This window comes from Escherichia sp. E4742, from assembly GCF_005843885.1.
Taxonomy (GTDB): Bacteria; Pseudomonadota; Gammaproteobacteria; order Enterobacterales; family Enterobacteriaceae; genus Escherichia.
On sequence record NZ_CP040443.1, the window covers coordinates 1 to 461,373 of the forward strand.

428 protein-coding genes, 10 tRNA genes, 2 other RNA genes, 14 pseudogenes and 1 riboswitch (1 of these 455 only partly in view) are annotated in these 461,373 nt (G+C 50.7%); of the genes and pseudogenes, 158 read left to right on the plus strand and 296 right to left on the minus strand.

Going from position 1 to position 461,373, the window contains the following annotated elements; genetic code table 11:
- Positions 1 to 111: 111 nt before the first annotated feature.
- From FEM44_RS00005 to wza, 35 genes and pseudogenes are all read right to left on the minus strand, one after another.
- Positions 112 to 1,186, minus strand: a pseudogene (locus tag FEM44_RS00005) (DUF1972 domain-containing protein).
- Positions 1,187 to 1,216: 30 nt separating this feature from the next.
- A complete protein-coding gene (locus FEM44_RS00010) occupies positions 1,217 to 2,104 on the minus strand; it encodes a glycosyltransferase family 2 protein (protein WP_135522032.1) in 888 nt (295 codons plus the stop codon).
- Positions 2,091 to 3,057: pseudogene (locus FEM44_RS00015) on the minus strand (EpsG family protein). Before FEM44_RS00015 ends, FEM44_RS00010 begins: the two are co-directional and overlap by 14 nt.
- A 66-nt stretch (positions 3,058 to 3,123) precedes the next feature.
- The gene (gene rfbC / locus FEM44_RS00020; protein WP_138158822.1) at positions 3,124 to 3,681 is read right to left on the minus strand and encodes a dTDP-4-dehydrorhamnose 3,5-epimerase; all 558 of its coding nucleotides are present in this window, start codon (positions 3,679 to 3,681) and stop codon (positions 3,124 to 3,126) included.
- A 24-nt stretch (positions 3,682 to 3,705) separates the two neighbouring features.
- On the minus strand, positions 3,706 to 4,305 hold the full coding sequence (locus tag FEM44_RS25365) for a hypothetical protein (RefSeq protein WP_240731759.1): 600 nt from the start codon (positions 4,303 to 4,305) through the stop codon (positions 3,706 to 3,708).
- Entirely contained in the window at positions 4,238 to 4,753 is a 516-nt protein-coding gene (locus tag FEM44_RS25370) for a glycosyltransferase (RefSeq protein ID WP_240731761.1), read from the minus strand. The genes FEM44_RS25365 and FEM44_RS25370 overlap by 68 nt, the downstream gene beginning before the upstream one ends.
- Positions 4,754 to 4,769: 16 nt before the next feature.
- Positions 4,770 to 6,033: pseudogene (locus FEM44_RS00030) on the minus strand (O-antigen translocase).
- On the minus strand, positions 6,033 to 7,139 hold the full coding sequence (locus FEM44_RS00035; protein ID WP_135522030.1) for a DegT/DnrJ/EryC1/StrS family aminotransferase: 1,107 nt from the start codon (positions 7,137 to 7,139) through the stop codon (positions 6,033 to 6,035). The pseudogene FEM44_RS00030 and the gene FEM44_RS00035 overlap by 1 nt, the downstream one beginning before the upstream one ends.
- Positions 7,140 to 7,155: 16 nt before the next feature.
- Positions 7,156 to 7,314: pseudogene (locus tag FEM44_RS25900) on the minus strand (DapH/DapD/GlmU-related protein); the annotation flags it as partial.
- Between the two features lie 60 nt (positions 7,315 to 7,374).
- Positions 7,375 to 7,599: pseudogene (locus FEM44_RS25905) on the minus strand (acyltransferase); the annotation flags it as partial.
- Positions 7,586 to 7,996: a sugar 3,4-ketoisomerase gene (locus FEM44_RS00045; protein WP_135522026.1), complete on the minus strand. Its 411-nt coding sequence runs from the start codon at positions 7,994 to 7,996 to the stop codon at positions 7,586 to 7,588. The gene FEM44_RS00045 and the pseudogene FEM44_RS25905, both read right to left, overlap by 14 nt.
- A 17-nt stretch (positions 7,997 to 8,013) precedes the next feature.
- Positions 8,014 to 8,889, minus strand: coding sequence for a glucose-1-phosphate thymidylyltransferase RfbA (gene rfbA / locus FEM44_RS00050; RefSeq protein WP_135522024.1), 876 nt, complete (start codon positions 8,887 to 8,889; stop codon positions 8,014 to 8,016).
- A 58-nt stretch (positions 8,890 to 8,947) separates the two neighbouring features.
- Complete coding sequence (rfbD, locus tag FEM44_RS00055; protein ID WP_135522022.1) at positions 8,948 to 9,847, minus strand: dTDP-4-dehydrorhamnose reductase; 900 nt, start codon at positions 9,845 to 9,847, stop codon at positions 8,948 to 8,950.
- Complete coding sequence (gene rfbB, locus FEM44_RS00060) at positions 9,847 to 10,932, minus strand: dTDP-glucose 4,6-dehydratase (protein WP_138158824.1); 1,086 nt, start codon at positions 10,930 to 10,932, stop codon at positions 9,847 to 9,849. The genes rfbD and rfbB overlap by 1 nt, the downstream gene beginning before the upstream one ends.
- Positions 10,933 to 11,303: 371 nt before the next feature.
- Entirely contained in the window at positions 11,304 to 12,197 is an 894-nt protein-coding gene (galF, locus tag FEM44_RS00065; RefSeq protein ID WP_135522020.1) for a UTP--glucose-1-phosphate uridylyltransferase GalF, read from the minus strand.
- A 174-nt stretch (positions 12,198 to 12,371) separates the two neighbouring features.
- Positions 12,372 to 13,766, minus strand: coding sequence for a colanic acid biosynthesis protein WcaM (gene wcaM / locus FEM44_RS00070; protein ID WP_135522018.1), 1,395 nt, complete (start codon positions 13,764 to 13,766; stop codon positions 12,372 to 12,374).
- A 10-nt stretch (positions 13,767 to 13,776) separates the two neighbouring features.
- Complete coding sequence (wcaL, locus tag FEM44_RS00075) at positions 13,777 to 14,997, minus strand: colanic acid biosynthesis glycosyltransferase WcaL (RefSeq protein ID WP_135522016.1); 1,221 nt, start codon at positions 14,995 to 14,997, stop codon at positions 13,777 to 13,779.
- The gene (wcaK, locus tag FEM44_RS00080) at positions 14,994 to 16,274 is read right to left on the minus strand and encodes a colanic acid biosynthesis pyruvyl transferase WcaK (protein ID WP_135522014.1); all 1,281 of its coding nucleotides are present in this window, start codon (positions 16,272 to 16,274) and stop codon (positions 14,994 to 14,996) included. Before wcaK ends, wcaL begins: the two co-directional genes overlap by 4 nt.
- Positions 16,275 to 16,646: 372 nt before the next feature.
- Positions 16,647 to 18,125, minus strand: a complete 1,479-nt coding sequence (gene wzxC / locus FEM44_RS00085; protein WP_135522012.1) for a colanic acid undecaprenyl disphosphate flippase WzxC — start codon at positions 18,123 to 18,125, stop codon at positions 16,647 to 16,649.
- Position 18,126: 1 nt separating this feature from the next.
- Positions 18,127 to 19,521, minus strand: coding sequence for an undecaprenyl-phosphate glucose phosphotransferase (gene wcaJ, locus FEM44_RS00090; RefSeq protein WP_135522010.1), 1,395 nt, complete (start codon positions 19,519 to 19,521; stop codon positions 18,127 to 18,129).
- A gap of 54 nt (positions 19,522 to 19,575) precedes the next feature.
- Positions 19,576 to 20,946, minus strand: a complete 1,371-nt coding sequence (cpsG, locus tag FEM44_RS00095; protein ID WP_135522008.1) for a colanic acid biosynthesis phosphomannomutase CpsG — start codon at positions 20,944 to 20,946, stop codon at positions 19,576 to 19,578.
- Positions 20,947 to 21,315: 369 nt separating this feature from the next.
- Complete coding sequence (gene cpsB, locus FEM44_RS00100; RefSeq protein ID WP_135522202.1) at positions 21,316 to 22,752, minus strand: mannose-1-phosphate guanyltransferase; 1,437 nt, start codon at positions 22,750 to 22,752, stop codon at positions 21,316 to 21,318.
- 2 nt (positions 22,753 to 22,754) lie between these two features.
- Positions 22,755 to 23,978: a colanic acid biosynthesis fucosyltransferase WcaI gene (gene wcaI / locus FEM44_RS00105; protein ID WP_135522203.1), complete on the minus strand. Its 1,224-nt coding sequence runs from the start codon at positions 23,976 to 23,978 to the stop codon at positions 22,755 to 22,757.
- Positions 23,975 to 24,454 (minus strand): GDP-mannose mannosyl hydrolase, encoded by a 480-nt coding sequence (gene gmm / locus FEM44_RS00110; protein ID WP_135522279.1) that lies wholly within the window; start codon positions 24,452 to 24,454, stop codon positions 23,975 to 23,977. The genes wcaI and gmm overlap by 4 nt, the downstream gene beginning before the upstream one ends.
- A gap of 2 nt (positions 24,455 to 24,456) precedes the next feature.
- A complete protein-coding gene (gene fcl / locus FEM44_RS00115) occupies positions 24,457 to 25,422 on the minus strand; it encodes a GDP-L-fucose synthase (protein WP_135522204.1) in 966 nt (321 codons plus the stop codon).
- 2 nt (positions 25,423 to 25,424) lie between these two features.
- On the minus strand, positions 25,425 to 26,546 hold the full coding sequence (gmd, locus tag FEM44_RS00120) for a GDP-mannose 4,6-dehydratase (protein ID WP_135522205.1): 1,122 nt from the start codon (positions 26,544 to 26,546) through the stop codon (positions 25,425 to 25,427).
- Positions 26,547 to 26,572: 26 nt separating this feature from the next.
- A complete protein-coding gene (wcaF, locus tag FEM44_RS00125; protein WP_135522206.1) occupies positions 26,573 to 27,121 on the minus strand; it encodes a colanic acid biosynthesis acetyltransferase WcaF in 549 nt (182 codons plus the stop codon).
- Between the two features lie 79 nt (positions 27,122 to 27,200).
- Positions 27,201 to 27,947 (minus strand): colanic acid biosynthesis glycosyltransferase WcaE, encoded by a 747-nt coding sequence (gene wcaE, locus FEM44_RS00130; protein ID WP_135522207.1) that lies wholly within the window; start codon positions 27,945 to 27,947, stop codon positions 27,201 to 27,203.
- Between the two features lie 10 nt (positions 27,948 to 27,957).
- Positions 27,958 to 29,175 carry a colanic acid polymerase WcaD gene (gene wcaD / locus FEM44_RS00135; protein ID WP_000107816.1) on the minus strand — a complete coding sequence of 406 codons (1,218 nt, stop codon included), beginning with the start codon at positions 29,173 to 29,175 and terminating at the stop codon, positions 27,958 to 27,960.
- Positions 29,150 to 30,367 carry a colanic acid biosynthesis glycosyltransferase WcaC gene (wcaC, locus tag FEM44_RS00140; protein ID WP_135522208.1) on the minus strand — a complete coding sequence of 406 codons (1,218 nt, stop codon included), beginning with the start codon at positions 30,365 to 30,367 and terminating at the stop codon, positions 29,150 to 29,152. The genes wcaD and wcaC overlap by 26 nt, the downstream gene beginning before the upstream one ends.
- Positions 30,364 to 30,852: a colanic acid biosynthesis acetyltransferase WcaB gene (gene wcaB / locus FEM44_RS00145; RefSeq protein ID WP_135522209.1), complete on the minus strand. Its 489-nt coding sequence runs from the start codon at positions 30,850 to 30,852 to the stop codon at positions 30,364 to 30,366. The genes wcaC and wcaB overlap by 4 nt, the downstream gene beginning before the upstream one ends.
- 2 nt (positions 30,853 to 30,854) lie before the next feature.
- Positions 30,855 to 31,694 (minus strand): colanic acid biosynthesis glycosyltransferase WcaA, encoded by an 840-nt coding sequence (gene wcaA / locus FEM44_RS00150; protein ID WP_135522210.1) that lies wholly within the window; start codon positions 31,692 to 31,694, stop codon positions 30,855 to 30,857.
- A gap of 92 nt (positions 31,695 to 31,786) precedes the next feature.
- Positions 31,787 to 33,949, minus strand: coding sequence for a tyrosine-protein kinase Wzc (wzc, locus tag FEM44_RS00155; RefSeq protein WP_135522211.1), 2,163 nt, complete (start codon positions 33,947 to 33,949; stop codon positions 31,787 to 31,789).
- Between the two features lie 2 nt (positions 33,950 to 33,951).
- Positions 33,952 to 34,395, minus strand: a complete 444-nt coding sequence (wzb, locus tag FEM44_RS00160) for a low molecular weight protein-tyrosine-phosphatase Wzb (protein ID WP_000482891.1) — start codon at positions 34,393 to 34,395, stop codon at positions 33,952 to 33,954.
- 5 nt (positions 34,396 to 34,400) lie between these two features.
- The gene (gene wza / locus FEM44_RS00165) at positions 34,401 to 35,540 is read right to left on the minus strand and encodes a polysaccharide export protein Wza (protein WP_000978094.1); all 1,140 of its coding nucleotides are present in this window, start codon (positions 35,538 to 35,540) and stop codon (positions 34,401 to 34,403) included.
- A 659-nt stretch (positions 35,541 to 36,199) separates the two neighbouring features.
- On the opposite strand from wza, the gene FEM44_RS00170 reads away from it, so the two are divergent.
- Positions 36,200 to 37,783, plus strand: a complete 1,584-nt coding sequence (locus FEM44_RS00170) for a TerC family protein (RefSeq protein WP_135522280.1) — start codon at positions 36,200 to 36,202, stop codon at positions 37,781 to 37,783.
- A 459-nt stretch (positions 37,784 to 38,242) separates the two neighbouring features.
- On the opposite strand, the gene asmA is transcribed toward FEM44_RS00170, so the two are convergent.
- From asmA to udk, 3 genes are all read right to left on the minus strand, one after another.
- Complete coding sequence (gene asmA / locus FEM44_RS00175) at positions 38,243 to 40,096, minus strand: outer membrane assembly protein AsmA (protein ID WP_135522212.1); 1,854 nt, start codon at positions 40,094 to 40,096, stop codon at positions 38,243 to 38,245.
- Positions 40,097 to 40,117: 21 nt separating this feature from the next.
- Complete coding sequence (dcd, locus tag FEM44_RS00180) at positions 40,118 to 40,699, minus strand: dCTP deaminase (protein WP_001234767.1); 582 nt, start codon at positions 40,697 to 40,699, stop codon at positions 40,118 to 40,120.
- A gap of 91 nt (positions 40,700 to 40,790) precedes the next feature.
- Complete coding sequence (gene udk / locus FEM44_RS00185; protein ID WP_064529458.1) at positions 40,791 to 41,432, minus strand: uridine kinase; 642 nt, start codon at positions 41,430 to 41,432, stop codon at positions 40,791 to 40,793.
- 318 nt (positions 41,433 to 41,750) lie between these two features.
- On the opposite strand from udk, the gene FEM44_RS00190 reads away from it, so the two are divergent.
- Complete coding sequence (locus tag FEM44_RS00190) at positions 41,751 to 45,068, plus strand: diguanylate cyclase (RefSeq protein ID WP_135522213.1); 3,318 nt, start codon at positions 41,751 to 41,753, stop codon at positions 45,066 to 45,068.
- Positions 45,069 to 45,163: 95 nt separating this feature from the next.
- Here FEM44_RS00190 and alkA read toward each other — a convergent pair whose 3' ends face one another.
- On the minus strand, positions 45,164 to 46,012 hold the full coding sequence (alkA, locus tag FEM44_RS00195; protein WP_135522214.1) for a DNA-3-methyladenine glycosylase 2: 849 nt from the start codon (positions 46,010 to 46,012) through the stop codon (positions 45,164 to 45,166).
- 133 nt (positions 46,013 to 46,145) lie between these two features.
- Between alkA and yegD the strand changes: the two genes are divergently transcribed.
- Complete coding sequence (gene yegD / locus FEM44_RS00200) at positions 46,146 to 47,498, plus strand: molecular chaperone (RefSeq protein WP_135522215.1); 1,353 nt, start codon at positions 46,146 to 46,148, stop codon at positions 47,496 to 47,498.
- Between the two features lie 12 nt (positions 47,499 to 47,510).
- Here yegD and FEM44_RS00205 read toward each other — a convergent pair whose 3' ends face one another.
- The 5 genes from FEM44_RS00205 to FEM44_RS00225 all read right to left on the minus strand — a co-directional run bounded on the left by FEM44_RS00205 (position 47,511) and on the right by FEM44_RS00225 (position 51,473).
- Positions 47,511 to 49,451, minus strand: a complete 1,941-nt coding sequence (locus FEM44_RS00205; RefSeq protein WP_135522216.1) for a helix-hairpin-helix domain-containing protein — start codon at positions 49,449 to 49,451, stop codon at positions 47,511 to 47,513.
- A complete protein-coding gene (locus FEM44_RS00210; RefSeq protein ID WP_135522217.1) occupies positions 49,448 to 50,209 on the minus strand; it encodes a PP2C family serine/threonine-protein phosphatase in 762 nt (253 codons plus the stop codon). The genes FEM44_RS00205 and FEM44_RS00210 overlap by 4 nt, the downstream gene beginning before the upstream one ends.
- Positions 50,206 to 50,865 (minus strand): vWA domain-containing protein, encoded by a 660-nt coding sequence (locus FEM44_RS00215; RefSeq protein ID WP_000003177.1) that lies wholly within the window; start codon positions 50,863 to 50,865, stop codon positions 50,206 to 50,208. The genes FEM44_RS00210 and FEM44_RS00215 overlap by 4 nt, the downstream gene beginning before the upstream one ends.
- 220 nt (positions 50,866 to 51,085) lie before the next feature.
- Complete coding sequence (gene ibsA, locus FEM44_RS00220; RefSeq protein WP_010723109.1) at positions 51,086 to 51,145, minus strand: type I toxin-antitoxin system toxin IbsA; 60 nt, start codon at positions 51,143 to 51,145, stop codon at positions 51,086 to 51,088.
- Positions 51,146 to 51,416: 271 nt separating this feature from the next.
- Complete coding sequence (locus FEM44_RS00225; protein ID WP_135522281.1) at positions 51,417 to 51,473, minus strand: type I toxin-antitoxin system Ibs family toxin; 57 nt, start codon at positions 51,471 to 51,473, stop codon at positions 51,417 to 51,419.
- 229 nt (positions 51,474 to 51,702) lie between these two features.
- On the opposite strand from FEM44_RS00225, the pseudogene FEM44_RS25910 reads away from it, so the two are divergent.
- Positions 51,703 to 51,786, plus strand: a pseudogene (locus FEM44_RS25910) (integrase); the annotation flags it as partial.
- Positions 51,787 to 51,795: 9 nt separating this feature from the next.
- Here FEM44_RS25910 and FEM44_RS00235 read toward each other — a convergent pair.
- The 52 genes and pseudogenes from FEM44_RS00235 to FEM44_RS00480 form a co-directional block, all read right to left on the minus strand.
- The gene (locus tag FEM44_RS00235; RefSeq protein ID WP_135522218.1) at positions 51,796 to 52,215 is read right to left on the minus strand and encodes a tail fiber assembly protein; all 420 of its coding nucleotides are present in this window, start codon (positions 52,213 to 52,215) and stop codon (positions 51,796 to 51,798) included.
- Positions 52,215 to 52,895, minus strand: coding sequence for a glycine-rich domain-containing protein (locus FEM44_RS25915; protein ID WP_441316625.1), 681 nt, complete (start codon positions 52,893 to 52,895; stop codon positions 52,215 to 52,217). Before FEM44_RS25915 ends, FEM44_RS00235 begins: the two co-directional genes overlap by 1 nt.
- A gap of 18 nt (positions 52,896 to 52,913) precedes the next feature.
- A pseudogene (locus FEM44_RS25375) lies at positions 52,914 to 53,267 on the minus strand (phage tail protein); the annotation flags it as partial.
- Positions 53,267 to 53,947, minus strand: coding sequence for a DUF2612 domain-containing protein (locus FEM44_RS00245; RefSeq protein WP_138158826.1), 681 nt, complete (start codon positions 53,945 to 53,947; stop codon positions 53,267 to 53,269). The pseudogene FEM44_RS25375 and the gene FEM44_RS00245, both read right to left, overlap by 1 nt.
- Entirely contained in the window at positions 53,944 to 55,143 is a 1,200-nt protein-coding gene (locus FEM44_RS00250; protein ID WP_033553711.1) for a baseplate J/gp47 family protein, read from the minus strand. Before FEM44_RS00250 ends, FEM44_RS00245 begins: the two co-directional genes overlap by 4 nt.
- Positions 55,143 to 55,496, minus strand: coding sequence for a hypothetical protein (locus tag FEM44_RS00255; RefSeq protein ID WP_001270634.1), 354 nt, complete (start codon positions 55,494 to 55,496; stop codon positions 55,143 to 55,145). Before FEM44_RS00255 ends, FEM44_RS00250 begins: the two co-directional genes overlap by 1 nt.
- Positions 55,496 to 56,248, minus strand: coding sequence for a Gp138 family membrane-puncturing spike protein (locus FEM44_RS00260; protein WP_135522220.1), 753 nt, complete (start codon positions 56,246 to 56,248; stop codon positions 55,496 to 55,498). Before FEM44_RS00260 ends, FEM44_RS00255 begins: the two co-directional genes overlap by 1 nt.
- Positions 56,249 to 56,307: 59 nt before the next feature.
- Positions 56,308 to 56,547 carry a DUF4282 domain-containing protein gene (locus tag FEM44_RS00265; protein ID WP_000466689.1) on the minus strand — a complete coding sequence of 80 codons (240 nt, stop codon included), beginning with the start codon at positions 56,545 to 56,547 and terminating at the stop codon, positions 56,308 to 56,310.
- A 53-nt stretch (positions 56,548 to 56,600) separates the two neighbouring features.
- Positions 56,601 to 56,942: a hypothetical protein gene (locus FEM44_RS00270; protein WP_001214054.1), complete on the minus strand. Its 342-nt coding sequence runs from the start codon at positions 56,940 to 56,942 to the stop codon at positions 56,601 to 56,603.
- Positions 56,943 to 56,945: 3 nt separating this feature from the next.
- Complete coding sequence (locus FEM44_RS00275; protein WP_135522221.1) at positions 56,946 to 58,007, minus strand: hypothetical protein; 1,062 nt, start codon at positions 58,005 to 58,007, stop codon at positions 56,946 to 56,948.
- A 2-nt stretch (positions 58,008 to 58,009) separates the two neighbouring features.
- Positions 58,010 to 58,312 (minus strand): phage baseplate plug family protein, encoded by a 303-nt coding sequence (locus tag FEM44_RS00280; protein ID WP_034169225.1) that lies wholly within the window; start codon positions 58,310 to 58,312, stop codon positions 58,010 to 58,012.
- Positions 58,312 to 58,899, minus strand: a complete 588-nt coding sequence (locus tag FEM44_RS00285; protein WP_001349561.1) for a phage baseplate protein — start codon at positions 58,897 to 58,899, stop codon at positions 58,312 to 58,314. Before FEM44_RS00285 ends, FEM44_RS00280 begins: the two co-directional genes overlap by 1 nt.
- Positions 58,899 to 60,887, minus strand: coding sequence for a lytic transglycosylase (locus FEM44_RS00290; RefSeq protein ID WP_135522222.1), 1,989 nt, complete (start codon positions 60,885 to 60,887; stop codon positions 58,899 to 58,901). The genes FEM44_RS00285 and FEM44_RS00290 overlap by 1 nt, the downstream gene beginning before the upstream one ends.
- Positions 60,868 to 61,068 (minus strand): DUF6889 family protein, encoded by a 201-nt coding sequence (locus FEM44_RS25380; RefSeq protein WP_374756843.1) that lies wholly within the window; start codon positions 61,066 to 61,068, stop codon positions 60,868 to 60,870. The genes FEM44_RS00290 and FEM44_RS25380 overlap by 20 nt, the downstream gene beginning before the upstream one ends.
- Positions 61,065 to 61,517: a phage tail assembly chaperone gene (locus tag FEM44_RS00295; RefSeq protein ID WP_042047522.1), complete on the minus strand. Its 453-nt coding sequence runs from the start codon at positions 61,515 to 61,517 to the stop codon at positions 61,065 to 61,067. The genes FEM44_RS25380 and FEM44_RS00295 overlap by 4 nt, the downstream gene beginning before the upstream one ends.
- A gap of 3 nt (positions 61,518 to 61,520) precedes the next feature.
- A complete protein-coding gene (locus FEM44_RS00300) occupies positions 61,521 to 61,961 on the minus strand; it encodes a DUF3277 family protein (RefSeq protein ID WP_000109249.1) in 441 nt (146 codons plus the stop codon).
- A 10-nt stretch (positions 61,962 to 61,971) separates the two neighbouring features.
- A complete protein-coding gene (locus tag FEM44_RS00305) occupies positions 61,972 to 63,117 on the minus strand; it encodes a DUF3383 family protein (RefSeq protein WP_032284066.1) in 1,146 nt (381 codons plus the stop codon).
- 3 nt (positions 63,118 to 63,120) lie between these two features.
- On the minus strand, positions 63,121 to 63,669 hold the full coding sequence (locus FEM44_RS00310; protein ID WP_000069886.1) for a phage neck terminator protein: 549 nt from the start codon (positions 63,667 to 63,669) through the stop codon (positions 63,121 to 63,123).
- Positions 63,659 to 64,048, minus strand: a complete 390-nt coding sequence (locus FEM44_RS00315) for a hypothetical protein (RefSeq protein ID WP_001142480.1) — start codon at positions 64,046 to 64,048, stop codon at positions 63,659 to 63,661. The genes FEM44_RS00310 and FEM44_RS00315 overlap by 11 nt, the downstream gene beginning before the upstream one ends.
- Positions 64,035 to 64,589, minus strand: coding sequence for a hypothetical protein (locus tag FEM44_RS00320; protein WP_135522223.1), 555 nt, complete (start codon positions 64,587 to 64,589; stop codon positions 64,035 to 64,037). The genes FEM44_RS00315 and FEM44_RS00320 overlap by 14 nt, the downstream gene beginning before the upstream one ends.
- Positions 64,586 to 64,993 (minus strand): DUF4054 domain-containing protein, encoded by a 408-nt coding sequence (locus FEM44_RS00325; RefSeq protein WP_001125665.1) that lies wholly within the window; start codon positions 64,991 to 64,993, stop codon positions 64,586 to 64,588. Before FEM44_RS00325 ends, FEM44_RS00320 begins: the two co-directional genes overlap by 4 nt.
- The gene (locus FEM44_RS25920) at positions 64,959 to 65,180 is read right to left on the minus strand and encodes an STY1053 family phage-associated protein (protein WP_001107515.1); all 222 of its coding nucleotides are present in this window, start codon (positions 65,178 to 65,180) and stop codon (positions 64,959 to 64,961) included. Before FEM44_RS25920 ends, FEM44_RS00325 begins: the two co-directional genes overlap by 35 nt.
- 41 nt (positions 65,181 to 65,221) lie before the next feature.
- Complete coding sequence (locus FEM44_RS00335; RefSeq protein WP_000627482.1) at positions 65,222 to 66,163, minus strand: DUF2184 domain-containing protein; 942 nt, start codon at positions 66,161 to 66,163, stop codon at positions 65,222 to 65,224.
- 11 nt (positions 66,164 to 66,174) lie between these two features.
- Positions 66,175 to 66,681 (minus strand): structural cement protein Gp24, encoded by a 507-nt coding sequence (locus tag FEM44_RS00340; RefSeq protein ID WP_001066733.1) that lies wholly within the window; start codon positions 66,679 to 66,681, stop codon positions 66,175 to 66,177.
- A 3-nt stretch (positions 66,682 to 66,684) separates the two neighbouring features.
- Entirely contained in the window at positions 66,685 to 67,905 is a 1,221-nt protein-coding gene (locus FEM44_RS00345; RefSeq protein WP_135522224.1) for a DUF2213 domain-containing protein, read from the minus strand.
- A 14-nt stretch (positions 67,906 to 67,919) separates the two neighbouring features.
- Complete coding sequence (locus tag FEM44_RS00350) at positions 67,920 to 68,654, minus strand: phage head morphogenesis protein (RefSeq protein WP_138159237.1); 735 nt, start codon at positions 68,652 to 68,654, stop codon at positions 67,920 to 67,922.
- Positions 68,545 to 70,011 (minus strand): DUF1073 domain-containing protein, encoded by a 1,467-nt coding sequence (locus FEM44_RS00355; RefSeq protein WP_044190124.1) that lies wholly within the window; start codon positions 70,009 to 70,011, stop codon positions 68,545 to 68,547. The genes FEM44_RS00350 and FEM44_RS00355 overlap by 110 nt, the downstream gene beginning before the upstream one ends.
- Entirely contained in the window at positions 70,011 to 71,414 is a 1,404-nt protein-coding gene (locus FEM44_RS00360) for a PBSX family phage terminase large subunit (RefSeq protein ID WP_000204763.1), read from the minus strand. Before FEM44_RS00360 ends, FEM44_RS00355 begins: the two co-directional genes overlap by 1 nt.
- The gene (locus FEM44_RS00365) at positions 71,380 to 72,129 is read right to left on the minus strand and encodes a hypothetical protein (RefSeq protein ID WP_001118115.1); all 750 of its coding nucleotides are present in this window, start codon (positions 72,127 to 72,129) and stop codon (positions 71,380 to 71,382) included. The genes FEM44_RS00360 and FEM44_RS00365 overlap by 35 nt, the downstream gene beginning before the upstream one ends.
- Positions 72,130 to 72,186: 57 nt before the next feature.
- Complete coding sequence (locus FEM44_RS00370; protein WP_000113283.1) at positions 72,187 to 72,372, minus strand: hypothetical protein; 186 nt, start codon at positions 72,370 to 72,372, stop codon at positions 72,187 to 72,189.
- A complete protein-coding gene (lysC, locus tag FEM44_RS25385) occupies positions 72,353 to 72,697 on the minus strand; it encodes an Rz1-like lysis system protein LysC (RefSeq protein WP_441006618.1) in 345 nt (114 codons plus the stop codon). Before lysC ends, FEM44_RS00370 begins: the two co-directional genes overlap by 20 nt.
- A 1-nt stretch (position 72,698) precedes the next feature.
- Positions 72,699 to 73,163: pseudogene (locus FEM44_RS00375) on the minus strand (KilA-N domain-containing protein); the annotation flags it as partial.
- Between the two features lie 218 nt (positions 73,164 to 73,381).
- Positions 73,382 to 73,819 (minus strand): lysis protein, encoded by a 438-nt coding sequence (locus FEM44_RS00380; protein ID WP_135522226.1) that lies wholly within the window; start codon positions 73,817 to 73,819, stop codon positions 73,382 to 73,384.
- Positions 73,816 to 74,313 carry a lysozyme RrrD gene (gene rrrD, locus FEM44_RS00385; RefSeq protein WP_135522227.1) on the minus strand — a complete coding sequence of 166 codons (498 nt, stop codon included), beginning with the start codon at positions 74,311 to 74,313 and terminating at the stop codon, positions 73,816 to 73,818. Before rrrD ends, FEM44_RS00380 begins: the two co-directional genes overlap by 4 nt.
- Entirely contained in the window at positions 74,313 to 74,528 is a 216-nt protein-coding gene (locus tag FEM44_RS00390; RefSeq protein WP_000839574.1) for a class II holin family protein, read from the minus strand. Before FEM44_RS00390 ends, rrrD begins: the two co-directional genes overlap by 1 nt.
- Positions 74,529 to 74,646: 118 nt before the next feature.
- A tRNA-Thr gene (locus tag FEM44_RS00395) sits at positions 74,647 to 74,722 on the minus strand.
- Positions 74,723 to 74,727: 5 nt separating this feature from the next.
- Positions 74,728 to 74,802 (minus strand) — tRNA-Asn (locus FEM44_RS00400).
- 274 nt (positions 74,803 to 75,076) lie between these two features.
- The gene (locus tag FEM44_RS00410) at positions 75,077 to 75,700 is read right to left on the minus strand and encodes an antitermination protein (RefSeq protein ID WP_001235461.1); all 624 of its coding nucleotides are present in this window, start codon (positions 75,698 to 75,700) and stop codon (positions 75,077 to 75,079) included.
- Complete coding sequence (locus FEM44_RS00415; protein WP_001271134.1) at positions 75,697 to 76,362, minus strand: serine/threonine protein phosphatase; 666 nt, start codon at positions 76,360 to 76,362, stop codon at positions 75,697 to 75,699. The genes FEM44_RS00410 and FEM44_RS00415 overlap by 4 nt, the downstream gene beginning before the upstream one ends.
- Positions 76,340 to 76,546: a phage NinH family protein gene (locus FEM44_RS00420; protein ID WP_000144614.1), complete on the minus strand. Its 207-nt coding sequence runs from the start codon at positions 76,544 to 76,546 to the stop codon at positions 76,340 to 76,342. The genes FEM44_RS00415 and FEM44_RS00420 overlap by 23 nt, the downstream gene beginning before the upstream one ends.
- Entirely contained in the window at positions 76,543 to 77,154 is a 612-nt protein-coding gene (locus FEM44_RS00425; RefSeq protein WP_089079317.1) for a recombination protein NinG, read from the minus strand. Before FEM44_RS00425 ends, FEM44_RS00420 begins: the two co-directional genes overlap by 4 nt.
- Positions 77,147 to 77,323 carry a protein NinF gene (locus FEM44_RS00430; RefSeq protein ID WP_000950975.1) on the minus strand — a complete coding sequence of 59 codons (177 nt, stop codon included), beginning with the start codon at positions 77,321 to 77,323 and terminating at the stop codon, positions 77,147 to 77,149. Before FEM44_RS00430 ends, FEM44_RS00425 begins: the two co-directional genes overlap by 8 nt.
- Positions 77,316 to 77,741, minus strand: coding sequence for a phage protein NinX family protein (locus tag FEM44_RS00435; RefSeq protein ID WP_094304619.1), 426 nt, complete (start codon positions 77,739 to 77,741; stop codon positions 77,316 to 77,318). Before FEM44_RS00435 ends, FEM44_RS00430 begins: the two co-directional genes overlap by 8 nt.
- Positions 77,738 to 77,914 carry a NinE family protein gene (locus tag FEM44_RS00440; protein WP_063278236.1) on the minus strand — a complete coding sequence of 59 codons (177 nt, stop codon included), beginning with the start codon at positions 77,912 to 77,914 and terminating at the stop codon, positions 77,738 to 77,740. Before FEM44_RS00440 ends, FEM44_RS00435 begins: the two co-directional genes overlap by 4 nt.
- A complete protein-coding gene (locus FEM44_RS00445; RefSeq protein WP_000814611.1) occupies positions 77,911 to 78,321 on the minus strand; it encodes a recombination protein NinB in 411 nt (136 codons plus the stop codon). The genes FEM44_RS00440 and FEM44_RS00445 overlap by 4 nt, the downstream gene beginning before the upstream one ends.
- On the minus strand, positions 78,293 to 78,655 hold the full coding sequence (locus FEM44_RS00450; RefSeq protein ID WP_000344554.1) for a hypothetical protein: 363 nt from the start codon (positions 78,653 to 78,655) through the stop codon (positions 78,293 to 78,295). Before FEM44_RS00450 ends, FEM44_RS00445 begins: the two co-directional genes overlap by 29 nt.
- A gap of 17 nt (positions 78,656 to 78,672) precedes the next feature.
- On the minus strand, positions 78,673 to 78,879 hold the full coding sequence (locus FEM44_RS00455) for a hypothetical protein (RefSeq protein WP_016042226.1): 207 nt from the start codon (positions 78,877 to 78,879) through the stop codon (positions 78,673 to 78,675).
- 74 nt (positions 78,880 to 78,953) lie between these two features.
- Positions 78,954 to 80,330 (minus strand): replicative DNA helicase, encoded by a 1,377-nt coding sequence (locus FEM44_RS00460; RefSeq protein ID WP_135522228.1) that lies wholly within the window; start codon positions 80,328 to 80,330, stop codon positions 78,954 to 78,956.
- Positions 80,327 to 81,214, minus strand: a complete 888-nt coding sequence (locus FEM44_RS00465) for a replication protein (RefSeq protein WP_171022594.1) — start codon at positions 81,212 to 81,214, stop codon at positions 80,327 to 80,329. The genes FEM44_RS00460 and FEM44_RS00465 overlap by 4 nt, the downstream gene beginning before the upstream one ends.
- Before the next feature lie 62 nt (positions 81,215 to 81,276).
- Positions 81,277 to 81,549 carry a hypothetical protein gene (locus FEM44_RS00470; protein WP_001244621.1) on the minus strand — a complete coding sequence of 91 codons (273 nt, stop codon included), beginning with the start codon at positions 81,547 to 81,549 and terminating at the stop codon, positions 81,277 to 81,279.
- A 22-nt stretch (positions 81,550 to 81,571) separates the two neighbouring features.
- The gene (locus FEM44_RS00475; protein ID WP_138158828.1) at positions 81,572 to 81,868 is read right to left on the minus strand and encodes a CII family transcriptional regulator; all 297 of its coding nucleotides are present in this window, start codon (positions 81,866 to 81,868) and stop codon (positions 81,572 to 81,574) included.
- A gap of 106 nt (positions 81,869 to 81,974) precedes the next feature.
- Complete coding sequence (locus FEM44_RS00480) at positions 81,975 to 82,202, minus strand: helix-turn-helix transcriptional regulator (protein WP_001180318.1); 228 nt, start codon at positions 82,200 to 82,202, stop codon at positions 81,975 to 81,977.
- Between the two features lie 78 nt (positions 82,203 to 82,280).
- Between FEM44_RS00480 and FEM44_RS00485 the strand changes: the two genes are divergently transcribed.
- From FEM44_RS00485 to yegS, 34 genes are all read left to right on the plus strand, one after another.
- Positions 82,281 to 82,988 (plus strand): S24 family peptidase, encoded by a 708-nt coding sequence (locus FEM44_RS00485; protein ID WP_097310436.1) that lies wholly within the window; start codon positions 82,281 to 82,283, stop codon positions 82,986 to 82,988.
- 106 nt (positions 82,989 to 83,094) lie between these two features.
- Positions 83,095 to 83,472 (plus strand): hypothetical protein, encoded by a 378-nt coding sequence (locus tag FEM44_RS00490; RefSeq protein WP_138158830.1) that lies wholly within the window; start codon positions 83,095 to 83,097, stop codon positions 83,470 to 83,472.
- On the plus strand, positions 83,453 to 83,932 hold the full coding sequence (locus FEM44_RS00495; RefSeq protein ID WP_135522232.1) for a hypothetical protein: 480 nt from the start codon (positions 83,453 to 83,455) through the stop codon (positions 83,930 to 83,932). Before FEM44_RS00490 ends, FEM44_RS00495 begins: the two co-directional genes overlap by 20 nt.
- A gap of 460 nt (positions 83,933 to 84,392) precedes the next feature.
- Positions 84,393 to 84,728, plus strand: a complete 336-nt coding sequence (locus FEM44_RS00505; protein WP_045903726.1) for a transcriptional antitermination N peptide — start codon at positions 84,393 to 84,395, stop codon at positions 84,726 to 84,728.
- 10 nt (positions 84,729 to 84,738) lie between these two features.
- Positions 84,739 to 84,981 carry a DUF7446 family protein gene (locus tag FEM44_RS00510; protein ID WP_135522233.1) on the plus strand — a complete coding sequence of 81 codons (243 nt, stop codon included), beginning with the start codon at positions 84,739 to 84,741 and terminating at the stop codon, positions 84,979 to 84,981.
- Positions 84,982 to 85,012: 31 nt separating this feature from the next.
- Positions 85,013 to 85,210 (plus strand): hypothetical protein, encoded by a 198-nt coding sequence (locus tag FEM44_RS00515; protein WP_135522234.1) that lies wholly within the window; start codon positions 85,013 to 85,015, stop codon positions 85,208 to 85,210.
- A 143-nt stretch (positions 85,211 to 85,353) separates the two neighbouring features.
- Complete coding sequence (locus FEM44_RS00520; RefSeq protein WP_135522283.1) at positions 85,354 to 85,770, plus strand: hypothetical protein; 417 nt, start codon at positions 85,354 to 85,356, stop codon at positions 85,768 to 85,770.
- Between the two features lie 83 nt (positions 85,771 to 85,853).
- On the plus strand, positions 85,854 to 85,994 hold the full coding sequence (locus FEM44_RS00525; RefSeq protein WP_135522235.1) for a protease FtsH-inhibitory lysogeny factor CIII: 141 nt from the start codon (positions 85,854 to 85,856) through the stop codon (positions 85,992 to 85,994).
- Positions 85,987 to 86,100 carry a host cell division inhibitory peptide Kil gene (kil, locus tag FEM44_RS00530; RefSeq protein ID WP_000361831.1) on the plus strand — a complete coding sequence of 38 codons (114 nt, stop codon included), beginning with the start codon at positions 85,987 to 85,989 and terminating at the stop codon, positions 86,098 to 86,100. The genes FEM44_RS00525 and kil overlap by 8 nt, the downstream gene beginning before the upstream one ends.
- Positions 86,097 to 86,285, plus strand: coding sequence for a hypothetical protein (locus FEM44_RS00535; protein ID WP_000613346.1), 189 nt, complete (start codon positions 86,097 to 86,099; stop codon positions 86,283 to 86,285). The genes kil and FEM44_RS00535 overlap by 4 nt, the downstream gene beginning before the upstream one ends.
- An 8-nt stretch (positions 86,286 to 86,293) precedes the next feature.
- Complete coding sequence (locus FEM44_RS00540) at positions 86,294 to 86,974, plus strand: ATP-binding protein (protein ID WP_000536247.1); 681 nt, start codon at positions 86,294 to 86,296, stop codon at positions 86,972 to 86,974.
- On the plus strand, positions 86,971 to 87,558 hold the full coding sequence (locus FEM44_RS00545; protein ID WP_001535902.1) for a hypothetical protein: 588 nt from the start codon (positions 86,971 to 86,973) through the stop codon (positions 87,556 to 87,558). The genes FEM44_RS00540 and FEM44_RS00545 overlap by 4 nt, the downstream gene beginning before the upstream one ends.
- Positions 87,559 to 87,581: 23 nt before the next feature.
- Positions 87,582 to 87,878, plus strand: coding sequence for a phage anti-RecBCD protein (locus tag FEM44_RS00550; protein ID WP_135522236.1), 297 nt, complete (start codon positions 87,582 to 87,584; stop codon positions 87,876 to 87,878).
- Between the two features lie 10 nt (positions 87,879 to 87,888).
- Positions 87,889 to 88,065 carry a DUF2737 family protein gene (locus tag FEM44_RS00555; protein WP_001614322.1) on the plus strand — a complete coding sequence of 59 codons (177 nt, stop codon included), beginning with the start codon at positions 87,889 to 87,891 and terminating at the stop codon, positions 88,063 to 88,065.
- Positions 88,052 to 88,630, plus strand: a complete 579-nt coding sequence (locus FEM44_RS00560) for an HNH endonuclease signature motif containing protein (protein ID WP_077150696.1) — start codon at positions 88,052 to 88,054, stop codon at positions 88,628 to 88,630. Before FEM44_RS00555 ends, FEM44_RS00560 begins: the two co-directional genes overlap by 14 nt.
- Before the next feature lie 43 nt (positions 88,631 to 88,673).
- Entirely contained in the window at positions 88,674 to 89,153 is a 480-nt protein-coding gene (locus FEM44_RS00565; protein WP_135522284.1) for a hypothetical protein, read from the plus strand.
- A complete protein-coding gene (locus FEM44_RS00570) occupies positions 89,150 to 89,635 on the plus strand; it encodes a class I SAM-dependent methyltransferase (protein WP_135522237.1) in 486 nt (161 codons plus the stop codon). The genes FEM44_RS00565 and FEM44_RS00570 overlap by 4 nt, the downstream gene beginning before the upstream one ends.
- Positions 89,632 to 89,832, plus strand: coding sequence for a hypothetical protein (locus tag FEM44_RS00575; RefSeq protein WP_135522238.1), 201 nt, complete (start codon positions 89,632 to 89,634; stop codon positions 89,830 to 89,832). The genes FEM44_RS00570 and FEM44_RS00575 overlap by 4 nt, the downstream gene beginning before the upstream one ends.
- Before the next feature lie 170 nt (positions 89,833 to 90,002).
- Complete coding sequence (locus FEM44_RS25090; protein WP_167850655.1) at positions 90,003 to 90,167, plus strand: hypothetical protein; 165 nt, start codon at positions 90,003 to 90,005, stop codon at positions 90,165 to 90,167.
- A 195-nt stretch (positions 90,168 to 90,362) separates the two neighbouring features.
- Entirely contained in the window at positions 90,363 to 90,581 is a 219-nt protein-coding gene (locus FEM44_RS00585; RefSeq protein ID WP_135522240.1) for a DUF4014 family protein, read from the plus strand.
- Between the two features lies 1 nt (position 90,582).
- Positions 90,583 to 91,089, plus strand: coding sequence for a DUF551 domain-containing protein (locus tag FEM44_RS00590; RefSeq protein ID WP_138158832.1), 507 nt, complete (start codon positions 90,583 to 90,585; stop codon positions 91,087 to 91,089).
- Between the two features lie 97 nt (positions 91,090 to 91,186).
- Complete coding sequence (locus FEM44_RS00600; RefSeq protein ID WP_135522006.1) at positions 91,187 to 91,987, plus strand: hypothetical protein; 801 nt, start codon at positions 91,187 to 91,189, stop codon at positions 91,985 to 91,987.
- Positions 91,988 to 92,044: 57 nt separating this feature from the next.
- Positions 92,045 to 92,212 (plus strand): hypothetical protein, encoded by a 168-nt coding sequence (locus FEM44_RS00605; protein WP_000545725.1) that lies wholly within the window; start codon positions 92,045 to 92,047, stop codon positions 92,210 to 92,212.
- A gap of 39 nt (positions 92,213 to 92,251) precedes the next feature.
- The gene (locus FEM44_RS00610; protein WP_001303849.1) at positions 92,252 to 92,470 is read left to right on the plus strand and encodes an excisionase; all 219 of its coding nucleotides are present in this window, start codon (positions 92,252 to 92,254) and stop codon (positions 92,468 to 92,470) included.
- Positions 92,448 to 93,521 carry a tyrosine-type recombinase/integrase gene (locus tag FEM44_RS00615; RefSeq protein ID WP_135522004.1) on the plus strand — a complete coding sequence of 358 codons (1,074 nt, stop codon included), beginning with the start codon at positions 92,448 to 92,450 and terminating at the stop codon, positions 93,519 to 93,521. The genes FEM44_RS00610 and FEM44_RS00615 overlap by 23 nt, the downstream gene beginning before the upstream one ends.
- Positions 93,522 to 93,865: 344 nt before the next feature.
- Positions 93,866 to 95,113: a multidrug efflux RND transporter subunit MdtA gene (gene mdtA, locus FEM44_RS00620; protein ID WP_135522002.1), complete on the plus strand. Its 1,248-nt coding sequence runs from the start codon at positions 93,866 to 93,868 to the stop codon at positions 95,111 to 95,113.
- Positions 95,113 to 98,235: a multidrug efflux RND transporter permease subunit MdtB gene (mdtB, locus tag FEM44_RS00625; protein WP_135522000.1), complete on the plus strand. Its 3,123-nt coding sequence runs from the start codon at positions 95,113 to 95,115 to the stop codon at positions 98,233 to 98,235. The genes mdtA and mdtB overlap by 1 nt, the downstream gene beginning before the upstream one ends.
- The gene (gene mdtC / locus FEM44_RS00630; protein ID WP_135521998.1) at positions 98,236 to 101,313 is read left to right on the plus strand and encodes a multidrug efflux RND transporter permease subunit MdtC; all 3,078 of its coding nucleotides are present in this window, start codon (positions 98,236 to 98,238) and stop codon (positions 101,311 to 101,313) included.
- Positions 101,314 to 102,729 carry an MFS transporter gene (locus FEM44_RS00635; RefSeq protein ID WP_135521996.1) on the plus strand — a complete coding sequence of 472 codons (1,416 nt, stop codon included), beginning with the start codon at positions 101,314 to 101,316 and terminating at the stop codon, positions 102,727 to 102,729.
- Positions 102,726 to 104,129, plus strand: coding sequence for a two-component system sensor histidine kinase BaeS (gene baeS, locus FEM44_RS00640; protein WP_135521994.1), 1,404 nt, complete (start codon positions 102,726 to 102,728; stop codon positions 104,127 to 104,129). Before FEM44_RS00635 ends, baeS begins: the two co-directional genes overlap by 4 nt.
- A complete protein-coding gene (gene baeR, locus FEM44_RS00645) occupies positions 104,126 to 104,848 on the plus strand; it encodes a two-component system response regulator BaeR (protein ID WP_115723966.1) in 723 nt (240 codons plus the stop codon). Before baeS ends, baeR begins: the two co-directional genes overlap by 4 nt.
- A gap of 243 nt (positions 104,849 to 105,091) precedes the next feature.
- Complete coding sequence (locus tag FEM44_RS00650; protein ID WP_064526966.1) at positions 105,092 to 105,424, plus strand: YegP family protein; 333 nt, start codon at positions 105,092 to 105,094, stop codon at positions 105,422 to 105,424.
- A 343-nt stretch (positions 105,425 to 105,767) separates the two neighbouring features.
- Positions 105,768 to 107,129 carry a prephenate-dependent tRNA uridine(34) hydroxylase TrhP gene (trhP, locus tag FEM44_RS00655; RefSeq protein WP_135521992.1) on the plus strand — a complete coding sequence of 454 codons (1,362 nt, stop codon included), beginning with the start codon at positions 105,768 to 105,770 and terminating at the stop codon, positions 107,127 to 107,129.
- A gap of 257 nt (positions 107,130 to 107,386) precedes the next feature.
- Entirely contained in the window at positions 107,387 to 108,286 is a 900-nt protein-coding gene (yegS, locus tag FEM44_RS00660; protein WP_135521991.1) for a lipid kinase YegS, read from the plus strand.
- An 81-nt stretch (positions 108,287 to 108,367) separates the two neighbouring features.
- Here the strand turns inward: yegS and FEM44_RS00665 are convergent, their stop codons facing one another.
- The 8 genes from FEM44_RS00665 to fbaB all read right to left on the minus strand — a co-directional run bounded on the left by FEM44_RS00665 (position 108,368) and on the right by fbaB (position 116,361).
- A complete protein-coding gene (locus FEM44_RS00665; protein WP_205712905.1) occupies positions 108,368 to 109,141 on the minus strand; it encodes a DeoR/GlpR family DNA-binding transcription regulator in 774 nt (257 codons plus the stop codon).
- 105 nt (positions 109,142 to 109,246) lie between these two features.
- Complete coding sequence (gene gatD, locus FEM44_RS00670) at positions 109,247 to 110,287, minus strand: galactitol-1-phosphate 5-dehydrogenase (protein ID WP_135521989.1); 1,041 nt, start codon at positions 110,285 to 110,287, stop codon at positions 109,247 to 109,249.
- A gap of 47 nt (positions 110,288 to 110,334) precedes the next feature.
- Entirely contained in the window at positions 110,335 to 111,690 is a 1,356-nt protein-coding gene (locus FEM44_RS00675; RefSeq protein WP_135521987.1) for a PTS galactitol transporter subunit IIC, read from the minus strand.
- 3 nt (positions 111,691 to 111,693) lie between these two features.
- Positions 111,694 to 111,978 (minus strand): PTS galactitol transporter subunit IIB, encoded by a 285-nt coding sequence (gene gatB, locus FEM44_RS00680; RefSeq protein ID WP_033805236.1) that lies wholly within the window; start codon positions 111,976 to 111,978, stop codon positions 111,694 to 111,696.
- Positions 111,979 to 112,008: 30 nt separating this feature from the next.
- Positions 112,009 to 112,461 (minus strand): PTS galactitol transporter subunit IIA, encoded by a 453-nt coding sequence (gene gatA / locus FEM44_RS00685; RefSeq protein ID WP_135521985.1) that lies wholly within the window; start codon positions 112,459 to 112,461, stop codon positions 112,009 to 112,011.
- Between the two features lie 9 nt (positions 112,462 to 112,470).
- On the minus strand, positions 112,471 to 113,733 hold the full coding sequence (gene gatZ, locus FEM44_RS00690; RefSeq protein WP_135521983.1) for a tagatose-bisphosphate aldolase subunit GatZ: 1,263 nt from the start codon (positions 113,731 to 113,733) through the stop codon (positions 112,471 to 112,473).
- A 28-nt stretch (positions 113,734 to 113,761) separates the two neighbouring features.
- The gene (gatY, locus tag FEM44_RS00695; protein ID WP_135521980.1) at positions 113,762 to 114,616 is read right to left on the minus strand and encodes a tagatose-bisphosphate aldolase subunit GatY; all 855 of its coding nucleotides are present in this window, start codon (positions 114,614 to 114,616) and stop codon (positions 113,762 to 113,764) included.
- 692 nt (positions 114,617 to 115,308) lie between these two features.
- Entirely contained in the window at positions 115,309 to 116,361 is a 1,053-nt protein-coding gene (fbaB, locus tag FEM44_RS00700; protein ID WP_000129551.1) for a class I fructose-bisphosphate aldolase, read from the minus strand.
- 256 nt (positions 116,362 to 116,617) lie between these two features.
- Here fbaB and FEM44_RS00705 point away from each other — a divergent pair, with 256 nt between their 5' ends.
- The 3 genes from FEM44_RS00705 to FEM44_RS00715 are packed head-to-tail and all read left to right on the plus strand — an operon-like array spanning position 116,618 to position 119,858.
- Positions 116,618 to 117,895: a nucleoside permease gene (locus tag FEM44_RS00705; protein ID WP_135521976.1), complete on the plus strand. Its 1,278-nt coding sequence runs from the start codon at positions 116,618 to 116,620 to the stop codon at positions 117,893 to 117,895.
- Entirely contained in the window at positions 117,892 to 118,896 is a 1,005-nt protein-coding gene (locus FEM44_RS00710; RefSeq protein ID WP_138158834.1) for an ADP-ribosylglycohydrolase family protein, read from the plus strand. Before FEM44_RS00705 ends, FEM44_RS00710 begins: the two co-directional genes overlap by 4 nt.
- Complete coding sequence (locus FEM44_RS00715) at positions 118,893 to 119,858, plus strand: carbohydrate kinase family protein (protein ID WP_135521974.1); 966 nt, start codon at positions 118,893 to 118,895, stop codon at positions 119,856 to 119,858. The genes FEM44_RS00710 and FEM44_RS00715 overlap by 4 nt, the downstream gene beginning before the upstream one ends.
- Here FEM44_RS00715 and FEM44_RS00720 read toward each other — a convergent pair.
- The 5 genes from FEM44_RS00720 to rcnR form a co-directional block, all read right to left on the minus strand.
- On the minus strand, positions 119,832 to 120,578 hold the full coding sequence (locus FEM44_RS00720; RefSeq protein ID WP_115424782.1) for a GntR family transcriptional regulator: 747 nt from the start codon (positions 120,576 to 120,578) through the stop codon (positions 119,832 to 119,834). The genes FEM44_RS00715 and FEM44_RS00720 overlap by 27 nt on opposite strands.
- Positions 120,579 to 120,629: 51 nt before the next feature.
- Positions 120,630 to 121,448, minus strand: coding sequence for a glycoside hydrolase family 25 protein (locus tag FEM44_RS00725; RefSeq protein WP_135521972.1), 819 nt, complete (start codon positions 121,446 to 121,448; stop codon positions 120,630 to 120,632).
- Positions 121,449 to 121,513: 65 nt separating this feature from the next.
- Positions 121,514 to 122,314: a bifunctional hydroxymethylpyrimidine kinase/phosphomethylpyrimidine kinase gene (thiD, locus tag FEM44_RS00730; RefSeq protein ID WP_130257549.1), complete on the minus strand. Its 801-nt coding sequence runs from the start codon at positions 122,312 to 122,314 to the stop codon at positions 121,514 to 121,516.
- On the minus strand, positions 122,311 to 123,099 hold the full coding sequence (thiM, locus tag FEM44_RS00735; protein ID WP_135521970.1) for a hydroxyethylthiazole kinase: 789 nt from the start codon (positions 123,097 to 123,099) through the stop codon (positions 122,311 to 122,313). Before thiM ends, thiD begins: the two co-directional genes overlap by 4 nt.
- A 34-nt stretch (positions 123,100 to 123,133) precedes the next feature.
- Positions 123,134 to 123,230, minus strand: a riboswitch (TPP riboswitch).
- A gap of 91 nt (positions 123,231 to 123,321) precedes the next feature.
- A complete protein-coding gene (rcnR, locus tag FEM44_RS00740) occupies positions 123,322 to 123,594 on the minus strand; it encodes a Ni(II)/Co(II)-binding transcriptional repressor RcnR (RefSeq protein WP_000019944.1) in 273 nt (90 codons plus the stop codon).
- A 120-nt stretch (positions 123,595 to 123,714) separates the two neighbouring features.
- Here rcnR and FEM44_RS00745 point away from each other — a divergent pair, with 120 nt between their 5' ends.
- Both FEM44_RS00745 and rcnB read left to right on the plus strand, forming a co-directional pair.
- Positions 123,715 to 124,536, plus strand: coding sequence for a nickel/cobalt efflux protein RcnA (locus tag FEM44_RS00745; protein WP_135521968.1), 822 nt, complete (start codon positions 123,715 to 123,717; stop codon positions 124,534 to 124,536).
- Positions 124,537 to 124,753: 217 nt separating this feature from the next.
- On the plus strand, positions 124,754 to 125,092 hold the full coding sequence (gene rcnB, locus FEM44_RS00750; protein WP_000155512.1) for a Ni(II)/Co(II) efflux transporter accessory subunit RcnB: 339 nt from the start codon (positions 124,754 to 124,756) through the stop codon (positions 125,090 to 125,092).
- Between the two features lie 81 nt (positions 125,093 to 125,173).
- Here the strand turns inward: rcnB and FEM44_RS00755 are convergent, their stop codons facing one another.
- The 6 genes from FEM44_RS00755 to apbC form a co-directional block, all read right to left on the minus strand.
- On the minus strand, positions 125,174 to 126,208 hold the full coding sequence (locus FEM44_RS00755) for a putative fimbrial-like adhesin protein (protein WP_135521966.1): 1,035 nt from the start codon (positions 126,206 to 126,208) through the stop codon (positions 125,174 to 125,176).
- Between the two features lie 15 nt (positions 126,209 to 126,223).
- Entirely contained in the window at positions 126,224 to 128,704 is a 2,481-nt protein-coding gene (locus tag FEM44_RS00760; protein WP_135521964.1) for a fimbrial biogenesis outer membrane usher protein, read from the minus strand.
- Between the two features lie 15 nt (positions 128,705 to 128,719).
- The gene (locus FEM44_RS00765; RefSeq protein WP_135521962.1) at positions 128,720 to 129,394 is read right to left on the minus strand and encodes a fimbria/pilus periplasmic chaperone; all 675 of its coding nucleotides are present in this window, start codon (positions 129,392 to 129,394) and stop codon (positions 128,720 to 128,722) included.
- A gap of 87 nt (positions 129,395 to 129,481) precedes the next feature.
- Entirely contained in the window at positions 129,482 to 130,024 is a 543-nt protein-coding gene (locus tag FEM44_RS00770) for a fimbrial protein (RefSeq protein WP_135521960.1), read from the minus strand.
- Between the two features lie 291 nt (positions 130,025 to 130,315).
- Positions 130,316 to 130,597 (minus strand): DUF2574 family protein, encoded by a 282-nt coding sequence (locus FEM44_RS00775; protein WP_135521958.1) that lies wholly within the window; start codon positions 130,595 to 130,597, stop codon positions 130,316 to 130,318.
- 259 nt (positions 130,598 to 130,856) lie between these two features.
- A complete protein-coding gene (gene apbC / locus FEM44_RS00780) occupies positions 130,857 to 131,966 on the minus strand; it encodes an iron-sulfur cluster carrier protein ApbC (RefSeq protein ID WP_130207002.1) in 1,110 nt (369 codons plus the stop codon).
- Between the two features lie 167 nt (positions 131,967 to 132,133).
- On the opposite strand from apbC, the gene metG reads away from it, so the two are divergent.
- The 12 genes and pseudogenes from metG to FEM44_RS00835 all read left to right on the plus strand — a co-directional run bounded on the left by metG (position 132,134) and on the right by FEM44_RS00835 (position 157,939).
- Positions 132,134 to 134,167 carry a methionine--tRNA ligase gene (metG, locus tag FEM44_RS00785; RefSeq protein WP_135521956.1) on the plus strand — a complete coding sequence of 678 codons (2,034 nt, stop codon included), beginning with the start codon at positions 132,134 to 132,136 and terminating at the stop codon, positions 134,165 to 134,167.
- A 140-nt stretch (positions 134,168 to 134,307) separates the two neighbouring features.
- On the plus strand, positions 134,308 to 138,108 hold the full coding sequence (locus FEM44_RS00790) for a DUF4132 domain-containing protein (protein ID WP_135521954.1): 3,801 nt from the start codon (positions 134,308 to 134,310) through the stop codon (positions 138,106 to 138,108).
- Positions 138,109 to 138,120: 12 nt separating this feature from the next.
- Positions 138,121 to 138,325: pseudogene (locus tag FEM44_RS25925) on the plus strand (WGR domain-containing protein); the annotation flags it as partial.
- 1,892 nt (positions 138,326 to 140,217) lie between these two features.
- A pseudogene (locus tag FEM44_RS25930) lies at positions 140,218 to 142,113 on the plus strand (DUF4132 domain-containing protein); the annotation flags it as partial.
- Between the two features lie 12 nt (positions 142,114 to 142,125).
- Entirely contained in the window at positions 142,126 to 145,914 is a 3,789-nt protein-coding gene (locus FEM44_RS00800) for a WGR and DUF4132 domain-containing protein (protein ID WP_138158836.1), read from the plus strand.
- Positions 145,915 to 145,923: 9 nt separating this feature from the next.
- Positions 145,924 to 149,556: a DUF4132 domain-containing protein YehI gene (gene yehI / locus FEM44_RS00805; RefSeq protein WP_135521950.1), complete on the plus strand. Its 3,633-nt coding sequence runs from the start codon at positions 145,924 to 145,926 to the stop codon at positions 149,554 to 149,556.
- A 60-nt stretch (positions 149,557 to 149,616) separates the two neighbouring features.
- Entirely contained in the window at positions 149,617 to 149,934 is a 318-nt protein-coding gene (gene yehK / locus FEM44_RS00810) for a protein YehK (RefSeq protein ID WP_135521948.1), read from the plus strand.
- Positions 149,935 to 150,848: 914 nt separating this feature from the next.
- Positions 150,849 to 151,937, plus strand: coding sequence for an ATP-binding protein (locus tag FEM44_RS00815; protein WP_135521946.1), 1,089 nt, complete (start codon positions 150,849 to 150,851; stop codon positions 151,935 to 151,937).
- Positions 151,938 to 151,947: 10 nt separating this feature from the next.
- The gene (locus FEM44_RS00820) at positions 151,948 to 154,227 is read left to right on the plus strand and encodes a DUF5682 family protein (protein ID WP_135521944.1); all 2,280 of its coding nucleotides are present in this window, start codon (positions 151,948 to 151,950) and stop codon (positions 154,225 to 154,227) included.
- Entirely contained in the window at positions 154,220 to 155,356 is a 1,137-nt protein-coding gene (locus FEM44_RS00825) for a vWA domain-containing protein (protein ID WP_135521942.1), read from the plus strand. Before FEM44_RS00820 ends, FEM44_RS00825 begins: the two co-directional genes overlap by 8 nt.
- Positions 155,353 to 157,371 carry an SWIM zinc finger family protein gene (locus FEM44_RS00830; protein ID WP_135521940.1) on the plus strand — a complete coding sequence of 673 codons (2,019 nt, stop codon included), beginning with the start codon at positions 155,353 to 155,355 and terminating at the stop codon, positions 157,369 to 157,371. The genes FEM44_RS00825 and FEM44_RS00830 overlap by 4 nt, the downstream gene beginning before the upstream one ends.
- 106 nt (positions 157,372 to 157,477) lie before the next feature.
- Positions 157,478 to 157,939, plus strand: a complete 462-nt coding sequence (locus FEM44_RS00835) for a YehR family lipoprotein (protein WP_130207020.1) — start codon at positions 157,478 to 157,480, stop codon at positions 157,937 to 157,939.
- A 42-nt stretch (positions 157,940 to 157,981) separates the two neighbouring features.
- Here the strand turns inward: FEM44_RS00835 and FEM44_RS00840 are convergent, their stop codons facing one another.
- The 3 genes from FEM44_RS00840 to btsS are packed head-to-tail and all read right to left on the minus strand — an operon-like array spanning position 157,982 to position 160,900.
- Entirely contained in the window at positions 157,982 to 158,452 is a 471-nt protein-coding gene (locus FEM44_RS00840) for a DUF1456 family protein (RefSeq protein ID WP_130207022.1), read from the minus strand.
- Positions 158,453 to 158,498: 46 nt separating this feature from the next.
- Positions 158,499 to 159,218 carry a two-component system response regulator BtsR gene (gene btsR / locus FEM44_RS00845; protein ID WP_130207024.1) on the minus strand — a complete coding sequence of 240 codons (720 nt, stop codon included), beginning with the start codon at positions 159,216 to 159,218 and terminating at the stop codon, positions 158,499 to 158,501.
- Positions 159,215 to 160,900, minus strand: a complete 1,686-nt coding sequence (btsS, locus tag FEM44_RS00850; RefSeq protein WP_135521939.1) for a two-component regulatory system sensor histidine kinase BtsS — start codon at positions 160,898 to 160,900, stop codon at positions 159,215 to 159,217. Before btsS ends, btsR begins: the two co-directional genes overlap by 4 nt.
- 221 nt (positions 160,901 to 161,121) lie before the next feature.
- On the opposite strand from btsS, the gene mlrA reads away from it, so the two are divergent.
- Together mlrA and FEM44_RS00860 are read left to right on the plus strand one after the other, a co-directional pair.
- Positions 161,122 to 161,856: an HTH-type transcriptional regulator MlrA gene (mlrA, locus tag FEM44_RS00855; protein WP_135521937.1), complete on the plus strand. Its 735-nt coding sequence runs from the start codon at positions 161,122 to 161,124 to the stop codon at positions 161,854 to 161,856.
- Positions 161,857 to 161,931: 75 nt separating this feature from the next.
- A complete protein-coding gene (locus FEM44_RS00860) occupies positions 161,932 to 162,024 on the plus strand; it encodes a protein YohO (RefSeq protein WP_135521978.1) in 93 nt (30 codons plus the stop codon).
- Here the strand turns inward: FEM44_RS00860 and yehW are convergent.
- The 5 genes from yehW to bglX all read right to left on the minus strand — a co-directional run bounded on the left by yehW (position 162,005) and on the right by bglX (position 168,295).
- The gene (yehW, locus tag FEM44_RS00865) at positions 162,005 to 162,736 is read right to left on the minus strand and encodes a glycine betaine ABC transporter permease YehW (RefSeq protein WP_135521935.1); all 732 of its coding nucleotides are present in this window, start codon (positions 162,734 to 162,736) and stop codon (positions 162,005 to 162,007) included. The two genes, FEM44_RS00860 and yehW, sit on opposite strands and share 20 nt — an antisense overlap.
- Before the next feature lie 4 nt (positions 162,737 to 162,740).
- Positions 162,741 to 163,667, minus strand: a complete 927-nt coding sequence (gene yehX / locus FEM44_RS00870) for a glycine betaine ABC transporter ATP binding protein YehX (RefSeq protein WP_135521934.1) — start codon at positions 163,665 to 163,667, stop codon at positions 162,741 to 162,743.
- A complete protein-coding gene (gene yehY / locus FEM44_RS00875; RefSeq protein ID WP_135521932.1) occupies positions 163,660 to 164,817 on the minus strand; it encodes a glycine betaine ABC transporter permease YehY in 1,158 nt (385 codons plus the stop codon). Before yehY ends, yehX begins: the two co-directional genes overlap by 8 nt.
- 6 nt (positions 164,818 to 164,823) lie before the next feature.
- The gene (osmF, locus tag FEM44_RS00880) at positions 164,824 to 165,741 is read right to left on the minus strand and encodes a glycine betaine ABC transporter substrate-binding protein OsmF (protein ID WP_135489085.1); all 918 of its coding nucleotides are present in this window, start codon (positions 165,739 to 165,741) and stop codon (positions 164,824 to 164,826) included.
- Positions 165,742 to 165,997: 256 nt separating this feature from the next.
- A complete protein-coding gene (gene bglX, locus FEM44_RS00885) occupies positions 165,998 to 168,295 on the minus strand; it encodes a beta-glucosidase BglX (protein ID WP_135521930.1) in 2,298 nt (765 codons plus the stop codon).
- A 195-nt stretch (positions 168,296 to 168,490) separates the two neighbouring features.
- Here bglX and dld point away from each other — a divergent pair, with 195 nt between their 5' ends.
- A complete protein-coding gene (dld, locus tag FEM44_RS00890) occupies positions 168,491 to 170,197 on the plus strand; it encodes a D-lactate dehydrogenase (RefSeq protein WP_135521928.1) in 1,707 nt (568 codons plus the stop codon).
- A 403-nt stretch (positions 170,198 to 170,600) separates the two neighbouring features.
- Here dld and pbpG read toward each other — a convergent pair whose 3' ends face one another.
- A complete protein-coding gene (pbpG, locus tag FEM44_RS00895; RefSeq protein WP_135521926.1) occupies positions 170,601 to 171,533 on the minus strand; it encodes a D-alanyl-D-alanine endopeptidase in 933 nt (310 codons plus the stop codon).
- 173 nt (positions 171,534 to 171,706) lie between these two features.
- Positions 171,707 to 172,294, minus strand: coding sequence for a Yip1 family protein (locus tag FEM44_RS00900; protein ID WP_001295454.1), 588 nt, complete (start codon positions 172,292 to 172,294; stop codon positions 171,707 to 171,709).
- A gap of 169 nt (positions 172,295 to 172,463) precedes the next feature.
- On the opposite strand from FEM44_RS00900, the gene FEM44_RS00905 reads away from it, so the two are divergent.
- Positions 172,464 to 173,042, plus strand: coding sequence for a DedA family protein (locus FEM44_RS00905; RefSeq protein WP_135521924.1), 579 nt, complete (start codon positions 172,464 to 172,466; stop codon positions 173,040 to 173,042).
- 147 nt (positions 173,043 to 173,189) lie between these two features.
- Here the strand turns inward: FEM44_RS00905 and FEM44_RS00910 are convergent, their stop codons facing one another.
- The gene (locus tag FEM44_RS00910) at positions 173,190 to 173,951 is read right to left on the minus strand and encodes an SDR family oxidoreductase (protein ID WP_135521922.1); all 762 of its coding nucleotides are present in this window, start codon (positions 173,949 to 173,951) and stop codon (positions 173,190 to 173,192) included.
- 52 nt (positions 173,952 to 174,003) lie between these two features.
- Positions 174,004 to 175,440, minus strand: coding sequence for a multidrug resistance outer membrane protein MdtQ (mdtQ, locus tag FEM44_RS00915; RefSeq protein ID WP_135521919.1), 1,437 nt, complete (start codon positions 175,438 to 175,440; stop codon positions 174,004 to 174,006).
- Positions 175,441 to 175,662: 222 nt separating this feature from the next.
- On the opposite strand from mdtQ, the gene yohP reads away from it, so the two are divergent.
- The gene (yohP, locus tag FEM44_RS25390) at positions 175,663 to 175,746 is read left to right on the plus strand and encodes a small membrane protein YohP (RefSeq protein ID WP_000691708.1); all 84 of its coding nucleotides are present in this window, start codon (positions 175,663 to 175,665) and stop codon (positions 175,744 to 175,746) included.
- Positions 175,747 to 176,119: 373 nt separating this feature from the next.
- On the opposite strand, the gene dusC is transcribed toward yohP, so the two are convergent.
- Positions 176,120 to 177,067 carry a tRNA dihydrouridine(16) synthase DusC gene (gene dusC / locus FEM44_RS00925; RefSeq protein ID WP_135521917.1) on the minus strand — a complete coding sequence of 316 codons (948 nt, stop codon included), beginning with the start codon at positions 177,065 to 177,067 and terminating at the stop codon, positions 176,120 to 176,122.
- 272 nt (positions 177,068 to 177,339) lie between these two features.
- On the opposite strand from dusC, the gene FEM44_RS00930 reads away from it, so the two are divergent.
- The 7 genes from FEM44_RS00930 to preA all read left to right on the plus strand — a co-directional run bounded on the left by FEM44_RS00930 (position 177,340) and on the right by preA (position 183,252).
- Complete coding sequence (locus FEM44_RS00930) at positions 177,340 to 177,738, plus strand: CidA/LrgA family protein (RefSeq protein WP_001295452.1); 399 nt, start codon at positions 177,340 to 177,342, stop codon at positions 177,736 to 177,738.
- Complete coding sequence (locus FEM44_RS00935) at positions 177,735 to 178,430, plus strand: CidB/LrgB family autolysis modulator (protein ID WP_130207051.1); 696 nt, start codon at positions 177,735 to 177,737, stop codon at positions 178,428 to 178,430. The genes FEM44_RS00930 and FEM44_RS00935 overlap by 4 nt, the downstream gene beginning before the upstream one ends.
- 129 nt (positions 178,431 to 178,559) lie before the next feature.
- Positions 178,560 to 179,444 carry a cytidine deaminase gene (cdd, locus tag FEM44_RS00940; RefSeq protein ID WP_135521915.1) on the plus strand — a complete coding sequence of 295 codons (885 nt, stop codon included), beginning with the start codon at positions 178,560 to 178,562 and terminating at the stop codon, positions 179,442 to 179,444.
- A 185-nt stretch (positions 179,445 to 179,629) separates the two neighbouring features.
- Positions 179,630 to 180,349: an outer membrane permeability protein SanA gene (gene sanA, locus FEM44_RS00945; protein WP_130207054.1), complete on the plus strand. Its 720-nt coding sequence runs from the start codon at positions 179,630 to 179,632 to the stop codon at positions 180,347 to 180,349.
- A gap of 2 nt (positions 180,350 to 180,351) precedes the next feature.
- Entirely contained in the window at positions 180,352 to 180,591 is a 240-nt protein-coding gene (locus FEM44_RS00950; protein WP_135521913.1) for a DUF2542 family protein, read from the plus strand.
- Positions 180,592 to 180,784: 193 nt separating this feature from the next.
- The gene (gene preT / locus FEM44_RS00955; protein ID WP_135521911.1) at positions 180,785 to 182,023 is read left to right on the plus strand and encodes an NAD-dependent dihydropyrimidine dehydrogenase subunit PreT; all 1,239 of its coding nucleotides are present in this window, start codon (positions 180,785 to 180,787) and stop codon (positions 182,021 to 182,023) included.
- Positions 182,017 to 183,252, plus strand: a complete 1,236-nt coding sequence (preA, locus tag FEM44_RS00960; protein ID WP_135521909.1) for an NAD-dependent dihydropyrimidine dehydrogenase subunit PreA — start codon at positions 182,017 to 182,019, stop codon at positions 183,250 to 183,252. The genes preT and preA overlap by 7 nt, the downstream gene beginning before the upstream one ends.
- A gap of 302 nt (positions 183,253 to 183,554) precedes the next feature.
- Here preA and mglC read toward each other — a convergent pair whose 3' ends face one another.
- From mglC to folE, 6 genes are all read right to left on the minus strand, one after another.
- A complete protein-coding gene (gene mglC / locus FEM44_RS00965) occupies positions 183,555 to 184,565 on the minus strand; it encodes a galactose/methyl galactoside ABC transporter permease MglC (protein ID WP_001275110.1) in 1,011 nt (336 codons plus the stop codon).
- A gap of 15 nt (positions 184,566 to 184,580) precedes the next feature.
- Entirely contained in the window at positions 184,581 to 186,101 is a 1,521-nt protein-coding gene (mglA, locus tag FEM44_RS00970) for a galactose/methyl galactoside ABC transporter ATP-binding protein MglA (RefSeq protein WP_135521901.1), read from the minus strand.
- 60 nt (positions 186,102 to 186,161) lie between these two features.
- Positions 186,162 to 187,160, minus strand: a complete 999-nt coding sequence (mglB, locus tag FEM44_RS00975) for a galactose/glucose ABC transporter substrate-binding protein MglB (RefSeq protein ID WP_001036961.1) — start codon at positions 187,158 to 187,160, stop codon at positions 186,162 to 186,164.
- A gap of 297 nt (positions 187,161 to 187,457) precedes the next feature.
- Positions 187,458 to 188,480 carry an HTH-type transcriptional regulator GalS gene (gene galS / locus FEM44_RS00980; protein ID WP_130207064.1) on the minus strand — a complete coding sequence of 341 codons (1,023 nt, stop codon included), beginning with the start codon at positions 188,478 to 188,480 and terminating at the stop codon, positions 187,458 to 187,460.
- 141 nt (positions 188,481 to 188,621) lie between these two features.
- Positions 188,622 to 189,779 carry a DUF418 domain-containing protein YeiB gene (gene yeiB / locus FEM44_RS00985; protein WP_135521899.1) on the minus strand — a complete coding sequence of 386 codons (1,158 nt, stop codon included), beginning with the start codon at positions 189,777 to 189,779 and terminating at the stop codon, positions 188,622 to 188,624.
- A gap of 16 nt (positions 189,780 to 189,795) precedes the next feature.
- Positions 189,796 to 190,464, minus strand: coding sequence for a GTP cyclohydrolase I FolE (gene folE, locus FEM44_RS00990; protein WP_001139613.1), 669 nt, complete (start codon positions 190,462 to 190,464; stop codon positions 189,796 to 189,798).
- Positions 190,465 to 190,721: 257 nt separating this feature from the next.
- Between folE and yeiG the strand changes: the two genes are divergently transcribed.
- Positions 190,722 to 191,558 carry an S-formylglutathione hydrolase gene (gene yeiG, locus FEM44_RS00995; RefSeq protein ID WP_135521897.1) on the plus strand — a complete coding sequence of 279 codons (837 nt, stop codon included), beginning with the start codon at positions 190,722 to 190,724 and terminating at the stop codon, positions 191,556 to 191,558.
- On the opposite strand, the gene FEM44_RS01000 is transcribed toward yeiG, so the two are convergent.
- Both FEM44_RS01000 and FEM44_RS01005 read right to left on the minus strand, forming a co-directional pair.
- The gene (locus tag FEM44_RS01000) at positions 191,559 to 191,948 is read right to left on the minus strand and encodes a helix-turn-helix domain-containing protein (protein WP_135521895.1); all 390 of its coding nucleotides are present in this window, start codon (positions 191,946 to 191,948) and stop codon (positions 191,559 to 191,561) included.
- A 1-nt stretch (position 191,949) separates the two neighbouring features.
- Positions 191,950 to 193,302 (minus strand): L-serine ammonia-lyase, encoded by a 1,353-nt coding sequence (locus FEM44_RS01005; RefSeq protein WP_135521893.1) that lies wholly within the window; start codon positions 193,300 to 193,302, stop codon positions 191,950 to 191,952.
- Between the two features lie 210 nt (positions 193,303 to 193,512).
- On the opposite strand from FEM44_RS01005, the gene serB reads away from it, so the two are divergent.
- Both serB and FEM44_RS01015 read left to right on the plus strand, forming a co-directional pair.
- Positions 193,513 to 194,400 carry a phosphoserine phosphatase SerB gene (gene serB, locus FEM44_RS01010; protein ID WP_138158838.1) on the plus strand — a complete coding sequence of 296 codons (888 nt, stop codon included), beginning with the start codon at positions 193,513 to 193,515 and terminating at the stop codon, positions 194,398 to 194,400.
- Between the two features lie 32 nt (positions 194,401 to 194,432).
- Positions 194,433 to 195,755: an MFS transporter gene (locus FEM44_RS01015; protein WP_135521891.1), complete on the plus strand. Its 1,323-nt coding sequence runs from the start codon at positions 194,433 to 194,435 to the stop codon at positions 195,753 to 195,755.
- Between the two features lie 60 nt (positions 195,756 to 195,815).
- Here the strand turns inward: FEM44_RS01015 and cirA are convergent, their stop codons facing one another.
- From cirA to yieE, 3 genes are all read right to left on the minus strand, one after another.
- Positions 195,816 to 197,807 (minus strand): catecholate siderophore receptor CirA, encoded by a 1,992-nt coding sequence (gene cirA, locus FEM44_RS01020; RefSeq protein WP_138158840.1) that lies wholly within the window; start codon positions 197,805 to 197,807, stop codon positions 195,816 to 195,818.
- 285 nt (positions 197,808 to 198,092) lie between these two features.
- The gene (lysP, locus tag FEM44_RS01025; RefSeq protein ID WP_130207072.1) at positions 198,093 to 199,562 is read right to left on the minus strand and encodes a lysine-specific permease; all 1,470 of its coding nucleotides are present in this window, start codon (positions 199,560 to 199,562) and stop codon (positions 198,093 to 198,095) included.
- 203 nt (positions 199,563 to 199,765) lie between these two features.
- Entirely contained in the window at positions 199,766 to 200,647 is an 882-nt protein-coding gene (gene yieE / locus FEM44_RS01030; protein WP_130207074.1) for a DNA-binding transcriptional regulator YeiE, read from the minus strand.
- Positions 200,648 to 200,745: 98 nt separating this feature from the next.
- Here yieE and FEM44_RS01035 point away from each other — a divergent pair, with 98 nt between their 5' ends.
- From FEM44_RS01035 to FEM44_RS01045, 3 genes are all read left to right on the plus strand, one after another.
- A complete protein-coding gene (locus FEM44_RS01035; RefSeq protein ID WP_000182044.1) occupies positions 200,746 to 201,795 on the plus strand; it encodes a YeiH family protein in 1,050 nt (349 codons plus the stop codon).
- A gap of 73 nt (positions 201,796 to 201,868) precedes the next feature.
- Positions 201,869 to 202,726 (plus strand): deoxyribonuclease IV, encoded by an 858-nt coding sequence (gene nfo / locus FEM44_RS01040; protein WP_059271203.1) that lies wholly within the window; start codon positions 201,869 to 201,871, stop codon positions 202,724 to 202,726.
- A gap of 2 nt (positions 202,727 to 202,728) precedes the next feature.
- Positions 202,729 to 203,817 carry a sugar kinase gene (locus FEM44_RS01045; RefSeq protein WP_135521889.1) on the plus strand — a complete coding sequence of 363 codons (1,089 nt, stop codon included), beginning with the start codon at positions 202,729 to 202,731 and terminating at the stop codon, positions 203,815 to 203,817.
- Positions 203,818 to 203,923: 106 nt separating this feature from the next.
- On the opposite strand, the gene FEM44_RS01050 is transcribed toward FEM44_RS01045, so the two are convergent.
- The 6 genes from FEM44_RS01050 to fruB all read right to left on the minus strand — a co-directional run bounded on the left by FEM44_RS01050 (position 203,924) and on the right by fruB (position 211,352).
- Positions 203,924 to 205,174, minus strand: coding sequence for a NupC/NupG family nucleoside CNT transporter (locus tag FEM44_RS01050; protein ID WP_000353893.1), 1,251 nt, complete (start codon positions 205,172 to 205,174; stop codon positions 203,924 to 203,926).
- Positions 205,175 to 205,267: 93 nt separating this feature from the next.
- Positions 205,268 to 206,206, minus strand: coding sequence for a pseudouridine-5'-phosphate glycosidase (gene psuG / locus FEM44_RS01055; RefSeq protein ID WP_135521887.1), 939 nt, complete (start codon positions 206,204 to 206,206; stop codon positions 205,268 to 205,270).
- A complete protein-coding gene (locus FEM44_RS01060) occupies positions 206,194 to 207,135 on the minus strand; it encodes a pseudouridine kinase (RefSeq protein WP_135521885.1) in 942 nt (313 codons plus the stop codon). The genes psuG and FEM44_RS01060 overlap by 13 nt, the downstream gene beginning before the upstream one ends.
- Before the next feature lie 440 nt (positions 207,136 to 207,575).
- Complete coding sequence (gene fruA, locus FEM44_RS01065; RefSeq protein WP_138158842.1) at positions 207,576 to 209,267, minus strand: PTS fructose transporter subunit IIBC; 1,692 nt, start codon at positions 209,265 to 209,267, stop codon at positions 207,576 to 207,578.
- Between the two features lie 16 nt (positions 209,268 to 209,283).
- Positions 209,284 to 210,222: a 1-phosphofructokinase gene (fruK, locus tag FEM44_RS01070; RefSeq protein ID WP_000091270.1), complete on the minus strand. Its 939-nt coding sequence runs from the start codon at positions 210,220 to 210,222 to the stop codon at positions 209,284 to 209,286.
- A complete protein-coding gene (fruB, locus tag FEM44_RS01075) occupies positions 210,222 to 211,352 on the minus strand; it encodes a fused PTS fructose transporter subunit IIA/HPr protein (RefSeq protein ID WP_135521883.1) in 1,131 nt (376 codons plus the stop codon). The genes fruK and fruB overlap by 1 nt, the downstream gene beginning before the upstream one ends.
- 367 nt (positions 211,353 to 211,719) lie before the next feature.
- On the opposite strand from fruB, the gene setB reads away from it, so the two are divergent.
- Positions 211,720 to 212,901, plus strand: coding sequence for a sugar efflux transporter SetB (setB, locus tag FEM44_RS01080; protein WP_138158844.1), 1,182 nt, complete (start codon positions 211,720 to 211,722; stop codon positions 212,899 to 212,901).
- Here the strand turns inward: setB and FEM44_RS01085 are convergent.
- Positions 212,898 to 213,152 carry a YkgJ family cysteine cluster protein gene (locus FEM44_RS01085; protein ID WP_135521881.1) on the minus strand — a complete coding sequence of 85 codons (255 nt, stop codon included), beginning with the start codon at positions 213,150 to 213,152 and terminating at the stop codon, positions 212,898 to 212,900. The genes setB and FEM44_RS01085 overlap by 4 nt on opposite strands.
- Positions 213,153 to 213,306: 154 nt before the next feature.
- On the opposite strand from FEM44_RS01085, the gene yeiP reads away from it, so the two are divergent.
- The 10 genes from yeiP (at position 213,307) to yejF (ending at position 225,750) form a co-directional block, all read left to right on the plus strand.
- Positions 213,307 to 213,879 (plus strand): elongation factor P-like protein YeiP, encoded by a 573-nt coding sequence (gene yeiP / locus FEM44_RS01090; protein ID WP_001136827.1) that lies wholly within the window; start codon positions 213,307 to 213,309, stop codon positions 213,877 to 213,879.
- A gap of 222 nt (positions 213,880 to 214,101) precedes the next feature.
- Positions 214,102 to 215,568, plus strand: a complete 1,467-nt coding sequence (locus FEM44_RS01095; protein WP_135521879.1) for a mannitol dehydrogenase family protein — start codon at positions 214,102 to 214,104, stop codon at positions 215,566 to 215,568.
- Positions 215,569 to 215,686: 118 nt separating this feature from the next.
- The gene (gene yeiR / locus FEM44_RS01100; RefSeq protein WP_135521877.1) at positions 215,687 to 216,673 is read left to right on the plus strand and encodes a zinc-binding GTPase YeiR; all 987 of its coding nucleotides are present in this window, start codon (positions 215,687 to 215,689) and stop codon (positions 216,671 to 216,673) included.
- A gap of 38 nt (positions 216,674 to 216,711) precedes the next feature.
- Complete coding sequence (lpxT, locus tag FEM44_RS01105) at positions 216,712 to 217,416, plus strand: Kdo(2)-lipid A phosphotransferase (protein ID WP_138159239.1); 705 nt, start codon at positions 216,712 to 216,714, stop codon at positions 217,414 to 217,416.
- A gap of 421 nt (positions 217,417 to 217,837) precedes the next feature.
- A complete protein-coding gene (gene mepS, locus FEM44_RS01110; RefSeq protein WP_000241011.1) occupies positions 217,838 to 218,404 on the plus strand; it encodes a bifunctional murein DD-endopeptidase/murein LD-carboxypeptidase in 567 nt (188 codons plus the stop codon).
- A gap of 182 nt (positions 218,405 to 218,586) precedes the next feature.
- Complete coding sequence (locus tag FEM44_RS01115) at positions 218,587 to 220,143, plus strand: cyclic di-GMP phosphodiesterase (protein WP_135521875.1); 1,557 nt, start codon at positions 218,587 to 218,589, stop codon at positions 220,141 to 220,143.
- 81 nt (positions 220,144 to 220,224) lie between these two features.
- On the plus strand, positions 220,225 to 222,039 hold the full coding sequence (locus FEM44_RS01120) for an extracellular solute-binding protein (RefSeq protein ID WP_135521873.1): 1,815 nt from the start codon (positions 220,225 to 220,227) through the stop codon (positions 222,037 to 222,039).
- Positions 222,040 to 223,134, plus strand: coding sequence for a microcin C ABC transporter permease YejB (locus FEM44_RS01125; RefSeq protein WP_000501604.1), 1,095 nt, complete (start codon positions 222,040 to 222,042; stop codon positions 223,132 to 223,134). It begins immediately after the preceding gene.
- Positions 223,134 to 224,159, plus strand: a complete 1,026-nt coding sequence (locus FEM44_RS01130; RefSeq protein ID WP_130217098.1) for an ABC transporter permease — start codon at positions 223,134 to 223,136, stop codon at positions 224,157 to 224,159. Before FEM44_RS01125 ends, FEM44_RS01130 begins: the two co-directional genes overlap by 1 nt.
- 1 nt (position 224,160) lies before the next feature.
- Positions 224,161 to 225,750: a microcin C ABC transporter ATP-binding protein YejF gene (gene yejF / locus FEM44_RS01135; protein ID WP_135521871.1), complete on the plus strand. Its 1,590-nt coding sequence runs from the start codon at positions 224,161 to 224,163 to the stop codon at positions 225,748 to 225,750.
- 3 nt (positions 225,751 to 225,753) lie between these two features.
- On the opposite strand, the gene FEM44_RS01140 is transcribed toward yejF, so the two are convergent.
- The 3 genes from FEM44_RS01140 to rsuA all read right to left on the minus strand — a co-directional run bounded on the left by FEM44_RS01140 (position 225,754) and on the right by rsuA (position 228,344).
- Positions 225,754 to 226,098, minus strand: a complete 345-nt coding sequence (locus FEM44_RS01140) for a YejG family protein (RefSeq protein ID WP_064526789.1) — start codon at positions 226,096 to 226,098, stop codon at positions 225,754 to 225,756.
- A gap of 332 nt (positions 226,099 to 226,430) precedes the next feature.
- Positions 226,431 to 227,621: a multidrug efflux MFS transporter Bcr gene (bcr, locus tag FEM44_RS01150; protein WP_000213385.1), complete on the minus strand. Its 1,191-nt coding sequence runs from the start codon at positions 227,619 to 227,621 to the stop codon at positions 226,431 to 226,433.
- 27 nt (positions 227,622 to 227,648) lie between these two features.
- Positions 227,649 to 228,344 (minus strand): 16S rRNA pseudouridine(516) synthase RsuA, encoded by a 696-nt coding sequence (rsuA, locus tag FEM44_RS01155; protein ID WP_064526785.1) that lies wholly within the window; start codon positions 228,342 to 228,344, stop codon positions 227,649 to 227,651.
- Between the two features lie 148 nt (positions 228,345 to 228,492).
- Between rsuA and FEM44_RS01160 the strand changes: the two genes are divergently transcribed.
- Both FEM44_RS01160 and rplY read left to right on the plus strand, forming a co-directional pair.
- Positions 228,493 to 230,253 carry a DEAD/DEAH box helicase gene (locus FEM44_RS01160; protein WP_135521869.1) on the plus strand — a complete coding sequence of 587 codons (1,761 nt, stop codon included), beginning with the start codon at positions 228,493 to 228,495 and terminating at the stop codon, positions 230,251 to 230,253.
- Between the two features lie 124 nt (positions 230,254 to 230,377).
- The gene (gene rplY / locus FEM44_RS01165) at positions 230,378 to 230,662 is read left to right on the plus strand and encodes a 50S ribosomal protein L25 (protein ID WP_000494183.1); all 285 of its coding nucleotides are present in this window, start codon (positions 230,378 to 230,380) and stop codon (positions 230,660 to 230,662) included.
- 151 nt (positions 230,663 to 230,813) lie between these two features.
- On the opposite strand, the gene yejK is transcribed toward rplY, so the two are convergent.
- Positions 230,814 to 231,821: a nucleoid-associated protein YejK gene (yejK, locus tag FEM44_RS01170; protein WP_130207118.1), complete on the minus strand. Its 1,008-nt coding sequence runs from the start codon at positions 231,819 to 231,821 to the stop codon at positions 230,814 to 230,816.
- A 181-nt stretch (positions 231,822 to 232,002) separates the two neighbouring features.
- Here yejK and FEM44_RS01175 point away from each other — a divergent pair, with 181 nt between their 5' ends.
- The 4 genes from FEM44_RS01175 to narP all read left to right on the plus strand — a co-directional run bounded on the left by FEM44_RS01175 (position 232,003) and on the right by narP (position 234,992).
- Positions 232,003 to 232,230, plus strand: a complete 228-nt coding sequence (locus FEM44_RS01175; RefSeq protein ID WP_001135667.1) for a YejL family protein — start codon at positions 232,003 to 232,005, stop codon at positions 232,228 to 232,230.
- Positions 232,231 to 232,249: 19 nt separating this feature from the next.
- Complete coding sequence (yejM, locus tag FEM44_RS01180; RefSeq protein ID WP_135521867.1) at positions 232,250 to 234,010, plus strand: LPS biosynthesis-modulating metalloenzyme YejM; 1,761 nt, start codon at positions 232,250 to 232,252, stop codon at positions 234,008 to 234,010.
- Between the two features lie 74 nt (positions 234,011 to 234,084).
- A tRNA-Pro gene (locus FEM44_RS01185) sits at positions 234,085 to 234,161 on the plus strand.
- A gap of 183 nt (positions 234,162 to 234,344) precedes the next feature.
- Complete coding sequence (gene narP / locus FEM44_RS01190) at positions 234,345 to 234,992, plus strand: nitrate/nitrite response regulator protein NarP (protein WP_064526779.1); 648 nt, start codon at positions 234,345 to 234,347, stop codon at positions 234,990 to 234,992.
- A 212-nt stretch (positions 234,993 to 235,204) separates the two neighbouring features.
- Here narP and ccmH read toward each other — a convergent pair whose 3' ends face one another.
- The 15 genes from ccmH to napF are packed head-to-tail and all read right to left on the minus strand — an operon-like array spanning position 235,205 to position 247,346.
- Positions 235,205 to 236,257, minus strand: coding sequence for a cytochrome c-type biogenesis thiol:disulfide oxidoreductase CcmH (gene ccmH / locus FEM44_RS01200; RefSeq protein ID WP_135521865.1), 1,053 nt, complete (start codon positions 236,255 to 236,257; stop codon positions 235,205 to 235,207).
- Positions 236,254 to 236,811 (minus strand): thiol:disulfide interchange protein DsbE, encoded by a 558-nt coding sequence (gene dsbE, locus FEM44_RS01205; RefSeq protein WP_033545454.1) that lies wholly within the window; start codon positions 236,809 to 236,811, stop codon positions 236,254 to 236,256. The genes ccmH and dsbE overlap by 4 nt, the downstream gene beginning before the upstream one ends.
- Complete coding sequence (ccmF, locus tag FEM44_RS01210) at positions 236,808 to 238,751, minus strand: cytochrome c-type biogenesis heme lyase CcmF (RefSeq protein ID WP_138158846.1); 1,944 nt, start codon at positions 238,749 to 238,751, stop codon at positions 236,808 to 236,810. Before ccmF ends, dsbE begins: the two co-directional genes overlap by 4 nt.
- Positions 238,748 to 239,227 (minus strand): cytochrome c maturation protein CcmE, encoded by a 480-nt coding sequence (gene ccmE, locus FEM44_RS01215; protein WP_135521863.1) that lies wholly within the window; start codon positions 239,225 to 239,227, stop codon positions 238,748 to 238,750. Before ccmE ends, ccmF begins: the two co-directional genes overlap by 4 nt.
- Positions 239,224 to 239,433 (minus strand): heme exporter protein CcmD, encoded by a 210-nt coding sequence (gene ccmD, locus FEM44_RS01220; RefSeq protein ID WP_000186540.1) that lies wholly within the window; start codon positions 239,431 to 239,433, stop codon positions 239,224 to 239,226. Before ccmD ends, ccmE begins: the two co-directional genes overlap by 4 nt.
- Complete coding sequence (ccmC, locus tag FEM44_RS01225) at positions 239,430 to 240,167, minus strand: heme exporter protein CcmC (protein WP_001295447.1); 738 nt, start codon at positions 240,165 to 240,167, stop codon at positions 239,430 to 239,432. The genes ccmD and ccmC overlap by 4 nt, the downstream gene beginning before the upstream one ends.
- Positions 240,168 to 240,208: 41 nt before the next feature.
- Positions 240,209 to 240,871, minus strand: coding sequence for a heme exporter protein CcmB (gene ccmB, locus FEM44_RS01230; RefSeq protein WP_000971724.1), 663 nt, complete (start codon positions 240,869 to 240,871; stop codon positions 240,209 to 240,211).
- Positions 240,868 to 241,491 (minus strand): cytochrome c biogenesis heme-transporting ATPase CcmA, encoded by a 624-nt coding sequence (gene ccmA / locus FEM44_RS01235; protein ID WP_217496765.1) that lies wholly within the window; start codon positions 241,489 to 241,491, stop codon positions 240,868 to 240,870. Before ccmA ends, ccmB begins: the two co-directional genes overlap by 4 nt.
- Positions 241,492 to 241,505: 14 nt before the next feature.
- Positions 241,506 to 242,108 (minus strand): cytochrome c-type protein NapC, encoded by a 603-nt coding sequence (gene napC, locus FEM44_RS01240; RefSeq protein ID WP_130207128.1) that lies wholly within the window; start codon positions 242,106 to 242,108, stop codon positions 241,506 to 241,508.
- Positions 242,109 to 242,117: 9 nt separating this feature from the next.
- Positions 242,118 to 242,567, minus strand: coding sequence for a nitrate reductase cytochrome c-type subunit (napB, locus tag FEM44_RS01245; RefSeq protein ID WP_000835174.1), 450 nt, complete (start codon positions 242,565 to 242,567; stop codon positions 242,118 to 242,120).
- Complete coding sequence (gene napH / locus FEM44_RS01250; protein ID WP_135521861.1) at positions 242,564 to 243,427, minus strand: quinol dehydrogenase ferredoxin subunit NapH; 864 nt, start codon at positions 243,425 to 243,427, stop codon at positions 242,564 to 242,566. The genes napB and napH overlap by 4 nt, the downstream gene beginning before the upstream one ends.
- Before the next feature lie 13 nt (positions 243,428 to 243,440).
- Positions 243,441 to 244,109 (minus strand): ferredoxin-type protein NapG, encoded by a 669-nt coding sequence (gene napG, locus FEM44_RS01255; protein ID WP_135521859.1) that lies wholly within the window; start codon positions 244,107 to 244,109, stop codon positions 243,441 to 243,443.
- Between the two features lie 6 nt (positions 244,110 to 244,115).
- The gene (gene napA / locus FEM44_RS01260; RefSeq protein ID WP_000778067.1) at positions 244,116 to 246,602 is read right to left on the minus strand and encodes a periplasmic nitrate reductase subunit alpha; all 2,487 of its coding nucleotides are present in this window, start codon (positions 246,600 to 246,602) and stop codon (positions 244,116 to 244,118) included.
- Complete coding sequence (gene napD, locus FEM44_RS01265; RefSeq protein ID WP_000557378.1) at positions 246,599 to 246,862, minus strand: chaperone NapD; 264 nt, start codon at positions 246,860 to 246,862, stop codon at positions 246,599 to 246,601. The genes napA and napD overlap by 4 nt, the downstream gene beginning before the upstream one ends.
- A complete protein-coding gene (gene napF / locus FEM44_RS01270) occupies positions 246,852 to 247,346 on the minus strand; it encodes a ferredoxin-type protein NapF (protein WP_000686723.1) in 495 nt (164 codons plus the stop codon). Before napF ends, napD begins: the two co-directional genes overlap by 11 nt.
- Before the next feature lie 403 nt (positions 247,347 to 247,749).
- Here napF and eco point away from each other — a divergent pair, with 403 nt between their 5' ends.
- Positions 247,750 to 248,238: a serine protease inhibitor ecotin gene (gene eco, locus FEM44_RS01275; RefSeq protein WP_135521858.1), complete on the plus strand. Its 489-nt coding sequence runs from the start codon at positions 247,750 to 247,752 to the stop codon at positions 248,236 to 248,238.
- A gap of 414 nt (positions 248,239 to 248,652) precedes the next feature.
- On the opposite strand, the gene mqo is transcribed toward eco, so the two are convergent.
- From mqo to ompC, 6 genes are all read right to left on the minus strand, one after another.
- Complete coding sequence (gene mqo, locus FEM44_RS01280) at positions 248,653 to 250,299, minus strand: malate dehydrogenase (quinone) (RefSeq protein WP_135521856.1); 1,647 nt, start codon at positions 250,297 to 250,299, stop codon at positions 248,653 to 248,655.
- Positions 250,300 to 250,516: 217 nt separating this feature from the next.
- Positions 250,517 to 252,160 (minus strand): microcin J25 efflux ABC transporter YojI, encoded by a 1,644-nt coding sequence (yojI, locus tag FEM44_RS01285; RefSeq protein ID WP_135521854.1) that lies wholly within the window; start codon positions 252,158 to 252,160, stop codon positions 250,517 to 250,519.
- A 75-nt stretch (positions 252,161 to 252,235) separates the two neighbouring features.
- Positions 252,236 to 252,886, minus strand: coding sequence for a DNA oxidative demethylase AlkB (alkB, locus tag FEM44_RS01290; RefSeq protein ID WP_135521852.1), 651 nt, complete (start codon positions 252,884 to 252,886; stop codon positions 252,236 to 252,238).
- Positions 252,886 to 253,950 carry a bifunctional DNA-binding transcriptional regulator/O6-methylguanine-DNA methyltransferase Ada gene (gene ada, locus FEM44_RS01295; protein WP_135521850.1) on the minus strand — a complete coding sequence of 355 codons (1,065 nt, stop codon included), beginning with the start codon at positions 253,948 to 253,950 and terminating at the stop codon, positions 252,886 to 252,888. Before ada ends, alkB begins: the two co-directional genes overlap by 1 nt.
- Positions 253,951 to 254,023: 73 nt before the next feature.
- Complete coding sequence (gene apbE, locus FEM44_RS01300; protein ID WP_135521848.1) at positions 254,024 to 255,079, minus strand: FAD:protein FMN transferase ApbE; 1,056 nt, start codon at positions 255,077 to 255,079, stop codon at positions 254,024 to 254,026.
- A gap of 111 nt (positions 255,080 to 255,190) precedes the next feature.
- On the minus strand, positions 255,191 to 256,294 hold the full coding sequence (gene ompC, locus FEM44_RS01305; RefSeq protein ID WP_130207146.1) for a porin OmpC: 1,104 nt from the start codon (positions 256,292 to 256,294) through the stop codon (positions 255,191 to 255,193).
- Positions 256,295 to 257,030: 736 nt separating this feature from the next.
- On the opposite strand from ompC, the gene rcsD reads away from it, so the two are divergent.
- Both rcsD and rcsB read left to right on the plus strand, forming a co-directional pair.
- Positions 257,031 to 259,703, plus strand: coding sequence for a phosphotransferase RcsD (gene rcsD / locus FEM44_RS01310; RefSeq protein ID WP_135521846.1), 2,673 nt, complete (start codon positions 257,031 to 257,033; stop codon positions 259,701 to 259,703).
- Between the two features lie 16 nt (positions 259,704 to 259,719).
- Positions 259,720 to 260,370 carry a response regulator transcription factor RcsB gene (gene rcsB, locus FEM44_RS01315; RefSeq protein WP_042290573.1) on the plus strand — a complete coding sequence of 217 codons (651 nt, stop codon included), beginning with the start codon at positions 259,720 to 259,722 and terminating at the stop codon, positions 260,368 to 260,370.
- Positions 260,371 to 260,542: 172 nt separating this feature from the next.
- Here rcsB and rcsC read toward each other — a convergent pair whose 3' ends face one another.
- The 7 genes from rcsC to gyrA all read right to left on the minus strand — a co-directional run bounded on the left by rcsC (position 260,543) and on the right by gyrA (position 275,709).
- On the minus strand, positions 260,543 to 263,392 hold the full coding sequence (gene rcsC, locus FEM44_RS01320) for a two-component system sensor histidine kinase RcsC (protein ID WP_135521844.1): 2,850 nt from the start codon (positions 263,390 to 263,392) through the stop codon (positions 260,543 to 260,545).
- 268 nt (positions 263,393 to 263,660) lie between these two features.
- Entirely contained in the window at positions 263,661 to 264,437 is a 777-nt protein-coding gene (locus tag FEM44_RS01325; protein ID WP_135521842.1) for a YfaP family protein, read from the minus strand.
- Between the two features lie 4 nt (positions 264,438 to 264,441).
- Complete coding sequence (locus tag FEM44_RS01330) at positions 264,442 to 266,091, minus strand: YfaQ family protein (protein WP_135521840.1); 1,650 nt, start codon at positions 266,089 to 266,091, stop codon at positions 264,442 to 264,444.
- Positions 266,092 to 270,600 carry an alpha-2-macroglobulin family protein gene (locus FEM44_RS01335; RefSeq protein ID WP_205713473.1) on the minus strand — a complete coding sequence of 1,503 codons (4,509 nt, stop codon included), beginning with the start codon at positions 270,598 to 270,600 and terminating at the stop codon, positions 266,092 to 266,094.
- 23 nt (positions 270,601 to 270,623) lie between these two features.
- Positions 270,624 to 271,247 carry a DUF1175 domain-containing protein gene (locus FEM44_RS01340; RefSeq protein ID WP_135521838.1) on the minus strand — a complete coding sequence of 208 codons (624 nt, stop codon included), beginning with the start codon at positions 271,245 to 271,247 and terminating at the stop codon, positions 270,624 to 270,626.
- A complete protein-coding gene (locus FEM44_RS01345; RefSeq protein WP_135521836.1) occupies positions 271,244 to 272,932 on the minus strand; it encodes a DUF2138 domain-containing protein in 1,689 nt (562 codons plus the stop codon). The genes FEM44_RS01340 and FEM44_RS01345 overlap by 4 nt, the downstream gene beginning before the upstream one ends.
- Before the next feature lie 149 nt (positions 272,933 to 273,081).
- The gene (gene gyrA / locus FEM44_RS01350) at positions 273,082 to 275,709 is read right to left on the minus strand and encodes a DNA topoisomerase (ATP-hydrolyzing) subunit A (protein ID WP_001281237.1); all 2,628 of its coding nucleotides are present in this window, start codon (positions 275,707 to 275,709) and stop codon (positions 273,082 to 273,084) included.
- A gap of 146 nt (positions 275,710 to 275,855) precedes the next feature.
- Between gyrA and ubiG the strand changes: the two genes are divergently transcribed.
- Complete coding sequence (ubiG, locus tag FEM44_RS01355; RefSeq protein ID WP_130207157.1) at positions 275,856 to 276,578, plus strand: bifunctional 2-polyprenyl-6-hydroxyphenol methylase/3-demethylubiquinol 3-O-methyltransferase UbiG; 723 nt, start codon at positions 275,856 to 275,858, stop codon at positions 276,576 to 276,578.
- 140 nt (positions 276,579 to 276,718) lie between these two features.
- On the opposite strand, the gene yfaL is transcribed toward ubiG, so the two are convergent.
- A complete protein-coding gene (gene yfaL, locus FEM44_RS01360) occupies positions 276,719 to 280,462 on the minus strand; it encodes an AIDA-I family autotransporter adhesin YfaL/EhaC (RefSeq protein WP_135521834.1) in 3,744 nt (1,247 codons plus the stop codon).
- Positions 280,463 to 281,138: 676 nt separating this feature from the next.
- Here yfaL and nrdA point away from each other — a divergent pair.
- The 3 genes from nrdA (at position 281,139) to yfaE (ending at position 284,961) form a co-directional block, all read left to right on the plus strand.
- Positions 281,139 to 283,424 (plus strand): class 1a ribonucleoside-diphosphate reductase subunit alpha, encoded by a 2,286-nt coding sequence (gene nrdA / locus FEM44_RS01365; RefSeq protein ID WP_135521832.1) that lies wholly within the window; start codon positions 281,139 to 281,141, stop codon positions 283,422 to 283,424.
- A gap of 152 nt (positions 283,425 to 283,576) precedes the next feature.
- Positions 283,577 to 284,707, plus strand: a complete 1,131-nt coding sequence (gene nrdB, locus FEM44_RS01370; protein ID WP_000332038.1) for a class Ia ribonucleoside-diphosphate reductase subunit beta — start codon at positions 283,577 to 283,579, stop codon at positions 284,705 to 284,707.
- Complete coding sequence (yfaE, locus tag FEM44_RS01375; RefSeq protein WP_135521830.1) at positions 284,707 to 284,961, plus strand: ferredoxin-like diferric-tyrosyl radical cofactor maintenance protein YfaE; 255 nt, start codon at positions 284,707 to 284,709, stop codon at positions 284,959 to 284,961. The genes nrdB and yfaE overlap by 1 nt, the downstream gene beginning before the upstream one ends.
- Before the next feature lie 53 nt (positions 284,962 to 285,014).
- Here yfaE and inaA read toward each other — a convergent pair whose 3' ends face one another.
- From inaA to glpT, 3 genes are all read right to left on the minus strand, one after another.
- Positions 285,015 to 285,665 (minus strand): lipopolysaccharide kinase InaA, encoded by a 651-nt coding sequence (gene inaA, locus FEM44_RS01380; RefSeq protein ID WP_135521828.1) that lies wholly within the window; start codon positions 285,663 to 285,665, stop codon positions 285,015 to 285,017.
- 239 nt (positions 285,666 to 285,904) lie between these two features.
- Complete coding sequence (gene glpQ, locus FEM44_RS01385) at positions 285,905 to 286,981, minus strand: glycerophosphodiester phosphodiesterase (protein ID WP_135521826.1); 1,077 nt, start codon at positions 286,979 to 286,981, stop codon at positions 285,905 to 285,907.
- Positions 286,982 to 286,985: 4 nt separating this feature from the next.
- Positions 286,986 to 288,344, minus strand: coding sequence for a glycerol-3-phosphate transporter (gene glpT / locus FEM44_RS01390; protein WP_135521824.1), 1,359 nt, complete (start codon positions 288,342 to 288,344; stop codon positions 286,986 to 286,988).
- 271 nt (positions 288,345 to 288,615) lie between these two features.
- Between glpT and glpA the strand changes: the two genes are divergently transcribed.
- The 4 genes from glpA (at position 288,616) to FEM44_RS01410 (ending at position 293,800) form a co-directional block, all read left to right on the plus strand.
- Positions 288,616 to 290,244: an anaerobic glycerol-3-phosphate dehydrogenase subunit A gene (gene glpA / locus FEM44_RS01395; protein WP_135521822.1), complete on the plus strand. Its 1,629-nt coding sequence runs from the start codon at positions 288,616 to 288,618 to the stop codon at positions 290,242 to 290,244.
- Positions 290,234 to 291,493 (plus strand): glycerol-3-phosphate dehydrogenase subunit GlpB, encoded by a 1,260-nt coding sequence (gene glpB / locus FEM44_RS01400; RefSeq protein ID WP_135521820.1) that lies wholly within the window; start codon positions 290,234 to 290,236, stop codon positions 291,491 to 291,493. Before glpA ends, glpB begins: the two co-directional genes overlap by 11 nt.
- Positions 291,490 to 292,680: an anaerobic glycerol-3-phosphate dehydrogenase subunit GlpC gene (gene glpC / locus FEM44_RS01405; RefSeq protein WP_135521819.1), complete on the plus strand. Its 1,191-nt coding sequence runs from the start codon at positions 291,490 to 291,492 to the stop codon at positions 292,678 to 292,680. The genes glpB and glpC overlap by 4 nt, the downstream gene beginning before the upstream one ends.
- 193 nt (positions 292,681 to 292,873) lie before the next feature.
- Complete coding sequence (locus FEM44_RS01410; protein WP_135521817.1) at positions 292,874 to 293,800, plus strand: ISNCY family transposase; 927 nt, start codon at positions 292,874 to 292,876, stop codon at positions 293,798 to 293,800.
- 40 nt (positions 293,801 to 293,840) lie between these two features.
- Here the strand turns inward: FEM44_RS01410 and yfaU are convergent, their stop codons facing one another.
- The 7 genes from yfaU to FEM44_RS01445 form a co-directional block, all read right to left on the minus strand.
- Complete coding sequence (yfaU, locus tag FEM44_RS01415; RefSeq protein WP_135521815.1) at positions 293,841 to 294,644, minus strand: 2-keto-3-deoxy-L-rhamnonate aldolase; 804 nt, start codon at positions 294,642 to 294,644, stop codon at positions 293,841 to 293,843.
- 16 nt (positions 294,645 to 294,660) lie between these two features.
- Positions 294,661 to 295,950 carry an MFS transporter gene (locus FEM44_RS01420; RefSeq protein ID WP_135521813.1) on the minus strand — a complete coding sequence of 430 codons (1,290 nt, stop codon included), beginning with the start codon at positions 295,948 to 295,950 and terminating at the stop codon, positions 294,661 to 294,663.
- Between the two features lie 55 nt (positions 295,951 to 296,005).
- A complete protein-coding gene (rhmD, locus tag FEM44_RS01425) occupies positions 296,006 to 297,211 on the minus strand; it encodes an L-rhamnonate dehydratase (protein WP_135521811.1) in 1,206 nt (401 codons plus the stop codon).
- A 14-nt stretch (positions 297,212 to 297,225) separates the two neighbouring features.
- The gene (locus FEM44_RS01430; protein WP_135521809.1) at positions 297,226 to 298,008 is read right to left on the minus strand and encodes an IclR family transcriptional regulator; all 783 of its coding nucleotides are present in this window, start codon (positions 298,006 to 298,008) and stop codon (positions 297,226 to 297,228) included.
- Between the two features lie 217 nt (positions 298,009 to 298,225).
- Positions 298,226 to 299,428, minus strand: coding sequence for a nicotinamide mononucleotide deamidase-related protein YfaY (locus FEM44_RS01435; RefSeq protein WP_135521807.1), 1,203 nt, complete (start codon positions 299,426 to 299,428; stop codon positions 298,226 to 298,228).
- Positions 299,429 to 299,527: 99 nt separating this feature from the next.
- Positions 299,528 to 300,070 carry a YfaZ family outer membrane protein gene (locus tag FEM44_RS01440; RefSeq protein WP_135521805.1) on the minus strand — a complete coding sequence of 181 codons (543 nt, stop codon included), beginning with the start codon at positions 300,068 to 300,070 and terminating at the stop codon, positions 299,528 to 299,530.
- Between the two features lie 26 nt (positions 300,071 to 300,096).
- Positions 300,097 to 300,303 (minus strand): hypothetical protein, encoded by a 207-nt coding sequence (locus tag FEM44_RS01445; RefSeq protein WP_135521803.1) that lies wholly within the window; start codon positions 300,301 to 300,303, stop codon positions 300,097 to 300,099.
- Positions 300,304 to 300,348: 45 nt separating this feature from the next.
- On the opposite strand from FEM44_RS01445, the gene nudI reads away from it, so the two are divergent.
- Entirely contained in the window at positions 300,349 to 300,774 is a 426-nt protein-coding gene (gene nudI / locus FEM44_RS01450) for a nucleoside triphosphatase NudI (protein WP_135521801.1), read from the plus strand.
- Between the two features lie 38 nt (positions 300,775 to 300,812).
- Here the strand turns inward: nudI and ais are convergent, their stop codons facing one another.
- Positions 300,813 to 301,415, minus strand: coding sequence for a lipopolysaccharide core heptose(II)-phosphate phosphatase Ais (gene ais / locus FEM44_RS01455; protein ID WP_135521799.1), 603 nt, complete (start codon positions 301,413 to 301,415; stop codon positions 300,813 to 300,815).
- Positions 301,416 to 301,732: 317 nt separating this feature from the next.
- Here ais and arnB point away from each other — a divergent pair, with 317 nt between their 5' ends.
- The 7 genes from arnB to arnF are packed head-to-tail and all read left to right on the plus strand — an operon-like array spanning position 301,733 to position 309,083.
- Positions 301,733 to 302,872 (plus strand): UDP-4-amino-4-deoxy-L-arabinose aminotransferase, encoded by a 1,140-nt coding sequence (arnB, locus tag FEM44_RS01460; RefSeq protein ID WP_135521798.1) that lies wholly within the window; start codon positions 301,733 to 301,735, stop codon positions 302,870 to 302,872.
- Positions 302,873 to 302,875: 3 nt separating this feature from the next.
- Positions 302,876 to 303,844, plus strand: coding sequence for an undecaprenyl-phosphate 4-deoxy-4-formamido-L-arabinose transferase (gene arnC, locus FEM44_RS01465; RefSeq protein WP_135521796.1), 969 nt, complete (start codon positions 302,876 to 302,878; stop codon positions 303,842 to 303,844).
- Positions 303,844 to 305,826, plus strand: coding sequence for a bifunctional UDP-4-amino-4-deoxy-L-arabinose formyltransferase/UDP-glucuronic acid oxidase ArnA (arnA, locus tag FEM44_RS01470; RefSeq protein WP_135521794.1), 1,983 nt, complete (start codon positions 303,844 to 303,846; stop codon positions 305,824 to 305,826). The genes arnC and arnA overlap by 1 nt, the downstream gene beginning before the upstream one ends.
- Positions 305,823 to 306,716, plus strand: a complete 894-nt coding sequence (gene arnD / locus FEM44_RS01475) for a 4-deoxy-4-formamido-L-arabinose-phosphoundecaprenol deformylase (protein WP_130217006.1) — start codon at positions 305,823 to 305,825, stop codon at positions 306,714 to 306,716. The genes arnA and arnD overlap by 4 nt, the downstream gene beginning before the upstream one ends.
- Positions 306,713 to 308,365, plus strand: a complete 1,653-nt coding sequence (gene arnT, locus FEM44_RS01480) for a lipid IV(A) 4-amino-4-deoxy-L-arabinosyltransferase (RefSeq protein WP_135521792.1) — start codon at positions 306,713 to 306,715, stop codon at positions 308,363 to 308,365. The genes arnD and arnT overlap by 4 nt, the downstream gene beginning before the upstream one ends.
- Positions 308,362 to 308,697 (plus strand): 4-amino-4-deoxy-L-arabinose-phosphoundecaprenol flippase subunit ArnE, encoded by a 336-nt coding sequence (gene arnE, locus FEM44_RS01485; RefSeq protein WP_135521790.1) that lies wholly within the window; start codon positions 308,362 to 308,364, stop codon positions 308,695 to 308,697. The genes arnT and arnE overlap by 4 nt, the downstream gene beginning before the upstream one ends.
- The gene (gene arnF, locus FEM44_RS01490) at positions 308,697 to 309,083 is read left to right on the plus strand and encodes a 4-amino-4-deoxy-L-arabinose-phosphoundecaprenol flippase subunit ArnF (protein ID WP_135521788.1); all 387 of its coding nucleotides are present in this window, start codon (positions 308,697 to 308,699) and stop codon (positions 309,081 to 309,083) included. Before arnE ends, arnF begins: the two co-directional genes overlap by 1 nt.
- Here the strand turns inward: arnF and pmrD are convergent.
- From pmrD to FEM44_RS01535, 9 genes are all read right to left on the minus strand, one after another.
- Complete coding sequence (pmrD, locus tag FEM44_RS01495; RefSeq protein WP_135521786.1) at positions 309,077 to 309,343, minus strand: signal transduction protein PmrD; 267 nt, start codon at positions 309,341 to 309,343, stop codon at positions 309,077 to 309,079. The two genes, arnF and pmrD, sit on opposite strands and share 7 nt — an antisense overlap.
- Positions 309,344 to 309,452: 109 nt before the next feature.
- Entirely contained in the window at positions 309,453 to 310,808 is a 1,356-nt protein-coding gene (gene menE / locus FEM44_RS01500) for an o-succinylbenzoate--CoA ligase (protein WP_135521784.1), read from the minus strand.
- Positions 310,805 to 311,767: an o-succinylbenzoate synthase gene (menC, locus tag FEM44_RS01505; protein ID WP_135521782.1), complete on the minus strand. Its 963-nt coding sequence runs from the start codon at positions 311,765 to 311,767 to the stop codon at positions 310,805 to 310,807. Before menC ends, menE begins: the two co-directional genes overlap by 4 nt.
- The gene (gene menB / locus FEM44_RS01510; RefSeq protein WP_000639996.1) at positions 311,767 to 312,624 is read right to left on the minus strand and encodes a 1,4-dihydroxy-2-naphthoyl-CoA synthase; all 858 of its coding nucleotides are present in this window, start codon (positions 312,622 to 312,624) and stop codon (positions 311,767 to 311,769) included. Before menB ends, menC begins: the two co-directional genes overlap by 1 nt.
- 14 nt (positions 312,625 to 312,638) lie before the next feature.
- Positions 312,639 to 313,397, minus strand: coding sequence for a 2-succinyl-6-hydroxy-2,4-cyclohexadiene-1-carboxylate synthase (menH, locus tag FEM44_RS01515; RefSeq protein WP_135521780.1), 759 nt, complete (start codon positions 313,395 to 313,397; stop codon positions 312,639 to 312,641).
- Positions 313,394 to 315,064, minus strand: coding sequence for a 2-succinyl-5-enolpyruvyl-6-hydroxy-3-cyclohexene-1-carboxylic-acid synthase (gene menD, locus FEM44_RS01520; RefSeq protein ID WP_138158848.1), 1,671 nt, complete (start codon positions 315,062 to 315,064; stop codon positions 313,394 to 313,396). The genes menH and menD overlap by 4 nt, the downstream gene beginning before the upstream one ends.
- An 88-nt stretch (positions 315,065 to 315,152) precedes the next feature.
- Positions 315,153 to 316,448: an isochorismate synthase MenF gene (gene menF, locus FEM44_RS01525; protein ID WP_135521778.1), complete on the minus strand. Its 1,296-nt coding sequence runs from the start codon at positions 316,446 to 316,448 to the stop codon at positions 315,153 to 315,155.
- A gap of 78 nt (positions 316,449 to 316,526) precedes the next feature.
- Complete coding sequence (elaB, locus tag FEM44_RS01530) at positions 316,527 to 316,832, minus strand: stress response protein ElaB (protein WP_000070621.1); 306 nt, start codon at positions 316,830 to 316,832, stop codon at positions 316,527 to 316,529.
- Between the two features lie 54 nt (positions 316,833 to 316,886).
- On the minus strand, positions 316,887 to 317,348 hold the full coding sequence (locus FEM44_RS01535; protein ID WP_135521776.1) for a GNAT family N-acetyltransferase: 462 nt from the start codon (positions 317,346 to 317,348) through the stop codon (positions 316,887 to 316,889).
- A gap of 64 nt (positions 317,349 to 317,412) precedes the next feature.
- On the opposite strand from FEM44_RS01535, the gene rbn reads away from it, so the two are divergent.
- Positions 317,413 to 318,330 (plus strand): ribonuclease BN, encoded by a 918-nt coding sequence (rbn, locus tag FEM44_RS01540; protein ID WP_135521774.1) that lies wholly within the window; start codon positions 317,413 to 317,415, stop codon positions 318,328 to 318,330.
- Positions 318,331 to 318,451: 121 nt separating this feature from the next.
- Here rbn and FEM44_RS01545 read toward each other — a convergent pair whose 3' ends face one another.
- A complete protein-coding gene (locus tag FEM44_RS01545; RefSeq protein WP_135521772.1) occupies positions 318,452 to 320,203 on the minus strand; it encodes a vWA domain-containing protein in 1,752 nt (583 codons plus the stop codon).
- Between the two features lie 137 nt (positions 320,204 to 320,340).
- On the opposite strand from FEM44_RS01545, the gene FEM44_RS01550 reads away from it, so the two are divergent.
- Positions 320,341 to 321,312, plus strand: a complete 972-nt coding sequence (locus tag FEM44_RS01550) for a M28 family metallopeptidase (protein ID WP_135521770.1) — start codon at positions 320,341 to 320,343, stop codon at positions 321,310 to 321,312.
- 102 nt (positions 321,313 to 321,414) lie between these two features.
- Positions 321,415 to 321,918 carry a YfbM family protein gene (locus FEM44_RS01555; RefSeq protein ID WP_131162037.1) on the plus strand — a complete coding sequence of 168 codons (504 nt, stop codon included), beginning with the start codon at positions 321,415 to 321,417 and terminating at the stop codon, positions 321,916 to 321,918.
- Positions 321,919 to 321,986: 68 nt separating this feature from the next.
- Here FEM44_RS01555 and nuoN read toward each other — a convergent pair whose 3' ends face one another.
- The 14 genes from nuoN to lrhA form a co-directional block, all read right to left on the minus strand.
- The gene (gene nuoN / locus FEM44_RS01560) at positions 321,987 to 323,444 is read right to left on the minus strand and encodes an NADH-quinone oxidoreductase subunit NuoN (protein ID WP_135521768.1); all 1,458 of its coding nucleotides are present in this window, start codon (positions 323,442 to 323,444) and stop codon (positions 321,987 to 321,989) included.
- Between the two features lie 6 nt (positions 323,445 to 323,450).
- A complete protein-coding gene (gene nuoM, locus FEM44_RS01565; RefSeq protein WP_135521766.1) occupies positions 323,451 to 324,980 on the minus strand; it encodes an NADH-quinone oxidoreductase subunit M in 1,530 nt (509 codons plus the stop codon).
- A 165-nt stretch (positions 324,981 to 325,145) separates the two neighbouring features.
- On the minus strand, positions 325,146 to 326,987 hold the full coding sequence (gene nuoL, locus FEM44_RS01570; protein ID WP_135521764.1) for an NADH-quinone oxidoreductase subunit L: 1,842 nt from the start codon (positions 326,985 to 326,987) through the stop codon (positions 325,146 to 325,148).
- The gene (gene nuoK, locus FEM44_RS01575) at positions 326,984 to 327,286 is read right to left on the minus strand and encodes an NADH-quinone oxidoreductase subunit NuoK (protein WP_000612644.1); all 303 of its coding nucleotides are present in this window, start codon (positions 327,284 to 327,286) and stop codon (positions 326,984 to 326,986) included. Before nuoK ends, nuoL begins: the two co-directional genes overlap by 4 nt.
- On the minus strand, positions 327,283 to 327,837 hold the full coding sequence (nuoJ, locus tag FEM44_RS01580) for an NADH-quinone oxidoreductase subunit J (protein WP_089582614.1): 555 nt from the start codon (positions 327,835 to 327,837) through the stop codon (positions 327,283 to 327,285). The genes nuoK and nuoJ overlap by 4 nt, the downstream gene beginning before the upstream one ends.
- A gap of 11 nt (positions 327,838 to 327,848) precedes the next feature.
- Positions 327,849 to 328,391 (minus strand): NADH-quinone oxidoreductase subunit NuoI, encoded by a 543-nt coding sequence (gene nuoI / locus FEM44_RS01585; RefSeq protein ID WP_000172749.1) that lies wholly within the window; start codon positions 328,389 to 328,391, stop codon positions 327,849 to 327,851.
- 14 nt (positions 328,392 to 328,405) lie between these two features.
- On the minus strand, positions 328,406 to 329,383 hold the full coding sequence (gene nuoH / locus FEM44_RS01590; protein ID WP_000118685.1) for an NADH-quinone oxidoreductase subunit NuoH: 978 nt from the start codon (positions 329,381 to 329,383) through the stop codon (positions 328,406 to 328,408).
- Positions 329,380 to 332,106: an NADH-quinone oxidoreductase subunit NuoG gene (nuoG, locus tag FEM44_RS01595; protein ID WP_135521762.1), complete on the minus strand. Its 2,727-nt coding sequence runs from the start codon at positions 332,104 to 332,106 to the stop codon at positions 329,380 to 329,382. Before nuoG ends, nuoH begins: the two co-directional genes overlap by 4 nt.
- Before the next feature lie 52 nt (positions 332,107 to 332,158).
- The gene (gene nuoF, locus FEM44_RS01600; protein ID WP_000789507.1) at positions 332,159 to 333,496 is read right to left on the minus strand and encodes an NADH-quinone oxidoreductase subunit NuoF; all 1,338 of its coding nucleotides are present in this window, start codon (positions 333,494 to 333,496) and stop codon (positions 332,159 to 332,161) included.
- The gene (gene nuoE / locus FEM44_RS01605; RefSeq protein ID WP_000545042.1) at positions 333,493 to 333,993 is read right to left on the minus strand and encodes an NADH-quinone oxidoreductase subunit NuoE; all 501 of its coding nucleotides are present in this window, start codon (positions 333,991 to 333,993) and stop codon (positions 333,493 to 333,495) included. Before nuoE ends, nuoF begins: the two co-directional genes overlap by 4 nt.
- Before the next feature lie 2 nt (positions 333,994 to 333,995).
- Complete coding sequence (gene nuoC, locus FEM44_RS01610; RefSeq protein WP_135521760.1) at positions 333,996 to 335,798, minus strand: NADH-quinone oxidoreductase subunit C/D; 1,803 nt, start codon at positions 335,796 to 335,798, stop codon at positions 333,996 to 333,998.
- A gap of 93 nt (positions 335,799 to 335,891) precedes the next feature.
- Positions 335,892 to 336,554, minus strand: coding sequence for an NADH-quinone oxidoreductase subunit NuoB (nuoB, locus tag FEM44_RS01615; RefSeq protein ID WP_000386733.1), 663 nt, complete (start codon positions 336,552 to 336,554; stop codon positions 335,892 to 335,894).
- 15 nt (positions 336,555 to 336,569) lie between these two features.
- On the minus strand, positions 336,570 to 337,013 hold the full coding sequence (gene nuoA, locus FEM44_RS01620) for an NADH-quinone oxidoreductase subunit NuoA (protein WP_000062997.1): 444 nt from the start codon (positions 337,011 to 337,013) through the stop codon (positions 336,570 to 336,572).
- Between the two features lie 620 nt (positions 337,014 to 337,633).
- Positions 337,634 to 338,572, minus strand: a complete 939-nt coding sequence (gene lrhA / locus FEM44_RS01625; RefSeq protein WP_135521758.1) for a transcriptional regulator LrhA — start codon at positions 338,570 to 338,572, stop codon at positions 337,634 to 337,636.
- A gap of 924 nt (positions 338,573 to 339,496) precedes the next feature.
- Here lrhA and alaA point away from each other — a divergent pair.
- Both alaA and yfbR read left to right on the plus strand, forming a co-directional pair.
- Positions 339,497 to 340,714 carry an alanine transaminase AlaA gene (alaA, locus tag FEM44_RS01630; RefSeq protein WP_064526608.1) on the plus strand — a complete coding sequence of 406 codons (1,218 nt, stop codon included), beginning with the start codon at positions 339,497 to 339,499 and terminating at the stop codon, positions 340,712 to 340,714.
- Between the two features lie 83 nt (positions 340,715 to 340,797).
- Complete coding sequence (gene yfbR / locus FEM44_RS01635) at positions 340,798 to 341,397, plus strand: 5'-deoxynucleotidase (RefSeq protein WP_130207221.1); 600 nt, start codon at positions 340,798 to 340,800, stop codon at positions 341,395 to 341,397.
- A 58-nt stretch (positions 341,398 to 341,455) separates the two neighbouring features.
- Here the strand turns inward: yfbR and FEM44_RS01640 are convergent, their stop codons facing one another.
- The 4 genes from FEM44_RS01640 to yfbV form a co-directional block, all read right to left on the minus strand.
- Positions 341,456 to 343,288 (minus strand): SLC13 family permease, encoded by a 1,833-nt coding sequence (locus tag FEM44_RS01640; protein WP_135521756.1) that lies wholly within the window; start codon positions 343,286 to 343,288, stop codon positions 341,456 to 341,458.
- Positions 343,289 to 343,374: 86 nt separating this feature from the next.
- A complete protein-coding gene (hxpA, locus tag FEM44_RS01645) occupies positions 343,375 to 344,025 on the minus strand; it encodes a hexitol phosphatase HxpA (protein ID WP_135521754.1) in 651 nt (216 codons plus the stop codon).
- Between the two features lie 10 nt (positions 344,026 to 344,035).
- Complete coding sequence (locus tag FEM44_RS01650) at positions 344,036 to 344,530, minus strand: YfbU family protein (RefSeq protein WP_064526599.1); 495 nt, start codon at positions 344,528 to 344,530, stop codon at positions 344,036 to 344,038.
- Positions 344,531 to 344,613: 83 nt separating this feature from the next.
- Positions 344,614 to 345,069 carry a terminus macrodomain insulation protein YfbV gene (gene yfbV, locus FEM44_RS01655; RefSeq protein ID WP_000106627.1) on the minus strand — a complete coding sequence of 152 codons (456 nt, stop codon included), beginning with the start codon at positions 345,067 to 345,069 and terminating at the stop codon, positions 344,614 to 344,616.
- 338 nt (positions 345,070 to 345,407) lie between these two features.
- On the opposite strand from yfbV, the gene ackA reads away from it, so the two are divergent.
- From ackA to yfcC, 3 genes are all read left to right on the plus strand, one after another.
- A complete protein-coding gene (gene ackA / locus FEM44_RS01660; RefSeq protein WP_130207228.1) occupies positions 345,408 to 346,610 on the plus strand; it encodes an acetate kinase in 1,203 nt (400 codons plus the stop codon).
- A 73-nt stretch (positions 346,611 to 346,683) separates the two neighbouring features.
- Positions 346,684 to 348,828: a phosphate acetyltransferase gene (pta, locus tag FEM44_RS01665; RefSeq protein ID WP_130207230.1), complete on the plus strand. Its 2,145-nt coding sequence runs from the start codon at positions 346,684 to 346,686 to the stop codon at positions 348,826 to 348,828.
- 190 nt (positions 348,829 to 349,018) lie between these two features.
- The gene (yfcC, locus tag FEM44_RS01670; RefSeq protein ID WP_130207232.1) at positions 349,019 to 350,539 is read left to right on the plus strand and encodes a putative basic amino acid antiporter YfcC; all 1,521 of its coding nucleotides are present in this window, start codon (positions 349,019 to 349,021) and stop codon (positions 350,537 to 350,539) included.
- 204 nt (positions 350,540 to 350,743) lie between these two features.
- On the opposite strand, the gene yfcD is transcribed toward yfcC, so the two are convergent.
- From yfcD to yfcF, 3 genes are read right to left on the minus strand one after another with little or no spacing between them, the layout of a single operon-like run.
- Positions 350,744 to 351,286 (minus strand): NUDIX hydrolase YfcD, encoded by a 543-nt coding sequence (yfcD, locus tag FEM44_RS01675; RefSeq protein ID WP_130207234.1) that lies wholly within the window; start codon positions 351,284 to 351,286, stop codon positions 350,744 to 350,746.
- A 58-nt stretch (positions 351,287 to 351,344) separates the two neighbouring features.
- The gene (yfcE, locus tag FEM44_RS01680; protein WP_064526570.1) at positions 351,345 to 351,896 is read right to left on the minus strand and encodes a phosphodiesterase; all 552 of its coding nucleotides are present in this window, start codon (positions 351,894 to 351,896) and stop codon (positions 351,345 to 351,347) included.
- Positions 351,897 to 351,951: 55 nt separating this feature from the next.
- Positions 351,952 to 352,596, minus strand: a complete 645-nt coding sequence (yfcF, locus tag FEM44_RS01685; RefSeq protein ID WP_135521752.1) for a glutathione transferase — start codon at positions 352,594 to 352,596, stop codon at positions 351,952 to 351,954.
- A 134-nt stretch (positions 352,597 to 352,730) separates the two neighbouring features.
- Here yfcF and yfcG point away from each other — a divergent pair, with 134 nt between their 5' ends.
- The 3 genes from yfcG to FEM44_RS01700 are packed head-to-tail and all read left to right on the plus strand — an operon-like array spanning position 352,731 to position 354,711.
- Positions 352,731 to 353,378, plus strand: coding sequence for a GSH-dependent disulfide bond oxidoreductase (yfcG, locus tag FEM44_RS01690; protein WP_135521750.1), 648 nt, complete (start codon positions 352,731 to 352,733; stop codon positions 353,376 to 353,378).
- 56 nt (positions 353,379 to 353,434) lie between these two features.
- Entirely contained in the window at positions 353,435 to 353,797 is a 363-nt protein-coding gene (gene folX, locus FEM44_RS01695) for a dihydroneopterin triphosphate 2'-epimerase (RefSeq protein WP_130207240.1), read from the plus strand.
- A gap of 20 nt (positions 353,798 to 353,817) precedes the next feature.
- On the plus strand, positions 353,818 to 354,711 hold the full coding sequence (locus FEM44_RS01700) for a TIGR01777 family oxidoreductase (RefSeq protein ID WP_135521748.1): 894 nt from the start codon (positions 353,818 to 353,820) through the stop codon (positions 354,709 to 354,711).
- A 47-nt stretch (positions 354,712 to 354,758) separates the two neighbouring features.
- On the opposite strand, the gene rpnB is transcribed toward FEM44_RS01700, so the two are convergent.
- From rpnB to pdxB, 16 genes are all read right to left on the minus strand, one after another.
- On the minus strand, positions 354,759 to 355,649 hold the full coding sequence (gene rpnB / locus FEM44_RS01705) for a recombination-promoting nuclease RpnB (protein WP_135521746.1): 891 nt from the start codon (positions 355,647 to 355,649) through the stop codon (positions 354,759 to 354,761).
- A gap of 196 nt (positions 355,650 to 355,845) precedes the next feature.
- On the minus strand, positions 355,846 to 356,619 hold the full coding sequence (gene hisP / locus FEM44_RS01710) for a histidine ABC transporter ATP-binding protein HisP (RefSeq protein ID WP_130260569.1): 774 nt from the start codon (positions 356,617 to 356,619) through the stop codon (positions 355,846 to 355,848).
- Positions 356,620 to 356,626: 7 nt separating this feature from the next.
- The gene (locus tag FEM44_RS01715; protein ID WP_000569948.1) at positions 356,627 to 357,343 is read right to left on the minus strand and encodes an ABC transporter permease; all 717 of its coding nucleotides are present in this window, start codon (positions 357,341 to 357,343) and stop codon (positions 356,627 to 356,629) included.
- A complete protein-coding gene (gene hisQ / locus FEM44_RS01720) occupies positions 357,340 to 358,026 on the minus strand; it encodes a histidine ABC transporter permease HisQ (RefSeq protein WP_130207250.1) in 687 nt (228 codons plus the stop codon). The genes FEM44_RS01715 and hisQ overlap by 4 nt, the downstream gene beginning before the upstream one ends.
- Before the next feature lie 89 nt (positions 358,027 to 358,115).
- Positions 358,116 to 358,898 carry a histidine ABC transporter substrate-binding protein HisJ gene (gene hisJ, locus FEM44_RS01725; RefSeq protein WP_000737621.1) on the minus strand — a complete coding sequence of 261 codons (783 nt, stop codon included), beginning with the start codon at positions 358,896 to 358,898 and terminating at the stop codon, positions 358,116 to 358,118.
- A 220-nt stretch (positions 358,899 to 359,118) separates the two neighbouring features.
- Positions 359,119 to 359,901, minus strand: coding sequence for a lysine/arginine/ornithine ABC transporter substrate-binding protein ArgT (gene argT, locus FEM44_RS01730; RefSeq protein ID WP_135521744.1), 783 nt, complete (start codon positions 359,899 to 359,901; stop codon positions 359,119 to 359,121).
- A gap of 264 nt (positions 359,902 to 360,165) precedes the next feature.
- Entirely contained in the window at positions 360,166 to 360,735 is a 570-nt protein-coding gene (ubiX, locus tag FEM44_RS01735; protein ID WP_000825688.1) for a flavin prenyltransferase UbiX, read from the minus strand.
- A gap of 94 nt (positions 360,736 to 360,829) precedes the next feature.
- Positions 360,830 to 362,347, minus strand: coding sequence for an amidophosphoribosyltransferase (gene purF, locus FEM44_RS01740; protein WP_135521742.1), 1,518 nt, complete (start codon positions 362,345 to 362,347; stop codon positions 360,830 to 360,832).
- Between the two features lie 36 nt (positions 362,348 to 362,383).
- Positions 362,384 to 362,872 carry a colicin V production protein gene (gene cvpA, locus FEM44_RS01745; protein WP_000262113.1) on the minus strand — a complete coding sequence of 163 codons (489 nt, stop codon included), beginning with the start codon at positions 362,870 to 362,872 and terminating at the stop codon, positions 362,384 to 362,386.
- Positions 362,873 to 363,221: 349 nt separating this feature from the next.
- Positions 363,222 to 363,884, minus strand: coding sequence for a cell division protein DedD (dedD, locus tag FEM44_RS01750; RefSeq protein WP_130207256.1), 663 nt, complete (start codon positions 363,882 to 363,884; stop codon positions 363,222 to 363,224).
- A complete protein-coding gene (folC, locus tag FEM44_RS01755; RefSeq protein ID WP_135521740.1) occupies positions 363,874 to 365,142 on the minus strand; it encodes a bifunctional tetrahydrofolate synthase/dihydrofolate synthase in 1,269 nt (422 codons plus the stop codon). Before folC ends, dedD begins: the two co-directional genes overlap by 11 nt.
- Positions 365,143 to 365,215: 73 nt before the next feature.
- Entirely contained in the window at positions 365,216 to 366,130 is a 915-nt protein-coding gene (accD, locus tag FEM44_RS01760) for an acetyl-CoA carboxylase, carboxyltransferase subunit beta (protein WP_064526523.1), read from the minus strand.
- A gap of 155 nt (positions 366,131 to 366,285) precedes the next feature.
- Positions 366,286 to 366,945, minus strand: coding sequence for a DedA family protein (locus FEM44_RS01765; protein ID WP_000364335.1), 660 nt, complete (start codon positions 366,943 to 366,945; stop codon positions 366,286 to 366,288).
- Positions 366,946 to 367,027: 82 nt separating this feature from the next.
- A complete protein-coding gene (truA, locus tag FEM44_RS01770) occupies positions 367,028 to 367,840 on the minus strand; it encodes a tRNA pseudouridine(38-40) synthase TruA (protein ID WP_001283597.1) in 813 nt (270 codons plus the stop codon).
- Complete coding sequence (locus FEM44_RS01775; protein ID WP_135521738.1) at positions 367,840 to 368,853, minus strand: aspartate-semialdehyde dehydrogenase; 1,014 nt, start codon at positions 368,851 to 368,853, stop codon at positions 367,840 to 367,842. The genes truA and FEM44_RS01775 overlap by 1 nt, the downstream gene beginning before the upstream one ends.
- A gap of 65 nt (positions 368,854 to 368,918) precedes the next feature.
- Positions 368,919 to 370,055 carry a 4-phosphoerythronate dehydrogenase PdxB gene (gene pdxB, locus FEM44_RS01780; protein WP_135521736.1) on the minus strand — a complete coding sequence of 379 codons (1,137 nt, stop codon included), beginning with the start codon at positions 370,053 to 370,055 and terminating at the stop codon, positions 368,919 to 368,921.
- 99 nt (positions 370,056 to 370,154) lie between these two features.
- Between pdxB and flk the strand changes: the two genes are divergently transcribed.
- Entirely contained in the window at positions 370,155 to 371,147 is a 993-nt protein-coding gene (flk, locus tag FEM44_RS01785; RefSeq protein WP_135521734.1) for a flagella biosynthesis regulator Flk, read from the plus strand.
- Here the strand turns inward: flk and FEM44_RS01790 are convergent.
- Together FEM44_RS01790 and fabB are read right to left on the minus strand one after the other, a co-directional pair.
- Positions 371,144 to 372,322, minus strand: a complete 1,179-nt coding sequence (locus tag FEM44_RS01790; RefSeq protein WP_135521732.1) for an MFS transporter — start codon at positions 372,320 to 372,322, stop codon at positions 371,144 to 371,146. The two genes, flk and FEM44_RS01790, sit on opposite strands and share 4 nt — an antisense overlap.
- Before the next feature lie 265 nt (positions 372,323 to 372,587).
- Positions 372,588 to 373,808: a beta-ketoacyl-ACP synthase I gene (gene fabB / locus FEM44_RS01795; protein ID WP_130236950.1), complete on the minus strand. Its 1,221-nt coding sequence runs from the start codon at positions 373,806 to 373,808 to the stop codon at positions 372,588 to 372,590.
- Between the two features lie 158 nt (positions 373,809 to 373,966).
- Between fabB and mnmC the strand changes: the two genes are divergently transcribed.
- Positions 373,967 to 375,973: a bifunctional tRNA (5-methylaminomethyl-2-thiouridine)(34)-methyltransferase MnmD/FAD-dependent 5-carboxymethylaminomethyl-2-thiouridine(34) oxidoreductase MnmC gene (mnmC, locus tag FEM44_RS01800; RefSeq protein WP_135521730.1), complete on the plus strand. Its 2,007-nt coding sequence runs from the start codon at positions 373,967 to 373,969 to the stop codon at positions 375,971 to 375,973.
- A 306-nt stretch (positions 375,974 to 376,279) separates the two neighbouring features.
- Here mnmC and FEM44_RS01805 read toward each other — a convergent pair whose 3' ends face one another.
- The 6 genes from FEM44_RS01805 to prmB are packed head-to-tail and all read right to left on the minus strand — an operon-like array spanning position 376,280 to position 380,829.
- Positions 376,280 to 376,558, minus strand: coding sequence for a YfcL family protein (locus FEM44_RS01805; protein WP_000559761.1), 279 nt, complete (start codon positions 376,556 to 376,558; stop codon positions 376,280 to 376,282).
- Positions 376,559 to 376,591: 33 nt separating this feature from the next.
- Complete coding sequence (epmC, locus tag FEM44_RS01810; RefSeq protein WP_135521728.1) at positions 376,592 to 377,140, minus strand: elongation factor P hydroxylase; 549 nt, start codon at positions 377,138 to 377,140, stop codon at positions 376,592 to 376,594.
- On the minus strand, positions 377,140 to 377,949 hold the full coding sequence (locus tag FEM44_RS01815) for a sulfite exporter TauE/SafE family protein (protein WP_000447361.1): 810 nt from the start codon (positions 377,947 to 377,949) through the stop codon (positions 377,140 to 377,142). Before FEM44_RS01815 ends, epmC begins: the two co-directional genes overlap by 1 nt.
- Positions 377,949 to 378,773, minus strand: coding sequence for a penicillin-insensitive murein endopeptidase (mepA, locus tag FEM44_RS01820; protein WP_135521726.1), 825 nt, complete (start codon positions 378,771 to 378,773; stop codon positions 377,949 to 377,951). Before mepA ends, FEM44_RS01815 begins: the two co-directional genes overlap by 1 nt.
- Before the next feature lie 3 nt (positions 378,774 to 378,776).
- Positions 378,777 to 379,862, minus strand: coding sequence for a chorismate synthase (aroC, locus tag FEM44_RS01825; RefSeq protein WP_135521724.1), 1,086 nt, complete (start codon positions 379,860 to 379,862; stop codon positions 378,777 to 378,779).
- Between the two features lie 34 nt (positions 379,863 to 379,896).
- On the minus strand, positions 379,897 to 380,829 hold the full coding sequence (prmB, locus tag FEM44_RS01830) for a 50S ribosomal protein L3 N(5)-glutamine methyltransferase (protein WP_135521722.1): 933 nt from the start codon (positions 380,827 to 380,829) through the stop codon (positions 379,897 to 379,899).
- Between the two features lie 165 nt (positions 380,830 to 380,994).
- On the opposite strand from prmB, the gene smrB reads away from it, so the two are divergent.
- The gene (smrB, locus tag FEM44_RS01835) at positions 380,995 to 381,546 is read left to right on the plus strand and encodes an endonuclease SmrB (protein ID WP_000730806.1); all 552 of its coding nucleotides are present in this window, start codon (positions 380,995 to 380,997) and stop codon (positions 381,544 to 381,546) included.
- Positions 381,547 to 381,643: 97 nt separating this feature from the next.
- Here smrB and FEM44_RS01840 read toward each other — a convergent pair whose 3' ends face one another.
- The 11 genes from FEM44_RS01840 to FEM44_RS01890 all read right to left on the minus strand — a co-directional run bounded on the left by FEM44_RS01840 (position 381,644) and on the right by FEM44_RS01890 (position 393,343).
- Positions 381,644 to 382,480, minus strand: a complete 837-nt coding sequence (locus FEM44_RS01840; RefSeq protein WP_135521720.1) for a StfH/YfcO family fimbrial adhesin — start codon at positions 382,478 to 382,480, stop codon at positions 381,644 to 381,646.
- A gap of 1 nt (position 382,481) precedes the next feature.
- Positions 382,482 to 383,021: a fimbrial protein gene (locus FEM44_RS01845; protein WP_135521718.1), complete on the minus strand. Its 540-nt coding sequence runs from the start codon at positions 383,019 to 383,021 to the stop codon at positions 382,482 to 382,484.
- Positions 383,018 to 383,506: a fimbrial protein gene (locus FEM44_RS01850; protein ID WP_135521716.1), complete on the minus strand. Its 489-nt coding sequence runs from the start codon at positions 383,504 to 383,506 to the stop codon at positions 383,018 to 383,020. Before FEM44_RS01850 ends, FEM44_RS01845 begins: the two co-directional genes overlap by 4 nt.
- Positions 383,503 to 384,015, minus strand: a complete 513-nt coding sequence (locus FEM44_RS01855) for a fimbrial protein (protein WP_135521715.1) — start codon at positions 384,013 to 384,015, stop codon at positions 383,503 to 383,505. Before FEM44_RS01855 ends, FEM44_RS01850 begins: the two co-directional genes overlap by 4 nt.
- Before the next feature lie 15 nt (positions 384,016 to 384,030).
- On the minus strand, positions 384,031 to 384,774 hold the full coding sequence (locus FEM44_RS01860) for a fimbria/pilus periplasmic chaperone (protein WP_135521713.1): 744 nt from the start codon (positions 384,772 to 384,774) through the stop codon (positions 384,031 to 384,033).
- Between the two features lie 19 nt (positions 384,775 to 384,793).
- A complete protein-coding gene (locus FEM44_RS01865; protein ID WP_135521711.1) occupies positions 384,794 to 387,430 on the minus strand; it encodes a fimbrial biogenesis outer membrane usher protein in 2,637 nt (878 codons plus the stop codon).
- 72 nt (positions 387,431 to 387,502) lie between these two features.
- A complete protein-coding gene (locus FEM44_RS01870; protein WP_135521709.1) occupies positions 387,503 to 388,066 on the minus strand; it encodes a fimbrial protein in 564 nt (187 codons plus the stop codon).
- A 670-nt stretch (positions 388,067 to 388,736) separates the two neighbouring features.
- Positions 388,737 to 389,222: a phosphohistidine phosphatase SixA gene (gene sixA, locus FEM44_RS01875; protein WP_135521707.1), complete on the minus strand. Its 486-nt coding sequence runs from the start codon at positions 389,220 to 389,222 to the stop codon at positions 388,737 to 388,739.
- Positions 389,223 to 389,424: 202 nt separating this feature from the next.
- Positions 389,425 to 391,569, minus strand: coding sequence for a fatty acid oxidation complex subunit alpha FadJ (gene fadJ, locus FEM44_RS01880; RefSeq protein WP_135521705.1), 2,145 nt, complete (start codon positions 391,567 to 391,569; stop codon positions 389,425 to 389,427).
- Complete coding sequence (gene fadI, locus FEM44_RS01885; RefSeq protein WP_135521703.1) at positions 391,569 to 392,879, minus strand: acetyl-CoA C-acyltransferase FadI; 1,311 nt, start codon at positions 392,877 to 392,879, stop codon at positions 391,569 to 391,571. The genes fadJ and fadI overlap by 1 nt, the downstream gene beginning before the upstream one ends.
- A 179-nt stretch (positions 392,880 to 393,058) precedes the next feature.
- A complete protein-coding gene (locus FEM44_RS01890) occupies positions 393,059 to 393,343 on the minus strand; it encodes a YfcZ/YiiS family protein (RefSeq protein WP_130257444.1) in 285 nt (94 codons plus the stop codon).
- Positions 393,344 to 393,714: 371 nt separating this feature from the next.
- Between FEM44_RS01890 and fadL the strand changes: the two genes are divergently transcribed.
- Positions 393,715 to 395,055 (plus strand): long-chain fatty acid transporter FadL, encoded by a 1,341-nt coding sequence (gene fadL, locus FEM44_RS01895; protein WP_135521702.1) that lies wholly within the window; start codon positions 393,715 to 393,717, stop codon positions 395,053 to 395,055.
- Positions 395,056 to 395,116: 61 nt separating this feature from the next.
- Here the strand turns inward: fadL and mlaA are convergent, their stop codons facing one another.
- Entirely contained in the window at positions 395,117 to 395,872 is a 756-nt protein-coding gene (gene mlaA / locus FEM44_RS01900; RefSeq protein ID WP_135521700.1) for a phospholipid-binding lipoprotein MlaA, read from the minus strand.
- A 303-nt stretch (positions 395,873 to 396,175) separates the two neighbouring features.
- Between mlaA and FEM44_RS01905 the strand changes: the two genes are divergently transcribed.
- The 4 genes and pseudogenes from FEM44_RS01905 (at position 396,176) to FEM44_RS01920 (ending at position 399,521) form a co-directional block, all read left to right on the plus strand.
- Positions 396,176 to 397,108, plus strand: a complete 933-nt coding sequence (locus tag FEM44_RS01905) for a formate/nitrite transporter family protein (RefSeq protein WP_135521698.1) — start codon at positions 396,176 to 396,178, stop codon at positions 397,106 to 397,108.
- Positions 397,109 to 397,183: 75 nt separating this feature from the next.
- Positions 397,184 to 397,258, plus strand: a tRNA-Arg gene (locus FEM44_RS01910).
- Positions 397,259 to 397,423: 165 nt separating this feature from the next.
- Positions 397,424 to 398,549 (plus strand): annotated as a pseudogene (locus tag FEM44_RS01915) (tyrosine-type recombinase/integrase).
- A 210-nt stretch (positions 398,550 to 398,759) separates the two neighbouring features.
- The gene (locus FEM44_RS01920; protein WP_135521696.1) at positions 398,760 to 399,521 is read left to right on the plus strand and encodes a GNAT family N-acetyltransferase; all 762 of its coding nucleotides are present in this window, start codon (positions 398,760 to 398,762) and stop codon (positions 399,519 to 399,521) included.
- 31 nt (positions 399,522 to 399,552) lie between these two features.
- Here the strand turns inward: FEM44_RS01920 and FEM44_RS01925 are convergent.
- Positions 399,553 to 399,735, minus strand: a pseudogene (locus FEM44_RS01925) (tail fiber assembly protein); the annotation flags it as partial.
- Positions 399,736 to 399,856: 121 nt separating this feature from the next.
- Here FEM44_RS01925 and FEM44_RS01930 point away from each other — a divergent pair.
- The 3 genes and pseudogenes from FEM44_RS01930 to ypdK form a co-directional block, all read left to right on the plus strand.
- Positions 399,857 to 401,172, plus strand: a pseudogene (locus FEM44_RS01930) (ISL3 family transposase); the annotation flags it as partial.
- A 352-nt stretch (positions 401,173 to 401,524) separates the two neighbouring features.
- Complete coding sequence (gene lpxP, locus FEM44_RS01935; RefSeq protein WP_135521692.1) at positions 401,525 to 402,445, plus strand: kdo(2)-lipid IV(A) palmitoleoyltransferase; 921 nt, start codon at positions 401,525 to 401,527, stop codon at positions 402,443 to 402,445.
- 322 nt (positions 402,446 to 402,767) lie between these two features.
- Positions 402,768 to 402,839, plus strand: coding sequence for a membrane protein YpdK (ypdK, locus tag FEM44_RS01940; RefSeq protein WP_010723117.1), 72 nt, complete (start codon positions 402,768 to 402,770; stop codon positions 402,837 to 402,839).
- 64 nt (positions 402,840 to 402,903) lie between these two features.
- On the opposite strand, the gene alaC is transcribed toward ypdK, so the two are convergent.
- Positions 402,904 to 404,142 (minus strand): alanine transaminase, encoded by a 1,239-nt coding sequence (gene alaC / locus FEM44_RS01945; RefSeq protein ID WP_135521690.1) that lies wholly within the window; start codon positions 404,140 to 404,142, stop codon positions 402,904 to 402,906.
- Between the two features lie 376 nt (positions 404,143 to 404,518).
- Between alaC and ypdA the strand changes: the two genes are divergently transcribed.
- Genes ypdA through FEM44_RS01960 form a run of 3 tightly spaced genes read left to right on the plus strand, consistent with a single transcriptional unit; the run spans position 404,519 to position 407,835 of the window.
- The gene (gene ypdA, locus FEM44_RS01950) at positions 404,519 to 406,216 is read left to right on the plus strand and encodes a two-component system sensor histidine kinase YpdA (protein WP_130207334.1); all 1,698 of its coding nucleotides are present in this window, start codon (positions 404,519 to 404,521) and stop codon (positions 406,214 to 406,216) included.
- A 14-nt stretch (positions 406,217 to 406,230) separates the two neighbouring features.
- Positions 406,231 to 406,965: a two-component system response regulator YpdB gene (gene ypdB, locus FEM44_RS01955; RefSeq protein WP_135521688.1), complete on the plus strand. Its 735-nt coding sequence runs from the start codon at positions 406,231 to 406,233 to the stop codon at positions 406,963 to 406,965.
- Between the two features lie 12 nt (positions 406,966 to 406,977).
- On the plus strand, positions 406,978 to 407,835 hold the full coding sequence (locus FEM44_RS01960) for an AraC family transcriptional regulator (protein ID WP_135521686.1): 858 nt from the start codon (positions 406,978 to 406,980) through the stop codon (positions 407,833 to 407,835).
- A gap of 2 nt (positions 407,836 to 407,837) precedes the next feature.
- On the opposite strand, the gene ptsP is transcribed toward FEM44_RS01960, so the two are convergent.
- From ptsP to glk, 6 genes are all read right to left on the minus strand, one after another.
- On the minus strand, positions 407,838 to 410,333 hold the full coding sequence (ptsP, locus tag FEM44_RS01965; protein WP_135521684.1) for a phosphoenolpyruvate--protein phosphotransferase: 2,496 nt from the start codon (positions 410,331 to 410,333) through the stop codon (positions 407,838 to 407,840).
- Between the two features lie 24 nt (positions 410,334 to 410,357).
- Positions 410,358 to 411,395: an aminopeptidase gene (ypdE, locus tag FEM44_RS01970; RefSeq protein ID WP_135521682.1), complete on the minus strand. Its 1,038-nt coding sequence runs from the start codon at positions 411,393 to 411,395 to the stop codon at positions 410,358 to 410,360.
- Positions 411,395 to 412,480 (minus strand): aminopeptidase, encoded by a 1,086-nt coding sequence (ypdF, locus tag FEM44_RS01975; protein WP_135521680.1) that lies wholly within the window; start codon positions 412,478 to 412,480, stop codon positions 411,395 to 411,397. The genes ypdE and ypdF overlap by 1 nt, the downstream gene beginning before the upstream one ends.
- Positions 412,481 to 412,495: 15 nt before the next feature.
- Complete coding sequence (locus FEM44_RS01980) at positions 412,496 to 413,743, minus strand: PTS fructose transporter subunit IIC (RefSeq protein ID WP_000985352.1); 1,248 nt, start codon at positions 413,741 to 413,743, stop codon at positions 412,496 to 412,498.
- Between the two features lie 21 nt (positions 413,744 to 413,764).
- Positions 413,765 to 414,091, minus strand: coding sequence for a PTS fructose transporter subunit IIB (locus tag FEM44_RS01985; protein WP_000038455.1), 327 nt, complete (start codon positions 414,089 to 414,091; stop codon positions 413,765 to 413,767).
- A 218-nt stretch (positions 414,092 to 414,309) separates the two neighbouring features.
- Positions 414,310 to 415,275 carry a glucokinase gene (glk, locus tag FEM44_RS01990; RefSeq protein WP_130216883.1) on the minus strand — a complete coding sequence of 322 codons (966 nt, stop codon included), beginning with the start codon at positions 415,273 to 415,275 and terminating at the stop codon, positions 414,310 to 414,312.
- 204 nt (positions 415,276 to 415,479) lie between these two features.
- Between glk and FEM44_RS01995 the strand changes: the two genes are divergently transcribed.
- Positions 415,480 to 416,736: an ion channel protein gene (locus FEM44_RS01995; RefSeq protein ID WP_135521678.1), complete on the plus strand. Its 1,257-nt coding sequence runs from the start codon at positions 415,480 to 415,482 to the stop codon at positions 416,734 to 416,736.
- Positions 416,737 to 416,850: 114 nt separating this feature from the next.
- A complete protein-coding gene (gene ypeC / locus FEM44_RS02000) occupies positions 416,851 to 417,177 on the plus strand; it encodes a DUF2502 domain-containing protein YpeC (RefSeq protein WP_135521676.1) in 327 nt (108 codons plus the stop codon).
- A gap of 336 nt (positions 417,178 to 417,513) precedes the next feature.
- On the opposite strand, the gene FEM44_RS02005 is transcribed toward ypeC, so the two are convergent.
- Positions 417,514 to 418,752: an Nramp family divalent metal transporter gene (locus FEM44_RS02005; RefSeq protein ID WP_135521670.1), complete on the minus strand. Its 1,239-nt coding sequence runs from the start codon at positions 418,750 to 418,752 to the stop codon at positions 417,514 to 417,516.
- Positions 418,733 to 418,792, minus strand: coding sequence for a hypothetical protein (locus FEM44_RS25935; RefSeq protein ID WP_423779531.1), 60 nt, complete (start codon positions 418,790 to 418,792; stop codon positions 418,733 to 418,735). Before FEM44_RS25935 ends, FEM44_RS02005 begins: the two co-directional genes overlap by 20 nt.
- A 298-nt stretch (positions 418,793 to 419,090) precedes the next feature.
- On the opposite strand from FEM44_RS25935, the gene nupC reads away from it, so the two are divergent.
- On the plus strand, positions 419,091 to 420,293 hold the full coding sequence (nupC, locus tag FEM44_RS02010) for a nucleoside permease NupC (RefSeq protein ID WP_010351048.1): 1,203 nt from the start codon (positions 419,091 to 419,093) through the stop codon (positions 420,291 to 420,293).
- Between the two features lie 50 nt (positions 420,294 to 420,343).
- On the opposite strand, the gene FEM44_RS02015 is transcribed toward nupC, so the two are convergent.
- The 3 genes from FEM44_RS02015 to FEM44_RS02030 all read right to left on the minus strand — a co-directional run bounded on the left by FEM44_RS02015 (position 420,344) and on the right by FEM44_RS02030 (position 422,932).
- Complete coding sequence (locus FEM44_RS02015; protein ID WP_135521668.1) at positions 420,344 to 422,533, minus strand: bifunctional diguanylate cyclase/phosphodiesterase; 2,190 nt, start codon at positions 422,531 to 422,533, stop codon at positions 420,344 to 420,346.
- A 208-nt stretch (positions 422,534 to 422,741) separates the two neighbouring features.
- Positions 422,742 to 422,817 (minus strand) — tRNA-Ala (locus FEM44_RS02025).
- Between the two features lie 39 nt (positions 422,818 to 422,856).
- A tRNA-Ala gene (locus FEM44_RS02030) sits at positions 422,857 to 422,932 on the minus strand.
- A 220-nt stretch (positions 422,933 to 423,152) separates the two neighbouring features.
- Here FEM44_RS02030 and FEM44_RS02035 point away from each other — a divergent pair.
- Positions 423,153 to 423,512, plus strand: a complete 360-nt coding sequence (locus tag FEM44_RS02035; protein WP_135521664.1) for a YfeC-like transcriptional regulator — start codon at positions 423,153 to 423,155, stop codon at positions 423,510 to 423,512.
- Position 423,513: 1 nt separating this feature from the next.
- Positions 423,514 to 423,906: a MerR family transcriptional regulator gene (locus FEM44_RS02040; protein WP_130216872.1), complete on the plus strand. Its 393-nt coding sequence runs from the start codon at positions 423,514 to 423,516 to the stop codon at positions 423,904 to 423,906.
- A gap of 49 nt (positions 423,907 to 423,955) precedes the next feature.
- Here FEM44_RS02040 and gltX read toward each other — a convergent pair whose 3' ends face one another.
- Positions 423,956 to 425,371 (minus strand): glutamate--tRNA ligase, encoded by a 1,416-nt coding sequence (gltX, locus tag FEM44_RS02045; protein ID WP_135521662.1) that lies wholly within the window; start codon positions 425,369 to 425,371, stop codon positions 423,956 to 423,958.
- A 258-nt stretch (positions 425,372 to 425,629) separates the two neighbouring features.
- Between gltX and FEM44_RS02050 the strand changes: the two genes are divergently transcribed.
- The 6 genes from FEM44_RS02050 to FEM44_RS02075 all read left to right on the plus strand — a co-directional run bounded on the left by FEM44_RS02050 (position 425,630) and on the right by FEM44_RS02075 (position 426,339).
- Positions 425,630 to 425,705 (plus strand) — tRNA-Val (locus tag FEM44_RS02050).
- Positions 425,706 to 425,749: 44 nt separating this feature from the next.
- Positions 425,750 to 425,825: transfer RNA gene (locus tag FEM44_RS02055), tRNA-Val, on the plus strand.
- A gap of 46 nt (positions 425,826 to 425,871) precedes the next feature.
- Positions 425,872 to 425,947 (plus strand) — tRNA-Val (locus FEM44_RS02060).
- 4 nt (positions 425,948 to 425,951) lie between these two features.
- Positions 425,952 to 426,027: transfer RNA gene (locus FEM44_RS02065), tRNA-Lys, on the plus strand.
- 24 nt (positions 426,028 to 426,051) lie between these two features.
- Positions 426,052 to 426,183: non-coding RNA, RtT sRNA (locus FEM44_RS02070), on the plus strand.
- A gap of 22 nt (positions 426,184 to 426,205) precedes the next feature.
- Positions 426,206 to 426,339, plus strand: a non-coding RNA gene (locus FEM44_RS02075) — RtT sRNA.
- A 103-nt stretch (positions 426,340 to 426,442) separates the two neighbouring features.
- On the opposite strand, the gene xapR is transcribed toward FEM44_RS02075, so the two are convergent.
- The 4 genes from xapR to xapA are packed head-to-tail and all read right to left on the minus strand — an operon-like array spanning position 426,443 to position 429,730.
- Positions 426,443 to 427,327 carry a DNA-binding transcriptional regulator XapR gene (gene xapR, locus FEM44_RS02080; protein ID WP_000439927.1) on the minus strand — a complete coding sequence of 295 codons (885 nt, stop codon included), beginning with the start codon at positions 427,325 to 427,327 and terminating at the stop codon, positions 426,443 to 426,445.
- A gap of 42 nt (positions 427,328 to 427,369) precedes the next feature.
- On the minus strand, positions 427,370 to 427,528 hold the full coding sequence (locus tag FEM44_RS02085) for a DUF1427 family protein (protein WP_000651752.1): 159 nt from the start codon (positions 427,526 to 427,528) through the stop codon (positions 427,370 to 427,372).
- Between the two features lie 52 nt (positions 427,529 to 427,580).
- Positions 427,581 to 428,837, minus strand: coding sequence for a xanthosine/proton symporter XapB (gene xapB / locus FEM44_RS02090; protein ID WP_135521660.1), 1,257 nt, complete (start codon positions 428,835 to 428,837; stop codon positions 427,581 to 427,583).
- A 59-nt stretch (positions 428,838 to 428,896) separates the two neighbouring features.
- Entirely contained in the window at positions 428,897 to 429,730 is an 834-nt protein-coding gene (xapA, locus tag FEM44_RS02095) for a xanthosine phosphorylase (RefSeq protein WP_135521658.1), read from the minus strand.
- Positions 429,731 to 429,978: 248 nt separating this feature from the next.
- Between xapA and FEM44_RS02100 the strand changes: the two genes are divergently transcribed.
- Positions 429,979 to 430,743: a nucleoside-specific channel-forming Tsx family protein gene (locus tag FEM44_RS02100; RefSeq protein WP_135521656.1), complete on the plus strand. Its 765-nt coding sequence runs from the start codon at positions 429,979 to 429,981 to the stop codon at positions 430,741 to 430,743.
- A gap of 41 nt (positions 430,744 to 430,784) precedes the next feature.
- Here FEM44_RS02100 and FEM44_RS25940 read toward each other — a convergent pair.
- A pseudogene (locus tag FEM44_RS25940) lies at positions 430,785 to 430,894 on the minus strand (LysR family transcriptional regulator); the annotation flags it as partial.
- A 132-nt stretch (positions 430,895 to 431,026) separates the two neighbouring features.
- On the opposite strand from FEM44_RS25940, the gene FEM44_RS02105 reads away from it, so the two are divergent.
- A complete protein-coding gene (locus FEM44_RS02105; protein ID WP_135521654.1) occupies positions 431,027 to 432,025 on the plus strand; it encodes a bile acid:sodium symporter family protein in 999 nt (332 codons plus the stop codon).
- Here FEM44_RS02105 and FEM44_RS02110 read toward each other — a convergent pair.
- From FEM44_RS02110 to zipA, 3 genes are all read right to left on the minus strand, one after another.
- Entirely contained in the window at positions 432,022 to 432,240 is a 219-nt protein-coding gene (locus tag FEM44_RS02110; protein WP_073507288.1) for a DUF3820 family protein, read from the minus strand. The two genes, FEM44_RS02105 and FEM44_RS02110, sit on opposite strands and share 4 nt — an antisense overlap.
- A gap of 1 nt (position 432,241) precedes the next feature.
- Positions 432,242 to 434,257 carry an NAD-dependent DNA ligase LigA gene (gene ligA / locus FEM44_RS02115; RefSeq protein ID WP_135521652.1) on the minus strand — a complete coding sequence of 672 codons (2,016 nt, stop codon included), beginning with the start codon at positions 434,255 to 434,257 and terminating at the stop codon, positions 432,242 to 432,244.
- Between the two features lie 70 nt (positions 434,258 to 434,327).
- Positions 434,328 to 435,308: a cell division protein ZipA gene (zipA, locus tag FEM44_RS02120; RefSeq protein WP_130221982.1), complete on the minus strand. Its 981-nt coding sequence runs from the start codon at positions 435,306 to 435,308 to the stop codon at positions 434,328 to 434,330.
- Positions 435,309 to 435,537: 229 nt separating this feature from the next.
- Here zipA and cysZ point away from each other — a divergent pair, with 229 nt between their 5' ends.
- The 5 genes from cysZ to crr all read left to right on the plus strand — a co-directional run bounded on the left by cysZ (position 435,538) and on the right by crr (position 440,417).
- Positions 435,538 to 436,299: a sulfate transporter CysZ gene (cysZ, locus tag FEM44_RS02125; RefSeq protein ID WP_135521650.1), complete on the plus strand. Its 762-nt coding sequence runs from the start codon at positions 435,538 to 435,540 to the stop codon at positions 436,297 to 436,299.
- Positions 436,300 to 436,483: 184 nt separating this feature from the next.
- Entirely contained in the window at positions 436,484 to 437,455 is a 972-nt protein-coding gene (gene cysK, locus FEM44_RS02130; protein ID WP_000034402.1) for a cysteine synthase A, read from the plus strand.
- A gap of 382 nt (positions 437,456 to 437,837) precedes the next feature.
- Entirely contained in the window at positions 437,838 to 438,095 is a 258-nt protein-coding gene (gene ptsH / locus FEM44_RS02135) for a phosphocarrier protein Hpr (RefSeq protein ID WP_000487600.1), read from the plus strand.
- A 44-nt stretch (positions 438,096 to 438,139) separates the two neighbouring features.
- Positions 438,140 to 439,867 (plus strand): phosphoenolpyruvate-protein phosphotransferase PtsI, encoded by a 1,728-nt coding sequence (gene ptsI / locus FEM44_RS02140; RefSeq protein ID WP_000623129.1) that lies wholly within the window; start codon positions 438,140 to 438,142, stop codon positions 439,865 to 439,867.
- Between the two features lie 40 nt (positions 439,868 to 439,907).
- The gene (gene crr / locus FEM44_RS02145) at positions 439,908 to 440,417 is read left to right on the plus strand and encodes a PTS glucose transporter subunit IIA (protein ID WP_000522247.1); all 510 of its coding nucleotides are present in this window, start codon (positions 439,908 to 439,910) and stop codon (positions 440,415 to 440,417) included.
- A 41-nt stretch (positions 440,418 to 440,458) separates the two neighbouring features.
- Here the strand turns inward: crr and pdxK are convergent, their stop codons facing one another.
- Complete coding sequence (gene pdxK, locus FEM44_RS02150; RefSeq protein ID WP_130207376.1) at positions 440,459 to 441,310, minus strand: pyridoxine/pyridoxal/pyridoxamine kinase; 852 nt, start codon at positions 441,308 to 441,310, stop codon at positions 440,459 to 440,461.
- A gap of 104 nt (positions 441,311 to 441,414) precedes the next feature.
- Here pdxK and FEM44_RS02155 point away from each other — a divergent pair, with 104 nt between their 5' ends.
- On the plus strand, positions 441,415 to 441,783 hold the full coding sequence (locus FEM44_RS02155; RefSeq protein WP_135521648.1) for a YfeK family protein: 369 nt from the start codon (positions 441,415 to 441,417) through the stop codon (positions 441,781 to 441,783).
- A gap of 2 nt (positions 441,784 to 441,785) precedes the next feature.
- On the opposite strand, the gene cysM is transcribed toward FEM44_RS02155, so the two are convergent.
- From cysM to murR, 7 genes are all read right to left on the minus strand, one after another.
- Positions 441,786 to 442,697 (minus strand): cysteine synthase B, encoded by a 912-nt coding sequence (gene cysM, locus FEM44_RS02160; RefSeq protein WP_135521646.1) that lies wholly within the window; start codon positions 442,695 to 442,697, stop codon positions 441,786 to 441,788.
- Between the two features lie 133 nt (positions 442,698 to 442,830).
- Positions 442,831 to 443,928 carry a sulfate/thiosulfate ABC transporter ATP-binding protein CysA gene (gene cysA, locus FEM44_RS02165; protein WP_135521644.1) on the minus strand — a complete coding sequence of 366 codons (1,098 nt, stop codon included), beginning with the start codon at positions 443,926 to 443,928 and terminating at the stop codon, positions 442,831 to 442,833.
- On the minus strand, positions 443,918 to 444,793 hold the full coding sequence (gene cysW / locus FEM44_RS02170) for a sulfate/thiosulfate ABC transporter permease CysW (RefSeq protein WP_000852695.1): 876 nt from the start codon (positions 444,791 to 444,793) through the stop codon (positions 443,918 to 443,920). Before cysW ends, cysA begins: the two co-directional genes overlap by 11 nt.
- Entirely contained in the window at positions 444,793 to 445,626 is an 834-nt protein-coding gene (gene cysT / locus FEM44_RS02175; protein ID WP_032225900.1) for a sulfate/thiosulfate ABC transporter permease CysT, read from the minus strand. Before cysT ends, cysW begins: the two co-directional genes overlap by 1 nt.
- Positions 445,626 to 446,642 (minus strand): thiosulfate/sulfate ABC transporter substrate-binding protein CysP, encoded by a 1,017-nt coding sequence (gene cysP / locus FEM44_RS02180; protein WP_135521642.1) that lies wholly within the window; start codon positions 446,640 to 446,642, stop codon positions 445,626 to 445,628. The genes cysT and cysP overlap by 1 nt, the downstream gene beginning before the upstream one ends.
- Positions 446,643 to 446,812: 170 nt before the next feature.
- Positions 446,813 to 447,604 carry an SDR family oxidoreductase UcpA gene (ucpA, locus tag FEM44_RS02185; protein WP_000517431.1) on the minus strand — a complete coding sequence of 264 codons (792 nt, stop codon included), beginning with the start codon at positions 447,602 to 447,604 and terminating at the stop codon, positions 446,813 to 446,815.
- 128 nt (positions 447,605 to 447,732) lie between these two features.
- Positions 447,733 to 448,590, minus strand: a complete 858-nt coding sequence (murR, locus tag FEM44_RS02190; protein WP_135521640.1) for an HTH-type transcriptional regulator MurR — start codon at positions 448,588 to 448,590, stop codon at positions 447,733 to 447,735.
- Between the two features lie 171 nt (positions 448,591 to 448,761).
- Here murR and murQ point away from each other — a divergent pair, with 171 nt between their 5' ends.
- From murQ to pbp4b, 3 genes are read left to right on the plus strand one after another with little or no spacing between them, the layout of a single operon-like run.
- Entirely contained in the window at positions 448,762 to 449,658 is an 897-nt protein-coding gene (murQ, locus tag FEM44_RS02195) for an N-acetylmuramic acid 6-phosphate etherase (protein WP_135521638.1), read from the plus strand.
- Between the two features lie 3 nt (positions 449,659 to 449,661).
- Positions 449,662 to 451,086 (plus strand): PTS N-acetylmuramic acid transporter subunit IIBC, encoded by a 1,425-nt coding sequence (murP, locus tag FEM44_RS02200; protein WP_135521636.1) that lies wholly within the window; start codon positions 449,662 to 449,664, stop codon positions 451,084 to 451,086.
- A gap of 2 nt (positions 451,087 to 451,088) precedes the next feature.
- Entirely contained in the window at positions 451,089 to 452,393 is a 1,305-nt protein-coding gene (pbp4b, locus tag FEM44_RS02205) for a penicillin binding protein PBP4B (RefSeq protein ID WP_135521634.1), read from the plus strand.
- 239 nt (positions 452,394 to 452,632) lie between these two features.
- Here pbp4b and yfeX read toward each other — a convergent pair whose 3' ends face one another.
- From yfeX to FEM44_RS02225, 4 genes are all read right to left on the minus strand, one after another.
- Positions 452,633 to 453,532 (minus strand): porphyrinogen peroxidase, encoded by a 900-nt coding sequence (gene yfeX / locus FEM44_RS02210; RefSeq protein ID WP_135521632.1) that lies wholly within the window; start codon positions 453,530 to 453,532, stop codon positions 452,633 to 452,635.
- 95 nt (positions 453,533 to 453,627) lie between these two features.
- On the minus strand, positions 453,628 to 454,200 hold the full coding sequence (locus FEM44_RS02215; protein ID WP_135521630.1) for an RpoE-regulated lipoprotein: 573 nt from the start codon (positions 454,198 to 454,200) through the stop codon (positions 453,628 to 453,630).
- A 60-nt stretch (positions 454,201 to 454,260) separates the two neighbouring features.
- Positions 454,261 to 454,710 (minus strand): DUF2919 domain-containing protein, encoded by a 450-nt coding sequence (locus tag FEM44_RS02220; RefSeq protein WP_135521628.1) that lies wholly within the window; start codon positions 454,708 to 454,710, stop codon positions 454,261 to 454,263.
- On the minus strand, positions 454,697 to 455,122 hold the full coding sequence (locus FEM44_RS02225; RefSeq protein ID WP_000406000.1) for a GNAT family acetyltransferase: 426 nt from the start codon (positions 455,120 to 455,122) through the stop codon (positions 454,697 to 454,699). The genes FEM44_RS02220 and FEM44_RS02225 overlap by 14 nt, the downstream gene beginning before the upstream one ends.
- Positions 455,123 to 455,335: 213 nt before the next feature.
- On the opposite strand from FEM44_RS02225, the gene amiA reads away from it, so the two are divergent.
- Both amiA and hemF read left to right on the plus strand, forming a co-directional pair.
- Entirely contained in the window at positions 455,336 to 456,205 is an 870-nt protein-coding gene (gene amiA, locus FEM44_RS02230; protein WP_130207396.1) for an N-acetylmuramoyl-L-alanine amidase AmiA, read from the plus strand.
- 3 nt (positions 456,206 to 456,208) lie between these two features.
- A complete protein-coding gene (gene hemF, locus FEM44_RS02235) occupies positions 456,209 to 457,108 on the plus strand; it encodes an oxygen-dependent coproporphyrinogen oxidase (protein ID WP_135521626.1) in 900 nt (299 codons plus the stop codon).
- Positions 457,109 to 457,113: 5 nt separating this feature from the next.
- Here the strand turns inward: hemF and eutR are convergent, their stop codons facing one another.
- The 5 genes in view from eutR to eutB are tightly spaced (at most 45 nt apart) and all read right to left on the minus strand, a layout consistent with a single transcriptional unit that may run on beyond the window.
- A complete protein-coding gene (gene eutR / locus FEM44_RS02240) occupies positions 457,114 to 458,166 on the minus strand; it encodes an HTH-type transcriptional regulator EutR (RefSeq protein ID WP_130216830.1) in 1,053 nt (350 codons plus the stop codon).
- Between the two features lie 45 nt (positions 458,167 to 458,211).
- Positions 458,212 to 458,700 (minus strand): ethanolamine utilization microcompartment protein EutK, encoded by a 489-nt coding sequence (eutK, locus tag FEM44_RS02245; RefSeq protein WP_135521624.1) that lies wholly within the window; start codon positions 458,698 to 458,700, stop codon positions 458,212 to 458,214.
- A 12-nt stretch (positions 458,701 to 458,712) separates the two neighbouring features.
- On the minus strand, positions 458,713 to 459,372 hold the full coding sequence (eutL, locus tag FEM44_RS02250; RefSeq protein ID WP_135521622.1) for an ethanolamine utilization microcompartment protein EutL: 660 nt from the start codon (positions 459,370 to 459,372) through the stop codon (positions 458,713 to 458,715).
- A gap of 9 nt (positions 459,373 to 459,381) precedes the next feature.
- A complete protein-coding gene (gene eutC, locus FEM44_RS02255; protein WP_135521620.1) occupies positions 459,382 to 460,269 on the minus strand; it encodes an ethanolamine ammonia-lyase subunit beta in 888 nt (295 codons plus the stop codon).
- Between the two features lie 20 nt (positions 460,270 to 460,289).
- A protein-coding gene (gene eutB, locus FEM44_RS02260) for an ethanolamine ammonia-lyase subunit alpha (protein ID WP_000769975.1) crosses the window boundary here: on the minus strand, positions 460,290 to 461,373 show its 3' portion. 278 nt of this gene lie beyond the right edge of the window; the window shows 1,084 of its 1,362 coding nt (coding positions 279-1,362); the start codon falls outside the window, past its right edge; the stop codon is at positions 460,290 to 460,292.

Genomic DNA, 461,373 nt, shown 5'->3' on the forward strand with positions numbered 1-461,373 from the left:
TCATGGTATAGCCTTAAAGGCTAATCATTAGTTCTAAAGGAAGTATATTCGAGATAACACTCAAGAGATTGCAGCTTAGAAAATCACAATGTAAACCTAATTACATTATTTTTAATAAGTAGATTCATACATGGCTGCTATATTTCTCCAGTTATACATATCTTCAGCATATTTTTTAATATCAAATACTCGACATTTAAGATTTCCAAAAGACAAACCTTCTACTAATGAACTAAGCTGTTCAGAATTACTAAAATAATGTGCTAAATTATTAGTTGTGTAACGATTAAAATTGCAATCAAAGGCAAAATAGGAATATTAAAATGCATCGCTTCAACTAAAGAGGGATTTGTTCCACCAGCAGAATGTCCATGAATGTATGCAAGACAATTTTTTCTTAGTTTATAAAGCTCTTTAATATTATAGTTAGGCTCAAGTAATGTGATGTTTTGATAATTGGAATAATAAGTTTTTAGCTGACGTCCATACTCACTGTTTCCCCAATTACCCATAAATTTAATTTTTTTATCTGTATTAACGAAGGCATTCAGAATCATTTCTATATTATTTTCAGGTTCTATCCTGCAAAGCCCCAAATAATAATCATCTTTTTTTGAAGATCATCTTTTGATATACTAAGTTTAGTTGCATGATCTCCTCCATAAGCTATAACTGTACTTTTTTTCTTGTACCTGCTTTCTACATAATCAGCTATTGCTTGATTATCCGAAATTATAACATCAGCTAATTTAATAGAAATCGCTTCAGATTTTTTAAGGAATTTCTTAGCAAACACTCCCCATTTATTTCTACGCCATTCAAGCCCATCAATATTAACAATAATCTTAGATTTTGAAAATAGTTTATAAATTGGTAGAAATAAACAACCAGACACTCCTAATATTAAAGTAACGTCTGGCTTTTTTAATAAACAAATAATTAAGCACATAATATCATAAATTATGCTAGCGGCACCATTGGCATTTATAGGCAGGTAAATTAATTTTGCCTTTTTATAATTTTTCAATTTTTTTTCATATTTTTTTGAAGAGCAAAATATCTGATATTGTATATCATCAGATTGATAATCGATTAGGTTCTGAACCAGTGATTCAAATCCACCATAACAAGCAGGAACACCCACTGTGCCAACTACAGCGACCGTCTTCATTTTATTTGCTTCCATTTAAACACCTTGAGCCTAACTATTTTATTATTAAAAATTATTGAACATACCATCACGCACAGCTTTAACACAAATCTTCAATGAATTTAACTTCTCTTTTGAATATAAAATTTCGAATACAACATTCTTTGCTGCGTGAAAAAAGGCATGATAACGATACTTAAAACTATAATTTGAATGCAGCATTAAGTATATTGCATTGCGTATTTTATAAAAATTTCTGAAAGAATTATGTATCGTTACAGATCGACCAGCAAAAGTTTTCTGCCCATATCCAAGTTCATGAGAAATAATAACTGATGGAGTTTGGACAATAATCATATTTTTAGCTAATGCACGCCAACACCATTCTGTGTCAACCCAGTCTATAAAGAGTTTTTCACAAAATGGCCCTACTACACTCCATGCTTCACGTGATATTAACATCCCAGAAGCAATAACATGTGAGGGGTAAAGATCATCGTCAACTTCACTACATACAACTTTTGTACTTGTAAAAACATTTAGACTGACTGATGGGTGCATATATTTTGAACGATGATCTTTAAAAAAAGGGGAAGCACAAGCAACATTTTTACCTTGTTTTTTATTATTCGTAAACGTACTCTTAAGATTTTCAATAACATCGGTAGGAAAGCAAGTATCCTGATCTGAGAAAAATAAATAGTCAAACTCTTTTGCTTCCAAGCCCTTCGTGACACCGTGGTTTTGAGCAAATGCAATGCCTTTATTTTCAGAAAGTAAAATAATTTCAAGGTTATTAACAACAATGTTTTTTATCAACTCACTATTATTTGAGCCATTATCTACAAGAATTATTCTCTCAACTTGTGGAGCTAAAGAATTAATACATTCCGTCAAACGAATAATTTCCGGGTTATAAGTAACAATTATAGCTAACACCTTAGTCTGACACATTAAGCACTCCAAAAACCATATGATAATAGTATGTTAGATACAATAAAATTAACAGTTTGAAAAAAATAAAATAATAGTTCGTTTTTTGTTTAATAAATACCCCAATAGTTAGCATAAGGAAAAAATACATTTCCAAAATACGAAAAGCCATAACAGGAAGAGAGAAAAGGCTAAAAGTCACGTATTGCATAATACCATAACAAAAGAAAAACCTTAAAAATGGCCTTTCATTTATGATAATTGATATGTAACTAATAATAAACCAAGTAATAGCGGTAAGGGATAATGAATTTATTAAATTGACCCCAGCTTCATTGCCTATTTTTTGTCCCACACCAAAATTTCTTATTAAATATATAAACTCTTTTCCTTGTCCTGACATTGCAAGTAACACAAGAATACTGAAACAAAAATAACCAAAGCGTCTCATTTTTGGTGAATAGACAAAAGGGTAAAAACAAAAAAGGTAGAGCAGACCAATGAGTTGCAATGGCACAGAATACCGAAAAATAAAAATAAATCGGTTTATTTATAAACAAATAATATACAGAAAACATTAAAATAGAAATGCATAGACCATTTCTGAACTGAGTATAATCTAAAACCCAAAGTGCAACACAAACATAATAAATAAAGAATAAAGTCACCCCAGAAAAATTTCGCGAATAGTTAGCAAGAAACCTTTCCTTAATAAAAAAAGAACATGTTAAAATTATAAAAATGATAGCTTCATAGCTGTTAGTTATTAACATCAATCCACGATAAAATAACTCAAGAACCCCCCCCCCTTCTTCACCAGAAAAGATCTGTATATAATTATTATAGTCTCTACTTTTCCCCAGAAACTGCGTATTTGCGAGAATAAATCCTATAATAAGTGAAAGTACAAAAAATAAGTAGATAAAACTTATTAAGTTTTTATCGTGTTTATACTTCGGACTATTTTCTATCATTATACAAACATACTCAAGAATATAAGCGGCCACCTTTCCTTCAGAAGGATAAGGTGGCACACTTTATTAGAACAGTTCACTGTCCAATAATTCTGAAAATAATTTTGCTTCTTGATCTTTCTGCGATAATGCCAAGGTACTACTGCAGAAAGGCCAATCGATGTTTAAAACAGGATCGTTATAAATAATTGCTTGCTGATGACCAGGAGCATAATAGTTAGTCGTTTTATAAATGAACTCTGCTTCATCACTGGTCACCAAGAAACCATGAGCAAATCCTTCAGGAATCCATAATTGTCGTTTATTTTCTGCAGAAAGGGTTATCCCAAACCATTTTTTGAACGTTGGTGAATTTTTTCTAAGGTCAACAGCAACATCAAATACCTGACCTACAACACATCGAACTAATTTAGCCTGTGCATACGGCGCTAATTGGTAATGCAACCCCCGTAGGACGCCTTTGCTAGATTTTGAATGATTATCCTGAACAAAATTTACGTGCCTGCCTATTGCCTTCTCAAATTCAATCTGATTATAACTCTCCATAAAAAATCCGCGTTCATCACTAAACACTTTTGGTTCTAGAACGATCAGATCTGGAATATCAGTTTTAAGAATATTCATATTTTTCCCATCAATGTATAGTATTTATTTATTTGCATTTGACAATAAATTATTGAATTTTTCACCAACAATTTCCCAGCCATATTTTTTCAATACGGAAATATTAGATTGGATTTCTTTGCTTTTTTCTTCTAGGTCGAGAGTGATACAAAGATTAATTACCTCACCAAGTTTGCAAGCATCAAACTTGTCTAATTTAAGTACACTGTTAGTTTCAGTAAGTGGTGCATAATTTGAAATAACAAGACAGCCACAAGCCATTGCTTCAGCGCAAGGATAATGGAAAGCGCCATCTTCAATTAACCCAACAGCAATCATGATGTCATTGCTTCGATAAAAGGATGCCAATTCTGAATCAGATGTAATCGGAATAAAATTAACTTGGAACCCTGCAGAAATTAAACGCTCCTTATCAATTTCCTCTAAATATATCGCAATATTAATTATAATTCCAATTTTATTTTCCAGTGCACACAATACTGAAATAATTTCGCTAGTTCCTTTGTGCTTTTCTTTTCTACCAATAATCCCAATTGATGTGTAACCATTTAATAACTTATTTTTTGATCTTGGATAGAAAACATTTAAATCTACTCCTGCAGGAACTACCCCTAAAATCATCATATTTACGAGGAAGCAAGTTAGGGCTATTTAATATTTTATTAAGCGGTAGACAATATGTTAACCTCGCTATTAACTTCCATATTTTATTATCAAAAAAATTAGCCTCATACGCCTGAATATAATAAAATTTTTTATGACGTTTGATTGGTAATAATGCAACAAGATAGGCTGTCAAATGAAAACTAGCAACTACCGCATCAGGTTTTAACTCTATGCATTTACGCCAAAGATTATAGTACACTTTAATAATTCTAAATATTTTTACGCGGCTTTGATTACTCTTACTTGTGACGATTTTTGCTGTGGTAGTATAATATGGTTTAGTTTTATTATCTGGAGCAACAAAACTTACATCATGTCCATAACTCATCAATTCAGTTGCCAGCTTAGAAAGAACTCTTTCACCACCAGCCCTGCCAAATCCTAGGACAGGTATAATTATTTTCAAAATTCAACCTCTGTTTTTAATTATTTCTTCTGACATTAATAAAATTAGTAAACACAAATGCAAACAAAAAATATAAACTATATGTAATGACATAACTTATGTTAGCACCATGTACTCCATAATCTACAACAAAAATATAGGTAGTAATAATAAAGAGAATAGAAAAAAGCACTTCTGTGCTGATGAATAGTTTAGTATGACCCTGGCTTTGAAGAGGGTATGCGTAAAGAAACCCAGCAATTTTTATTACGTCCCCTACAAGTTGTAATAAAAATAATTCACGCGCAGAGCGAAACTCATCAGTAAACAAAATTTTTATTACTAAATCGCGGAATAAATAGATACTCAGTGCCATGAATGAAGTAATAAATATTACATATAATATAGTACTATTTACTTCTTTTTTTTATAAGGAAACTTGTTTTTATAATTGTCAATCTTGGTAAAAAATATGTTGACAAAGCAATTGTCACAACACCGAGATAGACCTCAGATATCTTCCATACGGCCTGCCATTGCCCCGCATCCTCCCAACCAGTTTTAGCAATCAATATTTTTCTGATACACATCAATGCTACTGGCATGGAGATAACAGAAACCAGAGCCATAAGAGTGTAATTAATAATTTTTATAATTTTGTCTTTATCCGTTTTACCCCACCAATATTTAAACCTAAACCAAGATTTATTGAGACAAAATAAAATCAATACAAGACCAGCAATAGCACTATTTATAGCTGTGGCAATCAATGCACCTTTAAGATTATAAGCTACAATCAACAAAATCATAAATATAGTAGAAATGAATATAGAAAACATCCCAACCAATATATATTGCTTGTAGAATTGTTGACCATTTAAAACTGAAGCGATTAATGTATTTAAAATTGAAAATGGCAATATACAACATGCAAAAATGATTAACCATGAATATTGCCCATCGCTAAAAAGTAGCTCGCTAATATTTTTAGATGAAAAAACAACAACAGGAATAATAAGCAAGAATAATAACACAGTAACCTTTAAGCATGCGCGCCACCATGGCGCGCATGCTTCTTTTCCTTCTTGCCAATTTTCCGCAGTATATCGAACAAGGCCTGTGCTTACAGGAGCTGAGGTAGTACCTGCAACTATTGTGATTAAGCTTTGCACCTGGCCAAGCATTGCGACCCCCGAAGGCCCTGTATAAATTGCTACTACCTTACCGATGATAAAACCCGCAATCATTTTAATGAATGTATAGATAGCGGATAATATAGTTACCTGAAGAAATTTTTTCATTACTTGTAATCATTGACCATTTTGATTACATAATCGACATCATCTTCACTCATTACCGGGCTTATTGGCAAAGAAATTACTTCATCATGAATTTGCTCAGTAATTGGAAGGTTAAGACGGGACATATCCTGATATGCTTGCTGCTTATGGGGTGGCAATGGATAGTGAATTAAGGTTTGAATCCCCTTCTCTGATAAGTATGACTGGAATTTTTCGCGATTAGCGGTTCTTACTACAAATAAATGCCAAACGTGCGCCCCCTGACTTTCGAACACTGGCAACATAATCGCAGGATTTTTTATTTCACGAATATATTTTTCAGCGATTCTTTGCCGAATCGCAGTATCTTCAGCTAATGTATGGATTTTTACTCGCAATAAGGCTGCCTGCAATTCATCCAATCGACTATTCAATCCTTGATAAATATTTTCATATTTTTTATGTGACCCATAATTTCGCAAAGCTTTTATAGTAGAAGCTAATTCTGCATTATTTGTAGTAACAGCACCCGCATCCCCCAAAGCTCCCAAGTTTTTTCCTGGATAAAAACTAAATCCGGCTGCATCCCCCCAAGCACCGGCTTTGCGACCATTACGTATTGCACCATGTGCTTGTGCACAATCTTCAAGAATCAACAGATTATATTTTCTTGCGATTTCACTAATTTCTGGCATATTGCACAATAGACCATATAAGTGAACCGGTAAAATTGCTTTAGTTTTTTCCGTAATGTAATTTTCAATTAAAGCAGGATTAATATTATAGGTTTCTATATCTGGTTCAACTAGAATAGGAACAAGTTTGTTCTCTGTTATAGCAAGAATAGAAGCAATATAAGTATTTGCTGGTACTAATACCTCATCACCATCTTCTAGATAGCCGAGTTCTTTCCATGCCCGCAATACTAATATCAAAGCATCAAGGCCATTTGCTACACCGATGCAATACTTAACTCCACAGTATTCTGCAAACTCTTTCTCGAACTGCTTAAGCTCTTCCCCCATAATATACCAACCAGAATTTAGCACTCGACTAAAAGCAGAGACTAATTCTTTGTGCTGTCGCTGGTTAATTGCATAAAGATCTAAAAAATCAATTTTATTCATTATCCTCTACCCATTTAATAAATCGAGCTGGATTACCTACTACGATTGCGCAAGGTGGTACATTTTGGGTTACGACACTGCCCGCACCAATGATTGCTTTTTCACCAATTTCAACTCCAGGTAGGATAGTTGCATTAGCGCCTATAGATGCTCCTTTGCGTATTATTGTTTGCAAAAATTCATCAGGATAGACTTTAGAACGTGGATACTTATCATTTGTAAATGCTACACAAGGACCAATAAATACATCATCCTCTATTTTTACACCATCCCAAATATACACACCGCTTTTAATTGTGACATTATTACCAATCACAACATTATTTTCAATCAAGGTATTTGCACAAATGTTGCAATTATTACCAATTACAGCACCTTTGAGTATCACGACAAACTGCCAGATAGTCGTTCCATCACCAATTGATGTCGTCTGGACGTCACTTAACTTATGAATTCTCAACTGAATTTACTCTTCTAATAAAATCATCGTAATTGCGGATATAATCAGACTCTTTATAGTAATCATCAGCAATTACAAGCAGCACACAATCATCACTAAAATCATACATTTCATGCCATATATAAGGTTCTATCAGCAAGGCTATTGTTGGATCATTAAGTTCCACCTGCTTTGTTTCCTTACCATTATCCAGATGAAATTTACAAGCTCCCTTAACCACAATAGCCAACTGACGGGTAACCTTATGTGCATGAAATCCGCGTCTTACATCATTAAGTGTCTCGAGTATGTAATATATTCTTTTGACTTCAAAAGGTATATTCCTTTGCTCCTCAAGCGCAATTAATGCACCGCGCTTATCCCCATGTTTTTCTAAAGAGATTAATTTAATATCCATTATTGAGTTCCCACATGCTATTCGCTGATCATTTTCAGCAAATATTGACCATATTGATTTTTGACAAGCGGCTCGGCCAATATCTTCACCTGCTCTGCATCAATAAATCCTTTACGATAAGCAATTTCTTCCGGGCAAGAAACTTTCAACCCTTGACGCTCTTCAATTGTTGCAATGAAGTTACTTGCTTCAATAAGGCTTTGATGAGTTCCTGTATCCAGCCATGCATAACCACGCCCCATCATAGCGACAGACAAACGTCCTTGTTCCATATAAATACGGTTAATATCGGTAATTTCCAGTTCGCCACGGGCAGAAGGCTTAAGGTTTTTCGCCATTTCCACAACATCATTGTCATAGAAATAAAGCCCAGTAACCGCATAGTTACTTTTTGGTTCCAGAGGTTTTTCTTCCAGACTAATTGCCGTACCGTTATTATCAAACTCCACGACACCATAACGTTCAGGATCATTAACGTGATAAGCAAATACCGTTGCACCGCTTTCTTTGTTAACAGCATCTTCCATTAATTTCGGCAAGTCGTGTCCATAGAAGATATTATCGCCAAGCACGAGTGCACAATCATCGCCACCAATAAAGTCTTCACCAATGATAAACGCTTGCGCAAGGCCATCCGGACTAGGTTGTACTTTATACTGAAGATTAAGCCCCCACTGGCTCCCGTCCCCCAATAATTGTTGGAAACGCGGCGTATCCTGTGGCGTACTGATAATAAGAATATCGCGAATACCCGCTAACATAAGCGTTGAAAGCGGATAATAAATCATCGGTTTATCATAAATCGGCAGCAGTTGTTTACTTACTGCCATCGTCACAGGATAAAGACGAGTGCCGGAACCACCAGCCAGAATAATACCTTTACGCGTTTTCATTTCACCATTCCTTTTAATTCATCCCGCTCTGGCATCATGAGCGAGATGCAAAAATTTGTTAAATTGCCGTAGTCGTAAATAATTCGTTGAGCATACGTTTCACGCCCACCTGCCAGTCAGGCAAGACAAGCGCAAAGTTCTGCTGAAACTTTTCTGTATTGAGGCGAGAGTTATGGGGACGACGGGCTGGTGTGGGATAGGCCGTTGTTGGCACGGCGTTGAGTTTGTTAAGAGCAAGGTTGATCCCTGCTTTGCGCGCTTCTTCAAATACCAGAGCGGCATAATCGTGCCAGGTTGTTGTACCACCAGCAACCAGATGGTACAAACCAGCAACTTCTGGTTTGTTTACTGCCACGCGAATGGCATGAGCGGTGCAATCAGCCAGTAATTCAGCACCCGTTGGTGCGCCAAATTGATCGTTTATCACAGCCAGTTCTTCGCGTTCTTTTGCCAGACGCAACATCGTTTTGGCAAAGTTATTTCCTTTACCAGCGTATACCCAGCTGGTACGGAAAATAAGATGCTTTGCGCAATGTTCTTGTAACGCTTTTTCCCCAGCTAGCTTGGTTTCACCGTAAACATTTAGCGGCGCTGTTGCATCCGTTTCCAGCCATGGCGTGTCACCGTTGCCTGGGAAAACATAATCAGTGGAGTAGTGTATAACCCAGGCTCCGACTTCATTAGCTGCTTTTGCAATCGCTTCGACGCTTGTCGCGTTAAGTAATTGTGCGAAATCCGGTTCTGATTCCGCTTTGTCTACTGCAGTGTGAGCAGCCGCATTAACAATAACATCAGGGCGAATTTTTTTGACAGTTTCAGCCACACCTTCGGGGTTGCTGAAATCGCCACAATAATCAGTGGAGTGAACATCAAGCGCAATCAGATTACCCAGCGGTGCCAGAGCACGCTGTAATTCCCAACCTACCTGCCCTGTTTTGCCAAAAAGCAGGATATTCATTACTGACGACCCTCATAGTTTTGTTCAATCCACGACTGATAAGCACCGCTTTTCACATTCTCAACCCAATTTGTATTAGCCAGATACCATTCCACCGTTTTACGAATACCGCTCTCAAACGTTTCTTGCGGTTTCCAGCCCAATTCACGGCTAATTTTATCGGCATCGATTGCATAACGGCGATCATGCCCTGGGCGATCAGCAACATAAGTAATTTGCTCACGATAAGATTTCTCTTTCGGGACTATCTCATCCAACAAATCACAAATAGTCAGCACAACATCGATGTTTTTCTTTTCGTTGTGTCCGCCAATGTTATAGGTTTCACCCGCTTGACCTTCAGTAACTACGGTATACAACGCTCGAGCATGATCCTCTACATACAACCAGTCGCGGATCTGATCTCCTTTACCATAAATAGGTAATGCCTTACCTTCCAATGCATTAAGAATAACCAATGGAATAAGCTTTTCCGGGAAATGGTATGGACCATAGTTGTTCGAGCAATTAGTCACAATTGTCGGTAAACCATAAGTACGTTTCCATGCGCGAACCAGATGATCGCTGGAAGCTTTAGAAGCAGAATACGGACTACTTGGCGCGTAAGCTGTCGTTTCCGTAAATAGCGGTAACGCTTCGTTATTATTTACTTCATCCGGATGGGGTAAGTCACCATACACTTCATCAGTAGAAATATGATGGAAGCGGAAGCCTTTTTTCTTTTCATCATCCAGACCAGACCAATAATTGCGCGCAGCTTCTAAAAGTACGTAAGTACCTACAATATTAGTTTCAATAAATGCCGCCGGGCCAGTTATTGAGCGATCAACGTGGCTCTCAGCCGCAAGGTGCATCACCGCATCGGGCTGGTGTTGTGAAAAAATACGCGCCATCGCTGCGGCATCGCAGATATCTGCATGCTCAAATGAATAACGTTCAGAACCAGAAATTTCAGCGAGTGATTCCAGGTTTCCGGCGTATGTTAATTTATCGACATTAACAACACTATCTTGCGTATTATTTATTATGTGACGAACAACAGCAGAACCAATAAATCCTGCGCCACCAGTAACAAGTATCTTCACTTTTTTATTCCATATAGCCAGAGAGCATGCTGTGAAATAGACTGCTCCAGATTTGATTAATAGATGCATTAATGCACGCTACCGCCCCTGGCTTAACAGCTACCAGAGCACTGCGTACATTTCCACGATGTGACGAGCGTAACCCACTCGTGCCAAATCCGAAAAATTCAAACGCTAATTGTCTTACCAAACAGCTGTAGAAACAAGGAAAATCCTGGAAAAATTTGAACTATGATTGCAAGCTAACATGCTGTTTTTATTGTACTTATAAAAACGACAACGGCAGTGAGATTCAATGCGCAAAACTTATGCTATGAATCTTCACTGCCGTTTTAATTTCTTACTGACCGACACTTCCTGTCAGATTTTCGTTATTCGCTTAACAACTTCTCAATGCCTTTTCGGAACTTAGCCCCTTCTTTCAGGTTGCGTAGTCCATACTTTACAAACGCCTGCATATAACCCATTTTTTTACCGCAGTCGTAGCTGTCCCCAGTCATCAGCATTGCATCAACCGCTTGTTTTTTTGCCAACTCAGCAATGGCGTCAGTCAACTGAATACGCCCCCATGCACCTGGCTGAGTGCGCTCCAGTTCAGGCCAAATATCGGCAGAAAGCACATAACGCCCTACTGCCATGATGTCTGAGTCCAGCGTCTGCGGCTGATCGGGTTTTTCGATAAATTCAACAATGCGGCTGACTTTACCTTCACGATCCAGCGGCTCTTTAGTCTGGATCACAGAGTATTCAGAGAGATCGCCCGGCAAGCGTTTTGCCAGAACCTGGCTGCGGCCAGTTTCATTGAAGCGCGCAATCATTGCGGCCAGGTTGTAACGCAGCGGATCGGCACTGGCGTCGTCGATAACAACATCCGGCAGCACCACGACAAACGGGTTATCGCCAATGGCTGGTCTGGCACACAAAATAGAGTGGCCCAGACCTAAAGGTTCTCCCTGCCGCACGTTCATAATGGTCACACCTGGCGGGCAGATAGATTGTACTTCCGCCAGAAGCTGGCGCTTCACGCGCAGTTCAAGGAGAGATTCTAATTCATAAGATGTGTCGAAGTGATTTTCGACTGCGTTCTTGGACGCATGAGTTACCAGGAGGATTTCTTTGATCCCTGCAGCCACAATCTCGTCAACAATGTACTGAATCATTGGCTTGTCGACGATGGGTAGCATCTCTTTAGGAATCGCCTTAGTGGCAGGCAACATATGCATCCCAAGACCCGCTACAGGAATAACTGCTTTTAAATTCGTCATTATTTCATCCACCTGTAAAATGGTTGCTGAATTATAGCTTGTTCGATTTTTTTCGCCAGCATCAATTCCCCTGAATTGATTACTGATTTACTTCCGATGTTACGCCGCTTCGCTCAAGATTGCAGTAGCGTTATTCCTAAGTATGGTTCTATTTTTCCAGGAATGGTCGCAAATCTACCTGCCCCGCTCCGGCAGCTTAAAGTTAATATTTTCCACATTAACGACATGGTGATTAATCCTGTCGATATCGACTGAACTTTGTCCTTTTTCATTCACTGCATGAACATTTACCAGCGACAGTAGCGTCTCGTTCTTTGCCATAAAGACACCACGAACGTCCTTTCGCAGGTCGAAATTCATGGTCAATGCTGGACCCGCAGTGGATTCTTGCATTACGTTGATATTACGCATAAAAATGTGTTGCGGCTTGTTGTGAAGCTCCAGCGAAGCACGCTTCATTTCAATGTTGGTCAACGCCACGAATGAGACGGCATTCCCTGCGGAAATTTGGATTCCGCGCAATTTCCAGGCAAGGTTAGTGTTATCAAGATGAATATTATTCAATCTGAAGTTTTGCGGTATTGAGAGATACTTACCTTTAATGACCCCGTAACCGATTAACATTCCGGCACTATTGGTCATTTTTATATTGTCAATAACAAAGTTATCACATCCATATATCGCTACCGTGGCGTTATCAATACCCGCTTTCTTGCTGAAAGCTGGCGTAATATTATGAGCCTTGATATTACGAATGATGAAGTGTTTGCCGTTCTCAACATGAATCAGTTGCCGACAATCCGATCCCGTGATATTCGCCACGACAAAGTTTTTAACCGACTGGTCTTCCGGGTAGTTATTATCGTAAGTACTTCCTGCCAGTCCTATGCCAATACCCCAGTTGATTTTGCCGTTAGTACAGTTGATGCGCTCGATGACATGGTCGGATATCAAAATGTCGCGATCATTGATTGCTACATTCCATTCAATGGCGTCGCCCTGTAAGTCGCTGAACTTACAATTGGTGATGTTGGCACCGATAATCTGGTTATGAAATCCCTGGCGTAAGATGGCGTAATTAGCGTGGCTAACGGTCAGGTTATCGATAGTTAGGTTGCGCATGACACGTTTATTTTTGCCGCCGATATAAATCTGCGTTACCGGGCCAAAGCCGCTCATCGCCAGCCCTTTGATGATGCAGTCAGAGCCGCGCACATCAAGGGTGATGTTATGCATACTGCCACCCTTCGCCCCTGTCACCTGACTGCCGTCCTGTAAGACAAATCGCCCTCTGCCATTGCCGCGCAGGCTTCCAAGGATGTGTAACGTTTTGCCAGGAGGGATGAAGATGCCGGTGTTGATATTGTCGCAAACCAATCCGGCGGGCACGACGACCGTTTGCCCTTCGCTGAAGGCTTGTTTAAATGAGGCGTTCCAGTCGTGTGGATTGTAGTCGTTGATGTTAACGCTTTGTCGGGCGGGAAGTGCACGGGCAAAAGGGGTATGGAGGAAGGCAAGCGCGGAGCTCGCCGTCAGGAAGGTGCGTCGGGAGATTTTTTTAAATGACATGCGTTCTCCTCTATAAAGCTTGCAACAAGCTGGCGAGTTCTCGGTTAATCACCTGCTGGTTAAAATCGTGTTCGACTTTTTCGCGCGCACGTTTGACAACCGGAGCCAGTTCATCGGTGTCCAGTTGGCTAAACGCCGCAAGCCGTTGCGCCAGTGCATGGGCGTCGTTTTCCGGCACCAGCCAGCCAGATTTATCGGCCTCCACCAGTTCCGGAATACCGCTATGCAGAGTAGAAACCACCGGAATGCCGACCGCCATCGCCTCCATCAGCGCCACCGGAATGCCTTCCATATCACCATCCGCACCTGTAACCGATGGCAACAGGAAGACATCCGCGTCGTCGAGCATCGCCTTCACTTCATGGCTCGGTTTAAAGCCCGGCATCTCTACCACATCTTCCAGTTGATATTGTTCGATGAGGGTGCGCAGGCGTCGTTCCCACGGGCCAATACCGAGGATGCGATAGCGAAATGCCACGCCCTGCTCTTTCAACTGACGGCAGGCTTCAATCGCCACATGCAGGCCTTTTTTCTCGGTTAAGCGTGCGACGGAAATGATTTCCAGCGGTGTTGCGGGCGCTTTCACGGGACGCGGGCTAAAGCGCGTCATGTCCACGCCCATGCGCGATACGGCGATTTTTTCCCTCGGGCAGCCCATTTTTTGCAGCCTTCCGGCCCACAGATCGCTTATCGGTAGCATCAGGTCGCCACGGCGGAACAGTTGCTGATATTCCGAAGTGTAATGACTGAGCACTTCCCGACTGGAGATATCAATGCCGTGGAAGATTGTGGCGATTTTGCCGCGAATGACATCCAGTTCGCGTAGTTTTGCTGCGGTTACCCCCGCAGGGCCAAAATGAGCAATAAAGACATCGGCATGAAACGGTGTTGCGACCTGGCCGCAAATGGCAGACAAAATCAGGTTCCGCGACTCGGCACCATAGCGTTTTATGTTAAGCGCCTGCCAGGTATTTTTGCGATGAATGCCGCGTAAGGTCTGGCTGGCGCGGTGGCGCAGTTTCGCTACTTTGCCTTGAGGTTCGTCCTGCAACCAGCGGGTTCTGGCGGCAAGGTTATATTTCGTCCATGCCGCGTGGGTATTCTGGGTGTCACCTTTTTGCAGCGCGACAATCTCTACCTCAAATCCCATATCAATAAACGCGGTAATTTGGTTGAGGACGAAGGTTTCCGACGACAGCGGAAATTTCAGTAAAAAGAAGCCGACCTTCATTTCGCCTCCCCGATGCGCTCAAGCACAGACTGCACCATCTGCATTCCCGTCTGACGTTCGCGACTGACGGCTTCGTTAAGTCGTGCGTTCAGCGCCGGAAGCTGGCCTAAGGTATCCACAACCATCGCTTGCAGGCTGCCGTCTAATAAATGACGGATATCAATCGCCATCTGTGGCAACCCCAGTTGTTGCATTATCCCGGCGGATTTATGTTCGTAGTTGATGGCAATTGCCGGAGTGGCAAAGTTCATGGAGATAATGGCGGAGTGCAGACGCGTACCAACGGTGAGTTCACAGGCACCGAGGATTTTGCCCATTTCCAGATCGTTAAGTTCATCCATCACCACGTGGTAACGGGCAGGATCGCTGATGTGCTGGCGCAGATTGAGCGCCACCATGCGGTCGTCTTTGTTATAGCTGTCGATGCCCGTACAGGTGGAGAGCGCAATAACCTGATAGCCTTCGTCGAGAATGCGATTGACCACCCCGGCAAAGGCTTTTTCATACGCTTGTTGAGTGGTGCCGAGACGTTTGTCGAACGGTGCCAGTTCGCGCAGGGTAATTGCCACCGTTTTCTGTTGTGCGGCAACGTCCAGCCAGTGTTGAACGGCATAGCTGGCGGTAAAGTCTTCTGTGTGGTGATCGACCAGCCACGCGGTATCGACGCCATGTTCCACTTTTGCGGTAGTGATATTGCTGCGTTTCATTAAATCGAGGCTGACCGATTCGCGCAGGATCAGCGCGTCGCAGTGACCGAAAACGTAGTTCGCCAGTTGGTTAAACTGCTCATCCTGGAAGGGGCCGACGCTGTGACCAATCATAAACAGCGGCTTTTTCGCCATAAATGTGCAAAGCGCATGTTCAAACTGCGGCACGCCATAGAGATCGACAAAAAACGATCCGCCGACCTGAATAATGGCGTCGTAGCCTGACAGCAAGCGCACGAAGTCGGTGAATCCCTGGGCAATGGCGATATTACGCAGCTTGCCGGTGTCGGTCACACGGGAAAGCAGTACCTGGTGTTGATAGCGGCGACGGAGGACTTTTTTAACGCGCCCGACAACGCCCGCTGCGCTGTTGTGTTGTTTCATTTGCAGGAACAGCGGATCGCCCATCACCGGGCGATTAAGCAGCCAGGAAGAACTGACCGGATAGCGACTCATGACGTCCACTTCGGCGTGTGGATTGAGGATGTTGATGGCATCAAGTAAGCCGCGCAAGATAGCGCTGTCGCCACGATTGCCGCAAGTGTGGTTGCCCAGAATAAGTAATTTCATTTTTTCCTCATAAATTTGATGCCAGGTGAGGCTGTGTTTGTTGTTTTCATTGCCGCTTTTTGCCTGATGCGACGCTGACGCGTCTTATCAGACCTACAAGATCCGAGCACAGAACCGTAGGACGGATAAGGCGTTCACGCCGCATCCGGCATTCAGTGCCTGATGCGACGCTGACGGGTCTTATCAGGCCTACAAGATCCAAGCCCAGAACCGTAGGACGGATAAGGCGTTTTACGCCGCATCCGGCATTCAGTGCCTGATGCGACGCTGGCGCGTCTTATCAGGCCTACAAGATCCAAGCCCAGCCCCCCAGGACGGATAAGGCGTTTTACGCCGCATCCGGCAACCGTCGTCGGAACCGAAAACAACCATTCACCCCGCCCGTAAAAGCATTTTCATTTTTTCGCTGCGACAAAACTGACGCTTCACTTCCACCACCAGCGGATGGCGCGACAGCACAATCATCACTACAAACGCCAGCACGCCCGCGGCTATTTGCACCGCCAACAGCATCCCCAGCGCCAGTTGCCCTTTCAGCACAATGCCCAGCGCATAACTGACCACCAACGTCGGTAGCGAGAGATAAAACGGCAGCCATAAACTCAGAATGTACTGGCGATAACTGGAACCAAGCACCGGCTTAATCATCACGAAATAGCTCAGAATGGTGTTGATAATCTGCACCAGCAGGAAGCCAAGCGTGACGCCTATCGCGCCCGCCATCTGCCCACCAATAACAATCGCCGGGATAAACAGAAAGGTTTTGAATACGTTGAATTTAAAGCTGATATCGACCCGCGCTTTCGCCATCAGCAGCGAGCCAATCGGGTTACCCACCGAACGCAGCAGCCCCACCACACACAGCAATTGCAGCACCGGAATAATGCTGTTCCACTTCTCGCCAAACACCAGCGGCACAAAATTATTCGACACCACCATCAACCCCAGCAGCGCCGGGAAGTTGATAATCCCCACCACCGACAGCAGCTTGTAGAAGTTAACGCGCAGCTTTTCGGTGTCGTCCTGAATTTTGGCAAACGCCGGAAACAGCACGCGGGTGATGATTGGGTTCAGCTTCATCGGCGGCACAACGGCCACGTTATAGGCCAGGTTGTAACCCCCAGCTACGCCCGCGCCAAGAATACGCGCCAGCACCAGCGTTGAAAGGTTGGTATTGAGATAGTTGATGATGCTGTCCGCCGTCAGCCAGGCACCAAAACGTAAGTTCGGCGCCACCGACGCCAGCGAGAAATGCAGACCAGGGCGATAAATTTTGCGGCCGAAGTAACCAAACAGCAGCGTTCTCACCGCACTATTGACCAGATAACCCAGGATCGCGGTCATCGCCAGCGGCCAGAAATGAGCACTAACCACCGTAAAAGTAAATCCCGCCAGCACCGCGCTGGTTTCGATCATGCCGATTTTGTTGAACTCCAGTTCCTTTTGCATCAATGCGCGGAACTGCTGCCCGTGGGGGATCACCACAAACGCCAGCGACAATGTTTTAATCAACGGCACCAGATCCGGGTTATTCAGCACGTCACCAATGGCATCACTCAACAAAAACACCGCCACGCACACCACGATCCCCAGCCCAACGTTCAGCCAGTACAGCGTAGTGAGTTCAAGGTGGCTGATTTCTTTTCGCTGAATAATGGAATTAGCGATACCGAAGTCAGAAAGCGTATCTGCCAGCGCGATAATCACCAGCGACACGGTAAGCAGGCCGAACTGGTGGTTATCGATAATCCGCGCCAGCACGGTCATCTGCACCAGCCCGAGACCGATAATGATCACCGTGGCAATCGCCGACCACTTCGCGCCGCTGATGGTTTTTTCACGTAAGCTCATATCAATATGCCGCTTTGTTAACGAAGCCTTTGAATACCGTCAGGAAAACGATTTTGATATCGAGCCAGACGCTCCATTCGCGGATGTACTCAAGGTCGAACTCGACGCGTTTTTCCATTTTCTCCAGCGTGTCGGTTTCGCCGCGCCAGCCGTTGATCTGCGCCCAGCCGGTAATGCCCGGTTTCACTTTATGGCGCAGCATGTAGCCTTCAATGAGCTGGCGATACTGTTCGTTATGCGCCACTGCGTGCGGACGTGGACCCACAATCGACATCCCACCGGTCAGCACATTGATAAACTGCGGCAATTCATCCAGCGAGGTGCGGCGCAGAAAGTTCCCCACTTTAGTGACGCGCGGATCGTTCTGCGTCGCCTGGGTCACCACGCTGTCGTTCTCCATCACTTTCATCGAACGGAACTTCCACACTTTGATCGGTTTGCCATCCATGCCGTAGCGAGTCTGGCGGAAGATAACTGGCCCCGGTGAACTGAGTTTCACCGCCAACGCAATACAGCACAGCACCGGGGAGATCAGCAGCAGGATAAGCGTTGCCAGCACAATATCTTCCGCACGTTTGAGCAGGCGGTTAACCCCGGAAAGCGGCGTGTCATACAGCGGCACCACCGGTACGCCGTTCATCTCTTCGATACGGGAATGGAGAATGTTGAAGGTAAAAACATCGGGGATCAGCAGCACCGAACAGGTGGTGTCCGCCAATTGATGGACCAGTTTTTTCACGCGCGCGCCGTCGCACATTTGCATCGCGATATAGACGTTATGAATCTTGCCCGCTTTCGCATCCTCGACCAGTTGTTGCAGGTTACCCGCCCAGTCGTTAGAAACGCCGCCCGGTTTCGGGTCGTGGTAAACACCCACCACTTCAAACCCTAACCACGGCTGGTTACGGAAGCTCTCCATCAGCATTTGCCCGGCGGCTAAATCCCCCGCCACCGCGACCATGCGCTTGTTATAGCCATGATTACGCAGCCAGCCCGCCCCAATGCGAATACACGAACGGCAAACCACCAGTCCGATACTTGTCAGCGCATACCACGCCAGCCAGATTTTCAGTTGCGTGTCGAAATCATTGTTAAACGCCACCAGTCCGGCGCTGAAAATCACGCTTAAGGTCCAGTTTTGTAGCAACAAGGCAAATTCTGTCGCTGCCCGAACACCGCGCCATGAGCGATAAAAATCGGTGATGCCGCCCAGCATCTGGAACACCACCAGCGTAATCAGCGCCACCAACAGGTGCATGTAGAGGAATGACAGTCCGCTCACTTCGCAAACCAGCCATAGCCCGGCAAACATGATGGTGATATCTGAAAAGCGTTGCACCATAGAGATTAACGATGCATTGGTTTTCGCTCGCTCGCGCTTTTTTAGATTTGTCATCGTTGTTCCTGTTATTAGCCCCTTACCCGCAATGGGGTAAGGGAAGATCCGACATTACTCGTTCAGCAACGTCAGCAAAGTTCGCGTTCGCGCTTCCATCAGCGGCACATCACCGCGCGATTCCACATTCAGGCGCACCACCGGTTCGGTGTTGGAGGAGCGCAGGTTAAAGCGCCAGTCGGCAAAGGTCATGCTGATGCCATCGGTGCGATCCACCGCCAGCGCCTCGCGGCTAAAATGCTGTTCGACGCGGTTAATCGCCTCAACGGGTTGCGCCAGTTTGCTGTTGATCTCACCGCTTGCCGGGAACGTCGCCATGCGGTCGCGCACCAGTTCGCCCAGCGTTTTCCCTTTCAGGCATACCAATTCGGCTACCAGCAGCCACGGGATCATGCCGCTGTCACAGTAGGCGAAATCACGGAAGTAATGATGCGCGCTCATTTCGCCACCGTAGATGGCGTCTTCCTTGCGCATACGTTCTTTAATAAAGGCGTGTCCGGTTTTCGACATTACCGGCGTGCCGCCTGCGGCAGTCACCACATCGATGGTGTTCCAGGAAAGACGCGGATCGTGGATGATCTTCGCGCCGGGATTTTTTTCGAGGAACGCTTCTGCCAGCAGGCCGACGATGTAGTAGCCCTCGATAAACTGCCCTTTTTCGTCAAACAGAAAACAGCGGTCAAAATCGCCATCAAAGGCAATGCCCATATCCGCGCCGTGTTTGATGACCGCATTCCGGGTGTCGTCGCGACATTCCGGCAGCAAAGGATTAGGAATACCGTTGGGGAAATTGCCATCCGGCGTGTTTTGCACTTTGATTAATTCCAGTGGTGCACCGAGGACTTTAAAGCGGGCTTCAATGGCGTCCACCACCGGACCCGCCGCGCCGTTCCCGGAGTTGATCACCAGTTTGAGCGGCGTGAGGTTTTTGACGTTGATATAACCGAACAGGTGATCAACGTAAGCGTCGCGCAGGGTAATTTTCTGATAGCGACCACGTTTGGTTTCATCGACGGGAGGAAAGTCGTTGGCTTCTGCCAGACGCTGGACGTCGCGCAGCCCGGTATCGCCGCTGATCGGGCGAGCCCCTTCGCGCACCAGCTTCATGCCGTTGTAATCCATCGGATTATGGCTGGCAGTGACTTCGATGCCGCCATCCACGCCGAGATGGAACGTGGCGAAATAGATCTCTTCGGTGCCGGACATGCCAATATCCAGCACATCGACGCCCGCATCCTGTAAACCTTTCGCCAGCGCCAGTTTTAAGGTTTCGCTGGTAAGACGGACATCACCGCCTAATACAATGCTTTTCGGTTTAAGAAATTCGCCATAGGCGCGACCAATGCGCCAGGCAATATCTTCATTCAGTTCTTCGCCTAATTTTCCGCGAATATCATAGGCTTTAAAGCAGGTTAATTTTTTCATGTCGTTACCCTTTTTCAGGCAATAGTTGACCCTGACCGAAGCGGCCAATTTTGTTTTTGTCGTTATTTACATCGCAGTTTCGCATTCATTGCCTGATGCGACGCTGTCGCGTCTTATCAGACCTACAAACACCGAACCGTAGGTCGGATAAGGCGTTCACGCCGCATCCGACAAACAGCGCCTGATGCGACGCTGTCGCGTCTTATCAGGCCTACAAATCCGAACCGTAGGTCGGATAAGGCGTTCACGCCGCATCCGACAAACTGCGCCTGATGCGACGCTACCGCGTCTTATCAGGCCTACAAATCCGAACCGTAGGTCGGATAAGGCGTTCACGCCGCATCCGACAAACTGCGCCTGATGCGACATTTACACCCGCCCGTAGCGGTCCGCGAAGCGCACCACATCATCCTCTTCGAGATAAGAGCCGGAGCGCACTTCAATTAAATCGAGCGGAATTTTCCCCGGATTTTCCAGACAGTGCGTCGCCCCGAGCGGAATATAAATGGACTCGTTTTCACCAAGCAGTTTGATATCACCATCAATGGTGACTTTTGCCGTTCCCGCGACCACTACCCAGTGTTCCGCGCGGTGATGGTGCATCTGTACCGACAATCCCTCGCCCGGCTTCACGGTGATGCGTTTCACCTGGTAGCGGTCGCCTGCGTCGATAGAGTCATATTTGCCCCACGGGCGATACACTTCGCGATGCACCCGATGCTCATGGCGGCCATCGGCTTTGATCTGCTCGACCACTTTTTTGACATCCTGCACCGAGTTGCGATCGGCAATCAGCACCGCGTCTTTGGTCTGCACCACAACCAGATCTTTCACCCCGACGGTGGTCACCAGGCCAGATTCGGCATACACATAGCTGTTTTCGGTTTTGTGATTAATCACATCGCCATGGCAAACGTTGCCTTCGGCGGTGTGGGCGCTGATCTCCCATAATGAAGACCAGGAACCGACATCGCTCCAGCCCGCATCCATCGGCACCACAACGGCATCTGCCGTACGTTCCATGACCGCGTAATCCACCGACTCTTCCGGGCAGGCGAGAAACGCTTCTTCATCCACACGAATAAAATCGAGATCCGGATCGACGGCGCTCATCGCTTTTTCACAAGCGTCGAGGATGTCCGGGCGATATTTTTTCAGTTCTTCGAGATAACGTCCGGCGCGGAACAGGAACATGCCGCTGTTCCAGTAATATTCGCCGCTTGCCACATAGGCCTGGGCGGTTTCCAGATTCGGTTTTTCGACAAACTGCGCCACTTCAAAGGCCACCGCATCCTCCTCACCAGCAGACACTTCACCGCGACGAATATAGCCATAACCGGTTTCTGGTAGATCCGGCACAATGCCGAAGGTCACCAGTTTGCCCGCTTCGGCATACGGCATGGCGTTACGCACGGCGGCGCGAAAAGCGTCTTCATCGGCAATCACATGATCCGCCGCCAGCACCAGCATTAGCGGGTCGCTCTCCGGGCTATGACGTGTTGCCGCCAGTGCCGCCAGCGCAATGGCGGGGGCGGTGTTGCGCCCTGCCGGTTCGAGAATAATGTTCTCGGTGAGTTTGTTCAGTTGGCGCAGCTGTTCCGCGACAATAAAGCGGTGCTGCTCATTGCAAATCACCACCGGGCTTTCGCACTCCACGCCGTTCAGGCGGCAGATGGTGGTTTGCAGCATGGTAAGATCACCTTTCAGGCATAAAAACTGCTTGGGATAAAGTACGCGGGAAAGCGGCCATAAGCGGCTCCCGGAGCCACCTGCCATCACGACTGGATAGAGTTTCGACTGCGCCATAATTATCCCCGAATATCATTTATAAATTGACGTAACACGTTCTCTTTATCGAGCGTGCGTTCGGCATATTCACGTGCCACCGTGTTGTGTTTGGGCAGCAGGAGCGCCTGGCGAATCCCCGCCACCAGCGCCTCCACCGATTCCGGTTCTACGCAAATCGCTATTCCCGGAAAGGTTTCGCAAAGCTGCCCCAGTTCTGTGTGGGCTTCTGCGGTAATCACCGCGTTACCACCTACTGCCAGAATATTGGTTAGCTTTGACGGCAGTACGGCATCTGCCGCGCCGCGTTTTTGCACCACCAGATGGCAATCGCCCATCTTCAGCAGTGCGGGTAAAGCGTCATACGATTGCAGCGGGAAAAATTGCATGTTGCGCAGTCCGCGCTGCTGCGCCATTTTTTCCAGCCGCGCTTTGCCGCCGCCCTGCCCGACAATGGCAAAAATCAGCGGTTCATCGCGCAGGCGATCGGCAGCTTCAATAACGTTTTCCAGCCCCTGCTTTTCACCAATATTGCCGGAGTAAAGAATGATTTTTTTGTTATCCGGCAGGCCAAGCTGGTTACGAAGGGCATCAACATCGGCGTCTGCAACATATTGAAAACGGGCAATTTCCGACCAGTTGGGGAAGAAGATGACGTTTTCCGACGCCACGCCTTTTTCGATGGCTTTATTCATCATCGAACGCGAAATCGTGGAGACGTTATCAACGTTATGCAGTCCGCTACGTTCGAACGCCGTCGCCAGCTGTGCCACTTTGCCGCCTTTGCTTTTTCCGGCAAGGCCCAGCCCCAGCATGGCATCCACTTCGTAATCCTGAATATGCAGCACGGTACGCGCACCAGAGAGTTTCGCCAGCAGGCGCATTCCCGGCGTGCAAAACAGCGTTGGCACCACGCCGATAATGCGATCCGGCTTCCAGCGACGTTGCGCCATCAGCGGGAAAAAACTGCTGGCGGCAAAACTGCCGAGATGTAACAGGCGTTTCAGCGTGCTCGGCTGTTTTGGCACGTACAGCGGGCAGCGCCACACTGTGGCTGCTCCCTCTTCTCGTTTATAACGCCAGGCAGAATAGTTCTCCGCCACCTGCCACTGCGGGTAGTAAGGCGGCGCGGTAATGACCCGCACCTCGTGGCCTTGTGCCGCCAGCCATTCCACCATCTCGCCGGTGTATTTGCCGATGCCGGTTAACTCCGGCGAGTAGTTAATGCCGTAGACCAGTATTTTCATAATCCGGGTACTCCGGCACGCTTCTCAGCGAGAAAATAGGCGCGGCTGTTAGCGTGAACATTGTCACTGGCGAGCAGTGCGTCCGGCGTCAGCCAGCGGTAATCGTCATGCTGCTCATCCGGCAGTAACAGCTCTTCTTCCGCTACTCTGAAGCGAAAACCGAGCACCACATAGTGAGTGGTGAAATCCGTGCCGGAGAAGTTATCGTCATAAAAGTGCTGCCAGACACCGTAAAACTGGCCTGCTGTTATCGGCAGACGCAGCCCCAGTTCCGCCATCGTCAGCCGCTCAAATGCGGATTCCAGCGTTTCGTCTTTCTGCACGCGCCCTCCCGGCACAAACCAGTAACCCTGCGCCGGGCGGTTGGTTCTTTTGCCAAGCAGAAACTCGCCGCGACTGTTCTCGACAATAAAGTCGAGAGAGACAAGCGGAGTGGAGCGCACTACCGTGGCAAAGTCTTCCTGACGTAAAAACATCATTACCCCCGAAAGCGGTCTTGATTCTCAAGGAACCACTGGTAAGTGCTGGCAAGCCCCGCTTCCAGTGAGATTTCGTGATACCAGCCAAGCTGATGCAGGCGCGTCACATCCAGCAGTTTGCGCGGCGTGCCATCCGGTTTGCTGGCATCAAAAACCACCCGACCTTTGTACCCCACCACTTTGGCGATGGTTTGCGCCAGCTCGCGGATAGTGCAGTCAACGCCGGTGCCGACGTTAATGTGCGACAGCATCGGCTGGGTATTTTCCAGCCAGACTTCGTGCGCCAGCTCCATCACATGAATGCTTGCCGCCGCCATATCATCGACGTGCAGAAATTCGCGCATCGGTGTACCGCTACCCCACACCACCACGTCCGGCGCATTCTGTGCCGTCGCCTCGTGGAAGCGACGCAGCAATGCAGGGATCACATGGGAGTTACTCGGATGGAAGTTGTCGTGCGGTCCGTACAGGTTGGTCGGCATGACTGAGCGGTAATCGCGTCCATACTGGCGGTTGTAAGATTCGCACAGTTTGATCCCGGCGATTTTGGCAATGGCATAAGGCTCGTTGGTCGGCTCCAGCGTACCCTGCAACAGCTCGCTTTCTGCCATCGGCTGTTTTGCCAGTTTCGGGTAGATACAGGACGATCCGAGAAACAGCAGTTTGTTCACGTCGTTCTGATGCGCGGCGTGAATGATGTTGCTCTCAATCATCATGTTCTGGTAGATGAAATCCGCCGGATACGTGTTGTTGGCGACAATGCCGCCCACTTTCGCCGCCGCCAGATAGACCTGGTTAATGCGTTCGCTGGCAAAGAAATCATGCACCGCGCGGCTGTCCAGCAGGTTCAGTTCGTCGCGGGTGCGTAATACCAGTTCCACATCACCGCGCTGTTCGAGCTGCCGCCTGATGGCGGAACCGACCATCCCGCGATGGCCAGCGATAAAAATTCGTTGTTTACTCATGCTTATGACTCCAGCGCGATCGCCACGTCGTAGCCGTGAGATTTCAGCAGAGAGTGTTTTTTCGCCGCTTCAAGGTCGTTAGCCACCATTTCAGACACCATCTCTCTGAGGGTGATTTCTGGTTTCCAGCCCAGTTTTTCGTGCGCTTTGGTCGGGTCGCCGAGCAGCGTCTCTACTTCAGCCGGACGGAAGTAACGCGGGTCAACGGCGATAATCACATCGCCCGGTTTAACGCCCGGCGCGTCATGCCCGGTGACGGAAACCACAATGCCCTTCTCTTCAACGCCCGTACCTTCAAAGCGCAGTTTGATGCCCAGTTGTGCCGCAGCCATTTCCACGAACTGGCGCACGGAGTACTGAACGCCGGTAGCGATAACGAAATCTTCCGGCTGTTCCTGTTGCATCATCATCCACTGCATTTTCACGTAGTCTTTGGCATGACCCCAGTCACGCAGGGAATCCATGTTGCCGAGATACAGGCACGACTCCAGCCCCTGAGCGATGTTGGCGATTGCGCGGGTGATTTTGCGGGTAACGAAGGTTTCGCCGCGGCGCGGGGATTCATGGTTAAACAGAATGCCGTTGCAGGCGTACATGCCGTAGGATTCGCGGTAGTTAACGGTGATCCAGTAGGCGTACAGTTTGGCGACCGCATACGGAGATCGCGGGTAGAACGGCGTGGTCTCTTTCTGCGGAATTTCCTGCACCAGACCGTACAGTTCAGAGGTGGAAGCCTGATAAAAACGGGTTTTCTTTTCCAGACCGAGGAAGCGGATCGCCTCCAGCAGGCGCAGCGTACCCATCGCATCAACGTCTGCGGTATATTCCGGTGACTCAAAAGAAACCGCAACGTGGCTCATTGCGCCCAGGTTGTACACTTCATCCGGCTGCACTTCACGCAAAATGCGCGTCAGGTTGGAGGTATCACTCAGGTCGCCATAATGCAGATGGAATTTCGGGTTGCAGGTGTGCGGATCCTGATAAATGTGATCCACGCGCTCGGTGTTGAATGACGATGCGCGACGCTTAATACCATGCACCTCGTAACCTTTTTCCAGCAGCAGTTCTGCCAGGTAAGAACCGTCTTGTCCGGTTACACCGGTGATGAGAGCGACTTTTGACATGTCTTATTCCTCTGTATTTTTTGAATTTATTCAGTTTCAACGCGTTCGCGTATCACCACTGCGGGATTCCCCCGGCAAATGGCATTTGCCGGAAGCGATTTAAAAACACTGCTTCGCGCACCCACGACGGTGCCGTCGCCGATCGTGACGCCAGGGGCAACAAAAACATCTGTCGCCAGCCAGCATTTCTCGCCAATCACAATGGGCGTGGCGTTAATGGTGAAATGTCGACTTGCATGGTCGTGGCTACCGGTGCATAAATAACTTTTTTGCGATATCACCGAATGTGCGCCAATGGTTATTTCACCGAGGGTATATAAATTGACGTCATCGCCGACCCACGCGTAATCACCTAAGGTTAATTTCCACGGATAGGTAATTTTTACTGACGGGCGAATAACTACGTTTTTTCCTATTTTTGCGCCGAATAAACGTAATAAAAATGCCCGCCAGCGATACAATATTTGTGGAGACCAGGAAAATAATGTTGCCTGTACTGCCCACCACAATTGCACTTTAATAGGGTTGCCGCCCCGGAACCCTTTCGGCACCGAGAAACCGCTTAAATCTTGCATTGGTATTCCTTATATACTCTAAATAATTCGAGTTGCAGGAAGGCTAACGCATATGCAACTTGAAGTATGACGAGTATATTCAGACTTTGTTATATAAGGCTTTAGTCTTACCTGTCGTGCGCTGGCGTAAATGCCAGGATAATTCTGCCCAGAAACCAGGCACATGTAATATTTGCCGTTGGACTTTTTTGGCGTCAGCACACAATTCCATATTATTGGTGGTAGATACCCCACCCATAGAAAATTCAGACACCAGGCCATTGAGTTTTTTAAATGCATAACCGGCTTTATACATTTTGGCTGCCAGCGCGTAATCGGAAGAAACTTTATATTCCAGGTCATAACGCCATTTTTTCAAACCGGATACAGGGAAAAATATCGCCTGATGACTGGCGGGCAGGCTGTGATAAATATACCAGCCAGGTTTGGCGCTACGTTTAATTTTATGCCCGTCGCCAAAATCCAGCAGCGCATCGCCGGTGATCATCACGTTATCGGATTGCGTTTTCAGTTTGCGTACAAAACGCGCCGCATCGTGATGGAAAATATCGCCCGAGTTAAGAAACAGCGCGAACTTGCCTTGCGCCATTTCAATACCTTTGTTCATGGCATCGTAGATACCATTATCTGGCTCACTAACAAAGCGCAGGTTATAGATACCACGGAGATTTTCCAGATACTCACGAGTGCCGTCGTTGGAACCACCATCGACAACAATCCATTCGAAGCTGATATCGTCTGCCTGCGCCAGATGCGCCAGCGAGGCATGTGTTTTAGCAATCCCTTCAAGATTACGAAACGCGACAGTGATTATGCTAAGCAACATGTTCTTATTCTTACCTCGTAATATTTAACGCTTTTCGCAAAATAAACGGACAGACGATTAAAAATGCATATTCCGGGCTAAATATCGAACCGGTAAAAAACAGCGATACCGGAGTAAAAAGATAGAGCTGCACGCGAAAATTGCGATTATCGCCAAAAGCGTTGATCATCATTTTTATCACTTTCCCCATATACCACAGCGATAAAAACACCGCGAACCAGGAAAAATAAATAATCAGCAGATACAAACCATTGTCTATGGTTTTTCCGACATCCGCACCGTTAAATATTCCGAATGATGCGACATATTCATAAAGTGAGCCAAATCTGACCACACCGTCAATATGGGTCAAAGAATAACCGACCATCACCAGCGGACCGACAATACGATAATATGATGACGATCCTTCTGTACCTAAATCGCCCAGACGGGTGGAAATATAAGGAAACGCGATTACCACACCAACCAGGAATACAGCCAGAGAAATCAATGCTAACGGTAACTTTTTCTTAATCGCCTCTTTATTCAGATACTGAAATGCCCACTCCAGCAAATAAAACAGGATAAAGGTCATAACCCCTGAAAACGATCCGGATAATATTATCCCTGCGAGAATCATAGCATCAGTTTTAGGCGTTTTGATACCAAACTGTTTGATACTGAGCCAAATTGAGATTAATGCCAGAGCGAAAAATGCCGGTTCGAAATAAAGTGCCGTAGTTCTCTTGCCGCCGAATTTAATGAAATTCAGTACATAGCTGTTGCTGTAAATCAGATATTTCGAAATCGACTCCATAATACTGCTGCCGCCGGTGAGGATAATTTGCGCCATCTCCACCGCCGCCAGCGCCACCACCAGCCCGACAACCAGATAAAAGAAACGTAATATCTTGCGATGGTTGTGTGGCGAAATGGTTTTAAAGCGAATGCTCCACACCATGCCAATAATGATCACAATATAGACAAACAGCATAGTTGAAGTGACATATTTGCTGGCATCCAAAGACTGACCAAACAAATAGTTAAACGCAGTGAGTCCCGCACCAATCCCTAAGGCAATCATCAATTTTTTAACGCTGATGCGCTCTAAAAACAGCAGCAGCAAAACAGGTAAAAAAGTGACGATGGTGATGGGGAAACTTTCGCCAAGTTGGGCGATTTTGACGTTAACCAGCAGGTAAATCAGCGGCAGCAACAGGTAGCTACAGATTCTGATAGACGTTGACATACTCCTCCAGCATCTGTTGTCCACTGTAGGCGGCGCGGCTGCGTTGGCTGAACCCGGCCAGCGTGGTACCAAATATCGCCTGCGCGATTTCCGGTTTGCTTAACTGCACCAGTTGCATCACGTCTTCTTCGCTGACGGTTTTACCGCCGGATTTTTGCAGCACTTCCCGCGCCGCATCGCTATGGGTGGCAATCACCGGCACGCCAATCGATAGCGCCTCACACAAAATCAGCGGGTAGTTATCGACGCGAGAACTGAACACCAGCGCATCCATCTGATTGAGTGCGCTCATTAACTTACGTTTGTCGGTTTCAAAGCCGTGATTAACCACGTTACCAGCGGTGAACGGCGAGAACTTACCAAAAGTATGCAGTTCGATTTTGTCGCCCAGCGCCATCATCTCGCGCACCAGTTGCTGGTTAGTTTTGCCGTCGTAACGCAGGTCATGCGCCACCACCGCGATTTTCGGCTTGCCCTGAGTTTCGCGCACCGGAGGCAGGTCCGCCAGAATCGCCTCAGTTGCCATATCAATGCCATTATTGATGATCCGGCAACGCCCTGGACCGTACAGGCTATTGAAAGCATCAGCCACATGCTGGCTGGGGGAAATAAACTGGCAGCCCAGCGCCAGCATCTCGCGGAATAACTGGCGTTTGCCCGCCACCAGCTGGTGTGCGCGATCAATCTTCACCGGCGGATAATTATTTAAGGTCGGGCATTTCTGGCAGCCCGTTTTCCAGCCTTCGCAACCGTCGGTAAAGGCGCAGCGTCCGGTAACACTCCAGTGGTCGTGTAACGTCCAGACCAGAGTGACGTCCGGTTTATGGTTTTTCACTTTTTCGCAAAAGCGCACCACGCTGTTAAGATTCAACCAGTAGCTGTGCAGCACATGAAAATGCAGGACTACCGGCCCCGATGTGCGGGTAATGGAACGGTACAACTCATTGAAATTGCCGAACAGATCGCGATTAAACAGACGAAACAGCGCAATGTTCGCCATCGCCGTCATCCGCGGCGTATGTTTGATTACCTGCGGATAGTTTTGATGGCTGACGCTCTCTTTGCCGCCTTTGCCGTAGCCGTAGACAAAATGTGACGCCAGCCCCTGTTGCAGCGCGCGCTGGTGGAGATCTAACGCCACACCTGCCGCTCCACCTTCCGCCAGTCGCACATTAAATTGCAAAATATTCATTTAATTACCTTCACTCGCGCTTTTTCTCCCACCACCAGCGCGTTGTCCGGGACAGAATCGAGCACCACGCTGCCCGCACCTACGGTGACGTTGTTACCAATCGTGATATCACCCAGAATAATGACGTTGGCACCGAGTTCGACACCGTCGCCAATGTATGGACATGCCATGTTATCGGCGCCACGATTGCCGATAGTGACACCGTGGCGAATGGTGAAATCATCCCCCGCTACCACGTTTTTATTGATCACTACGGTGTAACCGTGATGAATAGTGAAGCGGCGACCAATAGTTGCGGCGGCCTGGATTTCATAACCGAAAATGCATTCGGTGATAATGCGATACAGCACCAGCAGCGGGGCCGCCCACAGATTGTTGAGGACGTTCTTTTTGCGCCACACTGAACAAAAATGAGCGACGCGATAGGCAAGCACCATGCAGCACGGGCGTAAACTCCAGCTGTTGGCGCGCAGATCTTCCAGCATCTTTAGCGCCCCCGGATTCCATCAGCCAGACGTTTGCCGTTACGCACCGACAGCAGCGTCAGCAAAGTGCGCCAGGTCATGCGTTTATTGCGGATCTGGTAGAGGGTAAACAGCTGATATTTTTTGCTGGCGCGGTCAAATTTGTCTTTGTGCTTGCGGTAAAAGTGGAAGTATCCGGAGAATTTTTTCGGTGACGAGGTGATCTGCATTTCGCCGTGATTGATATGCAGGATCTGCGTCGCCTCTTCCACTTTCCACGGTTCGCCGTACTCCACCACCATCCGCAGGAAGATGTCGTAATCCTGTGCCGCTTTCAGTTCGGTATCGAACAAACACTCTTTGAAACGCCATGCCCAGGTAAAGACCTGATTGCCAATGATATTGCGTTTGTAGAACAGATGGCGTGAATACGGCGATTTGGGATACAGCGGCAAACTTGCCGGCTGGGAGTAGACCTCGCCCTGGCATACGTAGTCGTTAGCGTACAAAAAGGCGTGAGTGACCAGTTGCTGTTTATGGGCGAGGAAGACGCTCAGGCGGTTGGGTGTCCATTCATCATCATCATCGATCCCGGTGATGTATTCCCCTTGCGCCAGCATAATCGCCTGGTTACGTACCGCGCACGCCCCGCTATTAATGTCGTTGTGAATGTAAGTGATACGCGGATCGTTGAGGGCGGTGACGTACTGTTGCAGTTGTTCCCAGGAGGAGGAGCAATCATCCACGATGATCATCTCCCAGTTGCTGTACTCCTGGCGCAGGACCGATTTTATCGCCCGAATCGCCAATTGTTGGCGGTTCCAGGTCGGCATATAAATTGAGATCAGAGGATTGTCTTTCATAGGTTGTTCTCCCGGCTTATGAGCTGGTTTGCTTGCCGGATGCGGCGTGAACGCCTTATCCGGCCTACGGGGTGGTGCGAATGCAGGCGTCGTTATTTCGCATCCGACTTATATTCGTATTCGTAATAGCCATAATCCTGATACGCGCTGGCGCGGCGGAAGATGGAGTTCAGAATCACCCCTTTCACCGGAATACCGTTTTGCTCAAAGCGGCTCAGACTGGTTTCCACTTCTTTCAATGTGTTGACCGCATAACGCGCCACCATTAATGTGGTTCCGACATGACGCCCGACAATTGCTGCATCGGTCACTGCCAGAATCGGCGGCGTATCAATCAACACCAGGTCGTAGTTTTTACTCGCCCAGCTCACCAGTTCGGCAAAGCGTTCGCTCATCAACAGTTCAGAAGGATTTGGCGGCACCTGACCGCGCGGGATCAGGTCAAATTTGGCAATAGAGGTCGGTTTAGCAGCGGTAGTAATATCGCCCTGACCAATCAGAATTTCCGACAGCCCATTGACGTTATTGGTGCCCAGCAGCTCGTGGGTGTAGCCTTTGCGCATATCGCAGTCGATCAACAACACCCGTTTATTGGTCTGGCTGATCACCGCCGCAAGGTTGGCACAGACAAAGGTTTTACCGATTGACGGGCTAACCCCGGTCATCATCAACACATTGTTCTGCGCCTGCATCATCGCGAAGTGCAGACTGGTACGCAGACTGCGGATGGCTTCAATTGCCAGATCGGTTGGATTCCCCACCGCCAGTAGCTGGCTCTGTTTATAGCGTTTAATCCCTTTGATGGTTTTGACGCTATCGCGCGCTTTCTGCCATTCCGACAGCGGGATGCTGGCATAGACGCTAATACCGTGTTCTTCCAGCACCTGCGGGCTTTCGATGCCGCGATTAAACAACGAGCGCAGCAATACACCCACGATAGAGAGCATCAGGCCAAGGATAATCGCGCCGAGGATAATCAGCCCTTTCTTCGGTTTCAGCACACCAGGCTGGGTGATTGCCGGGTCAACAATGCGCACATCGCCGACGGTGCTGGCTTCGGTGATTTTCAGCTCCTGCTCTTTATTCAGCAGTTGCATATAGACCTGCTGACCAGACTCGACATCGCGGGTCAGACGCACAATTTCCTGCTGGGTTTTCGGCATCGCCGTTACGCGACCGTTAAGTTTGGCTTTTTCGTCTTCCAGCGCCTGACGTTTCTCCAGCAGCGTACGGTACGCCGGGTGAACTTTGGTGAACAGCTTAGAAATTTCCGCCTCTTTAAAGGTCAGTTCGTTCAGCTGCGCGTCGATGTTCACCATCGAATCCAGCACCGCTTTTGCTTCCAGCGGCAGATCAACAGAATCTTTATCCTGACGGAAGGCATTCAGTTTGTTTTCGGCGACATCGAGACGGCTACGTACTTCCGGCAATTGTTGCGCGAGGAAGGCGAGGCTTTTTGACGCTTCCGCCGATTTGCGCTCAATGTTTTGTTCCTGATAGTTGCGGGCGATGCTGTTAAGAATGTCGCGGATCTGCTCGCGATCTTCACCGGTATAAGTGAGGCTCAGTACGCCAGCGTCTTTGCCGTTCTCCGTTACCGTCAGGCTGTTTTGCAGTTGGTTGATCATCCCCAGCGTGGAGTATTTGGTGACGGTAAACTCACTGCCCGGGCTGGCGTGAATGGCTTCAACCATCAGCGTGACGCCTTCTTTTTTCAGCATCTGACCCGCTTGCCCACGAGCGCTAAAGCCGCCGTCGCTGCTCAAAGTGTAGTTTTTGTTGTCCAGCACATTAAGCGTAAATACCTGGTCCGCCATCTCTTTCGGGCGGTTAAAGGTGGTCACTTTCACCGTCTCGTTCTGACGTCCCATCAGGCGATCCCAACCCGCACCGAAAATCGGGAACGTGTTTTTGCTCACCGCAATATCGAGGTCGAGATCGTCCACCGTTTTACCAAGCACCAGACGCGAACGAATCAACTGGATCTCGGCGTCCGAGGCTGGCGGTTTGTTGGCTAACGCCGAACCAATGTCCTGCACCAGCGAATTGCCGCCGCTTTGTTCGATTTGTACCAGTGCGTCGGCGCTATATATCGGCGTAGCGAAGAAGGTGTAAACCACAGCACAGAGGGCGAATACGGCGGTGATGCCAATCACCCACCAGCGCGCTTCAATGACGGTGCCGACCAGGCGACCAATATCGATTTCATCACTGCCCGTTACCGGAGCGGCATGTTGTTTTACTTTTTCTGTCATTCTTATACCTGCTCTGCGTTCAATGCCTGCGCCCACTGGCGGGCAGACCGTTCAAGTAATGTGTACACCGCTGCAAACGTTTCCCGGCTTTTGCGATACGGGTCGGGGATTTCACATTCGTTATCCCAGTGACCAAACAGCATCACTTTGCCGCGCATCTCGGGTGCCATCTCGCATAAGCGTTCGATATGGCGCTTTTCCATGGTCAAAATCAGGTCATAGTTGCGACACAGGCGGCGGCTGATTTGTCGTGCACAGTGGCCTTCCAGAGACAGTTGATGTTCTGCGGCGATGCTGATAGCGGTAGGATCAGCGCCCTTACCGACCAGCGCGCCGAGTCCAGCGGACTCCACTTTCAGCTCCGGGTGATAACGTTGCAGTAAGCGTTCCGCCGTCGGGGAACGGCAAATATTGCCGACACAGACAACTAAGATGTTGTTAAACATGACGATTACCAGTTATGAATGTCGCTGGCTGTATCCGTCATGTAACGGACACCGCTAATAGTTGGCAGCAACTGATTGATCAGACGGTTCCAGCGGGAAACCGGGGCTGTGGTGACATAAACCACGTCATAAGGTTGCAGGCGGAATTCTGTCGCCATCACCAGCGACGTGGCATCAGACATATCCAGCTGGTAAATATTGGCAATTTTGCCGTTACGCCCGCCCTCGCCTTTCAGCGGACGAATGACAAAGATGCCGCTGGCATTGGAGGTGGTCATGTCGATGCCTTCAGCATTGCCCAGGGCTTCAGTCAGGGTCATGCCGCTAAAGTCCATTTTCAGGGTGCTCTGTTTCTTCACTTCACCCATCACAAACACTTTCAGATCATCATTACGCGGCACGTAGAGAATATCGCCCGGGTAAAGCAGTCGGTTCTGATTGAGGTCGCCGTTTTGCATCAGCGCCTGCAAAGAAATGCGTTCTTCACGACCGTTGTGTGTCAGCACCACGTTACGCCAGTCAGCGGTGTCGGTCAGGCCACCTGCGGCGTTGATGGCATCGAGAATGGTCAGCGGTACGTTGGTGATCGCTTGTTGACCGGATTTATTCACCTGACCGGAGATATAAGCTTTTTGCGAGCGGAAGGCGGCGATATTAACGTCCACCTGCGGGTCAGCGATGTATGTCGCTAAGCGCCCGGTAATATCACTGCGAATTTCAGCGAGCGTTTTCCCCACTACGTGAACCTTGCCTATATACGGGTAGAACATGGTGCCGTCAGGCTGTACCCAGTTGCCGGTGTCGCTGGAGCTGCGGTACTGACCGGCTGGCGTGGTGAGTTCCGGGTGATCCCAGACGGTGACATTAAGAACGTCCCCCGGCCCGACGCGATACTGGTAATTCGCGATCTCACTTTCCAGCGTCATATTGGGGCGCGCTACGTTGGGTCGTGGACGTAATTGATCAATCAGACGCGGGGTCAGCGGATAAACATTCACCATTTTGTCGAGATCGAAATCAGCGTCCTGCTGTTTGATGACGTCTTTACCCATCGTCGACATATTGCTGCCCGGAAGTACTGTGCAACCGCTTATCAAGGTTACTGACACCAATAATGGCATCAATTTCATTTTGGATTTCATCATTGTTTATTTATCACTTTGGCAGAGTAATTATCCTGTGCACTATTAATAGCAATGTCGCCATGCACATTTACCTTGCAGTTAATTGAATAAAAATTTAACTGGCATCAGTCCTAAAAAAATTGATTTCATCCGCAGGCTATTGACAGAATAATTCAGACTGGTCTTTCAGGCATCCAGACACGCTACCGCCCCTGGCTTTTTAGCTACCAATACACTGATTTAGTTTAGATTTTCTAACTTTTTCATCATGCAGTCGTTTATGAAAAAGTGTTATTCCGTGAATTAATTTTCCAGATATAAGGTGGCATTATGGTATTTGAATATTGGCGCTCCAATAATGCAGGAGGAAGTGTTACAGCTAACGGAATAGCAGGCAAGGTAACAATTCGGCAATTGGCTATTTTTAAGAATTATATTAAGTGTCATTCAATATGGTTTTTAGGAGTTTCTTTAGGTTGACAATATTTAATATAGTGTCTCCACATGCGATATTTCTTAAATAATATTTTATTATTACCACTTTTAATTCAGGGATAATGCAATGTTATAATCCTCAAATAATGTGAGATAAATAGTGCTGCAACATTGCATTTTTGCCCTGATTTATCCATGATCGAATTGTGACATTTGTCATACAACGAATAGGTTTTGTACTTACTATGGAATGGATTGCCGATCCGTCTATCTGGGCCGGGTTAATCACGCTGATTGTGATCGAACTGGTCCTCGGCATTGATAACCTGGTCTTTATTGCCATCCTCGCCGAAAAACTACCGCCGAAGCAGCGTGACCGCGCACGGGTTACCGGGCTGCTGCTGGCAATGTTAATGCGCCTGTTACTGCTGGCGTCAATCTCCTGGCTGGTCACCCTGACTCAACCGCTGTTCAGCTTCCGCTCGTTTACCTTTAGCGCCCGCGACTTAATCATGCTGTTTGGTGGTTTCTTCCTGTTGTTCAAAGCCACGATGGAGCTGAACGAACGGCTGGAAGGGAAAGACAGCAATAACCCCACACAACGCAAAGGCGCGAAGTTCTGGGGCGTGGTGACGCAAATTGTGGTGCTGGACGCTATCTTCTCACTCGACTCGGTGATTACCGCCGTCGGGATGGTTGATCATTTACTGGTCATGATGGCCGCCGTTGTTATTGCTATCAGCCTGATGCTGATGGCAAGTAAACCGTTAACCCAGTTCGTTAATAGCCATCCGACCATCGTCATACTCTGCTTAAGTTTCCTGTTGATGATTGGCTTTAGCCTGGTGGCGGAAGGTTTCGGATTCGCCATTCCGAAGGGCTATTTGTACGCCGCGATTGGTTTCTCGGTGATGATCGAGGCGCTCAATCAGTTGGCTATCTTTAACCGGCGACGTTTTCTTTCCGCTAACCAGACACTGCGCCAGCGGACTACCGAAGCGGTAATGCGCCTGTTAAGCGGACAAAAAGAAGATGCGGAACTGGACGCCGAAACCGCATCAATGCTGGTGGATCATGATAATCAGCAAATCTTTAATCCGCAGGAGCGGCGGATGATTGAGAGAGTACTTAATCTTAACCAGCGTACCGTCAGCAGCATTATGACGTCGCGCCACGATATTGAGCATATCGATCTCAACGCGCCGGAAGACGAGATTCGCCAGTTGCTGGAGCGAAATCAGCACACGCGGCTGGTCGTTACTGACGGCGATGACGCGGAAGATTTGCTCGGTGTTGTTCACGTTATCGACTTGCTACAACAGTCGCTGCGCGGCGAACCGCTCAACCTGCGAGTGTTGATACGCCAGCCGCTGGTGTTCCCGGAAACCTTGCCGTTGCTACCTGCCCTGGAGCAGTTCCGTAATGCCCGCACGCACTTTGCTTTTGTGGTGGATGAGTTTGGCTCGGTAGAAGGGATTGTGACATTAAGTGACGTCACCGAAACCATTGCCGGTAACTTACCGAACGAAGTGGAAGAGATCGACGCCCGCCATGATATTCAGAAGAATGCGGACGGTTCCTGGACGGCGAATGGTCATATGCCGCTGGAAGATCTGGTGCAATATGTGCCGCTGCCGCTGGATGAAAAACGTGAATATCACACCATTGCCGGGCTATTGATGGAATATTTGCAGCGTATTCCAAAACCTGGCGAAGAAGTTCAGGTAGGGGATTATTTGCTCAAAACGTTGCAGGTGGAAAGCCATCGTGTGCAGAAGGTGCAGATTATTCCGCTGCGTAAAGATGGCGAGTTGGAGTACGAGGTGTGATGGCATGTAGGCCTGATAAGACGCGTAAAGCGTCGCATCAGGCGTTTCGTTCAACCGGGAGAGTATGTGACATTGAAGGCTGTTCCGTTCGCTTTATGTTCCTCGCTACTATGGAACGCTCAAGTCGGTGAACGTGCCAGGGTGGCTCAATCGCCACCACCCTGGCAACCCGGGCTCCCGGCGGTAAATCGCCGCTGGCGCGGTCCCCTCATCTTATTCCTTTCGGCTATCGGGTACGGGCGCGAGGTAACATCCCTGTAAAACGCGCCCTCAGCCCACATCCATGTGGGCTGCCCCGGCCTACAGGAAACGATTCGGCGATTTACAGCCGGACCAACACCCTCGCTGAAATACCTTACTTTTACTGATGATTCATCTTTGCTGAAAGTAATCTACGTGATTGCCTGATGCGACGCTTTACGCGTCTTATCAGGCCTACAAATTATGTCATCTGGAAACTTACATCTTCTCCAGCAACTTCTTCACATCTTTGCCATTGCGGGAATCTTTATTCCGCTCGGCCCAGTCGTTAAGACGGCGTTTGGCTTCGTCCTGTAAGTGTTTACGCAGTAACTGATCCACTTGCAGGCTGTAATTAAGTTGTTGCCAGTTGCCATAAACCCGCAGAGGAACCGGCGTTTCTTTGAGGAAATCAATCAGTTTGCTTTCCCCGTTCCAACCGCCAATCACACGAATGTCAAACTGGGTGTCGCAGGTTTGCTCTGCCAGATTCAACGTGCCAGCCCCTGAAAGCGCCAGCACTGGCGATTGACCTTGCATGTCGTTTAACGTCACGACACCATCCTTCAACGTCAGATCGGTGGTAAAGCTATCAAGCCGCGTCACGTTATCGAAGTTTTCAGCGGCCTTCACATCACCGCCATTACGTTCTACCGCTTGTTGGATCATCTGCTGGAAGTTCATGCCTTCCATGCGCGTATCAGCCATTTCGACATGCGCCTGTCCTTGCCAGGTGTGGCGGAATGCGTTGGCATCAATGTCAGCACCAGAGAAATCCCCTGCCAGCGACATTTTCCCCGTTAATGAGATGGGGTAGTTGAAGGCATTCAGAATGGTGCCAATCTCGACATTTTCCAGCCGAGGATGGAAGACTATCCGTGGCTGTGAGGCTGTTGCATCCAGCGTACCCGGTAACGACACGACACCGTCGTTAAGTTTGCCCTGCAACTGGATAATCTCCAGCAGCCCCGCCTTGTTGGTCATTTGCGCAGTGACATCGGCAAAATCCATTCCACGCCAGCGCACGTTATTGGCCTGCAACAAAATATCTGCCGCAAAGCCTTTCAGCCCCTGATACGCAGGTTCATCAACGCGTGAGGAAATTACCGGACGTGGCAGCGTCGGTTGGCTTTGCCCCTGTTGAGCAACGCCATTTTGCTTAGTCATCACCTCATTCATCGGCAGCAAATTATCCAGATTTAACTGGGCAAATTGCAGTCTGAGCAGCCATTCTGGCTTCTCAAGCAGCGCTACCTGCGCCTGACCGGTCAGATTACTGTCGTTAGCGGTTAAATTGATTTGTTCAAAGGAGAGACGTTTTTGCGCTTCCTGCCACTGAGTCCTGAACTGACCATGGCCCTGAATCCCCTGCTTCGGGAGATCAGCGCCCTGCAGTTGCCAGTCAATCTGTTGAATATCTGCCGTTAAATCATGCGGGTAATCAGAAGCATCAACAGTCCCCTTGAGCGCTAACGTGAGATCGCGTTGGTCGCGATTTACCCGACCAGAGAATTCAAACGAACCGCGATGTTGTGGGTCCTGCTCCATTTGCAGGCGGATATCACGTACCGTAACCTGTTCGTCATTTTCATGCTGGAACACCAACACGCTATCACTGACCCGCAGACTGGCGATATCGAACGACCAGCCACGATCTTCCGCATCATCAGGTAACGTATTGTCTTTCGGGGCTATTGGGGCGTCTTCACTGCGCACTGCTTCTGTTTCCGGTGTCAGTTGAATGACTGCCCCTTTGAGCATGACTTGCTTAACGCTGAGTTGATGACTCAATAAAGGCCACAAGGCCACATCAAGGCGCATATTATCGGCACGTACCAGCGGTTGGCTGGCCCCGTTGGCCGTTAATATCATGCGACCAGAGAGGATACTAAGCTGCGGCCAGACGTGCCAACGCAGTGGCCCGTCGAGCTGCAATTGATAACCGCTACGTGCAGCAACCTGCTTGACCATATAGTCACGGAAATCATTCGGATTCACCAGCAACACTAACGCAGATAACCCAGCCACCAGCACGACCAGGAGTATCATCAGCGTCGTCAGAAATCGTCTCATGGTATCCTCAATGGGCCTGAATTAGTCTTTATCGATTCGGCTGGCAACTGCGCCCTGCTGGTTGCGATATTTCGCATCTTCACGGCGGTTGTATGGTCGCGCCGCCGGGCCGGAAAGCGGTTCAAAACTTAATGCGCCAATTAACATGCCCGGACGCAGCGCCAACGGCAATTTACCGGAGTTGTAAAACTCAAGCACAATGCAGCCAGACCAGCCCGGATCGATACGGTGCGCAGTGACGTGCACCATAAGTCCCAGACGCGCCAGTGAGGAACGCCCATCCAGCCAGCCCACCAGATCGGCTGGCAGCGTAACCGACTCCAGCGTCACCGCCAGCGCCAGTTCTCCCGGATGGAGATAAAATGCCTCGCCCTCGTCGAGCACGATTTCATCGCTCATCACCCGATCGAGCGCGGCGCTCACTTCATCTTTGGGACCGCTCAGATCGATAAACGCTGCCGTGTGACCACGGAAGGTACGAAACTTATTGCCCAGGCGCACATCTACCGTCGCGCCATTAATACGCTCCACCGGTGGACGTGGGTTGATCGACAAACGGCCTTCATCAAGCCAGGCTTCAATATCTCGGTCACACAGACGCATGGCATTTTCTCCTTTCGCGCATCACTCCCTTAACGCCAGTTACGTCAAGGGCATACCAGGTTATCACTGAACGGTACACAATTTACCAAGCTTATTCAAAGAACTGACTTATTTTCGCTTTCAATATATCGATCGCGATGCGGTTTTTACCGCCGCGCGGCACGATGATATCTGCATACTGTTTAGACGGTTCAATGAATTGCAGGAACATCGGGCGCACGGTTTTTTGATATTGCGCCATTACAGAATCCATCGAGCGACCACGCTCATTAACATCGCGCTTAATGCGACGCATCAGGCAGATATCCAGTGGTGTATCCACAAAAATCGAGAAGTTCAGCTCGTCGCGCAGACGCGCATCCGTCAGCAGCAAAATGCCTTCGAGAATAATGACTTTCTTCGGTTCAACCTTCACCGTTTCTTTCATACGCGTATGTTCAACGTAGCTGTAAACCGGCAGGTCGATAGCCGAACCGCGTTTCAGCGCCTGCAAATGTTGCAACAGCAGGCTGTGATCCATCGCGCTGGGATGGTCATAATTAGTTTTAACCCGTTCTTCCATCGACAGATGGCTTTGATCTTTGTAGTAACAGTCTTCCGGAATAACGCCGATGTGTTCATCACCGACTTGTTCACGTAATTCACGATAAAGGGTACTGGCAATGAGACTCTTGCCGGAAGCCGATGCGCCTGCGATACCGATAATGACGCACTGATGAGACTGATCAGTCATAAATTTAGCGACCTGAATAACCTGGATGTTAGGAAGGGGGCGCCGAAGCGCCAAACGCGGCAATTATAGGGATTTCATCCGCGTGATACCAGTCGAATAGCGTTGCCTTGCTCTCAGAGTTAATTGTTGACGATCAATTCCCTGATGCAAATTTAATTGCTCAGTTATGACGCAAAGTGAAAAATGTTATGCATAGTTGCGCAAATTATCCGCCATTACGTCACTTTATGAGCAATTTGCATATAAAATGTAAAACTTTTGTACTAGCATAAACACAGATACCAATACTGACGGCCTGGCCATGCGGATAGAGCGGTAATGAGTAAACCATCACAGCGTGTTTTAATTACCTTGCCTCATCCTCTGCTTCACCTCGTCAGTTTAGGTTTAGTCTCGTTTATCTTTACCCTTTTCTCGCTTGAGCTTTCGCAATTTGGCACTCAGCTTGCGCCGCTATGGTTCCCCACTTCCATTATGATGGTGGCGTTTTACCGCCATGCCGGACGCATGTGGCCTGGTATCGCGTTAGCCTGCTCACTGGGAAACATAGCCGCATCCGTGCTGCTCTTTTCCACCAGTTCGCTCAATATGACCTGGACGGCTATCAACATTATTGAAGCCGTCGTGGGCGCAATGCTGCTGCGAAAATTATTACCGTGGTATAACCCGCTACAAAATCTGGCTGACTGGCTTCGTCTTGCATTTGGCAGCGCCATCGTTCCACCTCTGTTGGGGGGCGTTCTGGTTGTCCTGCTGACGCCCGGAGACGATCCTCTCAGGGCTTTTTTGATATGGGTACTTTCAGAATCCATCGGCGCCCTGGCGCTGGTACCGCTGGGCCTGTTGTTTAAACCGCATTATCTATTACGCCATCGTAACCCACGACTGTTGTTTGAAACGCTGCTGACGTTAGCGATCACATTGACATTAAGCTGGCTTTCGATGCTGTATCTGCCGTGGCCTTTTACTTTCATTATTGTGCTGCTGATGTGGAGCGCCGTGCGCCTGCCACGAATGGAAGCCTTTTTGATCTTCCTCACGACAGTGATGATGGTTTCGTTAATGATGGCTGCCGACCCCACTCTGCTTGCCACGCCGCGAGCGTACCTGATGAGCCATATGCCGTGGCTGCCATTTTTGCTGATTCTGCTTCCCGCCAACATCATGACCATGGTGATGTACGCCTTCCGCACGGAACGTAAGCATATTTCCGAAAGCGAAACACGCTTTCGGAACGCCATGGAATATTCTGCTATCGGCATGGCGTTGGTGGGTACTGAGGGGCAATGGCTGCAAAGCAACAAAGCCCTGTGCCAGTTTCTCGGCTACAGCCAGGAAGAACTGCGTGCTCTCACCTTTCAGCAGCTGACCTGGCCGGAAGACCTCAATAAAGATCTGCAACACGTTGAGAAGTTGATTAGCGGTGAAATCAATACCTACTCAATGGAGAAACGCTACTACAACCGCCACGGCGACGTAGTTTGGGCGCTGCTTGCCGTCTCACTGGTGCGCCACACCGATGGCACGCCACTCTACTTCATTGCGCAGATAGAAGACATTAACGAGCTAAAACGCACCGAGCAGGTGAATAAGCAACTGATGGAACGCATCACGCTGGCTAACGAAGCAGGCGGGATTGGTATCTGGGAATGGGAGTTGAAGCCGGATATTTTCAGTTGGGATAAGCGGATGTTTGAACTTTACGAAATTTCCCCGCATATCAAACCAAACTGGCAGGTTTGGTATGACTGCGTGCTGCCGGAAGATCGAGAACACACCGAGAAAGTCATCCGCGATTCGCTGCAGGCTCGTTTGCCTTTTAAACTGGAATTTCGCATTACGGTAAAAGACGGTATTCGTCATATCCGCGCACTCGCCAATCGGGTTCTGAATAAAGAAGGCGAAGTCGAACGCCTGCTTGGCATCAATATGGATATGACAGAAGTAAAACAACTCAACGAGGCGCTGTTCCAGGAAAAAGAACGTCTGCATATCACCCTGGACTCTATCGGTGAAGCCGTGGTCTGTATTGATATGGCGATGAAAATCACCTTTATGAATCCAGTCGCGGAGAAAATGAGCGGCTGGAAGCAAGAAGAGGCGTTGGGCGTTCCGCTGCTGACGGTATTGCATCTTACAACTGGTGACACCGGGCCGTTAATTGAGAACATTTACAGTGCCGACACCTCACGTTCTGCTATTGAACAGGACGTGGTTCTCCACTGTCGTAGCGGTGGCAGCTATGACGTTCATTACAGTATTACGCCGTTAAGCACCCTGGATGGTAGTAGCATTGGTTCGGTGCTGGTGATTCAGGACGTCACCGAAGCACGCAAAATGCTACGTCAGCTTAGCTATAGCGCCTCTCACGATACCCTGACGCATCTGGCGAACCGTGCCAGTTTTGAGAAACAACTGCGAATACTGCTGCAAACCGTTCACAGTACGCATCAGCAACATGCACTGGTATTTATCGATCTTGATCGCTTTAAAGCGGTAAATGACAGCGCCGGGCATGCGGCCGGCGATGCTTTGCTGCGCGAACTGTCTTCGTTGATGCTGAGTATGCTGCGCTCCAGCGATCTACTGGCACGACTCGGTGGTGATGAATTTGGTCTGTTACTGCCAGATTGTAATGTCGAAAGTGCCCGTTTTATCGCGACACGCATTATCAATGCGATTAATGATTATCACTTTATGTGGGAAGGTCGGTTACATCGGGTAGGAGCAAGCGCCGGGATGACGTTAATAAACGACAGTAATCACCAGGCAACAGAAGTTATGTCCCAGGCCGATATCGCCTGTTATGCTTCGAAAAATGGTGGTCGTGGTCAGGTCACAGTTTATGAACCACAGCAGGCAACTGCACATAATGAACGGACAGTGATGTCGCTCGATGAACAGTGGCGGATGACTAAAGAGAATCCGCTTATGATGATTGCCCACGGCATCGCTTCGCCGCGAATAACGGAAACGCGGAATTTGTGGTTGATTTCGCTTAAGCTCTGGAGCAGCAAAGGCGAGTTGATTGATGAACAGGCATTCCGCCGTAGCTTCAGCGATCCGGCACTCAGCCACGCGCTTGACCGCCGGGTATTACGTGAATTTTTCCAACAAACAGCAAAAGCGGTTGCCAATAAAGGTTTAAGCATCGCCCTCCCCCTTTCCGTTGCGGGGCCAGGCAGCGTCACTCTGGTAGACGAATTGCTTGAGCAACTGGAACAAAGTTCATTACCACCACGGTTGTTCCATTTGGTCATTCCGGCAGAAGCAATTTTCGACCACGGACTGGCTATACAAAAACTGCGGCTGGCCGGATGCCGGATCGTACTCAGCCAGGTAGGGCGCGACCTGCAAATATTCAATACGCTCAAAGCAAATATGACGGATTATCTACTGCTTGACGCCGAGTTATGCGCCAGCGTACAGGGCAATTTAATGGATGAGATGCTGATTTCGATTATTCAGGGGCATGCCCAGCGGTTGGGTGTGAAAACCATCGCTGGGCCAGTAGCGTTGCCATTGGTATTGGATACGCTTTCTGACATTGGTGTTGATCTGATTTATGGCGATGTCATTGCCGAGGGTCAACCGTTGGAATCATTGGTTAATAGCAGTTATTTTGCAATTAACTGAGGAGCACTTTCCCATCGACTGATGCGACGCTAATGCGTTTTATCAGGCCTACAATTCGTCCGTTCCGTAGGCCGCGCCGCATCCGGCAACCAGCGTCATGCTTCTTCTGGTAGCCAGCCTTCCGTATACCAGATATGCAGCAACGCATAAGAACGCCAGGGCTTCCAGCGCTCGGCATAACGGCGGATTTGTGCTGGCGTCATTCCTGGAAATCGCTGTTTAATCAAATAATCATCCGGCAGAAAAACATCTTTCGCTTGCCAGCCACGCAAGGCGAAATAATTCGCCGTCCAGCGCCCGATACCCGGAAAAGTTTGCAGCGTTTTCATCGCTTGTTCCACGTCGTCCGGAATTGTCATCGGTAAGGTGCCATCCAGTGCCGCATTTGCCAGATGAATCAGTGCCTCTGCCCGTTTCAACGGCATGCCTAACGCTTTTAATGCCTGCGGGTCGGCGGCTGCCAGCCGCTGAGGCGTGGGGAAGCAGACATAATCCGGAAAATCATCCAGCCGTTCGCCATAAAGCTGCGCCACTTTTGCCGTCAATTTCGCCGCCATCGCCACGCTCACCAGTTGGCCTAATATAGCGCGCACGCCCTGTTCAAAAGCATCTACGCTGCCAGGTAAACGCAATCCAGGCCGCGCCGCCCCTAACTCGCCCAACGCCTCGTTCACAATCTGCGGGTTACATTGCAGATCAAATAAGCGGCTCATTTTCGCCAGGCACTCCGCGGCAACGGGTTCTAAACCTGCACTTAAATTTATGTGCAGAGTATGGCGGGCGATATCCGGAATAGCAGTCACCACGCCGCGATATTCGCCCACCGCCAGACTACGGGCATAATAATCGTCAGCGACCGTTTCCACACCACTCACCGCACGGGCGGCGAGAAATCCCAACATCCACGACCAGTCATACGGCGGCTGCCAGTTCAGGGTATACATCGCATCTCCTTATTCATCCGCTTTCAGCATAAACGTTATTCAGACGCTGCGCTTTGCTTTCATATTCCGGTTGTCGCGACGGCAACATTTCGCTAAAGTCACGCCCCTTCTTCACCGGCATGGGGATTATTTCGTGTTTATTGGTTTTGATTACGGTACAGCAAACTGTTCAGTGGCGGTCATGCGTGACGGTAAACCGCACTTGCTAAAAATGGAAAACGACAGCACGTTGCTGCCTTCAATGCTTTGCGCGCCAACGCGTGAAGCGGTAAGCGAATGGCTGTACCGCCATCATGATGTTCCGGCAGACGACGATGAAACGCAGGCGCTGTTACGTCGGGCGATTCGTTATAACCGCGAAGAAGATATCGATGTTACGGCGAAAAGCGTGCAGTTTGGTCTTTCCTCACTGGCACAGTACATTGATGATCCAGAAGAAGTGTGGTTTGTGAAATCACCAAAATCGTTCCTCGGTGCCAGCGGCTTAAAACCGCAGCAGGTTGCGCTGTTTGAGGATCTGGTCTGCGCAATGATGTTGCACATTCGCCAACAGGCACAGGCGCAACTGCCGGAGGCAATTACTCAGGCGGTGATTGGTCGCCCGATCAACTTCCAGGGTCTGGGCGGCGATGAAGCAAACACCCAGGCGCAGGGGATTCTGGAACGCGCGGCGAAGCGTGCCGGGTTTAAGGATGTGGTATTCCAGTACGAGCCGGTAGCGGCTGGGCTGGATTACGAAGCCACCTTACAGGAAGAAAAACGGGTGCTGGTGGTGGATATCGGCGGTGGTACGACTGACTGTTCATTGCTGCTGATGGGGCCGCAATGGCGTTCGCGTCTCGATCGTGAAGCCAGCCTGCTGGGCCACAGTGGTTGCCGTATTGGTGGTAACGATCTGGATATCGCACTGGCGTTTAAAAACCTGATGCCTTTACTGGGCATGGGAGGCGAAACCGAAAAAGGCATCGCCCTGCCGATTTTGCCGTGGTGGAATGCGGTTGCCATCAACGACGTACCTGCGCAAAGTGATTTCTACAGTAGTGCCAACGGTCGCCTGCTTAACGATCTGGTACGCGATGCCCGCGAACCGGAAAAAGTGGCCCTGTTACAGAAAGTCTGGCGTCAGCGTTTAAGCTATCGACTGGTGCGCAGCGCGGAAGAGAGCAAAATTGCGCTTTCCAGCGCAGCGGAAACCCTCGCATCGCTGCCGTTTATCAGCGATGAACTGGCTACGCTGATTAGCCAGCAGGGTCTGGAAAGCGCCCTCAGCCAACCGCTGGCGCGGATTCTGGAACAGGTGCAACTGGCGCTGGATAACGCTCAGGAAAAACCGGATGTCATCTATCTGACCGGCGGTAGCGCCCGTTCACCACTGATTAAAAAGGCTCTGGCAGAACAGTTGCCGGGCATTCCAATTGCAGGCGGCGATGACTTTGGCTCCGTCACTGCCGGGCTGGCACGCTGGGCGGAAGTGGTGTTTCGTTAATTGAAAAATGGCTCAGCAACGGCTTAAATCAGCCTGCGCCTGAGCCAGTTTTTCTGCCGCCTGACGTAACGGTTCCATCAACGGCATGGTCCGTGCAGAGGCATGGAGATGGAATCGCTGCAACTCTACCGCGCCCTCTGTCAATGCGGCTTCCAGCCGATGTCGTTTGGCGGCCATTTTCGCCATTACTGCTTGTCTGTCTACTGGCGCTACCGCTTCGTTCGGCCTGAACACAAAACGGCGTTCGCAACTCGCTTTCCAGTCGATAACTGCCTGGGTCAGATGGTCGCCAAATCCTTTCACTTGTTTAACGCCGCGCCGGGTAACATCTGCCGCTGTTTCAATACCAAAGGACCGTAACGCCGCTTTACGCGCAGGGCCAACGCCGGGAATAGAGGCAACATCAATAAAAAACCCTTCCAGAAATTTGTGTTTCTGACGATCCCGCGCGGTGTCATGAAGTGCTGTCAGAGCGCGTTTCTCTTCTTCCGGTAACCCGAGAATTTCGTCCTTCATTTTTTCGAGCATCGTCCGTTTGGCGATAAAACCTTCCAGTCCGCCCAACTGTTGGATCTGGCTGACTAAATGGTCATAATCCATTTTCGCACGATTAAATGCCTCACGGCGTTGCTGGATTTCTGCTTTGTACGCTTTGCTTGTCAGACTGCCAATAATCCAGATAGCCGCCAGCACAGGAACCAAAATAATATAACGCGGTTCTGCCTGAAGGCCGCAAAGCAGTAGAGATAACGCTGACAGTGCGATCTCAATCAGAATGATGTATTCGCGCCGTAACAGGCCTAAAGGAAGCGGCCTGCCCCCAGGTTGGAAATGAGCGGGTAATGGTAACTTTAGCGGTGGCGGTGCTACTGACGACGTTACCATCGCCCAGACTTTCGCCAGCACAAAATCCCCGCCGGTGGTAATGGCCTCTTCGCCGAGATCAATAAAATAGATAACGCCTTGATTATCCAGCGTACACCACGGGCAGTCGGTCAAATGAGCGGGGTAAACATGCATTGCCGAAACGGGACATTTCTTTAACTGTTGGCGTAGGGAATCAAGTGCCGCTACCCACGCTTTTGCCGTCGGACGCGCGGTTGCCACGCCACTTTCGGTGAATGCCTGCTGAAACATGCCTTCAACATCATCCGGTAACATCGATAGCGGAATAGATCGTGGCGGCGGTTTTAAACCACGTTGCTGATTGTCTGATGCATAGGCATAACGGAAATGGGCAATATCCTTCTCCAGCGCATTACCCGCTTCGGCAATAAGCGGCACACCGGAATAAGGATGACGCCCACCAAACAAGACGTGAAAAATCAGCAACGCAAGGCCAAAATTATCGTGATTCGCGGTGCGTTCAAAGCCGACAAATGATGGCAAGGTTTGTAGCTCTGGCGGCGTAAAATGCGACACACCGACTTCGCATAAATGCAGTGTGCCATTGGCGTTAATCTGAAAGGAGTCGCTATCGATCAACACCACTTTGCTGTCACGGCCTACCATAAAGCTGTTCTGGTTTACGTCACCCACGACGTGCCCGTGCTCATGAACCGTAGCAAAAGATGAAGCAATATTGCGCGCAACATAGAGTAGAAAATCCCACGCACAATGAGGGTAACTCTGGCGACGATGTGCCGGGCTATAGATCATATGAATCGGTTCTTTACCTGAAACTTTTGGCATCATAAAACCGATAACTTTTCCGCCTCGTCCACCGTGAAGGGTTGCCTGTGGCCAGGCGACATAATTCAACAACTGCGCGTCAGCTGTCGCAGCCATAAAGGCAAGTTTGTCCTGTTTTAAGGCGGGTGGCGGCGAGTGATAAATCTTGGCGACGCTGTCGACAAACTCCTCGATATCATAAACCGCACCTTCGCCACCTTTGCCCAGTTCACGGCCTGGCATAACGCACTCACCAGTAGCAGTATATAAAGTGGGTTTCATGGTAACCACATAGCCAGTGCTAATGTTTTATCATCATCGGTACGCTCGTTTACCGCTGGGCTGGACAAAAACTGCTTTAACAATTCAGGTAATAAATCGAGTTGTTCCTGCGTTGCTGTCGCCAGTCCATTGAAAAACGGGGTAAAGAAAGGCACATGCGGAGAATTATCCAGCATATTTAACGCCAGCCGCTGGATACCATCCGTAAATGCTGCAACTTTATGCGCACGCTCAGTGCTGGTGAAAGTTTCCAGTCTGGAAACGGCATCTTCATCGGTAATGAAGTGCGTCATGTTGGCATATTCACCCACCATCGGCGTGAGCGGCAATTGCAGACCGTGACCAAAATCCACCACCACGCCGCCATCGCCAATCTGCATAATCAAGGTGCCATTAGCTGATGAAATTAGTCCCAGAAATGTGCAGGCAAAATCGCGAACCGCTAATTCTTTATCTTCCGCCTCGGCAAAAAGTCGCTGACGAATGGTCAGTACAATATCCGTGGCGAGGACATCATTGAGTCCAAATTCACCGTTCTGCACTTTTTGCGACATATAAGCCATCGCTTCATTGACGGCAAGCATCGCACCTTCGCCACCCTGCGAGACGCTGCCTGCACCATCAGCAAGAAACATCACCAGTAATGGATGCTGATCGTTTAACCAGGCAACCTGCATCTGGCAGGCATCCTGACAAGGTAAATCAGCGCTAATGTGCGACGTTCCAACGGCTGATGCATAAACCAGACGCCAGGTCACACTGACGTCCAGCCTTTTGGCGCTTCCAGCACAACTTCCGTTCCCGGCGTGGAGCGGGAAACCGAACGCAGCGAACTGGATAACCAGCTAAACAGTTCACGGAATTGTAATCCCTGCAGAGGCAAAGGCTGACGAACGCTGATTTGTGCCAGAGTCTTCATATCCGCCCCCTGAACGCCGATGGTAAAGAAGGCAAACTTCTTATCTTCTTCCCCCTGAAACACTTTGTTGGCGGCAGCCTGCCACTCATCGGTTGGTGCGCCATCGGTGATCAGGAAAATCCACGGACGATAATACGAAATGCCATTTGCGCGGTACTCACGTTTCCGCTCTTCAACCATATCCAGGGCTTTGGTAATGGCGGCGCCCATTGGCGTATCCCCCTGAGCAAACAGGATAGGGGGGAAAAAATTAGCGGCGCTGGTAAAGGGTTGTTCCACATGCACCGGGCCGAACGTCACAATGCCGAGTTCCACTCTTTTTAAAGCCAGCGGATCAGCAAGCAGTTCATCACGAAAGGTAACCAGTCCGGCGTTAAGTTCATTAATAGGTCTGCCGCTCATCGAGCCAGAAACATCCAGCAGCAAAATGCAGGGGCAACGTGGTTCCGGGTTACTGGCAAAATCGCTGGTAGCAAACGTGATTTGTTCGCTCATAAGAAATCCTTTCTTAGAGAATTATTGAGGTCCGGTATCATACCGATTGCAATAATGAAATAAGAACAAACGAAGAAACTTTCAGAATTAGGCCCGGCGGCGCAGATAATTTTGCTATTCGCCTCGCAAGAACGGAGAGCCCTCGATTGACACTAAGGGCGGAGTGACATAATTTCAGGAGTGAGGGTTAGGGAGAGGTTTCCCCCTCCCCCTGGTGTTCTTAGTAAGCTTGGAAGCTAATCACTAAGAGTATCACCAGTATGATGACGTGCTTCATCATAACCCTTTCCTTTTTTAACCCTTCTTCTCCGGGAGAGGGTATCCCGTTTCAGCGTCCCGCTGAAATCGTCGGCTTACATCCTTTTGCCCTGCAAGCAGTCTATAGCTAACGCGTGAACAAAATAGTTTCTCCTGTGATTATTGCGTAATGACTCGCAAAGAATATTTGCTGGCAAGATCGCAGACTGCAAAGCCTGCGGATTGACAATCTAACCGTGAAGGCATACTTTCAGGAATGAGGGTAGAGCGGGGTTTCCCCCGCCCTGGTAGTCTTAGTAAGCTGGCCAGCTAATGACTAAGAGCACCACGATGATGAGTACCTTCATCATGACCCTTTCCTTATTAAAGGATGACAAAATAATATTAATCACTTAAAAATCATCGCATTACACGATTCCGCGGTTAAATAACAGACTACAAAATGCGACAAAACACAACATATCCAGTCACTATGAACCAACTACTTAGATAGTATTAGTGACCTGTAACAGAGCATTAGCGCAAGGTGATTTTTTGTCCTCTTGCGCTAATTTTTTGTCAACTCGCTGGGTTAGTTGAATTTACAACCATGCTCAGTATCTCGATAAGCGCAGAGAAATGATGCAGTGGTGGGCGGACTGGATCGATGGTGATGTCACATAACCATCTTGTTTACAAGGTGACAGCATAGCTAACAATGGTTGATTGCTGAGGCCAGTCTATTTCTGGTGCAGTTGAAGTATCTACAGCATCCAGTGCGTCCAGATAATCCAGCCACAAATTATATTGCTCCAGTTCGTCACCTTTCAGACGACCAATAGCCGCTTTACCGGGCCACTGCCTGCTGTTAATAAAATCATTTGCAGCACGTATGCGTCCTTCTTTTTCGAGTTCTGCTTCCTGGATTAACTGTTCTTTAGTTTTCTCTGGTTCGGGAGGGGCTGTGAAATTATTTCCGTCATAGATCCATCCAATATCAACTGCAACACCAGAGATATTAACTGCCTTAAAATCGGCAAACATATCTCCTGCACCATCCCAGACAACGATGTTAACAACAATATTGTTTTTAATTAGTGCATATCTGTTCATTATCCGTATACCCACAAAATCGCCAGACCGTCAGCACCTGCACCACCAGACATAGACACCCCGGTAGAGCCTGAGCCGTAAATAGAGACCGCGCCGCTTCCGCCAGAGCCATTACCTCGGGCATGATTCCCCGCCGATGCATTGACTCCTGAGCTAATTCCGACTGCCACACCGCCCACTCCGAATTCAGAGTCAGCCCCTTTCCCGCCAAGCGCATTTTTATCCGAGAACAGAAATCCAGAGCTTCCACCATACCCGATATGCTGTGCTATCAATTCTGCTCCACCAGGAATGGTGTTATTAGCATTCGGAGACGCTGTAGGCCCGCCGGTTGGCAGAACATTAAATGCTGCCCCCTTAGCTCCACCTCGCCCACCAGTAGCTGTAATACCGTCGATAATCGTAGCCCCACCGTCACTTCCATTAGCTCCGGTTGCGGGAGTTGGCACGCCCCCCGCACCACCTGCGCCAATAGTAATATTAATTTTCTGACTGGCATCAACTGTGAATTTTGCTACCACACGGCTACCTGAATTCCCGCCCTGTCCTGCTGACGCATATCCGGGTTGTACGGTCGTGGAGTTACTGCCACCGCCGCCTCCGCCACCAATCATATCTGCCACAACAAACCTGGCATCTTTCGGCAGTGTAATTTGCCGGGATGTGTCAATCCGGTACACTGCAATGAGTCTTCCTGTTCCATCTCCCAAACCAAGGTTTTCGAGAGCCGTTTTCACCGTGCCATCCGATTTGATATCGCCAAACGGATTCTTGCGGCTCAGGTATTCAACAGCAAATCCCGATCCCAGCAATTCAACAAAACCGGGCAGATCACCATTATCAAGCACATCCCGTTGCGTTTTATCACTTACAAACTGGGCCAGAGCTGCAGCAATAAAGCTGGCCTGCCGAATAACCTTATTGACTTGCGCACTGGAGGCTTTCCCTGCTGTAAATCCGGATAAAAGCGCGGGCAACGCTTCCCATTCCTCCTGCGATATAACATTGGCATTTCGATCCGTTGCAAACGCTTTAAAGTCATTTTTCGCCATCAGAGTAATACTCCCCATGCTCCTACATCAAAACCACTGATGAATTCGTTATCCATATCAAAACCAAAAAATTTTGAGCCTTCCGATGGGGTTTCCACCGAAGGTGTTTCAATGCCACCCGCCCATACCCCGGCGGCTTTTACTGTGAGATACCCCTGTTTAATTGCCGCAATTAACTCACGCGATACATCTGAAATATCAGTATCAGGAAAGACCCAGACCGATATCGTCATGTCCTGGTTATCGACTATCTGCATTCGCAGCCCGGATCCTGCTGTTGCAGCGTCAAGAATTGCCGGAAGCGAATCATTCCGTCCATCCCAGTTATTAATCGCAATCTTCGCTTTAAGAATGACACGATAAGTTTCATCGCTGAGATACATGTATCCGGAATCAGGATCATATGGCCCCTGCCATACCCCCTGATCATATCCAAGCCCGTCGGTATCCCAGCTGAAATAGACACCTGAGATAGGCTGGCTGACAACACGGCTACGTCCGATCCACAATCCCAGCATGTCAAGTTGCACACCAACCGCAGAGTCAATATCAAATGCAGTAATCAGCCCTCTGGTGGCCGCCGCAACATCAATAAGCGGCCGGGTCATCAGATCAACATGTGCAAGAAATTTAGGTTTGGTGGCGTGGTAGTTCGTGATTAGTTCGGTGTATTTGCTCATGACTCCACCGTTATAACGATATTTTCCGGGGTACAGGACGCAGATTCGTTGTATCTGATATCAATGTTTGATGACGACAAAGCCCCCGGGGATTTCCCAATCGTCAGTTCCTGAATATCGTAATAGCGTGCATTCCCGCCACTCACCACGCCAAGATTCGCCGGTGAGTAAATGCGACTTAAAAGGACCGAATCACCAATCATCAGACTATTGATATAGTCGGAAATAGCCTGCTGGATCTGCTGCCCTATCTGTGAGGTATAACCCGTAAAAACTTTTAATTTAATCCGGGCATAAACAGGCACATCACTGGAACGCGAGAATTTGATTACATGGGGATTGCCGTATTTATCCGGAACCGTAACGGATGTTGTACCGTGAGTGGCTGTCCCCTGGCCTTTATTCCCTCTGATAGCCTGAGCAATATCCGTCACATCACCGCCATCCACAATTACAGCAACAGAGTGTGGCGGTAACCCGTTACCGTCCTCCGAACCAGTATCGTTTTCATAGAGTTTGTGGCGGGTTACACCGGTAACATTAGAAACAGCACCATCCAGTGCTTCAAATGGGGTTATTGATGGCAACGCAACACTTTGCGACTGGCGGATACGTAACTCAGCATCAGTTTCTGCCGGAGAGCCAACAGTAGCCGCAGCAGGATTAGTTACCGAAACCCAGCCACGGGTTGGCGTATTAATTTCAGTGATAGTTCCAGCCAGCGCCGCCACTGCACCACTGACGGAACATGTTGCGGTCGCCATCACTGTACCATCCACGCCGACCACCACTGAAGCAGGCAAACGCCATATCACATTATTACTGTCTTTCACGCTGCCATTAATGATGGTTGTTCCGGCAGTTCCTGTAAGAAGCAAATCAACCGTAGAGTTCGTCGCGCCTTTACGTGAAATACCATTTATTTTCACGTTACTGGTCAGTGCAGCCCCATAGCCGGTTGCCGGTGAAAAACAGTTGTAGACAGTTATCGCCATATTATTGGCATCATGAATCGCCAGCGCCGTCAGAGCCACCATCTGGCCGTCTTTGCTGTCCGGTTCGAGGTAGGCATCACTGCCATAAATCTGCTGAAAATAGCTAATCAGGGTGCTGAGTATCGTCTGATAATCAGGCGCACTGATCCCCTCCGCGGTTACCTTTGCAGATAAACCGAGAGAATCAAGGTTCAGAGCCATTACGCCTCCGATGTAACAGTCGTTATTCCATAAAGAGTGTCGATTTCAGCGGAAAACATGACACGTCGGGTCGTGGTATCCACTGTCGTATTGAAAGAGAGGATTGATTTAACGCCCCGCGTTTCGAGGATGCGCTTACGGATCGCCAGGTTGTAGGTTTCCGGCTTCTGCTTACCGAGCACGGACTGGATCCACGGAGTCCCTTCGGTGGTGTCGAGAAACCATTGCCCATACCACAATTCGAATCGCGTTTTCACAGCCTGTGCTACGGCCTCAGGCGAGTTAATCAGCCAGGTGTCATCACCGCTGCCAAAGGTGTAATCGCCATCGGCGTCTTCACGTCTGTATCGCATCAGTTTACCCCATCGGTATTGCTTCCACCGCGCTGAACACCGCCATGAGTGTGCGTATCATCGATTGGCTTGCCGTTAGCCTTCACGCTACCCAAAAACTCAACAGCACCAGTGATTTTTGAAGCCACACCAGAAACAACAGACCCCACCATGCCCCCCAACCAGGTTAACAGGCCATGAATGGTTACTTTCTCAGAAAAATCAGCCAGAGGGGCAACCACATCAAGACCACCCGGAGCGACAATTTTAATTTTCCTGGTATCAGGATTAAGCTCAAAATAGGTGCTACCGTCGTCACTACGCAACTGTGTGGCACTGGTATTAATACCGCTAATCGTTCTCGCCTGCGACTGGGGACCGACAATACAAAACGCATCCGATAAATCATGCATTCTGTCATCGACCGGCTCCTGTATCCCACCGCTCTGCCACCAGAAATCAATACAACGATCGGCAAAAACGACAAGACACTCATCCCCGGCTTTAACCGGAAAAGTCAACGTACAGCCTCCGCCGCGCGGAAATACCACTGGCACATCCACCAGCAACGGGTAATTTTTGGTAATGCGGTTACCGTCGTTATCCTTTTCAACCGAACGGATAGCTGGCTGCACAACCGCCGTCACCGCGTCGGGCTCGAATGACTGAACAATGCCAGGCAAGGCGACACGGATCTGGTTCTTTGTTGTTTCCCGTTCAGATTTGAATGTTTCGGCAAGGTCGCCGCTGCGGGTCTGGTCAGATACTGCCATTTAGTAGGCTCCAGAAAGCAAAAAACCCGCCGGGTGGCGGGTTCATTATTGAAGTTTCATTACTGCTTGTTTGCTTCTAACGCTTCAGCTATTCGGCGAAGATACTCATTGTTTTTAAATGAAACCATGATGCACTCAAAGAATATTCGGCAAAATACAGCACATAACAAAAGCACTAAAGCGCCAGCAGCCTTCCCATTAACAAACGTTATAATGGCGGCAACAACCAGAAGTAACATTGTGATGCCATACAGAACGTTGATGATTTTTGGAGTTATTAATTTATCAAATCCGAACATGCGACAAATTCCTTATCGTGAAAGTAGAAGTATCACATTATAATTACGAGTGATTAATCAACAATCTTTTTGCATGGAAAGGAGCCGATGATTTTCGGCGCATCCATGCTGTTCTGCAGCAGTTGCACATTCAGGAATCGCGTTTCGGTACCAGGGCGACGAATGTATTCAAAGCCGTAGTTGTTACCGTCTTTGGCTGGCATAAGCCCCATGTCTACTTTCAAACCATTGGTACCCAGTTCGGTGATTTTTTGAGAGGTAACTCTTTCACCGTTGATTGTCGATAACTCGCCCTGGTTTGCAACCATAGTGTAGCCACCGCATTTAACCGTGAAGCCATCCGCCCACGCGCTGCACGCAGAAAAGACAGCTAACAGAAAAATAATCCCCCTCATTGCTCATCCCCTTTGCAAAGCCGATTGCGTATACAGATCCGCCGCGCCACGCGCTTCGCACATCATATCCATGTACCACGCCTGGCCCCTTGTGTCGCCAGTGTACATAATCCCGCGCACAATATAAACGCCATCCATTGCGATGCTGGCAGGCTGTGATGTGGTGCCGCTGAGCGTAATATTTCCGTCCGTGTTCTGGTCGGTGATCTGACCACCAGCCATAGCGATATCGTTGTTCGACAACGCGGTGCGATATACAGAAGCCTGATCCAGCTGAATGAGCCCATTAACCCGGATGTTCGGATTAATAAGCGCGCGGACGTTTACGCCGTTGCCGATGGTCTGCTGCGGCATGCCAATAAGCCCGGTAGCGCTGTTGAGCACAATCGCTTCGTGAACATATTCATTATTCGCCACCATCTGGCGCTGACCGTCCACGAATTGCCATGTTGCGCCACATTGCCCGGCTACGTTATCCATTAGATGCCGCGTCATGCCAAAGAGCACCCGCCCCCGGGGGAATACAGTAGCAGGCATTTCAGGCGTCAGGCCTTCGGTCGCACCTTTGGCTTCGAAGTCTTTCATCAGCGCACGGTTCACATCAGCGACCGTGTAACCGGCAGCCAGCGTCTGTGAGGTTATACTGGTGGCAAAAGCCAGATCAGTATCTGCTGCCTGAATCAGGACGTAGGAATCAACCGGACTGTCTTTTCCTGTGACCGAGTAGCGAATTTCACCGCTGAAAATCAGTCCGTAGTTGCGGCCATCACTCTGGCCCACGTCCGCCGCATCAACCTCCCGCACGGTCCCGACGTCGCTTGCCGACACCTCCGGCGCGATACCGTCGTAACCCGCAATCAGACGCACTTTCGAAAACTCCTGCCCGGTAATTCGGTTCACAGTATCTGCCGAGAGGTTATAAATTTTGATAGTCCCTACCCGGGACGCGCTGCTGATGTTGAACCAGTCGATCGTAAAGGTGACTTTGAAATCACTTAGCTCAATTCCCTGACCGTTCCCGTCCACAAGCTGCAGCTCGAAATGTCTCATCCAGTTCTGTGACATGCTTACTCCGTTGATACCAGTAAATGACTGCGGCCGCCCAGGTCAGTTTTCGTGGGATAATCCTGTGTGTTGTCATCGCAGACCACCACCAGCTTAAAACCAAGCCCCATACAGGCGTACTGCGCCAGCAGGTCAGCACCAGTGACGAGAGGAATACCGGAGATTACCGGCTCCCCTCTGTCGTTCTGCAGGTCCATAATCCAGTAAAGATCGCGCCATATGATGTTAATCCGCCAGGTGACACCGCCCAGGACGATACTGAACTGCTGGTTATCCGCTGTCAGCGGAATTTCCTGAATTGTCATTAGCCGCCTCCCAGTAATGACGCCACGTTACCCGTGATGCTTTTCAGCAGTGAAGTATCTGGAGGCTTTGTGGTTTTGTTGCCACTGTTCTGTACCGCCGACGTGCTGGCCCCTTCCTTCATGTTGGTTTTATCCGCGACGGTGATCTGCTGTGTCCGGGAGATAAGGACCTCCCTCAGGGTGAGGACGGCGGACAGGACGTTTTCGGTTGTCTTGTCCGTCGTCACTTCCAGCGCCCGAATTAACATGTTGCTGTACAGCCGTTTACCGGTTACCACATCGAAGGGGATACGGCTTTCCTGCAGATCCAGTAGCTCCTGATACGTCTGCTGAGGACTCAGGCCGAGCAGGCTGGTAGCCGTCAGATTACTGGCAAAATCCAGCAATGCGCCGCCACCGGCGAAACCAACCTCCATCACCACTTCTGACGGTTTTTTATAGGCATGATCAGCGACAGCGGCCCCGACCTCTACCGGATGCTCTGTTATTTCAAGCATATCTGTATGCTTCTCTGAAATAACAACACTGGGAACAATCATTCCTATTTTTCTGCTCTGCTGATGAAAAAGTGTAGAGAGAATATCCACTAACCCACCCTCACCTGATTACTTCGCATGACCTGAGCATTTGCAGACTGTTGCCGACGTGCAACCTCATTACCGACAGCGTGCGGATCTCCGCCACCGTAAATGTGGTAGGTATTTTGCTGGTTAACCTCTGTCACTTTGCCACTAATTCCCGCCACGGCAGCCTTATTAATCAGCTCTCGAGAATAGATATTTCTTCCATTCTCATGCTGGATAATGCTGCTCATCAATGCTGACATGGTTTGCGGATCGCTCATATTCAGGGCAGCCCGGGGATCCACTCCCAGTCGTTGCGATACAGCCCTGATATACGCGGTTGTGTTGTTATTATCAGACGCAGGCGCCCAGGTAGAGATAATTTTCTCCACACTGTTTATTCCCCGTCCGGCGTACAGCATTAACTGACGAGCAAGAGCCCGTAATCCATCAAAGGCAGTTTCAAATCTGGCAAATCGCCCGCCCGGTCGTTCAAGAGAAGCCCCCGCCTGACCAGCAAAATTAAGGTTTCCCGGATTGTTATTCCGTTCTCCTCGCTTCGTAGCCTGTGCATATTGTTCCGGCTCATCATCACCAAACCAGCCGCGTACCGTCCGGCCCACGCTGCGGGGATCGAATCCCCAGTGCTCTTTAATCCAGTCGGCAGTACTGTTAGCGCTGTCTGTAACCATCGGCATCGCTGACGGATTTTCGCTGCCCTGATTAAGTATCTGTTTGCCAATGCTGACGGCATCAGCCCAGCGGCCATCTTTGATAGCGTTGAGCAGGTCGGCGATCATGTTCAGCATTTTGCTGAATTCGCCCATCTGGTCGATGAAGTTGCTGAAATCCCACTTCAGGGACCATGATTTAGGGTCAATATTGAGCAGTTTCGCCAGCGCTTTCACCAGGTCGTTAACGGTCGTTTTAAGGTCACGAACCATCTTCACCGCGGCGTCGACTTCCGGCTTCCACTTGCCCCAGTCAATCAGGCTATCGCCGCCTTCCTTCCAGGTCTGATAGTCCTCCCACAGGAGGGCAATCCCCGCCGCCAGCGCGGTAATGAGGCCAATCGGCGACATCCAGAACGTACTGTTCAGAATGCGCAGCGCAATCGTCAGTGCGCCAAACAGCGAGATCAACTCCCGCGTTTGCTTATCCAGCGATTGCCACCAGGTGATGAGGCTTGATGTTCCTTCAATCAGTCTGAAGAACAGCCGCCCTATAATGTCCCCGAGCGCCAGAATGCCTTTTATGGCTTTCGTCAGGGTCTGCTCAATGCGCGGAAAGTTATCCAGGATGTGGCGGCGCAGCGTGTCCAGCGAACCCGCCAGACCACCAGCAAGATTAGAGCCGATTTTGTCACGGGCCATGCCTGCCATCGCGCCGAACTCGCGCAGTGAGGTCATGAATTTGTTGGAACTTCTGGCCGCCTCGTCAGCATTGAAGCCGATAGCCTTCGCCATTGCGCTGTACTGCCCGGAGAAACCGCCGACACCCCAGCGCATCGCCATGAGGGTATTTTCGTCAATGCCCAGCATCTGCGCATACTGGTTAGCCCGGTAGTACGGCATGCTGCTGAGCTTCTGGCCTACACCTGTAAAAATAGCGGCCATGTCACGCATGTTGCCGCTGGCATCCCGTGTCTGAACGCCCAGGCGATTCAGAAATCCCTCCGCCCCGGGATTGTTACGAATAAACCGGGAGAGACTTTCCAGAGAAGATCGCGCAGCGTCCACACTGCCGCCAACCTGCGAAACCGCATAGCCAATAGACTGAATTCCCTGGACCGTCGCGCCGGTGCGCTGTGACGCCCAGTAAAGATTATCCAGGCCGGAGGCGATCTTAGCCGTGAAGGCCACCACGGACAGCGCAGCTCCTTCAACAGCCAGCCCCATTTTGATGACATTTGCAGTTGTACCGGCGAGGACAGAACCGAACTTTTTCGCTCCTGCATCATCCACACTGAAGCCAAGCGAGACGAGGAAATCTTTAATAGTCTCGGCGTTCATTATCCTCTCTCCATTTTTCTACCCGGACATCGTTGTCCTCGCACATATCAAGGTAGTCATTAAGAAGCGCGATGCGACAGAGATCTACCGCACCACTGTTAAGATCTTTCTGGTCAATATGGAAGGCAAGCGCCGGACGAAGAATAAAATCTTCACCACCCGGCAGGCTATTGAAGGTTATTCCGCTGGCGGGATGGGCGTCTCTTTGGTAGGGAGTCCTTGCAAAAAATTTCCCAGCGAATCGGCGACCACCCGCGCCACCAGCTGAAGCATGACCAGCAAATCAATATCATCAAACATCAGTTCGCCCTGGGTAAATACCGGCACCCATCCATCCATATGACGCCGCGACACCACCGCAAGACAGGGATGAATAATCGCATCGGTGTCATCTTCGGTCAGGGAAGACAGTTCCTCAGCGATACGCGGGAGCATGGTTTCAAACACCGGTTTTAACTGCTCGAATTTCACGGTGTCGATTTTGCCGTCAGCAGGCAAACGGGAGCGAATGCTCCCGAAATCTGACATCATTCCTGCCAGTACCGGCAGAAGTTTGCGGGTCACTTTCAGCTGGTCAAAAACGCTGAGTTTTGCCACGCGATATTTCACGCCTTTGATTTCGAATTCCATGTATTAAAACTCCCCGAGAACCTGGTCAATCTTGCCGCAGTCAAACACCCACGGCATCGTATTACCGGTTTTAGCGTTGGCGTTATCCGGTTGTTTCTGGAACGCAACACTGCGTGCCGTGATGATGTCGCCGCTGACCTTGTTGCGGATCACGATAACGTTATTCCCCCATGTGGCAGAAGACTGGCTCTGTGCGTTATACGCCAGCGACAATTTTTTATTTGTCGGTGATGTCTTCAGAAGGTTAACGGTAATCGTCCCGCTTTTATCTGCATGGAGACTGTGCATCACTTCGCCATCAGCACCGATGGTCATGGTGTTTTTAGGACCGCCCATCGCAACCACAATCCCCTCTTCAGAACTTGCCGAACCGTACCCGAGGTCAATCGAACCGGTCGGCCCGGTCAGCGTCGCAGTGACATCCATAAAAGAATAGGTAGACATTCACTTCCCCTTAGCGAACAACGTTAATCTGTACGTCAGCGTAATGAACCGCGCCTGCAAGTTTTATTGCAGCCTGAATCACCGGAGCCTTACGGGCTTCACGCTCTGATTGTGCCTGTTCATCCAGCGGCTGGGCGTATACGTAATAACCTTTGGGCAGCGTGTCACCTGATGACAACTGACCAAGGTCGCCCCCGTTCCATACGCCCGGAGCAATCAGTCCATTCTGAACGGCCTGATCCAGTGATTTTTCAACATTTGATAACAGTCGGGTAATACCGGCTTCAGTCTGGGGAACTTTCGTGGTGCTGGTATAAAGCAGGTTATAGAGGTTGGTCTGCACATAATTCTGTAACCAGTCCAGGCCGTGGCGTTCATCAAAGAAATCGCCGTTAGCCATCACTCCCTGCTGGAGGATAGCTGTATCATTCTGGTAGTACACGAACACATTGCAGTTTTTTGCATCAAGTGCCGATGCCTGGCTGACTGTCAGTGTTTCATACCCGACACCCGGCTCCTGCTTAAACTTGAGCGTAATCGCGGTATTACTGCCATTGAAATTAACCGTGAATGCCCGGCCAAATGCAGATAACGCAGCGTATTTATTACCCGATGAATACTGAATAAAACTGCGTGAATATCCGGCGGTTTTCAGTTTTGATGCCAAATCATCGCTGGATGCAGTCTGCAGGCATTTCTCATCGCTTGTCGTAATCGCCAGAATACGGCTTACAGAAGAGGATTCGATCGCCGCAGCCACTTTCAGCCAGTCTGCATCCGGAATATCTTCATCGCCTGCAATCCCCAGCCCATACCATGAAGTATAATCGAGCATGGCATTCACAGCCTGCTCCAGCGTCTCAGGCGTGGCCTGTTCGCTGTCTCCCTTCGTTTTCACCCAACGACCAACAAAAACCTCCTGAGGTTTCGGTGATTGTGAGAAAAACACCTGCGCAGCTTTATATTCTGGTGATTCCACGCCAAAATCTTTTCCAATATCTTCCGCCGCAGAATAACGACGAATGCGCTCACTTACCGGAATGATTGTGGACGGGCCGAGAATGAGTAATGCACCAAAATTTCGCCCTGATGCTGCACGCGGCGACATGATCACATCAACATTAACAACGTTTGATACAGGCAAGCCCTGTGCCATAGCTTAATCTCCGAAAAAGATGACTGGTGCTTCCACCAGCGATTTAATACCGTACTCGCGCACAACCTTCCGGCGCAGACGCACCGTCATATCGTAGCGGCGGACCCATTGCTGATTAATAAGTTCAGGGAAGGGAGTCAGACCTGTGTAATCGCCAAGAGACAGCCCCAGCGCATTCAGTGCTGCGTTGTTCTGCGGTACAGATATACCGTCACGAAACCGGGACGCATACACCATCCCCGCCGGACCATAAAACGAAGCCATACACTCAATCGTTTCATGCCGCCAGAGCTGAGAGCCATCATCGGTCTGTCTGGTGAATGCCGGACTGTCATCACCTGACCATCCGATAACCCCAAACGCACACCAGTTCGTTTCAGCCGGTAGCAGTGGCGGTTGCTCTTTCTGCCAGCGCGGACGAACCATCCCGGCAGACAGACCGGAAACGTTACGCATCCACTGGCTTAACAGCCTGTCGAGCGCTTCGTCATAATCCGGATCGCCACTGGTTGGTATCAGCCATCCGCGCTCTGTGCTGGTGTTATTGCTCAACCGGAATTCCCCCATCAAACGGCAGCAACTCACAATGCGCCTGAACGAATCCGGCACCATACGCTGTATACGGGTCGACGAAAGTCACACGATAATCACGGCCCTGATACGTCACGATATCGGCATCACGGCCAGTCTGTCCCTGCGTCAGTCGCTCAGTCGTCACAATCAGAATTGCACCGCTGATTACCTGCCCTGCCTGCATACGGCGGTTTTCCAGAGAGCGATCAACAGTTACGACTCCGGCAAACTGTTTTTTAACTTCACTGTCGCTGCCGATCCCGTCCTCATCCACCGTTTGCACTCGGCGTGTTACCCACAAATTGAAGTCGCAAAAATCGGGGTCAAAAAGCACATCTGTTACATCAAGAGTCGGCATCTTTATCCCTCACTACATGGGTAATCGCTCTGCGATATTGCCCGGTGTCAATTAATGGTTTCGCCAGTTCGGTTCCCGGAGATTCGCCAGCAGCACGCCGGGCAAGTTCCATTGTTGCCCCCTTGCGCCCCCGACGAGCCCGGGCTTCAACAGTACTGTCAGCAAGCGGCGTAAAGCCGGTAATGGTCATGTAACGCCTGACACCATTAACGGCCAGCGTTCCGGCACGGTTGAGTGCACTTTCTGCTCCCGCAGCATTACCATCAAGTGCAGCCTGCGCCGCGGCTTTAAGCTGCGGCACCGTCTGCTCCTCTGCCGATTTAACGCCGGGGACCAGGTGAGGTCGTGGCGGGATGTTCTGCGCTGGTGAGCCGTATTCGTTGAGGTAACCGATGCCCGCATTACCAAACGGAACATCATCCCGCTCGCTGTCTTCCGAAGGGATGCCGACCAGCACATCTTTTTTGGTTAACGACCTGAGCGCATCCAGAATGGCCTTAGCGTTATCCACCCTCGTTGTTACACCGCTTTTGAAACTCATAGCTGGCGACCGCCTGCACCGAACATCGTGATCAACTGATAAAATTCAGCACCATATCGGGTGTTATTCCAGAAACCTGCATCAGGATTCAGCGTCGCGCTGGTGTCATAACTGACGCTTACCTTATCCACGGACTTTGAGGACTGAACACCATTGGTTGAACCGCCCGGCCCGCCAGCCAGCATCGCCCGGCTGTCTGCCGCCCAGAGCGTCATGTAGTGCGCAACGAACAACCCGGCAAAGTACGGAAACAACTTTTTGCCGGTGACGTTTTCGCTCAGCAGTTCATCGGCCAGATTCAGACGAAACTGGATTTGCGCTTCGGGATATTTGGCAGGGTCAGCAAACTGCGGGAAGTCGCGGCGAAAATCACTTACCGCTGGCAGACTTTGATTCTTTGGCATTTTTTACCTCGTTACGCGCGTCTGTGGCTTTGCCAACGGATACTTCCGCGTGCGCACGAGTGAACCAGTGCGTGGCAACGTCTTCCTCCACAGCATGACGGCCTTTAACAAACTCGCGCCGTGAACCGTCGGGAAGCGTGAGCACAAACGGGGTATGTACGTGTATTACTGCATTATTTTTTGCCATCGGGTCATCCTTAATGGCCCCGCCAGGGGGCCATATGGCTGTTAAATGCCATCAACGTACGAAATGGTTTCTTTGTACACTGGCTCGACTGCACCCAGCTTGCCGTAGTAAGTGACGATCTGATACAGACCGCGATACTGCACCGGCACGCTCTGAAGCGGAACCAGCGGGTAGCGGACGTATTTTTTATCGTTGGTGTACGCAACCATGCGATCCTTATTCCCCACACCACGGCCTTTCAGCCATTTAACCGCGCGGATATTCAGCGGAACACCGTTCTGGTGATAGCTGATGGTGTTGGTCTGAAGGTACGTCAACAGGGACTGGTTACCCGCAGATGAAACGATGATGCTGGACAACAGAGCAAACTGCTCAGGCGGGATCAGCAAATCACGCGGAACCACAGAGTAACCAGAAGCGGCCCACGCATCAGACAGTACCTGGTTAATGCTTGCGCGGATTTCGTCCGGTGTTGAGGTTGCCCACGTTTTGGCAGCGTTGTTGACAGGCACGCCGTCCAGGGTAACAAGGCCTTTCAGGTTTAATGCGGAATCGCCAACATATACCTGTTCATCGTTATCCATCTGCCATTTCAGTTGCATACCGTCATACTTCTGCGTATCAATCGGGCGGCCGACCTGCTGAGCAGCCTGCAATTCTATGACCGTCCAGCCAAGTTCCATCCCCCACAGGTTCAGCGGGTTACCAGATTTGCCGATATCCACGTTCACGCCAGCAATAGCGGTTGAGTCTTTGCCTACCCAGTTTTTGCCATTCGGATTTGCACCAGTACCCGCAGCGGCGAAGCTGGTATTCGTCCAGCTGGAAATGTCATCTGCGATAGAGACATCTTCACGCAACTGAATATCGCGGGTCCAGGTGTACCCCACCAGTGGCAGGTTCAGCGTCTGGTCGAGTCGCTCCAGCTCCCCGATGAGAAAGGCACCAGAGCTGTCAACGGTTGCCTGATCAAAAGTAATCATTCGTCTGTTCCTTAAATCTTCCAGGAAATTTCTGCATTGCCGTTAGCATCACCGGCACCTGTGAATTCAGCGTTGGTCAGCACCACATTTTTGCCACTGACTGACGTGGACATGAATCCACCCAGCGGCACTTTGATGGATTCATCAGTGGAGACGACAACGTATACCGGGTCGCCTTTTTTGATGGTGCTGGCATCAAAATCAGAACCGAGATTAACAGTCACGTAGCCACGCTTCATGGCGTCGCCCGGGAAGTTCTTGCCTGTTCCCACCTGGCGAACCATGTCCGGCTGCGACGTGGTCGGATAAGGGCGCACGTAGATCCCCTTTACCTTGTCTGCAGTATCACCATCTGCCAGCGGCACGAAAAAACCGTCATCATCGTATTTACCAGCCAGGCCATAGGCAGCGAAGGCGTTATCGGATTTAAGGACCACCGGTTCGACGGTTAAGTCCTGCGGGCGAGAGACAGCCCCGGCAATGCCAACAGGCATCCGGTACAGAAATACATTATTCATTTTTTACCCTTTACGGTTTGCCCAGAATTCAGCGTTTTGTTTGTTCAGGGAAGCGATACTGGTCATGCCCATGTTTGGGCGCTGTGCATCGCCGGTGGTGGCGCGGGTGTTTCGCCCTTTGGCAATCTCAGACACGGCATTAAACGCCATGTCGACCGATTGTTTCGGTAATTTGCGGATATCCGCGTCACCGACTATCTGGCGAACCAGCGTTTTGTCAGCAGAAGCCAGAACCTCGCGTTTGAACGCGGTCGGTTTCATCTTACGGCTCAGATCGATACCCGGAACGATAACTTCGGCACGCCAGGCTGAGTCACCAGTAATCGTGGTTTCCTCTTCATCGTCCTCGCCGTCACCGGTCGGATTATCGTCAGGCTTATTGTCGTTATCGCCCGTCGCATTTCCTTCCAGCTTAGCCAGCAGGGCTTTCAGTAATGTTTTGAGGTCATCATCACTGTCGCCGGTTGGACCTCCGCCCATCTCTGGTGCTTTGTCCGGTAGCGGTTGCTGCGGGGACAGGTTGATGTTGAGATTAACGCCCTGCGGCAAATCCCCCTCATCTCCTGTAACCGATGCGGGAGCCGACTCCACCAGTTCGTTCATGGTGTCAGCGTCACCCGTTTTGATGGCCGTGCGCATGCGGGTCCACCAGCTTTTCTTTTGATTTGCCATTGTGTCTCTGTCTCCAATTGCACAACGATTTCCGGCTCTGCCTTTAGGGACAAGAGCCACATGGTTTCCGGTAATATCGACCTGCTCGGCTTTACCTTGCTCGGTCTGCTCATACTCCGCGTCATAGCCGCACGACACTTCGCGCAGGCCATCTTCGATAAGCTGAATGGCGCTTTCGTCTTTGACGATAAGGTCAGCCAGCATCAAATCAGACTGCTCACCCGTCCCGCGCCGGACATTCTGGAGGTGCCCGACAGCAAGCTCTTTCCAGTTCTCTGGATTCACCAGCCGCACATCCCCGTTTTCATCCTCGGGATGCAACACCGTGATACTCATTCCTTCGAATGAGGCAAGCGTGGCGGGATGGAATACCTGCTCAGGAGAACGCGTGACGACTATTTCACCGAACTTATCGGGTTTCAGTTTTGGCAGGTCATCAGCACCATAGAGCTGCTTACCTGTTCGTCCTATCGGCACGTCTTTGCACAGCAACGAGCCGTCAGCCAGCTGGTAGCGGGTTTCTCCCAGCCGGGTATTGAAAAAATATTTCATGGGTTACCTGCGATTCAGGCGGGATAAGATTGGGAGGTGGGAAAAACGATTTCTTTATAACAGCGACAATTCGGGAGCTCGCCAGCATGACCTGTCATGCCATCAAGCGTTGGAGGTTTGCCCCATTCGACAAATTTACCTTCCATTTCCTGATGAGAATGCCTGACGTCACCATCTTCGGCTGTACGCCAGATATAACCATTCGAACCAATTGACAGCGCACGCGCCTGATCCAGCGCGCCGGTTGCACGTCCAAGTTCAGTACGGGCAATCAGGTCAGCTCTGGACTTTGCTATATCACCCGATGCGGCTATTTCTTTAGCAAAATGTTCCGCTCTCCCACCGGTAACAACAGCTTCTATCGCCCGATTCTGGATGTCGTACACCCTGTCAGCCGCCTCGAGGGGTAGCGATTTGATGTACTTGACCTGTTCGGCGATGATGGATTGCATCACCTGCCCTGGAGGGGCACTGTTTACCAGATTGCGTAGCTCACGGCTGATGGTTTTGCTGTGTTTACGCCACTGCTCATCATTCTTGCGCACAATGTCGGCGGTAAAGTTTTCCGCGACCTTTGTCGCCCAGGGGGTGATGATTTCACTGTAGCGTTCCAGCGCCTCAATAATTTCCGTGATACTGTCATTTGAACCATCGTAGCGACCATTTACGATGTCCCCGACCGCCCGCGCTATCCTGCGTAGGCTGGTTCGATAGCGGATTTCCGCCTGACGGTTCCTGCGGTTCGTCATCAGGTTCGCCGATGCCGGGCGGCGCTTCGTCTTCGGCATTCTCGATGTCCTCGTCGGTAATGGATGCCCCGATGCCGGTTACGTCAGAATTTTCGCGCAAATCAGTCATAGCAGCTTTCAGTGTCATCAGACCATCACCCAGCGCTGTACTGATTGCGTTGGTGGTATTTAATGCCACCGTTGAACGATCGACATCAGACATTTGCCAGAGCGGGTTAAACTCAAATGTAAAATCATCCGGGAGCGGCTTGCCAAGTTCCGAACGATGCATGATGTCCAGTATCCGCCGCACCGGAAGACGTAAACGCCTCTCCTGCAACGAACTTACCCGGTCGTAATAGTTGGCAAGGTCTGCATCGCCGGTAGAAAATCCCTTCGGGGACTGTCCGAACAACCGCACCAGTGGGATACCAACAGCGCCACTAATCTGTTCTGCAAACTGTGAAAGGATGTCATCCAGACCACTGAAGCTGTACTGATGGGTTTCAAACTTATCCCGCGAGTCCATGAGAGTCATGCCTTCATTGCTCTGGAACTGTCGAATCAGGTCAATATTCTTCAGCAACGCTTCATACGCAGGACCACCAAGTGCGATAAGCTCGCGTAGCTTCTCCACGCTGTAGGTACGCAAATGCGCCTTGTAGACCAGCTGCGCCGCACCGACAGTAGCGCTGTCGAACGCGGTAAGACGATCCCAGATACGCTCTACAACCGACATTCCCCATTCGTTCTCGGTCATCTTCTGCTGAAATGGCAGCGTGACGCCATCAAAGCGAATCAGGCGACTGTGATGAATGCGCCAGGCAGGAATTCCCGTTGCTGTGGTCACCACATCATAAAACTCAGGTTTACCCAGGTCCGGCCCCATATCTTTAATGCGGCGGGTCAGTACCGGGTCAATCATCCAGCGGTCGAGCGGAAGAATCCCCTTAAACTTGCCCTTACCGATGGTTTCGGGTCGCAGCGGGGTCATTGGTGCCTGCCCCTCAATCATGATGAAACCCACCGCGCCGCCGTAGAGGCGCGACCATTTCAGCACGTCATTCAGCGCATCCCAGATTTGCAACTCATCCAGTTGTGATTCGAGAATGCCACGATCTTTTGCATCAATTTCCGAAGTGATGCGAATGCCTTTGCGGGTCATATCATCCGGGATAGCATCGACTGCTTCGCCGATGATCCAGGACGAACGATAGGACCATTCCACCAGCATGCGGTTACGACTGGTGAAATTAGCCCGGTAGGTGGATGCTGAGTGCTGGTTAGGTGTCTGCATCCCTACGCGGGCAATAAAATTCTCATAACCATCAGCTGTGGCCTGCGCAGTTCGCCGCAGGGCTTGTTTGTTTCGTGCCATCAGGCCTGTCTCCCCAGTTGTTCCCAGATATCCAGCGATGTATCAATTGGCGCGAAGGCCATAATGAATGCGTCAGCAACGTTTGGTGATGGTATCTCGCGTTTTGCGAGGTCTTTTTTACTTTCGACCATCACACGTCCGTTACGGTCAAAATCGCGATGAGGTGTTGTCAGTTCCAGTTTCAGCTTTTCAAGCAACGGACAACGAGAATCTATGCTGATCAGCTCATCCACAGGATACTGTTCTCCGTTGTTAATGGCGTTAAACGTATTTCTGAAACGGTCAGCCACCAGCCACCATGCCTGAGCCTTAAGATTTGCGAAAAAGTCTTTGTTGGGGATGCCGTTGTATTCGTCATCTGGCTCATGCACACCAGCACCGGCGTTAAACCTCTGGTAATTCACACGTCTCGCGTATGCATTCTCGCTCTTCCGGTCAGCGTTAATTTCAGAGAATTTAGCACCGGCAGACGCACCAACACCGATAGAGTCGTAAACAATATCTGCTTCACGCTCCAGCGCCGCCTGATAAGTACGCTGGCAGCTCTTCAGTAATTCATCTTCTTTGGCCTTCCATTCGTCGGCCCAGAAAACAACGGATCCGTGACGGTAAACGTTAGCGCACTTATCTGTACCACTGTCAGCCACGTCAAAGCCAATACGCTTTCTTCCACTGGGTTCGAAATTTAACGTTTTGTGCGCATCCACTGCGGCTTCTATCCAGGACAGTTTGATGATTGCCGCATCATCATCAGACTCCGGAACGCCCTCATACACATGTTTAAAACCATCCGGATCACGGCGTCGCGCCGCGTCGATAACCTTAAGCATGGTGTCAGACAGAAACGGATTTTCGTCATAGTTAATTTTGCGGATGAGAGTGCCTTCGGGCGGATCAACAACAAAGTTGCGCCAGACAAAATCAGTAACAAGTCCGGGGTTGAATATGAACCAGCATTCTGAACCCTCTTTACGGATCGTTGGCTCCAGAATTTTCCACTGGTATTCCGTCAGTGCGTGGGCTTCTTCCAGCCACAACACATCGATCCCCTCCAGTGACTTAATTTCTTCGATGTTGCGCCATAATCCATAAAAAACAAATTCCGAGCCAGTAACCCGGTTAATGATTTTGTTGTTCAGAATACGGAAACGGTGCCGCAGGCCAAACCTGTCTATCTGAATTTTGAGCAGGGTATACACCGACTCTTCGATTTTATTCTGGATCTGACGGGCACAACAAAAACGCAGGGTGTATTTATTCGACAGAAATATGGCAATGCCAGCGGCATCCCATGATTTTGACGATGACCGGCCACCATAAAGCACTTTGTTACGTGCCCGCGTAGTCCAGAAACTACGTAAAGCCGGATTAAGCGTCGGTTTGGATGTCAGAGTAGAAGTCATTGAGGTCACGCTCTCCATTGCCATCATCAATACCTGCATCACGGCGAAGACGATCAGCCTCCAGAGACACCTTATCAGTGGCGGCCTTGCGGTAGGCTGTATCAGCAAATATTTTTCCTACCGTCGCAAGCGTGCCAACGATGGACTCAATACGAACTGTATTGCGCATCATTGCTTTCTCGGCGGCGCTGATATTTTCCATCAGCATCTTCCTTTCCTGGTCCCCATTAGCATCTTCCAGCGACACCAGCCACCGACCAATATTCTCTGCAGCGACAAGGTTGTTAGCACGAAGGCGAAATAATTCGTCCTCGAGCGTCAACGCTTTAGCGTCCTCTATCACCTCATCTTTGAGCAGAAGGCGACGGGCATAACCACCGTGTTTTAATGCCTGCTGGTTACCGGGTTGGAATGGGTTAGTCGGGGGATCGGTACGCATTCCGCGTATCGGTTTCGTATCCGGTGTAGCTTCTGTTTTTGGTTGCGTACCTTTTTGTGTAAGGCCAGTAATGGCAGGCTTTCTGCTGGTACGCACTTTTCTTTTTTGCGTACCATTTTTGCAAACCTGCGTACCGCCACTGCGTACCCAACCAAGCTTTTTAGCCCTCTTCCTGATAGCCCCTTCTGTTACGCCGTATTTCTCGCCTATATCACGGAGGCTAAGGACTCCGGCCCGGTATGCCGATTCGATGGCCTCCCAGTCCGGTTTTGCCATGAATTTTTCCTCTTAGTGACATTATCGAAGCCCCTTATCAAAGGAGCTTCTGTAATGTCAGTCCCGAACGAACGTAACCTTCGTGTTTGTCGCTCGCCGTACAAGGCGCGCCGCTTCGCGTTGCATTTCATCGATAACTTTTGGCGTCATCGGCTGATGCGCATATTTACGTTCAATCTCTGCAAAAATCCCGTTCATCGTTTCGCTGTCTGGTGGGATAACTTCAACGTTTAATCGTGCCATTAGTTTGTGCTGCCCTGTTTTTCTCAAAAGTCCTGATATCAGCCTTATCCCTGTTGCACTGTGCTAACGCTGACAACAACGCAACATTCAGGTTAATGCTGGCTCCCCACGTAAACGGGTCGGGTAAATCTGGCTGGGGTGTTTCATCCGTCAGACTGGCTGGTAACGGAACGACCGGCACCGATACGTATACCGTTCGCGTATTCGTGCAACCGCTTAACTGCGCCAGAAGGAACGATACGAACAGCGCAATCATCATCCGCAACAGCCACTTTGATATCTTCCTGGGCTCTCTGTGACTCCAGTGCGATCTGCTGTTTTGCATGCTGGTTAGCCAGGGAGTTAATCTCAGCGACCAACACTGGCTTCGTATAGCGCCATGCCGCCAGCCCTTGTCCGCAGAAGCTCGCCATGTCTTTCTTCTGGTCAAACTCATGACATTTCATGTTGAGCTGCGCACTTAAGCTGTTGCGATGCTGAAGTTCTCCGGTGAAGTAGTCATCCAGGACTTTATAGGCTGCATATTTAAATCCGGGGTTTAGCCATGCTGCATAATCATAAGCAACAAACTTCCCGCCATATGTTCCACCGTGTACACCGCGCTCAGTAAAAACCACAGATTCGTGGTTTTTCTCCAGCTCGGCTAAGAACTCTTTGGTCTGCTTGTTTCGCAGGTAGTGGTACGGAGATTCAGATTCACTTTTACCACTGGCTTTCCACATATCAGTGAGGCAGATCATGCCATCTTCACCGATACGAATTGGTTGATTGAAGAGGGTTAATGATTTCATAGCGTGTACCTACTCTTTGAAATGAACCTTTGCCGCACAGGAAACCAGCCCACCGAGGCTCGCCAGCACTAACTGGTATCCTCAAAGGCCCATTCCAAAGGGTCAGGTTCGGTGTTTATTGTGCGCTGCGGTGCGCGGTGAAATACCGGTACAAAAATGCCCCGCATCTGCGAGGCATTTTCCTGAAAGTCACTTGTTAAATTTCAGTGAAATTAAAATTATTTTAAGCACTGCGTCCTGATGTACTCCTGCAGGTAGTTAACCTGCGCGGTTATCCTGTCGATTCCACTTCGGAGACGGTAATAATTGAGTTCAGCATCTGCTGTAAGTCTTGGGCTTTCTCCATCGCCCATGCCGCTGGCTCCGGTCGTTGACTTTGCACAGGTGGCGGCGACTTGCAGGCGCTTACGCCCAGCAGAAACATCAGCACGGAGACTTTCGATAGTCGCGTTAGCATCAGCAAGCTCCTTTGTGTATCTGGCGTCGAGTTCTGCTACGTCACGTTGACGCTTCTGCATGTCAGCGATTATGGATGCGGCTTTGTCGCGCTGCTCTTTATAGGCGATGGCGTTATCACGGTAATGATTAACAGCCCATGACAGGCAGACGATGATGCAGATAATCAGAGCGGAGATAATCGCGGTTAACCTGCTCATTGCTGCCCCCACAAACAGACTTCACGCTCAATCTCACGACGGGTCATCAGCCCTTTCCATTGCTTACCGCCAGCGTATGTCCAGCGACGTAGCTGGTCACATGCGCCCTTGATATCGCCCTGGTTGATTTTGCGAAGAAGCGTCGATGTTCTGAAATTGCCTGCGCCCACGTTATAGACGAACGAATAAAGAGCGCCGCGCGTTGTTTCCGGTATATCGACTTTGATGTACGGGTTAATTTGTCTGGCGACCGTGGCAAGGTCTTTATTCAGGAGGGCTTTGCATTCTGCTTCGGTATACGTTTTACCGGGAATGATGTCTTTTCCTGTATGCCCGTAACATACAGTCCATACACCAACAATATCTTTGTATGGTATGTAGCTGACACCTTCCAGACCATCGTTACCACTTGGTCCAGTGATTAACACAGATGCTATAGCAATAGCCCCGCCACCAATAGCAGCAGCAACGGCTTTTCGTAATGATGGAGGCATTATTCACCTCTCGCAGCCTTTCGTCTGTCTTCTCTGATTTTGAAATACAGATTTGTCAGATAAGTGAGAAAACCCAACACAAGGCTTCCAAGCACTCCAATCGCAGCCCACTGTGACGGACTGACCTGATCCAACCACTGCAAAAACCAGTATCCTGCACTACCAGCAGATGTTCCGTAGGCAATGCCAGTTGAGATTTTGTCCATTGATTTCATAGCAACGCCTCCGCCAGTAACGGATTGCGTAGTTCTTATATTGGGAAGGGGAAAAAAGAAGGCCGCAGCGTAACTATCACTGATGAATTCAGGATAGCCAGTGGCTACGGCTCAGTTATGGTGCTGGTTAACGGACTTGAACCGCTACCCATTCGCTTACAAGGCGACTGCTCCACCACTGGAGCTAAACCAGCATATTTGGCGGGACAGCGTGGACTCGAACCACGATAAGAAGGTTAACAGCCTTCCGTAATGACCTTTATACGACTGACCCAAATAAAAAATCCCGAAACCGTTATGCAGGCTCTAACTATTACCTGCGAACTGTTTCGGGATTGCATTTTGCAGACCTCTCAGCCTGCGATGGTTGGAGTTCCAGACGATACGTCGAAGTGACCAACTAGGCGGAATCGGTAGTAAGCGCCACCTCTTTTTATCTCACTACCACAACGAGCGAATTAACCCATCGTTGGGTCAAATTTACCCAACCTTATTCAAAAAGTCAATATCATGCCGTTAATATGTTGCCATCCGTGGCAATCATGCTGCTAACGTGTGACCGCATTCAAAATGTTGTCTGCGATTGACTCTTCCTTGTGGCATTGCACCACCAGAGCGTCATACAGTGGCTTAACAGTGCGTGACCAGGTGGGTTGAGTAAGATTTGGGATTAGCATCGTTACAGCGCGATATGCGGCGCTTGCTGGCATCCTTGAATAGCCGACGCCTTTGCATCTTCCGCATTCTTTCTCAACAACTCTCCCCCACTGCTCTGTTTTTGCTATATCAACCGCACGGCCTGTACCGTGACAATCTCTGCATCTTGCGCCCGGCGTCGCGGCACTACGGCAATAATCCGCATAAGCGAATGTTGCAAGCACTTGCAGTACCTTTGCCTTAGTATTTCCTTCAAGCTTTGCCACACCACGGTATTTCCCCGATACCTTGTGTGCAAATTGCATCAGATAGTTGATAGCCTTTTGTTTGTCGTTCTGGCTGAGTTCGTGCTTACCGCAGAATGCAGCCATTCCGAATCCGGCTTGTGATTGCGCCATCCCCATAGCAGCCATCACATCAGTACCAGAAAGAGAGTCAGAAGCCGTGGCCCGTGGTGAGTCACTCATCATCGGGCTTTTTGGCGAATGAAATTTAGCCACGCTTTCGAGTCTCATGCGCCTTCTCCCTGTACTTGAATCAATGTGAGGTTTCCGCAGAACACTGCGCCGGTATCGATATACATCTGGTTGGCAAACTTGAGTGGTTTCACTGCTGGCGTATGACCAAAGATGAACGTGTCCGCGCCTTTGATTTCTTTCACGATCCCGTCTTGTGAGTTGCTGATTCGTTCGCGGTTCCAGATTACCTGCTGATGATCAACTGGCTTTCCAAACTCGTATTCGTCACAAGGATAATCGGCGTGGCAGATGACATATTTTTTATCTTTGCTCACCAGTTCGATGATTAACGGAAGTTCATCTGCTTTATGGGCAAGAGCTTTAGCCAGAATTTCTTTGTCGTAATCGAGATTAAAGAACCAGCCACCGCCATTAAGCATCCAGTGATTGACGTTTCCGCGCTCTGATAAGCCATCAATCATCATTTGCTCATGGTTTCCACGTACAGCTCTGAACCAGGGGAATGTGATTAATTCCAGGCATTCGACGTTCTCTGTACCGCGATCGACCAAATCGCCAACCGAGATAAGCAGGTCTTTTTTGGTGTCGAATCCTATCGTCTCCAGTTTTTTCATCAGGTTCGTGTAGCATCCGTGCAGATCGCCAACTACCCAAATATTTCGGTATTTGCTGCCATCAATTTTTTCGTAATAGCGCATCTCTTTCACTCCATCCGCGATGAACCATGAGAACGTCGTTGACGATGGCGTGCATTTTCCCGTCTTTATCATCAACGTATTTTCTGACCGTACCGCGACTACATTTCAGTCTGCGTGCTACTTCTGTCTGGTTTCCGTATGCTTCAACGAGCATGTCTGGAATGGTTTTTACTGAGAACGTCATGCGGCCTCACTTCTGCTATTTCGCAGGTCTTTGAGTTTCTGTTGGTACTCTGCCTTGATCGCCTTGCACTCTTCGATAGTCCAGCGATGGCGGTTATGGTTTGATTCGATTTCGTCTACTGCTTCCTGCCCGATGCGGCTAATCAGTTCGACGCGATACGGAACGAGATTTCCGCTTTTGTGCTGGTTGCACACCACGCATTGCTTGTGAATATTGCGTTCATCAAATCGGAGTTGAGGTGCCGCAGCAGTTGTCCGGTAATGTCCGGCATCCCACTGAGCAGACGTGAGCGTTCCGCACGAGATACATGGTAAGTCGCGGTCTCTTTCTCTGATGAAGGCGTTTACGGCTTGTTGGGCTTGTTTAATCCAGTAACTGCGGGGCTTTAAGGCGAGTTTTCGAATCTTAAGTTTATCTTTCTGTTTCTGCTCCTCTCGTCGTCGTTTCTTCTCTGCTGCTTTTTCCGCTTTTTTGCGTTCTTTACTTCGTCGTTCGAGTGCTATCTTGGTTCCACACTCTGGAGAGCACCACCACTGATTAGCGAATGCAGGGTGAAACCATTCCCGACATTCATCGTTTTTACATCGTCTTCGCGCTGGTTTAGCCATCGTCTTCTTCCTCGTACATTGAGCTATTCGGATCGCTCATCAGTTCTGCGCAGCAATCGGAGCACACGTGAACTTCCAGCACATGCAGCTTCTGACCGCAGTTAGCGCACGTTAAAGCTCGCTCGACGCTTTCTTTCTGGTATTGAAGAGATTGGGATGGACTAAGCATTATTAGCGTCCTGCATCATGAGAAAGACAATCATGGCGGCGCGGAGAGGCGATTCGCCACAGAAGCAGTAGCCAGGAATATTTTCCCATTCCCAACAACCTTCCTCTAAATCACCTCCTGACCATGCGCACCATTCTTTTTCCGCTGTCATCCACATAGTGCTGATTTTGCTTTCAGTGATAATTGGCCACGCGTATTCAGGATTATTGCAAGGATTGAAGCAATTCCCGTTTGAAGAACGGAAGCCATTAATATCCCTTTTTTGCGTCTGCCAAATAGGACCTCTTTCGTCAGTGGGGATCTCAGAATCGAAGTCTGCTTCGTCATCAGGTATGAAGAAATGCTCCTCCATATCTAAAGCCTCACATACTCGTCTGTTAATTTCAAAATCACTTAACTGTGAATAATCCATTGTCATTTCCTCGCACGATGTCTTAGCCACCGGATATCCAACAGGTGAGCCGTGTAGTTGAAGGTTTTTACGTCAGATTCTTTTGGGATTGGCTTGCGTTTATTTCTGGAGCGTTTCGTTGGAAGGTATTTGCAGTTTTCACAGATTATGTCGGTGATACTTCGTCGCTGTCGTCTCATTCGTACCTCCTGTCGGTAAATCTGACGCCCTGACCAATAGCCCATGCTGTCGTGTACTCAATCAGACTTGCCATACGCTTCACACTCATCTGCGCGCTACTTTCGCGAATGTTGACGTATTCGCCTTCAAGGCCGGGCAAAACATCAGCTTCCTGCTTTGTTGCCACTGCATGACCGCTAATCAACAAAACCTTCCATTGTTCTGGTTTTAACCACTTATCGCACCATTGAACCTGACGTGCGATATCCGCCAGCATCGCGTGAAATTTTGCGTTCTGGTCAAGGTTGCGCTTGTAGTCAGTAATGCGGATGGTGACTGGCTTGTCTTTATCGAGTGGTGTTGCGAGGATGGCATTTATTGCAGCTTGCTGTTGTTGTTTAGTTCGGAGGAAGATTGTTTGCTTCATCGAAATTCTTCTCTTTAATTCCAGCGGCTCTGATAGCTTTCATTACTGCAATTACCGTTTTGTCTCTCCCATCCTCATAACCCATCGCATAAGCACCTTCTTCACCATCTTTCCAAAAGTCGTCATTCGATTCGGGCCAGTCAATATCCAGTTCAATAGCTGCTCGCGATGCCTGCCACGTTTGCCAGTGGCCTTGAACATCGTCCATCACGTATTGACCACCAATATCACCACTGCCAATTTCATGGTGATTTTCAGGGTAACGGATAAGGTCTGAGGATTCGCCTCCACGTCGCAACCAACTTTCTTCAAACTGCTTTCTTGATTCGTCCATCGATACTTACCCTCAGTTCAACTCACAAAACGCCACGCCATTTTTGCTACAGCGACAGGCATAACACCGATAATCACCCACAGGAAAATGCTACCGAAAAGCACACCCACCAGGTCTTTACCTTCGCCTACCAACCGGACAAAACTGCTGGCAACAACAATGAACGTCGCCACCATCCACATAGCACCGAGAATCCTCAATGCAGAGAAAATTAACTCAGCCACGATTTACCCTCCCCCCCAAATAAAAAGGCCTGCGATTACCAGCAGGCCTGTTATTAGCTCAGTGATGTAGATGGTCATACGTCAGCCCCTTGTGCATATCGTCTGCCACGCGCAGCAGGTGCATTTGATGCTGTGCAAATCTGTCTGGCTTCATCCTGGTCACATGCAACAAAGTGTCCGTTGCAGAACCGCTGGTAAACCGTACCAAGTGAGCCAAAACGGTTTTTCGTCACGATGATTTCAGCAAATGGCGCGGCGCTACTGTTCTCGTCATATACCGCTTCCCGATAGAGCATGATGATTGAGTCTGCGTCCTGCTCAATGCTTCCTGAATCACGCAAATCTGCGTTTGTCGGACGTTTGTTTGGTCGCTTCTCAACATCGCGCGAAAGCTGACTCAGGGAGATAACCGGTGTTTTCAGGTCTTTCGCCATCGCCTTCAGGCTTCCGGAGATGTGAGCAATTGCGAGGTCGTTGCGGTCTGCTTTCGGCTTCTCAATCAGGCCAAGATAATCCGCCATGATGAGTGACAGGTTTGGATTTTCCTGTTTGTGCCGCTCTGCGATTGAGCGAATTTCTTCGACCGATAACCGCGAGGCATCGACTACCCATACATCCAAATCTGCAAGCTGACTCATGCCGTTAGCAACACGCGCCCAGCCTTCGTCATCCATCGATGCAGGATTTCGCAGCACGCTAACCGACATCCTCCCGGCGTTGGCAATACTTCGCTCTGCAATCTGCAATGCGCTCATTTCCATTGAGAAAATCAATACTCCGCGCCGGACGTCAGAACCAGGAATAACACGACTTGCAACGCCTTCGGCAATCTTCAGCGCCAGTTCGGTTTTCCCCATACCAGGACGAGCGGCGATAATCACCAGGTCTTCTGCGTTCATCCCTCCGGTGATGGCGTCAAGTTCTTCGATTCCGGTCTTCAGGGTATCTGACTCTTCTCCGTTCCTCAGACGCCTGTCAAGCGTGTCAGTGTAGTCAGTGATGATTTCCCCTAACCGTACAGGTTTAACCTCGTCACGGGGCTTTCTGATGGCTGAAAGACGCTTTACAAACTCATCCATCGCCTGACTCGATGCGTCGATGGTTCCGCTCTGAATTGGTTCACGCATTTCATCCATGATTTCCAGCACCAGACGGCGGTGATAGTTATCCGCGACCATTCCGGCATATCCCTTCAGGTTTGCGGCACTCGGGCAGTTTTTGCTGGTCATCAGGATTGACGTGAAATGCTCCTCTCCGCACGCCTCGGCAACCATCAGCGCGTCGATTAGGTTTCTGTTTCGCGCCTGCTTCCGGATAACCTCGAAGGCTTTCCGGTAGAGCGGAATTGAAAACGCTTCCGGCTCAAGCGTTGCCAGAACGTCACTGGCAGTTGGTGTTAATCCACCAATCAGCAGGCCACCGATAACGCTCGCTTCGATATCCTGTTTCATGCAATCCCCCTGTCTGCAAACTTTCCTTCCCGTACTCCCGTTAACGAATCTTCCCTCAGCAGGTAATCAAAATCTGCCGTCCAGCCCGTGTCGTTGTCTCCGAAGTAAAACGGCTTTGCCTGATGCACAAACGCCCTGACATACGCTCTGAAACCGTCCACATTTGGCGTTTTCAGTTGCGGGATGATTTTCTTCAGGCGGCGTTTGCGTTTCTCGTTGACCGCAACAGCGTGTGGCAGTCTGTCACCGACTTCGGTGTTGTAGGCGTTCAGGAAGGATTCGTAGTCGATTCGTTCTGCCTTGCGACGTTCAGGTTTAACCTGCCCATCGCCTCCCCCATTGGGGGGTAGGGGGGTATTATTTATATTCTTGTTAATACCTTCTTGTTCATGATGTGCGGTTGTTTGTGCGGCTCCATGTGCGCTTTCATGTGCGGCATGTGCCCTGAAAGCCGCGCCATTACTGGCTTCGTCATGTGCGGCTTCATGTGCGGTTGTTTGTGCGGCTTCATGTGCGGGTGAATCGTCCATTTTTTGAGCATATTCATGGTAATTTGTGATGGTGATCACACGACCTTTTTGCTTCTCTCCATCAATGGAGATCATCCCCTCTTTCACAAAAACCTGAAGCATCCGCTCAACCTGATCACGGCTTGCTGGCTTGCCATGCCTGTCGCATAACTGAAGACCTAAATCAGCTGCTGTCACAACCAGTTGACCGGGTTGCAGATGCCATTCATGACCTTTGAAATTCGCTTTGTATGGCTTTCTGGCGGCATTCAGGAGAAGGTTTTCCCACAGGGTGCGAAGATAAACATCTTTCGCCCATGACTGTTTCAGAATGCTCCGGTACAACGGAATGTAACCAGTTTTCTGGTTCTCCATCCTGTTGCTCCTGCGCTCGTGTGCGGCGCTGAAATCGTAGATTTTTGCTGTATTGCTCATAACTACCTGCCTTGACGAAAGACCTTAAGAACATCGTTAAACTGACTTACGGATATGTCTTCTTTGAGAAGCTTTTCCAGAAATGCGTTTGGAATGAACGTATATCCCTCCTCTTTTGGTAGAGACGGGAGCAACGCCCTCGCCTCAGCCTTCAGAAGCTCAGTTCTGGCAACTTTCACAAAAGAGATTTGAGTTCTTTCATCAATGGAACGAAGGAAGCGCAAACGCTTAGCTTCTTTGTGTGTATCAGGTGGATTAAAGCCTTTGTTTCGCATATAATTACCTCGTTGGATGTTGTTAAAATTCCATTTGTATTTGATCAGAACGCTCGGTTGCCGCCGGGCGTTTTTTATTGGTGAGTCCATCCAATGCATACTTAAAAGCCCTGCTAATCGGACTGATGTCTGATGCCATTCCAAAAGCACACAAGACCGAAGCAATAAATCTCCAGTCCGTTCTGCTTATCTTCGATTCATGACAGCCAATCATCTTTGCCAGACCGCGCTGGGTAAGCGTTGACAGGTTGATGAGTAAATCTGTTTCTGCGCGATCAACGTCGCGCTGTGATAGTTTGCTGCAGCTTGTTTGTTCCATTTCTTACTATTTCCATAGGTAAATAATCACTAATACCCATCTTTCGATGAGCGCTTAATTAGTTACCGCGTTGTCGGCGGTGCAGATTGATAAAGAGCGGTGTTACTTATGCAGCCAGAAGGTTCTTTTTGCTTATTTCAAGCATTTCGCTTGCTTGATATTTGCCACCAGAAATCTCTTCGATTTTTGATGCGTATTTAGTTTTCCCAAAAAACTCAGTCTTAGGGAGGAAGCCGTTTTTGAGCCACTTATAGACAGCCCTTTCGCTAACTCCACAAGCCTTCGCAACTTCAGGGATGCCGACACCTTTAATCGGCTCATCAAGATTTTGCATAGGAATATCCTTTTTCGTACTTTCAGTACGCATTATGATTGAACTGAAAGTTTTTGCAAGTGCTTTAGTATCGTACTCATGGTTCAGAATGAAAAAGTGCGCAAAGAATTCGCCCAGCGGCTAGCGCAAGCCTGTAAAGAAGCTGGTCTTGATGAACATGGTAGGGGGATGGCCATAGCCCGTGCCCTTTCTCTTTCGTCCAAAGGCGTTAGCAAATGGTTTAATGCTGAGTCTTTACCGCGTCAGGAAAAAATGAATGCGCTTGCGAAATTTCTAAACGTTGATGTTGTTTGGCTTCAGCACGGCACTTCGTTAAATGGAGCGAATGATGAAGATACTCTTTCATTTGTTGGCAAATTAAAAAAAGGGTTAGTGCGCGTGGTTGGTGAGGCAATTCTTGGTGTTGATGGTGCCATCGAGATGACCGAAGAGCGCGATGGGTGGCTCAAAATTTATAGCGATGATCCTGATGCCTTTGGTCTTCGTGTGAAAGGAGACAGCATGTGGCCCAGAATAAAATCAGGAGAATATGTACTCATTGAGCCTAACACCAAAGTATTCCCGGGTGATGAGGTGTTTGTCAGAACCATCGAAGGACACAACATGATCAAGGTTCTTGGCTATGACAGAGATGGAGAATACCAATTTACAAGCATCAACCAGGACCACAGACCAATAACGTTGCCTTATCATCAAGTAGCCAAAGTGGAGTATGTGGCTGGTATTCTGAAGCAATCTCGCCATCTGGATGACATCGAGGCAAGGGAGTGGCTGAGAGATTCCTGACATCAAAGTCATAGAGTGAGTTTTCTAGTTAGAAATAGTGGTCAATGGGTACGCGTAGGTAAACCGTTTAAACATAATAAACAAGCCATATAAGATGAAATAAATCATGAGCGATAAAGAGTTTAAAGTACTTAATTTTGATGACTTTGCTCATTATTTGAGCACATTGAACGGCGAACAAATTTGTCCAATGTGTATGGAAGAGTCATGGACGCTTTTCACCCCAAACAAGCTTCCTCCAGAAGACGAGGATAGGTATGTAATAAGTTCTATCCCAGGATCACTTATTTCAAGTAAAAGACCTGAAAAATCAAATCTCTTCTTCAGAAGTTACAACAACGATGTCCTCCTGATGCAATGCAGAAATTGTGGATACATGGCATTTTTTAATTATAAAAAAGTCCAAGAAAACCTTGAGTCAGGGGATTATATAAAAAAAGAAGATATAGATATGGTGGATGAAAATGACAAATCAGAAGACTGATTTCTTCCGTCCAATGGAGTATGATAACAAATATGAGCAATTTGGTGTTATAGAAGCACACAGGAATGGTCGCTCTACTCCGTCATATCAGCCAGGCACCATTGGTAAGGATATCCCGGTTATTATTGCGCATAAGTTAAGCGATCAACCAGCAGAGGGTGAGTCACAGATGAGCGTAAAATCACTGTCACGTTGGGAGTTTTGGCTAGGGATTTTCACTGCCATTATTGGGATATTTTCCATTGTTGTAGGAGCAACGTGGACAATTTCTAATAATATCAATGATAAGATTAATGCATCAAGACAAGAGCTAACTGGGAACATCCAATCCAGTCGAGCAGAAATCACGGCAAGAATTGACAGGCTCGAAGATAAGATGGAGTCTAATTTCAAAGAAACATCATCGAGCCTGTTCAAAATACAGGCAATTCTAGAAGCAAAATCCGACAAAGAAAAATAAGAAAGTCCGGCCTCAGCGCCGGGTTTTCTTTGCCTCACGTTCCCCACACCTAATAACACATTAACCAATTGTATTTATTGAAAAATTGATAGATACAACTTGCTAAACCACGAAATTCTGATCCCTGCCGCATAACCTTCATCCGCAACATTTACAAAAATAAATTTCCTTATATATCAAAATCATATTTCGTAGAGTTAATAAACCACAAAAATTTCGTACCAATAGTTCTTGATAATGTCGAACTATTGGTTCATTATTATCGCCATCAGCAGGAAGCTGGAAGCCAAACGGAACAGATTGGCATGCTCTTTAACTTCGATGGGGCGCTGACAAAGCGCAAACAGATACCAAACGAGATGGGTTTGGCGGTGATGTGAATTGCAGCTGCAACGACAGCAACCAGAAGATCAGCATCTGGCGCATCACCACCAAAGCCATTTCACATGAGGAAAACATCATGACGGTAATCGTGTACGGAAAATCAACATTTGCAGGAAATGCCAAAACTCGCCGTCATGAGCGGCGCAGAAAGCTTGCTATTGAGCGTGATGCTATCTGTAACATCATTGATTCTATCTTCGGCACAGATAGTGAGGAACCTGTTCAGGAGGCCCCAAGAAAGCGTTTAAGCCTTTCTGAAAAAGCAATATCACTCGGAAGCCTTCGCTGCAAGAAGGCAGAAGAAGTCGAGCGTAAACAGAACCGTATTTACTACAGCAAGCCACGCAGTGAAATGGGTGTGACCTGTGTCGGTCGCCAGAAAATGAAATTAGGCAGCAAACCACTTATTTGAGGACTGATACATGAGAGTAAAAACTATGGGCGCAAGCCCATTAAGCGGTCGTATTTTTCAAGGAACATTAAACACTGAAAAAGGAATGTGGGTAGGAAAAAAAGAAGATGTAACCGAACAGGCAGTTAAGGCAGTAACTGAACACCTGATGATAAAAGACCGGAAATATGCATACGAAACGAATGATGGCAAATGGGTGATAATAATGCATCAACTGGTTGATGAATTACCAGAAGAGTTTATTGCTGATTAAAATTATTTTGGCATAAACAACAGAAGCGAAGATGTTGACAGTTGGTAAGTCATATTCAACTAAAAATGGAAAGACATTTAGTTGTGAAAAAGATATTGGAGAAATAGACACCATCTTTCCATTTGGTGGATGGGTATACAATTCTGATGGAAGCAAAGACAGATTTGCATATTACACCAGAGGAGGTGCTTATAAACCAACCAAATCAGAATATGACTTAATTATTTAGCACAGAGAAGCACTGTGTATTCATTCCAACGAGTGAATACACGGAGCAATGTCGCTCGTAACTAAACAGGAGCCGACTTGTTCTGATTATTGGAAATCTTCTTTGCCCTCCAGTGTGAGGGCAATTTTTTTGACGGAGAAATTATGAAAATTACAGATATTCTGGTTAATCCAGATAATTACGACCAATTCAATATCTCTACTAAATCGGTTGATTTGGGATGTGCAACTGTCAGCGCATGGCTACTTAATGGTAAACAGTTGGATAAATGCCTTGATGCACATATGACGGTTAACAGCTTCCTTGCAGAAAAGACACACTGGCAAGATGCTGGAGGGAAATATGCTGGATGGCTTGAAAGCATGGGATTTGAATATCAATCTGATGAAGGTTGGTGGAGCCTCATAGCTGTAACGCCTGAGACAATAGAATGCTTCGTTAAATACTCAAACGACGATGACTATAAACACCAGGTAGATTCTGCGATAGAAAGATATAGAAGAAAATCATTCAACCACGAAATATCATCAGTTCTTGATTTCATAGAAGTATTCAAATAAGCCGCCAAGAGCGGCTTTACCGCATACCAATAATGCTTCACCCGAGGCATTTCCGTTATGTGTAAATAAATAAGGAGCACACCATGCAATATGTCATTGCAGGGTGGCCTGTTGCTGGCTGCCCTTCCGAATCTTTACTTGAACGAATCACCCGTAAATTACGTGACGGATGGAAACGCCTTATCGACATACTTAATCAGCCGGGAGTTCCAAAAAATGGATAAAACACTTATGGCTATCCAGACTAAATTCACTATCGCCACTTTTATTGGCGATGAAAAGATGTTTCGTGAGGCCGTCGAAGCCTACAGGAAATGGAGGTCAAAATGATTCCGGTAGAACTGGCGAAAACTCCAGAGTTAAGTCGATTAAAAAGAGAATATCACATTGCTGAGGCTCGTTACTGGCGTAAAGCGGGAGATAAATCAAAGAAACAACTTTGTTTATGGCAGGCACAAAGAGAGCGCATGAATGAGCGCGAGTTTCTTTCCTCCCCATCCGAATTACCATTCTGAGGCAAATTATGGGAACTGCGACATTAATACTCGGTGAGTCTGGCACCGGAAAATCAACCAGCATGAGAAATATCAATCCCGAGGAAGCAATACTTATAAAACCAATAGGCAAGCCGCTACCATTTAAATCAAAAGACTGGCTTGCATGGGATGCCAGAGCAAAAAAAGGAACCGTAGTTACCACTGACAAATGGGACGTAATAGTTGCCGTAATTAAGCGTGCTCACGAATACGGGAAAAGAATCGTTATTGTTGATGACTTCCAGTATGTGATGAGCAATGAGTTTATGCGCCGCTCAGAAGAAAAATCGTTTGATAAATTTACTGAGATAGGCCGCCACGCATGGGAGGTGATTAAGGCTGCACAGGATGCGCCTGATGACCTGAGAGTCTATTTTCTTGCCCATACCGAAGAAACCCCTATGGGGCGTGTGAAAATGAAGACTATCGGCAAAATGCTGGACGAGAAAATCACTGTCGAAGGCATGTTTACTATAGTTCTTCGCACTCTTACCCGCGATGACCAGTTCTTTTTCACCACGAAAAACAACGGTGCAGACACTGTTAAATCCCCAATGGGAATGTTTGATTCCAATGAGATTGATAACGATCTCTCTTTCGTCGATGCCACTGTTTGTGATTACTACGGCATCAATAATGTTCATCAAATTAAGGAAAACGCCGCATGAGCAACGTGATTTTTACTTATAACGAAGAAGCAGCACTGACCGCAGGACAAGGTGGTTTTATTAATGAAACTGGCGCTCATATTATTACCATTACTGAAGCAGAACTAAAGCAATCAGAAAAAGGAGCCAAATTTATTGAGTTTTCTGGAGAATCCGACGACGGACGTAAAATCCAATATCTTAGCGTTTGTGTTCAGAAAAATGACGGCACGGAAAACAAATTTGGCGCAAATGTCGTTCACGCCATGATGGGGTGTGCCGGGATTGGGCAATTAACGCAACATATGGTTTCCGCCAGTAAATTTGTTGCACCTGAATTTCATGGAAAGAAAATCGGGTTAGTGCTCCAGAAAGTATTAACCACAAACAAAAAGACTGGCGCAGACAGCTACCAGATGGAAATACGCATCCCGTTTATTGCACAAACAGGTCAAACCCTTAAAGAAAAGGCGGAAGGCAAGCAACCAGAAACTATCGCCAACATGGTTGCCAGCCTCAAAGATAAAGACAATCGCTCTAAAAACGTAAGCCAGAATCATGCAGATGATTATGGTTACAGCCAGAACGATTACCCTCCTTTCTGATTATTGAAAATAAGGCTCCCATTATGCCAGCGCCTCTGTATGGTGCGGATGACCCGCGCCGCTGTTCCGGCAATTCCGTATTGGAGGTGCTGGATAAATTCAGAAAAAACTACGACCTGATAATGTCGCTACCGCAGGAAACGAAAGAGGAAAAGGAATTTCGCCATTGTATATGGCTTGCAGAGAAAGAAGAACGCGAGCGAATTTACCAGACATTAATCCGACCATTCCGCAAAGCCACATATACCCACTTCCCTGAATATATCGACTCGCGCCTACGTAATTACCGCTCACGCTATGGCGCTATCAGTAATGACTGAGGAATTTACCATGAGAGGACTTGCATACAATCCCGGCATTCTTCCGGCAGAAATGATTATTCGCCAACGCGTAAAGCCAATGCCATCAAGAGAGGAATTACTTAAGAGAAATAGTTTCGGTTCTGTTAACGACAACAGATATCTTGAAATGATTTTGAGGAGTAAGAAGGATTATGTCAAAAAATGACATTTCATATGAATACCTCATTAGCAACATTCACTACGATAAAGAAACTGGGGTTTTCAAGAAGATAATTAAATCAAATAATGGGGATATAATTGGTTTCAAACCAACTGGCTGTACGCACTCGATGGGATACATAAGGATATATATTAATAAAAAATGGTATTTAGCGCACAGACTAGCTTGGTTATATGTTACCGGGAAATGGCCAGTAAATGTAATTGATCACATCAACAGAAATAAAGCTGACAACAGGTTTATTAACCTACGAGATGTCTCCAGTAGGGAAAACAATAGCAATACAAGTAGAAATAAAGGAACTGAAATAGGCACAGAAAGGTGTGCTTATGGATGGAGAGCATACATAGGTGTTAATGGAAAACTACATCACCTTGGCTCATATGCAACATGTGATGGTGCAAAATATGCGTATGCTCTAGCAAAATATCAAGTAGAAATATATGGTTACCTGCGCCCCACACCAATCGATTGCAGAAAATTAAATTACGGAAACAGGGGGAATCGTAATGGAAATCCTAAATCAAACCGTCGCAAGTTCCATCAGTGAATCAAAACAAATATCTGAATGCGATGTGGCGGAGTGGGAAGAAATGAAACAAATGTCACTAATTGAGATGGATGGATTTCTGAAAGGTAAATGCATCCCAAGTGATTTAAAGGTTAACGAAACAAACGCTGAATATCTGGTGCGTAAATTTGCTGAAGCAGAGGCCAAGTGCGCGGCGCTGGCAGCGGAGAATGCGAGACTGAAGGTGATGTGTGAGGACCGCCGCAGGTTCATCATGAAAGGGGTGCAACTGGGGTATATCAAGGTGCCAAAAGCGGAAACAGATCCGGACCTTGAGACAATTCGCATTGCTATATCACCACAAAAGCCCATTCCAGCCACCGATGCTTTCCTGGCTGAAGTACGGGCGCAGGGCGTGGAGATGCTGGCAAAAAATCATCAGAGTATCGTCAATGCACTTAAGGGAGATTCTTTATTTTCTGATGGTGAATACCGACATGCAGCTATTGTTTCCGCAGCTGTATATTTCGCCGCCCAGCTTCGCAAAGGAGGCAACCAGTGACTGGACATGCAACAATCCTCGACATGTGCTGTGGCAGTCGCATGTTCTGGTTCGATAAGAATGACGACCGGGCGATATTTAGCGATATCAGAAAAGAAGAGCACACATTGTGTGATGGACGACGCCTGATTATCAGTCCTGACCTGATAGCAGATTTTCGAGCATTACCATTTGCAGACGCATCGTTTCCGGTTGTTGTATTCGACCCTCCGCATCTTGAGCGTGTTGGTGATAAAGCCTGGATGGGAAAGAAATATGGACGGCTGAATAAAGATACCTGGCGTGATGATTTGCGGCAGGGATTTAAAGAAGCCTTTCGTGTGTTGTGGCCACATGGCGTTATGATTTTTAAATGGAATGAAACACAAATACCTGTTCGCCAGATATTGGCACTGACCGACAGAAAGCCTGTTATCGGTCAACGAACAGGAAAGGGTGACAAGACCCACTGGATTATTTTTATGAAGGAGGGCAACCAGTGAGCAAGATTGACTACCAGGAATTGGCTGCTGCTAACGCTTTCTTGGCGGATGTGCGGGCTGGGGCGTTTAACGACCTTTGCGCGGCGTTTGTCAGGAACGCAAAAATTGCAGGACTGGACGATGGCGATCTCGTTACGGTGAAAGAAGCGACCGATGCTCTGCTGCATTGTGTGGAACAGCTTCGCGCTCCAGAATAATTAAATTTAGTACTGTAAATAAAATTTAATCCTTAACCGGAGGGATTTCTGCACCCTCAGAACATCAGGAGGCCGCCCGAAAGGGCGGTAATAAAAATGGCAGAATTAACTAAAGAATGGTTGCAACAAACAATTACTGATATTCAGGTCAATTGAGGTGAGAAACGCGGATGGAAAATTGTTTAGTGCCGTATCTGGTGCGGTTCGGGGCGTCGTCGTTAACAGTTGTGCCGCATGTCCTGGTGGCTGACAACGTCATCCCGGCACCGAAACGTCGTACCGGTATTGCAGCGGCACGCCGTGCAGCAAAGAAACGCAGGAGAGCAAAGCGATGAAAAACCGTAAAGCAAAACTGCTTACAGCAAAGCCCGGGCAGCTTATCCGCATCTCAAATCGACTTGTTGTTCGTTATGCGCCTTCTGGCCTTGCCAGGTGGTTACCAACGCATTTTTACGGTGTCAGGCGACGTAGAAGTGCGGCACAAAACCGCTGGAGAAATCACGGTTCTAGGCAAATTAAATGGGAGTGATATGACTACACTATTCAGGAAAAATTATCCGCGAAAGAGCAGAGCAACAGAATTCCTGTTTCTCATTCTGTTTATCGTGTTGATGATACCGATATCCCCGTTAATTCTGGTATGGGGAATCGGGAAAATAATTGAGCCAGTTATTGAATTGTATAACGACGTGGTATGGGCGTCGTTCAACGCACTACACAATAAAATTAATCCGTATAAGGAAAACTGATATGACCACTATTACGAGAGAAAGCGCGGAGATTAAATCATTCATCACTGGCTTCCTGAGCGACGCGGCGCACGATAACCAATCGTCAAACAGTCTGCTTGCTAATGTGTTTCGTATCGCACTGGCATCGCTGGAAGCAGAGCCGGTGGCGTGGAAGGCAACCTTCACGCAAATTGACAATGAATATAATACGTTCACTGCTCTGTATTCTGACAAAGCAGAAGTCGAACGGTGGGTGCGACTGCATGAAATAGGTGACTTTCGGGCAGAAATAACACCGCTTTATACAGCCCAACCAGCGCCGGTAGCTCCAGATGGTTGGATAAGCTGTAGTGATGCAGTTCCTGCTGAATATTGCGATGTGATTCTGTGCGATGATCTCGGGAATGTATTCCCCGGTTCCTGGGATAAGGTTTTTTGCCCCATTCGAGGCGGGAATAAGATGGCTTTTGTGGACAAAGACGGCATCGAAGTAGAGAGCTCAACTCACTGGATGCCGCTACCGTAACCACCGCAGGAGGTTAACCGTGGCTATCCTGCAACTTGCAGTCAAAGGTGAATAACAATCCTCGCATTCGCGGGGATTTCTTTTATATGGGGATAATATGACCATCCACTTTCACGGCAGCCCAATATGGGGTGATGAGCATGCCCCTACAGATATGCTGATTAAAGCCCTTTACCGTGATGGTGGGGCTTTTGTTTCATTTGCCAGACCAGAGCAGATGAAAAAGATTGCCATGTTCCCTTGTGATATACGCCTTGATAACGGCGCTTTTAGCGACTGGATGAAAGCATTAAAGAAAGGCACTCCGGTAGACTGGAGTAAGAGACGAGCAAAATTCTACGACTTTGTTGGGAAGTGGTTCAGCAGAATTGAATGGTTTCTTATACCCGACGTTATCGAAGGGACAGAGGAAGAAAACGACGAGCAGATTGAGTTTGTTCCTGATTGGCTAAAATCAAAAGCGGTTCCGGTCTGGCATACCGACGAATCAATTGAACGTCTTTTACGCCTTTCTGGCAAATTTGAATGGGTGGCGATTGGATGCTGCGGCCCACACAGGCACATACGCTCTAAATGGTGGGAACAGAGAATGGATGAAGTTTTCACTGAGCTTTATATCAATCGTAATTTGAAAGTGAAAATTCATGGTCTTCGAATGCTCGACGTGAGAGTTCTTGGTATGTATCCGTTCGCCAGTGCGGATTCTACTAATGTTGCTGTTAACGTACCGAAGACAGAGAAGCGATTTCCTGAGATTACCGACAAACTGGCACGTACAGCTGTACTTCGCGCTGCTATTGAAAAGGTGCACCCGCCATCGATATCAGCATGGGTAGACAGAAAGATGAGAGAGCCGGCGCAAGCCGGTTTTTTATTTGAATTCACCGACGCCGCTTAATGCGGATTTCTTTTATCTGAACTCGCTACGGCGAGTTTTGTTTTATGGAGATGATAAATGCACTTCCGAGTCACAGGTGAATGGAATGGAGAGCCATTCAACAGAGTTATCGAAGCAGAGAACATCAACGACTGCTATGACCACTGGATAATATGGGCGCAGATAGCACATGCAGACATAACCAATATTCGAATTGAAGAACTGAAAGAACACCAAGCCGCCTGATGGCGGTTTTTTCTTGCGTGTAATTGCGGAGACTTTGCGATGTACTTGACACTTCAGGAGTGGAACGCACGCCAGCGGCGCCCAAGAAGCCTTGAAACAGTTCGTCGATGGGTACGCGAGTGCAGGATATTCCCTCCTCCGGTTAAGGATGGAAGAGAGTATCTGTTCCACGAATCAGCGGTAAAGGTTGACTTAAATCGACCAGTAACAGGTAGCCTTTTGAAGAGGATCAGAAATGGGAAGAAGGCGAAGTCATGAGCGCCGGGATTTACCCCCTAACCTTTATATAAGAAACAATGGATATTACTGCTACAGGGACCCAAGGACGGGTAAAGAGTTCGGATTAGGAAGAGACAGAAGGATAGCAATCACTGAAGCAATACAGGCCAACATTGAGTTGCTATCAGACAGCGGGCGCGAGTCACTGATAGACAGAATTAAAGGCGCTGACGTAATCACTCTTCATGCGTGGCTTGACCGATATGAAACAATCCTCAGCGAGAGGGGTATCAGGCCGAAAACTCTACTCGACTACGCCAGCAAAATCAGGGCAATCCGAAGAAAATTGCCGGACAAACCGCTCGCTGACATATCAACGAAAGAGGTGGCAGCAATGCTAAACACCTACGTAGCAGAAGGTAAAGCGGCTTCCGCAAAATTAATCAGGTCAACCCTTGTTGACGTTTTTCGTGAGGCAATAGCCGAGGGGCATGTAGCAACGAATCCGGTAACAGCAACCCGCACAGCAAAGTCAGAAGTAAGGCGCTCAAGGCTGACAGCTAATGAGTATGTCGAGATTTACCATGCAGCCGAACCTCTCCCAATCTGGCTAAGACTGGCGATGGATTTGGCTGTCGTTACAGGGCAGAGAGTCGGCGATTTGTGCAGAATGAAATGGTCAGACATAAACGACAACCATCTTCACATTGAACAGGGTAAAACAGGGGCTAAGCTCGCCATTCCGCTGACGCTAAGGATTGACGCGCTCAATATCTCATTGGCTGATACACTACAGAAATGCAGGAAGGCCAGCGGCAGTGAAACAATAATTGCATCAACGCATCACGAACCACTTTCCCCGAAAACAGTATCGAAGTATTTTACAAAGGCGAGAAATGCATCTGGACTCTCATTTGATGGAGACCCGCCAACATTCCATGAACTGCGTAGCCTGTCTGCGAGGCTATACCGGAACCAGATTGGCGATAAGTTTGCTCAACGTCTTCTCGGGCATAAATCAGATTCAATGGCGGCGCGGTATAGGGACAGCCGTGGACGGGAATGGGACAAAATTGAAATCGACAAATGATTTTATTTTGACTAATAATGACCTGTTCATGTTAATTTATTGATAGTTAAAGAAATTTTAAATATGCAACTTACCTTATTTAAGGCCCCTTCCTCGGGAGGGGCTTTCCCGTTTCAGCATCCCGCTGAAATCTTCGGGTTACCTCCTTATTGCCATGTACGCAGTCTATCGCTAACCTGCGTATAAAATAGTTTCTTGTGTCATTACTGGATGCATGCTCGCAAAGCGCACCGTCATTCAGACGATTCCCGAAACTGTTTCATAATTCCTCCATTTTTCTCCCTTATTGGCTGGCTACACTAGTATCATTCCGCGAAACGTTTCAGGAAGAGAAACTCTTAACGATGAAAGGCAGTTATAAATCCCGTTGGGTAATCGTAATCGTGGTGGTTATCGCCGCCATCGCCGCATTCTGGTTCTGGCAAGGCAGCAATGAATCCCAGAGCGCAGCCCCAGGTGCGACGAAACAAGCGCAGCAATCGCCAGCGGGTGGTCGCCGTGGAATGCGTTCCGGCCCATTAGCCCCGGTTCAGGCGGCGACCGCCGTAGAACAGGCAGTTCCGCGTTACCTCACCGGGCTTGGCACTATTACCGCTGCTAACACCGTTACGGTGCGCAGTCGCGTAGATGGTCAACTGATGGCGTTACATTTCCAGGAAGGCCAGCAGGTCAAAGCAGGCGATTTGCTGGCAGAAATTGACCCCAGCCAGTTCAAAGTTGCATTAGCACAAGCCCAGGGCCAACTGGCAAAAGATAAAGCCACACTTGCCAACGCCCGCCGTGACCTGGCGCGTTATCAACAACTGGCAAAAACCAATCTCGTATCTCGTCAGGAACTGGATGCCCAACAGGCGCTGGTCAGTGAAACCGAAGGCACCATTAAAGCCGATGAAGCGAGCGTCGCCAGCGCACAGCTGCAACTCGACTGGAGCCGGATTACTGCGCCAGTCGATGGTCGCGTTGGCCTGAAGCAGGTTGATGTTGGTAACCAAATCTCCAGTGGCGACACCACCGGGATTGTGGTGATCACCCAGACGCATCCTATCGATTTAGTCTTTACCCTGCCGGAAAGCGATATCGCTACCGTTGTACAAGCACAAAAAGCCGGAAAACCGCTGGTGGTTGAAGCCTGGGATCGCACCAACTCGAAGAAATTAAGTGAAGGCACGCTGTTAAGTCTCGATAACCAAATCGATGCCACTACCGGTACGATTAAAGTGAAAGCACGCTTTAATAATCAGGATGATGCGCTGTTTCCCAATCAGTTTGTTAACGCCCGCATGTTAGTCGACACCGAACAAAACGCCGTGGTGATCCCCACCGCCGCCCTGCAAATGGGCAACGAAGGCCATTTTGTCTGGGTACTGAATAGCGAAAACAAAGTCAGCAAACATCTGGTGACGCCGGGCATTCAGGACAGTCAGAAAGTGGTGATCCGCGCAGGTATTTCTGCGGGCGATCGCGTGGTGACGGACGGCATTGATCGCCTGACCGAAGGGGCGAAAGTGGAAGTGGTGGAAGCCCAGAGCGCCACCACTCCGGAAGAGAAAGCCACCAGCCGCGAATACGCGAAAAAAGGAGCGCGCTCCTGATGCAGGTGTTACCTCCGAGCAGCACAGGCGGCCCGTCGCGCCTGTTTATTATGCGTCCTGTCGCCACCACGCTGCTGATGGTGGCGATCTTACTCGCCGGGATTATCGGTTATCGCGCCCTTCCCATTTCGGCACTGCCGGAAGTGGATTATCCGACCATTCAGGTGGTTACACTCTACCCCGGTGCGAGCCCGGATGTCATGACCTCTGCCGTTACCGCGCCGCTCGAACGCCAGTTTGGGCAGATGTCCGGCCTGAAACAAATGTCGTCGCAAAGTTCCGGCGGCGCGTCAGTTATCACCTTGCAGTTCCAGCTAACCTTACCGCTGGATGTCGCCGAGCAGGAAGTGCAGGCCGCGATTAACGCCGCCACTAACCTGTTGCCGAGCGATCTGCCTAACCCGCCGGTTTACAGCAAAGTGAACCCGGCAGATCCGCCGATCATGACGCTCGCCGTCACCTCAACAGCCATGCCGATGACGCAGGTAGAAGATATGGTGGAAACCCGCGTCGCGCAGAAAATCTCGCAGATTTCCGGCGTCGGGCTGGTGACACTTTCCGGCGGTCAGCGTCCGGCTGTTCGCGTCAAACTTAACGCCCAGGCAATTGCCGCACTCGGTCTGACCAGCGAAACCGTGCGCACCGCCATTACCGGCGCTAACGTTAACTCGGCGAAAGGTAGCCTTGATGGCCCTTCCCGTGCGGTCACGCTTTCCGCGAACGACCAGATGCAATCCGCCGAAGAGTATCGCCAGCTAATCATTGCCTACCAGAACGGCGCGCCGATTCGTCTTGGCGATGTCGCAACCGTAGAACAAGGCGCAGAAAACAGCTGGCTCGGCGCATGGGCGAATAAAGAACAGGCCATTGTGATGAATGTTCAGCGCCAGCCAGGTGCTAACATTATCTCCACCGCTGACAGTATTCGTCAGATGTTACCTCAGCTCACCGAGAGTTTGCCGAAATCGGTGAAGGTGACGGTGCTTTCCGATCGCACTACCAACATCCGCGCTTCAGTTAACGATACCCAGTTTGAATTGATGATGGCTATCGCGCTGGTAGTAATGATTATCTACCTGTTTTTGCGCAATATTCCGGCGACCATCATTCCCGGCGTTGCTGTACCGCTGTCGTTAATCGGCACTTTCGCGGTTATGGTGTTTCTCGATTTTTCAATCAATAACCTGACGCTGATGGCGTTAACTATCGCCACCGGATTCGTGGTCGATGACGCCATCGTGGTGATCGAAAACATTTCCCGCTATATCGAAAAAGGCGAAAAACCGCTGGCGGCGGCGCTCAAGGGCGCAGGTGAAATCGGCTTTACCATTATCTCGCTGACCTTCTCACTGATTGCGGTGTTGATCCCCCTGCTGTTTATGGGCGATATCGTCGGGCGACTGTTCCGCGAGTTTGCTATTACTCTGGCAGTCGCGATTTTGATCTCAGCCGTGGTGTCGCTGACCCTGACACCGATGATGTGCGCACGGATGCTCAGCCAGGAGTCGTTGCGTAAACAGAACCGCTTCTCCCGTGCCTCGGAGAAAATGTTCGACAGGATAATCGCCGCCTATGGTCGTGGACTTGCGAAAGTGCTGAATCACCCGTGGCTGACCTTAAGCGTCGCGCTCAGCACGCTGCTGCTAAGCGTTCTATTGTGGGTGTTCATTCCGAAAGGTTTCTTCCCGGTACAGGACAACGGCATTATTCAGGGCACTTTGCAGGCACCGCAATCCAGCTCCTTTGCCAATATGGCCCAGCGGCAACGCCAGGTCGCGGACGTGATTTTGCAGGATCCGGCAGTGCAAAGTTTGACCTCATTTGTTGGCGTTGATGGCACTAACCCGTCGCTGAACAGTGCGCGTTTGCAGATCAACCTCAAACCGTTGGATGAACGTGATGATCGGGTGCAAAAAGTCATCGCCCGTCTGCAAACGGCGGTGGATAAAGTGCCGGGCGTCGATCTCTTCCTGCAACCAACGCAGGACCTGACTATTGATACACAGGTCAGCCGCACCCAGTACCAGTTTACCTTGCAGGCCACCTCACTGGATGCGCTCAGTACCTGGGTGCCGCAGTTGATAGAAAAACTCCAGCAGCTGCCACAGCTTTCTGATGTCTCCAGCGACTGGCAGGACAAAGGGCTGGTGGCGTATGTCAATGTTGATCGCGACAGCGCCAGCCGTCTGGGGATCAGCATGGCGGATGTCGATAACGCCCTGTACAACGCGTTTGGTCAGCGACTGATTTCCACTATTTATACTCAGGCTAACCAGTATCGCGTGGTGCTGGAACACAACACCGAAAATACCCCAGGGCTTGCGGCGCTGGATACCATTCGCCTGACCAGCAGCGACGGCGGCGTGGTGCCGCTAAGTTCAATTGCCAAAATTGAGCAGCGTTTTGCGCCGCTCTCCATCAACCATCTGGATCAGTTCCCGGTCACCACCATCTCCTTTAACGTGCCGGATAACTATTCGCTCGGCGATGCGGTGCAGGCGATTATGGACACCGAGAAGACGCTGAATCTGCCAGTGGATATCACCACGCAGTTTCAGGGCAGCACCCTCGCCTTCCAGTCGGCGCTGGGCAGCACTGTCTGGCTGATTGTCGCGGCGGTAGTGGCGATGTATATCGTGCTCGGCATTCTGTACGAGAGTTTTATTCACCCGATCACCATTCTCTCGACGCTACCCACGGCAGGTGTCGGCGCACTACTGGCGTTATTGATTGCCGGTAGTGAGCTGGATGTGATTGCGATTATCGGCATTATTTTGCTGATCGGTATCGTGAAGAAGAACGCCATCATGATGATCGACTTCGCGCTGGCTGCTGAGCGCGAGCAAGGCATGTCGCCGCGCGATGCCATCTACCAGGCTTGTCTGTTGCGTTTTCGTCCGATCCTGATGACCACTCTGGCGGCTCTGCTTGGCGCGCTGCCGCTGATGTTGAGTACCGGGGTCGGCGCGGAACTGCGTCGTCCGTTAGGCATCGGTATGGTCGGCGGTCTGGTTGTCAGCCAGGTGCTGACGCTGTTTACCACGCCGGTGATTTATTTGCTGTTCGACCGCCTGGCATTGTGGACCAAAAGCCGCTTTGCTCGTCATGAAGAGGAGGCGTAAGTGAAGTTTTTTGCCCTCTTCATTTACCGCCCGGTGGCGGCGATTTTACTGTCGGTCGCCATTACCCTGTGCGGCATACTGGGCTTCCGTATGCTGCCGGTCGCCCCGCTGCCGCAGGTTGATTTTCCGGTGATTATGGTCAGCGCCTCGCTGCCCGGTGCATCGCCGGAGACAATGGCGTCTTCCGTTGCCACGCCGCTGGAACGTTCGCTTGGGCGCATTGCCGGAGTCAGTGAAATGACCTCCAGCAGTTCGCTCGGCAGCACGCGCATTATTTTACAGTTTGATTTTGACCGGGATATCAACGGCGCGGCGCGCGATGTACAGGCTGCGATCAACGCCGCACAAAGTCTGCTGCCCAGCGGGATGCCCAGCCGTCCGACCTATCGCAAAGCGAACCCGTCGGATGCGCCAATTATGATCCTGACGCTAACCTCCGATACTTATTCGCAAGGTGAACTGTACGATTTCGCCTCAACACAGCTTGCCCCGACGATTGCGCAAATCGACGGCGTCGGTGATGTCGATGTCGGTGGCAGTTCGCTGCCCGCCATACGCGTCGGGCTGAATCCACAGGCGCTGTTTAATCAGGGCGTCTCGCTGGACGATGTACGCACCGCCATCAGCAATGCCAACGTGCGTAAACCACAGGGGGCGCTGGAAGATGGCACTCACCGCTGGCAGATCCAGACCAATGATGAACTGAAAACCGCCGCCGAATATCAGCCGCTGATTATTCATTACAACAATGGCGGCGCGGTTCGTCTGGGCGATGTGGCGACGGTAACCGACTCGGTGCAGGATGTACGCAACGCCGGGATGACCAACGCCAAACCGGCTATTTTGCTGATGATCCGCAAACTGCCAGAAGCCAATATTATCCAGACGGTTGACAGCATCCGGGCAAAATTACCGGAGTTGCAGGAAACCATTCCGGCGGCAATTGATCTGCAAATTGCCCAGGATCGCTCCCCCACCATTCGCGCCTCGCTGGAAGAAGTCGAGCAAACGCTGATTATCTCGGTGGCGCTGGTGATTCTGGTGGTCTTTTTATTCCTGCGCTCGGGTCGCGCCACTATTATTCCCGCCGTTGCGGTGCCGGTTTCGCTGATTGGTACATTTGCGGCAATGTACCTGTGCGGTTTCAGTCTCAATAACCTGTCGCTGATGGCGCTCACCATCGCCACAGGCTTTGTGGTGGATGACGCCATCGTGGTGCTGGAAAACATTGCCCGTCATCTGGAAGCGGGGATGAAACCGCTACAGGCCGCGCTGCAAGGCACCCGTGAAGTCGGCTTTACGGTGCTGTCGATGAGTCTGTCACTGGTGGCGGTGTTCCTGCCGCTGCTGTTGATGGGCGGATTGCCGGGCCGCCTGTTACGCGAGTTTGCCGTGACGCTTTCCGTGGCCATTGGTATTTCGTTGCTGGTTTCCCTGACGCTAACGCCAATGATGTGTGGCTGGATGCTGAAAGCCAGCAAGCCGCGCGAGCAAAAGCGACTGCGTGGTTTTGGTCGCATGTTGGTTGCCCTGCAACAAGGCTACGGTAAGTCGCTGAAATGGGTGCTCAATCACACCCGTCTGGTGGGCGTGGTGCTGCTTGGTACTATTGCGCTCAATATCTGGCTGTATATCTCAATCCCCAAAACTTTCTTCCCGGAGCAGGACACCGGCGTGCTGATGGGCGGGATACAGGCGGATCAGAGCATTTCGTTTCAGGCCATGCGCGGTAAGTTGCAGGACTTCATGAAAATTATCCGTGACGATCCGGCGGTGGATAATGTCACTGGCTTTACCGGTGGTTCGCGGGTTAACAGCGGAATGATGTTTATCACCCTCAAGCCACGCGATGAACGCAGCGAAACGGCGCAGCAAATTATCGACCGTCTGCGGGTGAAGCTGGCGAAAGAGCCGGGGGCGAATCTGTTCCTGATGGCGGTACAGGATATTCGCGTTGGCGGACGTCAGTCGAACGCCAGCTATCAGTACACGTTGCTGTCCGATGACCTGGCGGCGCTGCGCGAATGGGAGCCGAAAATCCGCAAAAAACTGGCAACGTTGCCGGAACTGGCGGACGTGAATTCCGACCAGCAGGACAACGGCGCAGAGATGAACCTGGTTTACGACCGTGACACCATGGCACGGCTGGGAATCGACGTGCAGGCCGCTAACAGTCTGCTGAATAACGCCTTCGGTCAGCGGCAAATCTCGACCATTTACCAGCCGATGAACCAGTACAAAGTGGTGATGGAAGTGGATCCGCGCTATACCCAGGACATCAGTGCGCTGGAAAAAATGTTCGTTATCAATAACGAAGGCAAAGCGATCCCGCTGTCGTATTTCGCTAAATGGCAACCGGCGAACGCTCCGCTGTCGGTGAATCATCAGGGATTATCGGCAGCCTCGACCATCTCGTTCAACCTGCCGACCGGAAAATCGCTCTCGGACGCCAGTGCGGCGATCGATCGCGCAATGACCCAGCTTGGTGTGCCTTCGACGGTGCGCGGCAGTTTTGCCGGAACGGCGCAGGTGTTCCAGGAGACGATGAACTCGCAGGTGATCCTGATTATCGCAGCCATCGCCACGGTGTATATCGTGCTGGGAATGTTGTACGAGAGCTACGTGCACCCGCTGACGATTCTCTCCACTCTGCCCTCGGCGGGCGTTGGAGCGCTGCTGGCGCTGGAGCTGTTCAATGCCCCGTTCAGCCTAATCGCCCTGATAGGGATCATGCTATTAATCGGCATCGTGAAGAAAAACGCCATTATGATGGTCGATTTTGCGCTTGAAGCTCAAAGGAATGGAAATCTGACGCCGCAGGAAGCCATTTTCCAGGCCTGTCTGCTGCGTTTTCGCCCGATTATGATGACTACCCTGGCGGCATTGTTTGGCGCGCTGCCGCTGGTGTTATCTGGCGGCGACGGCTCGGAACTGCGTCAACCATTGGGGATCACTATTGTCGGCGGTCTGGTAATGAGTCAGCTCCTGACGCTGTATACCACGCCGGTGGTGTATCTCTTTTTCGACCGTCTGCGGCTGCGTTTTTCGCGAAAATCTAAAGAAACGGTAACCGAGTAAATGACAGATCTTCCTGACAGCACCCGCTGGCAATTGTGGATTGTGGCTTTCGGCTTCTTTATGCAGTCGCTGGACACCACCATCGTAAACACCGCCCTTCCCTCAATGGCGCAAAGCCTCGGGGAAAGCCCGCTGCATATGCACATGGTCATTGTCTCTTATGTGCTGACCGTAGCGGTGATGTTGCCTGCCAGCGGCTGGCTGGCGGACAAAGTCGGCGTGCGCAATATTTTCTTTACCGCCATCGTGCTGTTTACCCTCGGTTCACTGTTTTGCGCGCTTTCCGGCACGCTGAACGAACTGTTGCTGGCACGCGCGTTACAGGGCGTTGGCGGTGCGATGATGGTGCCGGTCGGCAGGTTGACGGTGATGAAAATCGTACCGCGCGAGCAATATATGGCGGCGATGACCTTCGTTACTCTGCCCGGTCAGGTCGGTCCGCTGCTCGGTCCGGCGCTCGGCGGTCTGCTGGTGGAGTACGCGTCGTGGCACTGGATCTTTTTGATCAACATTCCTGTGGGGATTATCGGTGCGATCGCCACACTGATGTTAATGCCAAACTACACCATGCAGACGCGGCGCTTCGATCTCTCCGGCTTTCTGTTGCTGGCGGTTGGCATGGCAGTGTTAACGCTGGCGCTGGATGGCAGTAAAGGCACAGGACTTTCGCCGCTGACGATTGCTGGCCTGGTGGCGGTTGGCGTAGTGGCACTGATGCTTTATCTGCTGCACGCCAGAAATAACCACCGCGCCCTTTTCAGTCTGAAACTGTTCCGCACCCGCACCTTTTCGCTGGGTCTGGCGGGGAGTTTTGCCGGACGTATTGGCAGCGGTATGTTGCCCTTTATGACGCCGGTTTTCTTGCAAATTGGCCTTGGTTTCTCACCGTTCCATGCCGGACTGATGATGATCCCGATGGTGCTCGGCAGCATGGGAATGAAGCGTATTGTGGTGCAGGTGGTTAACCGCTTTGGTTATCGTCGGGTGCTGGTGGCAACCACGTTGGGTCTGTCGCTGGTCACATTACTGTTTATGACCACCGCGATGCTTGGCTGGTACTACGTTTTGCCATTTGTTCTGTTTTTACAAGGAATGGTCAACTCAACGCGTTTCTCCTCCATGAACACCCTGACGCTGAAAGATCTCCCAGACAATCTGGCGAGCAGCGGCAACAGTCTGCTGTCGATGATTATGCAATTGTCGATGAGTATCGGCGTCACCATCGCCGGGCTGTTGCTGGGACTTTTTGGTTCGCAGCATGTCAGCGTTGACAGCGGCACGACACAAACTGTCTTTATGTACACCTGGCTTAGTATGGCGTTTCTTATCGCCCTTCCGGCGTTCATCTTTGCCAGAGTGCCGAACGATACGCATCAAAACGTGGCTATTTCGCGGAGAAAAAGGAGCGCGCAATGAAGTTCTGGCGACCCGGCATTACCGGCAAACTGTTTCTGGCGATCTTCGCCACCTGCATCGTCTTGCTGATCACAATGCACTGGGCGGTACGTATTAGTTTTGAGCGTGGTTTTATTGATTACATCAAGCATGGTAATGAGCAACGGCTGCAAATGCTTGGCGACGCGCTTGGCGAGCAATACGCCCAGCACGGTAACTGGCGGTTTCTGCGTAATAACGATCGCTTCGTATTTCAGATCCTGCGTTCGCTTGAACACGATAGCAACGACGATAAGCCCGGCCCCGGTATGCCGCCGCACGGCTGGCGAACCCAGTTCTGGGTAGTTGATCAAAACAACAAAGTGCTGGTTGGCCCACGCGCACCCATTCCACTGGACGGTACACGGCGGCCGATTCTGGTCAATGGTGTTGAAGTTGGCGCGGTAATAGCCTCTCCAGTCGAGCGACTGACCCGCAATACCGATATCAATTTTGATAAGCAACAGCGGCAAACCAGCTGGCTGATTGTGGCGTTATCTACTCTATTAGCGGCGCTGGCGACATTTCCACTGGCACGCGGTTTGCTGGCTCCGGTGAAACGACTGGTGGATGGCACGCACAAACTGGCGGCGGGCGATTTCACCACTCGCGTGACGCCCACCAGCGAAGATGAACTGGGGAAACTGGCACAAGACTTCAACCAGCTCGCCAGCACGCTGGAGAAAAACCAGCAAATGCGCCGCGATTTTATGGCCGATATTTCTCACGAACTGCGCACGCCTTTAGCGGTGCTGCGCGGTGAACTGGAAGCCATTCAGGATGGCGTGCGTAAATTCACGCCGGAGACGGTGGCGTCTTTACAGGCGGAGGTCGGTACACTGACCAAACTGGTTGACGATCTCCATCAGTTGTCGATGTCTGATGAAGGCGCTCTCGCCTATCAAAAAGCATCGGTAGATTTGATCCCACTGCTGGAAGTGGCGGGCGGCGCATTTCGTGAACGATTCGCCAGCCGTGGCCTGAAACTGCAATTTTCCCTGCCGGATAGCATCACCGTATTTGGCGATCGCGACCGTTTAATGCAGTTGTTCAATAATTTACTGGAAAACAGCCTGCGCTACACCGACAGCGGCGGCAGCCTGCAAATCTCCGCCGAACAGCACGATAAAACGGTGCGCCTGACCTTTGCCGACAGCGCGCCGGGCGTCAGTGATGATCAGCTGCAAAAACTGTTTGAGCGTTTTTACCGCACAGAAGGTTCCCGCAACCGTGCCAGCGGCGGTTCCGGGCTGGGGCTGGCGATTTGCCTGAACATTGTTGAAGCACATAATGGCCGCATTATTGCTGCCCATTCGCCTTTTGGCGGGGTAAGCATTACAGTAGAGTTACCGCTGGAACGGGATTTACAGAGAGAAGTATGACCGAATTACCTATCGACGAAAACACGCCACGAATTTTGATCGTGGAAGATGAACCCAAGTTAGGGCAGTTGCTCATCGATTATCTGCGTGCCGCGAGCTATGCGCCGACGCTTATCAGCCACGGCGATCAGGTACTGCCCTACGTGCGCCAGACCCCGCCGGACCTTATCCTGCTGGATCTGATGTTGCCAGGCACCGATGGTCTGACACTTTGCCGGGAAATTCGTCGTTTTTCCGATGTCCCAATTGTGATGGTGACGGCGAAAATTGAAGAGATCGATCGCCTGCTGGGGCTGGAGATTGGTGCCGATGACTACATCTGTAAACCGTACAGCCCGCGTGAAGTGGTGGCACGCGTTAAGACCATTTTGCGCCGCTGCAAACCGCAGCGCGAGTTGCAGCAACAGGATGCCGAAAGTCCGTTGATTATCGACGAAGGCCGTTTTCAGGCTTCATGGCGTGGCAAAATGCTTGACCTGACGCCTGCGGAATTTCGTCTGCTGAAAACGCTCTCCCATGAACCGGGTAAAGTATTCTCCCGCGAGCAATTGCTCAATCATCTTTACGACGACTACCGCGTGGTAACCGACCGAACTATCGACAGCCACATTAAAAACCTGCGTCGCAAGCTGGAATCTCTCGACGCCGAGCAGTCATTTATCCGTGCCGTTTACGGTGTCGGTTACCGTTGGGAAGCTGACGCCTGCCGTATTGTTTAACCTGTTCCTTTTAATGGCAGTCTCAAACTACAACGCGGACCGTTCCGTCGCCCACTGAGTATTATAACCCTCTCTGAAAAAGAGAGGGATAAAGCCGTGCTCGTATTCAGATTTCAGCATATTTATCAGTAATCTCCCCCATGTATTAGAGGGTATTCCCCTGATTGGCAACCACCTGAATATCACCCATACTTAAATCGTTACATACTGTTTTCGATACGCAATTTCAAGCAAGGAGTCAATATGGCTGGTTGGTTTGAACTTAATAAGAGCAGTGATAATCAGTTCCGTTTTGTGTTAAAAGCGGGGAACGGAGAAACCATTCTCACAAGCGAATTGTATGCCTCAAAAGCCTCTGCGGAAAAGGGCATCGCCTCGGTACAAAGCAACAGTCCGCAGGATGAACGCTATGAGAAAAAGACGGCGAGCAACGGCAAGTTTTATTTCAATCTGAAAGCGGCCAATCATCAGATAATTGGCTCCAGCCAGATGTATGCTACCGCTCAATCACGCGAAGTCGGAATTGCCTCTGTAAAAACCAATGGCGTAAGCCAGACGGTGAAAGATAAGACTTAATCATTGTGCCGGGCGCGGATGACGCGCCTGGCTTTATTTCTAAAAAACACTGACTTATTGATGCTAAGGATCAATCCGCGCCATTAAAATAATGGGCGGATAAGTTTCATATTAGGTGAAAGAATTTTTGTTCTTCTTTTTGAACGCCACGTTATTTATTTCCTGCAAGTGCCGAAGAAATTATCGTTATTCGCATCCTTACCAAAACCAGAAAACGACCAGACATTTGCACTGGAGCCAACCCCACCGATTGCGCTACAATGCCCGCCCTTAAAGTGGGGACACTCCCCTAACCGCTTCATCAGGTGAAGCGGATCTGACCTGTCATCAGAACGAGAGAATTATGTTTAAACCGGAACTCCTTTCCCCGGCGGGAACGCTGAAAAATATGCGTTACGCTTTCGCTTATGGCGCAGATGCTGTTTATGCGGGCCAGCCGCGTTACTCCCTGCGTGTGCGCAACAACGAATTCAACCACGAAAATCTTCAGCTCGGCATCAACGAAGCCCATGCGCTGGGGAAAAAGTTTTATGTCGTGGTCAACATTGCGCCGCACAACGCTAAGCTGAAAACCTTTATCCGTGACCTGAAACCGGTAGTGGAAATGGGGCCGGATGCGCTGATTATGTCCGATCCTGGGCTGATTATGCTGGTGCGTGAGCACTTCCCTGAAATGCCGATCCACCTTTCCGTGCAGGCTAACGCCGTAAACTGGGCGACGGTAAAATTCTGGCAGCAAATGGGCCTGACCCGCGTGATCCTCTCCCGTGAACTATCACTGGAAGAGATTGAAGAGATCCGCAATCAGGTGCCGGATATGGAGCTCGAAATCTTCGTTCACGGCGCACTGTGCATGGCCTACTCCGGTCGCTGCCTGCTCTCTGGCTATATCAACAAACGCGACCCGAACCAGGGCACCTGCACCAACGCCTGCCGCTGGGAGTACAACGTCCAGGAAGGTAAAGAAGATGACGTCGGCAACATCGTACACAAATACGAGCCGATTCCGGTGCAAAACGTTGAACCGACGCTGGGTATCGGCGCGCCAACCGACAAAGTGTTTATGATCGAAGAGGCCCAGCGTCCGGGTGAGTATATGACCGCGTTTGAAGACGAACACGGCACTTACATCATGAACTCGAAAGATCTGCGCGCTATCGCCCACGTTGAACGCCTGACTAAAATGGGCGTGCATTCGCTGAAAATCGAAGGCCGCACCAAATCTTTCTACTATTGTGCACGCACCGCGCAGGTTTATCGTAAAGCTATCGATGATGCCGCTGCGGGCAAACCGTTCGACACCAGCCTGCTGGAGACGCTGGAAGGTCTGGCGCATCGCGGCTATACCGAAGGTTTCCTGCGTCGCCATACGCATGATGATTATCAGAACTACGAATACGGTTATTCCGTTTCTGACCGCCAGCAGTTTGTTGGTGAGTTTACCGGTGAGCGTAAAGGCGACCTCGCGGCGGTAGCGGTTAAAAACAAATTCTCCGTTGGCGACAGCCTTGAGCTGATGACTCCACAGGGCAATATCAACTTTACCCTTGAGCATATGGAAAACGCCAAAGGCGAAGCGATGCAGGTTGCGCCGGGCGATGGTTATACTGTGTGGATCCCGGTCCCGCAGGATCTCGAACTGAACTACGCGCTGCTGATGCGTAATTTCTCTGGGGAAACCACGCGTAACCCGCACGGCAAGTGATTAATTTCAAGTATTTTTCCCAGATAGAAAATTCTTAGAAACCGATCACATACAGCTGCATTTATTAAGGTTATCATCCGTTTCGCTGAAAAACATAACCCATAAAATGCTAGCTGTACCAGGAACCACCTCCTTAGCCTGTGTAATCTCCCTTACGCAGGCTTATTTTTTTGCACCACGACTTTCATCCTGTTCTGACTCCACCTTCTCTTTTCTGCTCTACACTTTCTAAAGATCAATAATAAAGGCATACGACGATGGTCGATTTTCCCGCCAGTTTGCTGATTCTTAACGGCAAAAGTGCTGACAATGAAACATTGCGCGAGGCGATTATGCTGTTGCGTGAGGAAGGAATAACGATCCATGTACGGGTCACCTGGGAGAAAGGTGATGCCGCGCGTTTTGTGACTGAAGCGTGCCAACTTGGCGTCGCGACGGTGATAGCAGGCGGTGGCGATGGCACCATTAATGAAGTCTCAACGGCGTTGATTCAGTGTGAAGGCGATGACATTCCTGCTTTGGGGATTTTGCCGCTAGGTACAGCGAATGATTTCGCCACAAGCGTGGGGATCCCTGAGGCGCTGGATAAGGCGTTGAAACTGGCGATTGCCGGTAACGCTATTGCGATTGATATGGCGCAGGTCAACAAACAAACCTGTTTTATCAACATGGCGACGGGCGGGTTTGGTACGCGCATCACCACCGAAACACCGGAAAAATTAAAATCCGCACTAGGGGGCGTCTCTTACATCATTCACGGCTTAATGCGCATGGACACGTTACAACCAGATCGTTGTGAAATCCGCGGTGAAAACTTTCACTGGCAAGGTGACGCCCTGGTCATTGGTATTGGTAACGGGCGTCAGGCCGGTGGCGGTCAGCAACTGTGCCCAAATGCGCTGATCAATGATGGTTTGTTACAACTGCGTATTTTCACTGGCGATGAAATTCTTCCAGCTCTCTTCTCAACCTTAAAACCTGACGAAGAAAACCCGAATATTATTGATGGCGCTTCAGCATGGTTCGAGATACAAGCACCGCATGAAATCACCTTTAATCTGGATGGCGAACCGTTGAGTGGACAAAACTTTCATATTGAAATACTTCCGGCGGCGCTGCGTTGTCGATTACCACCGGATTGTCCGTTATTGCGTTAATCAAATTATTCTCTCTTGAATTAGGGAAAATCAGTTATGCCGGATGCGGTGTAAACACCTTATCCGGCCTACAGAACAATACTACACCGTAATTAATTTCACCCGTGTCTTCTGCAATGCCAATTTATCGACCTCTGATACGGCATCATCGGTAATAATAATATCGATTTTTTCGATTGGCAGTACCTGATTAAATCCACGACGGTTAAATTTTGTTGAGTCGAGAACTGCGATAACTTTATTCGCCGCTGTCACCATAGCACCACTAACGGAATAACCTTCATTAAAGGTCGTAATACCATTAACCGCATCAATCCCATCAGCACCCACAAACATTAAATCGGCATTAATATCCTGCAGGGAACGTTCAGCAATAGATCCATGCATAGATCGCGTTTTATGGCGCACCGTACCACCACAAACCACCAAAGTGATGTCTTTATTTTCAGAAAGGGCAAATGCAGCAGGAAGGCTATTGGTGATCACCGTGATATTTTTAGCAGTCATTAACCCTTCAGCGATAAGCATTGTCGTACTTCCGCTATCGAGGATAACCGTCATGCCTTCGTGGATCATTTTTACTGCCGCCTGCGCAATTCTGTTTTTCGGTGCGCTGGCTAACTGAAACCGCTCTTTAAACCCGACTTCCTGCGCCTCGGTTTCACTATTACCGGACATTATTTTCGCCGCACCGCCATGAAAGCGCGTGACCACGCCTTTTTGTTCGAGAAAGCGCAAATCGGCTCGAATTGTCGCTTCCGATGCAGCAAATATTCCCGCCAGATCCTGAACAAGCACGGTTCCCTGTTCATTCACTAATTGGATGATCTTATTCCTTCGCTCGAATGAATTCATCGTCATTTACCCATATTCAATTGTGACTAGTGTAAACGAAGGGGGACCATTGGTGAATGATCTGTTTTGCACAATACCGGGCCAGCATCACGCTGGCCCACGGTTTCAGGGAATGAGCAACACTTTACCCGGCATGGTATTGCGAGCGATGTCACGCACCGACTGGGCGAAGCTTTCAAAGCTTCCACGGTGAGCGATTAATGGCTCCAGGCTTAACTTACGTTCTGTCAGCAACCGGCTCGCCGTTTCCCACTCCTGCCCAGGCCACGGGCTGGAGTAGTTCATCCAACTGCCGATAACCGTCAGCTCTTTACGCAATATTTTGCCAAATGTCGCGGATGTTAAATGCAGATCCTGATGTAACGTTCCCACCAGTGCCAGTTGTGCGTGAGGCCCGGCGATTTCCACCCCCAGTTCGACGGTTTGCGGTACGCCTGCTGTCTCGAGGATAAGCTGGTTGAAGCGCAGTTCGCGTAAAACGCTCTGCATTTGCGCCGCGCTCGTTTCGCTACTGTTAAATGTTTGCATCGCGCCGAAGGATTTTGCCAGTGCCAGTTTTTCTGGGCTAATGTCGATAGCCGTCACACTCTTTGCCCCCAGCGCGACAGCGCACTGAATTGCCAGCAGGCCAATGGTTCCGGCACCAATAATAATAACGTTTTTATTCTCACAACCTTGCGCTAAATGGAAAGCATGCAGGCCAACGGTAATCGGTTCAATAAAAGCCCCATCCTCAATAGGCATATCCGCGGGTAGTGGAAAAACATTTTTTCGCTTAACGACAATATATTCGGCAAATCCACCATCACGTCGCGAACCAATAAAATCATATTTCGCACACTGGGAATAAAACCCTTTCAGACACTCCGGGCAATTAAAACAGGGTAATAACGGCACACAGGCAACTGCATCGCCAGGTTGTAAATCATCAACACCGGGTCCCACCGCATCAATATAGCCACTAAATTCATGGCCTAACGTTATTGGATAATAATGTGCACCATTTTTAAAAATTCTGGGTAAATCGGAACCACATACCCCCGAGCTGGCAATTTTTACCCGCACCTCATCCTGATGATTAATTTCAGGAATAACTTTTTCTACAACGCGCACGACACCATCAGTATCATTCACCACTGATTTCATAAAAACTCCTGATTGTTAAGGGGGATAACCTCCCCCTCAGGTAAAAATCATTCTGCGATAGCGGCTTTCTCTTGTTTGGTAAAGCCGCGCGCTCTACGCCAGGTCATGAAAATACCGGTGAGATAAATGGCGCCGATAATAATGAAACCGGGAATATTTTGCGGGGAGAAAACCTGAATCAATAACCAGGTAATGGGAGAACCGCCCTGATCCATCGAAGCCACCATACCTCCGGCTTTTAATGCGCCCGCATTGGCAGCCAGTTGAGTGTGCAGACCAATAGTTTGCGTCGCAATCCAAAGGGTGATGCTCATGATGATGACGCCCGAGATTAGGGTGCGGAACAAGTTTCCGCGATGCACGGCGACTGCCATCGCCACAAAGAAGCCGATAGTTGCAAGATCGCCAAACGGCAGCACCTGATTACCCGGAACACAAACAGCAATCAAAATGGTGAGCGGGATAAAAATCAGGCTTGCCGATACTACCGCCGTATGCCCCAGCAGCAATGCCGGATCAAGGCCAATCAGGAACTCCTGACCGCCGAACTTCGCCTGCAAACGGCTGCGAGCCTGCTTCGCAATAGGTGTTAAGCCATCCATGATGGGTTTAATCACCCGTGGCATCAGCAGCATGACTGCCGCCGTTTTTACCGCCAGTTGCAATACACCTTTGACATCGTAACCCGCGAGGATGCCGATAATCAGCCCCATCACAAAACCCACGGTGACAGGTTCGCCAAAAGGACCAAATTTGCGCTGAATATCGTCAGCGCTAAATTTAATTCGGTTAACGCCAGGGATTTTCTCGATAATGGCATCCACCAGTACCGCTATTGGTCCCAGATACGCCGACGTACCGTGTGGAATAGCAATGCCTTCCAGCTCAAAGAAATCACGGGTATCGCGGGCAAACCAGTCGCCGAGCTTATAAACAAACGCCGCGTGAATTACCACACCCGCCATCCCAATCATCCATGAACCGGTTGCCAGATGCAGCAACGCGCCGGTGAAGGTCATATGCCAGATATTCCAGATATCAACATTCACCACCCGCGTCATACGGGTCAGTAGCATTGCCACGTTAACCAGAATCGCAATCGGAATCGCCACCAGCGCGATTTGCGACGCCCAGGTCATTGGTGAAGAGCCCGGCCAGCCGACATCGACCACATGCAGATTTAAGTCAAAATTTTCCGCCATCGCTTTCGCCGCTGGGCCAATGGAATCCAGCATTAAGCCAATCACCAGGCCAATGCCAACAAAGCCAATCCCGATATGCAGACCCGCTTTAAAGCAATCGCCTGCCTTCATGCCTAATATTTTAGAAAAAAGAATGATGACAATCGGCAACATGACCGTAGGGCCGAGGTCGAGAATATAACGCATGACTTCTGAAAACATAGGTCACCCCTGTAAGATAGTCAGAATTTTATTTTGTAATGCTTCGATACCGACACCAGAAATAAAAGGCATGCCGTGAACTAACGGAATATCGCCAAAACTACGATCCACTTTGGCAGTGGTGCATATCAAATGCACGCCATCCATATAGGTTTCTATTTCATTAACCCGACACTGGATTAATTCAACAGGAATATTATGACTCTGACACAACTCTTTAATTTCTTCCGCCGCCATCGTAGAGGTCGCAACCGCGCCTCCGCAAGCGACAATAATCTTGCGTTTCATAAATAGTCCTTTTTATTGTTACAGAGGGATTTATTCGTCTGAATCTAAAACATACTTTGTGAAGTATTCCTTTAACTGGGTTTCAGGAAGAGTGATTAGTGTCTCGACGATATCGGGCTGTTGTAACTTGCCAAATAAACAGCGTAAAAGTTTCAATTGCTGCTGCGGATTTTCCACAATCAACGCAATAACCAATGATACCGCCACATCGTTATCATCATCCGCTTGCTGAAAATGAACTTTATTTGTTGGCCTTAACAGATAAATGGCTGACGACCTGGCATGAATCGCCTCACAATGTGGTATTGCAATGGCGTGCTGCTCAAGCATTATCCCGGTGGGAAATTCCGCCTCTCTGGCAATTAATGCCTGCGGCCAGGAGTCATGAACTACACCTTGCGCGACCATTTCATTGCCGATATGGGTCAGTGCTTCACTGCGATCGGCAAAAGAAATCCCGCTACGAACAAAGAGCTTTGTCATATGCCGTCCTTATTCCACACAGCCGTAGCAATAGGCACGCAAAACATCATAAATTTTATCCATAATCAGCTGATGCGGTATTGCTGATAATTCCCCGGACTGAATGCGTTCAAATTGTTTGGGAAGATACTGACTAATCATGCCCAGTGGGATGTCCACGCCTTCCAGATTCGCCATCATCGTTTCGACGCTATTTTTAATTCGGTTATGCGGCCAGTAATAACGAATACGATCCGAAAGACTATAACGAATATCCAATAATGAATCGTTAAAACCCGTACGATAATATTTTTTCCAGTATTGTGGTTCGTCAAGCATCACTTCTTCAATTACCGCCAGGCAACCGCTGCGATTTTCCGGGGCAATAAGTTCCTTTTCAATTTGTGCCAGCGCAAATACCGCCTCACGTAAAGCAAAGGTTAATGCCGGGCCGACTTTCAATATTGCAAAGTGATCGCGCACTAATTCCCGATAAGCCGTCCGGGTTTGGTAATCGGTAGAATGTGCTTCATAAACCATTCGAGTGTTTTCTATCCATTGCGCCAGCGCCTGCGCTTCTTGCGGCTGATAATGGATGATATTGCTGTGATCAAATTCCACACCCGGCTGCACCACAATGGCAATCACGCGTGTTAACGCCTCTGCCAGACCTCGGGCAATAAAGGCCTTTTGATGTGTGCGTAAAGTATTGGCGGCATCTTCAACCTGGGTGATGTGTACTGACTGAATGGCGCTGGCCTCACCGCCCGGAACCGGAACTTCGGTGCCAATGACATAGCTCAGTTGCTCACGCTGGCAATCTGTCGCCACACTTTCCGCAGCAAAGCAAAGCACTGCAGCTCGTTCCGCAACCGTTTCTGGCGCTAACGGTATGGGATCCCCCGCGCAGGACATTGACGCATCAAGGTGAATTTTACTGAACCCCGCACGAACATATGCCTTTACCAGCTCGACGGATTTTTCCATCGCCGCATCCGCATTTTCTTGCTGCCAGCAGTTCGGCCCCAGATGGTCGCCGCCGAGAATAATACGCTCACGTGCAAATCCGACTTTATCGGCAATCGCAAAAACAAATTCGCGAAAGTCCGCCGGTGTCATTCCGGTATAACCGCCAAATTGATTGACCTGGTTTGACGTTGCTTCAATCAGCACTTTGCGCGTGCTGTTGCGATCAAATGCCAGCGCCGCTTCGATAACCAGGGGATGTGCAGAACAGACTGAACATATGCCGATATGTTCACCAGCTTTATGCCGGGCAATTAACGTTTCCATGTTTTTTCCTTGTTAAATGGCAGGTGCGTTATGCCCTGCCCTCGCAGCCACAATCGGCAATCACTTTGCTCACCACATCGCGCATTGCGGATTTAGCCGACTGCAAATAATCCCGGGGATCGGTCGCTTCAGGGTGCTCGGTCAGGTAATTTTTTAACGCCTGCGAGAAGGCATTTTTCAGCTCTGTTGCAACGTTGATTTTGCATATCCCCAGTTTGATGGTTTGCTGAATATCCTTAGTCGATAATCCTGACGCGCCATGCAGCACCAGCGGTAAGTTCACCCACTGGCGAATGTTCTCCAGTCGAGAAAAATCAAGCGCCGGTGCGCTGGCGTACATACCGTGAGCCGTGCCGATGGCAACCGCCAGGGAATCAATCCCGGTTGCCTCGGCAAATTCACGCGCCTGAACGGGGTTGGTGTACAACGCATCAGCTTCATTGACTTGCACATCATCTTCCTGGCCGCCCAGCTGCCCCAGCTCCGCTTCGACGCTGACATCAAAGCGATGGCAAAAATCCACCACTTCTTTGACTCGAACAATGTTTTGCGCATAAGGCAGATGCGAAGCGTCAATCATCACCGAGCGCACGCCGGAGCGGACTTTCTGAGCTATATCTTCAAAATTAGTGTGATGGTCGAGGTGAATCGCCAATGGATGGTGATATTGCTTCGCCATCGCGCTGACCAGCGCCAACAGATTATCTGTACCAGCATGAGTAAATGTACCGGGCGTTCCAGCGATAATGACCGGTGCCTGCAGGTTGGCAGCGGTTTCCACCACTACTTGCATCGTTTCGAGATTGTGAATATTGAATGCAGGAACCGCGTAACCGCCGCGCTGCGCGTTGTTTAGCATCTGCTTTGTCGATACCACGTACATTTTCATATCCTGTCGTTTATTTTCGATTTCAAAACATAATGAAATTATTTGTTTTTAAATGTCGAGATAACGATCACAAAAACGACAACATGAAAACCAATACAGGAATGAAGGCAAAAAAAACGGCCTCCCGGGGGGAAGCCGTAACAAAGTGCGCGTGTTTTTATGCCGGATACGGCGCGAACGCCTTTTCCGGCCTACGGGGCAGTGCTGTGTAGGCATGATAAGACGCTTCAGCGTCGCATCAGGCATAGGTTGTCGGATGCGGTGTGAACGCCTTATCCGACCTACGGGGTAGTGCTGTATGTAGGCATGATAAGACGCTTCAGCGTCGCATCAGGCATAGGTTGCCGGATGCGACGTAAACGCCTTATCCGGCATACGGGGTAGTGCTGTGTAGGCATGATAAGACGCTTCAGCGTCGCATCAGGCATAGGTTGCCGGATGCGGCGTAAACGCCTTATCCGGCCTACGGGGCAGTGCTGTGTGTAGGCATGATAAGACGCTTCAGCGTCGCATCAGGCATAGGTTGCCGGATGCGGCGTAAACGCCTTATCGGGCATACGGGGTAGTGCTGTGTAGGCATGATAAGACGCTTCAGCGTCGCATCAGGTATAGGTTGCCGGATGCGGCGCGAACGCCTTATCCGACCTACGGGGCAGTGCTGCCCCAGGCCAGCTAAACGAAACGCATCAGGCGATAGTAATTTTGCTATCGAGATAAACGTCCTGCACGGCGTTAATCAGTTTCACGCCGTCAGCCATTGATTTCTTAAACGCTTTACGGCCGAGAATCAGCCCCATTCCGCCAGCGCGTTTGTTGATGACCGCAGTACGCACCGCATCACTAAGGTCAGTTTCACCGCCCGCAGCGCCGCCGGAGTTAATCAACCCTGCGCGCCCCATATAGCAGTTAGCTAACTGATAACGCACCAGATCAATCGGGTTTTCGCTGGTCAGTTTGCTGTACACGCGATCGTCGGTGTAACCGTAATTAATCGCTTTATAGCCGCCGTTATTTTCCGCCATTTTTTGTTTGACGATATCTGCACCGATGGTCGCCGCCAGATGGTTCGCCTGGCCGGTCAGGTCGGCGGAGACATGGTAATCAACGCCATCTTTCTTAAAGGCGGAGTTACGCAAATAGGCCCACAGCACTGTCACCATGCCCAGCTCGTGCGCACGTTCAAAGGCCGCAGAAATTTCTTCAATCTGGCGACGTGACTCTTCCGAGCCAAAATAGATGGTCGCGCCAACCGCCACCGCGCCCATGTTGAACGCCTGCTCCACGCTGGCATACAGCGTTTGATCGTAGGTGTTCGGGTAACTTAGCGTCTCGTTATGATTAAGTTTGACGAGGAATGGAATGCGGTGCGCGTAACGCCGCGATACCGATGCCAGCACGCCGTAAGTTGACGCCACACAGTTGCAGCCCGCTTCGATCGCCAGTTCCACAATGTTCTTCGGGTCAAAGTAGAGCGGGTTAGCGGCAAATGAAGCTCCGGCAGAGTGCTCTACGCCCTGGTCAACCGGCAGAATAGAAAGATATCCTGTGCCAGCCAGACGCCCGGTGTTGTAGAGCGTCTGCATGTTACGTAATACCGCTGGCGGACGATTATTGTCAATCATCACGCGGTCTACGTAATCATGTCCGGGGAGATAAAGCTGGTCAGAAGGAATAGTCATACAACGGTGCTGTAAAAGGTTGTCGGCGTCTTTGCCAAGCAACTGCGCAATATCTGTCATTACTATGCTCCCGTAAATTCCGATTGGATATCGGCTATGGATTGTCCTGGCCCACCTTTTGCGGGCAATCATAATCCTGGTCGTTACGGGCTGGTTTTGCCATCTTTTGGATGTTTTTTCAGCGTTTTCTGTTGGCACGATTCATCAGAAAAAGTGTTACAGCGGTCAAGCTTTCACCGCAAAGGTATTTAAAAGGTATTGTTAAGTGGTATTGTCAGCGCGTACCTTACATTACCTGTCATGAAGGAATTAAAAGATGAAAACAACAGCAAAGCTGTCGTTCATGATGTTTGTTGAATGGTTTACCTGGGGCGCGTGGTTTGTGCCATTGTGGCTGTGGCTAAGTAAAAGCGGTTTCAGTGCCGGAGAAATTGGCTGGTCGTATGCCTGTACTGCCATTGCAGCGATCCTGTCACCTATTCTGGTTGGCTCCATCACTGACCGCTTTTTCTCTGCGCAGAAAGTACTGGCTGTGTTGATGTTCGCCGGTGCGGTACTGATGTATTTCGCCGCGCAACAGACCACCTTTACCGGGTTCTTCCCGTTACTGCTGGCCTACTCACTGACCTATATGCCTACCATTGCGTTGACTAACAGCATCGCGTTTGCCAACGTCCCGGATGTGGAGCGTGATTTTCCGCGCATTCGCGTACTGGGGACTATAGGCTGGATTGCCTCTGGCCTGGTCTGCGGATTCCTGCCTCAGATGCTGGGATATGACGATATCTCACCGACCAATATTCCGCTGTTAATTACCGCAGGAAGCTCCGCATTGCTCGGTGTGTTTGCATTTTTCCTGCCCGATACGCCGCCAAAAAGCACCGGCAAAATGGATATTAAAGTCATGCTCGGCCTGGATGCGCTTATCCTGCTGCGCGATAAAAACTTCCTCGTCTTTTTCTTCTGTTCATTCCTGTTTGCGATGCCGCTGGCGTTCTATTACATCTTTGCCAACGGTTATCTGACTGAAGTCGGCATGAAAAACGCCACCGGCTGGATGACGCTCGGACAGTTCTCTGAAATCTTCTTTATGCTGGCATTGCCGTTTTTCACCAAACGCTTTGGTATCAAAAAGGTATTATTGCTTGGTCTGGTCACCGCTGCGATCCGTTATGGCTTCTTTATTTACGGTAGTGCGGATGAATATTTTACCTACGCGTTACTGTTCCTCGGCATTTTGCTGCACGGCGTAAGTTACGATTTTTACTATGTTACCGCTTACATCTATGTCGATAAAAAAGCCCCCGTGCATATGCGTACCGCCGCGCAGGGGCTGATCACGCTCTGCTGCCAGGGCTTCGGCAGTTTGCTCGGTTATCGTCTTGGCGGAGTGATGATGGAGAAGATGTTTGCTTATCAGGAACCGGTAAACGGGCTGACCTTCAACTGGGCCGGGATGTGGACTTTTGGCGCGGTGATGATTGCCATTATCGCCGTGCTGTTCATGATTTTTTTCCGCGAATCCGACAGCGAAATTACGGCTATCAAGGTCGATGATCGCGATATTGCGTTGACACAAGGGGAAGTTAAATGAAAACAGAACGTATTCTCGGTGCTCTTTACGGGCAGGCGTTAGGGGATGCGATGGGGATGCCCTCTGAGCTTTGGCCACGCAGCCGCGTTAAAGCACACTTTGGCTGGATTGACCGTTTTCTGCCTGGACCAAAGGAGAATAACGCGGCCTGTTATTTTAACCGCGCCGAATTCACCGACGATACCTCGATGGCGCTGTGTCTGGCGGATGCGTTGCTGGAACGTGAAGGCAAGATCGATCCTGATCTGATTGGGCGTAATATTCTCGACTGGGCGCTGCGTTTCGACGCCTTTAACAAAAACGTGCTAGGCCCGACCTCGAAGATTGCGCTTAACGCCATTCGCGACGGTAAACCCGTTGCTGAACTGGAAAACAACGGCGTGACTAACGGTGCGGCGATGCGCGTCTCACCATTGGGGTGTTTACTTCCGGCGCGTGATGTTGATTCCTTTATTGATGATGTGGCGCTGGCGTCCAGCCCGACCCATAAATCCGATCTGGCGATTGCGGGGGCGGTGGTTATTGCATGGGCAATTTCTCGTGCCATTGACGGCGAAAGCTGGTCAGCGATTGTTGATTCTCTACCCTCGATTGCGCGACATGCTCAACAAAAACGCATCACTACCTTCAGCGCCTCACTGGCGGCGCGCCTGGAGATTGCGCTGAAAATTGTGCGCAATGCCGATGGCACCGAATCCGCCAGCGAACAGCTTTATCAGGTCGTTGGCGCAGGCACCAGCACCATTGAGTCCGTGCCGTGCGCCATTGCGCTGGTTGAGCTGGCACAAAGCGATCCGAACCGTTGCGCCGTCCTGTGTGCCAATCTTGGCGGCGACACAGACACCATCGGCGCCATGGCAACGGCAATTTGTGGCGCATTGCATGGCGTTAACGCTATCGATCCTGCGTTAAAGACGGAACTGGATGCGGTAAATCAGCTTGATTTCAATCGCTATGCCACGGCGCTGGCGAAATATCGTCAACAACGGGAGGCGGTATGAGCGGCGCTCGATTACACACGCTGCTGCCTGAATTAACCACGCGTCAGCCGGTAATGGTCGTCGGCGCGGCGGTCATTGATGTGATCGCCGACGCTTACGCTCTGCCCTGGCGCGGGTGCGATATTGAACTGAAACAGCAGAGCGTTAACGTTGGCGGCTGCGCACTGAATATTGCCGTGGCGTTAAAGCGCCTCGGCATCGAAGCGGGTAATGCCCTGCCGCTCGGTCAGGGGGTGTGGGCGGAGATTATTCGCAACCGGATGGCGAAAGAGGGGTTAATCAGCCTGATCGATAACGCTGAAGGCGATAACGGCTGGTGTCTGGCGCTGGTTGAGCCGGATGGCGAACGCACTTTTATGTCGTTCAGCGGCGTGGAAAATCAGTGGAATCGCGAATGGCTGGCGCGACTAAGCGTTGCGCCTGGCAGCCTGCTCTATTTTTCCGGTTATCAACTGGCCTCGCCCTGCGGCGAATTGTTAGTGGAATGGCTGGAAGAGCTGCAAGAGGTGACGCCGTTTATCGATTTTGGCCCTCGTATTGGCGATATCCCGGATGCATTACTGGCGCGGCTCATGGCCTGTCGACCTTTAGTGTCACTCAATCGTCAGGAGGCTGAAATTGCTGCCGAACGTTTTCGTTTATCCGCAGAGATAACAACGCTTGGCAAGCAGTGGCAGGAGAAATTTGCCGCGCCGTTGATCGTTCGTCTCGATAAAGAAGGCGCATGGTATTTCAGCGACAACACGTCAGGCTGCGCTCCCGCATTTCCAACGCAAGTTGTAGACACCATTGGGGCGGGTGACAGTCATGCAGGTGGCGTACTGGCCGGGCTGGCATCCGGTCTGCCACTGGCGGATGCCGTATTACTGGGCAATGCAGTGGCATCGTGGGTTGTCGGGAATCGCGGCGGTGATTGCGCGCCAACGCGCGAGGAACTACTCCTCACACACAAAAACGTATAGATCGCTGCGACAGTGGCTGATGCTGTACTCAATAGGCCGTTGCTGTTGGTCAAGTGCCACTTGCTTGATCACCAGCACCGGTATTTTGCTATCTAACTGAATATGTGACTGAAACTCAGCATCTGGCATTCGGGCGCTAACACGGGAACGGGTACGCTTTGGAAAAATATGCTGACTGCGAAAGTAGTCATAGAGAGAAATACCGATGGCATCAACATCATGAATTAAATGCGCCGGAACCCACGATTCCTCAATGGATACCGCGTCTTCATCGACATAGCGAATACGCTTAAGCAAAAAGACATCACTGCCCGCTTCGACCGCCAGTTGCTGCGCCACCTCTTCAGGGCATTTAACCACTCGCTTGTTAACCCACAGCGTATCGGGCTTTTTCCCGCGCAACACCACCTGTTGAGAAAATCCTCGCGCTTCTTTCAGTGAGTATTCGAAGATGTTGTTGATCTGCGTGCCGTAACCACGCGAACGCGTCACCACACCCTCTTCTTCCAGCGCCTGCATCGCTTTGCGCACCGTAATGCGCGAAACGCCGGTTAACTGACTTAAATCGCGCTCGCCGGGCAAAATATTGCCATGTTCCAGCACCCCGCTGCGCACGGCATTTTTTACCGTTTCGGCAAACTTAATATAAAGCGGCGTGTTGTCCGCCGCTAAAATACGCTCATTCAGTTGAGCGATAAGCTGGGTATGCGCTTGTTCCATTTGTCTTTTTCCTGCCGGGGAGTCTGGAGGAAGTATATCACTGCTGGTTATTTAAGGCGTTTCTTTAATGCCATCAACGAAAGCCTGCAACTCCTCCGCCTTGCCATTAAACACATTAAAATCCACTGGACCATTAATGCCATCCACCTGTCCACGGTCGGAATGCTGCCAAAAACGCCAGGCCTGGCCGTCATTGTCCGGGCGACGTTGATAATAGTGGGCCACCCACCACGGATACTCATTGAAATAGCCCGCCAGGTTCGTGTGATAAAACACGGCTCCTGAGTAAATAATTGGCTTTTTTCCCGTGCGTTTTTCGACCATTTTTAGCCACTGACTTACTAGCTTGCGTAATTCTTTTGCCGATAATTTTCCTCGCTCTTCTACGTCCAGCACGGCAGGGAAATCGCCGTGGGCAAAATCCACCGTTTGCAGAAATAATCTGGCCTGAACTGAAGCGGATACCGACGGAGAAAAATAGTGATACGCCCCACGCAGCAGGCCATTTTCACGGCTCCTTTGCCAGTTGCGCGAAAAATACGGGTCAACCAGCTTTTCGCCTTCCGTAGCCTTAATAAAAGCAAACTGTAAGCGGATACCGTTGTCGCGCATTTTTGCGACACGCTGCCAGTCGATCCGTTCCTGCCAGCGTGAAACATCAATACCATGAATGGTGTAATTGGCAGGAATGCGAATAGCGAAAGATTTGACCGGGCGATAACCATAAAAGTGGATGTAGTCTTTAATCTGAATTGCTGTCGAATAGAAATAATTCATCGTCTGGCGGGGATGAATCGCAACGATGGAAATTAGCCCCAGAGCGCATATCAAAGCGGTGAATTTTTTTCGACTGGCGATTCTTAGCTGCATTGGTTTCATCCCTGAATTTCAGCGCGAAAAAGCTGAAAAATGCCAAAGCAGCTATAGTACGGTGCTCACCACCAGGCGTGAAAGTGGTGAACCGGACCAATCCCGTGGCCAACTTCCAGTGTGTCTGCCTGCGCTAACGCCGCAGAAAGCCAGCTTTTTGCCTCCTGTACGGTGTCAGCCCAGTTTGTATGGCGCGGGCGTAGTGCAGCCAGCGCCGCAGAGAGGGTACAACCGGTGCCGTGGGTGTTTTTGGTCATAATACGCGGTGCGGTAAACCGTTGTTCACCTTCGCGGGTAAACAGCCAGTCCGGGCTTTGCTCATCATCCAGATGACCGCCTTTCATCAGCACTGCGCCACAGCCCATCGCCAATAATTCACGTCCCTGTTCCAGCATTTCCTGTTCGTTACGCGCGTGTGGCGCGTCGAGCAAGGCGGCAGCTTCGGGCAAGTTTGGTGTTATTAATGAAACCTGTGGCAATAATCGACCGCGCAGCGTGGCAACCGCCGAAGGTGAAAGCAGCGGATCGCCGCTTTTTGCCAGCATAACGGTATCCAGCACCACGTTTTGGATCTGATAACGTTGCAGCCGTTCTGCCACCGCTTCAACGATATCGGTTTCCGCCAACATACCGATTTTGGTGGTGTCTATTCGCACATCGCTGAACACCGAATCAAGCTGGGCGGCGACAAAATCAGGCTCAATGCGATACACCGACTGTACGCCACGGGTATTTTGCGCCACCAGTGCAGTAATAACGGAGCAACCATAAGCGCCAAGTGCCGAGAAGGTTTTAAGGTCGGCCTGAATTCCTGCACCGCCGCTCGGGTCAGTACCTGCTATCGTCAGAGCGTTAATCCGTTTCATGCCTGTACCTCCTGCGTCAGCTGCCAGAGCGCGTCAAGGAAATGTGGAACAAAACTACCCGGCCCCTCGCTTCTGGCGACTGCGCGTTCTCCGGCTTGTTTCATCCAGTGACAGGCAGATGCGATATTTTCCAGCGTATCACCCGATAATGCACAACTGGCGGCGACGACTGCCGATAATGCACAGCCAGTTCCTACCACTTTGGTCATTAACGGATCGCCGCCGTGAATGCCAACGGTGCGACGACCATCGGTAACATAATCTACCTCGCCAGTGACCACGACGACTGCGCCAGTTTCCCGTGCCAGAGTTTGTGCAGCGGGCAACGCGTTAGCTACGTCGTCAGTGGTATCCACACCACGTCCACTATTAGCAATGCCAGCTAATGCAATGATTTCCGAAGCATTACCGCGTATCGCTGTCGGTTTAAAAGATAAAAGTTCATGACAAAAACAGCGGCGATAATCGAGCGCACCAACCGCAACCGGATCAAGTGTCCAGGGCGTTTGTGATCGTGTTGCCTGCTCAACGGCGGCACGCATCGCCTGCGCACGTGGCTGCGTCAGTGTGCCAACGTTAATCAACAAGGCACTGGCGATGGCCGCAAACTGACTGGCCTCTTCGGTTTCAATAACCATCGCTGGCGATGCACCGAGCGCCAGTAAAGTATTGGCAGTAAAGGTTTGCACCACATCATTGGTCATGCAGTGCACAAGGGGAGAGTGTTGGTGAAAGAGGTGTAACGCGTGCGCAGATTGCGCGGAACTCAGCAGGTCGACTTGCATAGTTTGCTCCTGCCATAACGTGAAGAAGCAATGACCTGATGGTCTGTGACTTCCCTACGCTGGCATTATCCAGATCAGGTGATACGGGTATTTCTCAGCCTTCACGCAGAAGGGCACCCCGAGTCGTTTGGTTGCGATAATGAATCGCAGAGGAGGATGTTAATGTCCGGCGCGCGCGTTGTAAACGAGGAAAAACAGCAGTATTGCAATAACGGTACGAAACTATTTGATATACGAATCCAGCACCTTAAGAACAACATCCAGGTCTTCTTCACGCTTTAGCTCATCGCCCTGGTGAACGATGTGTTCCGTTAGATGACCTTTAATCACTTCCCGCATCAGGCCGTTTACCGCACCACGAATGGCGGCAATCTGTTGTAGAACGGCAGCGCATTCATGCGGCTCGTCGAGCATTTTCTTGAGCGCGACGACCTGTCCCTGAATCTTGCTGGCGCGCGCTTTCAGTTTCTGTTTATCACGGATGGTATGAGACATGGCAAAACCTGGTTAACAAGATCATGGAAAATCATAGCACTATTAATCTACTGGGGGGTAGTATCATGTACTGGGGGGGAGTAGAATCAGGACGCCGAATTAATACTAAGAATTATTATCATGACCGAATTTACCACTCTTCTTCAGCAAGGAAACGCCTGGTTTTTCATTCCCAGCGCCATCTTACTTGGTGCGCTTCATGGCCTGGAGCCGGGGCACTCAAAAACGATGATGGCGGCGTTTATCATCGCCATTAAAGGTACGATTAAACAGGCAGTGATGCTTGGACTGGCCGCAACCATTTCGCATACGGCAGTAGTCTGGTTGATTGCTTTTGGTGGGATGGTGATCAGCAAACGCTTTACTGCACAGTCAGCGGAGCCGTGGCTTCAGTTGATTTCCGCGGTGATCATTATTGGCACCGCGTTCTGGATGTTCTGGCGCACCTGGCGAGGTGAACAAAACTGGCTGGAGAATATGCATGAGCACCACCATCATGACCATCATCACGACCACAACCACGAGCATGATCATCATCACGAACATGGTCAGAGCGACGAGTATCAGGATGCTCATGCGCTGGCCCATGCCAGTGACATTAAACGACGCTTTGATGGTAGAGAGGTCACCAACTGGCAAATTTTGCTGTTTGGCTTAACCGGCGGGCTTATCCCCTGCCCTGCGGCAATAACAGTGTTGTTGATTTGCATTCAGTTGAAAGCCCTCACATTGGGTGCAACTCTGGTCGTCAGTTTCAGCATCGGCCTGGCAATAACGCTGGTCACCGTAGGCGTTGGCGCAGCAATCAGTGTTCAGCAGGTTGCAAAACGCTGGAGCGGATTTAACACTCTCGCTAAACGCGCCCCCTATTTTTCCAGTCTGTTAATTGGTTTAGTCGGGTTGTATATGGGAGTGCATGGCTTTATGGGTATTATGAGATAAAACAATCACCTGGGCTTCGTTATCCCTTTAGCCCAGGATGATTCTTAAATCAGCTTATTCCGCTCACTTCTCGCTCAATGAGGATGCTTTTGCTGCATCCTTTCATTTACACTTTTTACGAAATCATGGGATCACTAACAAAATATCGCTTGTCGGTTATATTGTATGACAGGAAAGATATGCGACTGATTTTACTGATCCCCAACGTGGAGAGTATATGACCATAAGAAATAAGTTATTGTTGGGTGCGCTGTTGCTGGCAACCAGCGTAGCGTGGGCCGCGCCGGCCACTGCGGGTTCGACCAATGCCTCTGGAATTTCAAAGTATGAGTTGAGTAGTTTCATTGCTGACTTCAAGCATTTCAAGCCAGGCGATACCGTTCCAGAGATGTACCGCACCGATGAGTACAACATTAAGCAGTGGCAGTTGCGTAACCTGCCCGCACCTGACGCCGGAACCCACTGGACCTATATGGGTGGCGCATATGTGTTGATCAACGACACTGACGGTAAAATCATTAAAGCCTACGATGGCGAAATATTTTACCATCGCTAAAAAAAGCCCCCTCATCATGAGGGGGAAATGCAGACACCTTATTATTTTTTATTATTAGCCACTTGCTCGTCTTACTTGTTATTAGTCGTATTTCACGTTGATTAAGGCGGTAGCCTTCAGTGCGCCAGATTTAACTTTATTTTTATCATAAACATAGTAACTGGCTGTTACCGGAATTGAGACCGTTGTATCTGTAATTTTTGACTTCGCAGCAATTTCCTTTAAATTTGCGTATCCTTTACTGCTGTCAGTGATATTTAAAAGTGTGACTGGCGAACCATTACTTTCAAGAACAAATCCTACGCCATTATCTTCCGCACCTTTCAGTATCGTGTTGCTGCTGGTTAACAAGTCAGAACTTGATAAATACACCTGCATTTTCCGTGATGTTTGATTTTGTTGACCTAATAAGTTTTTACAACGCAGAATAATATCCCCTTTTTTACTATTTATTGTTGCTTTGTTACCTGTGACTGGTAATTGTGAAACGGGAATACTCTCTAAAGTAATTAATAAATCATCAGGTTTGCAGGTCGTCGTTATCTGATTATATGATAATGCCAGATTAAAGGAATAGACACCTGCATTTTGTGCCAATGCATTTCTGTAGCTATTCACACATGCATCCCACGACTTTCCTCCTAGCAAACACAGTAAAAATTGTACTGCAGCACTTCCACGCGTTGTTGATGAAGCACTGGATAATGTCGCGACACCATTAATCATCACTGCTCCGCCGCCCCCCGCAGAAACATTCACTTTCGCGTTACTGGCCGCTGACGTCACCGTTACTGAATAACCACTGGTGAAACTGGTCTGGTTATTGGATAATGTGATGCTGTTTTTATTAGTCCATTCAAAATGTAAATTTAATTTAATAGTATCGTTATAAAGCCCAACAATAATATCTGAAGGACTCATGGGGGTAATGGTATTCGTACTCACACATGACGAATCATTAAAATTATGTTCATATGTCGCTGTTTGCATTTGAGTAAGTGCAAAATCCCCCTGAACAACCAGATTATGCTGCGCTGACAACTCTCCATAACATGCCGCATAGCTCGCAGGTATAACCATCATCATGAATATAAATAACACTATGTTAATTTTCATAAAGCTACCCGATGCTTATTGGCAAATATAAGTTCTACTTTCATCAATCTCTTTACCGAAGGTGATTGTGCATGAAAGCCCTTGTTGTTTATCAATAGCCACATTTACTGATGGCGGAATTTCATTGGTGCGAATAAATATCTGACTTCCCTGGCCAACAACACCAATATTGTGATCGTGGATATCATTGACTTCATAACCAAACGTTAATGGTTGCCCATCCGCTCTTGACGCTTTTATAAACCAGGGCTTGCGCTGATCGGTATCGAAATTGACCAGAACGACCGCGCCGCGATAAGGGGAGGCAATTTTCCTGTTACCTCGCAATTCTGTTTCGCTATCGCTTTGCGACACATCCAGCATCAGGTGATTTTCCCGATAAGGTGTCATTCCGTCGTATACCACCACGCCATTATTGTTTGTTGTGCGATATTTTTGCCCATTGACATATGCATCTTTAATTCCTGGCGCATTCATCACAGCAAACGTTTCGGAAAGACGGTTCGCCAGATTGACGCCACCCGACCAGGCGACAATGCCCCCTGAAACACTGGCTCCAGCCTGTCGATAAGTACTCGACTGACTATAGCTGCCATTCACTGTTGCCACCGGCGCGTTCCAGGTTAAATTCGCTCCAGCTGTCGTTTCATTTCCCTGATGTTGATGACTCAGGTTGACACCATAATTGAACTGATCCCGACTCCCTACTGTTCCTGATAATCCCGTATTATTTGAGGCAAAACCCTGATCATCAAACGTCGTTGAGTTAGACATATATATTTGCCGACGAGGCGTCGTAACGTCATCACCCCAATCAAAGGGAATTGATATAAAAATATTAAAACGTTTCTCTTCATGATGATTCTCGTCATACGCCTGGCTTGCCGCGAGGGTATAGCTTATCCGCCGCCAGTTATTGGAATAACTCAGTTGATAATCTTTACTACTGCCACTGCGCCCCCAGTAATCACGCCATAAAGTACTTAATGACACAGATCCCCAGCCTTCTGGCAATGACTGACTCATATTGGCGGAAAAGCTATTTTTGCGACCAAAATCATTCTGGTAATAATCGGCAATGTCATAGACATCGTTTTTATCACGACGATAATTATCTTTATTATTTGCCCACACATAATCGTTAAACGTGCGGTAATCACGCGACGAATAACGCCAGGCCGCCAGACCAAAACGTGTCGATGTTTGGCTCAAAAATTTGTTATAAGCAATTTGATAACTTTGCCCGTCAAACACATCACCATTGTTTTGCTTACTGTGCGATTTAGTTGCATCGACTGAAATTGCGCCAATACGCGTATTCCAACCTGTTCCCAGGGTAAACGCGTAGTAATTATTAGCAACCATCGTGCCGCCATACAGTGTCAATAAGTTATTAAAACCATACTGATAACCTGCCTGGACAAAATCACTTTGCTTGCTCGCACCTTCAATATGACTACGGCCCGCTGCAAAATCATATTTTGATACGCCAGGTTGCAGCATATTAGGTACTGCCGCATAAGGCACCAGATATGTAGTAACTGATCCATCGGCTTCCTTAACACTCACATCAAGATCCGCACCTCCGCCCGCTAACTGCAAATCAGTAATCGAAAATGGGCCTGGTGGAACCTCTTTCTGATAAACGACAAAACCGTTCTGTTCAATAGTTACCAACGCGTTACTCTGGGCAATCCCCTGTACCCGTGGAGTAAAATTTTGCTTCGAGTTTGGCAACATCTGCATATCACGAAATAACCGAACCCCGCTGAAGCGAACGGAATCAAATATATCGGCTGACGTGTACATATCACCAATACGCAGCGTACCGAGAATTTGAGAAAATCCACGCTCCAGATACAGTGTGTTGCTTTTCCACTCCCCTGGATTATTATCCGTTTTGCTAAAACTGGCATCTGAATGCAGCTGCCATCCCAGCAAATTTAGCCCACTGTTAAAACGCACATAGGTACTCTTGCTATTACCCGAGGCTTTATAGTCACTGTAATACTGACTTACGTAATAAGACGTATAAAACGCATTAATTCCCCGTTCCCAGTTTTCTGGCGGAACATAACCATTTTCCAGTTCTTCGACCCAGGCTTGCGGGACAGCAAGATCCAAACGAAAAATTCCAATATCCCAGGCGTAGCTTCCACCCTGTACAAGTTGCTCAAATGTTAAGCATTGTTTGTCGCGTGCAAAATTATCGCTATTTATACCTAACCGCTTTACAATTTCACGCGTCAGGCAAGTTTCATCTGGGTTATCTTTTACGATAATCTCATATTTTCCACGCCATTGCTTATTGACATAAATATCAATGTCGTACTGGCCGGGTAAAGGCTGATTATCATCAAGACGCAAATTTGTTACCTGCTCACCTTTCATTCCTCCCATCATAAAATGGGTGTCAAAGGTTTCTTCTGTTGCATGTGCTTCAATGCCGAGCAATAACGCGACTATTGCTGATGCAAACGGGGTCATTCTCAACATAGGAAGCTCCTGCAATTAAATTTTGTCACTAATATAGTTGCCGTGATCATCGATAATGGTCAGTTGCCAGCCATCCGTATTATTATTTTTGACACTGACATTCTGACTTTCTAGTGGTGCAATCATGATAGTTTCATAATTCACTTTGACGTTATTAGCCTTAACGTCAGAAATCGTTACCCAATTTGGCGAGTCATTTTTTATGACTACGTTATTACCGCTACGACTCACCCGCAATTTTTTAAAGGTCGTTTTATTTACTGGGGCAACACCTGCAGGTCGGTAAAACAACTTGATTCTGTTTTGCATGGCAAATTTTAACGCATTCTTTCCTTCATCTTCTGGACTATTCGGTGGAATATCCAGAACGTTTAGATAGAAAACACTCTCCTTATCAACAGGTAATTTATTAGGCATGATTTTAATTTTTATTTGCTGCCCAGAATTGGCCGCTACTTTCACTACTGGTGGCGTTAACATGAAAGGAACCTGAATCTTTTCTGGCGGTAGAGACGTGTCACCATCATCAATCCACGTCTGCACCAGCGAAGAGCGGTTTCCCTGATTCATCAGTTGTACCATGACTTCTTTCTGCTCTGCCGGGTAAATGATACGTGTCCCGAAAATAACCATTCCGGCATGCGCAGGAAATATCATAGAAGAGATGAGTAAAGATAATAATCCTTTCATCTTAATGCCTCTTATATTTATGCTGACCGCCATGAACATGGCGGCCATTTTAATTTGCTGAAAAAATAAGATAATTATTTTAAATGTTTAATCCTGGGCAACACGCATAACCAATGAAGAGTTAACAGTACCAGATGCAACACTACTGTCAGTCAACTTCAGATATTTTGCCTTAAATGGTATGGCATATTGTCCATCAGCAGTTTTATAACTTTCAATATTAAACGGTGTGGAAATATCCAGTACGTCACTGCTATCACCCAAATAGAGATAGTATCCAACTGTGTCATTACTACTGGATATCGCCTTATCATTACCAAGAATTTTCTCGTTGGTGATCAATGAAAGTTTTACGCCATCAATAGTCTTCGGACAAGTAATTTTTAGCATACTGCTGGTTACACCAACCGCATCATCATAAGTTGAATATTTCGCTTTACCATCAAATACAGTGGTTGGTACAGTCGGCATATTAATACTGACTGAATCACCACCAGCGACAAATGTACAAGGAGACTCAGCAATATTACCTTTAATGGTTAAAGTTGCGGTATCTACTTCAGCAGCGAAAATACCAGCACTCATCAATACAGAAGATAAGACAGCGGCAGCAATGATTGAATTTTTCATGATGCATTCCTTAATAAGTTTATTTTGTTATGTTAAGAGTCTGTATCTCTTGGAAACAAATTTCTCACACCAAAAAGGTTGCCGCAATGTAAACATTTTGTTTTGTTGATTTAAAACAAATTAACCAATGCAATATAATTACAACAAATAATTCGCTATAACAAATATTTTTGAAACTGATTGATTACCGTAAATCACCGTAAATAACATTTATTAAATAAATAAAAAAGCCAAAATCATTCACGAGAATGATTTTGGCTTTCTAAATATGCTTAAAACGGTGTTGCCAAATTAATCGTAACGATTTAACACGATTTTGCGTTTGTCATTATTACCCACAGCAACCACTTCTGTCGTAACGCCTTTTGCAGCAGAAGAAGCGCGATAGTTGGTTTCAACTCGTTGTAACAACCGCCCACAACGTTGCTGAAGATGATTATTAACAACATCCATACTGCATGTAGGAGAACTAATCCTGCCATTGATGGTTAATGTTGCAGTATCAGAAGAGAACGCGGGTGATGCTAGTCCATAAGCAAGAAAAAAAACTCCTGACAACCAATACTTATTCATTGAACGTTATCCCTGTAGTAAAGGTTATGCCGGGTAGATTGAGTGCATAACAAACTATAGCTGTACATCCGCTACACAGCCACGAGGGATGATAAAGAGACAGTGCTTGCACAATCAATCGCCTTTGTACAGTTTCGGACTAAGATCCACTGAATATTCGCAGCATTAAAAAAGGGGTTATTAAGGCTGCAAAAAAATTCACCGCATCAATTTAACATTGATGCGGTGAATAAAGAATAACCAGAAAGGTTATTACGCGTTATACGGCGCGAAAGGCAATCTCGCCAGGGATGACTTCGCCCTGCCAGTAGAGTTGGGCTGCAACACGGTCTGCCAGTTGGCGGTAGATAGCGGTAAATTCGCTCTCCGGTCGGCTAATAACCGTTGGCGTGCCTTTATCAAGATCTTCGCGTAAGGAGATGTGTAAAGGCATCTGCCCCAGCAGTTGCGTGTGGTATTTCTCTGCCAGTTTCTCTGCGCCGCCAGTGCCGAAAATCGGCTCATGGTGACCACAGTTACTGCAAATATGCACACTCATGTTCTCGACAATACCGAGCACCGGAACTTCGACCTTTTCAAACATCACGATGCCTTTTTTCGCATCAATCAGCGCGATATCCTGCGGCGTTGTTACCACTACTGCACCGGTCACCGGAATGTTCTGCGCCAGCGTCAGCTGAATGTCACCAGTTCCTGGCGGCATGTCGAGCACCAGATAGTCGAGGTCTGGCCATAAGGTTTCTTGCAACATCTGCATTAGCGCCTTGCTGGCCATTGGACCACGCCATACCATCGCATTGTCGTCAGTGACCAGATAACCAATTGAATTGGTTGCCAGGCCATGAGACATAATCGGTGCCATATGGGTACCGTCCGGCGAAGTTGGACGCTGATTTTCTGCCCCCAGCATGGTGGGGATTGACGGGCCGTAGATATCGGCATCCAGAATACCAACTTTCGCCCCTTCCGCCGCCAGCGCCAGCGCCAGGTTTACCGCCGTGGAGGATTTACCCACGCCGCCTTTGCCGGAACTGACCGCAATGATGTTCTTCACGCCGTTAATACCCGGCTGATTCTTCACGCGTTTCAGAGTGGCAATGTTATGCGACAGTTTCCAGTCGATAGCTTTCGCCCCGGTGATACGCAGCAATTCGGCGCTACATTGCTCTTTTAACTCTTCAAACGCACTATGCCAGACAAACGGCATAACCAGTTCCACATGCAACGTGTCGTCCATCCAGGCAACATGGTGCAACGCTTTTAGCGTAGTGAGGTTATGCTTGAGGGTTGGGTGCTGAAAATTGGCCAGTGTCCCGGCGACCATTGCGCGCAGGGCTTCTGGTGATTTGGCCTGGGATTGTTCGTTCATCCCGACTCCTTATTTATAAAGATAACTTATCGCTATTAGTTTACCTGAAGTTAACAGCTAAGTACTTACCTAATAATGCATCATAAGATGCTTGCACAGGACTTACGTAACCATGCCCCATTTGGTACTATCTAAGCCCTTTTCACTACAAAGAAGTAATGCCTACTATGACTCAAGTCGCGAAGAAAATTCTGGTAACGTGCGCACTGCCGTACGCCAACGGCTCAATCCACCTCGGCCATATGCTGGAGCACATCCAGGCTGATGTCTGGGTCCGTTACCAGCGAATGCGCGGCCACGAGGTCAACTTCATCTGCGCCGACGATGCCCACGGTACGCCAATCATGCTGAAAGCCCAGCAGCTTGGTATCACACCGGAGCAGATGATTGGCGAAATGAGTCAGGAGCATCAGACTGATTTCGCAGGCTTTAACATTAGCTACGACAATTACCACTCTACGCACAGCGAAGAGAACCGTCAGCTGTCAGAGCTTATATACAGCCGCCTGAAAGAGAACGGTTTTATTAAAAACCGCACCATCTCTCAGTTGTACGATCCGGAAAAAGGCATGTTCCTGCCGGACCGTTTTGTAAAAGGCACCTGCCCGAAATGTAAATCACCGGATCAATACGGCGATAACTGCGAAGTCTGCGGCGCAACATATAGCCCGACTGAATTGATCGAACCGAAATCGGTGGTTTCTGGCGCTACGCCGGTAATGCGTGATTCTGAACACTTCTTCTTTGATCTGCCCTCTTTCAGCGAAATGTTGCAGGCATGGACCCGCAGCGGTGCGTTGCAGGAGCAAGTGGCAAATAAAATGCAGGAGTGGTTTGAATCCGGCCTGCAACAGTGGGATATCTCCCGCGACGCGCCGTACTTCGGTTTTGAAATTCCGAACGCGCCGGGCAAATATTTCTACGTCTGGCTGGACGCGCCGATTGGCTATATGGGTTCATTCAAGAATCTGTGCGACAAGCGCGGCGACAGCGTAAGCTTCGATGAATACTGGAAGAAAGATTCCACCGCCGAGCTGTACCACTTCATCGGTAAAGATATTGTTTACTTCCACAGCCTGTTCTGGCCTGCCATGCTGGAAGGTAGCAACTTCCGCAAGCCGACCAACCTGTTTGTTCACGGCTATGTGACGGTGAACGGCGCGAAAATGTCCAAGTCTCGCGGCACCTTTATTAAAGCCAGCACCTGGCTGAATCATTTTGACGCCGATAGCCTGCGTTACTACTACACTGCGAAACTCTCTTCGCGCATTGATGATATCGATCTCAACCTGGAAGATTTCGTTCAGCGTGTGAATGCCGATATCGTTAACAAAGTGGTTAACCTGGCCTCCCGTAATGCGGGCTTTATCAACAAACGTTTTGACGGTGTGCTGGCAAGCGAGCTGGCTGATCCTGAGCTGTACAAAACCTTTACCGATGCCGCTGAAGTGATTGGCGAAGCGTGGGAAAGCCGTGAATTTGGTAAAGCAGTGCGCGAAATCATGGCACTGGCTGACCTGGCTAACCGCTATGTTGACGAGCAGGCTCCGTGGGTGGTGGCGAAACAGGAAGGCCGCGATGCCGACCTACAGGCGATTTGCTCTATGGGCATTAACCTGTTCCGCGTGTTGATGACTTACCTGAAGCCGGTACTGCCGAAACTGACCGAGCGTGCAGAAGCATTCCTGAATACGGAACTGACCTGGGATGGTATCCAGCAACCGCTGCTGGGCCACAAAGTGAATCCGTTCAAGGCGCTGTATAACCGCATCGATATGAAACAGGTTGAAGCTCTGGTGGAAGCCTCTAAAGAAGAAGTGAAAGCCACTGCCGCACCAGTTACTGGCCCGCTGGCAGACGATCCGATTCAGGAAACCATCACCTTTGACGACTTCGCCAAAGTTGACCTGCGCGTGGCGCTGATTGAAAACGCAGAGTTTGTTGAAGGTTCTGACAAACTGCTGCGCCTGACGCTGGATCTCGGCGGCGAAAAACGTAATGTCTTCTCTGGCATTCGTTCTGCCTACCCGGACCCGCAGGCGCTGATTGGTCGTCACACCATTATGCTGGCTAACCTGGCTCCGCGTAAGATGCGCTTCGGTATCTCCGAAGGCATGGTGATGGCAGCCGGTCCTGGCGGGAAAGATATCTTCCTGTTAAGCCCAGATGCTGGTGCTAAACCAGGCCATCAGGTGAAATAATCCCCCTTCAAGGCGCTGCATCGACAGCGCCTTTTCTTTATAAATTCCTAAAGTTGCTTTCTTGCGATTTTGTCTCTCTCTAACCCGCATAAATACTGGTAGCATCTGCATTCAACTGGATAAAATTACAGGGATGCAGAATGAGACACTTTATTTATCAGGAAGAAAAATCACATAAATTCTGGACGGTTGAGCAGCAAGGCAACGAGTTGCATATCAGTTGGGGCAAAGTCGGCACCAACGGGCAAAGCCAGGTAAAAAGTTTTGCTGATGCTGCGGCGGCGGAAAAAGCGGAGCTGAAGCTGATCGCAGAGAAAACGAAAAAAGGCTATGCGGAAGACGCTTCGGCAAATGTGAATCTCCCGCCAGCCACCAAAGCCAGAGTCACTCCTGAAGTTGAAACTCCTCCTGTAAATAAGAATAAATGCCCCTGGCTTGCTGATGATGCGACGATTCCGGTAACTGACGATATTAATCGATTTGCTTTTCCTCATCGCTCTCGCCCCAGAGAGATCAATTATCTGCACAAAGATGGTCAAATATGGCAGCGCATTGCAAAAACGCCCAGGGCATATGCTCCCTCCATTAATTACATTTCTTATCCTGAAAACTGGCAGCAGGCGTTTAGCGAGCTGGAATGGCGAATTGAACACAATGAGAAAAACGGCAGCCTGCAGTCCGACGCCGCTTTATTGTGGCACATCTACCACGCAGATGAATTGGTTGACGATTTAGTTGTTCGCCGTGGTTTGGAAACGACGGTAGAGATAGCCTTACTCTCTCTGCAACTGGCTTCAAAGAGTGACAATGCATCTGTAATTACTACTCATTTTCCTCCTGATTTTGAAGCGGAATCACTACCATATTGGCATCGACATTTATGTCATCATCTTTCTCTTGTTTCGGAAGATGAGTGGCAACGCTGTGTAGATAAAGTACTTGCTGCTATTCCCTCGCTATCCCCAGCACGGCAACCTTTTGCGGCATTACTGATCCCTGAACGCCCGGATATCGCCAATGCTATGGCGCTACGTTATGCAGATCAAAACGTTCCGGCGATGACCTGGTTAAGACTGGTGGTAACCGATGATGCCGCTCTGACTACAGCGGAAAAATACGACTTCCCGCCATTACATCGTGATTTTCGCGCTTATCTGGCAATGTTGCTGGCAAATAATGGAATTCGCGGTGCAGGCCGTATACTTACTGAGTTTACGGAAGAGCATTCTGACAATCCCACTTATCTCTTTGAGCATATCAGCGAGACTGAAGATCTTGTCAGATGGCTATGGAAAACGAATCACCCGGATGCGATTCAAATTTTGATCCTCGGTGTAATTGGCAAGAAAAAGCACCTGGAATACTTAAGCAAAGCCTGTCAGAAACATCCCGCTGCGGCTATTGCGGCTTATGCTACTTTGCTGGCAATACATGAAGATAAAGAGTGGCGTAAAGCGCTTGTCAAACTGGTTACCGTCACACCAGAGTTAGTATGCGACGTCATTCCCTGGGTTAATGCTAAAGCGGCAGACATCTTATCTGAATGTCGTCCGCAACCTGTGACTAATGAATGTGAATATGCCACTGCGGATATGTTGCCGGAGTTATTTGTTTCGCCGCCCTGGATGACCAAAGAGAAAAAGAAAAATACGCCGGTATTTGATCTTCCTGTGCTTCCCGTTCCTTCCGTTTCTGACGTCACTCCAGAGATTGCCAAAAAACTAACCCGTACATACCTTGTCACCCGCTTCCAGCAAATAGCCCAACAGCAGGCAACAAAACAAACATTGTTTACCGACCTGCCGCCGATGGAAAAAGCAAGCTGGGAGAGACACTTAGTCCCCCTCACACCAGAACAGCAAATTCTGTGGTGTCTGGGTTTTGACAAATGGCGGGAGAGCGGAGAAAAAATATACGAAAAAATTCCGGCGCCACAAAGTGCCGTTGATGCCCTGCTACGCTTCGATTTTCCAGCACTCAATGCTGAATTTGCGCAATACCATAACAATGCTTACAAAAGCTGGAATCTCATTGCCCTCTGTTATCTACCTGGTCAACAGGCCATTTCTTTTCTTAACCAGATAGTCAAAGAAGATAACTACTCTGGTGAGGGATATATTCTGGCCATTTTTGGTAGCGCCGCCATTCCTGCATTTATGACCTGCCTGCAACGTGAGCCACAACGGTTGTGGTTTTTCACCTTCTTCCTTGGTGTCAATGAACTGGCATTGCCAATGGCGCAACGACTTCAGAAAAAAATGTCGTATGAAGATGCGCGAAACTGGCTAACGGATTACCCGCGCCATGCCGCCGCCGGGCTACTTCCTGTGGCACTGGGCAAACAGGGAAAAGATCGTGATTGTGCCCGCCAGGCGCTCCGCCTGCTAGTGAAATTAAACCAGCGAGAAACGATTGAGGAAATCGCCCAGGGGTATAACCAACCTGATGTTTTAGCTGCGCTGGCAACATTATTTGATAGCGACCCACTGGAAGAATATCCCGCAAAAATCGCCCCACTGCCCGGCTTTTATCAGTTCACCTTATGGCGCAGACCACGGCTTAAAAATAACAACCAGCCTCTATCCGATGACGCTATGCGCCACCTCGGCATAATGCTGAGCTTTCCACGCGACATCACCCCCTACGCTGGGCTGGAGATCATCAAAGAAACCTTCACCCGCGAATCACTGGCTGAATTTGGCTGGGATCTGTATACCGCCTGGACAGAAGCTGGCGCACCCGCAAAAGAAAACTGGGCATTTACCTCGCTGGGAATTTTAGGCAATGACGACACCGCGCGTAAATTAACACCGCTTATCCGCGCCTGGCCGGGTGAATCCCAGCATAAACGCGCAGTTTACGGGCTGGATGTGTTAGCCAGTATCGGTAGTGATATTGCGCTGATGCTGCTTAATGGCATTGCGCAAAAAATTAAATTCGCCGCATTGCAGGAACATGCGAGCAACAAAATCAACATGGTCGCTGAAAATCGCGGACTGACTATGGCTGAACTGGAAGACCGCCTGGCTCCAGATTTAGGGCTTGATATCAATGGCTCGCTGACACTTGATTTCGGCCCACGTCAATTCACCGTTGGTTTTGACGAAACCTTAAAACCCATGGTTCGCGACGCAAACGGCAAAGTCCTGAAAGATTTACCCAAACCAAACCAGAGCGATGATAAAACACTGGCAACTGACGCCGTTAACCTCTTCAAACAGTTGAAAAAAGATGTACGCGCCATAGCCAGCCAGCAGATTGATCGTCTGGAACAAGCTATGTGCCAGCGCAGACGCTGGACGGCAGAGCAGTTCCGCCTGTTTCTGGTGGAGCATCCGCTGGTACGTCACTTAACCCGACGACTGTTATGGGGGGTATATACTGAGGAAAACTCGCTGATTGCTTGCTTCCGGGTCGCAGAAGACAACACTTACAGCGATGCACAGGATGAGCTATTCACGCTGCCAGCAGGAAACATCGGTATTCCGCATGTGCTGGAAATCCCCCCTGAATCCGCCGCTGCATTCAGGCAAATTTACGTTGATTACGAACTGCTTCCCCCTTTCCAACAGCTCGATCGTGGTAGTTACCACCTTGCTGATAACGAGCGTAATGTCCATGAATTGTCACGCTGGGACGGACGTCTCTGCCAGGCCGGACGCATTGTCGGTCTGGAACGCAGAGGCTGGCAACGTCTGGAAGAAAGCGGCAGCGTCTATACGATGCGCAAATCTACCCCTTATGGCGCTCTCGAACTTGAAACAGAACATTTTTCATTAATTTATGGCGAAACGGGGTATAGCGACCTGCTACCTGTTGAAAGCGTAAAAATCACTTCACCTTATGATCGCTACGGTAAACAATCCTCACCCACTTTCTCCGTGCTCGACGACATCACCGCCAGCGAGCTGATTAACGACATTGAATCACTGTTTGATTAAAAGGACTTTGCAATGAAAACCTATATTTATCAGGACGGAAAATCACATAAATTCTGGGCGGTTGAGCAGCAAGGCAATGAGTTGCATATCAGTTGGGGTAAGGTCGGCACCAACGGGCAAAGCCAGGTCAAAAACTTTGCGGACGCTGCTGCGGCGGAAAAAGCGGAACTGAAACTGATTGCGGAGAAAGTGAAGAAGGGGTATGTGGAACATGTTCCTTCCGCAGAGTTACAAATGACCAATGAGATTCTACAGAATGATAGCGTTTCTTGTGAATTATATTCGGAAACGGTTTTTTCACCGATCATAACATCAGCGGATTCATTACCATGGTTACAAGAAAATTCCCCTATTATTTTAGATGAACCATATCGTTCAAAGGCTTTTAGTTCAAGAAACTTTCCTGGCGAGAAAATCAGTTTTGTTTACGGCCCTGATTCATTCCTGGAATTCATCTGGCAACAAAATACATGCCCTGGCGCATTTAGAACCATCCTCGGTTATTTTGATGTTAATACCTGTAATGCTGAATGGAAAAATGCTTTAAACGAGGCAATTATACGTGCAGAACAAAGCATTGAAGAAGGTTCATTGCTTTCAGATGTTTTCCTGATTATTGCATGTCCAGTTTTTCGTGTCAGCCTAAAACAGGAAACATTGTTAGATTATATTGTTCAACACAAAGGGCTGGAATACGCAGTAGAGATTATTCTTGCTTTAATGAAAATTCAAATTGATATCGAAGATCCTGGTATTGATGCAGATCTTATATTTCATTTTTCGCATTCAATTACTCAGCAACGTTTTGAATATGGCATAAGCCCATTGGAATTCCAATTACGAAAACATCTTTCTCATGCTGAGGAAAAAACATGGCTATGCTGCATAAACAAACTCATTGAAGCACTACCAGACATCGCCCCTCGCCGCCAGCCTGTCATTGCATTGTTATTGCTTGAAAGGCCTGAAATTACAAATCAAATAGCACTCAGTTTATCTCATCTGGATTTTCCGGAGCTCGAATGGCTTAATATATTCGTCACCGATCAACAAGCGTTTTCATTACTGGAAAAATTTAATCATTGGAAACTTTTCGAAAGCTATAGTTTTGGTGAAAGTTGTATAGCCACATTATTACAGGAGCAAGGTATAAGTGGATTATCCCGTCTGTCTGCCTGGGCTGATCATTATCGTGTCCTTGATGCTTTGCTGCAGATTAATCATCCATATAGTCTTGAACTGGTAATCCGCAAGACTGACCGGGTACATCAATTAGAATCCTTAATCCAGAAATTTCCGGAGGCTATGCTGGCTGCATTTTGTGCTATCGTATGCCAGGATTCGCATCCCCTTTATGAGACACTTATTCAAGGTATTGCTTTAAGCGATATGTCAGTTGTTCGCCGGACATTTCCACATCTGACGCCCACAGCACAAGAAGTGCTGACTGGATGTTTACATAAATGGGGGTTAAATCTGGAAATTGATCCTGCTGTACCTGACTGGCAACCGCACACTAACCATATACTCGCGTTGCTCTCTCAGGAAAAACGCTCATATTATGATGATGATCCTCTGTTATATTCAGAGCATCATCCTGAAGCCGCACTTTCGGCATTAACACAGTTATGTATGAAAGGTAAAAACACTTCCTTTTTAAAACAGTTAACCCAACTCATTTTAACCCATGGGCAAGCTGTACATAACTTTCTTGAATGGTGTAGTGAAACACAGAAGCAATTCATTTACAGCCATTTCCCACAGCTGATCACAAAATCAGAAATAGCAGAACCAAATGAGATACCAAACATACTCGTTTCACCACCATGGTTTATTAAAGAAAATGTTTCTCTACCTGTGTTGAAATTAGATATTTTGCGATTGAGTCCGGTTGTTAATACATCTTCAGCATTAAAAATCACCTGTACACTTTCGACAGCAGAGATTCTTGAGCACTTAGGTCTTAGATATGCACACAGAAATAATGTTGAAAAATATTTCCCAGAAGAAATTGTAAACACCTGGAACAAAGGTAATTATAGTGAGGTCATTAAAAAGTGCAGATATAACCTGATCAATTTATCTGCACTTATCCATCTACCAGAAGATAAAGCTATTAAAATCTGGAATATCATTATAGGGGACTATTTCCTTTATCATACGGGTGCAGAAGATGTAATTAATCACTTTGGTATTTCTACTATTCCCGCATTGCTGCGTTGCTCAGGTTATGTTGGAGCAAAAGAAATCTTGCCATTGATAGCAAATACTGGTGCTGTAGAGCTAGCGGTTATAATAAGTCACGCATTCAGCCAATTAAAAACATTCAAATCGTTAGCCAGTAACTGGCTATTATCATTCCCGCAGCATGCTATTGCTGGATTACTTCCATCAGCATTGGGCAAAGTGGGTAAAACAAAGGATAATGCCCAATTATCGTTACGTTTTTTAATAGATAATGGTTACAATGACGCCATTTTTGATATAGCGCAGAAGTATCAACAAGCAGAAGTCATAGCTGCCGTTAGACAACTTCTGAGCATAGATCCGTTGAATAATATCCCAAATAAAATTAATCCATTGCCAGCGTGGTGTCAGCCAGACCAGTGGCGCAAACCAGTATTAAAAAGCAATGATAAAATCCTACCAGTTCAGGCAATTCAACATCTTTGCACCATGCTCTCTTTCCCCCGCGAGGCCACCCTTTACCCAGGGATTACACAAGTAGTGGAGGCGTGTACTCCGCAGTCTCTCGCTGATTTTGCCTGGGATCTCTTCCTCAGTTGGGAATCTGCCAGTGGCTCAGCTAAAGATAACTGGGCATTTACCGCGCTGGGGATTCTGGGCAACGATGACACCGCCCGCAAACTCACCCCGCTCATCCGCGCCTGGCCTGGAGAATCCCAGCATAAACGCGCCACTGTCGGGCTGGATATCCTTGCTGCAATCGGAAGCGACATCGCCCTGATGCAACTCAACGACATTGCGCAAAAGCTAAAATTTAAAGCCTTGCAGGATGAGGCAAGAGTTAAAATCGCCCAGATTGCCGAAAGCCGCCAACTCACCGTCGCAGAGATGGAAGACCGGTTAGCGCCCGATCTCGGTCTGGATGATAACGGTTCGCTGCTGCTGGATTTCGGCCCACGTCAATTCACCGTCAGCTTTGATGAATCCTTAAAACCGTTTGTAAGCGATGCTTCCGGCAGCCACCTGAAAGACCTGCCCAAGCCGAACAACAGCGATGATGAAGCTCTGGCTACTGAAGCCGTCAATCGCTACAAACTACTGAAAAAAGATGCCCGCACGGTAGCTGCACAACAGATTTCACGTCTGGAAGAAGCCATGTGTCTGCGTCGCCGCTGGACAGCAGAACAGTTCCGCCTGTTTCTGGTTGAGCATCCCCTGGTTCGTCATATCACCCGACGTCTGATGTGGGGCGTATACGATGCAGATAATCAACTTATCACCTGTTTCCGCGTGGCGGAGGATGGCAGTTTTAGCGACGGTCAGGATAACCCGTTAACCCTTGCGCAGGGCAGTATCGGTATCCCGCATGTGCTGGAAATCCCGGCCATGCAGACTGCTGAATTTGCCCAACTGTTCTCTGACTACGAACTCCTGCCACCGTTCAGTCAACTTGATCGCCCCTGGTCTCAGCTCTCTAATACAGAAAAAAGCAGCAGCGATTTGCAGCGCTGGGCTGGTCGCCAGGCAGCGAGTGGGCGCGTCGCCGGACTGATGAATAAGGGCTGGCAACGGGGCGATGTTCTGGATGCCGGAGGTTATTACTCATTTTATAAGTCCGTGGACGATGGCTACATCGAACTGAGTGTGACACCCGGCTTCAGTGTTGGATTGCTCGTCACCGTAATCAGCGATACCCAGGCAATTGACCACATTCAGTTGTACAAACAGACACCACACAAATCTGTTTATCCCTTCTCCGCGCTCGACGACATCACCGCCAGCGAGTTGATTAACGATATTGAATCACTTTTTGATTAAAAGGAATTAGCAATGAAAACCTATATTTATCAGGACGAAAAATCACATAAATTCTGGGCGGTTGAACAGCAGGATAACGAGTTGCACATTAGTTGGGGAAAAGTTGGCACCAACGGGCAAAGCCAGGTAAAAAACTTTGCGGACGCTGCGGCGGCGGAGAAAGCGGAACTGAAGCTAATTGCGGAGAAAACGAAAAAGGGGTATGTGGAACAAGCGGAGAATGCTCCCTCGAAACATACTCAAACGGTAACGAAATCTCTCGAATTATCTGACTTTTCTACCATCATTCAGGAGCAGCCCTCAGTTACACCAGAAATCTACGTGGCTGACAAAAATACAGACGTTATTTTACCGTGGCTGGCAAAAGATATTGCTGTCGTTTTTCCGCTTGAAGTCGTACCCACCACCTTAAGCCATCGCCGCTTTCCCGGAGATCCTGTTACACCTGTAGATAAATTAACCCACTTACGTCGCTTAGCCTGTGGCGTGTCGCAACGGGATAACAAAACAGCCACATTTGACTTCAGCGCCTGTACTTTAGAGTGGCAAAACTTCATCGCTCAGGCGATCGATCTGATTAACAGCCCGAAAACGACAAAATTACCATCACCGGTAATGGCTGTACTCACGGCACTTGAACTGCACTGTACGAGATATAAAGAGCGTGAGGAAGTTATGGATCAGATCGTTCAGGAAGGCGGTCTTGAATATGCTACTGAAGTAACGATACATCTTCAACAGATTGATATTGAATGGGATTACGTCAACAATAATATAGTTATCCTGCCGTCCGGAATTGCACCTGATTACTTGCAGCAATATTCCAGTTTCGAACTACGTCTGCGTAAACATTTATCACTGGCTGAAGAGTCTCTTTGGGAGAAATGTGCGGAGAAACTTATCAACGCAATCCCAAATATTCCAGAATGGCGACAGCCATTAATTGCCCTGTTATTACCAGAAAAACCCGAAATTGCACATGAAATTGCCCAGCGTCTACTTGGGCAAAAAAAATTGGCCGCTCTTGCGTGGCTAAAAATAGTGGCAACTGATGAATACATTCTTGCCTCATTAGAAAATTATTACGAACCATATAAAATTTTTGATAATTACTATCATGGTGCCATATGGACAGCCACCGTATTACAAGAGCAAGGTGTTGCTGCCCTGCCCCGATTTGCTCCGTATGCCGCAAGTGACTACTGCGGCGATGTGTTGCGTCATATCAATCATCCGTTCGCATTGACACTGCTTATACGTGTAGCCGGGCAAACTAAACGCTGTCATGACCGGATGATGAAAGCCTGCACTGCGTTCCCACACGCAGCACTGGCGGCTCTGGCGGAACTTCTGGCACAAAAAGATGAAAAGCGTTGGCGCATGATGCTAATGACAATGCTTATCTCTCAACCAGCATTAGCAGAACGGGTAATTCCCTGGCTAACGTCACCAGCAGCTACAGTGCTGAAATCATGCCAGCAACAACTGACACAACCATCAAACCATGCTAGCGCCGATACACTACCTGCCGTATTAGTATCGCCCCCCTGGCTGGTGAAAAAGAAAAAATCGGCGACTCCAGTGCTGGATTTAACACCGCTCAACCTAGAATCCATATGTACAATAACCGACACAGAAGCTAAAGAGTTTCAAACTCGTTGGGACTGGGAGCCGCATAAGCCTGGTGAAGGTGCTAAAGATTTCCTTTACTCACTGGGGTATCGCCGCTGGGATTTTGACACATCTAAATATATTGGCGCTTCTGACTCAGCAATTGATGCCTGGGAACGAGAGGACTTCGCCACACTCATTCAAATGTTTAAAGCGCATCACGCGCCGTATCAGGGGGAATGGCATCTCAACTCACTTCCTTTTTTACCCTTGCAAAAAGCAATCAAGCTATGGGAGTTTCTCAGCAAAGAACCACATACAGCGGTGAAACCTGTCATGCTTTATTTGCAGCTTGCAGGTATGAGTGGTTTTCTGCACTCGTTTTCACGCTACCCACAAGAAGGTTTTGCTGTTGCTGATTATTTTGCCTCTACGGAACTGGCACCCGCCGTCGCCCGCGCCTTCAACAAACTCAAAACATTACGACAAGACGCCCGTAGCTGGCTGCTGAAATACCCGGAACACGCCATTACCGGCCTGCTGCCTTCGGCGCTCGGCAAAGCCGGTGAAGCACAGGATAACGCCCGCGCTGCCTTGCGTATGCTTACCGAAAACGGTCATCAGCCATTACTGCAAGAAATCGCCCGGCGTTATAACCAGCCGGAAGTAACAGATGCGGTGAATGCTCTGCTTGCGCTCGATCCCTTAGATAATCACCCGACAAAAATCCCTACGCTTCCGGCCTTTTATCAGCCATCGCTCTGGACGCGCCCGCTATTAAAAGCAAACGCCCAATCGCTACCAGATAACGCCCTCCTCCACCTCGGTGAAATGCTCCGCTTCCCTCAGGAAGAGGCACTGTATCCGGGATTATTACAGGTGAAAGACGCCTGTACCGCTGACTCTCTGGCTGAATTTGTCTGGGATCTGTTTATCGCCTGGCAGACTGCTGGCGCGCCGTCGAAAGAGAGTTGGGCGTTCAGTGCGTTAGGTGTTCTCGGCAACGATGACACCGCTCGCAAACTCACGCCATTAATCCGCGCCTGGCCTGGCGAATCCCAGCATAAACGCGCCACCGTCGGGCTGGATATCCTCGCCGCTATCGGCAGCGATATCGCCCTGATGCAGCTTAATGGCATCGCCCAGAAGCTGAAATTCAAAGCATTGCAGGAGCGGGCAAAAGAAAAAATTGCCGACATTGCCGAAAGCCGCGAGCTCACGGTAGCGGAACTTGAAGATCGCCTGGCTCCGGATCTCGGCCTGGATGATAACGGCTCACTATTGCTGGACTTCGGCTCGCGTCAGTTCACCGTCAGCTTTGATGAAGGCTTAAAACCATTTGTACGCGATGCCTCCGGTAGTCGTCTGAAAGACCTTCTTAAACCGAACAAAAGCGATGATGAAACGCTCGCTGCCGATGCCGTTAACCGCTACAAACTGCTGAAAAAAGATGCGCGTACCGTTGCTGCCCAGCAGGTGGCAAGGCTGGAATCCGCCATGTGCCAGCGCCGCCGCTGGTCAGAGGAAAACTTCCGGCTCTTTCTGGTTGAGCACCCACTGGTACGCCACTTAACCCGCCGCCTGATTTGGGGCGTTTATAGCACCGAAAACCAGCTACTGGCGTGCTTCCGCGTGGCGGAAGATAACAGCTACAGCACCGCTGACGATGATCTCTTCACTCTGCCAGAAGGCGCCATTTCTATAGGTATCCCTCACGTTCTGGAGATATCACCGACGGATGCCGCCGCTTTTGGTCAGCTTTTTGCCGACTACGAACTGTTACCGCCGTTCCGCCAGCTTGATCGTAACAGTTACCCTCTGACAGAAGCCGAACGCAATGCCAGCGAACTGACCCGCTGGACAGGCAGAAAATGCCCGAGCGGTCGGGTCATGGGACTGGCGAATAAAGGTTGGGTGCGTGGTGAACCGCAGGATGGTGGCTGGATCGGCTGGATGATCAAACCTCTGGGCCGCTGGTCGTTAATCATGGAAATCGATGAAGGCTTTGCAGTTGGTATGTCGCCAGCCGAACTTAGCGCCGAGCAACTCTTAAGCAAGCTGTGGCTATGGGAAGGCAAAGCAGAAAGCTATGGCTGGGGGAGTCATTCAACTCAGGAAGCGCAGTTCTCCGTACTCGATGCCATCACCGCCAGCGAGTTGATTAACGATATTGAAGCTCTGTTTGAATAAGGAAAGAGCATGGACAAGGAATTACCGTGGCTGGCGGATAACGCCCAAGTGGAACTGAAATATAAAAAAGGCAAAACACCACTCAGCCATCGCAATTGGCCGGGCGAACCGGTGCCTGTTATCACTGAAAACCTCATCCAGACACTGGGTGATGAATTGCTACAAAAAGCTGGGAAGAAAAAAAACATTGTCTGGCGTTATGAAAATTTTTCACTGGAGTGGCAGTCCGCCATTACGCAGGCGATCAATTTGATTGGTGAGCATAAACCGTCAATCCCGGCCCGCACAATGGCGGCGCTAGCCTGTATCGCGCAAAATGACAGCCAACAGTTGCTCGACGAAATCGTCCAACAAGAGGGACTGGAATATGCGACTGAGGTGGTGATTGCACGCCAGTTTATTGCACGGTGTTATGAGAGTGATCCTCTGGTCGTCACATTACAGTATCAGAACGAGGATTATGGCTATGGTTACCGCTCAGAAACCTATAACGAATTCGATCTCCGACTGCGTAAGCATCTCTCTCTGGCAGAGGAAAGCTGCTGGCAGCGTTGCGCCGACAAACTCATTGCCGCACTGCCAGGAATAACCAAAGTTCGCCGCCCTTTTATTGCGCTGATCCTCCCGGAAAAACCAGAAATCGCCAATGAGTTGGTAGACCTTGAATGCCCGCGGACTCATTTTCATTCTAAGGAGTGGTTAAAAGTTGTTGCTACTGACCCTCGGGCGGTGAGCAAACTCGAACGCTACTGGAGCCAGGATATATTTAGCGATCGCGAAGCCAGCTACATGTCGCATGAAAACCGTTTCGGCTATGCGGCCTGCGCCGCCCTTTTGCGCGAACAAGGACTGGCAGCCGTTCCGCGCCTGGCAATGTATGCCCATAAAGAAGATTGCGGCAGTCTGCTGGTACAAATTAACCATCCGCAAGTCATCCGCACCTTGCTGTTAGTTGCTGATAAAAACAAACCCAGCCTGCAACGTGTGGCTAAATACAGTAAAAACTTCCCCCATGCGACGCTCGCCGCACTGGCAGAACTGCTGGCGTTAAAAGAACCACCTGCGCGCCCCGGTTATCCAATCATTGAAGACAAAAAGCTGCCTGCACAGCAAAAAGCTCGTGATGAATTCTGGCATACGCTGTTACAAACGCTGATGGCATCGCAGCCACAACTGGCAGAAGAGGTCATGCCGTGGTTAAGTATTCAAGCCCGGGCATTGCTGAATAGTTATTTATCGGCACCGCCAAAACAGGTTATTGATGGCACCGATAACAGCAATCTGCCTGAAATCCTCGTTTCACCACCGTGGCGTAGTAAGAAAAAAATGACAGCTCCACGTCTTGATTTGGCACCGCTCGAATTAACTCCGCAAGTTTACTGGCAACCAGGCGAACGAGAGAGGCTTGCCGCCACTGAGTCTGCCCGTTATTTCAGCACGGAATCTCTTGCGGAACGCATGGAACAAAAAAGTGGGCGAGTTGTATTACAGGAACTGGGGTTTGGGGATGATGTATGGCTGTTTCTGAATTATGTACTCCCCGGAAAACTGGATGCTGCACGCAATTCACTCATTGTTCAGTGGCATTACTACCAGGGGCGGGTTGAAGAGATCCTGAATGGCTGGAACTCCCCGGAAGCACAATTAGCAGAACAGGCGCTTCGCAGCGGTCACGTAGAAGCGTTAATTAACACCTGGGATATTGACAGCTACTCGCGTTATCGTCCTGAAAAGAGTGTCTGGAATCTGTATTTATTGGCACAGCTTCCGCGCGAGATAGCAGTGACTTTCTGGTTGCGTATCAATGAGAAAAAACATCTGTTCGCGGGTGAAGACTATTTTCTCAGCATCCTTGGTTTGGATGCGCTACCCGGTCTGTTATTGGCTTTTTCACATCGTCCAAAAGAAACATTTCCGTTAATTTTAAATTTCGGCGCCACCGAACTGGCGCTGCCCGTTGCTCGCATCTGGCGACGTTTCGCGGCGCAGCGTGATCTGGCTCGCCAGTGGATTTTACAATGGCCGGAACATACGGCAAGCGCCCTTATTCCACTAGTCTTTGATAAACCCAGCGACAACAGCGAAGCGGCATTACTTGCCCTGCGTTTACTGTATGAACAGGGATATGGTGAATTACTGCAAACCGTGGCAAACCGCTGGCAGCTTACAGATGTATGGCCTGCCCTGGAACAATTACTTAAACAGAGTCCAATAGAGATTTACCCGCCGCGCATTCCAAAAGCTCCTGATTTCTGGCGTCCGACAATGTGGTCCAGGCCGCGACTTATCACGGATAATCAGCCTGTTACTAATGACGCTCTGGAAATTATCGGCGAAATGCTGCGCTTTACCCAGGGTGGACGTTTTTATAGCGGGCAGGAACAACTGAAAACGTTCTGCCAGCCACAAACACTGGCAGCTTTTGCCTGGGATCTCTTCACCGCTTGGCAACAAGCTGGCGCCCCCGCAAAAGATAACTGGGCATTTCTGGCGTTAAGTCTCTTTGGCGACGAAAGCACGGCACGGGATCTGACGATACAGATCCTCGCCTGGCCACAAGAAGGTAAATCTGCCCGTGCTGTCAGTGGTCTGAATATACTTACCCTGATGAATAATGATATGGCGCTGATACAGCTGCATCATATATCGCAACGGGCGAAATCCCGCCCCTTACGTGATAACGCGGCGGAATTCCTTCAGGTGGTCGCAGAAAATCGCGGGCTAAGCCAGGAAGAGTTAGCGGACAGATTAGTCCCATCACTAGGCCTTGATGATCCGCAGGCGTTGATTTTTGATTTTGGTCCACGGCAGTTTACCGTTCGCTTCGATGAAAACCTCACCCCGGTTATCTACGATCAGCAAAACGTTCGCCAGAAAAGTATTCCCCGGTTGCGAGCCGATGACGATCAACTTAAAGCGCCTGAAGCACTGGCTCGCCTGAAAGGATTGAGAAAAGACGCTACTCAGATCAGCAAAGATCTGTTGCCGCGTCTGGAATCGGCACTGCGCAACACCCGACGCTGGTCGCTGGAAGATTTTCATTCTCTGTTTGTTAATCATCCCTTTACACGTCTGGTTACCCAGCGATTAATATGGGGCGTTTATCCGGCAAATGAACCGCGTCGTTTACTCAATGCCTTTCGTGTGGCCGCAGAGGGGGAATTCTGCAATGCCCAGGACGATGTTATTGATCTACCTCCAGATTGCCTGATTGGCATTGCGCACCCGTTAGAAATGCCAACAGAAATGCGTGGTGAATTTGAACAACTTTTTGCCGATTACGAAATTATTCCGCCATTTCGCCAGTTGGCGCGGCGCACGGTACTGCTCACACCTGACGAGTCAACCAGTAACAGCCTGACTCGCTGGGAAGGTAAATCCGCTACCGTTGGGCAACTTATGGGAATGCGATACAAAGGCTGGGAGTCAGGCTATGAGGACGCATTTGTCTATGATTTGGGCGAGTACCGGCTGGTCCTTAAGTTTTCACCCGGTTTTAACCACTACAATGTTGATAGCAAAGCGCTAATGAGCTTCCGTTCTCTTCGAGTGTACCGTGACAATAAATCCGTCACTTTTGCCGAACTTGATGTGTTTGATTTGAGTGAGGCGTTAAGCGCACCTGACGTCATTTTCCATTAAAACACAGCGGGCAGTGATGCAACTGCCCGTTATCAACACGACTTACCAGCGGGGAAAGCGATGATCGTGCAAAAAGAGCTGGTTGCTATTTACGATTATGAGGTCCCTGTACCTGAAGATCCGTTTTACTTCAGACTTGAGATCCATAAATGCTCTGAATTATTTACAGGTTCCGTCTATCGACTGGAGCGATTCCGGCTACGTCCAACATTTCATCAACGTGATCGAGAAGATGCTGATCCGCTAATAAATGATGCATTGATTTATATAAGAGATGAGTGTAGTGATGAGCGGAAATTACGAGGTGAATCACCTGAAATGGTAATAGCAATTTTTAATCGTGAACTACAGAATATATTCAACCAAGAAATAGAATAATATACTCTAAATAATTCAAATTGGTCCGATCCGGCACAACCTCCCAACGGGCAGAATTATAAATCTCACTCACTGAATTGCAATGGAGTGTGGATATGGTTATAATTTATTCGTTGGTCCGAAATGTTGCACTATCAGTAACTTAACATCAAAGTAGTAAATAAAAGAACCTGCCTCACCAGCAGGTTTTTTTATTTTCTGCGATCTACTTTCCAGATATTTTTTGCCAATAGCCCACCATAGATATTCACATCCCGGTCAAATGGTACGTTGAATATAAAATCGATGAATTTATAAATAAAAATGAGTTATATGATGAATTAATAAAAACAGTAATCATTTTATTAAAGGGGGAAGCGGTTTTCCCCCTTAGATGCGTTTCAATTTGCCCGTTACTTCAACAAATCAATCAACCGTAACAGAGCTACTAATAGCTCCAGTACAGCAATGAGCACGGTTAACTTTTGTGTCAGCGTGTCCATCCGCTCTCCTTATTAAGGAGCGCAACACCAGCACCTTACCCTTACACTGCCTGTCGATACTGGTTTACGTATGTTGGACCACGATGTTGCACTCCGGATCAGGGCACCACCTGCAGCACCACCCGTCCGGTAGCCAGGACTTGAAATAGGTTCGATCCGGCGCAACGTCCCAACAGTCAGGATTATAAATCTCATTATCTTAATTGCAACGGGGTCCACCGGTGGTTATAATTCGTTCGTTGGAACACGATGTTGCACAGGCTGCGGTGTTGGGCCTGAAAATAGTAAATAAAAGAACCTGCCTCACCAGCAGGTTTTTTTATTTACTGTGATCTGCTTTCCAGATATTTTTTTGTCAAACAACTAATGCGCCAAACATTTATTGCGCGTAAAATATCGTTTATTTTATTAATACATTTCAGGGATGAATATATGTCACCGCAGAATAATCATCTGCAGCGTCCGCCTGCTGCTGTCTTATACGCCGATGAACTGGCAAAATTAAAACAAAATGATAACGAACCTTGCCCGCCCGGTTGGCAGTTAAGTTTGCCTGCGGCCCGTGCTTTTATCCTTGGCGACGAAGCGCAAAATATTAGCCGTAAAGTGGTGATTAGTCCCTCCGCTGTCGAACGTATGTTAGTCACTCTTGCCACCGGACGCGGTTTGATGTTGGTGGGGGAACCGGGCACCGCAAAATCTCTCCTGTCTGAATTACTGGCAACCGCTATTAGCGGCGATGCCGGATTAACCATCCAGGGCGGCGCATCTACTACCGAAGATCAAATCAAGTACGGCTGGAACTACGCCCTGCTTATCAATCATGGTCCATCAACGGAAGCGCTGGTCCCTGCCCCGCTTTACCAGGGAATGCGCGACGGCAAAATCGTCCGTTTTGAAGAGATAACGCGTACACCGCTGGAAGTGCAAGACTGTCTGTTAGGTATGCTTTCTGACAGGGTAATGACGGTGCCGGAACTCACTGGTGAAGCCAGTCAGCTCTATGCGCGAGAAGGCTTTAATATTATTGCCACTGCCAATACCCGCGATCGCGGCGTCAATGAGATGAGTGCCGCGCTAAAGCGTCGCTTCGATTTTGAAACTGTCTTTCCGATTATGGATTTCGCCCAGGAGCTGGAACTGGTCGCCAGTGCTTCGGCGCGCTTGCTGGCCCATAGCGGTATTCCGCATAAAGTGCCTGACGCGGTACTGGAGTTACTGGTGCGCACCTTCCGCGATCTGCGTGCCAACGGCGAAAAGAAAACGTCAATGGATACACTGACAGCGATTATGTCCACCGCTGAAGCCGTGAACGTGGCCCATGCTGTGGGCGTCCGCGCCTGGTTTTTAGCGAATCGCGCAGGGGAGCCAGCCGACCTGGTGGACTGTATTGCCGGAACCATCGTCAAAGATAACGAAGAAGATCGCGCTCGTCTGCGCCGTTACTTCGAACAGCGTGTCGCCACACATAAAGAAGCTCACTGGCAGGCTTATTATCAAGCCCGCCACCGTCTGCCGTGAGGAAAGATGCATGAGCGAGCCGTTAATTGTCGGCATCCGGCATCATAGTCCGGCCTGCGCCCGGCTGGTGAAATCGTTAATCGAAAGCCAGCGGCCACGATACGTGTTGATTGAAGGCCCGGCTGATTTTAATGACCGGGTAGACGAACTGTTTTTAGCCCACCAGCTTCCGGTCGCTATTTACAGTTATTGCCAGTATCAGGACGGTGCGGCCCCCGGGCGTGGTGCCTGGACGCCATTTGCTGAATTTTCGCCGAAGTGGCAGGCGCTACAAGCCGCACGTCGTATTCAGGCACAAACTTACTTCATCGATTTGCCTTGCTGGGCGCAGAGTGAAGAAGAGGACGATTCGCCTGATACGCAAAAGGAAAGCCAGACCTTGCTGCTGCGTGCCACCCGCATGGATAACAGCGACACCCTGTGGGATCACTTGTTCGAAGATGAAAGCCAGCAAACTGCATTACCCTCTGCACTGGCGCACTATTTTGCCCAACTGCGCGGCGATTCCCCCGGCGATGCACTCAATCGTCAGCGCGAAGCCTTTATGGCCCGCTGGCTTGCATGGGCGATGCAGCAAAATAATGGCGACGTGTTAGTCGTCTGCGGCGGCTGGCACGCTCCTGCACTGGCAAAAATGTGGCGCGAATGTCCGCAGGAAATTAACAAGCCAGAATTGCCCGCACAGGATGAAGCCGTTACAGGTTGCTATCTCACGCCCTACAGTGAAAAGCGCCTTGATGTGCTGGCGGGATACCTTTCCGGTATGCCTGCCCCGGTCTGGCAAAACTGGTGCTGGCAGTGTGGCTTGCAGCAGGCGGGAGAACAACTGCTAAAAACGGTTCTTACCCGTTTGCGCCAGCACCACTTGCCTGCCTCAACCGCTGATATGGCTGCCGCTCATCTGCATGCGATGGCACTGGCACAGTTGCGCGGTCATACACTACCGTTACGCACTGACTGGCTGGATGCCATAGCAGGATCGCTGATTAAAGAAGCCCTGAATGCGCCGTTGCCGTGGAGCTATCGTGGCGTTATTCATCCCGATACCGATCCGATTCTGCTAACGTTGATAGACACATTAGCGGGTGACGGATTCGGTAAACTTGCCCCCTCCACGCCACAACCGCCTCTGCCAAAAGATGTCACCTGCGAACTGGAACGTAGCAAAATCACTCTTCCATCCGACCTGACGTTGAATCGCTTTACCCCCGATGGACTAGCGCAAAGTCAGGTGTTACATCGGCTGGCAATACTCGAGATCCCTGGGATTGTGCGCCAGCAGGGAAGTACACTGACACTTGCAGGTAACGGTGAAGAACGCTGGAAATTAACCCGCCCGCTTAGCCAGCATGCGGCATTGATTGAGGCCGCCTGCTTTGGTGCCACACTCCAGGAAGCCGCACGCCATAAATTAGAAGCCGATATGCTGGACGCAGATGGAATCAGCAGTATCACCACATGTCTTAGCCAGGCGGCGTTAGCGGGTCTGGCGTCCTTCAGTCAACAATTACTGGAGCAGCTCACATTATTAATCGCCCAGGAAAATCATTTTGCCGAAATGGGCCAGGCGCTGGAAGTGCTATATGCCTTATGGCGGCTGGATGAAATTAGCGGTATGCAAGGCGCGCAGATATTACAAACGACGTTATGCGCGGCTATCGATCGCACGCTGTGGCTATGTGAATCTAACGGCAGACCGGATGAAAAGGAGTTTCACGCTCACCTGCATAGCTGGCAAGCGTTGTGTCATATCCTGCGCGATCTGCATAGCGGTGTGCAGCTCCCCGGCGTTTCTCTTTCTGCGGCGGTGGCCTTACTGGAGCGCCGCAGTCAGGCGGTTCATGCCCCGGCACTGGATCGCGGCGCGGCTCTTGGCGCACTGATGCGTCTGGAACATCCCAACGCCAGTGCCGAAGCGGCGCTGGCGATGCTGGCGCAGTTATCCCCGGTACAATCCGGCGAGGCGCTGCACGGTTTGCTGGCATTAGCCCGTCATCAACTGGCCTGTCAGCCAGCATTTATCACCGGTTTCAGCAGTCATTTAAATCAACTGAGTGATGCCGATTTTATCAATGCCCTGCCCGATTTACGCGCGGCGATGGCCTGGCTACCACCACGAGAACGCGGGACGCTGGCGCATCAGGTGCTTGAGCATTATCAACTGGCGCAACTTCCCGTTTCGGCGCTGCAGATGCCGTTGCATTGCCCACCGCAAGCCATTGCACATCATCAACAATTTGAACAGCAGGCACTGGCATCGCTGCAACAATGGGGAGTTTTCCATGTCTGAACTGAACGATCTTCTGACCACCCGTGAGCTACAACGCTGGCGATTAATTCTTGGCGAAGCAGCAGAAACGACGCTTTGTGGGCTGGATGACAACGCCCGGCAGATAGACCACGCGCTGGAGTGGCTGTATGGGCGCGATCCTGAACGGCTCCAGCGTGGTGAACGTTCCGGTGGATTAGGTAGCTCAAATCTCACCACCCCTGAGTGGATCAACAGTATTCACACGCTGTTTCCGCAACAGGTGATTGAGCGGCTGGAAAGCGATGCAGTGCTGCGCTACGGCATTGAAGATGTGGTGACAAATCTCGACGTGCTGGAACGTATGCAGCCTTCTGAAAGCCTGCTACGCGCCGTTTTGCACACCAAACATCTGATGAATCCTGAAGTGCTGGTTGCCGCCCGCCGGATAGTGCGCCAGGTTGTTGAAGAAATTATGACGCGACTGGCAAAGGAAGTTCGTCAGGCTTTTTCTGGTGTCCGCGATCGCCGTCGCCGTTCATTTATTCCACTGGCGCGTAATTTCGATTTCAAAAGTACTCTGCGCGCCAACCTGCAACACTGGCACCCGCAACATGGCAAGTTGTATATCGAATCCCCCCGCTTTAACAGCCGTATTAAGCGCCACAGTGAACAATGGCAACTGGTCTTACTGGTTGATCAAAGCGGATCGATGGTCGATTCGGTGATCCACTCTGCGGTGATGGCGGCCTGTTTATGGCAGTTACCCGGCATTCGTACCCATCTGGTCGCTTTTGACACCAGCGTGGTTGATCTCACGGCAGACGTTGCCGATCCGGTAGAGTTATTAATGAAAGTACAATTAGGCGGCGGGACCAATATTGCCAGTGCCGTGGAGTATGGTCGGCAACTTATTGAACAACCAGCAAAAAGCGTCATTATCCTCGTGAGCGATTTTTATGAAGGGAGTTCATCATCATTGCTGACGCATCAGGTGAAAAAGTGTGTCCAGAGCGGCATCAAAGTGCTGGGACTGGCAGCGCTCGATAGCACCGCAACACCTTGCTATGACCGCGATATGGCCCAGGCGCTGGTTAATGTCGGCGCACAAATAGCCGCCATGACACCGGGCGAGCTGGCATCATGGCTTGCGGAGAATCTTCAGTCATGAATTCACTACGTCCGGAATTATTAGAACTGACACCACAGGCACTGACAGCGTTAAGCAATGCCGGTTTTGTTAAGCGCAGTCTTAAGGAACTGGAAAATGGCAACATCCCGGAAATCAGCCATGAGAACGGCGCTTTAATCGCCATCTTCAGTGACGGTGTCCGTACCCAACTGGCGAACGGTCATGCACTGAAGGAGGCTCAGTGCAGCTGCGGGGCCAGCGGCATGTGCCGTCATCGCGTGATGCTGGTATTAAGTTATCAACGACTTTGTGCCACCGTTCAGCCCACGGAAAAAGAAGAAGAGTGGGATCCGGCAATCTGGCTGGAAGAACTGGCTACCCTGCCCGATGCCACCCGCAAACGCGCACAGGTGTTGGTCGCTAAAGGTATCACCATTGAGTTGTTCTGTACGCCGGGCGAAATTCCCTCTGCCCGTTTACCGATGAGTGACGTCCGTTTTTATTCCCGCAGCAGCATTCGCTTCGCACGCTGTGATTGCATTGAAGGAACACTTTGCGAACATGTCGTACTGGCAGTACAGGCCTTTGTCCAGGCCAAAGCGCAGCAAGCGGAATTTAACCATTTGATCTGGCAGATGCGCAGCGAACACGTCACATCATCTGACGATCCGTTTGCCAACGACGAGGGCAACGCGTGTCGTCAATATGTTCAGCAATTAAGTCAGGCATTATGGCTGGGCGGCATCAGCCAGCCGCTCATCCATTACGAGGCAGCATTCAGCCGTGCATTGCAGGCGGCAGAGGCCTGCAACTGGCGATGGGTAAGTGAATCGCTACGACAACTGCACGCCAGCGTTGATGCCTTCCACGCCCGCGCCAGCCACTATCATGCCGGAGAATGCTTACGTCAGCTTGCGGCATTAAACAGTCGATTAAATTGCGCACAAGAGATGGCGCGGCGCGACAGTGTTGGTGAAGTTCCTCCTATGCCGTGGCGCACGGTCGTTGGCGCTGGCATTGCCGGAGAAGCAAAGCTTGATCATCTGCGACTGGTGTCTTTAGGTATGCGTTGCTGGCAGGATATTGAGCAGTATGGTTTACGCATCTGGTTCACCGATCCCGACACCGGCAGTATTTTGCACCTTTCGCGCAGTTGGCCGAGAAGTGAACAAGAAAACGCGCCTGCGGCAACACGTCGGCTGTTTAGTTTTCAGGCTGGCGCACTGGCAGGTGGGCAAATTGTTTCACAAGCCGCGCGTCGCAGTGCCGAAGGCGAGCTGCTGTTAGCTACCCGCAACCGCTTAAGCAGTGTTGTCCCACTGTCGCCTGATGCCTGGCAAATGCTGGGGGCACCGTTGCGCCAGCCAGGCATTGTGGCTCTGCGGGAATACTTACACCAGCGCCCGCCAGTCTGCGTCCGGCCGCTTAATCAGGTGGATAATTTATTTATTCTGCCAGTGGCGGAGTGTATTTCGCTGGGATGGGACAGCAGCCGCCAGACGCTGGATGCGCAGGTGATTAGCGGCGAAGGTGAAAATAATGTGCTGACGTTATCGCTGCCAGCCTCTGCCTGCGCGCCCTTTGCCACTGAACGCATGGCGGCACTTTTACAACAGCAGGATGATCCTGTGTGTCTGGTTTCTGGATTCGTCAGTTTTGTTGAAGGACAGTTAACGCTGGAACCTCGAGTGATGATGACCCAAACCAGAGCCTGGGCGCTGGATGCTGAAACTGCGCCTGTGGCACCACTACCTTCCGCCAGCGTTCTTCCTGTGCCGTCCACCGCTCATCAGTTGCTGATGCGCTGTCAGGCGTTGCTCATTCAATTGCTACACAACGGCTGGCGCTATCAGGAACAGAGCATCATTAGTCAGGCTGAGTTGCTGGCAATAGATTTAACCGCGACGGGGTTTTATCGGCTGGCGCATGTGTTGAAGCAATTGCGCAATTCGGAAGGCGAGACACTGGCAGAAGAATTGAATAACTGTGTTTTACTCTGCAAACAGTTGTTGCTGATGCTTGAGCAACAAGGAGGAAAAAATGCTTTTTATTAAGAGATCTACTCCATTTCCGGACTGCTCAAGACGAGGTATAAAGAATATTCTATAGCGCCCTGGTGAGAGTCACCAGTTTTTTGATCTTAATAAAATGGAGTTTTACATGAAGGCTTTCAACAAGCTGTTTTCCCTCGTTGTTGCATCTGTTCTGGTTTTCTCTCTCGCTGGCTGTGGTGACAAAGAAGAATCAAAGAAATTTAGTGCCAATCTGAACGGTACTGAAATTGCCATTACCTATGTCTACAAAGGCGACAAAGTGATTAAGCAATCTTCAGAAACCAAAATTCAGTTTGCAACCATTGGTGCAACCACCAAAGAAGATGCAGCTAAGAAACTTGAGCCATTAAGCGCCAAATACAAAAACATTCCGGGCGTTGAAGAAAAATTAACCTATACCGATACTTACGCGCAGGAAAATGTAAATATCGATATGGAAAAAGTTGATCTGAAAGCCCTGCAGGGCATTTCCGGTATCAAGATGGGCGATGAAGATACCAGCAAAGGTGTCAGCATGAAGCAGATTGAACTGGTCATGGCTGCTGCTGGCTTTAAAGAAGTGAAATAATTTGTCGGCGGCCATGTTCTTCGCATGGCCGCCATGCCCGTCTTAGCTTTTCTTCACATGCTGGCGCGCTGCCAGTCCACGCAGAAAATAACGCAAGAATTGATCGCCGCATTCACGGAAGTTTTTATGATCCGGTGCACGCATCATCGCAGTAATTTCCGGCATCGAAACACGGAACTGTTGTTCGGTGAGGATCGCCAGAATGTCATCGGTTTTAAGCGAAAACGCGATGCGTAATTTTTTCAGCACGATGTTGTTATTGATGCGACGTTCCGGTTCCAGTGCCGGTGCGGATTCATCCCTGCCGCGTTTTTCGTAAATCAAACCATTCAGAAATGAAGACAAAACAATGTCCGGACAACGCTGAAAACCCTCTTCGTCTTCTTTACGTAGCCAGACGGCGATCTGTTCCGCGGTGGCTTCAACATTAGCCAGCGCCAGGATACGCACCAGGTCATTATTGTTGGCTTTCAAAATGTAGCGCACGCTGCGCAGAATATCGTTACTTAGCATGAGGCCTTCGGGTGTTAATGAGGCAAAAAGCCATTTTAGCAGTCTTTTACAGGCCAATCGCCTCTTTTAAACTTTTCAGATAACGGCGGCTGACAGGGACGGTTAATCCATTACGCAAAATCAACTCAGCCTGACCGTTATCTTCCAGGCGAATCTCCTGTAAATGCGCGAGGTTAACCAGATACTGTCGATGGCAGCGCAGTAGCGGTGTACGGCTCTCCAGGGTGCGTAAAGTTAATTCTGTGAAGCCCTCTTTCCCTTCCTGGCTGATAACGTAAACACCGCTCATTCGACTACTAACAAACGCCACGTCTTTCATTTGCAGCAAATAAATACGACTATGACCGGTACAAGGGATAAATTTCAGCGCCTGCTGATTTTCCGGTAACAGCGAAACATCCTGCTTGCTGCGTTCCTGTCGCAAACGCACCAGTGTTTTCTCCAGCCGCGCTTCATCAATCGGCTTCAATAGATAATCAAAGGCATGTTCTTCAAAGGCTTTTATAGCGTATTCGTCAAACGCGGTGAGAAAAACAATATACGGGCGATGTTCCGGGTCAAGCATGCCAACCATTTCCAGACCGCTGATACGCGGCATCTGGATATCGAGAAACAGCACATCCGGGCGCAGTTTATGCACCGCGCCGATCCCTTCTACGGCGTTTGAACATTCGCCGACAATTTCAATATCACTCTGCTCCTGCAGAAACACACGCAGGTTTTCCCGTGCTAACGGTTCATCATCAACAATTAAGACTTTAATCATGCCTCGTCCCTCCATGGCAGTCGTAACGTTATTCGGGTGTAACTATCAGGCTCACAGGCGACGCTTATCCCATAGTCATCGCCAAACCGTTCACGTAAACGCTTATCCACCAGATTCATCCCCAGCCCGCTGGCATTGGTTGCCGGTTGATACAAACCGGCATTGTCTTCGATCTCCAGCATCAAATGTTGCCCATCACGTCGGGCGCTAATTGCCACTCGCCCTGTTTCCAGCAGTTGTGATGTCCCATGTTTGATGGCGTTTTCCACTATTGGTTGCAGGGTAAACGCGGGCAACTGCTGCCGGGATAATTCCTCCGGAATAGAAATGTTGACCTGCAATCTCGACTGGAAACGCGCCTTTTCAATTTGCAGATAAGCATTCACATGTTCAATCTCGTCAGCGAGAGTAACAAACTCCGAAGGCCGCTTTAAGTTTTTGCGGAAAAAAGTGGAAAGATACTGCACCAGTTGGCTGGCCTGTTCGCTGTCGCGGCGGATCACGGCTTTGATGGTGTTAAGTGCATTAAACAAAAAATGGGGATTGACCTGGGCGTGAAGCAGTTTGATCTCTGACTGGGTGAGCATCGCTTTTTGCCGCTCATACTGTCCGGCGAGGATCTGCGCCGAAAGCAGTTGTGCAATCCCCTCACCCAGCGTGCGGTTGATCGAGCTGAACAGCCGATTTTTAGCTTCATACAATTTGATGGTACCCATCACCCGCTGATTTTCACCACGCAGAGGGATCACCAGCGTTGAGCCTAACTTGCACTGCGGATGCAAAGAGCAACGATAAGGCACTTCGTTGCCATCGGCGTAGACCACTTCTCCGGTTTCAATGGCTTTTAAGGTATAAGCCGAAGAAATCGGTTTACCTGGTAAATGATGGTCGTCACCAATACCAGTAAAAGCCAACAGTTTCTCGCGATCGGTAATCGCTACCGCGCCAATATCCAGCTCCTGATACAGCACCTGGGCCACCTTCATGCTGTTCACTTCGTTAAAGCCCTGGCGCAAAATGCCTTCCGTCGAGGCCGCAACTTTCAGCGCGGTAGCGGAAAAAGCCGAGGTGTATTTTTCAAACATCGCGCGCTTATCAAGCAAAATGCGCATAAACAGCGCCGCGCCCACGGTGTTGGTTACCATCATCGGCGCAGCGATATTACTCACCAGACGCACCGCATCTTCATAAGGTCGGGCAATCGCCAGGATTATCAGCATTTGCACCATTTCCGCGACGAACGTGACGGCACCAGCGGTAATGGGGTTAAAGACTTTATCGGTACGCCCGCGGCGGATCAGGATGCTATGTACCAGCCCGCCGAGCAATCCTTCGACTATCGTCGAGATCATGCAACTTAGCGCAGTCATGCCCCCCATCGAATATCGATGTAGCCCGCCGGTCAGACCAACCAGTCCGCCCACTACCGGACCACCGAGTAAGCCGCCCATTACCGCGCCTATGGCCCGGGTATTGGCAATAGAATCGTCAATGTGCAGCCCGAACCAGGTGCCCATGATGCAGAAGATGGAGAAGACGATATAGCAGAGAAATTTGTGCGGCAGACGAACTGTGACCTGCATTAATGGTATGAATAATGGCGTTTTACTCATTAACCACGCAATGACCAGAAAAACGCACATCTGCTGAAGCAGCAGCAACACCAGATTAAAATCGTACATACCCGCAAACCACACGTCCCTTTAAAACGCGTAACATACATTGCTCGCGTTCAACTTTCTTTGAACTGTTGCAGAAAAATAAAAAATCGTGAGTACGATCACTCAAAACAACCAGGCAAAAACAAAATCATCCTAATCGAGATCAAAAAACGACCAAAACTACCTGGTTCATAAAAGAACGTCTACAGTTATGCTGGGACCTCGCAAGCAAGGGTGAAACGATGGCGCTTTACACAATTGGTGAAGTGGCGTTGCTTTGTGATATCAATCCTGTCACGTTACGCGCGTGGCAGAGGCGTTACGGGTTATTGAAACCGCAGCGAACAGACGGCGGACATCGCCTGTTTAACGATGCGGATATCGACAGGATCCGGGAGATCAAGCGCTGGATCGACAACGGCGTGCAGGTCAGCAAAGTTAAAATGCTGCTCAGTAATGAGAATATTGATGTGCAGAACGGCTGGCGCGACCAGCAAGAAATGCTGCTTAATTACCTGCAAAGCGGTAATCTCCAGAGTTTACGAATGTGGATCAAAGAGCGTGGTCAGGACTACCCCGCCCAGACGCTCACCACACATCTGTTCATTCCTCTGCGTCGGCGGCTTCAGTGTCAGCAACCGACTCTTCAGGCATTGCTGGCGATCCTTGATGGTGTACTGATCAACTACATCGCCATTTGCCTGGCTTCGGCACGTAAAAAACAGGGCAAAGATGCGCTGGTGGTTGGCTGGAATATTCACGATACCACCCGTCTGTGGCTGGAAGGCTGGATTGCCAGCCAGCAGGGATGGCGCATTGATGTCCTCGCCCATTCCCTCAACCAGCTCCGCCCGGAACTGTTTGAAGGCCGTACGCTATTGGTGTGGTGCGGCGACAGCCAGTCTCCCGCCCAGCAGCAGCAACTCACCAGTTGGCAGGAACAAGGGCATGATATTTTCCCGCTTGGCATTAAATGATTCGTTAACAAATGCGCTTTACTGTACAATCCTTTCGTTAACATAAGGACTGCATTATGCGCATAGCTAACTAAAATTGGGGTCATCGCCCTGTTCCTGTTTATGGCGTTAGGCGGTATCGGTGGCGTCATGCTCGCAGGTTACACCTTTATTTTGCGTGCTGGCTAAGCGCCTGCACCAGCCGTTCAAACAGGCGGTCTACGATGATCGCCGCCAGTGCCACCAGTAACGCCCCCTGAATCACATAAGCAGTGTTAAATCCGCTAAGTCCGATGATGATCGGCGTACCCAGCGTGCTGGCTCCTACCGTTGAGGCGATCGTCGCCGTGCCAATGTTGATAATCACCGAAGTCCGCACACCCGCCAGAATCACCGGCGCAGCCAGCGGTAACTCGACTTTGCGCAGTCGCTGACTACGGCTCATTCCCATGCCTTTGGCAACTTCGGTCACGCTGGCATCAATCGCTCCCAGCCCGGCAAGTGTCGCCTGCAAGATGGGTAGCACGCCGTAAAGGATCAGCGCGATAATCGCCGGTTGCTGACCAAAGCCGATCACCGGAACGGCAATCGCCAGCACCGCGACGGGCGGAAAAGTCTGCCCAACGGCGGCAATAGTTTCCACCATCGGGCGAAATTCCGCGCCCCACGGGCGAGTGACAGCAATTCCGGTACCAGTGCCAATGATCACCGCAAACAAACTCGAAATTCCCACCAGCCAAAAATGGGCCAGCGCCAGGGCTGCAAAACTTTCTTGCTGATAAACGGGCCGTGGCAGTTGCGGAAATAAAGCACCGAACAGCGACTGGCTATAGGGTAGCCAGAAAATCAGCGCAACAAACAGAGCAATGAGCCAGAACAGCGGATCGCGCAACATCTTCATACGCTCACGCCTCCACCAGCAGATCCTGAAAATGCAGCGTGCCGCAAGGCTGGCCCTGCATGTTCACCACCGGCAGCACCTCGCATCCCCGCGCAACAAACAGGGAGAGCGCATCGCGTAGCGTCATCTCTTCTGCCAGCGCCTCACCTTCTGCCCGTTCTTCGCGACGCACGTAATCCGCCACACTACGTAACGAAAGCAGGCGTACACCCAGTTCGCTATGCCCAAAAAACTGGCGGACAAAATCGTTTGCCGGACGAGTAAGCATCGCCAGCGGATCACCCTGCTGCACCACCTCTCCGTTATCCATCAACACCAGATGTTCTGCCAGCCGTAGCGCCTCGTCGATATCATGGGTCACCAGCACAATAGTGCGCCCCAGCAAACGGTGAATGCGCGTCATCTCTTGTTGCAACGCGCCACGCGTTACCGGGTCCAGCGCACCAAAAGGTTCATCCATCAGTAAGACTTGCGGATCGGCAGCCAATGCGCGCGCCACTCCCACACGCTGTTGCTGACCGCCGGAAAGCTGATGCGGATAACGCTCACGCAAATTTGACTCCAGCCCCAGTAGCGCCATTAATTCGTCGATACGATCGTCAATCCGCGCCCGCGACCATTTTTGTAATTGCGGCATGGTGGCGATGTTTTGCGCCACGCTCCAGTGGGGGAACAGGCCAATAGATTGAATGGCATAGCCCATCCGGCGGCGCAGCTCCAGCACTGGCAGCGAGCGAATTTCTTCTCCGGCAAAGCGGATCACTCCGCTGTCATGCTCCACCAGGCGGTTAATCATTTTCAGGGTGGTGGATTTGCCGGAGCCAGATGTGCCAATCAGCACCGAAAAACTCCCTTCCTGAAAATTGAGATTGAGATCGTTAACGGCTTTTTGTGCGCCGAACAGTTTGCTGACATGGCTAAATTCAATCATTACGTTTCACCTTCAGCAGTGCGATAAGCAAATCGAACAGCGCGTCGGTAAGCACCGCCAGAACAATTACCGGGATCACCCCCAGCAACACTAAATCAATGGCACTGCTTAACAGCCCCTGGAAAACCAGCGCACCAAAACCGCCTGCGCCGATTAATGCCGCAATCACCGCCATGCCGACGGTTTGCACCATCACCACCCGCAGGCTGCGCAGAAATACTGGCATCGCCAGCGGTAGCTGAACATGCAGGAATCGCTGCGCCCCACTCATGCCCATCGCTCTGGCGCTCTCCAGCACATCGCGCGGGATCTGATTCAAGCCGACTACCACGCCGCGCACCAGCGGCAGCAAGGCATAGAGCACCAGAGCAATCAGTGCGGGTGTCATTCCGGTACCTGCTATGCCGAGCTTCCCCAGCCACGGAAAGGCAGTAACCAGCGCGGCAAGCGGCGCAATCAACAGGCCAAATAGCGCCACCGAAGGCACGGTCTGAATGACATTGAGCAGAGAAAAAATCGCCCCCTGACGCGCAGTGGAAAAGTAGCACCAGACGCCCAGCGGCACGCCAATCACCAGCGCAGGCAGCACCGCACCAAACAGCAGGGTCAGATGTTGCGCCAGTGCGTCATCGAATACATCCTGACGGTTGGCGTATTCTTTCATTAGCGAGAGATCGTTAAGCGTGCCGGAGTACAGCAACCACAGCGGAATGATGGCAATCTGCATATGCAACAACCAGCGCCACAGCGGATGCGTGGAGATTCGGCGGATGGCATCGCTACAGGCCAGCAATGCCAGCGCCGCAGCCAGCCAGAAACCACTGCCGAGGCTGGTACGCGCCAGCGCACTGCCATTTTGCGCCAGTTGTGCCGCCGCCTTTCCTGCGCCCCACACCAGTAACACGAAGACGAGTTGCGCCAGAATGAGTACAAAAATGCTGCCTTTTTTTGCGGGAATAAAACAGGCTGTCAGCCAGGCGCAGCCAACGCCCACCAGCATCCAGATCGTTTGCGGCCACAGTTGCCACAGATAACGCCCCTCACCAGAGACTAAACGGTTAGGTGCGTAGCTGATAAACGGCAGCACCACTGCTATTGCCATCAGCAACAACAGTAACGTCAGAACAGGATTAATACGTAGATAAGACACGGGAAATTACTTCGTCCACCCTTTTTGTTTCAGGTAGTCGGCAGCCACTTTTTTGGCATCCCGTCCTTCCACTGCAATGCTGGCATTCAGTTGCTGCAATGTTTTTTCATCGAGGCTGGCGAAGACTGGCTGTAGCCACTGTGCCATTTGCGGATACTCTTTCAGCACCGACTCACGCACCACTGGTGCAGGCGCGTAGATAGGTTGCACGCCTTGCGGATCGCTTAAGGTTTGCAGCCCCAGCGCCGCTACCGGGCCGTCAGTTCCGTAAGCCATTGCGGCATTAACGCCAGAAGTTTGCTGGGCAGCGGCTTTAATCGTCACCGCCGTGTCGCCACCGGCCAGTGACAGCAACTGATCCTGACCGAGCTTAAAGCCATAGGCTTTTTCAAAAGCGGGTAACGCATCGGCGCGTTCGATAAACTCTGCTGAGGCCGCCAGTTTGAAGGTGCCGCCCTCTTTCAGATAACGGCTCAGGTCGGCAAGCGAAGTGAGTTTGTTTTTCTCTGCAACATCCTGACGCACGGCGATGGTCCAGGTGTTATTCGCAGGTGCGGGCGTCAGCCAGATTAACTTGTTTTGCTCTGCATCGAGTTTTTTGACTTTCTCGTAGCCTTGCCCGGCATTTTTCCACGCTGCATCGTTTTCATCTTTAAAGAAGAAAGCGCCATTGCCGGTATATTCCGGGTAGATATCAAGTTCGCCGGAAGTAATCGCCCCGCGCACCACAGGTGTGGTTCCCAACTGGACTTTATTGACCGTCGGTACGCCGTGGCTTTCGAGTACCTGTAAGATGATGTTGCCGAGTAGCGCGCCCTCGGTATCGATTTTCGAACCAACTTTAACGGGGGAAGCCGCCTGTAGCGGCAGGCTCACGGCTGCCAACATAACCAGTGAACCTGTCCAGAGCTTTGAGAGTGGCATGATGCTTTCCTCATTCTTTTACTGTTGTTTTCAGCGAATTAAGAGAAAAGCATAGTTGATAATGGCGGGGTTATCCTGAGCGGAAAGATTCAGTTGCAGAATCAGATAAATACTTAAAGGGCATATCTTGCCCCGCGTTTCTTGCCGGATGCGGCGCTACAAAGGGTGAAAATTGAACAAGTTGCAAACATCCTGTAGGCCTGATAAGCGCGGCGCATCAGGCAAAGGGCGCAAACGTCGCGCCCTTACTAAAGCATTACAGCAACTCAAACTCGCCTTTCTTAACGCGTGCGGAATCGGTGCCGATGAAGACGTTGAATTTGCCAGGCTCGGCGTCATATTTCATCTGTTGATTCCAGAACTTCAGCGCCTCAATATCGATTGGGAAGCTGACGGTCTGAGTTTCGCCCGGTTTCAGGGTGATTTTCTCAAAACCTTTCAGCTGTTTCACCGGGCGACTCATGGAAGCCGTCACATCCTGCAAGTACATCTGCACTACCGTAGACCCTTCGCGCTTACCGGTGTTCGTCACCTGCACGCTGGCGGTCACTTTACCGTCACGCTTCATGGTCGGCGCAGAAAGTTTCACATCAGAGACGGTGAAAGTGGTATAGCTCAGACCATAGCCGAACGGATAAAGCGCCCCGTTAGCTTCATCAAAATAACGCGAAGTGTATTTGTTCGGCTTGTCGGCATTATACGGACGACCGGTATTCAGATGGCTGTAGTAAACAGGGATCTGCCCGACAGAACGCGGGAAGGACATTGGCAGCTTACCGGACGGGTTGTAATCGCCAAACAGCACATCGGCAATCGCGTTACCGCCTTCCGTACCCGCAAACCAGGTTTCCAGAATCGCATCAGCCTGCTGATCTTCTTTCACCAGCGCCAGCGGACGCCCGTTCATCAGCACCAGCACCAGCGGTTTACCAGTGGCTTTCAACGCCGCAATCAAATCACGCTGACTTTGCGGAATAGTGATATCGGTACGGCTGGAGGCTTCATGCGCCATCCCCTGGGCTTCACCGACCACAGCCACTACCACATCAGATTGTTTCGCGGTCTGCACCGCTTCATCAATCATCTCTTGCGGCGAGCGCGGATCGACTTTGACTGCTTCTTCATACTGATTCAGGAAATCGATAATGCCTTTGTCACTGGTGACGTTCGCCCCTTTGGCATACAGCACCTTACCGTTTTCACCGACGGCATTTTTAATCCCGGTCAGTACAGTCACGGATTGATCGGCGACACCGGCTGCGGACCAGCTGCCCATCACGTCACGTTTGCTGTCCGCCAGTGGACCAACCACCGCAATGGTTGCCGATTTTTTCAGCGGCAGGGTTTCAAGGCGGTTTTTCAACAACACCAGGCTTTCGCGCGCCACTTCACGTGCTTCTTTGCGGTGCAGGCGGCTTTCAGCATTGGTATCCACCGGGTCAGACTCTTTCGGACCGAGATGGCTGTATGGGTCGTTAAACAGCCCCATATCATATTTAACGTTCAATACGTGGCGGGCAGCGTCGTCCAGCTCTTCCATCGTCACTTTGCCAGACTTGATCAACCCAGGCAGATACTTCGAGTAATACTCGTCGCTCATGCTCATGTTGATCCCGGACTTAAGCGCCACGCGCACCGCATCTTCCGGGTCTGCCGCCGTACCGTGTTTGATCAACTCTTTGATTGCGCCATGATCGGAAACCGTGATGCCTTTAAAGCCCCACTGATCGCGCAGGACATCTTTCAGCAGCCAGGAATCAGAAGTTGCAGGCGTGCCGTTGAGTGAGTTCAGCGCCACCATCACCGCGCCGCTGCCTGCGTCCAGCCCCGCTTTGTACGGCGGCATATAGTCATTAAACAAACGCTGCGGGCTCATATCGACGGTGTTGTACTCTTTACCGCCTTCTACCGCGCCGTAAGCAGCAAAGTGTTTGACGCTGGTCATCACCGAGTAGCGATCTGCCGGGCTTTTACCCTGCATCGCTTCCACCATGGTTTTACCCATAGTTGAGGTGAGATACGTATCTTCACCAAAACCTTCGGAAGCGCGACCCCAGCGAGGATCGCGCGAGACATCGACCATCGGCGCCCAGGTCATGTTCAGGCCATCGTCCGCCGCTTCATAAGCAGAAACGCGCCCGACGGTTTTCACTGCGTCGAGGTTAAAAGAGGACGCAAGACCGAGGCTAATCGGGAAGACGGTGCGCTGACCATGCAGCACGTCGTAGGCAAAGAAGAGAGGAATTTTCAGGCGGCTCAGTTCCATCACCTGATCCTGCATGGCGCGGATATCCTGACGTGTGACGGTATTGAAAATCGCCCCCACCTGCCCGTCTTTGATCATCTCGCGGATCGCCTCTTTCGGGTTATCCGGGCCAACGCTGATTAAACGCAGCTGACCAATTTTCTCATCGACCGTCATTTTCTTGAGCAGTTCGGTGACGAACGCATCCCGCGCTTCGGGCGTTAATGGATGGTTGCCGAATAAATCATCCGCCAGTGCTGGCTGTAGGGCCAGACTCACCGCGATACCTACTGAACATAGCCATTTCATGTGGATTATTCTTCCTCTGTTGCCCGACGTGGCAGCGAAAATGGTGCAAAAGCGGTAGTTTGCCATAAGCCTGATGGAGAGAGAAAAAGAAAGCTCAGTTTATTGTCTGAATTTTCAAAATATTCACTCGCTGAATTGTCATACAAGGCGCTATTCTAGTTTGTGATGTTTTTTCGCCACCACAAGGAGTGGAAAATGTCTTCCATGACAACAACTGATAATAAAACCTTTTTGAATGAACTTGCCCGTCTGGTCGGTTCTTCACACCTGCTCACCGATCCCGCAAAAACGGCCCGCTATCGCAAGGGCTTCCGCTCCGGTCAGGGTGACGCGCTGGCCGTTGTTCTTCCAGGCTCGCTACTGGAATTGTGGCGAGTACTGAAAACCTGCGTCACCGCCGACAAAATTATTCTGATGCAGGCCGCCAATACCGGTCTGACCGAAGGCTCCACGCCAAATGGTAACGATTATGATCGCGATATCGTGATCATCAGCACCCAGCGCCTCGACAAGCTGCATGTTCTCGGTAAGGGCGAACAGGTGCTGGCGTATCCTGGCACCACGCTCTATTCGCTGGAGAAAGCTCTCAAACCATTAGGCCGCGAACCGCACTCGGTGATTGGTTCATCGTGTATTGGCGCATCGGTTATCGGCGGCATCTGTAATAACTCTGGTGGCTCGCTGGTGCAGCGTGGTCCGGCGTATACCGAAATGTCGTTATTCGCACGCATAGATGAAAACGGCAAGCTGACGCTGGTTAACCATCTGGGAATTGATCTGGGTGAAACGCCGGAGCAGATCCTCAGCAAGCTGGATGACGATCGCATCAAAGAAGATGATGTGCGCCACGATGGCCGTCACGCCCATGATTATGACTATGTTCACCGCGTACGAGATATTGAAGCCGACACGCCCGCACGTTATAACGCTGACCCGGATCGCCTGTTTGAATCCTCCGGTTGCGCTGGCAAACTGGCCGTCTTCGCAGTGCGTCTGGATACCTTTGAAGCGGAAAAAAACCAGCAGGTATTTTATATCGGCACCAACCAGCCGGAAGTACTGACCGAGATCCGCCGCCATATTCTGGCTAATTTCGAAAATCTGCCGGTTGCCGGGGAATATATGCATCGGGATATCTACGATATCGCGGAAAAATACGGCAAAGACACCTTCCTGATGATCGATAAACTTGGCACCGACAAGATGCCGTTATTCTTTAATATCAAGGGACGTACCGATGCGATACTGGAGAAGGTGAAGTTCTTCCGACCACACTTTACCGATCTCGCAATGCAGAAATTCAGTCATTTGTTCCCCAGTCATTTGCCGCCACGCATGAAAAGCTGGCGCGATAAATATGAACATCATCTGCTGTTAAAAATGGCGGGGGATGGCGTGGGCGAAGCAAAATCCTGGCTGGTAGATTTTTTCAAACAGGCCGAAGGCGATTTCTTTGTCTGTACGCCGGAAGAAGGCAGTAAAGCGTTTTTGCACCGTTTCGCGGCGGCAGGCGCAGCAATACGTTATCAGGCGGTACATTCCGATGAAGTCGAAGACATTCTGGCGCTGGATATCGCTCTGCGGCGTAATGACACCGAGTGGTATGAACATCTGCCGCCAGAAATCGACAGCCAGCTGGTGCATAAGCTCTATTACGGGCATTTTATGTGCTACGTCTTCCACCAGGATTACATCGTCAAGAAAGGCGTGGATGTGCATGCGCTGAAGGAACAGATGCTGGAATTGTTACGCCAGCGCGGCGCGCAATATCCTGCCGAGCATAACGTCGGTCATTTGTATAAAGCACCGGAGACGCTGCAAAAGTTTTATCGTGAAAACGATCCGACTAACAGTATGAATCCGGGGATCGGTAAAACCAGTAAGCGGAAAAACTGGCAATAAGTGGAGTAAATACGGCTGAATGCCTGATACGCAAGCATCGCATCAGGCATGGCTCAATCGAATGCCGGATGCGGCGTGAACGCCTTATCCAGCCTACGGGCGCGTCACATTTGTAGGCCTGATAAGATGCGCAAGCATCGCATCAGGCACGGACAACGAATGCCGGATGCGGCGTGAACGCCTTATCCAGCCTACGGGCGCGTCACGTTTGTAGGCCTGATAAGATGCGCAAGCATCGCATCAGGCGCGGGCAACGAATGCCGGATGCGGCGTGAACGTCTTCTCCGGCCTACGGGCGCGTCACGTTTGTAGGCCTGATAAGATGCGCAAGCATCGCATCAGGCATGGGCAACGAATGCCGGATGCGGCGTAAACGCCTTATCCGGCATACAGGCAAGCAAACTTAATCGTTCTGTGCCGTCTGCCCTGCCGCCGCCATCTGGGCGGCTTTTTGTTTTTTATAACTCAACGCCGCTGCCGGAACGGGCATCACTTTGCCGGTTTCAATCCATGTACGCAGGCGGCTGGCATCGGCAAAATGGGTATATTTGCCAAACGCATCCATCACCACCAGCGCCACCGGTTTATTATTGAAAACCGTGCGCATCACCAGGCAATGCCCTGCGGCATTGGTAAAGCCCGTTTTGGTTAGCTGGATATTCCAGTTATCGCGATACACCAGATGGTTAGTATTGCGGAATGGCAGCGTATATGACGGATTAGAGAAGGTCGCCATATCTTCACGGGTGGTACTTAACTGACCGATCAACGGATATTGTTTGGTGGCAATCAACAATTTGGTCAGATCACGGGCAGTCGAAACGTTATGCACTGATAGCCCGGTCGGTTCAACGAAGCGCGTGTTACTCATCCCGAGAGCTTTTGCTTTCGCATTCATTGCTTTAATAAAGGCGTTATAACCACCAGGATAATGGTGCGCCAGGCTTGCCGCCGCACGGTTTTCCGAAGACATCAGCGCCAACAACAGCATCTCTTTACGGCTGATTTCGCTGTTCAGTCGTACGCGCGAATAGACCCCTTTCATCTCCGGCGTCTGGCTGATGTCTACTTTTAGTTTCTCATCCAGCGGCAGTCGTGCATCCAGCACAACCATCGCAGTCATTAATTTGGTGATTGAGGCAATCGGACGCACCAGATCAGGGTGGTTCGAATAGATCACTTTGTTGGTATTAAGATCAACAATCATCGCACTACCGGAAGCGATTTCCGGCTGCGAAGCGGTGGTAGCGGCTGCCGTTTTCGCAGCGGCCTGCGGTGCAAAAGGCACAGCCAGCATCAGGGCCAGGCTAAATAAAGAAACTCGAAATTTCGGCATGATGAGCATTCAAATAGTGGTTCACGCGCACGGGTTGCGCACCGCCGGAGTAAGGATTTACTGAGGCTAGCGAAGCCATCATAACGAGCAAAAAGTGCGGTCGTCAAAGGAGAATCGTGAGGAAATGCTGCATTGCTGACATTTACGCCAGCAATGCAACTCAAAAGAACTTTCTAGAACAGACGATAACCGTACCCCCAAAGTATGACGGTAAGGGCGAGCAGGACTTCCAGTACCAGCACACCAATCGCCAGTGTCGAACTGGAGAAGCTAAGACCTTCCTCTTTGTTAATATTCAGGAAGCTTGGAATACCGAGATAAAGCAGATACCCCGTGTAAAACAGCGCCACCGTGCCGACCAGAGCACACAGCCAGACCAGCGGGTAAAGCGCTACCAGACCGCTTAGAAACAGCGGCGTCGCGACGTAGCCCGCGAAGACCATACAGTGCGCAAGCGACGGACGCTGTGGGTAATTGCGCGCCATCCACCAGATGACCCGCCCCATCACTGCGACCCCAGCCAGCATCACGCCATAAAACAAGACAGCCAACGCCAGTCCGGTAAACCAGGATAACTTCAGGATAGTGCCATCGCCAAAATTCCAGCCGATTTGCGTGGTGCCAATGAAGGCGCAAATCACCGGAATCGCCGCCATCAGCAAAACGTGGTGGGTGTAGTGATGAGAAATCGTTTCGTTTTCACGATTAATCACCTGCATTTCACGATCGGGATGGGAAAACAGTCCCCAGACATGGCTCATACCGCCCCCTTGTTGTGAGTTCATGAACCTGACAGTTCAAGTATAAGTCAGCTTGTGATTATTTTTTGTCCTGTCATGAAATTTGCGTCGCCTGATGAAACGCCTTTTTCTGCGCAAACAATTCACAGGGTGTATGCTTACAGACAACCAAAGGGAGACAGACTGGCCTATGGATCTTAATACGCTTATTTCACAATATGGTTATGCCGCGCTGGTACTTGGCAGTCTGGCAGAGGGTGAAACCGTGACTTTGCTGGGAGGCGTTGCGGCACATCAGGGATTATTAAAGTTTCCGCTGGTGGTTCTTTCTGTGGCACTTGGCGGCATGATTGGCGACCAGGCGCTTTATCTGTGCGGACGGCGGTTTGGCGGCAAACTGTTACGCCGTTTCTCAAAACATCAGGATAAAATTGAACGGGCACAAAAGCTGATCCAACGTCATCCGTATCTGTTTGTTATTGGTACACGTTTTATGTATGGCTTTCGGGTGATTGGTCCGACGCTGATTGGCGCCAGTCAGCTACCGCCGAAAATATTTCTACCGCTGAATATTCTCGGCGCATTTGCCTGGGCGCTGATTTTTACCACCATTGGCTACGCGGGTGGCCAGGTGATTGCGCCGTGGTTGCACGATCTTGACCAACATTTGAAGCACTGGGTTTGGTTAATTCTGGTTGTGGCTCTGGTGGTTGGTGTTCGCTGGTGGCTGAAACGGCGCGGGAAGAAAAAGCCAGATAATCAGGCGTAAAGCAGTTACCTCATGATGCGGCCTGTAGACGGATAAGGCGTTCACGCCGCATCCGACAACAGCTGCTCCATGCCTGATGCGGCGCTTGCGCGTCTTATCATGCCTACCAAAATATTACCCATTGAAATAGCCACTCACCTCATTGCACTACTCCGGCTTAAACTGCGGATTTGCCAGCATAAAACCGCCATCGACAATCAGCGACTGCCCAGTGGTGTAATTGGCGCCTTCGGAACATAGCCAGGCCACCAGGCTGGCAATCTCATGCGTTGCGCCGAAACGTCGCAGGGGAATCGAAGGCTCCGCACCAGGCTTCACATCGCCGTCATCCATTCCATTCATCGGCGTGGCAATCGCGCCAGGCGCAACCGCATTCACCAGAATCTTGTGCCGCACTAACTCCAGCGCCATCGCTTTAGTTAGCCCACCGAGCGCATGTTTAGCGGCTGTGTAAGCGCTGGCATCCGGCAACGGCGTATGTTCATGCACCGAAGTAATGTTGATGATTCGACCACCCTGCCCTTGTTTCACCATCTGGCGGGCAGCAATTTGTGAGCATAAAAATGCACCATCGACATCAACGGTAAAAATCTTTCGCCATTCGTCAAAAGCCATATCAAGAAACGGCGCTTTGGTCATTGCGCCCGCATTATTCACCAGCACATCAATACGCCCCAGCCGTTGAATGAGCTTCTCCAGCACCCTGGCACCGTCAGGTAAATTGCCGAGATCCAGTTGCACCATCTCCGCACGGACGCCGTGGCTAACTACCTCACGCGCGGTATCTTTTGCCCCTTCTTCATCAGAGTGCCAGGTAATGCCAATATCAAACCCTTGCTGCGCCAGTAATAAAGCGCACTCTTTACCTATTCCTGAATCAGAAGCGGTAATAATCGCGACCTGTGCCATTGAGTTCTCCACCTAACGCTGACTAAACGTTAAGTATAGAAGGCGCATATCCTCAGCGTTTGTAGCCCCCGCCCAGCGCACTGGTAAGTTGAATGGAGGCATCCAGCCATTGCCCTTGCAAAAGCAGGCCATTGGCTCGTTCGCGAAGCGCCGGAATTCTGGCTTCACTGACGCGGGAACCCGCGATGATGCCCGCGTTAAATCGCGCCTGTGCCAGCCCCACCACACGCAAGGCATCGCGCTCAATTTGCGCCTGATGCTGGTTTTTCTCTGCCAGTGTCTGAACCTGACTCGCCGCCCGCGCCACGTCATTCACCGCCTCGACCACCGCTTTGTTGTAGTTGGCAATCGACAAGTTGCTTTCGGCTTTCGCGATATCGAGGTTGGCGTTAAGACGGCCGCTATCGAAAATGGGTAGCGTCAGCCCCGCCGTGACGCCCATCTGTTGGGCGGAGCTACGAAAAAGATCGCTTAAATGCAAAGCATCCTGTTGCAGGAAGGCCATCAGATTGATGTCGGGATAAAATGCCGCTTTTGCTGCGTCGATGGTACTTAACGACGACTCGACATACCAATGCGCCGCCTGCAAATCTGCCCGCCGGGCCAGCAAGGAATATCCCAGTTCATCTGGAAGCTGGCTTGCCACTTTCGGCAACGTGACCGGATGCAGCTTCAATGCGCTTTTCTGATGGTTGGTGAGCGCACTTAATCGCGCCTCGATAATTTTCATCTTACCTGCGACATCGTTGAGCTGTTGCTGGGTTTTACTGGCATTAATATCGGTTTCCACACCTTCAACCGAAGAGGTAATTCCACGCTGATAGAGCTGGCGATCGGTCGCAATAATGGTGTTCTGCTCTTTTTCGATTTGCAGCAATACAGTGTTCAAAGCTGCCTGGGTTTGCCACTCCCAGTACAGGCGTGCCACGCTGCCAGCCAGCAATTGTCGGGTCTGCTCACGTTCAGCCGCCCGTGCTTTAACATTCCCCAGGCGAGCAGTAACTTCCGCCCGATTCTTTCCCCAGATATCAAGATGCCAGCCCGCCGTTAAACCAAAAGTACCGTTGGTATACCACGGCCCCGTAGTTCCTGCGGCAGGATCGTTCAGGGCAAACGGCCCCATTAACCCTTCAGCCGACATTTTTTGCCGTTGCATATCCGCAGAAAAATCTACCTGTGGGCCATCCTGAGTGGCAACTGCCTTCGCCTGGGCTTCAGCCAGTTGAATGCGCTGTTCAGCCACCTGCATATCCGGTGCGTTCTGTATTGCATTATTAATTAAGGAGGTGAGTTGATTATCGTGGTATTCCCGCCACCACAGGCTGTCTGGCCAACCGTTTTTCAATGCCGCAGGTAACGCCGTGTCCACTTGCGTGGCAGGCGTTTGCAGGCTTAACGCCTGGCGAGTTTCGTGCACAGGCGCACACCCAGCCAGAATGAGGAACAGCGGAAAACAGACGATAGCTGGATAAAAGGAATCACGATTCATGGGGAGTAATCAGGTAAGAAAAGGTGCGCGGAGATTACCGTGTGTTGCAATGTATTTTTTAGTTTCGCGTGGCAATACATCAGCAGCAATAAAACGACATATCCAGAAAAATATACAGTAAGTGAATGATATCCTCTGATTTATCTTAATCGTTTATGAATGACGGCAAAGAGTTTCATTTTTTCCTATACTTATTCAGCATTCACAAATAAAGGAACGCCAATGAAAATTATACTCTGGGCAGTATTGATTATTTTCCTGATTGGGCTACTGGTGGTGACTGGCGTATTTAAGATGATATTTTAAAATTAATTAATGTCATCAGATTCGAAAATAACGAGAATATTTCAGTCTCTCATCCTGTTGCGCTCCTGTCATGTGCATTGCTTCATATAATCACTGGCGCAAGGAGCGCGCAAGGGGCGGCCAATCGCCGCCGCCCCCTGCACCCCCGGGCTCTGGCGAACAAAATCGCCGCTGCGCGGTGCCCTCGGCTTATCCCTTACGGCTACCGGGTCGGGCGCGAGGTAACATCCCTGTAAAACGCGCCCTCAGCCCACATCCATGTGGGCTGCCCCGGCCTTCAGGGAACGCCTCGGCGATTTTGACGCCACCAAACAACCGTGCGGCCTATTGATAAAGAGCTAACACATTGTCAAAAAAACATCACTATGGTTTTTTAGAGTTTCTCGATATCAATTGCCTGAATAGCCATTGCAATATCAGGGGAATTATTCAACACCCGCACATGCTGAAATAATTCCGTTGCTTCATCATATTCTTTACGTAAATAACTCAACCACTGCTTAATCCGCGCGACGTGATATAACCCGGTATCCCCCTGTTTCTCCAGACGGGTATACTTTTGCAGCAATGCAACGACCTCCGGCCACGGCATTCGCGGTTCGTTATATTTCACCACCCGACTCAGGTTAGGAATATTGAGCGCCCCGCGCCCAATCATCACCGCGTCGCAGCCGCTGATAGCCATGCATTGTTGCGCACTCTGCCAGTCCCAGATTTCACCATTGGCAATCACCGGAATATTCAGCCGCTGGCGAATCTCGCCAATCGCCCGCCAGTCAATATGCTCCGCGCGGTACCCCTGCTCTTTTGTCCGCCCATGCACCACCAGCTCCGTAGCGCCAGCCTGTTGAACAGCATCGGCAATTTCAAATTTTTTCTCGCCACTGTCCCAGCCCAAACGCACTTTCACGCTGACGGGCAAATGCGCCGGTACGGCTTCGCGCATCGCTTTCGCGCCCTGGTAGATGAGTTCGGGATCTTTCAGTAACGTTGCCCCACCGCCGCTGCCGTTAACCGTTTTCGACGGGCAGCCGCAGTTAAGATCCACGCCCCAGGAACCTAATTCCACCGCACGGGCGGCGTTCTCTGCCAGCCATTGCGGAAACTGCCCCAGCAACTGTACGCGCACCAGCGTACCTGAAGGAGTACGGCTAGCATTTTGTAGCTCAGGACAAATGCGATGAAAAACTTTTACCGGCAGCAGTTGATCCACCACGCGAACAAACTCAGTGATGCACAGATCGTAGTCGTTAACTTCGGTCAGCAATTCGCGCACCAGAGAGTCAAGTACCCCCTCCATTGGCGCCAGTAACACACGCATATCATCACCCGCAAAAAAATGAGGCGCTATGTTAGCGCCTCCGGTCAGCGGATTAAAGGTCTGCCGAGTGAGATTGCTGCAAAGCTGCAATCCCTCTCTATGCTTGATCTATGGCAAACACGCTTTCTGTTGCGAAAAAGCAGATTTGCCTGAGTTCGCTGCTCACATCGTCATACCCAGGCGCGAAAAATAGCGATGAATTCTTAATGTGATCTGTAGCACATTTTATGAATTAATTGTATGATGAATCCATCTCATCTGGGGTGTTGATTATGAGTAAGACACTGAACATTATCTGGCAATATTTACGCGCTTTCGTCCTGATTTATGCCTGCCTGTATGCAGGCATTTTCATTGCATCCCTGCTACCGGTAACCATTCCGGGCAGCATCATCGGGATGCTGATCCTGTTTGTCCTGCTGGCCTTGCAAATTCTTCCGGCGAAGTGGGTCAATCCGGGGTGTTACGTTTTAATTCGCTATATGGCGCTATTGTTTGTGCCGATTGGCGTAGGCGTAATGCAATATTTTGATTTACTACGCGCGCAGTTTGGCCCGGTAGTGGTTTCCTGTGCAGTCAGTACGCTGGTGGTTTTTCTGGTGGTGAGCTGGAGTTCTCAACTGGTGCACGGTGAACGTAAAGTCGTAGGTCAGAAAGGATCAGAAGAATGATGGCAAATATCTGGTGGTCATTACCGCTGACGTTGATTGTCTTTTTTGCCGCCCGCAAGCTGGCGGCGCGGTATAAGTTTCCCTTGCTTAACCCGTTGCTGGTGGCAATGGTGGTGATCATTCCTTTTTTAATGCTGACCGGCATCTCTTACGACAGCTACTTTAAAGGTAGCGAAGTGCTAAACGATCTGCTGCAACCGGCGGTCGTCGCACTGGCCTATCCTTTATATGAACAGTTGCATCAGATCCGCGCCCGCTGGAAATCAATCATCACCATCTGTTTTATCGGCAGCGTGGTAGCGATGGTGACTGGGACTTGCGTGGCCTTGTTGATGGGGGCTTCACCGGAAATTGCTGCGTCAATATTACCGAAATCGGTCACTACGCCAATTGCGATGGCTGTCGGCGGCAGTATTGGCGGTATTCCGGCAATCAGCGCAGTTTGTGTCATTTTCGTCGGGATCCTCGGTGCGGTCTTTGGTCATACGTTACTTAATGCGATGCGTATTCGTACCAAAGCGGCGCGCGGTCTGGCGATGGGGACGGCTTCCCACGCCCTCGGTACGGCGCGCTGCGCTGAGCTGGATTATCAGGAAGGTGCATTTAGTTCGCTGGCGCTGGTGTTATGCGGGATTATTACTTCGCTGATCGCGCCGTTCCTTTTCCCGATTATTCTGGCAGTAATGGGCTAAAATTTGCGATGCGTCGCGCATTTTTGATGTACGTTTCACGCGTTGCATAATTAATGAGATTCAGATCACATATAAAGCCATGACAGGTTCGTAAACTGTTATCCCATTACATGATTATGAGGCAACGCCATGCATCCACGTTTTCAAACTGCTTTTGCCCAACTTGCGGATAACTTGCAATCTGCGCTGGAACCTATTCTGGCAGACAAGTACTTCCCCGCTTTGTTGACCGGGGAGCAAGTCTCTTCGCTTAAGAGCGCAACCGGGCTGGACGAAGACGCGCTGGCTTTCGCACTGCTACCGCTGGCTGCGGCCTGCGCGCGTACGCCATTGTCGAATTTTAACGTTGGCGCTATTGCACGTGGCGTGAGTGGTACATGGTATTTCGGTGCCAATATGGAATTTATTGGTGCAACAATGCAGCAAACCGTTCATGCCGAACAAAGTGCTATCAGCCACGCCTGGTTAAGCGGTGAAAAAGCGCTAGCAGCCATCACCGTTAACTACACGCCTTGTGGTCACTGCCGTCAGTTTATGAATGAACTGAACAGCGGTCTGGATCTGCGTATTCATCTGCCGGGGCGCGAGGCGCACGCACTGCGTGACTATCTGCCGGATGCCTTTGGACCAAAAGATCTGGAGATAAAAACGCTGCTGATGGACGAGCAGGATCACGGCTTTGCGTTAACTGGTGATACGCTTTCTCAGGCGGCGATTGCAGCGGCAAACCGTTCGCACATGCCTTACAGTAAGTCACCAAGCGGTGTAGCGCTGGAATGCAAAGACGGTCGTATTTTCAGCGGAAGCTACGCTGAAAACGCCGCATTCAACCCGACACTGCCGCCGTTGCAGGGTGCGTTAATTCTGTTGAATCTCAAGGGTTATGATTACCCGGATATCCAGCGCGCGGTTCTGGCAGAAAAAGCCGACGCGCCGTTGATTCAATGGGATGCAACCTCAGCAACGCTGAAAGCTCTCGGCTGTCACAGTATCGACCGCGTTCTTCTCGCTTAAGCCTGGTGCCGGATGCGGCGTGAACGCCTTATCCGGCCTACAAGTCTGGCACGCTTATAAGCGTTGCATCAGGCTTGCCAGCGCTCTCCTGATGTCGAAAATCCCGGCAAACAGTTTACCGTTTCTTGCGCAAAAGCAGCGGGTAAAGTAGCCTGATAAAAATTTCCCGAGATCGAGTCTTCTGCATGTTAAAGCGTCTGTTCTACAGCCTGTTAGTCATGATCGGCTTGCTGCTGTTGACTGTGCTCGGCCTCGATCGCTGGATGAGCTGGAAAACTGCGCCTTATATCTACGACGAGTTGCAGGATCTCCCCTACCGTCAGGTCGGCGTGGTGCTTGGCACAGCAAAGTATTATCGCACCGGAGTCATTAATCAGTATTACCGCTACCGTATTCAGGGGGCGATTAATGCCTATAACAGCGGTAAGGTGAACTATCTCTTACTTAGCGGCGATAACGCGTTGCAAAGTTATAACGAGCCGATGACCATGCGCAAAGATTTAATAGCCGCTGGCGTCGACCCCTCTGATATTGTTCTCGATTACGCGGGCTTCCGAACACTGGATTCCATCGTACGCACGCGCAAAGTGTTCGATACTAACGATTTCATTATTATCACCCAGCGTTTTCACTGTGAGCGGGCATTATTTATCGCTTTACATATGGGTATTCAGGCCCAGTGTTATGCCGTACCATCGCCAAAAGATATGTGGTCGGTACGTATTCGCGAATTTGCCGCCCGTTTCGGCGCGCTGGCTGACCTTTATATTTTTAAACGTGAGCCGCGCTTTTTAGGTCCATTGGTCCCTATTCCGGCAATGCATCAAGTGCCGGAAGATGCGCAGGGCTATCCCGCCGTCACGCCCGAGCAGTTACTTGAATTACAAAAGAAACAAGGAAAGTAGTTATGGATGTACAGCAGTTTTTTGTCGTTGCCGTTTTTTTCCTAATCCCTGTATTTTGTTTTCGCGAAGCGTGGAAAGGCTGGCATGCTGGCGCGATTGATAAACGAGTTAAAAATTCGCCGGAACCGGTGTATGTCTGGCGCGAAAAAAATCCGGGGCTCTTCTTTGCTTATATGGTGGCGTATTGTGGTTTCGGAATTTTATCTATTGGCATGATTATTTATCTTATTTTCTATCGTTAATATTCCCCTCTCCAGTTAATTATTGAGAATAATTATTACTTCACCTGATAAGCTGCGGATATCACATTCTTAACCGCAGCTATTTGTGAATCCTTTCACAGTTTAAATTTCCCCGCACGCTTAGCCTTAATATCAGTACATTATTATTTACTAAACGCTCGCCTTAATTACCTATAGCATTAAGGAAGATCACATGCCGCAACAAAATTATCTGGATGAACTCACTCCGGCTTTTACGCCTTTACTGGCGATTAAAGAAGCCTCTCGCTGTTTATTATGTCACGACGCGCCCTGTAGTCAGGCTTGCCCGGCGCAAACCGATCCGGGAAAATTTATTCGCTCAATTTATTTTCGTAATTTTAAAGGTGCTGCCGAGACAATTCGCGAAAATAACGCGCTCGGTGCCGTTTGCGCCAGAGTATGCCCTACGGAAAAATTATGCCAGCGAGGTTGTACACGTGCCGGTGTCGACGACCCGATTGATATTGGCCGCTTACAGCGTTTTGTTACTGATTTCGAACAGCAAACCGGAATGGAGATTTATCAGCCCGGCAGTAAAACGCTCGGCAAAGTGGCGATTATTGGTGCAGGCCCTGCCGGGCTACAAGCTAGTGTGACACTGACCAACCGGGGATACGACGTCACGATTTATGAAAAAGAAGCACTGCCAGGTGGTTGGCTGCGTAATGGCATTCCGCAATTTCGTTTGCCGCAATCGGTGCTGGATGCAGAAATCGCCCGTATCGAAAAAATGGGGGTGACCATAAAGTGCAATTGCGAGATTGGTAAAACACTCACGCTGGAACAATTGAAAACGGAAAACCGAGCGGTACTGGTCACCGTGGGGTTATCGAGCGGTTCTGGTCTGCCGCTGTTTGAACATAGCGACGTTGAGATTGCCGTCGACTTCTTGCAACGTGCACGACAGGCGCAGGGCAATATCAGCATCCCACAGAGCGCATTAATTATTGGCGGCGGCGATGTCGCGATGGACGTTGCCAGCACGCTGAAAGTTCTTGGTTGCCCGGCGGTGACCTGCGTTGCGCGTGAAGAGTTAGATGAGTTTCCGGCAAGCAAGAAAGAGTTCACCAGCGCTCAAAAATTGGGGGTATCGATTATCGATGGCTTTACGCCAGTGGCTGTAGACGGCAATAAAGTGACGTTTAAACATGTTCGTTTACCGGGCGAACTGACGATGGCGGCGGACAAAATTATTCTCGCTGTAGGTCAACATGCCGAACTTGCCGCTTTTTCCGCACTGGAACCACAGCGCAACACAATCGAAACGCAAAATTACCAGACCCGCGACCCGCAACTGTTTGCCGCTGGCGATATTGTTGAGGGTGACAAAACCGTGGTTTATGCAGTGAAAACCGGGAAAGAAGCCGCCGAGGCGATTCATCATTATTTAGAGGGAGCTTGCTCATGTTAACGAAAGATCTTTCTATTACCTTTTGCGGCGTGAAGTTTCCCAACCCGTTCTGCCTCTCTTCTTCGCCGGTTGGCAATTGCTACGAGATGTGCGCCAAAGCCTACGACACCGGCTGGGGTGGAGTGGTGTTCAAAACGATCGGCTTTTTTATCGCTAATGAAGTCTCACCGCGTTTTGATCATCTGGTGAAAGAAGATACCGGTTTTATCGGCTTCAAAAATATGGAGCAGATTGCTGAACATCCCCTGGAGGAGAATCTGGCCGCCCTGCGTCGGCTGAAAGAAGATTACCCGGACAAAGTATTGATCGCTTCGATTATGGGGGAAAATGAGCAGCAGTGGGAAGATCTGGCGCGTCTGGTGCAAGAAGCTGGCGCCGATATGATCGAGTGTAACTTCTCCTGTCCGCAAATGACTTCTCATGCGATGGGTAGCGATGTCGGGCAAAGCCCGGAGCTGGTAGAAAAATATTGTCGGGCAGTGAAACGTGGTTCCACGCTGCCAATGCTGGCGAAGATGACGCCGAATATCGGTGATATGTGCGAAGTGGCGCTGGCGGCAAAACGCGGCGGCGCAGATGGCATTGCGGCAATTAACACCGTCAAATCCATCACCAATATCGATCTTAATCAGAAAATTGGTATGCCGATCGTCAACGGTAAATCGAGTATTTCCGGTTATTCCGGTAAAGCGGTGAAACCGATCGCCCTGCGCTTTATTCAGCAAATGCGCACGCATCCAGAGCTGCGCGATTTCCCGATCAGCGGTATCGGCGGTATTGAAACCTGGGAAGATGCGGCGGAGTTTTTATTGCTCGGCGCGGCAACGTTACAGGTGACCACTGGCATCATGCAGTACGGTTATCGCATTGTGGAGGATATGACGAGCGGGTTGTCGCATTATCTTGCCGATCAGGGGTTTGATTCGTTGCAGGAGATGGTTGGCCTGGCGAATCATAATATTGTTCCGGCAGAAGATTTAGACCGCAGCTATATCGTCTATCCCCATATCAATCTCGATAAATGTGTTGGCTGTGGGCGCTGTTACATTTCCTGTTACGACGGCGGTCATCAGGCGATGGAATGGAACGAGAAAACGCGCACGCCGCATTGTAATACCGAAAAATGCGTTGGTTGTTTGCTTTGCGGTCATGTTTGCCCGGTGGGTTGTATCGATCTCGGGGAAGTGAAGTTTAAGAAGGGAGAGAAAGAACACCCGGTAACGTTGTAAAACCAGCGTTGCATCCGGCATTTGGCTCCTGTCGCCGGATGCGGCGTGAACGCCTTATCCGGCCTACAAAACAATATAAATCAATATGTTGTTCTCATTGTAGGCCGGATAAAACGCGCCAGCGTTGCATCCGGCATTTGGCTCCTGTCGCCGGATGTGGCGTGAACGCCTTATCCGGCATATAAAACCATATAGATCAGTATGTTGCGCTCATTGTAGGCCGGATAAAACGCGCCAGCGTTGCATCCGGCATTTGGCACCGATTGCCGGATGCGGCGCATCCGGCAATACCCACAATCACATCACTTCTTACGCGCGTATTTCAGTGAATCCAGCGCCACGGCGAAGATAATAATCGCCCCTTTGATGATGTACTGCCAGTACGGGTTTACGCCGATGTACGTCAGGCCATAGTTAATGACCGTAAAGATAATTACCCCGGTCACTACACCAATGACCGTCCCCACACCGCCGCTGAACGATACGCCGCCCACCACGCACGCCGCGATAGCATCCAGCTCATACATGAAGCCGAGGTTGTTGGTGGCAGAGCCGATACGTCCAGCTTCTAACATCCCGCCGAAGGCATAGAACACGCCAGACAGCGCGTAGATCATCAGCAGGTTCAGGCCGACGTTAACACCAGATACTTTTGCCGCTTCCGGGTTACCGCCAATGGCAAAAATGTTCTTACCAAAACGGGTTTTGTTCCACAGCACCCAGACGAATGCCACGGCAATCAGCGCGTAGAAGGTGATGTAAGAGAGCCGGAAACTCCCCAGTGCAATAAATCCCTGGGCAAAGGTGGAGAAGCCGCTATCAAAACCAGAAATCGGCGACGCCCCCACAAAGTCGTAATAGAGCGAGTTGATGCCGTAGACGATAATCATCGTGCCAAGCGTGGTAATAAACGGCGTCACGTTGAGATAAGCAATGATCAGGCCGTTAATTAAACCGATAACCGCGCCAATAGCACAGACAATCAGAATAACCAGCGCAATCGGCATCGTCGCCATTTCCGGGAACACTTTGTTAGCGTTATCCATGGACTGCAATAACGTCGCTGCCACCACTGCCGCCAGCCCTACCTGACGACCAGCGGAAAGATCGGTCCCCTGGGTGACAATTAACCCTGCCACGCCGAGCGCGATAATAATACGCACCGATGACTGGGTGAGAATATTACTTAAGTTCAACAGACTTAAAAACGTTGGGTCCTGGAAAATTATAATGGCCAGCAAAACTAAAAGAACGACGTAAATACCGCCCTCTTTCAGGTAAGTAAGAAAACTTTTCTTATTTAACGCACTCATGGGAAGCCCCTAATCTTAAAGGTGCAAAGACGCAAGACGCAGAATTTCGTTTTGCGTTGTTGTTTTTGTATCGACAATTCCGGAAACGAGGCCATTGCTCATAACCAGAATACGGTCTGTTATCCCTAACAACTCTGGCATTTCAGAGGAGATAATAATAATCCCCTTGCCTTTCTTCGCCAGTTCGGCAATTAACTGATAAATTTCAAACTTCGCTCCGACATCAATACCGCGCGTCGGTTCGTCGAGCATTAATATTTCTGGTTGCGTTAGCAGCCAGCGACCAATAATCACCTTTTGCTGATTACCACCTGAGAGCGAACCAATTTGCGTCCGATGCCCCGGTGTTTTTACCCGCATCGAATCAATGACCCACTGGGTATCGCTTTTCATTCGCGAATTATCCAGCAAGCCAACTTTGTTTTTGTAATTGCGAATATTGGAAATTAACGAGTTAAAGCCAATATCCAGATAGGCGTAAATTCCCGTTGAACGGCGCTCTTCGGTGACCAGTGCGAATCCGTGGTTAATGGCTTCGTTGGCGTTATGGTTATTGATCTTTTTGCCATGCAACGTAATGGTGCCAGCAGATTTCTCGCGAATGCCAAATAACGTCTCAACAATATCGGTACGTTTCGCCCCCACCAGCCCGGCAATACCGAGGATCTCCCCTTTATGCAGGTCAAACGACACGTCGCGAATCGATGGCTGGCGTAGTGACGTCAGGTTACGCACTTCGAGGATCACTTCACCTGGCGTGTTTTGTTTGTCAGGGAAACGCTGGTTAAGCGATCGACCAACCATCATAGCGATGATCTTGTCCATCGTCAGCCCTTCCAACGGTTCGGTAGCGATCCACTGACCGTCGCGCAATACGGTGACTTCATCACATAACTGGAAAATCTCTTCCATTTTATGCGAGATATAGACAATACCGCAGCCGCGTTCTTTTAATTTACGAATAATAGTAAACAGATGATTGACCTCTTTTTCGGTTAACGAAGAAGTCGGTTCATCCATAATCACGATTTTCGCGTTATAGGAAAACGCTTTGGCGATTTCGATCATCTGCATTTGCGAAACAGATAATGTGCCGACGCGCGCACGCGGATCGATATCAATATCCAGTTCATCAAAAATCGCTTTAGTTTCGCGGTACATTTTGTCCTGATCAACAAACATGCCTTTGGTGGGATATCGCCCCAGCCACATGTTGTCCATCACCGAACGTTGTAATACCAGGTTTAACTCCTGGTGTACCATCGAAATACCATTTTCCAGTGCTTCTTTGGCAGAATGAAAATCGATCTCTTTACCCTGGAATAAAATGGTACCGGAATCTTTTTGATAAATACCAAACAGGCATTTTAATAATGTTGATTTTCCCGCGCCGTTTTCCCCCATTAACGCATGGATAGAATGTGGTCGGACTTTTAAATTAACGTTATCAAGTGCCTTAACACCAGGAAAAGACTTGTTGATACCGCTCATTTCCAACAAGTATTCACCTGATGACGGAGTCGTTGAGCTGACCATATAATTTTACCTTGTTGGCCATACAATAAGGGCGCAGTAAACAACTGCGCCCGTTCAGTCTTATTTCTTGCTGAATTCAGCCAGGTTATCTTTGTCTACGCCAACATAAGGTACGCGAACCACTTTGTTGTCGATTTTCCAGTTGGTGCCGTCAGCGGCGCCCTTGCCATCGGCCAGGTTTTTCGCCAGATCAAAAGTCGCTTTCGCCTGGTTGTTGGCATCATTCAGTACGGTACCCGCCAGCGCACCGGATTTCACCAGCGCCAGAGCTTCTGGCAGCGCATCGACGCCAAACACCGGAATGCTGGACTTGTTGTGTGCTTTCAGCGCTTCAACCGCACCCATTGCCATCGCATCGTTGTTAGCAATAACCACTTCGATTTTGTTGGCGTTCGGGCCAGACAACCAGGCGTCCATCTTATCTTTCGCCTGAGCGGTGTCCCACATAGCGGTATCTAACTGTAACTGTTCAGTTTTGATGCCTTTGTCGTTCAGCTCTTTAATCACGTAAGTGGTGCGTGCTTCTGCATCCGGATGGCCCGGCTCGCCTTTCAGCAGTACGAACTGAATCTGACCGTCTTTGTTCAGATCCCAACCCTGATTCGCCGCCCAGTGTTTAGCAATCAAATCGCCCTGAATAATGCCGGACTCTTTGGAGTCAGTACCAACGTAGTAGGCTTTGTCATAGCTATCCAGCGCCTTACGGGAAGGCTCTTTGTTGAAGAAAACGATTGGTACGTTTTGTCCGCGCGCTTTCTCAATCACCGTACCCGCAGCTGCCGGGTCAACCAGGTTGATTGCCAGCGCCTTCACCCCTTTCGCCAACAGCACGTCAATCTGATCGTTCTGCTTGGACTGGTCATTCTGTGAATCATTCATCAGCAACTGGACGTCTGGTGCTGCTTTCGCATCCTGTTCGATAGCCTTACGCACGACAGACATAAAGTTATCGTCATATTTATAAATCGTCACACCAATACGGGTATCAGCAGCGTGTGCAGCGGCGCCGAATAACATGCTGGCCATCACAGCAGACAGGGTTAACACCTTCTTATTCATGGTATCTCCGGTTTTTCTTATGCAGGGTAGTGCTTGAGATAAATGCTCGGCGGGCCAGTATGGTTAATGAAGTGTTACTGAACGCCGAAGCTCATTTTTAAAAATCCGTTCGTCCATGCCCGGTAACGCTCCATAAAACGGCTCTAATTGTTGTTATGACGCCATAACTTCGATAAAAGCGATCATCCGCTGTTACATACAAGTTACAACGTTAAAACGGTGCAATCATAGCTACCACATTGTTAACATACTGTGAAACCACTCACAAATTGAAAGCGGTTACATCCTCTGATTTGCTCAGTTAGTGATCGCCGCCGCATTCTGGCGTATTGCGACAGAATGGCGGCGCACTAACGTCGGCATAAAACAGTGGCTGGCACGCGGATCAATGTTGCCTGCTGCCCCCTGCAAGGCCAGTTCAGTGGCTAATTTTGCCATCGAAGCAATGGGATAACGCACGGTCGTTAATTGCGGGTCGGTGTAACGAGCAATGGGGATATCATCGAAACCGATGATTGAGAGATGTAACGGAATCGCAATGCCATTATCTTTTAATGCCGTCAGAGCGCCAGCGGCCATATTGTCGTTATAGGCAAATACAGCGGTAAGTTGTAGATTGCGCCCGAGTAGTTCAACCATCGCCGCCTCGCCGCCTGGCATATCCGGCGTACCCGTGCCAATCCAGCTTTCCGGCGGAACAATATCCTGCTCTTTCAGCGCGCTTATCCAGCCAGCTTTACGCATTGCGTCATCTTCAATGCTGTGACTGGAAGAGAGATAGCCGATACGTTGATGACCGTTATTCAGCAACATGCGCGTCGCCATTCTGGCACCGCTGATATTATCCAGACAAACACAGCGATGGGCATAGCCTGGCACAACCCGATTGATGAGCACCATGCCGGGAATGTTGTCCATAAATTGCGCCAGCTCGTCGTCACTTAACGCTTTTGAATGAACGATCAACGCGTTACAACGCTGGCGAATTAACACCTCAATGGCATGACGCTCTTTTTCCGCTTCATGATAGCTATTGCCAATCAACACATATTTCTGATGTTGCTGGGCAACGAGATCGACGGCTTTAACCAATGCGCCGAAAAATGCATCTGAAACATCCATGACCACCACACCGATGGTATCGCTCACCTGAGTTGCCAGCGCCTGTGCATTGGCATTTGGCCGATAATCCAACTCACTCACCGCTTTCATAACTGCTTCACGCGTGTCGGCACTTACCAGCGTGCTGTTATTGAGCACCCGGGAAACCGTTGCCACAGAGACGCCAGCCTGACGCGCTACATCACGAATGGTGATCATATTCACTACCTGTTATGAGAATGCAGTAGGTTACTGCTTGCTGGCGGCTATTTTGTCAGCACTGAATACAGGACTTCGTGAATCGAGTCACAGCAATGGAAACGGTTACAGCCGTTTTGTTAATGAATGTGATCCAGATCGTTATCTGGATGTTTTAGATAATGCAGGTCCGGCAGCGCGCAAGGTTAACTGACGCCAGAGCCATTCCACCGGCCCCTGAGGGAAGTAACGCAGCCAGATAACAGAGAAAAGCAGGTTCGCCAGCCATACCGGAATCACAAAAGCCAGCAACTCCAGGCGGTCAAACTGCATAAACAAACCGAGGTGGTAAAACAGCGTGGTACAAATCAGCGTTTGCAGTAGATAATTGGTTAGCGCCATCCGTCCGACGCAGGCGATTGCCAGCACCAGCCTGAAGCGGCTTAATTGCGGCCAAAAGCCATAAAACAGCGACGCATAGCCAATTGCCTGAAACGGCGCGCTAAGTTCACGCGGCATTTGAAGTAAGAAGGCACACCAGCGATACGCCCAGTCCAGCCGCCATTGCAGTGCGATAGCAGGAAGGTTAATCAGCACACCAATTGCCACCAGCACAAAACCGGTACGACGATAGTGACGTAAGCTGAACTGCCCTTTCAGCCAGCCGCTACGCATCAGCGCAGCGCCAATTAACATCATCCCTGCCAGTTGCCAGCCATACTGCGCGCCCAGTGCCAGTAAACTGTTGCCGACGCCATCGGCACGGTTACTGATCGCTTCAACGCCGCCATGAAGTTTCCAGTATTTTTCATACAAAATGGCCGATGCATCGGGCGTCCAGGCGCGGCTGGTCTGGCTGTCAGAAATCAACCCCAGCAACAGCAAAACGCCAATACCCACCAGATACAGCATCACGCCAGTATTAAATAAACTTTTTACCGATGGCGCATCGCGCACCAGTCGCCAACTGATTAAGCCTACCAACCCGTAAGCCAGCAGGATATCGCCGTCCCAGAATAATAAACCGTGAATAAAGCCCAGCAAGACTAACAGTGTTAACCGCGACTGGATCCAGCGTCTGCCGCGCGGCAGCAACATTTGCAGGCCCGCGCCAAACAGCAGCGCAAAAAGCGTGAGGAATTTTACCTGGCCGATGAGATCCAAAAACGCCCAAGTCCAGGCGTCGGACGGGGTAATAGTGCCATACCAGGCGGGATTGAGATAAGCCGCCTTTGGTAAACCAAAGGCGCTGATGTTTAATAGCAGGATCCCCAGAATGGCGACGCCGCGAACAAAATCGAGCGTGACGTTGCGCTCCATGGTTCCTGCCTTTTAATCAGTTGTGATGACGCACAGCGCGCAGAAACTCGTGCCGCGTATTCTGACTGGATTTGAACAAACCACCGAGGGAGGTCGTTGTCGTGGCGCTGGTTGCATCGCGGATGCCACGCGCTTTCACGCAGTAATGCACCGCGTCGATGGAGACAGCCACGTTATTGGTCCCCAGCAGCGTTTGCAGCGCAATGAGAATTTGCTGAGTCAGACGTTCCTGCACCTGCGGGCGCTGGGCAAAGAACTGCACGATGCGATTAATTTTCGACAGGCCAATCACCGAATCTTTCGGGATATACGCTACCGTCGCTTTGCCATCAATAGTGACAAAATGGTGCTCGCAAGTGCTGGTCAGGGTGATATCGCGCACGGTGACCATTTCATCGACCTTCATTTTGTTTTCAATGAGGGTGATTTTCGGGAAATTGGCGTAATCCAGACCGGAGAAAATTTCATCGACATACATTTTAGCGATGCGATGCGGCGTTTCCATCAAACTGTCATCAGCGAGGTCGAGATTCAATAGCTGCATGATTTCAGTCATATGACCGGCGATAAGGCTTTTGCGCGTTTCGTTATCCATTTCATGCACGGGCGGGCGCAGCGGTGTTTCCAGTCCTCGCGCAACTAACGCTTCATGAACCAGGGCCGCTTCTTTACTGAGTGATGGCATTTATGTTTTCTCCTGCAGGTGTGACGCCTCCGCCCTGCGTGGGGGCAAAGTTATTAAGCTGATTAGCAGCCCGATTATTGTGCGTGAGGTGGCGCACATAATCCAGTATTCACAGCGATAATTATTGTAATTGCCGCTGCCTTTCAGCGTTAGATGTTAAAACATCGTTATGCAAATGCGGAAGTGAAAGTTACTCACAGCGCATTGAATAAACGGTATGATGGCTAAAATGCAAACAACACAACAAGGAGCCACGCATGGAAATGCTCGAAGAGCACCGCTGTTTTGAAGGCTGGCAGCAACGCTGGCGGCACGACTCCAGTACCTTAAATTGCCCGATGACGTTCAGCATCTTTCTCCCACCGCCCCGCGACAACGCCCCTCCGCCGGTGCTGTACTGGCTTTCAGGTTTAACCTGCAATGACGAGAACTTTACCACCAAGGCAGGCGCTCAGCGCGTAGCGGCAGAACTGGGGATTGTGCTGGTGATGCCAGACACCAGCCCGCGCGGCGAACAGATTGCTAACGATGATGGCTACGATTTAGGCCAGGGTGCGGGGTTTTATCTCAACGCCACGCAAGCGCCGTGGGCGACGCATTACAGGATGTATGATTATCTGCGCGATGAATTACCGACGCTGATTCAATCGCAATTTAACGTCAGCGATCGCTGTGCTATTAGTGGCCATTCGATGGGGGGTCATGGCGCATTGATTATGGCGCTGAAAAATCCTGGCAAATACACCAGCGTTTCGGCCTTTGCGCCGATTGTGAATCCGTGCTGCGTCCCGTGGGGAATCAAAGCGTTTAGCACCTATTTAGGTGAGGACAAAAATGCATGGCTGGAATGGGACAGTTGCGCGCTGATGTATGCCAGTCATGCGCAGGATGCGATCCCGACGCTTATCGATCAGGGTGATAACGATCAGTTTCTTGCCGACCAGCTTCAACCTGCGGTGCTGGCAGAAGCCGCGCGTCAGAAAGCGTGGCCGATGACGCTACGTATTCAACCTGGTTATGATCACAGTTATTACTTCATTGCTTCTTTTATAGAGGATCATCTGCGCTTCCATGCGCAGTATTTACGGGAATAATCACCAGAAAAGGGTATTTTCCAGCGCTGCACTAAAATTACGTTCATCTGCGTGCAGGGCTGGAGACTTCTGGTTCAAATCAGTCTGTTGCTGACGAACCGGAAGCCACCCAGCTCCTTCGCCGCAGGAAGCATTATCGTTGAAGTTACGCATTTCTGCTTCGAACAATATCGCATCAAGATTTTGCAATTTATTAAGTGCACGCAGAAGAGAAATGAGGGTATCAAGATTTAAACTTCCCCCCTTTTCAATCCGCTTTATCGTCGCAACGCCCACCAATGCGCGATCGGCTAACTGCTGCTGGGTCAATGATAATGAGTGCCGCGTTTCCTTAATACGCGCGCATAGCGATAAAATAATTTCATCATTATTCATTGTGTTATATTTCATTCTACACATCCTTTTTTCTTGGCTGTAATTTGCTAAGGCAACCATGATAAGTTTCCCGATATTTAGCGCTCATATCCTTTCCGGTTTCATACATCGCGGCGATAATCTCATCCAGGGTGATGCATGGCTCACTGATGCGACTCAACGCCATGGTTGCCGCATTGATGGCTTTTACGGCTGAGATAGCATTTCGCTCAATACAAGGAATTTGTACCTGTCCACCAACAGGATCGCAGGTCAAACCTAAATGGTGTTCCATCGCAATTTCAGCCGCGCTGAGCACCTGCGCCACTGACCCGCCCATGAGTTCTGCTAATCCTGCTGCCGCCATCGAACTGGCAACGCCTATTTCCCCCTGGCAACCAACTTCAGAGCCCAGAATAGATGCATTTTGTTTGAACAGAATGGCGATAGCGCCGGCGGTAAGAAAAAAGCGGGTAACGGCGGAAGTATCAAGCTCGTGATAAAATTTATCATACCAGCACAACACCGCGGGGATAATGCCACTTGCGCCATTGGTGGGGGCGGTCACCACTCGTCCTCCGGCGGCATTTTCTTCGCTCACCGCAATGGCAAAAGTATTGACCCAATTGAGCGCCGTCAAGAAGTCATTAGTATATCCCTTCGCCTGCAATGATTTATACAAAGCGCAGGCGCGTCGGGGAACTTTATACGGACCGGGAAGTAATCCTTCTGTATGCATACCACGATGAATCGCATCCTTCATTACTAGCCACTTTGTATTGAAGTTATCATGCAGAAAAGTAGCAGCATGGAATTGCAGTTCATTTTTCATCATTAATGCTGCAACAGATAACCCATTTTGCTGGCAAAGCATTAACAATTCTTTTGCATTCTGGAATTCATAAGGATATGACGCGGTAGCGGAGGAAATAATCGCCTCTCCGGCTTTTTGCACCTGACCGTCGCCGACAGAAAACCAGGTTTCTTCATAAAGCGTAAACCAGTCATCTTTGGCACGAAATGTCATCGCATAGGGATGTCCCGGGTGCGCCTGTGGATTAGAAAGAATAGAAATACCAACATTTATACCTGGTGAAATTTCCAGCATCGCCTCGGTTTCTGCACGCCTGATGGCGGCCATTTCCATGCGGATGTCCACACTGTCAGGTAAGTGGCCTTGCAAACCGAGATAAATCGCCACATCAACATTATGGCACTTGCGGCTTAATGACAGCGCACCATAAAGTTCGACATCAATTTTCCGCAATAGCGGCAACATTTCTCGCTGTTTCAATTGTGAAACAAAATTATAAGCCGCACGCATTGGTCCGACAGTGCGGGAACTGGATGGACCCAGAACTATTTTGAATATATCTACACAGCTTTCCATTTCTGCAAATGATTCCTTCAACTCAGAAAATTAGTCATTAGTTATATCGTAGTAAAGATATCAAAAACGATACGTTTAGCACCTTATTATTCCAGGGTATCAAAAAGAGCACTTTTTTATCTTTTATTTAACATTCACAACTGTGATTGTTGGATACATTTGCATATACAAAATCTTATTATAATCTTTGTAGCGAAAAAGGAGCGGTAAATGACGATTATTTATTTCTTGTCGCCAACAGGCGTCGGCAACATCAAAAAATGCCTGCAAGATTATTTACAATATTTAAAAATACCCCCCCAGTTTTTTTTGTTAACGATACATCACAGCGTTCAGATAAATAAAGATTATTTAAAGCTTACGTTACCTGATTATATTGTCAGTACTGCTTTTTATGCTGGTTTACGACTCTGCGCAGATGATCAACGATTTGATTTCTTCCGCAAACCTCCCGTCTTACCTAATCATGGGATTATTGCCTTTGATATGGATTCCACTTTTGTTGAAGAAGAAGGCGTCGATGAAATAGCTCGTATCCTGGGAATATCTGAAAAAATCACAACGTTAACCCGTGAGGCAATGGAGGGAAAAATCGATTTTGATACCAGTTTTACCCGTCGAATTGGCATGCTTAAAGGAACGCATAAAGATATTTTGCATCAGGTTTGTGAACAAATGACCTTGTCACCAGGTCTTGCGACTATTCTTCCCATTCTTAAAGAGAAAGGATTCAAGACAGCAATCATATCTGGAGGATTAGATATCTTTACTGAGCGATTAAAAGAAAAATATCACCTCGATTTTTCATTTTCTAATTCCGTTAGTATTCAGAATGATGTCTTAACTGACACCATCGCCTTACCCATTATGAATGCAGAAAAGAAAAAGCAAACGCTGATAAATCTGGCGATAAAGTTAACTATTTCCCGTGAAAATATCATTGCCTGTGGAGATGGCGCTAATGATATTCCTATGCTTCTGCATGCCGGAAATGGCGTGGCATGGAAAGCAAAGCCTAAAACTCGGGAAAAAATTGCTAACCAGATTAATTTTAATGGTTTCGAGTCGCTTCTCTTTTTTATTGAAGAAAAATTATAGCGCCATAAGGTTCACAGAAAAGGTAACTCACGATGAACTTGAAAAACTTTATTTTTAGCCAGACTGATCAACCTGTGGTTAAAGAAAAAAAAGACATTGATCACGACTATAAAAAATTTCGTGTTGAAATTATAACCTCCGTCTTTATCTCTTATGCCGTGTTTTACTTAACCCGCAAGAATTTCTCTGCGGCCATGCCGGCGATGTTAACGGATACTTCATTAACCGCACAAGATTTCGCCATCATGTCGTCTATATTTTACATTCTTTATGGTTCCATGAAGTTTGTAGGTGGCATGTTAGTTGATAAAATCAATCCTCGAGCAATGACCGGCCCCGTACTTATTGGCGTCGGTATTGTTAACATCCTTTTTGGTTTTTCAGACAGCGTTACCGCGTTCTATATTTTGTATAGCCTTAATGCCATCCTTCAGGGCACCAGTTTTCCGCCGATGGCAAAAATCATGGCCTCCTGGTTCTCAAAAAATGAACGCGGGCGCTGGTGGGCTGTCGTTGAAGCGGCGCATAATATAGGCGGTAGTCTTGCGCCCTTAATTACAAGCTTTGCCATTGCGTTTAGTGGTAGCTGGAAAATGGGCTTTTATGTTCCGGGTGTAATCTCGCTGGCTATGGGGGTTGCCGCCCTGTTTACGATAAAAGATCGTCCCGGCACATTAGGATTGCCTAACGTAGGTAAATGGCGCGAGGACCCGACAGAACTCGCTCAAGTTAAAGCAAGCCCGGTTAATCTAAGTTTTTGGCAAATTTTCGTTAAATATATTCTTACCAACCCATTAGTTTGGATCATTATCCTCGGGGATATGTCGGTCTATATTGCGCGTACTATCCTTAATGACTGGCCACAAATTTACTATTCTCAGGTACATAACTGGAGTCTGATTAAAGCAAACTCCATTATATCCTGGTTTGAAGCAGGCGGACTGGTTGGGGGGTTATTGGCAGGGTACTTATCCGATTTTATGTTTAAAAGTAACCGCTGGATGACCGGATTAATCTTTGCCATCGCCTTATGTGTTTGCATCGTTCTCGTGCCGCTCGTGCAGGATGTCTCCTACACCTTAACTGCGATTCTTTTTACTATCATGGGATTTGCGTTGTATGGACCGCATATGTTATTCGCTGTCGGGTGTCTGGATGTAACACATAAAGATGCAGCAGGTTCCATTACGGGATTCAGGGGTTTGTTTAGCTATGTAGGCGCCGCAATGGCAGGGGTTCCGGTAATTCTGGTGAAAAATAGCTGGGAATGGTCAGGCGTATATATTTATGCGGTCATAGCCATTTTGCTTACGACATTTTCACTGGCCCTGCTGGCGAAATTCCACCGATTGTAAATTCAGAGCAAGATGTTAAAAACATTATGCCCGGCGGTATTCGCGCCGGGCATCTCCTCATCAGAAGCGATAATCCACAGCCATAAAGTAACGACGTCCGTCTTCGTTATAGCTGTAGTCATCACGACTCAGATCTTTGTCGCCCAGGTTCAGCACGCCTGCGCGCAGTTTGACGTCTTTGGTCACCTGCCAGGCCGCGCCGGTATTCCAGATCACATAGCCACCTGGCGTTTTAGCGGTATCGCTGTCGGCTCGTTTCTGACCAGTGTAGTGACCAGAAACATAAAACGACCAGTCTTCCAGCGCCAGCGGTTTCCAGTCCAGCGTACCATTAGCGGTATGGAACGGCAGGTCGGAAAGCGGTTTGTTTTCACCGTTGCTGACATCGCGTCCATCGTTGTAGGTGTAGTTGAGTGACAGCTTCCATTCATCGTTGAACGGGATTTTCAACTCAGTTTCCACACCCTGGATACGTGCTTTATTGACGTTGTAGTAACTGAACACCGGTATACGTCGACCGTTTGCCCCCGTTTCAAAACCAACAAAGTTTTGGTAACCCGGTGCAGCGTTGACGTCAGACGTGCGGCTGATGCTAATACGATCTTTCACATCGTTGCGGAAAACGGTAACGCTGGATTCAACCCCTTCCAACCAACCTGCTTCGCCCATGTAGTAAAGCCCCAGCTCCCAACTTTCGCTGGTTTCTGGTTTCAGGTCCGGGCTACCAATAATCTTGCATGCGCCACGGCAGGAATTGCTCGTCCAGTCAGGGCTAAGTTGCAACAGAGAAGGCGCTTTAAATGCCGTCGCCCAACCCCCTTTCACTGTTACGGTGTCGGTAGCGTTATAGACCAGATAGGCACGCGGGCTCCAGTGATCGCCGTAGGTTTCATGATCGTCCATACGCACGCCGGTCGTCAGCGCCAGCGGCTCGAAGATCCGCCATTCATCTTCCACAAACAGCGCGTACTGACTGGCAGACGTTTTAGTGCTGGTGCCGCCGGTCAGGTTCACCGCATCGCTAAGTTTGTCGTGGCGCCATTCACCACCCACCGTGACAAACTGATTGATAGCCGTCAGCGGCAGCGTGTATTTACCATCGACCGTGTTACTTTCGGAAGTAATCGGGCTACTGTTGCCTGGGTTTTTGTTCTCGACTTTCTCACCATAGTATTTCAGTTCGCTGGTGCCGTAATCCCAGCGCCCATTATGGCTTACGGAGTAGTTCTGGCGTTCGAGGCGGTTTTTGTCCAGCGAGTCAGAATCGCGATCCTGGCGGTCAAAACCGTAACCAGCGGTAAAATCGTGATTTTGATTCGGCGTCCAGGCAAATTCGACATTGCCGTCGCGACTGGAGAATCCTTCAATACGCGGCGTTTCTCCCGTGTCGGTAGTAGAGGAACTCTGCGGGTCATCCTTTTCACGTTTTGCCAGGCTGCCGTAAGCTTTCATTCCCAGCACGCCGTCAATCAGCGGTCCACTAGTGAAGAACTGGCCGTTGTAGGTGTCACCGCGATCGCGATGTTCCTGAATGGTGGTATCCACCGTTACAGTGCCTGACCATTTCTGGCCGATTTTTTTGGTGATGATGTTCACCACGCCGCCGAGCGCATCGGAACCATACAGTGAAGACATCGGGCCACGTACCACTTCGATACGTTCGATGGAATCGACCGGGATCCAGTTCAGGTCAAAGTCATTATGGCGGAAGACGGCATTGCGCGAGTTAACACGTTTACCATCGACAAGAATCAGGGTGTAGCTGCTATCCAGACCACGAATACTGACGCCCTTACGGTTGTCCCCTTCGTTAGTCAGTTGTACGCCCGGCACTTCTTTGAGAACATCCTTCAGATTCTGTACCGGTTTTCGCTGCAGGTCTTCCTGGGTAATGACGCTGATACTGGCGGGCGCATCTTTGAGGTTTTGTTCAACGGAAGATGCCGTGACTACCATCGTTTCGCCATCATCATCAACCGCTAACACAGGCCATGCACATGAAACTGCGGACAAACACAGCCCGACCCGTACGAAAGGGTTCAACCTAAACATTCCATATCTCCATGAGGTAACTACGAAAATAAAATGGGTTATCGCTCACATCTTCTTCATGTCCCCTTGCGTACGGCAGCATCGCGGTAGACTTTTTTGTATGCAGGTGATCATCCCAAAAGCCTGAACAGCCTCTGATTTGTCAGCCTTTTTTGATTTCGGCGTAACGATAATGCAAACGATAACAATTATCAATCCAAATGTTAAATTTTATATCCGTATGAATGCTAAGGAAAAGAAAAAGCCCTCTCGGTTGAGAGGGCTTTATTAAGGAAGGGGTAAAACTTATTTCTTATCGTTCTGCGGGAACTTCATTTCGCTGTAGCGTACGAAGTGGGTTCCTTTTATCAACTTATAGCCAAACCAGATCATAAGGAACAGCGGGATGCCAATATAGGTTGCCGCTACGCCACCCCAGTCGATAGTGTCTTTCAGGAACGCTTCGTAGTTCTGGCCCAGAGTGATAATCAGGCACAGCACAAAAGCGAAGATCGGTCCCAGCGGGAAGAAGCCTGAACGGTACGGCAGATCGTTAATATCATGCCCCTGCAGCACATAACCGCGACGGAAACGATAATGGCTGATCGCAATTCCCAGCCAGGCGATAAAGCCTGTCATACCGGAGGTGTTCAGCAGCCACAGGTATACCGTCTGGTTACCAAACATGGAGGTCAGGAAGCACAGACCTGCAATTACCGTGGTCGCATACAGTGCGTTACGCGGTACGCCGCCACGCGACAATTTAGCGAAAATGCGCGGCGCTTTACCGTCACACGCCAGGGTGTACAGCATACGAGTAGACGCATACATACCGGAGTTACCCGCTGACAGCACCGCCGTCAGAATAACCGCGTTCATCACCGCCGCCGCAGAGAGCAGACCCGCATGCTGGAACACCAGGGTGAACGGGCTGACGCTGATGTCTTTGACATCGTTACGCAGCAGGCTCGGATCGGTGTATGGAATGATCAGGCTGATGATCAGGATTGCGAACACATAGAACAGCAGGATTCGCCAGAACACCTGACGTACCGCGCGTGGAATGTTTTTCGCCGGTTCTTCGGACTCGCCTGCAGCAATACCGATCAGCTCGGTTCCCTGGAAAGAGAAGCCGACAATCATTGCCACACCGATCATCGCCGCAAAACCACCAGCAAATGGTGCTTCGCCAATCGTCCAGTTGCTCCAGCCCGCAGGCTGTGCGCCTTTGAAGATGCCGATAATCATCATCACGCCGACGATGATAAAGACAATGACCGTGGTGACTTTGATCAGTGAGAACCAGTATTCCGCCTCGCCAAAGCCACGAACTGAAATGTAGTTCAGGAGGAAGATAACGCCGAGGAACAGCGCACTCCAGATCCAACCCGGGGTGTCCGGGAACCACCAGCTCATGACCAACTGAGCGGCCACCAGGTCAACGGCGATAGTTACCGCCCAGTTGTACCAGTAGTTCCAGCCCAGCGCGAAGCCAAAGCCTTCTTCAACATAGTTCTGACCGTAAGTGGCAAAGGAACCAGAAACCGGCATATATGCCGCCAGTTCACCAAGACTGGTCATCAGGAAGTAAACCATCAGGCCGATCAGAATATACGAGAGCAGCGCCCCACCGGGACCTGCCTGAGAGATCGTTGCGCCAGAGGCAACAAAAAGACCCGTACCGATGGAACCGCCAATGGCAATCATCGTCAGGTGACGCGCCTTTAATTCACGGCGTAAGCCCGGCGCTTCTGTGGTTTTAGTTTCGGAAACCATACGAAAATGCTATCCATCTTAAAAATGAGGCGCGATTGTAGCAGACGATTTGCAATCCTTCCGGTAGAAATACGCTTTTATAAGACACCTTCATGATTGCCCTGGGATTATAAGTAAAGCAACCAATCTCTTTTCTGGCGAATGTATACCGGTGGTGCTGCGTCACAAAATCGACACAGCCCCGTAGGTTTCTGTACAACGGATTAACGCGGCAAAGTGGAGGAATCGCAGTACTCCAGAAAGCGTCGTAACGCGTTGGAAAGGTGTTTCTGCCGATGATGTATACGCCACAACGTACGCATCAGGCGCGGCAGAGGGACAGCAACTTCACTTAATGTGCCAGCCTGCAATTGATCTTCAATGACCCTTCGCGACAGGCAACTAATTCCCAACCCATGACGCACCGCATGTTTGATTGCCTCGGAGTTACCTAATTCCATCGCCATCTCAAACTTCGGTAAATGCGACAGTAACAGATAGTCGACAATCTCCCGCGTGCCGGAACCGCGTTCACGCAGGATCCACGGCGCAGCGGCCAGCTGTTCTAAAGTGACCGGACCACGAGCCAACGGCGAAGTCGGCGCGGCAAAAACCACCAGCTCGTCTTCCAGCCACGGTTCAGAAATGATTTCAGTGCTGTGGCACGGTCCTTCAATAAAGCCAATATCAACGCGGAAATCCAGCACCGCTTGCATCACGTCCTGGCTGTTCCCAACGCTCAGTTCAATCGGCAACTGAGGATAATCATGGCGATAACGGGCGATGACTGCAGGCAGAATGTAGTTACCGATGGTACTACTGGCATAGACACGAATCGCGCCGTTGTCTTCGCGAAACAATTGTTCGATTTCAATCGCCTGTTCAAGCAGTGCCAACGCACGTGGATAGAGCAGCCGCCCATGTTCATTAACAACCAGTCTTTTCCCCACGCGATCAAACAGTTGCACGCCAAGCTGCCCTTCCAGGTCGGTCAAGGCTGCGCTCACTGCTGATTGCGACAACGCCAGCATCACCGACGCCTGGGTGGTTGATCCACTTTTCAATACTTCTGCAAAAACTTCCAACTGCCGGAGGGTGATGTGCATAGTCGCTTACCACTTATAAAGATTAATTATAAATATATAATCAATTTTATTTTTAAACCAGTTAGTCGTAACCTTATGCCCGGTTAAAGGAGAGGGTTATGACGAATATCACCTTACAGAAACAACATCGTACACTGTGGCATTTTATTCCGGGGTTAGCCCTGAGTGCAGTTATCACCGGGGTCGCCCTGTGGGGTGGTTCCATTCCCGCGATTGCGGGTGCCGGGTTTAGTGCCCTCACCCTCGCAATCTTGTTGGGGATGGTTTTAGGCAACACCATCTATCCGCACATCTGGAAAAGCTGTGACGGTGGCGTGCTGTTTGCCAAGCAATATTTATTACGTCTGGGTATCATTCTTTATGGCTTCCGTCTGACGTTCTCGCAAATTGCCGATGTCGGTATCAGTGGGATCATCATTGACGTGCTGACGCTGTCCAGTACCTTCCTGCTGGCTTGCTTCCTGGGGCAGAAAGTGTTTGGTCTGGATAAGCACACCAGCTGGTTGATCGGTGCCGGTAGCAGTATCTGTGGTGCTGCAGCGGTACTGGCGACTGAGCCGGTAGTGAAAGCGGAAGCCAGTAAAGTAACCGTGGCTGTTGCAACCGTGGTTATCTTCGGGACCGTCGCGATTTTCCTCTACCCGGCGATATATCCGCTGATGTCTCAATGGTTTAGCCCGGAAACTTTCGGTATCTACATTGGTTCCACTGTGCACGAAGTGGCGCAGGTGGTGGCGGCAGGTCATGCCATCAGCCCGGATGCAGAAAACGCAGCAGTTATTTCCAAAATGCTGCGCGTGATGATGCTGGCTCCGTTCCTCATCCTGCTGGCGGCGCGTGTTAAACAGCTGTCTGGGGCGAACAGCGGCGAGAAAAGCAAAATCACTATTCCGTGGTTTGCCATCTTGTTCATCGTAGTTGCCATCTTTAACTCGTTCCACCTGTTACCGCAGAGCGTGGTGAACATGCTGGTAACGCTGGATACCTTCCTGCTGGCAATGGCGATGGCGGCGCTGGGTCTGACCACTCACGTCAGCGCGCTGAAAAAAGCCGGGGCGAAACCTCTGCTGATGGCACTGGTACTGTTTGCCTGGCTGATTGTTGGTGGTGGTGCAATTAACTATGTGATTCAAAGCGTCATCGCATAAACCACTACATCTTGCTCCTGTTAACCCGCTATCATTACCGTTTTCCTCCAGCGGGTTTAACAGGAGTCCTCGCATGAAATACATTGGAGCGCACGTTAGTGCTGCTGGCGGTCTGGCAAATGCCGCAATTCGCGCCGCCGAAATCGACGCAACCGCGTTTGCCTTGTTCACCAAAAACCAACGTCAGTGGCGTGCCGCACCGCTCACGACGCAAACCATCGATGAATTCAAAGCCGCCTGTGAAAAATATCACTACACATCGGCGCAAATTCTTCCCCACGACAGTTATCTGATTAACCTCGGACATCCGGTCGCTGAAGCTCTGGAAAAATCGCGCGATGCCTTTATAGATGAAATGCAGCGTTGCGAACAACTGGGGCTTTCTTTGCTCAACTTCCACCCTGGCAGCCATCTGATGCAGATTTCAGAAGAGGATTGCCTTGCGCGTATTGCCGAATCCATCAACATTGCACTGGATAAAACACAAGGTGTGACCGCGGTGATTGAAAATACCGCCGGTCAGGGCAGCAACCTTGGATTTAAATTCGAACATCTCGCGGCGATTATCGACGGTGTGGAAGATAAATCCCGCGTCGGCGTCTGCATTGATACCTGCCATGCTTTCGCTGCCGGGTATGATTTGCGTACTCCAGCCGAATGCGAGAAAACATTCGCGGATTTTGCCCGTATTGTCGGCTTTAAGTATCTGCGCGGGATGCACCTTAACGATGCGAAAAGCGCCTTTGGCAGCCGCGTTGACCGCCATCATAGCCTCGGTGAAGGCAATATCGGTCATGATGCGTTCCGCTGGATCATGCAGGACGACCGTTTCGACGGCATTCCGCTGATCCTCGAAACCATCAACCCGGATATCTGGGCAGAAGAGATCGCCTGGCTGAAAGCGCAACAAACTGAAAAAGCGGTAGCCTGAAGATGAATAACCGGGAGAAGGAGATCCTTGCAATTTTACGGCGTAACCCGCTGATTCAGCAGAACGAAATTGCGGACATGCTGCAAATTAGCCGTTCGCGCGTTGCGGCGCATATTATGGATTTAATGCGCAAAGGGCGGATTAAAGGCAAAGGTTACATTCTCACCGAGCAGGAATATTGCGTGGTGGTGGGAACAATCAATATGGATATTCGCGGGATGGCGGATATCCGTTATCCGCAAGCGGCCTCGAATCCCGGTACGATTCATTGCTCGGCGGGCGGCGTTGGGCGCAACATCGCCCACAATCTGGCGCTGTTAGGCCGCGACGTCCATTTACTCTCGGTGATTGGCGATGACTTTTATGGCGAAATGCTCCTGGAAGAAACGCGCCGCGCCGGCGTGAATGTCTCAGGCTGCGTTCGTTTACACGGCCAAAGCACATCGACTTATCTGGCAATTGCCAATCGAGACGATGAAACCGTGCTGGCGATTAACGATACCCATCTTCTGGAACAGTTAACGCCGCAACTGCTGAACGGGTCGCGCGATTTACTTCGTCATGCGGGCGTGGTGCTGGCAGATTGTAACCTGACTGCCGAGGCGCTGGAGTGGGTCTTTACCCTCGCTGATGAAATCCCGGTGTTTGTCGATACCGTTTCAGAATTCAAAGCGGGCAAAATCAAACACTGGCTGGCGCATATTCACACCCTGAAACCCACTATACCGGAACTGGAAATTTTATGGGGACAGGCGATCACCAGCGATGCTGACCGTAATGCCGCAGTGAATGCGTTGCATCAGCAAGGTGTACAACGACTGTTTGTTTATTTGCCTGATGAATCCGTTTATTGCAGCGAAAAGGATGGCGAACAATTTTTGCTGACTGCGCCAACACATACGACAGTAGACAGTTTTGGTGCTGACGATGGTTTTATGGCGGGCCTGGTGTATAGCTTTCTGGAAGGAAGCAGTTTCCGTGATAGCGCCTGTTTTGCGATGGCCTGCGCGGCAATTTCGCGCGCCAGCGGCAGCTTAAACAACCCTACCCTGTCTGCCGATAACGCGCTTTCATTAGTTCCGATGGTGTAACAATGTTGCCGGATGCGACGCTTGACGCGTCTTATCCGGCCTACAAATCAGGCAATTTCAGCAAGCAAATGTAGGCCTGATAAGCTTGCGCATCAGGCAATGACACTCAAGCTAAACCAATAAAGAACCCGGCAATAGTCGCACTCATCAGGTTGGAAAGCGTCGCCGCCGCCAGCGCCCGTAAACCAAGCTGGGCGATTTCTGGAGCACGTTTTGGCGAAATAGCCGAAAACGCCCCAACGACAACACCGATAGAACCAAAGTTAGCAAAACCACACAGCGCAAAGGAGATAATTGCCACGGTTTTCACTTCCAGCGTGCCACCCGTTTGCAGGTATGGGGAGAAACTCAGGTAAGCAACAAATTCGTTTATCGCCAGTTTCTGACCAATCAGGCTACCTGCAAGGTTAGCATCGCTCCAGTCTACCCCCATGATCCATGCCAGCGGTGCCAGCACATAACCAAAAATACTTTCCAGAGAGGCATTGGCAAAGCCAAACCAGCCGCCAATTCCGCCGATAATGCCGTTGATCAGCGCAATAATTGCGACAAACGCCATTACCACTGTCGCCACACCAGCGGCGATTTTCAGCCCGGTCATCGCACCGCTCGCCGCCGCTTCGATAAAACTTTTTGGCGGCGTTTCGCTGAATGACAGGTTTTCAAATGTCACCTGCGAAGGCTCGGTTGCTGGGCTAAGAATACGCGCAAACAAAATACCGCCGGGGATAGCCATCAGCGATGCCGCTAACAGGTAGTCAATCGGCACGCCCATTCCGGCATAACCAATCATCATCGAACCAGCAATGGACGCCATCCCGCTACAAATTGCGGTAAACAACTCGTTGCGATTCATACGATCGATAAACGGTTTTACGATCGCCGGGATCTCGTTTTGCCCGAGGAAAATAGTGGTAACCGCAACAAAAGATTCGATTTTGCTGATGTTGAGGGCTTTCTGGAAAATACTGCCAAGAATGCGAATCAGCAGCCCCATCACGCCAATGTAGTAAAGCAGGCTAATGAGCGCGGTAACGAAGATAATCGCCGGAAGTACGCGAAAGGCGAAGATAAAGCCCGCGCCATCAAAGAGAACATCCATTTTTGGCCCAACCAGCGAACCAAAAATGAAGGCGCTACCGGCATCACTGTAAGACATCACTTTATGAACGCCTAATGCCGCCTGTTCTACTGCCCATTTTCCCGGCGGAAAATAGAGCATGATGCCACCAATAGCGATTTGCAGCAGCAGCGCGGCCCCAACCGTGCGCAAACTGATACTTTTTTTATTTACCGACAACACAAATGCTATTGCCAGTAACACCACCATCCCCACAACACTTCTCATTATATCCATAATGATTTTCCCTTCATGCCAGTAAACCCGGCGTCAGCGCCAGGTTTCGGTATGTATGATCAGTACGGGCGACGGCTTTCTGCCCGTCAGAAATTAACCCGCGAGACGCTGGTATTCTTTGGCAATTTCACTCGCCAGAATGGCGTTGTTGAACACCAGCTGGATGTTGGATTTCAGGCTGTCACCGCCGGTCAGTTCAGCAACGCGCGCCAGCAAGAAAGGCGTACTTTCTTTACCAATAACACCCTGCGCTTCAGCTTCAGCTACCGCCTGATCGATCGCCGCATTGATAGTGTGTTCCGGCATAGCAAACTGTTCCGGGATCGGGTTCGCTACCACGAGGCCACCGTTCAGCCCGCTTTGCCATTTCACCGCCATCGCGCGGGCAATTTCTGTGGCACTGTCGAGACGAATGCTGACGTCGAACGGGCTGGTACGGCAGAAAAATGCAGGCAGCGCTTTGGTCTGATAGCCAATTAGCGGTACACCGAAAGTTTCTAAATATTCGGTAGTTAAGCCTAAATCGAGAATAGATTTTGCTCCGGCACAAACTACGGTGACATTGGTGTGCGCCAGTTCTTGCAAATCGGCAGAAATATCGAAGGTATGTTCCGCCCCGCGATGCACGCCGCCAATACCACCGGTGGCAAATACTTTAATTCCGGCAAGCGCCGCAATAATCATCGTTGAAGCAACGGTGGTTGCGCCATTTTTTCCGGCGGCAACAACAAAAGGTAAATCGCGACGGCTAACTTTAGTTACGTTATGTCCTTCACGACCCAGCAATTCAATTTCTTCTTTGCTTAAGCCCACTTTCATGACGCCACCAATAATGGCGATAGTGGCAGGTACAGCGCCCTGTTTACGAATAGTTTCTTCTACTTCAATTGCAGTCTGGGCATTTTGTGGAAACGGCATACCGTGAGAGATAATGGTCGATTCCAGCGCAACTACTGGTTTTTTGTTTTTTAAAGCATCCTGAACTTCCGGGGAAATTTGTAATAATTCAGGGGAAATGTTTAATTCAGACATTCTGCGTTCTCCACTAACGATATAACGTTGGCAATCGATAAATTTGGGTTATTGGTGTATTCACAGGAGAGCGCCATTGACGAACATCCCTGTGCAAAACGAACAGATTCGGCAAACGGCATACCGCCTACCCAACACGAAGCAAGCCCCGCCATCATGGCATCGCCCGCTCCGGTAACATTGATGACATTGGTTTTAATCGGTGCAGACCAGCCGCTTTCACCGCCGATTTCACTGTAGTAAACGCCGTCTCCGCCCATACTCAGTACCAGGCGGTTAAGGCCATGTTGATGGAACCAGGCGGCAACTTTTGCGACATCTTCACGCCCTGACAGCGCAATCCCGCTCAGGGTTTCCGCTTCAAGACGGTTTGGCTTCAGGGTGTGGATCTGACTTAGCCGATCGCGCACTTTGACACATTTCCAGGCCGAAACCGGATCGACAAATACAGGTACGTCGGCGGCATTATCCAGAATCCAGACCAATGCCTCTTCACTGATATTACAGTCTGCGACAATGACCTTTGCCCCCTGGATAAATTCACGGTGCTGTGCGAGATATTCTGCGGAAATACAGTTACTAATATTCATGTCATTTATAGCAACCAACATTTCACCGGTATTATCGAGCAATGATAAATAGCTCGACGTATTTTCGCCTGGCACAATCAGGCATTTCTCGACATAAACACCGGATTGATTGGTTTGCGTCAGGAGCGATTGGCCATAAAAATCACTGCCTACAGCGCTAAGTAGCCAGACTTTGTTCCCCAGCAACGCCAGATTTTGCGCGATATTGCGCCCTACTCCACCAGGAGTAAATTTTATTTTCCCTGGATTTGAATCCGCATAATTTAATGATTCATGTGAATATCCGGCGACATCAATATTCGCCGAACCTATAATTACGACATATTCCTTTTCGCGCATAGCACGTCCCCTGGTAAAAAATTACCAACTCTGTCAATCCACAAGAATATAGGTACTGCAAATAATGCTTAAACATGTGTTCATATTTAAACATGTGTTCATATTTAAACATGTGCTCATAGTATGCATGTTTTACTTAAAGTAAATTGCCGCCAGATGGGCAAAATAGGCAGATTTGAACAGGCTCACAAAACGCTATTAAATGCATGGATTAAAAAAACGAGGAATTTGTGATGGGATGCACAGAACAGGAACAATAAAAAAGGGCAGAAATTAATCTGCCCTTGAGGAAATAACGTTGATGTCCGATGCGGATTTCAGGTTTTCACTTAAAGATAAACCATATAAATTCATATAGTTACCTTCAAGAACTTGTCATTCACCTTGCGATCATCAAATGATACAGGGCAGGAAATTTCTGCCCTGTTGTTCACGTTTTATTATGCGGCTTTCGCTACTGCGTCCACTTCCGGACGTTTCAGGAAGGCATAGGCCAAACCCGCCACCAGCGTACCGGCAATAATTGCCACCAGGTAACCCAGTACCGGTGTAATAGCGCCAGGGATCAGCAGAACAAACAGACCACCGTGCGGTGCCATCAGTTTCGCACCAATCGCCATAGAGATTGCGCCAGTCAGCGCCCCACCAACGATACAGCACGGCAGCACGCGCATCGGATCACGAGCAGCAAACGGAATTGCACCTTCCGAAATAAAGCACAGTCCCAGTACCAGAGCGGCTTTGCCACCTTCCTGCTGCGCTTTGTCGAATTTGCGACGCGCCACCATTGTTGCCAGACCCATTGCCAGCGGTGGCACCATACCTGCCGCCATAATCGCCGCCATCGGGCCATAGGTTTGAGTACTCAGCAGACCCACACCGAATGCGTACGCTGCTTTGTTTACCGGACCGCCCATGTCAGTACACATCATGCCGCCAAGGATCGCACCCAGCAGAACCGCATTCGCAGTCCCCATCGTTTGCAGCCAGTGAGTCAGAGCTTCGAGGATGCCAGCAACCGGTTTACCGATCAGGTAGATCATCGCCAGACCAACCACCAGACTGGAAATCAGCGGAATGATCAAAATCGGTTTCAGCGCTTCCATACTCTGCGGCAGTTTCAGTTGAGTACTGATTAACTTCGCGATGTAACCGGCCAGAAAGCCCGCAATAATACCGCCAATGAAACCAGAACCTGTGCTGACCGCCAGCATACCGCCAATCAGGCCAGGCGTGAGGCCCGGACGGTCGGCAATAGAGAAAGCAATATAACCTGCCAGTACCGGCACCATCAGCGCAAAGGCTGAACCACCACCAATCTGCATCAGCGCCGCTGCCAACGTACCCGGCTCTTTAAACGCTTCGATACCAAAAGCAAAAGAAAGCGCGATACACAGACCACCTGCAACGACCATCGGCAGCATATAAGAGACGCCCGTCAGCAAGTGACGGTAAGCGCCTGCACTCTCTTTCTTACCTTCAGTGGTCGCTGTTTGAGCTTTGCCCGCTGGCTCGTAAGGCGTCGCTTCAGCAACGGCTTTATCCAGTTCCTGCGCGGTTTTCTTCAGCGCCAGACCGGTAGAGGTGCGATACATCGGTTTACCAGCAAATTTCGCCAGATCGACTTCAATATCTGCCGCCACAATTACCAGATCCGCCGCTGCGACTTCTTCAGGGGTGATGGCATTACCCGCGCCTACAGAGCCACGAGTTTCAACTTTCACCCACCAGCCACGTTTTTTCGCTTCGGTTTCAATGGCTTCTGCCGCCATAAAAGTGTGGGCCACCCCGGTCGGGCAAGCAGTCACCGCAACTACGCGTTTCGGACCACTGGCAGCAACCGGTGCTGTCGTAGCGACCGGCGCAGTGTAAGGTTTCGCATGGCCTTTGGCTTCACTCAGAAACAGCTCAGGGTGCGCAACTGCCCGGGAAATATCACCCAGCCAGACATTTTTACCGTTCAGCGCGCTGTCGTTCGGGATGGAATCACCGAGAACAATCGCCATTTCAGCGTCGTTCGGATTGTCGATGATTTCCAGTTTTGCTTTTCGCGCCGCCGCGCCCAGCAGGGTCTTCGCCATATAGGCGCGTGCCTGACCGAGATTAGCGTCAATAATCAGCAGCGTTTTCATTATGCCTCTCCTGCTGTCAGTTAAAAGGTTGTAAGTCGACGCGCGCCATCATTGCGGCCAACTGCGGACGATCGGTAATACCCACATTGCTTTGACTTACCGCTAGGGCAGCAACAGCTGTCGCCAGACGCAGAGTGTGTTCACTGGATTCACGCATCAGCAAGCCATAAATCAGGCCACCAACCATAGAATCCCCTGCGCCAACGGTGCTTACGACATCGACTGACGGTGGTTTGGCGATCCATTCGCCGGAGGCATTAACCCAAAGCGCGCCTTCGGCACCCAGTGAAATAACGACATGCGCGATACCTTGTTCACGCAGCGCATGCGCAGCTTCAATCACATCTTTCATTTCAGGCAGTTTACGGCCAGCCCAGATTTCCAGCTCGCGGCGGTTAGGTTTCACCAGCCACGGTGCCGCTTTCAAACCTGCCACTAACGCTTCACGACTACTATCAAAGATAATGCAAGGACACTGACTACGCAGGCGAGTCATCCAGTCGGTGAAGGCTTCCGGGCTGACGCCTGATGGTAAACTGCCGCTGACACAGACCATATCGAACTGACCAAGCCAGCTCAGAGAATCCGTCACAAAGCGTTCCCAGTCGGCTGGAGTGACTTCAAAACCCGAGAAGTTGAGGTCGGTCACTTCGCCGTCTTTTTCCGTCAACTTGACATTAATACGGGTGCGCCCCTGTACAACCTGGAAACGGTTGGCAATGCCCAGCTCGCTGAACAATTGCTGAAACCCGTCCTGGTTATCCTTACCGAGGAAGCCGCCAACAGTGACATCAATCCCCAGATCTTTCAGAACTTTGGCAACGTTGATACCTTTACCCGCCGCATGCAGACCGGTGGTTTTCACCAGGTTCACTTCGCCGCGTTCAATTTCCGGGCAGAAACCAACAAGGTCATAAGCCGGATTAAGGGTGATCGTAGCAACACGTCTGCTCATTACGCGCCCTCCCCAAGACCTGCGGCGATGGCGTCGCCAATGGAATTCAGCGCCTGTTCAGCATCTGGTCCCTGGGCGGTAAAGCGTAGGCGATGACCTTTCTTAACGCCAAGTGCTACAACTTTCATCAGACTACGTCCGTTTGCCGGTTTGCCGGTGCCATCAAGGTTTGTCACGGTAATATCACTGTTAAATTGTTTAATGGTATTGACCAACATGGTGCCTGGACGGGCATGCAGGCCGTGTTCATTGCGCACCACAAACTCCGCGCTTAACACGTCGTCGGTCGGCGCATCATCGCTGGTCAGCAGTGCCAGCAGCGTTGCCGCATCTGCTTTCAGCAAGCGGTCAGCTTTATTGTCGAGCAGCAAATCGGCGAGACGCTTAAGAACCGCGACGGGCTGATCGTCATTCATCGCCACACTCACCAGCATGGCAGCCGTTTCGCCGTCCACATCAAAAGCATTTGCCGCACGGCTTACCGCAATCGCGCTACGCAGATTGCCTTCGGCGCTATCGCTCAGCCAGATGCCTTGCCCGAGATTTAATGGCTGCTCGTTGATGGCTTTGGTGACGAAGGTAGCGTCAACTGCGCCCGCTTCTTTCAGACGAGCGGCGTTTAACGCTTGCAGGGTCAGCAAATCACTGGCAACGATATCCAGCGTCAGCATTTCGTTATCCAGCTTCAGCTGCTCACTCTGCTTTTCGCCCATCAGCAATGCGCGAAGTTCTTCTGCTGTTGTTGCTGACTTCAGTTGTTCAGCAACGGAATCATCGCTCAGTACATGGGTTAGTTGGCGCAGCAAGCCCAGATGTTCATCGGAGCTGGCGGCAATACCGATAGCCACGTACGCGACTTGACCTTCACCCCAGGTAATGCCTTCCGGGAACTGAAATACCTGAACGCCGGTTTTCAGCACCTGATCGCGGGTGTCGGTAGTACCGTGTGGAATAGCAATCCCATTGCCGAGAAAGGTTGAGGTTTGCTGTTCGCGCGCAAGCATGCCATTGACGTAGCCTTCCGCTACATTCCCGGCTTGCACCAGCGCAGCGGCGACCTTGCGAATAGCCTCTTCTTTGTCTCCGGCCTTCTCGCCCGGATGGATGTCCTGTACGGATAACTGGAACATAGTTCTCCTCTCTTGCTGAATTGAAACGATTCAGCTTCTATGAGAAAAAAAGCGCCAACCTGGCTTAGGATTAAAGACAAGATCGCGCTGAAACGTTTCAATCAAGAATAATACTTCTTCTTCAGCACGCAAGGGAAGCCGCTAAATTATGTCCAAAAGTTTGATGTGCTGCACATTTTTTTGCCAAAAATCTGAAATGCTGACAGTGAAATTAGCTATCAGCATTAGCATTTCGGCGGCGTCAGCTGAGGATCAGCAAGAGTGAAATGCCATTTTGATTATTCGTGGCGAGTTTGATTTCACTGACTGTTTATTTTCTGACAGGCAGCGTAAACTCCGCGTCTTCATCTTTCACTGATCGACCAGCATGCATAACTCCCCCGCAGTTTCCAGCGCGAAATCGTTTGACCTGACGTCAGCGGCATTTTTAATTGTTGCCTTTCTCACCGGAATTGCAGGTGCCCTGCAAACCCCGACGCTAAGTATTTTCCTCACTGATGAAGTGCACGCGCGCCCGGCGATGGTGGGATTCTTCTTTACCGGCAGCGCCGTTATCGGAATTCTGGTCAGTCAGTTTCTCGCCGGACGCTCTGATAAACGCGGCGATCGTAAATCGCTGATTGTCTTTTGCTGCCTGTTAGGCATGCTGGCCTGTACCCTTTTTGCCTGGAATCGCAACTACTTTGTTTTGTTATTCGTCGGCGTTTTTTTAAGCAGTTTTGGCTCTACCGCCAACCCGCAAATGTTTGCTCTTGCTCGTGAACATGCCGACAAAACCGGGCGTGAAGCGGTGATGTTCAGCTCTTTTTTACGCGCCCAGGTATCGTTAGCGTGGGTCATTGGCCCGCCGCTGGCGTATGCCTTAGCGATGGGATTCAGCTTTACGGTAATGTATCTCAGCGCGGCGGTGGCGTTTATTGTCTGCGGCGTGATGGTGTGGTTGTTTTTACCGTCGATGCAAAAAGAGCTTCCGCTGGCGACCGGCACGGTTGAAGCGCCGCGCCGTAACCGTCGCGATACGCTGCTGCTGTTTGTGATTTGTACATTGATGTGGGGCTCGAACAGCCTGTACATCATCAACATGCCGCTATTTATTATCAACGAACTGCATCTTCCTGAGAAACTGGCGGGCGTGATGATGGGGACCGCAGCCGGGCTGGAAATTCCGACCATGTTGATTGCCGGATATTTTGCCAAACGTCTGGGTAAGCGCTTCTTAATGCGCGTTGCCGCCGTAGGTGGCATCTGTTTTTACGCAGGTATGCTGATGGCGCATTCACCTGTCATTCTGTTGGGCTTACAGCTGCTGAATGCTATTTTTATCGGCATTCTGGGCGGCATCGGGATGCTCTATTTTCAGGATTTGATGCCCGGTCAGGCAGGTTCAGCCACCACGCTCTATACCAATACGTCGCGCGTGGGCTGGATCATCGCAGGATCAGTGGCGGGCATCGTCGCCGAGATCTGGAATTATCACGCGGTGTTCTGGTTTGCGATGGTGATGATTATCGCCACCCTGTTTTGCTTGCTGCGGATTAAAGATGTTTAAGGCGCGGTCAACATTTCCAGATCGATAAGCCAGGTCATGGCCTGCTGACGCGTGTTACCGCACATTTCAGCACTGGCCTGCAAGCCTGCGCAAACTTTCGGCCGTAGTGGAGATGTGAAAATTTTACAGCGCTGCTGTTTATCAAGCTGAATGCAGGGCGTATTGGCGGGCTTGCCATCTGGCATACCGGGAATAGGACTGGAGATTGAGGGGGCGGTGCAACACGCCCCGCAACCCGGACGGCATTCCATACGTTGTTCTCTTAAGGTTAACCACCGGATTGAGGAGCGCGCACATTACCACCTTTTTGGCACCAGCAAAAGTGCGAATACCACTTGCCTGAAAGGCCCGTCGCGAGTAGTTTGTCGCGATATTTTTGACATTTTCGACAACAGGAATTTTTCGATGCCAAGAGCGAACGAAATTAAAAAAGGTATGGTACTGAATTACAACGGCAAACTGCTGCTGGTTAAGGACATTGATATTCAGTCGCCTACCGCCCGCGGTGCCGCTACGCTGTACAAAATGCGTTTTTCAGACGTCCGTACCGGGCTGAAAGTGGAAGAACGCTTTAAAGGCGATGATATCGTTGATACCGTGACGCTGACCCGCCGCTACGTTGACTTCTCCTACGTCGATGGCAACGAATATGTCTTTATGGATAAAGAAGACTATACCCCGTATACCTTCACTAAAGATCAGATTGAAGAAGAACTGCTGTTTATGCCGGAAGGCGGCATGCCAGACATGCAGGTTCTGACCTGGGACGGTCAACTGCTGGCGCTTGAACTGCCGCAGACCGTTGATCTGGAAATCGTTGAAACCGCTCCTGGCATCAAAGGCGCTTCTGCCAGTGCCCGTAACAAACCGGCGACCTTGAGCACCGGTCTGGTGATTCAGGTACCAGAATACTTAAGCCCGGGCGAAAAAATTCGTATCCATATCGAAGAACGCCGTTATATGGGGCGTGCTGACTAACTTCAGCCACATTCAGAAAAGGGACAGCTCAGGCTGTCCCTTTTTTAATTTATTATACCAATCCTTCATTTTGCGCTTCCTGAACACCTTTCGCCTGCAATATTCACTTGTAAATTGATCATCCTCACACTTCATCGCATTAACAATCCAGACCAATTTCAATTGCTGTCATATAACTTTACACTAGCATTGTTAATCAATCGTTACTAAGACGTGACTTCTATGAACACAATTGCCTCCACTACGTTCCCGCCTCACATTCACACTCCACGCTACGATCGCCAGCAATTGAAATCCCGTATCGTTCATTTTGGCTTTGGAGCCTTTCACCGCGCACATCAGGCGTTACTGACCGACCGTGTGCTGAATGCCCAGTGCAGCGATTGGGGGATCTGTGAAATCAGCTTGTTCAGCGGCGATCGGCTAATGAGCCAACTTCGCGAACAGGATCATTTATATACCGTGTTGGAGAAAGGCGCAGACGGCAACCAGGCGATTATTGTCGGGGCCGTTCATGAATGCCTGAATGCAAAACTGGATTCCTTAGCGGCGATTATTGAGAAGTTTTGCGAACCGCAGGTGGCAATTGTGTCCCTGACCATTACCGAAAAAGGTTATTGTATCGACCCGGCCACCGGGGCGCTCGATACCAATAATTCGCGGATTATTCATGACTTACAAAGCCCGGAAGAACCTCACTCCGCGCCAGGCATTCTTGTCGAAGCGCTGAAACGCCGTCGTGAACGTGGCCTTGCGCCGTTTACCGTACTTTCCTGCGATAATATTCCCGACAATGGTCATGTGGTGAAAAATGCGGTGCTGGGGATGGCTGAAAAACGCTCTCCAGAACTTGCCGAGTGGATAAAAGAACACGTCAGCTTTCCGGGAACCATGGTCGACCGCATTGTCCCGGCAGCAACGGAAGAATCACTGGCAGAAATTAGCCAATATCTGGGCGTGAATGATCCCTGTGCAATTAGCTGCGAGCCGTTTATCCAGTGGGTGGTGGAAGATAACTTCGTCGCAGGGCGCCCAGCCTGGGAAATCGCAGGTGTACAAATGGTGGTTGATGTCCTGCCGTGGGAAGAGATGAAACTGCGCATGCTTAATGGCAGCCACTCTTTTCTCGCTTATCTTGGCTACCTGGCTGGATTCGCCCATATTAGTGATTGCATGCAGGACCGCGCATTTCGCCATGCCGCCAGAACATTAATGCTGGATGAGCAAGCGCCAACGCTACGGATTAAAGATGTCGATTTGACATACTATGCGGATACGTTAATTGAACGTTTTGCCAATCCGGCGCTGAAACATAAGACCTGGCAAATCGCGATGGATGGCAGTCAAAAATTACCGCAACGCATGTTGGCAGGGATTCGCATTCATCTGGCTCGCGAAACAAACTGGCCGTTGCTGGCATTAGGCGTCGCAGGTTGGATGCGCTATGTGAGCGGCGTAGATGATGCCGGAAAAGCTATCGATGTCCGCGATCCGCTTTACGATAAAATTCACAACCTCGTTGCGGGCAGTAGCAGTGAACAACGCGTCACTACCCTGCTTTCTTTGCGCGAAGTATTCGGTGATGACCTACCAGATAACCCGCATTTTGTGCAGGCCATCGAACAAGCCTGGCAACAAATCGCGCAGTTCGGCGCGCATCAGGCGCTATTAAACACCCTCAAAATTTAACGATTTCTGCGGTTAAAGCGGATGGAGCATCGCTTCGTCCGCCCTCTCTCTTCTCTTTTCCGCCTTTTTTAGCCAGGATTAACGCACAGTTAACTCATCTGATTATTGCGGAGCCGTTGTGACCAGGACCAACCTCATCACCGGTTTTCTCGGCAGCGGGAAAACAACCTCTATTCTTCATCTGCTAGCCCACAAAGATCCCCACGAAAAATGGGCGGTTCTGGTTAATGAATTTGGGGAAGTCGGAATTGATGGTGCTTTGCTCGCCGATAGCGGCGCATTGCTTAAAGAGATCCCCGGCGGCTGCATGTGCTGCGTTAATGGTTTACCCATGCAGGTAGGGTTGAATACCTTACTGCGCCAGGGGAAACCAGACCGCTTGCTGATAGAGCCGACCGGACTGGGTCATCCGAAACAGATCCTCGATCTGTTAACCGCGCCGGTCTATGAACCGTGGATCGATCTGCGCGCCACGTTGTGCATTCTCGATCCGCGCCTGCTGCTGGACGAAAAAAGCGTCAGCAATGAAAACTTCCGTGATCAACTGGCAGCCGCAGACATCATTGTCGCCAATAAATCCGACCGTGCTACGCCAGAAAGCGAGCAAGCGTTACAGCGCTGGTGGCAACAAAACGGTGGCGAACGGCAATTAATTCACAGCGATCATGGGCAAATTGAAGGTCATCTTCTGGATTTACCTCGTCGAAATTTAACTGAGTTGCCCGCCAGCGCTGCCCATTCGCATCAACATAACGAGAAAAAAGGATTAGCGGCATTAAGCCTGCCAGAGCATCAACGCTGGCGTCGCAGTCTGAATAGCGGACAAGGACACCAGGCCTGCGGTTGGATATTCGACGCTGATACCGTGTTCGACACCATTGGCATTCTGGAATGGGCGCGACTTGCGCCGGTCGGACGCGTAAAAGGCGTGATGCGGATACCAGAAGGTCTTGTGCGCATCAACCGTCAGGGCGATGACCTGCACATTGAAACGCAAAACGTTGCACCACCAGATAGCCGCATTGAGCTGATTTCCAGCAACGAAACTGACTGGAACACCTTACAGAGCGCGCTGTTGAAGCTTCGTTTAGCGACCAACGCGTAAGGTTGCCTGCGTTTTTCAGTAAGATAATTAGAGAAAATATGATTAAAAATTTGCCGCAAATAGTGCTGTTAAATATTGTCGGCCTCGCGCTGTTTCTTTCTTGGTACATTCCCGTCAATCATGGATTCTGGTTGCCGATTGACGCGAATATTTTTTATTTTTTTAATCAGAAACTGGTCGAAAGCAAGACTTTTTTATGGCTGGTAGCGTTGACTAATAATCGCGCCTTCGACGGTTGTTCACTGCTGGCGATGGGAATACTGATGCTGAGTTTCTGGCTGAAAGAAAACGCACCCGGCAGACGGCGTATTGTGATTATTGGCCTGGTCATGCTGTTAACCGCAGTGGTATTAAACCAATTGGGCCAGGCATTTATTCCGGTAAAACGGGCCAGTCCGACATTGACCTTCACAGATATTAACCGCGTCAGCGAACTGCTATCTGTTCCAACGAAAGATGCCTCACGAGATAGTTTTCCCGGCGATCATGGCATGATGCTGCTTATTTTTTCCGCTTTTATGTGGCGATATTTCGGAAAAGTCGCAGGAGTAATCGCCCTTATTATATTTGTGGTTTTTGCATTTCCCAGAGTGATGATTGGCGCACATTGGTTTACCGATATCATTGTCGGTTCCATGACGGTGATATTGATTGGCTTGCCCTGGTGGCTAATGACACCTTTAAGTGATCAATTAATCGCCTTTTTTGACAAATCACTGCCTGGAAAAAATAAACATTCATAAAACAAATAACTCACAGTAATTAACATCATCAGGTTTATTTTCATAGTAGGGATAATCCTGATGATGTGCGACTTTGCTCTCGTTCATTAAGTGAAATGATCATTCTCTAAGCAAATGAATGGATTGCGCATCTTTTAGACAATAGTACTTTAATTGACCAATCCCGTTTATTAACTTTCTGTATCACTTTTTCTTATAAAAAATCATGTAAAACCGCTCGCCAAGACCGCGTCAATCGGGTAATCTCGAACACGTTTTGCCTCGGCGGTAGATTATCCTCACAGCATATAATTTTGTGCGTTAGTCCACAGATTTGGCCTTAAGGAATTGTTTCAACGTGCCCAGGTAATTAGTCTCGTGTCGCTTGGCATTTTTTTATAACGATATTTGTCGTTAAGGACTTCAAGGGAAAACAAACAACATGGTCAAATCTCAACCGATTTTGAGATATATCTTGCGCGGGATTCCCGCGATTGCAGTAGCGGTTCTGCTTTCTGCATGTAGTGCAAATAACACCGCAAAGAATATGCATCCTGAGACACGTGCAGTGGGTAGTGAAACATCATCACTGCAAGCTTCTCAGGATGAATTTGAAAATCTGGTTCGTAATGTCGACGTAAAATCGCGAATTATGGATCAGTATGCTGACTGGAAAGGCGTACGTTATCGTCTGGGTGGCAGCACTAAAAAAGGTATCGATTGTTCTGGTTTCGTACAGCGTACATTCCGCGAACAATTTGGCTTAGAACTTCCTCGTTCAACTTATGAACAGCAGGAAATGGGCAAGTCAGTTTCCCGCAGTAATTTGCGTACAGGTGACTTAGTTCTGTTCCGTGCCGGTTCAACTGGACGCCATGTCGGTATTTATATCGGCAACAATCAGTTCGTTCATGCTTCCACCAGCAGTGGTGTTATTATTTCCAGCATGAATGAGCCGTACTGGAAAAAGCGTTACAACGAAGCACGTCGGGTTCTTAGCCGCAGCTAATAAACCGTTTGGATGCAATCCCTTGGCTATCCTGACGAGTTAACTGAAGGCACTGCTTAAGCAGTGCTTTTTTGTTTTCATTCATCATAGAAAATGATGTTTCCGTGCCTTGAACCAGGCTATAGTCCCGTCATTCTCTTCCACTTCAGCGTTGTCGTAATCTCGGGAATATTAACGGAACCATGTTCATACGAGCTCCCTCTTCCGGACGTAAAATCCTGCTTACCTGCATTATTGCGGGCGTGATGATTGCAATACTGGTCAGCTGTCTTCAGTTTTTGGTTGCCTGGCATAAACACGAAGTCAAATACGACACACTGATTACCGACGTACAAAAGTATCTCGATACCTACTTCGCCGACCTGAAATTAACCACTGACCGCCTACAGCCGCTCACCTTAGATACCTGTCAGCAGGCTAACCCTGAACTGACTGCCCGCGCGGCGTTTAGCATGAATGTTCGCACATTTGTGCTGGTGAAGGATAAAAAGAGCTTTTGTTCATCAGCGACGGGGGAGATGGATATACCGCTCAATGAGTTGATCCCGGCGCTCGATATTAACAAAGACGTCGATATGGCGATGTTGCCTGGCACGCCAATGGTGCCCAACAAACCCACTATCGTCATCTGGTATCGCAACCCTTTATTGAAAAATAGCGGCGTTTTTGCAGCATTAAACCTGCACCTGACGCCATATCTTCTCTATAGCTCTCGTCAGCAAGATTTCGACGGAATCGCACTCATTATTGGCGATACCGTGCTTTCGACATTTTCGTCGCATTTGATGAACGTCCGTGAGTTATCCGGCAAACCAGTACGCGAAACCAAAATAACAGGCATTCCGCTGACTGTGCGTCTTTATGCTGATGACTGGACATGGAACGATGTGTGGTATGCGTTTTTACTGGGCGGTATGAGTGGAACTGTCGTTGGCCTGCTCTGCTATTACCTGATGAGTGTGCGTATGCGCCCTGGCAGAGAAATTATGGCTGCCATCAAACGTGAGCAATTTTACCTGGTGTATCAGCCGGTGGTTGATACACAAACGCTGCGGGTCACGGGCCTGGAAGTGCTGCTACGCTGGCGTCACCCTGTAGCAGGTGAAATCCCGCCGGATGCCTTCATTCAATATGCCGAATCGCAAAAGATGATCGTGCCGCTGACCCAGCATCTGTTTGAGCTTATAGCCCATGATGCAGCTGAATTACAAAACGTACTGCCGGTGGGCATAAAGTTTGGCATTAATATCGCACCGGACCATCTGCACAGCGAGAGCTTTAAAGCGGATATACATCGGCTGCTCGCCTCCCTACCCGCGCACCATTTCCAGATTGTACTGGAGATAACCGAGCGCGATATGCTGAAAGAGCATGAGGCCACAAAACTGTTCGCCTGGCTGCACTCTGTCGGCGTGGAAATTGCTATTGATGACTTCGGCACCGGACACAGCGCGCTTATCTATCTGGAACGCTTCACGCTCGAGTATCTGAAAATTGACCGTGGGTTTATCAATGCTATAGGTACGGAAACGGTCACATCTCCGGTGCTTGACGCGGTGCTCATGCTGGCGAAACGTCTCAATATGCTGACGGTTGCTGAAGGTGTCGAAACACCGGAACAGGCGCGCTGGCTACGTGAGCGCGGTGTTAATTTCCTGCAAGGCTATTGGATTAGCCGCCCCTTACCGATAGATGATTTTGTCCGCTGGCTGGAGAAACCGCATACGCCGCAGTGGTAAGGTGTGCTTGTGTCCCTTATTATTCATAGTTGAAGCATGCCGGATTGCGGCTAATGATGAGTAAAAGGAAATCCGTTGCAGATGATTGTGCGCATACTGCTGCTGTTTATCACCCTGTTCACCTTCGGTGCGCAGGCGCAAGCTATCAAGGAAAGCTATGCCTTTGCGGTGCTGGGAGAACCCCGGTATGCTTTTAATTTCAACCATTTTGATTATGTGAATCCCGCTGCGCCGAAGGGCGGGCAAATAACGTTATCCTCCATTGGTACCTTCGATAATTTTAACCGCTATGCACTACGCGGAAACCCCGGCGCACGCACCGAGCAACTGTACGACACGCTATTTACCACTTCCGATGACGAACCCGGCAGTTATTATCCGCTGATTGCCGAAAGCGCACGCTATGCTGACGATTATTCCTGGGTAGAAGTCGCTATCAATCCGCGCGCCCGTTTTCATGATGGTTCGCCGATTACCGCACGCGACGTTGAGTTTACTTTTCAAAAATTTATGACTGAGGGCGTGCCGCAGTTTCGCCTGGTATACAAAGGCACAACGGTCAAAGCCATAGCGCCATTAACCGTGCGTATTGAATTAGCCAAACCAGGCAAAGAAGATATGCTGAGTCTATTTTCGCTGCCGGTATTTCCAGAAAAGTACTGGAAGGATCATAAACTTAGCGACCCGCTATCTACACCTCCGCTTGCCAGTGGTCCGTACCGCATTACGTCCTGGAAAATGGGGCAAAATATTGTCTATTCCCGCGTGAAAGATTACTGGGCGGCCGATTTACCAGTAAACCGTGGACGCTGGAATTTCGACACCATTCGCTACGATTATTATCTCGACGATAATGTTGCCTTCGAAGCGTTTAAAGCTGGCGCCTTTGATTTACGCATGGAAAACGACGCCAAAAACTGGGCCACGCGCTATACCGGTAAGAATTTCGATAAAAAATACATTATCAAAGATGAGCAAAAGAACGAATCAGCCCAGGATACGCGCTGGCTGGCGTTTAATATTCAACGACCGGTATTCAGCGATCGCCGAGTCCGGGAAGCCATCACCCTCGCCTTTGACTTTGAATGGATGAATAAGGCGTTGTTTTACAATGCCTGGAGTCGCACGAACAGTTATTTTCAGAATACCGAATACGCGGCCAGAAATTACCCCGACGCCGCTGAGCTGGTGCTTCTGGCGCCAATGAAAAAAGATCTACCGCCAGAAGTGTTCACGCAAATCTACCAGCCACCAGTGTCCAAAGGCGATGGCTACGACCGTGACAACCTGTTAAAAGCCGACAAACTTCTCAACGATGCAGGCTGGGTGCTGAAAGGTCAGCAACGCGTTAATGCCACCACAGGCCAGCCACTCAGCTTTGAATTATTGCTTCCTGCAAGCAGCAATAGTCAGTGGGTATTGCCGTTCCAACATAGCCTGCAACGGCTGGGAATCAACATGGACATTCGCAAGGTGGATAACTCGCAAATCACCAACCGAATGCGCAGCCGCGACTATGACATGATGCCGCGCGTGTGGCGGGCGATGCCGTGGCCCAGTTCCGATTTACAGATTTCCTGGTCATCGGAATATATCAACTCCACTTATAATGCCCCCGGCGTGCAAAGCCAAGTTATCGACTCGCTAATTAACCAAATTATTGCCGCCCAGGGAAATAAAGAAAAATTACTGCCTCTGGGGCGCGCCCTGGATCGCGTATTAACGTGGAATTATTACATGTTGCCGATGTGGTACATGGCGGAAGACCGTCTCGCCTGGTGGGATAAATTCTCCCAGCCGGCCGTGCGCCCCATCTATAGCCTCGGTATCGATACCTGGTGGTATGACGTCAATAAAGCGGCCAAACTGCCGTCCGCCAGCAAACAGGGAGAGTAGATGGGCGCTTACCTGATTCGCCGTCTGTTGCTGGTGATCCCAACATTATGGGCGATTATCACCATCAACTTTTTCATCGTGCAAATTGCACCTGGCGGCCCCGTCGACCAGGCCATCGCCGCCATTGAGTTTGGTAATGCCGGAGTATTACCCGGCGCAGGCGGCGAAGGCGTTCGTGCCAGCCATGCGCAAACGGGCGTCGGCAATATCAGCGACAGTAATTACCGTGGCGGACGCGGGTTAGATCCAGAAGTGATCGCTGAGATCACCCATCGCTACGGTTTCGATAAGCCGATCCACGAACGTTACTTCAAAATGCTTTGGGACTACATTCGCTTTGATTTTGGCGACAGCCTGTTTCGCAGCGCTTCGGTGCTGACGCTGATTAAAGACAGTCTGCCTGTTTCCATCACCCTCGGATTGTGGAGCACGCTGATTATCTATCTGGTGTCGATTCCGCTGGGTATTCGCAAAGCCGTTTATAACGGCAGCCGCTTTGACGTCTGGAGTAGCGCATTTATCATCATCGGCTACGCCATTCCAGCCTTTTTGTTCGCCATCCTGCTGATTGTCTTCTTCGCGGGCGGCAGCTATTTCGACCTGTTCCCTCTACGCGGCCTGGTTTCCGCTAACTTTGATTCGCTGCCGTGGTATCAGAAAATCACCGATTATCTGTGGCATATCACGCTACCCGTGCTGGCGACGGTAATTGGCGGCTTTGCGGCACTCACGATGCTGACCAAAAACTCATTCCTTGATGAAGTGCGTAAGCAATACGTAGTGACCGCGCGTGCGAAAGGGGTAAGTGAGAAAAATATTCTCTGGAAACATGTGTTCCGCAACGCCATGCTGCTGGTGATTGCCGGTTTTCCGGCAACGTTTATCAGCATGTTTTTCACCGGCTCGCTGCTGATTGAGGTGATGTTTTCGCTCAATGGCCTCGGTTTACTGGGCTACGAAGCGACCGTCTCGCGCGATTATCCGGTGATGTTTGGCACCCTGTACATTTTCACCCTGATTGGCCTGCTGCTGAATATTGTCAGTGATATCAGCTATACGCTGGTCGATCCTCGTATTGATTTTGAGGGACGCTAATGTCGCGACTCAGCCCCGTCAATCAGGCCCGTTGGGCGCGTTTTCGTCATAATCGTCGCGGCTACTGGTCGTTATGGATTTTCCTCATCTTGTTTGGTTTGAGTTTGTGTTCTGAACTGATCGCCAACGATAAGCCATTGCTGGTACGTTATGACGGCAGCTGGTATTTCCCGTTGCTGAAAAACTACAGTGAGAGTGATTTTGGCGGCCCGCTGGCAAGCCAGGCTGATTATCAGGACCCGTGGCTGAAACAACGGCTGGAAGATAAAGGCTGGGTACTGTGGGCGCCGATTCGCTTTGGTGCTACCAGTATCAACTTTTCCACCGACAAGCCCTTCCCCTCCCCACCTTCCCGGCAAAACTGGCTGGGAACGGATGCCAACGGCGGCGATGTGCTGGCACGCATTCTGTATGGCACGCGGATCTCGGTTCTGTTTGGTCTGATGTTGACACTCTGCTCCAGCGTGATGGGCGTGCTGGCGGGGGCGCTACAAGGCTATTACGGCGGTAAAGTCGATCTCTGGGGGCAACGCTTTATTGAAGTATGGTCGGGGATGCCGACGCTGTTTTTGATTATTTTACTTTCCAGCGTCGTACAGCCTAACTTCTGGTGGCTGCTGGCAATTACTGTCTTGTTTGGCTGGATGAGTCTGGTCGGCGTGGTGCGGGCGGAGTTTTTACGTACCCGTAATTTCGACTACATCCGCGCGGCGCAGGCGCTTGGTGTCAGCGATCGCAGTATCATCCTGCGTCATATGTTGCCTAATGCCATGGTCGCGACCCTCACCTTTTTACCGTTTATTTTATGTAGTTCGATAACCACCCTGACCTCGCTCGATTTCCTCGGCTTCGGTCTGCCGCTCGGTTCACCATCACTCGGCGAACTGCTGCTACAAGGGAAAAATAACCTTCAGGCTCCGTGGCTTGGGATCACTGCCTTCTTGTCGGTGGCGATATTGTTGTCTTTGCTGATCTTTATTGGTGAAGCCGTCCGCGACGCATTTGATCCTAATAAGGCGGTGTAACATGACGCAAACTCTGTTAGCGATTGAAAATTTGTCGGTGGGTTTCCGCCATCAGCAAACTGTTCGTACCGTAGTGAATGATGTTTCACTACACATTGAGGCTGGCGAAACGCTGGCGCTGGTGGGTGAGTCAGGTTCTGGCAAAAGCGTTACCGCGCTGTCAATTTTACGTCTGCTCCCTTCCCCGCCGGTTGAATATCTCTCTGGCGATATCCGTTTTCATGGAGAATCGCTGCTTCATGCCAACGAGCAAACATTGCGTGGCGTGCGGGGAAATAAGATTGCTATGATTTTCCAGGAGCCGATGGTGTCATTAAATCCATTGCATACCCTGGAAAAACAGCTTTATGAAGTGCTTTCACTCCACCGCGGAATGCGTCGGGAAGCGGCGCGTGGCGAAATTCTTAACTGCCTTGATCGCGTCGGTATCCGTCAGGCGGCAAAACGGCTGACAGATTACCCGCATCAGCTCTCCGGCGGCGAACGCCAGCGGGTGATGATTGCGATGGCGCTGTTAACGCGACCAGAATTATTAATTGCCGATGAACCAACCACCGCTCTGGACGTCTCTGTCCAGGCGCAGATTTTGCAGCTTTTGCGCGAACTGCAAGGCGAGCTGAATATGGGCATGCTGTTTATTACTCATAACCTCAGCATTGTCAGAAAACTGGCCCACCGTGTGGCGGTAATGCAAAACGGTCGCTGTGTGGAGCAAAATAACGCCGTTACGCTCTTTGCCTCCCCTGAACATCCTTATACGCAAAAGCTACTCAACAGCGAACCGTCAGGCGACCCGGTGCCGTTGCCAGAACCGGCCTCAACGTTGCTTGATGTTGAACAGCTTCAGGTCGCCTTCCCCATTCGCAAAGGGATCCTGAAGCGCGTCGTCGATCATAACGTGGTGGTGAAAAGCGTCAGTTTTACGCTACGGGCGGGTGAAACGCTGGGTTTAGTAGGCGAGTCCGGTTCCGGCAAAAGCACAACGGGGCTGGCGATACTGCGGTTGATTAACTCTCAGGGCAGCATCGTCTTTGACGGTCAGCCATTGCAAAATTTAAATCGCCGCCAGCTGTTACCTATTCGCCATCGCATTCAGGTGGTATTTCAGGATCCAAACTCCTCGCTCAACCCACGACTCAACGTGTTGCAGATTATTGAGGAAGGCTTACGGGTTCACCAGCCGACGCTCTCTGCCGTGCAACGCGAAGAACAAGTGATAGCCGTGATGCATGAAGTGGGGTTAGATCCTGAAACGCGCCACCGTTATCCGGCGGAGTTCTCGGGTGGTCAGCGGCAACGTATTGCGATTGCCAGGGCATTGATTCTTAAGCCTTCGCTGATCATACTTGATGAACCTACATCATCGCTCGACAAAACGGTACAGGCGCAAATATTGACGCTATTGAAATCATTGCAACAAAAGCATCAACTGGCCTATTTGTTTATCAGCCATGATTTGCACGTTGTCCGCGCGTTGTGTCATCAGGTTATCGTGCTGCGACAGGGAGAAGTGGTGGAACAAGGGCCGTGCGCGCGCGTGTTTGCCGCACCGCAGCAGGAGTATACGCGTCAGCTACTGGCGTTGAGCTGACGCTTAAAATGGATTGTAGTTTGAGAAAGGTTCGGCAATGGCCACACCAAAATTTTTCAGTCGGCACGTCGCCGCAAACTCGTCCTGACGATTCACAAACAGACATGGCTCACCTTCGCACTCGAGAACAGAGCACGGAACTTCAATATCGCTTAATGCCTGACTTAGTTTGTACATCACCGACCATGCGTTATCGCCATCCGGGCTAAGTAATTTAAGCGCCACCAGGCTATTGTCGCCGCACTGTCCATTTTGCGGAATCGGTTCAACTTTCGAACCTGCGAAACCAGCAGACCAACGATAGTTCTGCGGCAGTCGATGGACGATTGAGAGTTGTAATGAAGTCACTTATTTTCCCCGGAAGCACACTTACTTCACAATTTATTTACATTAATTTTAACACATCATCAACAATCTGTCCTTCAACAGATCGTAAAGATTGATGCCTCGCCTGCGTGGCCGCTATTGTTCTGATTTAAATGATATCTGCGGGCGTGGTCACGTTTGCGGGGCTATATGTACCCGTTTCTGCGATCTAACTCAACCTTTTTAACTACAATGATGTGACTTTTTACATAAATTGAGTTTACATAAAATAAACATATATCGGGGGAATGATAGATTTGCGGTTGACATGCATCAACAAAGGAAGCCTTTTAGCTTCCCCGTTGTGCAATAGATCACCGTTTTTTCGGTCGACTGGCGTAAAGACAGAAGAGAATGGAACTGGTCGCACAGAAAGCAATGGACCAGATCATTGGCCATGCAGAGTTAAACGTCGCCAGCGAAAGCAGTGCGCCAACAATCGCGCCAATACCAAAACGGAAGGTTCCTGCCAGCGACGACGCAGTTCCCGCCATATGGGGGAACTCATCCAGAATGACCGCCATCGCGTTAGAAGACACCATCGATACGCAGCCCACAAACGCCGCAACGCCAACCACCAGCGACCAGAATCCCAGCCCCAGTAGCGCGCTGATAACCATCCACGCCGCCATAATAAATTGTATCCACAACCCCGAGCGGAACATATTTAACGCGCCAATACGGCGAACGAAGCGGCTGTTAAAGATGGTCATCACGAACAGGAAAACAATGTTTAGCGCAAAGTAATAACCAAAGTTTTCCGGCGCAACGTGGTTGATTTCAATGTAGACAAACGGTCCGGCGCTTAAGAACGAGAACATCCCGGCAAAGCTGAAACCACTGGCCAGCATATAACTCAGGACACGCTTATGGCGGAACAGCGCAGCAAAGTTACCGATAGTGGTACGAATGTGGAACGGTTGGCGACGCTCCGGCGGTAACGTTTCTTTGATCAGGAAGAAGATCATTGCCGAAGCCAGAATTGCCGCCACAGCGAGGATCCAGAAGATGTAATGCCAGCTCAACCACACCAGCACCCAACCGCCAACAATCGGTGCCATCAACGGTGCAATGGTGGTCACCAGCATGACAAACGACATCATCCGCGAGAACTCTTCTTTCGGGTAGATATCACGCATCAAAGCGTTGATAACCACGCTGGCCGCAGCCGCAGCCAGACCGTGGAAGAAACGCATCACAATCAGCTGATCGATGGTTTGCGCCAGCGCGCACGCCACCGCCGCCGCGGCAAACACCAGCGTACCACCGAGGACAACCGGCTTGCGCCCGAAGCTATCCGCCATCGGCCCGTAGATTAACTGCCCCAACGCAAAACCCAGAATATAAGTACTCAGGGTCATCTGCGTGCTGCCCGCTGGCACACCAAACTGCGCTGAAATCACTGGCAGCGCGGGCAGATACATATCAATCGACAGCGGCATTAACATGGCCAAAAGGCCAAGGATAAAGACAATAGCAAACGACGAATGCTGTCGAGTGGTCACAACGGGCTCCTGAATAAAATGAAAGTGTTAACCGACGCTGGCAATTTCTTCTGCAGTTAATGGACGATATTCACCTGGGGCTAAATCTGCATCCAGAGTAATACCGCCAATACGTTCACGATGCAGCTCAACCACGTGGTTACCCACGGCGGCGAACATGCGTTTCACCTGATGATAACGCCCTTCACTGATGGTCAGCCGGACCTGCGTAGGGGTAATCACTTCCAGCACCGCTGGCTTAGTGAGATCTTTTTCGTTATGCAGCTGTACGCCTTTGGCAAATTGCTCCGCCGTATCGTCAGCTACGGGTGATTCAAGCGTCACCAGATAGGTCTTCTCGCAATGATGACGCGGAGAAGTAATGCGATGCGACCACTGACCGTCGTCAGTCATCAGCACCAGACCGGTGGTATCAATATCCAACCGCCCCGCCGCGTGCAGTTTCCACGCCACAGGTTCATCCAGAAAATAGAGCACCGTTGGGTGATCCGGGTCATCAGTTGAGCAAACATAGCCCTGGGGCTTGTTGAGCATGAAATAACGCGGGCCGTGTTGCTGCGCCAGCGGATTGCCATCATAAGCAACATCGTGTTCAGGGAGCAGTTTGAACGCTGCATTGCGGACGATTTCGCCATCAACGGTGACACGATTGCCGCGGATTTCACGCCCGGCAATAGCACGGCTAACACCGAGTTGCTGTGCGATAAATTTATCAAGTCGCATGTGTGTGATTTTGCCTGTAAAAACGGAGGTCGGGCATAGACCCGAAAATCAGAACTGTTGTCTGCCCAGTATAGCGGTCTAATAACTTCCCTCAAGGGAAAAAGATCCGTGGCATACTATTAGCAGATTAATCTACCTACGCTAAACCATGATTTTTACACTTCGTCCATACCAGCAAGAAGCCGTGGATGCCACGCTCAACCATTTTCGTCGTCATAAAACCCCTGCCGTTATCGTGCTGCCTACCGGAGCAGGTAAAAGCCTGGTGATTGCCGAACTGGCACGGCTGGCGCGTGGTCGTGTTCTGGTGCTGGCACACGTCAAAGAACTGGTGGCGCAGAACCATGCTAAATACCAGGCGTTGGGGCTGGAAGCCGATATTTTTGCCGCCGGGCTAAAACGCAAGGAGAGCCACGGTAAAGTGGTATTTGGCAGCGTGCAATCGGTCGCCCGTAATCTTGATGCCTTTCAGGGTGAATTTTCGCTGTTGATTGTCGATGAATGCCACCGTATTGGTGACGACGAAGAGAGCCAGTATCAGCAAATCCTTACTCACCTGACAAAAGTGAATCCCCACTTACGCCTGCTTGGGCTGACTGCCACGCCCTTTCGGCTGGGTAAAGGCTGGATTTACCAGTTTCATTATCACGGTATGGTACGCGGCGACGAGAAAGCCCTTTTCCGTGACTGCATTTATGAGTTGCCGCTGCGCTATATGATTAAACACGGCTATCTGACACCACCGGAACGGCTGGATATGCCGGTTGTGCAGTACGATTTCAGTCGCTTGCAGGCGCAGAGCAATGGGCTGTTCAGCGAAGCTGATCTCAACCGGGAACTGAAAAAACAGCAACGTATTACTCCACACATCATCAGCCAGATTATGGAGTTCGCCGAAAAGCGTAAAGGGGTGATGATTTTCGCCGCGACGGTTGAACACGCAAAAGAGATTGTCGGTTTGCTACCCGCAGAAGATGCTGCACTGATTACTGGCGACACGCCCGGCGCTGAGCGCGATGTATTAATTGAAGATTTTAAAGCCCAGCGTTTTCGCTATCTGGTCAACGTTGCGGTGCTGACCACCGGATTTGACGCCCCGCACGTCGATCTTATCGCCATTCTGCGCCCTACCGAATCAGTGAGTCTTTACCAACAAATTGTCGGGCGCGGTCTGCGTCTGGCGCCGGGTAAAACAGATTGCTTAATTCTCGATTATGCGGGCAATCCTCATGACCTCTACGCACCGGAAGTTGGTACACCGAAAGGCAAAAGTGACAACGTCCCGGTGCAGGTTTTCTGCCCTGCTTGTGGCTTTGCCAACACCTTTTGGGGGAAAACGACCGCCGACGGGACATTGATTGAACACTTTGGTCGTCGCTGTCAGGGATGGTTTGAAGATGACGACGGTCATCGCGAACAGTGTGACTTCCGTTTCCGTTTTAAAAATTGCCCACAATGTAACGCGGAAAACGATATTGCAGCCCGCCGCTGCCGCGAATGTGACACGGTACTGGTTGATCCAGACGACATGTTAAAAGCGGCGCTACGACTGAAAGACGCCCTGGTATTACGCTGTAGCGGCATGTCTTTGCAGCATGGTCACGACGAAAAAGGCGAATGGCTGAAAATCACCTATTACGATGAAGACGGCGCGGATGTGAGTGAGCGTTTCCGTCTGCAAACGCCCGCCCAGCGTACTGCCTTCGAACAGCTTTTTATCCGCCCGCATACGCGTACACCGGGCATCCCTTTGCGCTGGATAACCGCTGCCGATATCCTCGCCCAACAAGCGTTGCTGCGCCATCCGGATTTCGTCGTCGCACGAATGAAAGGCCAGTACTGGCAGGTGCGTGAAAAAATATTCGATTACGAAGGTCGTTTTCGGCGGGCGCATGAATTACGCGGTTAATGGTAGTTTTGATTGATGTATAAGGCGATTGAGTATAGAATCTCGCCCGCTTTTGCATACGCAAAGCAGATCACTTACCTGTTGCTGGGTCGCCTGTAGCAGGAATCATTTAAGAGAGAAAGAAATGTTTACTATCAACGCAGAAGTACGTAAAGAGCAGGGTAAGGGTGCGAGCCGCCGCCTGCGTGCCGCTAACAAGTTCCCGGCAATCATCTACGGTGGCAAAGAAGCGCCGCTGGCTATCGAGCTGGATCACGACAAAGTCATGAACATGCAAGCTAAAGCTGAATTCTACAGCGAAGTTCTGACCATCGTTGTTGACGGTAAAGAAATCAAAGTTAAAGCTCAGGACGTACAGCGTCATCCGTACAAACCGAAGCTGCAGCACATCGACTTCGTTCGCGCTTAATCGCTGAATAAGTTGTAAAAAAACCCCGCTTCGGCGGGGTTTTTTGTATCTGCAGATTATGCCTGATGCGACGCAGTGCGTCTTATCAGTATCGTTATTTTCAGGCCAGATAAGGCATTCACGCCGCATCTGGCATTCATTATGTAACCGATTAATTACCGCCAGACGTCCGGCGCTGCAATTGATCGCGCAGGTTCGGCGGCGTGCCTTTAATGGTCAGCGTATCGGTCGCCGGGTCCCAGAAAATCCGTTCGCCTAACAGCATCGCATCAAAGTTGATGGTCAAGCCACCGCCGCTACCGGCAAACTTCGTCAATTGACGCAGTGTGCTACGGTCTGCCGGGAAGCTCTCTTCCAGTTCATACCCTTTTTCAGCAGCAAACTCCGTGAAGCTCACTTCGCTGACGCCCGCCAACTCTTTTGACAGCGACTCCAGTTCAATCTCCTCGCCCGCCTGCAATTGCTCATTACAATAGCTATAAACTTGCTGGCGAACGTTCTGCCGTTCTGCTTTATCCAGTTGCGCTTCTGCGGTGAAGTCGTCGACCGCTTGCAACAGACCTCGGTTTTGCGCTTTGGCGTTCAACCCTTCGCTGGCACCGAGGAAATCCATAAAGAAATCGGCGACTTTGCGTCCGACTCGCCCTTTCAGGAAAGTCAGGTAGCGCGTCGATTCCGGATTGGTTTCCCACTCAGTTAAATCAATACGCGCCACAATATCCGCATGATTGATATCAAGATAATGGGTCGGGTTGATGTCGAGATTTTCGTTGACGCGCATACTGCTTAGATTGCTCAGCACGCAAATCAGCAAATACTCAACTGCCAGATAACGATAGTGGCAAAACAGAACGAAACCGCCATCAGCAAACGGATATTTTGCCAGTTCGTCACGCAGGCGACCGGTTGCCGCGCGGCTAAATGCCAGAAAGTCCTCTTCGCCCTGACGTTGCAAGCGCAGCGTCTGCGCCAGTTCACTCTCTTCGCTGAACAAACCGTAGGCTTTGTTCTTGGCGCTATAGACCCGATGCAGCTCTGCCACCATCTCAACGACGGTTTCCGTCGGTTCCAGCAATGAATCGCGCAACACCAGCTCAAGGTTCTGCTCATCACGCTTGATAAGCTGGTGCAGAGCAATCTGGTTGATATCCAGACTCATGATAAACTCTCCTTTAAGACCGGGCGGTATTCAACCACCGCCGGTTAAGCGACGCAATAAAAGTTGGCGGCCATTTTACAGAAGGCTGCGTAAGGAGAATGATTGAAAGCATAAAAAAGCAGAAAAAAAACCGTTGCTACGGTAATATGTTGCCCTTTCATCAACTAACTGATTTCGATTTATGCCACAAATTTCCCGCTACAGTGATGAACAGGTTGAACAATTGCTCGCAGAGCTGCTCAACGTACTGGAAAAACATAAGGCTCCGACCGACCTTTCCCTGATGGTGTTAGGCAATATGGTCACCAACCTTATCAACACCAGCATTGCCCCGGCTCAACGCCAGGCGATTGCCAACTCTTTTGCCCGCGCTTTGCAGTCCTCGATCAACGAAGACAAAGCGCACTAAGGGAAACAGATAACAGGTTATGGTAACTCATCGTCAGCGCTACCGTGAAAAAGTCTCCCAGATGGTCAGCTGGGGGCACTGGTTTGCACTGTTCAACATTCTGCTCTCACTTGTCATTGGCAGTCGTTACCTGTTTATCGCCGACTGGCCGACAACGCTTGCGGGTCGTATTTATTCCTATGTAAGCATTATCGGCCACTTCAGCTTTCTGGTGTTCGCCACCTACTTGCTGATCCTCTTCCCGCTGACCTTTATCGTCGGCTCACAGAGGCTAATGAGGTTTTTGTCCGTCATTCTGGCCACTGTGGGAATGACGCTGTTACTGATCGACAGCGAAGTCTTTACCCGTTTCCATCTCCATCTTAATCCCATCGTCTGGCAGTTGGTTATCAATCCGGACGAGAATGAGATGGCACGCGACTGGCAGCTAATGTTTATCAGCGTGCCAGTTATTTTATTGATTGAACTGGTGTTTGCGACGTGGAGCTGGCAAAAGCTGCGCAGTCTGACGCGTCGTCGACGCTTCGCCCGTCCGCTGGCCGCATTCTTATTTATCGCCTTTATCGCCTCACACATGGTGTATATCTGGGCCGATGCTAACTTCTATCGCCCTATCACCATGCAGCGCGCTAACCTGCCGCTTTCGTACCCGATGACGGCGCGACGTTTTCTTGAGAAGCATGGTCTGCTTGATGCGCAGGAGTATCAACGCCGTCTGATCGAGCAAGGCAATCCAGACGCTGTTTCTGTACAGTATCCGTTAAGCGAATTGCGCTACCGCGATATGGGCACCGGGCAAAATGTGTTGTTGATTACTGTCGATGGCCTGAACTACTCACGCTACGAGAAGCAGATGCCTGCACTGGCGGGTTTTGCCGAAGAAAATATTTCGTTCACGCGCCATTTGAGTTCCGGCAACACCACCGACAACGGTATCTTTGGCTTGTTCTATGGTATCTCGCCAAGCTATATGGACGGTATTCTGTCGACCCGTACGCCTGCGGCGTTAATTACCGCGCTCAACCAGCAAGGCTATCAGTTGGGCTTATTCTCGTCAGATGGCTTTACCAGTCCGCTGTATCGCCAGGCATTGTTGTCAGACTTCTCGATGCCGAGCGTACATACACAATCCGATGAGCAGACCGCCACGCAGTGGATCAACTGGCTTGGCCGCTACGCGCAAGAAGATAACCGCTGGTTCTCTTGGGTATCTTTCAATGGCACCAACATTGACGACAGCAATCAGCAAGCATTTGCCCGGAAATATAGCCGCGCGGCTGGTAATGTCGATGGCCAGATCAATCGCGTCCTGAATGCGTTACGTGAATCCGGGAAACTGGACAACACGGTGGTGATTATCACTGCTGGTCGCGGCATTCCGCTGAGCGAAGATGAAGAAACCTTTGACTGGTCACGTGGCCATCTTCAGGTGCCATTAGTCATTCACTGGCCAGGCACACCGGCACAGCGTATTAATGCCTTGACCGATCATACTGATCTTATGACCACGCTGATGCAACGCCTGCTACACGTCAGTACGCCTGCCAGCGAATACTCACAAGGTCAGGACTTGTTCAACCCTGAACGCCGTCATTACTGGGTAACAGCCGCGGATAACGATACGCTGGCAATTACCACACCGAAAATGACGCTAGTACTGAACAATAACGGTAAATACCGCACTTACAACTTACGTGGTGAAAGAGTGAGAGACGAAAAACCACAGTTGAGTTTGTTATTGCAGGTGCTGACAGACGAGAAGCGTTTTATCGCTAACTGATTAATTATAAATCAGTTAGCAAAATATCTTACTTGCAATCGGTGTGGAAAACGGTAGTATAAGCAGCCACGAGTCGGCACGTAGCGCAGCCTGGTAGCGCACCGTCATGGGGTGTCGGGGGTCGGAGGTTCAAATCCTCTCGTGCCGACCAAAAATCCCAAGAAAACCAACCGCAAAGGTTGGTTTTTTTATATCTACGTCAATCCCCCTCTACCCACACTTACAGTTTTCACTACATGCCCATACATAAAATGGGGTAACATTCACGCGCCTGGTAGCGTTACCAACGCTACGCTCAAACATAATGATTCTAATAAAACCTCAGGAGACTACTATGCCTGAAGCAACGCCTTTTCAGGTGCTGATTGTGGATGATCATCCACTTATGCGACGCGGTGTTCGTCAGTTACTGGAGCTTGACCCTGGCTTTGAAGTGGTCGCCGAAGCAGGCGACGGCGCTAGTGCTATCGATCTGGCGAATAGACTGGATATCGACGTGATCTTGCTGGATCTCAATATGAAAGGTATGAGTGGCCTGGATACCCTCAATGCCTTGCGCAGGGATGGCGTTACCGCGCAAATTATTATCCTGACCGTTTCAGATGCCTCCAGCGATATCTTTGCATTGATAGACGCAGGCGCTGACGGTTATCTGTTGAAAGATAGCGATCCGGAAGTGTTGCTGGAAGCGATTCGCGCCGGAGCAAAAGGTAGCAAAGTCTTTAGTGAACGCGTCAGTCAGTACTTACGCGAGCGTGAAATGTTTGGCGCTGAAGAAGACCCCTTCAGCGTGCTAACGGAGCGTGAATTAGATGTTCTGCACGAACTGGCACAAGGACTGTCCAATAAGCAGATCGCTTCGGTACTGAATATTTCTGAGCAGACGGTAAAAGTCCATATCCGCAATCTGCTGCGTAAACTCAACGTCCGCTCACGCGTGGCGGCCACCATTCTGTTCCTGCAACAACGCGGGGCGCAATAAAAAAATAGCCCGATGGATTTACCATCGGGCTGATATTGATGACAAACGCAACACTGCCTGATGCGCTACGCTTATCAGGCCTACACGGATCGAGCAATGTATTGAATTCGCACGATTTTGTAGACTGGATAAGGCGTTTACGCCCCATCCGGAATAAACAAAGCGCACTTTGTCATCAGTCTGGCCCGATGGCATCACCATCGGGCTTCTTCTTATTTACTCTCCTGTGGTGATAAATGCTGCATCGCCTGCGCGATACTGCGTTCAATCACCGCACGGCGAGTATCGTTGGCAGGTAAGAGTTTCAACATCATCTCCCACGCGGCAACGGCTTCGCCAAATCGCTGCTGCTCAAAGGCGTTAAACGCATACATGCTTAACACGCGAATATTGCTGTGGTCCGTTCTCACCAACTGGCGTAGCAGTTCACCGCCGAGGCGGTTGTCGTTGGGATCAGATGAACGTGTCAACGCTTCAGCATACCCCAGCGCGGCATCACTGTTCTTTGGATCGAGGCGATACGCAGTGGCATATGCATCAGTCGCGATACTGGCGTTACCCAGCGCCATCCCAACGCGGCCCAACATAATCCAGCCTTCTATATCTCCCGGATTTTTTTGCAGTTGAGTACGCATTCCAAGTGCAAGGCGCGACATCTCTTCTTCATTGAGCGGATCGGCTTTCGGATCCAGCGCCCTGTCCAGCAATGCCGGAGCCTGCGCCGTGGCCTGCTGCCAGATTTTCACCTGCTGATAATTGCCGGTCTGGTAGTAGCTGACGCCAGCCACAATTAACGCCACCACAATACCCGGCAGAAAAACAACATATCCGGCACGCTTACCTTCCGGCACGCTTTGTTCAGGAAACTCTTCCTGCACCACGCGTACCCGACGCCGCGAGCGGGCATAAATAACCCAACCGCCGATACCAATAGCTACTACCGGTAGCACCCACAGCAGCACGGTCAGCGGCGTTAACGGCGGATCGTAAGTGACGAAGTTGCCATAGCGCGCCACCATATAATCGACAATCTCTTTCTTACTTTTACCTTCCTGCATCAGTTCATACACTTTCTGGCGCAGGTCGGTCGCAATCATCGAGTTAGAATCGGCAATGCTGTTGTTCTGGCATTTCGGGCAGCGTAGTTCTTCAGTGAGTTGGCGAAACTGCTGTTCCTGCGCTTCATCCTTAAACTGCAACACGTCGATGGTCGCCAGCGCCGAGCCGGAGATCATCAGCATCAGCACGCCCAATAAAAACCTCATTGTGCGGCCTCCTTACTGTATTTCTCCCACAGCGGCTTGATCTCTTCTTCCCAGACGCGAGGATTGAGATCACCCGCATGGCGATAGCGAATGATGCCATTACCATCGATGAGGAACGTTTCTGGCGCGCCATAGACACCGAGATCCAGACCTAACATGCCGTCGCCATCAAACAGGCTTAGCGCGTAAGGATTACCCAGCTCTTTCAGCCAGCTGATTGCCTTCTGCCTGTCGTCTTTATAGTTCATGCCGACCACGCGGATGCCCTGCGCAGAAAGCTGATTCAGATATTGATGTTCCGCACGGCAGGTCGGACACCAGGTCGCCCAGACGTTAAGCAGCACTGGTTTGCCCTGAGTCAGCACATCCGCCTGATAAAACTGCCCCGGATTGTCCAGTGATTCGAGGCGAAACTTCGGCACCGGCTTGCCAATGAGCGCCGATTCCAGATTGGTCGGATCATCCCCTTCGGCATTACGCGCCAGCTGCCACAGCAGCGCCGCGGCAATCGCCAGAAAGATAATCAAAGGAAGTAACAATACTTTGCGCTTCATACAGCCTCCGGCGCAGTTTTTTGCGGGTTCACGCGCTTACGATAGCGAGGATCAAACAGGCACAGCAGCCCGCCCAACGCCATCATCAGCCCGCCCGCCCAAATCCAGCGAACAAACGGTTTGTAGTAAAGGCGCACAGCCCACGCGCCGTTTTCCAACTCTTCACCGAGCGCCGCGTACAAGTCACGAGTGATGCCGCCGTCAATCGCCGCTTCGGTCATCATCGACCCGGCAGTGTTGTAATAACGTTTTTCCGCATACAGCACCGTTTCCGGCTTGCCATCTCGCGTTACGCCGATAGTCGCCACACCGCCACGCCAGTTCGGGCCAGTCACCTCTTTGACATCACGGAAGGTGAAGCGATATTCATGAATATCGACGCTATCGCCGGGCTTCATGCGCACATCACGCTCGACGCTATAGTTCTGGCTAAAGGCAATGCCAACAATTGTTACCGCCAGCCCCAGATGAGCCGCCACCATCCCCCAATAACTGAAGGTGGTTTTCGTACCGCGTGAAATACGCAGCGCAGCTTCCGCAATTGCCAGCACCGCAATCCAGCAGGCCATTGCCAGGCCGAGTACCGTCATCGCCACGACTTTGCTTTCGAACAGCCACGGCAACAGCAGCGACAGCACCAGCGTGCTGATGAAGGCGATAATCAATAAATTGCGGATTTTACGCGGACGATCGCGCCCCCAACGCACCAGAGGGCCAACACCAAGCAGTAGCGCAAACGGCACCATCAGCCAGGTAAACATAGTGTTGAAGAACGGTTCGCCAATCGAAATGCTGCCCAGCCCAAGTTGTTTATGCACCAGCGGCAGCAGCGTTCCCAGCAACACCACCAGCATCGCGGCGACCAGCAAAACGTTGTTCGCTAACAACAGAGATTCCCGCGACCACAGAGCATTGTTCACCCGTGAACGGACTTTGTGTCCACGGGCAGCAAACAGCAGCAGCGAACCGCCAATCACCAGTACCATAAAGGCGAGAATAAACATGCCGCGCGCCGGATCCGAAGCAAACGCGTGTACCGATACCAGCACACCGGAGCGCACCAGGAAAGTCCCCAGCAGACACAGCGAGAAAGCACTGATTGCCAGCAGTAATGTCCACGCTTTGAAACTGGCGCGTTGTTCAGTCACCGCCAGCGAGTGCATCAGCGCAGTACCAACCAGCCATGGCATAAACGAGGCGTTTTCTACCGGATCCCAGAACCAGCAGCCGCCCCAGCCGAGTTCGTAATAGGCCCACGCGGAACCGAGTACGATGCCGAGCGTCAGGAAGATCCACGCCGCCAGCGTCCACGGACGGGTAAAACGCGCGTAAGTGCTGTCCAGACGCCCACTCAGCAAAGAAGCAATGGCAAAAGCAAATGCCACCGAGAAACCAACGTACCCCATATAAAGCAGAGGCGGATGGAAGATCAGCCCCGGATCCTGCAACAACGGGTTAAGATCGCGCCCTTCAATCGGGAAGTTCGGCAATGTGCGAGAGAACGGGTTAGAGGTAAAGAGAATGAACAGCAAAAAGCCGACGCTGACCATGCCCATTACCGCCAGTACGCGCGCCACAATATCCAGCGGAATACGCTGGCTAAAAATCGCTACCGCAAACGTCCAGCCGCTCATTAGCAGCACCCATAGCAGCAATGAGCCTTCATGCGCCCCCCAGGTGGCCGCCACGCGATACCACACCGGAAGCTGGGTATTGGAGTTACTGGCGACATAGGTGACGGTGAAGTCGTTTACCACGAAGGCGTTAACCAGCACCAGAAATGCACCTGCCACAGACATAAACAGCAGCCAGGCAAACAAGCGGGAAGAAGCCATCATGCGCGCATCTCCGCGCGCCACGCCCCATAGCGGATACACAGACAGCAGCAGCGCAATCCCTAACGCCAGGCACAGCAGTCCGTTACCAATTTCCGGCATCATGATGCTGGGTCCTTATAAACACTCGCCGGGCGACGGTGGTTGGCTTCCATCGCTTTCTCGACTTCTGGCGGTGTATAGTTTTCGTCGTGTTTCGCCAGTACTTCTTTCGCGAGGATATGATTGCCTTTTTCCAGCTCGCCTTGAACCACAACGCCCTGCCCTTCACGGAACAGATCCGGCAAAATGCCTTCGTAAGTGACATCGACTGAACCTTCAGCGTCGTAAATGGTGAAGGTCACTTTCAGCGAATTGGGATCGCGCTGCACGCTCCCCGGCATCACCATCCCGCCCACGCGCAGACGCTGACCGACTTCCGGCATCTGTTGGGTTTCACGCTTGCCGTAGAGAATCTCCCCCGGCGTATAAAAAAGATCGATATTCGAGCGCAGAGCATACAGAACCAGACCGATGGTCAGCGCCAGCCCCGCCAGCACGGCACAGGCAATCCACAACCGATTTTTACGGCGAATATTCATGCAGCCTCCTGCTGTTGCGCAGCACGTAAACGCGCCTCACGCGCCCGCTGTTGCGCCACGCCACGCAGAATTGCGCGATGCTGCATCACCGAGTGCACGACCAAAACCACCAGCGGAATAACGGTCATCACCACCGCCAGCCAGACAAAAAAGGCGTAACCGCCCATTGCGAAAAATTCATTCCAGGAAGCAAATGCAGGGGTCATTTACGGCCTCTTTTCAGTATCAGTTCACTCACCCACGGACGGCGTTTTTCCATCAGCAAAATCAAATTACGCATCCGCATCAACGTCAGCGTGGCAGACAGCAGCAGGAAGCCGAAAATCGACCAGCGCAGCGGCGAACGCATCGCCGGATCGATACTTTGCTGCATCCGCGTTGATCCCTGATGCAGTGTGTTCCACCACTCCACGGAGTAATGAATAATCGGCAGATTTACCACGCCAATCAGCACCAGAATACCTGCCGCACGGCCTGCCAGACGGCGGTCGTCAAAGGCGTGCCACAGGGCAATCACACCAACATACAGAAACAGCAGCACCAGTTCAGAAGTCAGACGCGCGTCCCACACCCACCAGGTGCCCCACATCGGTTTTCCCCATGCGGAGCCAGTAACCAGGGCAATAAAGGTAAACACGGCACCAATGGGGGCCATCGCTGCGACCGCCAGGTTAGCCATTTTCATCTGCCAGACAAGACCGATGAACGCCGCTACCGCCATCGAGGCATAAATACCCATCGACCAGATTGCCGCTGGCACATGTAGATAAATAATGCGATAGCTATTTCCTTGCTGATAATCAGCCGGAGCAAAGCCGAATCCCCAGATCCAGCCGACGGTGAGCACGACCACACTGGCGATTGCCAGCCACGGTATAAACCAGCCACAGATTTGATATAACCGTGGAGGGATCGCCAGTTGATGTAGTGTTTTCCACATAGTTTCGATACCAGACTCGAACAAAAATCAGTAATCCAGCGTTATTGAATGCTGATTCGTAACGCTGCCGCCGTCGCAAAAGGACTTAATGTCGCGGTGCCAGCCAGCAACGCGCCTAAAATTGCCAGATACCCGTCCACGGGCAAATGCATCGAAGCCGCGTCCATCGCAGCGGTGGCAAAGATGAGTAAGGGGATGGTGAGTGGTAACACGAGAATGCTGAGTAGCACTCCACCGCGCTTAAGTCCGACCGTCAGCGCCACGCCTGGTGCACCAAGAAAGCCAAGCGTGGGGGTTCCCAACAACAGCGTAAGCGCCATCACTTGCCAACCGTACACGTCCATTCCCAGTAGCAATGCCACCAGTGGTGAGAGAATGAGTAGAGGCAAACCTGTCACCATCCAGTGCGCCATCACCTTCGCCAGCACAACGGCGGGCAAGGGTAATGGCAACAACATCAGTTGTTCAAGACTGCCGTCCTGCAAATCGTCACGAAACAGTCGCTCCAGCGCCAGCAAAGAGGAAAGCAGCGCCGCAACCCAGATAATCCCCGGTGCAATCCTCGCCAGCAATTGCGGCTCTGGACCGATACTAAGTGGAAAAAGGGTAATAACAATCAGGAAGAACCACAGCGGGTTAGCGATTTCGGCGCTATGGCGAAACGCCACGCGCAGCTCAAGACGGAAAATGCGCCAAAACATCATGCGCCCCTCGTTTGCGTCAGCGAAATGCGGCGGATTTTACTTTCAGCAACATTGAGCGGCTGGTGGGTGGTCAGAATCACAATTCCCCCCTGCTCCGTATGCTGCGCCATACGCTGGGTCAGACGATCGACGCCGTTGACGTCAATCGCGGTAAAAGGTTCGTCGAGTATCCACAACGTGGCACGGGTCAGCCACAGACGTGCCAGCGCAACGCGGCGTTGTTGCCCGGCAGAGAGCTGGTTTACGGGAATATCTTCGAATCCGGCAAGCCCGGCCTGCGCCAGGGCGTCCAGACATTGTGCGGTATCACCGTCACGGTGATAGAAATGCAGATTTTCTAACGCCGTCAGCCGGGTTTTAATCCCCGGCTGATGGCCTATCCATAACAGGTTTTGATGGTAGCTGTCGCGTACCTGATGCAAGGGCTGCCCTTGCCAAAGAACCTCACCGGCGTCAGGGCGAGACAACCCTGTCAGCAGACGAAGAAGCGTTGTCTTCCCCGCACCGTTGCTGCCGGTGATTTGTACCCACTCTCCTGCGTTCAGCGTAAATGACAAACCACTAAACAAGGTTCGTTCATCCCGCTCGCAGAGCAATTCTCTGGCTTCAAGCATCCCCACGCAATGACATCCTGTTAAAAACCTGGTTCAACTTCGCGCATATCGGGTAGCTTGTGCGCGATCCCTTTATGGCAGTCAATACAGGTTTGCCCATCTTTCACCGCTTGATCGTGCATCTTCGCGGCAACACCTTTCTGGGCGGTTAAATCCATAAACTCGAAGTTGTGACAGTTACGGCACTCCTGCGAGTTGTTGTCCTTCATTCGCCGCCACTCATTCTGTGCCATAGTCAGGCGATGAGCTTCGAATTTCTGCGGCGTGTCAATAACGCCCAGAATTTTACCATACAGCTCTTTACTTGCTTTGAGCTTGCGTATCATTTTCGGCACAAACTCGTGCGGGACGTGACAATCCGGGCAGGTAGCACGCACGCCGCTACGGTTGTTGTAATGCACGGAATCCATGTATTCCTGATACACCGTGTTGCGCATTTCGTGGCAGCTAATGCAGAACTCTTCAGTATTGGCTTTTTCCATACCGGTGTTAAAGCCGCCCCAGAAGACGATGCCGCCAACAAAACCAATCAACAGCAGCGTCCCCAGCGCCAGACGGCTGGGGGTACGCCACCATTTCCACAGGCGCTTAATCAGACCAGGCTTACGGTCAGAATTTCCCATAATAACCTCTTATTTCCCGTAACCTTTTGATGGGGTAAAGGTATTCCCCACGATTGGCGCGGTATCGGCCTGCGGTACGTGACATTGCAGACAGAAATAACGACGCGGAGCCACTTCTGCGCCCACTTTGCCGTCGCTGTCCATAAAGTGAGTAGGACTGATGCGCGGTGCGCCAGTGGTGCGATAGCTTTCAACACCGTGGCACTGTAAACAGCGGTTGGTATTGGTCGTTACCTGATAACCTTCAACGCTATGCGGGATCATTGGCGGCTGATTCACATAGTTCAGCGGCATCCGATCCTGCTCTTTTGGCATCCGAATGGCCCCTTCCTGCGTCCCGGATACTTCCGGCGACTGGCTAAAATCGACGCCATTTGCCGCCCAAACCGCGCCGCTCACCACCAGGGCCAGCATCGCCGTCCATTGACACAGCGCTTTCTTCAGGTCATGGCTTTTCATGATTTCGCTCCCGAACTCCATCGTGTAGTTATTGTAAATACATCCTCAGAACAGACATCCACGCAGCGACCGCACGTCATGCAATCGCGGCTGGTGACCTGCACCGGGCTTTGTTCATCCAGCACCGGGGCACGTAGCACATGCGGTTCCGGGCAAACATGAAAACAATCCATACAGCGGTTACATTTCTGCCGATCGGTGGCCGCAACGGTAATCACACCTTTGCTACCCAACACGCCATACAGCGCGCCGACCGGACAAATATGGCCGCACCAGCCGTGTTCAACGACCAGTAGATCAAATAAAAACAGCGCGATAATAAGCAGCGCGCCGCTGCCAAATCCCATTACCAGGCTACGGCCCATCAGAGAAACGGGGTTGATCCATTCCCAGATGAGCGTGCCGGTTAAGGCCGATCCCACCAGGATCACGACCAACAGCACGTACCGAATGTGGCGCGGGATGGTCGCAGACTGATTGAGCTCAAAGCGCCTGCGTAACCAGTTCGCTAAGTCAGTAATCGGGTTCAGCGGGCAGACCCAGCTGCAAAATAATCGCTTTCCTGCCAGGGCGTAGAGCACGGTGATAATCACCGCGCCGATCAGCGCCACCGAGGCAGGCAGATGACCGCTGGCAAGGCTTTGCAGCGTCATCAGCGGATCGGTCAGCGGAACGGTGTCGAATAACAGGCTACTGCTGTAGTTGCCATGCAAGATCCACACACCAAACCACGGGCCGCTCAAAAACATCCCCAGCACGAAGAACTGACAAAGGCGACGCAACACCAGCCAACGGTGACTGCGCCACCAGCCTTTCTTCGCCAGCGCCTCGCGCCCGGCGTCACGTTTACGATTTGCCATTGTTCCCCTCCAGCTAACCGAAGCGGTAATGGTGACCTAACTCCCCTTTCGCCAGTGACAGCGGTAACACCTTGATTGCCGGTTGTTCCAGCACACACACCTTTTCGCACTTACCGCAGCCGGTACAGGCGTCGCTGTGAACCGTCGGCAGAAAGCGGGCGTGCTTACCGGTACGCGTGTTACGCTCCAGCTCCAGGGTGATTGCCTCATCAATTTTCGGGCATTCGCGATAACAAACATCGCAGCGCAGCCCCTGAAAGTTGAGACAGTTTTCCTGGTCCACCAGCACCGCCAGCCCCATCCGCGCGTCGTCGATCGATTCGATCTCACGATCCAGCGCGCCGCTGGGGCATACTTTGGCGCACGGAACGTCCTCACACATTTCGCAAGGAATATCCCGCGCGACAAAATACGGCGTACCTGCCGACAGACCAGAGGCCAGCGTCGCCAGTTTTAAGGTGTCGTAAGGGCAAGCCTGAACACACTGACCGCAACGCACACAGGCACTGGCAAAGGCGTTCTCGTTTATGGCTCCGGGCGGGCGCAACCGCACGCCAGATGCGCGTGCGGTTTGCTGTTGTAACCCCAGCGCCACACCCACGGCAGCCAGCCCGCCTGCTGTGCGAACGACATCGCGCAGAAAGCGGCGGCGACCATTTTGAGGTTTCGCTGACCGGGACATAATGGCTTACACCTTCTCCAGTTTGACCGCGCACTTCTTGAAGTCCGTCTCTTTCGAGAGCGGATCGGTCGCGTCCAGCGTCAGTTTGTTAACCAGCTGTGCGGCGTCGAAGAACGGCATATACACCAGGCCCTGCGGCGGACGGTTACGACCGCGCGTTTCGACAATCGAGATCACTTCGCCACGGCGAGAAACCACTTTCACTTTGTCGCCACGACGCAGATCGCGCGCTTTCGCATCCAGCGGGTGAATAAACAGGACCGCTTCCGGGAAGGCACGGTGCAGTTCTGGCACACGGCGAGTCATACTGCCGGTATGCCAGTGCTCCAGGACGCGTCCGGTAGAGAGCCACAGGTCGTACTCTTCATCCGGTGCTTCCGCCGCCGGTTCGAACGGCAGCGCGAAGATCACCGCTTTGCCATCCGGTTTACCGTAGAACTTATAGCCTTCGCCCGCTTTCACATACGGGTCGTTACCTTCGCTGTAACGCCACTGCGTTTCTTTACCGTTCACCACCGGCCAGCGCAGACCGCGCGCTTTGTGGTAGTCATCGAACGGCGCGAGATCGTGACCGTGACCGCGACCAAACCATGCGTACTCTTCGAACAGCCCTTTTTGCAAGTAGAAGCCCAGCTCGCGGGATTCATCGTTCAGCTGATCTTCCGCCAGTTCGGATACCGGGAATTTGCTCACTTCGGGGGTGGCATACAGAACTTCGTACAGCGTTTTGCCACGCAGTTCCGGTTTCTTCGCCAGCAGCTCTTCCGGCCATACTTCTTCAGTTTTGAAGCGGCGGGAGAACTGGACTAACTGCCAGAGATCCGATTTCGCTTCGCCTGGTGCCTGCACCTGCTGACGCCAGAACTGAGTACGGCGTTCGGCGTTACCGTAAGCGCCCTCTTTCTCTACCCACATTGCGGTCGGCAGGATCAAGTCGGCGGCCAGCGCACTGACTGTCGGATACGGATCGGAGACGATGATAAAGTTGCGCGGATCGCGCCAGCCCGGCATACGCTCTTCATTAATGTTCGGCCCGGCCTGCATGTTGTTGGTACACATGGTCCAGTAAACATTCAGCTTGCCGTCTTTCAGCGCACGGTCCTGTGCTACCGCGTGCAGACCGATTTTCGCCGGAATGGTGCCGCTCGGGATATTCCACTTCTTCTCGCAGATATCACGGTGTTTCTCGTTAGTCACCACCATGTCCGCAGGCAGACGGTGAGCAAAGGTGCCCACTTCACGCGCAGTACCACACGCGGAAGGCTGCCCGGTCAGGGAGAACGGACCGCAACCCGGCTGGGAAATTTTGCCGGTCAGCAGGTGCAGGTTGTAGACCAGGTTGTTGGCCCACACGCCACGGGTATGCTGGTTGAAGCCCATCGTCCAGTAGGAGATGACTTTCTTGTTCGGATCGGCATACAGCTGCGCCAGCTGTTCCAGCTGATCTTTTGGTACGCCAGTCATTTCGGCGGTTTTTTCCAGCGTATATTCGGCAACGAAGGCTTTGTAATCTTCAAAGCTCATCGGTTCGGAGGCGTCAGAACCCGGATTCTTCGCTGCTTTTTCCAGCGGATGGGTCGGACGTAAACCGTAGCCGATGTCCGTCGCCCCTTTGCGCAGGTTAACGTGTTTGCTGAAGAAGTCCTGATTTATCGCATTGTTTTGAATGATATAGTTGGCGATGTAATTCAGGATCACCAGGTCAGACTGTGGCGTAAAGATGATGCCGTTATCCGCCAGCTCGAAGCTACGATGCTGGTAGGTAGAAAGCACCGCCACGGTGACGTTCTGGTTAGAGAGACGACGGTTAGTGATGCGCGACCAGAGGATCGGGTGCATCTCCGCCATATTCGCGCCCCACAGCACAAACGCGTCAGCCTGTTCGATATCGTCATAGCAGCCCATCGGCTCATCCATACCAAAGGTACGCATAAAGCCAACTACTGCCGACGCCATACAGTGACGCGCGTTCGGGTCGATGTTGTTCGAACGGAAGCCCGCTTTAAACAGCTTGGAGGCGGCATAACCTTCCCAGATAGTCCATTGACCAGAACCGAACATACCGATCGATTCCGGCCCTTTTTCTTTCAGGGCGGTTTTGAATTTCTCTTCCATCACATCGAAGGCCTGATCCCAGGTGATTGGGGTAAATTCGCCTTCTTTGTCATATTTACCGTTTTTCATACGCAGAAGCGGCTGCGTCAAACGGTCTTTACCGTACATGATTTTGGGCAGGAAATAGCCCTTAATGCAGTTCAGGCCACGGTTAACCGGTGCATCCGGGTCGCCCTGACAGGCCACCACACGCCCCTGCTGCGTTCCGACCAGAACACCGCAACCGGTACCGCAGAAACGGCACGGCGCTTTATCCCATTTAATGGCTTCCTGCTGACCAACAACGGCGCGGGCAACGCCCGGCACGCTGAGACCGGCAGCCGCCGCAGCGGCCGCAACGGCGTTAGCTTTCATAAAGCTACGACGACTGAGTTTCATGGTGTTTCCTCACCTTGCTCTTCCTGCTGGTGATAAACCAGCGACACCGCCAGCACGCCCTCTACGTTGCGTACTGACTCAATGGTTTGGATCAGCGTTTCGCTGTCTTCTGCTTCCACCACCACAATCAACTGACCGCTTGGCGCGTCGCTGACAGCGACTTCACAGCCGGGAAAGGCGTTCAGTTGGGTGCTGATGTCTGAAATTCGTTCGCTTTTGGCCTGAACGACCAGGCTGCAAACTTGCCAGTTAGTGTGCATGGAGATACTCCGCAGTTATGGCTGATACCGGACAGCTGGCTGCACATGCTCCACATCCGTTGCAAAGTTGGCTATTAAGTTGCGGCTGGTAGATCCCGGAGAGCGTCGGGCGAAAGATAATTGCCATTGGCTCACAGCTATCCTGACAGCGGCGGCATTCAACTGACTGATACGCCAGGCACGCGTCCCCAATGGTGAACTGCAAATCCCAGGCCCTAGTGTGGCGCGGAGAAAATAGCGATTCGGGGCAAGCCTGCGCGCAGGCGTAACAGAAGCTGCACTCGTTATTTTTGAAATTAACGCTCGGATAGCCACCCGCGCCGCGTTGCAGAATGTTGTTTTCACAAGCATTAATACAGGCATCGCAGCGGGTGCAATGGGTCAGAAAATGAGATTCATCACCGGACCAGGGCGGACGGATACCGTTACTGGCTTTGCGCCAGCGACCAGTCAGTATGCCCCGACGGGATGCATCAATCTTCACATTGACCTTCCATCATTAACGTGCTCTGAAAATTGAGAGCGACCAAATAAACCGCATAATTAATAAGCCATTTTTATAGGCGCTAAGATATTAAAGGATGTGTCAAAGATGCATACCCCGATCGGGGTAAAACCTGTAGCAGGATCAAAAGAGTGGCGGGAAGGCTGGCAAAAATGGGCTTTTATTCACATTTCAACCGGTTATAAACAATTTTACATAGCGATAAATTCACCAAAGATATTTCTCCAGGCTTCGCCATCCATCAGCATATAACTCCAAAAGAGAAGGTAAAGTTGTCTGAATATTCTATGCATTATTCATAAAGCAAATTAATAAATCTGATGAATATGTTAACCTTCAGCGACATCATCGGTGAAAACCTATAAATGAAGAAGGAAAACAAATGAAGACCATTCTACCTGCAGTGTTGTTTGCCGCTTTCGCCGCCACCTCAGCCTGGGCGGCAGACAGCGTCCAGCCACTGGAAAAAATCGCCCCTTATCCGCAAGCTGAAAAAGGGATGAAGCGTCAGGTGATTCAGTTAACCCCGCAAGAAGATGAATCTACCCTGAAAGTAGAACTGTTAATCGGTCAGACGCTGGAAGTTGACTGCAATCTGCATCGTCTCGGCGGGAAACTGGAAAGCAAAACGCTGGAAGGCTGGGGCTATGATTATTATGTCTTTGATAAAGTTAGCTCCCCGGTTTCTACGATGATGGCCTGCCCGGATGGCAAGAAAGAGAAGAAATTTGTCACCGCGTATCTGGGCGATGCCGGAATGCTGCGTTACAACAGCAAGCTGCCGATCGTGGTGTATACGCCAGACAATGTGGATGTGAAATACCGCATCTGGAAGGCAGAAGAGAAAATTGAGAACGCGGTAGTTCGCTAAACACAGCGTACCGCCCATCGGTCGGATAAGGCGATCATGCCGCATCCGACATCTAACGTCCGAACCGGTTGCCTGATGCGACGCTGACGCGTCTTATCAGGCCTACGCCGCTGTGAAACGCGGCACCCCGTAGGTCGGATAAGGCGGTTACGCCGCATCCGACATCCAACGCCCGAGCCGGTTGCCTGATGCGACGCTGGCGCGTCTTATCAGGCCTACGCCACTGTGAAATGCTGCACTCCGTAGGTCGGATAAGGCGGTTACGCCGCATCCGACATCTAACGTCCGAACCGGTTGCCTGATGCGACGCTGACGCGTCTTATCAGGCCTACGCCGCTGTGAAACGCGGCACCCCGTAGGTCGGATAAGGCGGTTACGCCGCATCCGACACTCAATGCCGGATGCGGCGCACCATTACAACGCAATATCCGCGACTTCTTTTTGAACTGATTGCGGTTTCAACTGCGGTTTCGGCGTACTGTCTGCCGCCTGAGGCTTGTCGTATTTCAGCCCCAGCACTTCGCTGGTGTACTGCAACTCACGTTCTGTTGCTGCCACATCACCGTTCAACTTGCTGCCATAAGACGGAACGATCGCTTTCAGCGTAGCCTGCCATTGCGGGCTGGAAACGCGATCGCCAAACACTTTTTCCAGCAGATTCAACATAATTGGTGCGGCGGTTGACGCCCCCGGTGATGCCCCCAGCAACGCGGCAATAGTCCCTTGCTGGTCGCTGACCACTTCTGTTCCCAGACGCAGTACACCGCCTTTGTCGGCATCACGCTTGATAATCTGTACGCGCTGCCCCGCTTGCCACAAACGCCAGTCCTCTTTTTTCGCCTGTGGATAGTACTCTTTCAGCGCTGCAAAACGATCCTCTTCACTCAACATCACCTGACTTATCAGGTATTTCACCAGATCGAAATTATCCAGCCCGACATGCATCATCGGCATCACGTTGGAAGTGGTGGTGGAACTCATCAGATCCCACAACGAACCGTTTTTGAGGAATTTGGTTGAGAAGGTGGCAAATGGTCCAAACAGCACTACGCGTTTACCGTCCAGAACACGGGTATCGATATGCGGAACCGACATCGGCGGCGCACCAACAGATGCTTTACCGTAGACCTTCGCCAGATGACGGTTAACCACGTCAGGGTTTTCCGAGACGAGGAACTGACCGCCCACCGGGAAACCAGCGTACTCTTTCGCTTCCGGGATACCGGATTCTTGCAAAAGTTTCAGCGCCGCACCGCCCGCGCCGATAAAGACAAATTTCGCGCGGATGTTCTGTACAGTGCCATTTTTCAGATCGGCAATGGTGACGGTCCAGGTGTTGTCGTCATTACGTTTGAGGCCGCGGACTTCGCTACTGAGTTGCAGCGAGAAGTTAGATTTTTTCTGCAAGGAAGCAATTAACTGGCGAGTGATTTCACCATAGTTCACATCGGTGCCGATTTCTGTACGCGTGGCCGCGACTTTCTGCTGTGGATCGCGTCCTTCCATCACGAGTGGCGCCCACTCTTTGATTTGCGCGTGATCTTCGGAGTAACGCATACCGCGAAACAACGAACTTTGTTGCAAGGCCGCGTAACGGGCGCGCAGGAAGTTGACGTTATCCTCGCCCCAGACAAAGCTCATGTGCGGAACGGTGTTAATAAATGAGCGCGGGGTACGCAACACGCCACGCTCGACCTGGTGCGCCCAGAACTGGCGGGAAATCTGGAATGCTTCGTTAATGGCAACTGCTTTTTCGATACTGATGCTACCATCGGCGTTTTGCGGGGTGTAGTTCAGTTCCATCAACGCAGAATGCCCGGTTCCGGCGTTGTTCCAGCCGTTCGAACTCTCCTGCGCAACACCTTCCAGGCGCTCCACCATGGTCATCGACCATTCAGGCTCCAGCTCCCGTAAATAGGTCCCCAACGTGGCGCTCATAATGCCGCCGCCAATCAACAGTACATCAGTTTCCTGCTCCTCGGACGCTTTCGCTTTTGCCGCCATCGAAACGGCATTAAGCCCCACGGCCATCGAGAAGAGCATGGCAGTCACTTTTTTCATCTTGTTAATGCCTTACTTTTAGTCGCTTTATTGCAGGTGAGATTTGCGCGGCATCAACGGTAACACTTAAGTAACAACATTTAAATAATGTTTATAAATTATATTCTAATTTTAGAAACATTATAATTTCGTTGATTAATTATAGGGTTATTAGAAACGAAGGGATTTTTAGAATATTGACCTGGCGGCAGCAGTCCGCCAGGTCAGCGTCGAAATATTATGCCGTCCGGGCAACGGCATCACGAGAAGCAGCATCGCGCTCTGCGCCCGTCAGCTCGCTAAGTTGCCCATTGCGCATTTCCAGCAGGCGGTCGGCGTGGATAAAGTAATGGTCATCATGACTGATGGCGAAAATAGTTTTACCCATCTCCTGCATCAACGGCAGCAGCACCTGATAAAACTCACGGCGGAAGTGTGGGTCCTGATCCGCCGCCCATTCATCCAGCAGAATAATATCGCGTTCTTCTGCCAGTGCCAGCAACAGTGCCACGCGTTTTTTCTGCCCTTTCGATAACTTCAGGTTAACAATACGCCCGTTACTTAACTCAAGCTTATGACCCATTTTCAGCTGCGCCAGCCACTTCTCAACCAGCTGCGGGTTAGCAGGTTTACCTTCCGGCCCCAGCAGTTGATCAAACAGCCAGACATCGGTAAACACCGCCGAAAACAGTTTGCGATAATCTTCCGGTTTTTCACCGCTGACAGGTTTGCCATCCAGCAAGATTTCGCCGCTTTGTGGCTGATACAACCCCGTCAGCAACATCGCCAGCGTCGATTTGCCGCTACCATTGCCACCAATCAGAAACAGCAGTTCGCCACGTTTAATGGTGAGGTTAATCGGCCCAACGGAAAACGCATTATCCTGATAGCTAAACGTCACGTTACGCAGCTCCAGCGTTTGCCAGTTGGGAAACGCCTGCGGGCGCGGAAACTCCGCTTTGAAAGGCGCGAGTGCGAATTTGTTAAGCTTGTTAAACGCCACCTGCGCCGTCAGCAGCGTCGGCAATGCGCCAACCGCCGAAAGCAGTGGCGTACGCAGGAACAACAGCGTCAACGAATAGGTCGCGGCAACGTTGGTATCAGCCCAACCTAGGCTGTTTGCCATCCAGAACACCAGGCCGATAGCGCCCAGCATCATGATGTTTGACCAGTTCACGGCACTAAGATGGAAGGTGTCTGCGCGGATAATATGATGGCGATACTCTTGCGCATCAGGAATGTAGAGGTTGTTAAACACATACTCGGCGCGTTCACGGTTCAGCGTCAGCTCTTTGCGCCCTTCCAGCACGGTTTGAAAATCCGTGTACAGCTTGTCTTCGGTTTCACGCAGGGTCGCCATATGTTTGTACACCCGCGCCACCAGCACAAAACCGCCCCAGATGGTGATCGCCATCCAGATAGCCGTTACCAGCAACATTTTGCCCGACAACATCCAGAGATACGCCGCTGAACCGATAGTGAGAATGATCCCCTGTACCAGTTCCGGCAGACGAACAAACGCAATAGTGATATTGCGCACATCGCTGGTTAGCCCCGCCAACAACGAGGCGCTACCGAGTTGTTCGATACGCTCGACGTGAGTATCCAGAATCCGCTTAATAAATTCGCTACGCAGTCGGTAAACGAAGTGATGGCCCAGCGTAGTAAGCGCCAGTTGCGATCCCAGTGTTACTGCCATTAACAGCAGTAATAAACCCAGAAACTCCGGCAACACCAGCAGACTGGTATCCGCCGTTTCGATAAGGCGCTGATTGATAAAAGCAATTAAGCCAATGCCTAATGCCGCACTGGCGAGGCTTAGCGCCATCACACTGATAAATGGCCAGCGATACTGCCGCCAGACAAGTACAAGAAGTTCCATGCAGAAAACCCGGACAATGAATTACAGCCCGCAGTTTAAACATCTCCGCGCGCACAGCAATAATAATTCTTATTTTTATTCTTTTTTACCTGCCTGACGAAAAGTCAGGTTGTAGCGGCAGTCGGCGGTGAGTGGATGAAACCCCGCTTTGAGCGGTTGAACGCCGTGATAAAACAGCCGCGATTCACCGCCCCATATCACCACGTCACCATGCTCCAGCAACAAACGTTTGAGAGGATCATTTCGTTTCAGGCCGCCAAATTGAAAAATCGCGGGTAAGCCCAGAGAAACAGAAACAATCGGTGCGCGCAGGTCTGGTTCGTCTTTATCCTGATGTAACGACAGTTTCGCGCCCGGAGCGTAGCGGTTGATCAGGCAAGCGTCAGGCTGGAAATCTGGATAGCCTGCTGCCGTGGCCGCGCGCCGACATAAATCATAAAAACTTTGCGGCATGGCGGGCCACGGTTGATTTGTTTGCGGATCAATGGGCGAATAGAGATAACCTTGCCGATTGGTCGTCCAGCCCAGATGCCCGCAGTTGGTCATCGCCACCGACATGGTATATCCGCCAGGAGTGACCATCTGGCGAAACGGCGACTGGCTGGCAATGCCACTGATATCGTGCATCAGTTGTTCCGCTACGTTAAAAGCAAAACGGCGCAAAATCACCGCGCCGGAAGCCAGCGATTCGTGCCACGGTTCAGCATCAGCAAACAGATCCAACATTACCTCTCCTCATGTTCAGCTTCGCGGCGCAGCAAGTGCGCTTTGCGCGACACGCCCCAGCGGTAACCAGAAAGTGTGCCATCACCGCGTACTACCCGATGACAAGGGATAATAATAGCTAATCTATTGGCGGCGCAGGCGCTGGCTACGGCGCGAACGGCTTTCGGTTTGCCAATCGCGTTCGCCAGTTGCTGGTAACTCACCGTTTCACCACAAGGTATAGTGCGTAGCGCCTGCCAGACTTGTTGCTGAAAAGCGGTGCCGCGAATATCCAGCGGTAACATCAGCGGCGTATCGCGGTTATTGAGGCTGGCGATAACCTCACGTATATGTTGCTGAAATATCGGATCCGCCGGCGCGTTGTCAGCGGCAGGAAACATCTGACGGAGTTCGCTAATCAACGTCCCGTCATCGTCGCCCAGCAGAATCGCGCAAATCCCCCGCTCGCTTTCCGCCACCAGGCAACGCCCCAGTTCACAATCAGCCAGCGCATAACGCACTGCCAGGTTTTCGCCACCGTGACGAAACTGTTTGGCCGTCATGCCCAACGTTTCGTCAGCTTTGCGGTAGTAACTGCTGCCGTCGGGGAATCCAGCGTTGAGAATAGACTGGGTGACGCTCTCCCCTTTCGCCAGCGATTCGCGCAAGCGACGAGCGCGCCAGGCCTGTTGCCAGGCTTTTGGCGTCATTCCGGTGGTGGCTTTAAATAAACGATGCAGATGGAACGGACTCATCGCCACCTGGTCTGCTAAGGCTTCCAGCGTTACAGGCGTTTCCTGTTCCAGCAGTCGGCAGGCGTGGGTGATTTTATCCAACCGATGTTGCTGGGCGTTGGCTTTGTCTGGCTGACAACGTTTGCAGGGGCGAAAACCAGCGGCAAGCGCCTCGCTGGCATCGGCATAGAAAGAAATGTTTTCCCGCAAGGCATGTCTGGCACGGCAAGACGGACGGCAAAAGATGCCTGTGGTGCGCACGGCGAAGACAAATTCGCCGTCAGCGTTCGGGTCGCGGGCTAAGACCGATTGCCAGCGTTGATCGTCAGTTAAGCGTGTGGCGTTTTTCATAATCAGCTCCCTGGTTAAGGATAGCCTTTAGTCTGCCCGGTCACCATCGCGCAAAAACCAACAATCTTGCGCTTTAATTTTTTTCGCTGATAAGGAAGCTTTTAAACTGCGGCGACATCCAGGTTTTAAAGCTATCGCCCTCTTTGGTGATCATATAGACCGCCAGCCCTTCCCGGCGAACAACTTCTTTGGCTTTCTCTGGCCCGAGCACCATTAGACCTGTATCCCAGGCGTCGGCTTCCAGCGCCGTCGGAGCAATCACCGTCACGGACACCAGATTGTGTTCGATAGGTCGTCCGGTTTGCGGATCGATAACATGGGAAAGGCGTTTGCCGTCCAGCTCGTAATAGTTGCGATAGCTACCGGAGGTGCTAATCCCGTGACCATTGATATCGACCACGGCCTGAACTGCGTTTTCTTTATCGGTTGGTTTTTGGATCGCCACTCGCCACGGTTGGCCTTCGCCATTCATACCGCGGCTGTTCAGCGCACCACCCACCGACACCAGATAGCGGGAAATCCCTTCCTGCTCCATCAAACGTGCCAGATGATCGGCTGCATAGCCTTCGCCGACGGTGGAGAGATCGACATATAAATCCGGAAGATCTTTTTGCAGGTACTGCTGATGATACTGATTGATGACCGTCAGGTGCTGCAAACCAGTTTTGGCTTTCATTACATCAATTTGTTCCTGGCTCGGAATTTGTACCGGTTGTTGTTCCGGACCAAAGCCCCACAGATTCACCAGTGGCCCGACAGTAATATCCATCGCGCCATCGGTCTTTGCGCCAATACGTAGCGAAGTGGTGATGATATCGGCCATCGCTTCACTTACCGGCCACGGCGACAAACTTTTCGAGTCGTTAAAGCGCATCAGCGCGGAGTCTTTTTTATAGGTCGAAAGCAGCTGATCGTCAGCGTCCAGCTGGGTCTGAATCTTCTCTTTGAGCTCGGCACTGCGTTTGGCGTCAATGCCAGAGATGCTGGCACGCCAGAAGGTTCCCATTGTTTTGCCTTCAAGAACGGTAACTTCAGTAGCGTGGGGTTTGGCGGGTTGTGTTTTTTGATCGCAACCAACAAACAAGAGCGCGGCAGCCAGCAATGCCACACGGGTAAAGTTCATTTCCATACGTGATTATCCTCATGCGAACGGTCGCAAGAGTACACCAAAAAACTGCGTTTGTACGCTGAAAACAATGAAAAAAGGGCCCGCAGGCCCTTTGTTCGATATAAATCGAGATTAGAACTGGTAAACCAGACCCAGAGCTACGATGTCATCAGTGTTGATGCCAGCAGCGCGGGTGAACTGGTTGTCGTCCAGCAGGTTGATTTTGTAGTCAACGTAGGTGGACATGTTTTTGTTGAAGTAGTAGGTAGCACCAACATCAACATATTTCAGGATATCTTCGTCGTCGTAGTTACGACCAGCAACGACACCCAGGTTTTTACCTTTAGACTGCAGGTATGCTACAGACGGGCGCAGACCGAAGTCGAACTGGTACTGAGCAACAGCTTCGAAGTTCTGTGCTTTGTTCGCCCAACCCAGGGAACCCACGCGAGTTGCGTTGTAGGTCTGGGTGTACTGAGCAGCCAGGTAGATGTTGTTAGCGTCGTATTTCAGACCACCAGTATAGGTTTCAGCACGGTCGCCGTTACCGATGTAAGCAATGCTGTTCTGATCATCAGTACGTTTGGAGCTGGAAACTGCAGCACCGATACCGAAGCCTTCGTAATCATAAGTGATAGAACCGCCGACACCGTCGCCGTTCTGACGCAGAGCGCCACGACCGTTGTTGGTCATGCCTTCGCCGCTTACGCTACCGTTTTTGCCCTGGTACTGAACTGCAAAGTTCAGGCCATCAACCAGACCGAAGAAGTCGGTGTTACGGTAGGTAGCGAAGCCGTTACCACGCTGCTGCATGAAGTTGTCAGAACCGTAAGTGTCACCACCAAATTCTGGCAGAACGTCGGTCCAGGAAGTTACGTCGTAAACAACGCCGTAGTTACGACCGTAGTCGAAAGAACCGATGTCCTGGAATTTCAGACCAGCGAATGCCACACGGGTCCAGGAGTTGTTTTCGCTTTCCGGAGCGTTGCCCTGGATCTGATATTCCCACTGGCCGTAACCGGTCAGCTGGTCAGTAACCTGAGTTTCACCTTTGAAGCCAAGACGCATGTAGGTCTGGTCGCCATCTACAGACTTGTCGTCAGAGAAATAGTGCAGGCCGTCTACTTTACCGTACAGATCTAATTTGTTGCCGTCTTTGTTGTAAACTTCAGCAGCATTTGCTGCGCCTGCTACCAGCAGAGCTGGGACCAGGAGGGACAGTACTTTAACTTTCATGTTATTAACCCTCTGTTATATGCCTTTATTTGCTTTTTTATGCCACTGCATACTGATTAACCCTCATTAATCAGTCGGCAGGTCCATTCTCCCCAAAAATGCAGAATAATCCAACACGAATATGATACTAAAACTTTTAAGATGTTTCAAATATCCACATAGGTATTTCAAAATGTAAATATGATGGAACTTTTTCAAATTCTAATGGTTGAGCAAATAACGCACTAAACATCAAGTAAGATTATTTCGACCTTTAAAACAATAACTTAATCTTAAGTCTTTGACCGCACTGAATGTTAAAACAAATTCTTCACTCGCAACTAAAATATGTCCCGCTATCATCATTAACTTTATTTATTACCGTCATTCATTTCTGAATGTCTGTTTACCCCTATTTCAGCCGGATGCATCGCATCCGGTTTTTTTTACCCTTCTTTACACTTCTTTTATTTTCTTGTGCTACCGTAGCAAAATCATAACAATCGTTAACTATTTCGTAAAAAACGACAATAATTACCGACAAAATCTATCTACGCTATTTTCCAGATAATTTTCTTCACGCCTGCGGGTTATTTGTACATTAACAACGCATTTGTACATTTATTTACCGCAGCGCAAAATGTGAAATATCGTCGGCTAATGCCTTAACATCAATCAGGTAAGAGTCTGGAATTTCACACTGTACCCTTTATACTGCCCTATCACTTTGCGAAGTTTTAACAGGTCATAAACACGAATGCGTCAGAAAGAGACAACGGCCACGACCCGCTTTTCACTCCTACCGGGGAGCATTACCCGCTTCTTTTTACTGTTGATCATTGTGTTACTAGTGACGATGGGTGTAATGGTACAAAGCGCCGTTAACGCCTGGCTGAAAGATAAAAGCTACCAGATTGTTGATATTACCCATGCCATCCAAAAGCGCGTCGATACATGGCGTTATGTGACCTGGCAGATTTACGACAACATTGCCGCGACGGCCTCTACCTCCTCCAGCGAAGGGTTGCAGGAGACGCGCCTGAAACAAGATGTCTATTATCTGGAAAAACCGCGCCGCAAAACGGAAGCCCTGATCTTTGGTTCCCACGACAACTCAACGCTTGAAATGACCCAAAGAATGTCCACTTATCTGGACACATTATGGGGCGCAGAGAATGTACCCTGGTCGATGTACTATCTGAACGGCCAGGATAACAGCCTGGTTTTGATCTCCACCCTACCGCTAAAAGATCTCACCTCGGGATTTAAAGAGTCGACCGTCAGTGACATTGTTGATTCTCGTCGCGCAGAGATGTTGCAGCAGGCCAACGCCCTGGATGAACGCGAAAGTTTTTCTAACCTGCGCCGCCTGGCCTGGCAGAACGGCCATTATTTTACCCTGCGCACCACCTTTAACCAGCCGGGGCATCTGGCGACGGTAGTAGCTTTTGATCTGCCTATTAATGATTTGATCCCGCCGGGTATGCCGCTGGATAGTTTCCGTCTGGAGCCAGACGCGACAGCTGCGGGAACCAATAATAATGAGAAAGAAGCGACGGATAGCGTCAGTATCCACTTTAATAGTTCGAAGATTGAAATCTCTTCGGCGCTAAACTCCACCGATATGCGTCTGGTTTGGCAGGTTCCTTATGGCACATTGCTGCTGGATACGTTGCAAAACATTCTCCTGCCGCTGCTGCTGAACATCGGTTTGCTGGCGCTGGCGCTGTTTGGCTATACCACCTTCCGCCATTTCTCTGGCCGCACCACTGAAAGCGTACCCAGCACAGCAGTGAACAATGAACTGCGCGTTTTGCGGGCCATCAATGAAGAGATCGTGTCACTGCTGCCGCTCGGCCTGCTGGTTCACGATCAGGAATCGAATCGCACAGTAATAAGCAACAAAATTGCCGACCTCCTGCTGCCGCATTTGAATCTGCAAAACATCACCACTATGGCAGAACAGCATCAGGGCATCATTCAGGCGACGATCAATAACGAACTGTATGAGATCCGTATGTTCCGCAGCCAGGTCGCGCCGCGTACACAAATCTTCATTATTCGCGATCAAGATCGCGAAGTACTGGTGAACAAGAAACTCAAGCAGGCACAGCGTCTGTACGAGAAAAATCAGCAAGGCCGGATGGCCTTTATGAAAAATATTGGCGACGCACTAAAAGAACCAGCACGCTCCCTGGCGGCAAGCGCAGCCAAACTCAACACACCGGAAAGCAAACAACTGGCGAATCAGGCTGATGTGCTGGTGCGCCGGGTCGATGAAATCCAGTTAGCAAATATGCTTGCCGACGATAGCTGGAAAAGCGAGAACGAGCTTTTCTCCGTGCAGGATTTAATTGATGAAGTCGTGCCTTCCGTGTTGCCAGCCATCAAGCGTAAAGGTTTGCAGCTATTGATTAACAATCATCTAAAAGCACACGATATGCGCTGCGGCGATCGCGATGCCCTACGTCGTATTTTGCTGTTACTGATGCAATATGCTGTCACCTCAACGCAAATGGGGAAAATTACCCTTGAGGTTGACCAGGACGAATCTTCCGAAGAACGTCTGACTTTCCGCATTCTGGACACCGGAGATGGCATAAGCATTCATGAAATGGATAATTTGCACTTCCCGTTCATCAACCGGACCCAAAGCGATCGCTACGGCAAAGCGGATCCGTTAGCATTCTGGTTGAGCGATCAACTGGCACGCAAGCTAGGCGGTCATTTAAACATCAAAACGCGCGACGAGCTTGGTACACGTTATTCCGTGCATATCAAAATGCCCACTGCGGAACCGGAAGTCGAAGAGGAAGAAGAGCGTTTACTGGATGATGTTAGCGTGATGATGGACATAACTTCCGCAGAAATTCGGAATATTGTCACTCGCCAGTTAGAAAATTGGGGGGCAACCTGCATCACACCGGATGAAAGATTAATTAGTCAAGATTATGATATCTTTTTAACGGATAATCCGTCTAATCTTACTGCCTCTGGCTTGCTTTTAAGCGATGATGAGTCTGGCGTACGGGAAATTGGACCTGGTCAATTGTGCGTCAACTTCAATATGAGCAACGCTATGCAGGAAGCGGTCTTACAATTGATCGAAGTGCAACTAGCGCAGGAAGAGGTGACAGAATCGCCTCTGGGCGGAGATGAAAATGCACAACTCCATGCCAGCGGCTATTATGCGCTCTTTGTAGACACAGTACCGGATGATGTTAAGAGGCTATATACTGAGGCAGCAACCAGTGACTTTGCTGCGTTAGCCCAAACGGCTCATCGTCTGAAAGGCGTGTTTGCCATGCTTAATCTGGTACCCGGCAAGCAGTTATGTGAAACGCTGGAACATCTTATTCGCGAGAAGGATGTCCCAGGAATAGAAAAATACATCAGCGACATTGACAGCTATGTCAAGAGCTTGCTGTAGCAAGGTAGCCTATTACATGAACAATATGAACGTAATTATTGCTGATGACCATCCGATAGTCTTGTTCGGTATTCGCAAATCACTTGAGCAAATCGAGTGGGTGAATGTTGTCGGCGAATTTGAGGACTCTACAGCACTGATCAATAACCTGCCGAAGCTGGATGCGCATGTTTTGATTACCGATCTCTCCATGCCTGGCGATAAATACGGCGATGGCATTACCTTAATCAAGTACATCAAGCGCCACTTCCCAAGCCTGTCGATTATTGTTCTGACCATGAACAACAACCCGGCAATTCTTAGCGCGGTACTGGATCTGGATATCGAAGGGATCGTTCTGAAACAAGGCGCGCCGACCGACCTTCCGAAAGCGCTCGCAGCGCTACAAAAAGGTAAGAAATTTACTCCGGAAAGCGTTTCTCGGCTGTTAGAGAAAATCAGCGCTGGCGGTTACGGTGACAAACGCCTCTCACCAAAAGAGAGTGAAGTTCTGCGCCTGTTTGCCGAAGGCTTCCTGGTTACCGAGATTGCTAAAAAGCTGAACCGGAGCATTAAAACCATCAGTAGCCAGAAAAAATCCGCAATGATGAAGCTGGGTGTCGAGAACGATATCGCTCTGTTGAATTATCTCTCTTCTGTGACGTTAAGTCCGGCGGATAAAGAGTAATTTCCCGCAGTCCCGATAAACTCCGATTACCGGATGCAGCGTAAACGCCTTATCCGGCCTACAAATTCCATTATTTCAATGGATTACAATAATGTAGGCCAGATAAGACGCGTCAGCGTCGCATCTGGCATTTGCACCGATTACCGGATACGGCGTAAACGCCTTATCCGGTCTACGATTCCCGCGCGTTCCTGACCCTCTCGGCATACATCGTCAGCGTCTGTTTGATGACATCCAACGTCACTGGCTTAGACAGACAGCTATCCATACCGGACTCCAGACACCGCTGTTTCTCTTCAGCCAACGCATTGGCCGTTACCCCTATAACCGGCAACTTGAGTCCCAGCTGGCGGATACGTTGCGTTAATCGGTAACCATCCATATTCGGCATGTTGACATCACTTAGCACAATATCAATGTGATTCTTACTAAGGACATTAAGTGCATCAACACCATCATTCGCCGTCTTACACTGATAGCCCAACGAGCCAAGCTGATCGGCCAACAGACGACGGTTAATCGGATGATCGTCCACGACCAGAATCATCATATCGTCGTTATTGCTGACCACTTTGTCGGTCGATGGCAGAGAGTTAGCAGGATCGTCGCTCTCCATTTCTATCAAATAGATGCGCGCCAGCAATGCCGGTAACTCGTGCGGGGCTGCCACACTGTGTACCCATTCACCAGGCGCTTTCTCCAGAGGGATACCGATATGGCGACGACAGAAAGTCACAACCGCCCTGCCCTGCCATTTTTTACTCATCGCATCATCGGTGATCAACACATCTTCGGGAGTCGGTTCCTGCCCTTCGTATGTTGCAACGACTATGCCGCTACGCTGCAAACTGGTTTCAAGGAACTGACAGAGCGACGCATTGCGTACCGCCAGCCAGCAACGTTTACCCGTTAATCCTTCGACACCTTTTTTCTGCGGATACTGCGCGCCATACAGTGGAATACGCACCGCAAACTGGCTGCCCATTCCCGGTTCAGAATCCACCGAGATGTCACCGTCCATCATGCTGATCAGTTTTTCACAAATCGCCAGCCCCAGACCAGTCCCCTGGAAGTTACGCTGTACGCCCGTCCCCACCTGGAAGAATGGATCAAATAACCGCACCACTTCTTTAGCTGGAATGCCCACCCCGGTATCGCGTACGCGAATAGAAAGATAATCACCATCAACGCGAACATGCAGAACAATGCAGCCGGTATCGGTAAATTTAATAGCATTACTCAACAGGTTGGAGATCACCTGCTGTAAGCGCATTGGGTCGCCATTGAGCGCCATCGGTACATCTGGCTCAATAAAGCAGTACAAACCAAGTTGCTTGCGTACCACCAGCGGCAAATAGTTGGCGGTAATGTGGTTCATGACTTCGCGCGGTGAAAACTCGCGTGGTTCGATTTTCAACTGTTCCGATTCAATCTTCGAGAAATCGAGAATGTCGCTAATAATTTTCAATAACAGGCTGGAAGAGTTATTCATTGCCGTCACCAGACGGTCAACACCTTTTGGTAACTCTTTGGTTTGTAATAGATCCAGGTTGCCGATAATGCCATACAGCGGCGTTCGCAGTTCGTGGCTGACGGTAGCAAGGAACATCGATTTTGACTGGCTCGCCTGTTCTGCTGCCTGCGCCATTTCTTGCAGCGACTCTTCCATCTTCACACGTGAAGACACATCTACCAGTACGCAAATTGCCACGTTTTCATTACGATAGCGCGAATGAACAAAGCTGATTTGCAGGTTTGTATTGTTACTGGTAAGGACATCGACAAAATTGACCTGCTGGCCACAAATAATCTGTGTCAGCCGTTGGCGATCCTCATGCGTAAGCATGTTGAGATAGGTATGCGCCAGTTCGTTACTCAAAATATTAACGCCATCGACAGTTCGCAAAATGCAGATGCCCACAGGCGCAGAGGCGACTATCTTGCGGTTAAACTGCTCATGCTCTTCCAGTCGCTGGGCGTCACTTTCCGCCGGAATAAAAATACGTCGCTCATACATCCGCGCGAGGGTAAACAATGCAGCACCCGCAATCACGTTCAGCAAAATCGCGTTAAGTATCAACATGCGAATACGTTCCAGCACCTGATCAACAGGCACGGAATAGACAATACTTAGCGAAGACGGCGGTAGATTTTTCTTCAGTACCAGCTCACGGAAACCTGGCGTATAGCCAAACCAGGATCGCTCCTGCATCCAACGCGGTTCGGCTTTAATCTTACTTTCCGGTCCGGTCAGAGAAATCAGGGTATGGCCATTTTCATCAAGAATGGTGACGCCCATCGGCAACGTCCCCGGCAGGAAGAAGTTCTCCATCCGAATGGTCTGTTCTACGCCTAAAAGCGCTTGCAAACGGTTTGCCAGATAAATCGGCGTCAGCGCGTAGAAATATCCCACCCCAGGACGCGGCCCTTCACTGATCCAGAAAAGGTTACTGCCACTGTCATCCTGTGGCGCGTTACGATATTTGTTAATGCGTTCATGCAGGGCTTTCAGAGCTGTGTCACGTTCGACGGGCATATCACGCAGGCCAAAGTTAGCCATACAGAGGTTATCGCTGCCGATTAAAAACACGCGGTTGAGATCGTAAGCCGCAGAGAAATTATCGCGCCAGTAGCGCATAAACCACGCCAGTGACTCCAGCGAGCCTCGCCAGGTGTTACTCATTGCGGAACAATCGGAATCAGCAAACAACGGTTCGAAAACCGGCACATCCGCTTGCGTTTCACGCCCACGCGGAGAAAGCACGCCGTTTTCTACAGATAAGCGATTTTCAGCAATGTACTTCAGCTCTTTCATGACATCAGAGGTGCGCTGAATAAACCGCTGGGCCTGATCGGAGCTCAGATTAAATTCCTGACGAATCTCAGATTCTCGTTGATGTAAAGCGTTGACGATGTAAAACACTGATGAAAAAGCAATCAACAGCCAGATCAATAACGCCAGCGCTCTGAACATGTAGCGCGAGACTTTCAGGGTTGTGCGAAAAGAAGCAAGGTATTTCAAAGGGGCGAAGCTCCGCCTCAGGTGAACGATGGAGTGTGGTTAAGGTAGCGGTAAAAGCGTGCCACCGCAATGTTCCGTCATCATTGCAACAGTATGTATCGTTTAGAAACCATTGCCTTAACCCCAGAAGCCGGAACAAATAGAAAGATTTCAGAAGACACAATATGAAATGACCATTCTGCCGACACTTGTGAATGGTTATATCCTGGAGTCGGCTGGTCGCCCAGCAGTCTTGTCTGAAAAAAGAGTGCCGGGCTGCGGGGGCATTTTACCAGTCAAAACTTTTCACCAGCGTCAGTTCACCAGCATTACGCATCGGCACAATAAAAGTTTCCTGTTTCTCATTGACCGACCCTTCATCGGTGATCAGCGTCAGTTGGGCCGTGGTTAATTCCGTTTCACTGCGGCCGCCATAGTAGTTGATATACACCTGATAGCGCCCGTGAATCGGCGCTGGCATGGCGAAAATCTCGGGTCCGTACCCCGTCGTGACATCCATATCCAGTGCGCCACTGTTTTTCAGCACCGTGTTACCGTACCAGGCGTGTTCGCCATCAGGCGTAACGACATGGAGATCGAGATCGGTATTATCCGTATCCCACGAAAGAACCAGCCGTAAACGCGCACGAATCGTTCCTGTACCCGGCGTTGAATAAAACTGCATTTTTTGTCGGCTTTGCCCATCCGGGCTGATAACCTGCACGCTATTGCTGCCCTCAGTGAAAATATAAGGGCGCGCAAATGAACCATCGGATTCAATTCTCTGCGGCATACTGGCGCCATTGACCACCAGTCGCCCCTGCTGGACTTTTCCCGCCGCCGCATAATTTTTTATTTTGCCGCGGATTTGCGCAGAGATATTTTGATCATCAGCCATGTTGACAGATGACGCGGGGTAATTGATCGACTGTGAAAAACTGGCATCTTCGCCATCTGCCGGATGCCAGCCAGAGAGCGGCGCATCAATCTCGACTTCCTGCACACCTTCGCCGTGAACAACAGGCGAAAGCGCCACCAGTAACAACGGAAGAAAAATCTTTCGCATAGCATTAGTCCATTAATAATTGTCGGGTCAGCGTTTCGATATACGTCTCATCCAGCCCGGTGGGATAACCATCAAAGGCCAGGTGAAGATACTCATGGGTTAAATCAAGCCGATCCTGAAGCGTAAAGAAATTGCGAATGTATAGCCGTTTCTGCTGCCGATCGGTAAAGGGAAAACCCGAGACTAAACGGCAGACCGCAAACACGTCTGGCTCGTTATAACCCGTCTCGCCTTGTAACACCCGCCGCCACTGGGGCATTTTTTTCGCCAGCCAGGCTTTCGCTTTTGGCAAAATCTGGCAAGTGGAGCGTGGAGCTCCCCAGCGGCTAAGGTTGTTGTCGGGATAAGCAAACGCGAGTATCTGGTCGTAACGCTCTCCCCGCCCTGCCTGGGTGATGGCTTGCTGCCAGGATAGCGTGCCTTCGGCAGCACGGCTGCCGTGATAATGAACCGGATCGCCCGCATAGATGAGATCCTGCGTCCAGGCAGTCATCGTTCGCGCCCCCGTGGTAGCTGGCGAAGCAGAAACACGCTGCGTGGCGCTGCTGTCCGGGATGGTCATGCAATCGCCTTCCCGATCGGCGTTTTGCTGTAAAAACGTGCGAATCGCCACGGTCATGGCTTTCGCTGCTTCAGGAGGCGAGCTTTTCGCTTCGCGATCCAGAACTCTGGCAACATACTCTTCACGATCGAGATGCGACTGTAATTTCAGTTTGCCCTTTTCGATCACTAATGACGTCTCTCCGTGGCTGACCAACATAATGTGGTTACCATTGGCGAACATCACACGATAGCGCCCATTGAGCACTCCAGGTTTTACTGCCGTCGTGCTCTTTTCCTCAGTGACTTTCTTCAACGGATAGCGAGCAAACAGATCCACCAGTACACATTGCCCGCTGGCAACTTGCGTCGGCACAGGCAAAACCTGATTAAGTACCGTCGCATAACGGGTCAGTACCGTTTTGCTGGTGCCGCCACCTGCAACCCACAGCGGCGTGCCATCAGTTAACCATCCGGCAAAACCACCCTGGCGGATTTCCTGTTTATCATCGGCAAACCAGCTCCAGGTTTTCACCCGCACTCGACTACCGAGCATAGACGCAACACCGATTTTCGCCTCGTCCAGCACAACATCCAGTAAGACTTCCTGAGCTTTGTTTTGCGCGGGTAATGTCGCTAATGAATCAAGCAGCGATGTAACCGTTACCGACATTTCTGGTTTCAGCGTAGAAAGAGATGCTAACCACGCCGGAGACTGACGCTGTTGCCAGTATGGCCCCCATACATCCGCGCTAATGTGCAACCGCTGCGGCGCAAAATAGAGTCCACAGGAACGTACCAGCGCGGTATCGCGCGTTATGCTCTCCCCCGCCTGGCAACAATACACTTCTTCCGGGGAGTTGCCGCGACACTGGTAGGGCTGCTCCGGTTGATGGGTATCCTCCAGCCAGGCGTAAACATACAGTTTCCACAAACTCCCTAACGGCGTGGTGAGCGTGTCAGGTAACGTCGAGACATTTGTCACGCCTGACGACGATAACTGATACAGTTGGTCATGCTGCGCGCCCCGCAGCGCCAGTTGTAACGGCGTCTCCTGTGCAAAAGTCGGCAGGGTAACCAGCGTTAATAGCCAAACGACTCTGCGCCAGTTCACTTATTTCACCTGCATTCCGGTCCATTCGCTACCTGCCACAACGCTTTGCTGCGCAGGTGCATAGGAACGCACATAGCGAGCAGGCGGCAGAACGAATTGCCCTTTTTGCGAGAAGCGCAGCAGATGGCGGAAAGTGACCGTTCCCGTCAGTTCTTTCACCGGTACCATATAGGCCAGTTCGCCCATTTCATTACGCGCTTTTTCCAGCGATTGCCCCTGCTGTTTCGCAGCGTTGGGTTTATTGACCGATATTCCCCACGTTGTCCGTTCAACATCGGCTCCCGGCGGCAGTGGGACTTCTACCTGACCGTAGCGTAGAGATGCATTCTGCTCGTTAGTAAGGGTGATTTCATCGAGATACAGCGCATCGCTGTCAATCTCATTGCTGGTCACCGGCTGCAGAGTAAAGCTCATCTCTTCTTCACCAGGGATAAGCCGATACAACTGGCGTTCAACGGTCACCGGAATGTTACTTTGTTGAGCCGTTTTTGCCGGTTCACGCCAGCGGACCTGCACATTTTGCGGCGATAATTCGTCACCAAAAGAGAGAATGTCCGGCACGCCCTGACCAACCCAACGCCAGTATTCGCCCCCTCCAGTTAACTTATGTTTAGCCCATGCGCCCGCAGGCGCAGGCAACACAACCGGAGGCATTGTCGCCATATATTTCGCCAGCCAGTTCATGGCCAGCGCGCGTTCAATAGTGGATTGCTCAGCGGTCAAACCACTTAAAATAGCAGCCGCCTGGGTAGCGTCGCCCCCGCTATTGAGCAGCACAACTGTGTGCGCCAGCGGCTGATTGCTGTTTGCCGCTTTATCCCACGCGTATTGCTGAATCTGTGGCATCACAGTGGACTTCAACTGCGCTTTTTTCAGCAACGTCATGGTTAAGACGTTTGCCACCGCATCTGCCAGCGGAGATTCCGGTGTATCGAGGATCAGGCTGTCATTGATATCGCGGGAGCCTTCCTCAGAGAGTTCTTTGATTCCTTTCCGGGAAACCGCTTCATCCAACCCTTTTAACAACGTTTTGCACGGCAGATTCATCTCCTGCGCCCACGCCAGCACCAGCGCGCGATGCAATAACGGCATGTTATCCGCCTGCTCCGCGTAGCTGTCGAGCATATGCTGCCAGTATTCCGGTTGTTGCGTTACGCCAAGCGCCTGACTGGCCTGCCAGTCGGCGTACCATGCCCATGCCGTGAGGAATGCATCGCCATTACCATCTTCACCCCACCAGGTAAAACGCGCGCCTGGCCCCGCCAGTTGCATCAGCCGCAGACGGTTATCCTGAATCATCTGACGAATGTCGTTAGCGGCGGCACTTTGATGATCGGCAAGCGAACGCCATGCGAGACTTAGTGGGATCAGACGGCTACCGGTGTTGATCACGCCCCCCCAGGGTTCCTCTATTAACGCATCAAGATTGTTGCGGAAAATCTCCTGCGGCGTTTCGCTACTTTGCAGCCGGATATTACTCGCCTGCTCGGGCAACATCAGCGCGTTATCGCCACCGCCGAGCATGACGTTTTTCTGCTGTTCAACGGGCCAGCTGTTATCAACAAAAGACAGTTTTGTGCTAATGCTGTCCTGCACTTGCCCATTTTGTTGCAGTTCTGCGCTTAACAAGCCAGATTGCTGAATGTTCTGCGCCAGCGAAATATAGTTAGCCCCCTTATGCAGCGTCAGCGTCTGGCGCATCTCGTCGCCCGAAAATTTACTCACCAGCTCTACCGGTTCGTTATCCTGCTGACTGAAGATAAACAGCCCTGCCGCCGGTTTGTCGCCAAGGCGATAGACCGTTGGCATACTCCACTTCATGTAGAGATTTTTTTCCGAACGCAGATAAGCACGCCCCTGCCCGACCAGTCCGTCGACGTTCATGCCACGCGCGGTGATGCGCCAACGGGTTAACGAATCAGGCATCAGGAACGTGAAATATGCTTTGCCTTGTTTATCGGTTGTGAGTGACGGCATCCATGCTGCGGTATCAACTTCTTCGCGTCGTGGACGCTCCAGCATTTTCACTCGCCGCTCGCTGCGGTTAGTCGCGCCTGGCGCAACCGGCTCGCTGGAGAGCGCCTGGTCGTAGCTGATAAATGACAAACTGGAGCTGGTGCGCACATTGTTACGCCCCAGCGGATAGAAAAATTTGCCGATATTCGGTGCGATTTCCGGTTGCAGCGCGTAGATCATTTCATCGACCACGCCAACCGTTAGCTGCGCGGAAACTGGTTTACCCTTCAGCAACGAGGTTAATTCAACATTTACCAGTTCACCTGGCTGGTAATGGGTTTTGTCCGTTTTCACCCGGATATCCAGCTGGGGAACGGCGACTTTGATCCCAGCGTTCTGGAAACTGTACTGACCGTTACGGGTATACAGCACCGAAAAAGTGATGTTAGGCGCAAAGGCATTGTTCACCGGAACGCGGGCTTCATACTGGGTATCGTTTAAACGTTGTAACTTCAGCCAGTTTGCCGGATGCGATAGCAGCGACTGCTGTTCCACGCGATCGCGTTCCAGCGTCAATAACGCTTCATCGATTGGCTCCGGGAAGGTAATCAGCATCTTCGCGGTTTCGCCTGGCTGATACAGCGTTTTATCCGCCACGATATCTACCGTACCGGCATGAGCCGTGCTGCCCTTTCCGCTGACTGCATGGCTTAACCCGGCGAGAATTAAGCCGTCTTTATCGCGTAACGTCAGGTTGTAGTTGCCGGGTTTATCGAAATTGACGGTAAAGGATTTGCCACCAGACGCCAGGTCCCCGCTGTGGCTTGTGCGGTCTTCCAGACGCAACCACTCATACGTAACAGGAACCTGTTTTGAAGATTCCAGCGCGGCATAACGAAAAACAACCGGCTCGCCGCTATTACTGTATTGCGCGGCGGTGCTTAGAGAGTAATGCGCAAGACCACGTTCAATGAGGATCTCTTTGGTGGTGGTGACACGATATGCCGCGCCGTCGCTGGCGGAGACAGTCAGTAAATAGCGGCTCGGTTTATCGGCGGCGGGAAGGTTTAACGCCACATTGCCTTTATCGTCCGAAACAGCATCGCTACCTTCCAGCGATACCGGGAAACGTCCGGCATAACGCAAATCGTTACCAACCATTGAAAGTTGCTGAGCGCGCAAACTTAACTGCACGCGGGCATCTTTTACCGGTTCGCCATCCGGATAGAGCAGTTGCAATTTGCCGCTGACCGCTTCGCCAGTTTTGAAATCTTTTTTGTCGAGGGCTAAGCCAATCTCAAAATGTGGTTTGATGTAGTTGGCTACGCGAAAACTACTGCTGTAGACCTGATTGCGGTAAGCCAAGCGTAACTCATAACCTCCGGCAACGGCATTTTCTGGCAGGCGGAAACTACCCTGCCCGCCATTGAGCGCATCCAGCGTGACATTGACGGTTTGCAACAGGCTGCCGTTGGCGTCCAGCACCGAGAGTTTTGCCGGGGCGCTGACGATGGGGGATGAATGCAGCGGGTCGTGGAACTCGCGCCCCATCACTTTGACATCAACACGATCGCCTGCGCGGTACAGAGGGCGATCGGTAAAGATATACAAGCGGGTGTTGTAGATTTCGCTCTCGTAGAAGAAATTCTCGGAGACAAAAACGCCGCCTTCAGCATCTTTACCCAGAATGTATGAGCGTTCAGGCGATATATGTTGTAACTGCAAGGTGCCGCTGTCATTGGTGACGCCTCGGGTCATCACGCCAAGACCGTCAGTCCACAGGATTTCTGATCCAGGCTTCGCTTCCCCCTGCTTTTTGCCAGCGGTCCAAACCAGAAGCTCGTTACCCGACACTTTACTCAACGCCACGGTATTGGAGACAAACACCACCGTTGTTGCCCGATAACCACCCACCATCGCTTCGACGAGATACAGCCCCGGCTCTTGTTTGCCTAGAGGAATATAGATGTTGCCCGGTTGCGGCGAGATGAAGTTACTGGATGCGCCTTCCAGTTTTACCCCTTGCTGTGGCTCAACCGGTTTTGCCTGCCATAGTGGATAACGGAACTGTTCCACCAGTGGATATTTCTTCAGCGGTGAAAACTGGCTGTTTTGTACATAACGGGAAGGTTTGATGATGGCATTTCCGAGCTGCAATTCCGGTAATGCCTGGGTCACATTCTGCCGTGACTGATAAGAGAAAGAACGCTGCATTACACGGCGAGATTTGCCGTACCAGTTATCCCACAGCCAGGTTAGCGTATTGTTCAGACCGTCGCCCAGATACTGCGGTTGTACCACAATGCGGTGCAAGTTTTTCTGCTGACGCAGAAATGCCATCGGATCAGGAATACGATACAGGCGAACATCCACGCCGCCGTACTCTTCCATCTGATAACGTTGATAATCGCGCCCCGGCGCTTCCAGCCGCACTTTCGCCTCTTCGCTGCTACTAAAACTGCTGTCAGCGAGCAAAAAGAACGTTCCCCCGGCTGGCGGCGCATAGTTGCTGGAAGGAAGCGAATCGTCAGCATTAACAAGCCCCGTCCCCATAAGAGACAGGCTCAAGCACGCTGCTATCGCGCCAGAAAATTTAAACGATAAATGCCAATGAAATTGGGATTGGAATCGTTGGGTATCCATCGGGTGTCCTTCCATGTCATAAGTTGTTGCAGACTGACTGCGCGCATTCCGTTGTCAGTTTTCGTGGCGCTTCCGGTGTGGTAGATGACGTAACGCCCCATCCAGACCATTAAGTGCTGGGCATCGCCCTGATCGAAAAAAATCATATCGCCAGGCAGTGCCTGGTTTATGTCCTGGCCAATAAACTGGCTGTTGTACTGAATCAAATTAATCGCGGTTACGTAGGGGCCGGTTTTCCCGTTCCCCTGATTCCAGTTTTGTGCCAGTTGTCGTTGCTCAGATGTTAGCGTCATTTCTGGCGGTAGATACTGGTTTGACAGACCGTTACTTTTTAGCCATTTGCTATCGTGAACTTTCAGCGACTCGTTCGCTGCAAAGCGCACCAGACCTGCGCAATCCTGTTGATACCAACGTGGGCTTGGCCCCTGGCGTAGCTGTTCCTGCGCAATGCGCACAAACCAGGCACGAAACAGCCCCGATTGTTCGACATTCAGCATTTCACTCTGAACGCAAAAACAACACAGCCAGCAAATCAGTGCCAGCAGTCCACGCCTCATAATGGCTGCCAGTTGATTGGTAACCATTGCCAGGCGGCGCCCGGTTTCATCTGGTCCAGCTTCATGACATAACGAGGCTGTTGCGATAAAGCGTCCAGTTTCGGCATTAATAAAGTTTGTGCGGCGTTATAAAAAACCGGTTCGAGATTCTTCGGCAGACTAGTCAGCGTTTCGTTACGCAGCAGTTTCGCCATTCCTTGTGGATTGATATAGACCGGAACGACGCCATCAGTGGGTATCACATCCACCATTGCCGGGCGGGTTTTATTCAGTGTTTGCAGCGCGTTATTAACCAGCATGTCATCGAGGGAAAAAAGCAGCGTTTTGTTTTGCATCGCCAGCGACACGCGGAAAAAATAATCCGACATTAATTGATCTGGTTGCGCTGACTGTACTTTCGGATACTGACCGTATCGGGAACTCACTTCGCGACGCCAGATTTGCGCTTCGCCCTGCTGAGTTTGAGTTACCGGTAATACGCCTTCTGGCGCTTTGCTTTCACGAGCACCAATATTTTGGGTAAACAGTTTCCCTGGCAATTGCGCCTGTTCGTCAGTGCCATCAAACTGACCAACAAACAGCGGGGTTTGCAGTTTTGAATCCTCATACCAGCACAGCCCGGCGGCACCATCTAACGCCCCATTCAACTTGTCGTTTTCCTGAGCGATTTGCGAAAGCATTTCTTCGGCAATACCGTGCGAATACGGCACCGCCACACAGAAACTGGCACCGGCAGGCATACTGTTCCACACGGGCGTGAAATCGAAACTGGCATCTACGCTTGCGGATTCATCATTTAACGCCAGAAAGCTATGCCAGCCGTCGTTGTTCATTTCAAAGCGCACGCCAGCAAAAGAAGGCATTAATCGCTGGTAGCCAAAACCCAGCAAATTTGCGCTAACCACGATGCGCTGGCGTACTGGCGTTTTTTCGGCAGTACGATTTTCCAGGCCAAAACTGGCCTCCCAGCGTTTTTTACCGCTCAACAAATCACTTGCGATCGCCGTGGCTTCGGTATCCTGCTGGTCATCTTTAAACAGCATATCCGTGCTGGAAAACACCAGCATCTTGTCCTGATATGTCGCGAACATCAGGGCGTTCTTGCCGTTATAGCGCAACTGATAAACAGGGATGGTTTCACTATTTAGCTTAATACTACTGATTTCCGTCTTGCTTAACTGGCTATCGCTGGTAGCAGCAAACAGCAATGGCTCCAGCAACTTGCTCAAGCCACTACGCTGGATAAGCACCATGTAATGTGAAAGATGGCCCTGTTTATCGTGCCACAGTGCCGCCTGCGCAGGCTGGTCTAAGAGTGACGAAAAGAGCTTATCTTTCAGCGTGAGATCGTGTTCATAGACAATGCGGCGAATACTGCCTTCAATGCCCAGACGATCGGCATGATTCTGATAATAGAAAACGAAATCTTCACTCAGGACATCGTGGAGAAAAGGAATGGTAAGGAGATCTTTGGGAAGCTGGCTTAGAGAGTCGCTATCGAGAAAGAGGTCAGGCTCATTGAGATCGATTTGCAGATTGTTGTGCACCACCAGCGGCGACAACGTTTTTTCAGGCCCACTACCAGCATATTGCAATGCCCAGACGCCTGCGGAAAGCAGTGCTATTGCACCCAAACCTACAAAGCCATAGAACCGCCAGCCTTTCGCCTTTTTTTCACCACTCATTGCCACATTCCTTGTGTAAAGCCAGCCATTTTTTATGGGCGATGCGCAACTTTAGCGCGCCCTAATACGACAAAAGCCCAGACTTTGCAGCCTGGACTTTTCATTTCGAAGAAGGGATGTTTACTCCCTTCTGTCATGAAGAAATAAAATTATTCTTCTTCTGGCTCGTCGTCAACGTCCACTTCCGGAGCGATTTCATCGTCCCCTTCCGCAGCACTGCCGTCGATGGTATCCAGATCTTCTTCGTCAACCGGTTCAGCAACACGTTGCAGACCCACTACGTTTTCATCTTCCGCAGTACGGATGAGGATCACGCCCTGGGTGTTACGGCCCACGATGCTGATTTCCGAAACGCGAGTACGTACCAGCGTACCGGCATCGGTGATCATCATGATCTGGTCGCAATCATCTACCTGCACCGCGCCAACCACTAAACCGTTACGTTCGGTAACCTTGATGGAGATAACCCCTTTCGTCGCACGCGACTTAGTTGGGTATTCCGCCACAGCAGTACGTTTACCGTAACCATTTTGTGTTGCAGTAAGGATTGCGCCATCACCACGCGGCACGATCAGAGACACGACTTTATCGCCTTCGCCTAAGCGAATACCGCGAACACCGGTGGTGTTGCAGCCCATCGCACGGACAGAAGACTCTTTAAAGCGCACCACTTTACCTTCGGCGGAGAACAGCATTACTTCATCTTCGCCACTGGTCAGGTCAACGCCGATCAGCTCATCGCCTTCAACCAGTTTGATCGCCACTTTACCGGCGGTACGCAGACGGTTGAATTCGGTGAGGACGGTTTTCTTCACAGTACCGTTAGCGGTCGCCATGAAGACTTTCACGCCTTCTTCAAACTCGGTCACCGGCAGGATCGCGGTGATACGTTCGTCCTGCTCCAGCGGCAGCAGGTTGACGATCGGACGACCGCGTGCACCACGAGAGGCTTCCGGCAACTGGTAGACCTTCATCGAATAGACGCGACCACGGCTGGAGAAGCACAGGATATGATCGTGAGTGTTCGCCACCAGCAGCCTGTCGATAAAGTCTTCTTCTTTAATACGTGCGGCAGATTTACCTTTCCCGCCACGACGCTGCGCTTCGTATTCAGAAAGCGGCTGATACTTAACGTAGCCCTGGTGAGAGAGCGTGACGACGACATCTTCCTGGGTGATCAGATCTTCCAGGTTGATGTCTGCGCTGTTGGCGGTGATTTCAGTACGACGTTTGTCACCGAACTGTTCACGAACCAGCTCCAGCTCTTCACGGATCACTTCCATCAGACGATCGGCGCTACCCAGAATACGCAGCAGTTCCGCGATCTGATCCAGCAGCTCTTTGTATTCGTCGAGCAGTTTTTCATGCTCAAGACCGGTCAGTTTCTGCAAACGCAGATCCAGAATTGCCTGGGCTTGCTGTTCGGTCAGATAGTACAGACCATCGCGCACACCGAACTCTGGCTCCAGCCATTCCGGACGCGCAGCATCGTCGCCAGCACGTTCCAGCATCGCGGCAACGTTGCCCAGCTGCCACGGATTAGCAACCAGCGCGGTTTTCGCTTCTGCAGGCGTTGGCGCATGACGGATCAGTTCGATGATCGGGTCGATGTTTGCCAGCGCCACGGCTAATGCTTCAAGGATATGCGCACGGTCGCGAGCTTTACGCAGTTCGAAAATAGTACGACGGGTCACCACTTCGCGGCGGTGACGAACAAACGCCGCGATGATGTCTTTCAGGTTCATAATCTTCGGCTGACCATGGTGCAATGCCACCATGTTGATACCGAAAGAAACCTGCAACTGGGTCTGGGAGTAGAGGTTGTTGAGCACCACTTCACCGACCGCATCGCGTTTCACTTCAATCACGATGCGCATGCCGTCTTTGTCAGACTCGTCACGCAGCGCGCTGATGCCTTCCACGCGTTTTTCTTTTACCAGTTCCGCAATCTTCTCGATCAGGCGCGCTTTGTTCACCTGATACGGAATTTCGTGGACGATAATGGTTTCACGCCCGGTTTTGGCGTCGACTTCCACTTCTGCACGGGCGCGGATGTACACCTTGCCGCGACCGGTACGGTAAGCTTCTTCAATACCGCGACGACCGTTAATGATTGCCGCCGTCGGGAAGTCTGGACCCGGGATGTGTTCCATCAGCCCTTCAATGCTGATGTCTTCATCATCGATATACGCCAGACAACCATTGATGACTTCCGTCAGGTTGTGCGGCGGGATGTTGGTTGCCATACCTACGGCGATACCGGAAGAACCGTTCACCAGCAGGTTAGGAATTTTGGTCGGCATGACGTCAGGAATTTTTTCCGTGCCGTCATAGTTATCAACGAAATCGACCGTCTCTTTTTCGAGATCGGCCATCAGTTCATGGGCAATTTTCGCCAGACGGATTTCCGTATAACGCATTGCCGCCGCAGAGTCGCCATCGATAGAACCGAAGTTACCCTGACCGTCTACCAGCATATAACGCAGCGAGAATGGCTGCGCCATGCGGACGATCGTGTCATAGACCGCCGAGTCACCATGGGGATGGTATTTACCGATTACGTCACCAACGACACGGGCAGATTTTTTATAGGCTTTGTTCCAGTCATTGCCTAGTACGTTCATGGCGTAAAGTACGCGACGGTGTACCGGCTTCAGGCCATCTCGGACATCTGGCAGAGCACGGCCAACAATGACCGACATCGCATAATCCAGATAGGAGCTCTTCAGCTCTTCCTCAATGTTGACCGGTGTAATTTCTCTCGCAAGGTCGCTCATCTAACCGCTATCCCTCTACTGTATCCCGGATTCAAAGGTCGCAAATTATAACACAGCCGCGCAGATTGAGGTAAACCAATACGCTTTATTCACATCCAATGCCTGATATACTCGATTGCCTTGCCAATTACGGAGTAGAAGTGCCAATGAATGCCGAAAAATCGCCGGTAAACCATAACGTAGACCACGAAGAGATCGCTAAATTTGAAGCCGTCGCCTCCCGCTGGTGGGATCTGGAAGGCGAGTTCAAACCACTGCACCGCATTAACCCGCTGCGTCTGGGCTATATTGCCGAGCGTGCTGGCGGTTTATTTGGCAAAAAGGTGCTCGATGTCGGTTGCGGCGGCGGCATTCTGGCCGAGAGTATGGCGCGAGAAGGCGCGACGGTGACCGGTCTGGATATGGGCTTTGAGCCATTGCAGGTGGCAAAGCTGCACGCGCTGGAAAGCGGTATTCAGGTAGAGTACGTACAGGAAACCGTGGAAGAACACGCGGCAAAACATGCCGGGCAGTATGATGTGGTGACCTGCATGGAGATGCTGGAACACGTTCCCGATCCGCAGTCAGTGGTCAGAGCCTGCGCGCAACTGGTGAAGCCGGGTGGCGATGTCTTTTTCTCCACGCTTAATCGTAATGGCAAGTCGTGGCTAATGGCGGTGGTCGGCGCTGAATATATTTTGCGCATGGTGCCTAAAGGCACGCACGACGTGAAGAAGTTTATTAAACCGGCAGAATTGCTGGGCTGGGTGGATCAAACCAGTCTAAAAGAGCGCCATATGATCGGGCTGCATTATAACCCGATCACTAATACTTTTAAGCTCGGTCCCGGCGTTGATGTGAACTATATGCTGCACACGCAGAATAAGTAAGGTTGTTGTTTGGATTCATCTGGCAACCGTGCCAATGCCTGATGCGACGCTTGCCGCGTCTTATCAGGCCTACAAATGCTCCCCGTCGCCCGGATAAGGCATTTACGCCGCATCCGGCAATGATGCAGGGTGGACAGCGATTACCATTTCACCGTCATCGACAAAAAACCTGCCGTCTGGGCAAAATCATCGCTTCCTTTCTGCCACGCCACGCTGCCACGCAGCGAAACTCGCTGACTGATATTGCCCGTTACTCCCACTTTTATTTCACCCCGTTGTTTCACCGCATCGTCACTGATTTGGCTACCATCTTCTTCAATTTCCGTCGAATGGGGATCGTGATAATAATTCAGATCTAATGTTGGTGTGACATGAGCAGCGGTACGCCATTCGCTGTGTAATCCCAGCCGCGTCTGAATATCATCGCCCTGCGATTGTGACACCCGCGCATGGTTAGCGGCGGTAAAATCATCCAGCTGCACGCCCTGATAAATCACCTGCGCCTGTGGTTCAATTACCACATCATGCCCCGATAACCACTGATACCCTACCTCCAGCGAGGCGATGATCCCCGACGAGTGATAATGATCCGCGCCGTCGCTTTGTTCGGAAACATCATTGTTAAACCACGCGTATTGCAGCCAGCTATCCAGCCAGGCCCCCTGTCTTTGATTACCGTGCTGAAACCAGCTGGACGTCAGCCCAACGGCATAACCGTGGTTCTGGTTATCGGCGCGAGTTCCGGTCATATTCGAGCGGCTGTCCCCCTGGTTATCGCTGTAGCCACCTACAATCCCAAGCATCCACTCGCCATCATCGCCCCAGCGCCCGCTAAACAGGTCGCCGCTAAGCTGCACCGTAGAAGTGTCTTCGTGCTCCGCCAGCTGCCCCGCGTTGCTGTATTGATAATGGCCGCCGACCACGCGCAAATTCAGCATCTGATCATCGCCACCAGCGTGATCGTGTCGCTCCATCACAAATGCCTGATTTGCTGCCCGCAAATTATTAAGATATCCCCCAACTTTGGCATTCAGCACAGGCTGATAAGCGGGTGTTGGGTCGGGCTCAGGCGTGGGATCGGGTGTCGGATCCGGATCGGGCGGTGGCGTCGGAGTGACTTTTTGCGAACGCAGATACCAGTCGTTGTTATCTTCCACCAGCGTATAGTCGTAAGCGCCCATATTGACGTAGCCGCTGCCCGCCAGACTGAACTGCGCATTATTTTGAAATTGCTTGGGATCGCCAGCGAAATCAACCACTTTAATACCTGTAGATGTCGGCTCGCCAATGCCAGTAATGGGGTTAACCACCACGGTCGTATTGCCAGCGGTATTACCGTTCAACACCAACTGGTCGCTAACCGAGTCATCGCCGTTTAATTCGCTGTCGACAAACAGCGTACCGCCACCGTTGTAATCACCGTTTACGGTCAGAGTATCGCCAGCGGCACCATTTTGCAGGCTGATCGCACCGAAAGTATTGCTCAGATCACCATTGACCGTCACGCCTGAAAGATAAGTCAGGCTGTCAGTTTCAAGGTCGGTATTAAGCTCGCCTGTCAGCGTAACGCCATCGGTGGCATTCACCAGCGTACCGCCACCGTTAAACAGCGAGGCATCCAGTGCGGCGGAAGTATCCTGACTAGTCAGGCGTAAAACCGTACCATCGCTGATGTCGATAGTGCCGCTGGAAGTAGCATCAATAGACTGAATATCCTGATCCGCGCCAGTCTCGAACGTTGCCCCGTCCCCAACCCACAGCGACGAAGCATAAGGAAAGATATCCGCAACATCACCTTTCAGCGTGCCTTCTTCTACTCTCACCGCCGACTGCGTCGTGCCGCTGGCAGTCAGTTCTAGCGTCCCTGCACCAGTTTTCGTCAGTGTGGTTCCCGCGTCCTGCTGCTGCCCACTGCCGTCGGCCATCAGTGCCCCCCATTGCGTGTCGGCTCCCGCATCCACCATCACTTCACCATCGGCGCGCATTTCGATATCACGTCCGTGGCCTGCCGCATCTGAACACGTGTCAACGTCGGAGGTAATCTCCATCACGCTTTCTTGTTGATTATCAGTAAAAATAACCTGGCGGTTATAGTGGGTATCACCAAGCTGAGAGTTGTCGCTCACCACCAGCGTACCGGAAGCGATTTGTGTTGTGCCGAGGTATTGATTGTCATTTGCCAGGCTGACCTGCCCGTCACCTGCATCCACCACCACATAAACACCATTATTCCCGTCATCGCCAATATGCAGATCGTCGCCACCGTAAAGATCGACAACATCCTGCTGACCAATCACCGTACCGCCGCTGCCACTGATTTCCAGACCATCGTTCTCTGACGTACCGCTCTGCCAGGTAGTGAAATCGGAGAGATCCAATACGCCGCCATTTAACACGATGGACTGCGGATCGTCCTGCATCTCCGCAAGGTCTGTGGCGTTACCCGAAAGCGAGAGGATTGCGTCATCTTCCACCACAATATCGCCAGTCAGCGCCATCGACTGCGCCCCCGCCAGCACATAGCTGCCGTTTTCAGCAATCGTGAGTTGCCCTTCACCTTCGATGGTTCCGCTAAAACCGCCTGCATTAACGGTAACATTACCGCCAGCATCAATATTTAAGGTGCCATTCTGAAACCCCGTCAGGGAGTGAACAAAAGTCTGCTGTGTAGCGCCAACGTTCAATTCCGCCAGGTCATCCCGATGGCTGATACTGCCGACCATCAGGCCATAGCAATTTTGCGAATTACTCTGGCAACGGTCATCGCCGACATTCATCAGCGAATTGCTACGCCCCAACGTCACTTCACCGTTTTCGATCCGCATCTCGCCGGTAAAATTATTATTATCCGCATTGAGCACCAGTTCGCCCGCTCCGGTTTTGCTGATACTCCCGGTTCCGGCAATGGAATCGATCGCACCATCGTTACTTACGTCACCGATAACCAGGGTTTTATTGGCAGCGATATCAAACCTTACCTGGCTTGAATCGACGAACATAAAGCCGCCCGCCGCTGGAGAAGGGCTATCGCCATAACCTGCTGCGCTGTTGTTCTCATCCACTAACACGCCGCCGTTCTGGCTGTAGCTGTCATCAACAGAAATATCAATAAGATAGGGAGCCGTCGCGCTATTGGTATAAATCGCCCCGCCATAACCTTCGGCAGTGTTATTTGTAAAGGCAGTGTTATTTATTATCGTATAACCTGAAAGGTGTGAAATATCGCTATTATTATCGGTGACATCGATTGCACCACCATCACCATCACTGTAACTTGTTGATGTGTATGCTTGGTTATTATCAAAAATATCATCACTTAAATAGACGTCATTATTGATAGTATAAATTGCACCACCTTTGCCGTCATTGGCAATGTTTTTGCTGAACACAGCATTGGTAATACGTATATCTACCGCGCCGGAGTCGTTGGTGCCAGAAGAATAGATCGCGCCACCATATCCTCCGGCTACGTTATCCACAAAAATAACATTATCAAGATTCAGCGTTGAGTTTTCTTTGGCAAATATTGCCCCACCATTATTATATTCACCATTAACGGTATTATTCGCAAACAAGGTCATACCGCTTTCATTTTCTGGCGATAGTAAAAGTCCCGCCCCTTGTTGCAAAAATACTGCCCCTCCGCTAGCGCTATTTGTCATATCCGAAAAAACCAGCCATTGTCCATCAGCGACGCTCCAGTCTTGTGTAATGCCTGAAAGGCTTTGCCTGCTGGCCTGGCAACTGCTGGTTACGTTGTTTCCCTGGCATGATTCAAAACCCTGCGACGAGGCGTTTGCGGCTGTTAATGACCCCGCCATTATGGCAGGTATACCCCATATCATCCCTTTAGCAGAAAAAAGAATCCATTTTTTACTTTGCATGACCTGGTTACCACTTAAATAATATCGGTCTATTAAAAAACAGGTTATGCCTTTAAATAAAAATTAATTGTAAATCGCAAATAGATTAATCTTATGACATGGCAGTTAATGATAATAAATAGATCTGAAAACTTTCTTAAACTCACATTAATTCTTTAATTAACAATACTTAAATAACATTAATTTTATTAAATCATTTATCAACCATAAGAAAAATCAACATTGAGAGTGATTATTTAACATTGACTGAATAAAAAAACACCGTTACCAACCTTACAGCAGGTTACAAATGCTCATATTGTGAACAATGAAAATAAATGATTGCTCCAGATGCTGTTGTGGCAAAATCAATTTTTGTTGAATTGAATTAAGCGCAACAAATAACCTGGATCAATAATTATCTTAAATTGAACGTTCAAGAAATCACCGAACGGTTATTTTTAACAAATTTTTCTCTTCCCATTGACTTTCCCGAACACCTTGTCTGACCTAAGGTACGCGGAAGTCACTTTTTCCTTCCTGAGTTATCCACAAAGTTATGCACTTGCAACAGGGCCATTTTCACACTATCTTGCAGTGAATCCCAAATAGACCCCCTATATATAGTGTTCGTTGCAGCTTTCCTTACTACAGGTAGTTGCGCAAAACTATTGAGGAAAAAACAGGTACTACATACATGAATCAGAATCTGCTGGTGACAAAGCGCGACGGTAGCACAGAGCGCATCAATCTCGACAAAATCCATCGCGTTCTGGATTGGGCGGCAGAAGGACTGCATAACGTTTCGATTTCCCAGGTCGAGCTGCGCTCCCACATTCAGTTTTATGACGGTATCAAGACCTCTGACATCCATGAAACCATTATCAAGGCCGCCGCAGACCTGATCTCCCGTGAAGCACCGGATTATCAGTATCTTGCCGCGCGCCTGGCTATCTTCCACCTGCGTAAAAAAGCCTACGGTCAGTTTGAACCGCCTGCGCTGTACGACCACGTGGTAAAAATGGTTGAAATGGGCAAATACGATAATCATCTGCTGGAAGACTACACGGAAGAAGAGTTCAAGCAGATGGACACGTTTATCGATCACGACCGTGATATGACCTTCTCTTATGCTGCCGTTAAACAGCTGGAAGGCAAATATCTGGTACAGAACCGCGTGACCGGCGAAATCTACGAGAGCGCCCAGTTCCTTTATATTCTGGTTGCGGCGTGCCTGTTCTCGAACTACCCGCGCGAAACGCGTCTGCAATACGTGAAGCGTTTTTACGACGCGGTTTCCACATTTAAAATTTCGCTGCCGACGCCAATCATGTCAGGCGTGCGTACTCCGACTCGCCAGTTCAGCTCCTGCGTGCTGATCGAGTGCGGCGACAGCCTGGATTCCATTAACGCGACCTCCAGCGCGATTGTGAAATACGTTTCCCAGCGTGCGGGGATCGGCATCAATGCCGGGCGTATTCGTGCACTGGGTAGCCCGATTCGCGGTGGTGAAGCGTTCCATACCGGATGCATTCCGTTCTACAAACATTTCCAGACGGCGGTGAAATCCTGCTCCCAGGGCGGCGTGCGCGGCGGTGCGGCAACGCTGTTCTACCCAATCTGGCATCTGGAAGTAGAAAGCCTGCTGGTGTTGAAAAACAACCGTGGTGTAGAAGGCAACCGCGTGCGTCATATGGACTACGGGGTACAAATCAACAAACTGATGTATACCCGCCTGCTGAAAGGTGAAGAGATCACCCTGTTCAGCCCGTCCGACGTACCGGGGCTGTACGACGCGTTCTTCGCCGATCAGGAAGAGTTTGAACGCCTGTACACCAAATATGAGAAAGACGACAGCATCCGCAAGCAGCGTGTGAAAGCCGTTGAGCTGTTCTCACTGATGATGCAGGAACGTGCGTCTACTGGTCGTATCTATATTCAGAACGTTGACCACTGCAACACCCACAGCCCGTTTGATCCGGCCATCGCGCCTGTGCGCCAGTCTAACCTGTGCCTGGAAATCGCTCTGCCGACCAAACCGCTGAATGACGTTAACGACGAAAACGGTGAAATTGCCCTGTGTACGCTTTCTGCTTTCAACCTGGGAGCAATTAACAGCCTGGATGAACTGGAAGAGTTGGCCGTTCTGGCGGTACGCGCACTTGACGCGCTGCTGGATTATCAGGATTACCCGATCCCGGCAGCCAAACGTGGAGCGATGGGTCGTCGTACACTGGGTATTGGTGTGATCAACTTCGCTTACTACCTGGCGAAGCACGGTAAACGCTACTCCGACGGCAGCGCCAACAACCTGACGCATAAAACCTTCGAAGCTATTCAATATTACCTGCTGAAAGCGTCTAACGAGCTGGCGAAAGAACAAGGCGCGTGCCCGTGGTTTAACGAAACCACTTACGCGAAAGGCATCCTGCCGATCGATACCTATAAGAAAGATCTGGATGCCATCGCTAATGAGCCGCTGCATTACGACTGGGAAGCACTGCGGGAGTCAATCAAAACGCACGGTCTGCGCAACTCCACGCTTTCCGCTCTGATGCCGTCCGAGACCTCTTCGCAGATCTCCAACGCCACTAACGGTATTGAGCCGCCGCGCGGTTACGTCAGCATTAAAGCGTCTAAAGACGGTATTCTGCGCCAGGTGGTGCCTGACTATGAACATCTGCACGACGCCTACGAGTTGCTGTGGGAAATGCCGGGTAACGATGGCTACCTGCAACTGGTGGGTATCATGCAGAAATTTATCGATCAGTCGATCTCTGCGAATACTAACTACGATCCGTCACGCTTCCCGTCAGGAAAAGTGCCGATGCAGCAGTTGCTGAAAGACCTGCTCACCGCCTACAAATTCGGGGTCAAGACGCTGTATTATCAGAACACCCGTGATGGCGCTGAAGACGCGCAGGACGATCTGGTGCCGTCAATCCAGGACGATGGCTGCGAAAGCGGCGCATGTAAGATCTGATATTGAGATGCCGATGCGGCGTGAACGCCTTATCCGGCCTACGGCTCGAATTTGTAGGCCTGATAAGACGCGCCAGCGTCGCATCAGGCTCTGGATGCCGGATGCGGCGTAAAATGCCTTATCCGGCATTAAACTCCTAACAGGACACATTCATGGCATATACCACCTTTTCACAGACGAAAAATGATCAGCTCAAAGAACCCATGTTCTTTGGTCAGCCGGTCAACGTGGCTCGCTACGATCAGCAAAAATATGAAATCTTCGAAAAGTTGATCGAAAAGCAGCTCTCTTTCTTCTGGCGTCCGGAAGAAGTTGACGTCTCCCGCGACCGTATCGATTATCAGGCGCTGCCGGAGCACGAAAAACACATCTTTATCAGCAACCTGAAATATCAGACGCTGCTGGACTCTATTCAGGGTCGTAGCCCGAACGTGGCGCTGTTGCCGCTGATCTCCATTCCGGAACTGGAAACCTGGGTAGAAACCTGGGCATTTTCGGAAACTATTCACTCCCGCTCCTACACGCACATCATTCGTAATATCGTTAACGATCCGTCTGTTGTGTTTGACGATATCGTCACCAACGAGCAGATCCAGAAACGCGCGGAAGGGATTTCAGCTTACTACGACGAACTGATCGAAATGACCAGTTACTGGCACCTGCTGGGCGAAGGCACCCATACCGTCAACGGAAAAACCGTGACCGTCAGCCTGCGCGAGCTGAAGAAAAAACTTTATCTCTGCCTGATGAGCGTTAACGCGCTGGAAGCCATTCGTTTCTACGTCAGCTTTGCTTGTTCCTTTGCCTTTGCAGAACGCGAACTGATGGAAGGTAACGCCAAGATTATTCGCCTGATTGCCCGTGACGAAGCCCTGCACCTGACCGGTACTCAGCATATGCTGAATCTACTGCGCAGCGGCGCGGATGATCCGGAAATGGCGGAAATAGCCGAAGAATGTAAGCAAGAGTGCTATGACCTGTTCGTTCAGGCAGCACAGCAAGAAAAAGACTGGGCGGATTATCTGTTCCGCGACGGTTCGATGATTGGTCTGAATAAAGACATTCTCTGCCAGTACGTCGAGTACATCACCAATATCCGTATGCAGGCGGTTGGTTTGGATCTGCCGTTCCAGACGCGCTCCAACCCGATCCCGTGGATCAACACCTGGCTGGTATCGGATAACGTACAGGTTGCTCCGCAGGAAGTGGAAGTCAGTTCTTATCTGGTCGGTCAAATTGACTCGGAAGTGGACACCGACGATTTGAGTAACTTCCAGCTCTGATGACCCGCGTTACCTTGCGCATCACTGGCACACAACTGCTGTGCCAGGATGAACACACTTCTCTTCTGGCGGCGCTGGAATCCCATAATGTGGCGGTTGAGTACCAGTGTCGCGAAGGCTACTGCGGCTCCTGTCGCACGCGCCTTGTCGCAGGCCAGGTGGACTGGATTGCCGAACCGTTAGCCTTTATTCAGCCAGGGGAGATTTTGCCCTGTTGTTGCCGGGCAAAAGGCGATATCGAAATCGAGATGTGATCGGGTACTAGCGCCAGATGCGACGCTTATGCGTCTTATCTGGCCTACAACGATTACATGGCGTAGTAATACGCTTTCACCTGTTCCCAGTCGGCTTTGGGAATCGGCTTCAGATATTTTTCCAGTTGACGGAAGTCATGATTGATCGCTTTATGGCGACGCAGACGACGGCGACTTTTCTCCAGATCAAGAAAACCGGCTTCTGCCTTACCTTCTGTTTTCACATAGATATGGCGAACATAACAGCAACCATGCTGACGATTAACGCTATGCATCTTTTTAAATGCCAACGCCACCGCTTTCAACATGGCTTGCCGCACATCGTCGGAATAAGGCGTTACTGCGTGTTGTGAATACCAGTCAGCAATGCTGACAAACCCCGCCATATCTTCTGTCACCAGCAACGCGCGCCATTCGCCATCAATTTTCACCGCTTCTCCAAAAACGATTTTCGGCACAATCACGCCAGCGCGTTCCAGATCTTTTATCACCGCAACCTCGCGCACAATCGTCGGACGCCCAAACGGATAGCGGATAGAATAAAACAAGTGGTGAGTCATGCGCTTCACGTACAACTTTTTGCCGTTGTGCTCGACGCATTGCACCCCGCTCATGCCGTTGCGGCGGAAATTCGGCTCTTCAACCCAGTCACCTTCTGTAGCCCACCAATGATTAAACTCATCGTGTTTTGCTGAAACAGCCATACCCTGTCGCCTGTCTTTATTGTTAACGACAATGACTATAGGTGTTTACCTTAAGAAAAACTTAATAAAAAGTGTTTCTTACTGGATCTCTTTTGCCGGAAACAAGTCATCCCGCTCTAAATAACAGCAAGTAAGGATAACCAACAGACTTTATTGAAGAATGAAATATGTCCGCTATGTGCAGGGGTGTGAATGAAGAGAGGCACCGGATGGCACATAAGTGCCATCCGACACTGAATTTACTCTTTATTGAGGAATTTTACTGCCTTATCCGGGAAGTCCGTAAACAGCCCATTAACACCTGCTTTGTTATACAGAGCGTCATACAATTGATTCACATCGGTGGCATATTCCGGTAGCTTGTCGGCCCGCACGGTATAAGGATGCACCACCAGCTTATTCTGCTGTGCATCTTTTACCATTCCGGTAAGCTTGATATTACCCGGCTGCGATTTATCATCAATCACCATATGGTAATCGGGGCCAATACCGTCGGCATATTCCGCCACCTGCTTCATGGCACCCGGCTTAAACATCCAGTCATAGCTGTAATTTACCCAGGTTCCGTCCGGCTGTTTCTGCTGAGTTTCATTCCAGTCAGTATAAGCAATCAACTGAACCAGATTGAGATCCATGCCCATTTTCGGTTCCAGCTCATTTTTAATGCGTTTCAGCTCATCGGCATCAAAGCATTGCAAATAAACTTTATCCCCTTTGCTGGTGTAACCATATTTCTTCAGCACTTCCAGGGTTTTTGCCGCAATATCCTTCCCTTCCTGATGATGGAACCACGGCGCTTTAATCTCTGGATAGATACCAATATTTTTCCCGGTCGAATGGTTTAGCCCCTGAACAAATTCAATTTCCTCTTCGAAAGTGTGCACCCGGAAGTCAGATTTACCCATCGGGAAACGCCCGGGAAAAGTCTGCACTTTTTTACCGTTTTCAATATCGAAGCCTTCAGTGAATTTTAAAGACTTAATTTCATCCAGTGTAAAATCTATCGCGTAGTAACGGCCATCTTTACGCGCCCGATCCGGGAAACGATCGGCGACATCGGTTACCCGGTCAAGATAGTGGTCATGCAGAACGACCAGATGGTCGTCCTTCGTCATCACCAAATCCTGTTCAAGATAATCGGCCCCCTGAGCATACGCCATCGCCTTTGCAGGCAGCGTATGCTCCGGCAAATAACCACTGGCGCCACGATGGGCAATCACTATTTTCTCACTGTTATCCGCCGCCATTGCACTGCTTCCCATGATCATTCCACTCATCATGATAGCCATGCTAAGGTTTTTCAGCGTCAATTTCATGCCATTAGCCTCCGTTGCGTTTTTGCTGTAATTCCTGATGGCGACGTTTTTCGCCAATCATCACGACAATTAACAAGATAACCGCCAGGATGCTGCCGCCAATCATCACCATGAAGCCGCCATCCCAGCCAAAGTAGTCAACGGTGTAGCCGACAATCGCGCTTGCCGCTACGGAGCCACCAAGGTAACCAAACAGTCCGGTAAAGCCCGCCGCCGTACCTGCCGCTTTCTTCGGCGCCAGTTCCAGCGCGTGCAGACCAATCAGCATGACTGGGCCGTAGATCAGGAAGCCGATAACAATCATACAAATCATATCGACAGTTGGGTTGCCTGCCGGGTTCATCCAGTAAACAATAGTCGCGATGGTCACCAGAGTCATAAAGAAGACGCCTGTTGCCCCACGGTTGCCACGGAAAACTTTATCTGACATCCAGCCGCACAGCAGAGTGCCTGGAATGCCCGCATACTCATAGAAGAAGTAGGCCCAGGAAGATTTATCCAGCGCGAAGTGTTTCACCTCTTTCAGGTAAGTCGGTGACCAGTCGAGGATACCGTAGCGCAGCAGATAGACGAACACGTTGGCGATGGCGATGTACCACAGCAGTTTATTCGGCAGCACGTACTGCATGAAGATCTGTTTCGCGGTCAGTTCCTGTTCTGCTTTTTCGTTATAGTCGTCCGGGTAATCATTTTTGTACTCTTCGATCGGCGGCAGGCCACATGATTGCGGGGTATCGCGCATCATCGCAAAGGCGAACAGAGCCACCAGAATGGCACAGAAAGCCGGCATATAAAGCGCCGCGTGCCAGTCATTGAACCAGGCCATCCCCAGCAAGAACAACAGCGGCGGAATACCACCACCGACGTTATGCGCACAGTTCCACACCGACACAATGCCGCCACGTTCTTTCTGCGACCACCAGTGCACCATAGTACGACCGCACGGCGGCCATCCCATCCCCTGGAACCAACCGCAGAGGAACAGCAGCACGAACATCACCGCAATACTGGAAGTCGCCCACGGCACAAAGCCCATAAATAGCATCACTGCCGCAGCAAGAATCAAACCTGCTGGCAGGAAAACGCGCGGATTCGAGCGGTCCGACACCGACCCCATGATGAATTTCGAAAATCCGTAAGCAATTGAGATCCCTGAAAGGGCAAAACCTAAATCACCACGTGAGAACCCCTGCTCCACCAGGTAGGGCATCGCGAGAGCAAAGTTCTTACGAACCAAATAGTAAGCAGCATAGCCAAAGAATATCCCCAGGAAAATTTGCCAGCGTAATCGACGATAAGTCGGGTCGATCTCCTCAGCAGGTAAGCGCGCCTTGTGTGGCGCTGGTTTAAAAATACTCAACATTTATAGCCTCCGTGGCCGTGGTCTTATTTATGATTAACAGCCTGATTCAATGGAAGAACCCGCCGTTTCTTGAGTTGCCGCGATGTTAAGAAAACATTCATAAATTAAATGTGAATTAACGCACACATTATTAAATAAGATTCACAAAATGTTCAGAATGACGCATGAAATCACGTTTCACTTTCGAATTATGAGCGATTATGCGCGAAATCAAACAATACATGTTTTTTCTGTGGCTAAATGAGACAAAACGAACTTTTGAGGGATAACAATGAAAACTCGCGATTCGCAAACAAGTGACGTGATTATCATTGGCGGCGGCGCAACGGGAGCCGGGATTGCCCGCGACTGTGCCCTGCGCGGGCTGAAAGTGATTTTGGTTGAACGCCACGACATCGCAACGGGAGCCACCGGGCGTAACCACGGTCTGCTGCACAGCGGCGCACGGTATGCGGTTACCGATGCGGAATCAGCCCGCGAATGTATTAGTGAAAACCAGATTTTAAAACGCATTGCGCGTCACTGTGTCGAACCAACCAACGGCCTGTTTATCACCCTGCCGGAAGATGATCTCTCCTTCCAGGCGACTTTTATTCGTGCTTGCGAAGAGGCTGGAATCAGTGCTGAAGCCATTGATCCACAGCAAGCACGCATTATCGAACCTTCCGTTAACCCGGCACTGATTGGCGCGGTAAAAGTTCCGGATGGCACCGTTGACCCATTCCGGCTGACCGCAGCGAACATGCTCGATGCAAAAGAACATGGTGCCGTTATCCTTACTGCTCATGAAGTTACGGGACTAATTCGTGAAGGCGCGATGGTGTGCGGTGTTCGTGTACGTAATCATCTCACCGGCGAAACTCAGGCACTTCATGCGCCTGTCGTAGTTAATGCCGCCGGGATCTGGGGGCAACACATTGCCGAGTATGCCGATCTGCGCATTCGCATGTTCCCGGCGAAAGGATCGCTGCTGATCATGGACCACCGCATTAATCAGCATGTGATCAACCGCTGCCGTAAACCTTCCGACGCCGATATTCTGGTGCCTGGCGATACCATTTCGCTGATTGGCACCACCTCTTTACGTATTGATTACAATGAAATCGACGACAACCGGGTGACAGCAGAAGAAGTGGATATTCTGCTGCGTGAAGGGGAAAAACTGGCTCCGGTGATGGCGAAAACGCGTATTCTGCGAGCCTACTCTGGCGTGCGCCCACTGGTTGCCAGCGATGACGACCCGAGCGGACGTAACGTCAGTCGCGGCATCGTGCTGCTCGATCACGCCGAACGCGATGGGCTGGACGGATTTATCACCATTACCGGCGGCAAACTGATGACCTATCGTCTGATGGCGGAATGGGCTACCGACGCGGTATGTCGCAAACTGGGCAACACGCGCCCCTGTACGACCGCCGATCTGGCACTTCCTGGTTCACAGGAACCCGCTGAAGTTACCTTGCGTAAAGTCATCTCCCTGCCTGCCCCGCTGCGCGGTTCTGCGGTTTACCGTCATGGCGATCGCACGCCTGCCTGGTTAAGTGAGGGTCGTTTGCACCGCAGCCTGGTCTGTGAATGCGAAGCCGTCACTGCAGGAGAAGTGCAGTACGCAGTAGAGAATTTAAACGTTAATAGCCTGTTAGATTTGCGTCGTCGTACCCGTGTGGGAATGGGTACCTGCCAGGGCGAACTCTGCGCCTGCCGCGCCGCAGGACTGCTGCAACGCTTTAATGTCACCACATCTGCGCAATCTATCGAGCAACTTTCCACCTTCCTTAACGAACGCTGGAAAGGCGTGCAACCTATTGCCTGGGGCGATGCGCTGCGCGAAAGCGAATTTACCCGCTGGGTTTATCAGGGACTTTGTGGTCTGGAGAAGGAGCAGAAAGATGCGATTTGATACTGTCATTATGGGCGGCGGTCTTGCCGGATTACTCTGCGGTCTGCAATTGCAAAAACACGGTCTGCGCTGTGCCATTGTCACCCGTGGACAGAGCGCTCTGCATTTCTCATCCGGATCGCTGGATTTACTGAGCCATCTACCGGACGGTCAACCGGTGGCCGACATTCATGCAGGGCTGGAGTCTTTGTGCCATCAGGCACCTGCCCACCCTTACAGTGTTCTCGGCTCACAGCGCGTGCTCGATCTCGCTTGCAGGGCACAGGCCTTGATCGCTGAAAGCGGTGCACAATTGCAGGGTAGCGTGGAACTGGCTCACCAGCGGGTTACACCACTCGGCACTCTGCGCTCAACATGGCTAAGCTCGCCAGAAGTCCCCGTCTGGCCGTTGCCAGCGAAGAAGATATGTGTGGTAGGTATCAGCGGGCTAATGGATTTTCAGGCACATCTTGCAGCAGCTTCGTTACGTGAACTGGATCTTTCGGTTGAAACCGCAGAAATAGAACTGCCGGAACTGGATGTGCTACGCAATAACGCCACCGAGTTTCGCGCGGTGAATATCGCCCGTTTCCTTGATAACGAAGAAAACTGGCCGCTGTTAATTGATGCGCTAATCCCTGTCGCCAATACCTGTGAAATGATCCTGATGCCCGCCTGCTTCGGCCTGGCCGATGACAAACTGTGGCGTTGGTTGAATGAAAAACTACCTTGTTCACTTATGCTTTTGCCAACGCTGCCGCCTTCCGTGCTGGGTATTCGTCTGCAAAACCAGTTACAGCGCCAGTTTGTGCGCCAGGGCGGCGTGTGGATACCGGGCGATGAAGTGAAAAAAGTGACCTGCAAAAACGGCGTGGTGAGCGAAATCTGGACCCGCAATCACGCCGATATTCCGCTACGTCCGCGCTTTGCGGTACTTGCCAGCGGCAGTTTCTTTAGCGGCGGGCTGGTGGCAGAACGCGACGGCATTCGTGAGCCGATTCTCGGCCTTGATGTACTGCAAACTGCCACGCGGGGTGAGTGGTATAGAAGTGACTTTTTTGCTGCGCAACCGTGGCAACAGTTCGGCGTGACCACTGACGAGGCGCTACGCCCGTCACAGGCTGGTCAAACAGTAGAGAACCTGTTTGCCATCGGTTCGGTGCTGGGCGGATTTGATCCCATCGCCCAGGGATGCGGCGGTGGTGTTTGTGCTGTCAGTGCTTTACATGCCGCTCAACAGATTGCCCAACGCGCAGGAGGCCAACAATGAACGATACCAGCTTCGAAAACTGCATTAAGTGCACCGTCTGTACCACCGCCTGCCCGGTGAGCCGGGTGAATCCGGGATATCCGGGGCCAAAACAAGCCGGGCCGGATGGCGAGCGTCTGCGTCTGAAAGATGGCGCACTGTATGACGAGGCGCTGAAATATTGCATTAACTGCAAACGTTGCGAGGTCGCCTGCCCGTCCGATGTGAAGATTGGCGATATCATCCAGCGCGCCCGGGCGAAATATGACACCACACGCCCGTCGCTGCGCAATTTTGTGTTGAGTCATACCGACCTGATGGGTAGCGTTTCCACGCCGTTCGCACCAATCGTCAACACCGCTACCTCGCTGAAACCAGTGCGGCAGCTGCTTGATGCAGCCTTAAAAATTGACCATCGCCGCACGTTGCCAAAATACTCTTTCGGCACTTTCCGTCGCTGGTATCGCAGCGTGGCCGCTCAGCAGGCACAATATAAAGACCAGGTCGCTTTCTTTCACGGCTGCTTCGTTAACTACAACCATCCGCAGTTAGGTAAAGATTTAATTAAAGTGCTCAACGCAATGGGTACCGGTGTACAACTGCTCAGCAAAGAAAAATGCTGCGGCGTACCGCTGATCGCCAACGGTTTTACCGATAAAGCACGTAAACAGGCAATCACAAATGTAGAGTCGATCCGCGAAGCTGTGGGAGTAAAAGGCATTCCGGTGATTGCCACCTCCTCAACCTGTACATTTGCCCTGCGCGACGAATATCCGGAAGTGCTGAATGTCGACAACAAAGGCTTACGCGATCATATCGAACTGGCGACCCGCTGGCTGTGGCGCAAGCTGGACGAAGGAAAAACGTTACCGCTGAAAACGCTGCCGCTGAAAGTGGTTTATCACACGCCGTGCCATATGGAAAAAATGGGCTGGACGCTCTACACCCTGGAACTTTTACGTAAGATCCCGGGACTTGAGCTGACAGTGCTGGACTCCCAGTGCTGCGGTATTGCGGGTACTTACGGTTTCAAAAAAGAGAACTACCCCACCTCACAAGCCATCGGCGCACCACTGTTCCGCCAGATAGAAGAGAGCAGCGCGGATCTGGTCGTTACCGACTGCGAAACCTGCAAATGGCAGATTGAGATGTCCACAAGCCTTCGCTGCGAGCATCCGATCACACTGCTGGCAAAAGCGCTGGCTTAAGCGACCTTCTGATGCCCGATGAGTTCATGGCTTATCGGGCATTTTTGCGTGCACGGTTCCGTACCCAATGTATGCGTTGCATCGCAGTGAAAATTCCTCTGAAAACGTCTCGCAAAGGCTAAAACTGCCAGATGCCATCGGCCTGCGATCCCCGTAATGTCCCGTCATCATAATAATCAGGTGACGGACAACCATGACTGAATCAACAACATCCTCCCCGCATGATGCGGTGTTTAAAACATTTATGTTCTCGCCCAAAACCGCACGGGATTTTCTGGAAATACACCTGCCGGAACCGCTACGTAAGCTTTGCAACCTGCAAACCTTACGCCTGGAACCCACCAGTTTTATTGAAAAAAGTTTACGCGCTTACTACTCGGATGTTTTGTGGTCGGTAGAAACCAGCGACGGCGAAGGTTATATCTACTGTGTGATTGAACATCAAAGTTCTGCAGAAAAGAATATGGCCTTTCGGCTGATGCGCTATGCCACCGCCGCCATGCAGCGTCACCTGGATAAAGGTTATGACAAAGTCCCGCTGGTAGTGCCATTGCTGTTTTATCATGGCGAAACCTCGCCCTACCCGTATTCTCTCAACTGGCTGGATGAATTTAACGATCCGCAACTTGCCCGACAGCTCTATACCGAGGCTTTTCCGTTGGTGGATATCACCATCGTGCCTGACGATGAGATTATGCAACATCGGCGTATAGCTCTGCTGGAACTGATTCAAAAGCATATTCGCGACCGCGATTTAATCGGTATGGTCGACAGGATCACCACACTTTTGGTTAGAGGCTTCACTAATGACAGCCAGGTACAAACGCTGTTTAATTATCTGCTGCAATGCGGCGATACCTCCCGTTTCACCCGCTTTATTGAGGAGATTGCCGAACGTTCACCACTACAAAAGGAGAGATTAATGACCATTGCTGAACGGCTACGGCAGGAAGGGCATCAAATTGGCTGGCAGGAAGGTAAGATTGAAGGCTGGCAAGAAGGCATGCATGAACAAGCCATTAAAATCGCTTTGCGCATGCTGGAGCAGGGCATTGATCGTGACCTGGTGCTCGCAGCCACCCAACTAAGCGAAACCGATCTGGCAGCGAATAACCACTAATTAACACAGGCCCACAAGCAATCCCCATGGGCCTTTGATATCAATAACTTCCTGTTATGCGTGGCCCATTTTTGCCTGATTTAAACATCGCCAGTCGCTTGTCGAGGGCATCACTGTAGAGCATGGTGTCGACGCCAACGGCGACAAAGTTCGCTCCCCACGCCAGGCATTGCTGCGCCATATCAGGAGCCACAGCCAGAAAACCAGCCGCTTTACCCGCAGCGCGGATCCGCCGGATGCTGGTTTCAATAATACGCTGCACTTCCGGATGCCCGGCGTTATCCGGGTAGCCCAATGACGCAGAAAGATCCGCAGGCCCAATAAACACGCCATCAATCCCTTCGACGTCGAGGATTTCGTCCAGATTATCCAGCGCCGTTTTACTTTCCACCTGCACCAGCAGACAAAGCGAATCGTTGACTTGCGCCATGTAATTCTCAATGCGTCCCCAGCGCGCAGCCCGTGCAACACTAGCCCCGACACCACGTTCTCCGTATGGAGGATAGCGCGTGGCAGACACCACCTGACGTGCCTGCTCGGCAGTATCGACCATAGGAATCAGTAGAGTTTGCGCACCAATATCCAGGACTTGTTTAATCAGCGACTTACTCCCCTCCACCGGACGGATTACGGGCTGGCTGGCATAGGGCGCTATCGCCTGTAACTGGTGATAAAGATCCTGAATGGTGTTTGGCGCATGCTCCCCGTCAATCAGCAACCAGTCATAACCGGAGGTGGCAGCAATTTCTGCCATATAGGCGGTGGTTGAGCTTAACCACAGACCAATTTGTACTTCGCCCTTGCGTAAGCGTTCTTTGAAGGGGTTGGTTAATAATGCGTTCATCGTGTTCCTTAACCTGTTAATGATGTGCCACGTTGGTCTGCGCAATAGCGCGATTTACACGCAGAGTGAAGATAATCAGCGAACCGATGATCGCTACCGCTGCCAGCGTCAGCAAACCTGCCGCATCGCTGGCAAACAGCGTTTCTGCTTTCACACGCAGAATTGGGGCGATAAATCCCCCCACTGCGCCAAACAGGTTTACAAAACCAATCCCCGCCGCCAGAGCAGTACCTGAAAGTAGTTGTGTCGGCATCGTCCAGAACACTGGTTGCACTGCAATAAACCCTATTGCTGCGACACACAATGCAACGATCGCCAGTACCGGCGAAAGCAGCCCAGAAAGACCAATACCAATGCCCGCAGCCAGTAAAGTCAGCGCCGCGACATTGCGCCGTTCGCCGGTTTTATCGGAATAGCGCGGAATCAGCCAGGTCCCAAACAATGCTGCAACCCACGGAATGGCGGTGACAACTGAAGCCATGAAGCCCACTTTTGTCCCCAGCAAAGCTGCAACCTGTGTCGGCAGGAAGAAAATTAACCCGTAAACCGCCACCTGAATGGTCAGGTAGATAATTGCCAGTTGCCAGACTCGCCCATTACGCAGCGCATCGCTCAGTCGTGAAGTCACTTTCTGTTGCTCTTCACCGGCCAGTTGATTAATGAGCAATGTTTTTTCTTCTTTGCTCAGAAAACGTGCCTGCTCCGGTGTGTCATCAAGCCAAAAGAAAGTGAATACTCCAGCGCCTACTGCCAGCAATCCCTCTATCACAAACATCCAGAACCAGCCGGGGTGCCCCATAAATCCATGCATCTCCAGAAGCGCGCCGGAGAGCGGTGATCCCAGCGTTAACGCCAGCGGTGCGCCCATATAGAACAGCCCCATAATGCTGGCGCGATTACGCTGCGGAAACCATTGCGAAGTGAGATAAATCATACCAGGGAAGAACCCGGCTTCCGCAGCGCCAAGCAGAGTGCGAACTATCAGAAATTTCGCTTCAGTATCGGCCCATGCCATTGCCGCCGAAAGAAATCCCCACAGCAGTGTCGTCGTACCAATCCAGGTTCTGGCCCCCAGTTTGCGCATCAACAGATTCGCCGGAACACCAAGAAAGGCGTAAACCACAAAGAAAATCCCCGCCCCCAGCGCATAAGCTTCATTACTCAGCCCGGTATCAATCTGGTAGGTCTGTTTGGCAAAACCAATATTCGAACGATCGAGAAACGCCAGCACGTACAGCGCCAACATAAACGGGATCAAACGCGCGCGGTTTTTCTTCACCACGGCGTCAAGCAAAGCGGTGCTCATAAAAGCTCCTTAGAATATGTGGACGTTACCGTTGTCACAGCAACGCCCGGAGTGATTAGTGGCTGTAAGGGCGTTTCAGATTGCAGTCACGATTGAGTTCGACGCCGAAACCAGGTTTATCAAGTACTGATTTGTGAATACGACCATTCACCGGTACAGGTTCATTGAGCAGAATCGGGTCAAACTGCGGACGCATCGTTGAACAATCCGGGCTGGTCATCAGGAATTCGCTGAATGGCGTATTGGTGAAGGTGATCACCGCATGGTGGGAGTAAACAGACGAACCGTGCGGCACCACCAGCTGCCCGCGTGATTTGGCAATTGCGGCAATTTCCACCAGCGTGGTTAAGCCACCGCACCAGCCCACATCTGGCTGCATAATGTCGATACCGGTTTCTGAAAGCGTACGGAAAGATTGCAGTGTGCCGTGGTGCTCGCCACTGGTGACCATCATCCCTGCTGGTGCGTTGCGTTTTAGTTCGCGATAACCTTCATATTGCTGTGGCGGCAGGCACTCTTCGATCCATTTCAGGTTATAGGGGGCGCAAGCGTGAGCCACTCTGGTGGCGTAGTTCACGTCCTGACTCATCCAGCAATCGAGCATTAACCAAAAATCTTCACCGCATTTTTCACGCATATCCGCGACCATGGCGGCGTCTTTGCGGATGCCCGCATCGCCATCATGTGGCCCCCAGTGCGTCGGCATCTTGCCGCCGATAAATCCCATCTCTTTTGTCAGATCCGGGCGCGCGCCCGTGGCGTAGAACTGAATTTCATCACGGACTGCGCCGCCTAAAAGTTTGTAAACCGGAAGCCCGATCACTTTCCCGAACAGATCCCACAGAGCCAGATCGACACAGGAAATCGTGTTCATCACCAGGCCACCAGAACCGGAGTAATACAGGGTGGCATTGAGCATTTGATCGTGGATCAGTTTGATATCACTGACATATTTGCCCTCAATGAAACGGTTAAGGTGTTTTTCGACGATAAAGCACCCCATTTCACCTGCAGTTGAAACGGCGAATCCGGTCTGCCCGTTTTCAGCTTCAACCTCAACAATCAATGTGCCCAGAACGTTAATGCCAAATGACTGGCGGGACTGCTCGTAATCGCAGTATTTACTCATCGGGGTGGCAATATGATCGTCAATCCAGTGATTCGCCCCCTGATCGTGATAATCACCGCCGCCAGCACCTTTTTCTGCCGTCGCACCGCCGGTAAACCAGGCGCGAACCTGTTTGATTTTTGGTAGGGTCATGATGTTCTCCATTGTTATGAGGCCAGTAAGTCAAAGGGACTTTTCCATCCCAACAGACGTGAAATATCCCTGGCGCAGGCGATGGCTTTGCCCGCCAGATAATCACGGTATTCTTCATTGATTTGTAAGCGAGTCCCGACCACCGAGATCGCGGCGGTAAGTTCGTTATTGGCGTTAAAAACCGGCGCGGCGACGCAACGAACATCGGCGTAATCTTCGCCGTTGTCATAGCTCCAGCCCTGACGGCGAATACGCGCCAGTTCCTCGTGGAGCTGCTGTGGATAAGTAATCGTGGTGGGTGTTGCCTGTTCCCAGACCAGCCTTTCGATAATACTTTGCTGTACAGCTTCAGGTTGCCAGGCAAGCAGGCATTTACCTATTCCGGAGCGATAAAGCGAAAGGCTTTTTCCTTCATGGGAACGCACGCTGATAGTGGCTGATGATTCCACTTTTAAAATGTAATATGCGCATCCGTTATCGATGATCCCCAGGTGGCATAACAGCCCAGTGGTATCCATAAGTTGCGTCAAACGCGGTCGTGCCAGTTCCCGGAGATCCATCTTGCTTAACGCATGACCGGAAAGCTCCACCAGCCTGGTCCACAAACAAAAATTTTCCTGGTGATCAAGGCTAAGAAAACGCTGGCGTCTGAGTTCGTTAAGCAGCAAATAGGCCGTGCTTTTAGGTATCCCCAATGTGTCGATGATCGTTGCAGCACTACAGGGACCAATGCGGGCAATTAAATTGAGAATATCAATAGCCCGTGTCAGGGCGGGAACTTTGCTTGATTCCAACATACTGGACTCCAGTCTTAGATACTGGAATCAGTCTCGTTGCTCAGGGGGAGTAAAATTGTGAAGCGCGTCAAATCCCGTTTCTCGTCCAGCGGACTGGAGAAATTACGTACAAATTTGTGAATCAGCGCACGGATTTTTTCTTATTGAGTACAACAGGTTGGACAAACTTTGTCGGAGGGAACGTGCCGGTGTGGTAAAACCGGCACTGAGTGACTGATCAGGCAGTTAAAGTCATAGACTCAACAACCTCAATCCAGCCATGCTCGCTGACAATATCCAGGCCGTTTAGCCAGCGCCGCAGCATATTAAGCGCCATCATTGCACACACTTCCTGACGAATAGCCAGACTGTAGCGCGTGGTGCTGAAATGTACTCGCAGGGCGAAAGTGCCGTCTGGCGTAGCCAGCGCAAAGTTGAGATGCTCATCTTCCAGACCAGAAACAGCCAGCGCCAGCCCGGCAAAGTGGTTGGCCCGCCGCTCTGTGATCCAGTGCGCGGTTTGCGCCAGGGTCTCTTCCTGTGAAGGAACCACTTCACACGCCAGTAATGGCGCACCAGCGCGAGAAAGTTGCAAAGACAGCAAGCCACCGGTGAATTGCTCACTCAACGTCAGACTGAACTGGCGGCTTTGCAGTTCGCGACTGATTTGTGCAGGCAGGCCTTCGGTGCCTTCGAAAATCATGCTCTGTCCGGCGACGCGTTTAACGTCCAGCCATAGTTTTTCCATCGCCTGTTGCTCGCTTGCCGGTCCAGTGAGTTTTAGTTCAATAATCGGCATGGAGGAGCGATAGCCCATCGTCACACCTGGTGGCAGTTGCAACGCATCCAGGCTTTGCGCCAGATCGCTTTCCGAACGACCAAAGGTGGTCAGGCGCAGGCAAACCGGCGGCTGTGGCAAAGAAAAACGCTCACGCAGGCGCGGCAGGATTTCATGCTCGACCATCACCTTAAATTCTGACGGTACGCCGGGGGTAAAGAACATCAGGCAACGATTAAGCTGCACGGCAAAACCACAGGCGGTGCCTACGGGGTTATTGATGAACTCGGCACTCGCTGGCAGTTCCGCCTGTTTACGGTTGCTCGGCGCCATCACGCGACCACGTTCGCGGAAATAATGTTCCATCTCTTTAAGCCAGGCTTCATGAAGAACCAGGTTTTCACCTTTGGCGGTCGCTGCGGCGAGTGCGCTTAAATCATCACTGGTCGGCCCCAGCCCGCCATTGACGATCAGTACATCGGCGTGCTGACTACGTTCGCGAAGAATGGTCACTAAATCATCAAGGTTATCGCCCACTGTATTGCGGCGAGATAATGGCAGTCCCTGGTGAAAGAAAAAATCCGCCAGCCAGGCAGCGTTAGTGTCCACGATTTGCCCGTGTAACACTTCATCCCCGGTGGATAACATTTCCACTTTTAACATGGTTATCTCCTGCTTTTGTTATCGAATCACTATAACGCAAAGGGAGATAAGGCGTAGTAAGAAACTGAATGGCGCGGCAGAACGCCGCGCCGGAAGGCATCAAAAGCTGGCGCTAACCCCGACATATGGGCCGTCAGCCACCGCGTTATCGCGGTTGCCGTCTTTCCCCGACAGGTTCAGGTAGCGATAGCCCGCCTCAATGCTGATCGGACGCATAATGGTGTAACGCGCGCCAGCATTCGCTTCTTCATAACTTTTAATACCGCTGGAGAGCGAATCCGGAGAGTAGTAATACTCGCCAAACAGACGGAAGCTATCGCCAATTTGCCACTGCAAGCCACCGCCTACCGCTGCGGCATAGCCTTCATCGCCGTCATTCGGATTGGTGTAAACACCTTTACCGCCCACCGTTGCCATTAACGGTCCCAGCGGCAGATTCAATCCCAGACCGACGCCCGCGACGTCACCGTCGTCATCGTTATGTGTCCAGTTACCGCTTAATGCCAGACCGGTCGATTCAGTACCGAAACCGACACCAATATTGGTATATTCTTTTCCCGCCTGACCGCTAATGCTTATCGCATTTGCCGATGCAGAAACCAATAGCATTCCAGCCAGAACTGGCAGCGCAAATTTTTTCATTTTTACCTTTTCCCGCAAGAAGATAATTAAAAGTCCCCAAAGCTGCGGGATTGTACTGCCTGATACAGAGGATTCAATGCGTGAAAAAAGCGATCTGCTAACTTATTGTAACTAAATACTTCTTGAATAATTAAGTGCAGAAAAAGTAGCCAGCAAAAATCGATTGCCACCAAAATAATCATCGTGTTTATCGTCGCAAAAAAGGCCAATGCCACTTTCACGTGTTGATCCATTGCCGTATTCTTTTGTTTTTATTTTCGGTGGTAAGGAATATTCCCATGCGGCAACGGACTATAGTTTGTCCCTTAATTCAAAATGATGGTGCTTATCTGCTGTGTAAAATGGCTGACGATCGCGGCGTTTTCCCCGGACAATGGGCACTGTCTGGCGGCGGCGTAGAACCCGGTGAGCGCATTGAAGAAGCATTACGTCGTGAAATCAGAGAAGAGCTTGGCGACCAACTGATTCTTACGGACATCACGCCGTGGACGTTCAGTGATGATATTCGCATCAAGACATATGCAGATGGTCGCAAGGAAGAGATTTATATGATTTACCTGATCTTTGACTGCGTTTCTGCCAACCGTGAAGTGAAAATTAACGAAGAGTTTCAGGAATACGCATGGGTAAAACCTGAAGATCTGGCGCAATACGATTTGAATGTCGCCACTCAGAAAACGTTACGTTTGAAGGGTCTTCTGTGATAGTGATGACAGCCATTACTGGCTGTCAGATTCAAAGATCAGTGATTGACAAATTCCCCATCCAGTAAAACTTTACCGTTTTCCACATGCATCACCAGTCCATCCAGATAATCTGGTTTAAATGTCACGTTACGTTTATCTTTCGCGATATAGGTCAGACAATGGTTATGGGTGAAAATAACGATATTTTTATCAGGCGCTTTACTTTGTAAGTCTTTAATTGCGCTATAAATCTCATTACCACATTGTAGCAGTCGTTTATCTACCGTCAGTTTTTTGCCCGCAGAAAACCAGGTTGCCGACTGAATAGTTCGAACGGTATTACTGGAATAAAGATCGAAATCAGGGATATCTGCGCTGAAGGCTTTGCCCAGTTCACGCGCATCCTGAGAGCCATTTACCGTAATACCTGTTTTGTCTGACAAGCATTGATTGGAGGAACGATCGCAGCGTTCTCCATGGCGAAACAGAACCACCACCGGGTGCTGCTGCGCCAGCCTTGCCAACGTTTTATTGTCGATTCGTGGCAACCCATTGCTACTCCAGGCAGCATGACTACCCAACCCGGCAATTACAGCAAGTACCAGTAAAATGTAGATATATTTTTTAGACTTCAACGAAGTCCGACAAAAAGCTAACACCTGAGTTCCACCTATAGACAAGCGTAGCCAGCTAAATGACCGCAAAAACAAACGACATTTTCACCGATAAATAGTGGCTGGGATAATATTAAAACATTAACGATGCACGCAAAATGCCTTAAATCTTGTCAAATTAAAAGCCCGAATAAGATAAAAAAAACAAAAAAATAATATTTAAGTCTTATATTCATTCCTTAAGGTTAAATTAATATTCTAACCTTAGAATTCCATTCCAAATGGCAAAATACATATAGCGTTCCCTATGACAAATATTAGCGAATAGCGGGGAACGGTATTCAATGGCCGAAGGAAAAACAATGTCAGACTTTTTACCTTTTTCGCGTCCGGCAATAGGCGCGGAAGAACTCGCTGCAGTTCAAGAGGTTTTCGAATCCGGGTGGATAACCACTGGCCCGAAGAATCAGGCACTGGAAGTGGCCTTTTGTAAGTTGACCGGAAATCAACATGCCATCGCAGTCAGCTCGGCCACTGCTGGAATGCATATCACGCTGATGGCGCTGGGGATTGGCGCTGATGATGAAGTCATCACACCCTCCATGACCTGGGTTTCAACCCTCAATATGATCTCCCTGTTGGGCGCAACGCCGGTGATGGTGGATGTTGATCGCGATACGCTGATGATCACGCCTGAAGCGATCGAAGCGGCCATTACGCCCTACACCAAAGCGATTATCCCGGTGCATTATGCCGGAGCGCCAGCAGATATTGACGCCATTCGCGCCATTGCTGAACGCCACGGTATCGCGGTCATTGAAGATGCCGCCCACGCCGTCGGTACGTATTACAAAGGTCAGCATACTGGTGCAAAGGGCACCGCTATTTTTTCGTTCCACGCCATCAAAAATATTACCTGCGCGGAAGGCGGCCTGATCGTTACCGATAATGAAAACCTCGCCCGCCAGTTACGCATGTTGAAATTTCATGGTCTGGGCGTCGATGCTTACGACAGGCAAACCTGGGGACGAGCCCCGCAAGCAGAAGTATTAACGCCGGGCTATAAGTACAATCTGACCGATATTAACGCTGCGATAGCTCTGACGCAGTTGAATAAATTAGAGCAACTCAACACTCGTCGGCGCGAAATTGCCCTGCGATATCAATATGCACTGGAGGATCTCCCTTTCCAGCCTTTAAGCGTTCCTACATGGTCGCACGTTCACGCCTGGCATCTGTTTATTATTCGTGTTGATGAACATCGTTGTGGTATCAGCCGGGATGCCCTGATGGAAGCGTTAAAAAAAATGGGCATTGGAACCGGGTTACATTTCCGAGCTGCCCACACGCAAAAATATTACCGCAAGCGTTTTCCCATGCTGTCGTTGCCAAATACGGAATGGAATAGCGAACGCATCTGTTCGTTGCCGCTTTTCCCGGATATGACCACCGACGATGCCGACCGCGTCATCACTGCCCTTCAGCAACTCGCAGGACATTAAGCCATGTTTGAAATCCACCCTGTTAAGAAAGTCTCGGTGGTTATTCCCGTTTATAACGAGCAGGAAAGTTTACCGGAATTAATCAGGCGCACCACCGCAGCCTGTGAATCGCTGGGCAAAGAGTATGAAATACTGCTTGTTGATGACGGCAGTAACGACAACTCCGCGCAAATGCTGGTCGATGCCTCACAAACGGAGGGCAGCCATATTGTGTCCATTTTGCTTAATCGCAATTACGGACAACATTCGGCAATTATGGCGGGATTCAGTCACGTTACCGGCGACTTAATCATTACTCTTGATGCCGATCTCCAGAATCCGCCAGAGGAGATCCCCCGTCTGGTGGAAAAAGCCGATGAAGGTTACGACGTGGTAGGAACTGTGCGTCAGAACCGCCAGGACACCTGGTTTCGTAAAACGGCATCAAAGATGATTAACCGGCTAATCCAGCGCACCACCGGCAAAGCGATGGGCGACTACGGCTGTATGTTGCGCGCCTATCGCCGTCATATTGTCGATGCCATGTTGCACTGCCATGAACGCAGCACCTTCATCCCAATTCTGGCGAATATCTTCGCCCGCCGCGCCATTGAAATTCCAGTGCATCATGCCGAGCGTGAATTTGGTGAATCCAAATATAGCTTTATGCGCCTGATTAATTTGATGTACGACCTGGTGACCTGCCTCACGACCACACCGCTACGTATGCTGAGTCTGCTCGGCAGCATTATTGCGATTGGAGGTTTTAGCATCGCGGTATTACTGGTGATTTTACGCCTGACCTTCGGACCACAATGGGCCGCGGAAGGCGTCTTTATGCTATTTGCCGTGCTGTTTACTTTTATTGGCGCTCAGTTTATCGGCATGGGATTGCTCGGTGAATATATTGGCAGGATCTACACCGATGTCCGCGCCCGCCCCCGCTATTTTGTTCAGCAAGTTATCCGTCCATCCAGCAAGGAAAATGAATAATGAAAACCGTCGTTTTTGCCTACCACGATATGGGATGCCTCGGTATTGAAGCCCTGCTGGCTGCCGGTTACGAAATTAGCGCCATTTTTACCCATACCGATAATCCCGGTGAAAAAGCCTTTTATGGTTCAGTCGCTCGCCTGGCGGCGGAAAGAGGCATTCCGGTTTATGCGCCGGATAACGTTAATCATCCGCTGTGGGTGGAACGCATTGCCCAACTATCACCAGAGGTGATTTTCTCTTTTTATTATCGCCATCTTATTTGCGACGAGATTTTGCAGCTCGCTCCCGCAGGTGCATTTAATCTGCATGGTTCGCTGTTACCAAAATATCGTGGTCGCGCGCCGCTGAACTGGGTGCTGGTGAACGGTGAAACGGAAACGGGCGTTACGTTGCACCGAATGGTGAAACGTGCCGATGCCGGGGCCATTGTGGCGCAACTGCGCGTTGCCATTGCGCCGGATGATATCGCCATTACGCTACATCATAAATTGTGCCATGCCGCGCGTCAGTTACTGGAACAGACGTTACCCTCCATTAAACACGGTAAGATTCTGGAAATAGCCCAACGCGAGAACGAAGCCACCTGTTTTGGTCGCAGAACACCAGAAGACAGCTTCCTCGAGTGGCACAAACCGGCAGCCGTATTGCATAACATGGTCCGCGCCGTCGCCGATCCGTGGCCGGGTGCCTTCAGCTATGTTGGTAATCAAAAATTTACCGTCTGGTCGTCACGCGTACATCCTCATACGTCCGCAGCACAGCCGGGAAGCGTGATTTCTGTTGCGCCGTTGCTGATTGCCTGTGGTGATGGCGCGCTGGAAATCGTCACCGGACAGGCGGGCGACGGCATTACTATGCAGGGCTCACAATTAGCCCAGACGCTGGGGCTGGTGCAAGGTTCACGCTTGAATAGCCAGCCTGCCTGCACCGCCCGACGCCGTACCCGGGTGTTGATCCTCGGGGTAAATGGTTTTATCGGTAACCATTTGACAGAACGCCTGCTGCGCGAAGATCACTATGAAGTTTACGGTCTGGATATTGGCAGCGACGCGATAAGCCGTTTTCTGAATCATCCGCATTTTCATTTTGTTGAAGGCGATATCAGCATTCATTCCGAATGGATTGAGTATCACGTCAAAAAATGTGATGTCGTGTTGCCGCTGGTGGCGATAGCCACGCCGATTGAATATACCCGCAATCCGCTGCGCGTATTTGAGCTCGATTTTGAAGAGAATCTGCGCATTATCCGTTATTGCGTGAAGTACCGTAAGCGAATCATCTTCCCGTCGACTTCAGAAGTTTATGGGATGTGTAGCGATAAATACTTCGATGAGGACCATTCTAATTTAATCGTCGGCCCGGTGAATAAACCACGCTGGATTTATTCAGTATCAAAACAATTACTTGATCGGGTGATCTGGGCCTATGGCGAAAAAGAGGGGTTGCAGTTCACCCTCTTCCGCCCGTTTAACTGGATGGGGCCACGACTGGATAACCTTAATGCGGCGAGAATTGGTAGCTCACGCGCTATTACGCAACTCATTCTCAATCTGGTGGAAGGTTCACCGATTAAGCTGATTGATGGCGGAAAACAAAAACGCTGCTTTACTGATATTCGGGATGGTATCGAGGCGTTATACCGCATTATCGAAAATGCGGGAAATCGCTGCGACGGCGAAATTATCAACATTGGTAATCCTGATAACGAAGCGAGCATTGAGGAACTGGGCGAGATGCTGCTGGCGAGCTTCGAAAAACATCCGCTGCGCCATCACTTCCCACCGTTTGCGGGCTTTCGCGTTGTCGAAAGCAGCAGTTACTACGGCAAAGGATATCAGGACGTGGCACATCGTAAACCGAGCATCCGCAATGCCCGCCGTTGCCTCGGCTGGGAACCGAAAATTGATATGCAGGAAACCATCGATGAAACGCTGGATTTCTTCCTGCGCACTGTCGATCTTACGGATAAGTCATCATGACCAAAGTAGGTTTACGTATTGATGTCGATACTTTTCGTGGCACCCGCGAAGGGGTGCCACGTCTGCTGGAAACCTTAAGTAAGTATAATATTCAGGCCAGCATTTTTTTCAGCGTCGGCCCGGACAATATGGGCCGCCATCTCTGGCGACTGGTGAAGCCACAGTTTTTGTGGAAGATGCTGCGCTCAAACGCGGCATCGCTTTATGGCTGGGATATTTTACTGGCAGGTACAGCGTGGCCAGGTAAAGAGATTGGTCATGCCAATGCCGATATCATTCGTGAAGCGGCTAAATACCACGAAGTTGGCCTGCACGCCTGGGATCACCACGCCTGGCAAGCCCATAGCGGCAACTGGGATCGGCAAACGATGGTCGACGATATTGCACGCGGCCTTCGCACCCTGGAAGAGATTATCGGCCAACCGATAACCTGCTCCGCTGCCGCTGGCTGGCGTGCCGACCAACAGGTGATCGAAGCAAAAGAAGCGTTCCATTTGCGCTACAACAGCGATTGTCGTGGGGCGATGCCGTTTCGTCCCTTGCTCGAATCAGGAAAACCCGGCACTGCGCAAATCCCGGTGACATTACCCACCTGGGATGAAGTGATTGGTCGGGATGTGAAAGCGCAAGATTTTAATGGCTGGCTGCTCAACCGCATCCTGCGAGATAAAGGGACGCCGGTTTATACCATCCATGCTGAAGTTGAAGGTTGTGCTTATCATCCTGATTTTGTTGATCTCCTGAAGCGTGCCGCCCGTGAAGGTATTACGTTTTGTCCATTAGGCGAGCTGCTGCCGGAGACGTTGCCGCTCGGACATGTTGTGCGTGGAAGAATCGCTGGACGTGAAGGCTGGCTGGGTTGCCAACAAGTTGCAGGAACTCGTCCATGAAATCCATTCGCTATTACGCAGCATTCTTTGCGTTTATTACCGTCTATTATCTCTTGCCGATTAATTATCGCCTGCTATGGCAACCTGATGAAACGCGTTATGCGGAAATCAGTCGGGAAATGCTGGCTTCCGGCGACTGGATTGTGCCCCATCTGTTAGGGCTACGTTATTTCGAAAAACCCATTGCCGGATACTGGATTAACAGTATTGGGCAATGGCTATTTGGCGCGAATAACTTTGGTGTTCGGGCAGGCGTTATCTTTGCGACCCTGTTAACCGTCGCGCTGGTGGTCTGGTTTACTCTGCGCTTATGGCGCGATAAACGTCTGGCACTACTCGCCGCCGTGATTTATCTCTCGCTGTTTATTGTCTACGCCATCGGCACTTACGCCGTGCTCGATCCGTTTATTGCATTCTGGCTGGTGTCGGGAATGTGTAGCTTCTGGTTGGCAATGGATGCGCAAACGTGGAAAGGCAAAAGCGCGGGATTTTTACTGCTGGGAATCACCTGCGGTATGGGGATAATGACCAAAGGTTTTCTCGCCCTCGCCGTGCCGGTATTCAGCGTGCTGCCGTGGGTGGCGACGCAAAAACGCTGGAAAGATTTCTTTATTTACGGCTGGCTGGCAATCATCAGTTGTGTGCTGACGGTTCTCCCCTGGGGGTTAGCAATAGCGCAACGGGAGCCTGACTTCTGGCACTATTTTTTCTGGGTTGAGCATATTCAACGCTTTGCGATGGATGATGCCCAACATAAAGCCCCGTTCTGGTACTACTTGCCTGTCATCATTGCCGGTAGCCTGCCATGGTTGGGATTACTCCCCGGCGCACTGTGTGCTGGCTGGAAAAACCGCAATCATTCCGCAACCGTCTATTTGTTGAGCTGGACGGTGATGCCACTGCTGTTTTTCTCCATCGCCAAAGGCAAATTACCCACCTATATTCTCTCCTGCTTTGCGCCTTTAGCGATGTTGATGGCGTATTACGCGTTGCAGGCAGCAAAAAATAATCCTCTGGCGTTGCGAATTAATGGCTGGATTAACATCGCATTTGGCGTTACTGGCATTATTGCCACGTTTGTTGTCTCTCCCTGGGGACCAATGAGTACGCCAGTCTGGCAAACTTTCGAAATCTATAAAGTCTTTTGCGCATGGTCGATTTTTTCGCTATGGGCATTTTTCGGCTGGTACACATTAACGAACATTGAAAAAAACTGGCCTTTTGCGGCACTTTGCCCGTTGGGGCTGACATTGCTCGTGGGTATTGCGATCCCTGATAGAGTCATGGAAGGCAAACATCCGCAGTTTTTTGTTGAGATGACGCAAGAGTCACTCCAGCCGAGCCGCTATATTCTTACTGATAGCGTCGGCGTTGCCGCAGGTCTGGCATGGAGTCTGCAACGCGATGACATCATCATGTATCGTCAGACGGGTGAGTTGAAATATGGCCTTAACTACCCGGATGCGAAAGGCAGGTTTGTCAGCGGTGATGATTTCGCCAACTGGCTTAATAAGCATCGTCAGGAGGGGATTATTACTCTCGTACTTTCGGTTGACCACGATGAAGACATTAACAGTCTCCCCATTCCACCTGCAGACGCCACCGATCATCAGGGACGTCTGGTGCTCTTTCAGTATCGGCCTAAATGATCTGGCTGATATTAGTATTTGCCAGCTTGCTTAGTGTTGCCGGGCAACTCTGTCAGAAACAGGCGACGTGCTTTGTGGCGATAAACAAACGGCGTAAACATATCGCGCTGTGGCTGGGGCTGGCATTGGTTTGTCTGGGGCTGGCAATGCTGCTCTGGCTGCTGGTATTGCAGAACGTACCGGTAGGCATTGCTTACCCAATGTTGAGTCTGAATTTTGTCTGGGTGACGCTGGCTGCGATAAAACTGTGGCACGAACCAGTGTCTTTTCGTCACTGGTGTGGGGTAGCCTTCATTATTGGCGGCATTGTGATTTTGGGGAGCACGGTGTAATGGGCCTGATGTGGGGATTATTCAGCGTCATTATTGCTTCTGCTGCACAATTAAGCCTCGGTTTTGCAGCAAGTCATCTACCGCCGATGACGCAGTTGTGGGAATTTATCGCTGCGCTTTTGGCTTTTGGCCTGGATGCCCGGATGCTGGTGATCGGGCTACTGGGTTATCTGCTTTCCGTTTTTTGTTGGTACAAAACACTTCATCAACTCACTCTCAGTAAAGCCTATACTTTGCTGAGTGTGAGTTATGTACTGGTATGGATTGCATCAATAGTACTTCCCGGCTGGGAAGGGACTTTTTCTGTGAAGGCACTGCTTGGAGTGGCCTGTATTATGGGTGGATTAACGCTGATTTTCCTGCCAGTTCGAAATAAAAATCACTGACGATTTCTGGCCGTTTTGCGTACATTCTCCCACTCTTCGCCACTGTAGCTTCGGGCATCAATAACTTTAATTGTGCGTTGTGTATCCCGGTTAATACAGTACATAGCATCCTGTAGCGGTGAGAGTAAATCACCAGGCTGAACAATGACATCATTGCACACTTCGGCAATCATTTTGAGAGCACCACTGGTATCACTAAGGACCAATACGTGACGATTTTTCGCCGCGCTGCAACACGTCTTTTTTACTAACCACTCCATTGCACCTGCCTGTCAGATAAGAATTTTCACATTAATTTACAGATTAACATATAAACTCATTATCAATGGCAATGGAATGGTAAAAATGAGAAGTGAAACGGATGGTTAATTATTGCAGACGTTGCACCCACTCTTTTAGCGCCTGACGTGAAATCTTAATGCCGCCGTTTTTCAGTTCAGGCGGCAGCGTTAGCCAACGCACCGGTTGTTGAAAACGGGCCAGCTTATCTTTCACCCATTCGCTAAGATCAACGCTTTGCTGGTCATACTCCACCACTGCTACCGGACGATGACCAAACTCGTGGTCGGCAACGGGGACGATAAACACCTGCAAAACCGCAGGATGTGCGGCAATCACACGTTCGACTTCTTCTGGCTGAATGCCTTCGCCACCACTGAAGAACAGATTGTCTAAACGTCCGACAATGGTCAGCTTGCCATTATGCATCTCACCGCGATCGCGCGTGGCGTACCAGCCTTCGTCATTCACCAGCGGCACCAGTTGCCCGTTACGCCAGTAACCTTCTGCCATACTGGCAGCCCGCAGCCACACTTCATCGTTAACGATTTTCACTTCCCGACCGGGCAGCGGCGAACCGACGTCAGCCAGGCCGTCCGCTTCTTTCGCGCAAACCGTGGAAGCGAACTCCGTCAGACCATAGCCACAAAAGCAGCGAATCCCCTGCTCGCGCGCCTGTTCCGTCAACTCGACCGGGATCGCTGCGCCACCAAGCAACACCGCTTTCAGGGAAACTGAACTACGGTTAACCAGCAAACGCCAGAGCTGCGTCGGCACCAACGATGCGTGAGTACAACCTGCCAGCATTTGCTCCAGCGGTTGTTTATCGCGTACCGTCATCCGCGCACCAGCGTATAACCAGCGCCACATAATTCCCTGACCGGAGACGTGAAACAGCGGCAAAGAGAGCAGCCAGTCATCGTGCTCGCCAAATGGAATTAGCGATAACACCCCTTCGGCGCTGGCAAGATGGGCCTGATAAGTATGAACAGCGGCTTTTGGCAAGCCAGTGGAGCCGGAGGTCAATGTCATTGAGCACAGACGTGTCGGCTGCCACACAGCGGCATGTACACCTTCAACCAGCTGAATATGCAGCGACGTTAATGCCGGAAACGTGTTTTCCCCTTCCGGCACCAGCGCAAATTGCAGAGTGAGATTTGGCAGCAATTCTTCAAGCAACGGTTGCGGCAGTTGTGGATTCACGGGCAGCACACGCGCCCCGCATTGCAGTAACGCCAGCCAGGCGAGCAACGTTTGTGGCGTATTCCACGCCCGCAACATTACGCCGCTGCCTGCAACCACACCCTGCGCCGCAAAGCCTGAGGCTAACTCATCGACGCGAGCACAAAGCTCGCACCAGTTGAGTTGCTCGTCATTAAGACGTAAAGCGATGGCTTCTCCCCGCACCTGCCGCCAGTGACGCCACGGCCAGTCAGAGAAGATCATAACAGCCGCTCCAGTGCATCAACTTCCACTAATGGCAGTGGGCTACCCGGCCAGCGACGAACCTGCTGCGCCTGCATCAGATCCAGCGTATCCAGCCCCGGAATGGTCTCTGGCGTTAACCAGGCCGCAATCCGCGCCAGTTGCGTTAAGCCTAAGCTCGACTCGATGGAAGAACTGATCACCGCCGTCAGCCCCAGTGCGTGCGCGGCCTGCACCTGCTCGCGCACTTTCTCCAGGCTGCCCGTGAGCGTGGGTTTGATAACTACCGCGCGCACGCCCTCTTCCGCCACAAAGGCAAAATCCGGCTCGCGCAGGCTTTCATCCCAGGCAATGGCAATGCCGGTTTCACGGGCAAAGGCTCGCGAATCATCGCGGGTTTTGCACGGCTCTTCAAGAAAAGCGATACGGTGGCGATAATCCGGGTTAACGTATTTGGCAAACTGCTGGCCTTTCAGCGGCGTCCAGGCGCGGTTCGCGTCAAGACGCAAATGCAGATCCGGAATAGCCTCCAGCAAAAGATTGACCACCATGCCGTCGCGCACGGCTTCGTACAATCCCACTTTGACCTTCGCCACTTTCTCGCCAGGCATATCGGCAAGTTTGAGGATCAGATCGTCTGGATCGCCATTACACAGCGGCGCAGCACGGTAATTGGCCGCCTGCGGGAGCGTATCTGCCAGTTCAGCCAGCGCGCAGCTCACGCCAAAGGCGACGGAAGGCATCTGTGGTAGCTCGCAATCACCTGCCAACCAGCCATTTACCCAGGCAAGCAGCACACTTTGTGCCTCTTCCCAGGTTTCCTGACTGAAGCCCGGCAGTGGGGAGATCTCTCCCCACCCTTCGCGCTCGCCGTCGCGCAGGCAAACGTACAGCCCGTCGCGGGTTTTTAACCGCCTGTCGCGCAGAACCACCCCCGCGTCCATGGGGATCTGCCAGCGGTATACCTGCGCGCTACGCATTACGGATTCCGTTTAAATTTGCTGAAATCAGGCTGACGTTTCTGGTTGAAAGCGTTACGACCTTCCTGACCTTCTTCCGTCATGTAGAACAGCATGGTGGCGTTACCCGCCAGCTCTTGCAGCCCCGCCTGACCGTCACAGTCGGCGTTCAGTGCAGCTTTCAGGCAACGCAGCGCCATCGGGCTGTTTTGCAGCATTTCGCGGCACCAGCGGACGGTTTCTTTTTCCAGATCGGCCAGAGGTACAACGGTGTTAACCAGCCCCATATCCAGCGCCTGTTTTGCGTCGTACTGACGGCACAGGAACCAGATTTCACGCGCTTTTTTCTGCCCGACGATGCGAGCCATATAGGAAGCTCCCCAGCCGCCGTCGAAGGAACCGACTTTCGGGCCAGTCTGACCGAAGATGGCATTATCTGCCGCGATAGTCAGGTCGCACATCATGTGCAGAACATGACCGCCGCCGATGGAGTAGCCAGCCACCATCGCGACGACCGGTTTCGGGCAGGTACGGATCTGACGCTGGAAGTCCAGTACGTTGAGGTGATGTACGCCGGAATCATCTTTATAGCCGCCGTAGTCGCCACGTACTTTCTGGTCACCGCCGGAGCAGAACGCTTTATCGCCCGCGCCAGTCAGAATGATCACGCCGATGTTGTCGTCATAACGGGCATCTGCCAGCGCCTGGATCATCTCTTTTACCGTCAGAGGACGGAAGGCATTGCGCACCTGCGGACGATTAATGGTGATTTTTGCGATACCGTCGGTGGATTTTTCATAACGAATGTCCTCGAAACCTTCGGAGCAGTCGTGCCATTCAACCGGTGCGTAAAGCATTGCTTCATCAGGATAAATCATATTGTGTCCTTTAGTCAGAAACGCAAGATCTGCGCCAGACTTGCGATTACGCCAGCGGGATTTTCCCGATGCGCGTTATGTCCGGCGCGAGGAATGACATGGCAGTCGGCAGCCAGTTCCGCCGCCAGAGCGCGGAATTTGCTGTCACGTTCACCACATAAATAATAAAACGCAAATGTGCGGGCGCTAAGGTTAGCACGTAAATCAGGCTGGACGGCGAGAGAAGTGGCCTCCAGCATCGCGGCAAGGGTTGCGCCGTTATTGTTGCTGCGCAGCGCCACCAGCTCCCGGCGTTGATCATCATTGAGCGAGGCAAAAACAGGCTGTTGGTACCAGTCGGTAAACACCGCCGTTAATGGTTCTGTGCGAAAACGCTGCGCCCAGCGATGATCGGAAAGCTGACGTTCCGTGCGTTGTTCAGCATTTTGCAGCCCGGGATGCCCACCTTCGACAACTACCCCACTCAGCCCCGCCATCCCCTGACAAGCCGCCATCATCGCCACCCGTCCGCCGAGCGAGTACCCCACCAGCCAGAAGTTAAGGATGTTGTAACTAACAAGGGTTTTACGCAGTACGTCGGTGACATCATCAAATCCATCGACGCTAATTGCCGCCGAACCGCCGTGACCTGGGAGATCAACATACAACCGCGAGTAGTCGGCAAACGCCTCGCCCACTTTTTGCCATTCATGGCAATCGCCGGAAAAACCGTGCAAAAACACCAGCCAGGGTAAACCTGGTTTGCCGTGTTTTGCCTGCGCGTGCAGGATCATAAATGGCTTACCTGCGCCAGCAGTTGCTGGAGGGTTTGCGCACCATCGGTGTCGTTAACCACCATTTCAATTACCGTGGTGGTTGGAGTGCGCCAGGCGTCAGCAAGCGCCGTTTCAAGTTCCTGCCAGTTTTGCGGACGATGATATTTCAGGTCAAACATCGCGGCAGCGTGCTCAAAATGGACGTTTTGCGGCATCAGATAGAAACGCTCGCGCTCGCTTTTCGGCGTCGGCAACAGCGAGAAAATTTGCCCGCCGTTGTTGTTCACCACAATTAATACCAGCGGCGCGGAAACCTGACGCAATAGCGCCAGCGCGTTGAGATCGTAAAGAGCTGAGAGATCACCCACAATCGCCAGCGTCGGTTTACCACTCGCCCGCTGAACGCCTGCGGCGGTAGAGAGCAGCCCATCAATTCCGCTGGCCCCACGGTTGCTATATACCGGATAACCTGCCGGAAGTTGCGAGAGAGCATCGATCAAACGCACGACCAGGCTGTTACCGACAAACAGTTGCCCCTGTTCAGGCAAATAGTCGCTGATGCGATGCGCCAGTTGGGCTTCGCCAAACGCATCGCGACGGGCAACAACTGCCTGCATCGCCTGTTCAGCCAGACGCGGGATCTCCACGCACCAGGGCTGGCGTTTTTCAGCCGGATGCAACTCCAGCCAGTCGGCAATATTGGCGACCAGTCGACGTCCACGGTGGTGTGCCGGGTCAAGCTGCCCTTCGATGTTATCAACAATCCAGTACTCTTCTGGCTCACAACTCGCCTGCCATTGCAGTAACCGTTTGCCAGTCAGGCTGCTCCCCAATTGCACGACAATCTGCGCCTGCTGTAACTCACTCACCGCTTTGGCATTGCCTAACCAGAGATCGGCACACGGCAGCGGCTGCCCGGTTTGCGACAGCACGTCGCCAATCAGCGGCCAGCCAAGAGTTTGCGCCCACAGTGCAACTTTTTTGCCCTCTTCCGCACTCATGCGCCCTGCAACAACCACGCCGCGCTTTTGCCGCCAGAAGAACCAGTCGCGCTGTTTTTCGCTCTCAAGACGAGGCCCTTCACGCAGCCACGGTTTGTCGCCCTGCCACCAGTCGCCAAGACGTTGTTGCCAGCTAAGTCCGGTATCGTCCATCTCGCCATAAAGCGGTTCGGCAAACGGGCAGTTGATATGGACTCCACCCGCATGCAGCGTGCCTAAAGCGTGGTCGATAGTAGAAACCAGCCAACGGGCGGGAATATCCTGAGTCGGGCGCGGTAGTGAAATGCTATGCGTAGGATGAGAGGCGAACATACCCGGCTGACGAATTGCCTGATTCGCGCCGCAGTCAATCAGTTCCGGAGGACGATCGGCGGTTAACAGGATCAGTTTTTCTCCGGTTAACCCAGCTTCAATCAGTGCCGGATAGAGATTCGCTACCGCCGTGCCGGAAGTCACTATCACCGCCACCGGCTGTTTGCTGACCTTCGCCAGCCCCAGCGCCAGATGCCCCAGCCCACGCTCATCAAAATGAGTGTGATGAATGAATGCGGAATTTTCCGCCGCCGCCAGAGTTAATGGCGTAGAACGAGAGCCAGGGGCGATGCAGACGTGTCTGACGCCGTGACGTGTTAATGCTTCCAGAATGACCGCCGCCCAGCGTCGGTTAAATGCGCTTACTGACATGAGTTTGTCCGGTATCAATATTGCGGCTAAGTATAAGGAGCTACAAAAATAGATTATTGATATGAATCGGTAATGATGCGACTCATTACTATTCCAATTGTAATAAAGTGCGCAGTCCTGCCGCTTTGTTGTCGATTTCCTGCCACTCCAGTTCGGGGTCTGAGCCTCGGACAATACCCGCTCCGGCATACAATCGCACCACATTGCCACTGATTTTCGCCGAGCGCAGGGAAACGCAGAATTCGCTTTGTTGTAATGAGAGATAGCCCGCAGAACCCGCATACCATTCACGGGTAAACGGTTCGTGCCGGGCGATGAACTGCCGCGCCAATTCGCGCGGTAAACCTGCCACCGCTGCCGTTGGCTGCAACTGATGCAGACAAACCACATCATCTGCCGTATTAAGCGAGGTCCAGATACAGCGACGCAGATGCTGCACTTTACGCAGACGCAGTACCTGCGGCGGTAACACATCCAGCGTCTGGGTATCAGCCTGCAATCGTTGGCAGATATCCTCCACCACCAGCATGTTCTCGCGCTGGTTTTTATCATCTGCCATAAGCCACTCACCCAACTGCTGCGCCTGTTTATTATCAGGATGATTCGCTACCGTTCCCGCCAGAGCTTCGGTACGCAGAGCTTTGTCTCGCCGCCGCCATAGCCGCTCAGGAGATGAACCCAGGAACGCGCTTTCGCCATCAAAGGCCATGTAGAAATGGTAGCAGTTCAGGTTCAACCGACGGCTGGCAGCCATCATTGCCGCCGCGTTAACTGAATCGGAGAAATGCAGGTCGGTCGCCCGCGCCAACACCACTTTATCCAGTTCGCCTTCAGCAATGGTATCGGTCGCCAGTTTAATTAACCCCGTCCAACCTGGTTTGTCCGGCCAGTGATTTTCTTGGGTGATGGTTAAATGCAGAGCTGGCAACGGTTTAATGTTTGCCAGAGCAGCAATGTATTCCTTTGCCTGATGTGCGTCTTGCTGAAGGGAGTTTTCGCTGAAAAGGGTCAGTCGAAGGGTCGCTTTGCCTGCACAGCGTCGCCATTCCAACCGCGGGAGGAGTAAATTGCCCTGAGAAGGGTCAAACGCATTCAGCCCCCAGATACGTAAGTCGGTGTGATCCGGGTGTTGTCGGAGAAAACGCTGCGCCTGTGCCAGCGACGAAAAGCTGGCTATTGTACCCAGCACGGCAGCCTCTTCATCACCATTGCGTTGTTGCCAGTAAAATTGCGGATACATTTTCTGGCTGGCCAGCCAGCTTAAGGCATCAAAGGCGTCATTTAATGGGAAAGGAATGTCAAAAACCCGAATGCCGGGCGTCGCTGGAAACTCTTGCGACAGATGGCGCAATAGATTTTCCAGCGCCGTAGTAAGTGATTGCACGCGGACCTCTCCCTGTTAAAAGCCTCACATTATACGGGGTACTGCAAAAAAAATGCAGTACCCCAGTGTAGGGAGGTTTTAACGGCGTGCCAGCAACAGTCCTAATACCAAACCAACCGCAGCGCCAACGCCAATCCCCTGCCACGGTTTTTCATGAACGTAGTCGTCGGCACGATAAACCGCTTGCTTCGCCCGATAGTAATAGCTGTCTGAAGCCTGACTGACCCTTTTTTTCACATCATCCAGCGCCTTCTCTGCTCGCGCCTTTAGCTCAACATATTTCTGATCGGCGGGATCGCCAGAGGAACGTAGTACCTCTTCAAGTGTTTCACTCAGCAACGTCAGGTCGTCATCGATGCGTGTATCACCAAATTGATTAGACATTCTCGTTCTCCATTTGCTTAAAACCTGCCACTAACTATAGACAACGGTTATCGATTACGCCTGAACGACTTCGCGCGCCATTCCGATATGCGGAATACCATCTTCCTCGTAAATGTCGGTCACAGGGATGAAACCAAATTGCCCATAAAAGTTTTGTAAGTGCGCCTGCGCTCCCAGATAAATCGGCTTCTCCGGCCAGTGGCGAGTACACGATTCCAGCGCCTTACTCATCAATTGCTGACCGATTTTTTCGCCGCGTAAGTCCTCGCTGACAATCACCCGACCAATCACGACGGGTTGCAGTTCATCGTCACTTTTCAGAATCCTCGCATACGCCACCAGTGTCCCGTTATGCCAACCGAGAATGTGGCGATTTTCTCCCTCCAGATCGTCACCATCGATATCCTGGTAAGGACAGTTTTGTTCCACTACAAACACTGCACAACGCAGTTGTAATAAGGCATAAAGCTGAGAAACCGATAATTCAGAGTGATGAAGATCTTGCCAGTCGATCATGGAAGGCTCCTTTGTGCTGTTTGCTTTATACTAGCCGGAATATTTTCAGCAGCGTGATGATCTCATGGAATTAATTTTTTTAGGCACTTCGGCAGGTGTTCCGACCCGGACACGTAATGTCACAGCAGTATTGCTTAATCTGCAACATCCGACCCAGGCCGGACTTTGGTTATTTGACTGTGGCGAAGGCACTCAACACCAAATGCTGCACACGGTGTTTAATCCCGGCAAACTGGACAGGATTTTTATTAGCCATCTTCATGGCGATCATCTTTTCGGTCTGCCCGGTTTGCTGTGCAGTCGTTCCATGTCAGGCATTGTGCAACCCTTAACCATTTATGGTCCGAAAGGTATCCGTGAATTTGTTGAGACAGCGTTACGCATTAGTGGCTCGTGGACCGATTATCCACTGGAGATTATTGAAATTAGCGCAGGCGAAATTCTTGATGATGGCCTGCGAAAGGTAACGGCATATCCGATGGAACATCCGCTGGAATGTTACGGCTATCGCGTAGAAGAACATGATAAGCCTGGTGCGCTGAATGCCCAGGCATTAAAGGCCGCAGGCGTACCGCCAGGCCCATTGTTTCAGGATTTGAAAGCCGGAAAAACTGTCACACTGGAAGACGGTCGGCAGATTAACGGCGCTGATTACTTAGCCGCGCCTACACCAGGTAAAGCGATCGCCATTTTCGGCGATACTGGTCCTTGCGATGCCGCGCTGGCGCTGGCTAAAGGTGTCGACATAATGGTTCACGAAGCGACTCTGGATTTGGCGATGGAGGCCAAAGCCAACAGTCGCGGCCACAGCTCCACACGCCAGGCGGCGGCACTGGCCCGTGAAGCTGGTGTCGGTAAGCTAATCATTACCCATGTTAGTTCGCGCTATGATGATAAAGGCTGTCAGCACTTGTTACACGAGTGCCGGACGATTTTCCCGGCAACTGAACTGGCGAGCGATTTCGCGGTGTTTAGCATTTAAGTCGAAAGCGGTGGCTAGTTGGCAGATTAATTTAATGATGCCAACGCACTTATTTGACGTATTTTTCATCTGTTTGCCGAATACGCTTGATGTCGATATCCGGCAAACAGATTTATCATTTTTAGTTTTGTGAATTGTCCAGACCTTCCGCCAGCCCAATCAGGCGAATAAATTCCGCTCTGTAGCCTTGTTGATCCGGTCCTTTCGCTTGCCGCGCCCACTGTTCGATCTGCTGCCAGGATGTTTTATTCAGGTATTCAGAACCGCGCAATTTTTGCCCAAACGCAGCGACTGCTGCGCGAAAACGCATATCTTCTGAAGGTGCGTTTATTGTGGGTGCCAACGGGAATTCAACTAACTGACTTTCTTTTCCCTGCGGGTATTTCCAACGAATCTTTAACCAGGCCAGTTCTTTCGCTTTATCTGATTTCGCTGATTTGTTATCCGGGGCATAGCGTAGCTTATCAATTGATGCTTTTTGCCCACTCAGCGTTAATTCGAATAACAACGTTATATGTTTACCTGCGCCAATATCCCCCGCATCAACGTTGTCGTTATTAAAATCCTCCGCCCGAAGTTGGCGCTTTTCATAACCAATCTGACGGTATTCCGTTACCCACGCGGGGTTAAACTCTATTTGCGCTTTGACATCTTTTGCTACGGTAATCAACGTCTGCCGCATTTCACTGTTCAACACTTTCTGCGCTTCAGAGAGGGTATCAATGTAGCTGTAGTTGCCGTTACCAACATCGGCAATTCGCACCATCATTGCCTCGTTGTAATTGTCATCCCCCACGCCAAGCGTCGAAAGAGTAACACCGGACTCCCGCTGTTTTTTGACCATTGATTCAATCGATTTTGGATCGTCAATGCCAACGTTAAAGTCACCGTCAGTGGCCAATAAAATGCGATTGATGCCGCCCTTAATAAACCCCTTCGCCGCCTGATGATAAGCCAGTTCCAGCCCGGCACCGCCATTGGTACTGCCTTCCGCATCCAGCGAATCAATCGCGGCATTAATTTCTGACTTGTGATTCCCTGAGGTAGAAGGCAACGCAATACGGGAGTCGCCAGCGTAGGTCACGATGGCAATGTTATCCTGCTCACGAAGTTCTTTGACCAATAATTTCAACGAAGACTGAATAAGTGGCAAACGTTCATCAGAAATCATTGAACCAGAAGTGTCGATAAGAAAGACCAGATTAGAAGCTGGTAACTCTTCACTTTTGCGATCTTTCGCCAGGATATCAACTTTCAGCAATGTTCGCTGCTCATTCCAGGGTGCAGGTGCCAGTTCGTAGCGCATAGCGAAAGGTATTGGCTTAGTGGCGGGAATAGATTGTTTGTCTTTGATATTCCAGTCAGACGGGAAATAATTCACCATCTCCTCCACCCGCACTGCATCTGGCGGAGGCAACTGCCCTTGATTGAGGAAACGCCGTACATTTGCATAGCTGCCGGTGTCGACGTCAAGGCTAAACGTCGCCAACGGGTTTTGCGCTACCTGCTTAACCGGATTATCATCGAACTGCTGGTAGCGAGCTGTTCCTGGATTTGCAATACGTGTAGCTTTTGCTTTAGCTGCTCTTTCAAATGTTGGCGCTTCCTGCAATCGCCCCTGCAAAGCCTGTTTGTCTGAGGATTGTTGCGCTTCATGCTGGGCTAAGGTTTTTGCTTTCGCGTCTGCAGCGGCTTTAGCGGCGGCGGCTCTTTGCTCCGCCACTTTTGTTGCCGCTTGTTGCGCAGCAAGTACTTGTTGGTCTGTGGGTGTAGTAGATTGTTGTTGCTGACTTTCCTTATCATCAGATTCCGGCCCACATCCTGACAAAATCAAACTACTAATAAGCAACATGATTATATTTTTATTTCGCATATAAAATCCTTTTAAATAAACTCAGCCACCAGACATAAAATAGACTCTTTGTATAATCCGACCAACCTTAATAAAATACAATCTCGAAACCCATAACAAATAATGATTCAACAACGAAACCTATTAATAATTTGCATATGAAAAAAATAACTTTTTCTTTTTTTATATTATTCCTGCTTTCACTTCCTCTGATTGTTTTTTATCAACCCTGGGTCAATGCATTACCGCCAACGCCCCAGCACGCAAGTCCCGAGCAATTAGAAAAAACAGTTCGCTATTTTACACAAACTGTGCATCCACGTAGTGCCGACAATATTGATAATCTGAATAGATCCGCAGAGTATATAAAAGAGGTCTTTGTCAGTAGCGGTGCCAGAGTTACCGTGCAGGACGTCCCCATTACTGGTGGCCCCTACAAAAACATTGTTGCTGATTATGGTCCTGCCGATGGACCGCAGATTATTATTGGTGCGCACTATGACTCTGCCAGCAGTTACGAAAACGATCAATTAACCTATACGCCGGGCGCGGATGATAACGCCAGCGGCGTGGCAGGATTACTCGAACTGGCACGTTTGTTACAGCAGCAAGCGCCGAAAATAGGTGTGCAACTGGTCGCCTATGCGTCGGAAGAACCGCCCTTCTTTCGTAGCGATGAAATGGGGAGCGCGGTACACGCCGCTTCGCTTGAGCGTCCGGTGAAATTAATGATAGCGCTGGAGATGATTGGTTATTACGACTCCGCACCCGGAAGTCAGGATTACCCTTACTCTGCAATGTTCTGGCTTTATCCCGACCGTGGTGATTATATTGCTGTCGTCGGCAGAGTGCAGGATATCAGCGCTGTGCGTCAGGTAAAATCTGCGTTGTTATCAGCAACAGAGTTGCCTGTTTATTCTATTAATGCGCCTGGTTTTATTCCCGGTATCGATTTCTCCGACCACCTAAATTATTGGCAACACGATATTCCCGCCGTAATGATTACTGACACCGCTTTTTATCGTAATAAACAATACCACTTGCCCGGTGATACCGCAGACAGACTCAATTATCAGAAAATGGCTCAGGTGGTGGATGGCATTATAACCTTGTTGCAAAACAGTAAATAATAAAAATTTCTCGAGGAGGATCCAGAAAAAGCAACATGCACATTTTATTTTCCCTCGTCTGTTTTAAGATGCGAAAAATTAAATTCAACGGAGGAAAAACAAATGGGAATGATTGGCTATTTTGCAGAAATTGACTCAGAAAAAATTAACCAACTGCTTGAGTCTACTGAAAAACCTTTGATGGATAATATACATGACACGCTTTCAGGTTTACGCCGTCTGGATATTGATAAACGCTGGGATTTTTTACATTTTGGCCTGACGGGTACATCTGCATTTGACCCCGCGAAGAATGACCCGCTAAGTCGCGCAGTGCTTGGTGAACACAGCCTCGAAGATGGCATAGATGGTTTCCTGGGATTGACCTGGAATCAGGAGTTAGCCGCGACAATCGACCGACTGGAAGCTCTGGATCGAAGTGAGCTGCGTAAACAGTTTTCCATTCAGCGACTCAATGAAATGGAGATTTATCCGGGAGTGACCTTTTCAGAAGAGTTAGAGGGGCAACTCTTTGCTTCGATCATGCTTGATATGGAAAAGCTGATTAGTGCGTATCGACGTATGCTGCGGCAAGGGAATCATGCGCTGACGGTTATTGTTGGGTGATGGTGTCAAAGGCACCATAAAAAAACCGCCGAACATGTCGGCGGCTTTCTGACTTACGAACTGACTGCTTACATCAGCGGCATTGCCAAACGCACAATACTAATCAACGGTTGTGGCCATACACCCAGCACCAGAACCAGCAGTGCAGAGATCAGCACCACGATACCGCCTGCGCTGTACTGCCAGTTTGATGGTGCATCGCGACCCGGTTGTTCCGGGGCGTGAAGATACAGGCTCACCGCCACACGCAGGTAGTAGTAGAGGCCGATTGCCGAACCAACAACCACGGCACCCACCAGCCACCACAAGTGTGCCTGGACACCGACCGCCAGCACGTAGAACTTACCGATAAAGCCCAGCGTCATCGGGATACCGGCCAGAGACAGCATCATCACCGTCATCACCGCCGCGAGGATCGGACGATGCCAGAACAGTCCGCGGTAAGAGAACAGGGAATCAGCATCCGGGCCACGATACGGGCTGGACATCAGGCTGACCACACCGAACGCGCCGAGGCTGCTGAACAGATAACCGGCGAGGTAAACCCCTACCGCTTCCATCGACATCTCGCCGGTTTGCAGCGCAATCAGCGCCACCAGCAGATAGCCGAGGTGAGAGATAGACGAGTAACCGAGCAGACGTTTGATGTTGGTCTGGCTCAGCGCCATCAGGTTACCGAAGATGATGGAAGCAAAGGCGATAATCGCCAGCACCACGCGAATCGCTTCGCTGTCACCCACCGGTGCGTAGAGGAACAGACGCATCACCACACCGAAGATAGCGATTTTACTCGCCGTCGCCAGGAAAGTGGAAACCGGCGCAGGCGCGCCCTGGTATACGTCTGGCGTCCACAGGTGGAACGGCACCAGAGAGAGTTTGAAGCCGAGGCCAACAATTATCAGGCCGAAACCTGCCAGCAACAGCGGCTCGTTGAGCATACCGTCGCCGAGGTTTTTACCCAGCGCGACAAACGACAGGTCGCCAGACTGCGCATACACCAGCGCCATACCGAACAGCAGGAAAGAAGACGCTGCGGCAGAAAGAATGGTGTATTTGATACTGGCTTCCAGCGAACGTTTCTGGCGGAAAGCGTAACCGACCAGGCCAAACAGCGGCAAAGAGATCAGTTCGATACCGAGGAACAAAGACGCCAGATGGTTGGCATTCGCCAGCAGGATCCCGCCCAGGGCGGCAATTAACACCAACAGGTAGAACTCGTCCTTGTTGTCGTTATAGCCTTCAAGCCACGGGTAGGCGAAAGTACAGGTGGCGAGGCTCGCCAACAATACCAGCCCGGTGTAAAGCATGGCGAAACCATCAACGCGCATCAGCGGCGTAACGTCCATAGCGCCCGCCTGGCCGACAAACCAGAGCGAAACCAGCGCCGCGTTAAGCCCAATAACCGAGAGCGTAGCGTTGAGGAAATGATTGCGTCGCCACGCAATGGAGAGCATCACAACCACCACCGTCAAGCCGACGATCAGCAACGGTAGCAGTGCGATCAGGTTTTGTGGAGTTATTGTCATGGCGATTTACGGCCTTGTAGTAGTAACGGAATTAACAAACCACTGCTGGATATTGCCAATCGCGGAGTGCGAGGTATCCAGAATCGGCTGCGGATAGAAGCCCAGCAGTACCAGCAGCACCACCAGCAACAGGATCATAAACAGCTCACGCAGCGACATCCCTGGCAGTTCCTGGCTGGCAATCTCGCTTTTCGCTTTACCGAAGTAAGCGCGATGCAACATCGCCAGCGAATAAACAGATGCAAAGACCAGCCCAAAGGTAGAGATAACGGTAATCACCGGGACAACCTGGAAGCTGCCGAACAGAATCATAAATTCGCCGACGAAGTTACCGGTGCCAGGCATCCCAAGCGTTGCCACCGCAAAGAACAGCGACAGTGCTGGCAGCCATTTCATCTTGCTCCACAGACCGCCCATCATGCGCATGTCGCGGGTATGGATACGTTCATAAAGCTGACCGCAGAGAATAAACAGACCCGCCGCCGACAAGCCGTGCGCAATCATCTGGATTACCGCGCCCTGGTAGGCCAACTGGCTGCCGGTGTAGATAGCAATCAGCACGAAGCCCATGTGGGAAACCGAGGTGTAGGCGATCAGACGTTTGATATCGGTCTGGGCGAAGGCCATCCACGCACCGTAGAAGATGCCGATAACCCCCAGCCACATAGCGATTGGTGCAAACTCTGCCGACGCGTTCGGGAACAGCGGCAGGGAGAAACGCAGCAGACCGTAAGCGGCGGTTTTCAGCAAGATCCCTGCGAGGTCCACGGAACCAGCGGTCGGTGCCTGGGAGTGCGCATCTGGCAGCCAGCCATGCAGCGGAACCACCGGCATTTTCACCGCGAAGGCGATGAAGAAGCCCAGCATCAGCAGGTATTCCACGCCGTTAGACATCGGCGTATTCAGCAGCTCTTCATAGTTGAAGGTCCAGACGCCAGTCGCATTGTAGTGAACAAAAACCAGCGCCAGGATGGCGATCAACATCACCAGACCACTCGCCTGGGTATAAATGAAGAACTTGGTTGCCGCCGTGATACGCGTTTTACCGTCAGAAGCTTTATGCCCCCACAGTGCGATCAGGAAGTACATCGGCACCAACATCATTTCCCAGAAGAAGAAGAACAGGAACATGTCGATGGCAAGGAACACGCCGATAACGCCGCCCAGGATCCACATCAGGTTGAGGTGGAAGAAGCCCTGATATTTTTCGATCTCGTTCCACGAACAGAGTACGGCCAGCACGCCGAGCAAACCGGTCAGCACGACCATCAGCAGCGACAGACCGTCGATGGCGAGATGAATAGAGATACCAAAACGCGGGATCCACGGCATGTCGAATTCAGACTGCCACTGCGGAATTCCGGCGGATTGCGTCAGTGAATAACCGCCCTGCAACCACAGTTGCAGCGACAGCGCCAGCGTCAATCCCATGGTGATCAGCGCTACCCAGCGCGGCACCTTGACGCCAAAGCGTTCGGTCTGCCAGCACAGGAAGCCGCCAATAAAGGGAATTAATATTAGCCAGGGTAGTAACATGGCGATCTTTATTCCTTGTAAAAGTCCCGTCAGGACCGGATTTTCAACGAATTCTCACGACAGAAAATTCTCTTCGGATTGTGGTTGTAGTGTCGGATGCGCCGCGAAGATGGCTTATCCGACCTACGTTCTTATATGCCCACGGGCAAGCCCACAATCCTTAACTCAACGCAGTACCATCAACAGTGCCAGCACCACGACCGCACCGATACTCATGGATGCCACATACCAGCGCAGGTAGCCGTTCTCGCTTAACAGCAGACCTTTACCTGCAAAGCGGGAAAGAACCGCCGGAATGTTCATCATTGAGTTCAGCGGATCGCGTTTCAGCAACCAGGCAATACCCAGGAACGGCTTGACGAACACTTTGTCGTACAGCCAGTCAAAGCCCCAGGCGTTGTACCACCAGGTACTCAGCAGGCGGCCCGGCGCACTGTTGGCGATGGAGGTCACCAGAGTACGTTTACCCAGCCACAGCCAGGCTGCCAGCAGAATGCCGACCACCGCGACCACGCCAGAGGTAATTTCCAGGGTCAACATGCTGCCGTGCGCCAGCTCCGTCGTTTGCGGAAGCACGCCCTGCAGCGGCGGTACAATCAGTGCGCCAACGAAGGTGGAAAGGATCAGCAGCACAATCAGCGGCAGGCTGTGAGTTACCCCTTTCACGGCGTGAGCGTGAATTTGTTCTTTTCCGTGGAAGACGATGAAAATCATACGGAAGGTGTAGAGCGAGGTCATAAACGCACCGACCAGACCTGCCACCATCAGATTGATATGACCATTAGCCATCGCACCCGCGAGGATCTCATCCTTACTGAAGAAGCCCGCAGTGACCAGCGGCAGTGCCGACAGTGCTGCGCCGCCCACCAGGAAGCAGAGATAAACCAGCGGAATAGATTTACGCAGACCGCCCATCTTGAAGATGTTCTGTTCGTGATGGCAGGCCAGAATGACGGAACCGGATGCCAGGAACAGCAGCGCTTTAAAGAACGCGTGGGTCATCAAGTGGAAAATCGCCGCATCCCATGCCTGCACGCCAAGCGCGAGGAACATGTAGCCAATCTGGCTCATGGTAGAGTAAGCGAGAACACGTTTGATGTCGGTCTGTACCAGCGCGGCAAAACCGGCCAGCAGCAGCGTAACCGCCCCAACAATGCCCACCAGATGCAGAATTTCCGGCGTCATCAGGAACAGGCCGTGGGTACGGGCGATCAGGTAGACACCCGCGGTTACCATCGTTGCGGCGTGGATCAGCGCGGAGACAGGCGTCGGGCCCGCCATCGCGTCGGCAAGCCATGTCTGCAACGGCAACTGCGCAGATTTACCGACCGCACCGCCCAGCAGCATCAGCGTCGCCCACATCAGCATGTTATTGCCGTCAGCAAAGTGCGCAGGCGCCAGTTCCACCATTTCGCGGAAGTTCAGCGTACCCAGCTCGTTGTAGAGAATGAACAGCGCGAAAGCGAGGAACACGTCACCCACACGGGTCACGACAAACGCTTTCATTGCCGCTGCGCCATTCTTCGGATCGGTGTAATAGAAACCGATCAGCAGATAGGAGCACAGGCCCACGCCTTCCCAGCCGAGGTACATCAGCAGCAGGTTGTCGGCGAGAACCAGAACCACCATGCTGGCGATGAACAGGTTGGTGTAGGCGAAGAAGCGAGAGTAGCCCTCTTCACCGCGCATGTACCAGGAGGCGTACATGTGAATAAGGAAACCCACACCGGTGACCACCGAGAGCATGGTCAGCGACAGACCGTCCAGCACCAGGTTAAAACCGATGTTAAAGTCGCCTACCGACATCCACGTCCACAGCGGCTGGCTGTAAGCCTGCTCGCCGTTAGCGAAGAAGTCGACGCCAATAAAGGCAGTTACCAGCGCCGCCAGGCCCACAGAGCCAACGCCGACGATCGCCGAGACGTTTTCAGACCAGCGCCCACGGGAGAACGCCAGCAGGACGAAGCCAATCAATGGCAAAATTATGGTTAAGGCAAGCATGTTCATCCGCGCATCTCACTTACTGAATCGATGTTCAGGTTCTGGCGACGACGGTGAAGTTGCAGCAGCAGCGCAAGGCCGATACTCGCTTCTGCCGCCGCGAGGCTGATGGCGAGAATGTACATCACCTGACCGTCGGTCTGGCCCCAGTAGCTTCCGGCGACCACAAAGGCCAGCGCGGAGGCGTTAATCATGATTTCCAGGCCAATCAGCATAAACAGCAGATTGCGACGGATAACCAGACCGGTTAAGCCAAGAACGAATAAGATTGCCGCGAGGATCAGTCCATGTTGTAAGGGGATCATGCGTGCTCCTCCGTTTTTCTTTTCGCGCTGTCGTCTTTACGATTGCTCAGCACTTCACCCACACGCTCTTCACGACCGACGTGGAAGGCCACAACCAGACCAGCCAGCAGCAGCATAGAAGCCAGTTCCACCGCCAGTACGTAAGGCCCGAACAGCGTAATACCCACTGCTTTAGCACTGATTGGCGTACCGTCGATACCCTGATCGTTAACACCGAGGATGGCGTAAACGATCACCACCAGCATGATGGCCGACAAAATTGCCGGACCAATCCACACCTGCGGTTTCAGCCACTGGCGTTCCTGTTCGATTTCTGAACCGCCCAGGTTGAGCATCATCACCACAAACACGAACAGCACCATAATGGCACCCGCGTAGACGATTATTTCCAGCGCACCGGCGAAGTAAGCGCCCAGTGAGAAGAACACCCCGGAAATCGCCAGCAGCGAAATAATCAGGTACAGCAGTGCGTGTACCGGATTGGTATGGGTGATCACTCGCAAGGTCGCAAGTATGGCTATCAGGCCACAGATATAAAAAGCGAACTCCATTGCCCCTCTCCTTACGGTAACAGGCTCTTGACGTCGATAGGCTTGGCTTCGTTCTCTGCTTCGCCCTTATCTTTGCCGTCGATTGCCATACCTGCCATCCGGTAGAAGTTATATTCCGGGTATTTGCCCGGACCGGAGATCAGCAGATCCTCTTTCTCGTAAACCAGATCCTGGCGCTTGTATTCCCCCATTTCGAAATCCGGGGTTAACTGAATCGCCGTGGTCGGACAGGCTTCTTCGCACAGACCACAGAAAATGCAGCGTGAGAAGTTGATGCGGAAAAATTCCGGATACCAGCGACCGTCTTTGGTTTCTGCTTTTTGCAGCGAGATACAGCCAACCGGGCAGGCTACCGCGCAGAGGTTACAGGCTACGCAACGCTCTTCGCCGTCCGGGTCGCGGGTCAGAACGATACGACCACGATAACGGGGCGGCAGATAGACCGGCTCTTCCGGGTACATTCGCGTTTCGCGTTTGGCGAACGCGTGCAGGCCGATCATCCAGATGCTACGAACCTGGGTGCCGAAACCTACTAACAATTCTTTTAAGGTCATGGTCTTATTGCCCCTTATTGCGCCTGCCAGAGAATGACAGCCGCCGTTACCAGCAAGTTGATCAGCGTCAGCGGCAGGCAGATTTTCCAGCCGAAGGACATTACCTGGTCATAACGCGGACGTGGTAACGACGCACGAATCAAAATGAACATCATCATAAAGAACGCGGTTTTCAGCGCGAACCAGATGAATGGCGGTAACAACGGGCCTTGCCAGCCACCGAAGAACAGCGTCACCATCAGTGCAGAGATGGTCACAATCCCGATGTATTCACCCACGAAGAACAGACCGAACTTCATACCGGAATATTCAATGTGGTAACCATCTGCCAGTTCCTGCTCGGCTTCCGGCTGGTCAAACGGGTGACGGTGACACACCGCCACGCCCGCGATGGCAAAGGTAATAAAACCAAAGAATTGCGGGATGACGTTCCACACATGCGCCTGGCTGTTGACGATGTCGGTCATGTTGAATGAACCGGCCTGCGCCACCACGCCCATCAGGGAAAGCCCGAGGAACACTTCGTAGCTCAGGGTCTGCGCAGAAGCACGCATCGCACCCAGCAGCGAGTATTTGTTGTTACTTGACCAGCCCGCAAACAGCACCGCGTAAACCGCCAGACCTGCCATCATCAGGAAGAACAAAATCCCGATGTTCAGGTCGGCAACCACCCAACCCGGACTGACTGGCACAATTGCAAAGGCCAGCAGCAGCGAGGTAAAGGCAATCATCGGTGCCAGGGTAAAGATGACGCGATCCGAGAATTTCGGGATCCAGTCTTCTTTAAAGAACATTTTGATCATGTCCGCGACCAGCTGGAGCGAACCGCCCCAGCCAACACGGTTAGGTCCGTAACGGTTCTGGAACAGACCCAGCAGGCGACGTTCGCCAAAGCTCATGAATGCCCCGCAGGTGACAACCACCAGCAGGATCACCACCGCTTTGAGGATGGTCAGCAGGATCTCAATCAGTTCCGGTGATAACCAACTCATTGTTGTGCCTCCTTGAGATCCTCAAGATGCGCGCCAGCCAGCACCGGAGCAATGCCGGACATCCCCATCGGCAAGCCCACCTGCCCTGCCGTCAGCCCTTCGGCAATTTCAACCGGCAGCGTGACCGTGTTGCCATCGTAGCTAAAGGAGACGCGTGTCCCCGCATTCACGCCCAACTTCGCGGCATCTGCCGGGTTGAGTTTGATGTACGGCTGCGGCATACGGCTCTGGAAGACCGGAGCACGCTGTGACAATTCATCGCTGCCAAACAGGTGGTAGTACGGCGCGATACGCCATTTCCCGTCCTGCGGCTGGAAGCGTGCCGGTACGCTGGTGAAGTAATCCAGACCATTTTCGCTGGTTTCAAACAGACGCACGCCGGGATCGCCAAAGCGCAGTTTGCCGCCCACTTCGTCCTGGAATTTGTTCCACGCCTGCGGGGAGTTCCAGCCCGGCGCCCAGGCAAACGGCACTTGTGAACGGTGCGCGGTTGGCTGGTTGTTACCTTCCATCGAGAAGGTGAACATGGTGTCGATATCCTGCGGCTGACGCGGCTCATGAACGCTGATATTGGCGCGCATGGCGGTACGACCGCTGTAACGGTGCGGCTCACGGGCCAGTTTCTGCCCACGAATGCGGAATGTCGCATCCGGCGCAGCATCTTTGATACCTGCCAGTTCCGGGATTTTCGCCACAACGGCGTCAATCACGTGGTCGAGCTGCGTCCAGTCCACTTCACGGCTCAGCAAGGTGCTGTGCAACGAGTGCAGCCAGCGCCAGCTTTCCAGCATCACAGTTTTGCTGTCGTAATAGGACGGGTCGTAAACCTGGAAGAAACGTTGGGCGCGGCCTTCGTTATTAATTACCGTACCGTCGCTTTCAGCAAAGCTGGCAGCGGAAAGCACCAGATGGGCGTTTTCCATGATCGCTGTGCGTTGATGGTCAACCACCATCACCAGCGGCGCTTTAGCCAGCGCAGCATTCACGCGGGTAGCGGAAGCGTGACGATGCAGATCGTTTTCCAGCACCACCACCGCGTCGGCGCGTCCGGTTTCCAGTTCGGTTAACGCTTCTTCAAGCGAACCGCCGCCCATAATGCCCAGCCCCATGCTGTTGACGGAACGGGCAATCATGGTAATACCGACGTCAGCGCCGCGACCTTTCAGGGCTTTCGCGACGTTAGCCGCAGCCTGAATCACCTCTAAGCTACCGGCGTTCGTCCCGGAGATAATCAACGGTTTCTTCGCACCAGCCAGTGCCTGCACGATGACGTCGATTTTGCTTTGCAGCTCAGGCTCAATACCGTCAACCGCTGGCGCGGAGTTATCCAGCGCATGGGCGATGGCAAAACCTAAACGCGCCTGATCTTCAACCGGTGCGCGGTAAGTCCACGCCGCGATATCATCCAGACGGGTGTCATCAACGTTGGTAACAAACAGCGGATGCTTCGCACGTTGGCCGATGTTAAGAATTGCCGCAATCTGCCAGTCAGCCACTTTCTGTGCTGCCGCCATTTCGCGCGCTTTACCTTTCACCGCCTGACGAACTGCCAGCGCGACGCGCGCGCCGGTCTGGGTAACGTCTTCGCCCAGCACCAGTACCGCATCATAAGATTCGATTTCGCGCAGTGCCGGCGTATAAATGCCGCCTTCACGCAGCACTTTCAGCGCCAGTTGCAGACGTTCCTGCTCACCGTGAGCGATACCGGTATAGAAGTTTTCTTTACCCACCAGCTCACGCAGCGCAAAGTTACTTTCCACGCTGGCTCGCGGAGAACCGATGCCGATCACTTTCTTCGACTGACGCAGAATATCTGCTGCGCCCTGCATTGCCTGTTCGGCGTTGAGGGTAATGAAATCATCGCCACGACGCTGTACTGGCTGACGCGGACGATCTTTCAGGTTGACGTAGCCGTAACCGAAACGACCACGGTCGCAGAGGAAGTAGTGGTTTACCGTACCGTTGTAACGGTTTTCGATACGACGCAGTTCGCCATAACGCTCGCCGGGGCTGATGTTACAGCCGATGGAACATTGCTGGCAGATGCTCGGCGCAAACTGCATATCCCATTTACGGTTGTAACGCTCGGAGTGCGTTTTGTCGGTAAATACGCCGGTCGGGCAAATTTCGACCAGATTACCGGAAAATTCGCTTTCCAGCGTGCCGTCTTCCGGGCGACCGAAGTATACGTTGTCGTGCGCACCGTAAACGCCCAGATCTGTACCGTCAGCGTAATCTTTGTAGTAACGCACGCAGCGGTAGCAGGCGATGCAGCGGTTCATTTCGTGAGAGATGAATGGCCCCAAATCCTGATTACGGTGGGTACGTTTGGTGAAACGGTAGCGACGGAAGGTATGCCCGGTCATCACGGTCATATCCTGAAGATGGCAGTTACCGCCCTCTTCACATACCGGACAGTCGTGCGGGTGGTTGGTCATCAACCACTCGACCACACTTTCACGGAACTGTTTCGCTTCTTCGTCGTCAATGGAAATAAAGGTGCCATCGGAAGCCGGTGTCATACAGGACATCACCAGGCGACCACGCGTGTCTTCCGCGTTTTGGTATTGCTTCACCGCACACTGGCGGCAAGCACCGACGCTTCCCAGCGCCGGATGCCAGCAAAAGTAAGGAATATCAAGGCCCAGAGACAGACAAGCTTCCAGCAGGTTGTCCGCTCCGTTGACCTCGTATTCTTTGCCGTCTACATGAATTGTAGCCATTAGCATGCTTCCAGTTTTCTCGGTCAGGGACCGAGCGTTAATCGAAATTCGGTTACCAGCGCTCTTTCAGCAGGTTCGGCTGAATCCCATTAATCAAATGGGTATTGCTGAACGGCTGTTTGATTCCCGCCTCAAATTCTTCGCGGAAATATTTGATGGCGCTCTGTAACGGCTCCACTGCACCAGGTGCGTGGGCACAGAAAGTTTTACCCGGGCCTAAGAATCGACACAGTTGCTCAAGTGTTTCGATATCGCCCGGCTGACCTTCGCCACGCTCCAGCGCACGCAGAATTTTCACGCTCCACGGTAGACCGTCGCGGCACGGCGTACACCAGCCGCAGGACTCACGGGCGAAAAACTCTTCCAGGTTACGCACCAGCGACACCATGTTGATCTCATGGTCAACCGCCATCGCCAGCGCCGTACCCAGACGGCTTCCCGCTTTACCGATACTTTCGAATTCCATCGGCAGGTCAAGGTGCGCTTCGGTCAGGAAGTCGGTGCCCGCGCCACCTGGCTGCCAGGCTTTGAATTTCAGGCCATCACGCATTCCACCGGCGTAATCTTCAAGGATTTCACGCGCAGTAGTACCGAACGGCAGTTCCCACAGACCCGGATTTTTCACCCGACCGGAGAAGCCCATCAGCTTGGTGCCAGCATCTTTACTTTTCGAGATGTTCTGATACCACTCCACGCCGTTAGCGAGGATCGCCGGAACGTTACACAGAGTTTCAACGTTGTTAACGCAGGTCGGTTTGCCCCATGCACCGGAGGTTGCCGGGAATGGCGGCTTTGAACGCGGGTTAGCACGACGCCCTTCCAGGGAGTTGATTAACGCTGTTTCTTCGCCGCAGATGTAGCGCCCTGCCCCGGTATGGACGAACAGTTCGAAATCGAAACCTGTTCCCATAATGTTTTTGCCAAGCAGCCCTGCTTCGGTGGCTTCGGCAATGGCACGACGCAGATTCACTGCCGCTTCGATATACTCGCCACGCAGGAAGATGTAGCCACGGTAAGCTTTCAGCGCAAACGCGGAGATGAGCATACCTTCCACCAGCAGGTGCGGCAGTTGCTCCATCAGCAGGCGGTCTTTATAGGTGCCCGGCTCCATTTCATCGGCGTTACACAGCAGGTAACGGATGTTCATGGATTCGTCTTTCGGCATCAGGCTCCACTTAAGGCCAGTCGAAAAGCCCGCGCCGCCGCGCCCTTTCAGACCAGAGTCTTTAACCTGATTAACGATTTCGTCCGGAGACAGCCCAGTCAGCGCCTTACGCGCGCCTTCGTAACCGTTTTTGCTGCGATATTCGTCCAGCCACACTGGCTGTTTGTCATCGCGCAGACGCCAGGTCAGCGGATGCGTTTCGGGAGTACGGATAATGTTTTTCATTTATACCGCTCCAGCAGTTCAGGGATCGCTTCCGGGGTCAGATGCGCGTGAGTATCCTCATCGATCATCATGTTTGGCCCTTTATCACAGTTCCCCAGGCAGCAGGTTGGCAGCAGCGTAAAGCGGCCATCAAATGTCGTTTGCCCTGGTTTGATGTTCAGCTTTTTCTCGAGCGCCGCCTGAATGCCCTGGTAACCATTGATGTGACAGACCACGCTGTCGCAATAACGGATCACATGGCGGCCTACTGGCTGACGGAAGATCTGGCTGTAGAACGTTGCCACACCTTCGACGTCGCTCGCCGGAATACCCAGCACATCGGCGATCGCGTGGATCGCGCCATCCGGCACCCAGCCACGCTGCTTCTGAACGATTTTCAGCGCTTCAATGGACGCCGCACGCGGGTCTTCGTAGTGGTGCATCTCGTGCTCAATCGCTTCACGCTCTGCCGCACTCAGCTCAAAAGCCTCGGTTTGTGGTTGTTGATTCTCGTGCATAATTAGCGGTCCACATCTGACATAACAAAATCGATACTGCCCAGATAAACAATCAGGTCAGACACCAGGCTGCCGCGGATCGCCGCCGGAATTTGCTGCAAATGCGCATAACTCGGCGTGCGGATACGAGTGCGATAACTCATGGTGCTACCGTCGCTGGTCAGGTAGTAACTGTTGATCCCTTTGGTCGCCTCAATCATCTGGAAGGATTCATTGGCAGGCATCACTGGCCCCCACGACACTTGCAGGAAGTGGGTGATCAGGGTTTCGATATGTTGCAGCGTGCGCTCTTTCGGCGGCGGCGTGGTCAGCGGGTGATCCGCTTTGAACGGGCCTTCCGGCATGTTGTTGAGGCACTGCTCAAGAATGCGCAGACTCTGGCGCAGCTCTTCCACTTTAAGCATTACGCGGGTGTAGCAGTCAGAAACACCACCACCAACCGGGATTTCAAAGTCGAAGTTTTCATAGCCAGAATAAGGACGCGCCTTACGCACGTCGAAGTCGATCCCGGTGGCACGCAGGCCAGCACCGGTGGTGCCCCACTCCAGCGCCTCTTTCGCGCCATAAGCAGCAACGCCTTTGGAACGGCCAATCAGGATGGTGTTACGCAGCGCGGCTTTCTCGTAAGAAGCCAGACGTTTCGGCATCCAGTCAAGGAACTCACGCAGCAGGCGATCCCAGCCTCGCGGCAGGTCATGCGCTACGCCGCCGATACGGAACCATGCCGGGTGCATACGGAAACCAGTAATCGCTTCCACCAGATCGTAAATTTTCTGACGATCGGTAAAGGCGAAGAACACGGGCGTCATCGCGCCGACGTCCTGAATAAAGGTGGAGATGTACAGCAGGTGGCTATTAATACGGAACAGTTCGGAAAGCATTACGCGAATGACGTTAACGCGATCCGGCACGGTGATCCCGGCCAGTTTCTCTACCGCCAGTACGTAAGGCATTTCGTTAACACAGCCGCCGAGGTATTCGATACGGTCGGTATACGGAATGTAGCTGTGCCAGGACTGGCGCTCGCCCATTTTCTCCGCACCACGGTGGTGGTAGCCGATGTCTGGTACGCAGTCGACAATCTCTTCACCATCGAGTTGCAAAACGATACGGAAAGCCCCGTGCGCCGACGGGTGGTTCGGGCCGAGGTTGAGGAACATGAAGTCCTCGTTTTCGGTGCCGCGCTTCATCCCCCACTCTTCCGGCTTGAAGGTCAGGGCTTCCATCTCCAGATCCTGTTTGGCTTTGGTCAGCTCAAACGGCGAGAATTCGGTAGCGCGCGCCGGGTAATCTTTACGCAGCGGGTGACCTTTCCAGGTTTGCGGCATCATGATGCGGCGCAGGTTCGGGTGACCGTCGAAAGTAATGCCAAACAGATCCCAGGTTTCACGCTCATACCAGTTAGCGTTCGGGAACAGTTTGGTAAAGGTCGGTACGTGCAGGTCGTTTTCTGCCAGCGCCACCTTCAGCATGATGTCGCGGTTACGATCGATAGAAATCAGATGGTAGAAAACGGAAAAATCCGCGGCGGGTAACCCTTCGCGGTGTGTGCGCAGACGTTCGTCCATGCCGTGTAAGTCAAACAGCATGACGTAAGGTTTCGGCAGTTTCTTTAAGAAATCGCCCACTTCCAGTAATTGTTCACGCTTGATCCACACAACGGCAACCCCGGTGCGAGTCGCCTGAACAGTAAAGGCATCCGGCCCAAAACGGTTGCGCAGTTCGCCAATCACCGGATCATCAAGATGATCGCGGGTCTGCCAGGCGGGTTCTTGCGCGGTTAAGTCGGTCATATTGTTCACCATTGCAAATGGTCCGTGGTGACTGTCGGCGCAGTAAGCTTCGCGAAATAGATTTAGGAATAAGCGAAGAAAAATCCCTTTGCCGACAGGCGCAAATTAAATCTCGTCAGGTGTACGCAGGTTGGTTACGGCAATGCGTTCACCGCGCTTGCGTTCGCGCTCTGATTGCATATTGGCGCGATAAACGCCCTGATCGCCAACCACCCAGGAGAGCGGACGACGTTCTTTACCGATAGATTCCTGCAACAGCATCAGTGCCTGCATGTACGCTTCAGGACGCGGCGGGCAGCCCGGGATATACACATCAACCGGGATGAATTTATCGACGCCCTGCACAACGGAATAAATATCGTACATACCGCCGGAGTTGGCACAGGCACCCATTGAGATAACCCATTTTGGTTCCAGCATCTGGTCATACAGACGCTGAATAACCGGTGCCATTTTGGTAAAGCAGGTTCCTGCCACCACCATCAGGTCAGCCTGACGCGGCGAAGCACGCAATACTTCTGCGCCAAAACGCGCCACGTCATGCACCGCGGTAAACGAAGTCACCATCTCAACGTAACAGCAGGAAAGACCGAAGTTATACGGCCAAATTGAGTTTTTACGACCCCAGTTAACCATGTCATTGAGCTTGCCCATAAACACGTTTTTGTTAACTTCTTGCTCGAGAGGGTCGGTTACGATCTCCTGCTTTTGCAGGGGGTAACGGTCGTTCTCACCGTTGGGATCTATGCGGGTGAGCGTATAATCCATCTTAATGCCTCGCGGTTAGCGTTGACGATTAGCGATACTGTTCGTTTCCGGGTTCATACGCTCGCGGCGTGAACGCGCGGGCGTCCAGTCCAGCGCGCCAATACGCACCAGATAAACCAGACCTGCCAGTAACACAAAAATAAAAATTGCAGCTTCCACAAAGCCTACCCAGCCGCTTTCGCGGATTGAGGTTGACCATGCGAACAGATACAGCGCTTCAACGTCGAAGATAACGAAGAACATGGCCACCAGATAAAACTTGGCGGACAGGCGTAAGCGGGCGGAGCCGACCGAGTCGATACCGGATTCAAACGGAACGTTTTTCGACCTCGCGCGTGCGCGACCGCCTAAAAACCAACCGCCTACCAGCATCAGGCAACACAGGCCAATGGCAACGATAAGAAAGATAGCGAATGCCCAGTGATGAGCGATGACTTCAGTGGATGTTGACATACTCATTGCTTACTCATCAAAAGTAGCGCCAGATTCACTGCTCTTCACGGCAGATGGACGCCACATCGATTCATGGGGAGGAATAAAAAAAACCTTACAACTACTGTAGTAACAATTTTATACAGTGAATTGATGTGGTCTTTTACCCCTTTCTATAACCTTTTGTCAACTTTAACAAAAGTTTCTTCACATTAATTTACATAATACCAACAACTCTTGCATTTAATGCTCTTCATCCCAGATCATTGACGACTCCAGGAAAATTAGATGTTGTTGAATCGTGTCCGTTGTGAAGCAATGGAAAAAATACGGGTCTATTTTGACAGGAATTTGTGCCGATTCCTCCCCCTAAAAGAGAGTATTTTCTTGATCTGTGACACGCTTTTGTTAATCCATAACAAAAATACAGCAACAAGTTCACGTATTTTTTAACATCATTGTAGCAGGAGATTTTTATCCGGCGATTTTTTGTTCGCGCGTATAGAGAATGGAGGTCGATTGAAAAATGAACACTTTTGTTCAATATCAGGAAAAGTCGTTATCATTTATTGTAAAAAAAAGCCACTAACGTTCAAAAAAACATCAGTGGCTTGTTTTTACAAATGTGGTTATCTGGTACCAGACAATTATTCGTAATCGCCTTCAATTAACAGAGAATCATCCCCTTCATGGGCACCTATCGTGCTGAACTGCCATGGATTCTGATAACTCTCCATTGCCTGGTATATCACCTGGGCCAGTTCATTACCGCTGGACGGATCATAGCAGAGCAAATATTCGGTATCTGGCAGTGGTGGTAAACCGTCCACAGCACTCAAGACGCGCAGGTCCGGACTCATCATCTCAACCGGCCTTGCCGTTACACCCAATCCCGCTTTCACGGCAGCACGAACCGCCGGCAACGTGGAGGCGACATAAGCCAGACGCCATGGAATATCCGCTTTATTGAGTGTTGCCAGAACCATATCGCGGAACGGACTAGGATCATCCAGCAACACGAGAGGGATCGGCTCGCCTTTTTGCAATACGTATTCCGCAGCGCAATACCAGTGCGTTGGAGAAGTTCTCAGGTTCAACGCCTTAAAGGTATCAGGGCGATTTGTGGTAACCATTAAATCCACTTCCTGGGACTTCAGCATATCTGCCATATAACCATTACGCTTAACGCGGACATCTAGCGCAAGTTTCGGATAAACCGAACTCACGCGATTAAGCAGGAAAGGTAAGATCGTATCAGCAGATTCATCTGAAGCGCCGATTGTTAACACGCCCTGAAGATTACTGAACATCAATGATGAGCAAGCTTCATCATTAAAACGCAGGATCTTCCTGGCATAGCCAAGAAGCTGAATGCCATGTTCAGTTAACAGTTTGTTACGACCATGCCGAGCGAACAGTTCTTTCCCAACGAGTTGTTCAAGACGTTGCATTTGCTGACTAACAGCGGACTGAGTACGACACACGGCGGCAGCTGCGGCAGCAAAAGTGTTCAGATCGGCAACAGCAACAAATGTTCTCAGCAGATCGAGGTCGAGGTTAATTATCGGACGATTTGCACTTATCATATATTATCACTTACTGGCGGCTCATACTGAGCTGGTTAATGCTGTGCACACACAAACAAGCAATTCCATTTGTAATGTGCCTCCCTGGCAGTTTCATCCGGAGGTCTGGATGAAAGTTAAAATGCATATGAGTTGCACTAATAAGAACGACTCACATTGTTCCGTTATAATGCCTGAAGTAGTTCACAGAATATATCTTCAGGAATCGCATATCTATTAAGTTACTCACTCTTTTCTATTTATGACATGCGAGTGTTTGTGTAAATGTAAATGTTGTTCCTTGTTCCACTACTAGCAAAGCGGCGCCAACCCAGCGTGAACACGCATAAGCGGCGATGATTTGTCTGCATCAAAAGTGGGGGTTCCGTCATTTAAGCGAGCATTTTACCCTAAAACCCATTTATTTATAAGGGCCATTGCGAATTATCTGATGCAAAGTTATGTTATGTTAGGCAAAGTAATCTTCTATTATTAATAAGCACAACAAAACCTTTTTGAATATTAAATAATAATTAATTAGCACACCCTGCATTCATTAATTCCGCTTAACAATAGTTTCGCACGTCATCACCTATACGACACTTCGGCGATCACTACTCTGTTAATGTTTCACTTATAATGAAAATATCATGAATATGAGATGTTCGTGATTTCTTAAATCAAAGGAAATTCGCACATTTATCTACCAGACAAAAAACTATGCATTAGATTAATACTTGGAATAAATCACTACAAAACACAAATCATTAAGCATATGCATCTCAATATTTAACGATTATTAAGTTATTAACAGCACATTCCCTTCTTTTACTCTCGCAAAATCTTGTTCTGCAGAACTTCAAAACACCGCCTCGGGGGAGTACATTGTTCTAAGCTGACTTCCACGGCAGGGAGTGGCGATAACAGCAAAAAAGGTCAAGATTCATGTCACCCATTGAAAAATCCAGCAAGTTAGAGAATGTCTGTTATGACATCCGTGGTCCGGTGCTGAAAGAAGCAAAACGCCTGGAAGAAGAAGGTAACAAGGTATTGAAACTGAACATCGGCAACCCAGCCCCGTTCGGTTTTGACGCTCCTGATGAGATCCTGGTTGACGTGATACGCAACCTCCCGACCGCTCAGGGCTATTGTGATTCAAAAGGCCTTTACTCTGCGCGTAAGGCCATCATGCAGCACTATCAGGCGCGAGGCATGCGTGATGTTACCGTGGAAGACATTTACATCGGCAATGGTGTATCGGAGCTTATCGTTCAGGCAATGCAGGCCTTGCTGAATAGCGGGGATGAAATGTTGGTTCCTGCACCTGATTACCCACTATGGACCGCGGCGGTTTCGCTCTCCAGCGGTAAAGCGGTGCACTACCTTTGTGACGAGTCCTCTGACTGGTTCCCGGACCTTGATGATATTCGCGCTAAAATTACGCCTCGTACGCGCGGTATCGTTATTATCAACCCGAACAACCCTACCGGCGCGGTTTATTCCAAAGAGCTTTTAATGGAAATTGTGGAGATTGCGCGTCAGCATAATCTCATTATCTTCGCCGATGAAATTTACGACAAAATTCTCTACGACGACGCCGAGCATCACTCGATTGCGGCGATGGCGCCTGACCTGCTGACCATTACCTTTAACGGTCTGTCGAAAACGTATCGTGTGGCAGGCTTCCGTCAGGGCTGGATGGTGCTGAACGGGCCGAAAAAACACGCCAAAGGCTACATCGAAGGTCTGGAAATGCTAGCCTCAATGCGACTTTGCGCCAACGTTCCCGCACAACACGCGATTCAGACCGCATTGGGCGGCTATCAGAGTATCAGTGAATTTATCTTACCAGGCGGGCGTCTTTACGAGCAGCGTAATCGCGCATGGGAATTGATTAACGACATTCCAGGCGTTTCCTGCGTGAAGCCACGCGGCGCGCTGTACATGTTCCCAAAAATCGACGCCAAACGTTTTAATATTCACGACGACCAGAAGATGGTGCTGGACTTCCTGTTACAGGAAAAAGTTCTGCTGGTTCAGGGGACGGCTTTTAATTGGCCGTGGCCGGATCACTTCCGCATAGTTACGCTGCCGCGCGTTGATGATATCGAACTGTCATTAAGTAAATTCGCTCGTTTCCTTTCTGGCTATCATCAGCTGTAATCTTAAATTCACTGCCGGAGATTGCATCCGGCAGTGTTATCCCCCCACAATGATCTCATGAAGTCATCACACGCAAGGTCGTTATGAAGCAGAGCCATTTTTTTGCCCATCTATCCCGTCTGAAACTCATTAACCGCTGGCCGTTAATGCGCAATGTACGGACAGAAAATGTGTCTGAGCACAGTTTGCAGGTGGCGATGGTCGCCCATGCGCTGGCTGCCATTAAAAACCGTAAGTTTGGCGGAAATGTCAACGCTGAACGCATCGCTCTGCTGGCGATGTACCACGATGCCTCTGAAGTGCTCACCGGCGATCTCCCTACCCCAGTGAAATATTTCAACTCGCAAATCGCTCAGGAATACAAAGCCATTGAAAAAATCGCCCAACAAAAGCTGGTCGATATGGTTCCGGAGGAGTTGCGGGATATTTTCGCGCCATTAATCGATGAAAATGCGTATAGCGATGAAGAAAAGTCGCTGGTGAAACAGGCTGATGCACTTTGTGCCTATCTGAAATGTCTGGAAGAGCTCGCAGCCGGAAATAATGAATTTTTGCTGGCAAAAACGCGGCTGGAAGCGACACTTGAAGCGCGCCGTAGCCAGGAGATGGACTACTTCATTGAGGTCTTTGTTCCCAGCTTCCAACTATCGCTCGATGAAATTAGCCAGGATTCGCCGCTGTAAGTTGCCAGAGCCAGCGTCGCATCAGGCAATAAGCGCCAGATGCGACATCAGGCTTTCGTCAAAACGGAAACAGCATCGGAATCATCACCACGCAAACCGCCATCACAATAACGGTGAACGGTACTCCCAGCTTCACAAAATCACTAAAGCTGTAATTTCCCGGCCCTAAAACCAACGTGTTAACCGGTGAGGAAACTGGCGTCATAAAGGCGGCGGATGCTGCCATCGCAACCACCATGGCAAATGGATACGGCGAGACGCCCATTGTTTTAGCCGCCGCCAGCGCAATCGGCGCCATCAGCACAGCCGTTGCCGTATTCGAAATAAACAAACCAATCACTGCCGACAAGACAAACAAACAGCCAAGCATCATATGTGGCCCGTAACCGCCGCCGATGTCCATTAACCCTTTCACCGCCAGCGCGACACCGCCTGTTTTCTGTAGCGCCACCGCGAACGGCATCATCCCAACGATCAAAATAATGCTCGGCCAGTGAATGGATTTATAGGCGCTTTCAGCATCGATACAGCGGAATTTCCCCATCAGCAGGCAGGCAATGATGGCCGCGATGGGATTAGGGATTTCATCAGTCAGCATTAAAGCCACCATCAACACCAGACAGAAAATGGCATGGGGTGCCTGACTGTGCGCAGGCGATGCTTCACTCACCTCTTCCGGTAAGTTCAGCGCCACGAAGTCGCGGCCCTGTTTTGCCAACATACCGATAAGCTTCCAGTTACCGACGACCAGAATGATATCGCCCAGCAGCAGAGGCTCATCCGCCAGCGAACCTTCCAGCGCCAGGCCGTTGCGTTTCAGGCCCACCACATTCAGTCCGTAGCGCGTACGAAAGCCAATTTCGCGCACCGATTTACCAATCAACTCAGACTCAGGAATTAATGAAATCTCCGCCATGCCGACATCAAGGGCTTGATCGGAAAAATACTCACCGCGCAGCACCATCGGCTCCAGCAATTGTTCACTGCAAAATTGTCGGAGATCGACATCAGCTGCGGACATATCAATAAGCAAAACGTCACGCGCCCGGAATTCAGAAACCCCGTTCACGTTCACAATAACGCGACGAAAACGCCGCCAGCGTTCAACACCGATGACGTTAGCGCCATAACGTTCACGTAATTTGAGATCGTCCAGTCGCTGGCCAATCATCGGCGAACCGGGACGAATGGCCAGGCGACGCGCGCGCCCGGTAAGTCGGTATTCACGGATAAGATCGCGAAAGGTACGACGCGTCCAGCCTTCGCGCTGCGGGGTCTGGGTATCCCCTTTCAGCATGAAACGCATCACTAACATATACAAGATGCCCAGCACCAGTACGACCAGACCGATGGGGGTTACGCTAAAGAAACTAAAACCATGATAGCCTTCACGCAGCAATTCACTATTAATCACCAGGTTAGGTGGCGTTGCCACCAGCGTCATCATGCCGCTGATAAGCCCGGCAAAACTCAACGGCATCATCAGGCGCGACGGCGACGTTTGCATGCGCATAGCGACGCTTAACACCACAGGGATAAAGATAGCGACGACGCCCGTTGAACTCATAAACGCGCCAAGGCCCGCAACGGTCAGCATCAACAAAACCAACATTTTGATTTCACTTTTGCCTGCCACTTTAACCAGCCATGTCCCCATTACGGCGGCGACACCCGTGCGGACTAAACCATCGCCAATAATAAACAAGGCGGCGATCAGTACCACGTTAGGATCGGAAAAGCCGGAAAACACTTCAGGAACGGTCAGCGTACCGCTTAATGCAAACGCAACAATGACAAACAAAGCGACCGCATCCATACGCACTCTGCCCGTCGCAAACAAGACGATGGCAACCGCCAGTAATGAAAGAACCCAGATCAATTCACCGTTCACAACGTATCCTTGTTAATTGAGGGGGATAGCCTGATTCTGCCACAAAAAAGCCCCGACGGGACGGGGCTAAATCATGATCTGGCGTTTCACGCAATAATAACGTCACCATTTGGCTGTTTGATCACAGTAATTTGTTCCAGACTATGGAGGACCAAATCTACCTCATTCAGACGCGGGGTATCAGCCGGTGCGTTAACCGCAATGACATGACACCCCGCAGCCAGGCCTGAAAGCACGCCAGCGGGAGCATCCTCCACCACCACACATTCCTGCGGCGCAAGGCCCAGCAGTTGTGCACCTAACAGATATGCATCCGGCTCTGGTTTTCCACGTTTAACCCGCTCTGCGGTGACAAACACTTCCGGCGCGGGAAGTCCGGCGACTTTGTGGCGGGCTCGCGCAACAGGCATGGAACCAGAAGTGACAATGGCCCACGGAATCCCCGCTTTATTCAAATGATTGAGTAAAGCTATCGCCCCTGGGAGTGCGGTAATACCTTCGGTTTCCGTAGCCTCGATTTGTTCCAGACGGGTAAACTCGGCGGCAATTTCCGTCTCCGATTTGCCCATCATGAAATGGCGCAGAGACGTAATCGCCTGTTTACCATGAATAAACGCCAGCACATCTTCCGGTGCTAGCCCATGACGTCTGGCCCAGTTGCTCCACGCCCGCTCTACCGCGGGCAGCGAATCCACCAGCGTTCCATCCAGATCAAACAGAAAACCTTTACACCGCACGCGGGCCTCCTCAGGCGTTGATGATTTGGTTAATTTCGTTAGCGCTCAGGTGATACTGACGCGGGCAGGCATGCCAGACATTCAACATGCGCAGATATTTCTCCCACATTGGCGTCTGGGCATTAAAGCCGTGAGTTCCGGCATCAAAATGGGTGTAACGCCCTTCAACGTTAACCATAAAGCGGACATAACCGAGATAACGTGCTTCGGTGGCAGCGTCAAAGCCGAGGAAGGTGACACGACGTTCATCGATGGATTGCTGGTCCTGTAAATTAGACCAGGAAACATGCAGCGCGTGATACATCTCCATAATGTCGATGATAGTGCGGCAGGTTTCTTCTTTCAGCTCGCCAAACTCGCGATCCAGTTCGCGCATTTGTAAACCATAACCACGCTCAATGATTGTTTGCAGGCGACGGTAACGTTCAGCATTTGCCGGATCGAGCATAGTCATCATTTTGTACTGGTTAGACAAAATAAGACGTTGCGCGTTGGTCATTTCCATTGTTGACTCCTGTATCACTCTACTACGGTGAAAAAAAAGAAGGCCGATGTCTGCCTTCTTTTATATGCGTAATCAGGGGTCAATTACAAATCATCAAGGAAAGTTTTATCCAGTTGTTTGAAGGCGCGCTTAAGCGTGTCAGCTAATGCCTGGTAATCAGGCTTGCCTTCAACAGGTGCCAGCACCTGTCCAGACTCCTGCAATTTACCGCGAACTTCATAAAACCAGTTGAGGATTGCAGGTGGTAATGGCGTTACAGAACGCTTGCCCAGCCACCACAGTCCCTGCATGGGTAAGCTTAGGGCGAACAACGCCGTGGCGACTGCCGGACCAAGCTGACCGCCCAGCGCAATCTGCCAGCAGAGAGTAAACACGGCGATCGGCGGCATAAAGCGGATCGCATAGCGCGTCATCTTAATGACTCGATTCTCAACAAAGACCGGGGCAAGGCGTTTTTCCAGCGGCCACGTCTTTGAGTAATGCTGTCCCCGGCGAAACAAGCTAAAAAAATTAACAGAACGATTATCCGGCGTTGACATGCTTCACCTCAACTTCACATATAAAGATTCAAAAATTTGTGCAAATTCACAACTCAGCGGGACAACGTTCAAAACATTTTGTCTTCCATACCCACAATCAGGTATCCTTTAGCAGCCTGAAATGGCCGAGTAGTACATATTCATTGAGTCGTCAAATTCATAAACATTATGCCATTGGCTGAAAATTACGCAAAATGGCATAGACTCAAGATATTTCTTCCATCATGCAAAAAAAATTTGCAGTGCATGATGTTAATCATAAATGTCGGTGTCATCATGCGCTACGCTCTATGGCTCCCTGACGTTTTTTTAGCCACGTATCAATTATAGGTACTTCCATGTCGAGTAAGTTAGTACTGGTTCTGAACTGCGGTAGTTCTTCACTGAAATTTGCAATCATCGATGCAGCGAATGGTGAAGAGTACCTTTCTGGTTTAGCCGAATGTTTCCACCTGCCCGAAGCACGTATCAAATGGAAAATGGACGGCAATAAACAAGAAGCGGCTTTAGGTGCAGGCGCCGCTCACAGCGAAGCGCTCAACTTTATCGTTAATACTATTCTGGCACAAAAACCAGAACTGTCTGCGCAGCTGACCGCTATCGGTCACCGTATCGTACACGGCGGTGAGAAGTATACCAGCTCCGTAGTGATCGACGAGTCTGTTATTCAGGGTATCAAAGATGCAGCTTCTTTTGCACCGCTGCACAACCCGGCTCACCTGATCGGTATCGAAGAAGCACTGAAATCTTTCCCGCAGTTGAAAGATAAAAACGTTGCGGTATTCGACACTGCGTTCCACCAGACTATGCCGGAAGAGTCTTACCTCTACGCCCTGCCGTACAACCTGTACAAAGAGCACGGCATCCGTCGTTATGGCGCGCACGGCACCAGCCACTTCTATGTAACTCAGGAAGCGGCAAAAATGCTGAACAAACCGGTAGAAGAACTGAACATCATCACCTGCCACCTGGGCAACGGTGGTTCCGTTTCTGCTATCCGTAACGGCAAATGCGTTGATACCTCTATGGGTCTGACTCCGCTGGAAGGCCTGGTAATGGGTACTCGTTCTGGTGACATCGATCCGGCGATCATTTTCCACCTGCACGACACCCTCGGCATGAGCGTTGATGCAATCAACAAACTGCTGACCAAAGAGTCTGGCCTGCTGGGTCTGACCGAAGTGACCAGCGACTGCCGCTATGTTGAAGATAACTACGCGACGAAAGAAGACGCGAAGCGCGCAATGGACGTTTACTGCCACCGCCTGGCGAAATACATCGGTGCATACACCGCGCTGATGGATGGTCGTCTGGACGCTGTTGTATTCACCGGTGGTATCGGTGAAAACGCTGCGATGGTTCGTGAACTGTCTCTGGGCAAACTGGGCGTGCTGGGCTTTGAAGTTGATCGCGAACGCAACCTGGCTGCACGTTTCGGCAAATCTGGTTTCATCAACAAAGAAGGTACCCGTCCTGCGGTGGTTATCCCAACCAACGAAGAACTGGTCATCGCGCAAGACGCGAGCCGCCTGACTGCCTGATTTCACACCGCCAGCCCAGCTGGCGGTGCTGTTTTGTAACCCGCCAACCGGCGGTAACGAAAGAGGATAAACCGTGTCCCGTATTATTATGCTGATCCCTACCGGAACCAGCGTCGGTCTGACCAGCGTCAGCCTCGGCGTGATCCGTGCAATGGAACGCAAAGGCGTTCGTCTGAGCGTTTTCAAACCTATTGCTCAGCCGCGTACCGGTGGCGATGCGCCCGATCAGACAACGACTATCGTGCGTGCGAGCTCTTCCACCACGACAGCCGCCGAACCGCTGAAAATGAGCTACGTTGAAGGTCTGCTTTCCAGCAATAAAAAAGATGTGCTGATGGAAGAGATCGTCGCGAACTACCACGCTAACACCAAAGACGCTGAAGTGGTTCTGGTTGAAGGTCTGGTACCGACACGTAAACACCAGTTTGCCCAGTCTCTGAACTACGAAATCGCCAAAACGCTGAACGCGGAAATCGTCTTCGTTATGTCTCAGGGCACCGACACCCCGGAACAGCTGAAAGAGCGTATCGAACTGACTCGCAACAGCTTCGGTGGTGCAAAAAACACCAACATCACTGGCGTTATCGTTAACAAACTGAACGCACCGGTTGATGAACAGGGTCGTACTCGCCCGGATCTGTCCGAGATTTTCGACGACTCTTCCAAAGCTAAAATCAACAATGTTGATCCGGCGAAGCTGCAAGAATCCAGCCCGCTGCCGGTTCTCGGCGCTGTGCCGTGGAGCTTTGATCTGATCGCGACTCGTGCTATCGATATGGCACGCCACCTGAACGCTACCATCATCAACGAAGGCGACATCAACACTCGCCGCGTGAAATCTGTAACTTTCTGTGCACGCAGCATTCCACACATGCTGGAGCACTTCCGTGCAGGTTCTCTGCTGGTAACTTCCGCAGACCGTCCTGACGTACTGGTTGCCGCTTGCCTTGCTGCCATGAACGGCGTAGAAATCGGCGCCCTGCTGCTGACTGGCGGCTACGAAATGGACGCGCGCATTTCTAAACTGTGCGAACGCGCTTTCGCTACCGGCCTGCCGGTATTCATGGTAAACACCAACACCTGGCAGACTTCTCTGAGCCTGCAGAGCTTCAACCTGGAAGTTCCGGTTGACGATCACGAGCGCATCGAGAAAGTTCAGGAATACGTTGCTAACTATATCAACGCTGACTGGATTGACTCTCTGACTGCCACTTCCGAGCGCAGCCGCCGTCTGTCTCCGCCTGCGTTCCGTTATCAGCTGACCGAACTGGCGCGCAAAGCGGGCAAACGTATCGTTCTGCCGGAAGGCGACGAACCGCGTACCGTTAAAGCAGCCGCCATCTGTGCTGAACGTGGTATCGCAACTTGCGTACTGTTGGGTAACCCGGCAGAGATCAACCGAGTTGCAGCGTCTCAAGGCGTAGAACTGGGCGCAGGCATTGAAATCGTTGATCCAGAAGTGGTTCGCGAAAAATATGTTGCTCGTCTGGTCGAACTGCGTAAGAACAAAGGCATGACCGAAACTGTTGCCCGCGAACAGCTGGAAGACAACGTGGTTCTCGGTACCCTGATGCTGGAACAGGATGAAGTTGATGGTCTGGTTTCCGGTGCTGTTCACACCACCGCAAACACCATCCGTCCGCCGCTGCAGCTGATCAAAACTGCACCGGGTAGCTCTCTGGTATCTTCCGTGTTCTTCATGCTGCTGCCGGAACAGGTTTACGTTTACGGTGACTGTGCGATCAACCCGGATCCGACCGCAGAACAGCTGGCTGAAATCGCCATCCAGTCCGCGGATTCCGCCGCAGCCTTCGGTATCGAACCGCGTGTGGCTATGCTCTCCTACTCCACCGGTACTTCTGGTGCAGGTAGCGACGTAGAGAAAGTTCGCGAAGCAACTCGTCTGGCGCAGGAAAAACGCCCTGACCTGATGATCGACGGCCCGCTGCAGTACGACGCTGCGGTAATGGCTGACGTTGCGAAATCTAAAGCGCCGAACTCTCCGGTTGCAGGTCGCGCTACCGTGTTCATCTTCCCGGATCTGAACACCGGTAACACCACCTACAAAGCGGTACAGCGTTCTGCCGACCTGATCTCCATCGGGCCGATGCTGCAGGGTATGCGCAAGCCGGTTAACGACCTGTCCCGTGGCGCACTGGTTGACGATATCGTCTACACCATCGCGCTGACTGCGATTCAGTCTGCACAGCAGCAGTAATCTCGTCATAATCCGCAGCCTTACTGCTGCGGATATCAGAACCGGAAATAGCCACTATTTCCGGTTTTTTATTCTCTTAATTTGCATTACTCCTTTCTGATTATCTTGCTTAACTGCGCTGCATCAATGAATTGCGTCATCTCACTTTGCATACTTACCACTTTGTCTTGTGCAAGGGAAAATTTGCGCTATGTCAGCAATCACTGAATCCAAACCAACCAGAAGATGGGCAATGCCCGATACGTTGGTGATTATCTTTTTTGTTGCTATTTTAACCAGCCTCGCCACCTGGGTTGTTCCGGTGGGAATGTTTGACAGTCAGGAAGTGCAATATCAGGTTGATGGTCAGACAAAAACACGCAAGGTTGTAGACCCTCACTCATTTCGCATTCTGACCAACGAGGCGGGCGAACCAGAGTATCACCGCGTGCAACTGTTCTCGACGGGCGATGAACGTCCCGGCCTGATGAACTTCCCGTTTGAAGGGCTAACCTCTGGCTCGAAATATGGGACCGCCGTTGGCATCATCATGTTTATGCTGGTGATTGGCGGCGCGTTTGGCATCGTGATGCGTACAGGAACTATTGATAACGGCATCCTGGCGCTTATCCGCCACACACGAGGGAATGAAATTCTTTTCATTCCGGCGTTATTTATTCTCTTTTCACTCGGCGGTGCGGTATTTGGCATGGGGGAAGAGGCTGTCGCCTTTGCCATCATCATCGCGCCACTCATGGTACGGCTGGGTTATGACAGTATCACCACCGTCCTGGTAACCTATATCGCTACGCAAATCGGTTTTGCCAGCTCGTGGATGAACCCGTTCTGCGTGGTCGTCGCCCAGGGGATCGCTGGTGTTCCGGTGCTTTCTGGCTCCGGTTTGCGCATCGTGGTATGGGTAATCTCTACTCTGATTGGCCTGGTCTTCACCATGGTGTACGCCTCACGGGTGAAAAAGAATCCTCTGTTGTCACGCGTTCATGAGTCCGATCGTTTCTTCCGCGAAAAACAGGCGGATGTCGAACAGCGCCCATTTACCTTTGGTGACTGGCTGGTATTAATTGTTTTAACCGCCGTCATGATCTGGGTGATTTGGGGCGTTATCGTCAATGCCTGGTTTATTCCTGAAATTGCCAGCCAGTTCTTCGCTATGGGTCTGGTAATTGGCATCATCGGCGTTGTCTTCCGTCTGAATGGTATGACGGTAAACACCATGGCTTCATCATTTACCGAAGGCGCGCGAATGATGATAGCCCCCGCCCTGCTGGTTGGTTTCGCCAAAGGGATTTTGCTGCTGGTAGGTAACGGCGAAGCCGGTGATGCCAGCGTACTGAATACCATCCTCAACAGCATTGCCAATGCCATTAGCGGCCTTGATAATGCGGTCGCGGCGTGGTTTATGCTGCTCTTCCAGGCGGTATTTAATTTCTTCGTGACATCCGGTTCTGGCCAGGCCGCGTTAACCATGCCGTTACTGGCACCGCTTGGCGATCTGGTCGGCGTTAACCGTCAGGTTACCGTGCTGGCCTTCCAGTTTGGCGATGGCTTCAGTCATATCATTTACCCGACCTCGGCTTCGTTAATGGCAACGCTCGGTGTTTGCCGGGTGGACTTCCGTAACTGGATAAAAGTGGGTGCAACACTGCTTGGACTGCTGTTTATTATGTCCAGCGTGGTTGTGATAGGCGCCCAGTTGATGGGCTACCATTAAAAACGTTAAGAGCCGTGATTGCGGCTCTTAGATTGATGACAACGGAAAAATTGCCTGATGCGCTACGCTTATCATGCCTACATGGCCCATACAACATATTGAATTTGCAATATTTTGTAGGCCAGATAAGGCATTTACGCCGCATCCGGCATAAACAAAGCGCACTTTGTCTACAACCTGAGAGCCGCAACTGCGGCTCTTTTTTCATTCTGCCGTTTCAGTCTCTACGGCTTCATTGTTGGCATTGCGCTTCATCCACAACGCCAAAGCTTTTAGCGAGTCTGGTGTGAACTCATCGCAACGAGCGGTGATTTCTTCTGGCGTCAGCCAGCAGACCTCGCTGACTTCATCTTCCTGAAGGGCGAAGGGACCGTGAGAAACACAGCTGAACAACGCACCCCAGACACGGCAATTTTTGTCTTCAAAATAGAACTGCCCGTGCTCGGCAAAGGGGACACCGGCAATGCCCAACTCTTCTTCCGCTTCGCGACGTGCGGATTCCAGCAGTTGTTCATCAGCCTGGACCACACCACCAGCAGTAGCATCTAACATGCCGGGTAAAAAGTCTTTTGTCTCGGTACGACGCTGGACCAGAATTTTGCCCATACCATCATGCACGACGATGTAAGTTGCACGATGACGCAGACACTGTGCCCGCATTTGTTCCCGGCTGGCTTGTGCAATGACTTCGTTATCTTCATTGACAATATCCACCCATTCAGTACTTGCCAAACGACGCTGTTCCATTATCAGGAAACCTTCTTTTTCTGGCGCTCTTACGGCGCATTTTGAGTTGTTGGGTAAATTACGGATTAATCGCGACCTGCGCAATGATACTTTGATCATTGAGTGCGATTACGCTTAGTACGTCATCTTCGAGCATGCCGTAGCTCGCCAGATTGCCGCCTTTCGGAATGCTAACCGAACCGGGGTTGAAGTGGAAAATCTCCCCCCGCTGCTCCGCCACCGGCAGATGGGTATGACCATACACCAGCACGTCGTTCTGGTTTAACGCCGGCAGATTATCCGGGCCAAACAGATGCCCATGTGTCAGAAACAGGCGCTGTTTTTCCAGCAACACCTGTTGCCATGGCGCGGTCATTGGGAAATGCAGCAGCATTTGGTCCACTTCACTGTCGCAGTTGCCACGTACAGCGATGACTTTATGCGCCACTTCATTCAACCGTTCCGCCACCTTTGCCGGCGCATAGCCCTCCGGTAAAGCATTGCGTGGGCCGTGATTCAGCACGTCGCCAAGAATCACCAGCCACTGCGCGCCGCTTTGGGCAAACAACTCCAGTACACGTTCCGTCGCCGGTAACGACCCATGAATGTCCGATGCAAACATCAGTTTCATCACTCACTCCTCGTCGAAAAAACGTAAGCTATGATACTGGATTCTGTCGCTGCTATCAGCCAGATTGCTTCGCCGAAAGTGCAATAAAACGCTGAACTGAAGCCCGCTGCCACTGGAATGCCGCATAATCCACCAGACGTTCCGGCACCTCATCGCCGTGCAGCACCAGACGATTAATCATTAGCGCTAAATCAGTGTCGGCAATGCACCACTCGCCAAACAAATTAGGCTGGTTATGCGTCAGTAAATGTTCTGCCATTGCGAACAGTTTCTGCGCGCTGGCTTTTCCCTCCGCCGTTAGCGGTGCTTTTTTGGCGCCAGCAAAAACGACATCCGTCGAACGCTCTTCACGCAGAGGCATCAGGTCGCTTCGCAGCCATGCCTGAATCTGCCGTGCACGCGCCCGGTTTTGCAGATCTAATGGATAAATGCGTTCCCAGGTCGGCGGCGCAAAACGGTCTTCCAGATATTCCGCTATGGCAGAGGATTCACTCAACTCAAAATCATCAATCTGTAACAATGGCACGCGGCGTGTCTGCCCGTAACCTTGCCACGTCGGCTGTAAATGTTCACCGCTGTCAAGGTCGATAGTCTTTATATGAAAAGGTAGTCCTTTCTCCTGCAACGCCACCCAGGCGGATAACACGTAGGGTGAGAAAAAATGGGCATCTGACCAAAGCGTGATAGCGGGTTTACTCATTATATCCTCGGCGATAAAGGGGCTTGCTCTCAAACTATAGAGCCTTTTTGTCACGGTTACTTGATGAAAACTTACACAAGTCGCTGCGCTTTCTATACTTGATGTGTTCAGATTATTAGATAACCGGAGCTGCAATGATCGATCTCTATTTCGCGCCAACACCGAATGGTCACAAAATTACGTTGTTTCTCGAAGAGGCGGGACTGGATTATCGTTTAATCAAGGTTGACCTGGGGAAAGGCAGTCAGTTTCGCCCGGAGTTTTTGCGCATATCGCCGAACAATAAGATTCCGGCAATTGTGGATCATTCACCGACTGATGGCGGCGAACCGTTAAACCTCTTTGAGTCAGGTGCAATTTTGTTGTATCTGGCAGAGAAAACGGGACTATTTTTAAGTCACAACCCGCGTGAGCGCGCCACCACCTTACAATGGTTATTCTGGCAGGTTGGCGGCCTGGGGCCAATGCTCGGACAGAATCATCATTTTAATCATGCTGCGCCACAGACTATTCCTTACGCTATTGAACGTTATCAGGTTGAAACCCAGCGTCTGTATCACGTACTCAATAAGCGCCTGGAAAACGCCCCCTGGCTTGGCGGTGAGGATTACAGCATTGCGGATATTGCCTGTTGGCCGTGGGTAAATGCATATGCTCGTCAGCGGATTGACCTTGCTATGTACCCGGCAGCGAAGAACTGGCATGAGCGGATCCGTTCGCGCCCTGCCACCGGGCAATCACTATTAAAGGCTCAATTGAATGATGAGATCTCAGATAGTTAACTGAGAAAGGTTCTCGTGTATTATTCCTGTCTAAGTAAAACAATAGGGAACCTGCAATGTCACAACCTGCCGCTATTATTCGTATAAAGAACCTTCGTTTACGTACATTTATCGGAATTAAGGACGAGGAGATTAACAACCGTCAGGATATCGTTATCAATGTCACGATCCACTACCCCGCCGATAAAGCGCGTACCAGTGAAGATATTAATGACGCGCTGAACTATCGCACCGTCACCAAAAACATCATTCAACACGTGGAGAATAACCGTTTCTCTTTGCTGGAAAAATTAACTCAGGATGTGCTCGATATCGCACGTGAACATCACTGGGTAACCTATGCTGAAGTGGAGATCGATAAACTGCACGCGCTGCGCTACGCCGATTCGGTATCAATGACCTTGAGCTGGCAGCGTTAACCGCCATATTGGGAGGCTGCATGAATATAGTGATCACCGGAGGGACTGGATTAATTGGTCGCCATTTAATCCCGCGTTTGCTGGAGTTGGGCAATCAGGTCACAGTGGTGACGCGTAACACGCAGAAAGCCAGTTCAATCCTCGGCCCCCAGGTGACACTATGGCAAGGGCTTGCCAATCAAAGCAACCTCAACGGCGTTGACGCGGTAATCAACCTGGCTGGCGAACCGATTGCCGACAAACGCTGGACTCGCGAGCAAAAAGACCGGCTGTGCCAAAGTCGCTGGAATATTACGCAAAAACTGGTGGATTTAATTAATGCCAGCGACACGCCGCCGTCGGTCCTTATTTCCGGTTCGGCGACGGGATATTACGGTGATTTAGGTGAAGTTGTAGTTACCGAAGAAGAGCCTCCGCATAACGAATTTACCCATAAACTCTGCGCTCGTTGGGAAGAAATTGCCTGTCGGGCGCAAAGCGACAAAACGCGAGTGTGCCTGCTGCGTACCGGTGTGGTACTGGCACCAGATGGCGGTATTCTCGGCAAAATGCTGCCGCCGTTTCGCCTCGGTTTAGGTGGACCGATTGGCTCTGGTCGGCAGTATCTGGCCTGGATTCATATCGATGATATGGTCAACGGGATTCTCTGGCTGCTGGATAACTCTCTACGCGGACCGTTTAATATGGTTGCCCCCTACCCGGTACGCAATGAACAATTTTCCCATGCGCTTGGCCATGTACTGCATCGCCCGGCAATTATGCGCGTCCCCGCGACCGCCATTCGGCTGTTAATGGGCGAATCTTCAGTTCTGGTGTTAGGTGGACAACGCGCGCTACCTAAAAGGCTGGAAGAAGCGGGTTTTGCGTTTCGCTGGTACGATTTAGACGAGGCGCTGGCAGATGTTGTTCGCTGATGTGTTTTACCGCGAACATCCGCCAGTTAGTTCCTGGTAATTCTGAATTAGTGGCTTTTCGCCAAAAGGTCGTCTGGTGAAAGTCGGGTCACCATCAGAACTAATTCTCTGTCTAAACCTCTCTCCAGCATCTCCTGAGCAATACGCAGGGCTTCTTCGTGTTTACCCTGCACTGCGCCTTCTTCACGTAATCTGTCAGCAATGGTCATTAGTTTCTCCTTTTCTTGTGGTGCTCGTTCCGCTATCTCACCAATAAATGCACGGAAACGCTGGGCATCTCCCGTTTGTAATACGTAATTAAACAGGGCTTTTAGCTGCCTGTCATTAGTGTTGCCTGTAATAAGCAGAGAAACTATTTGATCGACTAATCCCAACAGATCGCGTTGGCGAATATGTTTCTGCATTAACTCCAGCAACGCCATTTTGCGGTGTTGCATAATCTCGTCATCCGGCACTACGGTAATATCCACCAGCGGAAAAGCCGATGAATAAATTTGGCGGGCAATAGCAGGTTCCGCAAATTCATCAAGCCAACATAGAGAATAAGGATAAGGACTTCTGCAACCATGATAAAACAGCATCGGGATCACCAAAGGCAGTTCTTTATAGCCTGCATCAAGATGGTTTTGCATTGCCGCGATAGAATAGCGCATCATGCGAAAAGCCATTAATTCTTCCGCCTTACTTTGGTGTTCAATGACGACATAAATATATCCCATCCCCTCCTCAGTTTTCACTGACCACAAGATGTCGGAGTAATATTGCCGCAGGTTTTCATCAATAAAACTGTTGGGTTCCAGTTTTAACGTCGATAAATCACAAAGTTTACGTAACGGCGCAGGAAGGTGAATATCAATAAAATCCCGTGCGGTGTCCGGATGACGTAAAAAGGATTTAAATACCGCATCATGCGGTGTGGAAGTTGGCGATATGGTCATGGCGTTCCGTCACCCCTCAAATTTAAGATGACGAGACAATAACCACCCTTTATAAGCAATGCAGCAGGCAGTTTTTATATCTGGACAGCGAATTCAGAAATATTTTAAGTGGACTGCAATATATACATGTCAATGGAAGCCAACTCGCAAATTAGCCTTGAAAATACTCCGGCAGCATTAGCCACCGGAGAGGAAATTATTTCAGCGATCCCTTGAGGAACTGTTGCAAACGAGGACTTTGCGGGTTGCCAAATAATTGTTCTGGCGCACCCTCTTCTTCGATTTTCCCCTGATGGAGGAAAATAACATGTGTGGAGACATGGCGAGCAAATTCCATTTCGTGGGTTACCACCACCATCGTTTTCCCCTCTTCCGCCAGCTGCTGCATAATGCGCAGCACTTCGCCCACCAGCTCTGGGTCAAGGGCCGATGTAGGTTCATCAAACAGCAGAACTTCTGGTTCCATTGCCAGCGCCCTTGCGATGGAAACACGCTGTTGCTGACCGCCAGAAAGGTGCACCGGATATTTCCCCTGCGCACGTTCGTCTATGCCGACTTTCGCCAGATATTTCACCGCCCGCTCGCGCGCTTCATGCTTGCTCAGGCCCAGCACCTGAATCGGCGCTTCCATGACGTTTTCCAGCACCGTCATGTGGCTCCAGAGATTGAAGTGCTGGAACACCATCGTCAGGCGTGTGCGCAGCAAGCGCAGCTGATTTTTATCAGCGACTTTGAGTTGGCCGTCTTTATCCCGCACCAGATTGATAGTCTGGCCGTTAACCACGATCGAGCCTTCACTCGGTTTTTCGAGGAAGTTAATGCAACGCAGAAAGGTACTTTTCCCCGATCCCGACGATCCGATGATGCTGATCACATCCCCGGCGTTCGCTTGCAGTGACACCCCTTTCAGCACTTCATGTTCGCCGTAGCGTTTGTGCAAATCGATAACGTTTAATTTATTCTCGGACATCGTATTCTCAGTGCGTTGAAGAAGGTTTCACATGCTGCAACCAGCGTTTTTCCGCTCTGCGAAAGAGGCTGATCAGGACATAAGAGATGATTAAATAGAGTACCGCAGCAATGCCAAAGGCGGTAAAAGGTTGATACGTCGCGGCGTTTATATCACGGGCTATTTTCAGCAGATCCGGCACCGTGGCAGTAAACGCCAGCGCAGTAGAGTGCAACATCAGGATCACTTCGTTGCTGTAGGCCGGTAAAGCAATGCGCAGCGCCGACGGTAAAATAATGCAGCGATACATTTTAAAGGTCGAGAAACCATAGGCTCTGGCAGCTTCAATTTCCCCGTGCGGCACCGAGCGGATAGCTCCGGCAAAAATCTCGGTGGTGTAAGCACAAGTGTTAAGCGTCAGCGCCAGCACGGTACAGTTCAGGCCACTGCGGAAGAAAGCGTTAAGGAACTCGGTCCCTTTAACAATCTCCAGCGTGTACATGCCGGAATAGAACACCAGCAACTGCACATACAGCGGCGTACCGCGAAAAATATAGGTAAATAACCAGATTGGAAACTGGATGTATTTATTACTTGAGACGCGACCAATCGCCAGAAACAGCGCCAGAATTCCGCCTATCACTACTGACAAAATCAGCAACCAAAGGGTAATCGCCACGCCGGTAAAGCGATAACCGTCGGTCCACAACAGCGGTTTCCAGTATTCATGTAAGATTTCGATCACAGGTCAGCCCTCTTCACACCCACGGAGTAGCGGCGCTCAAGGAACAGCAGCACACCATTGGAAACGGTGGTGAAAACCAGATAAATCACGCCACAGACAATGGCGAAATAGAACGGTTCCCATGTACTTTTGCCTGCCAGTTGGGTGGCTTTCACCACATCTTCCAGGCCGAGTAACGAAACCAGAGCGGTAGATTTGAGGATCACCTGCCAGTTGTTGCCAATGCCCGGCAGAGCGTAACGCATCATCGCCGGAAACATAATCCGCCGAAACACTTGCCCACGAGTAAAACCGAACGCCGTCGCCGCCTCTATTTGCCCTTTCGGCACCGCCATAAACGCGCCACGGAACGTTTCGGTGAAGTAAGCACCGTAAATAAAACCCAGGGTGATAATACCGGCAACCATCGGGTCGATATCAATCTGCCCGACGCCCATCGCCTCCGTCACCGCGTTTAGCGCAATCTGCAAACCGTAAAATATCAGCAGCATCAACACTAAATCCGGCACACCGCGAATCAGCGTGGTATATCCTTCGAAAATCAGTCCCGAAAGCCGATTTTGCGAAAGCTTACCGCCAGCGCCAATTAAACCGATGATTACAGCGAGCACTACAGAGCTGATGGCCAGCTCCAGCGTGACGAGCGCACCCTGTAAAATAACACCTGAAAACCCATACAACATGCTGCCTGTCCTGTCGTGTGTGGTGAATTACCGCCTCTTGTCTCCCTCCGGTTACCCGAAGGGAGCGGGCTTTCTTTCACCGATGGTGATTAACCACCATAAACATCAAAATCGAAGTACTTTTTCGCTAATTTCTCGTAAGTACCATCAGCGCGCATTTCGGCAAAGGCTTTGTTCAGTGCCTCGCGCAGTTCGTTATCTTCTTTACGCAGGCCCATGCCGGTGCCTACGCCAAACAGTTTTTCATCTTTAACAGACGGGCCACCGAATTTGTAATCTTTACCGACTGGCTGTTTGAGGAAACCTTCGCTGGCGGCAACTTCGTCCTGGAACGCTGCATCAATACGTCCGGCGGTCAGGTCAGAGTAAATGTTGTCCTGCCCCTGATAAGAGACGATTTCAATGCCTTTTGGCGCCCAGTGCTCGTTACCAAATGTCTCCTGGGTCGTGCCCTGCAATACCCCTACCCGCTTGCCTTTCAGCGATTCTACTGTCGGCTGAATGTCGGAATTTTTTGCCACAACCAGGCGAGAATCGGCGGCGTACAATTTGTCGGTGAAGGCTATTTCCTGCTGACGTTTTTCGGTGATGGAAAGCGATGACATGATGGCGTCAATCTTCTTCGCTTTTAATGACGGAATTAACGCATCCAGCGGGTTTTCGACAAATGTACATTGCGTATTGATGCGTTTGCACAGTTCCTTCGCCAGGTCGATATCAAAGCCAACCAATTCACCTTGTGAATTTTTTGATTCAAACGGTGCATAAGTTGGGTCAGTACCGATGCGAATATTTTGCGGAATAGCAGCAAAAGCAGCAGTCGCGCTGGAGAAGGCCAGAACCAGAGAGAGCGATAGCACCAGTTTTTTCATAATGTCCTCAACTGACAGTCTTTTAGTAGGGAATATTTACAGGTTTGTTACACTTATCGTGCCATAAAATTGACCAACAAGGCAAAATATCCTGGCCAGTTAATCGTATTATTTTTCATTAAAATTGCTTAAGTATGCATTTCAATGCACCACGATAGTGCAACAAACCTATAACGCACCATGATAATGACACTATCAGGTGCAGCTTCCCTGCGACGAATCAGTCACCATAGACATTAAAATCGAAGTACTTTTTCGCCATCTTGTCGTAAGTACCATCCTGCCGCAGCTCGCCAAGCGCTTTGTCAAAGGCGGCTGTCAGTTCGGCATCATCTTTACGCAGCCCGACACCGGTACCGTCACCGAAGTATTTTTTGTCTTTCACTGATGGTCCTGCAAAGGCGAACTCTTTACCGGCAGGTTGCTTAAGGAATCCTTCACTGGCGGCGACTTCATCTTGCAACGCAGCATCCAGACGCCCCGCAGCAAGATCGGAATAGACTAAATCCTGGTTGGCATAGGCCACAACATCAATACCTTTACTGCGCCAGGTATCGTTAGCATAGGCTTCCTGAGTGGAGCCTTGCAGCACTCCGACATGTTTACCTTTCAGTGAATCCAGCGTTGGCTGAATCGGCGAACCTTTAGCGGCAATCAGACGGGAATCCGCGGCGTACAGCTTGTCGGAGAAAGCAATCTCCTGCTGACGCTTATCGGTAATGGAGAGCGACGAAATAATAGCGTCGATTTTTTTCGCTTTCAGTGAGGGGATCAGCGCATCAAAGTCGCTGGCAACCCAGGTACATTTCACCTGCATCCGTTTGCACATCTCGTTACCGAGATCGATATCAAAGCCAACAAAGTCACCTTTGGCATCTTTCGATGAGAACGGTGCATAGGTGGTATCCGTTCCGATACGTACCGTCTCCGGCAGCGCCGCGTAGCTGGAAACTGCTGCGGAGATACCGACTAACAAAGACAGAGCGAGAATCGACTTCTTCATACATAACCCTCAAGTGAAATGGCTTTTTTATGTTGTGTATTGTGTTGTGTGTTTGCAGGCTCGTTCATGCAGGTCTTATGCCATCTTGCCGACAGCAGCAACATTCAACGTAAAATATGTTAATAAGACGTTGCATTATTGTCCTGAAATTGAAGATAGCAGGTATGGCGGTTGAATCGCAGCGTTTCGATTCAATGGAAGGAACAAAATGTCGAGGATTTGATCGCGGTTGCAAAATTGCCCTGAAACAGGGCAACAGCGGAGTTAAGCGCCCTGCCAGCGGGCAAAGAGATCTTCGGGAAGGGTTATCGCAAACTGGTCAAGAACACGGTTAACCGTCTGATTTATCACATCATCAAGGGATTGCGGGCGATGATAAAACGCCGGAACGGGAGGCATAATCACCGCACCGATTTCAGCCGCCTGAGTCATTAAACGCAGGTGGCCTAAGTGCAACGGTGTTTCACGCACGCAGAGCACCAACGGGCGACGCTCTTTCAGCACCACATCTGCCGCGCGGGTCAACAGGCCATCGGTATAGCTATGGACAATGCCGGAAAGGGTCTTGATTGAACAGGGTAAAATCACCATGCCCAGCGTCTGGAAAGAACCAGAAGAGATGCTGGCAGCAATATCGCGCGCATCATGAGTTACATCGGCTAACGCCTGCACTTCGCGCAGGGAAAAATCCGTTTCGAGGGATAAGGTCTGGCGCGCCGCCTGGCTCATAACCAGATGCGTTTCGATGTCTGCAACATCGCGCAGAACCTGTAATAAGCGCACGCCATAAATCGCGCCGCTGGCACCACTGATGCCTACAATGAGTCGTTTCATAGAGAGTTGCCCTGTCAGACTTGCAGGCAGACTTTGCAGGATTTCGGCGGGAGTTGCAAGTCAGGGTGCCAGACTGGCACCCTGAGTGAAGGCATCATCCTTCGTTATGCATTTCCAGGTTTTCCACTTCGTTCTGACGTTGCAATGCTTTGGCGTCGTCATTACGTAAAGTATCGAGAAAATCGAGATAGCCCTGATCAACATCTTTGGTGACGTAGACGCCGTTGAACACCGAGCATTCAAACTGCTGAATATCCGGATTTTCAGCACGAACAGCTTCGATCAGATCGTTGAGGTCCTGGAAAATCAAACCGTCAGCACCGATGATCTGGCGAATTTCATCCACTTCACGGCCGTGAGCGATCAGCTCCGTGGCACTCGGCATATCAATACCATAAACGTTCGGGAAGCGAATCTCTGGTGCCGCAGAGGCGAGGTACACTTTCTTCGCTCCGGCTTCGCGTGCCATCTCGATAATTTGTTCAGAGGTGGTGCCGCGCACGATGGAGTCATCAACCAGCAGGACGTTTTTATCGCGGAACTCAGCGCGGTTGGCGTTCAATTTACGGCGCACAGATTTACGACGCAGCTGCTGACCCGGCATGATGAAGGTACGACCAACATAGCGGTTTTTAACAAAGCCCTGGCGGTACGGTTTGCCCAGAATTCGGGCAATTTCCAACGCGATATCGCAGGAAGTTTCCGGGATTGGAATAACCACGTCGATATCCAGATCTTCCCATTCACGGGCAATTTTCTCGCCCAGTTTCGTGCCCATATTCACACGCGCGCTGTAAACGGAAATTTTGTCGATGAACGAGTCAGGACGGGCAAAGTAAACATACTCAAACAGGCACGGATTGCTGACCGGATTGTCAGCACACTGACGGGTAAACAACTGCCCTTCTTCAGTGATGTAAATCGCTTCGCCTGGGGCGACGTCACGCAGGAACTCAAAGCCCAGCGTATCGAGCGCAACGCTTTCGGAAGCGACCATATATTCTGTGCGATTATCGTCAATATCACGTTTTCCCAGTACCAGCGGACGAATCCCGTTAGGATCGCGGAAAGCAACCATGCCGTGGCCGATAATCATCGCCACACAGGCATACGCGCCGCGAATTTGGCGGTTAGTCGCGGCAATGGCGGAGAAAATATTATCGGCTTCCAGCGGGTAGTGGCGGAAGTTATCCAGCTCGCTGGCGAAGATATTAAGCAGAATTTCCGAGTCGGAAGTGGTGTTGATGTGGCGGCGTTTTTCTTCAAACAGTTTTTTACGCAACTCGTGAGCGTTGGTCAGATTGCCGTTGTGGGCAAGCGTAATACCATACGGAGAGTTAACGTAAAACGGCTGCGCTTCAGAGGCACTGGAGCTGCCAGCCGTAGGGTAACGCACATGACCAATGCCCATATTGCCCTGCAAACGCTGCATATGGCGAGCTTCAAATACATCGCTCACCAGCCCGTTCGCTTTACGCAAACGGAAGCAGTTATTGGCATCTATGGTGATGATGCCGGCGGCATCCTGACCGCGATGCTGAAGCACCGTTAAGGCATCATAAATCGACTGGTTAACCGGCATAACACCGGCGATACCGACAATACCGCACATACGTCTTTTTCCTCGTTAAGCCACATCTCAGAGCACTTACGCCCTGGGCAAGAAACTTGACGAGCTTTGCAGATAATCAAAAAACCATCTGATGATAAAACTGAACTGCGGGATCAGTTGTGATTTACTCCAGTCTTCGCTTTTCGACACTCCAGTAAAGGAGTCGAGAAAGAAGAGAATGGCAGCAACAATCAACACACCGCGCAACGCACCGAAACAGACGCCCAGCACCCGATCGGTGCCTGACAATCCCGTTTTCTCCACCAGCTGGCCTATCACGAAGTTCACGATAGCACCAACGATCAGGGTAGCGATAAACAGTACCGCGATGGCAATCCCATTTCGAACCAGTTCGTCTTCAAAGCCCGTAAACCAGACTGACAGGTAAGTGTAGTAATGACTGGCAACAAAGAAAGCACAACCCCATGTCACCAGCGATAACGCTTCACGAACAAAGCCGCGGATCAGGCTAACCAGAGAGGAAAAAGCAATCACCGCGATTATGGCGTAATCAATCCAGACCATATGTGTCCCACGATTTTACGCCCTGTCATCCTGTTCGGGGCGCATTCTAACAGAAAAAGAAAACGTTTGCGTAGGGATTTCCTTCCCGCGCATCAATAAAAATGGCGCTGAAAAAATATTCAACGCCATCGACTTTTTATGCCTTTGCGGCACCGGGCAATCATTGTCGGATGCGGCGTGAACGCCTTATCCGACCTACGGTTCTATCCCTGCGTAGGCCTGATAAGACGCGCTGGCGTCACATCAGGCAACGGCTGTCGGATGCGGCGTGAACGCCTTATCCGACCTACGGTACTGCTCCAGCACAGGCCTGATAAGACATGCTGGCGTCGCATCAGGTAAAACCGTATTAATTCGGCGTGTAGCCCATAACCACGCCGCTCAAACCAGAGATCTGCTTCAGTTCGCCAAGCGATCCTTTCAGCTTATCTTTTGAGGCATCTGGCCCCACGAGAATACGGGTGATTTTACCCTGCACTGGCGTCGACGGCGAAGTATAAACCCGATATCCCGCGCCACGCAGCTTACCGACAATCTCATTCACTTTATCGGCATTTTTCAGCGCGCCCAGTTGCACAACATAGGCTTTACCCGTCGGCGCTGCTTTTTCTTCAACAACCGGCTTCGGTTCTGGCTTCGGCGGGGGCGGCACTTCAACCTTCGGCTTAGGCGGATCCACCGGTTTCGGTTTCGGTGGAGCGACTGGTGCAGGCTCCGGTTCAAACACGGTATTATTGGCCGCAATGGTTGTCGGGTCGAGCGAAGGCGCTGCGGCATCACCTGCCCGCACCTCTTCTGCCGCGCCTTCTGGCGGCTGTGTCGGCAACGCCTGAGTGGCGGCTGGCATCATATCTGGCTCGTCACGATCGCCCGCTTTCGGCACCAGCGGGATCGCTGCGAACTCATCCTGATAATGTTTTTTCTGCCCATCAAGCAATCCTGGAAGCACAATAACTCCCAGAGCTACCAGCACAATAGTGCCAACTAACCGATTCTGAAACTTACTCGCCACCGCTTCTCCTCGCGTCAATCACTTCCATGACATGTGCGACCGTATGGAACGAACCACACACCAGCACGGTATCTTCCGGTTTAGCGTCCGCCATTGCGGCTTCCCATGCCTGCGCAACGCTATCGAATGGTTTGCCGTTCCCCAGATGCTCAAGCAATCGTGCTGCCGTGGCACCGCGCGGCCCTTCCAGTGGCGCACAATACCAGTCATCAACCACGCTTTTCAACCAGGCCAGTGTTCCGGCAATATCTTTATCATGTAGCATACCGATAACCGCCAGCACGCGCCCGTTTTTCGGTAACGCTTTCATGCGTCCGGTAAGATATTCCGCCGCATGAGGATTATGGGCGACATCAAAAATAACGCGTGGCGTCTCGCTCACAATCTGGAAACGTCCAGGCAAAATTGCGCTGGCAATACCGTCGCGAATTGCCTTTTCACTGACTTCCAGGCCGCTGGCACGCAGTGCCGCCAGCGCTGTTGCGGCATTCGGTTGCGGGACAAGTGGCAACGGTAACCCCGCCAGCGTGCCGTGAGCGTCGGTAAATGACCAGTCATGGTCAGTGACTGAATAATTCCACTCAACGCCACAACGTTGCAACAGTGCGCCTTTCTCCTGTGCTACATCGGCAATGGTGTAAGGCATTTCCGGTTCACCGACGATCGCCGGTTTTTCACTGCGGAAGATCCCCGCTTTCTCACGACCAATGCTTTCACGATCTGGCCCCAGCCAGTCGGTATGATCCAGCGCAATACTGGTCACCACGGCAACATCAGCATCGACAATGTTAGTCGCATCCAGACGACCGCCCAGACCTACTTCCAGAATCACCACATCGAGTTGCGCCTCTTTGAACAACCACAATGCCGACAGCGTACCGTATTCAAAATAAGTCAGAGAAATATCGCCGCGCTCGGCCTCAATCTCGGCAAAAGAAGCCGTATGGGCCGACTCCGCCAGTTCTTTGCCCTGTATACGAACGCGCTCGGTATAACGCACCAGATGCGGCGAACTGTAGACCCCCACCCTGTACCCTGCCGCCATCAGAATCGACTCCAGCGTACGGCAGGTCGTGCCTTTGCCATTAGTTCCCGCAACGGTAAACACAAACGGTGCAGGTTTAAGGACGCCAAGACGCGCCGCAACCAGGCTGACGCGATCAAGGCCGAGATCGATAGTTTTACTGTGCAGGTTTTCCAGATAAGAAAGCCACGAAGCCAGAGGCGACGCGGCTTGAGGAGTGCGTTTGATAATCATGGTATCCGCTGATTCGTTACGGGGAGAATAAATAGCAAAAGGGCAGAGCCAGTGGCCCTGCCCTTATCAGTTATCAGGCCTCTGGTTCCTGATCCGGCACCGGTGGCACCACTTCGCCTTCACGCGGCGCATCAGGATTAGGCGCTGGCAGATTCATCAGCTTCGCCAGAATGCTAGCCAGTTTCAGGCGCATTTCCGGTCGACGGACGATCATATCGATGGCGCCTTTCTCGATCAGGAATTCACTGCGCTGGAATCCTGGCGGCAGTTTTTCGCGAACGGTCTGTTCGATAACGCGCGGACCGGCAAAGCCGATTAACGCTTTCGGTTCAGCAATATTGAGATCGCCCAGCATCGCGAAGCTTGCAGAAACACCGCCCATAGTCGGGTCGGTCAGTACAGAAATGTACGGTAACCCGCGCTCCTGCATTTTCGCCAGTGCCGCAGAGGTTTTCGCCATCTGCATCAGCGACATTAACGCTTCCTGCATACGTGCGCCACCAGAAGCGGAGAAGCAGATCAGCGGGCAGTTATCTTCCAGCGCTTGCTCAACGGCACGCACGAAACGAGCGCCAACCACTGAACCCATTGAACCGCCCATAAAGGCGAATTCGAATGCCGCAGCGACAACCGGCATACCGTACAGAGTGCCTTTCATCACCACCAGCGCGTCTTTTTCGCCGGTTTCTTTCTGCGCAGAGGCCAGACGGTCTTTATACTTTTTGGAGTCACGGAACTTCAGCACATCTTTCGGCTCAAGCTCGCTACCCAGCTCCACAAGGCTGCCTTCATCTAACAAGCTATGCAGGCGGTTACGCGCCGACATACGCATGTGATGGTCACACTTCGGACAGACCTCAAGATTACGTTCCAGTTCAGCGCGGTATAAAACCTGACCGCAGCTATCACACTTAGTCCACACACCTTCAGGAATGCTCGCCTTGCGGGTGGGAGTAATGTTGCTTTTAATTCGTTCAATCCAGCTCATTAGGGACCTTTCTGTCTGAACCTGGTTCGATGCCAGTTTTATCTTTGGGGACGCATAATGCCATTTTTGCCCCCAACAGACCATGAATGTTGCACATTAAAACATAACAGCCCGAAACTTTGGATAAAAAAGTGGTCGAACCGCGGAGTTACTTTTTATTTTGCGGCGCGGGCCGCAGCGCGTTTGTGACGGATAATTTCGATGACGCCCGGCAAAATGGAAACCACAATAATACCGACGATCAGCAGCTTAAGGTTATCCTGAACCATCGGGATTGTACCGAAGAAATAACCTGCATAGGTAAAAAGCAGTACCCATAACAGTGCGCCGATCACGTTATAAGCGGCGAAATGACGGTACGACATGTGGCCCATACCCGCAACGAACGGGGCGAACGTTCTGACGATAGGCACAAAACGAGCGAGAATAATGGTTTTGCCGCCATGTTTCTCATAAAACTGGTGCGTTTTGTCGAGATAACTGCGACGGAAAATTTTCGAATTGGGGTTACTGAATAACTTCTCACCGAACAGTCGCCCAATGGTGTAGTTGACCGCATCACCCACAATTGCAGCAATCAACATCAGTACCACCATCATATGGACGTTGAGATCATTAGTCTCCAGAGATGCCAACGCGCCAGCGACAAACAGCAACGAATCACCAGGCAGGAATGGCGTTACCACAAGCCCGGTTTCACAGAACAGAATCAAAAACAGAATGGCATAAACCCAGACGCCGTACTCTGCGACCAGCTCAGCCAGATGCACATCAATATGCAAAATAAAATCGATGAGGAAATAAATCAGGTCCATAATTGCCTATGCCTTGTACTCTTCATTTCTCAGGCTGTAACTGCGTTGGCTACAGCCTGAAATTTTTAGAGCATTATTCTCATTAGTCCGCCAGAAACAGCGGGCCCATTGGCGGTTTTGGAAGATCAAATCGGTCAGGGTAATCTACCGCAACCAGATACAGCCCTTCCGCTTTCGCCGTTGCTGCCGCCAGCGTTCTGTCCTTTGCCGCTAACAGCTCTGCTATCCAACTCTCTGGCTGGTTGTGGGCGCCTACTTCCATCAGGCTACCGACAATATTCCTCACCATATGATGTACAAAGGCATTCGCTTTGATATCTACCACCACATAAGGACCATGTCGCGTGACGTTAATATGCATAACGTTGCGCCACGGCGTTCGGGACTGGCACTGCACCGCGCGAAATGAGGTGAAATCATTCTCGCCCAACAAGCATTGCGCAGCCCGATGCATCCGTTCGGCATCCAGCGGTTCGTAGAAGTGGGTCACACCTTTACTCAACACCGCCGGGCGCAGCCGATGATTGTAGATGATGTAGCGATAACGGCGAGCCGTGGCGCTAAATCGGGCATGAAAATCATCAGGTACAGCTTTAACCCAACGCACGGCGATGTCACCAGGTAAATTCGCATTTACGCCTAATGTCCACGCGGCGTCTTTGCGCTGCGCGGTGGTTTCGAAATGCACTACCTGCCCGGTGCCGTGTACGCCTGCGTCAGTACGCCCGGCGCAGAAGACGGTGATGGGCTCGTTCGCCACCTGGGAGAGCGCCTTTTCCAGCTTCTCCTGCACACTGCGGACTTCGTTCTGCCGTTGCCAGCCGTAATACCTACTGCCGTCGTACTCAATGCCCAGCGCAATTTTATAAACTGGCGGTTGTTGCTGGTCGGACATTAGTACAGATACTCCTGCACCAGTTTCTCGGCGATTTTCACTGCCATCAGTGCGCCGCCAAAGCGAACGTTATCAGCCACCGACCAGAACTGAATTTGCTCCGGCATACCATAGTCATTACGCACGCAACCCACAGAAAGATGCGGAGACCCGGAAGCATCGCCCACCTGAGTTGGGAATTCATTCTCTTCGGAAAGCACAATATCTTCGCCCTGAGTAAAAGCATCACGCGCTTCTTCTGCCGCCAGCGGACGCAGAGCTTCAAAGTTGACCATCTGAGCGTGACCGTAAAATACCGGTGCCTGCACGACGCTTGCCGAAATCATCAGCCCTTCGTCCTGCATGATTTTGCGCACTTCATCGACGATACGACGTTCTTCACGCACGCTACCTTCCCTGTCCGGCAGTAACGGCAGCATGTTGAACGCCAGCTGACGTCCGAAGAAATCTTCTTCGTCAATCGGAATGCCGTTGAGCAATTTCGCACTCTGCCCCGCTAACGCATCGACTGCTTTTTTGCCCTGTGCGGAGGCTGAAATCAGGCTGGTAACGCTAATACGCGACAATCCGCCCTGATCGATTAACGGTTTGAGAGAAGCCAGCAGCTGGCTGGTCAGGCTGTCCGGTACGGCGATGACATTACGGTTACGGTAATCAGCAAGTACAAACGGGTTTACTTCCGGCACCACCAGCGGTACGTCGGGTTCGAGAGCGAACAATCCGCTGCTGTCGATAACCAGGCAGCCTGAGTTGGTTGCTTCTTCAACCCAAGTCGCGGTCGCTTCTTTGCCTGCGACAAAAAACGCCAGTTGCGCCTGCGTCCAGTCAAATTCGGCGGCATCCTGCACGGTGATTGTCTTACCACCAAAGCGCAGATGTTCGCCTGCGCTTTCGTTACGTGCCAGTGCATAAATTTCCCCAACCGGGAACTGACGTTCAGCCAGCGTTTCAATCAGGGCTTCGCCCACAGCGCCAGTTGCGCCCAGGACGGCAATGTTCCAGCCTTCAGACATGGTGGTTTACTCCAGAAAATGCAAAGCTCCCTGCCTATGTTACAGCAGAGAGCATGAAGAAGAGATTAACGAGCCGGATGATGAACGGCGTTAAAACCCAGTTTACACAGTAATGATGCCGCACTGGCGTCATCACAAATCACATACAGAGACGACCATTCGCGGCGCTCAAGGTAATTTTTGCGCAGTTTATCGAACTCACCCGGAATTCCGGCGACTTTACGCAGCGGTGCGTCGTCGCGGCGCACATCATACACCAAATGCACCAGCCTTTTTAGCGTCGGCTGATCGAGCGGACCATGCAGCGTGATGCGGCCAAACTCCGGCGCGGGCAGTAAAGTATCCAACGCCACGTGCTGTTCATGACCAATAAACTTGCTGTAGGCTTCAAACACTTGCGTTGTGCCACGCGCTTTACCTTCGAGGGTATAGCCCGCGATATGCGGCGTGCCGATATCCACTTTTTGCAGCAGCTCAACGTTGAGTTCTGGCTCGCCTTCCCAGACATCCAGCACCACGCTTAACTTCTGACCTTCATTCAGGCAGGTCAGAAGTGCGGTATTATCGACAACGGCACCACGGCAGGCGTTAATCAGAATTGTCCCCGGCTTCAGGCTGCGAATCAGTTTTTCATCCGCCAGATGCCGCGTTTTGTACGGACCATCTTTAAAGAGTGGCGTATGGAAAGTCAGAATGTCTGCTTGCGCGACCAGTTCATCAAGAGGACGGAAATCCCCTTCATCCCCTCGTTCGGCGCGTGGTGGATCGCAAAGTAAGGTTTTGATCCCCCACGCTTCCAGCCGCGCCTGTAACCGTCGCCCGACGTTGCCGACGCCCACGATCCCCACGGTACGCTCGTGCAGTGAAAATCCATCGCGTTCGGCAAGCATCAGCAGTGACGAGAAAACATATTCCACTACCGCAATCGCATTGCAGCCAGGTGCAGCAGAAAAACCAATTCCCGCCTGCTTTAACCACGCTTCATCGACATGGTCCGTCCCCGCGGTCGCGGTGCCAATAAATTTTACCGGTTTTCCTGCCAGCAAAGATTCATTCACTTTCGTGACCGAACGCACCATCAAAGCATCTGCATCATCCAGTTCAGCAACTGGAATTGGACGCCCCGGAACCGCTTTCACCTCCCCCAGACGACTAAATAATTCGCGGGCATAAGGCATATTTTCATCAACAAGGATTTTCACGTTTGTGGTACCTGTATGAGAACGAGAGTTAACCGGACAAGTGTGCCATAATCTCGCGGCCAGGCATACTTGCGATGATTTCAGGTATAAGGATACGTAATGATACAACCAATTTCCGCCCCTCCTGGGCAACCACCGGGTCAGGGGGATAAACTGTCGTCTGGCGCAGGCAATCAGCCTTTATCCAGCTTGCAACGTACAGTGCTGGAAAGTTTGATAACCAAAGTGACTTCGCTGACGCAACAGCAGAGCGCGGAATTGTGGGCCGGTATAAAGCACGACATCGGTCTGCCGGGCGACTCACCGTTACTTTCACGCAATTTTCCCGCCGCAGAACAAAACCTTGCACAACGTTTACTGGCCGCGCAAGAAAGCCATTCTGTCCGCCAGCTTTTGGCGCAATTGAGCGAGTACTTACGGCTGGGGAATAATCGTCAGGCGGTCACAGATTACATTCGTCATAACTTTGGTCAGACGCCGCTGAATCAACTCTCACCGGAGCAATTAAAAACCGTCCTGACGCTGTTACAGGAAGGGAAGATGGTTATCCCGCAGCCGCAACAGCGCCAGGCGACCGATCGCCCTTTGTTACCGGCAGAACACAATACGCTTAAGCAACTGGTGACTAAACTCGCGGCGGCAACAGGAGAACCCAGCAAACAGATTTGGCAATCTATGCTGGAACTTTCTGGGGTAAAAAATGGTGAGTTGATCCCGGCAAAAATGTTTACCCACCTGGTTACCTGGTTGCAGGCACGCCAGGTGTTAAGTCAGCAAAATACACCGACGCTGGAGTCGCTTCAGATGGCGCTAAAACAGCCACTGGATGCCAGCGAGTTGACAGTATTATCGAGCTATGTTGAGCAAAAATATGGCCTTTCTCAGCAATCAGCCCTGACTTCCGCACAGGCCGAGGATATCCTCAACCTGCTTTATCAGCGGCGGGTGAATGGGACTGAACCGCGAGATATTCAACCGTTGCTCAATCCCTTTACGCCATTCATTAACACGATGCAAGAAATGGCCATGCGCCCCAGCCTGTGGATATTGCTGACCGCCATCATCGTGATGCTGGTCTGGTTATTGAGTTAACCACGACGAAATGACAGTATCGTCGCGATAATCCCCAGCACCGCCGATATCGCCCCGGCAAGGAATACCGACGAGTAGCCAAATGTGGTCGCCAGGACACCTGCCAGTGGCCCGGAAACACCGAGGGCGATATCCTGAAACGCTGCATAACCGCCGAGCGCAGTACCGCGAACCTGAGACGGAACGCGCTTAACCACTTCCACACCAAGCGCCGGGAAGATAAGTGAACACCCTGCCCCGGTTAACGCCGCACCAGCTAACGCCACCCACGCGCCAGGCGCTTGCCAGAGCAGCAACAAACCTACTGTTTCGACAAGCAAAGAGACAATCGCCACTTTCACGCCGCCAAAACGGTCTGGCATCCAGCCGAACATCACGCGCATCACGACAAATGCGCCGCCAAATGCAGTGAGTGTAAAACCTGCCATCGCCCATCCTTTGCTGGCAAAGTAGAGCGATACAAAGGTTCCGATAACCGCAAAGCCAACGCCCTGAAGCGCCAGACCAAGACCTGGTTTCCAGATAAGTCCGACAACACTCCACAGCGATGGGCGTTCTCCTGCCATTGCGGGTACTTTGCGTACTGTGCCGTTACAACCCCACGCCAGTAAAGGCAATGCCATTGTCGTAAGCGCCAGTGCGGCAAAACCGAAATGGCTATGAATCAACAAGCCAAGCGGTGCGCCCACCGCCAGTGCGCCATAAATCGCCATCCCATTCCACGACATCACTTTGCCTGAGTGTTTCGGCCCGACAATGCCCAATCCCCAGGTCAAAGCGCCCGTCAGCAACTGGCTTTCGCCAAAACCAAGAATCAACCGCCCGACGACCAGCAGGGCAAATTTAATCGGTGCGGAGACAGGCAAAAGCGCCGCCAGCAGCAACGCGCCGCCAGCCAGACCACAGGCGAACATGCCCTGAAGCGCCGAACGTTTTGCACCATATTGATCGGCCAGTCGTCCGGCGTAGCCACGCGTCAGCACCGTAGCCAGAAACTGAATGCCGACGGCAATCCCGACCATGGTGTTGCCATAGCCCAGTTCATGATGAACAAACAGCGGGATAACCGGCAACGGCAGCCCTACGGTCATGTAGGTTAGAAAAACCGCAAAAGCGATGCGGAAGAGCGAAAAATTGGCAGAAGATCGTGTTTCTGTTTGGCTTACAGCAGTCATGCATTACTCCAGAATGCAGCGCAAGGCGAGGAGTCTCCCCGTCTCATCTCTCTGGTTTTCAGGGTTACGGTGCGTTGGCAGGATTTAACGCGTACGTCTTTTCAGAAGGAAATCGACAAAGCGGGAAGTTTGCCTGGAACAGGCGCCGATTGTCAATGATGTGAAAAAGGGAACCATCGGGTTCCCTTATTCTTTAGTGCCGGAGGCAGCATTGGCGTGTAACGTCGGATGCGACGCTGACGCGTCTTATCCGACCTACTCCGAATTAATCTTTCAGCTTACGCATTACCAGCGTGGCGTTAGTGCCGCCGAAGCCGAAGCTGTTAGACATAACAGTGGTCAGTTCGCGATCGGTCGTTTCGGTCACGATGTTCAGACCCGCAGCCTGCTCGTCCAGCTCTTCAATGTTGATGCTCGGGGCGATAAAGCCGTGTTCCAGCATCAGCAGAGAGTAGATAGCTTCCTGTACGCCAGCAGCGCCCAGAGAGTGACCGGTCATTGCTTTGGTTGCAGAAATCGCCGGGCTCTTATCGCCGAACACTTCACGAATAGCCGCCAGCTCTTTCACGTCACCAACCGGAGTCGAAGTACCGTGGGAGTTCAGGTAGTCGATTGGGGTATCAACACCGTGCATCGCCATCTTCATGCAGCGCACTGCGCCTTCGCCAGACGGAGCAACCATGTCTGCACCATCAGACGTTGCGCCGTAGCCAACGATTTCAGCGTAGATATGAGCACCACGTGCCAACGCGTGTTCCAGTTCTTCGACCACCACCATACCGCCGCCGCCAGCGATAACGAAACCGTCACGGTTAGCGTCATAAGTACGGGAGGCTTTTTCCGGGGTGTCGTTGTATTTAGTAGACAGCGCGCCCATTGCGTCGAATTCGCAGGCCATTTCCCAGCACAGCTCTTCGCCGCCGCCAGCAAACACGATGTCTTGTTTGCCCAGTTGGATCTGCTCTACTGCGTTACCGATACAGTGTGCGGAAGTCGCACACGCGGAGCTGATGGAGTAGTTAACGCCGTGGATTTTGAACGGCGTAGCGAGGCAGGCAGAAACGCCAGATGCCATCGCTTTAGTGACCACATACGGGCCAACCGCTTTCAGGCCGCGCGGGCCGCGCATTGCGTCAGCGCCGAACACCTGAAAACGCGGGGAACCGCCGCCGGAACCTGCAATCAGGCCAACGCGCGGGTTATTCTGGTAAGCTTCCGGGGAGAGGCCAGCATCTGCAATTGCCTGCTCCATAGAAAGGAATGCATAAATGGATGCGTCGCTCATAAAGCGCACAACTTTGCGGTCAATGAGGCCAGTGGTATCCAGTTTTACGTTGCCCCAAACGTGGCTACGCATGCCGGAATCCTTCAGCTCCTGAGAGAAAGTGATCCCTGAGCGTCCTTCACGCAGAGATGCCAGGACTTCCTGCTGGTTATTACCGATGCTGGAAACAATGCCCAGGCCAGTAATCACTGCACGTTTCATTCAATACCTCTGTAAGTCGCACATAGAGTAAGTTTCGAATGCACAATAGCGTACACTTGTACGCCGAACAAGTCCGATCAGCCAATTAATAGAGAAATTTGCGCAGCCTGGCACACATCGCTAAGATCGAGCCACCGCCTGTAAGACGAGTAACTTACGTGAAACACTACGCCATACAACCTGCCAACCTTGAATTTAATGCTGAGGGTACACCTGTTTCCCAAGATTTTGACGATGTCTATTTTTCCAACGATAACGGACTGGAAGAGACGCGTTATGTTTTTCTTGGGGGTAACCAATTAGAGGCACGCTTCCCCTGTCATCCACATCCTCTGTTTGTGGTAGCAGAGAGCGGCTTCGGCACCGGATTAAACTTCCTGACGCTATGGCAGGCATTTGATCAGTTTCGCGAAGTGCATCCGCAGGCGCAATTACAACGCTTACATTTCATTAGTTTTGAGAAATTTCCCCTCACTCGTGCCGATTTAGTGTTAGCGCACCAACACTGGCCGGAACTTGCGCCTTGGGCGGAACAGCTTCAGGCACAGTGGCCTTTGCCCCTGCCCGGTTGCCATCGTTTATTGCTCGATGAAGGCCGCGTAACGCTGGATTTATGGTTTGGCGACATTAACGAACTGACCAGCCAACTGGACGATTCGCTAAATCAAAAAGTGGATGCCTGGTTTCTGGACGGCTTTGCGCCCGCAAAGAACCCGGATATGTGGACGCAAAACCTGTTTAACGCCATGGCGCGTGTGGCGCGTCCTGGCGGCACGCTGGCGACCTTCACATCTGCGGGATTTGTCCGTCGCGGTTTGCAGGAAGCTGGATTCACGATGCAAAAGCGTAAGGGCTTTGGGCGGAAACGGGAAATGCTTTGCGGGGTGATGGAACAAACATTACCACTCCCCTGTTCCACGCCGTGGTTTAACCGTACGGGCAGCAGCAAACGGGAAGCGGCAATTATCGGCGGCGGTATTGCCAGCGCGTTGTTGTCGCTGGCGCTATTACGGCGCGGCTGGCAGGTAACGCTTTATTGCGCGGATGAGACTCCCGCACTTGGTGCTTCCGGCAATCGCCAGGGGGCGCTGTATCCGCTCTTAAGTAAACACGATGAAGCGTTGAACCGCTTTTTCTCTAATGCGTTTACTTTTGGTCGTCGACTTTACGATTTATTGCCCGTTAAATTTGATCATGACTGGTGCGGCGTCACGCAGTTAGGCTGGGATGAAAAAAGCCAGCATAAAATCGCACAGATGCTGTCGATGGATTTACCCGAAGAACTGGCTGTAGCCGTTGAGGCAAATGCGGTTGAACAAATTACGGGCGTTGCGACAAATTGCAGCGGTATTACTTATCCGCAGGGTGGCTGGCTGTGTCCGGCAGAATTAACCCGTAATGTGCTGGAACGGGCGGAACAGAAAGGTTTGCAGATTCGTTATCAGCATCAGTTAAAGGATTTGTCCCGTAAAGATGATGAGTGGCACCTGACATTTGCGGATAATCAGCAGACGATGCATAGCGTGGTGGTACTGGCGAACGGGCATCAAATTAGCCGTTTCAGCCAAACATCGCCTCTGCCAGTGTATTCAGTTGCCGGGCAGGTTAGCCATATTCCAACAACGTCGGAACTGGCGAAGCTGCGGCAGGTGCTGTGTTATGACGGTTATCTCACGCCGCAAAATCCGGCGAATCAGCATCATTGTATTGGTGCCAGTTACCATCGCGGTAGTGAAGATACGACGTACAGTGAAGATGATCAGCAGCAGAATCGCCAGCGGTTGATTGATTGTTTCCCACAGGCGCAATGGGCGACAGACGTCGATGTCAGTGATGAAGAAGCGCGTTGCGGTGTACGTTGTGCCACACGCGATCATCTGCCAATGGTGGGCAACGTGCCTGATTATGACGCAACTCTCGCGGAATATGCGTCACTGGCGGAACAGAAAGATGAAGCGGTAAGCGCGCCGATTTATGACGATCTGTTTATGCTTGCAGCTTTGGGTTCGCGTGGTTTGTGTTCTGCCCCACTGTGCGCCGAAATTCTGGCGGCACAGATGAGTGAAGAACCGATTCCGATGGATGCCAGTACGCTGGCGGCGTTAAATCCGAATAGGTTATGGGTGCGGAAGTTGTTGAAAGGTAAAGCGGTTAAGGCGGGGTAATCTGCTTTGGCATGGTTTGTCGGATGCGGCGTAAACGCCTTATCCAACCTCGTGTGACCTGTAGGCCTGATAAGACACTGTAAGCGTCGCATCAGGCATGGTGCCCCCAATGTCGGATGCGGCGTAAACGCCTTATCCGACCTCGTGTGACCTGTAGGCCTGATAAGACACTGTAAGCGTCGCATCAGGCATGGTGCTCCCAATGTCGGATGCGGCGTGAACGCCTTATCCGACCTACGTGTGACCTGTAGGCCTGATAAGACGCGATAAGCGTCGCATCAGGCATGGTGCTCCAGACGCCGCAACTTACTGCTGTGACGCCTGCTGAAACAGGTGTTCCCACATATCGGTTACCAGCGCCTGGTCACGCGGCGACAATTCACCGGCACCAATGGCTTTTTCCAGACTCTGGCTAACGGTCGTATGCACCGCCTGAGCGGAGTGGTCATCACCACTTTCCAGTTCTGCGATGGCTAATGTCAGGTGGCCACGCAAATATCCACTGGCAAACAACTCATCATCACTGGCATGGTCAACCATACCGTCGATTAATGCCAGAATGCGTGATTCAAACTCCGCGATCATCTTCTTTCCTCATTGTAAAACGTGGCGCTGGCTTCAGTTGAGCTCTTCCGGCCACGGGAATTGTTCCGCCGTAAGTTCCGGCGTGTGATAATAATTTTGTAATGCTTTTATTAAGCGTGCCGGGCGTTCCGGAATGCCATTTGTCAGATAATCCATCACCTGCGCATGTACACGCCGTTGAAACACCACGCGATCCGGTTCGAAGTCGCCTTCCAGATTGTCGCAACTGACGTTAAACGGATATCCCGCCGCCACGCAGAACAACCAGTCCAACGCCTGCGGCTTCACTTCAACATCTTCAAACTGACTTTGCGTTTGGGCATCGCGTCCGTCCGGGCAATACCAGTAGCCGAAATCAACCAGTTCACGGCGTGCTTTCCCGGCAATACACCAGTGCGAAATCTCGTGGATGGCGCTGGCGTAAAAGCCATGAGCGAAGACGATTCGGTTATACGGTACTTCCGCATCAGCAGGAAGATAGATCGGTTCGTCGTCGCCTTTAATCAGACGGGTATTAAATTCATCGGCAAAGCAGCCATTAAAAATTTCAATCAACTGCTCGTAGTGGTGTGTACTGTTCATTAGTTCATCCCCAACCAGTGGAGGATCTCCTGTCCGTGGCTATCATAAAGTAATTTGGCACTCATCACCGCCGAGACAATAACGATCATCGGGCGGATCAGCTTTTGTCCTTTGCTCAACACCAGTCTTGAACCCATACGCGCGCCGAGGAACTGCCCCACCAGCATCACGAACCCTGTCGCCCAAATCACTTTGCCGCCGAGAATAAACAGCAGCAAACCGCCGATGTTTGACGTTGCGTTGAGTAATTTGGCGTGAGCCGTGGCTTTGGCAAGGTTGAATCCGCACAGCGTAACGAAAGCCAGTGCGTAAAACGAACCGGCTGCCGGACCAAAGAATCCGTCGTAAAAACCGACGCAACCACCGGCAATTAACGCGAAAGGTAGGCCGTACATCCGGCGCTGGCGATCTTCTTCTCCCAGTTTTGGCATCAGCAAAAAATAGAGGCCGATACAAATCACCAGAATGGGCAAAATCTGCCGCAGGACATCAGCCTGAACATATTGCACCAACAATGCGCCGCTCATTGAACCGACAAAGGTCATGGCGATATTGAGTTTCTGATCGCTTAAGCTGACTACTTTGCGGCGAATAAAATAGATAGTGGCGGAAATAGAGCCACCGCAGGCTTGCAGTTTATTGGTTGCCAGCGCGTTAGCCGGAGACATCCCCGCCGCCATCAATGCCGGAATGGTGAGTAACCCACCGCCACCGGCAATCGAATCGATAAATCCCGCCAGCATGGCGACAAAAAAGAGAACACCCAGCAGTAGCGGGGAGACCATAAACAGGCTATTAAACGTTTCCATTAGATCACGTGCTCATCCAGTAGCGCCTGGCAGGAAGGCGGCAACGGAGGCGGTGTCTTCTTCTCAGGCTTGGTTGTTCCTGGTTTCGGTGGTTCAAACCAGCTTTGCAGTTCTGCCCCGCAACCATCGCCCGGCGGTGGTAAAGGTTGGTCCTCACACTCCAGGCTATCGGCAGGACAACGTAATCGTACATGCATATGCGCACGATGCTGGAACCAGGGTCTCACTTTACGCAACCAGTCGCGATCGGTGCCTGCATCAAGGCAAAGTTGTTGTTTAATCGCCGGATTAACAAAAATGCGGGTGACGTCTTTGTCCTGTGCGGCGAGTTTGATCAGGCTGAAAATTTCCGGCTTCCACAGCGTGGGAACGACACGCTTGCCATCACGGGAAACCAAATCTAATGCCTGCGGGCGCAAGAGTTGCGCGGAGGTCCAGCGTGTTTTCGGCAGTTGCAGGAAGATATCGACATCCAGTCCGGTCTGGTGGCTGGCGTGACCGCCGTTAAAACGCCCACCAGCGGGCATTCCCATATCGCCAATCAGCACCGTACCCATGCCCAGATTGTTCACCTGGCTACTCAGACGCTGGATAAACATCACCAGATCCGGGTGACCGAAATAGCGACGCTGATCGGTACGCATCACCTGATAATGTTCGGACTGTATCGGCAGCGTGTCAGCGCCAACGATACAACCATTAGAAAAACTGCCTATCGATTGTGCGCTACCCGGCACAGGTTGGGTTATTTTTTGCCATGGCGTCGCTGCCAGGCTGGCGCTACTGGCAAGCAGAGCCAGCAGCGCAATCGCGGTTTTGTTCATGTTTTACCAGCGTGGAATATCAGTCTTCACATCGGCATTTTGCGCCCGTTGCCGTAACAAGTGATCCATCAAAACGATCGCCAGCATCGCTTCAGCGATCGGCACCGCACGTATCCCGACACAAGGATCGTGACGGCCTTTGGTGATCATCTCAACTTCTTCGCCAAAGCGGTTGATCGTGCGCCCAGGCACAGTAATGCTGGAGGTCGGTTTCAGCGCCATATGAGCAATGATTTGTTGCCCGCTGCTGATGCCACCAAGAATGCCGCCTGCGTGGTTGCTCTGAAAACCGTCTTTGGTGATTTCGTCGCGGTTCTGGCTACCGCGCAGCGCCACCACGTCAAAACCATCGCCAATTTCCACACCTTTCACCGCGTTGATGCTCATCAGCGCATGGGCGATGTCGGCATCCAGGCGATCAAAGACCGGCTCGCCAAGTCCGGCGGGGACGCCACTGGCAATAACGGTCACTTTCGCACCGATGGAGTCGCCCTCTTTTTTCAGCGCACGCATCAGTTCATCTAAGGCGTCGATTTTGTCCGGGTCCGGGCAGAAGAACGGATTTTGCTCGACCTGCGACCAGTCTTTGATTTCCAGCGGAATGTCGCCCATTTGGGTCAGGCAACCGCGAATCTCAATGCCAAATTTCTCTGCGAGATATTTTTTGGCAATCGCCCCTGCCGCCACGCGCATGGCGGTTTCGCGGGCGGAAGAACGTCCGCCGCCGCGATAATCGCGCAGGCCGTATTTTTGTTCGTAGGTGTAATCGGCATGGCCCGGACGGAAAACATCCTTAATCGCACTGTAATCCTGAGAACGCTGGTCGGTGTTTTCAATCAGCAAGCCAATGCTGGTGCCGGTGGTAACGCCCTCAAAAACGCCGGAGAGAATTTTGACCTGATCCGGCTCACGTCGCTGGGTGGTATAGCGCGATGTCCCAGGGCGACGACGGTCGAGATCGTGTTGCAGATCCGCTTCCGTGAGCGGAATTCCTGGCGGAACACCATCGACGATACAGCCGAGCGCCAGCCCGTGCGATTCGCCGAAGGTGGTTACGCGAAAGAGTTGTCCAATTGTGTTTCCAGCCATCACGGCTCCGTTATTGTTGTGTTTGCGTGTTTACTTAATCTTTATAAATCGCGAAATGTTCTCGTGCGGCAATAAGCTGCTCTTTGGTGAGCATAAACACACCATCACCACCGTTATCAAACTCCAGCCAGGTGAACGGAACATCCGGATATTGTTCCATCAGATGTACCATGCTGTTGCCGACTTCACAAATCAGCACGCCATCATCTGCAAGGTAATCTGCCGCGTTACCGAGGATGCGACGCGTCAGTTTCAGGCCGTCAGAACCAGACGCCAGTCCAAGTTCCGGCTCATGACGATATTCGTTTGGCAGGTCGGACATATCTTCCGCATCGACATACGGCGGGTTAGTGACGATCAGGTCGTACTGCACTTTCGGCAAATCACGGAACAGATCGGAACGAATCGGAATGACGTTGTGGATCAGACCATGTTCTTCGATGTTTTGTTCGGCTACCGCCAGCGCGTCGGGAGAGATATCCACCGCGTCGACTTCCGCTTCCGGGAAGGCATAAGCGCAGGCAATAGCTATGCAGCCACTACCGGTACACATATCCAGAATATGTTGCGGTTGCTTGCTGATAAGTCCGGCAAATTTATTGTTGATCAGTTCACCAATCGGCGAGCGCGGCACCAGCACGCGTTCATCGACGTAAAATTCATGGCCGCAGAACCAGGCTTTGTTGGTCAGGTAGGCTACCGGAATGCGTTCGTTGACGCGACGGATCACGCGCTCAACAATACGGTGTTTTTCGCTGGAGGTCAGGCGGGCGTTGCGCATATCTTCCGGAATATCCAGCGGCAGGTAGAGCGACGGCAATACCAGTTGCACTGCTTCATCCCACGGGTTATCGGTGCCGTGACCGTACCAGATATTTGCCGCGCTGAAGCGGCTAACCGACCAGCGCAACATGTCCTGAATGGTTTGCAGCTCATTTACTGCTTCATCAACGAAAATTTTATCCACGTATTCCTCCAGGGCATGGTCGCATTAATTTCGGCGGCTAGTTTGCCATGAAGATGACGATAAATCAGCATTCACGCGGCGATGACGCAGGAAAATTATGTTTTGACCGATCGATTGCGCTACGAGTCGGGTAAACTGTAGGAAAATTAAAATAGAGATGCATAAATGAAAAAGAAAACAACACTCAGCGAGGAGGATCAGGCACTGTTTCGCCAGTTGATGGCGGGCACTCGCAAAATTAAGCAGGACACGATTGTCCATCGTCCACAGCGTAAAAAAATCAGCGAAGTGCCGGTCAAGCGGTTGATTCAGGAGCAGGCTGATGCCAGCCATTATTTCTCTGATGAGTTTCAGCCGTTATTAAATACTGAAGGTCCGGTGAAATATGTCCGCCCGGATGTGAGCCATTTTGAGGCAAAGAAACTGCGACGCGGTGATTATTCGCCGGAGCTGTTTTTGGATTTACACGGTCTGACGCAGCTTCAGGCCAAACAAGAGTTAGGCGCGTTGATTGCCGCCTGCCGCCGCGAACATGTGTTTTGCGCCTGTGTGATGCATGGGCACGGTAAGCATATTTTGAAGCAACAAACACCGCTATGGCTGGCACAGCATCCGCATGTCATGGCATTTCACCAGGCACCGAAAGAGTACGGCGGCGACGCGGCGTTACTGGTGTTGATTGAAGTGGAAGAGTGGCTGCCGCCGGAGTTGCCCTGAATATTCAGAGGCGAATGGGTTTTACCGTTTCGCCTTAAATACGGAGATCGAATGCCGGATGCGGCGTAAACGCCTTATCCGGCTTATGCACTACTTGCTACAGCATATTCAGTATGTACTGGAACCGGCAGGTGGAATCTATCGGTTGTTCTGCGGTGGTATCAACTCGCAGATTCATATCGTGCAGTTGCCTGTCGGTAATAGGATGTGCCACGGGTGTTACCGTCACGTTTGCATTATCACAACCGGAAAATGAAAAGGACATCTGCTGAGCCACGAAGCGACAATAAGCACCGTCTTCATCGAACTTGCTGCCGTCGCATAGCTTGCCATCTTTCATCAGGAAGGTGGGAAGCGTTTGTTCAATAACCTGCCCGTTAGACTGCAACCGCACCACTTTGTCGTGAACAACACGATCCTGATTCCATGACACATCATAAGGTTCCAGAGGAACCGCACCGCAAACGGAAATCACCGTCTGAGGGCCGAAGTATTCATACCACACAAAACTTATGCGCGATCGGCTGGTAATCTTGGTTGAGACAATCCAGGGACATCCGCCTAATGTACCATCCACAGTAATGGTCAACGGTTCACTATAACATTCGAGCATATTAGATACGTCATGGATACCAGGACAATTTGAAAGATCGGTATCATAGGCTTCGTTAAATACAAGACCTGGTGGTGTTACGCCTGCTGGGCCGCTCCATTCCTGAACGGGAACTGGCCCCGTCTTAGAGACATAGCCAGACTGATAGTATTTGCCATAATAGACGCCAGTCGTTGTCGCCACAGTCAGTTCAACCTGTATTTGCGTGTTCCAACTATAACCACCGTAATAGACCATGACCTTCTTAAATGTTTCCGCCTGTACGGAAGGAAGTAAAAGCAGCGACAAAATGAAACCCAGCAGTAAGCGCATTTTTTTCATCTTAAATATACTCAAAAGTTGCAGTCAGGCTGGCGGTGAAATCACCGATCGTGACATCTCGCCCGCTTTTCGCCTGGATCCAGGCCCTGAAATTAATGTCATTGTTGCCGTCGCTTAGCGTAAATCGCGCGCCAGTCGGGTCGTTAATCGGCACCCGCACACCATCAGTCATTTCCATACCAATCCCCACGCCCTGGGCAATTGATGTGTTATCCAGCGCCAGAAAACCCGGCTGTTCGCTGTCTTCCGTGCCCGTGAGGGTCACTTTCACTGCGTATCCCGTCGGCCCCTTACAATCTTTTAATCTGAAAACCACCGGGACACGGCCAGATTCTCCTGCCACCATGAGATCCTGGCGGCTGACGGTAGGAAAATGGACTTCTGCCAGATTCGCCCCGTCAACCACCAGCGTGCAGGAACGGCTTAACAGGTTGCCGTAAAAGTGCAGGTTGTTATCCACCGCCAGTGCGCCTGGGCTACCTGTCAGCAGCAACCCAGCCAGCAGCGCGTAGCCGGGTGAATGTGTACTTACTGTCTTCATTGATAATCCACCCGTAATGTGGCGTAAGCAGAAAACGTGGTGTCGCTCAATACCGCATCACTCGCTTTCACCGGTACAGCCTCCAGCTTCGGCTTTTGCGTAAAATCAGTGGCGTTAATTGTGAGCGGCGTATTCAGCTGAAAACGCTGACCATCGTGCTGAAGTTCAATCCCGAAGCCGGGAACGTCAGTTTCGATTGCCGAGTCGTTGTACGCGGTTTGCGTGCCGGTCCAGGTGAGGGTCATCTCCCAACCGGGATCGCGTTTTTCAGAGTCGCAGCTCAGGTCGTATTGCACTTCCTTGCGACCATAATCACCATTGATGCTGTCGATAATGAGATCGCGAAATTCCACTTCAATAGTCTGCCCACCGCTGATGATGCAGGCAGGCGGTGCCACCAGCGTGCCGTGGAAGGTGATGTCATCTTCAGCCGCCAACGCAATGCCACCGCAAGCGCAGAGTAAAAGAATCGAGAGTTTTTTCATTGGTAATCCACCACCATCGTCATGCTGGCGTTAAATTCCGCAGGCGTAAGCTGCACCCCGCTCTGTTTTACCGGCACGGCTTTCAATACTGGCTGCCTGTTAATATTGAAATCGGTCCAGTTGTTTTCGCCTACCGTAAACAGAGAGTTATCAGCACCGTTTTCAATGCGGATACCGAGACCTGGAATTTCCGTAGCCATGACCGTTTCCCCGTTAATGACGGTGGTGGTGCCTTTAAGCTGCATACGTAAGTCATCGACGCCGGACGTTTTGTTGCCGCAGTTCAATGTATAGAGCGCGTCAGCGGTGCGGTAATTAGTGCCATTAATGTCTTTAATGTGCACATCACCAAACTCAACATTGCTCCCCTTCACGGAACAAGGCGGCGGCGCATCCACCAGAATGCGCAACGTTAATTGCACTTGCTTGATGTCCCCTGCAACAGCATTGCCCATCAGCCAGGCGTTCAGCAGAAAGATACCCGCTCCCAACAGAAACGTATGTTTCATAAAACTCTCCTGGCATCAGCCTTTACGGCTCTGCTCTGCATCTACCTGGCAACTATTACCATTGCACTTGAAGATCAGCGGCAATCGGGCACCATAGTCGTTGACGTAAGTCAGCACCGGCACACTGTCCATCTTCACATTCAGCGGCGCAGACGTTTTCGGCGACATCACCAACGGCGTAAACCCGGCCGACGGATTGCCATTTTTCTGGGTACTGGCGTTGCTGATAATCACGTAATACGGCGTTGGGTTATTGACGGTGAAGGCCTGCCCATTGCGGGTTAAGGTCACCTTGTGCTGCCACGGATCTCTCATATTGATTTCGGCTAGCGCCTTCGGTCGCCAGAACAGTTTGATGCGCGTTTGCAGCGCAATTTGCAGGGTGTTGGGTTTGTTCGACTTTGGCGGTATCTCACGCACGTTAAAGTAGAACATGCTCTCACGGTCAGCGGGCAATTTGTTGATATCCGGCATTCCCTGGACTTTTACCTGACCGTTCATCATCGCATCAATACGCTGTACTGGTGGCAGTACCGTCAAAGGTGAGCTGATTTTGTTGCCCTTTTCGTCTTCTATCCAGCTTTGCGCCAGGTACGGCAGCTTAGGGTCATTGTTGCGCAAAGTGACGCTGATGGATTTGTCGCTTTCGTTGAAAATCAAGCGAGTGCGGTCGGGCGTCACCGACGCGTGAGCGGCAAAACTGGCGGCGATCGCCAGCGCCGGAACAACCATTTTTGCTGTATTAGTCAGAGTAAACATGGATCATTCCTTAATCACATTATTGGTTTATTGAAATTGAGGTTGGCGCTGCGGTGGGTGTCACCTGCTGCGTCTGTTCCTGAATCATCGGTTTGATTTCCGCCGGAGTGGCGGGCACCGCTGCACTTTTTTGCTGGCAGGGCAGTAACAGGCCGTTGAACAAATCGGCAGGCAGCGGGTCCGGTAGCGAGATCTCACAGTGAGGCACCCCATTCCACGAAACGCGCATACGTTCGCCAGCTTTTACGCCTGCAAGGTAAACATTGCCGTCGTCATCAACCAGACCGACCTGTTGGTCATGTTCGTTTTTCACTTCTGCACCAAATGGCGGATAACTGCCATCGCTCAGGCGCAGCACAGCCATCGCCTTTTGCCCACTGATAACGGCAAATTTACGATAGCCAATCGCCCCTTCGGTCAGCGTCGCCTGTACCACTGACTGAGTGGCTTCGGCGTCTTCGGGCAGTTTAGTCAGGTCGATGTAGGCCTGGTTGCGGTAGTAGTTATTGACGTCCGCAACGACTGCTTTACCGAACATGTTGGTGTAAACCGCCGATCCATTACCTTCAACCGGCACGTCCGGGACACCATCCGCGTCAATCAGCAGGCGTGTGCCGCCCATGTTTTGTATGCGGTGCAGAGCGCCGCCGTGCGCGGTCAGCGTGGCTCCGCCTTGCAGCGACAACCCGGCAGAGGTGTATTGCCCTTCATGGTAGTTAGCGCTAAGGTCCACGCGCGCCATTGAACCGTCATGGCTGTAATAGCCATCGACACTGGAGTGATTTTCGCTGGTGCCAACGTTTATCTGATAATGACTGGCATCATCAACACGGCTGAAATACCCCACCTGACTACTGTCTGAACCACTGCCGTAGTTGCCGTTGTAACTCACGGTGCTGTTGTCGCCCCACGGCATACTTAATGAGATATAGACGCCTTTATCGGCACTGTTGTCATACTCGTAGCGATAACCGGTCAGGGAGATACTCATGTTACGAATGCTGCCCATATTGAAATAGTGGGAGAGCATTACGTTGTAGTTGGTCTGTTCCTCGCGATCCCAGTAGGTATGGCGCGTATAGTTCAGATAAATAGAAACCCCGATATCTCTGAAGTTCTGGTTATAAGTAGCGGTGTACATCTCTTTATCGTTGCCAGAACGCACCATATCGCTGTCACTGGCGTCCAGATACTCGCTCATGGTCATAAAGTTCTCTTCCGAGAAGCGGTATCCGGCGAAGGTGACGCGGCTGTTTAACTCATCAAAATCTTTAGAGTAACTGACACGGAAAGAGTTACCGTCGAGTGTGCTTTTTCCATAAGCGGTCGAATCGTCAAGCCGGGTATGTGAGTGGGTGATATCAAACGCCATCGCCCCGAGAACAGAGAGGTCGCGTCCAACACCAAGCGCAGCAGACTGATAATTTTCATCACCCAGCGCCCCGCCGTACAGCGACCAGCCGTTGGCGATCCCCCAGGAGGCTTCGCCACCGGAGAAGAATCCGCCTTGCACATGGTGTCCCCACTCCTGCGGACGCCCCATCATCACTTTGTAACGCACCTGGCCGGGGCGCGTCAGGAACGGCATGGAGGCGGTGCTGATGTCATATTCCTGCACCTGCCCGTTCAGTTCTTCAATGCGTACGTGCAGTGTACCGGAGGTAAATTCGCCAAGATCCTGAATACGGAATGGTCCGGCAGGCACCTGTGTTTCATAGATAACATGCCCTGCCTGGCTGACGGTGACTTTCGCTGCCGTATGCGCCACGCCGGAAATATCCGGGGCATAGCCGCGCAGGTTCGGCGGCAACATTTGATCGTCGGTGCTGATGCTACCGCCAATATAGTTAAAGCCATCGAAAATATCGGAGTCGAGGTAGTCTTCGCCCAACGACAGTTTGGCTTTCAGGCTCGGTAACGCGCGCCATGCGTAGTAACGACTCCAGTCCCAGTTTTTCTCAGTGCTGTTGTCAGTTTCTTCATCGTTACTGCGGGTATGCTGATAATCGCTCTGCCAGTCGGCTCGCAGGCGCCACGGCCCGAGGTTAACCCCAACCGTACCGTTGCCGCTGATGTCGTTGCTGTCATCACCGCCATTCTCTTCGTGTCGGGTTTGAGCGTTGATGCTGTAATCGGCAACTAAACCGGAAATGCCATCATCCCAGCGCGAAGGCGGGTCCCAGTCTACATCGCTATATTCAAGATAAGCCTGCGGCAGGGTGATTAATAATGCGGACTGGCTTAAATCAGCACGAATTTCCAGACCTTCAAGTTGGCCTGGTTTAAGACACTGACCGTCGTGAGCCCATTGCAGATTTTGCGCAATGTCTTCTTTAAAACCGAGTTGCGCCATCAGTTCTGGCGGCAGGCAGGCATAAGTTTTATTTTTATCGTTTTCTGACGCATACCAGTAAATATCATATTCATCGGGTAACGGTTGTTTATTTACCTGAACCTGTAAATTATATTTTCCCGGTTCAACATACCCCTGGCTGGCAAAACGCTTCAGATCGATCTTTGTATCGCCTTTTAATTCCAGAAAACGGGAATCAAACTGAATATCTTCCTCAGCCCAGGCATTGATATGGCATCCAGATATTGCCACTGCAACGCACCAGGGAAGCGCCCGTAAGCGGAAAAGGGAATGGTCAGGCATACACGTATTCATCCGTGATTATGTAAAACGCTAAAAACCCTCATAGCATTACTGCTATGAGGGGGAAATACCTTAGAGATAGGTAATCTGGAAGGTGGTATTGGCTTCAAAACCACCCAGATCAGGTGCATCTGCAGCACCGACCAACCAAGCTTTAAAGTTTAAAGTTTGCTTCGCTTTGCCTTTGGTTGTTGCTGAATCTTTTACGATCTGCTGGTCGATGCCTACGCCACTTTTGTATGAGGTTCCTTGTTTATCGCCAATCGCCAGGCTCACGTTATTAAACGCAGCACCGGTATCGGTATTGAAAATAGTGTAGTAATTACCGCTATTCGCTGCGGAAACCGTACCAGTGAAAGTTGTGGTCATGGTAGTTTGAGTATCAAACACGCAATCTTGCAGATGGATCTGGAAATCTTTCGGTGTGGTAGTCCCGTTGTTTTTCAGTTTTTCCGCACCGATATTACCCATATCCACTTCCAGTTTGTGATCGTCTGGAACGATAGAGCAAACGGAATCTTCAATGGTGCCGTAAAAACGTGCAGTACCGTTGTTACCTTCTGCGAAAGAAGATGTTGAAGTGAACGCACCCATTACCATTGCCGCTGCAATAGCAGTTTTTACAAACTTACTCATTATTTGTCCTTAAACCATAAATAATTAGAATATAAACTAACTGAAATATTGACGATGAAGTCCCTCAATCTTTCTTCAGTAGCTTTTAACCAACCATTGAATAGGATTCCTGATCCATAAAATACGGGTTGCACGAGATGATATTCTTTGGCGTGGCGGCAATGATGATATTTTAATGAGATTGATTCAATTTAAATTTACTAACAACACCATGTAGAATTTTTTAAACAATTGACAAGGCAAATAATGTTTTGAGATTTCCCTCAAAGAATAGCATATTTTTTCATCACTATGATAAAAAACACTTTAACTCATGAATAAGCGAGAACACAAAACAATCAAAAACAAATATGGCAATTGTGATTTTAATTTTCCGAGGATATAATATTAATCACTCTGAATTAATATTATATCAAGACCCCAAAATACCCAATCCATAATTTCATCTATTGTTTTTTAACACATCTTTGCGAAAGATAATAACCTATGAAAAAAAGCAACAATTATTTCTATATGTAACTTTATGCAAATAAAAAACGATTCAGCGATAAAGAGAAACAATTTGTTGTTCATGGAAGGTCTATTAAACGCATTTTAATAGCAATGATTTCAATATAGTACACAAAACTAAGGCCCGACAGCTTACGCCAGCGGGCCTTACACGTTCATATCAAATTGCTTTTGCCATCTTCAGATTACACGGGCTCATTTGCCAGTTAAATTCGCCTTTTCCGCTTTCATCAAGCGTTACGCTGGCAATGGCTGAAGTGGTAAACATAGGCGGCGTTTCGCCCGGACATAATTCGGCAACCAGATAACCGACTAAGGGTAAGTGAGAGATAACCAGTACCGACCCGACTCCCTCGTTGGCCAATGCCTGAAGATAAGCACTAACCAGACCGACATCGCCGCAGGGCGTCAATTCTGGCAGAACTTCGACACTGGAGGGCAGATCCATACAAGCACCTACGACATCCAGAGTTTGCTCGGCTCGCAGGAACGGGCTCACCAGAACACGTTCGACTTCCACTTTTTGACCTTTCAGCCAGTTCGCCATCAGGCGAGATTCGTCACAACCGTTAGTGGTCAGAGGACGAACCGAATCACTGGCGGCATCGAGGGCTGCGTCGCCGTGACGCATGATAAAAACTTGCATATTGCACCGCTTTTGTTAACCAGATTCGCCCGCCTTTTTTCATCTGAAACCAGAGAAACAAGGCGGTGGCCGGCATTGTGCCTTATCCATTCACCGAATGAAACGCTGTTTTTTACCTCAATGGCGTAAGTATAGTCAATATCTGTTTACATTTTGACCAACACTCCGCCATTCAGCGCGGATTCATATAGCTTTGACCTTCTTATTGCAGGTCAGTTGCAGTTGTTTTCCAAAAACTTTCCCCCTGCTCGCTCATCTCGACTAAACGCTCGCAAGGGGTAAAACGAGAACCATACTGTGTGGTCAGTCGCTGCATTATTGCAACCACTTCCCCCGCGCCGAGAGCATCGATATAGCGGAATGGCCCACCAAGAAACGGCGGAAAACCAATACCAAATACCGCGCCAATATCTCCGTCACGCACACTTCGAATAACCTGCTCGTCCAGACAACGTACTGCTTCATTCAGCATCAACATCACGCACCGTTCAGCAATCTGCGGTGCGGACAATCTCCCCTGCCCTTGCGCGCCAATCAGCGGGTAAATAGCGGGATCGACCTGTTTTTTGCTTTTACGCCCTTTCTGACCATAAAGATAGAAACCCCGGCCATTTTTTCTGCCTTTGCGATCGTCGTTCAAAATTGAAGAAACAACATTTGCAGGCGCGCTAAAACGTTCTCCATAAGCTGCTTCCAGTACAGGAATAATTTTAGTCCCGGTGTCGATTCCTACCTCATCCAAAAGTTGGATTGGCCCTACCGGAAAACCAAATTTCACCAGCGCGGCATCAATGTGCTCTACCCGCTCGCCTTCGGTCAACATGCGGATAGCTTCATTGATGTAAGGCGCTAAGATGCGATTGACGTAAAATCCGGCTTTGTCACGCACGACAATTGGCGTTTTACCCTGTTTTTTTGCCAGTTTTACCGTGGTGGCGATAGTTTGCGCCGATGTTCCTGCATGAGGAATGATCTCCACCAGCGGCATTTTTTCTACCGGACTGAAGAAATGCAGACCGATAACTTGCTCTGGTCGCGTGGCGTGGGCGGCAATATCGCCAATCGGTAAAGATGAGGTATTAGAAGCAAAAATGGTATGAGCGGCGCAGTTTTGCTCAACTTCTGCCACCATCTTTTGTTTTAATTCGAGATTTTCAAATACTGCTTCAATAATCAGATCGCGATGAGCAAAGCCGCGATAATCCGTCGCCCCCGAAATCAGCGCCAGCTGTTTGTCGCGTTCACTGGCTTTGAGATGTCGGCGGCGCACTTTACTCTCCAGCTGATCCCAACTGTATTTCAGCGCATGATTAATCCCCTGAGCGTTGATATCTTTAATTCGTACCGGCAGACCCGCTTTACAGGCAGTGACGTAAGCAATACCGCCGCCCATCAAGCCGCCGCCTAAAATCCCCACGCTGTTTAATGGCGCAGGAGCAGCATCACTGCCGGGATCTTTCTTCACTTCCGTACTGGCAAAAAAGATATTACGCAGAGCCTGCGATTGTGACGTCATCGCCAGTTCGCCAAACGCCCGTGCTTCAGCGTCATAGCCGCTACTGGTGCCCTGCGCTAACCCTGTTTCGATAACCTCAAGAATACGTTTTGTCGCCGGGTAGTTGCCCTGGGTTTTCTGTTCTGTTTTTTTGCTTACCATTTTGAATAACAGCGCACGACCTAATGGCCCCGCCATCACACGTTCACGAACCGGGAGAGTCCGCGACACCGGACGCTCCTGCTTCGCCAGCTCTACAGCGGCTTCCAGTAAAATGGAGTGCGGAACGACATCATCCACCAGCCCCAGCTTTAACGCCTGCTTTGCCCGGAGTTGTTTACCGGTGAGGATCATCTCTAATGCTGTGCTGACGCCGATCAGGCGCGGTAAACGCTGGGTGCCGCCTGAACCGGGTAACAATCCAAGTTGTACTTCCGGCAAGCCGAGCACCGTTTTAGGATCGTCAGAGCAGACGCGACCGTGGCACGCTAATGCCAGCTCCAGCCCGCCGCCCAGGCAAGCGCCGTGAATGGCGGCAATAACCGGAACGGGCAAGGCATGAATTTCCGCCATCAACTGTTGCCCCTGCCGCGCCAGGGCTTCCGCTTCTTGCGCCGTTTTGCAGTTGCCGATCATGTTGATGTCCGCACCGGCAATAAAGTTGTCCGGTTTCGCGGAGATAAACACCACGCCGCGCAGATCTTTATTTTCGCGGAGTTGCTTAATAATGGCGCGCACCTGCGAGGCAAACTCCGCCTTCAGGGTGTTCATTTTCTCGCCAGGAACATCAATGGTGATGACGGCAATGTTGTCCAGACGCATATTGAGGGTAAATGCTGATGCCATTTCCATTATTCCGCCTCCAGAACCATTGCTGCGCCAAGCCCACCGGCAGCACAGGCAGTCACTAAACCAAATCCACCGCCACGACGGCGAAGTTCATGCAATGTCTGGGTTATCATTCGCACGCCGGTCGCTGCGAAGGGATGCCCATAAGCAATCGAACCGCCAAGTACGTTAAATTTGCTATCATCCACTTCACCGGTGGCATGAGCACGCCCCAGCACGTCGCGGGCAAAACGTTCACTGCCGAGCAACTGAATATTCGCCAACGTCTGGGCGGCAAAGGCTTCGTGCATATCAATCAATGTCAGATCGCTCATCGTCAAACCGGCACGTTCCAGCGCCAGCGGCGTTGACCAGGCTGGACCAAGCAACATGTCCTGCCAGACATCTATCGCGGTAAATGCATAACTGCGCAGATATCCCAGCGGCACCAGCCCTAATTCTTTCGCCCGCGATTCGGTCATCAGGATCACCGCCGCAGCGCCATCGGTCAGCGGCGTGCTGTTTGCCGCCGTTACCGTTCCGTGTTTGCGATCAAACGCCGGACGCAGCTTTGCGTAATCGGCAAGCGTGGAATTACCGCGAATATTATTATCTTCCGCGAACGGTTGTTTATAAGGAGGGATAAAGGCGGTCATCACTTCTTCTTTGAGTTTACCTTCCGACCACGCCTGAGCGGCTCGCTGATGCGAACGGTGCGCTAATGCATCTTGTTGTTCGCGGGTGATGCCATAGGTTTTCGCCATTTGTTCGGCGGTGTCGCCCATCCGTAATCCGGTGGAATACTCCGCTACCGCAGGCGGTACGGGCATTAAGTCACGCAAACGCAGGCGAGAAAAGAGTTTCAGCCGTTGGCTCATCGTGCGGGCTTTGTTGACATCAACCAGCACGCGCGCCAGCTTTTTACTAACGCCAATCGGCAATACCGACGAGGAATCTGCCCCACCGGCAATCCCCGCACGAATAGTTCCCGCCATCAGGCTTTCGGCGACGTTTGCAACAGCCTGGAAACTGGTGGCACAGGCACGACTGACGCTGTAAGCATCGGTATGGACTTTCATTCCGGTGCCAAGAACAATTTCACGCGCAATGTTGGGGGCTTCCGGCATTTGCACAACCTGACCAAATACCAGTTGTTCAATCACTTCGGCGGGGATCTCGCTACGAGCAAGCAGTTCTCCGACAACCATCTTCCCCAAATCAACTGCGGGAATGCCATGAAAAGCCGTCGCCTGGCGAGCAAAAGGCGTGCGTAATCCGCTAACGATGGCGATACGATCGCCCTGGCGGGTAACCAGCGGTAAAACCTGACCCATAACACTCCCCTGTAAAAAAATATATAAAGTGGTCTGACCTGATCATAGTCTTAACCATTTTTTTACATTTAGCCAAGTGGAGAAAAGGGAAAGTGGGAGCTATGACACAGTGAAGACAGGAGAAAGAAAAGAAAACGCCCCTGCCTGTTGCTGGCAGGGGCGTACGTACCCGAGAGGAATTAACGCAGACCCAGCTGGAAGATCAGCATTTCAGCTTCGCAGGCAAAAGTGAAATCGATATCCAGGCGAACACCGTCAGACTCTTCAGTGAAAGTCGGGGTGATTTTGCAAGGTTCGGATTCCACGCCACGGGCTTTTTCAGTCAGCGCCGCCAGCGTTTGTTCTGCTTCTGCGCGGTTTGCAAACACGCGGCTGTAAGACGCGGTGCAATCGGAGTTGTCCATAATGGTGCCAACATCCATACAGCAGCAAACCGGGGTTTCATCAGCACTACATTTACTCATCGTTGATTTCCTCTGTATGTGCACCCAAGGTGCCAGATAAACGTTGCGGATATTTTACGCTTCCGGAAAGTACTGCTCCAGTTGTTAATTCTGCAAAATCGGATAAGTGACCGAAATCACAATTAAAAATGATCTAAAACAAAATTCACCCGAATCCATGAGTGCGTCACCTCTAAATTTTGCCAGCTGGATCGCGTTTCTTAGATCATATTTGAAAAAATATGGAAACATACTTGCAACATTCCATCTGGTCAGACCTATACTCTCGCCACTGGTCTGATTTCTAAGATGTACATCAGCCCCTACACTTCGCGCTCCTGTTACAGCACGTAACATAGTTTGTATAAAAATAAATTATTGAGGTTATGGTCATGAGCCAGAAAACCCTGTTTACAAAGTCTGCTCTCGCAGTCGCAGTGGCACTTATCTCCACCCAGGCCTGGTCGGCAGGCTTTCAGTTAAACGAATTTTCTTCCTCTGGCCTGGGTCGGGCTTATTCAGGGGAAGGCGCAATTGCCGATGATGCAGGTAACGTCAGCCGTAACCCCGCGTTGATTACCATGTTTGACCGCCCAACTTTTTCAGCGGGCGCGGTTTATATTGATCCGGATGTGAATATCAGCGGAACTTCTCCGTCTGGTCGTAGCCTCGACGCAGATAACATCGCACCTACGGCATGGGTTCCGAACGCACACTTTGTTGCGCCGATTAATGACCAATTTGGTTGGGGGGCTTCCATTACCTCTAACTATGGTCTGGCAACAGAATTTAACGACACTTATGCAGGCGGTTCTGTCGGCGGTACAACTGACCTTGAAACCGTGAACATGAACTTAAGCGGTGCCTACCGCTTAAACAACGCCTGGAGTTTCGGTCTTGGTCTGAACGCCGTCTATGCTCGTGCGAAAATTGAACGTTTCGCGGGCGATCTGGGGCAACTGGTTGCTGGTCAGATTATGCAATCTCCAGCCGGACGGACACCACAGGGACAAGCACTGGCGGCAACCGCTAATGGTATTGAAAGCAATACCAAAATCGCTCACCTGAACGGTAACCAATGGGGCTTCGGTTGGAATGCCGGTATCCTGTATGAACTGGATAAAAATAACCGCTACGCGTTGACCTACCGTTCTGAAGTAAAAATTGATTTCAAAGGTAACTACAGCAGCGATCTGCCAATTGGTTTGAATAACTACAACTTTGGTTTGCCAGGTGCCACAGGTGGCGCAACACAGTCAGGATATCTGACGCTGAATCTGCCTGAAATGTGGGAAGTATCTGGTTATAACCGTGTAGCGCCGCAGTGGGCGATTCACTATAGTCTGGCTTACACTAGCTGGAGTCAGTTCCAACAACTGAAAGCAACATCAACCAGTGGTGATACGCTGTTCCAGAAGCATGAAGGCTTTAAAGATGCTTACCGCATAGCGTTGGGTACAACTTATTACTACGATGATAACTGGACCTTCCGTACCGGTATTGCCTTCGATGACAGCCCGGTTCCGGCACAGAACCGTTCTATCTCCATTCCGGATCAGGACCGTTTCTGGCTGAGCGCAGGTACTACTTATGCATTTAATAAAGATGCTTCTGTAGATGTTGGTGTCTCTTATATGCACGGTCAGAGCGTGAAGATCAACGAAGGGCCATATCAGTTCGAGTCTGAAGGTAAAGCCTGGCTGTTCGGTACTAACTTTAACTACGCGTTCTAATAACACGTAAGTTTAATAAGAAAAAAGGTGAGTTTTACGACTCACCTTTTTTATTTGCGGCTTATTCAGAATCGATATCTTTTAAATCATCCTGAATCGCTTGCGCATTCGGGTTTTCCTGCGGTTTGAGTTCTCCGCCATTGGCGATGAAATCATGACGCTGGAAGTACGCCTCGCGCACCATGGCGTAAGGATCGGAGGACTGGCGAAGCAGGCCGTCGGAATCCAACAACTGTGCACGGGTTTCGATCCCTTCAAGCGTCCATTTACCCACCGACATCGGCCAGGTCAGCCACGAAAGTACCGGGTAAAGACTATCTGCCATATCACCGCCGTCATCACGCAGCGTAAAGCTACCATAGAACGGTAACTGAACGTATGGCCCATAGCCCACACCATAGTGACCGAGCGTACTACCAAAACGGTGAGGTTCCGTTCGTTGCAGTTTCGGATTCGCCATCCCCGCAACATCAATAAAGCCGCCCATCCCCAAAATGGTATTCAGGAAAAAGCGGGTAAAGTGAACCATCCCCTGATAAGGGTCACCCTGCAAGAAGTAGTTAACCATCACCGCAGGTTCTTCAAGGTTGCCGGTGAAGTTGCTCAAACCGTTACGCGCCGGTTGCGGAACATAATCACGCCAGACAACAGCTACCGGTCGAACCACATACGGGTCTAACACATTGAAGTTAAAATTGTACATGGTGCGGTTGAACCCTTCTAACGGGTCAGAACGCCCTTGCTGATCTGTACCGGAACTCGCACACCCCACCAGAAGCGTAGTTCCCAGAGCAAGCGCCGACAGGCGAAGCTTCATAAATGTCTCCCTGTTTTTTATGGCTTTTTTATGGCTTATGCAGTTTGCCATCCATGACGGATCGATACCGTATCCGCCTGTTTAGGTGTGGGCGATTGTAGCAGCACGTCAACTGATGTCCAGACGCCCTGGTTTGCTGACTTGATCATAGCCTGGTAATCGCCGCCCTGTAGGCTACTTGATTCTGTAGAAACAGAAAAAGGCAAACGCAGCCTTTTATACATTTTCAGAGTAACTCCCGCCAGTTGCGAGCAAAAAAGCCGCTACGCTTTAGCTATACGTGCTAATTCAAGAGACGACACAATGGACAACGACAAAATAGATAAACACAGCGACGAACTTGAAGTAGAGAGCGAAGAAAAAGAACGCGGGAAAAAAATAGAAATAGATGAAGACCGGCTCCCCTCCAGAGCGATGGCTATTCACGAACATATCCGCCAGGACGGTGAAAAAGAGCTGGAGCGCGACGCGATGGCGCTACTATGGTCTGCCATTGCTGCGGGTCTGTCGATGGGTGCGTCGCTACTGGCAAAAGGGATATTTCATGTCGAGCTGGAAGGCGTGCCAGGGAGTTTCTTGCTGGAGAATCTTGGTTATACCTTTGGTTTTATTATCGTTATTATGGCGCGCCAGCAATTATTCACCGAGAATACAGTTACTGCGGTACTGCCCGTAATGCAAAAACCGACAATGGGCAATGTCGGCTTACTGATGCGGTTATGGGGCGTCGTGCTGCTGGGTAATATTCTCGGAACAGGTATTGCGGCGTGGGCGTTTGAGTATATGCCTATCTTTAATGAAGAAACCCGCGATGCGTTTGTTAAAATCGGCATGGATGTAATGAAGAACACCCCCAGCGAGATGTTTGCCAACGCGATCATCTCCGGCTGGCTTATAGCCACAATGGTATGGATGTTCCCTGCGGCGGAAGCAGCAAAGATTGTCGTAATTATATTGATGACGTGGCTTATCGCACTGGGTGACACTACCCATATCGTCGTCGGTTCCGTAGAGATCCTCTATCTGGTGTTTAACGGCACACTACACTGGAGCGATTTTGTCTGGCCATTTGCGCTTCCCACTCTGGCGGGAAACATCTGTGGCGGCACCTTTATCTTCGCGTTGATGAGTCATGCGCAAATTCGCAACGACATGAGCAATAAGCGAAAAGAAGAAGCACGTCAGAAAGCAGAACGTGCGGAAAACATTAAGAAAAATGATAAAAATCCGGCATGAGTGGCGAGCGTTTAAGCAATCGAGCGGCAGTGTACTTACCCCGCTGTCCATTAGCGGGTATACTCATGCCGCGCTGTCCTCTTAGTTAAATGGATATAACGAGCCCCTCCTAAGGGCTAATTGCAGGTTCGATTCCTGCAGGGGACACCATTTATCAGTTCGCTCCCATCATCTGTACCAGTCCGCAAAATCCCCTTGAATATCAAGCTTTCCGTGCATCCACAGTTCGTCATGGTTCGCGTAAGATTGTTAACAGCCGCACTTCATGACGGGTAAAAAGTGGATAAAATAATTTTACCCACCGGATTTTTACCCATGCTCACTGTTAAGCAGATTGAAGCAGCAAAGCCGAAAGAAAAACCATATCGACTTGTTGATGGTAATGGTCTGTACCTTTATGTCCCTGTATCCGGGAAAAGGTATGGCAGCTTCGCTACAAGATTGACGGTAAGGAGAAAATTTTAACTATGGGAAATATCCTATTGTATCTTTACAGGAGGCTCGTGACAAAGCCTACCAAGCAAGAAAGGACGTGACCGATGGTATAGATCCGGTAAGGACCAAAAAGAGAAACAAGAAAGATAACTCATTCTCAGCGATCTATAAGGAGCGGTACGCCCACAAGTGTCAGGTATGGTCTGAAGGGTACGCTACTGAATTACAGCGGATGTTTGAAACTGATATTCTCCCACTCAAAGGAGCGATGGAGATGGACGAAATCTAGCCAATGGCTCTTTTGTCTGTTGTGCAGAGAATTGAAGAGCACGGAGCCATGGAAAGAGCAAACAAAGCCAAGCGTCGTTGTGGTGAGGTGTTTCGTTACACCATCGTGACGGGAAGAGCAAAATACAATCCGGCTCTTGATCTCGCTGACGCAATGAAGGGGGACAGGAAGAAAAATTTCCTCTTCCTTCCAGCCGATCAGGTCCCTGCATTCAACCAAGCGTTAGGGGGATATTCTGGCAGTACAGTTTCGAAGATTGCCACTATAGTTTTGCAATACACAGTCCTGAGAACTAAATAGCTCAGATCTATGCAATGGACTGACGTCGATTTCACTTCTGGGCTAATTACGATCGACGAATCAGTCATGAAAAATCGTAAGCCGCATATTGTTCCTATGTCGTGCCAGGTCGCCGAATTGCTTAAAACATTAAAACCGATCACTGAACTAGTTTCACAGTTCGTATTTGCAGGAAGAAACGATAAAAAGAAATTGATTAGTGAAAATGCCGTTCTACTAGTCATTCGCCAAATCGGCTATGAGGGACTTGCTATCGGCCACTGCTTCCGCCACCTATTCAGCACCATTTTACACGAGCATGAATGGCCTTCTGAGGCGATAGAGCGCCAGCTTGCCCACACAGATAAACACTCTGTTCGCGGGAGCTATAAGCATGCCCAGTATCTGTATAAAAGGCGTAAGATGATGCAGTGGTGAGTCAACTGGATAGACGGTGATGCCACATAACCATCTTGTTTACAAGGTGACAGCATAGCTAACAATGGTTAGTTGCTATAAAATGATCACAACTCAATAAATTAAATGATAATCATGAACAATAGTCGAACTCTTTTTTTAGATTACATGCGTGTGATTGCGTTATCCTCTGCGTCATGACCGCAAATTGGCTATTTTTAAGGAAGTGTAATGAATCAGACGCTAGTTGAGCGATTCAGGGCAGCAAACTCCATAGAAACCACGGATGAAAACCTAAAATTGCTTTCTCTGGATTCTGACTCTGTCGTACGTGCTGCATTGCTTCACAACCAGAAAATCCCCCTGGGTGTAGTAGAGATTTTGTTTAATGATAAATCAGAAATTGTTCAGGAGGCTTTAAAGGTGAATGGTTATCCTGTATTGCCAGTCATAACTAAGTGCAAACAGATTGTCGGCAGAACAGTAGCCCTTAGGGATGCTGATGTCAGCGATGCTCAGTTCATCGTACAGTTAAGAAATGATGAAAAGAAAGGCAAATTTATCAGTGCTACATCTTCTGATATATCTGCTCAAATTAAGTGGTTAAATGGCTATAGAGAATCATCTAATCAGGCGTACTTTATTATAACTGATGTAAATGGGAAGCGATTCGGTACGGTCAGAATTTATGATCAGCATGAAAATTCTTTCTGCTGGGGTTCTTGGATTCTGTCAAGTGATGCGCCTAGTCATTTCGCCATTGAATCTGCTCTGATGGTATATAAGTATGCTTTGACGCTTGGTTTTACAGGTGCTCACTTCAGTGTGACGAAGGGAAACGCTTCCGTTATGAAGTTTCACGAAAGATTCGGTGCGAAACTTAACGATGAGTCCGATGAAGAATGTTTCTATACCATAAGCAAGGAAAACATCCTAAATTCTATAAACAAATACAAGCGTTTCCTACCTGAAGACATTTCAATATCATTATAAGTAATCCGCCCATTAATTTGGGCGGGTTGCATCATTCCATGTCTGGCTCTTCTGGCCAGTCTATTTCTGGTGCAGTTGAAGTATCGACAGCCTCCAGTGCATCCAGATAATCAAGCCAAAGATTGTACTGGGCCAATTCGTCACCCTTCATACATCCAATCGCAGCTTTACCGGGCCACTGCTTGCTGTTCATGTATTCGTTGGCTAACTTTATGCCCCATCTTTTTCAAGGGTTGCCTCCTGAATTATCTGCTCTTTGGTTTTGTCTGGTTCAGGAGAGGATGAAAATTTCTTAGCATCGTAACTTCAGCCAATACTGAAGTGGTCGACAAGTTATTAGCTCTGACGGTATAACCCTTCATCTCCGCAGAAAATGCAAAACAGCACTATGTCCTGAATGCCTTAAGCGCAGCGACCCTGTTCATAGTTGTCGTCGGCGACGGATATAGCATCCCCCCAGCTCAGGCTAGACGCTATGGCTTATATTTGCCGTTCGCCACTGGTACTGCCGTAACCCTGCCTATTCACAAAAATTTTTGCCGAGTCGCTGGCTCCCTTCGCAGTTTCACATCAGCAGTCTTCACTGGCGTTACAAAATTTACAGCGTAAACTGGGGTTAATAGCCGGAGGTGGGTCTGGAAAACAGACTGCAACGGCAGAGGGTCTTCGTAGCAGTGCAGATACTCTTCTTCGCCGGGTTATCAATACCCCGGAGACGAAACCGTCAGGCTCGCCCCATGTCGGTATCGATGAGTGGACGTGGCATCGGGGCCACCGTTACGGTACATAAATAGTCAATCTGGATACTCACCGTCCCCTCGTCCGGCTTCCCGGTCGCGATCAACGTACACTGGCGGTCTGGTCCAGAAAATATCCGGAAATACAGGTTGTCTCGCGTGATCGCAGCGGTATCTATGCTACAGCAGCACGTGAAGTTGCACCTCAAGCCAGACAGGCGGCCGATCGATGGCACCTGCTAAAAAATATTGGCGATGCGCTTGAACGAATGATGTACAGACATATGCCTCTGATACGTCTTGTTGCCAGTGAGTTGTCACCAACGAAATCACCTGAGCCAGAACCATCTGTGCCTGCACTATCACTCCGTCGGTCGGAACGGCTTAAACAGCAACTCCGCAAAAAACGGCATCAGCGCTGAACGGAGGTTATGGTATTGCATAACAGGGGATGTGGGTTCAGGGAAATATCCCGTATCACAGGCTTATCGCGTATGACAGTCAAGTCGCTGGGTGCGTTCAGGAACATTCACTGAAATGTCGACCCGACCTCCAAAGCGAGGGCTCTGGACCCATGGAGGGAGTGTTTAAAAGAGCAACGAGAACGTGGTAATTATAATGCCAGCCGGATATGGCGGGAAATGGTGTCTAAGGGGTTTACAGGCAGTGAAACCATCGTCAGGGATACCGTTGCCAAATGGCGTAAAGGCTGGATCCCGCCAGTTACTACTGCCGGCAGACTTCCTTCAGCGTCCCGAGTAAGTCGCTGGTTGATGCCCTGGAGAATAATCAGGGGTGAAGAAAATTATACTTCCCGATTTATTAGTCAGATGTGTGAAAAAGAACCGGAGCTGAAAATAGCGCAGCAACTGGCACTCGAGTTCTACCGTATACTGAAAAATAAAAATAAATCATAGCTCAACCTCCTGCCGTGCTAAAAAACGTGTTACTTCAATTACTCCAATAGTAAGACAATTCTTAACCACTGGCAATTTCAGCAAAATATTAATAAAAACAATATATTACCAACATGACTATAAATCACTGAAAAATATTCACTTGAATAATAAATAATCAGTAGCTGAAAATAATCAGCTGGTGATAAAATAGGAATACCGCATTCATGCTCCTCGTGGTTATGTCCTGGCTAGTCTTTACACTCTTTACAGGAACCATTGTCGTACATGATGGCCCAATCAATTGAGTGTACCGCTGTAGACATGGAATCTTCTGCGATACAACAATTCGTATCTACAGAAGGTAACTATGTTTCCACAATGCAAATTTTCCCGCGAGTTCCTGCATCCTCGCTACTGGCTGACGTGGTTTGGTCTTGGCGTACTCTGGCTTTGGGTACAACTTCCTTACCCTGTTCTGTGCTTCCTTGGCACGCGTATCGGCACAATGGCCAGACCGTTCTTGAAACGTCGCGAATCCATCGCCCGCAAAAACCTTGAGCTTTGCTTCCCGCAGCTTTCCTCCGAAGAGCGCGAGAAGATGATTACTGACAACTTTCGCTCGCTCGGAATGGCGTTGGTAGAAACTGGAATGGCGTGGTTCTGGCCAGATCGTCGCGTGCGTAAATGGTTTGATGTCGAAGGGCTGGATAACCTGCAACGCGCGCAAATGCAAAATCGCGGCGTGATGGTTGTCGGTGTGCATTTTATGTCACTGGAGTTGGGTGGCCGCGTAATGGGGCTTTGCCAACCGATGATGGCAACTTACCGTCCGCATAATAATCAACTGATGGAATGGGTACAGACCCGTGGTCGCATGCGTTCCAATAAAGCGATGATCGGTAGAAATAATCTGCGCGGCATTGTCAGTGCGCTGAAAAAAGGTGAAGCCGTATGGTTTGCTCCTGACCAGGATTATGGTCGTAAAGGTAGCTCTTTCGCGCCGTTCTTTGCGGTAGAAAATGTTGCTACGACCAATGGTACCTACGTTCTCTCTCGCCTCTCTGGCGCAGCTATGCTAACTGTGACGATGGTACGAAAAACCGATTATAGCGGTTACCGTCTGTTTATTACGCCAGAAATGGAAGGCTATCCGACTGATGAAATTCAGGCCGCCGCCTATATGAACAAAATTATTGAGAAAGAGATTATGCGCGCACCAGAGCAGTATCTCTGGATCCATCGCCGCTTCAAAACGCGTCCGGTGGGTGAAGCCTCGTTATACGTTTAGCAAATAACCCAGGCTTTTTCCCTCCTCAGATAAGCCATAATAACATCATGGTTTTTATGGCTTTTTTCTTAAGATTTTTCCCTTCGCTGAATCGTGAATTATTACTTCCAGAAATCAATCTGTCGCCGATATGCGACACTCGTAAGTTACTAAAAGTAAATAAGAAAATGCCACTTGTTTCGATTTAGTTTTAGGCGTACATTAGCGCCGTCTCGAGCCAATATGCTCAGAATTCTGAGGTGATGCCCGCGGGTGTCAGCTCACTGTAACAGGTGTAATGAAGTCATTCAGGCGTAACAGTAATTACGCGGAGAGATGTAAAGTGAAATATTTCTTTATGGGCATTTCTTTTATGGTCATCGTTTGGGCCGGTACTTTTGCCCTGATGATCTAAAAGTAAACTGCGAAACGAAAAACAGGAGCCATCAGGCTCCTGTTTGCATTTCTGACGATGGTGTTTATTCCGCGCTTTCGTGAATATGTTTGCTGCTGGCGGGCAGTAAACCGTCAGCACGGAACATCGCTTTAATCCCACGAATCGCCTGACGAATACGGTCGCGGTTTTCAATCAGCGCAAAGCGTACATGCGTATCACCATAGTCGCCAAAGCCGATTCCTGGCGAGACACACACTTTCGCTTCGTTAAGCAGCTTCTTGGCAAATTCCAGCGAGCCCATTGCCGCATACGGTTCCGGTATTTTCGCCCAGACATACATCGAGGCTTTCGGCATTTCAACCATCCAGCCCGCTTCATGCAGCCCTTTTACCAGCACATCGCGGCGACGCTTATACTGTTCGGCAATATCACGCACACACTGCTGATCGCCTTCCAGCGCCGCGATGGCGGCAACCTGTAATGGCGTAAAGGTGCCGTAATCGTGATAGCTTTTGATGCGCGCCAACGCGCTGACCAGTGTTTTATTGCCGACCATAAAGCCGATACGCCAGCCCGCCATATTGTAGCTTTTCGACAGCGTAAAGAACTCGACTGCTACGTCACGTGCGCCCGGCACCTGCATGATTGACGGCGCTTTCCAGCCATCGTAGACGATATCCGCATAGGCCAGGTCATGGACCACCAGCACATCGTAGCGTTTCGCCAGCGCCACTACTTTTTCGAAAAACTCCAGTTCCACACATTGCGCGGTTGGGTTTGATGGGAAGCCAAGGATCATCATCTTCGGTTTCGGATAACTTTCACGAATAGCGCGTTCCAGTTCGTTGAAAAAATCGACACCTTCCACCAGCGGCACTGAACGTACCTGAGCACCAGCAATCACCGCGCCATAAATATGAATGGGGTAGCTTGGATTCGGCACCAGCACGGTGTCACCGTGATCCAGCGTCGCCAGCATCAGGTGCGCCAGCCCCTCTTTCGAACCGATGGTGACGATGGCTTCTGATTCCGGGTCGATTTCAACGTCGTAACGTTCCTGATACCAGCGGGAAATCGCGCGACGTAACCGAGGAATACCGCGCGAGGTGGAGTAACCGTGTGTGTCCGGTCGCTGCGCCACAGTACATAATTTTTCGACAATATGCGGCGGGGTCGTGCCGTCCGGGTTGCCCATACTGAAATCGATAATATCTTCGCCGCGACGACGCGCAGCCATCTTCAGTTCAGCGGTAATGTTAAAAACGTAGGGCGGGAGACGATCAATACGCGTAAAGCGACGTTCAGGGCGAGTGTCAGCCATAATTTCCTCAGATTAACGTTAGCGCCCGGACCGTCCGAGCGACGCTGCCACGATGGGTGGCTGTTTTGAAAATAGCCTGATTAATTTCTGTCTGTCGAGCGTTTTAGCAAAAAAAATTTTCTACCAAAAAAGAGGAACATCTTTAATAAAACAGGAAATCCTTATTTTCTTTCAAGAAAATTAAACTCATATTAATTAACATTATAATTTCAATAAATTTACCTGTTACGCGTGCATTATTAAGAAATGCATTGGCAATACACCATTTACCTTACAATCCCCTTTTAAATTTGTGGTTTTTCCTCAAAAGCAGCGCACTGGTCATCAGCCTTCAGGTTACCTATCATAGAGGTTTAAACCTTATTCAGAGTCACCCGTGCACGAAATATTCAACATGCTGCTGGCGGTCTTCGATCGGGCAGCGCTAATGCTTATCTGCCTGTTTTTCCTCATTCGTATCCGCCTGTTTCGCGAGCTGTTGCACAAGTCGGCGCACTCAGCGAAAGAGCTGCTCGCTGTTACCGCCATTTTCTCGATGTTCGCCTTGTTCAGCACCTGGTCCGGCGTACCGGTGGAAGGTTCGCTGGTTAACGTGCGTATTATTGCGGTGATGTCGGGCGGGATTCTGTTTGGCCCATGGGTGGGCATCATTACCGGGGTAATCGCGGGTATTCATCGTTATTTAATTGATATCGGCGGCGTGACGGCTATCCCCTGCTTTATCACCAGTATTCTGGCGGGATGCATCTCTGGTTGGATCAATCTAAAAATCCCTAAAGCGCAGCGTTGGCGCGTCGGTATTCTCGGCGGCATGCTCTGTGAAACGTTGACCATGATTCTGGTAATTGTCTGGGCGCCGACCACTGAGCTGGGGCTGGATATCGTATCCAAAATCGGTATCCCGATGATCCTCGGCAGTGTCTGTATCGGCTTTATTGTGCTGCTGGTGCAAAGCGTTGAGGGCGAAAAAGAGGCCAGCGCCGCGCGGCAGGCCAAGCTGGCGCTGGATATCGCCAACAAAACGCTGCCGCTGTTTCGCCATGTGAATAGCGAATCGTTACGTAAAGTCTGCGAAATTATCCGCGATGATATTCACGCCGATGCGGTAGCAATCACCAATACCGATCATGTACTGGCCTATGTTGGCGTGGGTGAACATAACTATCAGAATGGTGATGACTTTATTAGCCCAACCACACGGCAGGCGATGAATTACGGTAAAATCATCATTAAAAACAACGATGAAGCCCATCGCACGCCGGAAATCCACTCGATGCTGGTGATCCCGCTTTGGGAGAAAGGAGTCGTGACCGGGACGCTGAAAATCTACTACTGCCACGCGCATCAGATCACCTCGTCATTGCAGGAAATGGCGGTCGGTCTGTCGCAAATCATCTCCACGCAACTGGAGGTTTCGCGTGCCGAGCAGCTACGGGAAATGGCAAATAAGGCAGAGCTTCGCGCCCTGCAAAGCAAAATTAATCCCCATTTTCTGTTTAACGCTCTGAACGCAATTTCATCGTCGATTCGTCTGAATCCAGACACTGCTCGCCAGCTAATCTTTAATTTGTCGCGCTATCTGCGCTATAACATTGAATTAAAAGACGATGAGCAAATCGATATCAAAAAAGAGCTGTATCAAATTAAAGACTATATTGCCATTGAGCAGGCCCGCTTTGGCGACAAGCTGACGGTTATCTATGATATTGATGAAGAGGTGAATTGCTGCATTCCCAGCCTGCTGATCCAGCCGTTGGTGGAGAACGCCATTGTCCACGGTATTCAGCCTTGCAAGGGAAAAGGTGTTGTCACCATTAGCGTTGCGGAGTGCGGTAATCGGGTACGCATTGCGGTAAGAGATACCGGGCATGGCATCGATCCAAAGGTGATTGAGCGGGTCGAAGCGAATGAAATGCCGGGCAATAAAATCGGCCTGCTGAATGTGCATCATCGCGTGAAGTTGTTATATGGCGAGGGGCTGCATATCCGCCGCCTGGAACCAGGAACGGAAATTGCGTTTTACATTCCTAACCAACGCACCCCTGTCGCCTCACAGGCTACGTTATTGCTTTGAGCCGGAGTGATATTGTGAAAGTCATCATTGTTGAAGACGAATTCCTGGCACAACAGGAACTTAGCTGGCTTATTAAAGAGCACAGCCAGATGGAGATTGTCGGCACCTTTGACGACGGTCTGGACGTGTTGAAGTTTTTGCAGCATAACCGCGTCGACGCCATTTTTCTGGATATCAATATTCCGTCGCTGGATGGCGTGCTGCTGGCACAAAACATCAGCCAGTTCGCCCATAAACCGTTTATTGTGTTCATCACCGCGTGGAAAGAACATGCGGTGGAAGCATTTGAACTGGAAGCGTTTGACTACATTCTCAAACCGTATCAGGAATCACGCATTACCGGGATGCTGCAAAAGCTGGAAGCGGCCTGGCAGCAACAGCAAACCAGCAGTACGCCTGCCGCAACGGTAACGCGTGAGAATGACACCATTAATCTGGTGAAAGATGAACGCCTCATCGTGACGCCAGTTAATGATATCTACTACGCCGAAGCGCACGAGAAAATGACCTTTGTCTATACGCGGCGTGAATCTTATGTGATGCCAATGAACATCACCGAGTTTTGCAGCAAACTGCCGTCGTCGCACTTTTTCCGCTGCCATCGCTCGTTTTGCGTCAACCTGAACAAAATCCGCGAGATAGAACCGTGGTTTAATAATACCTATATTCTGCGGCTGAAAGATCTGGATTTTGAAGTGCCAGTCAGCCGCAGCAAAGTTAAAGAATTCCGCCAGTTAATGCATCTGTAATCGGGAACTTTCATGAAAGCAGCAGGCTTGCCCGCCGATCAACAATTTTTCGCCGATCTGTTCAGCGGCCTGGTGCTTAACCCGCAACTGCTTGGGCGCGTCTGGTTTGCCTGCCAGCCCGCCTCGCTGCCGGTAGGCAGTTTGTGTATTGATTTTCCCCGACTGGATATTGTGCTGCGCGGCGAATATGGCAATCTGCTGGAAGCAAAGCAGCAGCATATGGTGGAAGGAGAAATGCTGTTTATTCCGGCGCGCGCAGCTAATTTACCGGTCAACCACAAACCGGTAATGCTGTTAAGCCTGGTGTTTGCGCCGACCTGGCTGGGATTATCGTTTTACGATAGCCGCACAACGTCGTTGTTGCATCCGGTTCGCCAGATCCAACTTCCCAGCCTGCAACGCGGCGAAGGTGAAGCAATGCTCACCGCCCTCACCCATCTCAGCCGTTCGCCGCTGGAGCAGAGTATCATTCAACCGTTGGTGTTAAGTTTGCTGCATCTTTGCCGCAACGTGGTCAACATGCCACCGGGCAATTCGCAACCGCGCGGCGATTTTCTCTACCACAGCATTTGTAACTGGGTTCAGGATAACTACGCCCAGCCGCTCACCCGCGAGAGCGTGGCGCAGTTCTTTAATATCACGCCCAATCATCTGTCAAAACTGTTTGCGCAGCATGGGACGATGCGTTTTATCGAGTATGTTCGCTGGGTACGAATGGCAAAAGCGAGGATGATTTTGCAAAAATATCATCTGTCGATTCATGAAGTGGCGCAGCGTTGCGGGTTTCCGGATAGCGACTATTTTTGTCGCGTTTTCCGGCGTCAGTTTGGTCTGACGCCGGGAGAGTACAGCGCACGTTTTCAGGGCTAACTTCAGAAGGTTAATTCCGTTTCCAGCAGCGTCAGAATACTTTGTGCATCTTGCGCGGCAAACAGCGACTGGCGGAAGTTTTTATTCACCAGTTTACGCGCCAGCTGCGAGAAGACTTTCACGTGATTCATCCCTTCGTTAGCGCCCAGCGTCAGCATGATCACCAGTTCGACTTCGCCCATTTCTGACTGCCAGTCAACCGGTTTCACCAACCGGGCAATGCTGATACTGGAATGACGGATCCACTGTGATTTGGTGTGCGGGATCGCCACGCCAAAACCAACGCCAGTAGTCACAATCTCTTCCCGCTGCCAGACATCTTCTTCCAGCTCGAACGGATGCTCAGTGCGCCCGTTAACGCCGAGGTTACCGCACAGGAACTGAATCGCCTGCTCTTTATTGCTAAAGTCCTGATCAACGAAGATATTCTCCAGCGCCAGCAGTGGGCGAACGTCTTCTTCCGGCGTAAACGCGGTGAGTAACGCTTCAATTTCCTGCGCGCTGCGGCATTCACATGCCTGACGCGCCAGTTCCCGACACGCCTCGCTATCCAGTTGACGAAGCTGGCTTTTCACCGCCGGAATGCGTGGGCTACTCATACTTAACTCGTCCAGGCCCAGCCCAAGCAGTAGCGGCAGATAACGGCTTTCACCGCCCAGTTCACCGCAAATACCTACCCATTTGTCCCGCTGATGCGCAGTGGTAACTATCTGCTGCAACATGCGTAGAAACGATGGCGTAATCGGGTTATACAGCGGCGATACGCGCGGGTTATTACGATCGACCGCATACAGATACTGGGTCATATCGTTGGAGCCGATACTGAAGAAATCGACCTCATCGCAGAAGTGATCGATGATGTAGCACACCGACGGCACTTCCACCATGATACCCAGCGTAATCGTCTCTGCATGACGCAGGCCATCGCGCTTAAGCTCAACGATCGCTTTTTGGATCTCGCCCTTCACCCATAAGATCTGATCGAGACTGTGGACCATCGGGATCATCAACTGAGCGTTGCCAAAACTGGCGGCACGCAAAATGGCCCGCAGTTGAGTGCGGAACAGGTCAGCAAATTCCGGGTAAATACGTACCGCACGATAGCCGAGGAACGGGTTCTCTTCCTGGGGAATGTTGAGGTAAGGAATGCTTTTATCACCGCCGATGTCCATCGTGCGGAAGATAATCGGCTTGTCGCCCGCCGCCAGTAACACCTGCTGGTACGCTTCAAACTGCTCCTGTTCATCCGGCGCGCTGTCGCGATCCATATAGAGCATTTCGGTACGGAACAGCCCGACGCCTTCCGCGCCGTTGGCAAACGCACCTGGCGCTTCCAGAGCAGTGCCGATATTCGCCGCAATATCAATACGCTTGTTATCACGGGAATAGGCCAGTTGCGCGGCGGCCTGCGCCTGTTGTTTTTGGCGTTTGTCCGCCAGCGTCTGCGCCACCTGGTAATAACCGCTCACCGCATCGTTGGGATTAATTGCCAGTACGCCGCACTGGGCATCAAGCACCGCCGGTTGCCCGGCATAACGGGCAATCGCATCCAGCGGCAGGCCGCTCAAAACCGGAATCGCCGAGGCGCGGGCCAGAATCAGGGTATGCGAGGTGCGCCCGGTTTTCTCCAGAATCATGCCCGCAAGATTTTTCAAATCAAGGCTCAAAAACTGGCTTGGGGTTAAATCTTCAGCCACCAGAATGGTCGGTTTTTCAAGCACCAGATTATTACGCGGCTTCAGTTCCGGCCAGGTGATATGCAGCAACTGTTCGCTAATATCGCGAATGTCGCTGACACGTTCGCGCAGATAATCGCTGGCAGAAGCAGAAAGCTTGTCGCAAACCTGCTCCATATTGCTGATGATCGCCGCTCCCAGCCCCTGATGCTGTTCTGCCATCAGGCGACGGATATTCCCTGCAAATTCATCATCCTGAATCAGCGACAAATGGGCGCTGAGGATGGTTTTGCTTTCGCCGTCACGCTCGCGCAACTGCTGATTCAGTTGCTCGGCAAGCGTTGCCAGGCTGTGCTCCAGCCGGGTGGAATCTTGCGCACTGGCGGGGATCGCCCGGTAACTGTCGAGGCTGTCGCTCTGTAACAGGGTCAGCGTACCCACGCCGACGCCGCTTGCCAGCACATTGCCGTACAGTAAATCGGGGTTCAGGCGGCTTAATGAACGCGGCAGTGGATGCGCCGTCAGTTCTGCCTGCGTCGGCTGGACGCTGTCGCTGTCGATAAAGCGAACCTGGATGTACTCTTCCAGCATGCGCCGCGCCTGCTCTTCATCGCTGCCGCTAATGTTCAGGCTGCAACTGTCATTAAATAAGGTGCCTGTGCCAATCAGCGCCAGCGAACTTTTGGCATCCGCCTTCGCGTTCTGGCGATGGTTGATGAAGGTGATTTCGCTTTGCCACTGGCTGCACTGTTCCTTAAGTTCCCACGCCGGACGAGCATGTAGACCGTTAGGCAAAGGACAGAGAAATTGAATCGTTAACATAACCGCTCCGGGTTAATCAGGAGATCATCTGAAATCCGTCAGTTGAACAACCGTCTCACGCGTAAGACGTTGAATAAGGGCAGATAAAAGTTGCTGCATCTGCAAAATGTCGCGGCAATCGGCAATCGATGCGGCGCAATGTCCATGGCGGGTTGCTGGCCCCATCACCACTGTGGGTATGCCAGTACCGGTTAAGTGCACCGCTCCACCGTCCGTGCCGCCGTTGCTGAACATATCCGCCTGCAACGGTACGCCAATTTCTGCCGCCACGGTTTCAATCCACGCGGTGAGTTTTGGCGGCGCAATCAGCAATTTATCGCTTAACACCAGCATCGGGCCGTTACCAATCTGGCGATGGTTAGCCGAACCATAATCAAAGTTTTTCGCCCAGCAGGCGGTATCAAGCACAATGGCGACATCCGGCGACAACGCGCGGGTGGCGGTTTGCCCGCCGCGTAATCCCACCTCTTCGCTGGAGCTGGCCACCAGCCACACTTCCGCAGGCAGCTCGGCGCCGTGCAGTTCGCGCAGTAACGTCACCAGCAGATAGCAACCGAGGCGGTCATCAAAGGCTTTCCCCATCACTCGCTGGTGGGGGAGAACCTGAAAAGTGGTATCGAAGGTGACGCGATCGCCTGGACGAATTCCCGCCTGCATGACTTCGTCATAGGAGCGCGCACCAATATCCACGCGCATGGCGCTAACGTCATTCCCCTGCCGCTCGCCATCAAGCAGGCCGGGAATTTTGCACTCTTCACGGGTAGTGATCCGCACCGACTGCAGCTGGCGGGCGGCCATGCGCACGTTGCCAACTGGCAGCACATCAATCGCTCCTTCCCGGGAGATGCTGCGCACCATAAATCCCACTTCGTCCATATGCGCGCAGATCATCACCTTCGGACCTGTCGATTCATTGAGGCGGATCAGCACCGATCCCAGACCATCAAATCGCACCTCTTTTTGCAGGCGATCCGCTTCATCCAGCAGGATCTGCCGTACTTCCTGTTCCGAGGAGGCGATCGCATCTGCCTCGCTCAACGCTTTTAATAGCGATAAATCCATTATGCCTCTCCCGTGAGCAACACTGTTTTCGGCATGGCGTAGAGCACTTCTGCGCCTTGCGGGGTGACCAGCACAACATCTTCGATGCGCACGCCCCCTTGCCCTGGCAAATAAATCCCCGGCTCCACGGTCAGTAACATGCCTGGCTGTAGCGTCGTGGTGTCCCGCGGTGAAAAACGCGGATTTTCGTGTACTTCAATGCCGATAGCATGACCGGTGTTATGGCCGAAATAGTCGCCATAACCGGCTTCTGTAATCACCCGGCGCGCGGCATCGTCAACCTGTTGGCAGCGCACGCCGGGGCGAATCGCAGAGATTGCCGCGAGCTGTGCCTGCAAGACAATCTGATACACATTAAACAGCGGGTGAGATTCGGCGCTCACCCCTTCGCCATTAACCAGGACGGTGCGCGTCATATCAGAGCAGTAGCCCTGATACTGCGCACCGAAATCGAGAGTGACAAACTCGCCTGCTGCAACAATCTTGTCGCTGGCTTTACCGTGCGGCAGCGCCCCACGCCAGCCGCTGGCAACAATGGTGTCAAAAGAGGCTTTTTCTGCGCCCTGCTGGCGCATAAACCACTCCAGTTCAGCGGCTATCTCGCATTCGCTCATCCCCGCCTGAATAAAGCGGCGAATATGCTCTGCGCCACGATCGGCAATCCCACAGGCGAGGCGGATTTTCTCCACCTCCTCTGGCGTTTTGATTTGCCGCAGCACATCCGGCGTGGCGCTAACCAGTTTCGCATTGAGTTCGGACTGCCAGCGGTGCGCGGTTTCCCAACTCACCTGCTGGCCTTCAAAACCGAGCGTTTGCAGCTGTTCATCGGCAATGATTTGATTGACGATGGTGGCAAGCGTGTGCATCGCGTCGAGCAAATGCAGCTGGTAGCCTTGCGTGCGGGCTTCTACATCCGCGTAATAGCGCGAGTCCACCAGAATGTGCGCACTTTCACGGCTAATCACTACATAACCTGATCCGGTGGAGATCCCCAGATGCGGCTGTTTGTTCTGCCGTGAGGAGAGAAGCACCGCATCCAGTTGTTGCGCCTTAAGCCAGTCGCGCAGCGAAGCGAGTAATGTCATCTGGATTTTTCCTTCTTACAGGCTATCGATTAACAATTTGCCTTTGCGGAACATCATCAGACGCAGGAACACCACCATCAGCGCAGTAATGATTGCTCCCAGCGCGATCCCCGCCATATAGACGCCCAGATTAGTAACCAGCGGCCACGCCCAGATAGCGGATTCCGGGAACCATTGCACTGCACCCAGCCAGACAGCAGCGGTGGAACCGACAATCGCGCCAACCATATAGGACGGAATGGCGGTGATGGGGCTTTCCAGCGCAAACGGAATCGCACCTTCACTGATCCCCATAAACGCAAGGAACATCGCGGTTTTACCCTGCGGATAAAGCTGAGCGTTGAACAGGCGTTTGCCGGTTAAACGACGATCAATAATGGTCGCCAGACCCAGACCAATCGGCGGAATAACGATAGCGATAGAACGCGCGGTGACCGGTAATACATGGTCGGTGGTAAAGCTGAAGGCGACGAAACCAGCTGCTTTGTTGATTGGACCACCCAAGTCGATTGCGGTCGCCGCAGCAATGCCCATTGCGTACATCAGCGCGCCCTTCTCACCAGCAGCGGTCAGCACGGTACGGATACCGCCGTTGATCCAGCCACCAAACGGCGTGATCACGTAGTACATCGCCAGCATGACAAAAATGGCGGAAAGAATCGGTAGCAAAAATGTGGTTTTGAACGCTAACAGGAAATCCGGTAACTGGATTTTCTGGTTCATCCATTTCACGAGGTAACCCGCGACGATAGAAATAATCAGCGCACCAATGAAGGTAGACGGGACTGGTGAAGAGGTCGCCCACTGCATAGTGCTGGGATCAAAGTTCAGCAGTTGCGTGGGCTGGGTAGACATCAACCCGCCGATAAACCCAGCCGGGAACGCCAGTTTGCCGCCAATAGAGTTCGCCACAAAAGCGGCAAACATCGGAATGGCAAAGCCAAACAGCACGCCGCCAAAGGACTGCGACAGCCAGGCAAATTTCAGTAAGGAGAGGTCGAAACCGGAAAATTTCCCACTATTAAGAGCATCCATAATGCCGATGTCTGCGGGAATTTTAAGCCAGCTATAAGCAATCAGCTGGCTGAAAGCGAGGATCACACCGCCCATAATTAAGGTCGGCACCATGCGTGAAATCCCTGACATCACATGCTGCGGGAGTTCACCCCAGAAGCTGGTTTTAGAGGCCTGCGGATTCTTAACTGCCGCTGCCGCACCGGATGCGCCAGGCACAACGGTTGCACTGCGTTTTTTAATGGCCATAATAATTATCCCTGTCGAATATTACTGTTGTTCAGCGGCAATCATCTCTTCGATTTCTTTGATGATGCCCGCAGCGTTTTTAATTGCGTCCTGCAAAGTGATTTCATAAACGTCGCGTGATTCGAAACGCTCGTTATCTTCTGGTGTTACTGCCACGGAATGAATGATGATGGTCGCTTCGGCGATATCCTGCGCCGTCAGGCGGTTCTGGATGCCATCCGCGCCCTGAGTTTCAATTTTCACTTCATAGCCGGCTTCCACCGCCGCTTCTTCCAGCGCCTGGGCGGCCATAAAGGTGTGAGCCAGGCCCATTGGGCAGGCACATAAGGCAATCAGTTTCTTACTCATCGTTATTTCCTCGTTCGTTTATAGTTGACGAATGAAATTATGAACGTGCAAAACAAATTGCCGTTACCAGACAAATAATGCATTTACTGGAGAATTAATCCCGTAGTGCGGAAGTGTGACGCAGGTCGGCCTTGTGAAGAGACACAAAGAAAAATTGAATTAACCGCTTGATTTAAAAGATTATCGGGAGAGTCACCTCCCGATATGACAGGAAGGATTTACAGAATGTGGCCTAAGGTCTGGCGTAAATGTGCACCAGAACCGAGAAGCCCAGGGTTATCGTGCACAATTAAATAGACCGGAATATCATGAACATAATCTTTAAAGCGCCCTTTGTCTTCAAAAGCGGCACGGAAACCGGAGGCTTTGAAGAACTCAAGGAAACGCGGAACGATACCGCCCGCAATATAGACGCCGCCAAATGTTCCGAGATTGAGCGCCAGATTGCCGCCAAAACGCCCCATAATGACGCAAAACAATGACAACGCACGACGGCAATCAGTGCAGCTGTCAGCCAGCGCGCGTTCGGTAATATCCTTTGGCTTGAGATTTTCCGGCAGGCGGTTGTCAGCTTTCACAATCGCGCGATACAAATTCACCAGACCAGGGCCAGAGAGCACGCGTTCAGCCGAGACATGGCCAATTTCCGCGCGCAGTATTTCAAGGATAATGGCTTCTTCTTCACTGTTTGGCGCAAAATCAACGTGACCGCCTTCACCAGGCAGGCTTACCCAGCGTTTATCGACATGGACCAGATGTGCAACCCCAAGCCCTGTCCCGGCACCGTACACCGCGACAGGTTTACCTTCAACTGGTTCTGCGCCGCCAAACTGGATCAGATGCTCTTTTTTCAGCATCGGGATCGCCATCGAAACCGCCGTAAAATCGTTAATAATCTCCAGGTGGCTAAAACCGAGATTCTTTTTCATTTCGGCAATCGAAAACGCCCAGGTGTGGTTGGTCATTGCCACCCAGTCACCGGTAATTGGGCAAGCAATGGCGATGCAGCCATCTTTCACCTCGACTTTATGCTCTTCAAGATAAACGCGAATGACCGCTTCCAGGCTGGGATAATCAAGCCCTGAATAGGTTTTAGCCTGCGAGATTTCACCACTGGCAATATCACACAGAGCAAGACGTGCGTTAGTACCGCCCACATCACCGACTAATGCATACTTTGTCATTCTTCAACTGCTCCGCTAAAGTCAAAATAATTCTTTCTCACACTGTAAGTTCATGGGGGCATAACAACAACGCCGTAGAGGCGGGCTCCCTGTAAATATCGATCTGGGTCACACATTTACTTTATCGTTTCAGCACCAATTGCAGCGATGTCTTTATGCAAGCTGGGCAAACTAAATATCTGAACCCGCATAAAGGAATAGAACATGCTCCATCCGCGAGCCAGAACCATGTTGTTATTATCGCTCCCCGCTCTGGCAATTGGGATTGCGTCCAGTCTTATTCTGATGGTGGTAATGAAAATCGCCTCGGTATTACAGAATCTGCTCTGGCAACGACTGCCGGGAAGTCTGGGGATAGCCCAGGATTCACCGCTCTGGATCATTGGAATTTTAACGCTGACAGGGGCTGCTGTTGGGCTAGTCATCCGTTTCAGCCGGGGTCATGCCGGGCCGGATCCTGCCTGTGAAGCGCTGATTGGCGCGCCAGTCCCCCCCTCTGCGCTACCTGGACTTATCGTAGCATTAATTCTCGGTCTTGCTGGCGGCGTCAGTCTTGGGCCGGAACATCCCATTATGACCGTCAATATCGCCCTCGCGGTGGCGATTGGCGCGCGTCTGTTACCACGAGTGAACCGGATGGAGTGGACTATTTTAGCCTCTGCGGGCACCATCGGCGCACTGTTTGGCACACCTGTTGCGGCGGCGTTGATATTTTCGCAAACCTTAAATGGCAGCCACGACGTTCCACTTTGGGATCGTCTCTTTGCGCCGTTAATGGCAGCGGCGGCTGGCGCACTAACCACCGGATTGTTTATCCATCCTCATTTTTCGCTGCCCATTGCTCATTACGGACAGATGCAGTTAGCAGACATCATCAGTGGTGCAATTGTGACGGCGATCGCCATCGCGGCAGGTATGGTTGCAGTGTGGTGTTTCCCACGGGTGCACGCGATGATGCATCAGATTAAAAATCCGGTCCTCATGCTGGGAGGTGGCGGCTTTATTCTCGGTATTCTGGGTGTTATTGGTGGGCCTGTTTCGCTATTTAAAGGGCTGGACGAGATGCAGCAGATGGTGACAAATCAGGCTTTCAGCACCAGTGATTACTTATTGCTGGCGGTAATCAAACTTGCCGCCCTGGTCATTGCCGCCGCCAGCGGGTTTCGCGGCGGGCGAATCTTCCCGGCGGTATTTGTCGGCGTAGCGTTAGGTTTGATGCTGCATGCGCACGTTCCCGCCGTTCCAGCGGCCATTACCGTTTCCTGCGCGATTCTCGGCCTCGTACTGGTGGTAACGCGCGATGGCTGGCTAAGTTTGTTTATGGCGGCGGTCGTTGTACCTGATTCCACATTGTTACCGCTACTGTGTATCGTCATGCTTCCGGCATGGTTATTACTGGCAGGTAAACCGATGATGATGGTGAATCGTCCAAAACAACAGCCACCCCACGATAACCTTTAGCAAAAAATGCTCTCCCTTATGATTTAAGAGTTATGGCGATGAAACGGGGCTTTACCTCCCCGTAATATTGCGTTAACAGGCCGCTGACGGCTTCGATCGTGAAGGAGAATAACAATGTTCAGGTCACTGTTTCTGGCGGCCGCCCTGATGGCATTTATCCCGCTTGCAGCAAACGCAGGTGAAATTACCTTACTGCCATCAATTAAATTACAAATTGGCGATCGCGATAATTATGGTAACTACTGGGACGGTGGCCACTGGCGCGATCGTGACTACTGGCACCGTAATTATGAATGGCGTAAAAACCGCTGGTGGCGTCATGATAATGGCCATCACCGTGGCTGGGATAAGCGTAAAGCGTATGAGCGTGGCTATCGCGAAGGCTGGCGCGACCGTGATGATCATCGTGGAAAAGGCCGTGGACATGGGCATCGTCATTAAACACATTCGCTAATGGAGCACAATGCCTGATGCGACGCTTGCGCGTCTTATCAGGCCTACAAACCCGCTCCATTTAACGCGCGGGCGGATAAGGCGTTTTACGCCGCATCCGCCAGTGGTGCCTGATGCGACGCTTGCGCGTCTTATCAGGCCTACAAACCCACTTCATTTAACGCGTAGGGCGGATAAGGCGTTTTACGCCGCATCCGCCAGTGGTGCCTGATGCGACGCTTGCGCGTCTTATCAGGCCTACAAACCCGCTACACTTAACGCGTAGGGCGGATAAGGCGTTTTACGCCGCATCCGCCAGTGGTGCCTGATGCGACGCTCATTCAACTACAGCCCCAATGCCGTTCCCACCAACAACCAGATATTCAGCGTTACCACCAGCACCACAATCATCCAGCCTATTTGTTTAACCCATTTGCTATTGACCAGATCGCCCATCAACTTGCTGTCACTGGTGAAAATCAGCAGTGGCACCAGCGCCAGAGCAATACCAAAACTGAGCAGCACCTGACTCATAACCAGAATCCGTGTCGGATCTAATCCCATCAGAATGACAATAAATGACGGCAGCATGGTTACCGTACGGCGTACCCACAGCGGGATATGAAAGCGAATGAACCCCTGCATCACCACCTGCCCTGCCAACGTACCCACTACCGTTGACGAAAGCCCCGCCGCCACCAGACTTAAACCAAAAACCGTTGCCGCAGCATTGCTTAACAGCGGTTGCAGCGTCAGGTAAGCCTCATCAAGGTCGGCAACACCAGTATGACCAGAAAAGTGAAACGCGGCGGCAGCCGTTGCTATCATCGCCAGATTGACAAAGCCAGCGATGGTCATGGCAATCGCCACATCCCATTTGGTCGCAGAGTAACGTTGCTGGCGTGAACCACCGTGTAGATGCTGGGTAAGCGAAGAGTGAAGATAAATCACATGCGGCATAATCGTCGCCCCTAACACGCCAGCCGCCAGGAAGACCGCTTCCGAGGTCGGTAAACTCGGTATCGCCATACCTTTGCTCAACTGCACCAGATTCGGTTGGGAGAAAATCAGCTCAACAATATAGGCCGCCGCCACAAACAACAGAAGCCCACCAATCACTTTCTCCAGCGGTTTTTGCCCGCGACGTTGCAGCATTAAAATCAGGAAAGTGGCGATACCTGTCAGCACCGCCCCCTGCAATAAAGAAACACCAAGAATGAGTTTGAAACCGATCGCCGCACCAATAAATTCCGCCAGGTCGGTAGCCATCGCAATAATTTCTGCCTGAACCCAATAGAACCAGACGACAGGACGCGGATAGTGATCGCGAATTTGTTCCGCCAGATTTTTACCGGTGGTAATCCCCAGTTTGGCAGAGAGGATCTGAATCAGCATCGCCATCAGATTAGCCCAGACGACCACCCACAACAGTTGATAGCCGAAGCTGGCGCCCGCCTGAATATTGGTCGCAAAATTACCGGGATCGATATAACCAATCGCCGCAATGAACGCCGGTCCCATTAATGCGAGCCTCATCTTGCGCGCCGCCCGTCCGCTGCTACTCTCAACGCGATAGTTCGTCATCTTGTTGTGCCTCTAAAACATAGCCTTTGCTATGTTTCATGCTATGTCAAACGAGAATGATTATCAAATTCATTTAAATGGATTGTGGTGATTTCTCTGATAGGCCAGGATTATGACTACGAAAAGATTGATGATTTGAATGTTATAATTATGTTTAATGTTAGCACATTTACATAACTTTCAGCTTCCATACACAACATAGAAAAAATGTATGACAGGTCACTATTTTTGAAGCTTGTCACAGGACGTCATTATAGTGTGTGTCAGATCTCGTTTTCCTTACCCATGTTACATAGAATGTGCACGGAAATTTAACCTGCCTCATATTTGGAGCAAATATGGACCGCGTCCTTCATTTTGTACTGGCACTTGCCGTTGTTGCGATTCTCGCACTGCTGGCAAGTAGCGACCGCAAAAAAATTCGTATCCGTTATATTATTCAACTGCTTGTTATCGAAGTATTACTGGCGTGGTTCTTCCTGAACTCTGACGTTGGTCTGGGCTTCGTGAAAGGCTTCTCCGAAATGTTCGAAAAACTGCTCGGATTTGCCAACGAAGGTACTAACTTCGTCTTTGGTAGCATGAATGATCAAGGCCTGGCATTCTTCTTCCTGAAAGTGCTGTGCCCTATCGTCTTTATTTCTGCGTTAATCGGTATTCTCCAGCACATTCGCGTGTTGCCGGTGATTATCCGCGCGATTGGTTTCCTGCTTTCCAAAGTCAACGGCATGGGCAAACTGGAATCCTTTAACGCCGTCAGCTCCCTGATTCTGGGTCAGTCCGAGAACTTTATCGCCTATAAAGATATCCTCGGCAAAATCTCCCGTAATCGTATGTACACCATGGCAGCAACTGCGATGTCCACCGTTTCTATGTCCATCGTTGGCGCATACATGACGATGCTGGAGCCGAAATACGTCGTTGCGGCGCTGGTACTGAACATGTTCAGCACCTTTATCGTGCTGTCGCTGATCAACCCTTACCGTGTTGATGCCAGCGAAGAAAACATTCAGATGTCCAACCTGCACGAAGGTCAGAGCTTCTTCGAAATGCTGGGTGAATACATTCTGGCAGGTTTCAAAGTCGCCATTATCGTTGCAGCGATGCTGATCGGCTTTATCGCCCTGATCGCCGCGCTGAACGCACTGTTTGCCACCGTGACCGGCTGGTTTGGCTACAGCATCTCCTTCCAGGGCATCCTGGGCTACATCTTCTATCCGGTTGCATGGGTAATGGGTGTTCCGTCCAACGAAGCACTGCAAGTGGGCAGTATCATGGCGACCAAACTGGTTTCCAACGAGTTCGTAGCAATGATGGATCTGCAGAAAATTGCTTCCACGCTTTCTCCGCGTGCAGAAGGCATCATCTCTGTATTCCTGGTATCCTTTGCTAACTTCTCTTCTATCGGGATTATCGCGGGTGCAGTTAAAGGCCTGAACGAAGAGCAAGGTAACGTGGTTTCTCGCTTCGGTCTGAAACTGGTTTACGGCTCTACGCTGGTTAGTGTGCTGTCTGCGTCAATCGCAGCACTGGTACTGTAAGCGAATCCATTAAAAAAGCCGGGGATAATTCCCCGGCATTTTTACGCCTGTTAATCAACTAATGGTTGCGGGCGACCAATTAAATACCCTTGCAGATATTGCACCCCGAGCTTATGCAATAGCGCCTGCTGCTGTTGCGTCTCGACAAACTCCGCGACCACACTCAATGACTTCGCTTTCGCCAGATCGGTAATTGATCTCACTATCATCGCATCCAGTGTATTAGTGACGATATCCTTAACGAAGACGCCATCAATCTTGATGATATCAGCCTGCAAACGTTTTAACCGTTCGTAGTTGGCATAGCCTGTGCCAAAGTCATCAATCGCAATACGGAAGCCAAACTTATGCAGTTGTTCGATATTGTACATACTGCTTTCTGCGTTAGAAAACGCCTGCTCCTCGGTGATCTCAATAATCACAGCCTCCGGGGAGACACGGTAACGTTTAAACAGACGAATAATTCGCCCGGCGATATTCTTTTGCAGTAGAGTGAGTGGCATTAAATTGACTGAAAAGCGCGGGCCTTTCTTGTCGCAAGGGTGGGTTGCCAGCCACTTCAGTAGGGATTCCAGCACCTGTAAATCGAATCGCGCACTAAGGTTAAATTGGGCAATAAGCGGCAAAAATTTATCAGGCGTCATTATGCCGCCGTCGTATTTCAGACGCGCAAGGATTTCATCATAGCCCTGCCCCTCTTTGTTACGAATGGGTTGAGCGTAGAGGAGCAAATCACCATTATCTAACGCCTTACGAATGGTGTTCAGCAACAGTACCTGTTTGGTGGTCTGCCCGGACGCCATCTCCTCTCGATTATCCAACGCCAGAACGTGATGATGAACGCAGGATTGTTCCGCCAGCCAGCTTAACTGCCCCAGCATGGGCTGCAGGGTTTCCTGATTGCCATCAAAACGCCCCCAGGCAGCACCGTAGCCCATATCCAGCCCGGTGTTGTTCCAGTGGATTTGCCGACTGTTGAGAACGTTAACCATATGCTGTAGCCGCCCTTCCGTTTCCGGCCCGGTCAGTACCAACAACAATTCGCTCCCCGGCAATTGATACAACTTTTCGTTTTCCTGCATCAATGGCAGTAATGTACGGTAAATTGAGCGGATACAATGAACGCGCATTACTAACCCGTAATGGCGACTCATAAACTCAAGATTATCAATGCGCAGACAGCAAAAACTCTTACCAGCCTCTTGCTCCTGCGATTGCTCCAGTGCACGAAAGTTGGGTAATAGCGTTAACGGATCGGTCAGGGCCTGCAAATGCCAGCGACGGTTAAGCCATTCGCTACGATAATAAATGCGTACCATGTAAAGCAGGCAAACGCTAAAGGAAATCAGCACCGCGAGAATAAATGCCAGCGAATATTCTGTTTCCACCCCTTGTAAAAAATTCTGGTTGTAATTCAGGAGGAAAAGCGTCGATACAGCCCAGGTAAGATTTAAAAACGGATAACGAAGTTTACCGACACCAAGGGTAAAGATGATAAAGAAAACAGGTACCAGATAGCCGGCGATAAAGTCGTTTTCATAAGGCGTGCACATCAAAAGTAGCAGAACGCTAAGAGCCGCCAGCCAACTTAAGGTAAATGTGCGTTTTTCTTTACTCAGCGACGGCGCGATATCTCTGCGCCACAATATCTGTGCAAAGTGAGGACTTACAATCATGCGAGTGAGATAGTAGAAGAGCATGTTGTAAATCAACACGGCGGTGAAAAGGCTTAGTAAATCAACGACCGTGAAAATCGCGTCGGCATCGCCGAAAAAGGTTGATATCTTTAGTGGGAAATCAAAGAACCTGCCCACGAGATACATGCTGCATTTGATGCCGAACGGCGTCACCAAACCAAGCCAGAAGAGACGTTGCCATACGTTTCGGGTGGTTAATCCATAGCGCCAACGCGTTCCCAACTGCCAGCGTAATATCGCGCAGGCACACAGCACAGCAAACGTCTGGCTGCCAAGCATAACGGCGGTTTGCAAAAATGAGAGATGAAAATTCCACAGATTGGTGCAAAACATTCCACATAAAACGGGAACGACACCGCGCCAGCCGAAGATAAAGAATATTGATAGCATTACGCACAGTGGCATCCACGCCAGGAAAATATAGCTGGAGTGGATAACAGCAAGTGGCGATATAAAACGGGATAGCTGAATAAGTACCACGGTGAGCGTAAACGCTAGTGTAAATATCTTGATATTTTTTATCAGGTTATGCTCCACAAACATGAGTACACTACTCTCACTGATCGGGGTTTTAAGGCACACAAATAATATGTTTATTCGCATCGCGAAGCAAACAGGGACCGACCTGTTGCCGATATTTCATCCAATGATGTTTCCAACAGGCAACACTAACCCGGGGCGTAGACTGTATTACAAAAGCGGCAAAAAGCAGAGACAAAAAACCCCCGCTTCGCAGCGAGGGTTTGAAATTTGGTGGAGCTAAGCGGGATCGAACCGCTGACCTCTTGCATGCCATGCAAGCGCTCTCCCAGCTGAGCTATAGCCCCACGAGTCGTTTACGTACCAAATTTGCTGGGTGCAAAATTTGGTGGAGCTAAGCGGGATCGAACCGCTGACCTCTTGCATGCCATGCAAGCGCTCTCCCAGCTGAGCTATAGCCCCATAACGTAAAGCTTGTCGAGTTGACGGGCGGCATCATATGAATTCCGCCCGAATGTGTCAACGGCAAATTGCAAGGCGTAGTTTCAATCGCTGAAAAATCAGGCAAATGAACTATTTTGGATAGTCGCTCGCATTCAGTAGTTATTCCTGTCACGGTTTCTTGTAAAGTGGTGTTATAAAATGAACCACTAATAGACCCGCAATCATTCAGGGAATTGTTATGTTCAAGGAGAGGATGACGCCAGATGAACTTGCCAGGCTGACCGGTTATAGCCGCCAGACCATCAATAAATGGGTACGCAAGCAAGGCTGGACGACATCACCAAAACCAGGTGTCCAGGGTGGCAAGGCCCGACTGATTCACGTCAATAAACAAGTTCGTGAATATATTCGTAATGCAGAACGCCCTGACGGTCAGAGAGAAGCACCTGAACTGTCTGGCGATACGCCGCTTGAAATGCTGCTGGTAACGCTGGCGAAAGAAATGACGCCTCTTGAACAAAAACAGTTTACATCCTTGCTTCTGCGGGAAGGGATTATCGGATTATTACAACGCTTAGGGATTCGCGACAGCAAATAATATGAAAAGATTACGCAATAAAATGACCACCGAAGAGCTGGCGGAATGCCTCGGTGTGGCTAAACAAACTGTTAACCGTTGGATCAGAGAAAAGGGCTGGAGAACGGAAAAATTTCCCGGCGTGAAAGGAGGTCGTGCCAGACTTATTCTGGTCGATTCGCAGGTTTGCGAGTTTATTCAGAACACGCCTGCGTTCCATAACACACCAATGTTGATGGAAGCTGAAGAGAGAATTGCTGAATACGCTCCTGGTGCACGCGCCCCGGCGTATCGACAAATCATCAACGCGATAGATAATATGACAGACATTGAGCAGGAAAAAGTCGCGCAATTTTTGTCACGTGAAGGAATTCGCAATTTCCTCGCCCGTCTCGATATTGACGAATCAGCATAAGTAAAAAAACGGCAGGATATTATCTCCTGCCGTTTTTTTTATACTCTAATTACTGCTGATTTTCGCGTTCAGCAATAAAGGCCAGCGCTTTGTTGATACGCTCAATGCTACGTGCTTTACCGATCGCGTGAACGGTAACATCCAGTGCCGGAGACTGCCCAGCACCAGTGACAGCAACACGCAGCGGCATCCCTACTTTACCCATCCCCACTTCCAGCTCATCCGCTGTAGCCTGAATCGCGTGGTGAACATTTTCCGCCGTCCAGTCAGTGATAGCAGACAGTTTGTCACGTACCACTTCCAGCGGCTGACGCGCTACCGGACGCAGATGTTTTTTCGCAGCATCGGCATCAAACTCAGCAAAATCTTCGTAGAAGTAACGGCAGCTCTGTGCCATCTCTTTGAGCGTTTTGCAGCGTTCGCCCAGCAGTTTCACCAGCTCAGCAAGCTGCGGGCCGTTACGGGTATCAATATTTTCCTGCTCGATGTGCCACTGTAAATGGGTAGCAACATACTCCGGCGGCAGCGTGTTAATGTAATGATGGTTCAGCCACAGCAGCTTGTCGGTGTTGAACGCACTGGCCGATTTGCTGACGGCATTCAGGGTGAAGTATATGATCATCTCTTCACGAGTGAAGATTTCCTGATCGCCGTGGGACCAGCCCAGACGCACCAGATAGTTCAACAGTGCTTCTGGCAGATAGCCGTCATCACGATACTGCATTACGCTGACTGCACCGTGACGTTTGGACAATTTTTTACCGTCATCACCGTTGATCATAGAAACGTGTGCGTAAACCGGTACGGGCGCTTTCAGAGCTTTCAGAATGTTGATCTGGCGCGGCGTGTTGTTGATATGGTCTTCACCACGGATGACGTGAGTAATTTCCATATCCCAGTCGTCGACAACCACACAGAAGTTATAGGTCGGAGAACCATCGGTACGGCGGATAATCAGATCATCCAGCTCCTGGTTGCTGAACTCGATTGGACCACGGATCTGATCGTCAAAAACAACGGAACCTTCCTGTGGGTTAGCAAAACGTACAACGCACGGTTCATCATCAGCGTGATGTTCATGGCTGTGGCGGCAACGGCCGTCATAACGCGGCTTCTCGCCTTTTGCCATCTGCTCTTCACGCAGCGCTTCGAGGCGCTCTTTAGAGCAGTAGCATTTATAGGCAGTACCCTCTTCCAGCATCTGATCGATAACCGCGTTATAGCGATCGAAACGTTTGGTCTGGAAGTACGGGCCTTCATCCCACTCCAGACTCAGCCAGTTCATGCCATCCATAATGGCTTCGATAGCTTCCGGCGTGGAACGCTCAAGATCGGTGTCTTCAATACGCAGCACGAACTCACCGCCGTGGTTACGTGCAAAAAGCCAGGAGTAAAGAGCAGTACGCGCGCCGCCAACGTGCAGATAGCCTGTTGGGCTTGGCGCGAAGCGAGTTTTGATTTTCATGAAATGGCCTTACGTTTAGAAAGATGCCGACAACCGGCAAATCCTGGAAAAATTGAGTGGGCGATATTCTATCACTCCAGCCTGATTCCTCAATGTAGTTCGGGTTGCTACATGATGCATTATTGTTTTCGTTGACAAATTGCGCAACACGGTCTGTTTCGCGATCATCTTGCTTAAAATTACGACGAACGAACAATTTCTTTAGAAAATGCATTGACTCATTTTCAACTCTCCCTATAATGCGACTCCACACAGCGGGGGTGATTAGCTCAGCTGGGAGAGCACCTCCCTTACAAGGAGGGGGTCGGCGGTTCGATCCCGTCATCACCCACCAACTACTTTATGTAGTCTCCGCCGTGTAGCAAGAAATTGAGAAGTGGGTGATTAGCTCAGCTGGGAGAGCACCTCCCTTACAAGGAGGGGGTCGGCGGTTCGATCCCGTCATCACCCACCACTTTCTCGCCAGCTAAATTTCTTGTAACAATGTGAAGTACCGAAGTGGGTGATTAGCTCAGCTGGGAGAGCACCTCCCTTACAAGGAGGGGGTCGGCGGTTCGATCCCGTCATCACCCACCACTTCGGGTCGTTAGCTCAGTTGGTAGAGCAGTTGACTTTTAATCAATTGGTCGCAGGTTCGAATCCTGCACGACCCACCAATGTAAAAAAGCGCCCTAAAGGCGCTTTTTTGCTATCTGCGATATTCAAAGATTCGAACCTGCAGCAGGTTCGAGTTGAGCGCAGCGAAACAACGGAGCCGCTCGCGGCGACGGCCCGAAGGGCGAGCGAAGCGAGTCATCCTGCACGACCCACCAATGTAAAAAGGCGCCCTAAAGGCGCCTTTTTGCTATGTGCGATATTCAAAGATTCGAACCTGCAGCAGGTTCGAGTTGAGCGCAGCGAAACAACGGAGCCGCTTGCGGCTACGACCCGAAGGGCGAGCGAAGCGAGTCATCCTGCTCGACCCACCAATGTAAAAAAGCGCCCTAAAGGCGCTTTTTTTGCTATCTGCGATTTGCGAAATTGCCTGATGCGCTTCGCTTATCAAATCTACAATTTCTGGCAACTCCTCGCCTACTGTGTCAATGCTGCCAATAGCTTAACCATCGCAGGTGTCACCTGCTGCGTTTCATAAACAATATACAAATCTGCCGGGATGCGCTCTTTGAGCGGACGGAAAATGACACCAGGCCAGTTCATCTGTGCGTAGCTGTCTGCTATCAAGGTGATACCAATGCCCATACTGATCATGGCCAGCACCGTTTGCGGTTCATTAACTTCGCGAATAACAACCGGTGAAAACCCCGCCTGCTGGCAAACGCGCTGCAAAAAATCCCAGTCAGTGTACACGGGCGGCATTGTGACAAAATACTCGTCACGTAGTGCTTCCAGAGGAACGGCGGAATATGATGAGAGGTGATGCTCTTCAGGCATCGCTACCAGAAACGCCGATTCATGCAAGCGTAAGCTGGTAAAATCTTCTGGAGGTTCTGTCGCCATTCGCCAAATCCCGGCATCGAGTTCGCGACGCTCCAACAGCGCCATTTGCATCGCAGGCATCTTTTCGCGAAACAATACTTCAACGTTGGGATTTTCCCTAAGAAATCGCCGCATAACCGGTCGCATTCGTCCCCACATTGCCGTTCCAACCACACCGAGTTCAATCCGCCCTGCTTCTCCCCGGCCTATTTGTTCAATCCGAGCCAACACCTGATTTGCATTCATCAGCAATCGGCGGGATTCTTCCATCAAGATTTTGCCCGCGTGTGTCAGGACGACGCTGCGCGAATGACGAATAAAAAGCTGTGTGCCAAGTTGATTTTCCAGCTCTTTAATATGAATACTGAGCGGAGGCTGAGACATATTTAAACGCGCCGCTGCGCGGCCAAAATGTAACTCTTCCGCTACAGCAAGAAAATAACGGAGCAACTTAAGGTCTGTTCTGTAAATGCGTTCCATAATTAAGTGCTCCGTTTAATAAACATATATCTTGTTAAATTATCACGGCATAAAGTATTTCACCACCAGATAACCTACATACATAAACACAATAGATAATATACCCGGCAATACATTTGGCACAGGAATAGGTAATCGCACGATTGTAAATAAAGCACCAATACCAAAACCGACGCCAGAAGAAAATAAAATATCTTTCACTAATTAACCTTTATCATAAAAGCAGCCCCGAAAAACAGAGCTGCAAATCCTTTTAATGTGTCACTGTTCGATGTGTTATCTTTTCAGGGTCATGGTTATATTTAAACCCAAAGAAAAATATCACTGCGAGGAAAAGAGAATATCCTGCAAACATCAGCCAAATAGTTTGCCAGTCTTTTACGCCATCTACCGAGAAGTAATCTACTGCCATGCCGCTCAGAATCGAGCCCACCCACGCACCGACACCATTTACCATGGTCATAAAGAGCCCCTGTGCGCTGGCACGAATGCTGGAATCAACTTCCTGTTCGACAAAGACCGAACCTGAAATATTGAAGAAATCGAATGCACAGCCGTAAACAATCATCGACAGCAGCAGCAAAACAAACCCGGTTGGTGACGGATCTCCATAAGCGAAGAAGCCAAAGCGTAGCGTCCAGGCCACCATACTCATAAGCATGACCGTTTTGATACCGAAACGCTTTAAAAAGAACGGAATCGTCAGAATGAAACCGACTTCAGCCATCTGTGAAACTGACAGTAAAATGGACGGATACTTCACCACGAAGCTATCAGCAAACTCCGGGTTACGAGCAAAATCATGCAGGAACGGGTTGCCAAAAACGTTGGTAATTTGCAGTACCGCGCCCAGCATCATGGCGAAGAGGAAAAAGATGGCCATGCGTGGATTTTTGAACAGCACGAAAGCATCCAGACCGAGCTTACTGGCAAGCGAAGTAGCCACTTTTTTCTGCGCAACAGGAATCTTAGGCAAAGTCAGCGCATAAGCCGACAGCAGCAGAGACGCACCGGAAGCGATATACAGTTGCAGACTGCTCAATTCCAGATGCAGTAAGCTTACCGCCCACATCGCGACAATGAATCCCACCGTACCAAAAACGCGAATGGGTGGGAAAGCAGTCACCGGATCAAGCCCTGCCTGGGCCAGGCAAGAGTAAGAGACACTGTTCGATAATGCGATAGTCGGCATAAATGCCATCGCATTGATTAACATCACCCAAAACATCGTATCCGGATCACTCACCGACGCCGCATAAAAAAGTACGCCCGCGCACACCAGATGGCACAGCATATATGCTCGTTCAGCGCGCAGCCATTTGTCCGCGATGATCCCCATAATGCCAGGCATAATAATCGCGGCAATACCTTTGGAGCTGTAAACCATGCCGACATTAGCGCCGGTAAAATGGAGGGTATTAATCATGTAAGAACCGAGGGTAACCAGCCAGCTCCCCCAGATAAAATATTGCAAAAAGGACATTACCTTTAAGCGCAAAGCGATGCTCATAATCGTTTCCTTGTCGCATCATGTGGCCTCACCCGTGAGGCCGTTTATTGTTGTTTTAATCAGGCAATTTTGCGCAGAAACCCGCAAATAAGGTTGATAAAGTTCTGCTTAGAGAGCTCTGCTGCTGCCAGCGTTTGGGTATGCGAGAGCTTCACGTCACTCAGACCTTCTGCCATATTGGTAATCGCAGAAACGGCCACTACCTTCAGGTCACAATGGCGTGCTGAAATAACTTCAGGCACAACGGACATTCCAACGACATCCCCGCCAATAATTTGCATCATGCGAATTTCAGCCGCCGTTTCGAAATTCGGCCCCGGATACGAAACAAACACACCTTCCGTCAGGGGGAATCCCTCTTCTTTCGCCACTTTTTGCAACAGCGCCCGGTAATCCGCATCATAGGCATTCGCCAGCGAGAAGAATCGCTCTCCAAAACGTTCATCGTTAAGACCCACCATCGGTGTACCCGGCATGGTGTTAATGTGGTCTTTCAGTGCAACCAGACTGCCCGCCCCCACCTCCGGACGCAGTGAGCCAGCCGCATTGGTGCAGAACAGCAGTTCACAACCCAGCAATTTGAAAGTACGAATCGCGTCGGTCATGATGGTCATTCCACGACCTTCATAGAAATGTCCCCGACCTTTCATGCATGCCACCGGCACGCCCTGGAGGTGACCCAGCACCAGTTCACCCGCATGACCATGAACGGTACTCACCGGGAATCCAGGCAACTTTTCGTAGGAAATTGCGACTGCGTTCTCAATCTGATCGGCTAGCGCGCCCAGCCCGGAACCTAAAATAAAGGCCACTCGTGGCGTGAAATCTGGTTTATAAGCCCGGATAATATCGACGCAATACAGTGGGTTATGAGAAAAATTTGCCTGAGACATATATATCCTTTTTCTGTAGGTTTGAATCTAACGCCTTTTTATAGCGAGGTTGTCCCGGCTCTTACCAATACACTTTTTTCACGCATTCAATAGTGATTCTATATCGATGGATTTATATCTTTTCACTATTAATTCTCAGCAAAAACTGTATTGGCGATATTCACTCCCTTGCATTAACAATATGCCGTTTTTAAGCAACCATTTTATTAAGCAATCTACTAATAACGATCGGCATAGGGATTTATGCTATGAAAAAACATCTTCTGACTCTGACACTTTCCTCTTTATTAGCTATACCTGCTATATCTCATGCAGAATTTAAAGGTGGATTTGCAGATATCGGCGTGCATTACCTGGACTGGACCAGCCGAACTACTGAGAAATCGTCGGCCAAATCACACAAAGATGATTTTGGTTATCTTGAACTGGAAGGTGGTGCTAACTTTAGTTGGGGAGAAATGTACGGGTTCTTCGACTGGGAAAACTTTTATAACGACCGCCACGATAAACCAGGTAGCGAGCAGCGTTATACCTTTAAAAATACCAACCGCATTTACCTGGGCGATACCGGATTTAATCTCTACCTACACGCGTATGGCACCTACGGTTCTGCAAATCGGGTAAATTTCCACGATGATATGTTCCTGTACGGTTTCGGCTACAACTTCACCGGCAACGGTTGGTGGTTCAAGCCTTTCTTTGCCAAACGCTATACGGACCAAACCTATTACACTGGCGATAACGGCTACGTGGCAGGTTGGGTTGCGGGTTACAGCTTTATGCTGGGCAGAGAGAAATTCACCCTCACCAACTGGAACGAGTACGAGTTTGACCGTGATGCCACCTACGCAGCAGGTAATGGCGGTAAAGAAGGGCTGAACGGTGCGGTCGCCCTCTGGTGGAACGCTACTCCGAATATAACTACGGGGCTCCAGTACCGCTACGCGGACGACAAGCTGGGAGAAGCCTGGTATCAGGACGCCATCATTTACTCGGTCAAATTTAACTTCTGAACCATTTCTGCCGGGATTCCCGGCAGAAATACATAACACGATATATGATACAACGAATCCCCTTCTCGCCCTGCCATCACTATTCCCCTTGTTCTTGCACCACGTCCTCTAATGCTTCAGCAGTTGTTGAAAGTGACCGGTTCTTCCTGCGCTACTGTGACGAAAACATTTAATTGTTTTACTGAGTAATTCATCTATTTTCTTCATGAATGAATGCAATAAATCAATTTTATTTCTCAAACTGAAAGAAGCACAATAGCACCATCGATCATCTGGAGTATTTATGAAACTTTTTCGTATCCTCGATCCTTTCACCTTAACCCTGGTCACGGTGGTGTTACTGGCTTCTTTCTTTCCGGCCAGAGGCGGTTTCGTCCCCTTCTTTGAAAATCTGACCACGGCAGCTATTGCCCTGTTGTTCTTTATGCACGGCGCTAAGCTGTCGCGTGAGGCGATAATTGCTGGCGGTAGTCACTGGCGGTTGCATTTATGGGTAATGTGCAGCACCTTCGTACTGTTTCCGATTCTGGGTGTGTTGTTTGCCTGGTGGAAACCCGTAAACGTCGATCCCATGCTCTATTCCGGCTTTCTCTATCTTTGTATTCTTCCTGCCACCGTGCAGTCTGCAATCGCTTTTACTTCGATGGCGGGCGGTAACGTCGCGGCTGCCGTTTGTTCTGCATCAGCATCCAGCCTGCTGGGTATTTTCCTTTCGCCATTGCTGGTTGGTCTGGTGATGAATGTTCACGGGGCAGGAGGCAGCCTTGAGCAGGTCGGTAAAATTATGCTGCAACTACTGCTGCCGTTCGTGCTGGGGCATCTTTCTCGCCCATGGATTGGCAACTGGGTGGCGCGCAATAAAAAGTGGATTGCGAAAACTGACCAGACCTCCATTCTGTTGGTGGTCTATACAGCGTTCAGCGAAGCCGTCGTTAATGGTATCTGGCATAAAGTTGGCTGGGGATCATTGCTGTTTATCGTGGTGGTCAGCTGCGTTCTTCTGGCTATCGTGATTGTAGTTAACGTCTTTATGGCACGCCGACTGGGTTTCAATAAAGCGGATGAGATAACGATTGTCTTCTGTGGTTCGAAAAAGAGTCTGGCAAATGGCATCCCGATGGCAAACATTCTGTTCCCCACATCGGTGATCGGTATGATGGTACTGCCGTTGATGATTTTCCATCAGATCCAACTGATGGTTTGCGCGGTGCTGGCGCGTCGTTATAAGCGCCAGACCGAGCAACTACAGGCGCAGCAGGAAAGCCACGCAGGGAAGATTTAAAGCGAACGTTTCAGGGGCTGAACCAGTTGCGTCAGCCCCTCGGTTTTAATCAGCAGCGTGATTTGCATTAGCTCACCGAGCTTCCCTGCCGGAAATTCATCCTTGCGGGCAAACCACAGCAGATACTCTTCCGGCAGGTCGATTAAGCGACGCCCTTTGTACTTGCCAAACGGCATTATCGTATTGGCTATTTCAATCAGCTGCTCTTTTTCCATCTCAGTTACCCAGCAAACGTAGCATTTCAGCTTCGTCGATCACTTCAATGCCCAGTTCCTGCGCTTTCGCCAGTTTAGAACCTGCGGCTTCTCCGGCGATCACCAGATCGGTTTTCTTCGACACGCTGCCCGCCACTTTCGCGCCCAGTTCGACCAGGCGAGCTTTGGCGTCATCACGCGACATCTGACTTAAGCTACCCGTGAGTACCACGGTTTTACCGGCAAACGGACTGTCGATCTCTTCTGCGTTGATGACGACCGGCGCAGGCCAGTGAACGCCTTCCGCCAACAGCTCGCTGATGACATTGCGGTTGCTTTCTTCGGCAAAGAAGTTGTGAACATGAGATGCCACCACGATCCCGACGTCTGGCACTTTTTGCAGCTCTTCAATCGAGGCTGATTCCAGCGCTTCCAGCGTGCCAAAATATGCCGCCAGACCGGCTGCGGTAGCCTCACCGACTTCACGGATGCCAAGTGCATAGAGGAAGCGGGCAAAGGTGGTTTCTTTCGCTTTTTCCAGCGCGTTAACCACATTTTGTGCCGATTTCGGCCCCATTCGCTCCAGCCCGGTAAGTTTGCCTGCGGTGAGTTTGAACAGGTCCGCCGGAGTGTGGACGTACTCTTTTTCAACCAGCTGGTCGATAATTTTGTCACCCATTCCGTCAACATCCATCGCACGACGGGAAACAAAGTGTTTCAGCGATTCTTTACGTTGAGCACCGCAAATCAGGCCACCAGTACAGCGAGCAACCGCTTCACCTTCCACACGTTCCACGTCAGAACCACATACCGGACAATGCGTCGGGAATACAACCTCACGGGTATCTTCCGGGCGTTCAGAAAGCACGACGTTAACCACTTGTGGGATCACGTCTCCTGCGCGGCGAATCACCACTTTATCGCCAATGCGTAAACCGAGACGTTCAATTTCGTCGGCATTATGCAGTGTAGCGTTGCTCACCAGCACGCCTGCAACATGGACAGGTTCCAGACGCGCAACGGGCGTAATCGCACCTGTACGCCCAACCTGAAACTCTACATCACGCACAAAAGTCATTTGTTCCTGCGCCGGAAATTTAAACGCAACAGCCCAGCGCGGGGCGCGGGAAACAAAGCCAAGTTGCTCCTGCTGCGCCAGCGAGTTGACCTTAATGACTACACCGTCAATATCAAAGCCCAGCGTCGGGCGGTCTTCTTCCACTTTGTGGTAAAACGCCAGCACGTCTTCTGCTGATTCGCAAAGCGTTACCCGATCGCTGACTGGTAATCCCCACGCTTTAAACTGCATTAAGCGGCCCAGATGAGTGTCCGGCAACTCGCCACCTTCCAGTACACCAACGCCATAGCAGAAGAAAGTAAGCGGTCGCTTCGCAGTAATACGCGGATCAAGCTGACGCAGAGAACCTGCCGCCGCATTACGTGGGTTAGCAAACACTTTTCCGCCCGTGCGTCGCGCCTCTTCGTTAATCTTCTCAAAACCCGCCTGCGGCAGGAACACTTCACCACGCACTTCCAGACGTGCTGGAATATTCTCACCTTGCAGTTTCAGCGGAATAGCGCGAATGGTACGCACGTTAGACGTGATGTCTTCCCCAGTAGTGCCATCGCCACGGGTCGCCGCGCTTACCAGTACACCATTCTCATACAGAATGCTGACGGCAAGCCCATCGAGCTTTAACTCGCAGCACCAGGTCACTTTTTCGTTGCTTTTAAGCCTGTCCTGTACGCGTTTGTTGAAGGCGAGAAAACTCTCTTCATCAAATACGTTATCCAGAGACAGCATGGGTACTTCATGACGGATCTGGCTAAAGGCTGCCAGCGGCGCAGCACCTACACGTTGGGTAGGTGAATCAGGGGTAATCAGCTCAGGATGTTTGGCTTCCAGCTCACGCAACTCGCGCATCAGCCTGTCGTATTCAGCGTCGGGAATTTCCGGCGCATCCATCACATGATAAAGATATTCATGGTGGCGAAGCGTCGTTCGCAGTTCTGTCAGTTGTTGTTCGATTGATTCCATATCGCACCATCAATGCTAAAAACCCCCGACAAGCGGGGGTTCGAAGAAGAGTTAATTTGCCTTAAGTGTATCAGGCGTTGGCGTCTTTCACTTCGCGGATAATGTCCTGATACTCGCGCAGTTTCTGCGGAGTCATCATACGGCGCTGATCGTCAAGCACTACGCCGCCTACTTCATCGGCAATATGCTGCGCGGATTGCAGCATCAGCTTGAAGTTTTGCAGTTCATCACCGTAAGACGGCACCTGCATGAAGATAGTGACACCCGGCGTTGTGAAATCCTTCATTTCAGGATCAAACGTTCCCGGTTTCACCATATTCGCCAGGCTGAATAATGCCGGGCCGCTGCCATCCGGGCTAAGATGGCGATGATAAATATTCATATCGCCAAAGATAAAGCCCGCCTGTTGAATGCTATTAAGAAGCAGTTCGCCGTTCAGCTCGCTACCGTGATGCGCCGCGACGTTCATAATGATCACCGCTTCTTTGCGCTTCGGCTTATCCATCACAGGCGCTGGTTCAGCTACAGGTTCAGGCTGCGGTGCCGCTACAGGTTCCGCGGTCTGGAAAGTCGGCTGCGGAGCTGGAGGCACCTGCGAAGCAACCGGCTGTTCAGGCTGCGGCGGGTAAGCCGGCTGCTGTACTGGCTGCGGTTGTTGCACTGGCTGCGGTTGCTGAACAGGCTGCGCTGAATGCGGAGCATGTTGCGGCGGTACCTGCGCTTCAGGCGGCTGCTGAACCGGTTGACGCGGTTGCGCAGACGCATAAGGCGGTTGGTACTGGTGTTGCGGCGACGGACGAGCAGCCTCATGCTCCTGGGCGTTAGCCGGGGCATGATTTACGCGGTGAACACGAACCTCACCAACGCCCTCATCATCTTCGACATCCTCGTCATAAGAATCGTCGTCACGTTTTGACTTCATTCGTTTTAGTGGCCGATCGCGAAACATAGAAGATCGTTCTTTACGGCTGGTCCAGAAACCATGTACCAGTAAAGCGATTATGGCGATCGCGCCAACAATGATTAATATCAGACGCAAATCCTGCATCATTATATTCTCTGTTGTTCTAACACCTTGCCACCACGGCAAACATTTACTCACTAAGAGTATTTGTCGATTACCTCAAGTGCAAGTGCACTATTAACTTTCACAGCACAAAGATAGATGAAATCGTGCTTTTTGCTGGTTTTTCGAACATATCCTAACTGTCCATTGCGCAAATACCCGGTAAAATACGCAGAACTTTCCTGGGATTGGTCAAAAGGAGCATATCCTGATTATGGTTTCAACATTCACATCTGCCTCTCGCAGCGGTTTTTACTATTTTGCGCAAGGCTGGAAGCTCGTCTTGCAACCTGGGATTCGCCGTTTTGTCATCTTACCGCTGTTGATCAATATCTTGTTGATGGGAGGCGCGTTCTGGTGGCTCTTTAGCCAACTGGATGTTTGGATCCCGTCGTTAATGAGTCACGTACCTGACTGGCTGCAATGGTTGAGCTATTTGCTGTGGCCTGTAGCGGTCATCTCCGTGCTACTGGTTTTTGGCTATTTTTTCTCCACTATCGCCAACTGGATTGCCGCACCATTTAACGGTTTGTTGGCTGAACAACTGGAAGCAAGACTGACTGGCGCTACGCCACCGGATACCGGTATTTTCGGCATCATGAAAGATGTGCCGCGGATTATGAAACGTGAATGGCAAAAGTTTGCCTGGTATCTGCCGCGCGCGATTGTATTGCTGATCCTTTACTTCATCCCTGGCATTGGGCAAACCGTCGCACCGGTGCTGTGGTTCCTGTTCAGCGCCTGGATGTTAGCCATCCAATACTGCGACTATCCGTTCGATAACCACAAAGTGCCCTTCAAAGATATGCGCACTGCCCTGCGCACGCGCAAAATCACTAATATGCAGTTTGGTGCTTTAACCAGCTTGTTCACGATGATCCCGGTACTCAACCTGTTCATTATGCCGGTGGCCGTTTGTGGCGCTACGGCGATGTGGGTCGATTGCTACCGCGCTAAACATGCATTATGGCGGTAACAATTTACCGATTATTTTGTAAACATTATGTGTGGAACAGGGGTGGCTTATGCCGCCCCTTATTCCATCTTGCGAGCCATTATTTCCCTTCTGCATATAGATATGCTAAATCCTTACTTCCGCATATTCTCTGAGCGGGTATGCTACCTGTTGTATCCCAATTTCATACAGTTAAGGACAGGCCATGAGTAAGATTTTTGAAGATAACTCGCTGACTATCGGTCACACACCGCTGGTTCGCCTGAATCGCATCGGTAACGGACGTATTCTGGCGAAGGTGGAATCCCGAAACCCCAGCTTCAGCGTTAAGTGCCGTATCGGTGCAAATATGATTTGGGATGCCGAAAAGCGCGGTGTACTGAAGCCGGGCGTTGAGTTGGTGGAGCCAACCAGCGGCAATACCGGGATTGCACTGGCGTATGTGGCTGCCGCTCGCGGTTATAAACTCACTCTGACCATGCCGGAAACCATGAGTATTGAACGCCGCAAGCTGCTCAAAGCGTTAGGTGCAAACCTGGTGCTGACCGAAGGTGCTAAAGGCATGAAAGGTGCGATTCAAAAAGCGGAGGAAATTGTTGCCAGCAACCCAGAAAAATACTTGCTGCTGCAACAATTCAGCAACCCGGCGAATCCGGAAATTCATGAAAAAACCACCGGCCCGGAGATCTGGGAAGATACTGACGGTCAGGTCGATGTGTTTATTGCTGGTGTCGGCACTGGCGGTACGCTGACCGGCGTCAGCCGCTACATTAAAGGCACCAAAGGCAAGACTGACCTCATCTCTGTCGCCGTTGAACCAACCGACTCTCCGGTTATCGCCCAGGCGCTGGCAGGTGAAGAAATCAAACCCGGGCCGCATAAAATCCAGGGCATCGGTGCTGGCTTTATCCCGGCTAACCTTGATCTCAAACTAGTCGACAAAGTTATTGGCATCACCAATGAAGAAGCCATCTCTACTGCGCGTCGCCTGATGGAAGAAGAAGGCATTCTTGCCGGGATCTCTTCCGGCGCGGCTGTTGCTGCGGCGTTGAAACTACAAGAAGATGAAAGCTTTACCAATAAGAATATTGTGGTTATTCTACCATCATCGGGTGAGCGTTATTTAAGCACTGCACTGTTTGCCGATCTCTTTACTGAGAAAGAACTGCAACAGTAATGCCAGCTTGTTAAAAATGCGTAAAAAAGCACCTTTTCAGGTGCTTTTTTGTGGCCTGCTTCAAACTTTCACCCCTCCTGGCATTGATTCAACTTGTCGGAACTGGTATTTAACCTGACTAATTATTTTGATGCGCGAAATTAATCGTTACAGGAAAAGCCTTAGCTGAATCGATTTTATGATTTGGTTCAAGTCTTCCTTTAGCGGCATAATGTTTAATGATGAACGAAACGTCAGCGGCCAACATCCGCCAGCAATGGACTGTATAGAGCACTTCGTGCGTCGCGTCTGTTAAAACTGGCGCTAACAATACAGGCTAAAGTCGAACCGCCAGGCTAGACTTTAGTTCCACAACACTAAACCTATAAGTTGGGGAAATACAATGTTCCAGCAAGAAGTTACCATTACCGCTCCGAACGGTCTGCACACCCGCCCTGCTGCCCAGTTTGTAAAAGAAGCTAAGGGCTTCACTTCTGAAATTACTGTGACTTCTAACGGCAAAAGCGCCAGCGCCAAAAGCCTGTTCAAACTGCAGACTCTGGGCCTGACTCAAGGCACCGTTGTGACTATCTCTGCGGAAGGCGAAGACGAGCAAAAAGCGGTTGAACATCTGGTTAAACTGATGGCGGAACTCGAGTAATTTCCCGGGTTCTTTTAAAAATCAGTCACAAGTAAGGTAGGGTTATGATTTCAGGCATTTTAGCATCCCCGGGTATCGCTTTCGGTAAAGCTCTGCTTTTGAAAGAAGACGAAATCGTCATTGACCGGAAAAAAATTTCTGCCGACCAGGTTGATCAGGAAGTTGAACGTTTTCTGAGCGGTCGTGCCAAGGCATCTGCCCAGCTGGAAACGATCAAAACGAAAGCTGGTGAAACGTTCGGTGAAGAAAAAGAAGCCATCTTCGAAGGGCATATTATGTTGCTCGAAGATGAGGAGCTGGAGCAGGAAATCATAGCCCTGATTAAAGATAAGCACATGACCGCTGATGCAGCTGCTCATGAAGTTATCGAAGGTCAAGCTTCTGCCCTGGAAGAACTGGATGACGAATACCTGAAAGAGCGTGCGGCCGACGTACGTGATATCGGTAAGCGCCTGCTGCGCAACATCCTTGGGCTGAAGATCATCGACCTGAGCGCCATTCAGGATGAAGTAATCCTGGTTGCCGCTGACCTGACGCCGTCTGAAACCGCACAGCTAAACCTGAAGAAGGTGCTGGGTTTCATCACCGACGCGGGTGGCCGGACTTCCCACACCTCTATTATGGCGCGTTCTCTGGAACTGCCAGCCATCGTGGGTACCGGTAGCGTCACCTCTCAGGTGAAAAACGACGACTATCTGATTCTGGATGCCGTAAACAATCAGGTTTACGTCAATCCAACCAATGAAGTTATTGATAAACTGCGCGCCGTTCAGGAGCAAGTTGCTTCTGAAAAAGCAGAGCTTGCTAAACTGAAAGATCTGCCAGCAATTACGCTGGACGGTCACCAGGTCGAAGTGTGCGCTAACATCGGTACTGTTCGTGACGTTGAAGGTGCAGAGCGTAACGGCGCTGAAGGCGTTGGTCTGTATCGTACCGAATTCCTGTTCATGGACCGTGACGCGCTGCCAACCGAAGAAGAACAGTTTGCTGCTTACAAAGCGGTGGCTGAAGCGTGTGGCTCACAGGCAGTTATTGTTCGTACCATGGACATTGGCGGCGATAAAGAGCTGCCGTACATGAACTTCCCGAAAGAAGAGAACCCGTTCCTCGGCTGGCGTGCTATCCGTATCGCGATGGATCGTAAAGAGATCCTGCGCGATCAGCTTCGCGCTATCCTGCGTGCCTCTGCTTTCGGTAAATTGCGCATCATGTTCCCGATGATCATCTCTGTTGAAGAAGTGCGTGCACTGCGCAAAGAGATCGAAATCTACAAACAGGAACTGCGCGACGAAGGTAAAGCGTTTGACGAGTCAATTGAAATTGGCGTAATGGTGGAAACACCGGCTGCCGCGACAATTGCGCGTCATTTGGCCAAAGAAGTTGATTTCTTTAGTATCGGCACCAATGATTTAACGCAGTACACTCTGGCAGTTGACCGTGGTAATGATATGATTTCACACCTTTACCAGCCAATGTCACCGTCCGTGCTGAACTTGATCAAGCAAGTTATTGATGCTTCTCATGCTGAAGGCAAATGGACAGGTATGTGTGGTGAGCTTGCTGGCGATGAACGTGCTACACTTCTGTTGCTGGGGATGGGTCTGGACGAATTCTCTATGAGCGCCATTTCTATCCCGCGCATTAAGAAGATTATCCGTAACACGAACTTCGAAGATGCGAAGGTGTTAGCAGAGCAGGCTCTTGCTCAACCGACAACGGACGAGTTAATGACGCTGGTTAACAAGTTCATTGAAGAAAAAACAATCTGCTAATCCACGAGATGCGGCCCAATTTACTGCTTAGGAGAAGATCATGGGTTTGTTCGATAAACTGAAATCTCTGGTTTCCGACGACAAGAAGGATACTGGAACTATTGAGATCATTGCTCCGCTCTCTGGCGAGATCGTCAATATCGAAGACGTGCCGGATGTCGTTTTTGCGGAAAAAATCGTTGGTGATGGTATTGCAATCAAACCAACTGGTAACAAAATGGTCGCTCCGGTTGACGGCACCATTGGTAAAATCTTTGAAACCAACCACGCGTTCTCCATCGAATCTGATAGCGGCGTTGAGTTGTTCGTTCACTTCGGTATCGACACTGTTGAACTGAAAGGCGAAGGCTTCAAGCGTATTGCTGAAGAAGGTCAGCGCGTGAAAGTTGGCGATACTGTGATTGAATTCGATCTCCCGCTGCTGGAAGAGAAAGCCAAGTCTACCCTGACTCCGGTTGTTATCTCCAACATGGACGAAATCAAAGAACTGATCAAACTGTCCGGTAGCGTGACTGTGGGTGAAACCCCGGTTATTCGCATCAAGAAGTAATTCTTGCCGCAGTGAAAAATGGCGCCAATCGGCGCCATTTTTTATGCTTCCGCCAACGGCGGCAAAATCAATTCATCGCTCTCATGTTGCTGGGTGTAGCGCATCACCTCCAGCACGCGTAAGCCTGCGCTATGTACCGCGTCAGTTAATTCCTTACCTTTCAACAATCCACTGATAAGCTGGGCGCAAAACAGATCGCCTGTACCTTTCAGATCGGTTTTTACCCGAGAATGGGAAATGACATTCACGCTGTCGGCACTGACCACCACCACCTGCATCTCCTGATTTTCTTCGTTACCAGAGGCGCTGGTAATAACCACCCATTTTAATGTGTCTGAAAGCAAACTTTTTGCTGCGGCAATGGCGCTGTCGAGATCGCGGCAGTTTTTACCGGTCAGGATTTCCAGCTCAAAGATATTTGGCGTAATTCCCTGCGCCAGTGGCAACAAATATTGCCGATACGCATCGGGCAGGTCAGGTTTGACGTAGATACCGCTATCAATATCGCCAATCACCGGATCGACCATAATCAATAAGTCAGGATGATTTTCGCGTAATACAGTCAGCCACTCGGCAAGTATTTTGATTTGCGACGCGGTTCCCATATAACCGGTGGTGACAGCGCGCAGCTGGCGCAGCGCATCACGCTCCTGTAGTGCACGTAAATAGCCGCTAAACCATTCGTCCGGAATCGCACCACCGTAGAACGTATCATAATGTGGCGTATTGCTGAGCAACACGGTCGGCACGGCAAAGACATTCAGGCCGTTCTGTTTAATAGCAGGCACGGCAATGCTGTTGCCTACGCTGCCGTACACTACCTGCGACTGCACAGCGACAATATCCGCCTGCAACGCTCTGCTCTTATCGTTAAACAACAACAAACTACTCATTAGATTTTTTCTCCTTGCCGATGATCCTCATCGCATCCCAACCGAAACTTTACCTGATTTTGGCAGTCAAATCGGCTATCACAAAACAAGGATAAGGTAATTCAGTGAAGAAAATCATTTGTCTGGTCATTACACTGTTGATGACACTCCCCGCTTACGCGAAGTTAACTGCCCACGAAGAAGCCCGTATCAACGCCATGCTGGAGGGATTAGCGCAGCAAAAGGATTTGATATTTGTGCGCAACGGTGATGAACATACCTGTGATGAAGCAGTTTCGCATCTGAAGTTGAAGCTCGGCAACACGCGCAACCGCATTGATACCGCCGAGCAGTTTATTGATAAGGTGGCTTCGTCATCATCGATTACTGGTAAGCCTTACATCGTGAAGATGCCCGGTAAGAGCGATGAAAATGCGCAACCTTTTTTACATGCGCTGATTGCGCAGACGGATAAAACAGTGCCTGCGCAATAATCTTAAATCCCCGCCCCCTGGCTAAAATGCTCTTCCCCAAACACCCCGGTAGAAAGGTAGCGATCGCCGCGATCGCAGATGATCGCCACCACCACCGCGCCAGGGTTAGCTTTTGCCACGCGTATCGCGCCAGCAACCGCACCGCCAGAGCTTACGCCGCAGAAAATCCCTTCCCGCACCGCCAGTTCGCGCATGGTGTTTTCCGCATCGCGCTGATGAATATCCAGTACCTCATCCACCAGCGATGCATTAAAGATGCCTGGCAGATATTCCGCAGGCCAGCGGCGAATGCCGGGAATGCTGCTGCCCTCTTCCGGTTGTAGGCCGACAATTGTCACATTACTGGATTGCTCGCGCATAAACCGTGACACGCCGGTAATGGTGCCGGTCGTCCCCATGCTGGAGACAAAATGGGTAAGGCGACCACCAGTTTGCTGCCAGATTTCCGGCCCGGTGGTGGTGTAATGGGCGTAGGGATTATCAGGATTATTAAACTGATCGAGCAGCTTGCCTTCACCACGATTCGCCATTTCAAGCGCCAGATCGCGCGCCCCTTCCATGCCCTGTTCTTTGGTAACCAGAATCAGCTCCGCACCGTAAGCCAACATCGCCGCACGGCGTTCCTGGCTCATGTTGTCCGGCATCAGCAATTTCATGCGATAGCCTTTTAGCGCCGCAATCATCGCCAGCGCAATGCCAGTATTGCCACTGGTGGCTTCAATCAGCACGTCGCCCGGTTTAATTTCCCCACGCTTTTCCGCCTCGGCGATCATCGATAGCGCCGCACGATCTTTCACCGAGCCGGCCGGGTTATTGCCTTCCAGTTTTAACCACACTTCACTGCCGTTATCCGGCCCCATTCGCTGCAACTTCACCAGAGGCGTATTGCCAATTGTTTGTTCTAATGTACTCACGATCTCTGTCCATACGTGGTGTTGCCTGATGCGACGCTTGCGCGTCTTATCAGGCCTACAGGTTACAAACCTTGCCATTAAAAAGCCCGGATCGCGGGAAGCGCCTCCGGGCGTTTAACATTCACTCAACCTATCAGGCGCTTTGTGCGAGAGCAAGTTCCTCATCGCGGGTTTCAATACGATCGTCGCCGTTATACAGCCGCGCATGTTGCAGACCAACGTACAAACGATCGCCACGCTGCGGAGCGTCGTCGCCATGCATCACGACCGTCAGCGGTTCGTTGTACCACCCCAGCGGCTGCACGACTAATTGGGTGTAGTGCCCTTTCGGGCTGGCTTCCAGCACCTGGACCGGCAGTGGCGATTCAAGGCTGGTGCGGCGGCTGATATCCACTTCCCACGGGCGCAAGAAGAGATCCACCGGCCCCTGATACGCAGGCGTATACCCCAGCGGCCAGCGATGTGCGCCAACGTGGAACTGCCCGCCGCGAATGGTTCCCTGCAGGCGGTTTACTTCGCCCATAAATTCGAGCACAAAACGGGTCGCCGGTTCGCGCCATACCTGATCCGGTTCATCGGCCTGTTCGATATTGCCCTGGCTCATCACCACCACGCGGTTGGCGACTTCCATCGCCTCTTCCTGGTCGTGGGTAACGAATACACTGGTGAATTTCAGCTCTTCGTGCAGCTGACGCAGCCAGCGACGCAGCTCTTTACGCACCTGCGCATCCAGCGCGCCAAACGGTTCATCGAGCAGCAGAATTTGCGGTTCCACGGCAAGCGCACGCGCCAGCGCCACGCGCTGTTTCTGCCCGCCGGAAAGCTGGGCCGGATAACGATCCGCCAGATGGGCAAGCTGGACCATCTCCAGCAATTTTGTCACTTTCGCTTTGATCGCCGCGGCATTTGGCCGCTCGCGACGCGGCAGCACCGTCAGGCCAAAGGCGATATTGTCGAACACCGTCATATGGCGGAACAGCGCATAATGCTGAAACACGAAACCGACTTTACGATCGCGCGCGTGCAGGCGGCTGACGTCAGTGCCGTGGAAGCGAATATGTCCACTGGTTTGATGCTCCAGCCCGGCAATAATGCGCAGCAGCGTGGTTTTCCCGGAACCGGACGGCCCCAGCAATGCGACCATCTGACCAGAAGGAATATCCAGTGAGATATCGTTCAGCACCTGGGTGCGACCAAACGACTTCTTAATATTGGCAATCTCAATGCTCATGATGTTCCTCCTGCTGCGCGCGTTTTTCCTGATTCTCCAGGCGCCACTGCAACATACTCTTTAAAAACAGGGTGATAATCGCCATCAGCGTCAACAGCGCAGCAGCGGTAAAGGAGCCGACGGTGTTGTAGTCCTGCTCCAGCAATTCAATCTGTAACGGCAGCGAAAGTGTTTCGCCGCGAATCGAGCCGGAAACCACCGACACCGCGCCAAACTCGCCAATCGCGCGGGCGTTGGTCAGCACCACGCCATAAAGCAGCGCCCAGCGAATATTCGGCAATGTGACGCGGCGGAACATCTGCCAGCCGGACGCGCCAAGCAAAATCGCCGCTTCGTCTTCCTGGCTGCCCTGGCTTAACATCACCGGCACCAGCTCGCGCACCACAAACGGACACGTCACGAAGATGGTGACCAGCACCATTCCCGGCCACGAGAACATAATTTGCAGGTTATGCTCGTCGAGCCAACCGCCCAGCGGGCCGTTGGAGCCGTAGAACAGCAGATACACCAGGCCTGCGACCACCGGCGACACCGCAAACGGGATGTCCAGCAGCGTCAGCAACAACTGACGCCCCGGGAAATCAAAACGCGTCACCAGCCAGGCCAGCAGAATGCCGAACACCAGGTTTACCGGCACGGCAATCAGCGCGATCATCACCGTCAGCCAGATGGCGTGCAGCATGTCCGGGTCAGCCAGATTCTGTAAAACCGGCATCAGCCCTTTGCTGAATGCCTGCACGAAGATGTAAATCATCGGCACCAGCAGGATGAACGCCGAAACCAGCATCCCGGTGCCAATCAGAAACCATTTGCCCCAGTTAATCGGGCGCGCGTCATAACGCTTCAATTGGGTAACTTCCGCCATTAATGACCTACCACACGCCGACCAAAGCGACTTTGCAGAGTGTTAATTGAGAACAGCAGCAGCAGGGATGCCGCGAGGATCACCGAAGCGATCGCGCTCGCCGCCGGGTAATCAAACTCCTGTAAGCGAACAAAAATCATCAGCGACGTCACTTCGGTTTTCCAGGCGATGTTCCCGGCGATAAATATCACCGCGCCAAACTCACCGAGGCTACGGGTAAACGACAGCGCCACGCCCGCCACCAGCGCCGGAGAAAGCTCCGGCAGCACCACTTTACAGAAACTCTGCCAGCGCGTTGCGCCGAGCGTTTCTGCCGCTTCTTCATATTCCGGGCCTAACTCTTCCAGCACCGGCTGCACGGTTCGCACCACAAAGGGAATGCTGGTAAACGCCATCGCCACCGCAATCCCGAGCCAGGTGTAGGTGACTTTGATATCAAATTTCGCCAGCCACTCGCCGTAAAAACCGTTGACCGAAAACAACGAAGCCAGCGTCAAACCTGCTACCGCCGTCGGCAGTGCAAACGGCAAATCCATCAGCGCATCAAGCAGCGTGCGTCCCGGAAAGCGATAGCGGGTTAAGATCCACGCCATCAGCAGACCGAAAACGCCGTTAAAAATCGATGCGACAAACGCCGACAGCAGCGTTACTTTGTAGGCCGCGACCACCTGCGGGTTGGTGATCACTTCCCAGTACTGCGCCCAGCTCATCTCAGAAAGCTGCATCACCAGCGCGGAGAGTGGCAGCAGCAAAATCAGGCACACAAACAGCAGACTGGTGCCGAGGCTTAAGGTAAACCCCGGCAGCACACGTCTGGAGGCGACGGCAAACATCAGTTACGCCCCGCCGCTAACAGCTTGTCTAACTCGCCGCCGCTGGTGAAGTGGGTTTTCATCACTTCCGGCCAGGAGCCAAATTTGTCTTCCACGCGGAACAATTCGGTCTGCGGGAATTTATCTTTCAGTTTGTCCATGACTTCCGGGTTATTCACGCGATAGTAGTAGTCGGTGATGATGGCCTGCGCCTGCGGGCTGTAGAGCCAGTTCAGGTAAGCTTTGGCGGCTTTTTCCGTACCGTTGGCCTGCACGTTTTTATCGACCCACGCCACCGGGAATTCCGCCAGAATGTTGGTTTTCGGAATCACCACTTCAAAGCCCTGCGCTTCATACTGTTTACGGATGTTGTTCACTTCCGATTCGAAGCTAATCAGTACATCGCCCAGACCGCGCTCGGCAAAGGTGGTGGTCGCACCACGACCGCCGGTATCGAACACTTCAACGTTTTTCAGGAACTGAGTCATAAACTGTTCGGTTTTGGCTTTATCGCCACCGTCAGCTTTATCCGCTGCGCCCCATGCTGCAAGGTAGGTGTAACGCGCGTTACCGGAGGTTTTCGGGTTCGGAAAAATCAGCTTCACGTCGGAGCGCACCAGATCGTTCCAGTCGTGGATATTCTTCGGGTTGCCCTTACGCACCAGGAAGCCCATGGTGGAGTAGAACGGCGAGCTATTATTCGGCAGGCGCGACTGCCAGTCCGCCGGAATCAGCTTGCCTTTGTCGTGCAGGATTTGTACGTCGGTCACCTGGTTATAAGTGACAACGTCTGCTTTTAAGCCCTGTAAAATCGCCAGCGCCTGTTTTGATGACCCGGCATGAGATTGTTTAATCGTCAGTTTGTCGCCGCCGTTATCTTTTGCCCATTGTTGCTCAAACGGCGGATTCAGGGCGGCAAACAGCTCGCGAGAGACGTCATAAGAACTGTTCAGCAGTTCTGTTGCCTGTACATGGCCTGCCAGCAGCAGAGAAGCAACCAGCGCGAGATATTTCTTTTTCAGTAAGTTAACGGCCATTGCGCACCCTTATATATTTAATGACTTTCTAATAGCCATCATATTTATAACGGGCATGAAAGGAGTAACGGTTTTATATACCGTTTGGTGATTTGGAAGTTGAAAAGGGAATAAGAACCGGGTTCAAAACGAAATCCTCCCCACAAATGCAGGGAGGAAACAGAGGTGAATCAGATGCCGACGCTAACCGTCTCCGGCAACGTGCTGCCGCCATCGATCACATTCTGTGTACCGGTTAAATAGCTGGATTCATCGGATGCGAGGAAGGCCGCGAGTTCGCCGACTTCCAGCGGATCGGCGAGGCGACGCATCGGGATTGCTTTTGCCATTTCAGTCAGCACCGATTCTGGATCTTCCGGGTTCGACTGGCGGGCAATACTTTCCGCCATTGGCGTGCGAACGTAGCCCGGACAAATCGCATTTACGCGAATACCAGACTGCGCGTACTCCACCGCCAGCGATTTAGTCAGGCCAACAATCGCCGCTTTCGTTAAGGCATACGCCGTTTCGCCAGGATCGGCCACCATATCGCCAGTGACCGAAGACATCATCACAATGCGGCCATCTTTGCGGGCAATCATCTCCGGCAGCACCGCCTTTGTGACGTTCCATACGCCTTTAATATTGATATCAATATGGAAATCGCGATCGTCATCGCTCATATCGAGGAAACTGCCCAGGCGACAAACGCCTGCGTTATTCACCAGGATATCAATGCGCCCTTCTTTTTCCTTCGCGCGCTTGATAGCAGCGGCTACCGACGCCGGGTCACGCACATCGGCGACAACCGCCGTACAGCGATGACCACGACCACACAGTTCGTCCGCCAGCTTTTCGATCTCAGGGGAGATATCCAGCAAGATTAGGTTCGCGCCATGACGTGCAAAAGTTCTGGCAATTCCTTCGCCAATTCCCTGCAATGCGCCTGTAATCAGTGCTGTCTTGCCCGTGAGTTTACCCATTTTAATGCTCTCCTTGTTAATACAGAGCGTTACACTCCATTACCTCTGAAAATACAGGATAAACAAAATATTGCTGCGCATCAGCTCACTAATTAAGGAAAATCTCAATCCAGTTGCTGCTTTATGCATCATTTCAGGCGTTGTGTTAGCTCACTGCTGCGCACAATCATTTTCAATGACTCCACATCATTGAGTTGCACAAGGCCAACAAACAGTAAATCGGTAACAGAATTTTGCGCCGTGCGGGTGGACATGGACGAGCTACGCCATTCGGTTTCGCCGGAAACGGTATCGAGCGTGAAATGCGCCAGCCGCCGCAGCGGAGAGTCAGTCAAAGAAGTAATGGCAATCACCGTTGCCCCCTGCTTTCGTGCCGCTTCTGCGCACAAGACAATCTCTTTTTTACTGCCGCTGTAAGAGATAGCGATTTGTACATCGCCTTTTTTCAACGCCTGGGAAACGGTGGCTTGTACGTGCGTGTCGGCTTCGCAGGCCACGCGATAGCCAATTTTCATCAGTTTGAACGACAGATCGCGCCCCACCAGCGCCGATCCGCCCAGGCCCGTTATCTGAATAAATGGCGCTTTACTGATGACATCAATGATTTTTTGCAGCCTCGCGTAATCGAGCAACGCGCAGGTTTGCTCCAGCGCCAGCTCTTTTTCACGATTCAGTTTGCGCGCGATCACCTCCAGCGAATCATCACTGGTAATCGAACTGTGCAGGTGCAGCGCCGTGGCATTCGTTTTCTCCCGGCTGGCACTGTATTCGCCAATTAACGCCATACGCAATTCAGTAAACCCTTGCGCGCCGAGTTTCTGAGCAAACTTAACAATACTCGACTGGCTAATACCGAGCTGTTTCGCCATATTTCGTGAAGAAACGGATTTCAGTTCGCTCACCCTGGCTTGCAGAAAGTCGGCTATCTTTTGCTCATTTTCAGTAAAGTCACTTTCTGCATTGCGTAATTTTGTCAGGTACAGCATCTTCCACTCCCTCACCACATCCTGCGCGCAGCATAGCACACGGATTTTGCCCTTTGACGCTCTTCACACTCTGTGACTTAAGACTCAATGATTCCTTTAAAACTAGCAAATCGAGATATATGATTCCATCAATCTGCAATTATTTGAATATGAATACTAAGGTCACCACTGATGCAACTTGAAAAGATGATTACCGAAGGCTCGAATGCCGCCTCGGCTGAAATTGACCGCGTTTCGACGCTGGAAATGTGCCGGATTATCAACGATGAAGATAAAACCGTACCACTCGCCGTTGAACGCGTACTGCCGGATATTGCAGCGGCGATCGATGTTATTCACGCCCAGGTGAGCGGCGGCGGCCGTCTGATTTACATCGGTGCGGGGACCTCTGGTCGTCTGGGTATTCTTGATGCCAGTGAATGTCCGCCTACCTACGGCGTGAAACCGGGCCTGGTGGTTGGTTTGATTGCTGGCGGCGAATATGCAATTCAGCACGCAGTAGAAGGCGCGGAAGATAGCCGGGAAGGCGGCGTTAACGATCTGAAAAATATTAATTTAACGGCACAGGATGTGGTGGTCGGTATTGCCGCCAGCGGTCGTACGCCGTATGTGATTGCCGGACTGGAATACGCCCGCCAGCTCGGTTGCCGCACGGTCGGTATTTCCTGTAATCCGGGAAGCGCGGTTTCCACCACCGCAGAGTTTGCCATTACGCCGGTAGTTGGTGCCGAAGTGGTCACTGGTTCTTCGCGAATGAAAGCAGGCACAGCGCAGAAACTGGTGCTCAATATGCTCTCCACCGGGTTGATGATTAAGTCAGGCAAAGTGTTCGGCAACCTGATGGTCGATGTGGTCGCCACCAATGAAAAACTGCATGTACGCCAGGTCAATATCGTCAAAAACGCCACCGGATGTAGCGCTGAGCAAGCGGAAGCGGCATTGGTTGCCTGCGACCGCCACTGTAAAACGGCTATTGTGATGGTGCTGAAAAATCTCGATGCCGCAGAAGCTAAAAAACGCCTGGATCAACACGGCGGCTTTATTCGCAAAGCTCTGGAAAAGGAATAACCCATGGCTAAAGAGATCAGCAGTGAACTTCTGAACACCATTCTTACCCGGGTCGGTGGCCCGGGAAACATCGCCAGCTGTGGTAACTGTATGACGCGTCTGCGTCTGGGTGTACATGACAGTTCACTGGTTGATCCCGATATCAAAACCCTGGAAGGCGTAAAGGGCGTCATTTTGACCAGCGATCAGGTGCAGGTGGTTTTTGGGCCGGGCAAAGCGCATCGTGCCGCAAAAGCCATGAGCGAGTTGCTGGGCGAAGCACCCGTGCAGGATGCCGCGGAGATCGCCGCCCAGAATAAACGCCAGTTAAAAGCCAAGCAAACTTCCGGCGTACAACAATTTCTCGCCAAATTCGCCACCATCTTTACACCGCTGATCCCCGGTTTTATTGCTGCTGGTCTGTTGCTGGGGATAGCGACGCTAATCGCCACAGTGATGCACGTTCCGGCAGATGCTCAGGGAACGCTGCCCGACGCGCTGAATTTTATGAAGGTGTTCAGCAAAGGCTTGTTCACCTTCCTGGTAATTCTGGTGGGCTATAACGCGGCCCAGGCGTTCGGCGGCACGGGCGTCAATGGCGCAATTATCGCCGCGCTCTTTTTGCTCGGTTATAACCCTGCTGCCACCACTGGTTACTACGCCGGATTTCACGATTTCTTCGGTCTGCCCATCGATCCGCGCGGCAATATTATCGGCGTGTTGATTGCCGCCTGGGCCTGCGCCCGCATTGAAGGCATGGTGCGCCGCTTTATGCCGGACGATCTCGACATGCTGCTGACCTCGTTAATCACTCTGTTGATCACCGCTACGCTTGCGTACCTGATCATTATGCCGCTGGGCGGCTGGCTGTTTGAAGGCATGTCGTGGCTGTTTATGCACCTGAACAGTAATCCGCTCGGTTGTGCGGTTTTAGCCGGGCTGTTCCTGATCGCCGTGGTGTTTGGCGTGCATCAGGGCTTCATTCCTGTTTATCTGGCTTTAATGGACAGTCAGGGGTTCAACAGCTTATTTCCAATCCTTTCGATGGCAGGCGCGGGCCAGGTGGGCGCGGCGATGGCGCTCTACTGGCGGGCGCAACCGCATAGCGCATTACGCAGTCAGGTACGCGGGGCGATTATTCCCGGTCTGCTGGGCGTTGGTGAACCGTTGATTTACGGCGTCACCCTGCCCCGCATGAAGCCGTTTGTTACCGCCTGTTTAGGCGGCGCAGCGGGCGGTTTGTTTATCGGCCTGATAGCCTGGTGGGGTCTGCCAATGGGCTTAAACAGCGCCTTCGGACCGTCTGGCCTGGTGGCGCTGCCACTGATGACTTCCGCTCAAGGTATCCTTCCGGCAATGGCGGTATATGCAGGTGGGATTCTGGTGGCATGGGTTAGTGGGTTTATTTTCACCACGCTCTTTGGCTGCCGTAACGTCAATCTGGACTGATTATGAAACGGACAATGCTCTATCTTTCTCTGCTGGCTGTCAGCTGTAGCGTCAGCGCCGCAAAATACCCTGTTCTGACAGAAAGTTCGCCAGAGAAAGCAGGGTTCAATGTCGAACGGCTTAACCAAATGGATCGCTGGATTAACCAGCAAGTTGATGCCGGTTATCCCGGCGTAAACCTACTGATTATTAAAGATAATCAGATTGTGTATCGCAAAGCCTGGGGGATGGCGAAAAAGTACGATGGCAGCGTGTTGATGGCGCAGCCTGTAAAAGCCACCACCGAGACGCTGTATGACCTGGCCTCAAACACCAAGATGTACGCCACAAACTTCGCTCTGCAAAAGCTGATGAGCGAAGGCAAACTGCATCCCGACGATCTGATTGCGAAATATATTCCAGGGTTTGCCGACAGTCCAAATGACACCATCAAAGGCAAAAACACGCTGCGGATTTCTGATCTGCTGCATCACAGCGGCGGTTTCCCGGCGGACCCACAATACCCGAATAAAGCGGTCGCGGGCGCGTTATATTCGCAGGATAAAGGCCAGACGCTGGAGATGATCAAGCGCACACCGCTGGAGTATCAGCCCGGCAGCAAACATATCTACAGCGATGTCGATTATATGCTGCTTGGATTTATCGTCGAGTCAGTTACTGGCCAGCCGCTTGACCGCTATGTTGAAGAGTCGATTTATCGCCCGCTCGGCCTGACGCACACGGTGTTTAATCCGCTACTGAAAGGCTTTAAACCGCAGCAAATTGCCGCGACGGAACTGAACGGTAATACCCGCGATGGCGTGATCCACTTTCCGAATATCCGCACCTCCACTATCTGGGGTCAGGTGCACGATGAAAAAGCGTTCTATTCGATGGGCGGCGTTTCCGGACACGCAGGTTTGTTTTCCAATACCGGCGATATTGCGGTGTTAATGCAAACGATGCTGAACGGCGGTGGCTATGGTGATGTGAAGCTGTTCAGTGCGGAAACGGTGAAGATGTTCACCACCAGCTCAAAGGAAGACGCCACTTTTGGCCTTGGCTGGCGCGTGAATGGTAATGCCACCATGACGCCGACGTTTGGCACGCAGGCAAGCCCGCAAACCTACGGTCACACTGGCTGGACCGGGACGGTAACCGTTATCGATCCGGTCAATCATATGGCGATTGTGATGTTAAGCAACAAGCCCCATTCGCCAGTTGCCGATCCACAAAAAAATCCCAATATGTTCGAAAGCGGTCAGTTACCGATTGCAACTTATGGTTGGGTAGTTGATCAGGTGTATGCGGCGTTGAAGCAAAAGTAATAAAAAGGCCCGTCAGTTTTGTTACTGGCTGGCCTGAGACTGCTGACAAACGCAAAACTGCCTGATGCGCTACGCTTATCAGGCCTACGCCGCCCCTGCAATGTATTGAATTAGCACGATTTCGTAGGCCGGATAAGACGTTCACGTCGCATCCGGCGTGTACAACGCGCACTTTATCAACAATCTGAGGCCAGTCAGTAACGCTACTGGCTGGCCTTTAATCATCGAAACAGAAACGCTTACAGCGCCATCAGCTTGTCCAGCGACGGCGCGAAGTAATAGCCGCCGGTTACCGGTTTGGTGAAACGCAACATCGCATCACGCTTACCATCGGTATCGCCAAACATGCTCAGCAGTTGCTGCTCAATGTTATGCAGACGCGCACAGTAGGCGCAGAAGTACAGACCGTGAGTGCCACTGGCGGTGCCGTACGGCAGGCTCTGGCGAACAATCTTCAGTCCTTTGCCATCTTCTTTCAGATCAACACGGGTCAGGTGAGAGGTTTCCGGACGTTCGTCGCCATCAATCTCTTCGTTGGCTTCTTTGGTACGGCCGATCATCATCTCCTGATCGTGAACGCTCATACGGTTGAGTTGCTTCAGGTTGTGCTCCCAACGCTGCACAAACACATAGCTGCCGCCTGCATCCACGCCGTCTTTGATAACCGCCACTTCGCGACGCGTCTCTTCACCCGCCGGGTTTTCTGTGCCGTCAACAAAGCCGCTCAGGTCACGCTCTTCAACCCAACGGAAGCCGTGGATCTCTTCTTTCACTTCAATGCAGTCACCAAAGGCTTCCATCGCCGCCTGGGCGACAGAAAAGTTTACGTCATGACGCAGAGAAAGAATGTGGATTAACACATCGAACTGAGTGGTCGGCGCAAGACCTTTGCCGTAGCCCGGAAAATCTTTCAGCTCTTCGGCACCAACGCCGCCGCTCAGAGCACGCCAGGTGTTGTTACCAAAGGCAACGACTGCACCAAGATGTGCGTCCGGGAATTTCGCTTCAAAAGTCGCCAGTTTGTTGGCAAATGTTTTACTGGCCGAACGCAGGGCATCAACTTCCCCTTTTACGTTGGCTTCGATCCAAATCGCCGCGCGGCAATGTTCTGGCAAAATGCCACTCTGAACCTGAGACATTGTTCCTCCTGAAAATAATAATGCCACGCAATCCGTGGCATTGTTGGGCGCTATTTTACGTGTTTTTTGTGATTAACGGTTTGTTCAGACGCAAATTAACGTCGCCAGATAATTTTACTGACTTTCCAGTTTTTCAAGGTATCGTCCGAAGGCATTAACCCTTCAGGACCACTCCATTCACCGCTGAACTGGTAGCTAATATGTTGACTGCCTTCAGCTTTACATTCGACAGCACGATCATCACCATCGGCTTTTTGGCAATTGCCAAATGCTTTGCTGTAAAGGTCGCTAAACGGTGTACCGATTTTTACACCGGTGTCCGCAGGAATATCGCTATCTGAAACGTCAATGCGGCTGATTGTACCTTGATCACCGTTAATCACCATCGCCACGTTGTCGCCTTTCATCACTTCAAAAAAGCGCACCACGTTGCCGTTCGCGGTTTTCATTCCGCTGCGCAGGCGATAATCGCCATCAAGCGCATCGGCAATCGCTTGTTCTTGCAGTGGTGTGGACGCCGTTAATTCACCCACGCCCTGCTCGCTCACTTTGGTGGACGACCCAAACCAGTTCCACGGATTCGCGGCAGACCAGTTAACTGACGACATCGTGGAACAGCCGGTCAGCATCAACGGCATAGCGCATAACATTAAACGCAGCGATTTCATCTCACTTCCTTTGGTTATTCAATAACGTTGCTTGGAGTGCGAATTTGCAAAAAAGTGCCGTTATTCTTTCTCAACCACAAAACAAGCGCGTAAACGTCGATTGGTCAGCAGCCAGATTAACGCCACAATATCCGCCACTACCAGCGCCAGACCGATTCCGCTAACCGATTCGCCGTTCAGCCACAGCCACGGTTGCCAGCAAAGTAAAACCACTTGCGCCAACAGCAACAGAAAATAGAGCCCATGCCAGATACGGGGAAACGTAGCGCGCCGACCACTCAGCAAAAACGCCAGCACTGCTGGAATGCCGGGAATTAACCCCAGCCAAAAATTATCGTGATCGGGATAAAACAGATTCAGCAGCGCAGTACCCTGCTCACGCGACGCACCGGCAATCACGAACAGCACCCAGGTTCGCGCCTGAAGCAGTAGCACAAGCCAGAAGAGAAAAGGTAAACGCAGGCGTCCGTGCGCATCATAATGGACAGGATGAAACTCAGTACTCTTCATCTTCAATCAAACGCTTACCCAGACTCAGCACATCAGCGTGTTCATATCCCAGGCGTTCGTACATTCCGAGCACCATGTCGTTGTCTTCCGGCACGTTGATCTGAATTTTCGGGCAACCGCGGGCAATTAGCTTTTTCTCCAGCCGATTAAGCAACGCGTTAGCAATGCCGCGCCCGCGAAACTCCGGATGCACGCCAAGATAATAAGCAGATCCGCGATGCCCGTCATAACCGCCCATCACCGTTCCCACCACTTCACCATTCACTTCCGCGACCAGGAACAAACTGACGTCATGGTTCATCTTGCGTTCGATGTCCATTTCCGGATCGTTCCACGGACGCAGCAAGTCGCAACGCTCCCAAAGGGTGATGACCTCTTCGAAATCTTCCTGGCGAAATACGCGTATCTCCATGGTATGAGTTACCTTTTTGGGGGTTAAAAGGGTGATTATGGCGTGAACGACCGAATTAGCCAATATCTGACGAAAATCGGTTGAAAAAGTGGCATAATGACGCGTTGTCATTTATTGAAATGAAAAGTAAAACAATTCTCACCAGCAAACCGTCGTAACGGATTACGCGATACGATATAACATCTGGAACTTCATTATTACAACTCAGGCCGTATGAGCACTTTTAAACCACTAAAAACACTCACTTCGCGCCGCCAGGTGCTGAAAGCCGGATTGGCTGCCCTGACGTTGTCAGGAATGTCACAAGCCATCGCCAAAGAAGAACCTTTAAAAACCAGCAACGGACACACTAAGCCGAAAGCCAAAAAAGCCGGGGGCAAGCGGATAGTCGTTCTCGATCCAGGTCACGGCGGGATTGATACCGGTGCGATTGGCCGCAACGGGTCAAAAGAAAAACACGTGGTGCTGGCGATTGCCAAAAACGTCCGTTCAATTTTGCGCAATCATGGCATTGATGCGCGGCTGACGCGTTCTGGCGATACCTTTATTCCACTGTATGATCGCGTTGAAATCGCCCATAAACATGGCGCTGACCTGTTTATGTCAATTCACGCCGACGGCTTTACCAACCCGAAAGCTGCCGGTGCATCGGTCTTTGCCCTCTCTAACCGTGGCGCAAGTAGCGCGATGGCAAAATATTTGTCCGAACGCGAAAACCGTGCTGATGAAGTTGCCGGGAAAAAGGCGACTGACAGGGATCACCTATTGCAACAAGTGCTGTTTGATCTGGTGCAAACAGATACCATTAAAAATAGTCTGACGCTCGGCTCGCATATTCTGAAGAAGATTAAGCCGGTGCATAAACTGCACAGCCGCAACACCGAACAAGCCGCGTTTGTGGTGTTGAAATCGCCGTCGGTTCCTTCAGTGCTGGTGGAAACTTCGTTTATCACCAACCCGGAAGAAGAACGGCTGTTAGGCACGGCGGCGTTTCGTCAGAAAATCGCCACAGCGATTGCTGAAGGCGTGATCAGTTATTTCCACTGGTTTGATAACCAGAAAGCACACTCGAAAAAGCGGTAAGTTATGAAGCCCGACGCACACCAGGTTAAACAGTTCCTGCTCAACCTTCAGGACACAATTTGTCAGCAACTGAGCGCCGTAGATGGCGCAGAGTTTGTCGAAGATAGCTGGCAGCGCGAAGCTGGTGGCGGCGGGCGTAGTCGAGTGTTGCGTAATGGTGGTGTTTTCGAACAGGCGGGCGTCAACTTTTCTCACGTCCACGGCGACGCGATGCCCGCTTCCGCGACCGCTCATCGCCCGGAACTTGCCGGGCGCAGTTTCGAGGCGATGGGCGTATCGCTGGTAGTGCATCCAAATAACCCGTATGTCCCCACCAGCCACGCGAATGTGCGCTTTTTTATTGCCGAAAAACCAGGCGCCGATCCCGTCTGGTGGTTTGGCGGTGGATTCGACTTAACCCCATTCTATGGCTTTGAAGAAGACGCCATTCACTGGCACCGCACCGCCCGTGACCTTTGCCTGCCATTTGGTGAAGACGTTTATCCACGTTATAAAAAGTGGTGCGACGAATACTTCTACCTCAAACATCGTAACGAACAGCGCGGCATTGGCGGGCTGTTCTTTGATGACCTGAACACGCCAGACTTCGACCACTGCTTCGCCTTTATGCAGGCGGTAGGCAAAGGCTACACCGACGCATACTTGCCGATTGTTGAGCGACGTAAAGCGATGGAATACGGCGAGCGCGAGCGTAATTTCCAGCTCTACCGTCGCGGTCGTTATGTCGAATTCAACCTGGTCTGGGATCGCGGTACGCTGTTTGGCTTACAAACCGGCGGGCGCACCGAGTCAATCCTGATGTCCATGCCGCCGCTGGTACGCTGGGAGTATGATTATCAGCCAGAAGCAGGCAGTCCGGAAGCTGCGTTGAGTGAGTTTATTAAGGTCAGGGATTGGGTTTAATTCCCTCACCCCAACTCCTGCATCCGCTGATGCAGTGTCAGTGACGGCTTCTCGGCAAACAGTTGCTGATAATCCGTGGCAAATTGCCCCAGATGCCAGAATCCCCACTGCATGGCGGCGTCTTTTACCGTCATACTTTGCGACCACGGACTAATCAGTTCACGGCGCACGGCATTCAGGCGAATGCGTTTTAGCCACGCATTCGGGCCAATGCCTAAAATAGCGTGAAACGCGTTTTGTAAGGTGCGGCGGCTGACATGCAGTTGATTACACAAGTCCAGTACGGTTACCGGTTCGGACATGTTTTCCAGCACATATTCACGGGCGCGGGAAAGCAAACGGCGGTAACTCTGATGACTAATACTTTCCGCCGTCACCATTGGTTGCGCTTCTTCCAGCATCGCCCCCATAGCCATCAGCAAATTATCCCCCAGCACTTTACGCACCGCAGGCTGATGAAGATTCTCCGGGTTCTCGCAAAATGTCGCCAGCGCCTGTTGGACAAAGCCCCACAGCGCGGCTTTATGCTGCTCTTTCACTTCCAGCGCCGACTGGTTACGTAACATATGCAGCACCCTTTCCGGGTTATGCAAAAAGTTAGCCTGCCGGGTAATGACATCTTCAGAAAGCACCACGCCAAGGATCGTATAATCATCCGGTGTACTCAGTTCAAACTCGGTGCCACCAGGGCGCGTGGCAATTTCCGCGCTTCCCAGGCATTGTGAGCCGATAAATCCCTGTTCGCCGCGTGTCGCCGGAATACCAAACCAGAAAGAGTTCGGCCAGACCAGGCACGACTGACGCAGTGCCAGACCGGTGTATTCACGGAAAACCTGAATATCATCGAGCAGAATTTCCGTAAATTCACCATGAAACTTGCCCGGATGCAGCTGATCGTAAATCTGCTGCCAGGCGGTAATCGTCAAAGCATGTTCATAGACATCCGTTGTCTGTCGTTGATGAACATTATCCACTTCGACCTTCGGCGTAAGCTTCAGGTTTTCGGATAAGGGGTCATGATAAAGATGGTGCAAATTAGCTGTACGGGGCTTTTTCATGATGTTAATGCCGGGTGTTATATGACACCCGGCACCTCCGACAGATTAATGGGGCTTGAGACGATAACGACTACTGCGTTTACGCAACGTCCCGGCAGAAAAGAGCTGTTCGAGAGCATTTCTGGCTTTTTCCAACGCCCAGCCAAAGTGGGCAGCCACTTCTCCTGCCGTCATTCCCTGACGTACTGATGTTAACAGCGCCAACAACTCGCCAGCAGATCCCTCGGCAATAGCTGACGCGTCAGCTTGCTTCGGCTGGCGGTTAAAGCCAGTAACCAGCCACTGGATGTCATCGTCTGGCCGACCGATCTCCTTGCGGCTGATGACGCGCCCGGTACGCATCGCAGCAGCACAACCTGCGTCCAGCGCCGCACGACACGCCGCCAGATCGCCTTCCACCACCAGCGTCAACCTACCAGGGTCAAGTACTTCATGACTGAGCAGGCGCACGTTGGCCGCTTTCAGCATGGCATCTGCCGCATCAATTGCGGCGACCATGCCGTCCACTTCCAGCAATCCCAGTGCATTGATCATCGGCAACCTCCGTTACGCACGCTGGATTGGATTCCGCGCGATTTCCAGCACTGCATCGGTAAAGGCATTACAGGCCGCTTTACACGCCGCCTGGCTTCCCGTTAAGAATGCGGCGGAATAGTTGGTTTCTGACGGCGGCGGGACATAAGTCACCAGCTGTACGTCGGCAGACTTTAACGCTGCATCAATGCCATAAGTCGCTTCCAGCGGCGGCGCCACCAGATACGCCATCGGATCGCCAAGCATAATACCCGCAGTGGAAGAGAGATAAGAACCAGTACGCGAAACCACATGAGCGAGGAATGCCGTATCTTGCTTATCGTTCGCCCACTGGAACGCCGCGCCATTTTCAATATGCGCAACCATTGCATCCAGACCAGCACGCACTTCCGCCGGGTTTGGCCCGCCCAGCATAATCAGCACTTCACCGGCAGTCGGTGACGGGCCGTGTGCGGCTCCTGCATACAGCGAGCGGCCATACACCACTTCCACCATCGCCTGTTTGGTCGCTTCATCAGCGGCAATGTAGGTTACGTCATCGGAGTCGGCGGAAATAAGCCCAAGGCTACGAATATGCGGCGGTAATTTCAGCTCACGCGCAAAATCGGCGTTAACGGAGGCAATCACCCGCATGGCGGTGACCGACGGTCGAATCAAATCTAAAGCTGGCATGATGCCTCCTTATCGGGTCATGTTGATGCCGGATGCTTTCTGCTCCAGCATACGTTTCGCCAAATCCACAATAACTGCTGCGGCTTCAACCGGCGGCGTGCCGCCCTGGTGAATGTTAGAAATACAGGTGCGATCGGCCTCAACGGTGGTCGCCATACGCGGTGAGTAAACGGCGTAGCAGGAAAGGCTTTCCGACTGTCCCAGCCCCGGGCGTTCGCCCACCAACAGGATCACCACTTTCGCGCCAAGAAGTTCGCCAATCTGATCTTCAATCTTCACGCGACCGTAACGCACAAAGAACGGCGTGCCGACTTTCAAACCAGCCTGTTTCAGGCCCGCCATCAGCGGTGGCAGGATCTCTTCATAGTTCACGGTGATGGCATCAGTTGACAGGCCATCGGAGACAACGACCTGTACGTCCGGATTAGCAACACACTGTGATTTCAGCGCTTCAACAGCTTCTGCGCACAGGCGGCGGCCCATATCCGGGCGAGTCAGGTAGAGGTTTTTGTCGCTAATTTCAGAGCGCACTTCCAGCAAGCCCTGCGCTTTCACCCACTCTTCCGGCACTTCTTTCAGTACGGTATCTTTCGAACGAGAGTGATCGGCCAGGAAACGCAGCAGCGCCTGGGTACGCGGACGCGGACCGGCACGACCGGTACAAACGCGGGCCACGGTGCTGCGACGCAGTTCTGTTAATACGTCTGCGCGATGCGGATTTTCCACGCCAATCCATGCTTTTGCTTCAGCGGAACCTAAATCCAGCGCGCAGCTTTCCGTGGTCACTGGTGTCGCACAGGTGGTGGTGGCACACTTTGCTTCTGACGGCGCGGGGGCCGCTTGTCCCATTGACGCCATCACGCTGCGTACAATTTCTTCAATCTGTTTTTGATCCATGATGTGTTATCTCCGCGTCATCAGAAGAACAGTGACGGATCGCCCGCCCGTTTGGTCAGGCGACCGTTTGCCATAATGCCCATGCTTTCCAGCCAGCGTTCAAACTCCGGTGACGGGCGCAGGTTGAGTAACTGACGCACAGTGGCGGTGTCGTGGAAGGCCGTGGTCTGGTAGTTGAGCATGATGTCATCGCCCAGCGGCATCCCCATGATGTAGTTGCAGCCTGCTGTGGCGAGCAGGATCATCAGGTTTTCGTTGAGATTCTGGTCAGCGTCAGCGTGGTTGGTGTAGCAGCAGTCACAGCCCATAGAGATGCCGCTCAGCTTGCCCATAAAGTGATCTTCAAGACCTGCGCGAATAATCTGGCGGTCGTTGTAGAGATACTCCGGCCCAATAAAACCGACCACGGTGTTGACGATAAACGGATCGTAATGACGCGCCAGCCCATAGTTACGCGCCTCCATCGTCACCTGGTCCGCGCCGAAGTTCGCGCCAGCGGAGAGCGCGGAACCTTGTCCGGTTTCAAAGTAGAGGCAGTTTTCCCCGGCGATACGGTTGAACTCCGCGCCCACTGCGCGCGCTTCGTCGAGCATCGCCAGTTCCACGCCAAACTCTTTCAGCCCTTTTTCGCTGCCACAGATACTCTGGAAAATCAGCCCGCCCGGCGCGCCGCGACGAATCGCTTCAATCTGGGTGGTAACGTGCGCCAGCACGCAGCCCTGGGTCGGAATGTTATATTTGTCGATCACGCCATAGATGGTATCCAACACGCGGCTTAAGTTTTCCACGTCGTCAGTTACCGGGTTGACGCCAATCACCGCATCGCCCACCCCGAAGGAAAGCCCTTCGTAGATTTGCGCGGCGATACTTTGCACGTCGTCACGGGTATCGTTCGGCTGCAAACGGGCGCTAAAGGTGCCAGGAATACCGATGGTGGTATTGGCCTTTTTGATAACCGGCATTTTCTTCGCGCCGTAGATCAGGTCCGCGTTAGAGCAAATCTTCGCTACCGCAGCCACCACTTCCGAGGTCAGCCCTTTGCGGGTAAAGGCAATGTCATCAACGCTGGTTTCGTCACTCAGCACATACTCACGCAGCTCGCTG

Excerpts from the sequence above, each read along its gene's own strand:
- FEM44_RS01845 (WP_135521718.1), bottom strand. The coding sequence starts at position 383,021 with ATGAAGACAGTAAGTACACATTCACCCGGCTACGCGCTGCTGGCTGGG.
- yehK (WP_135521948.1), top strand. The coding sequence starts at position 149,617 with ATGATCGTGCAAAAAGAGCTGGTTGCTATTTACGATTATGAGGTCCCT.
- FEM44_RS00495 (WP_135522232.1), top strand. The coding sequence starts at position 83,453 with ATGACAAATCAGAAGACTGATTTCTTCCGTCCAATGGAGTATGATAAC.
- dcd (WP_001234767.1), bottom strand. The coding sequence starts at position 40,699 with ATGCGTCTGTGTGACCGAGATATTGAAGCCTGGCTTGATGAAGGCCGT.
- FEM44_RS00460 (WP_135522228.1), bottom strand. The coding sequence starts at position 80,330 with ATGAAACAGGATATCGAAGCGAGCGTTATCGGTGGCCTGCTGATTGGT.
- arnD (WP_130217006.1), top strand. The coding sequence starts at position 305,823 with ATGACCAAAGTAGGTTTACGTATTGATGTCGATACTTTTCGTGGCACC.
- FEM44_RS00265 (WP_000466689.1), bottom strand. The coding sequence starts at position 56,547 with ATGTTCGGATTTGATAAATTAATAACTCCAAAAATCATCAACGTTCTG.
- smrB (WP_000730806.1), top strand. The coding sequence starts at position 380,995 with ATGAAAAAGAAAACAACACTCAGCGAGGAGGATCAGGCACTGTTTCGC.
- wzc (WP_135522211.1), bottom strand. The coding sequence starts at position 33,949 with ATGACAGAAAAAGTAAAACAACATGCCGCTCCGGTAACGGGCAGTGAT.
- nuoC (WP_135521760.1), bottom strand. The coding sequence starts at position 335,798 with ATGGTGAACAATATGACCGACTTAACCGCGCAAGAACCCGCCTGGCAG.
- FEM44_RS00170 (WP_135522280.1), top strand. The coding sequence starts at position 36,200 with ATGGAATGGATTGCCGATCCGTCTATCTGGGCCGGGTTAATCACGCTG.
- hisJ (WP_000737621.1), bottom strand. The coding sequence starts at position 358,898 with ATGAAAAAACTGGTGCTATCGCTCTCTCTGGTTCTGGCCTTCTCCAGC.
- menH (WP_135521780.1), bottom strand. The coding sequence starts at position 313,397 with ATGATCCTGCACGCGCAGGCAAAACACGGCAAACCAGGTTTACCCTGG.
- FEM44_RS00540 (WP_000536247.1), top strand. The coding sequence starts at position 86,294 with ATGGGAACTGCGACATTAATACTCGGTGAGTCTGGCACCGGAAAATCA.
- arnB (WP_135521798.1), top strand. The coding sequence starts at position 301,733 with ATGTCAGACTTTTTACCTTTTTCGCGTCCGGCAATAGGCGCGGAAGAA.
- FEM44_RS01545 (WP_135521772.1), bottom strand. The coding sequence starts at position 320,203 with ATGCGAAATAAAAATATAATCATGTTGCTTATTAGTAGTTTGATTTTG.
- FEM44_RS01865 (WP_135521711.1), bottom strand. The coding sequence starts at position 387,430 with ATGCCTGACCATTCCCTTTTCCGCTTACGGGCGCTTCCCTGGTGCGTT.
- rplY (WP_000494183.1), top strand. The coding sequence starts at position 230,378 with ATGTTTACTATCAACGCAGAAGTACGTAAAGAGCAGGGTAAGGGTGCG.
- yfaL (WP_135521834.1), bottom strand. The coding sequence starts at position 280,462 with ATGCAAAGTAAAAAATGGATTCTTTTTTCTGCTAAAGGGATGATATGG.
- glpC (WP_135521819.1), top strand. The coding sequence starts at position 291,490 with ATGAACGATACCAGCTTCGAAAACTGCATTAAGTGCACCGTCTGTACC.
- yojI (WP_135521854.1), bottom strand. The coding sequence starts at position 252,160 with ATGGAACTTCTTGTACTTGTCTGGCGGCAGTATCGCTGGCCATTTATC.
- ptsH (WP_000487600.1), top strand. The coding sequence starts at position 437,838 with ATGTTCCAGCAAGAAGTTACCATTACCGCTCCGAACGGTCTGCACACC.
- FEM44_RS01980 (WP_000985352.1), bottom strand. The coding sequence starts at position 413,743 with ATGGCCATTAAAAAACGCAGTGCAACCGTTGTGCCTGGCGCATCCGGT.
- FEM44_RS01410 (WP_135521817.1), top strand. The coding sequence starts at position 292,874 with ATGACTGAATCAACAACATCCTCCCCGCATGATGCGGTGTTTAAAACA.
- FEM44_RS01765 (WP_000364335.1), bottom strand. The coding sequence starts at position 366,945 with ATGGACCTGATTTATTTCCTCATCGATTTTATTTTGCATATTGATGTG.
- FEM44_RS00345 (WP_135522224.1), bottom strand. The coding sequence starts at position 67,905 with ATGAAATATTTTTTCAATACCCGGCTGGGAGAAACCCGCTACCAGCTG.
- FEM44_RS00590 (WP_138158832.1), top strand. The coding sequence starts at position 90,583 with ATGACCACTATTACGAGAGAAAGCGCGGAGATTAAATCATTCATCACT.
- FEM44_RS00415 (WP_001271134.1), bottom strand. The coding sequence starts at position 76,362 with ATGCGCTATTACGAAAAAATTGATGGCAGCAAATACCGAAATATTTGG.
- ccmH (WP_135521865.1), bottom strand. The coding sequence starts at position 236,257 with ATGAGGTTTTTATTGGGCGTGCTGATGCTGATGATCTCCGGCTCGGCG.
- FEM44_RS00320 (WP_135522223.1), bottom strand. The coding sequence starts at position 64,589 with ATGAGTTTCAAAAGCGGTGTAACAACGAGGGTGGATAACGCTAAGGCC.
- glpA (WP_135521822.1), top strand. The coding sequence starts at position 288,616 with ATGAAAACTCGCGATTCGCAAACAAGTGACGTGATTATCATTGGCGGC.
- FEM44_RS00370 (WP_000113283.1), bottom strand. The coding sequence starts at position 72,372 with ATGGCACGATTAAACGTTGAAGTTATCCCACCAGACAGCGAAACGATG.
- FEM44_RS01160 (WP_135521869.1), top strand. The coding sequence starts at position 228,493 with ATGATTTTTACACTTCGTCCATACCAGCAAGAAGCCGTGGATGCCACG.
- FEM44_RS00360 (WP_000204763.1), bottom strand. The coding sequence starts at position 71,414 with ATGACTTCTACTCTGACATCCAAACCGACGCTTAATCCGGCTTTACGT.
- fabB (WP_130236950.1), bottom strand. The coding sequence starts at position 373,808 with ATGAAACGTGCAGTGATTACTGGCCTGGGCATTGTTTCCAGCATCGGT.
- gltX (WP_135521662.1), bottom strand. The coding sequence starts at position 425,371 with ATGAAAATCAAAACTCGCTTCGCGCCAAGCCCAACAGGCTATCTGCAC.
- nuoN (WP_135521768.1), bottom strand. The coding sequence starts at position 323,444 with ATGACAATAACTCCACAAAACCTGATCGCACTGCTACCGTTGCTGATC.
- FEM44_RS01000 (WP_135521895.1), bottom strand. The coding sequence starts at position 191,948 with ATGAAATATAACACAATGAATAATGATGAAATTATTTTATCGCTATGC.
- eutC (WP_135521620.1), bottom strand. The coding sequence starts at position 460,269 with ATGGATCAAAAACAGATTGAAGAAATTGTACGCAGCGTGATGGCGTCA.
- FEM44_RS00770 (WP_135521960.1), bottom strand. The coding sequence starts at position 130,024 with ATGAAAAATTCAATCATTGCTGCCGCTGTCTTATCTTCTGTATTGATG.
- lpxP (WP_135521692.1), top strand. The coding sequence starts at position 401,525 with ATGTTTCCACAATGCAAATTTTCCCGCGAGTTCCTGCATCCTCGCTAC.
- psuG (WP_135521887.1), bottom strand. The coding sequence starts at position 206,206 with ATGTCTGAATTAAACATTTCCCCTGAATTATTACAAATTTCCCCGGAA.
- mepA (WP_135521726.1), bottom strand. The coding sequence starts at position 378,773 with ATGAACAAAACCGCGATTGCGCTGCTGGCTCTGCTTGCCAGTAGCGCC.
- nuoE (WP_000545042.1), bottom strand. The coding sequence starts at position 333,993 with ATGCACGAGAATCAACAACCACAAACCGAGGCTTTTGAGCTGAGTGCG.
- eutK (WP_135521624.1), bottom strand. The coding sequence starts at position 458,700 with ATGATCAATGCACTGGGATTGCTGGAAGTGGACGGCATGGTCGCCGCA.
- rcsB (WP_042290573.1), top strand. The coding sequence starts at position 259,720 with ATGAACAATATGAACGTAATTATTGCTGATGACCATCCGATAGTCTTG.
- rbn (WP_135521774.1), top strand. The coding sequence starts at position 317,413 with ATGGAATTAATTTTTTTAGGCACTTCGGCAGGTGTTCCGACCCGGACA.
- ypeC (WP_135521676.1), top strand. The coding sequence starts at position 416,851 with ATGTTCAGGTCACTGTTTCTGGCGGCCGCCCTGATGGCATTTATCCCG.
- FEM44_RS00605 (WP_000545725.1), top strand. The coding sequence starts at position 92,045 with ATGCACTTCCGAGTCACAGGTGAATGGAATGGAGAGCCATTCAACAGA.
- FEM44_RS00830 (WP_135521940.1), top strand. The coding sequence starts at position 155,353 with ATGAATTCACTACGTCCGGAATTATTAGAACTGACACCACAGGCACTG.
- FEM44_RS25365 (WP_240731759.1), bottom strand. The coding sequence starts at position 4,305 with ATGATGATTTTAGGGGTAGTTCCTGCAGGAGTAGATTTAAATGTTTTC.
- yegS (WP_135521991.1), top strand. The coding sequence starts at position 107,387 with ATGGTCGATTTTCCCGCCAGTTTGCTGATTCTTAACGGCAAAAGTGCT.
- dusC (WP_135521917.1), bottom strand. The coding sequence starts at position 177,067 with ATGCGTGTGTTACTGGCGCCAATGGAGGGGGTACTTGACTCTCTGGTG.
- FEM44_RS01435 (WP_135521807.1), bottom strand. The coding sequence starts at position 299,428 with ATGTTAAAAGTGGAAATGTTATCCACCGGGGATGAAGTGTTACACGGG.
- accD (WP_064526523.1), bottom strand. The coding sequence starts at position 366,130 with ATGAGCTGGATTGAACGAATTAAAAGCAACATTACTCCCACCCGCAAG.
- FEM44_RS00430 (WP_000950975.1), bottom strand. The coding sequence starts at position 77,323 with ATGCTTAGTCCATCCCAATCTCTTCAATACCAGAAAGAAAGCGTCGAG.
- narP (WP_064526779.1), top strand. The coding sequence starts at position 234,345 with ATGCCTGAAGCAACGCCTTTTCAGGTGCTGATTGTGGATGATCATCCA.
- FEM44_RS00705 (WP_135521976.1), top strand. The coding sequence starts at position 116,618 with ATGAAAACAACAGCAAAGCTGTCGTTCATGATGTTTGTTGAATGGTTT.
- baeR (WP_115723966.1), top strand. The coding sequence starts at position 104,126 with ATGACCGAATTACCTATCGACGAAAACACGCCACGAATTTTGATCGTG.
- wcaL (WP_135522016.1), bottom strand. The coding sequence starts at position 14,997 with ATGAAGGTCGGCTTCTTTTTACTGAAATTTCCGCTGTCGTCGGAAACC.
- FEM44_RS00215 (WP_000003177.1), bottom strand. The coding sequence starts at position 50,865 with ATGAGCGAACAAATCACGTTTGCTACCAGCGATTTTGCCAGTAACCCG.
- FEM44_RS00600 (WP_135522006.1), top strand. The coding sequence starts at position 91,187 with ATGACCATCCACTTTCACGGCAGCCCAATATGGGGTGATGAGCATGCC.
- gmm (WP_135522279.1), bottom strand. The coding sequence starts at position 24,454 with ATGTTTTTACGTCAGGAAGACTTTGCCACGGTAGTGCGCTCCACTCCG.
- napB (WP_000835174.1), bottom strand. The coding sequence starts at position 242,567 with ATGAAAAGCCATGACCTGAAGAAAGCGCTGTGTCAATGGACGGCGATG.
- setB (WP_138158844.1), top strand. The coding sequence starts at position 211,720 with ATGCATAACTCCCCCGCAGTTTCCAGCGCGAAATCGTTTGACCTGACG.
- alaA (WP_064526608.1), top strand. The coding sequence starts at position 339,497 with ATGTCACCCATTGAAAAATCCAGCAAGTTAGAGAATGTCTGTTATGAC.
- thiM (WP_135521970.1), bottom strand. The coding sequence starts at position 123,099 with ATGCAAGTCGACCTGCTGAGTTCCGCGCAATCTGCGCACGCGTTACAC.
- FEM44_RS00790 (WP_135521954.1), top strand. The coding sequence starts at position 134,308 with ATGAGACACTTTATTTATCAGGAAGAAAAATCACATAAATTCTGGACG.
- FEM44_RS01005 (WP_135521893.1), bottom strand. The coding sequence starts at position 193,302 with ATGGAAAGCTGTGTAGATATATTCAAAATAGTTCTGGGTCCATCCAGT.
- sanA (WP_130207054.1), top strand. The coding sequence starts at position 179,630 with ATGTTAAAGCGTCTGTTCTACAGCCTGTTAGTCATGATCGGCTTGCTG.
- FEM44_RS00450 (WP_000344554.1), bottom strand. The coding sequence starts at position 78,655 with ATGGACGAATCAAGAAAGCAGTTTGAAGAAAGTTGGTTGCGACGTGGA.
- menD (WP_138158848.1), bottom strand. The coding sequence starts at position 315,064 with ATGTCAGTAAGCGCATTTAACCGACGCTGGGCGGCGGTCATTCTGGAA.
- mdtA (WP_135522002.1), top strand. The coding sequence starts at position 93,866 with ATGAAAGGCAGTTATAAATCCCGTTGGGTAATCGTAATCGTGGTGGTT.
- nfo (WP_059271203.1), top strand. The coding sequence starts at position 201,869 with ATGAAATACATTGGAGCGCACGTTAGTGCTGCTGGCGGTCTGGCAAAT.
- yfaU (WP_135521815.1), bottom strand. The coding sequence starts at position 294,644 with ATGAACGCATTATTAACCAACCCCTTCAAAGAACGCTTACGCAAGGGC.
- yejM (WP_135521867.1), top strand. The coding sequence starts at position 232,250 with ATGGTAACTCATCGTCAGCGCTACCGTGAAAAAGTCTCCCAGATGGTC.
- ccmC (WP_001295447.1), bottom strand. The coding sequence starts at position 240,167 with ATGTGGAAAACACTACATCAACTGGCGATCCCTCCACGGTTATATCAA.
- nuoB (WP_000386733.1), bottom strand. The coding sequence starts at position 336,554 with ATGGATTATACGCTCACCCGCATAGATCCCAACGGTGAGAACGACCGT.
- FEM44_RS02110 (WP_073507288.1), bottom strand. The coding sequence starts at position 432,240 with ATGGAAAAAGAGCAGCTGATTGAAATAGCCAATACGATAATGCCGTTT.
- pbp4b (WP_135521634.1), top strand. The coding sequence starts at position 451,089 with ATGAAACGGACAATGCTCTATCTTTCTCTGCTGGCTGTCAGCTGTAGC.
- alkB (WP_135521852.1), bottom strand. The coding sequence starts at position 252,886 with ATGTTGGATCTGTTTGCTGATGCTGAACCGTGGCACGAATCGCTGGCT.
- napC (WP_130207128.1), bottom strand. The coding sequence starts at position 242,108 with ATGGGAAATTCTGACCGTAAGCCTGGTCTGATTAAGCGCCTGTGGAAA.
- hisQ (WP_130207250.1), bottom strand. The coding sequence starts at position 358,026 with ATGTTGTATGGGTTTTCAGGTGTTATTTTACAGGGTGCGCTCGTCACG.
- amiA (WP_130207396.1), top strand. The coding sequence starts at position 455,336 with ATGAGCACTTTTAAACCACTAAAAACACTCACTTCGCGCCGCCAGGTG.
- FEM44_RS00725 (WP_135521972.1), bottom strand. The coding sequence starts at position 121,448 with ATGCAGCTAAGAATCGCCAGTCGAAAAAAATTCACCGCTTTGATATGC.
- FEM44_RS00565 (WP_135522284.1), top strand. The coding sequence starts at position 88,674 with ATGAAACAAATGTCACTAATTGAGATGGATGGATTTCTGAAAGGTAAA.
- yeiB (WP_135521899.1), bottom strand. The coding sequence starts at position 189,779 with ATGGAGCGCAACGTCACGCTCGATTTTGTTCGCGGCGTCGCCATTCTG.
- FEM44_RS00515 (WP_135522234.1), top strand. The coding sequence starts at position 85,013 with ATGTTGACAGTTGGTAAGTCATATTCAACTAAAAATGGAAAGACATTT.
- FEM44_RS02105 (WP_135521654.1), top strand. The coding sequence starts at position 431,027 with ATGAAACTTTTTCGTATCCTCGATCCTTTCACCTTAACCCTGGTCACG.
- arnF (WP_135521788.1), top strand. The coding sequence starts at position 308,697 with ATGGGCCTGATGTGGGGATTATTCAGCGTCATTATTGCTTCTGCTGCA.
- ackA (WP_130207228.1), top strand. The coding sequence starts at position 345,408 with ATGTCGAGTAAGTTAGTACTGGTTCTGAACTGCGGTAGTTCTTCACTG.
- FEM44_RS00775 (WP_135521958.1), bottom strand. The coding sequence starts at position 130,597 with ATGAATAAGTATTGGTTGTCAGGAGTTTTTTTTCTTGCTTATGGACTA.
- FEM44_RS00760 (WP_135521964.1), bottom strand. The coding sequence starts at position 128,704 with ATGTTGAGAATGACCCCGTTTGCATCAGCAATAGTCGCGTTATTGCTC.
- ypdE (WP_135521682.1), bottom strand. The coding sequence starts at position 411,395 with ATGGATTTATCGCTATTAAAAGCGTTGAGCGAGGCAGATGCGATCGCC.
- FEM44_RS00485 (WP_097310436.1), top strand. The coding sequence starts at position 82,281 with ATGGTTCAGAATGAAAAAGTGCGCAAAGAATTCGCCCAGCGGCTAGCG.
- FEM44_RS01775 (WP_135521738.1), bottom strand. The coding sequence starts at position 368,853 with ATGTCTGAAGGCTGGAACATTGCCGTCCTGGGCGCAACTGGCGCTGTG.
- FEM44_RS01420 (WP_135521813.1), bottom strand. The coding sequence starts at position 295,950 with ATGAGCACCGCTTTGCTTGACGCCGTGGTGAAGAAAAACCGCGCGCGT.
- FEM44_RS00840 (WP_130207022.1), bottom strand. The coding sequence starts at position 158,452 with ATGCTAAGTAACGATATTCTGCGCAGCGTGCGCTACATTTTGAAAGCC.
- FEM44_RS00525 (WP_135522235.1), top strand. The coding sequence starts at position 85,854 with ATGCAATATGTCATTGCAGGGTGGCCTGTTGCTGGCTGCCCTTCCGAA.
- FEM44_RS00435 (WP_094304619.1), bottom strand. The coding sequence starts at position 77,741 with ATGACAATGGATTATTCACAGTTAAGTGATTTTGAAATTAACAGACGA.
- cdd (WP_135521915.1), top strand. The coding sequence starts at position 178,560 with ATGCATCCACGTTTTCAAACTGCTTTTGCCCAACTTGCGGATAACTTG.
- pmrD (WP_135521786.1), bottom strand. The coding sequence starts at position 309,343 with ATGGAGTGGTTAGTAAAAAAGACGTGTTGCAGCGCGGCGAAAAATCGT.
- rfbC (WP_138158822.1), bottom strand. The coding sequence starts at position 3,681 with ATGAATATTCTTAAAACTGATATTCCAGATCTGATCGTTCTAGAACCA.
- epmC (WP_135521728.1), bottom strand. The coding sequence starts at position 377,140 with ATGAACAGTACACACCACTACGAGCAGTTGATTGAAATTTTTAATGGC.
- yfcF (WP_135521752.1), bottom strand. The coding sequence starts at position 352,596 with ATGAGTAAACCCGCTATCACGCTTTGGTCAGATGCCCATTTTTTCTCA.
- trhP (WP_135521992.1), top strand. The coding sequence starts at position 105,768 with ATGTTTAAACCGGAACTCCTTTCCCCGGCGGGAACGCTGAAAAATATG.
- FEM44_RS00425 (WP_089079317.1), bottom strand. The coding sequence starts at position 77,154 with ATGGCTAAACCAGCGCGAAGACGATGTAAAAACGATGAATGTCGGGAA.
- FEM44_RS00560 (WP_077150696.1), top strand. The coding sequence starts at position 88,052 with ATGTCAAAAAATGACATTTCATATGAATACCTCATTAGCAACATTCAC.
- yfbV (WP_000106627.1), bottom strand. The coding sequence starts at position 345,069 with ATGTCAACGCCGGATAATCGTTCTGTTAATTTTTTTAGCTTGTTTCGC.
- ubiX (WP_000825688.1), bottom strand. The coding sequence starts at position 360,735 with ATGAAACGACTCATTGTAGGCATCAGTGGTGCCAGCGGCGCGATTTAT.
- FEM44_RS00045 (WP_135522026.1), bottom strand. The coding sequence starts at position 7,996 with ATGGATATTAAATTAATCTCTTTAGAAAAACATGGGGATAAGCGCGGT.
- FEM44_RS01700 (WP_135521748.1), top strand. The coding sequence starts at position 353,818 with ATGAATATAGTGATCACCGGAGGGACTGGATTAATTGGTCGCCATTTA.
- nrdA (WP_135521832.1), top strand. The coding sequence starts at position 281,139 with ATGAATCAGAATCTGCTGGTGACAAAGCGCGACGGTAGCACAGAGCGC.
- FEM44_RS00820 (WP_135521944.1), top strand. The coding sequence starts at position 151,948 with ATGAGCGAGCCGTTAATTGTCGGCATCCGGCATCATAGTCCGGCCTGC.
- rfbA (WP_135522024.1), bottom strand. The coding sequence starts at position 8,889 with ATGAAAACGCGTAAAGGTATTATTCTGGCTGGTGGTTCCGGCACTCGT.
- FEM44_RS01035 (WP_000182044.1), top strand. The coding sequence starts at position 200,746 with ATGACGAATATCACCTTACAGAAACAACATCGTACACTGTGGCATTTT.
- metG (WP_135521956.1), top strand. The coding sequence starts at position 132,134 with ATGACTCAAGTCGCGAAGAAAATTCTGGTAACGTGCGCACTGCCGTAC.
- FEM44_RS01995 (WP_135521678.1), top strand. The coding sequence starts at position 415,480 with ATGCTCCATCCGCGAGCCAGAACCATGTTGTTATTATCGCTCCCCGCT.
- serB (WP_138158838.1), top strand. The coding sequence starts at position 193,513 with ATGACGATTATTTATTTCTTGTCGCCAACAGGCGTCGGCAACATCAAA.
- FEM44_RS00825 (WP_135521942.1), top strand. The coding sequence starts at position 154,220 with ATGTCTGAACTGAACGATCTTCTGACCACCCGTGAGCTACAACGCTGG.
- FEM44_RS00550 (WP_135522236.1), top strand. The coding sequence starts at position 87,582 with ATGCCAGCGCCTCTGTATGGTGCGGATGACCCGCGCCGCTGTTCCGGC.
- gatB (WP_033805236.1), bottom strand. The coding sequence starts at position 111,978 with ATGAAACGCAAGATTATTGTCGCTTGCGGAGGCGCGGTTGCGACCTCT.
- FEM44_RS01130 (WP_130217098.1), top strand. The coding sequence starts at position 223,134 with ATGTCGCGACTCAGCCCCGTCAATCAGGCCCGTTGGGCGCGTTTTCGT.
- FEM44_RS01440 (WP_135521805.1), bottom strand. The coding sequence starts at position 300,070 with ATGAAAAAATTTGCGCTGCCAGTTCTGGCTGGAATGCTATTGGTTTCT.
- mglC (WP_001275110.1), bottom strand. The coding sequence starts at position 184,565 with ATGAGTGCGTTAAATAAGAAAAGTTTTCTTACTTACCTGAAAGAGGGC.
- FEM44_RS01095 (WP_135521879.1), top strand. The coding sequence starts at position 214,102 with ATGAACACAATTGCCTCCACTACGTTCCCGCCTCACATTCACACTCCA.
- FEM44_RS00255 (WP_001270634.1), bottom strand. The coding sequence starts at position 55,496 with ATGCGATACAGACGTGAAGACGCCGATGGCGATTACACCTTTGGCAGC.
- FEM44_RS00650 (WP_064526966.1), top strand. The coding sequence starts at position 105,092 with ATGGCTGGTTGGTTTGAACTTAATAAGAGCAGTGATAATCAGTTCCGT.
- FEM44_RS25090 (WP_167850655.1), top strand. The coding sequence starts at position 90,003 with ATGGAAAATTGTTTAGTGCCGTATCTGGTGCGGTTCGGGGCGTCGTCG.
- FEM44_RS00715 (WP_135521974.1), top strand. The coding sequence starts at position 118,893 with ATGAGCGGCGCTCGATTACACACGCTGCTGCCTGAATTAACCACGCGT.
- rcsD (WP_135521846.1), top strand. The coding sequence starts at position 257,031 with ATGCGTCAGAAAGAGACAACGGCCACGACCCGCTTTTCACTCCTACCG.
- lpxT (WP_138159239.1), top strand. The coding sequence starts at position 216,712 with ATGATTAAAAATTTGCCGCAAATAGTGCTGTTAAATATTGTCGGCCTC.
- rhmD (WP_135521811.1), bottom strand. The coding sequence starts at position 297,211 with ATGACCCTACCAAAAATCAAACAGGTTCGCGCCTGGTTTACCGGCGGT.
- cirA (WP_138158840.1), bottom strand. The coding sequence starts at position 197,807 with ATGTTTAGGTTGAACCCTTTCGTACGGGTCGGGCTGTGTTTGTCCGCA.
- hemF (WP_135521626.1), top strand. The coding sequence starts at position 456,209 with ATGAAGCCCGACGCACACCAGGTTAAACAGTTCCTGCTCAACCTTCAG.
- wzb (WP_000482891.1), bottom strand. The coding sequence starts at position 34,395 with ATGTTTAACAACATCTTAGTTGTCTGTGTCGGCAATATTTGCCGTTCC.
- FEM44_RS01045 (WP_135521889.1), top strand. The coding sequence starts at position 202,729 with ATGAATAACCGGGAGAAGGAGATCCTTGCAATTTTACGGCGTAACCCG.
- lrhA (WP_135521758.1), bottom strand. The coding sequence starts at position 338,572 with ATGATAAGTGCAAATCGTCCGATAATTAACCTCGACCTCGATCTGCTG.
- FEM44_RS00585 (WP_135522240.1), top strand. The coding sequence starts at position 90,363 with ATGACTACACTATTCAGGAAAAATTATCCGCGAAAGAGCAGAGCAACA.
- rrrD (WP_135522227.1), bottom strand. The coding sequence starts at position 74,313 with ATGCCTCCATCATTACGAAAAGCCGTTGCTGCTGCTATTGGTGGCGGG.
- FEM44_RS02015 (WP_135521668.1), bottom strand. The coding sequence starts at position 422,533 with ATGTTTGTGGAGCATAACCTGATAAAAAATATCAAGATATTTACACTA.
- sixA (WP_135521707.1), bottom strand. The coding sequence starts at position 389,222 with ATGCAAGTTTTTATCATGCGTCACGGCGACGCAGCCCTCGATGCCGCC.
- FEM44_RS01805 (WP_000559761.1), bottom strand. The coding sequence starts at position 376,558 with ATGATCGCGGAGTTTGAATCACGCATTCTGGCATTAATCGACGGTATG.
- FEM44_RS00275 (WP_135522221.1), bottom strand. The coding sequence starts at position 58,007 with ATGTCACAGAACTGGATGAGACATTTCGAGCTGCAGCTTGTGGACGGG.
- fruK (WP_000091270.1), bottom strand. The coding sequence starts at position 210,222 with ATGAGCAGACGTGTTGCTACGATCACCCTTAATCCGGCTTATGACCTT.
- FEM44_RS00290 (WP_135522222.1), bottom strand. The coding sequence starts at position 60,887 with ATGAACGCCGAGACTATTAAAGATTTCCTCGTCTCGCTTGGCTTCAGT.
- yfeX (WP_135521632.1), bottom strand. The coding sequence starts at position 453,532 with ATGTCTCAGGTTCAGAGTGGCATTTTGCCAGAACATTGCCGCGCGGCG.
- FEM44_RS00480 (WP_001180318.1), bottom strand. The coding sequence starts at position 82,202 with ATGCAAAATCTTGATGAGCCGATTAAAGGTGTCGGCATCCCTGAAGTT.
- cysP (WP_135521642.1), bottom strand. The coding sequence starts at position 446,642 with ATGGCCGTTAACTTACTGAAAAAGAAATATCTCGCGCTGGTTGCTTCT.
- FEM44_RS01815 (WP_000447361.1), bottom strand. The coding sequence starts at position 377,949 with ATGGAAACGTTTAATAGCCTGTTTATGGTCTCCCCGCTACTGCTGGGT.
- udk (WP_064529458.1), bottom strand. The coding sequence starts at position 41,432 with ATGACTGATCAGTCTCATCAGTGCGTCATTATCGGTATCGCAGGCGCA.
- FEM44_RS02215 (WP_135521630.1), bottom strand. The coding sequence starts at position 454,200 with ATGAAATCGCTGCGTTTAATGTTATGCGCTATGCCGTTGATGCTGACC.
- FEM44_RS00355 (WP_044190124.1), bottom strand. The coding sequence starts at position 70,011 with ATGGCACGAAACAAACAAGCCCTGCGGCGAACTGCGCAGGCCACAGCT.
- arnE (WP_135521790.1), top strand. The coding sequence starts at position 308,362 with ATGATCTGGCTGATATTAGTATTTGCCAGCTTGCTTAGTGTTGCCGGG.
- yeiG (WP_135521897.1), top strand. The coding sequence starts at position 190,722 with ATGGAAATGCTCGAAGAGCACCGCTGTTTTGAAGGCTGGCAGCAACGC.
- gmd (WP_135522205.1), bottom strand. The coding sequence starts at position 26,546 with ATGTCAAAAGTCGCTCTCATCACCGGTGTAACCGGACAAGACGGTTCT.
- hisP (WP_130260569.1), bottom strand. The coding sequence starts at position 356,619 with ATGTCCGAGAATAAATTAAACGTTATCGATTTGCACAAACGCTACGGC.
- lysP (WP_130207072.1), bottom strand. The coding sequence starts at position 199,562 with ATGGTTTCCGAAACTAAAACCACAGAAGCGCCGGGCTTACGCCGTGAA.
- FEM44_RS01555 (WP_131162037.1), top strand. The coding sequence starts at position 321,415 with ATGGGAATGATTGGCTATTTTGCAGAAATTGACTCAGAAAAAATTAAC.
- FEM44_RS00815 (WP_135521946.1), top strand. The coding sequence starts at position 150,849 with ATGTCACCGCAGAATAATCATCTGCAGCGTCCGCCTGCTGCTGTCTTA.
- wcaD (WP_000107816.1), bottom strand. The coding sequence starts at position 29,175 with ATGTCAACGTCTATCAGAATCTGTAGCTACCTGTTGCTGCCGCTGATT.
- eutR (WP_130216830.1), bottom strand. The coding sequence starts at position 458,166 with ATGAAAAAGCCCCGTACAGCTAATTTGCACCATCTTTATCATGACCCC.
- FEM44_RS01850 (WP_135521716.1), bottom strand. The coding sequence starts at position 383,506 with ATGAAAAAACTCTCGATTCTTTTACTCTGCGCTTGCGGTGGCATTGCG.
- FEM44_RS00380 (WP_135522226.1), bottom strand. The coding sequence starts at position 73,819 with ATGAGCAGGTTAACCGCGATTATCTCCGCTCTGATTATCTGCATCATC.
- fruB (WP_135521883.1), bottom strand. The coding sequence starts at position 211,352 with ATGTTCCAGTTATCCGTACAGGACATCCATCCGGGCGAGAAGGCCGGA.
- yfcC (WP_130207232.1), top strand. The coding sequence starts at position 349,019 with ATGTCAGCAATCACTGAATCCAAACCAACCAGAAGATGGGCAATGCCC.
- yehX (WP_135521934.1), bottom strand. The coding sequence starts at position 163,667 with ATGATTGAATTTAGCCATGTCAGCAAACTGTTCGGCGCACAAAAAGCC.
- FEM44_RS00765 (WP_135521962.1), bottom strand. The coding sequence starts at position 129,394 with ATGAAAGGATTATTATCTTTACTCATCTCTTCTATGATATTTCCTGCG.
- FEM44_RS01855 (WP_135521715.1), bottom strand. The coding sequence starts at position 384,015 with ATGAAACATACGTTTCTGTTGGGAGCGGGTATCTTTCTGCTGAACGCC.
- fbaB (WP_000129551.1), bottom strand. The coding sequence starts at position 116,361 with ATGACAGATATTGCGCAGTTGCTTGGCAAAGACGCCGACAACCTTTTA.
- FEM44_RS00365 (WP_001118115.1), bottom strand. The coding sequence starts at position 72,129 with ATGGCAAAACCGGACTGGGAGGCCATCGAATCGGCATACCGGGCCGGA.
- wcaK (WP_135522014.1), bottom strand. The coding sequence starts at position 16,274 with ATGAAATTACTTATTCTGGGCAACCACACTTGCGGCAATCGTGGCGAC.
- gyrA (WP_001281237.1), bottom strand. The coding sequence starts at position 275,709 with ATGAGCGACCTTGCGAGAGAAATTACACCGGTCAACATTGAGGAAGAG.
- nuoK (WP_000612644.1), bottom strand. The coding sequence starts at position 327,286 with ATGATCCCCTTACAACATGGACTGATCCTCGCGGCAATCTTATTCGTT.
- FEM44_RS00800 (WP_138158836.1), top strand. The coding sequence starts at position 142,126 with ATGAAAACCTATATTTATCAGGACGAAAAATCACATAAATTCTGGGCG.
- murR (WP_135521640.1), bottom strand. The coding sequence starts at position 448,590 with ATGCTGTACCTGACAAAATTACGCAATGCAGAAAGTGACTTTACTGAA.
- FEM44_RS00610 (WP_001303849.1), top strand. The coding sequence starts at position 92,252 with ATGTACTTGACACTTCAGGAGTGGAACGCACGCCAGCGGCGCCCAAGA.
- cysA (WP_135521644.1), bottom strand. The coding sequence starts at position 443,928 with ATGAGCATTGAGATTGCCAATATTAAGAAGTCGTTTGGTCGCACCCAG.
- FEM44_RS01985 (WP_000038455.1), bottom strand. The coding sequence starts at position 414,091 with ATGAGTAAGAAACTGATTGCCTTATGTGCCTGCCCAATGGGCCTGGCT.
- FEM44_RS00190 (WP_135522213.1), top strand. The coding sequence starts at position 41,751 with ATGAGTAAACCATCACAGCGTGTTTTAATTACCTTGCCTCATCCTCTG.
- FEM44_RS01870 (WP_135521709.1), bottom strand. The coding sequence starts at position 388,066 with ATGAGTAAGTTTGTAAAAACTGCTATTGCAGCGGCAATGGTAATGGGT.
- FEM44_RS00280 (WP_034169225.1), bottom strand. The coding sequence starts at position 58,312 with ATGACAATTCAGGAAATTCCGCTGACAGCGGATAACCAGCAGTTCAGT.
- FEM44_RS01340 (WP_135521838.1), bottom strand. The coding sequence starts at position 271,247 with ATGAGGCGTGGACTGCTGGCACTGATTTGCTGGCTGTGTTGTTTTTGC.
- mglB (WP_001036961.1), bottom strand. The coding sequence starts at position 187,160 with ATGAATAAGAAGGTGTTAACCCTGTCTGCTGTGATGGCCAGCATGTTA.
- ptsP (WP_135521684.1), bottom strand. The coding sequence starts at position 410,333 with ATGTTAACGATTCAATTTCTCTGTCCTTTGCCTAACGGTCTACATGCT.
- FEM44_RS00295 (WP_042047522.1), bottom strand. The coding sequence starts at position 61,517 with ATGGAATTCGAAATCAAAGGCGTGAAATATCGCGTGGCAAAACTCAGC.
- folE (WP_001139613.1), bottom strand. The coding sequence starts at position 190,464 with ATGCCATCACTCAGTAAAGAAGCGGCCCTGGTTCATGAAGCGTTAGTT.
- nuoM (WP_135521766.1), bottom strand. The coding sequence starts at position 324,980 with ATGTTACTACCCTGGCTAATATTAATTCCCTTTATTGGCGGCTTCCTG.
- ada (WP_135521850.1), bottom strand. The coding sequence starts at position 253,950 with ATGAAAAACGCCACACGCTTAACTGACGATCAACGCTGGCAATCGGTC.
- FEM44_RS01115 (WP_135521875.1), top strand. The coding sequence starts at position 218,587 with ATGTTCATACGAGCTCCCTCTTCCGGACGTAAAATCCTGCTTACCTGC.
- FEM44_RS00950 (WP_135521913.1), top strand. The coding sequence starts at position 180,352 with ATGGATGTACAGCAGTTTTTTGTCGTTGCCGTTTTTTTCCTAATCCCT.
- FEM44_RS00935 (WP_130207051.1), top strand. The coding sequence starts at position 177,735 with ATGATGGCAAATATCTGGTGGTCATTACCGCTGACGTTGATTGTCTTT.
- yeiP (WP_001136827.1), top strand. The coding sequence starts at position 213,307 with ATGCCAAGAGCGAACGAAATTAAAAAAGGTATGGTACTGAATTACAAC.
- FEM44_RS01550 (WP_135521770.1), top strand. The coding sequence starts at position 320,341 with ATGAAAAAAATAACTTTTTCTTTTTTTATATTATTCCTGCTTTCACTT.
- FEM44_RS00440 (WP_063278236.1), bottom strand. The coding sequence starts at position 77,914 with ATGAGACGACAGCGACGAAGTATCACCGACATAATCTGTGAAAACTGC.
- ccmD (WP_000186540.1), bottom strand. The coding sequence starts at position 239,433 with ATGACCCCTGCATTTGCTTCCTGGAATGAATTTTTCGCAATGGGCGGT.
- FEM44_RS01840 (WP_135521720.1), bottom strand. The coding sequence starts at position 382,480 with ATGAAAAAAATGCGCTTACTGCTGGGTTTCATTTTGTCGCTGCTTTTA.
- FEM44_RS01345 (WP_135521836.1), bottom strand. The coding sequence starts at position 272,932 with ATGAGTGGTGAAAAAAAGGCGAAAGGCTGGCGGTTCTATGGCTTTGTA.
- FEM44_RS02220 (WP_135521628.1), bottom strand. The coding sequence starts at position 454,710 with ATGAAGAGTACTGAGTTTCATCCTGTCCATTATGATGCGCACGGACGC.
- ubiG (WP_130207157.1), top strand. The coding sequence starts at position 275,856 with ATGAATGCCGAAAAATCGCCGGTAAACCATAACGTAGACCACGAAGAG.
- xapA (WP_135521658.1), bottom strand. The coding sequence starts at position 429,730 with ATGTCTCAGGCAAATTTTTCTCATAACCCACTGTATTGCGTCGATATT.
- FEM44_RS00300 (WP_000109249.1), bottom strand. The coding sequence starts at position 61,961 with ATGTCTACCTATTCTTTTATGGATGTCACTGCGACGCTGACCGGGCCG.
- FEM44_RS00465 (WP_171022594.1), bottom strand. The coding sequence starts at position 81,214 with ATGGAGAACCAGAAAACTGGTTACATTCCGTTGTACCGGAGCATTCTG.
- arnT (WP_135521792.1), top strand. The coding sequence starts at position 306,713 with ATGAAATCCATTCGCTATTACGCAGCATTCTTTGCGTTTATTACCGTC.
- apbE (WP_135521848.1), bottom strand. The coding sequence starts at position 255,079 with ATGGAAATGAACTTTACCCGTGTGGCATTGCTGGCTGCCGCGCTCTTG.
- fadL (WP_135521702.1), top strand. The coding sequence starts at position 393,715 with ATGAGCCAGAAAACCCTGTTTACAAAGTCTGCTCTCGCAGTCGCAGTG.
- ucpA (WP_000517431.1), bottom strand. The coding sequence starts at position 447,604 with ATGGGTAAACTCACGGGCAAGACAGCACTGATTACAGGCGCATTGCAG.
- wcaF (WP_135522206.1), bottom strand. The coding sequence starts at position 27,121 with ATGCAAGATTTAAGCGGTTTCTCGGTGCCGAAAGGGTTCCGGGGCGGC.
- baeS (WP_135521994.1), top strand. The coding sequence starts at position 102,726 with ATGAAGTTCTGGCGACCCGGCATTACCGGCAAACTGTTTCTGGCGATC.
- pbpG (WP_135521926.1), bottom strand. The coding sequence starts at position 171,533 with ATGCCGAAATTTCGAGTTTCTTTATTTAGCCTGGCCCTGATGCTGGCT.
- wcaB (WP_135522209.1), bottom strand. The coding sequence starts at position 30,852 with ATGCTGGAAGATCTGCGCGCCAACAGCTGGAGTTTACGCCCGTGCTGC.
- FEM44_RS01120 (WP_135521873.1), top strand. The coding sequence starts at position 220,225 with ATGATTGTGCGCATACTGCTGCTGTTTATCACCCTGTTCACCTTCGGT.
- yfcD (WP_130207234.1), bottom strand. The coding sequence starts at position 351,286 with ATGGAACAGCGTCGTTTGGCAAGTACTGAATGGGTGGATATTGTCAAT.
- mlrA (WP_135521937.1), top strand. The coding sequence starts at position 161,122 with ATGGCGCTTTACACAATTGGTGAAGTGGCGTTGCTTTGTGATATCAAT.
- FEM44_RS00035 (WP_135522030.1), bottom strand. The coding sequence starts at position 7,139 with ATGAATAAAATTGATTTTTTAGATCTTTATGCAATTAACCAGCGACAG.
- FEM44_RS00235 (WP_135522218.1), bottom strand. The coding sequence starts at position 52,215 with ATGAACAGATATGCACTAATTAAAAACAATATTGTTGTTAACATCGTT.
- cysK (WP_000034402.1), top strand. The coding sequence starts at position 436,484 with ATGAGTAAGATTTTTGAAGATAACTCGCTGACTATCGGTCACACACCG.
- ccmE (WP_135521863.1), bottom strand. The coding sequence starts at position 239,227 with ATGAATATTCGCCGTAAAAATCGGTTGTGGATTGCCTGTGCCGTGCTG.
- ptsI (WP_000623129.1), top strand. The coding sequence starts at position 438,140 with ATGATTTCAGGCATTTTAGCATCCCCGGGTATCGCTTTCGGTAAAGCT.
- alkA (WP_135522214.1), bottom strand. The coding sequence starts at position 46,012 with ATGTATACCCTGAACTGGCAGCCGCCGTATGACTGGTCGTGGATGTTG.
- folC (WP_135521740.1), bottom strand. The coding sequence starts at position 365,142 with ATGATTATCAAACGCACTCCTCAAGCCGCGTCGCCTCTGGCTTCGTGG.
- wcaC (WP_135522208.1), bottom strand. The coding sequence starts at position 30,367 with ATGAATATTTTGCAATTTAATGTGCGACTGGCGGAAGGTGGAGCGGCA.
- wzxC (WP_135522012.1), bottom strand. The coding sequence starts at position 18,125 with ATGAGCTTACGTGAAAAAACCATCAGCGGCGCGAAGTGGTCGGCGATT.
- rpnB (WP_135521746.1), bottom strand. The coding sequence starts at position 355,649 with ATGACCATATCGCCAACTTCCACACCGCATGATGCGGTATTTAAATCC.
- xapB (WP_135521660.1), bottom strand. The coding sequence starts at position 428,837 with ATGAGCATCGCTTTGCGCTTAAAGGTAATGTCCTTTTTGCAATATTTT.
- arnA (WP_135521794.1), top strand. The coding sequence starts at position 303,844 with ATGAAAACCGTCGTTTTTGCCTACCACGATATGGGATGCCTCGGTATT.
- yohP (WP_000691708.1), top strand. The coding sequence starts at position 175,663 with ATGAAAATTATACTCTGGGCAGTATTGATTATTTTCCTGATTGGGCTA.
- yejF (WP_135521871.1), top strand. The coding sequence starts at position 224,161 with ATGACGCAAACTCTGTTAGCGATTGAAAATTTGTCGGTGGGTTTCCGC.
- rfbD (WP_135522022.1), bottom strand. The coding sequence starts at position 9,847 with ATGAATATCCTGCTTTTTGGCAAAACAGGGCAGGTAGGTTGGGAATTA.
- galS (WP_130207064.1), bottom strand. The coding sequence starts at position 188,480 with ATGATCACCATTCGTGATGTAGCGCGTCAGGCTGGCGTCTCTGTGGCA.
- napH (WP_135521861.1), bottom strand. The coding sequence starts at position 243,427 with ATGGCAAATCGTAAACGTGACGCCGGGCGCGAGGCGCTGGCGAAGAAA.
- rcnB (WP_000155512.1), top strand. The coding sequence starts at position 124,754 with ATGACCATAAGAAATAAGTTATTGTTGGGTGCGCTGTTGCTGGCAACC.
- FEM44_RS00545 (WP_001535902.1), top strand. The coding sequence starts at position 86,971 with ATGAGCAACGTGATTTTTACTTATAACGAAGAAGCAGCACTGACCGCA.
- FEM44_RS02040 (WP_130216872.1), top strand. The coding sequence starts at position 423,514 with ATGAAAAGATTACGCAATAAAATGACCACCGAAGAGCTGGCGGAATGC.
- FEM44_RS00245 (WP_138158826.1), bottom strand. The coding sequence starts at position 53,947 with ATGAGCAAATACACCGAACTAATCACGAACTACCACGCCACCAAACCT.
- kil (WP_000361831.1), top strand. The coding sequence starts at position 85,987 with ATGGATAAAACACTTATGGCTATCCAGACTAAATTCACTATCGCCACT.
- FEM44_RS00420 (WP_000144614.1), bottom strand. The coding sequence starts at position 76,546 with ATGACGTTCTCAGTAAAAACCATTCCAGACATGCTCGTTGAAGCATAC.
- FEM44_RS00720 (WP_115424782.1), bottom strand. The coding sequence starts at position 120,578 with ATGGAACAAGCGCATACCCAGCTTATCGCTCAACTGAATGAGCGTATT.
- alaC (WP_135521690.1), bottom strand. The coding sequence starts at position 404,142 with ATGGCTGACACTCGCCCTGAACGTCGCTTTACGCGTATTGATCGTCTC.
- FEM44_RS00910 (WP_135521922.1), bottom strand. The coding sequence starts at position 173,951 with ATGGCACAGGTCGCGATTATTACCGCTTCTGATTCAGGAATAGGTAAA.
- mdtQ (WP_135521919.1), bottom strand. The coding sequence starts at position 175,440 with ATGAATCGTGATTCCTTTTATCCAGCTATCGTCTGTTTTCCGCTGTTC.
- apbC (WP_130207002.1), bottom strand. The coding sequence starts at position 131,966 with ATGAACGAACAATCCCAGGCCAAATCACCAGAAGCCCTGCGCGCAATG.
- purF (WP_135521742.1), bottom strand. The coding sequence starts at position 362,347 with ATGTGCGGTATTGTCGGTATCGCCGGTGTTATGCCGGTTAACCAGTCG.
- dld (WP_135521928.1), top strand. The coding sequence starts at position 168,491 with ATGTCTTCCATGACAACAACTGATAATAAAACCTTTTTGAATGAACTT.
- napD (WP_000557378.1), bottom strand. The coding sequence starts at position 246,862 with ATGCACACTAACTGGCAAGTTTGCAGCCTGGTCGTTCAGGCCAAAAGC.
- FEM44_RS01015 (WP_135521891.1), top strand. The coding sequence starts at position 194,433 with ATGAACTTGAAAAACTTTATTTTTAGCCAGACTGATCAACCTGTGGTT.
- inaA (WP_135521828.1), bottom strand. The coding sequence starts at position 285,665 with ATGGCTGTTTCAGCAAAACACGATGAGTTTAATCATTGGTGGGCTACA.
- nuoF (WP_000789507.1), bottom strand. The coding sequence starts at position 333,496 with ATGAAAAACATTATCCGTACTCCCGAAACGCATCCGCTGACCTGGCGT.
- FEM44_RS01890 (WP_130257444.1), bottom strand. The coding sequence starts at position 393,343 with ATGAGTAAATGTAGTGCTGATGAAACCCCGGTTTGCTGCTGTATGGAT.
- FEM44_RS00270 (WP_001214054.1), bottom strand. The coding sequence starts at position 56,942 with ATGAGGGGGATTATTTTTCTGTTAGCTGTCTTTTCTGCGTGCAGCGCG.
- FEM44_RS00510 (WP_135522233.1), top strand. The coding sequence starts at position 84,739 with ATGAGAGTAAAAACTATGGGCGCAAGCCCATTAAGCGGTCGTATTTTT.
- wcaI (WP_135522203.1), bottom strand. The coding sequence starts at position 23,978 with ATGAAAATACTGGTCTACGGCATTAACTACTCGCCGGAGTTAACCGGC.
- gatY (WP_135521980.1), bottom strand. The coding sequence starts at position 114,616 with ATGTACGTGGTATCGACAAAGCAGATGCTAAACAACGCGCAGCGCGGC.
- asmA (WP_135522212.1), bottom strand. The coding sequence starts at position 40,096 with ATGAGACGATTTCTGACGACGCTGATGATACTCCTGGTCGTGCTGGTG.
- FEM44_RS01960 (WP_135521686.1), top strand. The coding sequence starts at position 406,978 with ATGAAAGCAGCAGGCTTGCCCGCCGATCAACAATTTTTCGCCGATCTG.
- FEM44_RS00410 (WP_001235461.1), bottom strand. The coding sequence starts at position 75,700 with ATGAGACTCGAAAGCGTGGCTAAATTTCATTCGCCAAAAAGCCCGATG.
- argT (WP_135521744.1), bottom strand. The coding sequence starts at position 359,901 with ATGAAGAAGTCGATTCTCGCTCTGTCTTTGTTAGTCGGTATCTCCGCA.
- FEM44_RS00755 (WP_135521966.1), bottom strand. The coding sequence starts at position 126,208 with ATGAAAATTAACATAGTGTTATTTATATTCATGATGATGGTTATACCT.
- yfbR (WP_130207221.1), top strand. The coding sequence starts at position 340,798 with ATGAAGCAGAGCCATTTTTTTGCCCATCTATCCCGTCTGAAACTCATT.
- preT (WP_135521911.1), top strand. The coding sequence starts at position 180,785 with ATGCCGCAACAAAATTATCTGGATGAACTCACTCCGGCTTTTACGCCT.
- flk (WP_135521734.1), top strand. The coding sequence starts at position 370,155 with ATGATACAACCAATTTCCGCCCCTCCTGGGCAACCACCGGGTCAGGGG.
- ligA (WP_135521652.1), bottom strand. The coding sequence starts at position 434,257 with ATGGAATCAATCGAACAACAACTGACAGAACTGCGAACGACGCTTCGC.
- mepS (WP_000241011.1), top strand. The coding sequence starts at position 217,838 with ATGGTCAAATCTCAACCGATTTTGAGATATATCTTGCGCGGGATTCCC.
- lysC (WP_441006618.1), bottom strand. The coding sequence starts at position 72,697 with ATGCAAAACAGCAGATCGCACTGGAGTCACAGAGAGCCCAGGAAGATA.
- FEM44_RS01430 (WP_135521809.1), bottom strand. The coding sequence starts at position 298,008 with ATGTTGGAATCAAGCAAAGTTCCCGCCCTGACACGGGCTATTGATATT.
- aroC (WP_135521724.1), bottom strand. The coding sequence starts at position 379,862 with ATGGCTGGAAACACAATTGGACAACTCTTTCGCGTAACCACCTTCGGC.
- folX (WP_130207240.1), top strand. The coding sequence starts at position 353,435 with ATGTCACAACCTGCCGCTATTATTCGTATAAAGAACCTTCGTTTACGT.
- FEM44_RS00335 (WP_000627482.1), bottom strand. The coding sequence starts at position 66,163 with ATGATTACTTTTGATCAGGCAACCGTTGACAGCTCTGGTGCCTTTCTC.
- yfcG (WP_135521750.1), top strand. The coding sequence starts at position 352,731 with ATGATCGATCTCTATTTCGCGCCAACACCGAATGGTCACAAAATTACG.
- FEM44_RS25920 (WP_001107515.1), bottom strand. The coding sequence starts at position 65,180 with ATGGCAAAAAATAATGCAGTAATACACGTACATACCCCGTTTGTGCTC.
- pdxK (WP_130207376.1), bottom strand. The coding sequence starts at position 441,310 with ATGAGTAGTTTGTTGTTGTTTAACGATAAGAGCAGAGCGTTGCAGGCG.
- FEM44_RS00305 (WP_032284066.1), bottom strand. The coding sequence starts at position 63,117 with ATGGCACAGGGCTTGCCTGTATCAAACGTTGTTAATGTTGATGTGATC.
- murQ (WP_135521638.1), top strand. The coding sequence starts at position 448,762 with ATGCAACTTGAAAAGATGATTACCGAAGGCTCGAATGCCGCCTCGGCT.
- FEM44_RS00745 (WP_135521968.1), top strand. The coding sequence starts at position 123,715 with ATGACCGAATTTACCACTCTTCTTCAGCAAGGAAACGCCTGGTTTTTC.
- eco (WP_135521858.1), top strand. The coding sequence starts at position 247,750 with ATGAAGACCATTCTACCTGCAGTGTTGTTTGCCGCTTTCGCCGCCACC.
- nupC (WP_010351048.1), top strand. The coding sequence starts at position 419,091 with ATGGACCGCGTCCTTCATTTTGTACTGGCACTTGCCGTTGTTGCGATT.
- FEM44_RS00315 (WP_001142480.1), bottom strand. The coding sequence starts at position 64,048 with ATGCCGACTCTTGATGTAACAGATGTGCTTTTTGACCCCGATTTTTGC.
- nuoH (WP_000118685.1), bottom strand. The coding sequence starts at position 329,383 with ATGAGTTGGTTATCACCGGAACTGATTGAGATCCTGCTGACCATCCTC.
- FEM44_RS00635 (WP_135521996.1), top strand. The coding sequence starts at position 101,314 with ATGACAGATCTTCCTGACAGCACCCGCTGGCAATTGTGGATTGTGGCT.
- FEM44_RS00205 (WP_135522216.1), bottom strand. The coding sequence starts at position 49,451 with ATGAAACCCACTTTATATACTGCTACTGGTGAGTGCGTTATGCCAGGC.
- FEM44_RS02100 (WP_135521656.1), top strand. The coding sequence starts at position 429,979 with ATGAAAAAACATCTTCTGACTCTGACACTTTCCTCTTTATTAGCTATA.
- glpB (WP_135521820.1), top strand. The coding sequence starts at position 290,234 with ATGCGATTTGATACTGTCATTATGGGCGGCGGTCTTGCCGGATTACTC.
- FEM44_RS00445 (WP_000814611.1), bottom strand. The coding sequence starts at position 78,321 with ATGAAGCAAACAATCTTCCTCCGAACTAAACAACAACAGCAAGCTGCA.
- glpQ (WP_135521826.1), bottom strand. The coding sequence starts at position 286,981 with ATGAAATTGACGCTGAAAAACCTTAGCATGGCTATCATGATGAGTGGA.
- cysW (WP_000852695.1), bottom strand. The coding sequence starts at position 444,793 with ATGGCGGAAGTTACCCAATTGAAGCGTTATGACGCGCGCCCGATTAAC.
- wza (WP_000978094.1), bottom strand. The coding sequence starts at position 35,540 with ATGATGAAATCCAAAATGAAATTGATGCCATTATTGGTGTCAGTAACC.
- FEM44_RS00675 (WP_135521987.1), bottom strand. The coding sequence starts at position 111,690 with ATGTTTTCAGAAGTCATGCGTTATATTCTCGACCTCGGCCCTACGGTC.
- FEM44_RS00010 (WP_135522032.1), bottom strand. The coding sequence starts at position 2,104 with ATGTGTCAGACTAAGGTGTTAGCTATAATTGTTACTTATAACCCGGAA.
- FEM44_RS02035 (WP_135521664.1), top strand. The coding sequence starts at position 423,153 with ATGTTCAAGGAGAGGATGACGCCAGATGAACTTGCCAGGCTGACCGGT.
- yejK (WP_130207118.1), bottom strand. The coding sequence starts at position 231,821 with ATGAGTCTGGATATCAACCAGATTGCTCTGCACCAGCTTATCAAGCGT.
- fruA (WP_138158842.1), bottom strand. The coding sequence starts at position 209,267 with ATGAAAACGCTGCTGATTATTGACGCTAATCTCGGTCAGGCACGCGCC.
- gatA (WP_135521985.1), bottom strand. The coding sequence starts at position 112,461 with ATGACAAAGCTCTTTGTTCGTAGCGGGATTTCTTTTGCCGATCGCAGT.
- rcnR (WP_000019944.1), bottom strand. The coding sequence starts at position 123,594 with ATGTCTCATACCATCCGTGATAAACAGAAACTGAAAGCGCGCGCCAGC.
- yehW (WP_135521935.1), bottom strand. The coding sequence starts at position 162,736 with ATGAAGATGTTGCGCGATCCGCTGTTCTGGCTCATTGCTCTGTTTGTT.
- nuoL (WP_135521764.1), bottom strand. The coding sequence starts at position 326,987 with ATGAACATGCTTGCCTTAACCATAATTTTGCCATTGATTGGCTTCGTC.
- glk (WP_130216883.1), bottom strand. The coding sequence starts at position 415,275 with ATGACAAAGTATGCATTAGTCGGTGATGTGGGCGGTACTAACGCACGT.
- FEM44_RS02005 (WP_135521670.1), bottom strand. The coding sequence starts at position 418,752 with ATGACGAACTATCGCGTTGAGAGTAGCAGCGGACGGGCGGCGCGCAAG.
- FEM44_RS01650 (WP_064526599.1), bottom strand. The coding sequence starts at position 344,530 with ATGGAAATGACCAACGCGCAACGTCTTATTTTGTCTAACCAGTACAAA.
- FEM44_RS00615 (WP_135522004.1), top strand. The coding sequence starts at position 92,448 with ATGGGAAGAAGGCGAAGTCATGAGCGCCGGGATTTACCCCCTAACCTT.
- elaB (WP_000070621.1), bottom strand. The coding sequence starts at position 316,832 with ATGTCTAATCAATTTGGTGATACACGCATCGATGACGACCTGACGTTG.
- FEM44_RS02225 (WP_000406000.1), bottom strand. The coding sequence starts at position 455,122 with ATGGAGATACGCGTATTTCGCCAGGAAGATTTCGAAGAGGTCATCACC.
- FEM44_RS00470 (WP_001244621.1), bottom strand. The coding sequence starts at position 81,549 with ATGCGAAACAAAGGCTTTAATCCACCTGATACACACAAAGAAGCTAAG.
- FEM44_RS00340 (WP_001066733.1), bottom strand. The coding sequence starts at position 66,681 with ATGAATAATGTATTTCTGTACCGGATGCCTGTTGGCATTGCCGGGGCT.
- FEM44_RS00390 (WP_000839574.1), bottom strand. The coding sequence starts at position 74,528 with ATGAAATCAATGGACAAAATCTCAACTGGCATTGCCTACGGAACATCT.
- glpT (WP_135521824.1), bottom strand. The coding sequence starts at position 288,344 with ATGTTGAGTATTTTTAAACCAGCGCCACACAAGGCGCGCTTACCTGCT.
- bglX (WP_135521930.1), bottom strand. The coding sequence starts at position 168,295 with ATGAAATGGCTATGTTCAGTAGGTATCGCGGTGAGTCTGGCCCTACAG.
- menC (WP_135521782.1), bottom strand. The coding sequence starts at position 311,767 with ATGCGTAGCGCGCAGGTATACCGCTGGCAGATCCCCATGGACGCGGGG.
- eutL (WP_135521622.1), bottom strand. The coding sequence starts at position 459,372 with ATGCCAGCTTTAGATTTGATTCGACCGTCGGTCACCGCCATGCGGGTG.
- yfcE (WP_064526570.1), bottom strand. The coding sequence starts at position 351,896 with ATGAAACTGATGTTTGCATCGGACATTCATGGGTCGTTACCGGCGACG.
- xapR (WP_000439927.1), bottom strand. The coding sequence starts at position 427,327 with ATGGAACGCATTTACAGAACAGACCTTAAGTTGCTCCGTTATTTTCTT.
- FEM44_RS00905 (WP_135521924.1), top strand. The coding sequence starts at position 172,464 with ATGGATCTTAATACGCTTATTTCACAATATGGTTATGCCGCGCTGGTA.
- fadJ (WP_135521705.1), bottom strand. The coding sequence starts at position 391,569 with ATGGAAATGGCATCAGCATTTACCCTCAATATGCGTCTGGACAACATT.
- FEM44_RS00325 (WP_001125665.1), bottom strand. The coding sequence starts at position 64,993 with ATGCCAAAGAATCAAAGTCTGCCAGCGGTAAGTGATTTTCGCCGCGAC.
- cvpA (WP_000262113.1), bottom strand. The coding sequence starts at position 362,872 with ATGGTCTGGATTGATTACGCCATAATCGCGGTGATTGCTTTTTCCTCT.
- mdtB (WP_135522000.1), top strand. The coding sequence starts at position 95,113 with ATGCAGGTGTTACCTCCGAGCAGCACAGGCGGCCCGTCGCGCCTGTTT.
- cpsG (WP_135522008.1), bottom strand. The coding sequence starts at position 20,946 with ATGAAAAAATTAACCTGCTTTAAAGCCTATGATATTCGCGGAAAATTA.
- FEM44_RS00555 (WP_001614322.1), top strand. The coding sequence starts at position 87,889 with ATGAGAGGACTTGCATACAATCCCGGCATTCTTCCGGCAGAAATGATT.
- fcl (WP_135522204.1), bottom strand. The coding sequence starts at position 25,422 with ATGAGTAAACAACGAATTTTTATCGCTGGCCATCGCGGGATGGTCGGT.
- yfaE (WP_135521830.1), top strand. The coding sequence starts at position 284,707 with ATGACCCGCGTTACCTTGCGCATCACTGGCACACAACTGCTGTGCCAG.
- ompC (WP_130207146.1), bottom strand. The coding sequence starts at position 256,294 with ATGAAAGTTAAAGTACTGTCCCTCCTGGTCCCAGCTCTGCTGGTAGCA.
- yieE (WP_130207074.1), bottom strand. The coding sequence starts at position 200,647 with ATGCACATCACCCTCCGGCAGTTGGAAGTTTTTGCAGAAGTATTGAAA.
- FEM44_RS00250 (WP_033553711.1), bottom strand. The coding sequence starts at position 55,143 with ATGGCTCTGAACCTTGATTCTCTCGGTTTATCTGCAAAGGTAACCGCG.
- mlaA (WP_135521700.1), bottom strand. The coding sequence starts at position 395,872 with ATGAAGCTTCGCCTGTCGGCGCTTGCTCTGGGAACTACGCTTCTGGTG.
- btsR (WP_130207024.1), bottom strand. The coding sequence starts at position 159,218 with ATGATTAAAGTCTTAATTGTTGATGATGAACCGTTAGCACGGGAAAAC.
- FEM44_RS01050 (WP_000353893.1), bottom strand. The coding sequence starts at position 205,174 with ATGGATATAATGAGAAGTGTTGTGGGGATGGTGGTGTTACTGGCAATA.
- gatZ (WP_135521983.1), bottom strand. The coding sequence starts at position 113,733 with ATGGAAACGTTAATTGCCCGGCATAAAGCTGGTGAACATATCGGCATA.
- cysZ (WP_135521650.1), top strand. The coding sequence starts at position 435,538 with ATGGTTTCAACATTCACATCTGCCTCTCGCAGCGGTTTTTACTATTTT.
- menE (WP_135521784.1), bottom strand. The coding sequence starts at position 310,808 with ATGATCTTCTCTGACTGGCCGTGGCGTCACTGGCGGCAGGTGCGGGGA.
- FEM44_RS01860 (WP_135521713.1), bottom strand. The coding sequence starts at position 384,774 with ATGTTTACTCTGACTAATACAGCAAAAATGGTTGTTCCGGCGCTGGCG.
- preA (WP_135521909.1), top strand. The coding sequence starts at position 182,017 with ATGTTAACGAAAGATCTTTCTATTACCTTTTGCGGCGTGAAGTTTCCC.
- FEM44_RS00490 (WP_138158830.1), top strand. The coding sequence starts at position 83,095 with ATGAGCGATAAAGAGTTTAAAGTACTTAATTTTGATGACTTTGCTCAT.
- nuoG (WP_135521762.1), bottom strand. The coding sequence starts at position 332,106 with ATGGCTACAATTCATGTAGACGGCAAAGAATACGAGGTCAACGGAGCG.
- ypdF (WP_135521680.1), bottom strand. The coding sequence starts at position 412,480 with ATGACATTACTCGCTTCGCTGCGCGACTGGCTTAAGGCGCAACAACTG.
- FEM44_RS00665 (WP_205712905.1), bottom strand. The coding sequence starts at position 109,141 with ATGAATTCATTCGAGCGAAGGAATAAGATCATCCAATTAGTGAATGAA.
- FEM44_RS01905 (WP_135521698.1), top strand. The coding sequence starts at position 396,176 with ATGGACAACGACAAAATAGATAAACACAGCGACGAACTTGAAGTAGAG.
- cysT (WP_032225900.1), bottom strand. The coding sequence starts at position 445,626 with ATGTTTGCCGTCGCCTCCAGACGTGTGCTGCCGGGGTTTACCTTAAGC.
- FEM44_RS01085 (WP_135521881.1), bottom strand. The coding sequence starts at position 213,152 with ATGGAATGCCGTCCGGGTTGCGGGGCGTGTTGCACCGCCCCCTCAATC.
- wcaM (WP_135522018.1), bottom strand. The coding sequence starts at position 13,766 with ATGTCATTTAAAAAAATCTCCCGACGCACCTTCCTGACGGCGAGCTCC.
- murP (WP_135521636.1), top strand. The coding sequence starts at position 449,662 with ATGGCTAAAGAGATCAGCAGTGAACTTCTGAACACCATTCTTACCCGG.
- FEM44_RS01445 (WP_135521803.1), bottom strand. The coding sequence starts at position 300,303 with ATGGATCAACACGTGAAAGTGGCATTGGCCTTTTTTGCGACGATAAAC.
- dsbE (WP_033545454.1), bottom strand. The coding sequence starts at position 236,811 with ATGAAGCGCAAAGTATTGTTACTTCCTTTGATTATCTTTCTGGCGATT.
- nuoJ (WP_089582614.1), bottom strand. The coding sequence starts at position 327,837 with ATGGAGTTCGCTTTTTATATCTGTGGCCTGATAGCCATACTTGCGACC.
- napA (WP_000778067.1), bottom strand. The coding sequence starts at position 246,602 with ATGAAACTCAGTCGTCGTAGCTTTATGAAAGCTAACGCCGTTGCGGCC.
- menB (WP_000639996.1), bottom strand. The coding sequence starts at position 312,624 with ATGATTTATCCTGATGAAGCAATGCTTTACGCACCGGTTGAATGGCAC.
- FEM44_RS00535 (WP_000613346.1), top strand. The coding sequence starts at position 86,097 with ATGATTCCGGTAGAACTGGCGAAAACTCCAGAGTTAAGTCGATTAAAA.
- ccmB (WP_000971724.1), bottom strand. The coding sequence starts at position 240,871 with ATGATGTTTTGGCGCATTTTCCGTCTTGAGCTGCGCGTGGCGTTTCGC.
- wcaA (WP_135522210.1), bottom strand. The coding sequence starts at position 31,694 with ATGAAAGACAATCCTCTGATCTCAATTTATATGCCGACCTGGAACCGC.
- napG (WP_135521859.1), bottom strand. The coding sequence starts at position 244,109 with ATGTCCCGGTCAGCGAAACCTCAAAATGGTCGCCGCCGCTTTCTGCGC.
- btsS (WP_135521939.1), bottom strand. The coding sequence starts at position 160,900 with ATGTACGATTTTAATCTGGTGTTGCTGCTGCTTCAGCAGATGTGCGTT.
- FEM44_RS01535 (WP_135521776.1), bottom strand. The coding sequence starts at position 317,348 with ATGATCGACTGGCAAGATCTTCATCACTCTGAATTATCGGTTTCTCAG.
- truA (WP_001283597.1), bottom strand. The coding sequence starts at position 367,840 with ATGTCCGACCAGCAACAACCGCCAGTTTATAAAATTGCGCTGGGCATT.
- FEM44_RS00260 (WP_135522220.1), bottom strand. The coding sequence starts at position 56,248 with ATGGCAGTATCTGACCAGACCCGCAGCGGCGACCTTGCCGAAACATTC.
- nuoI (WP_000172749.1), bottom strand. The coding sequence starts at position 328,391 with ATGACCTTAAAAGAATTGTTAGTAGGTTTCGGCACCCAGGTTCGTAGC.
- nrdB (WP_000332038.1), top strand. The coding sequence starts at position 283,577 with ATGGCATATACCACCTTTTCACAGACGAAAAATGATCAGCTCAAAGAA.
- FEM44_RS01790 (WP_135521732.1), bottom strand. The coding sequence starts at position 372,322 with ATGACTGCTGTAAGCCAAACAGAAACACGATCTTCTGCCAATTTTTCG.
- FEM44_RS01060 (WP_135521885.1), bottom strand. The coding sequence starts at position 207,135 with ATGCGCGAAAAGGAATATGTCGTAATTATAGGTTCGGCGAATATTGAT.
- wcaJ (WP_135522010.1), bottom strand. The coding sequence starts at position 19,521 with ATGACAAATCTAAAAAAGCGCGAGCGAGCGAAAACCAATGCATCGTTA.
- FEM44_RS00505 (WP_045903726.1), top strand. The coding sequence starts at position 84,393 with ATGACGGTAATCGTGTACGGAAAATCAACATTTGCAGGAAATGCCAAA.
- galF (WP_135522020.1), bottom strand. The coding sequence starts at position 12,197 with ATGACGAATTTAAAAGCAGTTATTCCTGTAGCGGGTCTTGGGATGCAT.
- arnC (WP_135521796.1), top strand. The coding sequence starts at position 302,876 with ATGTTTGAAATCCACCCTGTTAAGAAAGTCTCGGTGGTTATTCCCGTT.
- osmF (WP_135489085.1), bottom strand. The coding sequence starts at position 165,741 with ATGCCACTCTCAAAGCTCTGGACAGGTTCACTGGTTATGTTGGCAGCC.
- gatD (WP_135521989.1), bottom strand. The coding sequence starts at position 110,287 with ATGAAATCAGTGGTGAATGATACTGATGGTGTCGTGCGCGTTGTAGAA.
- FEM44_RS01125 (WP_000501604.1), top strand. The coding sequence starts at position 222,040 with ATGGGCGCTTACCTGATTCGCCGTCTGTTGCTGGTGATCCCAACATTA.
- nudI (WP_135521801.1), top strand. The coding sequence starts at position 300,349 with ATGCGGCAACGGACTATAGTTTGTCCCTTAATTCAAAATGATGGTGCT.
- FEM44_RS00475 (WP_138158828.1), bottom strand. The coding sequence starts at position 81,868 with ATGGAACAAACAAGCTGCAGCAAACTATCACAGCGCGACGTTGATCGC.
- FEM44_RS00930 (WP_001295452.1), top strand. The coding sequence starts at position 177,340 with ATGAGTAAGACACTGAACATTATCTGGCAATATTTACGCGCTTTCGTC.
- FEM44_RS00520 (WP_135522283.1), top strand. The coding sequence starts at position 85,354 with ATGAAAATTACAGATATTCTGGTTAATCCAGATAATTACGACCAATTC.
- FEM44_RS00835 (WP_130207020.1), top strand. The coding sequence starts at position 157,478 with ATGAAGGCTTTCAACAAGCTGTTTTCCCTCGTTGTTGCATCTGTTCTG.
- thiD (WP_130257549.1), bottom strand. The coding sequence starts at position 122,314 with ATGAAACGGATTAACGCTCTGACGATAGCAGGTACTGACCCGAGCGGC.
- wcaE (WP_135522207.1), bottom strand. The coding sequence starts at position 27,947 with ATGTTGCTTAGCATAATCACTGTCGCGTTTCGTAATCTTGAAGGGATT.
- mglA (WP_135521901.1), bottom strand. The coding sequence starts at position 186,101 with ATGGTCAGCTCAACGACTCCGTCATCAGGTGAATACTTGTTGGAAATG.
- mqo (WP_135521856.1), bottom strand. The coding sequence starts at position 250,299 with ATGAAAAAAGTGACTGCCATGCTCTTCTCGATGGCCGTGGGGCTTAAT.
- FEM44_RS00350 (WP_138159237.1), bottom strand. The coding sequence starts at position 68,654 with ATGACGAACCGCAGGAACCGTCAGGCGGAAATCCGCTATCGAACCAGC.
- cpsB (WP_135522202.1), bottom strand. The coding sequence starts at position 22,752 with ATGGCGCAGTCGAAACTCTATCCAGTCGTGATGGCAGGTGGCTCCGGG.
- zipA (WP_130221982.1), bottom strand. The coding sequence starts at position 435,308 with ATGATGCAGGATTTGCGTCTGATATTAATCATTGTTGGCGCGATCGCC.
- FEM44_RS01335 (WP_205713473.1), bottom strand. The coding sequence starts at position 270,600 with ATGGGGACGGGGCTTGTTAATGCTGACGATTCGCTTCCTTCCAGCAAC.
- FEM44_RS01920 (WP_135521696.1), top strand. The coding sequence starts at position 398,760 with ATGAATCAGACGCTAGTTGAGCGATTCAGGGCAGCAAACTCCATAGAA.
- FEM44_RS00710 (WP_138158834.1), top strand. The coding sequence starts at position 117,892 with ATGAAAACAGAACGTATTCTCGGTGCTCTTTACGGGCAGGCGTTAGGG.
- FEM44_RS01175 (WP_001135667.1), top strand. The coding sequence starts at position 232,003 with ATGCCACAAATTTCCCGCTACAGTGATGAACAGGTTGAACAATTGCTC.
- FEM44_RS00900 (WP_001295454.1), bottom strand. The coding sequence starts at position 172,294 with ATGAGCCATGTCTGGGGACTGTTTTCCCATCCCGATCGTGAAATGCAG.
- yehI (WP_135521950.1), top strand. The coding sequence starts at position 145,924 with ATGGACAAGGAATTACCGTGGCTGGCGGATAACGCCCAAGTGGAACTG.
- fadI (WP_135521703.1), bottom strand. The coding sequence starts at position 392,879 with ATGGGTCAGGTTTTACCGCTGGTTACCCGCCAGGGCGATCGTATCGCC.
- rsuA (WP_064526785.1), bottom strand. The coding sequence starts at position 228,344 with ATGCGACTTGATAAATTTATCGCACAGCAACTCGGTGTTAGCCGTGCT.
- nuoA (WP_000062997.1), bottom strand. The coding sequence starts at position 337,013 with ATGAGTATGTCAACATCCACTGAAGTCATCGCTCATCACTGGGCATTC.
- crr (WP_000522247.1), top strand. The coding sequence starts at position 439,908 with ATGGGTTTGTTCGATAAACTGAAATCTCTGGTTTCCGACGACAAGAAG.
- FEM44_RS01325 (WP_135521842.1), bottom strand. The coding sequence starts at position 264,437 with ATGCGAAAGATTTTTCTTCCGTTGTTACTGGTGGCGCTTTCGCCTGTT.
- ccmF (WP_138158846.1), bottom strand. The coding sequence starts at position 238,751 with ATGATGCCGGAAATTGGTAACGGACTGCTGTGCCTGGCGTTAGGGATT.